Source organism: Pantoea sp. QMID4 (assembly GCF_030270445.1).
GTDB lineage: Bacteria > Pseudomonadota > Gammaproteobacteria > Enterobacterales > Enterobacteriaceae > Pantoea > Pantoea vagans.
Genome location: NZ_BSXL01000001.1, coordinates 344,839 through 806,211, shown reverse-complemented (window position 1 = coordinate 806,211; position 461,373 = coordinate 344,839). Strand labels below are relative to the sequence as shown.

386 protein-coding genes, 5 tRNA genes, 2 other RNA genes, 3 pseudogenes, 2 riboswitches and 1 other annotated feature (2 of these 399 cut by a window edge) are annotated in these 461,373 nt (G+C 55.1%); of the genes and pseudogenes, 167 read left to right on the top strand and 229 right to left on the bottom strand.

The window, feature by feature from the left end; all coding sequences use genetic code 11:
* Positions 1–147, bottom strand: partial view of a copper homeostasis membrane protein CopD gene (gene copD / locus QSK07_RS03620; RefSeq protein WP_285720463.1) — the start only. Its footprint begins 729 nt before the window's first position; the window shows 147 of its 876 coding nt (coding positions 1–147); its start codon is at positions 145–147; the stop codon falls past the left edge of the window.
* Between the two features lie 4 nt (positions 148–151).
* Entirely contained in the window at positions 152–529 is a 378-nt protein-coding gene (gene copC / locus QSK07_RS03615; RefSeq protein WP_285720462.1) for a copper homeostasis periplasmic binding protein CopC, read from the bottom strand.
* A gap of 150 nt (positions 530–679) precedes the next feature.
* Here copC and QSK07_RS03610 point away from each other — a divergent pair, with 150 nt between their 5' ends.
* On the top strand, positions 680–913 hold the full coding sequence (locus QSK07_RS03610) for a DNA polymerase III subunit theta (protein ID WP_033733020.1): 234 nt from the start codon (positions 680–682) through the stop codon (positions 911–913).
* Positions 913–1,581 (top strand): exodeoxyribonuclease X, encoded by a 669-nt coding sequence (gene exoX / locus QSK07_RS03605; RefSeq protein ID WP_033783311.1) that lies wholly within the window; start codon positions 913–915, stop codon positions 1,579–1,581. The genes QSK07_RS03610 and exoX overlap by 1 nt, the downstream gene beginning before the upstream one ends.
* Here the strand turns inward: exoX and QSK07_RS03600 are convergent.
* Positions 1,575–3,638, bottom strand: a complete 2,064-nt coding sequence (locus QSK07_RS03600) for a prolyl oligopeptidase family serine peptidase (RefSeq protein ID WP_013358157.1) — start codon at positions 3,636–3,638, stop codon at positions 1,575–1,577. The two genes, exoX and QSK07_RS03600, sit on opposite strands and share 7 nt — an antisense overlap.
* Positions 3,639–3,764: 126 nt before the next feature.
* On the bottom strand, positions 3,765–4,421 hold the full coding sequence (locus QSK07_RS03595) for a tellurite resistance TerB family protein (protein WP_013358158.1): 657 nt from the start codon (positions 4,419–4,421) through the stop codon (positions 3,765–3,767).
* A gap of 166 nt (positions 4,422–4,587) precedes the next feature.
* Here QSK07_RS03595 and purT point away from each other — a divergent pair, with 166 nt between their 5' ends.
* Positions 4,588–5,766, top strand: coding sequence for a formate-dependent phosphoribosylglycinamide formyltransferase (purT, locus tag QSK07_RS03590; protein WP_013358159.1), 1,179 nt, complete (start codon positions 4,588–4,590; stop codon positions 5,764–5,766).
* Positions 5,767–5,800: 34 nt separating this feature from the next.
* Here the strand turns inward: purT and QSK07_RS03585 are convergent, their stop codons facing one another.
* Together QSK07_RS03585 and zwf are read right to left on the bottom strand one after the other, a co-directional pair.
* Positions 5,801–6,439: a bifunctional 4-hydroxy-2-oxoglutarate aldolase/2-dehydro-3-deoxy-phosphogluconate aldolase gene (locus tag QSK07_RS03585; RefSeq protein WP_010258674.1), complete on the bottom strand. Its 639-nt coding sequence runs from the start codon at positions 6,437–6,439 to the stop codon at positions 5,801–5,803.
* A 214-nt stretch (positions 6,440–6,653) separates the two neighbouring features.
* Positions 6,654–8,129, bottom strand: a complete 1,476-nt coding sequence (zwf, locus tag QSK07_RS03580; RefSeq protein WP_098050290.1) for a glucose-6-phosphate dehydrogenase — start codon at positions 8,127–8,129, stop codon at positions 6,654–6,656.
* A gap of 363 nt (positions 8,130–8,492) precedes the next feature.
* Here zwf and QSK07_RS03575 point away from each other — a divergent pair, with 363 nt between their 5' ends.
* From QSK07_RS03575 to QSK07_RS03565, 3 genes are all read left to right on the top strand, one after another.
* Entirely contained in the window at positions 8,493–9,362 is an 870-nt protein-coding gene (locus QSK07_RS03575) for a MurR/RpiR family transcriptional regulator (RefSeq protein ID WP_275222546.1), read from the top strand.
* A 116-nt stretch (positions 9,363–9,478) separates the two neighbouring features.
* Positions 9,479–10,921, top strand: coding sequence for a pyruvate kinase (gene pyk / locus QSK07_RS03570; RefSeq protein ID WP_098050289.1), 1,443 nt, complete (start codon positions 9,479–9,481; stop codon positions 10,919–10,921).
* Between the two features lie 85 nt (positions 10,922–11,006).
* Complete coding sequence (locus QSK07_RS03565; RefSeq protein WP_098050288.1) at positions 11,007–12,239, top strand: MFS transporter; 1,233 nt, start codon at positions 11,007–11,009, stop codon at positions 12,237–12,239.
* Positions 12,240–12,588: 349 nt separating this feature from the next.
* Here the strand turns inward: QSK07_RS03565 and lpxM are convergent, their stop codons facing one another.
* The 3 genes from lpxM to znuA form a co-directional block, all read right to left on the bottom strand.
* A complete protein-coding gene (gene lpxM / locus QSK07_RS03560) occupies positions 12,589–13,563 on the bottom strand; it encodes a lauroyl-Kdo(2)-lipid IV(A) myristoyltransferase (protein ID WP_285720461.1) in 975 nt (324 codons plus the stop codon).
* Between the two features lie 125 nt (positions 13,564–13,688).
* Positions 13,689–15,020 (bottom strand): murein DD-endopeptidase MepM, encoded by a 1,332-nt coding sequence (gene mepM, locus QSK07_RS03555; protein WP_013358166.1) that lies wholly within the window; start codon positions 15,018–15,020, stop codon positions 13,689–13,691.
* 13 nt (positions 15,021–15,033) lie between these two features.
* The gene (gene znuA / locus QSK07_RS03550; RefSeq protein ID WP_285720460.1) at positions 15,034–15,981 is read right to left on the bottom strand and encodes a zinc ABC transporter substrate-binding protein ZnuA; all 948 of its coding nucleotides are present in this window, start codon (positions 15,979–15,981) and stop codon (positions 15,034–15,036) included.
* Between the two features lie 77 nt (positions 15,982–16,058).
* On the opposite strand from znuA, the gene znuC reads away from it, so the two are divergent.
* A complete protein-coding gene (gene znuC, locus QSK07_RS03545) occupies positions 16,059–16,814 on the top strand; it encodes a zinc ABC transporter ATP-binding protein ZnuC (RefSeq protein ID WP_285720459.1) in 756 nt (251 codons plus the stop codon).
* Entirely contained in the window at positions 16,811–17,596 is a 786-nt protein-coding gene (gene znuB, locus QSK07_RS03540) for a zinc ABC transporter permease subunit ZnuB (protein ID WP_098050283.1), read from the top strand. Before znuC ends, znuB begins: the two co-directional genes overlap by 4 nt.
* Here the strand turns inward: znuB and ruvB are convergent, their stop codons facing one another.
* From ruvB to aspS, 6 genes are all read right to left on the bottom strand, one after another.
* On the bottom strand, positions 17,597–18,601 hold the full coding sequence (gene ruvB / locus QSK07_RS03535; RefSeq protein WP_275222538.1) for a Holliday junction branch migration DNA helicase RuvB: 1,005 nt from the start codon (positions 18,599–18,601) through the stop codon (positions 17,597–17,599). It abuts the gene before it with no gap.
* An 8-nt stretch (positions 18,602–18,609) separates the two neighbouring features.
* Complete coding sequence (ruvA, locus tag QSK07_RS03530; RefSeq protein ID WP_098050281.1) at positions 18,610–19,224, bottom strand: Holliday junction branch migration protein RuvA; 615 nt, start codon at positions 19,222–19,224, stop codon at positions 18,610–18,612.
* Between the two features lie 94 nt (positions 19,225–19,318).
* The gene (gene ruvC, locus QSK07_RS03525) at positions 19,319–19,846 is read right to left on the bottom strand and encodes a crossover junction endodeoxyribonuclease RuvC (protein WP_003849205.1); all 528 of its coding nucleotides are present in this window, start codon (positions 19,844–19,846) and stop codon (positions 19,319–19,321) included.
* 37 nt (positions 19,847–19,883) lie between these two features.
* Positions 19,884–20,627, bottom strand: coding sequence for a YebC/PmpR family DNA-binding transcriptional regulator (locus QSK07_RS03520; RefSeq protein ID WP_033732924.1), 744 nt, complete (start codon positions 20,625–20,627; stop codon positions 19,884–19,886).
* A 285-nt stretch (positions 20,628–20,912) separates the two neighbouring features.
* Positions 20,913–21,344 carry a dihydroneopterin triphosphate diphosphatase gene (gene nudB, locus QSK07_RS03515; protein WP_285720458.1) on the bottom strand — a complete coding sequence of 144 codons (432 nt, stop codon included), beginning with the start codon at positions 21,342–21,344 and terminating at the stop codon, positions 20,913–20,915.
* Complete coding sequence (gene aspS / locus QSK07_RS03510) at positions 21,344–23,122, bottom strand: aspartate--tRNA ligase (RefSeq protein ID WP_275222534.1); 1,779 nt, start codon at positions 23,120–23,122, stop codon at positions 21,344–21,346. Before aspS ends, nudB begins: the two co-directional genes overlap by 1 nt.
* A gap of 211 nt (positions 23,123–23,333) precedes the next feature.
* Here aspS and QSK07_RS03505 point away from each other — a divergent pair, with 211 nt between their 5' ends.
* The 4 genes from QSK07_RS03505 (at position 23,334) to cmoB (ending at position 26,395) form a co-directional block, all read left to right on the top strand.
* On the top strand, positions 23,334–24,155 hold the full coding sequence (locus tag QSK07_RS03505) for a DUF72 domain-containing protein (RefSeq protein WP_285720457.1): 822 nt from the start codon (positions 23,334–23,336) through the stop codon (positions 24,153–24,155).
* 69 nt (positions 24,156–24,224) lie between these two features.
* The gene (locus QSK07_RS03500) at positions 24,225–24,620 is read left to right on the top strand and encodes an MAPEG family protein (RefSeq protein WP_013358179.1); all 396 of its coding nucleotides are present in this window, start codon (positions 24,225–24,227) and stop codon (positions 24,618–24,620) included.
* A gap of 81 nt (positions 24,621–24,701) precedes the next feature.
* Positions 24,702–25,430 carry a carboxy-S-adenosyl-L-methionine synthase CmoA gene (gene cmoA / locus QSK07_RS03495; RefSeq protein WP_033732927.1) on the top strand — a complete coding sequence of 243 codons (729 nt, stop codon included), beginning with the start codon at positions 24,702–24,704 and terminating at the stop codon, positions 25,428–25,430.
* Complete coding sequence (gene cmoB, locus QSK07_RS03490) at positions 25,427–26,395, top strand: tRNA 5-methoxyuridine(34)/uridine 5-oxyacetic acid(34) synthase CmoB (RefSeq protein WP_285720456.1); 969 nt, start codon at positions 25,427–25,429, stop codon at positions 26,393–26,395. The genes cmoA and cmoB overlap by 4 nt, the downstream gene beginning before the upstream one ends.
* A gap of 4 nt (positions 26,396–26,399) precedes the next feature.
* On the opposite strand, the gene QSK07_RS03485 is transcribed toward cmoB, so the two are convergent.
* Positions 26,400–27,023 (bottom strand): LysE family translocator, encoded by a 624-nt coding sequence (locus QSK07_RS03485; protein WP_285720455.1) that lies wholly within the window; start codon positions 27,021–27,023, stop codon positions 26,400–26,402.
* A 144-nt stretch (positions 27,024–27,167) separates the two neighbouring features.
* Between QSK07_RS03485 and QSK07_RS03480 the strand changes: the two genes are divergently transcribed.
* Complete coding sequence (locus QSK07_RS03480; RefSeq protein WP_285720454.1) at positions 27,168–28,265, top strand: glycerol dehydrogenase; 1,098 nt, start codon at positions 27,168–27,170, stop codon at positions 28,263–28,265.
* Between the two features lie 30 nt (positions 28,266–28,295).
* Here QSK07_RS03480 and QSK07_RS03475 read toward each other — a convergent pair whose 3' ends face one another.
* The 9 genes from QSK07_RS03475 to cutC form a co-directional block, all read right to left on the bottom strand.
* Positions 28,296–29,144, bottom strand: a complete 849-nt coding sequence (locus QSK07_RS03475; RefSeq protein ID WP_098050273.1) for a hypothetical protein — start codon at positions 29,142–29,144, stop codon at positions 28,296–28,298.
* Between the two features lie 311 nt (positions 29,145–29,455).
* Positions 29,456–30,478 carry a C45 family autoproteolytic acyltransferase/hydrolase gene (locus tag QSK07_RS03470; protein ID WP_285720453.1) on the bottom strand — a complete coding sequence of 341 codons (1,023 nt, stop codon included), beginning with the start codon at positions 30,476–30,478 and terminating at the stop codon, positions 29,456–29,458.
* A 20-nt stretch (positions 30,479–30,498) separates the two neighbouring features.
* Positions 30,499–31,221: a glutamine ABC transporter ATP-binding protein GlnQ gene (glnQ, locus tag QSK07_RS03465; RefSeq protein ID WP_285720605.1), complete on the bottom strand. Its 723-nt coding sequence runs from the start codon at positions 31,219–31,221 to the stop codon at positions 30,499–30,501.
* Positions 31,222–31,223: 2 nt separating this feature from the next.
* The gene (gene glnP, locus QSK07_RS03460; protein WP_285720452.1) at positions 31,224–31,880 is read right to left on the bottom strand and encodes a glutamine ABC transporter permease GlnP; all 657 of its coding nucleotides are present in this window, start codon (positions 31,878–31,880) and stop codon (positions 31,224–31,226) included.
* A 51-nt stretch (positions 31,881–31,931) separates the two neighbouring features.
* Positions 31,932–32,684 carry a glutamine ABC transporter substrate-binding protein GlnH gene (gene glnH, locus QSK07_RS03455; protein ID WP_285720451.1) on the bottom strand — a complete coding sequence of 251 codons (753 nt, stop codon included), beginning with the start codon at positions 32,682–32,684 and terminating at the stop codon, positions 31,932–31,934.
* Positions 32,685–32,812: 128 nt separating this feature from the next.
* Complete coding sequence (locus tag QSK07_RS03450; protein ID WP_285720450.1) at positions 32,813–33,367, bottom strand: carboxymuconolactone decarboxylase family protein; 555 nt, start codon at positions 33,365–33,367, stop codon at positions 32,813–32,815.
* Complete coding sequence (locus QSK07_RS03445; protein ID WP_285720449.1) at positions 33,364–34,692, bottom strand: aspartate aminotransferase family protein; 1,329 nt, start codon at positions 34,690–34,692, stop codon at positions 33,364–33,366. The genes QSK07_RS03450 and QSK07_RS03445 overlap by 4 nt, the downstream gene beginning before the upstream one ends.
* Positions 34,693–34,820: 128 nt before the next feature.
* On the bottom strand, positions 34,821–35,678 hold the full coding sequence (locus QSK07_RS03440) for a MurR/RpiR family transcriptional regulator (RefSeq protein WP_098050268.1): 858 nt from the start codon (positions 35,676–35,678) through the stop codon (positions 34,821–34,823).
* A gap of 276 nt (positions 35,679–35,954) precedes the next feature.
* On the bottom strand, positions 35,955–36,707 hold the full coding sequence (cutC, locus tag QSK07_RS03435; RefSeq protein WP_285720448.1) for a copper homeostasis protein CutC: 753 nt from the start codon (positions 36,705–36,707) through the stop codon (positions 35,955–35,957).
* Between the two features lie 85 nt (positions 36,708–36,792).
* On the opposite strand from cutC, the gene QSK07_RS03430 reads away from it, so the two are divergent.
* On the top strand, positions 36,793–37,938 hold the full coding sequence (locus QSK07_RS03430) for a MalY/PatB family protein (RefSeq protein ID WP_285720447.1): 1,146 nt from the start codon (positions 36,793–36,795) through the stop codon (positions 37,936–37,938).
* On the opposite strand, the gene QSK07_RS03425 is transcribed toward QSK07_RS03430, so the two are convergent.
* Entirely contained in the window at positions 37,935–38,498 is a 564-nt protein-coding gene (locus QSK07_RS03425) for a VOC family protein (protein WP_098050265.1), read from the bottom strand. The genes QSK07_RS03430 and QSK07_RS03425 overlap by 4 nt on opposite strands.
* Positions 38,499–38,809: 311 nt before the next feature.
* Between QSK07_RS03425 and QSK07_RS03420 the strand changes: the two genes are divergently transcribed.
* From QSK07_RS03420 to QSK07_RS03405, 4 genes are all read left to right on the top strand, one after another.
* Positions 38,810–38,932 carry a hypothetical protein gene (locus tag QSK07_RS03420; protein WP_009089698.1) on the top strand — a complete coding sequence of 41 codons (123 nt, stop codon included), beginning with the start codon at positions 38,810–38,812 and terminating at the stop codon, positions 38,930–38,932.
* Between the two features lie 209 nt (positions 38,933–39,141).
* Positions 39,142–40,872 carry an arginine--tRNA ligase gene (gene argS, locus QSK07_RS03415; RefSeq protein ID WP_285720446.1) on the top strand — a complete coding sequence of 577 codons (1,731 nt, stop codon included), beginning with the start codon at positions 39,142–39,144 and terminating at the stop codon, positions 40,870–40,872.
* 90 nt (positions 40,873–40,962) lie between these two features.
* On the top strand, positions 40,963–41,910 hold the full coding sequence (locus tag QSK07_RS03410; RefSeq protein WP_285720445.1) for a LysR family transcriptional regulator: 948 nt from the start codon (positions 40,963–40,965) through the stop codon (positions 41,908–41,910).
* A 124-nt stretch (positions 41,911–42,034) separates the two neighbouring features.
* Positions 42,035–43,033: an aldo/keto reductase gene (locus QSK07_RS03405; RefSeq protein WP_285720444.1), complete on the top strand. Its 999-nt coding sequence runs from the start codon at positions 42,035–42,037 to the stop codon at positions 43,031–43,033.
* A gap of 89 nt (positions 43,034–43,122) precedes the next feature.
* On the opposite strand, the gene flhE is transcribed toward QSK07_RS03405, so the two are convergent.
* From flhE to otsB, 18 genes are all read right to left on the bottom strand, one after another.
* A complete protein-coding gene (flhE, locus tag QSK07_RS03400) occupies positions 43,123–43,515 on the bottom strand; it encodes a flagellar protein FlhE (protein WP_285720443.1) in 393 nt (130 codons plus the stop codon).
* Positions 43,515–45,614, bottom strand: coding sequence for a flagellar biosynthesis protein FlhA (gene flhA, locus QSK07_RS03395; protein ID WP_285720442.1), 2,100 nt, complete (start codon positions 45,612–45,614; stop codon positions 43,515–43,517). Before flhA ends, flhE begins: the two co-directional genes overlap by 1 nt.
* Complete coding sequence (gene flhB, locus QSK07_RS03390) at positions 45,607–46,758, bottom strand: flagellar biosynthesis protein FlhB (RefSeq protein WP_098050259.1); 1,152 nt, start codon at positions 46,756–46,758, stop codon at positions 45,607–45,609. Before flhB ends, flhA begins: the two co-directional genes overlap by 8 nt.
* A gap of 188 nt (positions 46,759–46,946) precedes the next feature.
* Positions 46,947–47,588, bottom strand: coding sequence for a protein phosphatase CheZ (cheZ, locus tag QSK07_RS03385; RefSeq protein ID WP_013358224.1), 642 nt, complete (start codon positions 47,586–47,588; stop codon positions 46,947–46,949).
* A gap of 9 nt (positions 47,589–47,597) precedes the next feature.
* Positions 47,598–47,987, bottom strand: coding sequence for a chemotaxis response regulator CheY (gene cheY, locus QSK07_RS03380; RefSeq protein WP_010258559.1), 390 nt, complete (start codon positions 47,985–47,987; stop codon positions 47,598–47,600).
* A 39-nt stretch (positions 47,988–48,026) separates the two neighbouring features.
* A complete protein-coding gene (locus tag QSK07_RS03375; RefSeq protein ID WP_013358225.1) occupies positions 48,027–49,076 on the bottom strand; it encodes a protein-glutamate methylesterase/protein-glutamine glutaminase in 1,050 nt (349 codons plus the stop codon).
* The gene (cheR, locus tag QSK07_RS03370) at positions 49,076–49,948 is read right to left on the bottom strand and encodes a protein-glutamate O-methyltransferase CheR (RefSeq protein WP_013358226.1); all 873 of its coding nucleotides are present in this window, start codon (positions 49,946–49,948) and stop codon (positions 49,076–49,078) included. The genes QSK07_RS03375 and cheR overlap by 1 nt, the downstream gene beginning before the upstream one ends.
* Positions 49,949–50,028: 80 nt before the next feature.
* Positions 50,029–51,705: a methyl-accepting chemotaxis protein gene (locus QSK07_RS03365; protein ID WP_275222506.1), complete on the bottom strand. Its 1,677-nt coding sequence runs from the start codon at positions 51,703–51,705 to the stop codon at positions 50,029–50,031.
* Positions 51,706–51,810: 105 nt separating this feature from the next.
* Positions 51,811–53,373, bottom strand: coding sequence for a methyl-accepting chemotaxis protein (locus QSK07_RS03360; protein WP_285720441.1), 1,563 nt, complete (start codon positions 53,371–53,373; stop codon positions 51,811–51,813).
* A gap of 193 nt (positions 53,374–53,566) precedes the next feature.
* Complete coding sequence (locus QSK07_RS03355; RefSeq protein ID WP_285720440.1) at positions 53,567–55,237, bottom strand: methyl-accepting chemotaxis protein; 1,671 nt, start codon at positions 55,235–55,237, stop codon at positions 53,567–53,569.
* Positions 55,238–55,403: 166 nt separating this feature from the next.
* Complete coding sequence (gene cheW / locus QSK07_RS03350; RefSeq protein WP_098050255.1) at positions 55,404–55,901, bottom strand: chemotaxis protein CheW; 498 nt, start codon at positions 55,899–55,901, stop codon at positions 55,404–55,406.
* A gap of 23 nt (positions 55,902–55,924) precedes the next feature.
* Positions 55,925–57,910, bottom strand: coding sequence for a chemotaxis protein CheA (gene cheA / locus QSK07_RS03345; RefSeq protein ID WP_285720604.1), 1,986 nt, complete (start codon positions 57,908–57,910; stop codon positions 55,925–55,927).
* 11 nt (positions 57,911–57,921) lie between these two features.
* On the bottom strand, positions 57,922–58,866 hold the full coding sequence (motB, locus tag QSK07_RS03340; protein WP_098050253.1) for a flagellar motor protein MotB: 945 nt from the start codon (positions 58,864–58,866) through the stop codon (positions 57,922–57,924).
* Entirely contained in the window at positions 58,863–59,750 is an 888-nt protein-coding gene (gene motA, locus QSK07_RS03335) for a flagellar motor stator protein MotA (RefSeq protein WP_003849139.1), read from the bottom strand. The genes motB and motA overlap by 4 nt, the downstream gene beginning before the upstream one ends.
* Positions 59,751–59,881: 131 nt before the next feature.
* Positions 59,882–60,460 carry a flagellar transcriptional regulator FlhC gene (flhC, locus tag QSK07_RS03330; RefSeq protein WP_013358233.1) on the bottom strand — a complete coding sequence of 193 codons (579 nt, stop codon included), beginning with the start codon at positions 60,458–60,460 and terminating at the stop codon, positions 59,882–59,884.
* A complete protein-coding gene (gene flhD / locus QSK07_RS03325) occupies positions 60,457–60,810 on the bottom strand; it encodes a flagellar transcriptional regulator FlhD (RefSeq protein ID WP_033732952.1) in 354 nt (117 codons plus the stop codon). Before flhD ends, flhC begins: the two co-directional genes overlap by 4 nt.
* 1,014 nt (positions 60,811–61,824) lie before the next feature.
* On the bottom strand, positions 61,825–63,261 hold the full coding sequence (gene otsA, locus QSK07_RS03320) for an alpha,alpha-trehalose-phosphate synthase (RefSeq protein WP_061062701.1): 1,437 nt from the start codon (positions 63,259–63,261) through the stop codon (positions 61,825–61,827).
* Positions 63,258–64,046, bottom strand: a complete 789-nt coding sequence (gene otsB, locus QSK07_RS03315) for a trehalose-phosphatase (protein WP_285720439.1) — start codon at positions 64,044–64,046, stop codon at positions 63,258–63,260. Before otsB ends, otsA begins: the two co-directional genes overlap by 4 nt.
* Positions 64,047–64,497: 451 nt before the next feature.
* On the opposite strand from otsB, the gene eptA reads away from it, so the two are divergent.
* The 8 genes from eptA (at position 64,498) to QSK07_RS03275 (ending at position 70,033) form a co-directional block, all read left to right on the top strand.
* Complete coding sequence (gene eptA, locus QSK07_RS03310) at positions 64,498–66,126, top strand: phosphoethanolamine transferase EptA (protein WP_285720438.1); 1,629 nt, start codon at positions 64,498–64,500, stop codon at positions 66,124–66,126.
* The gene (gene pmrA, locus QSK07_RS03305) at positions 66,126–66,806 is read left to right on the top strand and encodes a two-component system response regulator PmrA (RefSeq protein WP_285720437.1); all 681 of its coding nucleotides are present in this window, start codon (positions 66,126–66,128) and stop codon (positions 66,804–66,806) included. Before eptA ends, pmrA begins: the two co-directional genes overlap by 1 nt.
* The gene (gene pmrB, locus QSK07_RS03300) at positions 66,803–67,861 is read left to right on the top strand and encodes a two-component system sensor histidine kinase PmrB (RefSeq protein ID WP_285720436.1); all 1,059 of its coding nucleotides are present in this window, start codon (positions 66,803–66,805) and stop codon (positions 67,859–67,861) included. Before pmrA ends, pmrB begins: the two co-directional genes overlap by 4 nt.
* Before the next feature lie 309 nt (positions 67,862–68,170).
* Positions 68,171–68,737: a flavin reductase family protein gene (locus tag QSK07_RS03295; protein ID WP_285720435.1), complete on the top strand. Its 567-nt coding sequence runs from the start codon at positions 68,171–68,173 to the stop codon at positions 68,735–68,737.
* A 59-nt stretch (positions 68,738–68,796) separates the two neighbouring features.
* Entirely contained in the window at positions 68,797–69,330 is a 534-nt protein-coding gene (gene msrA, locus QSK07_RS03290) for a peptide-methionine (S)-S-oxide reductase MsrA (protein WP_098053018.1), read from the top strand.
* A 271-nt stretch (positions 69,331–69,601) separates the two neighbouring features.
* A tRNA-Ser gene (locus QSK07_RS03285) sits at positions 69,602–69,689 on the top strand.
* A 44-nt stretch (positions 69,690–69,733) separates the two neighbouring features.
* Positions 69,734–69,862, top strand: a non-coding RNA gene (locus tag QSK07_RS03280) — RtT sRNA.
* A gap of 42 nt (positions 69,863–69,904) precedes the next feature.
* Positions 69,905–70,033: non-coding RNA, RtT sRNA (locus QSK07_RS03275), on the top strand.
* A 167-nt stretch (positions 70,034–70,200) separates the two neighbouring features.
* Here the strand turns inward: QSK07_RS03275 and phoH are convergent.
* The 5 genes from phoH to putP form a co-directional block, all read right to left on the bottom strand.
* Positions 70,201–70,989 (bottom strand): phosphate starvation-inducible protein PhoH, encoded by a 789-nt coding sequence (phoH, locus tag QSK07_RS03270; RefSeq protein ID WP_033732961.1) that lies wholly within the window; start codon positions 70,987–70,989, stop codon positions 70,201–70,203.
* A 570-nt stretch (positions 70,990–71,559) separates the two neighbouring features.
* The gene (gene efeB / locus QSK07_RS03265) at positions 71,560–72,837 is read right to left on the bottom strand and encodes an iron uptake transporter deferrochelatase/peroxidase subunit (protein ID WP_285720434.1); all 1,278 of its coding nucleotides are present in this window, start codon (positions 72,835–72,837) and stop codon (positions 71,560–71,562) included.
* Between the two features lie 2 nt (positions 72,838–72,839).
* Positions 72,840–73,952 carry an iron uptake system protein EfeO gene (gene efeO, locus QSK07_RS03260; protein WP_285720433.1) on the bottom strand — a complete coding sequence of 371 codons (1,113 nt, stop codon included), beginning with the start codon at positions 73,950–73,952 and terminating at the stop codon, positions 72,840–72,842.
* Between the two features lie 54 nt (positions 73,953–74,006).
* The gene (gene efeU, locus QSK07_RS03255; RefSeq protein ID WP_098053014.1) at positions 74,007–74,831 is read right to left on the bottom strand and encodes an iron uptake transporter permease EfeU; all 825 of its coding nucleotides are present in this window, start codon (positions 74,829–74,831) and stop codon (positions 74,007–74,009) included.
* A 191-nt stretch (positions 74,832–75,022) separates the two neighbouring features.
* A complete protein-coding gene (putP, locus tag QSK07_RS03250) occupies positions 75,023–76,507 on the bottom strand; it encodes a sodium/proline symporter PutP (protein ID WP_285720432.1) in 1,485 nt (494 codons plus the stop codon).
* 451 nt (positions 76,508–76,958) lie between these two features.
* Between putP and putA the strand changes: the two genes are divergently transcribed.
* Positions 76,959–80,906, top strand: coding sequence for a trifunctional transcriptional regulator/proline dehydrogenase/L-glutamate gamma-semialdehyde dehydrogenase (gene putA, locus QSK07_RS03245; RefSeq protein ID WP_285720431.1), 3,948 nt, complete (start codon positions 76,959–76,961; stop codon positions 80,904–80,906).
* Between the two features lie 774 nt (positions 80,907–81,680).
* On the opposite strand, the gene QSK07_RS03240 is transcribed toward putA, so the two are convergent.
* The 11 genes from QSK07_RS03240 to QSK07_RS03190 all read right to left on the bottom strand — a co-directional run bounded on the left by QSK07_RS03240 (position 81,681) and on the right by QSK07_RS03190 (position 91,740).
* Complete coding sequence (locus tag QSK07_RS03240) at positions 81,681–82,754, bottom strand: acyltransferase family protein (protein WP_285720430.1); 1,074 nt, start codon at positions 82,752–82,754, stop codon at positions 81,681–81,683.
* 464 nt (positions 82,755–83,218) lie between these two features.
* Positions 83,219–83,971 (bottom strand): L-cystine ABC transporter ATP-binding protein TcyN, encoded by a 753-nt coding sequence (gene tcyN, locus QSK07_RS03235; protein ID WP_285720429.1) that lies wholly within the window; start codon positions 83,969–83,971, stop codon positions 83,219–83,221.
* A complete protein-coding gene (gene tcyL, locus QSK07_RS03230) occupies positions 83,968–84,636 on the bottom strand; it encodes a cystine ABC transporter permease (protein WP_275222486.1) in 669 nt (222 codons plus the stop codon). The genes tcyN and tcyL overlap by 4 nt, the downstream gene beginning before the upstream one ends.
* Positions 84,636–85,436: a cystine ABC transporter substrate-binding protein gene (gene tcyJ / locus QSK07_RS03225; RefSeq protein WP_098053008.1), complete on the bottom strand. Its 801-nt coding sequence runs from the start codon at positions 85,434–85,436 to the stop codon at positions 84,636–84,638. The genes tcyL and tcyJ overlap by 1 nt, the downstream gene beginning before the upstream one ends.
* Positions 85,437–85,548: 112 nt before the next feature.
* Complete coding sequence (locus QSK07_RS03220) at positions 85,549–86,535, bottom strand: D-cysteine desulfhydrase (RefSeq protein ID WP_098053007.1); 987 nt, start codon at positions 86,533–86,535, stop codon at positions 85,549–85,551.
* Between the two features lie 203 nt (positions 86,536–86,738).
* Positions 86,739–87,242 (bottom strand): flagella biosynthesis regulatory protein FliZ, encoded by a 504-nt coding sequence (fliZ, locus tag QSK07_RS03215; protein WP_008926851.1) that lies wholly within the window; start codon positions 87,240–87,242, stop codon positions 86,739–86,741.
* Between the two features lie 50 nt (positions 87,243–87,292).
* Positions 87,293–88,015, bottom strand: a complete 723-nt coding sequence (locus tag QSK07_RS03210) for an RNA polymerase sigma factor FliA (RefSeq protein WP_003854529.1) — start codon at positions 88,013–88,015, stop codon at positions 87,293–87,295.
* Positions 88,016–88,157: 142 nt separating this feature from the next.
* Positions 88,158–89,126: an HNH endonuclease signature motif containing protein gene (locus tag QSK07_RS03205; protein WP_275222483.1), complete on the bottom strand. Its 969-nt coding sequence runs from the start codon at positions 89,124–89,126 to the stop codon at positions 88,158–88,160.
* Between the two features lie 245 nt (positions 89,127–89,371).
* Positions 89,372–89,827 carry a glycosyltransferase family protein gene (locus tag QSK07_RS03200; RefSeq protein ID WP_285720428.1) on the bottom strand — a complete coding sequence of 152 codons (456 nt, stop codon included), beginning with the start codon at positions 89,825–89,827 and terminating at the stop codon, positions 89,372–89,374.
* 48 nt (positions 89,828–89,875) lie between these two features.
* The gene (locus QSK07_RS03195) at positions 89,876–90,046 is read right to left on the bottom strand and encodes a glycosyltransferase family protein (protein WP_285720427.1); all 171 of its coding nucleotides are present in this window, start codon (positions 90,044–90,046) and stop codon (positions 89,876–89,878) included.
* Positions 90,047–90,453: 407 nt separating this feature from the next.
* Positions 90,454–91,740: a FliC/FljB family flagellin gene (locus QSK07_RS03190; protein ID WP_285720426.1), complete on the bottom strand. Its 1,287-nt coding sequence runs from the start codon at positions 91,738–91,740 to the stop codon at positions 90,454–90,456.
* Positions 91,741–92,076: 336 nt separating this feature from the next.
* On the opposite strand from QSK07_RS03190, the gene fliD reads away from it, so the two are divergent.
* The 4 genes from fliD to amyA all read left to right on the top strand — a co-directional run bounded on the left by fliD (position 92,077) and on the right by amyA (position 95,860).
* Positions 92,077–93,495 (top strand): flagellar filament capping protein FliD, encoded by a 1,419-nt coding sequence (fliD, locus tag QSK07_RS03185; RefSeq protein WP_098053004.1) that lies wholly within the window; start codon positions 92,077–92,079, stop codon positions 93,493–93,495.
* Between the two features lie 8 nt (positions 93,496–93,503).
* The gene (gene fliS, locus QSK07_RS03180; RefSeq protein WP_285720425.1) at positions 93,504–93,911 is read left to right on the top strand and encodes a flagellar export chaperone FliS; all 408 of its coding nucleotides are present in this window, start codon (positions 93,504–93,506) and stop codon (positions 93,909–93,911) included.
* The gene (fliT, locus tag QSK07_RS03175) at positions 93,911–94,276 is read left to right on the top strand and encodes a flagella biosynthesis regulatory protein FliT (RefSeq protein WP_098053002.1); all 366 of its coding nucleotides are present in this window, start codon (positions 93,911–93,913) and stop codon (positions 94,274–94,276) included. The genes fliS and fliT overlap by 1 nt, the downstream gene beginning before the upstream one ends.
* A gap of 102 nt (positions 94,277–94,378) precedes the next feature.
* Entirely contained in the window at positions 94,379–95,860 is a 1,482-nt protein-coding gene (gene amyA, locus QSK07_RS03170; protein WP_285720424.1) for an alpha-amylase, read from the top strand.
* Positions 95,861–95,932: 72 nt separating this feature from the next.
* On the opposite strand, the gene yedD is transcribed toward amyA, so the two are convergent.
* Complete coding sequence (yedD, locus tag QSK07_RS03165; protein ID WP_285720423.1) at positions 95,933–96,406, bottom strand: lipoprotein YedD; 474 nt, start codon at positions 96,404–96,406, stop codon at positions 95,933–95,935.
* 241 nt (positions 96,407–96,647) lie between these two features.
* Here yedD and QSK07_RS03160 point away from each other — a divergent pair, with 241 nt between their 5' ends.
* On the top strand, positions 96,648–96,971 hold the full coding sequence (locus QSK07_RS03160; protein WP_008926858.1) for a DUF6388 family protein: 324 nt from the start codon (positions 96,648–96,650) through the stop codon (positions 96,969–96,971).
* A 191-nt stretch (positions 96,972–97,162) separates the two neighbouring features.
* Here QSK07_RS03160 and iraP read toward each other — a convergent pair whose 3' ends face one another.
* Entirely contained in the window at positions 97,163–97,462 is a 300-nt protein-coding gene (gene iraP, locus QSK07_RS03155) for an anti-adapter protein IraP (RefSeq protein WP_013358264.1), read from the bottom strand.
* Between the two features lie 175 nt (positions 97,463–97,637).
* On the opposite strand from iraP, the gene QSK07_RS03150 reads away from it, so the two are divergent.
* Positions 97,638–97,877 carry a DinI-like family protein gene (locus tag QSK07_RS03150; RefSeq protein WP_003854508.1) on the top strand — a complete coding sequence of 80 codons (240 nt, stop codon included), beginning with the start codon at positions 97,638–97,640 and terminating at the stop codon, positions 97,875–97,877.
* Positions 97,878–97,915: 38 nt separating this feature from the next.
* Here QSK07_RS03150 and QSK07_RS03145 read toward each other — a convergent pair whose 3' ends face one another.
* The 3 genes from QSK07_RS03145 to QSK07_RS03135 form a co-directional block, all read right to left on the bottom strand.
* Positions 97,916–98,182 (bottom strand): hypothetical protein, encoded by a 267-nt coding sequence (locus QSK07_RS03145; RefSeq protein ID WP_285720422.1) that lies wholly within the window; start codon positions 98,180–98,182, stop codon positions 97,916–97,918.
* 151 nt (positions 98,183–98,333) lie between these two features.
* Positions 98,334–98,675 carry a hypothetical protein gene (locus tag QSK07_RS03140; RefSeq protein WP_098052999.1) on the bottom strand — a complete coding sequence of 114 codons (342 nt, stop codon included), beginning with the start codon at positions 98,673–98,675 and terminating at the stop codon, positions 98,334–98,336.
* Positions 98,662–99,045 (bottom strand): hypothetical protein, encoded by a 384-nt coding sequence (locus QSK07_RS03135; protein WP_098052998.1) that lies wholly within the window; start codon positions 99,043–99,045, stop codon positions 98,662–98,664. Before QSK07_RS03135 ends, QSK07_RS03140 begins: the two co-directional genes overlap by 14 nt.
* A gap of 138 nt (positions 99,046–99,183) precedes the next feature.
* Between QSK07_RS03135 and QSK07_RS03130 the strand changes: the two genes are divergently transcribed.
* Positions 99,184–99,816, top strand: coding sequence for a helix-turn-helix domain-containing protein (locus QSK07_RS03130; RefSeq protein ID WP_285720421.1), 633 nt, complete (start codon positions 99,184–99,186; stop codon positions 99,814–99,816).
* Positions 99,817–99,880: 64 nt separating this feature from the next.
* On the opposite strand, the gene QSK07_RS03125 is transcribed toward QSK07_RS03130, so the two are convergent.
* Entirely contained in the window at positions 99,881–100,129 is a 249-nt protein-coding gene (locus QSK07_RS03125; RefSeq protein ID WP_285720420.1) for a hypothetical protein, read from the bottom strand.
* Between the two features lie 317 nt (positions 100,130–100,446).
* Between QSK07_RS03125 and QSK07_RS03120 the strand changes: the two genes are divergently transcribed.
* Positions 100,447–100,647: a hypothetical protein gene (locus QSK07_RS03120; protein ID WP_285720419.1), complete on the top strand. Its 201-nt coding sequence runs from the start codon at positions 100,447–100,449 to the stop codon at positions 100,645–100,647.
* Positions 100,648–101,048: 401 nt separating this feature from the next.
* Positions 101,049–101,351, top strand: a complete 303-nt coding sequence (locus QSK07_RS03115; RefSeq protein ID WP_275222477.1) for a hypothetical protein — start codon at positions 101,049–101,051, stop codon at positions 101,349–101,351.
* A 29-nt stretch (positions 101,352–101,380) separates the two neighbouring features.
* Here the strand turns inward: QSK07_RS03115 and QSK07_RS03110 are convergent, their stop codons facing one another.
* Together QSK07_RS03110 and fliE are read right to left on the bottom strand one after the other, a co-directional pair.
* Entirely contained in the window at positions 101,381–101,782 is a 402-nt protein-coding gene (locus QSK07_RS03110; protein ID WP_285720418.1) for an STY1065/STY2022 family phage-derived protein, read from the bottom strand.
* 153 nt (positions 101,783–101,935) lie between these two features.
* On the bottom strand, positions 101,936–102,247 hold the full coding sequence (fliE, locus tag QSK07_RS03105) for a flagellar hook-basal body complex protein FliE (protein WP_013358280.1): 312 nt from the start codon (positions 102,245–102,247) through the stop codon (positions 101,936–101,938).
* Between the two features lie 232 nt (positions 102,248–102,479).
* Here fliE and fliF point away from each other — a divergent pair, with 232 nt between their 5' ends.
* The 15 genes from fliF (at position 102,480) to QSK07_RS03030 (ending at position 116,336) form a co-directional block, all read left to right on the top strand.
* Complete coding sequence (gene fliF, locus QSK07_RS03100; RefSeq protein WP_098052993.1) at positions 102,480–104,207, top strand: flagellar basal-body MS-ring/collar protein FliF; 1,728 nt, start codon at positions 102,480–102,482, stop codon at positions 104,205–104,207.
* Entirely contained in the window at positions 104,204–105,196 is a 993-nt protein-coding gene (fliG, locus tag QSK07_RS03095; RefSeq protein ID WP_013358282.1) for a flagellar motor switch protein FliG, read from the top strand. Before fliF ends, fliG begins: the two co-directional genes overlap by 4 nt.
* Positions 105,189–105,881, top strand: coding sequence for a flagellar assembly protein FliH (gene fliH, locus QSK07_RS03090; protein WP_285720417.1), 693 nt, complete (start codon positions 105,189–105,191; stop codon positions 105,879–105,881). The genes fliG and fliH overlap by 8 nt, the downstream gene beginning before the upstream one ends.
* Positions 105,881–107,251 carry a flagellar protein export ATPase FliI gene (gene fliI / locus QSK07_RS03085; RefSeq protein WP_013358284.1) on the top strand — a complete coding sequence of 457 codons (1,371 nt, stop codon included), beginning with the start codon at positions 105,881–105,883 and terminating at the stop codon, positions 107,249–107,251. The genes fliH and fliI overlap by 1 nt, the downstream gene beginning before the upstream one ends.
* Before the next feature lie 19 nt (positions 107,252–107,270).
* Positions 107,271–107,714, top strand: coding sequence for a flagellar export protein FliJ (gene fliJ, locus QSK07_RS03080; protein ID WP_003854478.1), 444 nt, complete (start codon positions 107,271–107,273; stop codon positions 107,712–107,714).
* On the top strand, positions 107,711–108,979 hold the full coding sequence (locus QSK07_RS03075; protein ID WP_285720416.1) for a flagellar hook-length control protein FliK: 1,269 nt from the start codon (positions 107,711–107,713) through the stop codon (positions 108,977–108,979). Before fliJ ends, QSK07_RS03075 begins: the two co-directional genes overlap by 4 nt.
* A 127-nt stretch (positions 108,980–109,106) precedes the next feature.
* The gene (fliL, locus tag QSK07_RS03070) at positions 109,107–109,592 is read left to right on the top strand and encodes a flagellar basal body-associated protein FliL (protein WP_285720415.1); all 486 of its coding nucleotides are present in this window, start codon (positions 109,107–109,109) and stop codon (positions 109,590–109,592) included.
* A gap of 4 nt (positions 109,593–109,596) precedes the next feature.
* A complete protein-coding gene (gene fliM, locus QSK07_RS03065; protein WP_098052988.1) occupies positions 109,597–110,604 on the top strand; it encodes a flagellar motor switch protein FliM in 1,008 nt (335 codons plus the stop codon).
* Positions 110,597–111,004 carry a flagellar motor switch protein FliN gene (gene fliN / locus QSK07_RS03060; RefSeq protein ID WP_285720414.1) on the top strand — a complete coding sequence of 136 codons (408 nt, stop codon included), beginning with the start codon at positions 110,597–110,599 and terminating at the stop codon, positions 111,002–111,004. Before fliM ends, fliN begins: the two co-directional genes overlap by 8 nt.
* A 10-nt stretch (positions 111,005–111,014) precedes the next feature.
* Positions 111,015–111,413 (top strand): flagellar biosynthetic protein FliO, encoded by a 399-nt coding sequence (gene fliO, locus QSK07_RS03055; RefSeq protein ID WP_033733056.1) that lies wholly within the window; start codon positions 111,015–111,017, stop codon positions 111,411–111,413.
* Positions 111,413–112,144 (top strand): flagellar type III secretion system pore protein FliP, encoded by a 732-nt coding sequence (fliP, locus tag QSK07_RS03050; protein ID WP_031593200.1) that lies wholly within the window; start codon positions 111,413–111,415, stop codon positions 112,142–112,144. The genes fliO and fliP overlap by 1 nt, the downstream gene beginning before the upstream one ends.
* 26 nt (positions 112,145–112,170) lie before the next feature.
* The gene (gene fliQ, locus QSK07_RS03045; RefSeq protein WP_003854466.1) at positions 112,171–112,440 is read left to right on the top strand and encodes a flagellar biosynthesis protein FliQ; all 270 of its coding nucleotides are present in this window, start codon (positions 112,171–112,173) and stop codon (positions 112,438–112,440) included.
* Complete coding sequence (fliR, locus tag QSK07_RS03040) at positions 112,440–113,225, top strand: flagellar biosynthetic protein FliR (protein WP_098052987.1); 786 nt, start codon at positions 112,440–112,442, stop codon at positions 113,223–113,225. Before fliQ ends, fliR begins: the two co-directional genes overlap by 1 nt.
* A gap of 628 nt (positions 113,226–113,853) precedes the next feature.
* Positions 113,854–114,489 (top strand): transcriptional regulator RcsA, encoded by a 636-nt coding sequence (rcsA, locus tag QSK07_RS03035; RefSeq protein WP_098052986.1) that lies wholly within the window; start codon positions 113,854–113,856, stop codon positions 114,487–114,489.
* A gap of 140 nt (positions 114,490–114,629) precedes the next feature.
* Positions 114,630–116,336: a methyl-accepting chemotaxis protein gene (locus QSK07_RS03030; protein WP_285720413.1), complete on the top strand. Its 1,707-nt coding sequence runs from the start codon at positions 114,630–114,632 to the stop codon at positions 116,334–116,336.
* A gap of 104 nt (positions 116,337–116,440) precedes the next feature.
* Here QSK07_RS03030 and dsrB read toward each other — a convergent pair whose 3' ends face one another.
* Both dsrB and QSK07_RS03020 read right to left on the bottom strand, forming a co-directional pair.
* Complete coding sequence (gene dsrB, locus QSK07_RS03025; protein WP_098052984.1) at positions 116,441–116,635, bottom strand: protein DsrB; 195 nt, start codon at positions 116,633–116,635, stop codon at positions 116,441–116,443.
* A 52-nt stretch (positions 116,636–116,687) separates the two neighbouring features.
* The gene (locus tag QSK07_RS03020) at positions 116,688–116,846 is read right to left on the bottom strand and encodes a YqaE/Pmp3 family membrane protein (protein ID WP_013358294.1); all 159 of its coding nucleotides are present in this window, start codon (positions 116,844–116,846) and stop codon (positions 116,688–116,690) included.
* 316 nt (positions 116,847–117,162) lie between these two features.
* Between QSK07_RS03020 and QSK07_RS03015 the strand changes: the two genes are divergently transcribed.
* From QSK07_RS03015 to QSK07_RS03005, 3 genes are all read left to right on the top strand, one after another.
* Positions 117,163–117,396, top strand: coding sequence for a DUF2525 domain-containing protein (locus QSK07_RS03015; protein WP_098052983.1), 234 nt, complete (start codon positions 117,163–117,165; stop codon positions 117,394–117,396).
* Between the two features lie 353 nt (positions 117,397–117,749).
* The gene (locus QSK07_RS03010; RefSeq protein ID WP_285720412.1) at positions 117,750–118,541 is read left to right on the top strand and encodes a mannosyl-3-phosphoglycerate phosphatase-related protein; all 792 of its coding nucleotides are present in this window, start codon (positions 117,750–117,752) and stop codon (positions 118,539–118,541) included.
* Between the two features lie 30 nt (positions 118,542–118,571).
* Positions 118,572–119,792 carry a glycosyltransferase family protein gene (locus QSK07_RS03005; protein WP_013358297.1) on the top strand — a complete coding sequence of 407 codons (1,221 nt, stop codon included), beginning with the start codon at positions 118,572–118,574 and terminating at the stop codon, positions 119,790–119,792.
* A gap of 84 nt (positions 119,793–119,876) precedes the next feature.
* Here the strand turns inward: QSK07_RS03005 and QSK07_RS03000 are convergent, their stop codons facing one another.
* The 5 genes from QSK07_RS03000 to QSK07_RS02980 all read right to left on the bottom strand — a co-directional run bounded on the left by QSK07_RS03000 (position 119,877) and on the right by QSK07_RS02980 (position 122,130).
* Positions 119,877–120,056 carry a YodC family protein gene (locus QSK07_RS03000; RefSeq protein ID WP_013358298.1) on the bottom strand — a complete coding sequence of 60 codons (180 nt, stop codon included), beginning with the start codon at positions 120,054–120,056 and terminating at the stop codon, positions 119,877–119,879.
* A gap of 182 nt (positions 120,057–120,238) precedes the next feature.
* On the bottom strand, positions 120,239–120,370 hold the full coding sequence (locus QSK07_RS02995; RefSeq protein WP_255434091.1) for a hypothetical protein: 132 nt from the start codon (positions 120,368–120,370) through the stop codon (positions 120,239–120,241).
* Between the two features lie 33 nt (positions 120,371–120,403).
* A complete protein-coding gene (locus tag QSK07_RS02990) occupies positions 120,404–121,315 on the bottom strand; it encodes a DUF808 domain-containing protein (RefSeq protein WP_285720411.1) in 912 nt (303 codons plus the stop codon).
* A gap of 10 nt (positions 121,316–121,325) precedes the next feature.
* Positions 121,326–121,598: a hypothetical protein gene (locus QSK07_RS02985; RefSeq protein WP_285720410.1), complete on the bottom strand. Its 273-nt coding sequence runs from the start codon at positions 121,596–121,598 to the stop codon at positions 121,326–121,328.
* Positions 121,599–121,650: 52 nt separating this feature from the next.
* Positions 121,651–122,130, bottom strand: coding sequence for a very short patch repair endonuclease (locus QSK07_RS02980; RefSeq protein WP_285720409.1), 480 nt, complete (start codon positions 122,128–122,130; stop codon positions 121,651–121,653).
* 190 nt (positions 122,131–122,320) lie between these two features.
* Here QSK07_RS02980 and dcm point away from each other — a divergent pair, with 190 nt between their 5' ends.
* Complete coding sequence (gene dcm, locus QSK07_RS02975) at positions 122,321–123,712, top strand: DNA (cytosine-5-)-methyltransferase (RefSeq protein ID WP_285720408.1); 1,392 nt, start codon at positions 122,321–122,323, stop codon at positions 123,710–123,712.
* 442 nt (positions 123,713–124,154) lie between these two features.
* On the opposite strand, the gene QSK07_RS02970 is transcribed toward dcm, so the two are convergent.
* Both QSK07_RS02970 and QSK07_RS02965 read right to left on the bottom strand, forming a co-directional pair.
* Positions 124,155–124,436 (bottom strand): Arc family DNA-binding protein, encoded by a 282-nt coding sequence (locus tag QSK07_RS02970; RefSeq protein WP_285720407.1) that lies wholly within the window; start codon positions 124,434–124,436, stop codon positions 124,155–124,157.
* A 72-nt stretch (positions 124,437–124,508) separates the two neighbouring features.
* On the bottom strand, positions 124,509–125,213 hold the full coding sequence (locus QSK07_RS02965; RefSeq protein WP_285720406.1) for a phosphohydrolase: 705 nt from the start codon (positions 125,211–125,213) through the stop codon (positions 124,509–124,511).
* Between the two features lie 611 nt (positions 125,214–125,824).
* Between QSK07_RS02965 and QSK07_RS02960 the strand changes: the two genes are divergently transcribed.
* From QSK07_RS02960 to QSK07_RS02950, 3 genes are all read left to right on the top strand, one after another.
* A complete protein-coding gene (locus QSK07_RS02960) occupies positions 125,825–126,502 on the top strand; it encodes an ASCH domain-containing protein (protein ID WP_285720405.1) in 678 nt (225 codons plus the stop codon).
* A gap of 171 nt (positions 126,503–126,673) precedes the next feature.
* The gene (gene mtfA / locus QSK07_RS02955; RefSeq protein WP_285720404.1) at positions 126,674–127,450 is read left to right on the top strand and encodes a DgsA anti-repressor MtfA; all 777 of its coding nucleotides are present in this window, start codon (positions 126,674–126,676) and stop codon (positions 127,448–127,450) included.
* 103 nt (positions 127,451–127,553) lie between these two features.
* Positions 127,554–127,629 (top strand) — tRNA-Asn (locus tag QSK07_RS02950).
* Between the two features lie 195 nt (positions 127,630–127,824).
* Here QSK07_RS02950 and QSK07_RS02945 read toward each other — a convergent pair.
* Positions 127,825–128,082: a LysM peptidoglycan-binding domain-containing protein gene (locus QSK07_RS02945; protein ID WP_502921699.1), complete on the bottom strand. Its 258-nt coding sequence runs from the start codon at positions 128,080–128,082 to the stop codon at positions 127,825–127,827.
* Positions 128,083–128,237: 155 nt separating this feature from the next.
* Here QSK07_RS02945 and QSK07_RS02940 point away from each other — a divergent pair, with 155 nt between their 5' ends.
* A complete protein-coding gene (locus QSK07_RS02940) occupies positions 128,238–128,498 on the top strand; it encodes a GlsB/YeaQ/YmgE family stress response membrane protein (RefSeq protein WP_041456944.1) in 261 nt (86 codons plus the stop codon).
* A gap of 25 nt (positions 128,499–128,523) precedes the next feature.
* Complete coding sequence (locus QSK07_RS02935; RefSeq protein WP_285720403.1) at positions 128,524–128,904, top strand: YidB family protein; 381 nt, start codon at positions 128,524–128,526, stop codon at positions 128,902–128,904.
* A 170-nt stretch (positions 128,905–129,074) separates the two neighbouring features.
* Here the strand turns inward: QSK07_RS02935 and QSK07_RS02930 are convergent, their stop codons facing one another.
* Positions 129,075–129,299 (bottom strand): barstar family protein, encoded by a 225-nt coding sequence (locus QSK07_RS02930; RefSeq protein ID WP_502921698.1) that lies wholly within the window; start codon positions 129,297–129,299, stop codon positions 129,075–129,077.
* Between the two features lie 218 nt (positions 129,300–129,517).
* On the bottom strand, positions 129,518–129,721 hold the full coding sequence (locus QSK07_RS02925; RefSeq protein ID WP_285720402.1) for a hypothetical protein: 204 nt from the start codon (positions 129,719–129,721) through the stop codon (positions 129,518–129,520).
* Between the two features lie 503 nt (positions 129,722–130,224).
* On the opposite strand from QSK07_RS02925, the gene QSK07_RS02920 reads away from it, so the two are divergent.
* The gene (locus tag QSK07_RS02920) at positions 130,225–130,458 is read left to right on the top strand and encodes a SymE family type I addiction module toxin (RefSeq protein ID WP_285720401.1); all 234 of its coding nucleotides are present in this window, start codon (positions 130,225–130,227) and stop codon (positions 130,456–130,458) included.
* A 57-nt stretch (positions 130,459–130,515) separates the two neighbouring features.
* On the opposite strand, the gene QSK07_RS02915 is transcribed toward QSK07_RS02920, so the two are convergent.
* Positions 130,516–130,785, bottom strand: coding sequence for a hypothetical protein (locus tag QSK07_RS02915; protein WP_135908295.1), 270 nt, complete (start codon positions 130,783–130,785; stop codon positions 130,516–130,518).
* The gene (locus tag QSK07_RS02910) at positions 130,775–132,400 is read right to left on the bottom strand and encodes a VENN motif pre-toxin domain-containing protein (RefSeq protein ID WP_285720400.1); all 1,626 of its coding nucleotides are present in this window, start codon (positions 132,398–132,400) and stop codon (positions 130,775–130,777) included. Before QSK07_RS02910 ends, QSK07_RS02915 begins: the two co-directional genes overlap by 11 nt.
* 371 nt (positions 132,401–132,771) lie before the next feature.
* Here QSK07_RS02910 and QSK07_RS02905 point away from each other — a divergent pair, with 371 nt between their 5' ends.
* Entirely contained in the window at positions 132,772–133,008 is a 237-nt protein-coding gene (locus tag QSK07_RS02905) for a SymE family type I addiction module toxin (protein WP_285720399.1), read from the top strand.
* Between the two features lie 60 nt (positions 133,009–133,068).
* On the opposite strand, the gene QSK07_RS02900 is transcribed toward QSK07_RS02905, so the two are convergent.
* The 6 genes from QSK07_RS02900 to QSK07_RS02875 form a co-directional block, all read right to left on the bottom strand.
* Positions 133,069–133,320, bottom strand: a complete 252-nt coding sequence (locus QSK07_RS02900) for a MafI family immunity protein (RefSeq protein WP_285720398.1) — start codon at positions 133,318–133,320, stop codon at positions 133,069–133,071.
* A 10-nt stretch (positions 133,321–133,330) separates the two neighbouring features.
* The gene (locus QSK07_RS02895; RefSeq protein WP_285720397.1) at positions 133,331–145,006 is read right to left on the bottom strand and encodes a hemagglutinin repeat-containing protein; all 11,676 of its coding nucleotides are present in this window, start codon (positions 145,004–145,006) and stop codon (positions 133,331–133,333) included.
* A gap of 15 nt (positions 145,007–145,021) precedes the next feature.
* Positions 145,022–146,689, bottom strand: coding sequence for a ShlB/FhaC/HecB family hemolysin secretion/activation protein (locus QSK07_RS02890; protein WP_285720396.1), 1,668 nt, complete (start codon positions 146,687–146,689; stop codon positions 145,022–145,024).
* Between the two features lie 409 nt (positions 146,690–147,098).
* On the bottom strand, positions 147,099–147,254 hold the full coding sequence (locus QSK07_RS02885; RefSeq protein WP_010670871.1) for a hypothetical protein: 156 nt from the start codon (positions 147,252–147,254) through the stop codon (positions 147,099–147,101).
* A 162-nt stretch (positions 147,255–147,416) separates the two neighbouring features.
* A complete protein-coding gene (locus QSK07_RS02880; protein WP_285720395.1) occupies positions 147,417–148,529 on the bottom strand; it encodes a lactonase family protein in 1,113 nt (370 codons plus the stop codon).
* A 196-nt stretch (positions 148,530–148,725) separates the two neighbouring features.
* Positions 148,726–150,135 (bottom strand): EmmdR/YeeO family multidrug/toxin efflux MATE transporter, encoded by a 1,410-nt coding sequence (locus tag QSK07_RS02875; protein WP_275223156.1) that lies wholly within the window; start codon positions 150,133–150,135, stop codon positions 148,726–148,728.
* A 462-nt stretch (positions 150,136–150,597) separates the two neighbouring features.
* On the opposite strand from QSK07_RS02875, the gene QSK07_RS02870 reads away from it, so the two are divergent.
* Both QSK07_RS02870 and QSK07_RS02865 read left to right on the top strand, forming a co-directional pair.
* Entirely contained in the window at positions 150,598–152,052 is a 1,455-nt protein-coding gene (locus QSK07_RS02870; protein WP_033783426.1) for an AMP nucleosidase, read from the top strand.
* 151 nt (positions 152,053–152,203) lie between these two features.
* The gene (locus QSK07_RS02865) at positions 152,204–152,638 is read left to right on the top strand and encodes a hypothetical protein (protein WP_285720394.1); all 435 of its coding nucleotides are present in this window, start codon (positions 152,204–152,206) and stop codon (positions 152,636–152,638) included.
* Positions 152,639–153,246: 608 nt separating this feature from the next.
* On the opposite strand, the gene QSK07_RS02860 is transcribed toward QSK07_RS02865, so the two are convergent.
* A complete protein-coding gene (locus tag QSK07_RS02860) occupies positions 153,247–154,545 on the bottom strand; it encodes an NCS2 family permease (protein ID WP_197042348.1) in 1,299 nt (432 codons plus the stop codon).
* A 422-nt stretch (positions 154,546–154,967) separates the two neighbouring features.
* On the opposite strand from QSK07_RS02860, the gene QSK07_RS02855 reads away from it, so the two are divergent.
* The gene (locus QSK07_RS02855) at positions 154,968–155,711 is read left to right on the top strand and encodes a response regulator (RefSeq protein WP_285720393.1); all 744 of its coding nucleotides are present in this window, start codon (positions 154,968–154,970) and stop codon (positions 155,709–155,711) included.
* Positions 155,712–155,746: 35 nt separating this feature from the next.
* On the opposite strand, the gene QSK07_RS02850 is transcribed toward QSK07_RS02855, so the two are convergent.
* From QSK07_RS02850 to QSK07_RS02835, 4 genes are all read right to left on the bottom strand, one after another.
* Positions 155,747–156,631 (bottom strand): GGDEF domain-containing protein, encoded by an 885-nt coding sequence (locus QSK07_RS02850; RefSeq protein ID WP_285720392.1) that lies wholly within the window; start codon positions 156,629–156,631, stop codon positions 155,747–155,749.
* A gap of 263 nt (positions 156,632–156,894) precedes the next feature.
* Positions 156,895–157,833: an ABC transporter substrate-binding protein gene (locus QSK07_RS02845; protein ID WP_098052965.1), complete on the bottom strand. Its 939-nt coding sequence runs from the start codon at positions 157,831–157,833 to the stop codon at positions 156,895–156,897.
* A gap of 91 nt (positions 157,834–157,924) precedes the next feature.
* On the bottom strand, positions 157,925–158,905 hold the full coding sequence (locus QSK07_RS02840; protein WP_285720391.1) for an ABC transporter permease subunit: 981 nt from the start codon (positions 158,903–158,905) through the stop codon (positions 157,925–157,927).
* Positions 158,906–158,915: 10 nt separating this feature from the next.
* On the bottom strand, positions 158,916–160,430 hold the full coding sequence (locus tag QSK07_RS02835; protein ID WP_285720390.1) for a sugar ABC transporter ATP-binding protein: 1,515 nt from the start codon (positions 160,428–160,430) through the stop codon (positions 158,916–158,918).
* A 147-nt stretch (positions 160,431–160,577) separates the two neighbouring features.
* On the opposite strand from QSK07_RS02835, the gene QSK07_RS02830 reads away from it, so the two are divergent.
* Positions 160,578–163,187, top strand: a complete 2,610-nt coding sequence (locus QSK07_RS02830; RefSeq protein WP_285720389.1) for an ATP-binding protein — start codon at positions 160,578–160,580, stop codon at positions 163,185–163,187.
* Here the strand turns inward: QSK07_RS02830 and phnE (QSK07_RS02825) are convergent.
* The 14 genes from phnE (QSK07_RS02825) to phnF all read right to left on the bottom strand — a co-directional run bounded on the left by phnE (QSK07_RS02825) (position 163,141) and on the right by phnF (position 174,452).
* Entirely contained in the window at positions 163,141–164,025 is an 885-nt protein-coding gene (gene phnE, locus QSK07_RS02825; protein ID WP_285720388.1) for a phosphonate ABC transporter, permease protein PhnE, read from the bottom strand. The genes QSK07_RS02830 and phnE (QSK07_RS02825) overlap by 47 nt on opposite strands.
* Entirely contained in the window at positions 164,022–164,882 is an 861-nt protein-coding gene (gene phnE, locus QSK07_RS02820) for a phosphonate ABC transporter, permease protein PhnE (protein WP_161736005.1), read from the bottom strand. Before phnE (QSK07_RS02820) ends, phnE (QSK07_RS02825) begins: the two co-directional genes overlap by 4 nt.
* A gap of 95 nt (positions 164,883–164,977) precedes the next feature.
* On the bottom strand, positions 164,978–165,904 hold the full coding sequence (gene phnD, locus QSK07_RS02815; RefSeq protein WP_098052960.1) for a phosphonate ABC transporter substrate-binding protein: 927 nt from the start codon (positions 165,902–165,904) through the stop codon (positions 164,978–164,980).
* Between the two features lie 26 nt (positions 165,905–165,930).
* Positions 165,931–166,761: a phosphonate ABC transporter ATP-binding protein gene (gene phnC, locus QSK07_RS02810; RefSeq protein ID WP_285720387.1), complete on the bottom strand. Its 831-nt coding sequence runs from the start codon at positions 166,759–166,761 to the stop codon at positions 165,931–165,933.
* A gap of 78 nt (positions 166,762–166,839) precedes the next feature.
* A complete protein-coding gene (phnP, locus tag QSK07_RS02805) occupies positions 166,840–167,610 on the bottom strand; it encodes a phosphonate metabolism protein PhnP (RefSeq protein ID WP_285720386.1) in 771 nt (256 codons plus the stop codon).
* Positions 167,611–167,666: 56 nt separating this feature from the next.
* Positions 167,667–168,203 carry a ribose 1,5-bisphosphokinase gene (gene phnN, locus QSK07_RS02800; RefSeq protein ID WP_285720385.1) on the bottom strand — a complete coding sequence of 179 codons (537 nt, stop codon included), beginning with the start codon at positions 168,201–168,203 and terminating at the stop codon, positions 167,667–167,669.
* A complete protein-coding gene (gene phnM, locus QSK07_RS02795) occupies positions 168,203–169,339 on the bottom strand; it encodes an alpha-D-ribose 1-methylphosphonate 5-triphosphate diphosphatase (RefSeq protein WP_098052956.1) in 1,137 nt (378 codons plus the stop codon). The genes phnN and phnM overlap by 1 nt, the downstream gene beginning before the upstream one ends.
* Positions 169,336–170,049: a phosphonate C-P lyase system protein PhnL gene (gene phnL, locus QSK07_RS02790; protein WP_285720384.1), complete on the bottom strand. Its 714-nt coding sequence runs from the start codon at positions 170,047–170,049 to the stop codon at positions 169,336–169,338. The genes phnM and phnL overlap by 4 nt, the downstream gene beginning before the upstream one ends.
* A complete protein-coding gene (gene phnK, locus QSK07_RS02785) occupies positions 170,050–170,811 on the bottom strand; it encodes a phosphonate C-P lyase system protein PhnK (RefSeq protein ID WP_013358336.1) in 762 nt (253 codons plus the stop codon).
* Positions 170,801–171,649 carry an alpha-D-ribose 1-methylphosphonate 5-phosphate C-P-lyase PhnJ gene (locus QSK07_RS02780; protein WP_285720383.1) on the bottom strand — a complete coding sequence of 283 codons (849 nt, stop codon included), beginning with the start codon at positions 171,647–171,649 and terminating at the stop codon, positions 170,801–170,803. Before QSK07_RS02780 ends, phnK begins: the two co-directional genes overlap by 11 nt.
* Positions 171,642–172,718: a carbon-phosphorus lyase complex subunit gene (locus QSK07_RS02775; protein ID WP_285720382.1), complete on the bottom strand. Its 1,077-nt coding sequence runs from the start codon at positions 172,716–172,718 to the stop codon at positions 171,642–171,644. The genes QSK07_RS02780 and QSK07_RS02775 overlap by 8 nt, the downstream gene beginning before the upstream one ends.
* Complete coding sequence (phnH, locus tag QSK07_RS02770; RefSeq protein ID WP_098052951.1) at positions 172,718–173,293, bottom strand: phosphonate C-P lyase system protein PhnH; 576 nt, start codon at positions 173,291–173,293, stop codon at positions 172,718–172,720. Before phnH ends, QSK07_RS02775 begins: the two co-directional genes overlap by 1 nt.
* Positions 173,293–173,739: a phosphonate C-P lyase system protein PhnG gene (phnG, locus tag QSK07_RS02765; RefSeq protein WP_098052950.1), complete on the bottom strand. Its 447-nt coding sequence runs from the start codon at positions 173,737–173,739 to the stop codon at positions 173,293–173,295. The genes phnH and phnG overlap by 1 nt, the downstream gene beginning before the upstream one ends.
* Positions 173,739–174,452 (bottom strand): phosphonate metabolism transcriptional regulator PhnF, encoded by a 714-nt coding sequence (phnF, locus tag QSK07_RS02760; protein WP_098052949.1) that lies wholly within the window; start codon positions 174,450–174,452, stop codon positions 173,739–173,741. Before phnF ends, phnG begins: the two co-directional genes overlap by 1 nt.
* Before the next feature lie 230 nt (positions 174,453–174,682).
* Between phnF and QSK07_RS02755 the strand changes: the two genes are divergently transcribed.
* Together QSK07_RS02755 and QSK07_RS02750 are read left to right on the top strand one after the other, a co-directional pair.
* Positions 174,683–175,312 (top strand): Vat family streptogramin A O-acetyltransferase, encoded by a 630-nt coding sequence (locus QSK07_RS02755; RefSeq protein ID WP_285720381.1) that lies wholly within the window; start codon positions 174,683–174,685, stop codon positions 175,310–175,312.
* Positions 175,313–175,446: 134 nt separating this feature from the next.
* Positions 175,447–175,944, top strand: coding sequence for a P-loop nucleotide/nucleoside kinase family protein (locus QSK07_RS02750; protein ID WP_285720602.1), 498 nt, complete (start codon positions 175,447–175,449; stop codon positions 175,942–175,944).
* A 302-nt stretch (positions 175,945–176,246) separates the two neighbouring features.
* Here QSK07_RS02750 and QSK07_RS02745 read toward each other — a convergent pair whose 3' ends face one another.
* From QSK07_RS02745 to QSK07_RS02735, 3 genes are all read right to left on the bottom strand, one after another.
* Positions 176,247–176,609, bottom strand: coding sequence for a cupin domain-containing protein (locus QSK07_RS02745; protein ID WP_285720380.1), 363 nt, complete (start codon positions 176,607–176,609; stop codon positions 176,247–176,249).
* 75 nt (positions 176,610–176,684) lie between these two features.
* Entirely contained in the window at positions 176,685–177,503 is an 819-nt protein-coding gene (locus QSK07_RS02740; protein ID WP_285720379.1) for an AraC family transcriptional regulator, read from the bottom strand.
* Positions 177,504–177,813: 310 nt separating this feature from the next.
* Positions 177,814–178,905 carry a mechanosensitive ion channel family protein gene (locus QSK07_RS02735; RefSeq protein ID WP_098052944.1) on the bottom strand — a complete coding sequence of 364 codons (1,092 nt, stop codon included), beginning with the start codon at positions 178,903–178,905 and terminating at the stop codon, positions 177,814–177,816.
* A gap of 416 nt (positions 178,906–179,321) precedes the next feature.
* Between QSK07_RS02735 and QSK07_RS02730 the strand changes: the two genes are divergently transcribed.
* Entirely contained in the window at positions 179,322–181,511 is a 2,190-nt protein-coding gene (locus tag QSK07_RS02730) for a putative bifunctional diguanylate cyclase/phosphodiesterase (protein WP_285720378.1), read from the top strand.
* Between the two features lie 259 nt (positions 181,512–181,770).
* Here QSK07_RS02730 and QSK07_RS02725 read toward each other — a convergent pair whose 3' ends face one another.
* The 21 genes from QSK07_RS02725 to nac form a co-directional block, all read right to left on the bottom strand.
* Positions 181,771–182,619 (bottom strand): oxidoreductase, encoded by an 849-nt coding sequence (locus QSK07_RS02725; RefSeq protein ID WP_285720377.1) that lies wholly within the window; start codon positions 182,617–182,619, stop codon positions 181,771–181,773.
* 98 nt (positions 182,620–182,717) lie between these two features.
* A complete protein-coding gene (locus tag QSK07_RS02720; RefSeq protein ID WP_098052941.1) occupies positions 182,718–184,499 on the bottom strand; it encodes a thiamine pyrophosphate-requiring protein in 1,782 nt (593 codons plus the stop codon).
* Positions 184,500–184,561: 62 nt separating this feature from the next.
* Positions 184,562–186,520 (bottom strand): hydantoinase B/oxoprolinase family protein, encoded by a 1,959-nt coding sequence (locus QSK07_RS02715; protein WP_285720376.1) that lies wholly within the window; start codon positions 186,518–186,520, stop codon positions 184,562–184,564.
* 1 nt (position 186,521) lies between these two features.
* On the bottom strand, positions 186,522–188,567 hold the full coding sequence (locus QSK07_RS02710) for a hydantoinase/oxoprolinase family protein (RefSeq protein ID WP_285720375.1): 2,046 nt from the start codon (positions 188,565–188,567) through the stop codon (positions 186,522–186,524).
* Positions 188,568–188,585: 18 nt separating this feature from the next.
* Entirely contained in the window at positions 188,586–189,032 is a 447-nt protein-coding gene (locus tag QSK07_RS02705) for a GNAT family N-acetyltransferase (protein ID WP_098052938.1), read from the bottom strand.
* Between the two features lie 251 nt (positions 189,033–189,283).
* Positions 189,284–189,796, bottom strand: a complete 513-nt coding sequence (locus QSK07_RS02700) for an Lrp/AsnC family transcriptional regulator (RefSeq protein ID WP_010247853.1) — start codon at positions 189,794–189,796, stop codon at positions 189,284–189,286.
* 165 nt (positions 189,797–189,961) lie between these two features.
* A complete protein-coding gene (gabT, locus tag QSK07_RS02695; RefSeq protein ID WP_285720374.1) occupies positions 189,962–191,278 on the bottom strand; it encodes a 4-aminobutyrate--2-oxoglutarate transaminase in 1,317 nt (438 codons plus the stop codon).
* Between the two features lie 113 nt (positions 191,279–191,391).
* The gene (locus tag QSK07_RS02690; protein ID WP_285720373.1) at positions 191,392–192,525 is read right to left on the bottom strand and encodes a M20 aminoacylase family protein; all 1,134 of its coding nucleotides are present in this window, start codon (positions 192,523–192,525) and stop codon (positions 191,392–191,394) included.
* Between the two features lies 1 nt (position 192,526).
* On the bottom strand, positions 192,527–193,453 hold the full coding sequence (locus tag QSK07_RS02685; protein WP_285720372.1) for a 2-hydroxyacid dehydrogenase: 927 nt from the start codon (positions 193,451–193,453) through the stop codon (positions 192,527–192,529).
* Positions 193,453–194,295: a GNAT family N-acetyltransferase gene (locus QSK07_RS02680; RefSeq protein ID WP_285720371.1), complete on the bottom strand. Its 843-nt coding sequence runs from the start codon at positions 194,293–194,295 to the stop codon at positions 193,453–193,455. Before QSK07_RS02680 ends, QSK07_RS02685 begins: the two co-directional genes overlap by 1 nt.
* A gap of 11 nt (positions 194,296–194,306) precedes the next feature.
* Positions 194,307–195,638 (bottom strand): NAD(P)/FAD-dependent oxidoreductase, encoded by a 1,332-nt coding sequence (locus QSK07_RS02675; protein ID WP_285720601.1) that lies wholly within the window; start codon positions 195,636–195,638, stop codon positions 194,307–194,309.
* A 138-nt stretch (positions 195,639–195,776) separates the two neighbouring features.
* The gene (locus QSK07_RS02670; RefSeq protein ID WP_275220723.1) at positions 195,777–197,441 is read right to left on the bottom strand and encodes an ABC transporter ATP-binding protein; all 1,665 of its coding nucleotides are present in this window, start codon (positions 197,439–197,441) and stop codon (positions 195,777–195,779) included.
* Positions 197,438–198,289 (bottom strand): ABC transporter permease, encoded by an 852-nt coding sequence (locus QSK07_RS02665; protein WP_098052931.1) that lies wholly within the window; start codon positions 198,287–198,289, stop codon positions 197,438–197,440. The genes QSK07_RS02670 and QSK07_RS02665 overlap by 4 nt, the downstream gene beginning before the upstream one ends.
* Positions 198,286–199,242, bottom strand: a complete 957-nt coding sequence (locus QSK07_RS02660; protein ID WP_098052930.1) for an ABC transporter permease — start codon at positions 199,240–199,242, stop codon at positions 198,286–198,288. Before QSK07_RS02660 ends, QSK07_RS02665 begins: the two co-directional genes overlap by 4 nt.
* A 41-nt stretch (positions 199,243–199,283) precedes the next feature.
* Entirely contained in the window at positions 199,284–200,891 is a 1,608-nt protein-coding gene (locus QSK07_RS02655; RefSeq protein ID WP_285720370.1) for an ABC transporter substrate-binding protein, read from the bottom strand.
* An 81-nt stretch (positions 200,892–200,972) separates the two neighbouring features.
* On the bottom strand, positions 200,973–202,250 hold the full coding sequence (locus QSK07_RS02650) for an NAD(P)/FAD-dependent oxidoreductase (RefSeq protein WP_285720369.1): 1,278 nt from the start codon (positions 202,248–202,250) through the stop codon (positions 200,973–200,975).
* Positions 202,251–202,260: 10 nt separating this feature from the next.
* Positions 202,261–202,929 (bottom strand): haloacid dehalogenase type II, encoded by a 669-nt coding sequence (locus QSK07_RS02645; RefSeq protein WP_098052927.1) that lies wholly within the window; start codon positions 202,927–202,929, stop codon positions 202,261–202,263.
* Between the two features lie 27 nt (positions 202,930–202,956).
* Positions 202,957–204,426: an aldehyde dehydrogenase family protein gene (locus QSK07_RS02640; protein ID WP_285720368.1), complete on the bottom strand. Its 1,470-nt coding sequence runs from the start codon at positions 204,424–204,426 to the stop codon at positions 202,957–202,959.
* A gap of 447 nt (positions 204,427–204,873) precedes the next feature.
* Entirely contained in the window at positions 204,874–206,331 is a 1,458-nt protein-coding gene (locus QSK07_RS02635) for an NAD-dependent succinate-semialdehyde dehydrogenase (RefSeq protein WP_098052925.1), read from the bottom strand.
* Between the two features lie 160 nt (positions 206,332–206,491).
* On the bottom strand, positions 206,492–207,451 hold the full coding sequence (cbl, locus tag QSK07_RS02630; protein WP_013358380.1) for an HTH-type transcriptional regulator Cbl: 960 nt from the start codon (positions 207,449–207,451) through the stop codon (positions 206,492–206,494).
* 888 nt (positions 207,452–208,339) lie between these two features.
* Positions 208,340–209,257 (bottom strand): nitrogen assimilation transcriptional regulator NAC, encoded by a 918-nt coding sequence (gene nac / locus QSK07_RS02625; protein ID WP_098052923.1) that lies wholly within the window; start codon positions 209,255–209,257, stop codon positions 208,340–208,342.
* A 180-nt stretch (positions 209,258–209,437) separates the two neighbouring features.
* Between nac and QSK07_RS02620 the strand changes: the two genes are divergently transcribed.
* Positions 209,438–209,614: a hypothetical protein gene (locus QSK07_RS02620; protein WP_285720367.1), complete on the top strand. Its 177-nt coding sequence runs from the start codon at positions 209,438–209,440 to the stop codon at positions 209,612–209,614.
* 95 nt (positions 209,615–209,709) lie between these two features.
* Here the strand turns inward: QSK07_RS02620 and QSK07_RS02615 are convergent, their stop codons facing one another.
* Genes QSK07_RS02615 through QSK07_RS02605 form a run of 3 tightly spaced genes read right to left on the bottom strand, consistent with a single transcriptional unit; the run spans position 209,710 to position 213,199 of the window.
* The gene (locus QSK07_RS02615) at positions 209,710–210,735 is read right to left on the bottom strand and encodes an ABC transporter permease (protein ID WP_179291192.1); all 1,026 of its coding nucleotides are present in this window, start codon (positions 210,733–210,735) and stop codon (positions 209,710–209,712) included.
* Positions 210,736–210,758: 23 nt separating this feature from the next.
* The gene (locus QSK07_RS02610) at positions 210,759–212,243 is read right to left on the bottom strand and encodes a sugar ABC transporter ATP-binding protein (protein ID WP_098052921.1); all 1,485 of its coding nucleotides are present in this window, start codon (positions 212,241–212,243) and stop codon (positions 210,759–210,761) included.
* A gap of 32 nt (positions 212,244–212,275) precedes the next feature.
* Complete coding sequence (locus tag QSK07_RS02605; RefSeq protein WP_098052920.1) at positions 212,276–213,199, bottom strand: sugar ABC transporter substrate-binding protein; 924 nt, start codon at positions 213,197–213,199, stop codon at positions 212,276–212,278.
* Positions 213,200–213,704: 505 nt separating this feature from the next.
* On the opposite strand from QSK07_RS02605, the gene QSK07_RS02600 reads away from it, so the two are divergent.
* Positions 213,705–213,780, top strand: a tRNA-Asn gene (locus QSK07_RS02600).
* An 89-nt stretch (positions 213,781–213,869) separates the two neighbouring features.
* Here QSK07_RS02600 and QSK07_RS02595 read toward each other — a convergent pair.
* From QSK07_RS02595 to QSK07_RS02585, 3 genes and pseudogenes are all read right to left on the bottom strand, one after another.
* Positions 213,870–213,959 (bottom strand): annotated as a pseudogene (locus QSK07_RS02595) (transcriptional regulator); the annotation flags it as partial.
* A gap of 287 nt (positions 213,960–214,246) precedes the next feature.
* Positions 214,247–215,548, bottom strand: coding sequence for an LLM class flavin-dependent oxidoreductase (locus tag QSK07_RS02590; RefSeq protein ID WP_285720366.1), 1,302 nt, complete (start codon positions 215,546–215,548; stop codon positions 214,247–214,249).
* 45 nt (positions 215,549–215,593) lie between these two features.
* Positions 215,594–216,664: an iron-containing alcohol dehydrogenase family protein gene (locus QSK07_RS02585; RefSeq protein WP_285720365.1), complete on the bottom strand. Its 1,071-nt coding sequence runs from the start codon at positions 216,662–216,664 to the stop codon at positions 215,594–215,596.
* A gap of 256 nt (positions 216,665–216,920) precedes the next feature.
* On the opposite strand from QSK07_RS02585, the gene QSK07_RS02580 reads away from it, so the two are divergent.
* The 3 genes from QSK07_RS02580 to QSK07_RS02570 are packed head-to-tail and all read left to right on the top strand — an operon-like array spanning position 216,921 to position 219,918.
* A complete protein-coding gene (locus QSK07_RS02580; protein ID WP_275220742.1) occupies positions 216,921–217,463 on the top strand; it encodes a GNAT family N-acetyltransferase in 543 nt (180 codons plus the stop codon).
* The gene (locus QSK07_RS02575; RefSeq protein ID WP_285720364.1) at positions 217,463–218,617 is read left to right on the top strand and encodes an amidohydrolase; all 1,155 of its coding nucleotides are present in this window, start codon (positions 217,463–217,465) and stop codon (positions 218,615–218,617) included. The genes QSK07_RS02580 and QSK07_RS02575 overlap by 1 nt, the downstream gene beginning before the upstream one ends.
* Positions 218,614–219,918 carry an MmgE/PrpD family protein gene (locus QSK07_RS02570; RefSeq protein WP_285720363.1) on the top strand — a complete coding sequence of 435 codons (1,305 nt, stop codon included), beginning with the start codon at positions 218,614–218,616 and terminating at the stop codon, positions 219,916–219,918. The genes QSK07_RS02575 and QSK07_RS02570 overlap by 4 nt, the downstream gene beginning before the upstream one ends.
* Positions 219,919–219,922: 4 nt before the next feature.
* Here the strand turns inward: QSK07_RS02570 and QSK07_RS02565 are convergent, their stop codons facing one another.
* The 4 genes from QSK07_RS02565 to QSK07_RS02550 are packed head-to-tail and all read right to left on the bottom strand — an operon-like array spanning position 219,923 to position 224,808.
* Positions 219,923–222,208, bottom strand: coding sequence for a molybdopterin-dependent oxidoreductase (locus tag QSK07_RS02565; protein ID WP_285720362.1), 2,286 nt, complete (start codon positions 222,206–222,208; stop codon positions 219,923–219,925).
* Between the two features lie 29 nt (positions 222,209–222,237).
* A complete protein-coding gene (locus tag QSK07_RS02560; RefSeq protein WP_285720361.1) occupies positions 222,238–222,999 on the bottom strand; it encodes an amino acid ABC transporter ATP-binding protein in 762 nt (253 codons plus the stop codon).
* Positions 222,992–223,915, bottom strand: coding sequence for an amino acid ABC transporter permease (locus QSK07_RS02555; RefSeq protein WP_098052907.1), 924 nt, complete (start codon positions 223,913–223,915; stop codon positions 222,992–222,994). Before QSK07_RS02555 ends, QSK07_RS02560 begins: the two co-directional genes overlap by 8 nt.
* A complete protein-coding gene (locus tag QSK07_RS02550) occupies positions 223,912–224,808 on the bottom strand; it encodes an ABC transporter substrate-binding protein (protein ID WP_285720360.1) in 897 nt (298 codons plus the stop codon). Before QSK07_RS02550 ends, QSK07_RS02555 begins: the two co-directional genes overlap by 4 nt.
* A gap of 676 nt (positions 224,809–225,484) precedes the next feature.
* Here QSK07_RS02550 and QSK07_RS02545 point away from each other — a divergent pair.
* Complete coding sequence (locus QSK07_RS02545; protein ID WP_285720359.1) at positions 225,485–227,407, top strand: methyl-accepting chemotaxis protein; 1,923 nt, start codon at positions 225,485–225,487, stop codon at positions 227,405–227,407.
* 343 nt (positions 227,408–227,750) lie between these two features.
* On the opposite strand, the gene QSK07_RS02540 is transcribed toward QSK07_RS02545, so the two are convergent.
* On the bottom strand, positions 227,751–228,011 hold the full coding sequence (locus QSK07_RS02540) for a hypothetical protein (protein WP_285720358.1): 261 nt from the start codon (positions 228,009–228,011) through the stop codon (positions 227,751–227,753).
* Positions 228,012–228,210: 199 nt separating this feature from the next.
* Here QSK07_RS02540 and QSK07_RS02535 point away from each other — a divergent pair, with 199 nt between their 5' ends.
* Together QSK07_RS02535 and QSK07_RS02530 are read left to right on the top strand one after the other, a co-directional pair.
* Complete coding sequence (locus QSK07_RS02535) at positions 228,211–228,345, top strand: hypothetical protein (protein ID WP_275220753.1); 135 nt, start codon at positions 228,211–228,213, stop codon at positions 228,343–228,345.
* 72 nt (positions 228,346–228,417) lie between these two features.
* Positions 228,418–229,116, top strand: coding sequence for an RluA family pseudouridine synthase (locus QSK07_RS02530; protein ID WP_285720357.1), 699 nt, complete (start codon positions 228,418–228,420; stop codon positions 229,114–229,116).
* A gap of 16 nt (positions 229,117–229,132) precedes the next feature.
* Here the strand turns inward: QSK07_RS02530 and QSK07_RS02525 are convergent, their stop codons facing one another.
* Complete coding sequence (locus tag QSK07_RS02525) at positions 229,133–229,672, bottom strand: DUF2058 domain-containing protein (protein ID WP_285720356.1); 540 nt, start codon at positions 229,670–229,672, stop codon at positions 229,133–229,135.
* 139 nt (positions 229,673–229,811) lie between these two features.
* Here QSK07_RS02525 and QSK07_RS02520 point away from each other — a divergent pair, with 139 nt between their 5' ends.
* The 3 genes from QSK07_RS02520 to QSK07_RS02510 all read left to right on the top strand — a co-directional run bounded on the left by QSK07_RS02520 (position 229,812) and on the right by QSK07_RS02510 (position 232,753).
* Positions 229,812–230,444 carry a TetR/AcrR family transcriptional regulator gene (locus QSK07_RS02520; protein WP_285720355.1) on the top strand — a complete coding sequence of 211 codons (633 nt, stop codon included), beginning with the start codon at positions 229,812–229,814 and terminating at the stop codon, positions 230,442–230,444.
* 83 nt (positions 230,445–230,527) lie between these two features.
* Complete coding sequence (locus QSK07_RS02515; protein ID WP_285720354.1) at positions 230,528–231,910, top strand: D-arabinono-1,4-lactone oxidase; 1,383 nt, start codon at positions 230,528–230,530, stop codon at positions 231,908–231,910.
* Positions 231,911–231,922: 12 nt separating this feature from the next.
* Positions 231,923–232,753 carry a glycosyltransferase family 8 protein gene (locus tag QSK07_RS02510; RefSeq protein ID WP_285720353.1) on the top strand — a complete coding sequence of 277 codons (831 nt, stop codon included), beginning with the start codon at positions 231,923–231,925 and terminating at the stop codon, positions 232,751–232,753.
* 94 nt (positions 232,754–232,847) lie between these two features.
* On the opposite strand, the gene QSK07_RS02505 is transcribed toward QSK07_RS02510, so the two are convergent.
* Entirely contained in the window at positions 232,848–233,969 is a 1,122-nt protein-coding gene (locus tag QSK07_RS02505; protein WP_285720352.1) for a Gfo/Idh/MocA family protein, read from the bottom strand.
* A gap of 333 nt (positions 233,970–234,302) precedes the next feature.
* Between QSK07_RS02505 and QSK07_RS02500 the strand changes: the two genes are divergently transcribed.
* From QSK07_RS02500 to QSK07_RS02485, 4 genes are all read left to right on the top strand, one after another.
* Positions 234,303–234,378: transfer RNA gene (locus QSK07_RS02500), tRNA-Asn, on the top strand.
* Positions 234,379–234,726: 348 nt separating this feature from the next.
* Positions 234,727–235,089: an XRE family transcriptional regulator gene (locus QSK07_RS02495; protein ID WP_285720351.1), complete on the top strand. Its 363-nt coding sequence runs from the start codon at positions 234,727–234,729 to the stop codon at positions 235,087–235,089.
* On the top strand, positions 235,074–235,382 hold the full coding sequence (locus tag QSK07_RS02490; protein ID WP_098052891.1) for a HipA N-terminal domain-containing protein: 309 nt from the start codon (positions 235,074–235,076) through the stop codon (positions 235,380–235,382). The genes QSK07_RS02495 and QSK07_RS02490 overlap by 16 nt, the downstream gene beginning before the upstream one ends.
* Positions 235,382–236,404: a type II toxin-antitoxin system HipA family toxin gene (locus QSK07_RS02485; RefSeq protein ID WP_285720600.1), complete on the top strand. Its 1,023-nt coding sequence runs from the start codon at positions 235,382–235,384 to the stop codon at positions 236,402–236,404. Before QSK07_RS02490 ends, QSK07_RS02485 begins: the two co-directional genes overlap by 1 nt.
* 99 nt (positions 236,405–236,503) lie before the next feature.
* On the opposite strand, the gene katG is transcribed toward QSK07_RS02485, so the two are convergent.
* Positions 236,504–238,723 carry a catalase/peroxidase HPI gene (gene katG / locus QSK07_RS02480; RefSeq protein ID WP_285720350.1) on the bottom strand — a complete coding sequence of 740 codons (2,220 nt, stop codon included), beginning with the start codon at positions 238,721–238,723 and terminating at the stop codon, positions 236,504–236,506.
* Between the two features lie 444 nt (positions 238,724–239,167).
* On the bottom strand, positions 239,168–240,190 hold the full coding sequence (locus QSK07_RS02475; protein ID WP_098052890.1) for an LLM class flavin-dependent oxidoreductase: 1,023 nt from the start codon (positions 240,188–240,190) through the stop codon (positions 239,168–239,170).
* 244 nt (positions 240,191–240,434) lie between these two features.
* On the opposite strand from QSK07_RS02475, the pseudogene QSK07_RS02470 reads away from it, so the two are divergent.
* The 4 genes and pseudogenes from QSK07_RS02470 to QSK07_RS02455 form a co-directional block, all read left to right on the top strand.
* Positions 240,435–240,851 (top strand): annotated as a pseudogene (locus QSK07_RS02470) (fatty acid desaturase); the annotation flags it as partial.
* Positions 240,844–241,617, top strand: a complete 774-nt coding sequence (locus QSK07_RS02465; protein WP_285720599.1) for a phosphate/phosphite/phosphonate ABC transporter substrate-binding protein — start codon at positions 240,844–240,846, stop codon at positions 241,615–241,617. The pseudogene QSK07_RS02470 and the gene QSK07_RS02465, both read left to right, overlap by 8 nt.
* Before the next feature lie 179 nt (positions 241,618–241,796).
* Positions 241,797–242,711 carry a ketopantoate reductase family protein gene (locus QSK07_RS02460; RefSeq protein WP_285720348.1) on the top strand — a complete coding sequence of 305 codons (915 nt, stop codon included), beginning with the start codon at positions 241,797–241,799 and terminating at the stop codon, positions 242,709–242,711.
* Between the two features lie 128 nt (positions 242,712–242,839).
* Entirely contained in the window at positions 242,840–243,901 is a 1,062-nt protein-coding gene (locus QSK07_RS02455; protein WP_285720347.1) for a LacI family DNA-binding transcriptional regulator, read from the top strand.
* An 88-nt stretch (positions 243,902–243,989) separates the two neighbouring features.
* Here QSK07_RS02455 and tmaR read toward each other — a convergent pair whose 3' ends face one another.
* From tmaR to dacD, 3 genes are all read right to left on the bottom strand, one after another.
* On the bottom strand, positions 243,990–244,316 hold the full coding sequence (tmaR, locus tag QSK07_RS02450) for a PTS system regulator TmaR (protein WP_004571340.1): 327 nt from the start codon (positions 244,314–244,316) through the stop codon (positions 243,990–243,992).
* Between the two features lie 160 nt (positions 244,317–244,476).
* Positions 244,477–245,535: an FUSC family protein gene (locus QSK07_RS02445; RefSeq protein WP_285720346.1), complete on the bottom strand. Its 1,059-nt coding sequence runs from the start codon at positions 245,533–245,535 to the stop codon at positions 244,477–244,479.
* A 259-nt stretch (positions 245,536–245,794) separates the two neighbouring features.
* Positions 245,795–246,958 (bottom strand): serine-type D-Ala-D-Ala carboxypeptidase DacD, encoded by a 1,164-nt coding sequence (gene dacD / locus QSK07_RS02440; RefSeq protein ID WP_179291158.1) that lies wholly within the window; start codon positions 246,956–246,958, stop codon positions 245,795–245,797.
* 565 nt (positions 246,959–247,523) lie between these two features.
* On the opposite strand from dacD, the gene sbcB reads away from it, so the two are divergent.
* Positions 247,524–248,951 (top strand): exodeoxyribonuclease I, encoded by a 1,428-nt coding sequence (gene sbcB, locus QSK07_RS02435; RefSeq protein ID WP_098052885.1) that lies wholly within the window; start codon positions 247,524–247,526, stop codon positions 248,949–248,951.
* A gap of 50 nt (positions 248,952–249,001) precedes the next feature.
* Here sbcB and QSK07_RS02430 read toward each other — a convergent pair whose 3' ends face one another.
* The 5 genes from QSK07_RS02430 to ltnD form a co-directional block, all read right to left on the bottom strand.
* The gene (locus QSK07_RS02430; RefSeq protein WP_285720345.1) at positions 249,002–250,357 is read right to left on the bottom strand and encodes a GntP family transporter; all 1,356 of its coding nucleotides are present in this window, start codon (positions 250,355–250,357) and stop codon (positions 249,002–249,004) included.
* Positions 250,358–250,480: 123 nt separating this feature from the next.
* A complete protein-coding gene (locus QSK07_RS02425) occupies positions 250,481–251,266 on the bottom strand; it encodes an HPr family phosphocarrier protein (RefSeq protein ID WP_285720344.1) in 786 nt (261 codons plus the stop codon).
* A gap of 2 nt (positions 251,267–251,268) precedes the next feature.
* On the bottom strand, positions 251,269–251,892 hold the full coding sequence (gene otnC, locus QSK07_RS02420) for a 3-oxo-tetronate 4-phosphate decarboxylase (RefSeq protein ID WP_285720598.1): 624 nt from the start codon (positions 251,890–251,892) through the stop codon (positions 251,269–251,271).
* A 10-nt stretch (positions 251,893–251,902) separates the two neighbouring features.
* The gene (otnK, locus tag QSK07_RS02415) at positions 251,903–253,165 is read right to left on the bottom strand and encodes a 3-oxo-tetronate kinase (RefSeq protein ID WP_285720343.1); all 1,263 of its coding nucleotides are present in this window, start codon (positions 253,163–253,165) and stop codon (positions 251,903–251,905) included.
* The gene (gene ltnD / locus QSK07_RS02410) at positions 253,165–254,070 is read right to left on the bottom strand and encodes an L-threonate dehydrogenase (RefSeq protein ID WP_285720342.1); all 906 of its coding nucleotides are present in this window, start codon (positions 254,068–254,070) and stop codon (positions 253,165–253,167) included. The genes otnK and ltnD overlap by 1 nt, the downstream gene beginning before the upstream one ends.
* 267 nt (positions 254,071–254,337) lie before the next feature.
* Here ltnD and ygbI point away from each other — a divergent pair, with 267 nt between their 5' ends.
* Entirely contained in the window at positions 254,338–255,099 is a 762-nt protein-coding gene (gene ygbI, locus QSK07_RS02405; protein WP_098052881.1) for a DNA-binding transcriptional repressor YgbI, read from the top strand.
* A gap of 49 nt (positions 255,100–255,148) precedes the next feature.
* On the opposite strand, the gene QSK07_RS02400 is transcribed toward ygbI, so the two are convergent.
* Entirely contained in the window at positions 255,149–256,507 is a 1,359-nt protein-coding gene (locus tag QSK07_RS02400) for an APC family permease (protein ID WP_013358429.1), read from the bottom strand.
* A 403-nt stretch (positions 256,508–256,910) separates the two neighbouring features.
* On the bottom strand, positions 256,911–258,329 hold the full coding sequence (locus QSK07_RS02395) for a glutamine synthetase family protein (RefSeq protein WP_285720597.1): 1,419 nt from the start codon (positions 258,327–258,329) through the stop codon (positions 256,911–256,913).
* Positions 258,330–258,530: 201 nt separating this feature from the next.
* Here QSK07_RS02395 and puuD point away from each other — a divergent pair, with 201 nt between their 5' ends.
* From puuD to QSK07_RS02380, 3 genes are read left to right on the top strand one after another with little or no spacing between them, the layout of a single operon-like run.
* On the top strand, positions 258,531–259,298 hold the full coding sequence (gene puuD / locus QSK07_RS02390) for a gamma-glutamyl-gamma-aminobutyrate hydrolase (RefSeq protein ID WP_285720341.1): 768 nt from the start codon (positions 258,531–258,533) through the stop codon (positions 259,296–259,298).
* Positions 259,291–259,848: an HTH-type transcriptional regulator PuuR gene (gene puuR / locus QSK07_RS02385; RefSeq protein WP_013358432.1), complete on the top strand. Its 558-nt coding sequence runs from the start codon at positions 259,291–259,293 to the stop codon at positions 259,846–259,848. The genes puuD and puuR overlap by 8 nt, the downstream gene beginning before the upstream one ends.
* Before the next feature lie 19 nt (positions 259,849–259,867).
* On the top strand, positions 259,868–261,145 hold the full coding sequence (locus QSK07_RS02380) for an NAD(P)/FAD-dependent oxidoreductase (protein WP_098052878.1): 1,278 nt from the start codon (positions 259,868–259,870) through the stop codon (positions 261,143–261,145).
* Positions 261,146–261,310: 165 nt separating this feature from the next.
* On the opposite strand, the gene QSK07_RS02375 is transcribed toward QSK07_RS02380, so the two are convergent.
* A complete protein-coding gene (locus QSK07_RS02375) occupies positions 261,311–262,138 on the bottom strand; it encodes an SDR family oxidoreductase (protein WP_285720340.1) in 828 nt (275 codons plus the stop codon).
* 179 nt (positions 262,139–262,317) lie between these two features.
* Here QSK07_RS02375 and hisL point away from each other — a divergent pair, with 179 nt between their 5' ends.
* The 12 genes from hisL to QSK07_RS02315 all read left to right on the top strand — a co-directional run bounded on the left by hisL (position 262,318) and on the right by QSK07_RS02315 (position 272,398).
* Positions 262,318–262,365 (top strand): his operon leader peptide, encoded by a 48-nt coding sequence (gene hisL / locus QSK07_RS02370; protein WP_100396937.1) that lies wholly within the window; start codon positions 262,318–262,320, stop codon positions 262,363–262,365.
* Positions 262,341–262,461: a sequence feature (His leader region), on the top strand. Its footprint overlaps the gene before it by 25 nt.
* Before the next feature lie 48 nt (positions 262,462–262,509).
* Entirely contained in the window at positions 262,510–263,409 is a 900-nt protein-coding gene (gene hisG / locus QSK07_RS02365; RefSeq protein ID WP_098052877.1) for an ATP phosphoribosyltransferase, read from the top strand.
* Positions 263,410–263,412: 3 nt separating this feature from the next.
* The gene (gene hisD, locus QSK07_RS02360; RefSeq protein ID WP_285720339.1) at positions 263,413–264,717 is read left to right on the top strand and encodes a histidinol dehydrogenase; all 1,305 of its coding nucleotides are present in this window, start codon (positions 263,413–263,415) and stop codon (positions 264,715–264,717) included.
* Entirely contained in the window at positions 264,714–265,790 is a 1,077-nt protein-coding gene (gene hisC, locus QSK07_RS02355) for a histidinol-phosphate transaminase (protein WP_285720338.1), read from the top strand. The genes hisD and hisC overlap by 4 nt, the downstream gene beginning before the upstream one ends.
* The gene (hisB, locus tag QSK07_RS02350; RefSeq protein WP_285720337.1) at positions 265,787–266,854 is read left to right on the top strand and encodes a bifunctional histidinol-phosphatase/imidazoleglycerol-phosphate dehydratase HisB; all 1,068 of its coding nucleotides are present in this window, start codon (positions 265,787–265,789) and stop codon (positions 266,852–266,854) included. The genes hisC and hisB overlap by 4 nt, the downstream gene beginning before the upstream one ends.
* Positions 266,854–267,444 carry an imidazole glycerol phosphate synthase subunit HisH gene (hisH, locus tag QSK07_RS02345; RefSeq protein WP_098052873.1) on the top strand — a complete coding sequence of 197 codons (591 nt, stop codon included), beginning with the start codon at positions 266,854–266,856 and terminating at the stop codon, positions 267,442–267,444. The genes hisB and hisH overlap by 1 nt, the downstream gene beginning before the upstream one ends.
* A complete protein-coding gene (gene hisA / locus QSK07_RS02340) occupies positions 267,444–268,181 on the top strand; it encodes a 1-(5-phosphoribosyl)-5-[(5-phosphoribosylamino)methylideneamino]imidazole-4-carboxamide isomerase (RefSeq protein ID WP_285720336.1) in 738 nt (245 codons plus the stop codon). The genes hisH and hisA overlap by 1 nt, the downstream gene beginning before the upstream one ends.
* Entirely contained in the window at positions 268,163–268,939 is a 777-nt protein-coding gene (gene hisF, locus QSK07_RS02335; RefSeq protein WP_285720335.1) for an imidazole glycerol phosphate synthase subunit HisF, read from the top strand. Before hisA ends, hisF begins: the two co-directional genes overlap by 19 nt.
* Positions 268,933–269,544, top strand: a complete 612-nt coding sequence (gene hisIE, locus QSK07_RS02330; RefSeq protein WP_275220803.1) for a bifunctional phosphoribosyl-AMP cyclohydrolase/phosphoribosyl-ATP diphosphatase HisIE — start codon at positions 268,933–268,935, stop codon at positions 269,542–269,544. The genes hisF and hisIE overlap by 7 nt, the downstream gene beginning before the upstream one ends.
* Positions 269,545–269,658: 114 nt before the next feature.
* On the top strand, positions 269,659–270,135 hold the full coding sequence (locus QSK07_RS02325; RefSeq protein ID WP_285720334.1) for a YbaK/prolyl-tRNA synthetase associated domain-containing protein: 477 nt from the start codon (positions 269,659–269,661) through the stop codon (positions 270,133–270,135).
* 66 nt (positions 270,136–270,201) lie between these two features.
* A complete protein-coding gene (locus QSK07_RS02320) occupies positions 270,202–270,993 on the top strand; it encodes an ABC transporter substrate-binding protein (RefSeq protein WP_285720333.1) in 792 nt (263 codons plus the stop codon).
* A 106-nt stretch (positions 270,994–271,099) separates the two neighbouring features.
* Complete coding sequence (locus tag QSK07_RS02315; protein WP_275220809.1) at positions 271,100–272,398, top strand: succinylglutamate desuccinylase/aspartoacylase family protein; 1,299 nt, start codon at positions 271,100–271,102, stop codon at positions 272,396–272,398.
* Between the two features lie 35 nt (positions 272,399–272,433).
* On the opposite strand, the gene gnd is transcribed toward QSK07_RS02315, so the two are convergent.
* The 25 genes from gnd to wbaP all read right to left on the bottom strand — a co-directional run bounded on the left by gnd (position 272,434) and on the right by wbaP (position 306,245).
* Complete coding sequence (gene gnd / locus QSK07_RS02310) at positions 272,434–273,843, bottom strand: NADP-dependent phosphogluconate dehydrogenase (protein ID WP_013358445.1); 1,410 nt, start codon at positions 273,841–273,843, stop codon at positions 272,434–272,436.
* Positions 273,844–273,978: 135 nt separating this feature from the next.
* Positions 273,979–275,094: a glycosyltransferase family 4 protein gene (locus tag QSK07_RS02305; RefSeq protein ID WP_285720332.1), complete on the bottom strand. Its 1,116-nt coding sequence runs from the start codon at positions 275,092–275,094 to the stop codon at positions 273,979–273,981.
* On the bottom strand, positions 275,091–276,254 hold the full coding sequence (locus QSK07_RS02300; protein WP_285720331.1) for a glycosyltransferase family 4 protein: 1,164 nt from the start codon (positions 276,252–276,254) through the stop codon (positions 275,091–275,093). The genes QSK07_RS02305 and QSK07_RS02300 overlap by 4 nt, the downstream gene beginning before the upstream one ends.
* Positions 276,230–277,132, bottom strand: a complete 903-nt coding sequence (locus QSK07_RS02295; protein ID WP_285720330.1) for a GDP-mannose 4,6-dehydratase — start codon at positions 277,130–277,132, stop codon at positions 276,230–276,232. Before QSK07_RS02295 ends, QSK07_RS02300 begins: the two co-directional genes overlap by 25 nt.
* 1 nt (position 277,133) lies before the next feature.
* A complete protein-coding gene (gene gmd / locus QSK07_RS02290) occupies positions 277,134–278,174 on the bottom strand; it encodes a GDP-mannose 4,6-dehydratase (RefSeq protein WP_285720329.1) in 1,041 nt (346 codons plus the stop codon).
* 10 nt (positions 278,175–278,184) lie between these two features.
* Positions 278,185–281,307, bottom strand: coding sequence for a glycosyltransferase (locus QSK07_RS02285; RefSeq protein WP_285720328.1), 3,123 nt, complete (start codon positions 281,305–281,307; stop codon positions 278,185–278,187).
* Positions 281,308–281,309: 2 nt separating this feature from the next.
* Entirely contained in the window at positions 281,310–282,494 is a 1,185-nt protein-coding gene (locus QSK07_RS02280; protein ID WP_275220820.1) for an FkbM family methyltransferase, read from the bottom strand.
* Positions 282,481–283,713, bottom strand: a complete 1,233-nt coding sequence (locus tag QSK07_RS02275) for an ABC transporter ATP-binding protein (RefSeq protein WP_275220822.1) — start codon at positions 283,711–283,713, stop codon at positions 282,481–282,483. The genes QSK07_RS02280 and QSK07_RS02275 overlap by 14 nt, the downstream gene beginning before the upstream one ends.
* Positions 283,713–284,507 carry an ABC transporter permease gene (locus QSK07_RS02270; RefSeq protein WP_275220824.1) on the bottom strand — a complete coding sequence of 265 codons (795 nt, stop codon included), beginning with the start codon at positions 284,505–284,507 and terminating at the stop codon, positions 283,713–283,715. The genes QSK07_RS02275 and QSK07_RS02270 overlap by 1 nt, the downstream gene beginning before the upstream one ends.
* Positions 284,504–285,889, bottom strand: a complete 1,386-nt coding sequence (gene cpsG, locus QSK07_RS02265) for a phosphomannomutase CpsG (RefSeq protein ID WP_275220826.1) — start codon at positions 285,887–285,889, stop codon at positions 284,504–284,506. Before cpsG ends, QSK07_RS02270 begins: the two co-directional genes overlap by 4 nt.
* Positions 285,890–285,903: 14 nt before the next feature.
* A complete protein-coding gene (locus QSK07_RS02260) occupies positions 285,904–287,319 on the bottom strand; it encodes a mannose-1-phosphate guanylyltransferase/mannose-6-phosphate isomerase (RefSeq protein ID WP_098052858.1) in 1,416 nt (471 codons plus the stop codon).
* Positions 287,320–287,864: 545 nt separating this feature from the next.
* Positions 287,865–288,878, bottom strand: a complete 1,014-nt coding sequence (galE, locus tag QSK07_RS02255; RefSeq protein ID WP_275220828.1) for a UDP-glucose 4-epimerase GalE — start codon at positions 288,876–288,878, stop codon at positions 287,865–287,867.
* A gap of 42 nt (positions 288,879–288,920) precedes the next feature.
* Positions 288,921–289,823, bottom strand: a complete 903-nt coding sequence (galF, locus tag QSK07_RS02250) for a UTP--glucose-1-phosphate uridylyltransferase GalF (RefSeq protein ID WP_013358455.1) — start codon at positions 289,821–289,823, stop codon at positions 288,921–288,923.
* A 276-nt stretch (positions 289,824–290,099) separates the two neighbouring features.
* A complete protein-coding gene (locus QSK07_RS02245; RefSeq protein ID WP_098052856.1) occupies positions 290,100–291,440 on the bottom strand; it encodes a lipopolysaccharide biosynthesis protein in 1,341 nt (446 codons plus the stop codon).
* Positions 291,437–292,660 (bottom strand): glycosyltransferase, encoded by a 1,224-nt coding sequence (locus QSK07_RS02240; RefSeq protein ID WP_013358457.1) that lies wholly within the window; start codon positions 292,658–292,660, stop codon positions 291,437–291,439. The genes QSK07_RS02245 and QSK07_RS02240 overlap by 4 nt, the downstream gene beginning before the upstream one ends.
* A 4-nt stretch (positions 292,661–292,664) precedes the next feature.
* Positions 292,665–293,927: a colanic acid biosynthesis pyruvyl transferase WcaK gene (wcaK, locus tag QSK07_RS02235; protein WP_098052855.1), complete on the bottom strand. Its 1,263-nt coding sequence runs from the start codon at positions 293,925–293,927 to the stop codon at positions 292,665–292,667.
* A gap of 158 nt (positions 293,928–294,085) precedes the next feature.
* On the bottom strand, positions 294,086–296,302 hold the full coding sequence (locus QSK07_RS02230) for a phage tailspike protein (protein WP_275220832.1): 2,217 nt from the start codon (positions 296,300–296,302) through the stop codon (positions 294,086–294,088).
* An 86-nt stretch (positions 296,303–296,388) separates the two neighbouring features.
* Positions 296,389–297,423: a glycosyltransferase gene (locus QSK07_RS02225; protein WP_098052853.1), complete on the bottom strand. Its 1,035-nt coding sequence runs from the start codon at positions 297,421–297,423 to the stop codon at positions 296,389–296,391.
* A 46-nt stretch (positions 297,424–297,469) separates the two neighbouring features.
* Positions 297,470–298,222 (bottom strand): glycosyltransferase family 2 protein, encoded by a 753-nt coding sequence (locus QSK07_RS02220; RefSeq protein ID WP_285720327.1) that lies wholly within the window; start codon positions 298,220–298,222, stop codon positions 297,470–297,472.
* Positions 298,223–298,291: 69 nt separating this feature from the next.
* Positions 298,292–299,209, bottom strand: coding sequence for a glycosyltransferase family 2 protein (locus QSK07_RS02215; RefSeq protein WP_285720596.1), 918 nt, complete (start codon positions 299,207–299,209; stop codon positions 298,292–298,294).
* A gap of 128 nt (positions 299,210–299,337) precedes the next feature.
* A complete protein-coding gene (locus QSK07_RS02210; protein ID WP_098052852.1) occupies positions 299,338–300,474 on the bottom strand; it encodes an EpsG family protein in 1,137 nt (378 codons plus the stop codon).
* A gap of 269 nt (positions 300,475–300,743) precedes the next feature.
* Complete coding sequence (gene wzc / locus QSK07_RS02205) at positions 300,744–302,921, bottom strand: tyrosine-protein kinase Wzc (protein WP_098052851.1); 2,178 nt, start codon at positions 302,919–302,921, stop codon at positions 300,744–300,746.
* A gap of 12 nt (positions 302,922–302,933) precedes the next feature.
* Positions 302,934–303,368 (bottom strand): arsenate reductase/protein-tyrosine-phosphatase family protein, encoded by a 435-nt coding sequence (locus tag QSK07_RS02200; protein ID WP_013358465.1) that lies wholly within the window; start codon positions 303,366–303,368, stop codon positions 302,934–302,936.
* 9 nt (positions 303,369–303,377) lie between these two features.
* Positions 303,378–304,517, bottom strand: a complete 1,140-nt coding sequence (locus QSK07_RS02195) for a polysaccharide export protein (RefSeq protein ID WP_098052850.1) — start codon at positions 304,515–304,517, stop codon at positions 303,378–303,380.
* A gap of 294 nt (positions 304,518–304,811) precedes the next feature.
* On the bottom strand, positions 304,812–306,245 hold the full coding sequence (gene wbaP / locus QSK07_RS02190) for an undecaprenyl-phosphate galactose phosphotransferase WbaP (RefSeq protein WP_013358467.1): 1,434 nt from the start codon (positions 306,243–306,245) through the stop codon (positions 304,812–304,814).
* A 791-nt stretch (positions 306,246–307,036) separates the two neighbouring features.
* Here wbaP and QSK07_RS02185 point away from each other — a divergent pair.
* The gene (locus QSK07_RS02185) at positions 307,037–308,608 is read left to right on the top strand and encodes a TerC family protein (protein WP_285720326.1); all 1,572 of its coding nucleotides are present in this window, start codon (positions 307,037–307,039) and stop codon (positions 308,606–308,608) included.
* A gap of 30 nt (positions 308,609–308,638) precedes the next feature.
* Here QSK07_RS02185 and asmA read toward each other — a convergent pair whose 3' ends face one another.
* The 3 genes from asmA to udk all read right to left on the bottom strand — a co-directional run bounded on the left by asmA (position 308,639) and on the right by udk (position 311,779).
* Entirely contained in the window at positions 308,639–310,462 is a 1,824-nt protein-coding gene (gene asmA / locus QSK07_RS02180) for an outer membrane assembly protein AsmA (RefSeq protein ID WP_285720325.1), read from the bottom strand.
* Between the two features lie 12 nt (positions 310,463–310,474).
* A complete protein-coding gene (gene dcd / locus QSK07_RS02175; protein WP_098052847.1) occupies positions 310,475–311,056 on the bottom strand; it encodes a dCTP deaminase in 582 nt (193 codons plus the stop codon).
* 81 nt (positions 311,057–311,137) lie between these two features.
* Positions 311,138–311,779 carry a uridine kinase gene (gene udk, locus QSK07_RS02170; protein WP_275220846.1) on the bottom strand — a complete coding sequence of 214 codons (642 nt, stop codon included), beginning with the start codon at positions 311,777–311,779 and terminating at the stop codon, positions 311,138–311,140.
* 284 nt (positions 311,780–312,063) lie between these two features.
* Here udk and QSK07_RS02165 point away from each other — a divergent pair, with 284 nt between their 5' ends.
* The 3 genes from QSK07_RS02165 to yegD all read left to right on the top strand — a co-directional run bounded on the left by QSK07_RS02165 (position 312,064) and on the right by yegD (position 317,605).
* Complete coding sequence (locus QSK07_RS02165) at positions 312,064–312,678, top strand: phosphatase PAP2 family protein (RefSeq protein WP_098052845.1); 615 nt, start codon at positions 312,064–312,066, stop codon at positions 312,676–312,678.
* A 163-nt stretch (positions 312,679–312,841) separates the two neighbouring features.
* On the top strand, positions 312,842–316,177 hold the full coding sequence (locus QSK07_RS02160; protein WP_275220847.1) for a diguanylate cyclase: 3,336 nt from the start codon (positions 312,842–312,844) through the stop codon (positions 316,175–316,177).
* 75 nt (positions 316,178–316,252) lie between these two features.
* Entirely contained in the window at positions 316,253–317,605 is a 1,353-nt protein-coding gene (gene yegD, locus QSK07_RS02155; RefSeq protein WP_285720324.1) for a molecular chaperone, read from the top strand.
* A gap of 316 nt (positions 317,606–317,921) precedes the next feature.
* Here yegD and QSK07_RS02150 read toward each other — a convergent pair whose 3' ends face one another.
* The gene (locus QSK07_RS02150; RefSeq protein WP_285720323.1) at positions 317,922–319,265 is read right to left on the bottom strand and encodes a carbohydrate porin; all 1,344 of its coding nucleotides are present in this window, start codon (positions 319,263–319,265) and stop codon (positions 317,922–317,924) included.
* A gap of 208 nt (positions 319,266–319,473) precedes the next feature.
* Positions 319,474–320,433 (bottom strand): annotated as a pseudogene (locus QSK07_RS02145) (aldo/keto reductase).
* A 239-nt stretch (positions 320,434–320,672) separates the two neighbouring features.
* Between QSK07_RS02145 and QSK07_RS02140 the strand changes: the two are divergent.
* From QSK07_RS02140 to QSK07_RS02080, 13 genes are all read left to right on the top strand, one after another.
* The gene (locus QSK07_RS02140) at positions 320,673–321,911 is read left to right on the top strand and encodes an MdtA/MuxA family multidrug efflux RND transporter periplasmic adaptor subunit (RefSeq protein WP_285720322.1); all 1,239 of its coding nucleotides are present in this window, start codon (positions 320,673–320,675) and stop codon (positions 321,909–321,911) included.
* Complete coding sequence (locus tag QSK07_RS02135; RefSeq protein ID WP_285720321.1) at positions 321,911–325,033, top strand: MdtB/MuxB family multidrug efflux RND transporter permease subunit; 3,123 nt, start codon at positions 321,911–321,913, stop codon at positions 325,031–325,033. Before QSK07_RS02140 ends, QSK07_RS02135 begins: the two co-directional genes overlap by 1 nt.
* Positions 325,030–328,104 (top strand): multidrug efflux RND transporter permease subunit MdtC, encoded by a 3,075-nt coding sequence (mdtC, locus tag QSK07_RS02130; RefSeq protein WP_275220858.1) that lies wholly within the window; start codon positions 325,030–325,032, stop codon positions 328,102–328,104. Before QSK07_RS02135 ends, mdtC begins: the two co-directional genes overlap by 4 nt.
* Positions 328,105–328,155: 51 nt before the next feature.
* Entirely contained in the window at positions 328,156–329,562 is a 1,407-nt protein-coding gene (gene mdtD, locus QSK07_RS02125) for a multidrug transporter subunit MdtD (protein ID WP_285720320.1), read from the top strand.
* The gene (gene baeS / locus QSK07_RS02120) at positions 329,559–330,947 is read left to right on the top strand and encodes an envelope stress sensor histidine kinase BaeS (protein ID WP_275220859.1); all 1,389 of its coding nucleotides are present in this window, start codon (positions 329,559–329,561) and stop codon (positions 330,945–330,947) included. Before mdtD ends, baeS begins: the two co-directional genes overlap by 4 nt.
* A gap of 6 nt (positions 330,948–330,953) precedes the next feature.
* Complete coding sequence (gene baeR / locus QSK07_RS02115) at positions 330,954–331,661, top strand: envelope stress response regulator BaeR (protein WP_285720319.1); 708 nt, start codon at positions 330,954–330,956, stop codon at positions 331,659–331,661.
* A gap of 120 nt (positions 331,662–331,781) precedes the next feature.
* Positions 331,782–333,164 carry a prephenate-dependent tRNA uridine(34) hydroxylase TrhP gene (gene trhP / locus QSK07_RS02110; RefSeq protein WP_285720595.1) on the top strand — a complete coding sequence of 461 codons (1,383 nt, stop codon included), beginning with the start codon at positions 331,782–331,784 and terminating at the stop codon, positions 333,162–333,164.
* Positions 333,165–333,384: 220 nt separating this feature from the next.
* Positions 333,385–334,284 (top strand): lipid kinase YegS, encoded by a 900-nt coding sequence (yegS, locus tag QSK07_RS02105; protein ID WP_285720318.1) that lies wholly within the window; start codon positions 333,385–333,387, stop codon positions 334,282–334,284.
* 452 nt (positions 334,285–334,736) lie between these two features.
* Positions 334,737–335,951, top strand: a complete 1,215-nt coding sequence (gene manD, locus QSK07_RS02100; protein ID WP_285720317.1) for a D-mannonate dehydratase ManD — start codon at positions 334,737–334,739, stop codon at positions 335,949–335,951.
* Positions 335,952–335,961: 10 nt separating this feature from the next.
* Positions 335,962–336,972, top strand: coding sequence for a Zn-dependent oxidoreductase (locus QSK07_RS02095; RefSeq protein ID WP_285720316.1), 1,011 nt, complete (start codon positions 335,962–335,964; stop codon positions 336,970–336,972).
* Positions 336,973–337,053: 81 nt separating this feature from the next.
* Positions 337,054–338,337 carry an MFS transporter gene (locus QSK07_RS02090; protein ID WP_285720315.1) on the top strand — a complete coding sequence of 428 codons (1,284 nt, stop codon included), beginning with the start codon at positions 337,054–337,056 and terminating at the stop codon, positions 338,335–338,337.
* Positions 338,338–338,404: 67 nt separating this feature from the next.
* Positions 338,405–339,865 carry a mannitol dehydrogenase family protein gene (locus tag QSK07_RS02085; RefSeq protein WP_285720314.1) on the top strand — a complete coding sequence of 487 codons (1,461 nt, stop codon included), beginning with the start codon at positions 338,405–338,407 and terminating at the stop codon, positions 339,863–339,865.
* Between the two features lie 100 nt (positions 339,866–339,965).
* A complete protein-coding gene (locus QSK07_RS02080) occupies positions 339,966–340,652 on the top strand; it encodes a GntR family transcriptional regulator (protein ID WP_285720313.1) in 687 nt (228 codons plus the stop codon).
* A 46-nt stretch (positions 340,653–340,698) separates the two neighbouring features.
* On the opposite strand, the gene thiD is transcribed toward QSK07_RS02080, so the two are convergent.
* Positions 340,699–341,499: a bifunctional hydroxymethylpyrimidine kinase/phosphomethylpyrimidine kinase gene (thiD, locus tag QSK07_RS02075; protein WP_285720312.1), complete on the bottom strand. Its 801-nt coding sequence runs from the start codon at positions 341,497–341,499 to the stop codon at positions 340,699–340,701.
* On the bottom strand, positions 341,486–342,283 hold the full coding sequence (gene thiM, locus QSK07_RS02070) for a hydroxyethylthiazole kinase (RefSeq protein ID WP_098053153.1): 798 nt from the start codon (positions 342,281–342,283) through the stop codon (positions 341,486–341,488). Before thiM ends, thiD begins: the two co-directional genes overlap by 14 nt.
* Before the next feature lie 34 nt (positions 342,284–342,317).
* A riboswitch (TPP riboswitch) is annotated at positions 342,318–342,413 on the bottom strand.
* 397 nt (positions 342,414–342,810) lie between these two features.
* Here thiM and QSK07_RS02065 point away from each other — a divergent pair.
* The 6 genes from QSK07_RS02065 to QSK07_RS02040 all read left to right on the top strand — a co-directional run bounded on the left by QSK07_RS02065 (position 342,811) and on the right by QSK07_RS02040 (position 347,723).
* Positions 342,811–342,978, top strand: coding sequence for a hypothetical protein (locus tag QSK07_RS02065; RefSeq protein WP_285720311.1), 168 nt, complete (start codon positions 342,811–342,813; stop codon positions 342,976–342,978).
* A 343-nt stretch (positions 342,979–343,321) separates the two neighbouring features.
* The gene (locus QSK07_RS02060) at positions 343,322–344,257 is read left to right on the top strand and encodes a hypothetical protein (protein ID WP_285720310.1); all 936 of its coding nucleotides are present in this window, start codon (positions 343,322–343,324) and stop codon (positions 344,255–344,257) included.
* A 62-nt stretch (positions 344,258–344,319) separates the two neighbouring features.
* Positions 344,320–344,835: a hypothetical protein gene (locus tag QSK07_RS02055; RefSeq protein WP_285720309.1), complete on the top strand. Its 516-nt coding sequence runs from the start codon at positions 344,320–344,322 to the stop codon at positions 344,833–344,835.
* A gap of 788 nt (positions 344,836–345,623) precedes the next feature.
* A complete protein-coding gene (locus QSK07_RS02050; protein WP_285720308.1) occupies positions 345,624–346,400 on the top strand; it encodes a hypothetical protein in 777 nt (258 codons plus the stop codon).
* Between the two features lie 11 nt (positions 346,401–346,411).
* Positions 346,412–346,768, top strand: a complete 357-nt coding sequence (locus QSK07_RS02045; RefSeq protein WP_285720307.1) for a hypothetical protein — start codon at positions 346,412–346,414, stop codon at positions 346,766–346,768.
* Positions 346,769–346,904: 136 nt separating this feature from the next.
* On the top strand, positions 346,905–347,723 hold the full coding sequence (locus QSK07_RS02040) for a hypothetical protein (RefSeq protein WP_285720306.1): 819 nt from the start codon (positions 346,905–346,907) through the stop codon (positions 347,721–347,723).
* Positions 347,724–347,830: 107 nt separating this feature from the next.
* Here QSK07_RS02040 and QSK07_RS02035 read toward each other — a convergent pair whose 3' ends face one another.
* On the bottom strand, positions 347,831–348,643 hold the full coding sequence (locus QSK07_RS02035; RefSeq protein ID WP_285720305.1) for a chaperonin: 813 nt from the start codon (positions 348,641–348,643) through the stop codon (positions 347,831–347,833).
* A 472-nt stretch (positions 348,644–349,115) separates the two neighbouring features.
* Here QSK07_RS02035 and QSK07_RS02030 point away from each other — a divergent pair, with 472 nt between their 5' ends.
* Positions 349,116–349,691 (top strand): recombinase family protein, encoded by a 576-nt coding sequence (locus tag QSK07_RS02030; protein WP_285720304.1) that lies wholly within the window; start codon positions 349,116–349,118, stop codon positions 349,689–349,691.
* Positions 349,692–350,106: 415 nt separating this feature from the next.
* On the opposite strand, the gene QSK07_RS02025 is transcribed toward QSK07_RS02030, so the two are convergent.
* The 4 genes from QSK07_RS02025 to QSK07_RS02010 form a co-directional block, all read right to left on the bottom strand.
* Entirely contained in the window at positions 350,107–351,741 is a 1,635-nt protein-coding gene (locus tag QSK07_RS02025) for an ADP-ribosylglycohydrolase family protein (protein ID WP_285720303.1), read from the bottom strand.
* 1 nt (position 351,742) lies between these two features.
* On the bottom strand, positions 351,743–352,417 hold the full coding sequence (locus tag QSK07_RS02020) for a DarT ssDNA thymidine ADP-ribosyltransferase family protein (RefSeq protein WP_285720302.1): 675 nt from the start codon (positions 352,415–352,417) through the stop codon (positions 351,743–351,745).
* Entirely contained in the window at positions 352,418–353,815 is a 1,398-nt protein-coding gene (locus QSK07_RS02015; RefSeq protein ID WP_285720301.1) for a 3'-5' exonuclease, read from the bottom strand.
* Between the two features lie 230 nt (positions 353,816–354,045).
* A complete protein-coding gene (locus QSK07_RS02010; protein ID WP_285720300.1) occupies positions 354,046–355,347 on the bottom strand; it encodes a tyrosine-type recombinase/integrase in 1,302 nt (433 codons plus the stop codon).
* A gap of 67 nt (positions 355,348–355,414) precedes the next feature.
* A riboswitch (TPP riboswitch) is annotated at positions 355,415–355,511 on the bottom strand.
* Between the two features lie 593 nt (positions 355,512–356,104).
* On the opposite strand from QSK07_RS02010, the gene QSK07_RS02005 reads away from it, so the two are divergent.
* On the top strand, positions 356,105–357,067 hold the full coding sequence (locus QSK07_RS02005) for an AEC family transporter (protein WP_285720299.1): 963 nt from the start codon (positions 356,105–356,107) through the stop codon (positions 357,065–357,067).
* A 51-nt stretch (positions 357,068–357,118) separates the two neighbouring features.
* On the opposite strand, the gene ahpF is transcribed toward QSK07_RS02005, so the two are convergent.
* The gene (gene ahpF / locus QSK07_RS02000; RefSeq protein WP_098052825.1) at positions 357,119–358,687 is read right to left on the bottom strand and encodes an alkyl hydroperoxide reductase subunit F; all 1,569 of its coding nucleotides are present in this window, start codon (positions 358,685–358,687) and stop codon (positions 357,119–357,121) included.
* Positions 358,688–358,758: 71 nt separating this feature from the next.
* Positions 358,759–359,322: an alkyl hydroperoxide reductase subunit C gene (gene ahpC, locus QSK07_RS01995; RefSeq protein WP_098052824.1), complete on the bottom strand. Its 564-nt coding sequence runs from the start codon at positions 359,320–359,322 to the stop codon at positions 358,759–358,761.
* Positions 359,323–359,556: 234 nt separating this feature from the next.
* Here ahpC and QSK07_RS01990 point away from each other — a divergent pair, with 234 nt between their 5' ends.
* Positions 359,557–360,012 carry a GNAT family N-acetyltransferase gene (locus QSK07_RS01990; protein WP_285720298.1) on the top strand — a complete coding sequence of 152 codons (456 nt, stop codon included), beginning with the start codon at positions 359,557–359,559 and terminating at the stop codon, positions 360,010–360,012.
* On the opposite strand, the gene apbC is transcribed toward QSK07_RS01990, so the two are convergent.
* Positions 360,009–361,121, bottom strand: coding sequence for an iron-sulfur cluster carrier protein ApbC (gene apbC / locus QSK07_RS01985; RefSeq protein WP_285720297.1), 1,113 nt, complete (start codon positions 361,119–361,121; stop codon positions 360,009–360,011). The two genes, QSK07_RS01990 and apbC, sit on opposite strands and share 4 nt — an antisense overlap.
* Before the next feature lie 177 nt (positions 361,122–361,298).
* Here apbC and metG point away from each other — a divergent pair, with 177 nt between their 5' ends.
* The 6 genes from metG to sanA all read left to right on the top strand — a co-directional run bounded on the left by metG (position 361,299) and on the right by sanA (position 368,468).
* Positions 361,299–363,332, top strand: coding sequence for a methionine--tRNA ligase (metG, locus tag QSK07_RS01980; RefSeq protein WP_285720296.1), 2,034 nt, complete (start codon positions 361,299–361,301; stop codon positions 363,330–363,332).
* 225 nt (positions 363,333–363,557) lie between these two features.
* Positions 363,558–363,950, top strand: a complete 393-nt coding sequence (locus QSK07_RS01975; RefSeq protein WP_098052820.1) for a CidA/LrgA family protein — start codon at positions 363,558–363,560, stop codon at positions 363,948–363,950.
* Positions 363,943–364,635, top strand: coding sequence for a CidB/LrgB family autolysis modulator (locus tag QSK07_RS01970; protein WP_275220871.1), 693 nt, complete (start codon positions 363,943–363,945; stop codon positions 364,633–364,635). Before QSK07_RS01975 ends, QSK07_RS01970 begins: the two co-directional genes overlap by 8 nt.
* 120 nt (positions 364,636–364,755) lie before the next feature.
* Positions 364,756–365,646, top strand: coding sequence for a cytidine deaminase (gene cdd / locus QSK07_RS01965; protein ID WP_285720295.1), 891 nt, complete (start codon positions 364,756–364,758; stop codon positions 365,644–365,646).
* 269 nt (positions 365,647–365,915) lie between these two features.
* Positions 365,916–367,613, top strand: a complete 1,698-nt coding sequence (locus QSK07_RS01960) for an NAD-dependent malic enzyme (protein WP_285720294.1) — start codon at positions 365,916–365,918, stop codon at positions 367,611–367,613.
* A gap of 135 nt (positions 367,614–367,748) precedes the next feature.
* The gene (gene sanA / locus QSK07_RS01955) at positions 367,749–368,468 is read left to right on the top strand and encodes an outer membrane permeability protein SanA (protein ID WP_285720293.1); all 720 of its coding nucleotides are present in this window, start codon (positions 367,749–367,751) and stop codon (positions 368,466–368,468) included.
* A 501-nt stretch (positions 368,469–368,969) separates the two neighbouring features.
* On the opposite strand, the gene mglC is transcribed toward sanA, so the two are convergent.
* From mglC to QSK07_RS01920, 7 genes are all read right to left on the bottom strand, one after another.
* Positions 368,970–369,980 carry a galactose/methyl galactoside ABC transporter permease MglC gene (gene mglC, locus QSK07_RS01950; protein WP_013358506.1) on the bottom strand — a complete coding sequence of 337 codons (1,011 nt, stop codon included), beginning with the start codon at positions 369,978–369,980 and terminating at the stop codon, positions 368,970–368,972.
* A gap of 19 nt (positions 369,981–369,999) precedes the next feature.
* Positions 370,000–371,520: a galactose/methyl galactoside ABC transporter ATP-binding protein MglA gene (gene mglA / locus QSK07_RS01945; protein WP_285720292.1), complete on the bottom strand. Its 1,521-nt coding sequence runs from the start codon at positions 371,518–371,520 to the stop codon at positions 370,000–370,002.
* A 68-nt stretch (positions 371,521–371,588) separates the two neighbouring features.
* Positions 371,589–372,584, bottom strand: a complete 996-nt coding sequence (gene mglB / locus QSK07_RS01940) for a galactose/glucose ABC transporter substrate-binding protein MglB (protein WP_285720291.1) — start codon at positions 372,582–372,584, stop codon at positions 371,589–371,591.
* A gap of 308 nt (positions 372,585–372,892) precedes the next feature.
* Positions 372,893–373,933 carry an HTH-type transcriptional regulator GalS gene (gene galS / locus QSK07_RS01935; protein ID WP_285720290.1) on the bottom strand — a complete coding sequence of 347 codons (1,041 nt, stop codon included), beginning with the start codon at positions 373,931–373,933 and terminating at the stop codon, positions 372,893–372,895.
* Between the two features lie 147 nt (positions 373,934–374,080).
* Entirely contained in the window at positions 374,081–375,244 is a 1,164-nt protein-coding gene (gene yeiB, locus QSK07_RS01930) for a DUF418 domain-containing protein YeiB (RefSeq protein ID WP_285720289.1), read from the bottom strand.
* Between the two features lie 50 nt (positions 375,245–375,294).
* Positions 375,295–375,960 carry a GTP cyclohydrolase I FolE gene (gene folE / locus QSK07_RS01925; RefSeq protein ID WP_098052812.1) on the bottom strand — a complete coding sequence of 222 codons (666 nt, stop codon included), beginning with the start codon at positions 375,958–375,960 and terminating at the stop codon, positions 375,295–375,297.
* 124 nt (positions 375,961–376,084) lie between these two features.
* Complete coding sequence (locus QSK07_RS01920; RefSeq protein ID WP_285720288.1) at positions 376,085–377,212, bottom strand: YbfB/YjiJ family MFS transporter; 1,128 nt, start codon at positions 377,210–377,212, stop codon at positions 376,085–376,087.
* 117 nt (positions 377,213–377,329) lie between these two features.
* Between QSK07_RS01920 and ptrR the strand changes: the two genes are divergently transcribed.
* The 3 genes from ptrR (at position 377,330) to fghA (ending at position 380,296) form a co-directional block, all read left to right on the top strand.
* Positions 377,330–378,241, top strand: a complete 912-nt coding sequence (gene ptrR, locus QSK07_RS01915) for a putrescine utilization regulator PtrR (protein WP_285720287.1) — start codon at positions 377,330–377,332, stop codon at positions 378,239–378,241.
* A 75-nt stretch (positions 378,242–378,316) separates the two neighbouring features.
* Positions 378,317–379,441: an S-(hydroxymethyl)glutathione dehydrogenase/class III alcohol dehydrogenase gene (locus QSK07_RS01910; protein ID WP_098052809.1), complete on the top strand. Its 1,125-nt coding sequence runs from the start codon at positions 378,317–378,319 to the stop codon at positions 379,439–379,441.
* Between the two features lie 12 nt (positions 379,442–379,453).
* Positions 379,454–380,296 carry an S-formylglutathione hydrolase gene (gene fghA, locus QSK07_RS01905; RefSeq protein WP_098052808.1) on the top strand — a complete coding sequence of 281 codons (843 nt, stop codon included), beginning with the start codon at positions 379,454–379,456 and terminating at the stop codon, positions 380,294–380,296.
* 86 nt (positions 380,297–380,382) lie between these two features.
* Here fghA and QSK07_RS01900 read toward each other — a convergent pair whose 3' ends face one another.
* The 5 genes from QSK07_RS01900 to QSK07_RS01880 form a co-directional block, all read right to left on the bottom strand.
* Positions 380,383–381,171: an ABC transporter ATP-binding protein gene (locus tag QSK07_RS01900; protein WP_275220885.1), complete on the bottom strand. Its 789-nt coding sequence runs from the start codon at positions 381,169–381,171 to the stop codon at positions 380,383–380,385.
* Positions 381,171–382,247, bottom strand: a complete 1,077-nt coding sequence (locus QSK07_RS01895) for a FecCD family ABC transporter permease (RefSeq protein WP_285720286.1) — start codon at positions 382,245–382,247, stop codon at positions 381,171–381,173. The genes QSK07_RS01900 and QSK07_RS01895 overlap by 1 nt, the downstream gene beginning before the upstream one ends.
* Before the next feature lie 425 nt (positions 382,248–382,672).
* Positions 382,673–384,139, bottom strand: coding sequence for an amino acid permease (locus QSK07_RS01890; RefSeq protein ID WP_098052805.1), 1,467 nt, complete (start codon positions 384,137–384,139; stop codon positions 382,673–382,675).
* A gap of 117 nt (positions 384,140–384,256) precedes the next feature.
* Positions 384,257–385,123, bottom strand: a complete 867-nt coding sequence (gene yieE, locus QSK07_RS01885) for a DNA-binding transcriptional regulator YeiE (RefSeq protein ID WP_098052804.1) — start codon at positions 385,121–385,123, stop codon at positions 384,257–384,259.
* A gap of 9 nt (positions 385,124–385,132) precedes the next feature.
* Positions 385,133–385,507 (bottom strand): YkvA family protein, encoded by a 375-nt coding sequence (locus QSK07_RS01880; protein ID WP_098052803.1) that lies wholly within the window; start codon positions 385,505–385,507, stop codon positions 385,133–385,135.
* 106 nt (positions 385,508–385,613) lie between these two features.
* On the opposite strand from QSK07_RS01880, the gene QSK07_RS01875 reads away from it, so the two are divergent.
* A complete protein-coding gene (locus tag QSK07_RS01875; protein ID WP_285720285.1) occupies positions 385,614–386,669 on the top strand; it encodes a YeiH family protein in 1,056 nt (351 codons plus the stop codon).
* A gap of 51 nt (positions 386,670–386,720) precedes the next feature.
* Positions 386,721–387,566: a deoxyribonuclease IV gene (gene nfo, locus QSK07_RS01870; protein WP_285720284.1), complete on the top strand. Its 846-nt coding sequence runs from the start codon at positions 386,721–386,723 to the stop codon at positions 387,564–387,566.
* Between the two features lie 306 nt (positions 387,567–387,872).
* Here nfo and fruA read toward each other — a convergent pair whose 3' ends face one another.
* The 4 genes from fruA to QSK07_RS01850 all read right to left on the bottom strand — a co-directional run bounded on the left by fruA (position 387,873) and on the right by QSK07_RS01850 (position 392,194).
* The gene (gene fruA / locus QSK07_RS01865; RefSeq protein WP_285720283.1) at positions 387,873–389,585 is read right to left on the bottom strand and encodes a PTS fructose transporter subunit IIBC; all 1,713 of its coding nucleotides are present in this window, start codon (positions 389,583–389,585) and stop codon (positions 387,873–387,875) included.
* A gap of 16 nt (positions 389,586–389,601) precedes the next feature.
* Positions 389,602–390,540: a 1-phosphofructokinase gene (gene fruK / locus QSK07_RS01860; RefSeq protein WP_098052800.1), complete on the bottom strand. Its 939-nt coding sequence runs from the start codon at positions 390,538–390,540 to the stop codon at positions 389,602–389,604.
* Positions 390,537–391,667, bottom strand: a complete 1,131-nt coding sequence (gene fruB / locus QSK07_RS01855) for a fused PTS fructose transporter subunit IIA/HPr protein (RefSeq protein ID WP_098052799.1) — start codon at positions 391,665–391,667, stop codon at positions 390,537–390,539. The genes fruK and fruB overlap by 4 nt, the downstream gene beginning before the upstream one ends.
* Positions 391,668–391,939: 272 nt before the next feature.
* Positions 391,940–392,194, bottom strand: coding sequence for a YkgJ family cysteine cluster protein (locus tag QSK07_RS01850; RefSeq protein ID WP_285720282.1), 255 nt, complete (start codon positions 392,192–392,194; stop codon positions 391,940–391,942).
* Between the two features lie 163 nt (positions 392,195–392,357).
* On the opposite strand from QSK07_RS01850, the gene yeiP reads away from it, so the two are divergent.
* The 9 genes from yeiP (at position 392,358) to yejF (ending at position 403,182) form a co-directional block, all read left to right on the top strand.
* A complete protein-coding gene (yeiP, locus tag QSK07_RS01845) occupies positions 392,358–392,930 on the top strand; it encodes an elongation factor P-like protein YeiP (protein ID WP_098052796.1) in 573 nt (190 codons plus the stop codon).
* Positions 392,931–393,005: 75 nt separating this feature from the next.
* Positions 393,006–393,974 (top strand): CobW family GTP-binding protein, encoded by a 969-nt coding sequence (locus tag QSK07_RS01840; RefSeq protein WP_285720281.1) that lies wholly within the window; start codon positions 393,006–393,008, stop codon positions 393,972–393,974.
* 43 nt (positions 393,975–394,017) lie between these two features.
* On the top strand, positions 394,018–394,725 hold the full coding sequence (locus QSK07_RS01835) for a phosphatase PAP2 family protein (RefSeq protein ID WP_285720280.1): 708 nt from the start codon (positions 394,018–394,020) through the stop codon (positions 394,723–394,725).
* Positions 394,726–395,238: 513 nt separating this feature from the next.
* Positions 395,239–395,814: a bifunctional murein DD-endopeptidase/murein LD-carboxypeptidase gene (gene mepS / locus QSK07_RS01830; RefSeq protein WP_013358530.1), complete on the top strand. Its 576-nt coding sequence runs from the start codon at positions 395,239–395,241 to the stop codon at positions 395,812–395,814.
* A 222-nt stretch (positions 395,815–396,036) separates the two neighbouring features.
* A complete protein-coding gene (gene pdeN / locus QSK07_RS01825; protein WP_275220896.1) occupies positions 396,037–397,599 on the top strand; it encodes a cyclic di-3',5'-guanosine monophosphate phosphodiesterase PdeN in 1,563 nt (520 codons plus the stop codon).
* Positions 397,600–397,643: 44 nt separating this feature from the next.
* Entirely contained in the window at positions 397,644–399,452 is a 1,809-nt protein-coding gene (locus tag QSK07_RS01820) for an extracellular solute-binding protein (RefSeq protein ID WP_285720279.1), read from the top strand.
* A gap of 11 nt (positions 399,453–399,463) precedes the next feature.
* The gene (locus tag QSK07_RS01815; protein WP_098052791.1) at positions 399,464–400,558 is read left to right on the top strand and encodes a microcin C ABC transporter permease YejB; all 1,095 of its coding nucleotides are present in this window, start codon (positions 399,464–399,466) and stop codon (positions 400,556–400,558) included.
* Complete coding sequence (locus QSK07_RS01810; RefSeq protein ID WP_275220898.1) at positions 400,555–401,577, top strand: ABC transporter permease; 1,023 nt, start codon at positions 400,555–400,557, stop codon at positions 401,575–401,577. The genes QSK07_RS01815 and QSK07_RS01810 overlap by 4 nt, the downstream gene beginning before the upstream one ends.
* A complete protein-coding gene (gene yejF, locus QSK07_RS01805; RefSeq protein ID WP_285720278.1) occupies positions 401,578–403,182 on the top strand; it encodes a microcin C ABC transporter ATP-binding protein YejF in 1,605 nt (534 codons plus the stop codon). It begins immediately after the preceding gene.
* On the opposite strand, the gene QSK07_RS01800 is transcribed toward yejF, so the two are convergent.
* The 3 genes from QSK07_RS01800 to rsuA form a co-directional block, all read right to left on the bottom strand.
* Positions 403,169–403,489: a YejG family protein gene (locus tag QSK07_RS01800; RefSeq protein WP_098052788.1), complete on the bottom strand. Its 321-nt coding sequence runs from the start codon at positions 403,487–403,489 to the stop codon at positions 403,169–403,171. The two genes, yejF and QSK07_RS01800, sit on opposite strands and share 14 nt — an antisense overlap.
* Before the next feature lie 292 nt (positions 403,490–403,781).
* Complete coding sequence (locus QSK07_RS01795; RefSeq protein ID WP_098052787.1) at positions 403,782–404,978, bottom strand: Bcr/CflA family multidrug efflux MFS transporter; 1,197 nt, start codon at positions 404,976–404,978, stop codon at positions 403,782–403,784.
* 49 nt (positions 404,979–405,027) lie between these two features.
* Positions 405,028–405,747: a 16S rRNA pseudouridine(516) synthase RsuA gene (gene rsuA / locus QSK07_RS01790; protein WP_275220901.1), complete on the bottom strand. Its 720-nt coding sequence runs from the start codon at positions 405,745–405,747 to the stop codon at positions 405,028–405,030.
* A 155-nt stretch (positions 405,748–405,902) separates the two neighbouring features.
* Here rsuA and radD point away from each other — a divergent pair, with 155 nt between their 5' ends.
* Together radD and rplY are read left to right on the top strand one after the other, a co-directional pair.
* Positions 405,903–407,657 carry a DNA repair helicase RadD gene (gene radD, locus QSK07_RS01785; RefSeq protein WP_285720277.1) on the top strand — a complete coding sequence of 585 codons (1,755 nt, stop codon included), beginning with the start codon at positions 405,903–405,905 and terminating at the stop codon, positions 407,655–407,657.
* Positions 407,658–407,820: 163 nt separating this feature from the next.
* A complete protein-coding gene (rplY, locus tag QSK07_RS01780) occupies positions 407,821–408,105 on the top strand; it encodes a 50S ribosomal protein L25 (RefSeq protein ID WP_098052785.1) in 285 nt (94 codons plus the stop codon).
* A gap of 120 nt (positions 408,106–408,225) precedes the next feature.
* On the opposite strand, the gene yejK is transcribed toward rplY, so the two are convergent.
* Positions 408,226–409,230: a nucleoid-associated protein YejK gene (yejK, locus tag QSK07_RS01775; RefSeq protein WP_013358541.1), complete on the bottom strand. Its 1,005-nt coding sequence runs from the start codon at positions 409,228–409,230 to the stop codon at positions 408,226–408,228.
* A 158-nt stretch (positions 409,231–409,388) separates the two neighbouring features.
* On the opposite strand from yejK, the gene QSK07_RS01770 reads away from it, so the two are divergent.
* The 3 genes from QSK07_RS01770 to QSK07_RS01760 all read left to right on the top strand — a co-directional run bounded on the left by QSK07_RS01770 (position 409,389) and on the right by QSK07_RS01760 (position 411,543).
* Positions 409,389–409,616, top strand: a complete 228-nt coding sequence (locus QSK07_RS01770; protein WP_010248348.1) for a YejL family protein — start codon at positions 409,389–409,391, stop codon at positions 409,614–409,616.
* A gap of 22 nt (positions 409,617–409,638) precedes the next feature.
* Positions 409,639–411,393: an LPS biosynthesis-modulating metalloenzyme YejM gene (gene yejM, locus QSK07_RS01765; protein WP_285720276.1), complete on the top strand. Its 1,755-nt coding sequence runs from the start codon at positions 409,639–409,641 to the stop codon at positions 411,391–411,393.
* Positions 411,394–411,466: 73 nt separating this feature from the next.
* Positions 411,467–411,543, top strand: a tRNA-Pro gene (locus tag QSK07_RS01760).
* A 233-nt stretch (positions 411,544–411,776) separates the two neighbouring features.
* Here the strand turns inward: QSK07_RS01760 and QSK07_RS01755 are convergent.
* Entirely contained in the window at positions 411,777–412,796 is a 1,020-nt protein-coding gene (locus QSK07_RS01755) for a LacI family DNA-binding transcriptional regulator (RefSeq protein WP_285720275.1), read from the bottom strand.
* Between the two features lie 379 nt (positions 412,797–413,175).
* Between QSK07_RS01755 and QSK07_RS01750 the strand changes: the two genes are divergently transcribed.
* The 5 genes from QSK07_RS01750 to QSK07_RS01730 all read left to right on the top strand — a co-directional run bounded on the left by QSK07_RS01750 (position 413,176) and on the right by QSK07_RS01730 (position 417,690).
* On the top strand, positions 413,176–414,099 hold the full coding sequence (locus tag QSK07_RS01750; protein ID WP_285720274.1) for a substrate-binding domain-containing protein: 924 nt from the start codon (positions 413,176–413,178) through the stop codon (positions 414,097–414,099).
* A 54-nt stretch (positions 414,100–414,153) separates the two neighbouring features.
* Positions 414,154–415,332: a Gfo/Idh/MocA family protein gene (locus tag QSK07_RS01745; protein WP_285720273.1), complete on the top strand. Its 1,179-nt coding sequence runs from the start codon at positions 414,154–414,156 to the stop codon at positions 415,330–415,332.
* Between the two features lie 9 nt (positions 415,333–415,341).
* Positions 415,342–416,283, top strand: coding sequence for a sugar phosphate isomerase/epimerase family protein (locus QSK07_RS01740; protein WP_275220938.1), 942 nt, complete (start codon positions 415,342–415,344; stop codon positions 416,281–416,283).
* Positions 416,284–416,697: 414 nt separating this feature from the next.
* Positions 416,698–416,901, top strand: coding sequence for a hypothetical protein (locus QSK07_RS01735; protein WP_003854174.1), 204 nt, complete (start codon positions 416,698–416,700; stop codon positions 416,899–416,901).
* A gap of 72 nt (positions 416,902–416,973) precedes the next feature.
* A complete protein-coding gene (locus QSK07_RS01730) occupies positions 416,974–417,690 on the top strand; it encodes a 4'-phosphopantetheinyl transferase family protein (RefSeq protein ID WP_285720272.1) in 717 nt (238 codons plus the stop codon).
* A gap of 155 nt (positions 417,691–417,845) precedes the next feature.
* Here the strand turns inward: QSK07_RS01730 and QSK07_RS01725 are convergent, their stop codons facing one another.
* The 3 genes from QSK07_RS01725 to apbE form a co-directional block, all read right to left on the bottom strand.
* Entirely contained in the window at positions 417,846–419,498 is a 1,653-nt protein-coding gene (locus QSK07_RS01725) for a multidrug ABC transporter permease/ATP-binding protein (RefSeq protein ID WP_285720271.1), read from the bottom strand.
* Between the two features lie 95 nt (positions 419,499–419,593).
* On the bottom strand, positions 419,594–420,235 hold the full coding sequence (alkB, locus tag QSK07_RS01720; RefSeq protein WP_098052776.1) for a DNA oxidative demethylase AlkB: 642 nt from the start codon (positions 420,233–420,235) through the stop codon (positions 419,594–419,596).
* Positions 420,235–421,281, bottom strand: a complete 1,047-nt coding sequence (gene apbE / locus QSK07_RS01715) for an FAD:protein FMN transferase ApbE (RefSeq protein ID WP_285720270.1) — start codon at positions 421,279–421,281, stop codon at positions 420,235–420,237. Before apbE ends, alkB begins: the two co-directional genes overlap by 1 nt.
* A 172-nt stretch (positions 421,282–421,453) precedes the next feature.
* On the opposite strand from apbE, the gene QSK07_RS01710 reads away from it, so the two are divergent.
* On the top strand, positions 421,454–421,564 hold the full coding sequence (locus QSK07_RS01710; RefSeq protein ID WP_013358547.1) for a hypothetical protein: 111 nt from the start codon (positions 421,454–421,456) through the stop codon (positions 421,562–421,564).
* A 370-nt stretch (positions 421,565–421,934) separates the two neighbouring features.
* Here the strand turns inward: QSK07_RS01710 and ompC are convergent, their stop codons facing one another.
* From ompC to QSK07_RS01680, 6 genes are all read right to left on the bottom strand, one after another.
* The gene (gene ompC, locus QSK07_RS01705) at positions 421,935–423,053 is read right to left on the bottom strand and encodes a porin OmpC (protein WP_285720269.1); all 1,119 of its coding nucleotides are present in this window, start codon (positions 423,051–423,053) and stop codon (positions 421,935–421,937) included.
* 598 nt (positions 423,054–423,651) lie between these two features.
* A complete protein-coding gene (locus tag QSK07_RS01700) occupies positions 423,652–424,821 on the bottom strand; it encodes a beta-barrel domain-containing protein (protein WP_285720268.1) in 1,170 nt (389 codons plus the stop codon).
* Complete coding sequence (locus QSK07_RS01695; protein ID WP_285720267.1) at positions 424,818–426,962, bottom strand: type I secretion system permease/ATPase; 2,145 nt, start codon at positions 426,960–426,962, stop codon at positions 424,818–424,820. The genes QSK07_RS01700 and QSK07_RS01695 overlap by 4 nt, the downstream gene beginning before the upstream one ends.
* A 16-nt stretch (positions 426,963–426,978) precedes the next feature.
* A complete protein-coding gene (locus QSK07_RS01690; protein ID WP_285720266.1) occupies positions 426,979–428,334 on the bottom strand; it encodes a TolC family outer membrane protein in 1,356 nt (451 codons plus the stop codon).
* Between the two features lie 304 nt (positions 428,335–428,638).
* Positions 428,639–430,354 carry an Ig-like domain-containing protein gene (locus QSK07_RS01685; RefSeq protein WP_285720265.1) on the bottom strand — a complete coding sequence of 572 codons (1,716 nt, stop codon included), beginning with the start codon at positions 430,352–430,354 and terminating at the stop codon, positions 428,639–428,641.
* Between the two features lie 545 nt (positions 430,355–430,899).
* A complete protein-coding gene (locus tag QSK07_RS01680) occupies positions 430,900–448,269 on the bottom strand; it encodes an Ig-like domain-containing protein (protein WP_285720264.1) in 17,370 nt (5,789 codons plus the stop codon).
* 738 nt (positions 448,270–449,007) lie between these two features.
* Between QSK07_RS01680 and QSK07_RS01675 the strand changes: the two genes are divergently transcribed.
* The 3 genes from QSK07_RS01675 to rcsB are packed head-to-tail and all read left to right on the top strand — an operon-like array spanning position 449,008 to position 453,491.
* On the top strand, positions 449,008–450,162 hold the full coding sequence (locus QSK07_RS01675) for an MFS transporter (protein ID WP_285720263.1): 1,155 nt from the start codon (positions 449,008–449,010) through the stop codon (positions 450,160–450,162).
* A gap of 19 nt (positions 450,163–450,181) precedes the next feature.
* Positions 450,182–452,839, top strand: coding sequence for a phosphotransferase RcsD (gene rcsD / locus QSK07_RS01670; RefSeq protein ID WP_275220949.1), 2,658 nt, complete (start codon positions 450,182–450,184; stop codon positions 452,837–452,839).
* A 1-nt stretch (position 452,840) separates the two neighbouring features.
* Positions 452,841–453,491, top strand: coding sequence for a response regulator transcription factor RcsB (gene rcsB / locus QSK07_RS01665; protein ID WP_009089068.1), 651 nt, complete (start codon positions 452,841–452,843; stop codon positions 453,489–453,491).
* Positions 453,492–453,544: 53 nt separating this feature from the next.
* On the opposite strand, the gene rcsC is transcribed toward rcsB, so the two are convergent.
* Both rcsC and gyrA read right to left on the bottom strand, forming a co-directional pair.
* Positions 453,545–456,397 carry a two-component system sensor histidine kinase RcsC gene (gene rcsC, locus QSK07_RS01660; RefSeq protein WP_285720262.1) on the bottom strand — a complete coding sequence of 951 codons (2,853 nt, stop codon included), beginning with the start codon at positions 456,395–456,397 and terminating at the stop codon, positions 453,545–453,547.
* 607 nt (positions 456,398–457,004) lie between these two features.
* Complete coding sequence (gene gyrA, locus QSK07_RS01655) at positions 457,005–459,677, bottom strand: DNA topoisomerase (ATP-hydrolyzing) subunit A (RefSeq protein WP_285720261.1); 2,673 nt, start codon at positions 459,675–459,677, stop codon at positions 457,005–457,007.
* 177 nt (positions 459,678–459,854) lie between these two features.
* Here gyrA and ubiG point away from each other — a divergent pair, with 177 nt between their 5' ends.
* Together ubiG and nrdA are read left to right on the top strand one after the other, a co-directional pair.
* A complete protein-coding gene (gene ubiG, locus QSK07_RS01650) occupies positions 459,855–460,580 on the top strand; it encodes a bifunctional 2-polyprenyl-6-hydroxyphenol methylase/3-demethylubiquinol 3-O-methyltransferase UbiG (protein WP_098052763.1) in 726 nt (241 codons plus the stop codon).
* A gap of 527 nt (positions 460,581–461,107) precedes the next feature.
* Positions 461,108–461,373 carry the 5' portion of a class 1a ribonucleoside-diphosphate reductase subunit alpha gene (gene nrdA / locus QSK07_RS01645; protein ID WP_098052762.1) on the top strand. Its footprint extends 2,020 nt past the window's final position, so 266 of the gene's 2,286 nt are visible here — the first part of the coding sequence; its start codon is at positions 461,108–461,110; the stop codon falls past the right edge of the window.

The following is a 461,373-nucleotide window of genomic DNA, read 5'->3' as shown; positions in this document are numbered from 1 at the left end:
GCTCCCCTTCACCAGCGGATTTAATCGCCGCGCCAGCAGGGGTCGATAACGTTTGGGTGCCAGCAGTGCGCTGTAACAGGCGCTGCCGGTCAGCAGCATCACGGCAGCGAAATGCAGCGCACGCAACAGGATCCAGAGGGTGGTCACCGGCTTACTTCACGCTAAAGCGATAGCTTCCTGCGGTTTTATGTCCATCCACCGACAGCACATGCCAGTTGACCTGATAACTCCCCGCTTTCAGCGGCTGAGAAAGGCCGATAATCAGGCGATTTTTCTGGTCAGCTTCAACGCGGGCTTTGGTCGTCTCAACGGGTTTCTGTGCATTGTCCAGCAGCGTAACGCCGCTGAATGCCGCTTCAATATCTTCGCTAAAATTCAGCGTCAGCGCATCGGGGGATGTCGTAACCTGCGCTTTAGCTGCGGGTGCGGAAGACTGGAGATGCGCATGCGCTGCGGCCAGAGAGCTGAATGCCATCAGTCCGGCTGCCGCCAGCGCAATAACCATGCGGGAAATGGGTTTTTTCTGCATAAGATCATCCTTTTAACCGCCGCCAGGGCGATAAACGTGGCAAAAGGATACGCTGCTGGTTTTGCACTGTCGAGGCCAGCGATGCGATCCTTATCCTTGATTCATACCGCCGAAAACATTACTTTTGCCGGCTATCGTCAGGAGAATATTATGAGCCATAACCTTGCCGTGCTGTCCCAGGAAGAGAAAGACAAGATCAATGTCGATTTAGCGGCAGCGGGCGTGGCGTTCAAAGAGCGCTATAACATGCCGGTCGTTGCCGAGATGGTGGCGCAGGAGCAGCCCGAAGCGCTGCGTGACTGGTTTCGTCAGCGTCTGATGCAATATCGCCAGGCGTCACTCAGCCTGTCGCGCCTTCCTTATGAACCGAAGATGAAGCAATGATGTTCCGCGTTATCGATACCGAAACCTGCGGTCTGCAGGGCGGCGTGGTGGAAGTCGCGTCCGTGGATGTGGTCAATGGTCAGATTGTGAACCCAATGAGCGACCTCACCCTGCCCGACCGCCCTATCAGCCGTCAGGCGATGGCGGTGCATCGCATTACCGAAGCGATGGTCGCCGGTAAACCGACCATTGAAGAGGCGATCCCGCGCTATTACGGCAGTGCTTTCTACGTGGCGCATAACGCCAGCTTTGACCGCCGGATGCTGCCGGAAATGTACGGTGAATGGATCTGCACCATGCAGCTGGCGCGCCAGCTCTGGCCGGGCATTAAATATGGCAACCAGGCACTGCGTCATTCGCTGAAGCTGGATGTGACGCCGCCCGCTGACCTGCATGCGCACCGCGCGCTCTATGACTGCTATGTCACGGCGGCGCTGCTGATTCGGATTATGGAGGTCTCCGGCTGGGGTGCTTCCGAGATGATTGTGCGTTCACAACCGGCGGCCCAGCGCGACGACATTCTGCCGTTCGGTAAATATCGCGGCCAGGCCATTGCGGTGATTGCAAGGAAGGATCCGGGCTACCTGAAGTGGGTGCTGAATAATGTCAGCGATCTGCGCCCGCCATTGCGGCAGGCGCTGAATAAATACCTGTCGGAGTCTCAGTAATCCTGAGCGGGCGGCAGGGTGCCCTGCGCCAGTCCCAGCAGGAAGGTGTATTCCATCGCGATACCCTCGTAGGCTTTGTAACGCCCCGACTTGCCGCCGTGACCGGAATCCATATCGGTGCAGAGCAGCAGCAGGTTGTTATCCGTTTTCAGCGATCTCAGCTTCGCCACCCACTTGGCCGGTTCCCAGTACTGCACCTGTGAGTCGTGCAGGCCGGTGGTGACCAGCAGGTGTGGATACGCTTTCGCCTCAATGTTGTCATAGGGGCTGTACTGGCGGATGTAGTGGTAGTACTCAGGATCGTTGGGGTTGCCCCACTCGTCATACTCACCGGTCGTCAGCGGAATCGACTCATCCAGCATGGTGGTGACCACATCCACAAACGGCACCTGCGCCACCACGCCGTGGAACCGCTGAGGCGCCAGATTAATCACGCCGCCCATCAGCAGGCCGCCTGCACTGCCGCCCATCGCATAGAGCCGTTCCGGGTGGCCGATGCCGCGCGCCACCAGCGCATCCGTGACATCAATAAAGTCGGTGAAGCTGTTCATTTTGTTGAGCAGGCGACCGCCGTCATACCATTGCTGTCCCAGCTCACCGCCGCCGCGCACCTGTATCAGCGCATAGACAAAGCCGCGATCCAGCAGGCTCAGACGGCTGACGCTGAAATCGGCATCCATGCTGCTGCCGTAGGCGCCATACCCATAGACCAGCATCGGGTTCTGACCGGGCTGATAATGTTTGCGGTGATAGACCAGCGACACCGGTACTTCGGTGCCATCGCTGACTTTGATCCAGTGATGCTCGCTTTTGTAATCTTCCGCGTTAAAGCCTTTAACCTGGCTCTGCTTCAGAATGCGGCGTTCGCCGGTATCCATATCCAGTTCAAACAGCGTGGTCGGCGTGGTCATCGACGAATAGCCGTAGCGCAGTTTGCTGGTGCGCGGCGTCGGATTGTACGCCAGCCAGGTTACATAGGTCGGATCGTCAAAGGCGATGCCGCTGGTCTCGCCGCTGGCCCAGTTAATCTGTCGCAGGCTGGTTAAGCCGCGCTGGCGCTCCTCAACCACCAGCCAGTCGCGGAACAGCTGGAAATCCTCCATAACCACCTGTTCCCGTGCCGGGATCAGCGTTTCCCAGCGAGTCTCATCCAGATAGCGACTGCGATACAGCCCGAAGTTTTTGCCTTCGCGATTGGAGCGAATGAAGAACTGATGATCGTAATGGTCGATGCTGTATTCATGATCGCGACGGCGCGGCAGAAAGACATGTGGCTGTGCATCGGGGAAGTTCGCATCGATCAGCTGAATTTCGCTGGTGTTGGTGCTGTAGAGCGCAATCATGATGAACTGCTTGGAGGTGCTCTTGTGCACGCTGAGATGATAGGTGTCATCCTGCTCTTCGTAGACGAGCTTGTCTTCCGACTGCGGCATACCCAGTTCATGTCGCCACACCTGATACGAGAGCAGCGTCTGCGGATGTTTCTGCACATAGTAGATCGTACGGGAGTCGTTGCCCCAGGCGAAGCTCGATGAGGCGTTACTCAGCACTTCAGGATACCAGCTGCCACTCTCCAGGTTGCGGAACCGGATGCCGTACTGGCGTCGCGACAGGAAATCTTCGGCCAGCGCCATGACCCGGTTATCGGGGCTGATGTGCAGCGCGCCCATCGTGTAAAAATCGCTGTGCGAGGCGCGCTGGTTGGCATCCAGCAGCAGACTCCACTCGCCAGACTCCTCGCTTGCTGCCGGTTGCCGGTAATAGGCCGGATATTCGTTACCGCTCTGATAGCGGCTCTGATAGCGGTAACCGTTTTTCACATAGGGCACAGAGTGATCTTCCGGCGGCAGCCGATCGATAATCTCTTTTAATACCCGGTCCTGCAGCGGCTGCTGCGATGACATGATTTTTTTGCCGTAATTGTTTTCGGCACGCAGGTAATCAAGGACTTCGCTGTTTTCACGTTTGTCGTCGCGCAGCCAGTAATAATCGTCAACGCGCGTCTCGCCGTGCAGCGTCATCTCATGGGGAATTTTTTTTGCGATGGGTGCTTTCATCCATCCGTCTCCATCAACGTAATGATCTGTAAGCGTAACACTTCGGCAGCCGGAAGCCAGGTATGACGAGAGAAGCTGCCGCTGGCCAATCACTTCGTGTGACCAGCCAGCGGACTTCAGCCAGGATTAACCGGCAGGCAGACGGGATTTTTCAGCCTCAAGATCCTGCTGGATGCCGTCACGGACATCCTGAGGAATTTTCAGCGCGTCGCCCAGCGCGGAGAGATAGCTGCGTTCCATAAAGTGATCGACGTCGATAGCAGTACAGCTCAGGAAGTAAAGCTCCAGCGCCTCTTCCTCATTTTTCACATCGGCGGCCAGCCACTGCGGGTCCAGCGGACGGTTCATCGCTTTCTGAATCAGCTGTTCTGCTTCCTCGCCGTAACCGGACTGATAAATATTCTGCTCAATGGCTGCCCGCTCCTGATCGTCGATGTGCCCGTCACTTTTAGCGGCAAACACCAGCGCCGTGACCAGACGTTCAGCGCGCTGGTCTATGGGCGTCTGAGCCACGCCAAAGTCAGGTTCATTCTGGTGCGCTTCGCTGACCCGCTGCTTATATTTGTTCCACAGCACCGCACCAGCGGCCGCGCCACCACCAATAATCAGCGCTTTGCCGCCATATCTGGTCAGCAGTTTGCGTGAAGACTTACTGGAGACCAGCATGGCGGCCAGACCGCCCAGCGCACCCGGTGCCAGCATGTCACTTAAGCCGCCGCCCGATTTGCCTTCACCGCCCTTCTTTGCCAATACCGACTGAATCTGTTGCAACCAGTTATTCATCATTCACTCCTTTCAGGATGTCAGCCCGCTATCCTGACCAAAAGCTTGTCAGGAAACGTCAGAGCGGGAAAAGTACGGCAAAAAGCAGTGTCAGATGGACGAAAGATGAGAACGCAAACGTTTTCGTTTATACTTGCGCGCGAATTTTGACTGCTTAGGTGAATGTATGACGACTCTCGGAACAGCGCTGCGTCCGGCGGCGACGCGTGTAATGCTATTGGGTTCAGGTGAACTGGGTAAAGAGGTGGCGCTGGAGTGTCAGCGTCTGGGTGTGGAAGTGATTGCGGTGGATCGTTACGCCGATGCCCCGGCGATGCATGTCGCCCATCGCAGCCATGTGATCAATATGCTGGATGGAGCAGCGCTGGCTGCGCTGATTGCCGAAGAGAAGCCTGATTTTGTGGTGCCGGAAATTGAAGCCATCGCCACGGATACGCTGGTTGAGCTGGAGCAGCAGGGCCAGCGCGTGGTTCCGACCGCCCGTGCCGCAAAGCTGACCATGAACCGCGAAGGCATTCGCCGCCTGGCGGCTGAAGAGTTGTCACTGCCCACTTCACGCTATCGCTTTGCCGACAGCAAAGCGCGTTTCGATGAAGCCGCGACCGAAATCGGCTTCCCGTGCATTGTAAAGCCGGTGATGAGTTCATCCGGCAAAGGCCAGAGCTTTATCCGCGACGACAGCCAGCTGGAGAAAGCCTGGGACTATGCCCAACAGGGTGGCCGCGCCGGTGCCGGTCGCGTCATCGTCGAAGGCGTTGTTAACTTCGATTTTGAGATCACCCTGCTGACCATCAGCGCCGTCGATGGCATTCACTTCTGTGCGCCGATTGGTCACCGACAGGAGGATGGCGACTATCGTGAATCCTGGCAGCCGCAGCAGATGAGTGACCTGGCGCTGCAGCGGGCGCAGGATGTTGCCGCGCAGGTGGTGAAGGCGCTGGGCGGTTATGGCCTGTTTGGCGTTGAGCTGTTTGTCTGCGGTGATGAGGTGGTGTTCAGTGAAGTGTCGCCACGTCCCCACGACACCGGCATGGTGACGCTGATTTCACAGGATCTGTCAGAGTTTGCGCTGCACGTGCGGGCGTTCCTGGGTCTGCCGATTGGCGGGATTCGTCAGTATGGTCCATCGGCATCTGCCGTTATCCTGCCGCAACTGACCAGCCAGAATGTGCAGTTTGTGAATGTCGAAGCCGCACTGGGGGCCGGTCTGCAACTGCGGCTGTTCGGCAAGCCGGAGATCAGCGGGCAGCGTCGTCTGGGCGTCGCGCTGGCCAGCGGTGACAGCACCACGCAGGCGATTGCGCGTGCAGTTGCCAGCGCAGCGGCGGTTACGGTTCAGGGGTAAAGGTGTGCGGTGAGCAGACGCTCACCGCCATTACTTACTTCGCGCCTTCGACAGCTTCGCGAGCCAGGCGGGTGATGCGATCCCAGTCGCCCGCTTCCAGCGCATCGTTAGGCACCAGCCAGGAGCCGCCGATGCATAGCACGCTTTTTAGCGCCAGATAGTCACGGTAGTTGGCCGGAGAGATGCCGCCGGTCGGACAGAAACGCACCTGCGGGAAAGGTCCGCCAATCGCCTGCAGCGCTTTCACGCCGCCATTTGCTTCTGCCGGGAAAAATTTAAATTCGCGCAGACCATAGTCCATACCGGTCATCAACTCAGAAACCGTGCTGATTCCCGGAATCAATGGAACCGGGCCTTCAACCGCCGCTTTCAGCAGCGATTCCGTGACGCCAGGGCTGATAACAAACTGTGCACCGGCATCGGTCACTTCCTGTAACTGCTGCGGATTAATCACTGTGCCCGCACCAACAATCGCATCCGGCACTTCTTTGATCATCGCACGCAGTGCATCCATCGCTACGGGCGTGCGCAGCGTGACTTCCAGCACTCTGACACCGCCTGCCACCAGCGCTTTCGCCATCGGCACAGCATGTTCCAGTTTATTCACCACGATGACCGGCACCACAGGTCCGGTGGTCAGAATCTGTTCAGCACTCGTTTTCCAGTTTTTCATCAGTTCCCCTTGCTTGATAACACCGGGATTGTGGCCCGGTCATGGAGCATCGGCTCCTGCCCTGTAAATTGCGTCACTACCATACATGATTCGCTTCCTGAGCGTCTATCCTCCTGCGCCCATTTTGAAACGGCAGTTCAGTTTTATTCGTATCCGCTGGCCCGGTTTAAAGGCGAAAAAAAAGCCCGCGTGGCGGGCTTCATCATCACTTCAGTTATTCAAACTCGTTCCACGAGCGACCATCGCGGGTGATCATCGCCACCGAGGCCACCGGGCCCCAGGTGCCAGCCTGATACGGCTTGGAAGAGTCACCATCTGCCGCCCATGCGTTGATAATCGAATCAACATAGGTCCATGCGGCTTCAACTTCATCGCGACGCACAAACAGCGCCTGGATACCGCGCATGCTCTCCAGCAGCAGACGCTCATAAGCATCGGCAAGGTGCGACTGGTTGAACGTCTCGGAGTAGCTCAGATCCAGTTTGGTGGTCTGCAGCTTGTGCTTGTGATCGAGGCCTGGCACTTTATTCAGGATCTCGATATCCACGCCCTCGTCCGGCTGCAGACGAATGGTCAGCTTGTTCTGCGGCAGCTCTGAGTAGGAATCTTTGAACAGGTTCATCTCAGGGTTTTTAAAATAGACCACCACTTCGGAACATTTGGTCGGTAAACGCTTACCGGTACGCAGGTAGAACGGCACGCCTGCCCAGCGCCAGTTGTCGATATCGACACGAATCGCGACGAAAGTCTCCGTAGCGCTCGTTTTATTGGCCCCCTCTTCTTCCAGGTAGCCTGGCACTTTTTTACCCTGCACAAAGCCCGCAGTGTACTGACCGCGAACGGTTTTCTCACGCACGTTGGTCTGGTCGATGCGGCGCAGCGAGCGCAGCACTTTAACTTTTTCGTCACGGATGCTGTCGGCACTGAGATCGGACGGCGGCGACATGGCGATCATGGTCAGAATCTGCAACAGGTGGTTCTGAATCATGTCACGCATCTGACCCGCTTTATCGAAGTAACCCCAGCGGCCTTCAATACCTACCTCTTCGGCCACCGTGATCTGCACGTGGTCGATAGTGCGGTTATCCCAGTTATTCACGAAGATAGAGTTCGCAAAGCGCAGCGCCAACAGATTGAGCACGGTCTCTTTGCCGAGATAGTGGTCGATACGGAATACCTGGCTCTCATCGAAGTATTCACCAACGCTGTCGTTGATCTCCTGCGAGGTTTCCAGTGAGGTACCGAGCGGCTTCTCCATCACCACGCGCGCCGGTTTCGCATTCAGCTTCGCGGTGCCCAGTCCCTGACAGATCGCGCCAAAGGTGCTCGGCGGCATTGCAAAGTAGTTAATGGTGGTGCGGTTTTTCTGGTCCAGCATCTTGCCCAGTTTCGGGAAGTGCGTGGTGTCGTTAACATCGAGGTTACAGAAGTCGAGACGATTGCTGAGTTTGTCCCACAGCGCTTCGTCAATCTTCTCCTTCATGAAGGTTTCCAGCGCTTCACGTACCACTTTGGTGTATTCCGCTTTGTCCCACTCGGCACGGCCGACACCAATAATGCGGGTTTCCTCGTGGATCTGACCCGCTTTCTCTAACTGGTACAGTGAAGGCAACAGTTTACGGCGTGCAAGATCGCCTTTGGCACCGAAAATCACCAGATCGCATGCCTGGGCTATTTGTGTTACCGCCATTTTCCTCTCCTCGTTGCAGGATAGTCCGGTGGTGATGCATCCTCTGCCACCGGGTCCAGGTTATTATTTTCTTTCAGCACAATGTACTTTTTTCCCCGCGCCAGGTAAACCGACTCGCCGGGTCAACCGCATTAACTCTGTACCGGATGCGCTGCGCGCGTGTGATGACACGTGCGGATTGCCGGTTTTTTCTGTGTCTGCTGGTGTCAGGAAATCTGGCACCGGTCAAAGTATCCCAAAAAAAAGCGCCATCGGCTTGTCCGCCGTTGCGCCTGTCGGCCGCTGACGCGATATAGTCTCTGTTAATCGGCGCTGACGACAGTGATAATTGAAATTGATAAAAGCGATAATGGTCATCGGCTTATGAATATGCTGGAAAAAATTGAGGCGCAGTTCGCTGCGCTGAGCAAAGCGGAACAGAAAGTCGCCCGCCAGATTCTGGCTGCACCCCAGGCAGCGATACACTCCAGCATTGCGACGCTGGCAGGTGTTGCCGGCGTGAGTGAACCCACCGTAAACCGCTTCTGCCATCGACTGGGCGCACGCGGCTTTCCCGACTTTAAGCTGCTGCTGGCGCAGAGCCTGGTGAAAAGCAGCAGCTGGGTCAGCCGGGGTGTGGAGGATGACGACAGTGTGGAGGACTACAGCCACAAGATCTTCGACTCGGCGCTGGCTGGACTGCAGCGGGTGCGCGATCAGCTAAACAGCACGCAGCTGCAACAGGCCGTCACCCTGCTTGCGCAGGCCGACAAACTCGCCTTTTTCGGGCTGGGGGCATCCGCCGTCGTGGCGCATGACGCCTTTACCAAATTTCTGCGCTTTAATCTGCCGGTCATCTGGTCGGACGATATTGTGATCCAGCGCATGAGTTGCATAAATAGTCGAGCCGGTGACGTTTTTGTTCTCATTTCACATACTGGACGCACAAAAAATATGGTAGAACTGGCTCGTCTGGCCCGTGTAAACGGTTCCACCGTTATTGCCATCACCTCTCCCGATTCACCCCTTGCCCATGAAGCAGCGACAGCTTTAGTGCTTGATGTACCGGAAGATACGGATGTCTATTTGCCGATGGTGTCGCGCCTGGCGCAGTTAACCGTGATCGATGTGCTGGCGACCGGTTTTACCCTGGAACGGGGTGCCCCCTTCCGGGAAAACCTGAAACGCGTGAAAGAAGCGTTGAAAGCGTCGCGTTATGAAAAGAACACCCTTCGTAAAGAGAGTGATCAGTAAAAAAATTAACATCGCATTTACAATGTGAGTCGTATCACAACCCGTCGATCATATAGAATAGATAACCATGCTGTGTCCACAGACCCGGACACGCTTAAATGTTTACGGAGTCCCCGATGTCAAGACGTCTCAGAAGAACCAAAATCGTAACAACCCTCGGCCCGGCCACCGATCGTGATAATAACCTCGAAAAAATCATCGCTGCCGGTGCGAACGTTGTACGACTCAACTTCTCTCACGGCACGCCAGAAGACCATCAGCTACGTGCCGATAAAGTGCGTGAAATTGCCGCAAAACTGGGCCGCCACGTGGCTATCCTCGGTGACCTCCAGGGCCCAAAAATTCGTGTTTCGACCTTCAAAGAAGGCAAAGTTTTCCTGAATATCGGCGACCGTTTTCTGCTGGATGCCAGCCTGGGTAAAGGCGAAGGCGATAAAGAGCGCGTTGGTATCGACTACAAAGGTCTGCCTGAAGATGTGGTGCCGGGCGATATCCTGCTGCTGGATGATGGCCGTGTGCAGCTGAAGGTGCTGGAAGTTCAGAACACGAAAGTTTTCACCGAAGTCACTGTCGGTGGCCCGCTGTCGAACAATAAAGGCATTAACAAGCTGGGCGGCGGCCTGTCAGCTGAAGCGCTGACCGAAAAAGACAAGGCAGACATTATCACCGCCGCTAAGATCCGCGTCGATTATCTGGCCGTCTCCTTCCCACGTTGTGGCGAAGATATGAACCTGGCGCGTCGTCTGGCGCGTGAAGCGGGTTGTGACGCTAAGCTGGTCGCTAAAGTGGAACGTGCCGAAGCGGTTGCCAGCCAGGAAGCGATGGATGACATCATTCTGGCATCAGACGTGGTGATGGTAGCGCGTGGCGACCTGGGCGTTGAGATTGGCGATCCCGAACTGGTCGGCATTCAGAAAGCATTAATTCGTCGTGCCCGTCAGCTTAACCGCACCATCATTACGGCGACGCAGATGATGGAGTCGATGATTACTAACCCGATGCCAACCCGCGCAGAAGTCATGGACGTGGCTAACGCCGTGCTGGATGGCACCGATGCTGTGATGCTCTCTGCAGAAACCGCAGCGGGTCAGTATCCGGCAGAAACCGTCTCAGCGATGGCGAAGGTCTGCCTGGGCGCGGAGAAGATCCCAAGCGTCAACGTCTCCAAACACCGTCTGGATGTGCAGTTCGACAACGTCGAAGAAGCAATCGCCATGTCTTCCATGTACGCCGCAAACCATCTGCAGGGCGTTACTGCGATCATCACCATGACCGAGTCGGGACGTACTCCGCTGATGACCTCACGTATCACGTCGGGCCTGCCGATCTTTGCGATGTCTCGCCATGAACGTACGCTGAACCTCACTGCACTCTATCGCGGTGTGACGCCAGTGTTCTTCGACAGTAACAACGACGGTGTTGCGGCCGCACACGACGCGGTTAATCTGCTGCGCGATAAAGGTTTCCTGGTTTCAGGCGATCTGGTCATCGTGACCCAGGGTGATGTGATGGGCGCCACCGGCACCACCAACACGACCCGCGTGCTGCGCGTGGATTAATTGCGCCCGCGTTTACATTGTCGGTGTAGAATCAACGACGCGACTGCCTGGCAGTCGCGTTTTTCTTTTCTGACAAGGAGGCAAGATGCCCCGTTTCCAGCCCATCAGCCAGCTTACCGGCCGAATTTTACTTTTTCCTCTGGCGTTAGTCCTGTTCGAGTTTGCTACCTATATCGCTCATGACATGATCCAGCCCGGCATGCTGATCGTCACCAGCGAGTTCTCCGTTGGCCCGGAATGGGTTTCTACGTCGCTGACCGCTTACCTGATTGGTGGCGTGGTTCTGCAATGGCTGCTGGGTCCACTCTCTGATAAGTTTGGCCGGCGACCGGTGATGCTCTCCGGCATTCTGTTTTTTGCCGTCGCCTGCCTACTGACCAACTGGGTCAGCTCGATTGAAGAGTTTGTTGGCCTGCGTTTTATCCAGGGTATCAGCCTCTGCTTTATCGGCGCGGTCGGCTATGCCGCCATTCAGGAAACCTTTGATGAGGCGCTGGCGGTGCGCATGATGGCGCTGATGGCTAACGTCGCGCTGCTGGCCCCGCTGGCAGGTCCGCTTGCCGGCGCCGCCTGGCTCACCGTGGGCAGCTGGCGCAGTATGTTCTGGCTGTTTGCCGCCTGCAGTCTGGTCGCGTTTGTGGTGTTGTGGCGTGTGATGCCCGAAACCGCAGGCGACCGAAGTCACTCCATCTCCCTGCCGAATCTGGCGCGTAACTATGGCCGACTGATGAAAGACCGGCTGGTGATGTTTGGGTCTTTTGCTATCGGGCTGGTGTTTATTCCGATCCTCACCTGGGTTGCGCTGTCACCGGTGATCCTGATGCATGACGAAGGTCTGTCTCGCATGCAGTATGCCCTGCTGCAGCTGCCGGTTTTTCTGGCGATGATTGCCGGTAATCTGACGCTGAGTAAGCTGGCCGGACGGGTGCCGATTGAACAGCCGGTAAAGTTCGCCGCCTGGCCGATTCTGATTGGCCTGAGTCTGGCGCTGGTAGCAAGCCTGATGAACAGCCACGGTTATCTGCTCATCACGGCGGGCCTGAGCCTCTACGCCTTTGGCGCGGGGATGGTGAATGCCGGACTTTATCGTCTGACGCTCTACGCCAGCGATGAAGGCAAAGGCAGCGTGGCGGCCATGCTGGGGATGATCAGTATTCTGACGCTGGCGGTGGGAATTGAGCTGGCGAAAAGTGGCTACTTCAGCGGCGGCACGTTGTGGTTCTGTCTGATTAACTTTATCAGTGGCGTGCTGTGGTTTGGTCTCGTGACCCTGTTTATGCGCGAGCGCAAACGTCGCAGCAGGCTGGAAGCGTTATAACAAAGCTACGTAATCGTCTGCGCTGAGCATGCCACGGATGGCGGTTTGCGTCTTTGGCAGGGGGTATGCTTCCTGAGTCAGCGCTTTTATTCACTCATAAAAGGCTGCGAAAGCGGCCTTTTATTATCACTTAATCGCTGGATCTGAGTGAATCTGAAAGCGGCAAATAAACTTAAAGCGCAGGGAACACGGGCAGAGGAGGAAAGCGTCCCGCGCCACGGATGGCGCGGGCCGAGCGGCCAGGGATGGCTTAAGCGCCTTTCCGATCTGACCGTGTTCCCTAAGCATTTTCGAACTTACCGCTAACCAAACCCGACGTACCAAAAAGGCCGCTCTCGCGGCCTTTCTGCTACTTGCGCGGATAAAGCTCTTTGCGCGAATAGGGTTCGATGTCACCCTCTTTACGGGTCTTCAGCAGCTTGAGGATCCACGTGTACTGCTCGGGATGCGGGCGAACAAACATCTCCACCTCTTCATTCATCCGGCGAGCCAGTTGGTGATCGTCGGCCTGCAGCAGATCGTCCATCGGCGGACGCACATAAATCTCAAGCTTATGCGTTTCACTGTTATAGACCGGGAACAGTGGCACCACGCGGGCTCGGCACACCTTCATCAGCCGGCCTACCGCAGGCAATGTCGCTTTATAGGTAGCGAAAAAATCGACAAATTCGCTGTGCTCGGCACCGTGATCCTGATCGGGCAGATAGTAGCCCCAGTAACCCTGACGTACTGAACTGATAAACGGCTTAATCCCGTCGTTGCGGGCATGCATCCGGCCGCCATAGCGACGACGGGCCGTGTTCCAGGCGTAGTCCAGCAGCGGGTCGCTCTGATTGTGGAACATGGCCGCCATCTTCTGGCCTTCTGACGCCAGCAGCATGGCAGGAATATCCACCGCCCAGCCGTGTGGCACCAGGAAAATCACATTCTGCTGCTCAGCTTTCATCTGGTCGATGATTTCACGACCATGCCACTCAACGCGCTGCCGGATGCGAGCAGGATCGCGCAGCACCAGCTCGGTCATCATTGTCATCGCCTGCGGCGCTGTCGCAAACATCTCATCGACCAGCGTGGCACGCTGCTCTTCACTGAGTTCCGGCAGGCAATAATAGAGATTAATCAGCGCGCGGCGACGTGCGCCCTTTGCCAGCTTACCGGCAAACCGGCCTAACCGGCCCAGCAGCGGATCGCGCACTTTCGGCGGTAAATACGCCAGACCCGCCAGCGCACCTATTGCCAGCCAGCTGCCCCAGTACTTAGGTTTGAGAAAAGAACGTTCAAAAACGGGAATAAATTCAATGTTATTTTTTTTACGGGTTTCCATGCACTCGCCTCAAGCAATGACCGGCTTATGATAGTGACGACCTGAAAATTTGCAATCATCCTGCGCCAGATAGCAAAAAACCGACGGAGAAGCCGTCGGTTTTTGCGCGATTTGACGAAATTCTCTTACTTCAGACCCAGCTGAGGTAGCCAGGATTTAACCTGTGCCATGTAGTCGCTGCGATCTTTGCCGGTCAGACCTTCCATGCGCGGCAGCTTCGCCGTTAATGGGTTAACCGCCTGGTTATTGATCCAGATTTCGAAATGCAGATGCGGTCCGGTGGAGCGCCCGGTGTTGCCGGACAGTCCAATACGGTCGCCACGTTTCACTTTCTGACCTGGCTTCACCAGCACTTTCTTCATGTGCATATAGCGTGTCATATACTGACGGCCATGACGGATAGCGACGTAGTTACCGGCGGCACCGCCGTTTTTCGCTACCACGATCTCACCATCACCCACTGCGAGCACCGGCGTACCGATTGGCAGCGCAAAGTCGACGCCTTTGTGCGGCGCAATGCGGCCCGTTACCGGGTTAAGACGACGCGGATTAAAGTTGGAAGAGACACGATACTGCTTAACCGTCGGGAAGCGCATAAAGCCGCGTGCCAGACCGGAGCCGCTGCGATCGTAGAACTTGCCATCTTCCGCGCGGAATGCGTAATAATCTTTACCGCCGCTGCGCAGGCGCACGCCCAGCAACTGACTCTGGGCACTCTTGCCATCCAGCATTTCACGTGACATCAGCACGCTGAACTGGTCGCCAGCACGCAGCTTACGGAAGTCCATCTGCCACTGCATCGCTTTAATCACGGCGCTGGCTTCAGCCCCGCTCAACCCCGCCCGCATGGCGCTGGCGGCGAAACTGCCGCGCACTTCGCCCTGCATCACGCTGTTGCGCCATTCGCCCTTCTGCATCTCCGCATCCATCTTAAAGCCACCGGCTGGGGTGCGCTCATAGGTGCGGGTTTCACGACGGGAAATTTCCCAGCTCAGGGTTTTCAGGCCACCATCATCATCCAGCGTCCAGCTCAGCTGCTGACCGACCTGCAGATTACGCAGATCGCGATCGCTCACCACCAGCGCATTGATATCACTGATGTCGATGCCATACTGATTCAGGGCACTGCTCAGGGTATCGCCGGATGAAACAGTGTAGTCATGCACCCCTGCCGTTTCGGGCACGTCGGTGTCGACATCATCCGCAGGCAGCTCTTCGTCCGGTTCCGGTGTGCTCTGATCGATCGGCTCACTGGCTTCCGGCAACAGCGTGCGGAGCGTGTTCTTATCCAGTTCAATGTTTTTAACGATGGGCGTCACATCATCCGTCGGATGATAAACGTAAGGCCGCCAGACAGCGACGGCCAGAGTGACTACAGTTAACGATCCCAGCATTACGCGGTGGGGGCGCGGCAAATTATTAAATGCGAGGGCGACAGAGCGGGCTATCTGCTGCACTTTTACCTATTCCTCATGCTCCATTCAGGCAGCTTTCATACTGGCTCGACAGTTGTGAGAGGAATTTCACATAGCTGTCTTTGGCTAAGCTGATGTCCGTGCCCAGGGGATCAAGCGTGCCTTTACGCACCTGTGTTCCGCGGGAGACAGCATCGATGACTGCTGGTCTGAATTGTGGCTCAGCAAAGACGCAGACCGCCTTTTGCTCAACCAACTGTGTTCGTATCTGGTGTAAACGCTGAGCGCCCGGTTGAATTTCAGGATTGACGGTAAAATGCCCGGCGGGCGAGAGACCGTAGTGCTTTTCAAAGTACGTGTAAGCGTCGTGAAAAACGAAATATCCTTTATTTCTGACCGGAGCAAGTTGTGCCCTAACGCGTTTGTCCGTGTCTGCCAAAGCTACCTCAAACTGCTGGAGGTTGGCGTCAAGTTTGGCCTTATCTTGCGGCATAAGTTCCAATAATTTTCCATGGATTGCAACCGCGGTTTTGCGCGCAATCTCTGGCGACAACCACAGGTGCATATTAAACTCGCCGTGATGGTGATGATGCGCTTCAGCATCCTGATCTTCGGATTTTTCCACTGCGTGTTCATCTTCATCTTCACCACCGCTAATCAATAACGGTTTTACGCCGTCGATGTTCTTAATCGCAAGGTTTTTTTGAGCCGGAAGTTCAGCCGCCGACTTTGCCATAAAGGCTTCCATTTCTGGCCCAACCCAGACAACTAAGTCCGCGTTTTTTAAGCGTTTTGCATCAGATGGCCGCAAGGCATAGTCGTGTTCGGACGCGCCGTCCGGCAGCAACACCTCAACCGGTGTAACGCCATCAGCAATCGCTGCGGCGATAAAACCTACCGGTTTGAGTGAAGCCACGACATTCGCCTGGGCAGGAAGGGTTAACAAAGCTGAAACAGATAAAGCAGTCAGGGCGAAAATTGAGCCCTTATTATTATGTAACATATTGCGTCATTCCATCGTGACCATGAGGTGGAATGTGATATTATAACATTCGAAATTCTGTGCAACCTGTAAATACTATGACCTCACTTGTCACACTCGATAACGTTTCGATAAAATTTAACCAGCGCAATGTGTTATCAGGCGTCAGTCTGGCGTTGCAGCCTGGTCGAATCCTCACCCTGTTGGGTCCCAACGGTGCCGGAAAATCAACACTGGTGCGTGTGGTGCTCGGCCTGCTCGCCCCCACAACTGGTTCGGTTCAGCGTGATTCTGCTCTGCGTATCGGCTACGTGCCACAGAAGCTGTACATCGACCCCACCCTGCCGGTCACGGTTGAGCGTTTTATGCGTCTGACACGTGGCAGCAAACACGTGGAAATTATGCCGGCCCTGAAACGTGTGCAGGCGGGCCATCTGCTCAACTCCCCGTTGCAAAAGCTTTCCGGCGGTGAAACTCAGCGCGTGCTGCTTGCGCGCGCCCTGCTGAATCAGCCTCAGTTGCTGGTGCTGGATGAGCCGACACAGGGTGTGGATGTGAACGGTCAGGTTGCGCTTTATGACCTGATCAATCAGTTACGGGTTGAGATGAACTGCGGTGTGCTGATGGTTTCCCACGATCTGCATCTGGTGATGGCGAAAACCGATGAGGTGTTGTGCCTCAATCATCACATCTGCTGTTCCGGCACGCCGGAAGCCGTCTCGCAGCATCCCGAATTCATCGCGATGTTTGGCCCGCGCGGTGCGCAGGAGCTGGCGATCTACCGTCATCACCATAATCATCTTCACGACCTTCAGGGACGTATCGTTTTACGCAAAGGACAGGGTTCATCATGATTGAGTTGTTATTACCGGGCTGGATAGGCGGTGTGATGTTAGCGCTGGCTGCCGGTCCGCTGGGTTCTTTCGTCGTCTGGCGTAAGATGTCCTACTTTGGCGATACCCTGGCGCACGCGTCTCTGCTCGGCGTAGCCTTTGGCCTGCTGCTGAACGTGAACCCCTACTACGCAGTGATTCTGGTGACGGTCTGTCTGGCGCTGGGACTGGTCTGGCTGGAGCGGCGTCCGCATCTGGCTATCGATACCCTGCTGGGCATTATGGCGCACAGCGCGCTGTCGCTGGGCCTGGTTGTCGTCAGCCTGATGAAGAACGTGCGAGTCGATCTGATGGCGTATCTGTTTGGCGACCTGCTGGCGGTTACGCCAGACGATCTCTGGATGATGGGTGGCGGCGTGGTGATTGTGCTGCTGGTGATGGCGTGGCAGTGGCGTTCGCTGCTGTCAATGACCATCAGCCCGGAACTGGCGCAGGTGGATGGCGTGAATATCCAGCGTACAAGGCTGATTCTGATGCTGGTCACGGCGCTGACGATTGGCGTGGCGATGAAGTTTGTGGGTGCGCTGATCATCACTTCACTGCTGATTATTCCGGCTGCCACCGCACGTCGTTTTGTGCGCTCGCCGGAAGGCATGGCTGCCGTCGCGGTGGTCATCGGCGTGATCGCCGTCACCGGCGGTCTCACCTTCTCCGCGTTTTACGACACGCCTGCCGGGCCGTCAGTAGTGCTCTGCGCCGCCATTCTGTTTATCTTCAGCATGGTGCGCAAACCGGCTGTGTAGTTACTCTTCGCGCGTAATGCCGAAGTGACGATAAGCATGCTGCGTGGCCAGACGGCCACGCGGTGTGCGCTGAATAAAACCCTGCTGAATCAGGAAGGGTTCAATCACATCTTCGATGGTCTCACGCTCTTCACCAATCGCGGCAGCCAGGTTATCCAGCCCCACCGGCCCACCCATGAACTTGTCGATGATCGCCAGCAGCAATTTACGGTCCATATAATCGAACCCTTCACTGTCGACGTTAAGCATATCCAGGGCGCTGCAGGAGACCTCACCGCTCATTTCACCATTGGCCCGCACCTCTGCGAAGTCACGCACGCGGCGCAGCAGGCGGTTAGCGATACGCGGAGTGCCGCGTGCGCGACGGGCGATTTCTAATGCTCCTTCGTCACTCAGTGCCAGGCCCAGACAGGCGGCACTGCGTCCTACGATGTGCTGCAAATCTTTAACCTGATAGAACTCCAGACGCTGCACAATGCCAAAGCGATCGCGCAGCGGCGAGGTCAGCGAGCCTGCACGCGTGGTGGCGCCAATCAGGGTAAACGGCGGCAGATCGAGCTTAATCGAACGCGCCGCCGGGCCTTCACCGATCATGATATCCAGCTGATAGTCTTCCATCGCCGGATAGAGCACCTCTTCCACCACCGGTGACAGGCGATGGATCTCATCGATAAACAGCACGTCATGCGGTTCAAGGTTGGTGAGCATCGCCGCCAGATCGCCTGCCTTCTCCAGCACCGGACCCGAGGTAGTGCGCAGGTTTACGCCCATCTCGTTGGCCACGATGTTCGCCAGCGTGGTTTTACCCAGACCTGGCGGACCGAAGATCAGCAGATGATCCAGCGCATCGCCGCGCAGCTGTGCGGCCTTGATGAAAATCTCCATCTGCTCCCGCACCTGCGGCTGACCGACATACTCGGTGAGCATCTTCGGGCGAATGGCGCGGTCGATTATCTCTTCTTCGTTAATGCTGGCAGCGGAGACCAGGCGGTCGGCTTCTATCATGACTTACCTCAAATGGCGGCGCGGAGCGCTTCGCGGATCAGGGTTTCACAATCCACATCCGGTCGGCCAACTTTACTGATCATACGGCTCGCTTCCTGCGGTTTATAACCCAGTGATACCAGCGCTGCAACCGCTTCGGATTCCGCATCGTTGGTTTCCGGCTCGGCGCTCGGCGTGGTAAGCGTAAAGGCCGAATCGCCGCCAAACAGGTCGCCGTGCATCCCTTTAAAGCGGTCTTTCATCTCGACAACCAGACGCTCAGCGGTCTTTTTACCCACGCCAGGCAGTTTCACCAGTGACGCAATCTCTTCTTTTTCTACCGCCGTTACAAACTGCTGCGCCGACATGCCGGAGAGGATCGCCAGCGCCAGCTTGGGGCCGACGCCATTCACTTTAATCAGTTCTCGAAACAGTGCGCGCTCCTGCTTGCTGTTAAAACCAAACAGCAGCTGAGCATCTTCACGCACGACAAAGTGGGTAAAAATCACCGCTTCGTGCTGAAGTTCAGGCAATTCATAAAAACAGGTCATGGGCATGTGAATTTCATAGCCTACGCCGTGTGCCTCAAGCAGCACCAGTGGCGGCTGCTTTTCCAGAATGTTGCCCCGTAAACGACCTATCACCTGAATGCTTCCTTAACTAACGAATGTGGCGGATTTTATAACATAAAAAAGGCTGGATGAATATCCAGCCTGAGCGTGTGTTCTGTGCGATGCCTTAACCTGAGCGCAAACGTCCACGCGTCAGCACCAGCTTGCTGTCACTCATGCGCGCGGCGTTCTGAGCCACGTGACAGTGAGTAATGGCTATCGCCAGCGCATCGGCGGCGTCCGCCTGCGGATTTGCCGGCAGTTTCAGCAGGGTTCGCACCATATGCTGCACCTGACTTTTCTCAGCGCTGCCGATGCCCACTACCGTCTGTTTCACCTGACGGGCGGCATACTCAAACACCGGCAGATCGTGGTTTACCGCAGCAACGATCGCGGCACCCCGCGCCTGGCCGAGCTTTAGCGCGGAGTCGGCATTCTTCGCCATAAACACCTGCTCGATAGCGAAGAAATCGGGTGAAAACTGCGTGATGATTTCGCACACGCCCGCATAAATCAGCTTAAGGCGGGCGGGCAACTCGGTGGTATTGGTGCGGATACAGCCGCTGCCCAGATAGGTGAGCTGGCGACCGGTCTGACGAATAACACCATAACCGGTGATGCGTGAGCCGGGATCGATACCCAGAATAATCGACATTACGCCTCTCCGGTTAACGCTGTGACGGTAAACGTCATTACAGCGTTTCCGCCACCTCGTCGGAGATCTCACCGTTGTGATAAACCTCCTGCACGTCATCACAATCTTCCAGCATGTCGATCAGACGCAGCAGTTTTGGTGCGGTTTCCGCATCCATTTCCGCTTTGGTCGTCGGGATCATTGCCACTTCTGCGGTATCCGCTTTCAGGCCAGCGGCTTCCAGTGCGTCACGCACGGTGCCCATCTCTTCCCATGCGGTAAAGACATCAATCGCGCCGTCGTCATAGGTGACGATGTCTTCGCCGCCCGCTTCCAGTGCGGCTTCCATCACCGCGTCTTCATCCTGACCTGGTGCGAAGGAGATAACGCCTTTTTTGTTAAACAGGTAAGCCACGGAGCCGTCGGTACCAAGGTTGCCGCCGGTTTTGGTGAAGGCGTGACGCACTTCGCCCACGGTACGGTTACGGTTATCACTCAGGCATTCAATCATGATGGCTGAGCCGCCAGGACCGTAACCTTCATAAATGATGGTTTCCATGTTGGCGTTGTCATCGCCGCCCACACCGCGTGCGATAGCGCGATCCATGGTGTCACGGGTCATGTTGTTTGCCAGCGCTTTATCCATCGCTGCACGCAGACGCGGGTTGGAACCCGGATCGCCGCCGCCCAGCTTGGCCGCTGTCACCAGTTCACGAATGATTTTGGTAAAGATTTTACCGCGCTTAGCATCCTGCGCCGCCTTACGGTGTTTGGTGTTTGCCCACTTACTGTGTCCTGCCATGATAACTTTTCTCCGATCTTTTACAGGGTGCAGACTCTCCTGGCTGCGAGCTTATTTACCGTCGGTGCTCAGCCTGGCGAGTGACAACCTGACTGCCCTGAGAGCCGAGCGTTGCGCATCATCCTCACATAGCGGTGTACGCAGGTGACGTCGCGCTGACGGTGAACAATTTCGTGGCGAGGATGACGCCTGACTGTTCAATAGGTTGGTGTAGTCCTGCTAGAACTCACCAGATTCATAAAATTTAATCTATCCGCCGCCGGAATACCGGGCGATGGCGAGCATTCAGATAAATTCTTCAATTGCCTGGCGGTTACTCCATGATCGGGTTAATGCTGCAGCGTCAGCGGGTGCCAGCCAGCGAAACGCCAGATGCTCGGTCAGCGTGATATCACGCTCTTCCGGCAGTTGCAGACGAAACCAGTGCTCGTGATTATGGGTGACGCCCGGTGCATAGCGATGGCGAAAATGGGGAAAGATTTCAAAGTCAATCTGACGCTGACAATCTTCTATTTCCAGCCGCTCAGCCAGCACGTCAATGCCGACCTCTTCGTTCACCTCACGACATGCGGTTGCCAGCGGTGACTCTCCCGCTTCCAGGCTGCCGGTCACCGACTGCCAGAACGCGGGATCGTCACGCCGCTGCAGCATCAGCACCCGGCCACTATCGCGCGCCGAAATGACGACCAGCACTGAAACCGGGTGTTTATAGCCCATTATTTATTCTCAGGCTTTTCTTTTTTAACCACCTGAATACCGAGCTCCAGCAGAGAAGCCGGGTTCGCTTCGCCTGGCGCTTCGGTCATCATGCAGGCTGCCGCCGTGGTTTTCGGGAACGCGATAACGTCACGAATATTGTCGGTGCCGGTCAGCAGCATGGTCAGGCGATCGAGACCAAAAGCCAGGCCCGCATGCGGTGGTGTACCAAACTTCAGCGCATCCAGCAGGAAGCCAAACTTCTCACGCTGCTCATGCTCTTCAATACCCAGAATGCTGAACACCGTCTGCTGCATTTTGCCGTTGTGGATACGCACTGAACCGCCGCCCACTTCATAACCGTTGATCACCATGTCATAGGCATTCGCCACGGCACGGGTTGGATCGGCCGCCAGCTCTTCTGCGCTCATCTCTTTTGGCGCAGTAAACGGATGGTGCATTGCAGCCAGACCGCCTTCCTCGTCCTCTTCGAACATCGGGAAGTCGATCACCCACAGCGGTGCCCAGGCTTTCTCATCGGTGATGTTTAGCTCGCGGCCCGCTTTCAGGCGCAGCGCACCCAGTGCGTCAGCGACCACTTTGGCGCGGTCGGCACCAAAGAAGATGATATCGCCATCCTGTGCGCCGGTACGGCTCAGAATGCTTTCAACGATCTCAGCATTCAGGAACTTGGCAACCGGGCTCTGAACGCCTTCCAGACCATCGGCACGGACGTTAACCTTCATCCATGCAAGGCCTTTCGCGCCGTAAATCTCCACGAACTTGCCATATTCATCAATCTGCTTACGGCTCAGCTGGGCACCGGTCGGTACGCGCAGCGCGGCAACACGGCCTTTTTCATCGTTGGCCGGGCCAGAGAAGACCTGGAATTCCACGTTTTTCAGCAGGTCGCCAACGTCCACCAGCTCCATCGGGTTACGCAGATCGGGCTTATCGGAACCGTAACGATGCATCGCTTCCGCGAAGGTCATCTGCGGGAACTCACCGAGATCAACGCCCTTCACGTCCTGCCACAGATTGCGGATTAAACGCTCCATAATTTCACGCACCTGTGGCGCGGTCATAAAGGAGGTTTCTACGTCGATTTGGGTAAATTCTGGCTGGCGATCGGCACGTAAATCTTCATCGCGGAAGCATTTTACGATCTGATAGTAGCGGTCAAAGCCGGACATCATCAGCAGCTGTTTGAACAGCTGTGGTGACTGCGGCAACGCATAGAATTTGCCTTTGTGAACCCGGCTTGGCACCAGATAGTCACGTGCGCCTTCTGGCGTCGCCTTGGTCAGCATCGGGGTTTCGATATCCAGGAACCCTTCGTCATCCATAAAGCGACGGACAAAGCTGGTGATTTTTGCGCGGGTTTTCAGACGCGTCACCATCTCAGGGCGACGCAAATCCAGATAGCGGTATTTCAGGCGTGCTTCTTCGCTGTTGGTCTGATTTGAGTCCAGCGGCAGTGGCTCAGAGCGGTTGATGATGGTCAGCGCCTGGGCAAACACTTCGACTTCGCCAGTCGCCATGTCGCTGTTTTTGTTCTTCTCATCGCGTGCGCGCACGGTACCGGTGATCTGGATGCAGAATTCGTTACGCAGTTCAGAAGCCAGCTTAAATGCGTCCTGACGATCGGGATCAAAGAACACCTGCACGATGCCTTCACGGTCGCGCATGTCGATAAAAATCAAACTGCCCAGATCGCGACGGCGGTTTACCCAGCCGCAAAGCGTGACTTGCTGACCCACATGAGACAGATTGAGCTGTCCGCAATATTCTGTACGCATAACACTATCCTTTTAACTTCGCCGCTGCAGCTGACAGCATCCGGCCGCGTTACCTGATGCGATGCTGTCGCAAAAATGGCGGCCATTATAATGGAAAAAGCCAGACAGGATAAGCAGATCAGCGCCAAAGCGCCGATTTCCTGTGTGCATTTGCCCCTTAGCCCGACCATAGCGGATAATGCAATCTCTTAACCTGCAGCCAGGAGCGCGCGTGACACTTCGTATTGGCCTGCCCCAGTGGCAGCATTCACACTGGAAACGCTGGGGTATCGAAAGCCTGGCGGACTATGCCCGCTACTTCCACTGCGTTGAGGGAAATACCACCCTCTACGCGCTGCCGAATGCGGAAACGGTGATGCGCTGGCGCGACATGACCCACGATGCATTTCGCTTCTGCTTTAAATTTCCCAATACCATCAGCCATCAGGCGGCGCTGCAGCATAGCGATGACCTGCTGACCGATTTTCTGCGCCTGATGGAACCGCTGGCCGACCGCATCGGTCAGTACTGGCTGCAGCTGCCCGCCAGCTTCTCCCCGGCACAGCTCAACGACCTGTGGCGTTTTCTGGATAGTCTGCCGCGCCGCTTTCACTACGGCGTTGAAGTGCGTCATCCGGCTTTCTTCGCCAAGGGCGAGGCAGAAAGATCACTGAATCGGGGCCTGCTTGAGCGCGGCATCAATCGTGTGATGCTCGACAGCCGTCCGGTTCACGCCTCCACCTCGCAGAGCCCGGCGGCGCTGGTCGCGCGTTCGCAGAAGCCAAAAGTACCGCCTCATGCTCTGCGAACCGGCTCGCAGCCGATGGTGCGCTTTATCGGCAGCGACAGCGTGGACGAGAGCGTGCCGCTGTTTCAGATCTGGCGTCCCAAGCTGGCTGAGTGGCAGCAACAGGGCGACGCCATGCTGTTTCTGCACACCCCCGATATGGGCCAGGTTTTTCCGCTGGTGCAGGCACTGTGGCCGCAGTTGCAGGCGATCGATCCGGCTATTGGCAATGGACCGGACTGGCCGCAACAGACATCACTGTTTTGATTGCGTGACAGGACAGCGGGCTGCACGCCCGTTAGAATAGAACCATTATGGACAGTCGCTGGAGTGGCTATGGTTAGCGCGTTATATGTGGTGATAGGGGCATTGCTGGTAATGAAATTCACGCTGGACGTGGTACGTTACCGCCGGTTCTACCGGGTGGCGTATGGTGATGGCGGCTATCACGACCTGAAAATGGCGATCCGCATTCATGGCAATGCCATCGAAACCATTCCGCTGGCGCTGTTCCTGCTGGTGATGATGGAGATGAACGGCGCCGATATCTGGATGGTGCATCTCACCGGGCTGCTATTCTTTATCAGCCGCCTTCTGCACGCATGGGGATTACGCAGCAGCGCCATGGCAGGCCGCAAATATGGCATGCTCCTGACGCTGTTTTCCCTGTGCGGCATGGTGATTTTCAACCTGATCTATATGCCGTGGGAACTGGTCCTGACGCTTCATTAAGCCAGCCTGGGTTTAGGGGTGCAGCCCGCCCCACTTTCTGCGAGAATAGCGCCCTTTCCGTCGTCTCTTCGGATTTTCGATATGTCTGACCGCGATCAACTCTTCTCAGCGCCCATTGCAAAACTGGGCGACTGGACTTTTGACGAGCGTGTAGCTGAAGTCTTTCCTGACATGATTCAGCGCTCGGTGCCGGGCTACTCCAACATCATTTCGATGATTGGCATGCTGGCAGAACGTTTTGTTACCCCGGATAGCAGGGTCTATGACCTGGGCTGCTCGCTGGGCGCGGCCACCCTCTCGGTCCGCCGCAATATTCATGTGCCGGGTTGCCAGATCATCGCGGTGGATAACTCCCCGGCGATGGTGGAGCGCTGTCGCCGGCATCTTGATGCGTTTCGCGCTGACACGCCGGTCACGGTGCTGGAAGCGGATATCCGCGACATTGAGATTGAAGACGCCTCGCTGGTGGTGCTCAATTTCACGCTGCAGTTTCTGGAGCCGCCTGCACGCCTGGCGCTGCTGGAAAAGATCTGGCAGGGACTCAAACCGGGCGGCGCGCTGGTGCTGTCGGAGAAGTTCAGCTTTGAAGATGCCGAGGTCGGTGAACTGTTATTCAACATGCATCACGACTTCAAGCGCGCCAACGGCTACAGCGAACTGGAAATCAGCCAGAAACGCAGCATGCTGGAAAATGTGATGCTAACTGACAGCGTTGAAGCGCACAAAGCCCGTCTGAAACAGGCCGGGTTCTCGCACGCCGAACTCTGGTTCCAGTGCTTTAATTTTGGATCTCTGGTGGCGTTGAAATGATCGACTTTGGCCGTTTTTATCAGCAAATTGCAGTGGGCCCGCTGGCGAAGTGGCTGGAAGTATTACCGGCGCAAATCAGCGAATGGCAGCGCGAAAACCTGCACGGGCACTTTCGTGACTGGTACAAGTCGCTGGAGTATCTGCCGCTGCTGGAACCGCAAAAGCTGGATCTGCTGCACAGCGTCACCGCCGATCGCGATGACATCAGCGACCGCCATCGTCAGGGAATTGAGAAACTACTGCGTAACCTGATGCCGTGGCGCAAAGGTCCCTACTTCCTTTACGGCACCCACATCAACACTGAGTGGCGATCTGACTGGAAGTGGGAACGCGTGCTGCCGCACATCTCCCCGCTCGCAGGCCGGACGGTGCTGGATGTGGGCTGTGGCAGCGGTTACCACATGTGGCGGATGATTGGCGCGGGCGCACACATGGTCGTCGGCATCGACCCAATGCAGCTGTTCCTGGTGCAGTTCGAAGCAGTGCGTAAGCTGCTGAACGACGATCGTCGGGCGCATATGCTGCCGCTGGGCATTGAGCAGCTACCGGCGTTACAGGCGTTTGATACCGTATTTTCGATGGGTGTGCTCTATCACCGTCGCTCCCCGCTGGATCACCTGTTACAGCTGAAAAATCAGCTGGTGAGCGGAGGCGAGCTGGTGCTGGAAACGCTGGTGATTGAGGGCGATGTCAATCAGGTGCTGGTGCCCGGTGAACGCTATGCCCAGATGCGCAACGTGTTCTTCATTCCTTCAGCGGAAGCACTGAAAAGCTGGCTGGAGAAAAGCGGGTTTATCGATGTGCGGATTGTCGATTTTGCGCTGACCACCACTGAAGAGCAGCGCCGCACCGACTGGATGACCAGCGAATCCCTCGCTGAGTTCCTCGACCTCGAGGACCCCAGCAAAACGGTTGAAGGCTATCCGGCTCCCCTGCGCGCCGTGCTGGTCGCCACCAAACCTTAATGCCCTAGCGGCGAGACAACGCCAGTTTCGCCGCAAATCCAATAAAGACGCAGCCGGTCAGGCGATCCATCCCCTTCAGCACCTTCGGCTTTCGCAGATGTCCGGCGAAATAGTGGCTGCCGCCAATCAGTACCGCATTCCAGATCAGCCCCAGCAGCATATGTGCCAGTGCCATCAGCGTACACCAGAGCGCCACCGACGCCCCCGCCGGGATAAACTGTGGCAGAAAAGTGACGTAAAACACGCCAATTTTCGGATTCAGCAGATTGCCCATTAATCCCCGACTGAAGCAGGCCAGATAGCCCTGCTGTTGTCCAGGCTGTTCAGCTGTCTCCACGGATTGCTGACGCGGTTTAAGCAGCAGCTTTATGCCCAGATAGAGCAGCCAGCCGGCACCGATCCACTTCAGCAGGTTATAGGCGATCTCAGAGGCCATCAGCAGCGCGCCCAGCCCCAGCCCAACGGCGAAGCCCCAGAGCAGACACCCCAGCGTCACGCCAAAGGCTGTCGCCCAGGCGCGCTGCCAGCCCTGCGCAATGGCGGTTCGCAGCACCAGCGCGGTATCAAATCCAGGTGTGAGTGTCAGAATGGTTATCGCAAACAGAAATGAAAAGAGCGAGGCGCTCATGATGATTCTCCGTTATCTCTCAGCAAGGAGTGTTCAGGCAGCTTAACAGCCTATAGCGCGGTCATGTGCGGGATCGCCTGCCACGCTGAGCGGATTGTGCCAGGCTGGATCGGGTCGTAACATTCATATTAAGGAGATGTGATTATGAGTAAATTTATTTTTTCATCACCCCGTAAATATGTGCAGGGCGCCGGTGTGCTGGATGAACTGGGAACATACCTGACTGAGCTGGGCGATCAGGCTTTTCTCGTGGCAGATGAGGTTGTCTGGAAACTGATTGGCGAACGGACGCAACAGACGCTGCAGTCCGCCGGGGTGAAATTCAGCTGGCAGCAGTTTAACGGCGAAGCCTCAAGTAATGAGATCACCCGTCTCAGTGCGCTGGCGAAGAGTCAGGGCTGTAACGTGGTTGTCGGGCTGGGCGGCGGCAAAACGCTGGACACGGTTAAGGCGGTGGCGGACGAACTTAAACAGCCGGTGGCTATTGTGCCAACCATTGCCTCCACCGATGCTCCCTGTAGCGCGCTGTCAGTAATCTACTCTGACAGCGGTGTATTTGAGAGCTATCGCTTCTACAGCAAAAATCCCGATCTGGTGCTGGTGGATACCGCAGTCTGCGCCAGTGCGCCTGCACGGCTCTTTGCCTCCGGCATTGCCGATGGCCTGGCCACCTGGGTTGAAGCGCAGGCAGTGGCGCGGTCCCATGCTAAATCCATGGTCAGCGGCGATCCGACCCTTGCCGGAATGGCGATTGCCCGCGCCTGCGAAGAAACACTGCTTAAGTGGGGGTACAGCGCCTATATCGCCGTTACCGAAAAACGGGTCACGCCCGCAGTGGAAGCCGTGGTAGAGGCAAACACGCTGCTCTCAGGGCTGGGCTTTGAAAATGGCGGGCTGGCAGCCGCCCACGCCATTCATAATGGTTTTACCGCCATCGATGGCGATATCCACCATCTGACCCACGGCGAGAAAGTCGCCTATGGCACGCTGACGCAGATGGTGCTGGAGCAGCGGCCGGATGAAGAAATTGCGCGCTATATCCGTTTCTATCGCAGCATCAATATGCCGACCACGCTGCGTGAAATGCATCTGGAAAATGAAAGCTGGGAAAATCTGGTGAAAGTCGGCGCACTGGCAAACGGTGAGGGCGATACGCTAAAAAACCTTAACCCTCATCTGTCACCTGAGGATATCGCCAATGCCCTGCTGGCGCTGGATGCCTTTAGCCAGACGGTGAAATAAGCCGCCAACAGGCGATCATTCGATCGCCTGTTACTCTTCTGCCGCAGGCTGGTCCCAGTACTCATATTTATAGGCGGAACTGAGATGGCGCTCGATGGTGCCACGCGTGAAGATTTCGGTTTCATGCAGATAGCTCAGGGTACAGTTGCCGACCTCATCCCAGGACTGACACTCATCAACCGATCGGATGGTGCTCAGCGGTGTGTTCGCCGTGCCGTTGAGCCGCACTTCACGCCATTGGGGGTCGTAGGTGTATTCGTCAGTTCCCCGGGCGGAGGTGGTGAGCGTCACCAGACCTTTTGGATTCCAGTGGTAATGGAACTCGCCGTTAGTCAGCGGATCGCTGCCTCGTGCCACACTCTTCTCCAGCCGTAGCTGGCCATCGTAGCGATAGGTAGTGTCGGTAAAGCCGATTTTACCCATGCTGGTAAATCTGTCGGAGGCGCTGGTAATGTTGCCATGCTCGCCTTTCTGCCAGTTAATCGTTCCCTGCCGGTTATCAACAACGACTTCTTTGCCCTCTTTCAGCACTTTGACCAGATACGCATATTCCGCCACCCAGCCGCCCTGAACCCTGGCGATGTGTTGCTCCATGCTGAGGATCACGTTGCGTTCACTTTTGTCGTAGCTGACGTCAGCCACCGTCAGATCGCCACAGGCGTCAAACTGACCCAGCACCCGCTTTTGCGAATTCACATCTTTACCAAATTCACCTGCAATCACCTGCTTCACTGCGCCTTTCGCATTGCCGCCCAGCAAAATCAGGGTGTTGCTGTTGACCACGGCGGCGTTGTCAGCGCGGCATGCGCTGGCCGCAGCATTGCCGCTGCACAGCACAGTCAGTATCAGGCTTAAAGTAAGAATCTGATTGCGTTTCATAGGGTAAATTCCAGGCGACGTTGCTTTCAGTGTAAACGCTGTGGGAATGAGCAGCGGAAATCCGGGACGATTTTACTCAACCTCTCATCACAGACATCGGCTGTGGCAGCGTAACGGATAACGTGCAGATTGTGTTGTGGCTTTTGCTAAAAGTCCTGGATGACCATTAAAAACGCCTGTACGTGAAGGCTGACAGCCGGCAACAGGAAGCAGACGCGGCGGATAGCCGTTCATCCGCTGGCGATAAAAAACCCGCCTGAGCGGGTTTATAACGTTTTCCTCCGGCGATCCTCTCGCCAGGTCTGGGTTATTTATTCACTCACCACATCCTGCAAAACGGCCTGTCCGCGATCCTGAGTGAATACCTGCCATTCCACCTGACTGGCATTCAGGGTGAAAATGGCCGTTGCCAGCGTATTCTCTTCGTCGGGATCCTGCGGAGAGAGCCGGTAGATGGGCAACAGTTCATCGTGCTGGTCGGAGAGGATCGCTTTGGCAGTCGTCCCATCCAGCTCAGTATGCTCCTGTTGCCACACATCCAGACGCTGCTGGCGTGAAGCAGAGCTGTCGGTAATGACCTGCTCTATTGCAGAGAGCTGCGGATGAATCAGATGGTTAGCATGCGCAAAGAGGCCGGACAGCTGCGTGACGGAACAACCTGTACCGGTCGCTTCAATGCTGAACAGTCGGCTATCGCCCCGCTGCCCCAGCGTATGATGAAAAGCGCCTGCGCGCGGCGAGGTCGTCAGTAGCGCAATCGCCTCATCGAGCGTGGCTGCATTCAACGTTGCACGCGCCAGAATCTGGCGCGGCAGGCCAGCCGGACGATGCACGGCACGAATGTTATTCACCGTGTTCACCACCCCACGGTCATTGACGGCAAACGTATGGCCGCAAATCGAGCCCGGATAGGCAAAGCTGGTGAACCCAATGCCCTGCGCCGGCAGCACACGAACCACTGCACAGTCACCCCGCAGCTGCGGAAAACCATCTTCATTGTGCGCAATGACCAACGCCCCATCGCGGCGTTGCCCGGCCACCGTGGTGCAGCCGTCCGAGGTAGAACGCACAAGATCGCCCCGGCAGTTCCATGCAAACACGTCGTCAATGGGTGCCTGCAAACCGCTGGCCAGCCCTTCCAGCTCAAGCCAGATTTGCGGGAAGTCAGCCTGAACCAGCGCGCGCATGCGCTGACTCTGTTCGGTGTTTTTCATGGCGGTGACGGTTTGCCACAGCGCGATGTGCGTCAGTTTCTGATGCCACGCCTCCCGACCAAATTCGCCGAGCTGCTGACCGATTTCAAACGCCGAACCACTGATTGCAATTTTTTTCATTGTGCTGTCATTCACTTCTTTCAGGAGACGTGTTGCAGGAATTCTTTAAGGCGCGGATTCGTGCTGTCGTTAAGCAGCTTATCAGGTGAGCCATTTTCAGCAATGGTCCCCCCATCAATAAAGATGAGTCTTGAGGCGACATCACGGGCAAAACCAATCTCGTGAGTCACAATCACCATCGTCATGCCCTCTTCGGCGAGCGAGCGCATCACTTTCAGCACTTCATGACGCAGTTCAGGATCCAGCGCAGAGGTGGGTTCATCAAACAGCATCATTTTGGGTTTTACCGCCAGCGCGCGCGCAATCGCCACACGCTGCTGCTGTCCACCCGAGAGTTCTGCGGGGTAATGGCTGGCGCGTTCACGCAGGCCGACCCTGTCCAGCAAGGCCAGCGCCTGTTCGCGGGCCGAGGGTTTGCTCTGCCTGCGCACGCGGACAGGGCCAAACATCACATTTTCCAGCGCGGTCAGGTGAGGAAACAGGTGAAACTGCTGGAACACCATACCCGCCTCGCGGCGGATATCGCATTCATTCGCATGCGGATCCGTGATGTGCTTGCCCGCCACCAGCAGCGTTCCGGAGGATATTTCCTCCAGCTTGTTAATACAGCGCAGCAGCGTTGACTTACCCGATCCCGACGGCCCGATGATCACCACCACTTCGCCTGCCTCTATCTTCAGATTGATATCGTGCAGAACCTGTGTCGCGCCGAAGTTTTTCGACACCGCGCTAAATTCAACCATGCTCATAGAATGTGGATCCTTTTTTCCAGTTGCTTCAGCAGGAAACTCAGACAGAGCGTCACCAGCAGATAAATCATCGCGACGGCGGTCCAGACCTCCAGTGCGCGGAAATTACCGGCAATGATCTCCTGTCCCTGACGGGTTAACTCCGCGACACCGATAACAATAAACAGCGACGTATCTTTAATACTGATGATCCACTGGTTGCCCAGCGCGGGAATCATACGCCGCAGCGCCAGCGGCATAATCACGTGCCACAGGGTACTGCGCTGCGATAATCCCATAGCGAGACTCGCCTCTTTAAATCCTTTATTAATAGAGAGGATCGCACCGCGCGTAATCTCGGCGATATAGGCACCGGAATTAATCACAATGGTCACAATCGCCGCCGTGATGGGATCAATGCGAATCGGAATAACCATCGGCAGGGCAAAGTAGATAAACATCACCTGCACCATAATTGGCGTGCCGCGAATTAACTCAACGAAAATCAGCGACAGCGTTTTAGATATTCGCCCACCTAATGCGCGACAGGTTCCGGCCAGCAGACCGATCACGAAACCGCCCATCAAACCCGATAACGAAATAATCAGCGTCAGCTGCAAACCCTGCAATAATAGCGGCAGGGATTCCCAGATATATTTACTGTCAAAATTCATAGTTCGATCCATTAAGGCGAAATGAGGTCGGACAGTGCCGACCTGGCTGGATTATTTCGGCTGTTTCGCAAACCACTTCACATAGATTTTGTCGTAGGTGCCATCCACACGCAGCGCCTGCAATGCAGCGTTAACTTTCGGCGTCAGGCTGCTGTTCTTCTGCATCGCGAAACCGTACTGTTGCGGCAGAATGCTATCTGTCTCACCCGTGGATTTCACTTTGCCATTTCCCGCCGTTTTCACGTAATAGAGCACGTTCGGCGAATCATGCACTACCGCGTCAAGATTACCCGCCTGCAAATCAAGATAGGCATTATCGATGTTAGGAAACTCAACATAGTCGGCTTTATATTTGCTCTTCATAAAGCTGGCCGCCGCGGTGCCCTGTTTCAGGCCCACTTTCTTACCGGCTAAATCGCTGAATTTTTTGATCGCGGTATCACTGCTTTTTACCGCCATCAGTAAATCCGCATTATAATATCCGTCGCTAAAATCAACGACCTGTTTCCGCGCATCGGTAATCGTAATACCGGCCATCGCGACATCCAGATTACGGGACTGCAGCCCTGGAATTAAGCCACCAAAATCCATCGGGCGTAATTCATAGCTGACGTTCATCTTTTTAGCGATAGCATTCCATAAGTCAATATCGAAGCCTACATACTTATCGCCCTGTTTAAATTCAAAGGGCACAAATGCGGTATCCACACCTACCATTAGTTTATCCTGAGCAGCAGCAATAAAACTGGCTGAGCAGGCAACTAATACCAATGAGACTTTTAATTTAGAGAATAATCCAGACATATGTAACCCCCGGCGTCAGTGAAATAGCGTACAGTGAATATCATCCGGCGAGGTTATCGCCGGAATGGCTGAACAGAATTTATTTGAAATGCAGGGCGTATCAGGCTGCGCCCGGATTAAACGATGACTTACTCAGGAATAATATGATCCTGCGTGTCGGGTACCGGCGTCTGTGCGCCGTTCATGATCATTGAAAGAAAACTGTAATAGCCGTTAATGCCAATTAAATCCACCACGCCCTTCTCACCCCATAAATCGATGGCCTGCTGCCAGGTCGTATCGCTGACTTTCTGCTGCTGGTGCAGCTGCTGGCAGAAGTGATAAATCACCCACTCATCGGGTTCGAGGTCTTCCGGCGGGCGCTTTTCATTTATCGCCTGCACGGCTGCCGCAGAAATGCCCTTCTCGCGCGCGATCGGCGCATGGATTGCCCATTCTACCGGCTGGGACCAGTGACGGGCGGTCATCAGAATGGCCAGCTCTGATAAACGCTGTCCCAGCGCACTGCGATACCGGAGATATTCCCCCATGCGCTGCGCGTGCGCCATCAGCTCAGGGCTGCGTAACAACGGCTCAAAGGGTGGCAGCAGCGCGCCGCGTGGCCCGTTAATGATCTCTTCTGCGAGCGGACGCTGCTGATCGTCCCATTCGTGATGCGCCAGCGGCGGCAGACGGTTAATCATAAGCTGGCCGTCTCTTCACGAATCACCTGCTCGAGTGTCTCCACCACAAAATCAAGCTGCGCTGTCGTGATGATAAAGGGTGGCGCAATCAGAATGTGATCGCCATACTGCCCGTCAATCGTTCCGCCCATCGGATAAACCATCAGACCACGCGCCATACAATTAGCTTTAATTCTGGCGTGCAGTTTAAGCGCCGGATCGAACGGCGTTTTGCTGGCTTTATCACGGACCAGTTCAACCCCGGCGAACAGACCGCGCCCGCGGGTGTCACCGACCTGTGGCATCTCGCCCAGCCGATCGCGTAGCGCACGTTGCAGGTAATCCCCCTGCCGTTTCACAGCGTCTAATAACTTATCGCGTTCAATGACCTGCTGCACCGCCAGAGCGGCCGACGCCGCCGTGGCATGGCAGATATAGGTATGACCATGCTGGAACAGTCCGCTGCCCGTCTGCAGAGCGAAGACAATTTTTTCGCTCGACAGTACTGCACCGATCGGCTGATAGCCACCCCCCAGCCCTTTGGCGATGGTCACCAGATCTGGCACCACCTCATCCTGTTCAAACGCGTAAAGCGTTCCGGTACGTCCCATGCCGCACATCACTTCATCCGCGATATAGAGCAGGCCGTACTTATCACACAGGGCGCGCACGCCTTTGAAGTAACCCGGTGTAGGCGGCGTTGCGCCGGTGGTCGCGCCCACGACTGTCTCTGCGCAAAAACCGATGATCGTCTCCGGGCCGGCATCGATAATTGCCTGCTCCAGCTCATTCAGCAGGCGCTGCGTATATTGCTGCTGAGTTTCATCAGCACGGCGGTCGCGATATTCATTACAGGCAGAAACACGGATCACGTCGATTAACAGCGGGGCAAACTGACGACGACGCCATTCGTTGCCCCCCACCGCTAGCGCACCCAGCGTATTACCGTGGTAACTCTGCTGGCGGGCAATAAAACGAGTACGGGACGGCTGACCGATTTCAACGAAATATTGCCGGGCCAGCTTCAGCGCCGTTTCTACGGCCTCAGAACCACCCGAAACGAAATAGGCATAATTGAGATCGCCAGGCGCATGGCGGGTCAGATGTTCCGCGAGTTGTTCAACCGTGTCGCTGGTAAAAAAACCGGTATGTGCATAGGCGAGCTGGTCGATCTGACGATGCATCGCAGCCAGCACGTCAGGATGCGCGTGACCTAAACAGGAAACCGCAGCGCCTCCGCAGGCATCCAGATACTGTTTTCCCTGTGAATCAAAGATGTACGCGCCTTGTGCGCCGGTTGCCACGGCGGGCGTGCTGCGCAGACTGCGGTGAATGATATGGCTCATGCTGGGTCCTGCTCCTGAGTACGCTGCGATAACTCAGCGCATCTTGCCGGATCCATTTGGATCACGTCAATGCAGGAATGATACATATGCATTCTATTTTCTTATGACGGATACAAATGGATCTTCTTTCAGGGCTTAACAGGCACGACATAGGCACCTGAATCAATCAGGTAGCGTTCGGCATTCTGGATTTTGCTGACCGCCTCGCGGCCATGACGGGCGACCAGCATCGCCAGCAGACATTCGGCCAGCCCCATACCGGAAACCACAGAAGGAAAGAAAGAGGGACTCTCTACCGAGAAGAGCAAGGTACAGTCGGCGGCCTGCGCCAGAGGGGAAACCGGCGAATCTGTAATCGCGACGATTTTCGCGCCTGCCTGCCGGGCAGCCTGTAACACCATCAGCGATTCGCGTGAATAAGGGGCAAAACTGGTCAGCAGAATCGCGTCCTGCGCCGTCAGTTCGCGGGTAAAGACTTCGATATTGCTCGCCAGACCATCAATCAGTGAAACCTGGCGGTTAAATAACCGATAGATATAGAACAGTGACCAGGCGATGGGAAAACTGGCACGAAATCCACAGATATAGACGTTTTCCGCCGCATCCAGCAGGGTGACGGCCTGATCCATCTTCTGATGATTCTCATGTTGCGTTGCCGCAAGGTTAGCCTGATGCGCCTGAAAGACCTCTTCGTAGAGCTGAGGTTGTGTCGGTTTAGCGATCAGCTTTTCAGCTTTGGATACGTAGGTATCATCGCGCAGACCCATATCGTCAATAAACGCGTCTTTAAATTCACCCCAGCCCTCATAGCCCAGGCGCTTTGCCAGGCGCAGCAGCGTGGCAGGCTTCACCCCCGCTTCTGAGGCAAAAGCACGCATGGATTGCACCACAAGCTGATTCGTATTCTGGAGTGAGAACCTGGCAGCGCGTTGTAACTCAGGCGACAACGCACTGAACTGGCTGACAATATTTTCCCTGGGATTCATAGCGGCACTTCATCGGCTGGCAGATGCTGGCATCTAATCACATTTAGGATCCAGACTCCACTGTCGGAGGTTCACGCCCGGCTACAGGTCGCGCCGCCAGCAGGAGAAACGTTTATGTCATGTCAGGGATTGGTAGCGTCGTGAGAGGTGGATGAGAAAGGGAATCGGGAATCAGCTGGTTTTACACAAAAAGAACCCCAGCAAGCATACTGGGGTTTGGTACTTGCAAACACCACGTCAATGATCGGCGTGCTGCGCGGCAAAATCTGTTGTGGTTCAGGCAACCCGAACGGTGCTCATCTGCATCACGCTTTTCATCGCCTCAACCACATCGCCGTCTACACAGTAGCGGCTGAACTCGTCGGTTTCGGCTTCTGAACACATAGAGACACCCGCTTTGCGGTAACGCATCGGTGACGCCATCAGGCGGCTGGCCGAGCTGTGGACTTCATCAATCCCCATGTCGAGAAACTTTTGCAGGTTGCTGAGACGCACGCCCGCACCCGCCATAATAATAGGACCGATGCTGGTCTCATTTAGTTCCCGAAGTAATGCAATTCCGTTTTCAGCGTTCTGCTGCTGACCGGATGTCAGAATGCGCGCCACCCCCAAATCCGTTAACGCTTCCAGTGCGCGCTTAGGGCTGTGGCAGAGATCGAAGGCGCGATGGAAGGTTACCGCCAGACCGTCACACAACGCCATAATCTGTCGCATCTGGCCCTGATGAATATGGGCGTCCTCATCCAGCATCCCAATCACCAGACCGGGAAAACCGAGTTCACGGATTAACGCCACATCCGATTTCATCGCCTCGAATTCACGTGCGGTATAACAAAAATCGCCACCCCGTGGCCGGACAATAGGATGAACCGGAATCGAAACCTCGCGACGGGCGGCATTCAGCATCCCCGTCGACGGCGTCAGGCCACCTTCACGCGGTGCGGCACAAAGTTCAACCCGATCAGCGCCCGCCTGTTGTGCGGTCACGGCGCAATCCACGCCATAGCAGCAAATTTCCAGTGTGGTCATTCTCTTCTCCTTTACATGACTCTGGTTCAAGGCAGATTCATCAGTTAGTCTGGCTGCTGGAATGAGTTTACCGGGAAAGTTAACTATGGCATTCAATTTCGACCAACGGATAGACCGTCGTCACAGCGATAGCCTTAAATGGAACAAATATGCGGACCAGGACATTCTGCCGTTGTGGGTGGCCGATACGGATTTCCGATCGCCTGACTGCGTCATCGAGGCAATCAGGACCCGCGCCGCGCATGGGATATTTGGTTATGGCGATACGCCGGTTGAGTTTATTGACAGTGCGATAGCGTGGCTCGCCTCACGCTATCAGTGGCACGTTAATCCTGAATGGATTGTAGTGTTGCCTGGCGTGGTTTGCGGACTGAATCTCGCCGTGCGTGCATTTACCGCACCGGACGAGCTGACGATTGCTCCCATGCCCATCTATCCGCCGTTTCGCGGTTCAGCAAAATTGGCAGAACGGGGTCAGCTCAGTCTGCCGCTGACGCTGCAACAGGGGCGCTGGGTACTGGATATGGGTGCGGCTGAAGATCAGCTCATCGGCAAAGAGCGACTGTTTATGCTGTGCAATCCGCAGAATCCGGGCGGCACCGTTTATCGCCGCGACGAACTGCAGGCACAGCTGGAATTTGCGCAGAAGCACGATCTGATTGTCTGTTCCGACGAGATCCACAGTGATCTGCTGCTGGAGCCGGGTGCTGAACACATTCCGTTTGCGTCGCTGAGTGAAGATGCCGCCCAGCGCAGCGTCACGCTGATGTCACCCTCTAAGAGCTTTAATATTGCCGGTCTGGGTGCGTCCATCGCCATTATCCCCAATGCCGAACTGCGTTCGCGCTTTAACCGGATGCGACGCGGGATTGTGCCGGATGTGGATATTCTGGCGCTCACCGCTGCGGCAGCGGCGTGGCGCGAAGGTGAACCCTGGCTGCAGGCGCAGAATACCTACCTGCGCAGTAACCGTGACTGGCTGGTGTCACAGGTCAATAAAATGACCGGCCTGTCCGTCGCCGTGCCGGAAGCGACCTACCTGGCCTGGATCGACGCCAGTGCGCTGGGCGTGGCCAGCCCTGCACTCTATTTTGAGAAGCACGGACTGGGTTTATCGGCCGGTCGTGAGTTTGGCAATGACCAGTTTGTCCGGCTCAATTTCGGCTGCACGCGTGCGCTGCTGGATGAGGCCGTTGCGCGCCTGAAGCGCGCAGTAGCCGCCCGTATCTAGTTCTGCTCGCTGGCGACAATCTCTTCCAGTCGCCATGGATGAAACTTGATTGTCGTCTGCCCGTCCGTTACCGCCAGGGTCGGATTGGGCAGACGCTCATTCTCGCCCTGGGGTGAACTGGTTTTAAATGAAATACCCGGCTGAGTGAGCGCGTCATCGGAGAGCAATGCCATCGCGCGCATGCCCAGTGTCTGATGATCGCCGCGCAACACCACCTCAATATGTTCCCAGCCTTCATGGCGATAACGCTTTTCACCCGGCCATGGCAGCTCAATCACATCAACCTGCCTGCCCGCCACCAGCAGCGGATCATGTAGTTTAAACAGGCAAATCTGTCGTCCGTTGATCATCGCTGCCGAAAACTCAGTACCAATCTGCTGCAGGCCTTGCTGCCAGCGCATTGCCGTCGTGTCCTGATGACAACGCACCGCAATATGGTCCACATCCAGATCGTTAAGGCGCAAACCCAGTCTCTGCGCAAAAATTTGCAACGATTCTTCAAAACGTCCCAAATCTGTCTTTAAATCATCCAATTCTGCAGGAAAAGATCGCTCAGCCACCGGAATTCCTCTCTATTTGTTTAGCACTTATAATCAGTCTGGTTCATTGTGCGCCGCGTGTCCGGCGTCACAAAATGGTAAGATTCATCTTATTTGGACCGGAATTTAACGCAAAACCGTATAATAACATCTTTCATTTCGGATTTATCTTCTGTTTAGGACCATTAGTTCCTTGATGAAAGTAGTCTAAGACATTGATTTAAATCAACTTCTTTAATACAATAAGATAACTCTTATTTGAAGTGCAAACAATTGCAGCCTCCCACGCCTTCCTATAAATTTGACCTAACACAACCAAAAGGAATGGCTCTATGTCTATGCTCATCGTTGTCGCTGTCCTGATCGCACTGATGGGGTTTGCAATTTCCCGCCATTGGAAGGTGCGCGAAGATAAAAGCGTAAAGAACCCACGCCGTCATCTGCGACGTCGTTAACGCCTCCGGGAAACATCTTCTTCAGCTCTGTTTCCCCGCTTCATCCAACTGCTGACGCCCACCCACATTTCACGTATACTTTTCCCCTCATTTTTTTCCGTTTTGTCTGCCCCATCCGTTTCTGTCTTTCCGTTACGCGATGCGCTCAGGCAAGATGATGACAGCCCGGCTTTTCGTCCGGGCGTTGTTCAGCACATGAAGGTAACTCGGTGAATATTCAGGCACTTCTTTCCGCAAAAGTCAGTCAGGCAATGGTTTTAGCCGGCGCACCCGCCGATTGCGAACCGCAGGTTCGCCAGTCTGCCCGGGTTCAGTTTGGAGACTATCAGGCCAACGGCATTATGGCCGTGGCGAAAAAGCTGGGACAGGCACCGCGACAATTAGCGGAAGCGGTGATTCAGCACCTCGACCTGACCGGCATCGCCAGCAAAGTTGAAATTGCCGGACCGGGCTTCATCAATATCTTCCTCGACCACAACTGGCTGGCAAAGCATGCACGCGAAGCACTGAGTCTGCCGCGTCTTGGTGTGCAACTGGCCGAACCCCAGACCATTGTGGTCGACTACTCTGCGCCCAACGTTGCGAAAGAGATGCACGTGGGTCACATCCGCTCCACCATCATTGGTGATGCGGCAGTGCGCACGCTGGAGTTTCTGGGCCACAAGGTGATCCGGGCGAACCACGTTGGCGACTGGGGTACGCAGTTCGGCATGCTGATTGCGTTCCTGGAAAAACAGCAGAATGAGAATCACGCTGAGATGGCGCTGGCCGATCTCGAAAGCTTCTACCGTGAAGCCAAGCGCACCTACGATGAAGATCCTGAGTTTGCCGAGCGTGCGCGCGGTTACGTGGTGAAATTACAGGGCGGTGATGAGTACTGCCGCCAGATGTGGAAGAAGCTGGTCGACATCACCATGAGTCAGAACCAGAAAATCTATGACCGCATGAACGTTACGCTGACACGCAATGATGTGATGGGTGAAAGCCTTTATAACGATATGCTGCCTGGCATTGTTGCCGATCTGAAACAGAAAGGTCTGGCTGTTGAAAGTGAAGGCGCAACCGTGGTGTTCCTGGATGAATTCCAGAATAAAGAAGGTGAGCCGATGGGCGTCATCATCCAGAAAAAGGATGGCGGCTACCTCTATACCACGACTGACATCGCCTGTGCGAAATACCGTTACGAAACGCTGAAAGCCGATCGTGTGCTCTATTACATCGACTCCCGTCAGCATCAGCATCTGGTTCAGGCCTGGACCATCGTGCGTAAAGCGGGTTATGTGCCGGAGTCTGTGCCGCTTGAGCACCATGCGTTTGGCATGATGCTGGGCAAAGATGGCCGTCCGTTCAAAACCCGCAGCGGCGGCACTATCAAGCTCTCCGATCTGCTGGACGAAGCCTGGCAGCGTGCCTACACGCTGGTGCGTGAGAAGAACCCGGAGATGAGCGAAGCGGAAGTCAAAGCGCTGGCGGAAGTGATGGGGATCAGCGCGGTAAAATACGCGGACCTGTCAAAAAGCCGCACCACCGACTACATCTTCGACTGGGACAACATGCTGGCGTTTGAAGGCAACACGGCGCCTTACATGCAATACGCCTACACCCGCGTACTCTCCGTATTCCGCAAGGCAGGCATTGATGCCGATTCTCTGGATGCAGAGATTGTGATTAGCGAAGAGCGTGAAGCACAGCTGGCAACCCGCCTGCTGCAGTTCGAAGAGGTTATCACGCAGGTGGCTCGCGACGGTACGCCACACGTTATGTGTGCGTATCTCTACGATCTGGCTGGTTTGTTCTCCGGATTCTACGAGCATTGCCCGATTCTCAGCGCAGAATCAGACGCGACGCGTCTGAGCCGACTGCAGCTGGCCGCGCTGACCGCGAAGACGCTGAAGCAGGGTCTGGATACGCTCGGTATCGACACCGTCGAGCGCATGTAATCGCAGCAACGGAGAGGGAAATCTCTCTCCGTTGCTGACTTCATAAACGTCCCCTACACTCCCTCACTCTTTCAGCAGCAGGATGGCGCCATGTCTTTAGCCGCACATCTCATCAGCAGCCACCTTCCCACCATCAAACAGTTACAGTGCTTTCTGGCGGTCGCGCACGAGCTTAATTTTCGCCGGGCTGCAGAACGCCTTAGCATGACTCAGCCTCCGCTCACCCGTCAGATTCAGAGTCTGGAAGATCTGCTGGGCCAGCCGCTGTTCAGCCGCACGACGCATGGGGTTAACCTGACTGAGTCTGGCCGGGCGCTGGTCACGGAAGCGGAAGCGATCCTTATGGCACTGAATGCGCTAAAAGACGATGCGCAGCCTGTCGCAGCACAGCTGCGTATCGGGCTGACCCGCACGCTGAATTTCGAACTCATCGCGCCGCTTAATAAGCAGCTCGCCAGTTTTTATGCCAGCGATGAGATGGAGATGCCCAGCCTCACTTCGGCTCAGCTGCTGCAGAGCCTGGCGAAAAATAGCCTGGATTTAATCCTGACCGGGGAAAAAGGGCCGCATGCGGAAGATACTGTCAGGTATGCCTGGGTATACCGTGAGCCACTGTGGGTTGCAATGCCGTCAGCACATCCCGCCAGCCTGTCTGAAAACGTTGCGCTGGAGACGCTGGCTGACCTTCCACTTTTCTGGTTTCCACGCAGTGCTAATCCGCAGTTTTACGATAAATGCGAGCGCTACTTCGCCACGCTCAGCATCGCGCTGAAGCGGGTGCGAGAGCCTGAAGACTCCCTGCTGATGCTGGCGCACATCGCCAGAGGCAAAGGGTTTGCGCTGATGCCGCAGTCAAAATGCACCTTCAATCAGACAGGTCTCTGTTACCGGCCACTGACTGGCAATGCAGCTAAACAGCTGGCAATTGACGTTTATGCGGCGATTCGCGCCGATGAAACCAATGCGTCAGTAGTGAATGCGCTGATCGCACTTTCGCAGCCTGCTGAACCCGACCCCCCCGCCCATCCGCGCGGCTAAGTCGCTGTACTATCCGTACCCATATTGCCTGAAGCTCGCTGATACCTTTTCTGCATGACGGAAGGAGCAATTCCGTGCTCTGGCGTGCAATGAAACAATCGCCTCTCAGTTACGAGGAGAGACAATGAAAAAGCGAACGTTAACTCAGGGTCTTGAGGTCAGCGCTATCGGTTATGGCGCGATGGGGCTCAGCGAATTTTATGGTCAGACCGATGACCGTCATTCCCTTCAGCTGCTCAGCCAGCTGCGCGACCTGGATATCACCTTTATCGATACCGCCGACCTTTACGGGCGCGGCCACAACGAGCAGTTGATAGGCCAGTTTCTTGCCGGGCTGAGCAAGGCCGAACGGCTGAAATTTACCATCGCCACCAAGTGTGGCATTGAGCGTCCGGCGGACGAGGCCTATGCCCGCACCATCAATAATCAGCCCGACTACCTGACCCGCAGCTGCCATGCCTCTCTGAAACGGCTGGGCGTTGAGCGTATCGATCTCTTTTATCTGCATCGTATCAGTCCGGCGACACCGATTGAGGAGAGCATGCAGTGTCTCAGCCGTCTGGTGCAGGAGGGGAAGATCGCCCGGATTGGGCTGTGTGAAGCCTCTGCTGCAACGCTGAGTCGGGCGCATGCGATCCATCCGCTGACCGCGCTGCAGACAGAATATTCACTCTGGACGCGTGACAGTGAGGCGGAGATTCTGCCGATGGTGAAAAAGCTTGGCATCGGTCTGGTGCCCTACTCACCGCTGGGCAGAGGTTTTCTGACCGGTAAATATCGCAATAACAGCGATTTTGCCGAAGACGATTTCCGCAAAAGCAATGACCGTTTCCAGCAGGAGAATATCGACCACAATCTGCAACTTCTTAACGCGGTGACGCCGCTGGCGGATAAATATCACGCCACCACCGGACAGATTGCGCTGGCGTGGTTGCTGGCCCAGTATGAAAAAATTGTGCCGATACCGGGCACTAAACAGATCGCATATCTCACTGAGAATGCGCAGGCCACGGATATCAGGCTGGAAGAGGACGACGTGCGGTTGCTGAATGCGATTCATGAGCAGATTGAGGTCAAAGGCGGTCGCTATTCTGAGGAGGGAATGAAGGGAGTTAACGCCTGAAGACATATTACGCACTTGCGCACTGTGCTGCGGAAAGGAGCCAGAAACAGAACTCTGGCTCCCCTTCAGTCAATTCAGCAGCGAGACTCTTACTGGTAATTGACCATGACTTCGCTCCTCACCACCCGTAATCCTGGTGGCAGTGTCCCGCTGCCGGCAAAACCAAATACCATATGCAGGGTTTCACCGGCGTTGAGATGTGCCAGCCCGCGCGTGGTGCCGCTGGCACCCTCAAGCGTGGTGCAGCGCTGCTCGCCGCAAAGCCGGACTTCCAGGCCCGATGGCGCAGGCCTGCTTAGCTCATAACGCCAGTTGATGATGCTGACCTCCCCGCCGACATCGGCGGGTGGCGTCAGCGGCTGCGCCCGTTGCCAGCTACCGCGATTCGCCAGCAGCGGTCCGTTGGCCGTGGCGCTCCAGGCACCACCGGCCGCCTGAGCCAGCAGCGGCAGCATGAAAAGCACCATCAGCAGACCGCGCATTATTTGCCTCCGATGGTGGCAGTCATACGGATCTGGCGATTGTCGCTCAGCTCCAGATTTGAGAGCACCACCAGCTGTGGCAGATTGCGGCGCAGGAATCGCGCCAGCAGCGCACGCAGCGGATGGTTCACCAGCAGCACCGGAGGTGCACCCAGCATCTCCTGACGCTGCAATGCCGCCTGTGCCTGACTTAACAGCCGATCGGCCAGTCCCGGCTCCAGGCCGCCACCGCCCTGCAATGCCTGTAACAGCAGACGCTCCAGCGTAGAATCAAGGCCGATCACCTGCACCTCATCATTGCCCGGGAACCACTGCTGCGTAATCGCACGGCCCAGCGCCACACGCACGACGCTGGTCAGCTCCTGCGGATCGCTCTGTACCGGCGCATGTTCAGCCAGCGTTTCAATGATGGTGCGCATATCGCGAATCGAGACCCGTTCTACCAGCAGGTTCTGCAATACCTTATGCAGTGTGGTCAGTGAAATCACCCCCGGCACCAGATCTTCGGTCAGCTTAGGCATCTCCTGCGTCACGCGATCCAGCAACTGCTGCGCTTCCTGACGGCCAAACAGCTCGCTGGCGAACTGACCAATCAGATGATTGAGGTGTGTTGCCACTACGGTACTGGCTTCTACCACGGTAAAGCCCTGAATCTGCGCCTGCTCTTTCAGCGCGCTGTCGATCCAGACCGCCGCCAGGCCAAAGGCCGGATCGACAGTTGCTTCACCCGGCAGACTGCCGGCAGCCGTGCCCGGGTTAATCGCCATCCAGCGGCCAGGATAGGCATCACCACTGCCAATCTCCACCCCTTTCATCAGGATGCGATAGCGTGCAGGTGGCAACTCCATGTTGTCACGGATATGAACCACCGGCGGGAGGAAACCGACATCCTGCGCAACTTTCTTACGGATACTGCGGATACGGCCCAGCAGCTCGCCGTTTTGCTGATGATCGACCATCGGAATCAGGCGATAGCCCACTTCCATGCCCAGCGTATCTTCAAGCTGTACATCGGTCCAGGAAGCTTCGGTGGCGGCTGGCGTGTCCGCCGCCGCTTTGTTGCTGATGCTGCCAGCAACGTCCACCTTCTTCTTCGGCTGCGTTTCGCGTCCGCGCAGCCACCAGGCCAGACCCAGCAAGGCGGCGGTGAACAGCAGGAAGACGAAGTTAGGCATGCCTGGCACCAGACCCAGCAGGCCAATCACCCCAGCGCTGAGCATCAGCACGCGGGGATCCTTAAACAGCTGGGTAACCATCTGCTCGCCGACATCCTGATCGGTAGCAACGCGCGTCACGATAACACCGGCTGCGGTAGAGATAACCAGCGCCGGGATCTGGGCCACCAGACCATCACCGATGGTCAGCAGCGTATAGGTCTCTGCGGCGTGCCCGACATCCATACCGTGCTGCACCACACCCACCAGCAGGCCGCCGATGACGTTGATCACCATGATCATAATACCGGCGACGGCATCACCACGAACGAACTTACTGGCACCGTCCATCGAACCGTAGAAGTCGGCTTCCTGGGTCACTTCAGCACGGCGGCGTTTAGCTTCATCTTCACCGATCAGACCGGCGTTGAGATCGGCATCGATCGCCATCTGCTTACCGGGCATCCCGTCCAGTACAAAGCGCGCGCCCACTTCGGCGATACGACCTGCACCCTTGGTGATAACCATGAAGTTGATGATGACCAGGATGATAAACACCACGATACCGATAGCGAAGTTACCGCCCACCAGGAAGTGACCGAAGGCTTCAACGACCTGTCCTGCCGCAGCGGCACCGGTGTGCCCCTCCATCAGGATGATACGGGTTGAAGCCACGTTCAGTGCCAGACGCAGCAAAGTTGAGAACAGCAGAATGGTCGGGAACGCCGCAAACTCCAGGGTCCGCTGGGTGAACATCGACACCAGCAGGATCATGATCGACAGCGCAATGTTAAAGGTGAACAGCAGATCAAGGATGAACGGCGGTAATGGCAGAACCATCATCGACAGGATCATCAGGATCAGCACCGGACCAGCCAGCACCTGCCACTGCATATCTTTAAAGTTGCCCGGTAAATGTAGTTTTGCGGCCAGGTTATTAGCCATCGTTTTTGCTCTCTCCTGCAAAGTCCATCTCTGCCGGAACCGGCAGGTTTTTTGGTTTGGCTGGGATCAGGCCGCCTTCGCGCTTCCAGCGACGCGACTGCCAGACCCACGCCAGTACTTCGGCCACGGCAGCATAGAGCGCGCCGGGGATGTGCTGACCAATTTCGGTATGTCGGTATAGCGCACGCGCCAGCGGCGGTGCTTCCAGAACCGGGATGCGGTGTTCGGCAGCCAGTTCACGAATTCTCAGGGCGATCTCGCCCGCGCCTTTGGCCACAACCTTCGGCGCGCTCATCTTCTTCTCGTTGTACTGCAATGCCACCGAGTAGTGCGTCGGGTTGGTGACGATGACATCGGCTTTTGGCACATCGGCCATCATTCTGCGTCGCGCGGCGGCGCGCATCTGCTGCCGGATGCGGCCTTTAACGTGCGGGTCACCTTCCTGCTGCTTATGCTCGTCGCGGATCTCCTGCATCGACATCTTCAGCTTTTTAAAGTGGCTGTAGAGCTGCCAGAAAACGTCATATCCCACCATCGGGATCAGCCCGAGCATGACCAGTGAACAGCAGACCGCAATCATCTCCATGCCGTGAATCAGCGCGGTGACAGGCGCCTCACTGATCAGCCGCAGCATCTCCGGCCAGTGGCTCCAGATGTACCACCAGCCTACTGCGCCGACCAGAATGGTTTTGAGAATGCCTTTAAACAGTTCAGTCCAGGCCTGCGCGGCGAACATCCGCTTGAACCCCGCCATCGGGCTCATCTTCTTCAGGTCAAACTTGATCGATTTACCGCTGAAAACAAGTCCGCCCAGCAGCATGGGCGCGGCAATCGCCACCAGCACCAGACCGCCCATCAGCGGCAGCAACGCCATCAGTGCCTGGGTGATCAGGCTGCCGATGTGGCTGACGATAATTTTGTCATCCCTGACCATGCCGTGGTCAAAACGGAGTCCGGTGGCAACCATCGCTGCCAGCCGGTGGGCCATCATGTTGCCGCCCATCCACAGGATCATGATGCCGGCCAGCAGCATCAGCAGTGACGTCAGTTCGCGCGAACGCGGAATCTGGCCCTCTTCACGCGCTTTCTCAAGTCGGTGGGCCGTGGGCGATTCTGTTTTGTCTTCGTCGCTATCTTCAGCCACGACAAACCTCGGTTGGCAGGAATTCTGAGCATAGGATGCCAAATATGGCTTAAGTTAAAGCGGAGATAAGATGAGGAAAACAGGCGTTCTTTCGGGGATGGGTCTGACAATGCGGAACGGGGCCACCCGAAGGTGACCCTGTTTATTGACGCCGGGAGCCGTTTTGTCCGCCCGCAGGCGGACGACGCTTAGAATCCTAAGCTGTCCAGCAGATCATCAACCTGATCCTGGTTCGCCACCACGCCCGGTGCATCGGCGTGGATCTGCGGACCGTTCAGCAGGCTGGTGCCTTCCTGACGCTTCTCAGCGCTGACTTCTGGCATGTTCTCCAGCAGCACCATTAACAGCTGGCGCTCAATTTCCTGAATCACATCCATCATGCGTTTGATCACCTGACCGGTCAGGTCCTGGAAATCCTGCGCCATCATGATTTCAAGCAGCTGCTTGTTGGTAAAGGCGGTGTGCTCAGGTACAGCGGTGAGGAATTCGCGCGTATCCGTCACCAACTCCCGCGCATCACCCAGCTCAATCGGGTTCTCAAACCACGCATCCCAACGCCCTTTCAGCTGAGTTGCCCCGGCTTCCATCTTATCCTGATGGGGTTGTGCTGCTTCAACACAGTTCAGCGCACGGTCGGCGGCCTGCGCCGTCATCTGCACCACATAATCAAGACGATCGCGGGCATCAGGAATGGCTTCAGCTGCATCGGCAATGGCTTTATCCAGCCCCAGCTCCCGCAGACTGTCGCGCAGCATACGCGTCAGTGAGCCAATACGTGAAATGATGTCGTGTGCCGCGGCATCCTCAGTTGGTTTCGGAAAGTCGCTCATCACATCTCCTTACATGCCCAGTTTTTCGAAAATTTTGCCCAGCTTCTCTTCCAGGGTAGCCGCAGTGAATGGCTTCACGACATATCCGCTGGCTCCCGCCTGGGCGGCGGCGATGATGTTCTCTTTCTTGGCTTCCGCGGTCACCATCAGCACCGGCAGCGAACTCATCGCCGCGTCGGCACGAATAGTCTGCAACAGCTGCAAGCCATCCATGTTTGGCATATTCCAGTCGGAAATCACGAAGTCGAAGCCACCCGCTTTCAGTTTGCCGAGGGCATCTACACCATCTTCCGCTTCTTCTACGTTATTAAAGCCCAGCTCTTTCAGCAGGTTGCGCACAATACGACGCATCGTATTGAAGTCGTCTACTACCAAAAAGCGCATGTTTTTATCAGCCATATCTACTCCTGAGTTGTCTCGCCCGGCGGGACGGGCCTGTTAAATACGCAATGCCTGTCCGGCGCTAATTTTCGCCAGCATATGCTGGCTGATGTTGCTTAAATCCACGACTTCGCTCACGCCGCCTGTGGCAATAGCCTCACGCGGCATGCCAAATACCACACAGCTGGCTTCGTTCTGGGCAATAGTCCAGGCACCTGCCCGATGCATTTCCAGCATCCCGGCGGCACCGTCGTTGCCCATGCCGGTAAGGATGACCCCCACCGCATTTCGTCCGGCGTTAATCGCCACCGATTTAAACAGCACATCCACAGAGGGTTTGTGCCGGTTAACCGGGGGGCCTTCATTCAGTTTCACCACATAGTTGGCACCACTTCGGGCCAGCTCCATGTGCATCGCGCCTGGCGCGATATAAGCGTGCCCTGGCAAAATACGCTCACCGTCTTCGGCCTCTTTCACCGTGATCTGACACAGCTTGTTCAGACGTTCGGCAAAAGAGCGGGTAAAGCCTGGTGGCATATGCTGAGTAATCAGCAACGCCGGGCTGGTCGCCGGTAACGGCTGCAGCACATGGCGAATCGCCTCGGTGCCGCCGGTAGAGGAGCCAATCGCAATCAGCTTCTCGCTACTCAGCAGTGGCCCCGCTTTCAGCGTCGCCGGCACCGGCATCGCTGCACGGTTGTGCAGTCGGGCCCGGGCCGCCGCGCGGATTTTGTCGCCAATCATCTGGCTATAGGCCAGCATGCCTTCGCGGATGCCAAGCTGGGGTTTGGTGACGAAATCCACCGCCCCCAGCTCCAGCGCCCGCAGAGTAATTTCGGAGCCTTTCCCGGTCAGCGATGAAACCATCACCACCGGCATTGGCCGTAACCGCATCAGTTTTTCCAGGAAATCGAGGCCATCCATGCGCGGCATTTCCACATCCAGCGTCAGCACCTGCGGATTGAACTGCTTAATCAAATCGCGGGCGACCAGCGGATCGGGCGCCGTAGCGACCATCTCCATATCCGGATGGCTGTTGATGATCTCGGTCATCAACTGCCGCATCAGCGCAGAGTCATCTACGCACATCACGGTGATTTTGCTCATCATCTTTCCTTCGTCAGTCCATAGACGGTTTGTCCGCGCAGCCAGAACTCTTTACTGATCTGACTGAAGTTTTCTGAGTGCCCGGCGAACAAGATGCCGCCCGGCTTCAGCAACGGGACAAACCGACGCAGAATCTTCTCCTGCGTCTCTTTATCGAAATAGATCATCACATTGCGACAGAAAATAGCGTCGAACTGACCCGGCAGCGCCCAGTCGTTGGCCAGCAGGTTAAGCTGTGCATAGGTGACGAGGTTGGTCAGCTCGGGACGCGCCCGCACCATTCCGGCGTGTGGACCGGTGCCGCGCAGGAAGAAACGCTGCATTTGCGCCGGTGACAGCGTGCGCAGCTCCTCCTGGCGATAAACGCCTGACACCGCTTTTTCCAGCACCTGCGTGTCGATATCGCTGGCATGGACCTGGAATTTACCTGGCCCGGTACCCAGCGTTTCGGCCAGCGTCATGGCGATGGAATACGGCTCTTCACCGGTTGACGCCGCGGTACTCCAGACGCTGAAGTTGCCCTGTCGCTTACGTGCATGCTCCGCCAGAATCGGGAAGTGATGCGCTTCGCGGAAGAACGCGGTCAGGTTTGTGGTCAGAGCGTTGATAAACGCCTGCCACTCGGCACTGTTCGGATCGGACTCCAGCAGCGCCAGGTAACGACCGAAATCATCGATATTCAGCGTGCGCAGGCGACGAACCAGACGGTTATAAACCATCTCACGCTTGTGATCGGCCAGTACGATACCGGCACGCTGATAGATCAGCTGGCTGATACGGCGAAAATGCGTATCGGAGAGCGGTAAACGCTGCACCATCTGCGACAGCAGCGTTGTCGTCTCATTTTGATCTAAAATCGTTGATTTTTTCATCTCTGCACCTGGCCCGAACTGAATACATTAACTGTCTGCTGCGATGCCCGGCGGCTCAATGGCGGCCGGGCCACGGGCGATTAAAAGGTTTCCCAGTTGTCGTCGCTGCGTACCGCAGACGAACGACCAACGGCTAACGGTGCGTCTGACTGGCGCGTTTTTGTCGCCGTTGTCTTGTTAACGGCCTGCGCGACAAATTCTTTACCAATATTGAACACTGATACCGCTTGTTTTAAGTGACTTGCCTGATCTTCGAGCGCTGCAGCCGCTGCCGCTGACTCTTCAACCAGTGAGGCGTTCTGCTGCGTGACGCGATCCATCTCGGTCACGGCAAGGCCCACCTGGTCAATGCCACGGCTCTGTTCGTCTGACGCAGAGGCGATCTCGCCCATGATGTCGGTGACGCGTGTGACCGCGCTGACGATGTTGCTCATGGTGTCACCGGCGCTCTCTACCAGCACCGAGCCGGTATTAACGCGGCTAACGGAATCTTCAATCAGACCCTTGATCTCTTTGGCGGCCTGGGCGCTGCGCTGTGCCAGGCTGCGTACTTCACCCGCCACAACGGCAAAACCACGGCCCTGCTCACCGGCGCGTGCGGCTTCAACCGCCGCGTTCAGTGCCAGGATGTTGGTCTGGAAGGCAATGCCGTCAATCACACTGGTGATATCAGCAATCTTCTTGGAGCTGCCCGCAATCTCTTTCATGGTGGTGACCACGCCATCCACCACTTTGCCGCCCTGCTGCGCGGTTTCCGAGGCGGTCAGCGCCAGCTTCGACGCCTGACGGGCGTTTTCGGCATTTTGCTTCACGGTCGCGGTGAGCTGCTCCATGCTGGCAGCGGTCTGCTCCAGCGAGGCGGCCTGCTGTTCGGTGCGCGAAGAGAGATCGTTATTGCCGATGGAGATTTCGCTGGCACCGGTATAGATGGCCTCTGAGCCGTCACGCACGGTGCGGACGGTGCGTGCCAGCTCCTGCTGCATATGCTGTAGTGACGTCAGTAACTCACCAATTTCGTTGCGCACGGTAATCTCAACCGGCTGGGTCAGATCCCCCCGCGCGATGTGCTGGATATGCTCAATACTCTGACGCAGAGGACGGATCAGCACCGAGCGCATCACGTTCCACACCAGGATAATCATCAGCAACGTCACGGCCAGCGTGGCGATGACGATAGTGATGGAGCGGCTGTAGGCCTGCTGGTTTGCTTCCACGCCCTGCTGTGACAGTGCTTTGTTGTTCTCAAGCCAGGCGCTGTAATCTTTCTGGAACTTGTCCTGAAAACTCTGTGTTGGCTGATCCACAAACCCTTTGAAGTTGCCGGTAGTGAAGAACACCATCAGCTCTGCCAGCGCATCGTGATAGGCCTTATAGTTCGCCTGTAATGCCACGACGTTTTCAGCCGTTTTGCCCTGTTCTGACAGGTTATCGTTGAAAATCTGATAGTTGACTTCAGCCTGTTTCAGCTCCTCGCCCGCCAGTGCGACCAGCTCTTTTACGCTGGCGCCCGATCCCGCCATCTGCGCATCCTGCAGAAAACGGATACCGGCGCGGTTAAGGGTGTTGCGCGCCTGAACCAGCGAAACCCATGAGGTGCCCATCGCCTGTTGCAACGTATTCAGACGCTGGTTGTAGGCAAAATTCTCTTTATCTGAACTGACAGTTTTGAAAAACATTCCGCCTGAAAACAGCTGCAGCAGCGCAAACAGCGCCAGCACACACAGCAGGCCGGAAACAACGCGTACTCGACTAAACATAAACACCTCATTGGTTGGCGATTCGTGTTTATTTATCGGCGGCGTCGGGGGGAACTTTATGCGTGGCAATGGCTTTAAACCACCGCCACGCTGAAAGGCAGAACATCAGGCGCGGGAAATTTTGAAAACCGAGACGGCCTGGGTGAGGACGCTGGCCTGCTGCTCCAGTGCGGCAGCGGCAGCGGCAGACTCCTCCACCAGCGAGGCGTTCTGCTGGGTCACGCGATCCATTTCGGTGACGGCCAGACCGACCTGCTCAATACCGCGGCTCTGCTCGTCTGATGCAGAGGCAATCTCGCCCATAATGTCGGTCACGCGGGTCACGGCACCCACAATCTCATTCATGGTGCTGCCGGCGCTTTCAACCTGCAGTGAACCGCTGTTGACGCGCGACACCGAGTCCTCAATCAGGCCTTTGATCTCTTTGGCGGCCTGAGCACTGCGCTGTGCCAGGCTGCGCACTTCACCGGCCACTACCGCAAAACCGCGACCCTGTTCACCGGCACGCGCCGCTTCAACTGCGGCATTCAGCGCCAGGATGTTGGTCTGGAAGGCGATACCGTCGATCACGCTGATGATGTCTGCGATCTTCTTCGAGCTGCCCGCAATCTCTTTCATGGTCGTCACCACGCCATTCACCACTTTGCCGCCCTGCTGCGCGGTTTCAGAGGCGGTCAGCGCCAGCTGCGAGGCCTGACGGGCGTTGTCAGCATTCTGTTTTACCGTGGCGGTGAGCTGCTCCATGCTGGCTGCAGTCTGCTCCAGCGAAGCCGCCTGCTCTTCGGTGCGGGCTGACAGGTCGTTATTACCGGCGGCGATTTCGCTGGCACCGGTAAAGATGGCGTCTGAGCCGTCACGCACATTACCGACCGTCATCACCAGCGATTGCTGCATCTCATGGATACCGGCAGCCAGCTGGCTCATCTCATTGCGTCCTTCAACCACCATCGGCTGGGTCAAATCGCCGGAGGCGATAGCGCGAATCTGCGCCAGCAGCTGTTGCAGCGGCTGAATCAGAACCTGACGCAAACCAAACCAGCAGGCCAGGATCACCACGATTACCGCGACGCCAATGGTGCCCAGCAGCCACATCATCTGAGTAAAGGCTTTATGGTTCTGTGCCATGCCCTGATCGGAAAGCGCGGTCTGACGTGCACGCCACTCACCGTAGCTGCTCTGCATCGCGACCTGTTTCTGTTCAATATTCTGTTTAAACATCCCTTCCAGATCGCGGGCCTGCAGGCTGGCAACCATGCCTTTCAGCCCTTTTTCATATTGCGCGTAATCCGCTTCAAGTTTGTCACGCAGCGCAACTTCAAGACCCGGCGTGGCGGGCAGATCGTAATAAATTTTAAAGTGACGGTCGGCCTCTGCCAGCTGGGCGTTGGATTTGTTCATCAGATCGTCGAGCTGACCGCCATTCATTTGCGATGCCATGCTGGTCTGTAAGCGCAGCATGGCGCGGTTCAGCGTGGTACGGCTGTTGTTCAGGGCGATATAGGCATCTGTCATCGAAGTGACGTTGCGATTAGAAATCTGCGACAGCGCAAACGCTTCTTTATCATTATTCAGCGCCGACCAGAAAAGGCTGCCAGAAATCAACTGAAGCGCGCCAAAGATAACCAGTACGGCGATTAAACTGGTGACCACTTTTATTTTTTTTAACATCTCGTTCTCCTGCAGGTTGATTAAGGTGCAGCGGCTATATCGGCGGGTTCTGGCGATTAATTAACGCTTTTCGGCGCTTTCAGGTGAGAGCGGGCTTTTGTAATTATTTTTATCAAAAGAGAGTGCGGAGTTTGCCGCCAGGCGGGAGGATAGTGGAAAGGGCTGCGCATCCAGCAGGATGCGCAGCGTCAGATCAGAAGGTTTCCCAGTTTGTATCACTGATTGAGGCCGTCAGGGCTTTGCGTGGTGCCGGCGCCACCATAACGGGCGACGCAATTGGCAGATGCTTTGTCAGCGTCTGCCCGGCTTCACGTTTGATTTGAAAGACCGAGACTGACTGGCTTAACCGGCTGGCCTGATCTTCCAGCGAGGCGGCGGCTGCCGCGGACTCTTCCACCAGCGAGGCGTTCTGCTGAGTGACGCGATCCATCTCGGTGACGGCCTGCCCGACCTGGTCGATACCGCGACTCTGCTCATCCGACGCTGAGGCGATTTCGCCCATGATGTCAGTCACGCGTGTGACCGCACTGACGATATCGCTCATGGTTTCCCCGGCGGTGCTGACCAGCTGCGAACCTACGCTGACCCGGTTCACCGAGTCGTCAATCAGCCCTTTAATCTCTTTGGCGGCCTGAGCGCTGCGCTGTGCCAGATTACGCACCTCGCCCGCCACTACCGCAAAACCGCGACCCTGTTCACCGGCACGCGCCGCTTCAACGGCGGCGTTAAGCGCCAGAATATTGGTCTGGAACGCGATGCCATCAATCACGCTGGTGATATCGGCAATCTTCTTCGAACTGCCGGCGATTTCGCTCATGGTTTTCACCACGCCAGCCACCACATTACCGCCTTTCTCTGCGGTTTCAGACGCGCTGAGTGCCAGCTGTGACGCCTGGCGGGCGTTCTCGGCGTTCTGTTTCACGGTGGCGGTGAGCTGCTCCATACTGGCCGCCGTCTGCTCCAGTGACGCCGCCTGCTGTTCTGTGCGGGCGGAAAGGTCATTGTTTCCGGCAGAGATTTCACTGGCACCGGTGAAGATCGCATCCGATCCTTCACGGACACGGGTCACGGTGCGGACCAGCGACTGCTGCATTTCATGCAGGCTGGCGGCGAGCTGCGTCATCTCGTTACGCCCTTCCACCGCGATCGGCTGGGTTAAATCACCCCGGGCGATATGCTGAATGTGATTAATGCTGCCATTCAGCGGCATTATCACGGTTTTGCGCAGTCCAGACCAGCAAAGCACAATCACCGCGACCACGGCAGCCATGATAGCGGAGAGGATCCATATCATTCGGGTATAGGCACTACTGTTCTCTGTCACGCCCAGTGTGGTCAGGCGATTCTGGTCAGCACGCCACTCACGGTACAGTGTGAGAAACGCACTCTGACTCGGTGCAACGGGAGCTTTAGCGGCGGCAATTGCATCATTTGCCGCCAGGGCCTTCTGCAACTGATTAAGTGCATCGGCATAGGTGCTGAAGCGCTGATCAAGCTGATCGTTCAGTTCCGCATTCTGTCCTGGGGTGTCCGGGAGCGCCCTGAACGCCTTAAAATAGCCTTCCGCTGCCTGCTGGAAACCTTTGCTCTCTTCAAACAGACCGGCGATGTCCGCCGTTTTATTCTCCAGTTTGCTGGTCGCCACACGCAGCTGAATGCGGGTCAGCAGCACACGGCTCTGGTTGAGACTCATATAGGCGTCATTGAGCGCCTCCGTGTTTTGCATCGCCAGCTGCGACACGGCGAAGCTCTGCTTGTCGTGGCTTAATGCGAAGTAGAAAATTGAACCGGATAAGGCCTGTAACAGCCCGAACACCAGCAACACCAGCAACAGGCTGGTGACCACACGGATTTTCGTTAACATGATTAACCCTGGATAATGTAAGTGATTTAAAAAGTGACAGTGAGATTATCGGCAGGTGACAGAAGGAAATTAGGGGGAGATACGCTTTTAACTATATGAATCAGAAGGAAACTATTACATAGTGTAACAATCACGAGCCAGCCAGAGCCAGCCCGTGATAAAGCCATTACGCGGTACGCAGGTTATCCACCAGTGCCATCTCGTCGCTACTCAGCAGCTTTTCAATGTCGACCAGAATCAGCATGCGATCGCCCAGCGCACCCAGACCGGTCAGGTACTCGGTAGACATGGTTACTGCGAACTCTGGTGAAGGGCGAATCTGATCCTGGGTCAGTGACAGCACGTCAGAAACGCCATCGACCACAATACCGACCACGCGATTTTCCAGATTCAGCACGATGACCACGGTGTTGTCATTGTACTCAACGTCAGGCTGCGCAAACTTTACGCGCAGATCGATAATCGGCACGATTACGCCGCGCAGGTTCGTGACGCCGCGGATGAATTCAGGAGTATTCGCAATACGCGTTACCTGATCGTAACCGCGAATTTCCTGAACTTTGAGGATATCGATGCCATACTCTTCGTCGCCCAGCGTGAAGACCAGAAACTCCTGACCTTCAGTTTCGCCAGCGATTTTTGTCACGGTTGCCATTCCATTCATGTTATTTACCCTTTCGTTATCTGTCAGGCGGCAGCGCCGGCCACACGTTTTTCACGGTTAAGTGACTGCAGTGCTGATACATCAACAATCAGCGCTACGCTACCATCGCCAAGAATGGTCGCGGCAGAGATGCCCGGCACTTTGCGATAGTTACTTTCCAGGTTCTTCACCACCACCTGATGCTGACCAATCAGCTGATCAACCAGCAGCGCGTAACGTTTGCCCGCGCTCTGCAGGATAACCACGATGCCCTGCGTGGGCTCGGTTTTGGCACCCTGCACATCAAAGACGTTCCACAACTCGACCAGTGGCAGATATTCACCACGCACTTCCAGCACGCACTCGCCACCCGCCAGCGGTTTCAGCTCTTCGGCACGCGGTTGCAGTGATTCCATTACCGCATTCAGCGGCAGAATAAAGACCTCATCAGCCACGCGAACGGACATGCCATCAAGAATGGCCAGCGTCAGCGGCAGCAGGATACGGATGGTGGTGCCTTTGCCCTGCTTCGAGGCGATTTCAACGTGACCACCCATCTCCTGAATATTTCGTTTCACCACGTCCATTCCGACGCCGCGTCCTGAAACATCCGTCACCTGCTCCGCGGTAGAGAAGCCCGGTGCGAAGATCAGCATACCGACCTCTTCATCGCTCATGTTCTCGTGAACCGGCAGGCCCGATGACAGAGCTTTAGCCAGAATACGCTCACGGTTCAGACCGGCACCATCATCTGACACTTCGATACAGATGTTGCCGCCCTGGTGTTCCGCAGAAAGCGTCAGGTTACCGGTTGCCACTTTACCGGCCACCAGACGTTTCTCTGGCGTTTCGATACCGTGGTCAAGACTGTTACGCACCAGGTGCGTTAACGGGTCGATAATGCGTTCGATCAGGCTCTTATCAAGTTCGGTTGAACTGCCCAGCAGGGTCAGTTCGACCTCTTTGCCGAGTTTGCTTGCCAGGTCACGCACCAGACGCGGGAAGCGGCTAAAGACATATTCCATTGGCATCATACGAATCGACATCACCGATTCCTGCAGGTCGCGGGCGTTACGCTCCAGCTGACCCATGCTGTTCAGCAGGTCGCCGTGCGCCACCGGGTCGAGTTCACCGGAACGCTGGGCGAGCATCGACTGGGTAATCACCAGTTCACCGACAAGGTTGATCAGTTGATCGACCTTCTCTACCGCAACACGGATGCTGGTCGATTCGCTCGACTTGGCCGGTGCCGCGACGCGCTTACTTTCACGCTTCACCGCTGCCATGGGCAGTTCGGTAACGCTGGCGGTGTGAACCTCTTCTGCCACCGGTGCGGGGGCGGCGGCAACAGCAGCAACCGGTGCGGCAACGGCTTCGTCAGCGGCCGGGAAGCGGATCTGCGCTTCGTCAATTACGAAGCAGAGCACCGCCACGATGTCATCTTTACCGACGCCATCAATACAGACGTCCAGCGTGGTGCTGCCCTTCTGCACATTGGTCAGGGTACCCAGATTGCTCATCTCTTCCAGCATCAGGTCGACTTCTTTCTCTTTGAGGTCGATCAGCTGTACACGCAGACCGCTGGTGCTGGCCGGTTCCGCGCTGGGAGTGGTTACCGTAGCCGGAACATCAACCGGCAGACCTTTGGCCTCGAGCGCCAGCTGGCGCAGCGCTTCACAGATATATTTGAAGCTCTCCGCGTTAGGCTCCTGCGCGGTTTTATAAGCATCGAGCTGTTCCTGCATAATATCTTTGGTTTCCAAAAACAGGTTGATGATGTCGGTGCTGAGCTGCATCTCGCCGCGACGAGCACCATCCAGAATGTTTTCCAGGATATGAGTCGTTTCCTGTAATACCGTAAAACCAAAGGTTCCGGCCCCACCCTTAATGGAGTGAGCGGCACGGAAGATGGCGTTAAGCTGTTCCGAATCTGGCTCCTGCGGGTCAAGGCCCAACAGGTGTTGTTCCATATCCGCTAACAGCTCATCGGCTTCATCAAAAAACGTCTGGTAAAAATCGCTGATGTCCATACTCACGGGAATCACCTCGGCTGTGAGGGGGCTGCTGTATTCACCGCGCTGCCTGGTGTTGCTAGCGGTGCGCGAATCTGTTCAATGGCCGCCGGATCGCTGATCTGGACGGCATCACTTTCTGCGTTCTCTTTTTCTATTGCTGCTTCGGTGTCGTGGTTCAACACCAGCAGGCTGATGCGGCGGTTAACTGCGTCGTTACCGCCACGATTCTTCAGGCGCATGGTGTCGGCCATACCTAACACTCGTAAAACTTTGCCGCTATCCAGGCCGCCCATCACCAGTTCCCGGCGTGAAGCGTTAGCGCGGTCGGTAGAGAGTTCCCAGTTGCTATAGCCCTTGTCACCGCTGGCATATTGAAAATCATCGGTATGTCCGGCCAGGCTGATGCGGTTCGGAATGTCGTTAAGGATCGGCGCAATGGCACGCAGAATATCGCGCATATACGGCTCCACCTCGGCCCGACCGGTCTTAAACATCGGGCGATTCTGGCTGTCGATAATCTGAATACGCAGCCCCTCTTCCACCATGTTGATGATCAGATGCGGCCGCAGCGCTTTCAGACGCGGATCCGCTTCAATCATCTGGTCGAGCTTTTCACGCAGCCGGTTAAGGCGAATCTCATCCAGCTTGCGTTTCTGGGCGTCCATATCGACGACTTTGTTCACTTCACCTATCTTTTTGGTCGGATCGTCGCCGCCACCCGGGATCGGGCTGTCACTGTCACTGCTGCGCGCGCCGCCGGTAATCGCAACTTTTAGCGGCGTTTTGAAGTAGTCTGCAATCTGCACCAGCTCCTGCGGGTTGGCGATCGACAGCAGCCACATCACCATAAAAAAGGCCATCATCGCCGTCATAAAGTCGGCGTAGGCAATCTTCCACGATCCGTGGCTGCCTTCATGGCCTTTATGTTTGCGCTTTTTGATCAGCACAATGGGGCGATTGCCGTGTTTCATGAAGCCTCGTCAGAAGTCTGTTTAGCCGGATTCTTGGCGTTACGCACATGCTCTTCCAGTTCGCTGAACGACGGACGCTCAGCGGAATAGAGCGTCTTACGACCAAACTCCACCGCAATCTGCGGCGCGTAACCATTGAGGCTCGAGAGCAATGTCACTTTAATGCACTGCATCATCTTGGTGGTTTCCGCACATTTCTGACGCAGTACTGACGACAGTGGAGAAACAAATCCATACGCCAGCAGGATGCCCAGGAAAGTTCCCACCATTGCATGCGCGACCAGCGCACCCAGTTCAGCGGCCGGACGATCGGCCGAAGCCAGCGCATGGACCACACCCATTACCGCGGCCACGATACCAAAGGCCGGAAGACCATCACCCACCGCAGCAATACTTTGCGCTGGTACGTCACACTCATGTTCGTAGGTCTCAATCTCTTCATCCATCAACGCTTCTATTTCAAAGGCGTTCATGTTGCCGCTGACCATCAGGCGCAAATAGTCAGTAATAAAATCTACTAACTGTTTATCGGCAAGGATGCGGGGATAATTAGCAAAAATTTCACTCTGGCTGGGATCTTCAATATCGCGTTCCAGCGATAACATCCCCTGCTGACGCGACTTCGCCATCAGGCGATAAAGCAGCGCCATCAAATCCATGTAAACCGCTTTGTTGTATTTGGAGCCACGAAATAACTTAGGCAGCGCTTTCAGCGTTTTTTTAATCGACTTGCCATTGTTACCAACTAAAAAAGCACCGGCACCGGCACCGCCGATCATTAATAATTCGGCTGGCTGATAAAGTGCGCCCAGATGGCCACCTACAAGCGCATATCCGCCCAACACGGAGCCTAAAACAATCAGGTAACCTATAATTATCAGCACAAAAAATCCTTACGTCCGTAACGTGTTGGTGGAAGTTAAGCCAGAGAGCCGCAGGGGTTATTCCTGAACCGCAAGCAAAAAAAAGCAGCGGTATTAACCGCTGCTGGATGGCTTCCACAGTGTGAACAAACTTAAACGGCGTGTTTAACCTGTTCATCCAGCAGTTGTGGAAACATATCGGCAGGTTCTGCAGAAAGTTTACGTCTTTTTACGGCACGTGATGGTGGCTGGCACAGGCTGCAGGTAAAGCTGCCAACCGGCTGATGCGCATGATTAATAAAGCTGCCATTGCAGCATTTGCAATCCGCCAGTTCCAGCATGCCACTTTCAACGAATCGGACCAGGGTCCAGGCACGGGTCAGCGCCAACAGCGGGCCCTCGTCCGATTGCGGACACTGTTCGAGATATAAACGGTAGGCTTTAATTACGGCATCGACACCGCTGCACAAACCGGTTTTCAGTAAAAATTTCCATGCGTTGCAGAACATAGAGGCATGAATGTTCTGCTCCCACGTCATAAACCAGTCTGTGGAGAACGGCAGCATGCCTTTTGGTGGCGGACTGCCACGTAATTCTTTATAGAGCTTGATCAGACGACCACGGCTCAGCTGGGTTTCACTCTCTAACATCTGCAAGCGCGCACCTAATGTGATCAGCTCCATCGCGAGCTGAATATCACGTGCTTCCTGAACAATACTTTTCTCACTCATGACATTGCTCTCTTTTTAGCAGGCGCTTCATCTTTAGACGCATTACGCAGTAAACGGCTCGATAATAAAATGCCGGTGTGGATTTGTTGTAAATCATCCACGCGTGATTCCTGCGTCAGGCGATTAATTGTGCTGCTATCGGTAAAACGGAACTGGCAAACCAGCTGATTGGTTTCCGCCATTTTTACCATCTCAGGCAATGTTAATTCAGATAATGCGTTCGCCATTTTCTCGTCAATGCCGAGGCGAAACATTGCAGAAGCTTTATCCTGGTTAATTAAACGCTGCGCGAGCAGTAAATAAGACAAATTAAGATCATAAATATGTTTCAGTACTTCAGATGTGCCCATTATTTTTCCATCCTGAGAGATGCGACGTAACTGTATCGCAGATTAAATCTGCGGTTCGATCTGCTGTTTGTTAAATCAAAGATGGCAAAAAAACTTCACATAATTTCAATGTCACTGTTTTTCGCCTTCTATTTTCGTGGGTTTCAGACCCACTGAAGGTCGAAAATCCATGCCATTCTATTTTCGAGTTCCGAACATCTTCCGTGACGTCTTCTTACATTTTTTAGGACTATTCCGAAAACAAGGCAAATCTATATCGTCTGATTTCGACATACAACGACAGCCAGAGGAAATTTTAGATAAAGTGTGACGCAGATCACACTTTTAACGCAAATTTCTTCAGCAACCCTTTATGATTGCTTGCCGACTGATCAATTTTTGAACAAAAAAGCGCGTTTTTAAGTCCAATTCGTCCTGAGAAAGGTTTAATAGGGGGTAAAAGCATCGCTAATCGACGCTTTAAGCAGTCAGGAATGATTATTGGGTGTTAATCGTTTTAACACCCTATTTAGAACCACCTAAATAAGGGTTATCAGCATATTATGCTGGTAAGGCAGGGTGTTATTTGCTGTTAAATTAGTTACTTAAAGGGAGTATCGCAGGCTGTGAGTAATGAAGTCGTTAAGGTTTCTACGGCAGTAAAGGGGGATTCTGACAACCTGGCGTTAACAGTGACAGCGGAATGTTCAGGCTATGACACCCGATGTAACAAGGGGTTACATAAGAAAGACGAATGAATTAACGGCGGATTATGCGTTGGCACTATCTCTATCGGCAGTCTGAAGAAAAACTTTAGCAAAGTAGTTAAAGAAAGCGGCGGGCTGCGGTATGACAGGGTTTTCGGGATTCTCTGCATATATCGGGCCACTCTGCGCCGCGACTGAGGACACCGGCACAAAATCGCAGCACAGCGTCGTTAACAGATAGCGGGCGAGTTTTCTGTGAGCTGGGCCGAAAAAAAGCAGCGATACCACGGTGGTATCGCTGCTTCCATTATTACGATAAAGGATCAGGTCAGGCGAGTTTCGGGAAGGTCGCCACCTTGTTCACGGTGCTGTGGTCAACACTGCGTGGGTCAATGCGCTCCAGGTCCTTCAGGAAGCTTTCACGCCACGCAGTAATGTCGTTTTTGCGCAATACCGCCATCATGTCGTTGTAGCGTGAAATCCTTTCGGTACGTGGCATGGTAATCGCCTTATCCAGTGCGGCAGCGACTTCATCGCGGTCATACGGATTCACTATCAGCGCTGAGGTCAGTTCGTTGGCGGCACCAGCAAAGCGCGACAGCACCAGCACACCAGGATCGTCCGGGTCCTGCGCGGCGACATACTCTTTCGCTACCAGGTTCATGCCATCACGCAGCGGCGTCACCAGACCCACATCGGTCAGGCGGAAGATTTTCATCAGCAGGCGACGGTCGAAATGCTGGTTAAGGTAGTAAAGCGGGGTCCAGCCCAGCGTACCGTACTTACCATTAATCCGTCCTGCTTCAGTCTCCAGCTGATGCCGGATATCCTGATAGGCCTGCACATCACCACGTGAGGTCGGTGCAATCTGCGAGTAACGGATTTTTCCGCGATGCTGCGGGAAGTTTTCCAGCAGCGCTTCATAGGCAAGAAAGCGCTCCGGCAGCCCTTTTGAATAGTCGAGACGTTCGCAGGCAATAATGTTGCGGGCATCGCCCAGCTCTTTCTTCATAGCAGCCATTTTCGGCGGCAGTGGCCCTTCGGCCATCTCTTTAATACTGTCTGGCTCAATCCCGATCGGATAAACCTCAGTCATAAAAGTGTTGCCAAAGGCGCGATGCTTTTTGTCGCCTTTATTCTGCAGTTGCGTAAGCTGACTGACGCTGTCCAGGAACGCCACCCGATCCGATTCAGTCTGGAAGCCAAGCAGGTCATATTCACACAACATTTCCAGTAGCTCTTTGTGCGGAGGCAGTGCATTGAATATTTCTGGCGTAGGGAACGGAATATGCAGGAAAAAGCCGATGCGGTTATTAATACCGGCCCGGCGCAGCGCGGCAGCAAACGGTAAGAAATGATAATCGTGGATCCAGACAATATCATCCGGTTTGAGCAGCGGTTTTAAGCGCTGCGCTACTGCGTCATTAACCTCACAATACCCTTCCCACGCTTCACGCTGGAACTGCACCAGATCGAGGCGATAATGAAAAGCGGGCCAGATAACCGTGTTAGAGAACTGGCAATAATAGAGATCGTAATCGTTCTGGCTCAGCGGGAAGGAAGCATACTCAATACCTTCATGTTCCTGCACACTGACGTCTTCTACTTCTTCGCCGGTGAACTCGCTGATTTCACCGTTCCAGCCAAACCATAATCCACCGGTGCTTTTCAGTGCATCGAGAATGCCGACGGCCAGGCCGCCTGCGCTGGTTTTAGACCCATCTGGCATGGCGACACGGTTAGATACAACCACTAAACGACTCATAACCTAAACTCCTTACCGACGTTGTCCTGCTCTAATAGTAATAATGTTCTTTCCAGCCAGCCATAAACGGCATCGACATCAATAAGCCGATAACCGGCCTGGCTTAAACCTTCGCCGACTTTAACTGAGACGCCCTGCCGTTCGTTGACGGCCAGGAAGCCCTTTTCATCCGTCAAATCGTCGCCTATAAAGACTGGCGTGCGTCCGGCAAAAGGGGGCTGCTGCATAAAGTCGCTGATTGCGGCGCCTTTATCGATGCCTGCCGGTTTAATCTCAACCACGCATTTCCCTGGCTGGAGCGCCAGTCCCGGGAAACGCTTCACTGACTGTTCGGCAAGTCGCAACACATCCTGCTCATGCTGCATGGCCTGACGGTAGTGAAGTGCAAAGGCCATGCCTTTCACCTCAAGCTGAGTACCAGGCCAGCATGCCATCGCATCCTGCAATTCCTTCCTGAGATTTTGTTCAACCTCAACAGGCAGGCTGATGCGCTGCACATGACCCTCTGCATCCCGACGCTCAGCGCCATGCACGCCCGCCGCGGGGCCGTGCCACGGCGCAGCCAGCGCATCCAGTTGTTCGATGGGTCTGCCGGAGACCAGTGCCAGTGCGCCCTGAGAAAGCGCAGAGAGCTGCTGAAGTTGTGCAATGACCTGCTCAGGAATAAATACCGCTTCGGGACGGGACTGTATCGCTGCCAGCGTACCGTCGACATCAAAAAAGAAGGCGTACTGCCCGCTGCTTAATGCCGGGTACCTGGCATGGGTGTCTGCCGCTTGGGTCACGTTACTTCTCCTGAAAATCAGATTTAATAAAATATTGAGTCAAAACAAGAATGTCCTGACGCAGTCAGGTCAGCAAGCGGGAAATTCTGATAAAGCGGTGATTGAGGGGTAAAACGCGGTGATTGGATGGGTCACTCTCCTCAAACTTGCAAGCGCATTGCTGACAATACAGGCTAACTGAGAACATCTTCACATTAAGTGTAGTCATTAACAGGGGTTATGCCAGAAATATGCACTTTTCATGCCAGCCGCTGCGGTTAAGTCAGTATAAAAGCGCCACTAACACCTGTTCTTTTTTAATAATCGTAGCGGTATCGATCCGCATCACGCTGGAGTGATACCCGTTACGCACTCAATGCAAATGAAAATCTCTAAAGCTTAAGCCTCTTAAGGTATTCCTAATATAGAAAGCGCAATCTCGTGACACTTTTATTAATCTGGCCCTGCTCACATGAAGTTTACCCTGAAGAGGCCGCTGATTAGCCGCCTTAGCTTGCTAATCCTTGCTGCGGTTTATATCGCGGTTTTCCTTAATATTGCCTACTACCGTCAGGTGCTGGCGGCAATGCCGCTGAACAACCTGCATACCACGCTGATGTTTTTATCAATGCCTTTCGTCGCCTTTAGCGTCATTAACATCGTGATTACGCTGGCCTCGTTTGTCTGGCTGGATCGGCTGCTGGCCGCACTGTTTATTCTGCTCTCTGCGTCGGCACAGTTTTTTATTCAGACTTATAACATCGTGGTCGATCGCTCGATGATCACCAACATGATGGATACCACCGCTTCTGAATCCTTTGCGCTGATTACGCCGCAGCTGCTCTTCACCCTGCTCACCTCGGGCGTGCTGATGGCGTTACTGGTGTTCTGGCCGCGCATAAAACGGCAGCAGTGGCGTGGCGTGCTGGCGCGACTGCTCAGTGTGCTGCTTTCCGCCGCGCTGATTGTGCTGGTCGCGCTGCTCTTCTATAAAGATTACGCTTCGCTGTTCCGCAACAACCGCGAGCTGGTTAAAGCACTCAGCCCGTCGAACAGCATTGCGGCAACGCTCTCCTGGTATAAGCATGAGCAGCTGCAGAATGTGCCGCTGGTGCGCATCGGTGAAGATGCCCATCTGCAGCCCAGCCGCAGTAGCGGTAAGCCGAATCTGACGATTCTGGTGCTGGGAGAGACGTCTCGCGCGCAAAACTTCTCGCTGGGCGGTTACGGCCGTCTGACCAATCCTTTGCTGGCGAAAGACGATGTGATCTATTTCCCGCACACAACCTCGTGCGGTACGGCGACGGCGGTTTCGGTCCCCTGTATGTTCTCCAACATGCCGCGCGCGCGCTATGATGATGTGCTGGCCGCCCATCAGGAGGGAGTGCTGGATATTATTCAGCGCGCTGGCATCAGTGTGTTATGGAATGAAAATGATGGTGGCTGCAAAGGTGCCTGTGACCGGGTGCCGCATCAGGACATGACCAGCCTGAACCTGCCCGGCATGTGTATTAATGGTGAGTGTTATGACGACGTGCTGTTCAATGGTCTGGATGACTATATCAGCCAGCTTAAAGGCAACGGAGTCATTGTCCTGCACACCATTGGCAGTCATGGCCCGACCTACAGCCATCGGTATCCGCCACAGTTCCGTCAGTTTGAACCGACCTGTGACACTAATCAGATTCAGGACTGTTCGCAACAACAGCTGATTAACACCTATGACAACACGCTGGTCAATGTGGATCATATTGTCGATAAAGCAATCAATGTCCTGCGTGCGCATCAGGATCGCTTCACCACCAGCCTGGTCTATCTTTCTGATCACGGTGAATCGCTGGGTGAAAATGGGGCTTACCTGCATGGTCTGCCCTATGCTATTGCCCCGGATACGCAGAAACATGTGCCGATGCTGGTCTGGCTGTCCGATGATTATCAGAAACGTTATGCCGTTAATCGCGGCTGTCTGAATAAACTGGCGGCGACAGACGATTTTTCACAGGATAATCTGTTTTCAACCCTGCTGGGATTAACCGGCACCGCGACCCACGAATATGTGCCTGCGGATGATATTTTGACGTCGTGCCGGAGCCAACCTTAATGAAGATACTGATTGTTGAAGATGATGCGCTGCTGCTGCAAGGCCTGATGCTGGCACTGGAAGGCGAAGGCTATGTCTGCGACGGCGTGACGCGGGTTCGGGATGCTGAAGCGCATTTCGCCAGCGGTCTCTATAGTCTGGTGGTGCTTGATCTGGGTTTGCCGGATGAAGATGGACTGCACTTCCTGATACGTCTGCGGCGGCAGAAGAAGATGACGCCGGTGCTGATTCTGACCGCGCGCGACACCATCAGCGAGCGCATTGCCGGGCTCGATGCGGGTGCTGACGACTATCTGATTAAACCGTTTTCGCTGGATGAGCTGCTGGCGCGAATCCGTGCGCTGATCCGCCGTCACGTCAATCAGGGCGACAGTCAGGTGAGAGTCGGCGAGCTGGCGCTGGATATGACCCATCGTCAGATCACCCTCAGCGATGTGCTGCTGGATCTGACGCCCAAAGAGTTTGCGATTCTGTCACGACTGATGCTGAAGGCCGGCAATCCGGTTCACCGTGAAATTCTCTACCAGGACATCTATAACTGGGAGACCGAACCTTCTACTAATACGCTTGAAGTGCATATCCATAATCTGCGCGACAAAATTGGCAAAAGCGCCATTCGTACCGTGCGCGGGTTTGGTTATGCGCTGGTGACGCAGGATGGCATTCGCGAGGCAACATGATAAAACGTTTCGATCACCGCAGTATGCGCTTTCGCCTGATCCTGACCATTGGTCTGATCCTGCTGGTCTTCCAGGTGATCAGCGTGGTCTGGCTGTGGCATGAGAGTAAAGAGCAGATTCAGTTTCTGGTGGAAGCCCAACTTCAGAAGCGCAACATGGACAGTCACGTGAAGCGTGAAGTACATGAAGCGGTGGCCAGCCTGGCGGTGCCGAGCCTGGTGATGATTACGCTGACGCTGCTGCTTTGCTATCAGGCGGTGAAATGGATCACCCGGCCGCTTTATCAGCTGCAGCGGGAACTGGAAAGTCGCAGCGAAGAGAATCTCGATCCCGTCGCCTGTCACAGTCAGGTTCAAGAGATCGATGCGGTGACTCAGGCGATAAACCAGCTGGTCGCCCGCCTCAACAGTAGTCTGGAGCGCGAACGGCTATTTACCGCCGACGTGGCGCATGAGTTGCGCACGCCGCTGGCGGGATTACGGCTGCATCTGGAGTTAATCGAACGTAACAGCGATGTCAAAGTTCAGCCGCTGGTGCAGCGTCTGGATCAGATGACCCACAGCGTGTCGCAGCTGCTGAATCTGGCGCGCGCCGGGCAGTCATTCACTTCGGGCACCTATCAGAACGTCGGGCTGATTGAAGATGTGATCCTGCCGATGGAAGTCGAGCTGAGTATTATGCTGGACGCGCATCAGCAGACGCTAATGCTGGATCTGCCGCAGGAGCAGTTTGTACGTGGTGATGCGACTCTGCTGAAGATGCTGCTGCGGAATCTGGTGGAGAACGCCCATCGCTATAGCCCGGATAACAGCACCATCAGCGTGCAACTGTTGTCTGTGCCACAGCCGATGATGGTTGTGGAAGATGAGGGACCGGGCATTGATGAGAGTAAAAGTGGCGAGCTGAGTAAAGCGTTTATCCGGATGGACAGTCGCTATGGCGGTATCGGACTCGGGCTGAGCATTGTCAGCCGCATCGTCCAGTTACACCGTTTTCAGTTTTTCTTAGAGAACTGTCGCGACCGAAGTGGTTGCCGGGCCGTCATTAAGTTTTAAGCGGTAAACCAGGCAGACAGGAACAGAACAACCGTTGCTGCGGCGATCAGCAGTGCTGCATATTCGCTCATCGGACGTGAAGCCGTAACAGACAGGGTAGCAGGCGCAGTTTTCATAGCATTATCCTCCGTTAAAGCAGGCAGTATCGCGACTGCATATTAAGGAAACCTTAAGCTCGTGAGGCTGTCGGTAAAATGTCTGCTCTGCCCTGTTTCCCCAATGATCTTACCTTTATGGCCGCTGACCTTCCCGCCGCACCCGCAGTGTGCTCTACACTTAATGGCACCCTTCCGTTAAAGGAGCTACGCCATGAGCCAACGCATGCACAAATATGCTTTTCCGGTCAGCAAAGCCCGCAAATACCTTGAGCCGGGACCGGTACTGCTGCTCAGTTCACAGTATCAGGATCAGCATGACATTATGACGCTCGGCTGGCACACGGTGCTGGAGTTCTCGCCGTCACTGGTCGGCTGCATGATTGCCGGCATGAATCACAGCCACGAGCTGATCCGCAACAGCGGTCATTGCGTACTGAATATTCCTTCTGCCTCGCTGATTAATGAAGTGGTGGCTGTCGGCAACAGCCACGGTGACAACATTGATAAGTTTGAAGCGTTTGGCCTGACGCCAGAGCCGGCTCAGGTGGTGGGGGCACCGATGATTGCCGAATGCTTTGCCAGCTTCGAATGTCAGCTTTATGACGATGCCATGGTCGCGCGCTACAACCTGTTTATTTTTGAGATCGTCAAAGCGCATGTCGCTGAGCAGCCGGAATATCCCCCGACCCTGCACTACACCGGTGAAGGCCGGTTTAGCGTAATGAGCGACAAAATGCTGGACAAGAGCGGAGATTTTAAACCGGAGATGCTCATCTAGTTGAAAGCGCTCTGCTGCGCCCCCATTCACCTCTTTCGACCTGACAGGAGTAAATTATTATGGCAATCGAATACGCAGTTATCGCTGGCGGCTGTTTCTGGTGTACCGAAGCGGTATTTAAGGATGTGATCGGCGTTGAGTCGGTTGAAAGCGGCTATACCGGTGGTGCGCGACCTAATCCGACCTATGAGCAGGTCTGCAGCGGCGCAACCGGTCATGCAGAAGCGATCCGCATTGGCTTTGACCCGGAGCAGGTAACTTACGGCGATCTGCTGGATATCAGCTTTGTCACGCATGATCCGACCCAGCTGAACCGTCAGGGCAATGATATCGGCACTCAGTATCGCTCCGCCATTTTCCCGGCGAATGCAGATCAGGAAGCAGAAGCGCGCGCCGCCATTGAACGCGCCCAGGCCGATCATGATGTACCGGTCGTGACCACGATTGAGCCGCTGAAAGAGTGGTATCCCGCTGAAGCCTATCATCAGGATTACTGGGAAGGCGCCGGTCAGCGCAACGGTTACTGCATGGCGGTAATCCCACCGAAACTGCAGAAACTGCGCAAGAGCTTCGCTAATCGGGTGAAGAGCTGATTTAGCGTCTGACGGAGCAGCGTCCGGCCGGGATAAATGCCAGGACGCCGCTCCGGATTATTTAAGTGGTCACGCAGCCCTGAAAATGACCCGGCCTGCTACTTTAGTGCTTTGGAGTATTGCGCATAAATGCCCGGTTTTAAGCTACAGTAATTCGATTCGTTCAGAGCTTAAGCGAATAGATCGAAAGAAAAAAATAGTGCTTGACCCTTTTCAGCCGACTCCCTATAGTACCGCCCCGTTGACCCAGCGCGGTCAGCGAAGTAAATGTGGTGAGGTGTCCGAGTGGCTGAAGGAGCACGCCTGGAAAGTGTGTATACGGCAACGTATCGGGGGTTCGAATCCCCCTCTCACCGCCACATTCAAAGAAGAGCCTGAACTTATGTTCAGGCTTTTTTTTTGCATATTGCACTGCGAGAGGGGGGTGAGAACCCCCACCGGGGTTCGACAACATGCGCAGCATGCTGGACAGCGGAGCCTGCGACGCTGCCCGCAGGGTGAGCGAAGCGAATCAATCCCCCTCTCACCGCCACATTCTGAAGAAGAGCCTGAACTTATGTTCAGGCTTTTTGTTGCCTGTTGCATAGAGAGGGGGGTGAGAACCCCCGCCGGGGTTCGACAACATGCGCAGCATGCTGGACAGCGGAGCCTGCGACGCTGCCCGCAGGGTGAGCGAAGCGAATCAATCCCCCTCTCACCGCCACATTCAAAGAAGAGCCTGAACAAACGTTCAGGCTTTTTTTGCCTGTTGCACAGAGAGGGGTGTGAACCCCCGCCGGGGTTCGACAGCGGAGGCCTGCGACGCTGCCCCACAATAAGAAAACCCGGCCGGAGCCGGGTTTGGGCGCTACACTTCTACTCAATCGAACGCTAGCTGTATGCGTGCAGGGTGCGCTGACACAGCGCAGAACGCACACAATCCTCTTTGCCAAAGCGCACAATGCCCACCATCTCGTCCTCTTCAAAACGCGCCAGCGCGTCCGCGAGACCGGAAGGCACCCCAGCGGGCAAGTCGCACTGGGTAATATCGCCGTTAACAATGACCGTGACGTTTTCGCCCAGTCGGGTCAGGAACATTTTCATCTGCGCGGCGGTTACGTTCTGCGCCTCGTCCAGAATCACCACAGCATTTTCAAAGGTGCGGCCTCGCATATAGGCGAAGGGCGCAATCTCTACCTTGGCAATTTCCGGACGCAGACAATATTGCATAAATGATGCGCCAAGACGTTTAACCAGAATGTCATAAACCGGTCGGAAATAAGGGGCGAATTTCTCAGAAATATCACCGGGCAGGAATCCCAAATCCTCATCTGCCTGAAGTACCGGGCGCGTAACAATAATCCTGTCGATATCCTTATTAATCAGGGCCTCAGCTGCTTTCGCAGCACTGATCCAGGTTTTACCACATCCGGCCTCACCGGTTGCAAAGATCAGCTGTTTCGTTCCTATGGCATTAAGATAGTGCGCCTGAGCTTCATTACGGGCTTCAATCGGTAGCCGGTCACGCGTATCGCGCGCCATGCCAATTGCATCCAGTCCGCTCATATGCACCAGCGAAGTGACCGACTCTTCTTCACGCTGACGATGACTCCGTGAGTCATTACGAAGCACTCTTCTCGCTTCACGACGCGCTTTGATCACTGCTTTCTGTCTTCCCATAGTGGCACCTTTCAGTTGGTTTCATTTCCCGCGCGAGGCCTGTGGCCCGTTGCGATTACGTGAACGCTTTAGAGGTTTCAGTTGGCTTCCTTTAGAGCCATGACAGGACAGGATAGTGGGTATGCAGCAGCGCAATAGCGAGGCTGAACACCGGATAAAACAGGCTGTGCTAAGACAAAAGAAATGGTTGAAGGAAGGGAGAAATAACGAGGCAGAATTGCCCTCGCAGTCAGGCGCAATTTATTCAGTGACAGTAACGTTCCATAAAAAACTCGACCCATGCGCGAACTCCAGTGTGATACATCGACACATCCGATTACGCCTGTTGAATAAAGTGCATCATTTCGTTGGACCTTTGCAATAGTAATTTTACCTGCTGGCAAAGGAATTGCTAATCACACGTAACTATTTCTTTTAAGGCAAAATGTAAAATTTATACATTACATGCACTTATATTATTTTATATATACCAGACAACGGCTTAATCTCAGCGAAAACGCAGTAAGTAAAGTGCTGAAACCGAAAAGGCAGGTGGTCGGGGATAAACCACCCGATATGGTTAAAATTTAATCAGGACTCCAGTAACGGCTGCGCTAAATAATGGCTGGGGTCGGGGACACCGGGCAAAGCAAAAAAGTAACCGCCGCCGAAAGGCCGGATATATTCTTCCAGCGCTTCACCGTTCAGACGCTGCTGCACGGTGAGAAACCCACGCTCCAGATCGTGCTGGTAGCAGACGAACAGCAGTCCCATCTCCAGCTGGCCGGAGGCGGAGATACCCGCCGAGTAACTGTAGCCGCGTCGCAGCATCAGGCTGCTGTCTGTCTCAGGGGTGCGAGGGTTAGCAAGGCGGATATGCGCATCCAGTGCAATCACGTCACCGTCCGGGTCACGGGCGTAATCCGGAACGTCACGCTCATGCTGCATCCCCAGCGGCGCACCGCTCAGCTTCTCACGGCCAAATATGGTCTGCTGCTCACCCAGCGGCGTGCGGTCCCACATTTCGACATGAAACCGGATAAGCCGCACGGCCTGATAGCTGCCGTTGCGTGCCCAGGCCGGTTCTTCCTGGTCCGCGGTCACCCAAAGCAGTTGATTCATCAGTGCAGAATTACGGGTATCCGGATTAGCCGTGCCATCTTTGAAACCCAGCAGATTGATCGGCGTCTCCTGCCCCTGACTGCGTGCAGCGTGGTCGGAGATAAAACCTTCGCGGCGCCAGCGTACACCCAGCAGGTCGGGCGTATGCTTGATGATGTCACGCAGGGCATGAATCACCGTATCCTGCGTATTGGCACAGAGCTGTAACAGCACATCGCCGTGACACTGGCTGGCATCCAGCGAATCATTGGGAAAGCGCGTCATCGGCTGCAATTTTATCGGCTTATGCGGTGCCAGACCAAAGCGTTCATCAAACAGCGAATACCCGACCGATACGGTAATCGTCAGATTATCAGGCGCGATAGTCGCCCCCAGAATGCCGGAATCCATCGGAGGCAGTTGCGGATTGGTGACCGCAGGTGCCGGACCGCCGGTGGTGAGAAAGGCGATACGCTGGGTCAGCAACTGAAACAGACGCTTCAGTTCGGCTTTATCGTTGCTGAGCAGATCAAACGCCACCAGCATCATTGATGCCTGCTGGGGCGTCGTAATCCCCGCCTGATGCTGACCATAAAACGGCTGCATCTGCTGTCGCGCCTGCGGCGTCACCGTACCCGGCGAAAAGCTGTCAGCGGCGGCGGTATGGAACGGACAGCCGCCGCCGATGGCCGCCGCGCCGCCCAGCAGACCCAGTCCTTTCAGTAAACGACGACGCGCAGGCTGCGCGTCATCTTCCTTACGACTCATGATTAATCCAGACCCAGCGTGCCACGAAGCAATGAAAGATCTTCCGCCAGGGCAGTAATCGGCCCTTTCAGCGCGTTACGGTCGGCGCTGGTCAGCTTCTCATAAGATTCGAAACCGGTTTGGGTGCGGTACTTGCTCAGGATCGCATCCACTTTTTTGAAGTTGGCGTCAACTTTGGCCAGCAGCTGCGGATTCGCTTTGCTCACCAGCGGTCGCAGCAGCTCAACGATTTTCTGTGCACCATCGATATTGGCCTGGAAGTCCCACAGGTCGGTGCGGCTGTAGCGATCTTCTTCGCCGGAGATTTTGCTGGAGGCCACTTCTTCAATCAGACCGGCTGCGCCGCCGACGACTTTGGCTGGCGGGAAGGCCAGTTCGCTGATGCGCACCTGCAGATCTTTCACATCTTTATTCAGCTTATCCGCGTAGTCCGCCATGTCTTTGGTGCTGTTATCAGCAAACAGGGCTTTTTCCAGACGATGGAAACCGGTGAACTTCGGATCGGCTGATTTCTTCTCGTAGTCATCTTCACGGGCATCGATACTGCCATCGAGATCGGAGAACAGCTCAGCAATCGGCTCAATGCGCTCATAGTACTGACGGGTCGGGGCAAACAGCGCTTTGGCTTTTTCCACATCGCCCGCTTTAACCGCGTTCGTGAACGCCTGGGTGCTGCTCACCAACTGATTCACCTGCTCCGTCACATAAGCTTTATATTCGGTGATCGGCCCTTCCAGCTGCATACGTGCAGAAGTGCTGTTTGTCGCTGGGCCCTCACCCTTTACAATCAGCTTGCCTTTTGGATTGCTCAGCAGGCCACAGGTCATCTCATATTCGCCTGCTTCCAGATTAGCGGTCAGTTTCTGACTGAAGCCCGGCGCGATGTTTTCACGCTCTTCCACCACCAGCACGCCTTTGAGGATCTCCCACTCCAGCGCTTTCTGGCTGTTGTTTTTAATCAGGAACTGGGTTTTGCCAGCCTTGACCGTCAGGCTCATCGGCTCACACTGCCTGTCATTGACGCTTACGATAATCTGAGGAACCGCTGCGGTAGCCGATGCAGAGATTGCCAGCAGAGGAAGTAGCAGCGCCTTGCGGCGGAAACGCATTGTCATCTCGATATTCCCTGTTAAGTTGCAGGCGCGACGGGCGCCTCTAAAAATGTCTGATTACACCGTGGCTGACGCAGCAGGCCGCGCAGGCATAAAGAACAGAATCAGCGCCGGGATCAGGTAGACGAAGTAAATCGTCACTTCACTGATGCTTGGCGTCTCCTGATAACCCAGAATGCCTTCCAGCAGCGTGCCGAACAGCGAATGGGTTGATAAGGTATTGCTGAGATCGAAGGCCACGTCCTGAAAGCGATTCCATAATCCCGCTTCGTGAAAGGCGCGAATCGCACCGGCTGCAAGGCCCGCCGCGACAAACAGGATGAAGACGCTGGTCCAGCGGAAGAAATGCGCCATGTTCAGGCGGATACCTCCCCAGTAAAGCAGCATGCCCAGCACCACAGCGGTTGCCAGACCCAGCACCGCGCCGATTGGCGGCGCATAACCGACATCCTGAGTAAAAGCCGCCAGCAGGAAGAACACCGACTCCAGCCCTTCACGTGCCACGGCAAGAAACACCATCAGCACCAGCGCCAGACCGCCCCGCCCTGAACGTTGCAGCGCCTGATCGACCGCCTGCTCAAGCTCGACCCTGATGTTGCGGGCGACTTTACGCATCCAGAACACCATTGAGGTAAGGATTACCACCGCAATCACCGCCACGATGCCCTCAAACAGTTCCTGCTCTTTTTGCGGGAATTCACCGGTAGTGGCATTGATGAACAGGCCCAGGCCCAGACAGAGCGCAGCGGCGATAAACACACCCGCCCACATCGCCGGAAACCATTGGGTGCGCTGGGTGCGCTTGAGATAGCTGGCTATCAGGCTGACGATCAGCGCGGCTTCGAGCCCTTCGCGTAGCATGATGAGAAAAGGAACAAACATTGCCAACCTCATTAATGTTAAGCAGCGTCAATGAACAGTAAATTCAGGTAAAGTGTAAACGATACCGATTATCATTATCGCTGCGGAAAAAACAAGTTACTGGCGGAGATAATTTCATCTTTGGGTGATTTATCTTTGTAACAAAAAAAGCCCGCTCCTTTCGGGACGGGCTTTCATTATTAACGCTTCGCTTATTTGGTCTGGAACTCCGCTTCTGCGGCGGCAAAGCGCTGCTGCGCTTCGGCTGAGGGTTCACGTCCCATCAGGCTGAAGACCACAATCGCGATGCTGGCAAAAATGAAGCCTGGGATGATTTCATACAGTCCCAGCCAGCCATACTGTTTCCATACCAGTACGGTCAGCGCACCAATAATCATCCCCGCCAGCGCACCGTTACGGTTCATACGCTTCCAGCAGACGCCAAACAGCACCACCGGACCAAACGCTGCGCCAAAGCCCGCCCAGGCGTAGCTTACCAGGCCCAGCACGCGGTTTTCCGGATTAGCCGCCAGCGCAATCGCAATCAGCGCCACCAGCAGCACCATCAGACGCCCTACCCATACCAGCTCTTTCTGACTGGCATTTTTGCGCAGGAAGCCTTTATAGAGGTCTTCGGTCAGGGCGCTGGAGCAGACCAGCAGCTGACAGCTCAGCGTGGACATCACGGCTGCCAGAATGGCTGAAAGCAGAATGCCGGCAATCCACGGGTTGAACAGAATGCGCGCCAGCTCGATAAAGACGCGCTCAGCGTTGTCATTGACGCCAGTTGCCAGGGTCGGGTTGTTCTGGAAGTAGGCAATACCAAAGAAGCCAACTGCCACCGCGCCAGCCAGACAGAGCACCATCCACGCCATACCGATACGACGTGCGGTGCGAATAGAGCGATGCGAATCTGCCGCCATAAAGCGCGCCAGAATATGGGGTTGCCCGAAGTAGCCCAGACCCCAGCCGAGCAGGGATATGACCGCGACGAAGTTCAGTCCTTTTAGCATGTCAAGGTTTTCAAGGCTTTTCGCCTCAATCACCGTCAGCGAATCGGACCAGCCGCCTACTGCGATAATGACAAACACCGGTGTCAGGATCAGCGCAAAAATCATCAGGCCTGCCTGAACGGTATCGGTCCAGCTCACCGCCAGGAAACCGCCCACCAGCGTATAAAGAATGGTCGCTGCTGCACCCGCCCACAGAGCCGTCTGGTAGTCCATACCAAAGGTGCTTTCAAACAGTCGCGCACCGGCCACCACGCCCGAGGCGCAGTAGATGGTGAAGAACACCAGGATGACGATGGCGGAAATCACGCGCAGGATTTTACTGTGGTCTTCAAAGCGGCTGGTAAAGAAGTCCGGCAGCGTCAGGGCATTGTTGTGATGCTCGGTCTGAACACGGAGGCGACCGGCCACGATTTTCCAGTTCAGCCAGGCACCGATCGTCAGACCAATTGCAATCCAGCTCTCAGAGATACCGGAAATGAAGATAGCACCCGGTAAGCCCATCAGCAGCCAGCCGCTCATATCGGATGCACCGGCAGAGAGTGCCGTAACCACACTACCCAGACTGCGGCCACCCAGGATGTAGTCATCGAAGTTTTTGGTCGAGCGATAAGCCGCAAAACCGATTAATACCATCCCAAGAATATAAACCACAAAGGTCACCAGCAAAGGTGTACTTATACTCATCTGTCTCTCCACTTATTATTTGATATCCCAGAGAAATCGCCAGCTACCCGCCTGCCGGAACGGGGCAAAGCGGGTCGATTTTCTTCGTCAGGGCGTCACTCATTTCCCAGCGGCGCGGTATCCTGCCGGAAAGGCGTTCCGCGCACAATGGATTTAACACAGGCGTTACAGTGATTTCACTAACCGTTTGTGAAAACATGCTGAGAGGTTGCACTCGCTCACAGTTATCCGGTTGCACCTCTGCATAACCGGCCGTAAACCCGCTTTTTATCGGGCCTGCCGGCCTGGCGAGGATCTTGCAGCAATATCCGTGCCGCATTGCGGGATTTAACAATTGCCGATGTAATAAGGGTGTTAACTGGCTCACATTTAACACGGTTGCACAAAGTTGCAACTTAAGTGATAGTGCAGCCAACGCCATATCGAACCACAATCAAGGAGCTCTGGAGTCATGGCTACAACCACCATGGGTGTGAAACTGGATGACGCGACACGCGAGCGCATTAAACTGGCTGCGCAGCGTATTGATCGCACGCCACACTGGCTGATTAAACAGGCGGTCTTTAACTATCTGAACCAGCTGGAGAGCGGCGACGCCGTGCCGGAGATTCCGCTTTCTGCTCAGACGGCTGCGGAGTCCGACGACACTCAGCCAGAAGAGACGCACCAGCCGTTCCTTGACTTTGCAGAGCAGATTTTACCTCAGTCGGTGACGCGTTCAGCAGTGACCGCTGCCTGGCGTCGTCCGGAGACCGATGCGGTTCCAATGATGCTGGAGCAGGCACGCTTACCGGCAGCGCTGGCAGAGAAAACCCATCACCTGGCTTATCAGCTCGCCGACAAGCTGCGGCACCAGAAAGGTGCAACCGGACGCGCCGGTATGGTGCAAAGCCTGCTTCAGGAGTTCTCTCTTTCTTCACATGAAGGCGTGGCGCTGATGTGCCTTGCAGAGGCGCTGCTGCGTATTCCTGACAAGCCAACGCGCGATGCACTCATCCGCGACAAGATCAGCAACGGCAACTGGCAGTCGCATCTGGGCCGCAGCCCGTCGCTGTTTGTCAACGCCGCGACCTGGGGCCTGCTGTTTACCGGCCGTCTGGTCTCGACCCACAATGAGGCGAATCTTTCCAGCTCGCTCAACCGCATCATCGGTAAGGGCGGCGAGCCCCTGATCCGCAAAGGCGTGGATATGGCGATGCGTCTGATGGGTGAGCAGTTCGTCACCGGTGAAACCATTGCTGAAGCGCTGGCGAACGCCCGCAAGCTGGAAGAGAAAGGCTTCCGTTACTCTTACGATATGCTGGGCGAAGCGGCCCTGACCGCAGGCGATGCCAAAGCCTATCTGCTCTCTTATCAGCAGGCGATTCACGCCATCGGTAAAGCGTCGAATGGTCGTGGCATTTATGAAGGCCCGGGCATCTCCATCAAACTCTCAGCGCTGCACCCCCGCTACAGCCGCGCGCAGTATGAGCGGGTGATGGAAGAGCTCTACCCTATTCTGAAATCGCTGACGCTGCTGGCCCGCTCTTATGACATCGGCATCAACATCGACGCAGAAGAAGCCGACAGGCTGGAGCTGTCGCAGGATTTACTGGAGAAACTCTGCTTCGAGCCAGAACTGGAAGGCTGGAACGGCATCGGCTTCGTAATTCAGGCTTACATGAAACGCTGTCCGTTTGTGATCGATGAGCTGATCGACCTCGCTCAGCGCAGCCGCCGTCGTCTGATGATCCGTCTGGTGAAAGGCGCGTACTGGGACAGCGAAATTAAGCGCGCCCAGATGGAAGGTCTGGAAGGCTACCCGGTTTATACCCGCAAAGTTTACACCGATATCTCTTACCTTGCCTGCGCCCGCAAACTGCTCTCTGTTCCCAGCCAGATCTATCCGCAGTTTGCTACACACAACGCCCACACCCTGGCCGCGATTTATCAGCTGGCAGGCAATAACTACTATCCGGGTCAGTATGAGTTCCAGTGTCTGCACGGTATGGGTGAACCGCTGTATGAGCAGGTGGTTGGCAAAGTCGCTGACGGTAAGCTGAATCGCCCCTGCCGTATCTATGCGCCGGTTGGCACCCATGAAACCCTGCTGGCCTATCTGGTGCGCCGCCTGCTGGAAAACGGAGCCAACACCTCTTTTGTTAACCGCATTGCCGATACCTCGCTACCGATTGATGAGCTGGTAGCCGATCCGGTGACTGCCGTGGAAAAACTGGGTGCCAGTGAAGGCGCCATTGGCCTGCCTCATCCGAAGATCCCCCTGCCGCGTGAGCTATATGGCGAGAACCGCGTCAACTCAGCAGGTCTGGATATGGCTAACGAGCACCGTCTCGCCTCACTCTCCAGCGCCCTGCTGAGCAGTGCTGCACAGCCCTGCCAGGCCGAGCCGATGATCGACGGTGAAGCGGGTGCGGGTGAGTTGCGCGACGTTATGAACCCGGCGGCACCAAACGATCGGGTGGGTCAGGTTCGTGAAGCCACAGAGCAGGAAGTCTCACGAGCACTGGATGCCGCGGTGAACAGCGGGACGATCTGGTTTGCCACCCCGCCGCAGGAGCGTGCGGCGATTCTGGAACGCGCCGCACAGATTATGGAAGGCCAGATGCAGCAGCTGCTTGGCATTCTGGTGCGTGAAGCAGGCAAGACCTATAACAACGCCATCGCGGAAGTGCGAGAAGCGGTTGATTTCCTCTATTACTACGCCGGAATGGTGCGCGACGATTTCGACAACGAAACCCATCGTCCGCTGGGTCCGGTAGTCTGCATCAGCCCATGGAACTTCCCGCTGGCGATCTTTACCGGTCAGATTGCGGCCGCACTGGCAGCAGGTAACAGCGTGCTGGCTAAACCGGCTGAGCAGACACCGCTGATTGCCGCACAGGCGGTTCAGATCCTGCTGGATGCAGGTGTACCGCGGGGCGTGCTGCAACTGCTGCCGGGTCAGGGGGAAACCGTGGGTGCGCAGCTGACGGGTGACAATCGGGTCCGTGGCGTGATGTTTACCGGCTCAACCGCCGTCGCGACCTTGCTGCAGCGGAACCTGGCCGGTCGCCTTGATCAACACGGTCGTCCGGTGCCGCTGATTGCGGAGACCGGCGGGATGAACGCGATGATCGTTGACTCCTCCGCGCTGACTGAGCAGGTGGTGATTGATATCGTCGCGTCAGCCTTCGACAGTGCCGGACAGCGCTGCTCAGCCCTGCGCCTGCTCTGCATTCAGGAAGATGTCGCCGACCATACGCTGAAGATGCTGCGCGGCGCGATGGCGGAGTGCCGTATGGGCAATCCGGAGCGCTTATCTACCGACATCGGCCCGGTGATTGATGCCGAGGCAAAAGCCAATATCGATCGCCATATTCAGGCGATGCGCAACAAGGGCTTCACAGTTTATCAGGCGGTGCAGGATAACCCGCAGGACAGCAAAGAGTGGACCAGCGGCACCTTTGTTAAACCGACGCTGATTGAGCTGAATCAGGTCAGCGATTTGGATAAAGAGATTTTTGGACCGGTGCTGCATGTAGTGCGCTTCACCCGCAGCAGCCTGCCGAACCTGATTGAACAGATTAACGCCTCCGGCTATGGCCTGACGCTGGGTGTGCATACCCGCATCGACGAGACCATTGCACAGGTTACGGCCAACGCCCGTGTCGGTAACCTCTACGTTAACCGCAATATGGTAGGCGCGGTAGTCGGCGTCCAGCCGTTTGGTGGCGAAGGCTTATCCGGAACCGGTCCGAAAGCCGGCGGTCCGCTCTATCTCTACCGCCTGCTGGCGAATCGTCCGGATGGCGCGCTGCGTCTGACCTTTGATCGTCAGGATGCCGATCGACCGGCAGACAACACGCTGCGTCAGTCTCTGCTGGCACCGCATCAGGCGCTGAGCAACTGGGCGAAAGATAAGCCTGAACTGGCTGAACTCTGCCAGCACTATGGCGAGCTGGCCCAGGCGGGCGTGGTCCGTCTGTTGCCTGGCCCGACCGGCGAGCGTAACACCTTCTCATTGCTGCCGCGCGCTCTGGTGCTTTGTCTGGCTGACAATGAGCAGGATGCGTTAATCCAGCTGGCTGCTGTGACCAGCGTCGGCAGTAAAGCGCTGTGGCAGGATGATGAGCTGCATCGTGCCCTGCGGGCCTCGCTGCCTGACGCCGTGAAAACGCGCATCACGCTGGCACGTGACCCGTTAGCGGCAGAGTTTGATGCGGTAATCTATCACGGCGATGCCGATCAGCTGCGCACCCTGTGCGAACAGATCGCAGCGCGTGACGGCGCAATTGTCTCAGTGCAGGGCTTTGCGCGCGGCGAGACCAATCTGCTGCTTGAGCGTCTGCTGATTGAGCGCTCGCTGAGTGTTAATACCGCGGCGGCGGGTGGTAATGCGAGTCTGATGACCATTGGGTAAGAGGCGTTCGCCGGAGAATGTTCGCTGCGCGAACGGGCTCTGAGAGGGGGTTCGTTCGCCTGGCAGGCTGGCATGTCCGTGATGTTCGCTATGCGAACGGGCGCTGAGAGGGGTTTCGTTCGCCTGAGCAGTTGGGCAGTTTCAGACTCGCCTCTGCAGGCGACCGACAAGGGGCGCCAGTCGCCGCGCCCCTTGACCCCCGGCTCCGGCCTGCTTCACCGCCGCTTCGCGGTACCTTCGCTTCTTCCGGATTTCTCACGGACCGCCGGGACGCGCCATCCCTGGTGCGAACCCGCCTCTTCGCGACATCCCTGTCGCTCGTCCTGAAATCCCTCATCCGCTCAGCGGTTCTGACGGCCTCCCTGACCCCCCTGCTATTATCTCTTCTTTCTGTGTTGGGTACTTTATCGCTGTGGGTTTTTGGCTTTGGCTTTCAGTTCAGCAGACAACACAGCATCATAATTAACACAAAGAAATTACAGGGGGGGTTGTCAGAGGCATCCGAAGCGCTGAGGAACAACCGGAGGCCAGGATGAGCCGACAGGACGTCGGCGAAAGGACGGTTCGCGCCAGTGACGGCGCGTCCGGACGGTCCGTCGGCCGCAGGGCGTGACGAGGGTACCCCGCAAAGCGGGGCGCGCAGGCTGCCGGACGCCGGGATTGTTAAGGGACGGGCGTCTGCCCCTTAACACGTCCGCCTGCACGGGCACCCTGAAACTCCCCACCGCCTGGCGGGCGTAACCTTCTCAGAGCCCGCCCGCAGCAACGCGAAACTCACCCGCTATGCGCCCGCTTAACCAATGTCGGGAACACAAACAGCGACTGTCCCACCCCGCGATTGGTCAGCGACCAGATCGCCACTGAGCAGAGCGAACAAAGCCCCACGATAGCCACCGGATAGAAACAGGCCCACAGGAACGAAAACCACGCATGCTCAAACAGATGATGCCGCTGCGCGAACAGAATGGCCGACATCCCAAAGAACTCGATGAAAATACGGTGGATGACGTAAATCTGCAGTGTATTGCGCCCGACCCAGTTGAGATAGCGCATGCTGAAATGCTGATTCAGCCAGCGGCAGGAAGCGATGCTGAACAACACCGCCAGCACACACAGGAACAGGCTCTTATCCAGTCCGAATATCACATGAACGCCGGCGACCGCGGCAAGTAGCGCCCAGGGCACCAGGTTCTCCCGCCGCCATTCACTCAGGCGCAGCATAGCCTGGCTCCAGAATGCCCCTAACAGGAAGAACAGGAAATATTGTGCCAGGCTCTGCGGTCCCCAGAACGGAATCACTTTTTCGACCGCCAGATAATTCAGCAGAATCGCCACCGCCACCAGGGCCAGCTTATATTGACGGAAAATTTTGGCGCAGAGGAAATAGAGTCCCAGCCCATAGAGATACCACGAGGTACTCATGGCCATAAAGGTCAGCTTGAGAAATTCAAACAGCGAACCGGCATAGGCAGCATTCAGATTCTGCGAAATGCGCTGGCCGGTAATTTCAGTGGAGATGCCAATAATCGACCACCACTGAATAAACCCCCACAGAATATAGAGATAAAAGAGATTGGTGATGCGACTGGTAAAGACCTGTTTCCAGGGGCGGTTGAGAATACCATTGGTCGCCAGCAAGCCCGACACAAAGAAAAAGGCGGGCATACGCAGCGGCGACAGGACCGTATTAAACTGTATCCATACTTCAGCAGGGATCCATCCGGCAGAGAGATATTTCATCGTCCCTTCAAAACCCGGCAACACCGTGTGGTACAGGACCACCAGCAATATGCAGGCGCCCTTCAGGGTATCTACCCACAATATCTGGTCTGACTTAGTCTGGCTCATTCAATGACTCCTGCTATGTAGGTCAGAATGCTGGAAAGTAAAAGCGAGGAAATCAGCATTGCTTTTATAATTATCCAGCGATTATTCGCCATTAAACGGATGATGAATGTAGCGAAACTCCTAAAAGCCGCCGGGTGGCCCTGATGCCACAGTTATTTACTCAGCAGAACGTTTTCTTACACTTATTAATCAGCATGCAAACATGCTAATTATCAGCGCCACAGCCACGCTAAAGGGTAATACCGTTTCATATTGCAGGGAATATAAATAAGAGAATGCGGTATCGGTTAAAACCATTAAATATCCGATGAAAGGAAAAGATTTGTCAGATGTGGCAAAAGGTTTAACGGCTAAATAATAGGTTGTGATATTACAGCGCGTATTATGCTGACAGCCGCCCGTTATCTTTTGAAAAATGAGATTATTAAGGCGGTTAAAACTGCCTTCCCGGGAAGGCAGTGAGGTTACTGACTAAGGAACTTATCGAGGAACTGACGGGTTCGCGGCTGCTGAGGATTACTGAACAACGCTTTCGCGTCGCCCTGCTCCACAATGCGCCCCTGATCCATAAAAATAGCGCGGTCAGCGACGTCGCGGGCAAAGCTCATCTCATGCGTGACAATAACCATGGTGCGTTTCTCTTCAGCCAGTGCGCGAATAGTGCTGAGCACCTCACCCACCAGCTCCGGATCCAGCGCCGAGGTCGGTTCATCAAACAGGATCACTTCTGGCCGCATTGCCAGCGCACGCGCGATCGCCACGCGCTGCTGCTGTCCACCCGACAGACGACGCGGATAGCTCTCTTCCTTGCCGTGCAGCCCGACCTTCTCCAGTAGTGTACGGGCGCGGGCTATCGCATCCGCTTTCGCTTCGCCTTTAACGATAACCGGCCCTTCAATGATGTTCTCCATCACCGAACGATGGGGAAACAGATTGAAGTTCTGGAAAACAAACCCGACCTGCTGACGCAGACGACGCACCTGCTCTTTCTGCTTACTCTGTGCCAGCGCCGCATCCACGGTAATCTCCCCGACGCGGATGGTGCCGCTGTCCGGCACTTCCAGCAGGTTGATACTGCGCAGCAACGTGGTTTTACCCGAGCCGCTGGGACCGATAATCGCAACCACTTCACCGGCGGCCACATCAAGGTCGATATCGTGCAACACCCTCTGGCCGTTAAAAGATTTCACCAGCTTTCTGACTTCGATGGCGCTCATTTCGACTCCGAATCCTGACGATTAACATGCTGTTCCAGCCGGTTCTGCAACGCAGATAACACTGTTGCCATCACCCAGTAAATCAGCGAGGCCGCCAGATACATGGTAAAAACTTCCAGCGTGCGCGAGGTGATCAGCTGCGCCTGGCGGAACAGTTCCGGCACCTGAATCGTCGCCGCCAGCGAGGTATCTTTCACCAGGCTGATAAAGCTGTTACCCAGCGGAGGCAGCGCGGTGCGCGCAGCCTGCGGCAGGATCACCCGACGCAGGGTCTGCCAGCGGGTCATGCCGATACTCGCCGCCGCTTCCCACTGGCCGCGCTCGATCGATGCAATTGCGCCACGCAGTGACTCAGAGGCATACGCAGCAGTGTTCAGGGAAAGACCAATCATCGCAGAGGGGATCGGATCCAGCTCAATGCCAAACTGCGGCAGGCCGTAGTAGATCATAAACAGCTGGGCGATCAGCGGGGTACCACGGAAAATCGAGACATAAATCCGCGCCAGCCAGCGAATCGGCCAGAAGCGTGACAGACGCATCAGCGCCAGAATAAAGCCCAGCAGCAGACCGAAGAACATGCCGCCGATGCTGAGCTGCAGCGTAAATAGCGCGCCCTTTAATAAAAAAGGTGCTGAATCCAGCACCAGTTGAAGACTTTCCTGCATTATTTCGTCACGTCCGCGCCAAACCATTTCTGAGACAGCTTGCTCAGCGAGCCATCTTTCTGCATATCAGCAATGGCCTGGTCGATCGCCTTCAGCAGATCGTCGTTGCCTTTACGCACTGCGACGCCCGATTCCTGACGGGAGAAGGCATCACCCGCAACCGCCATGGTATCGCCGGTTTTCCTGACCAGATCCAGCGCGGCCAGACGGTCAACCAGAATGGCATTCAGACGACCAGAGCGCAGATCCTGATATTTCGTCGGGTCATCATCATAGGTACGGATGTCCACGCCTTTCACGTTCTCACGCAGCCACTGCTCGTAGTTAGTGCCGAGACCCACGCCCACTTTCTTGCCCGCCAGATCGGCCGGTTTAGTGATGGTGCCCGCGCTGGCTTTCATCGTCAGCGCCTGAATGCCGGAGACGGTATATGGCGTTGAGAAGTCATACTTCTTCTTACGCTCATCAGAGATGGTGACCTGGTTGATGACGACATCAATGCGCTTCGCGTCGAGTGAGGCCAGCATGCCGTCCCATTTGGTCGGTTTCAGGCTCGCCTTAACACCCATGTGCTGCGCCAGCTGTTCCGCGAATTCCACTTCAAAGCCGGTCAGCTTGCCCTTTTCATCCTGGAAACTGAATGGCGGATAGGTGCCTTCCAGGCCCACCAGCAGCGTGCCGCGCTCTTTGATTTTGTTCAGCAGGTTTTCGGCTGCAAAAGTTTTAACGTTGACGCCTGCGATCAGCGCCATAGCCATGACGCCCATCACCATCTGACGACCTGTACGAGAAAAGGACATATTCACCCCATTATTGACAGTATTGTGTGTGTGTTCTTATAAGGGCAGCACCGCGAGTTGCTGCCAGTCCAGAATGATAACGCACGGAGTATAACTGTTTTATTCGCTTGTCTCAGACCGAAGGATGATAAGCAAATAACGCCGGTGCGCCGCCCGTATGAATAAACAGCAGCGGGCCTTCACGGCGGAAACGATTCTGGCTGATGCCATCCAGCAATCCGGCCATCGCCTTACCGGTATACACCGGGTCGAGCAGAATGCCTTCCAGCTGCGCTAGCAGTTTCACTGCCGCCATGCCTTCTTCATTGGGCTCACCGTAACGTGGCGCAAAATAGTCATCCCACAGCGTGATCGGTGCCGTGGCCTGCACTTCCAGCGTCTCCGCCAGCGACTGACGTAAACGATCTACCAGCGGCAACTGCGCGTCGACCTGACGTGAAACGGTGATGCCGACCAGCTCAGTTTCTGGCAACAGATGCTCCAGGCCTACCGCCAGTCCGGCATGAGTGCCGGCACTGCCCGAGGCGACAACCACGGCGGCGAAATCGACCACGCCTTCGCTCTGATGGGCGATCTCCTGCGCGCACTCTACATAGCCTAGTGCACCCAGCGCATTGGAGCCGCCGACCGGCACAATGTAAGGGCGGAATCCCTGCGCTTCCAGACGCGTGGCCTCTTCTGCCAGCTGTTCAGTGGGGTTGTGCAATGCATCAACCGTAATCACTTCCGCGTCCATCAGGTCCAGCAACAGACGGTTGCCGTTGCTCAGGTAGTTTTCAGCACGGGTGCCAATCGGGTTTTCCAGCAGCGCCACACACTTCAGGCCAAGCCGGGCCGCGACGGCCGCCGTCTGACGTACATGGTTAGACTGGATTGCGCCGGCGGTCAGCAGCACGTCTGCGCCTTCGCGCAGCGCATCAGCTGCCAGGAACTCCAGCTTGCGCAGCTTGTTGCCGCCCATCGCTACCGGCGTGAAGTCATCACGTTTAATGAAAATATCGCGACCCAGATAGTCGGAAAGGCGTGGCAGATGTTCTAATGGTGTGGGTGCGCCAAGCAGTTCAAGACGCGGGAAGTGATGTAACAGATGTAAAGACAATGCTGCCTCCGGTCGGGCATGTAAATTATCCTTACAGTGTTGCAGAAGATGCGAAAAGGATCACTCTGATTCAGGTGACAGTAGATGCGGTAATAAAAAGACGAGAAGAAAGAAGCGCCGTGCTCCCCCTTCCCTTTACCCGGCTGACGGGTAAGAGATAACGTGCCAGGGGCACGCGGGGGAGCAATCGGTGCAGAACAGGCTTACGCCTGCTGCCAGCCCAGGAACTGATCGTACTTGCGCAGCGCGATACGGTAATTGTTATTACCGGCATCGGGCAGATCGCTTTCCAGACACTGATGCCAGCTATTTCCTTTTAGCTTTTCGGCCGGGAAATTTTTGGCTTTCAGCATCTCATCCAGTCGACGCAGACGCACCACATATTCACGAATCGTGCTGGGGCTCATCTCTGTCTGTTCAAACAAATATTGTTTAAACGCCATAATGTCGAAGTAATTAGGATGGGTATTACAAAAAATATCACTACAAAAACGACAAAGCGCGGTCAGTTCGGGCTGAAGTTTCAGCCACAGCTGCTCATCAATCATCTGGTCCATCCGTGCGATGGCCTCTTTATTAATGATCTGGCCACGAAAAACGAGCGCCATTCGATCTAATACCTTGCCACAGTGTGAACAGTTGCTCTGGCTGTGTTTATAGTCTTTAAGATAACGACTTAACGGTCTGGCCTTGGTCTTGGCTCCCATTACTGAGTCCCCGGTTTCTTATAATTTTGAATCGCCAGGAACTGATACTGCTAGCGCGCTCCCGCAAGTCGGGCCCGCAGGCGTTTAATCGCCTGACTGTGCAGCTGGCTGACACGGGATTCACCCACATCAAGTACTGCACCAATCTCTTTCAGGTTCAGTTCTTCCTGGTAGTACAGTGTCAGCACCATCTTTTCACGATCCGGTAACGCTTCGATCGCTTCAATGACGCGCTCACGCAGACTCCCTTCAAGCAACTGGTGAAGCGGATTAGCCTCTTCATGGCCTTCCGTCACCAGCTCCGCGCTGTCGCCGTGCTCTTCCCGATACTCGTCGTAGGAGAAGAGTTGACTATTGTTGGTGTCCAGCAGGATCTGCCGGTACTCCTCCATGGAAACATTCAGCTGCTGCGCCACTTCCTGCTCGGAAGCAGAGCGCCCCAGCGACTGTTCCACTCTGTGCATTGCGCCCGCCACTTCACGTGCGTTACGCCGCACGCTGCGTGGTGCCCAGTCCCGACTGCGAAGCTCGTCGAGCATAGCGCCACGAATACGCTGCACGGCGTAGGTGGTGAAAGCTGTGCCCTGAAGCGCGTCGTAACGCTCTACGGCATTTAACAGCCCTATTCCACCTGCCTGCAGCAAGTCGTCAAGCTCAACGCTGGCCGGCAGGCGAACCTGCAGACGCAACGCTTCATGGCGCACCAGCGGCACGTAGCGCTGCCAGAGCGAATGCTTGTCCATCACGCCTTCGGCGGTATAGAAATCGTTCACGTTGACTACCCTGCGTTAATGAAGTTATCGGCATGATTATGCAATTCTGTAGCGTTTTCGATTGGCTGAATAGGCGGGGTAAAACGAGGCTATTTGATTTTTGTTAAGTCAGCGTGCAGTTATTTCTGCACGCTTCCTGAAATTAACGACGGGTGCGCAGCCGTTGCCGCGTGGCGGGCGGCACCGCGGCCCACAAACTGCAGACACGACCCTCCAGCTCCTGATACCAGGGCGCAATGTGCTGCCGCGCCTCCTCGCCAGGGTGAACCTGAATCGTTCCTGATTCAGCATCAATGCTAATCAGTCGGTTAATAAATAGCCGCTGTAAATCACTGCGTAAAAAGAGGCCATTATCGATGCTGTTGTCTGCCAGTATGCCGTCATCGCCCTCCTGCGTGTCAATATGGCAGGCTTCAACCCACGGCCAGTTGTGCCGGTCGGTCAGCTCGGTGCCGGTCATCACACAGGCACCGTAGCGCGCTTTGACACCGGCGCTGAATTCCGCCTGGCTGGCACGCTGCAGCACCCGTGCTTTGACGCGACGCCCCACTTCAGTGCCTGGCATCACCGCTGCAGGGACTTTGTGCTGCGGCGTACTGAGCACCACGATGAACTGAATACGCTGCGACTGCGGAAAACAGGGGTCCGCCTGCGGATTAAAGAGCTGCCAGTAGATGTCTTCATCATCCTGATGCATCAGCACCAGTTTGTAGCCGCGACTGTTTAACAGATTCTGTGCCGTGGCCGATTGTGGATCGATCATCGCGAAGACCTGACTGCTGCCCATCACTTTCCACAGGTTGTCGCGCTTCTCGTTGTCGCTGCGACGGAAATAGAGGAAAGAAAGATTCTGCTTAAGGTAGTGCTCAAACCGGCGCAGATAATTCTTACGCTCGTTGTCATGAGAGATGAACAGGAGATCTTCCAGCGGACTGTTGCTCTCTTCACGCGCGAACACCGCACGGATTTTCAGTGTGCGCAGGCCGGTTGACGGACTCAGCAAGGCGCGCGCCGTCAGCTCTTTATCATCAGGATATTGCAGCGCATAACGCCGGGCGATCTCGTCAAAGGTCAGCTGCTCGCCCGGTAAAAGGTCATAATTGAAGCGCATAGACACTCCACAAAGTTAAAATCAAAAATGATGTTGTTCTGTAGAGAGTTATCGGCAGGCTGAGGGGGAACTGTAACGGGCTAATGGATTCTCGTGGGCTGCCTTCGCGCCCGTGCCATATTAGTCTGGTGGATGCTATATCTTATGACTGGCATCGGCTTTAACATCGACGATGCGATGAAGCAGAGGGAGCACAGCCTGTCGATAGCGATGACGCAGTCTGAGGCGGAGCGGTCGATTTGCCATTAGCATCGTCCAGATATCGCGTTTTTGCTGGTTATGCTGGTTATGCTGAGCAATATCGTTAAATGCTGGCTGGGGGTCTGCTGCGCCAGATCATGCAGCATCACCGGTGCGGGCTGCACCGCCAGTAGCTTTATGGCTACATACTCTTCAAACAGGCACCCTTTATTGGCACCCCTCCATACCGGATAGAGCAGTTTAAGCAGCCGTGTCGCGGCCACCAGATTGATGACATATGCGTGTGCAGTAGTGGCGCTGTAAACCGGATAGCGGTGCGCAGTTTCCATAACTTTAGTAATCTTTATATCAACGTATCTGTTAACGCGCGAGAGCAGCACCAGCGACGGACTTTTTTTGGATAGCTGCATTGCCGGAGTGGATATTACCGCAGGGAATTCTGGAGTTAATAAGGCATCATTTTCCAGAGTCCGCGCCTGTGATTTTTCTTCATCCTTCATTTTCCGACAAATAGCGAGAAAGCTTAATGCACACCCTATTTCACCCGGTTAGAACGCATAATTAACCGCACGGGTATGCTGTGCAATTTCCGCTTCAGTTAATGCATAGCCATTGACGGCGCTAATAAATTCGCAGTCAGGTCCGGCGGCGTCGCACTGCACAGCAATAGTGGCGCCACGGCCGGTTGATGAGGCGGGGTTAATGATAAAAATTTTCATGCAGGTATCAGACTTTCATCCATAAATGTCAGGCCGAAAAGCATAACCGTTGCAATATTTCATGCGGTTCAAAACAGGCGAAATGATACAAGACTGCCCTTTTTTCACTTCATAATGGCAATTGATCCTATAAGAATATTAATACAATGTAAGCAAAGTGTTTAATTTTGTCGGATTCAGGAAATACAGGCTGTACTTAATGAGAAAAGGGTTTGGAGAAAGGCGGATTTTAATTTCCCCCTGATGTGAAGCGCAATATTTCAATAGCAGTGAGATCAGAATGCGAAAGAAGATCATCATACGCAATAACAAGTCATGCTGGCTCAAAGACAGTTGAAGCTATACCGACTTACCATAGTCAAAAAAAACCCTGCCGAAGCAGGGTTTTGAATTTTGACAGAAGGCGATTAGCCCTGAAGCAGAGACAGAACCTGCTGTGGAACCTGGTTCGCTTTAGACAATACAGAGTTACCAGCCTGCTGTACGATCTGCGCTTTAGACATGTTTGACACTTCTGTTGCGTAGTCAGCATCCTGAATACGAGACTGTGCTGATGTCAGGTTAGTCGTGGTGTTGTTCAGGTTGGTTACCGCAGAGTTCAGACGGTTCTGTACCGCACCCAGGCTTGAACGGAAGGTATCGACAGAGGCGATAGCTTTGTCCAGCAGAGCCAGTGGGTCAGCTGTTGCTGAACCAGTGAAGGCGTTGGCGTTACTTGTGGATGCGATATCACCAATGGCACTCGCTACGTTCTGAGAACCTGTTGTGTCATTGGTGTTGGTCAGTGCACCAGCAGCAGTTTTATAGTCTTTACCCTGCACAGTGACGTAACCTACAGCTGCACCCGTTGAATCAGCACCCACTTTGACGTACTTACCGGTCATTGAACCCGCGGTCACACCGTTGTCGCTGTCAGAATAGCTGATGTCAGTTGTGTTCAGCGTGACTTTGCCGCTCGCATCGTCAACCGAAACCGCATAGTTGTCGCTACCAGAAGAAACCACATAGGTAGAGGTTGCTGCGCCAGCAGACGTCTGCACGTTTTTCAGTGACAGGGTGCTTGCATCAACTTTCAGTGCAGTAGCGACTGAAGAAAGGTCAACATCCTTCAGTGAGCCACTTGCACCAACCTGAGTGATTGCATCGCTGGTTTTCAGCGTGTTCTTATCCACGCCAAAACCACTCAGACCCAGAGTTGAAGAGTCAATCTTCTTCAGGTCGATACTGATGGTTTCGCCGTCGTTTGCGCCAACCTGGATTTTCATGGTGCCGTTCTGAGCCAGCACATTCACGCCGTTGAACTGAGTCTGACCGGATACGCGGTCGATTTCGTCCAGACGGGACTTGATTTCATCCTGAATTGAAGTCAGGTCAGTATCAGAGTTGGTGCCGTTCTGAGACTGTACAGTCAGTTCACGAACACGCTGTAAGTTGTTGTTGATTTCTGACAGCGCGCCTTCAGTGGTCTGCGCAGCAGAGATACCGTCGTTGGCGTTACGAGCAGCCTGAGTCAGGCCCCTGATGTTAGAGGTAAAACGGTTGGCAATTGCCTGACCAGCAGCGTCATCTTTCGCGCTGTTGATACGTAAACCAGAAGACAGACGCTCCATTGAAGTAGACAGAGCTGACTGGTTCTTGTTGATGTTGTTCTGAGTGATCAGCGAGAGGCTGTTGGTATTAATGACTTGGGCCATGATAAATTTTCCTGTTAATCAAGTCTTTCGGTTAAGGTGTGGGCTTCAACCCGCCGGCTTCAGCGCCGTCAAAGTTGTTATCGTCTGCCGTTAAACAACCTTTAGAATTTTTTTAGTACCAGGCGAATTTTTCTGCTTCAGCCTGTCACGTTTTAAGTTATCGCCACCGGTCCCGACTTCTTTAGCCTTAATTCATTAATTTTCTAGCCGCTGAATTACCCTTCTCTATAGTGCTTATTTACCTCATTACTCTAAGGCAAATAACCTTAAACTTTCCCTATTCAAGGCCGATAACACCGATATCAATTTCCCTGTCGACCTTATAAAGGAATTAACATGGCTACTATCTCAACGTTGGGTATTGGTTCAGGACTCGATTTGAGCAGCATTCTGGATAGTCTGCAAACGGCGGAAAAAACGGCACTCACACCGATATCCACCCAGCAAACGGCCTATACTGCCAAGCTCAGTGCCTATGCCACGCTGAAGAGTTCACTGACGACCTTTCAGACGGCTAACACCAAGCTGAACAGTGCCGATCTCTTTACTGCCACCACCGCGACCAGCAGTTCCAGTGCCTTTAGCGCCACGACGTCTGGTACTACCGTGGCGGGTAAATATGCGATTACCGTCTCTCAGCTGGCACAGGCGCAGGTGCTTACCTCGGCGGTGCAGAGCAGCAATACCGCCGCGTTGGGTGACAGCTCTGTATCCAGCCGTAGTCTTGCGATCACCTTAAAAGATGGAACCAGTAAAAGTGTGACGCTCACCAGCGATCAGACATCGCTGACCGGGATGCGTGACGCTATCAATAACGCTGATGCTGGCGTGACCGCCACTGTTATTAAGGTTTCAGATGGCAGTTACCGGCTTTCAGTGAGCGCAAATGAATCGGGTAGCGATAATGCCGTTTCGACAATTGCTGTCACTGGCGATAACACACTCCAGGGTATCGTGGGCTATGACGCCAGCGCCAGCAGTAATGCAATGACCCAAAGCGTCCCCGCGCAGAACGCCAAACTCACGGTCAATAACGTTGATATTGAGAACAGCAGTAATAAGATCAGTGATGCACTGGAAGGAATAACCTTAAATCTTACCGCACTGACGTCGGGTGATCAGTCGCTGACAATCACCAAAGATAGCTCTAAAGCGTCAAGTGCTCTTAGCACCTGGGTCGATGCTTATAATACGCTGCTGGATCAGTTCAATACCCTGACCAAATACACCAAGGTTGACACCAACACAACCTCACAGGATTCCAGCAATGGTGCGCTGTTGGGTGACAGTACGCTTCGAACTATTCAGACTCAGCTTAAGAGCATGCTAACCAATGCACAAAGCTCGTCCACCTACAAATCACTGAGTCAGATTGGCATCACCTCTGATCCCACAACCGGTTCATTAAAACTGGATTCGACCAAGCTGAGCGCCGCCCTGGATAAAGATGCTGCGGGCGTAAAAGAGATGATCGTGGGTGATGGTAAAACCGGTATCGCAGCAAAAATCGACAGCAAACTGACTGACTGGCTGGCAACGAAAGGTATTGTTCAGGCGGCTACTGATGGCGTCAGTAAAACACTGAATAACTTAACCACCCTCTACAACACGACCAGCGATCGTATTGATGCGGATATTGCACGTTATAAAACGCAGTTTACTCAGCTTGACCTGGCCATCAGTAAACTTAACGCCACCAGTACGTATCTGACGCAGCAGTTCGATACCTCCAGTTCTTCCACAACTTCATCATAGGAGTGACCATGTACAGTGCTACAGGCACCAAAGCCTATGCAAAAATTGGCGTAGAAAGCGCCGTGATGAGCGCCAGCCAGCAGCAGCTGGTCGTGATGCTGTTCGATGGCGCACTGAGCGCGTTAATTCGCGCCCGTCTGTTTATGCAGGATGGCAATATCGAAGGCAAAGGCAACTCCATCTCCAAAGCCATCAATATTATCGAAGCAGGTCTGAAAGAGGGCCTGGCTGAAAACCGTGGTGATGAGCTGGCAGACAATCTGCTGGATCTTTACAACTACATGACGCGTCGCCTGTTGCAGGCCAACCTGCACAATGATGTTGCAGCGGTCGAGGAGGTCGAAGGCCTGCTGCGTAGCATCGCGGACGCGTGGAAAGAAGTGGTTCAACCTAACCTGATTCAGGACGCCGTTTAATGACTACTGCACCGCATCTGATTGCCGTTTACCAACAGTTACTCGATCTCAGCCAGGGAATGCTGCGTCATGCCGCACAGGGCGAATGGGATGAATTGATCAGCCGGGAGATGGAGTATGTCAATGCGGTGCAGAACTTAGCCCAGTCAACAGAGGCGGTATCGCCCTCGTCACAGACGCAGGAGCAGTTACGTCCGGTACTGCGCCGTATCCTCGACAACGAAAGCGAAGTGAAACGCCTGCTGCAGGCGCGGATGGATGAGCTGGCTTCGCTGGTCGGTCAGAACAGCCGTCAGAAATCGGTGATGTCCGCTTATGCCAGTCAGGGCGGCATTGTGATGGTGCCGCGCGAAACCCTCTCCTGATCCCCTTCTCTGCTTCGCCGCCAGATTTATTTTTCTGCGCGGCGTCTCTTTTCTGCCGCTTACTCCATACTTGATTTTCATCATCCCCCAGGAGTGTGGTACATGCAAAACCCAACGTTATTACAGTTTTTCCATTGGTATTACCCGGATGGCAGCAAACTGTGGCCGGAAGTCGCCGATCGCGCGGCCTGGCTCAGCGAAATTGGTATCACCATGGCATGGCTACCACCGAGCTACAAAGGGGATTCGGGTGGCTATTCTGTCGGTTACGACAGCTACGATCTGTTCGATCTCGGGGAATTTGATCAGAAAGGCGGCGTTGCCACTAAATATGGCGATAAAACGCAATTACTGGCGGCGACAGAAGCTCTGCGCAGCCATAACGTAGGGGTGCTGCTGGATGTGGTGCTAAACCACAAAATGGGTGCTGACGAGAAAGAGGCGATCAGCGTGAACCGCGTCAATCCCGACAACCGTGATGAAATTTACGACGAGGTCGTGCCCTGCGAAGCCTGGACAAAATTCACCTTTCCGGCACGCGCCGGTGAGTATTCGAAATTTGTCTGGGACCACAAATGCTTTAGCGGCGTAGACCACATCGAAAACCCGGACGAAAACGGCGTCTTCAAAATCATCAACGATTACACCGCCGAAGGCTGGAACGATCAGGTCGATAACGAGCTGGGCAACTTCGACTATCTGATGGGTGCTAACATCGATTTCCGCAACAATGCGGTCAGGGAAGAGCTGAAATACTGGGCGCGCTGGGTGATGGAACAGGTGCCCTGCACCGGCTTCCGTCTGGATGCGGTAAAACATATTCCGGCCTGGTTCTATAAAGAGTGGATCGATCATATTCAGGACGTTGCTGAAGAGCCGATGTTTATCGTCGCGGAGTACTGGTCGTTTGAAACCGAGAAGCTGCAGGAGTATGTGCATCAGGTGGAAGGCAAAACCATGCTATTTGATGCGCCACTGCATATGAACTTCCATCAGGCCTCAACCGCAGGCAGCGCCTACGATATGAGCCAGATTTTTGCTAATTCGCTGGTGGTGGCAGATCCGTGGCATGCCGTGACGATCGTAGCCAACCATGACACCCAACCGCTGCAATCGCTGGAAGCGCCGGTAGAGGCCTGGTTTAAACCGCTGGCCTATGCGCTGATCCTGCTGCGTGAGCAGGGTGTGCCGACCATTTTCTATCCTGACCTGTTCGGGGCGACTTACGAAGATGAGGGCGGCGACGGCGAGACGCACAAAATTGAGATGCCGGTCATTCCTGAACTCGAAGGATTAATCCGGGCGCGTCAGCAGTATGGCTGGGGCGTGCAGACCGACTACTTTGATCATCCCAACTGCGTGGCGTTCAGCCGCAGCGGTACTGAAACGCAGCCAGGCTGTGTGGTGATCATGTCGAACGGCGATGCGGGCGAGAAAAGTGTGCCAATGGGCGAAGGCTTTGCTGGTAAGGTCTGGCGCGATCATCTGGGCAACCGTGAAGAAACCATTACCGCCGACGAGCAAGGCACAGCCGTCTTTGTCTGTAACGGTGGCAGCGTCAGCGTCTGGGTAGTAGCAGAATAAGTGACGGAGTAAACGTAAACCGCCCCGGCAGATGCGTGCGCGCTACCAGGGCGGTTTTTTTATGGGCTGCGGTTACGGCTGCGCGTTATGCTCAGTAATCGACGTGCGCAGCAGCTGGTGTTCAATATTCTGAATCACCGCGGCTTTCGGCTGTTTTGCCACTTCTTCCAGTGCCTGCTGACACTCTGTTGTCGGACGCGCCACTTTGCGCAGGGTCAGCCCGTCATAGTTAAGTTCGCTGTTTTCGACGACCAGCGGCATCACGCGTATCTCACGCGTCACGTTGACATAGTCACCGTTCAGACGTGTCAGTTTGCCTGGCTTCGCAATCACACGCATCCACTGACGGCAATCCAGCGTGCTGCCATCCGCATTGATAATCAGACTGGCCATGGCCTGTCCGCTGATCAGGCTGCTCTGAGGGCCGACGGTTTGCCAGTTCCCCTGCAAATCAGCCGGTGCCGGCGTCTGTACCGCATTTTCATAATCGTTGATTTGCGCACAGCCACTCAGTGCCAGCGCGGCAATCAGCATCCACTTTTTCATGTTTAATCCCTAAGATCGCGTCAATGGCGGCTACGTTATAATTTTTCCACCGCGTAGCGCAAGGTATCTGGCTGTTCAGACACCCGCGAGCGACTGTTTACAGCAGAATTTACCCTTGAGCCAGGACACCGGCCAGCCTTTTGATCGGCAACTGGCAGTCTGAGTGGGCTCTGGCACGCCTGACAAGCGTGGGGTAACCCGCTACACTGACGCGCTGCATCAGACTTTCAGGAATATAAATATGAAAACGCCAGAAGCCTACTATGCCCAGGCTCGTGAAATGTTTTTTACCGCGCATCCCGACTTTCAGTCTGCACTGGATGAATTGACGGAGAGCGATGCCCGTGCTGCTAATCTGTCGCTGCGCCAGCTGCGTGAATGGCATGCCGAACGCATCTATGCAGCCTTTTTACGGCAGAAAAATCTGGATGGGATGATTTTTTCTATTCAGCTCGCTGAGCCGGATAAAGCGGTAGCGGCTGAGGCTATCGAGACCTATCTCAAATCTCATGCTGAGTCGCTGGGGATGAGCTGGGAAGAGTTCTGCATTAAAAACGAGCTGTAATTTGCAATGCACCGGACAGGTGTAAATGACACCTTTCGGCCTGCCGTACAGCATCGGATAAAGCAGTAGAGCAAAACGCGATACTTTCACATCATGCTGCAGGTGATGATTGCCCTTACGGGCAAAGCACCTTCACTGCCTCCGGAGAGGTTGCCGGGCTTTCCTCTCCGGCGGTGTATTGATAAATGGCCCTACTCTCGCTCTTCTGTGGCTTTGCCTTTCACTTCTACATAACTTGCAACCGCCAGCAGACGATTGATGTGCGTCAGCAGCAGATCAACATCCGACTGCAAAAACTCGGTCGACGATTGCGAAGCGGTAATGATGGCATCCTGCACCGTTTCTGTAATGGTCAGCGAGTTGTCCTGTTTCGCCTGCACCAGCAGCGCTGCAACCAGCAGGGACTGCGCTTCAAGCTGCGCCGTCAGCTCTTTTGCATCGACGTCCATCTTTGCCAGCTTTAGCAGAATATCAATGACCAGTTGTCGCATCGCGGACCTCCTGAAAAGTAAGCCAGCATTATGTCGCGATGCGTGCGCATTTTGCTAGTCGAAGATTGAGGTTTGCGCGAGATAAAAATTTACGCGAAATCAGGCGCGCCGCCTTGCTACTGTTTTTATTTACAGTATTATATATCAGCGATTTTGCCCTGAATGGATTGCCATCATGTTTGTTGAGTTGATTTATGACAAGCGCAACGTTGCCGGTTTACCGGGTGCTCGCGAGATGATTCGTGAGGAGCTGGAAAAGCGGGTGCATCGGGTTTTTCCTGACATTGAAGTCAAGGTTAAGCCGATGGAACGTAACGCGATTGATACTGATTTAAGTAAGAACGATAAGGCGACAGTTGCGCGTATTGTTGAAGAGATGTTCGACGAAGCGGAAATGTGGCTGGTGGCCGACTAATCCTTTAGCGGCCACCGCAGCAGTTAGCGGGAGATGAATCAGCTCTCCTGCTCACTGTGATTAATTTCGATCTCAATGTCCTGAATGGCGGCATCCAGATCTTCCAGCAGTTTCCCCTGCTTATTCAGCAACGCATCAATACGCTCGGCGTTTGTCTTGTCTTTATACTCACCGGCATCAAACGCTAACCAATGGCTGGAGAGGGTTTCGGTGTTCGTCTGTGCATAATGACGCATTTCTTTCAGCTGAGAGGTCACGTCACGCAGATAGTCAGTTTTCGTCTTGGTTTCTGTTGAATCGCTCATGCTAAATTTCCTTCTGGTCAGTTATCAAAAGTGATTAGGCTTAGCGGTTCATCAGCCGGCCAATCAGCGAGCGTAAATTCAGATACAAAATGTCGCCCGGAGATTTAAAACTAGTCGATAATAGCGAAGCCGCACTAAGAATATTCGGAAGTTACGGTTTCTCCGGGGGTTTCGCAGATGGCACCTCCTTCTCAATCACGACTTCTTTTACTTTTGTGGTCGTTTTGTCAGCCTCGCGATCCGGAATCACATTGAGCTTGTGCTGTAACGCTGCGACCTGACTGGTCAGCAAATCCACCCGGTCATCACGCCGTGCCGCGATAACCCGATAATCCGCCCGAATCTCCTCGACCCGTTTATTTGCTGTGTTACTGACGTAGAGAAAAATAATCGTCATCAGGATGCAAATCATCGAACAGCTCAGCAGAATGCAGCCAAGAATAACTTTGCGCCGGTATGAGATAGGTGCCTTAAGGCTATTAATCGTTGCCATCGCTGCGATCCTCCAGAGTTGAGATCAGCCGATCAATCTCATTACGAAATTTATCGTTCTGACCGGTTTCGGTCATTGCCAGTAAAATGCCCACGGCATTCTTGATTAACCGCAGATCCGTTTCGAGTGTCGCGATACGCCGCAGATTTCTGTCATGACGTTCACGTAATTCATCGTTCTCCTCCCGTATCATCAGGTTGCTCTCTTTCAGCAACACTACCTGCTCTTTGTAGCTAGTAATAATTTCGCCGCCGGCTCGATTACTGGTTACGATTGACGCAATACCCGCCAATAACGGTTTCCAGAACAGTGCTGCTGCACCCCCACCCAGAACTAACGCACCCATACTGGTAATCAGACTACTTTCCATGCCACACCCCTTTTTCCGGTAAGGTCTCTGGAACACACTGCGTGCAAAACAGCCACGTCCTCCCCCCCCTGATTTTAAGATTGCTTAAATACCAGAGTTAAGTATACTTAAGTCACTCTTAATCAAAAAGTCAAGCTGATGAAAAACGAAACGCTGGGTGACCGCATCCGACTCCGACGTAAAGCACTTCAATTAACGCAGAAGCAACTGGCGCAACAGGTAAAAGTCTCCCATGTGGCCATTTCGCAATGGGAAAAAGTGGAGACGCTGCCGCGCGGTGAGAACCTGCTGCGGCTTGCCGAAGCGCTGGGGTGCGCACCGGCTTATCTGATAGATGGGGATGGTCCTGTTTTCAGCGAGAATACCTGGGCTGGCCTGCGTCAGATGCCGCTGCTTGCTCAGCGCGACGTCGCACAATGGCTGAAGGACGCCGGTGCTGTCCGGCATGAGCTACTGATGCACAACGATATGGCGCTGTCGCAGCAGAGTTTCGCCATCCGGGTAGAAGAACAGGCGATGACGCCCGCGATTCTGCGGGAGGATGTGGTGATCATTGATCCCAGCCTGGCACCTCAGCCCGGCGACTGCGTGCTGGCAATGCAGCAACAAAATGCCCTGCTGCGCATCTGGCGTCAGCGAGGCAGTGAAGAGGGTGTTGAGCAGTTTGAGCTGGCTCCGGTCAATATCAACTTTCCCGGGCTGCATTCAAGCCGCGACAGCCTGCAGCTGACAGGCACACTGGTTGAATTGCGCCGCTATCGGCAGACATAAAAAACCCGCCGGGCGCGGGTTCACTTTTCAGCGTATAACAGTTGCCAGAGTAATAGTCGTGCAACTACAGAGCGTCGACCAGTTGATCCACCACTACCTTGCCCTGCAAATCTGTCTGCAAAATGCGATAGTTCACTGGCCATGAGCGGCGGGTGCTGAGTTTGTCGAACAGGGTCACGCCGCCTTTTTTGACACCCTGGCGGCTGACAATAATCCATTCCGTCACCTCTTCCTGACCACGATTTCTCAGACTCAGTGTGCGCTGTTCAATTAGCTGGTCTTCTGCTTCAATCTTTAAATAGTCTCGTAACATAATTTCTATCTCCTGGTAACGCAGGTCACTATATGCCTTTTATTAATCTCTTCAATCGAATTTATTAATCGATATTTTTATCATCGGGAATGTGACCTGCCGCAGGTGATATGACAGATTTGTCCATTTCTGCAGCGTGCCTTTACCGTTAGCATGACTGTGCTGCACACATAACATCGAAAAATGACGTGTTCAGTATGAAAGAAACTCCGATTAGCCCGCCTCTGGCGGGCTTTTTTTTGCTCTCCTGATCACGATGTAAATGCGGGATGTCAGGGCTGGTCTAGACTTAAGGCACTGGAAAAAAGGAGTGAGTTATGTTTAAGCACAATACGAATGAAGAACGTAAGAAAGAAGGTGATGCCAGCAAAAGCCTGCCTGAAGCTGCGCCAAACGCAGGCAATGCCTATGAAGAAGATGATCATCCCGCCACCGACGCCCCAAAAGATCATGGTGAAGTGCCGCGCAAAAATGATGACAGCCAGGATGATAAGAAAGATCCTTACAAAGCAAGTTGACGGGCAGATGGCGCGCCCGGCGGGCGCGCTGGTGACCGTTGCTTAAGTAAACCTCAGGGAAGTGGTACGCCGGTATTCCCAGGTCAGGATAGCTTTATGTAATATCGTTTCTCACCGCTTCATTACCGTCCTGTTTTACTGTGGCAAAAAATCCCCCTGACAGACCGTTCACTAAATCCTGGGAGTTTGTTTTCGGGCAGCCAATTTGTGTTCATTTTCCGTAAGTTGACCATGCCATCCGGCCTCAGTTAACTAAAAATAAGGCGCATATATACTGTATTCATGAATTGGTGAAGCTGAATACTGTACTATGGGTTAAGGCTGACTTATTACAGGTCTGTGACCATGCCTTAAGGGCGCAGATTAGCCGGGAAAATAATAACGAGAGCGGATGCGTGGATATGAGACGGGTTAGATTACATCCGGAAACGAAGACTGCCTGGTTCAACGGCCATCCTTACCAGGTTGAATCCTGCCTTACCGAAATGGCACAGAATCAGCGGGCTTATCTGGAGCAGGATGATCCGCTGCCAGTTGGCGCGAAGCGATATAACCTCAGGCTGGATAATGAAACCGTCGCCTGGATTGAAATTGCGAAGCTAAGTCATCATCAGACCAGCGCGACGTTTTACTACGATCTAAAAGCGGCGGATATCAGCGCACTGGTTTCAGCGATGATTACAAACTGCAAAACAATGCGTTAGCGGCATCGCCGGGCTGGTTGCTGGTCAGGCTATTTAGCGGGTTCACAATCATAGAGTCCCCGTATGCGGATCTGACTCTGACTGGTGCGGACGATTTGCGCCCTTAACATGCCTTTTCCCTCACGATTCGTCAGCTCCATTTCTACCATCCCCGGCGCTTTGCTGTTTTTAACCAGCAATTTTATCGTGGCGTTGTCGTAATCACCCTTCTCTTTTGAAAACGTGACCTTCTGGGTCTTCGCGCGTTCCCCGTTGACTGAGAACCAGCCATTCTTATCGGTTTGAAGGTTAAATGGCCCGCACTGTGTGGCAGCAAAGACTGGGGCCGATAAACCGATTAGTGACGTTATCAGAAAAAGTTTTTTTAGCATCGGGCTGATCATCCTGTTGATGGGTGATGAGATATCGCCTGTGCCAAAAAGTGAGTTCACTGCTGCACGGCTCCTGATAAGAGGCAGTATAGCCAATGAGGCCTGCATGATTGCCAGTACAGGCCAATAGACGTACCAGAGAAATCATCTTTGATGCTGGCATCCCTCCTCTGCCACCAGGCAGGTGCTCATTGAGCCGCGAAATCAGTCCACCTAAACCTGCATATTCATAATTTCGCTATACGCCGACACCAGCTTGTTCCTGACCTGAATTCCCATCTGCATGGAGATGGATGATTTCTGCAGATCGACCATCACATCATTCAGCGCGATGCCGGGTTTCCCCATCTCGAAATCCTGCGCCTGGGTGCGTGCGGTGGTCTGCGTCTCGCTGATCTTATCCAGCGCCGCTTTCATGGTCGCACCAAAATCGATCTGATTAGTGGCTTCACTGCTGCGGTTACTGGCCTGCAGTGAGGTCGCCTGAAGCTGCTGTAGTACGCCGTCAATTGCCTGAATGGACATGAACGATACCTTATTAAAGAAGATGACATTTTTGATGTGAGGAAAAGTTAGCATGTTGTCAATGAGACAAAGCCGCTAAATGACAGCAAAAAACCTACCTTATCCAGCCATCGAATTTTACTTATCACCTAATAATGCCTGGCATTGAAGTGGAAATTTTATCTACGCAGGTCAGGGAGTCTGTTTTGCCATCTCAACTTACCCGGTCAATTACGTCAGGCAGGAATCGGTCATGAATGCGAGCACAGCCGCCACAACAGAACAAGAAAAGAAAGGCTTCGGTGACCTGCTCGCTCGCCTGCGCGCAAATCCGCGTATTCCTTTAATCGTCGCGGCCGCCGCCGTGGTGGCGATCGTGATCGCGATGGTGCTGTGGGCAAAGCAGCCCAGCTATAGCGTCCTTTATAACAATCTCACTGATGAAGATGGCGGCGCCATCGTCACCCAGCTGACGCAAATGAACATCCCCTACCGCTTTGCCGAAAACGGCGGCGCACTGATGGTGCCGGAAGCGAACGTGCATGAGTTGCGTCTGCGTCTGGCTCAGCAGGGTCTGCCAAAAGGCGGCTCGGTGGGCTTTGAGCTGCTGGATAAAGAGAAGTTCGGAATCAGCCAGTTCAGCGAGCAGGTTAACTACCAGCGCGCGCTGGAAGGCGAACTGGCCCGCACCATCGAATCACTTGGTCCGGTCAAAAGCGCCCGCGTTCATCTGGCAATGCCTAAACCAACCTTATTTGTGCGTGAGCAGAAAGCGCCATCCGCCTCTGTTACCTTAACCCTGCAGCCTGGCCGTGCGCTGGATGAAGGCCAGATTCAGGCCATCGCCCACATGGTTTCAAGCAGCGTCGCCGGTTTACCGCCGGGCAACGTCACTGTGGTCGATCAGACTGGTCGTCTGCTGACCCGTTCTGATAACGCCGGTCGCGATCTGAATGACGCGCAGCTGAAGTACTCTTCTGAAGTTGAAGCGCGCTACCAGCAACGTATCGAAGCGATCCTGAATCCGATTCTCGGCCAGGGCAATGTGCATGCGCAGGTTACCGCGCAGATTAACTTCGATACCAGCGAGCAGACCGACGAGAAATATCAGCCTAACGCTAACCCGTCGAACACGGCGATCCGTTCGCGTCAGACCAGCACCAGCGACCAGTCGGGCAGCCCTTATCCGGGTGGCGTGCCAGGCGCGCTCTCTAACCAGCCTGCACCAGCTAACACCGCGCCAGTCACGACGCCAAACAACAATGCGGCCAATGGTCAGAATGCTAATGGCCAGAACAATGCGGCGAATAATGCCAGCCAGACCAGTAGTACCGCAGCAGCGAGCTCAGCACCCACCAACTCGCGTCGTGATGATACGGTGAACTACGAACTGGATCGCTCCATTCGTCATACCAAAGTTAACGTCGGCGACGTACAGCGTCTGTCGGTTGCGGTCGTCGTGAACTTCCGTGCAGATGATAAAGGCAAAGCGGTTGCGCTGAACGAGCAGCAGCTGAAGCAGATTGAAGACCTGACCCGCGAAGCGATGGGTTACTCCCAGACGCGTGGCGACAGCGTCAACGTGGTGAACTCGCAGTTCAACACCACTGAAGCAGTGACCGCCGATCTGCCCTTCTGGCAACAGCAATCCTTCTTTGATCAGCTGATGAACGCCGGTAAGTGGCTGTTGATTGCTCTGGTAGCCTTTATCCTCTACCGCAAACTGGTTCGTCCGCACCTGGTTCGCAAGCAGGCCGCCGAGAAAGCTGCTGCAGAAGCCGTTGCTGCCCGCGCCGCTACACAACAGCCAGAAGAAGAGGCCTTTAATGTGCAGCTCAGCAAAGATGAGCTGGATCAGGAACGTAAGTCTAACAACCGCATGAGCGCAGAAGTGATGAGTCAACGCATCCGCGACATGTCAGAAAACGATCCGCGCGTTGTTGCGCTGGTGATTCGCGAATGGATGAGTAAAGAGCTATGAGTCTGACCGGAACCGAAAAAAGCGCCATCCTGATGATGACCATCGGCGAAGAGCGTGCTGCGGAAGTTTTCAAACACCTGAACCAGCGCGAAGTACAGCACCTGAGCGCGGCGATGGCCAACATGCGTCAGGTGTCACACAAGCAGCTGACTGAAATATTGCGTGAGTTCGAAACCGATGCTGAGCAGTTTGCTGCATTGAGCCTGAACTCCAACGAATACCTGCGTTCGGTGCTGACCCGGGCACTGGGCGAAGAGCGTGCCTCCAGCCTGCTGGAGGACATTCTCGAAACGCGCGAAACCACCAGCGGGATGGAAACGCTCAACTTTATGGAGCCGCAGGCGGCCGCCGACCTTATCCGCGACGAGCATCCACAGATCATCGCCACCATCCTGGTCCACCTCAAGCGTGGTCAGGCCGCCGATATTGTGGCGCTGTTCGACGAACGTCTGCGTCACGACGTGATGCTGCGTATTGCCACCTTTGGTGGTGTGCAGCCAGCCGCGCTGGCCGAACTGACCGAAGTGCTGAATGGCCTGCTGGATGGCACCAACCTCAAGCGCGCGAAGATGGGCGGCGTGAGAACCGCAGCCGAGATCATCAACCTGATGAAAACACAGCAGGAAGAGGCCGTTATCGAAGCGGTACGCGACTTCGATGGCGAACTGGCGCAGAAAATTATCGACGAGATGTTCCTGTTCGAAAATCTGGTGGAAGTAGACGACCGCAGCATCCAGCGTCTGTTGCAGGAAGTGGAGTCCGAACAGTTGCTGGTTGCACTGAAAGGTTCCGAACAGCCTCTGCGCGAGAAGTTCCTCAAGAACATGTCAGCCCGTGCGGCCGATATCCTGCGCGACGATCTGGCCAACCGCGGTCCGGTGCGTATGTCCGCCGTGGAAAACGAACAGAAAGCGATCCTGCTGGTGGTCCGTCGCCTGGCCGAATCGGGCGAGATGGTGATTGGTGGTGGCGAGGAAACCTATGTCTGATGCATTTTCTTCCCGCCCCTGGCAGCTGTGGCAGCCCACTGATTTAGGCCGTTTAGACGAGCCTGAACCGGAGCTGCAGCCAGTAATCTACGAAGCTGAAGACGGCGTGGATGAGCAGCAACAGCAGCTCGAACGCCTGCAGCAGCAGATGCGCAAAGAGGCGCAGGGCCAGGGTTACAACGAAGGCTATCAGCAGGGTATGACCGAAGGTCAGAAAGCGGGCTACGACGCCGGTTTTCAGCAGGGACTGGCCGATGCCCAGCAGCAGCAGGCGCCGCTTCAGGCGCGGATGCAGCAGCTGGTGACGGAGTTCCAGAATACACTGGAATCCCTGGACAGCGTGATTGCTGCCCGTCTGATGCAGCTGGCGCTGGAAGCGGCTCGCTCGGTGATTGGTCAGGCCACCACGGTGGATGGCACCGCCCTGCTGCGCCAGATTCAGGGCTTGCTGCAGCAGGAACCGATGTTCAGCGGCAAACCGCAGTTGCGTGTTCACCCGGACGACTTACAGCGTATTGAGCAGACTTTAGGTCCGACGCTGGATCTGCACGGCTGGCGGCTGATCGCAGACAGCGCCCTGCACCCTGGCGGCTGCAAACTCAGCGCTGAAGATGGCGATCTGGATGCCAGCGTCGCCACGCGCTGGCAGGAACTCTGCCGCCTTGCCGCGCCGGGAGAAATCTGATGACTACCCGTCTGAACCGCTGGCTGGGCTCGCTCGACGCCTTTGAAAAACGCATCACCCAGGTGCAGCCGGTGCGCCGTTATGGCCGCCTGACCCGCGCGACCGGCCTGGTGCTGGAAGCGACCGGTTTACAGCTGCCGCTGGGTGCGACCTGCATCATCGAACGCAACGATGGCAAAACCATCAGCGAAATCGAAAGTGAAGTGGTGGGATTTAACGGTCAGAAACTGCTGATGATGCCACTGGAAGAAGTGGACGGCATTTTACCGGGTGCGCGGGTCTATGCGCGTCAGAATGGCGACAACCCGCAGGCGGGCAAACAGCTGATGCTGGGGCCGGAACTGCTGGGCCGCGTGCTCGACGGTAGCGGCCGACCGCTGGACGGCCTGCCGTCGCCGGATACCGGCTATCGCGCACCGCTGATCACCCCGCCGTTTAACCCGCTGCAGCGTACGCCGATTACCGACGTGCTGGATACCGGCGTGCGTGCCATTAATGCCCTGCTGACGGTCGGTCGCGGGCAGCGTATGGGTCTGTTTGCCGGTTCAGGCGTGGGGAAAAGCGTGCTGCTCGGCATGATGGCACGCTATACCAAAGCGGACGTTATCGTGGTCGGTCTGATTGGCGAACGTGGCCGCGAAGTTAAAGATTTTATCGAGAACATTCTGGGTGCTGAAGGCCGCGCCCGTTCGGTGGTGATAGCTGCCCCGGCGGATGTGTCGCCGCTGCTGCGTATGCAGGGTGCCGCTTACGCCACCCGTATCGCTGAAGATTTTCGCGATCGCGGCAAGCATGTACTGCTGATTATGGATTCCCTGACCCGCTACGCCATGGCGCAGCGTGAGATCGCGCTGGCGATTGGTGAGCCACCGGCGACCAAAGGCTATCCGCCTTCCGTGTTCGCCAAACTGCCTGCGCTGGTTGAGCGTGCCGGTAACGGCATCGACGGCGGCGGTTCGATCACCGCCTTCTATACCGTCCTGACTGAAGGCGACGATCAGCAGGACCCGATCGCGGACTCCGCGCGCGCCATCCTTGACGGCCACATCGTGCTGTCGCGCCGCCTTGGCGAAGCGGGCCACTATCCGGCTATTGATATCGAAGCCTCGATCAGTCGTGCGATGACCTCGCTGATCGATGAGAACCATTATGCGCAGGTGCGCCAGTTTAAGCAGTTGCTCTCCAGCTTCCAGCGTAACCGCGATCTGGTCAGCGTCGGGGCCTACGCTGCCGGCAGCGATCCGATGCTCGATAAAGCCATCAGGCTCTATCCGCAGATGGAAGCCTTCCTGCAACAGGGCATCTTTGAGCGCAGCGATTATGACGACGCCAGCCTGCATCTGCATGCGCTGTTTGGCTCGTCACAGTAATTAACGCGAGGTAACGGCAATGAAAACTGCAAATGCCATTGATACGCTGCGCGACTTAGCGGAGCAGGATCTCGAACGTGCCGCCATCTATTTAGGCGATATGCGCCGCGGCCAGCACGCCGCTAATGAGCAGCTGACAATGCTGCTCGATTATCAGGACGAGTATCGCAACAAACTCAACGATGATATGTCGTCCGGCATCGCCAGCACCCGCTGGACGAACTATCACCAGTTTATTCAGACGCTGGAAAAAGCGATTGAGCAGCATCGCAACCAGCTTAATAACTGGAATCAGCGACTGGAGCAGGCGCTGATCAACTGGCGCGACAAACAGCAGCGGCTGAACGCCTATCAGACCCTGATAACGCGGGCAGCGGAAAATGCATTACGACAGGAAAACCGTCTCGATCAGAAACGGATGGATGAATTTGCCCAACGGGCCGCATCGAGGAGAGGCGAATGATTACGCTGCCACACATTGGCTTAAAAGCGGCGGCTAAAACCGACGCGGAACCATCAGGCGTGACGGACCTTGCAGCAGGGGCTGATGCCTTGCCAAAGGACTTTCTGACCACGCTGGGAAACCAGCTGGCAGGCCTGGCGAAACAGCAGGGAAAAGCGGCACAATCCGCTGATGTACAAGCAGAAACTGCCGACGACGCCCGACCGAAGGCGCCGCTGAATGCGCTGATGGCGGCGCTGGATAATCCTGCTGAACTGACCGCCCTGTTTAAACCGGAAAATACTAAAGCTGGTACAAAATCAGCCGATGATAAAGACAAGGCGGAGGCTACCCCCTTAAGCGCCAGTGACATGCAGAATGTGCAGGCCCTGTTCGCCATGTTACCGGGTGCGGTAACCCCGACAGCGGCGCCTTCGACGCCGGTCAGCAGTGAGGCAGGCGAGCTGATTGCCCAGACCGACACCGGCCGGAAAAGTCAGACCTCGCTGACGCAACTGCTGAATAGCGCACAGCAGAGCCCTGCATCAGGTAAAGATGAGAAGCATGACGCTAAAGGTGCTACGCAGAACGCACCTGCGGTGAACAGCACCGCCAGTCAGAGTCAGCCCGCCGCGCAAAGTGCGACCAGCAGCGGCCTGACGCTCGACAGTAGTTTCCAGCAGGCGCTGAGCAATATGGTGAAGCAGGATGATCAGAGTGCGATCAAAGCCAGCACCAGCGACAACGCGATCAGCGCCACACCGTTCACCAGCGCCAGCAGCCTGCCCGCGCCGGTGACCGCCTCCGCGACCAGCAGCACCCCGTCCACCCCGATGCTGAATTCACAGCTGGGCAGCGACGAGTGGCAGCAGGCGCTGAGTCAGCAGATTGTGATGTTCAGCCGCAACGGCCAGCAGAACGCAGAGTTGCGTTTGCATCCGGAAGACCTTGGCGCTATCCAGATCAGCCTGAAACTGGATAACGACCAGGCACAAATTAGTCTGGTTTCCAGCCATAGCCACGTCAGATCGGCACTGGAAGCCGCGATACCGCAGCTGCGCAGCGCGCTGGCAGAGAGCGGAATCAACCTGGGCGAGAGTCAGGTGAGCAGTGACAGTTCCGCGCAGGGCCAGCAATTCCAGCAGCAACAGGAGGCGCGCCGCGATGGACAGCATGGCCGCTTCTCCCTCACCCAGGACAGTGACACCGACATTACGCCGATTGCCGTTCCCGCTGCCCTTCAGGCTCGCGTCAGCGGCAACAGCGCCGTCGACACTTTCGCCTGACAGCGGCAAACGCTGAAGGTAAGCGTAAAACCCGCGTCTTTTCTACCCATTGGTTTGACTTAAGACGCGGATAATCTGTCCCGTGAGCCGAGAGGCTTGCCCATAATTCACAGGAAGTAACTGCACCATGTCTGATAACGCGAAAGCAAAAGGCAGCAAACGTAAAATCTTAATACCAGTGTTGATCATTCTGACGCTGGCCGCTTGCAGCGTGGCAGGCTATGCAGTCTGGCGAATGATGAACAAACACGAGGGCGATAAGCCTGAGGTGGCGAAAGTTGAACCGCCTCCCGCTCCGGTCTTTTTTGCACTTGATACATTTACGGTTAACCTGGTCAATCCCGACAACGATCCTGACCGCGTGCTTTACGTAGGCTTTACCCTGCGTCTGGCTGATGAGGAGTCCCGGGGTCGGATGAATGACTATCTGCCTGAGGTGCGCAGCCGTCTGCTGCTGCTGCTCTCGCGTCAGAGTGCTGCGGCGCTGGCGACAGAGCAAGGAAAACAGGCGCTTGTTGAACAAATCAAACAGGCGCTGACACCTCCGCTGGTAAAAGGTCAACCTCCGCAGGCCGTAAGCGACGTGCTGTTTACTGCCTTCATTTTGAGGTGAATCAATGGGCGATAGCATTCTCTCCCAGGCTGAAATTGACGCCCTTTTAAACGGCGACAGTGGCAGCGCGGAAGAAGAAAAGAAACAAAACGGGCCGGAGGGCGATATTCGTCCTTACGACCCGAATACCCAGCGCCGCGTGGTGCGCGAGCGTTTGCAGGCGCTGGAGATTATTAACGAGCGTTTTGCCCGTAGTTTCCGTATGACGCTGTTTAACCTGCTGCGCCGTAGCCCGGACATCAGCGTCGGGGCGATCAAGATTCAGCCGTACCATGAGTTTGCCCGCAATCTGCCGGTGCCAACCAACCTGAATCTGATCCACCTGAAACCGCTGCGCGGCACGGCGCTGATGGTGTTCTCACCCAGCCTGGTGTTTATCGCCGTCGACAACCTGTTTGGTGGTGACGGACGTTTTCCGACGAAAGTCGAAGGCCGTGAGTTTACCCATACCGAGCAGCGCGTTATCCGCCGCATGCTGAAGCTGGCGCTGGATGGTTACAGCGACGCATGGAAGGCTATTTATCCACTGGACGTCGAGTATGTACGTTCAGAGATGCAGGTGAAGTTCACTAATATCACCACTTCACCGAACGATATCGTGGTTAACACGCCGTTCCAGGTGGAGATTGGCAACCTGGTGGGTGAGTTTAATATCTGCATCCCGTTTTCAATGATTGAACCGCTGCGCGAGCTGCTGGTGAACCCGCCGCTCGAAAACTCCCGTCAGGAAGATAACCACTGGCGCGATAACCTGGTCAAACAGGTGCAGCACTCTGAGCTGGAACTGATTGCTCACTTTGCCGAAACCTCACTGCGTCTGTCACGGATTCTGCAGCTGAAACCCGGTGATGTGCTGCCGATTGAGAAGCCGGAACGCATTATCGCCCATGTCGATAGCGTCCCGGTCTTAACCAGCCAATATGGCACGATGAATGGGCAATATGCGCTCCGTGTCGAACACCTGATTAACCCGATTTTGAATTCGCTTAACGAGGAACAGCCCCATGACTGACAGTAATAAACCGTCTGACGATATCTCTGCGGACGATCTGTGGGCTGAAGCGATGAACGAGCAGGTCGGCAGCAGTAGTGCGCCGCAGACCGATGACGTCTTTAAGTCATTCGACGGCGGCAACGTTGCGGGATCGCTGCAGGATATCGATCTGATTATGGATATCCCGGTGAAACTCACCGTCGAACTGGGCCGCACCAAGATGACCATCAAAGAGCTGCTGCGCCTGGCACAGGGTTCGGTGGTAGCTCTGGACGGCCTGGCAGGTGAGCCGCTGGATATCCTGATCAATGGTTACCTGATTGCACAGGGTGAAGTGGTGGTTGTGAACGACAAATATGGCGTTCGTATCACTGACATCATCACCCCGTCTGAACGTATGCGTCGTCTGAGTCGCTAAGAGTCACATTATGAATAGCCAGAATCAAACGCTGCAACCGGCTGCACCTCACGCACAGGCGATTTCGACCGGTTCAATGCTGGCCCAGGTCAGCAGCGTGTTAGCAGTGATTATTTTATTGATTCTGGCCTGCGCCTGGCTGGCACGCCGTGCCGGCTTTGCGCCGAAAAAGGTCAGTGGTCAGGAGCTTAAACTCACGGCCAGCGTCTCAGTGGGCCAGCGTGAGCGGGTGGTGATTATCGATACTGCTGACGCGCGTCTGGTGCTGGGCGTCACTGCCCAGCAGATTACTCATCTGCATACGCTGCCGCCGGGTGAGCCTGTCGCTGTGACGCCGGCTGACCGTGCACCACAGGATTTTCGTCAGCTGTTACAGAATCTGGTTAAACGTCCCGGAAAACCACAATGATGCGTCGACTGCTTCCTTTACTGCCACTGCTGTTACTGGCACCGGTTGCCCATGCCCAGCTGCCAGGCCTGGTGAGTCACTCGCTGCCTAACGGCGGTCAGAGCTGGTCACTGCCGGTTCAGACACTGGTCTTTATCACTGCTCTGACCTTTATTCCGGCCGTGCTGCTGATGATGACCAGCTTCACCCGTATCATCATTGTGTTTGGCCTGCTGCGAAATGCCCTGGGCACGCCTTCGGCACCGCCTAACCAGGTGCTGCTCGGTCTGTCGCTGTTTCTGACTTTCTTTATTATGGCGCCGACCTTCGACAAAATTTATCAGGATGCCTATCTGCCGTTCAGCCAGGACAAGATCAGCATGGATGTGGCAATTGATAAAGGTGCCCAGCCGCTGCGCGAGTTTATGCTGCGTCAGACCCGAGAAGCGGATTTAGCCCTGTTTGCCCGTCTGGCGAATACCGCGCCGATTGCCGGTCCTGAAGCGGTGCCCATGCGTATTCTGCTGCCTGCCTATGTGACCAGCGAGTTGAAGACCGCGTTCCAGATTGGCTTTACCGTGTTTATTCCGTTCCTGATCATCGACCTGGTGGTCGCCAGCGTGCTGATGGCGCTGGGGATGATGATGGTTCCGCCAGCGTCCATTGCGCTGCCGTTTAAACTGATGCTGTTTGTTCTGGTCGATGGCTGGCAACTGCTGGTCGGTTCACTGGCGCAAAGCTTCTACTCCTGATCCCCCTTTTCTTACCGGAGCACGACATGACACCCGAATCAGTAATGGTAATGGGACAGGAAGCGATGCGCGTCGCCCTGATGCTGGCCGCCCCGCTGCTGCTGGCAGCCCTGGTCAGCGGTCTGCTGATTAGCCTGATCCAGGCGGCGACCCAGGTCAATGAACAGACCTTATCCTTTATTCCTAAAATCCTGGCAGTTGCCACCACCGGTATCATTGCCGGCCCGTGGATGCTGAATCTGCTGCTGGACTATATCCGCACCGTCTTTACCAACCTGCCTTATATCATCGGCTGATGGTTACTCTCGACAGCAGCCAGCTGGTTCAGTGGGTCAGCCAGTTCTTCTGGCCACTGGTACGCATCATGGCGTTGTTCGCCACCGCGCCGATCCTCAGTGAACGATCCGTCAGCAAACGTGTCAAAATCGGACTGGCGGTGATGATCACCTGGCTGCTGATGCCGCTGTTACCTGCTGTCAATGTGACCCTGTTTTCTCCTGCCGGATTCTGGCTGCTGATCCAGCAGATGCTGATTGGCATCGCACTGGGCTTTACCATGCAGTTTGCTTTTGCGGCTGTGCGCCTTGCCGGGGAAGTCATTGGTTTGCAGATGGGCATTTCGTTCGCCACCTTTTTTGACCCTGGCAGCCGTCTTAACATGCCGGTGCTGTCCCGTTTTCTCGACATGCTGGCCATGTTGTTGTTCCTGACCTTCAACGGACATCTTTGGCTGATCTCATTGCTGGCGGACAGTTTTCATACGCTGCCGATTGGCGGTCACCCGCTAAATGCCAACGCATTTATGGCGCTGGTGAAATCAGGCGGATTAATTTTCCTTAATGGCATGATGTTAGCGCTGCCCTTAATCGTTTTGTTACTCATGGTAAATCTGGTACTGGGTTTGTTAAACCGCGTTTCACCACAGTTATCAATCTTCGCAATTGGCTTCCCGATTACCTTATCAGTCGGAATTTTAACCATCAGCCTGCTGATGCCTCTGCTGGCCCCGTTCTGTGAGCATTTGTTCAGTGAAATATTTGATTTACTCGCCCTGTTTCTGACAGAACTATCCCGCCCCTGAACATTAAGTTTCTAACTACCTTCGCTCAGCGACACTTAAGTATCGCAAAACCATCCGTGCATTTTCCGAACCATGTTTTCCAGAATGCAACTAAGGAAATTCTGATAAACGTGCTGAGAGTCTGAAAATAATTCTTATTAAACCGGGCTTCGCGTATTTTAGTTGGGTGGTTCACAGAAGCTGTCAGACTGTGAATATGCAGGCAAAACTGGCAATACACTGAATTTACAAGAAAAAAAACTTTAAGTGATTTTTCTTGTTAAAAAATGTTTTTTCCGGCATTGTCATCGCACGCTGAGACATCACACTTTCGTAAAACAAATGTTTTTGAGAATTTTCCTATCAGAAAACTTCCTGTTTTCAGGGATAGTGACACAGGTCTCAAAAAATGAGCTTTACTGAATTTCCGGCACTTCACTGGCATTCCCCGCCATTGCCGGAGAATGTGTGACGTCATGGCAGCACAAATTTTTTTGCAGAACGGGTCAGGGATGAAGACTTTTACGGGCGTTTGCCTGTTGCCACACTGCACGAGCAGAATAAAAAAGTACCTAAGAAATCTCTCTCGTACCGCAACGCGTATTCATCGTTGATTTAAACGGATAACAAATTGGTGAGGGTCGCTATTATGCCAACTATTATTATGGATTCCTGCAACTACACACGCCTGGGATTATCAGACTACATGTCTTCAAAAGGAGTTAAGAAGAAAAATATCTCTTCTGTCTCCGATATTGAGCAACTACAGCAAAAATGTGAGCAATTAAATCCTGGTGTCGTCTTTATTAATGAAGATTGTTTCATTCATGAGACTGATTCCAGCGAACGTATCCGCAGTATTATTACGCAGCATCCTGACACACTTTTTTTTATATTTATGGCGATTAGTAATATCCATTTTGAGGAATATCTCTACGTTCGTAAGAACCTGATTATTACATCAAAATCGATGAAGACATCGACACTGGATTCCTTACTCAGCACCTATTTGCAGAAGAAGCTTAACCAGTCTGCGCGCATCTCTTCGGGCATGGATGTTCACCCGCTGACGCTGAGCCAGACTGAGTCAAACATGCTGAAGATGTGGATGTCAGGTCATGACACCATTCAGATCTCAGATAAAATGCAAATTAAGGCCAAAACGGTATCGTCACACAAAGGTAATATTAAACGTAAAATCAAAACCCATAATAAACAGGTTATTTATCATGTGGTGCGTTTAACCGATAATGTGACCTCGGGTATTTACGTTAATATTCGCTGATCGTCAGACCTGAAGAACCGGCCTTAATGGCCGGTTTTTTTTGCGCTGAATTGCGAGCCAGGTCTCACTCTTGCCGCTAAGCCTTTACGCTCTTTTGCCGATGTTAAGCCTTATAACAACAGCCTCAAGAGAGCAAGGATATGAACACTGCATTGGAAAATAATGGACCAACAAGCGCAGGCATCTGGCAGAATCTTCGTCTGGTGCCGCTGTTTAGCCTGATCTTCGGCGGCATTTTGCTGCTGTTCGCACTCTGTATTGGTGTCGCCAGTTACTTTCTGATTTTAAGCAATCACTCCCTCGATGATGCCACGAACGAGATTCAGGTTCGCATGGGCCTCTCTAACAGTTCGAACCATCTGCGTACTGCGCGTCTGACTATTATTCAGGCCGGTGCCGCCGCGCGTATTGGTGACATGGACGCGTTTCGCGCCAACGTCGCTGCCGCTGAAAAACGTATTCAGCAGGCAAAAGATGGCTTTGCTATTTATCAGGCACGTGAAGTGAAAACCCCTGCTGACACTGAACTGGACGCTACGCTGCAGGCTCGTTTCAACGATTACATTACGAAAGGCCTGATGCCGATGATCGAGGCCGGTAAGCAGGGCAGCTTTGAGGGCATCATCGCACATGAGACAGACGTTACCCGCAAGCTGGATGAGGACTATAACGCCGTCTTACTGAAGGCGATAAAGATCCGTACTGACCGTGCCAATGCCATCACCGCTGGCGCCGATCAGCAGTCGCGCATCGGCTTTATCTCTATGGCCGTGGCGTTCAGCGCCGCACTGGTGCTGGTGCTGCTGACCTTTGTCTTCCTGCGTCGCGTGGTGATTAACCCGTTGCGTCAGTCGGTGCTGCGCATTGAACGCATTGCGCAGGGTGATCTGACCTCTGCTCCCCTGCCCTTTGGTCGCAGTGAGATTGGTACGCTGATCCACAACCTGCAGCTGATGCAGCAGTCGCTGGTCACCACCGTCGGTACGGTGCGTGAAGGCGCGGTAGCGATATACCAGGGTTCCAGCGAAATCTCAGCCGGTAACACCGACCTCTCTTCACGCACCGAGCAGCAGGCGGCAGCACTGGAACAGACCGCTGCCAGCATGGAAGAGCTGACGGCTACCGTGAAGCAGAACGCCGAGAATGCCCATCATGCCAGCCAGCTGGCCGCAGATGCCTCCGGCAAAGCGCGCAGCGGCGGAGAACTGGTCAGCAGCGTGGTGAAAACCATGACCAACATTTCCGGCAGCTCGAAGAAAATCGCTGAGATCACCAACGTCATTAACAGCATTGCATTCCAGACCAACATTCTGGCGCTGAACGCAGCGGTTGAAGCAGCCCGTGCCGGAGAACAGGGTCGCGGCTTTGCGGTAGTGGCAAGCGAAGTGCGCAATCTGGCCCAGCGCAGTGCGCAGGCAGCCAAAGAGATTGAATCCCTGATTGCGGAGTCCGTCACGCTGATTAATGACGGGTCGCATCAGGTTGGCGCAGCGGGCAGCACAATGGGTGAGATTGTCGAAGCGGTGCGTCGCGTTACTGATATCATGTCGGAGATCGCAGCGGCATCGGACGAGCAGAGCCGGGGTATTCAGCAGGTGAGTCAGGCGGTCACTGAGATGGACAACGTCACACAACAGAATGCCTCGCTGGTGGAAGAAGCCTCAGCGGCAGCGGCCTCGCTGGAAGATCAGGCAGGCAAACTGACACAGGCGGTGGCGGCATTCCGTCTTCAGGATTCGCCTGCCACGAAAAGTGTGACCGCGCGCGTCACTTCACCAGCCAGAACACCCGCTCAGGCACCGCGTCCGGCGCTGGCCACCGGTAGTGATAACTGGGAAACCTTCTGACGCCATGCTGGTCAGCATCAGCGGCTGTCGTCAACGGCAGCGGCGCTGAACGCAAAAAGCCCCGTTACGCATAGCGTAACGGGGCTTTATTATGCACGTCAGGCTCAGGCGTCGTGATAAGGTTCGACGAAAATGCCATCCGGCTGCTGCGTTTCATTAAAAAACCAGATGCCGAGTGGATAATCATCCAGCGCGACCAGAAACATGGTGCCTTCATTAAACGGCTCCCTGGCCAGAATGGTGCCAACGCGACGCGGGCCACCATCGGTTTTGACGCTAACGCGGTCATTTACCTTCATTTCGGTTCTCCTGATTATCTATTGCGTACAGTCTAAACGAAGAACCGGCGCGTTAGCGACGGGCAATGACCCAGACGGCATGAACGATACCAGGGATATAACCACAGATCGTCAGCAGTATATTCAGCCAGAAAGCACCACCAAAACCGACCTGCATAAATACACCCAGCGGTGGCAGCAGAATTGCGATAATAATTCTTAAGATGTCCATAACCATTCCTTTAGGTATTGAAAAAAATCAGCTTTATCATCAACTATAGCTGAATCTGCTCTGTTCAGGGGCAAAGTCAGGTAAATCTGAGCAAGGATCATTTTTGCAATTTCTTAACATTTCACCGCAAGACTTCTTACGCGCCTGGCCTTTACACTCCCTCTACTGCACCACCCCCATAGGTGCAGCCACAACCTAAAGTAACAAGGATTTTGCCCGCGCAGCGCGGGCTTTTTTTTGCCTGCGATCTGCCCGCTCCCCCCTTTCTGCCACGCGTTCTATACTGATTATTCTGTTTGCTCTCAGGAGTCAGAAAATGACAGACGAAAAGCAGCACACCGATATGCCGGCGTCCGATCTGCAGGTGGATGTGGAGGGTTTACTGGCGGCGATTCAGGCAAAAACGTCAGGAGAGATACGGGAATATATGGAGCAGAGTCAGATGCCACGGCCTGAAGTTGAAGGCCAGATTTTCCACTCGTATACCGAACTGGCAGAAGCGTTTGAAATCGATATCTGTAACTATCGCGCTTATGAAGCTAACCGCTGAAATCGATTTCAAAAAAATACCCGGCGGGAAGGCCGGGTAAAAATTCAATTCGTTACACCAGGGAATTCTTAACACCTCTGCAGATTACGCGAACGCGTCACCAAAACAAGTATCAGATATGCACGTTTCTGCAACGAACCGGGTCATTATGGGGCAACAGTTACCGAAAACACCGCGCCAGCCAGTGACTTAGCATCTGCACACTTCCTGCATCCCTCGCTTTCCCCTTTTCTTTTTTAAGATTTATCCTGGATTTTCAGCCAGCGCGACAGGAAAAAAAGTGTGAGCCATATTCAACTATAATATTGAAAAATCGCTGCTTTGGCCGCGAACGTGATGAAAGGAGCCTGTTAATGCCCGATCTTCAACAGCCGTTAATGATTATTACCGATCTCGATGGTTCGCTACTCGACCACCATACCTACCGCTGGGATGCGGCCACTGAGTGGCTCACCACCCTGAAACAGTCCGCTGTTCCGCTGGTGATCTGTTCCAGTAAGACGGCAGCCGAAATCATTCCGCTGCAAAAAAAGCTCGGGATCAGTGGTTCACCCTTTATCGCCGAGAACGGTGCCGTGGTCCAGACGCAGGATCAGCAGCGGATCCGCCTGCCCGATAATACGCTGACTTATGACGCACTCTGCCAGCGGCTGGCCGCATTGAAAGCAGTCTACCGTTTTACCGGCTTCCATGACTTCTCCGATCCGGAAGTGGCCTCAATGACCGGACTGAGTGAGGCTGATGCCGCGCTGTCACGCCAGCGCGACGCGTCTGAAGTGATTGTCTGGCGCGACAGTGACGAAGCGTTCGATAGCTTTCAGGCGGCACTACGTGCTGAAGGGCTGGCACTGACGCAGGGCGGACGTTTCTGGCATGTGATGCCAGCAGGCTGCGGCAAAGGTGAAGCGCTGCACTGGCTTCTGGACCATTCTCCCGGTGAAGCGCCCATCACAATTGGTCTCGGTGACGGGCCGAATGATGCGCCTATGCTGGACGCAGTTGATTATGCCGTAGTGATTAAGGGCTACAGTAAAACACCGGTAACACTCAGCCGGACCGATCAGCAGCAGGTCTACCACACCGCTCACCATGGCCCCGAAGGCTGGCGTGAAGGACTGGACTATTTTTTGACTCAACCTCAATAAGCCGCCCACGGGCATTAAAAGGATGATGCGATGAGTGACTTTTATCAGAATGGCGTAATCACCAATTTCCACAACCTTACCCACCGCAGCGTGGAGTCGCTGGAAAAAGAGATGGTTCGCTTTGCCCGCAAACGCAAAATGGGGCTGATCCTGCCATCGCTGTTTTCCGAACTTGAAGGCCCGGCGCTGACGAAAATCGTCGATGAGCTGGCAAAAGTGCCCTATCTGGATGAGATCGTGATTGGTCTGGATCGGGCCGACCGCGACCAGTTCCTGTTTGCCCGCGAGTTCTTCTCCCGCCTGCCGCAACGGCATCGCATTCTGTGGAATGACGGCCCGCGTCTGAAAGCCATTGATGCGGAACTGGATAAAGAGGGTCTGTCGCCCACTAATCCCGGCAAAGGTCGCAACGTCTGGTTCTGTACCGGCTATACGCTGGCGTCGGACCGCACCAGCTGTGTGGCGCTGCATGACTGCGATATCGTTACTTATGAGCGTGGCATGCTGGCCCGCCTGCTCTACCCGCTGGCCAACCCGGCGTTTCAGTATGAGTTCTGTAAAGGCTTCTATGCGCGCGTCGCGGATGGCAAACTTAACGGCCGCGTCGGACGTCTGCTGGTCGGGCCGCTGCTGCGCTCATTGCAGAAAGTCTATGGCCATTCGGAATACCTGGATTACCTGACAAGCTTCCGCTATCCGCTCTCCGGCGAGTTCGCCATGCGAACACATGTGCTGAACGGCATCAAAATTCCCGGCGACTGGGGACTGGAGATTGGCGTGCTGTCGGAGATTTACCGTAACTACACCACCCGCCAGTCGTGCCAGGTTGAAATCGCCGATAATTACGATCACAAGCATCAGCCGCTGGCCGAAGATGATGGCACCGGCGGCCTGAAGCGCATGAGCAGCGACATCGTCCAGTCACTGCTGCGTAAGCTCGCGACCATGGGTGTGCCGCTGACCAGCGATTCATTCCGGGTGCTGAAGGCAACCTATTACCGTAATGCGCTGGATATGATGGAAACTTATAACCACGAGGCGGCAATGAACGGACTGAAGTTTGATCAGCACGTCGAAGAGGCTGCGGTAGAGATGTTTACTCAGTCGATTCTGGAGGCGGGACAGGCGTTTATTGAACGTCCTAACGATAAGCCGTTTATACCCAGCTGGAGCCGGGTTCAGTCAGCGTTCCCGGATGTATTGCAGCGCATCTATCAGGCGGTTGAAGAGGATAATGACGGTAACGTCTGAAACAGGGCGGCACAGGGAGTGTGCCGGGCCTCAGGCAGTCAGAAACCAGACCTGTCGGGTCTCTGCCCCTCAGGCCTGAAGCTCTCAGCTTGCCAGTTGTTGCGCAGGATTCAGGGCGCAGAGTTCATCACTGCGAAAAGCCTCGCTGCGCACGGCATAGCCGTCATACCAGCGGCATTCCACCATGCCACTGGCGTAGCCGGTCACCACCATCGTGTGACCTTCTTCCTTGTGCTGCACTTCTTCACTGATTGCGAAAACCATGGGGCGCTCCTTTCATGCGTGTTATTAACCTGAGTGACTATTTTCTTTATAGCAGGTCAACCCGACACTTGCCTATTAAGGCACGCAAAAAATGGGCGAATTCAGAATTAAGCAGCTGGATATGCGGAAAATAAAAAAAGCGGATAAAACTTATCCGCTTTGATGAAGTGTTGACGCTGACGTCAGATTTTACAGCCTTCGCAATCGGCTTCATCACCGGGATCATCCGGCACTTCGCTGGCTTTTTTCTCTGCTTTCGCTTCAGCCTGCTCAAGCTGTGCGTCGATATCAAATTCAAACATGTCGTCGTTCATCGTCATTCTCCTGACCGTAAATCACAGTGCGCTTTATACCGATTTCCCGCGCACTCTGGCAATAAGGTTGACCACTAACAGCACGATCGACCCAATGATAAAGCCCAGTACCAGGTTTGCGCCGTTGCTAAGCAGCATCGCAATCCAGCCGCTTAATCCGCCGCTGACCTCCTCAATCAGATGATGCAGCGGCGCAATGCCATGCACCACGATACCGCCACCAACCAGGAACATCGCCAGGGTGCCGACCACCGAGAGAATCTTCATCAGCCAGGGCGCGGCGGCCAGCAGCACACTGCCGATACCCTGCGCAACGCGCGATGGTTTCTCACGCAGCCAGAAGCCAAGATCATCAATTTTTACGATGCCCGCGACGATGCCATAGACGCCAATGGTGACCAGAATGGCAATGCCCGCCAGGATGATCACCTGGTTGAGCAGCGGCGCTTCCGAGACAATACCCAGGGTGATCGCGACAATTTCCGCCGAGAGGATGAAATCTGTGCGCACCGCACCTTTGATTTTCTTCTTCTCATACTCTGCCGCGTTCTGATTCGCCAGCGAATCGAGGCGCTGCTGGCGTGCTTCCGGTGATTTGCTCTGCTTGTCGTGCTGCAGACTGTGCATCACCTTTTCCACGCCTTCATAGCAGAGATAAGCACCGCCTAGCATCAGCAATGGCGTGATCAGCCAGGGCGCAAAGGCGGAGATGATCAGCGCCAGCGGTACCAGAATGAGTTTGTTAAGAAACGACCCTTTAGCCACGCCCCACACCACGGGCAACTCACGGTTGGCTTTGACGCCGGTAACCTGCTGAGCATTCAGCGACAAATCATCGCCCAGTACGCCAGCGGTCTTTTTTGCCGCCACTTTTCCCATGACGGAAATATCGTCCAGAAGTGTTGCAATATCATCAAGTAAAGTCAGTAAACTGGTGCCCGCCAAAATCTTATCCTTAGTCTGGTTCGTTATGTTGACAACATGGGCAGCGCTCAATTTCCGTTACGGTCATCTCTGCGATGCCCTCACAATCCCACTCTACCCGCACCGCATCACCTTCTGCGCCTTCAGCATGCAGGTATTTACTGACCGGGCTTTCGGTCATGCCGGTGATCTCCTCCGTAGCGATAAGCCTGTCGCCGCAATAGACCCGCGCAGTGGCTTTAGTGTTTACCATCCGCTCGTCACGAATCTGGTAAAGGCGTTTAACCGTCAGTTTTATGCTCATGTCAGGCTCCTGGCCACGGAGAAAGCGCAGATCTAACCAATTATGGTCCTGATTAGCAATCAGCGTTGTAATGATGAATGCCCTGATGGTCGATCTCGGCACTCCCCGACATCGCCAGCAACCATTCCTCCAGCCGTTCCAGCAGATCCTGATCCACCAGGCGCAGTTTACCACGTAGCGCACACTCCCAGATGATCAGCACTTTCCAGCCGCTTTCCTGCAGCTGGCGCACATAATGCCGGTCACGTTCAACATTGCTGTTGATTTTTCCGGTCCAGAATTCCGTACGCGTCGCCGGCAGCTTAAACAGATAGCAGTGATGACGATGCCAGAAGCAGCCATGAACAAAAATAATCGCCTGCTGTTCGGTCAGGACAAAATCAGGCCGGCCCGGCAGATTTTTATCCTGTACGCGAAAGCTGAATCCCCGATCTTTCAGCAACAGCGCAATACGTTGCTCAATGGCCGTATCCTGAGCGCGAATGGCACGCATATTTTTGCTGCGTGTTTCGCTGGAGTGAACATCAGCCATAACGTCTCCTTTTTTGCTGGTTCTGTAACTTTAGCCTGCGCCACGAAAAGCGACAGCCGCCGTCGGACGACTTCGGATAGTACGCCGCAAAAACAGAACTTTCCGGCGGTCTGACACTGGGCACATCCCGGCAATTTCCTCGCAGCCTCTGGAGTGTTAGCATAGGCTCCTTACTGTTAAGGAAAAACGCATGCATCCCGCCGCCCTCGCTGAACCACTCTCTGCTGCACTTTCATCTGCTGATGCGTCTGAACTCTTTGGGCAGGTGCTGGACATCTATTCGGTTCGTGATCTCACGGCCCGACTGCAGCAGGCGGGATTTTCCTGCTGGACGCCGGCCCTGCTGAACCGGATCCGTCAGGGTAAAAGCGCCCTGCCGCCGCTGTGTGAGGCTGAGCTGTCGCTGTTGCAGAGTCTTTTGCCGACCCGGCCCGCTCATTATGATAATCCTGAGTTTCGTTTTATTGATCTCTTTGCCGGCATTGGCGGCATTCGCAAAGGATTCGAGGCGATCGGCGGCAAATGTGTGTTCACCAGTGAATGGAATAAAGAGGCGGTTCGCACCTATAAAGCCAACCACTATAGCGATCCGCTGGAGCATCACTTCAATACCGATATCCGGCAGGTGACCCAGCCGGAAGGTCTGACTGACGACGAAGAGATATACCGCGCGATTGATGCGGCAATCCCCGATCATCAGGTGTTGCTGGCCGGTTTTCCCTGCCAACCCTTTTCGCTGGCGGGCGTCAGTAAGAAAAATGCGCTAGGCCGCGCCCACGGGTTTGAATGTCAGGTGCAGGGCACGCTGTTTTTCGATGTTGCGCGCATTCTGGCCGCCAAGAAGCCGCCGTTTTTTGTGCTGGAGAATGTGAAAAACCTCAAGAGCCACGATAAGGGCCGCACTTTCGCCATTATCATGGAGACGCTGGATGAGCTGGGCTATGACGTGGCCGATGCCGGAGCCGGCAGCCCGGATGCCAAAGTGATCGATGCGCGTCACTTCCTGCCCCAGCATCGCGAACGCATTGTGATGGTGGGGATTCGCCGTGACCTGAAAAAGCAGGACTTTACGCTACGCGATATCCGTCGTTTCTATCCCGCGCAGGTGCCCAGCCTGCAGAGCCTGCTGGAAAAGGCGCCAGACGACAAATATATTCTGTCGCCGGTGCTGTGGCGCTATCTCTACCAGTATGCGAAAAAGCACAAAGCGAAAGGTAACGGCTTTGGTTTTGGCCTTAACGATCCAAGCAATCCTGACTGCTGCGTGCGGACGCTGTCAGCACGCTACTACAAAGATGGCTCAGAGATTCTGATTGACCGCGGCTGGGACAGCGCCCTGAGTGAAGCGGAGTTTCAGGATACGGATAACATGGCACGGCGTCCGCGTCGTCTTTCTCCACGCGAATGTGCCCGCCTGATGGGCTTTGATGTGCCGGGCCACGAGCCGTTCCGCATTCCGGTTTCAGATACTCAGGCCTATAAGCAGTTTGGTAACTCGGTCGTCGTGCCGGTGTTTGCGGCTGTGGCGCAGTTGCTGCTGCCGCATATTCGTCAGCTGAAGTCGCCATCCCGGCCAGATTAGTTGTGAGATTGCACCAGCTCAGGGAACAGGGCCAGATCGGAAAGACGCAAAACTGTCATTCACGACTGCTCAGCCCGCGCAATTACGCACCTCTTCCCTGAGGTGCGCCCGTTGCCGGGCCAACACGTTGCGTTGTTCAAAAACGCTCCCGGCGTTTTAGTACGCACCTCTTCCCTGAGGTGCGCCCGTTGCCGGGCCAACGCGTTGCGTTGTTCAAAAACGCTCCCGGCGTTTTAGTACGCACCTCTTCCCTGAGGTGCGTCCGTTGCCGGGCCAACGCGTTGCGTTGTTCAAAAACGCTCCCGGCGTTTTTGTCCATGGCGCGGGACGCTTTCCTCTTCTGACCCTGTTCCCTGCGCGTTGAATTGTTGCGTTTCGAACAGATTTAACGGATTTCACCCACGAAAGAATTAAAAAACCCGTCTTTCGACGGGTTTCTGATTTATTTCTTCTTCTTGTTCTGCTTCTTCAGCAGCAGGCGAATCTGCTTCAACTCGCTGGCGCTCAGTCCATCGGTTTTCACGTCAGAGGCACCCGCTTCATCGGCGCCCTCTTCAGTAATGTCCTGACTATCAATTGCCGGATGTGGATGCGTTTTCAGACTGGTCTGCAAACGCTGCACAATTTCCTGGCTCATTGAAATCTGGTTTTCCAGCGCCAGCTGTTTAATTGTTTCTTTCAGCTCGGGATCAATTTTAATCGTTAAATTAACAGTTTCGGTCATCGGGCAGCTCCTTTTTATTATTGCTCACACGCTACCGGATGACCGTTTCGATTAACATACTGTCATAAAAATTTAATATTCTGTTTTCAGTGGAGTGAAATCCCGCAGCACGCCCTCATCCATTCCCACCAGATTGCCCTGAAGTTCGGCATAAAGCTTCGCCATGTAGCGCACCAGGAAATCGGCGTTATGCTCAGCCAGCATGCGGCCGGTTTCGGTATGCATGGTTTCAGGCAGACGCAGCAGCTTCTTCTGGAAATGGTCCAGCGTCCACTTAATATCATTCAGCTCGCGATCTTTACCCAGTGGATCCTGACTGTCGAATAACGGGCGATTCAATGCACCGGCCGTGTAAAAGACCCGCGCCAGCCCGATTGCGCCCAGCGACTCCAGCCGGTCTGCATCCTGCACGATTCTGGCTTCGAGCGTCTCTGGCGGGATACCGGCGCTGAAACTGTGAGCTTTAACCGCATGCATCACGGCATCAATTTTTTCTGCCGGAAAGTCGAGAAAATCCTGCTGCAGGATGCGCTGCGTTTCCGTCGCGGCATAAGTAGAAGCGAAATGTCGTTCCGGATGATTCTTGGGAAGATTCACTACATCATGAAAATAGCAGGCGGTGAGCACCACCAGCGGGTCCGCATTCGTGCCGGTCATGATTCGCTGCGCGCTCATCCAGACGCGTCGCAGATGGGCGATATCGTGCGCGCCGTCGTCGTGGATCCAGTTTGCCTGAAACCAGCTTTCATAGCGGGATTGCCAGAGTGTAAGTGACATAATCTATCTCCCTGTAGTGATCGACAGCGGATTCTCTGTCGCGATCAGTGCGCAAACGGCAAGCCATCATAGCGACTGGCTAATGACACTTTTTTTACAGTGCGGTTGAAAAGAGCGGCGCTGCCAGTGATTTTGGGCAGAAAAATGAGATCTGGATCATCTGTATAGCACCTTTGTTGCATAAATACCGCAATTTCGGCGGTTTTCAGCCTTTACTCAGTGAATTGCTGCTAAGAAAATTAGTTTAACAGCAGTAATGTTTGATCCATTCTGAACCCCTTAAAACGGCCGTGCTTACCCTTTTTTTGTCACGCAATTAATTGTAAAAGTGTGGGCAATAGCAGGTGAAAAAGTCTGAAAAGGTTCCTATTTTTACCGTTATAACGTACTGTATCCGGGCTATTCGTCGTGTTCTGCCGATTGCGTGATAAGCTTTGGTGCGCTTTTTGCATTTTGCTGATTTTTAACACCCAACGTGACAATTTTAAAGTAACTGTCAGGCGACAAATTATTAAACAAATTGATTTAAAGCTTTTATGATAACTCTCAGATGTGTAGCAAATGGATGTTTACAGCAGTAACCGGGTTCTACTAATAAAAAGAGGTAATCCATGAAAGAACGGCCGATTCTTTTTTCCGAACAGCGTGTTCGTGCCCTGTTGGTTGGCCAGCAAACACAAACCCGGCGCATTATGAAAACTCAGGCTTTCGGGCCGGGACAGGATCATCACGAAGGCGTTCATGCTTTCGACGTGAGTGCTAACCATCTGCATGGCTACAAGATGATGTCGATGACCGACATCAGCTATCAGTGTCCCTACGGCAAACCGGGCGACATCCTGTGGGTGCGTGAAACCTGGCGCGGCCCGATGGTGCCAGAAAGCGATCTCGCCGAATATGAACGTGACCCTACGCCGTTTCGCCTGCCGGAATATTGCCAGTATCGTGCCGACAGTAATGAGCTGGGTCAGCATGCGATGAGTACCCCGGAAGCCGAGGAGTTTGGCTGGCAGACCGCCATCCACATGCCGCGCTGGGCCAGTCGTATCAACCTTGAAATTACCGGCGTGCGCGCGGAGAAGATCCAGGATATCAGTGAAGATGACATTATGGCGGAGGGCGTACAGACCGACTCGCACTTCCTTAATAACTTCTTCACCATGAATGTTAATTCTGAGTCGCCTAAAGAGGCGTATCGCAAAGCCTGGGAAAAACAGTACGGCGCGACCAGCTGGGAAGTTAATCCCTGGGTCTGGGTCATTGAATTTCAGCGCGTTGATCGCAGGTAATGCCTCAGCCCCCGCTTTGCGGGTTGAATCACAGACAACGGCTGCACTAACGGGTTGAATAGACAGCCTTCAGTCCTGAAGTCAGACAGAAGATGCCAGCATTCGATGCTGGCATTTTTATATCTGCCGCGTCAGGATAATGACCTGGCCCGGTTCTGTGCAGGAGTTGCGATGTTTAAATGGCCCTGGAAAACGCATAACGACACCCTGCTGGCGGCACTGCCGTGGCAACAGGCGCTGTCACAGCCTGTCTTCAGCCCGCTGGATGAGTCTGAACAGCAGGCGCTGGTAGAGCTGGCAAAGCGCTTTCTGCAACAGAAAAAACTGGTGCCTCTCGGGGGCGTTCAGCTGGATGAACTGCGCAGCGTGCGGATTGCCCTGCTTTTCTCTTTGCCGGTGCTGAAGCTGGGTCTGGAGTGGCTGGACGGTTTTCATGAGGTGCTGATCTATCCCGAGCCGTTTGAGGTCGACGATGAGTGGCAGGATGAACATGGGCTGGTTCACATCGCGCCTGCCGTTCACGCCGGACAGAGCTGGACGCAGGGACCGGTCGTCCTCAACTGGCTCGATATTCAGGACTCCTTCGATCTCTCCGGCTTTAATCTGGTGATCCATGAGGTGGCACACAAACTGGATGCGCGCGGCAGCGGTTATACCAGCGGCGTTCCGGTCATGCCGCTGCGTGACGTAGCCCAGTGGGAAAGGGATTTGCGAGCCGCGATGGCAGAGATTGAAAGTGAAGTGGAACTGACAGGCGAACAGGCTGCGACTATCGATCCCTACGCCGCTAGCGATCCGGCTGAGTGCTTCGCCGTACTTTCTGAATATTTCTTTACGGCTCCGGTTCTGCTGGCCGAACGCTTTCCCGCCATGTATCAGAATCTGCGCCAGTTTTACCAGCAGGATCCCCTGAGCCGGATGGCTTCTGACGCGGCTCAAACTGCTTAAATCCCGATCGCATTGCGTTAAAGCTAGCCAGTTGAATGATAATGTATTTTTTGCTGTTGACACCTCAGTGCGACGCCGCTACTATTCGCCTCGTTCAAACGATTCCTCTGTAGTTCAGTCGGTAGAACGGCGGACTGTTAATCCGTATGTCACTGGTTCGAGTCCAGTCAGAGGAGCCAGAATTAGAAAAGCCCGCTCAGGGAAACCTGAGCGGGCTTTTTGCTTTTCAGTGAGCTCAATTTTCTCGCCCTTTCTGATTACCATTCGGACCCGACTGCTGTTACCAGCATATTGCTGGTGAATCCGGCGGCCATAACTGCAAAAAACCAGCCGGACAATTGCTGCCCTGGCTGGCTTGTCCCCTCGGCTAACGATTACTCGGGAATAGTCAGTACCTGACCCGGCGCAATATTATCCGGGTTGCTGAGGGTGTTTTTATTCGCCTCAAAGATTTTCATATATTTTGATGCGTCATTATAAAACTGCTTAGCGATTGCGCTGAGCGTATCACCCGATTTAACGGTATAAGTGCGATCACCTGCTGCTGAGGCATCGGTCTTATTCTCAACATTTTTATCAACGCTATGTAACAACTCATCGCCAATATTTTTAATATTATCCAGAATGCTCATAATTACGCCCCTATCGTTTCCGATACGTTTAGTTTAATTAAAAAAACAGGATTGCCAGACAAATACTGCGCGGCGTACGATACACCTGCTTTTATTTCGTGGATTAAACCACTGCTAAACGTGCAGTCATTTATATAAAAAGAAGGATGTTAATGATGGGTATACTGTCATGGGTTGTATTTGGTCTGCTCGCCGGTATTATCGCCAGATGTATTATGCCAGGTAAAGAACATATGGGCATTTTCATGACCATGATTCTGGGTATTATCGGCGCACTGATTGGCGGTGTCGCCAGTACGGCTCTGGGCTTTGGCAAGGTCAGTGGTTTCAATATTTACAGCATTGCCATTGCAACCCTGGGTTCAATTATTGTGCTGTTTGTTATTCATAAAATCAGAGCATGTAAACAATCTTAACCGCTTACGATTCAGGGGAAATAAAATGAGTTTACTGGAAACGGTGCTGGCGATGTGCGGCCTGAATACTCAGACCAGTCAGGAAGTGAAAGGTGTGCTGGAGTGGGTGGAGCAGCAAGGCGGTTTACACACTATCGTAAGTCATCTTCAGAGCGGTGAGTACAGTGAAGTGGTTAACTCCTGGCTGGGCGATCAGCAGAACGTTGCCCTGAGCAGCGATCTGGTGCAGAAGATGATTAACTCTGAGGCCATTGAACAGCTGGCTGCGCGGATGGGCATCAACACCCGCGATGCACTGAATCTGCTGGTCAAATATCTGCCACAGTTGGTGGATAAAGCGTCATCTGCAGGCGTGATTGATAAAAAAGCCGATCTTACCGGGCTGGTCAGTCAGTTAATGCATTAAGCGTGATGCAATTGGAAGATAAAAGCCTGCTGCGAGAGTATGAGGCTTTTATCTTTCAGATTCAGAGGAATTGAGCAAAGTTGTTCAGCACAAAGACTAAATACTAAGAAGAGGTTATTTGAGCCAGTAATCAAATTTATCTTCCCAGGGAAAAACTATATCCTGCTGCCTTACCCTTTCGAAAACCTCGATGATTTTATCAAATCGCTCTCCAGGTATTTTTTTGATAAATCTGAGTGACACCAGGGAATTCTTATTGGCCTTTCAATATCTGTACTCAGGCAATCCCAGAGAGCATCCAGATTCTTGCCGTAATAGGGGCCAAATTCCATTATCTCAGCCAGAATGCGATGAACATCAGATTCTGTATGTATATCACGACCATCTATAATCATATTTATCCTCATTCTATTTACCTACAGGCAAAGGCAAGCTTTCAGGAAGTGCGTGCAGAGTAGATACAGGCTAACGACGAAGTCATTATCGGCGGAAATTGGGGCCTGCTAAGCCGCCTTAATCCGGTAGTGCTACTTCACTCTGGCGGAGTTAACCTTAAGAATCAGATTCGGATTCGCCACGTCACTGCTGAGGTCTGAAACGTCCTGCACCTGTTTTAACTTATCGCAGATAATATGATGCCTTCGCTCACCGCTGACTTCATGGTGCTGTTCGCGCAACCGCTCACGTTCAGCACCGCCAGCACACCATCCGCCATGTAACTAGCGAAGCCTCCTTCGATGCAGCCGCCAGTGCTCATGCCCGCGCAGCTGATCACCCGACTCGCAATAGAAGCATAACTATCTGAGATATCTAACAAAGAAACCACCTTAAAGGACGAGATCTCACCATTTATATCTTTAATTTCGAAAAAATCATGTCATTAATATGCCAATATTGCTCTTTATCTGGTACTAAAAAGCCAAAATCACTACTTGCCTGAGTTTTCCAGTCAGAAGGTACAGATGCTTAGCGACTTCTATCCCAATCAGTGAGGCGATATATTTTCTTGTCGAAAGTAATATAAAACTTAGGTAGCCGCATTCTCCAGCTATCTATAGTAAGAGAGTTTATCCGTAACAGATATTTCATAAGGGTAAAGGAAAAAGGGATAAGCGAAATGCAGATCTGAAAAAAAGAATCCGTTTTCAGAGTCATCTCGCAGTTTATTAATCGGCTTTCAGCGAGTTTGAGCAGCAGAAGGTGTATATTTAAACAGGAAAAAAAGCACAGGAAGCGCATAACGAGAGATTATTAGCGCGGCTGAAGCGGGGTGCAACCCGCAGCAACCGCTGACCACAAGCAACTATCGAGGAGTTGATTATGGCTGACACGCATCATAAGCCAGAGACCCGCACGGCCACAACCGCCGCCAGTGAATCGCAGGCACATTATTACAAAGTAGGATACCGGCCTAACAAAGGCCAGCCGAACCCGCTGCCACAGCTGACCATAAAAGGCCGCTGGCTGGAAGCGCTGGGCTTTAAAACCGGGCAGAAGATCGAGGTGATCACGGGGCCGGGACAGTTGATCATCCGGCTGGTGAGTGAAGGATAACTGACTGGTCTATAAAGTAAAATCCCGGCACTAAGGCCGGGATTTGTAACATTAAATCTAACGATATTGCTCAGGGATATTTTTTAATTGCTCATCTAAAGACCAAACAGCTGGCTTTTCCTTTTCTCTAAACCAGACAGCTCCTTTTTTAAGCCACTTCTCGCGATATCGCTTTAACGCGTTAATATTCATATCTTCATAGCCGAACTCAACGCCACAACAGTCGCATATCTCATAACTAGGTGTCAGACCATCCTCTCCCCAAGGTGGTTCCAACTGTTTAGCACCACATACTCTGCATACATTTAACCCATTACTATTGCGCATTGAAGTAATCCAAGTTTGTTTTAAATCCATGATCAGAAGGATCTGGCCTAAACATTGTTTTAGGCACCCCATCAGCTGTTTTCACAGCAAAAGTATTTGTTTTAGGGTTGTAAAAAACCGTTTCGCCATTTGATCGTACTTTAGACAGAGTTCCTGGCGGCGGGTTATTAACAAAGCTGTGAGTAGCTTCTACATATTGCTTAGAATTCTGAAGCTCAGGAAACTCCTGCTTGTGTTTATCCCAATGCCCATATGCGTTAGATACGGGTTCTTTTTTCTTAGTTTCTGTCCAGATCTGTACATCTTTAGCTTTCGCTGAGATCTGTTGGCTACCTTCATTTATTAAACGGGACGCTTCAGCAACATCCCCTTTCTTCAGCGCCGTTTCTGCGGCCTTGATGACCTTTCCTGCCGCATCTCCCGCGCCGGGAATTATACCGATTGCAGCCGCAAGATAATCAAGAGCCGACTGCGCTTCCGCAAAGCTCTTGATGTCGCCATAAACAGGTATAAAGTCGCTGCCAAACTCTGCACCCGCTGACGCCATATCTTTCAGCGCTTCACGCCGCTCGGTGTACATCTTCACCGAGCAGGCTTCTACGCTCATGCCGCCGCAGTTGGCCTCTTTATAGCGCTCGTTTTCGGCTTCAACCTGCTCACCGGCTTTCTGCTCCAGCGTTTTACCTTCAGACTGCGCTTGGGCGATATCGCCGAGAGAGTTATTCTCTACCGCATTCTTCCCGGCAATCGCGCCGCTCGTCGCCGCAGCACTGCTATTGCCAGCCATGCCGCCCGCCAGTCCTGCCGCCAGCGTGCCCAGCAGGCTCAGCTGCTCACGGTCTTCCTGCCCCAGTGCCGCTATCTTCTCCGGCGTGTCCGCGCCCCAGTATTTCTCCGCGATGTAGCGGGTGGCAAGCTCGCCGCTGAACGCCCCTGCCGCACCCGCCGCCGCACTTCCCCCGGACATCTGCGATGATACCGCACCCCACACCGCATGCGCCATGGCATTGGCTGCCACGTCAACGTTGCCGGAAGCGTCGGTCGTTTCCTTCTTAATCAGCTGCGCTGCCCACGGATTAAGGCCGCCTGCGACCGCCTGACCTGCATTGCCGGTTACCAGCCCCGTCAGGATGCTGCCGACCGTCTGTGCGACCTTCTGCGACGTGCTGCCGATACCCCACTGCTTCATCTCCGCCTGATACTCTGGCGAATCACGCATTTTCTCCAGCCACTCTCCCCGCTGTTTTTCAGTTGCTCCGGCGGGCAGCGTCTCGGCGTTCTTCGCACTCTGCGCTTTCTCAAGGCCTTTGATATCGCCCATGGTCGTGACGATATTTGTCATCTGGCCGCTGATTTCACCGGCTAGCTGAGCCGTCTGAAGCCGCTTCTGCTCCTTCTCTTTATCAAAGATTGCGCTGATGCTGTCACTGGCATGTTCAATGTCACGGCTGAGCGCCGATACGTCCTGGGTCTGCCTGCTCTGATCGCGGACAATGATGGTGCCATCTGCCACGGCGGCCCGGGTGGTGCCTTCGGCGTGCCCTTTATTATTCAGACCCGATAACAGCGTGCTGGCACTGTTGGAGGCGGCGTTAGCAAGCATCTGTTTACCCATGCCAGCGCCATTCGACAGCGCAATGCTGCCGCCGCTATGACTGACTTTATAGTCAGCAGAGACGCAATCCGCAATGCAGAGTCAAGGCGGGTTAACATGCATATACAGTATGAAAGTTTATCTTTAACGGATATTCCGGGAGGCTAAAGGAAGAAGGGATAAGCGAAATGCAGACCTGAAAAAAGAATCCGTTTTCAGAGTCATCTCGCAGTTTATTAATCAGCTTTCAGCGAGTTTGAGCAGCAGAAGGTGTATATTCAAACAGGAAAAAAATAGCATAGGAAGCGCATAACCAGCGATATTTAGCGCGGCTGAAGCGGGCGGCAACCCGCAGCAACCGCTGACCACAAGCAACTATCGAGGAGTTGATTATGGCTGACACGCATCATAAGCCAGAGACCCGCACGGCCACAACCGCCGCCAGTGAAACGCAGGCGCATTATTACAAAGTGGGATACCGGCCTAATAAAGGCCAGCCGAACCCGCTGCCACAGCTGACCATTAAAGGCCGCTGGCTGGAAGCGCTGGGATTTACGACTGGGCAGAAGATCGAGGTGATGATCACCGGGCCGGGGCAGTTGATCATCCGGCTGGCAGCTGAAGGGTAACTGACTGATAAAAAAGTAATCCCGGCGCGATGGCCGGGATTGCTTGTGGGTTTTAGAATATTATTTCTCTGGGTTGATATATGTATATCTATTATCAATTTCCAGACCAAAATCATTGGCTATTTTAAGCATTTGAGAATATTCATCTTTAGTAATCACAATATCATGATCAGCAATGTGATCACATATTGTTTCGAAAGCTAATATATTCTCTGAGAACCCAATATACTCAAGCGCAAAATCAATCAGAGAAGGATCCAGCCGATCCTTTAATCCTTCGCCCAATGATTTAATTTTGTCATTAATATCCATTGTATACACTCTATTTCTTAATCGGTTTTAATGTTGGAGGCGTCGGATTGCTATCCGGGAACGCCGTTACTATTTTCCCGCTAGCTGGCTCGTATACCACACGAACTATAACACCATCTTGCTCCGACCATGCAACCCATCTTGCTGGTTTCCCGGCCTTTGTATACGCTTCTCCCGTTCCAGTCTGGGCAAACCACTGGGTATCAGGAGAAGTAGCGATATCACCTACCACATGAACAACCTTGTCTGCTGACCAGCTTTGAGGGAAGACGGTTTTTCCTGGATTGCCGGGATATAGATGCCCCCCCTGCGTGGGACTATCCCCATATAAAATATGTTGTTTCGCTTCCGGTGAAAGAATATCAACATATTTTTGGTTTTCAGCAGACAAACCAAGATCCGCACTCTTAGCAATGGTTAAATATGCCTTAGCTGCAACATATTGTACCAGTTTCGCTTCACTTGCCGGTATACCACTGGCCAGTATTTCCGCTGCTCTTTGCGGAGTCATTTCTCCGTCAGCCGTCAGAGCACTGACCGGCACTCCAAAGAATTCAGCCCACGCGATCAACAGTCCTTTAGCAGCATCCTGTCCTTCCGGCATATCTCCCTGAGCAGCTTTAGCCAGAGCCGCAGATATTTCGTCCGCAGATGCGCCGCTTTGTATCATTGACGTACCTAGCGAAGTCTGAGCTTGGGCATAGTCAGCCATTCCCTGTCCAAAATCCCCCGGACTCAGCGCGTTATTCTCAACCGCATTTTTACCCGCAACCGCGCCCTGAATCCCACCTTCAACAGAACCAGAAGCCACTCCCGCCGACAATTGCGCAGCCAGCTGGCCGAGCGCGCTGACAACCTGCTTTTGTTCCTGCGTCAGTTCGCTGGCTTGCTTGCCGGGATACATTGAGTTGAGGATAGATCTGGCCATCAGCTCGCCACCCGCAGCACCCGCTGCACCCGCTGTTGCGTTGTTCCCCGCAAGCTGCGCCAGTACGGCACCCGCGACCGCGTGAGCCATGGTGTTAGCCAGGACGTTAGTCTGCTCCTGTCCGTCAACAAATGTGCTGGTAGCGTGCTTAATTTCATTGGCGATATAAGGCGCCATTCCACCTGCTGCGGCTGCACCCAGGTTACTTGCGCCAAGGCCTCCAAGAACGCCTGTAACTGCTGCTGCTGCCATGGAATAGCTGCCGCCTGTGCCCCACTTTTCTGCAACGGCCTTATAGCCGGGATCATTTACGATTAAAGTGTTTAATGCATCGGTTGAATAACCAGCAAGTTGCGGGTTAGCTTTCAACAACCTTTCTCTGGTTTCATCTTCAGCAGCCTGCATTTTGTAGCTGCTGACATCGCCTGCTACACGCTGACCCAGCTCCTGAATTCCCTGTGCGAACTCAAGCTTGCGTGCGACCTTATCCTTGTCGAATATCTTGTCGATATGGCCGTTGGCGTTGTCGGTATCTCTGCTCAGGTCTGCGACGTTCTGTGTCTGTGCCTGACCGTTACGTACCGTGATGGTACCGTCCGCCACGGCTGCACGGGTGGTGCCGGATGCACTGCCCTGAGTATTGGCAGAAGTCGGGATCGCACTGCCCGACATTTTATTATCTTCGTTACCCCCACCCATGCTGATGGATGAGCTACTGGCTTTGTAAGAAGCGTGGTTGTCGATGTCAGACCAGCCCAGAGTACCGGTGGAGAGCGCATTGTTCGCTGACTGCGCCGTTGAGGCGATGACCGCGCCATTCAGCTGGGTGTGGTTGCCAACATAGATGTCATAGCCGCCATTCCCTGCAAACAGGCCGCTCTGATCGCCGACGCTGGCGTACTCACTGTTCACTTTGCTCTGGCTCAGGCTCAGGCCAGCGGAGCCGGTCATACTGCCGAACGTAAAGCTGAAGCCACCGCTGGCGCTCTGCTGTTTGCTTTGATAATCATCGGTATCCTGCAGGCTGGTCATCGTCAGATCATGACCAACATCAGCAACAATCCGATTACCCAGGGCCTGCGCCCCAGACAGCACGGTATCGTTGCCGCTGCTCAGGGTGAGGTCATTGCTTGCGTTCACACGGCTGTTGACGTAATCGGTAGTTTTGCCGTTCTCCTTTCCGCTGGCCATAAATCCGCTGGCCTGTACGCCAATGCCTGTTTCTTTACCTATCGCGACATGAACGCCGCCACTCCAGCCAGACGCTTTATTGCTGCTCTTCTGTTCGGTGTTATTGGTTGCCGCCGTGAGGTTAAGATCGTGCGCCGCAGCAAGCGTGACATTTTTGCCGGTAATGCCGCTGCCCGAGAGTGTAATATCACCGCTGCTGCCGTTAGCGCCGGTCGCCACCACGGCAATATTGCCGCCGCCATTGAGTGAACTACCTTTTACAGCATTGGCGTTATATTCCGATGAGGATTTACTCTTACTCGCGCCGACGCTGAGTTCAATTTTAATCCCTGCCTGGTTCATATTGCCGTTTGCCAGAGCCTGGCCGGACTGCATGGCTTTTCCGCCCGACATCGCCCAGCCACTTTCCAGAGCTTTTACCGCACCCAGGGCTTTAAGGCGACCGTCGCCCGCCTCGCTGGCAGATTTTGCCTGTTCTCCAAGGCTTAATAAGGCATCGGTAATTGGGCTGGTAAGCTGAAGGGTTAAGCCGCTTTTTTTCTGTTCATACACCTGACGACGACTGACAAGATCATTGCCCGTATCAATATCAACGGAGCCGCCAACCACGCTGATATCTTTTTTAGCGATGACATCTGAGCCGCTGATGTGGGCATTATTACCGGCGATCAGCGTGACGCTACCGCCAGTGCTGCCTACGGCGCTGGCGCTCTGGCTTTGGGTAGTGCCGTCGCGATTAAGCTGCTGACGAGTAGAAGCGCTACCGAAGGTCACGCCGATACTCCCGCCGCTCATCATGCCGCTCTTTTTGGTCTCTTTGAGGCTATAGCTATGCTCCTCTTCAGTGGCCGCGGTGATTGCAAGTTCACGCCCGGCCTTTAGTGCAACATTGTTATCGCCTACAACGCTTGAACCCGTCACGCCCAGATCGCGTCCGGCGACGATCGTGACATTATTTCCACTTAATGCCGAAGACTGTTCAGTTGTTGCTGAGTTTTCATGAACTGTGTGTATGGTTTTTTTAGAGAAAAGCTTTTTCTTAACTTTTGTATCTTCGTCGTAGTGATAATCGCTTTCGGTTGCCGTAGTGATAGCCACGTCGCGTCCTGCCTGGACAGCAAGATCGCCTCGCGCATCCACTCTCGCCGCTTCCGCGATCATATCCCTACCCGCTTTAACCGTCGTACTCCCACCGCTAGCAATTTCAGTGCCCTGCTGGCGTACTGACTCATTAATCTCGATCTTCTTCCCGGATTTGTAGCTATTACCAGAACCCGTTTCAGCCGCCAGCAGATTGACGTCATGTCCTGCCTGTAAGGTGACGTCTTTGTCTGCGGCAATGCCTGCCGCCTGACTATTAATATCGCGTCCGGCCTGAAGGGCTAAATCGCCGCCACTGGTCAGCGTCGTACGATCCAGACCGGTTGAATGGGTTTCACGTTTACCCTTCACATCATTCTGGCTGGTCGACGCGCTGTTGAGATTAAGATCGTTACCGGCTGCCAGCGCCGCGTTTTTACCGGCATTGATGCTGCTGGCGGTGACCGTCAGATCGTGACCCGCCTGCATCGCCATGTTGCCGCCTGCGGCGATCTGGCTGCCGACCGTGTTGACTGTGGTTGTGCTGGTCGCATCAACTTTTTGCCAGCGATTTCCGGAACCGGATTGCGCGCTGCCAGTGACGTTCTGATTGCCGGTAATAGCAATATCATTCCAGGCGTTCAGCAGCAGATCGCCACCCGCTTTGAGGTTTGCGCCAGTGACAGCAATATTATTGCCCGCCTTGAGGCTCAGTGAATCCAGTGAAGTGATGCTCGCCGTTGGCCCGAACAGAGTTTCGGTATAGGATTTCTTCGCACCCTTATCGTTGTCAGCATCCAGATGCCAGAGCTGCGACGTAGTCAGGTTGTTGATATCACCGTTAAGACTCTCAAGCTCAACCTTTTTACCGCTGATAGTCGCGCTGACGTTGTTAATATCGTTCAGTGCGCTAAGTTGCAGGTCACCACCCGCATGGAGCAGACCGGCGTTGAGGTTACTGAGCGTATTCTGGCTGTCGATGGTCAGATCGTTTTTGGCCATCACGCTACTGCCGGTGTTGGTGACGTTCCCGCCGTTCAGCGTCACGTTGTTCCCTGCAATGACGCTGCCATCGCGCACTTCTACATCTTTAGTCGACAGATAGAGCTTTGGCACCATTACCGTTTCGCCGTTGATCGTGGTGGCTTCCCACCAGACCATGCTTTTGTCTAACGAGGCGAGTTGCTCAGCAGAGAGTGAGACACCAAACTCCAGTCCCAGCGACTGCTGCGCCGCCGCCGCGTTGTCCATCAGGTAGCGCATCTGGGCAAGATCGGATCCCAGGCCATTGATGTAGCGATTACCGGTCTGATTCAGTACCGCATTACTGACGTAGCGGGTATCAAATGCCGCATCACCGAGAAAACGATAATCATAATCTGGCTTCAGGTTCAGGCGATCGAGCATGTACGAGGAGCCAAGAAAAGCCTTCTCGTCGGTATACTGAGGACGTGTTTCCTGTAATGGCGTGGTAGCGGGCTGATTGCCCAGTTTTGCGTTCAGCTCGCCGAACAGGCTCTGATCCAGCTGGCCCAGACCATTGAGTTTAGGATTGACGGTAATCAGATAGCGGCTTGAGGGGTTGGTTGAAATCACAAAATAGCCATTGTCGCTGGCAGGTACCGGGTAGGCACTACTGTCAACGTTTTTCGCCTGATATGACTTGAGTGACGAAGGTACAAGTGACCCACTTGCATCTTTGAGTACGCCCGACGAACCGAGGTTGGCATGGCCTTTCTGAGAAACCGCGTTTTGGGTCAATGAAACATTGTTATCGCTCGTTGTGTCCAGTTGACTTCCGCCGATAATTTGCTGAAGTGCATTCTGCAGCTGATCTTTCCATTCAGGCGAGTTAACAGCCATTTTATCGGCCGAGCTGAACGATTTGTTCTGTACCCCACCGCTGATTGACTGCTGGCTGAGGCGTGCTAATCCTGGTGTCGCTAACGTATTGATCGTTCCAATGACGTGCGAGTCACTGGAAGTATTACTAATGTTCTGGCTAAAAACAGCATCAATATTGTTACCTGCCTGAATAACGCTTCGGTAAACGTTGCCGCTTCCGGTGGTTTCGAAAACCGGACTGCCATCAAGTGTATAGTTAAAGGAACTCGATGTAGCGCCACCGTTATAACGGTAAATCTGATAAACCGTTGTCGTACCATCCGTCCAGCTTTGGTTATTCAATTCAGTCCCTGACAGCGCCATATTATTACGTGCAAGCAAAGAGGAGGCGGAATTATCCAGTTGTGCGGCCTGCACATTCAGGTTTTCCCCGGCCGCAATGCGACCTGCTCCTCCGCTTGCATTTGCGGTTACCGCGATGGACTGATACGCAACTTTTTGCACCTGGACATCAGCATTCGGTGCATAGCTGTATGTCTTGGTCTCCCAGTCATCACCATGTCCGTGATGTTGTTGAGTCCCACTAACGTATTTGTAGTAATCACTGGGTTTAAACCATGAGAACGGAATCCTGACATTTGTTCCCTTAGCCCATGACGGGGTAGCAAGCTGAGTTATCCCTTCATGGGTACTCAACCCATCCCGCGTATTCAGCAAATGTCCCGTATTAATTGTAATATCGCCATCCTGCGACTCAATGGTGCCGGAAGTATTGATTACTTCGCCGTTAGCATTCCCCGCGGCATCCCCCTGAAGCCACATGCTGTTACCGGCCAGCACGTCGCCGCGCTGGTTTTTAATACTGTTAGCAAACAGCGAGAGATTATTACCCGCATAGAGCAGCGCGGTGTTAACGATGCTGCCCGGTGCACTGAGGGTCAGATTGCCCAACGTACCCGTAAAACCATCAACAGTGATGTCACTGCGGCTGTTCAGGGTGATATTACCGCCACCCTGCAGACTGCCATTTCCGTTCATGGCGATGCGGTTGCCGCTTAAGGCACTGTCACCCGAACCGGTAGTGAGCTGACCATTATTGGTGAGATCGCCGCCTGCACTCAGCGTCAGGGCCCCGCCCTGCATCGTGCCCTGGTTATCTATCGCGCCATTGCTGCTGACGGTGAGTCGTCCGCCCGCCGCCAGTACATCGCGACCGGTGAAACCATTCGCGATCTCCAGCGTGGCGTTGCCCAGCGCCACCACCTGACCGCTCTGATCAAAGCCGTTGCTGTGAACCAGCAGGTCACCACCACTGAAAAGGCGACCACTACCTTGCTGACCGACCTGAGCGGCCATCACACTCAGCCGGTTGTTACCCAGTAGCGTACCGCTGTTATTTAGCTGCTGATAATTAACCTCAAGGTTGCCGCCCTGGGCTGTGCCCTGGTTGCTGAAGCCATTGCCGGTCAGCGTGCCCTGACCGTCGGCCAGCAGTGTGCCGTTGTTGCTGGCATTGGTCGCATTAAGAATGAGCTGCGACGCCTGTAACCAGCCGTTGTTATTCAACTGCGGCGTATTGAGTGTCTGCGCGCCACCCGAGAGCCACCGGCCATCATTTTGCGTTAAACCGGTTATCGTCGCGACACCGTTGCCACTGCCCTGAATCAGGCCATAGTTAAACAATTCGGGTCCGGTCAGCGTCAGGGCGTTTTGGGTGATCAGGGTACCGCTGCCACCGTTGGTAATACGTCCACCCGCATTGACCAGCAGGCTGTTGTCACCCTGTAAACGCCCGTTGTTATCCACTGCACCCGAAGTGATCTGCAGGTCGCCGCCCTGCACGCGTCCGGCATTATTGAGCGAGGATGCCTGAAGCGTCAGCCTGCCCGCGCTGAGCAGCGTTTTATCCTGCTGCTGGGTCAGAGCACCGTTAAGGCCCACCGTCAGCGCCTCGACACCGGTCACGGCGCCGTTATTGTTTAAGGTGTCACCACGCAGCGTCAGGTTTCTGGCAATCCATTCGCCCTGATTAGTCAGCGTCAGCGCCTGTAGCGCCGCCGTGCCATTCGCTGAAATTTTGCTGCCCGCGCCCGCAGCAAGGCGGTCCGCCAGAATCAGTTGCAGCGCATCCGCACTCTGGATCGCGCCATTATTGGTCAGTTGCCGTGCATTCAGCAGGATCTGCTGACCCTGCCAGCTGCCGTTATTCACAACGTCATCGCCGCTGATGTTCAGCGTGCCCTGCGTCAGCAGCGATCCGCCCTGATTATTGATCAGCTGACGTGCTGGCGCGGCCAGCGCCCTGAGCAGCATTCGCCCGCTCACCTGAGGCATTGCCGCAAACGTTAATGCCTGCAACCCAATCAGGCTGCCCTGATTAATGACACTGCCGGGAGTGATAGTCAGAGTTTTACCCTGCACCGATCCGCTGTTATTCAGCGCGGCACCGTTTAGCATCATCGCCCCTTCACTGAGCAGTGAGCCGCTGTTGTTCAGCGTGCCAGCCGCAACCTGGGCTTTGTCCTGACTCAGCAGAGAGCCGGTGTTATGCAGTTCATTGCTGATGCTGACGTTCAGATCTTTGCTGCCCAGCAGCGATCCCTGATGCAGCCAGTTATCCGCAATGATCGTTGCCTGCTCGCCCTGCAGCAGCCCTTGGGTGTTGATCTGGCCTGCATTGAGAGTCAGTGTTCCGCCGCTCAGCGTTTTGCCACCGGCAGATTGCGTGATGTTATCAGCCTGAGCAGTCAGCACCGTATTGCCCTGTAACAGACCGTCGTTGTTCAGGCTGGTGGTTTGAAGCCCCAGTCTGTTCGCCATCACTTTGCCGCTGTTGCGCAGCGTGCTGGCGTTCAGGTCGCTTTCTCCCAGACTGACCAGCGAGCCACTGTTGATCAGATCGCTGGTGATGTCAGCGCGCAAGGCGCTGATGCCATTGATGCTGCCGCGATTGGTAAGTGAATCCAGCGTGACGTCGAGTTGCTGACCCTGCCAGCTGCCATCATTGGTCGCACTGCCACCGCTGACGATCAGCCGATCGCCGCTCAGCAGTTGCCCATTGTTGTGGTTGAGGTTCTGAGCAAATCCGAGATCCAGCAGCGCGTCGCCCTGTAGCAGCCCACCGTTTTCCAGCGTATTGCCGCTGGCGCTAAGTTGCTGTGCCGCAATCTGACCGCTGTTACTGAGAGTTTGTGCCTGCAGATCGGCCTGCTGACCGGTCACGATCTGCCCCGTCCCGCTGTTCATCAGCGTATCGCCAATCTGAAGAGTGAGGTTGTCACTCAACAGGCGTCCACTGTTGTTGAGACGGTTGCCGTTGACCGCAAGCTTACCGTTAACCTGCAGCAGCCCGGCGTTATCCAGCTGATCTAAGGTCAGCGTCAGCGGTCCTCCGGCGATCAACTGCGCGCCATTGAGGTTATGCAGTTGCTGATGATCCAACAGCAACGTGCTGTTGCCCTGCAGCAGTCCGGCGTTGCTGAGCACTGGCGCATGCAGGCTGAGGTTATCCGCCGCCAGCTTGCCCTGATTATCAATCTCTGCTGCCTGCAGATTCATCTGCTGCTGGCTAAGCAGACTGCCGCTGTTGGTCAGCGCACCGTTAATCACAGCGGTGAATGCTTTTCCGGTAAGAACGGTGCCGTCGTTCTGCAACGTCCCCGCGTTTAATGTCATCTCCCCGGCCTGCATTGCGCCGTGGTTATTCAAAGCAACAACGTCACCGTCCAGCGTGCCGTCACTGAGCAACTGGCCGCCCTGCTGATTGTCCAGCTGGCTGCCCTGCAGCGTAATCTTTTGATTTCCCTGAATCAGGCCGCTGTTGATCATATCGCCGCGCAGCGTTAGCGCCTGCGCAATCAGCCAGCCGCTGTTATCGGTGTGGTCAGATTTCAGTGTGATGCCCTGCTGCCCCAGAATTTTGCCGCTATTGACCAGTGTATCGCTCTGCAGATCGGCGTCAGTCTCACTCAGGGCATTGCCGCTGTTCTGCCAGCGGTCAGCATTCACTGTCAGCTGCTTGCCCTGCATCAGTCCGCTGTTCTCCAGCGTCTGCTGTTTCACCCCGAGCTGGCCTGCGCTCAGCAGCGTGCCGTTGTTGGTTAACGTGTTGCCCTGCAACGATAAAGCCTTGTCGCCCTGAACCGTTCCGCTGTTAGTGATCTGACTGACATCACTGTTCAGCGTGCCGGCAGCCATCATTCCCTGATTGATCAGCGCATCGCCCTGCAACCGGAGCTGATCATCTGCCAGCAATGTACCGCCCTGCTGATTATGTAAGTTTTTGAGTGTGGTGCTCAGGCTGGCAGCGTTGATCTCTCCGCTGTTGTTCAGCCGGTCGCCTGTGACAGTCAGTGTTTTGCCGCTGGTGATCAATCCGCTGTTATTGAGCTGCGGCAGCGCGAGGGCAAAGTCGTTGTCAGAGCTGATCGTACCCGCAGCCAGGTTATCCAGCTGACCGGTATGGAAGGAGAGCAGCTTAGTGCCCTGCAGCAGGCCGCTATTCGTGATTTGCCCGGCGGTGAGAGTCAGATTAAGTGCAGTTAATGAACCTGTATTGCGCAGCTGCGCGCTGTTCAGGATCAGGGCGTTCTGACTGCTGATGGCGCCCTGATTTTCCAGCCAGCCACGGGCGGTCAGCTGCGCGTCACCCCGGGCCGTGAGCGAGCCGTTTTGCTGCAGCGTATCGGCGTTCATCACAACATCGCCATGACTCATCATCTCGCCGCTGTTAATCAGTGTCGGGGCATCAATTTGCAGGCGCTGACTGACCATATTGCCGCTGTTGCTGAAGGTGTCAGCGATATTAAGCGCTGCATTCCCCTGCGCGGAGAGCGTGCCGTCCTGATTCAGACGATTAGCGGTGAGCAGGGCATCGCCGCTGCTGATCATTTTTCCGCTGTTGTCCAGCGTGCCGCTGGTTATATCCAGGCTGTTTCCGCTCAGTTCACCGCTGTTACTTAACCGATCGACAACTTTCAGCTGCAGTCTGCCCTGGGATGAGAGCGTTCCATCCTGCTGCAGGATGCCAGAGGTAATATCTGTCTGCTGACTGCCCAGCATATTCCCGCTGTTAAGCAGCGCTCCACTGTGGATCTTCAGACTGCTCCCGCTTACTTCACCGCTGTTGTTCAGCGTGCCGGTAACGTTAAGCTGGTTAGTGTTGCTGGCTGAAAGAGTGCCGCGCTGCTGCATGCTGTCTGCAGTAATCAGCGCATCGCCAGTGCTTAACAGCTTGCCCCCGTTATTGATTGCACCACTTTGGACGTTCAGGCTGCTGCCACTGATCTCACCGCCATTGCTGAGCTGTCCGGCAACGACACTGTTGTTACCCTGAGCCAGTAACATACCCTGCTGCTGCAGCGTGCTGGTGCGAACCTGCAGGTCACCCTGACTAATCAGGCTGCCACTGTTGACGATCTGCGCGGCCTGAAGATCAAGTTTTTTAGCGGCGGTGAGCTGACCGCTATTCTGTAACTGCGCGGTGGCAGAGAGTTGCATCGCGTCTGCCGCACTGCCGCTGCTGCTGTTATCAATATCCAGAGTGTGGCCACTGAGACGGGCAGTCTGGCCTGACGTCAGGCTGCTGCCTTTAAGCGTTATCTGGCCCTGACTGTTCAGGTCGAGGGCCGTGTCGCTACCCAGTTTTGCGCCCGTTAAAGCAATATCCTGCTGCGCTGTCAGCGCGACGTTGCCCCCGGCTTTATGTTCTCCCTGCAGGGCGATACTGCTGCCTTTTGCCGTCAGCGTGCCGCTGGTCAGGCTATTGTTGATGCTTAAGCGACCCTGCGCATCCAGCACCATATCGCCCTGCCGGGCATTCAGATTGCCGAGATTGACGCCGACGCCGTTTTCGCTGGAGACCAGATGAATGCGGTTGGCGTACATGCCACCCAGCGCACCGGTATCGACGGCGACGGAGGGCGCAGCACCCTCGTCCGCAATGGGTGTCACGCTGCCATCTGCGCCAACCCGGTTTGTGCCCAGCGTTACATTGAGATCCCTGGCATGAATGCCCGCGTTGATTTCTGTTGCGCGCGCGATGATCGAAACCGCATCGGCCTGGCTGCCATCCAGCCCTTTACCCTCAATGCTGATGGCACCTTTGGTCACGTCCAGCGACTGCAAATTGCCCTGCGCATCCAGCTGCGGCTTACCGGTGGTCAGCGTCACGTTTGGCGTATTGATAAAGCCGCAGCCGTTGCAGGTGATGCCGTAGGGGTTGGCAACCATAACGTTGGCCGCTTTACCCGCCACTTCGGTGTAGCCCTGAAGCTGCGAACGATTGGCCCCGACCACCTCGTTAATGATTGCCCGCGCTTCCTGTCCCGCTTTCAGATTCGGGTTGTTCTGGATGAGTCCACCGAGTTGCGTCTGCGTTAACCGGTCGGTCGCGTTATTCAGGATCAGCCCTTCCTGGCCGACGTTGTAATTCTGATACTGGTTGTGCGACAGACCTGACGCATTTGGCGTCGCGATATTGATAACCGGCACGCCATTACCGGCGGCATCGACCTGGGTACCCTGTGTTGCAGGCGTAATCACAGCCGAGAAGGCAGGCAGCAGTGGCTGAAAAGCGATCAGTGAGCAGATGAGATAGCTCAGCAGACGACGCGGCAGTGAAAGCGTTAATTGATCATCCATAATCGGGGCCTTTATTTAAAAAACGAGTCCAATACGCGCGTACACACTGAGGCGATCAGGCGCAAGGTAATCGGGATAGCTGACAGGAATGCCCAGCGACAGCTGAGTGGAGACATGCGCATTTCGGGTACCCAGTCCGAGGGAGCTGCCCCACAATGTGCCAGCGGCGTAGCGATCCTGTTTTTCGCTCTGAAGCCATCCACCATCCAGCGCCAGCGTGGTACTGACCTCGCCAATGGCTGGCAGGGTAAACAGCGTGTAGTTGAGTTCGTTGCGCAGGTAGCCGCCAACATCGCCGGAAAGGTATTGTTCTTTGTAACCCCGAACCGAGTTCTCTCCACCCATCGTCAGACGTTCGCTGCCATAAAGCCGATCGGGCGACCACTGGGCGTACAGACTACTCAGCCACCACATTTTCTGCGTCACCGGCCGCTGATAGCTGCTGCTGATACTCCATTTGCGGAATTGAGCTTTGGGGATAGCGTCATTTTTACCGCTGTCGCTTTCGGCATCAAACCAGGGCATCCCGCGACTCAGCATCGGGTTAAGCGTGGCCACCCCGCCTGCGACTTTTTGTGTGTGGTTAAAGCCGATCTGCAGACTGGTCAGTTTGCGGCTGCTGCTTTGCAACAGCGTCTGGTTCAGCCAGTTGTGGCTGACATAGTGGCTCAGCCCGAGCTGAACGCCGGTTTTGATTTGCCCGTTGCGGAACAGCACCCACGAGCCGCTGAGACGATTAGAGATGTTATCGCCGTTGCTATACCAGTCGAAATTATTGGCGTTAAAGCGGCTGTGATAATTGCTCCAGCTATAGCTGTAATCCAGCAGCCCATAGCCATAAGGCACGCTGACGCCCGCCTGGAAATTTTGCGCATCGCGCCAGTCGCTGAACGCACTGCTGCGACCACCGCTGACAAACCAGCGATCGGCAATACCCAGCAGGTCATTACCCACCAGCGAGGCGGAAAGCTGACCAGTGCCTGTCGTTCGCTGGCCGCTGTTGTCCATATTCAGCCCCAGCGTCAGCGGGAATTCAGGGGTGCTGGTCAGATTGACAATGGAATAACCGGGCTTAGCTGACGGGATGATTTCAATCTGAACCGGTGTGGTACGCAGCCGGTTTATCTGTTCCATACCCTGTTCAATGTCGCGTAAATTTAAAATGCGACCGGCACCGGTCGGGAATGCCATTTTCAACTGACGTGAACGGTCACCCTGCAACCGAATTTCTTCCAGCCTTCCCTCAAGCACGGTAATCGTTAAAATCCCGTGAGACAGGTTCTGTTCTGTCAGGAAGGCCCGGCTGGTGATATAGCCGCGCTGGACATACCATTCTGATATCACGCGCACCAGCTGATTAATGCGCGCCAGACTCAGACACTGATTGATATAAGGCGCGACAAGTTTCGCCTGCTTATCTGGCGTAATTAACGTGGCCTGTTGCAGGGTAATCTGGCGGATATCGAAGCAGGGACCATGAGCAGGAACTGGCACTGATTGTTGTAGCTCAACCTGATGCGCCTGCGTTAACGCGTCGCGCTGCTGCTGATCCTGTTGCAGACGCTGCTGCTGCTGATTCTGAATAAGATCAAGGTCACCGGGCGTAACCGGCGCAGCCATGAGATTGCTGATAAACAAACTGGCTCCGAAAACCAGCCACTTCCCTGTCTGAGGCATTTTCATCGAAGTATTAACGGCACTTATTGTAAGTTTTGTGTAAGGACAGGCGTGCAGACTACCACCTTAACAATCAGAAGTTCCTTATTGACTTAAAAAAAATATGTAATTGCGAAAAAAGTGAAATTATCGGTAAATAATTAATCCTTAAATCAAATTCACAACTGCCCTGCAACTTTTGCAGGATGCAGCTCTTTTTGATTGTTAAAGGAATGAAAGTATTGTCCTGCATGCATAACTGTTTATTCGCGCAGGATTGTTGTTTCTTATAGCAGAACGGAGGTATTAACAGGTTTAAACGCAGTGATGGCGATATCTTCATGTTCAGACATGAGAGTTCAGATGACACTCTGCCTTAAAACGCAAAAAGGCCCGCAAAGTAGCGGGCCTTTAACCGGATAACACACAACAACCGTTATTTTTCATGGTAACGATGCACTGCCGGGTAATATTCCAGTCCATACAGCTGGCTCAGTGGCAGCAGTAGTTCGACGTTAATATCATGCACACGCTCACTCGCCACAGGGCCGCTCAGCAGCTGTTCAAACCAGGCTATCAGTTTCTGTTTCATCTCGGGATCTCCGCATCAGTTGATGCCCTGAGTAAACCCGCTTATGCGCCCAATCAGAACCAAAAATTTCTGCGCTGCTTATGCCGAAAATGGTATAACGCGCCATGCCTGGCCAATCATCATCATCATTAGCCGCCGCCTGACACCGGCTGCTCAAAACATTTACTGCGTTATCAGTGTCACCCAGTTCGCACCTTTACCAGCTGGCGCTTCAGCAACGCGTTTCAGTTCGCCGCTGGCGGGATCGATGGCGTAGCTGCCAATCACCGCACTCTTCTCTCCGCTGACGATCAGCCATTTCCCCTGCGCATCAATTGCGATACTGCGCGGCTGTTTTTCAACCGGCCAGCTGCCGATGAGTGTTAACTCACCCGACTGCTTATGGACCCGATAGCCGCTGACGGTGCTGGAGGTGCGCTCGGTCACATAGATAAATTCCCCATCCGGCGTGATTTTAATGTCTGCCGCCCAGATGCGCGGCGTCGGATCGCTGTAACCCGCAGGACGTTGCTCGCCATGCTGCAGGTTATATTTCTTCGCCACCGCGTTGGGCCAGCTTTTCAATGGCGTCAGCGTACCATCGTCCGCACGCCGGAACTGCGTAATGGTGCCGCTCATCTCAGCAAGGTTATAGAGGAAGCGATTATCTGGCGAAATCACGGAATGCCGTGCGCCGCTGTTCTTCTCTCCCTGAACAAATCCCGTTCCCAGCGAAGTAATGCCCCCGTCACTGGAGAAGGTATATTGAAGCACCCGATCCGCGCCAAGGTTGCCAACATAGAGCGAATGATTACTGACGTCAGTGATCACCGAATGGGCATGCGGCCCGGTTTTCACTTCGCCCGTAACCTGAGTCGTCACAATGCCTTTGTCATCAATCCGGTTGCTGGTGACGATATCGCTATCATAGGACGCGGCCAGCAGGTAGCGCCCGCGCTTATCGGTAGTGATCCAGGGAAAGCTGGCCGTAACCGGCGTCACCGCCAGTTTCTGCAGATCACCGTGTGGACGGGTGACACGCCAGCTGATGATTGCGTAAGGCGGCGAGCGCAGCGCACCATAGAGATGTTTACCATCCGGGCTGGCCGCCAGCGGCATAATCTTTTTCCCGGCGGGCGTATCGCCCCGCCATTGCAGGCTGCCATTCGCCTCGCTGAGCTGATAGCGGGATACCGTGCCGGATTCGGCATTCGACACATAAACAAAGGTTGTCGCCCACAGCGGGGTGCTACACAGCAGCGGCAGAAGTGCCAGCGCCGTTTTTAGACGGATCATAGGGTCACCTTGATAAGTAGTGTCTGCGTCAATGCGCAGCAGGAATCACGCTAACTCTGTCTGATAATACTGGCTTTGTGCAACTGACTGAAATTATAACGGAAAGCCTGGAGATGTGACGGAGATGTTATTTTTAAAGGCGAGGTCTGAGAGGTGACGCCTTCCCCCGGTGAAAGGAGAAGGCATATACATGCTGCTACCCGGTTTTCGCGATCATTTTATAGTAGCGGTTAAGCCACTTGCCGCTGTTAAGTCGCCACCAGAAGAAGATGCCACGCACCGTCCAGTCAAGGAACATCCCCAGCCAGACGCCCGTGACGCCCATGCCAAGCTGAATGCCCAGCAGATAACCGACCACCACGCGCGCGCACCACATGCTGAACATCGACACATACATGGTATAGCGCGCATCGCGTGCGCCTTTAAGTCCCGCCGGCAGCACCCATGACGCGGCCCATAGCGGCATAAACAGCGCGTTCAGCCAGAGCAGATGCTTCGTTACATTGATCACTTCCGGGTCGCTGGTATAGAACCGCGCCAGCAACCCGGCCAGCGGCACCGTCAGCAGCGCTATCGCGCTCAGGCACGCCGTCGCCAGCCAGAAAACATGCCGCACCTGACGCTCCGCCTGGAAAACCTGATTTTTGCCCAGACGGGTACCGGTGATGATGGTTGAGGCTGAACCCAGCGCGTTGCCCGGCAGGTTGATCAGTGACGCGACCGAGAACGCGATAAAGTTACCCGCAATCTCACTGGTGCCCATGCCTGCCACAAACACCTGGGTCAGCAATTTACCGCCGTTGAACAGCACCGACTCAATACTGGCAGGGACGCCTATACCTAAAACTTCCATCAGAATGCTGCTGTTCCAGCGCCGGAAATAGCTCGACAGTGTGATTTTCAGCGAGGCGTTAAAGCCGATCATCAGCACATAAATCACCGCGATCGCCCCGATATAACGGGTGATGGTCAGACCCAGTCCGGCACCGATAAACCCTAAACCGTCCCACGAGAAGCAGCCATAGATCAGCACACTACTGATGATGATATTGAGGATGTTCATGCCGCCGTTAATCAGCATCGGGATTTTAGTGTTACCCGCGCCACGCAGCGCCCCGCTGCCGATCAGCGTGATGGCTGCCGCCGGGTAGCTCCAGGCAGAGGTCTGCAGATAGCTCAGCGCCAGCGCTTTAACTTTGGGTTCAGCCGCTCCCGCAATCGCATCGATAATCAGATGGCCCCAGAACTCAATGGCGATCACCAGCACAAAGGCGAGTATCGTCATCATGGCCAGCGATTGACGCGTGGCGGCGCGGGCGCGCTTGCCGTTGCGTTTTGCCAGGCTGAACGCCACCACCACAGTGGTGCCAAGATCGATAGCCGCAAAGAACGAGATGATCACCATGTTGAAGCTGTCGGCCAGGCCAACGCCCGCCATCGCCTCTTTGCCCAGCCAGCTGACCAGGAAGGTGCTCAGTACGCCCATCAACAGCACACAGGCGTTCTCGAAGAAGATAGGCACTGCTAATGGCGATATTTCACGCCAGTAGAGCGTGCGATAAGAGCGGCGTTTCGGGTACCACGCCGTGCGCTTGATCGCCTGCATCACTGCTACGCCGGGATTTTGCAAAGGATTACCAAATCAGAAGAGACTGACGAGATCTAATGATGATAGTGGGCAGAGAAATATGCAAAGTCTTTCCGGGACAAATTATTCATGGTTACAAACTTTTTAGTTCAGATTCGGCAGATTCTGCCCCGCCAGGCTGACCGCTGTAGCAAACCTGATTATTTCCGCGACGTTACGACCAGCCGTCATCACGGTGCCACTGGCTGCGCTGCCTCTCCTTTATCATTTTGAGCGCAACAGACACGGCAGTATCGCCTTTTTCAATCATACAGATTTCCTTAACAGATTTTTGTGATGCGCGTTCCGGCTCAGCGCCGTACCGGTCAGATTACGCGCGTCGTTAGCGCAAAAAAAAGGCGATCGCAGATTCTTCACCAATCTCTGCAACAAACCCGCTAAGCTTGGGGCAAATCGCGGAAAAAAATGGAAGGAGAAACCATGCCGACACTACGGAAAAACCTGACCAGCCAGCAGGCACTGGATGAACTTGAACGCCTGTACGATGGCGCTGTTGATGCGCTGCGTGCGGCGATTAAAGTGTTCACTGAAAACGGAACGCTGCCCGATGCCGCGGAACGGGAAAAGGGACTCTTTGTTTACCCGGAGCTGCGCATCACCTGGCACGGTGAAGGTCCGCAGCAGAACCGCACGCGTGCCTGGGGCCGCTTTACCCATACCGGCAGTTACAGCACTACCGTTACCCGTCCGGCATTACTGCGCCACTATATTTCAGAACAGCTGGCGATGCTGGAAAAGGAGTATCAGCTGGAGATCGACGTGGTGCCGTCCAGCCAGGAGATCCCCTATCCTTACGTGATCGACGGTTCCGATCTGTCGCTGGATCGCACCATGAGCGCCGGTATTGCGCGCCACTTCCCGACCACCGAGCTGTCACAGATTGGCGATGAGACCACCGATGGTCTGTTCCACGCCGACGCCAAATTCCCGCTGTCGCACTTCGACGCGCTGCGCACCGACTTTTCGCTGGCCCGCCTGCGTCACTACACCGGCACCAGCGTAGAGCATTTCCAGCCGTTTGTGCTGTTCACCAATTACACCCGTTATGTGGATGAGTTCGTGCGCTGGGCAATTGAGCAGGTGCGCGATCCCAATACCCCTTACGACAGTTTGGCCTGTGCGGGTGACGTGGTGCTGACGGCCGACACTGCCAACAGCGAGTCGATGCTTTCTGATCTGGCGTGGAAGAAGCATCAGATGCCTGCCTGGCATCTCACCTCACCTAATCGTCGCGGCATCACGCTGATTAATATCGGTGTCGGCCCGTCGAATGCCAAAACCATCTGCGATCACCTGGCGGTGATGCGTCCGCACGCCTGGCTGATGATTGGCCACTGCGGCGGTCTGCGCGAGAGCCAGCGGATTGGTGATTATGTGCTGGCCCACGCCTATCTGCGTGACGATCACGTACTCGACAGCGTGCTTCCGCCAGACATCCCGGTGCCAAGTATTGCCGAAGTGCAGCGCGCACTGTATGACGCCACCAAATCGGTAAGCGGCATGCCAGGCGAAGAGGTGAAGCAGCGCCTGCGTACCGGCACCGTGGTGACCACGGACGATCGCAACTGGGAGTTGCGCTACTCCGCGTCGGCCCTGCGCTTTAACCTGAGCCGTGCGGTAGCGGTCGATATGGAGAGCGCCACCATTGCCGCGCAGGGGTATCGTTTCCGGGTGCCGTACGGCACGCTGCTGTGCGTCTCCGACAAGCCGCTTCACGGCGAGATCAAACTGCCAGGTCAGGCGAACCGCTTCTATGAGGGGGCAATTTCAGAACATCTGCAGATTGGTATCCATGCGGTTGAGCTGCTGCGCGCCGAGGGCGATAAGCTGCATTCGCGTAAGCTGCGGACGTTTAATGAGCCGCCTTTCCGGTAGGTGTATCGCCGCTGGCTCGGGGAGGTTTGTTCGCTGCGCGAACGGGCTGGCAGCAGAGCTGATGCTGGGGATTGTTCGCTGCGCGAATGGGCTGGCAGCAGAGCTGATGCTGTGAATTGTTCGCTGCGCGAACGGGCTGGCAGCAGAGCTGATGCTGGGGATTGTTCACTGCGCGAACGGGCTGGCAGCAGAGCTGATGCTGGGAATTGTTCACTGCGCGAACGGGCTGGCAGCAGAGCTGATGCTGGGAATTGTTCGCTGCGCGAATGGGCTGGCAGCAGAGCTGATGCTGGGAATTGTTCACTGCGCGAACGGGCTGGCAGCAGAGCTGATGCTGGGATTGTTCGCTGCGCGAATGGGCTCTGAGAAGGGTTTCGTTCGCCTGATCAGTTGGGCAGTTTCAGACACGCCTCTGCAGGCGACCGACAAGGGGCGCCAGTCGCCGCGCCCCTTGACCCCCGGATCCGGCCTGCTTCACCGCCGCTTCGCGGTCCCTTCGCTTCTTCCGGATTTCTCACGGACCGGCAGGACGCGCCATCCCTGGCGCGAACCCGCCTTTCCGCGACATCCCTGTCGCTCGTCCTGAAACCCCTCATCCGCTCAGCGGTTCTGATGGCCTCCCTGACCCCCTGCTGTTATCTCTTCTTATTGTGTTGGGTACTTTATCGCTGTGGTTTTTCAGGATTGCCTCTGGCTTCATGCTCAGCAGCCAGAATGGCCTTACACCCTATCCGCGGTAATCACGTCTTCTTCGGGCACTGAGATTGTAGCGGTGAGTTTACGTAATTGGCTTTGGCTTTCAGTCCAGCAGACAACACACCATCTGAAAACAAAGAAGGTATTACAGACGGGGGTTTGGGAGAGGCATCCGAAGCGCTGAGGAACAATCGGAGGCCAGGATGAGCCGACAGGACGTCGGTGAAAGGACGGTTCGCGCCAGGGATGGCGCGTCCGGACGGTCCGTCGGCCGCAGGGCGTGACGAAGGCACCCCGCACAGCGGGGCGCGCAGGCTGCCGGACGCCGGGATTGTTAAGGGGCGGGCGTCTGCCCCTTAACGCGTCCGCCTGCACGGGCAACCTGAAACTCCCTACCGCCTGGCGGGCGTAACCTTCTCATAGCAAGCCCGCTGCAAAGCGAAACCTGTTCAAAGCCAGCCCGCTGCAAAGCGAAACTTGCCCGCCGCGAGGCATTAATCAGGCACTTAACCACCCAAGCTTAATCACAAACAGAATCGACAGAATCACCAGCGCTGCATTCACCTCTTTCGCGCGACCGCTCAACAGCTTCACCAGCGTCCAGGTAATGAAACCAAACGCGATGCCGTTAGCGATGGAATAGGTCAGCGGCATGGTCAGCGCAGTCACGGTGACCGGCGCGGCCGTGGTGATATCTTTCCAGTCGATATCTGCCAGTCCCGATGCCATCAATACCGCCACAAACAGCAGCGCAGGCGCAGTAGCGTAAACCGGCACGCTGGAGGCCAGCGGCGAGAAGAACAGCGCCAGCAGGAACAGCACACCCACCACGATCGCGGTCAGTCCGGTACGGCCACCGGCACTCACGCCCGCCGCCGATTCCACATAACTGGTGGTGGTGGAGGTGCCAAGTAGTGAACCAAACAGTGCAGCCGCACTGTCGGCAATCAGCGCACGACCCATCTTCGGGACATTGCCCTGCTCATCCGCCAGACCGGCACGTTTAGTCACGCCCAGCAGCGTGCCGGTGTTATCAAACACATCGACAAACAGGAAGGCAAAAATCACGCTGATCAGGCCGACGTTAAATGCCCCGGCAATATCCAGCTGCAGGAAGGTCGGTGCGATGGATGGCGGCGCAGAGAAGACACCGGCAAACGGCGACAGACCGATGCCCATCGAGATAAAGGTCACCAGCAGAATACCGATCAGCACTGCACCCGTGACGCGACGCGCTTCCAGCACCACGATCACTACAAAACCAAGCATCGCCAGCAGCGGACCCGGTTTGGTCAGATCGCCAATGCCCACCAGCGTCGCCGGGTTATCGACCACAATGCCCGCCCCTTCCAGCGCAATAATCGCCAGGAACAGCCCGATACCTGCTCCAATCCCGGCGCGCAGCGGCAGCGGAATACTGGCAATAATCCACTCGCGGATTTTAAACAGCGACATCGCGAAGAAAATAACCGCGGAGAGAAACACTGCGCCCAGCGCAACCTGCCACGTGTAGCCCATGTGCAGCACCACGGTATAGGTGAAGAAGGCGTTCAGTCCCATGCCGGGTGCCAGCGCGATCGGGTAGTTGGCGATCAGCCCCATCAGCACGCAGCCAATCGCCGCCGCCAGACAGGTCGCGACAAACACCGCGCCTTTATCCATGCCGGTTGCGCCCAGAATGCTCGGGTTCACAAACAGAATATAGGCCATCGCCAGGAAGGTGGTTATCCCGGCGATAATCTCGGTACGAACCGTGGTGTTATGCGCTTTGAGTTTGAATAGTTTTTCTAACATCATCATCTCTCGATACAGGAGACAGCCGTCTCTCTTGCCAAAGGGGTTTGCATGCTGATTATTCTGTTTCCGGGACATGGATGCCGGCCGCTGCATACCTGCGTGCCAGAACCGCCTGAAATCCCTGCGTTACCCACTGCCCGAAGCAATTGCCATGCCATCTGCCGACGCAATCGATTACCTGGCAGAGCCGGACACGCCTAAGAAGATTCCGAATCAAAACAGGGCGCGATTATGGTGCAATGCACCGATCCCGCGCAATCGTTTTCCTGCGGCAAATCAGTAACCGCCAAAAACTCTGCGCCAGCGCACGCTTCCGCACTCTCACAGGCGAAGCTGGTCACGTTTCAGCACGCTGCCTCAGCAACCGTTTCTGGCCTGTGTAAACTCCAGAATTAACTCTTTCGTAACATTGAGGCCGCGCCATGAAGCCAGCGATTCTGGTGGTGGATGATGATCCTGCTGTCTGCGACGTCCTGCAGGATGCGTTAAGTGAGCATCTGTTAACGGTCTACCGCTGTCATCAGGGACGCGAAGCGTTATCGATGTTCAGCGAGCACCCGGAGATTTCGCTGGTAATGCTGGATATGATGCTGCCCGATACCAATGGGCTGCTGGTGTTGCAGCAGCTCCAGCGTCAGCGACCCGAAGTGCTGGTGATTATGCTGACCGGTATGGGCTCCGAAGCGGAGATGGTGGTGGGTCTGGAGATGGGCGCAGACGACTACATCGCCAAGCCTTTTAATCCCCGCGTGGTGGTGGCCCGCGCCCGGGCAGCCCTGCGTCGCAGCGGGCGTATCGTACAGGCCGATTCAGAACAGGCGGGCTGGCGTTTTGGCGGCTGGCAACTCGATGACGGCCGCTGCCAGCTTATTAATCCGCAGCGCGAACTGGTACCGCTGACTCAGGGAGAATACAGCCTGCTGCGCGCGCTGGTGCGTCACGCTCGTAAGGTGCTGACCCGCGATCAGCTGCTGGAACTGACCCACAGTGAAAGTCTCGATGTGTTTGACCGCACCATCGACGTGCTGATCATGCGACTGCGCCGTAAAATTGAAACCAACCCGCATCAGCCTGACCTGATCCGCACCATTCGCGGGCTGGGTTACGTGTTTTCGGCTGATGTGATGAAACCGGAAACCGCACCTCGCGCCAGCCAGATCGCCTGAATGTCCTTTCAGGCAGCGAAAAGGCTGCACGCACATTACAGCCTGTCAATAAGCGGGTCCAAAGCCGGGTCAGGGGAGTAGATCCTGAAGCCGTTTTTTCCCGCTTTCTTTTGCAGATACATAGCCTGATCCGCTGAACTTAAAAGTTCTTCAGGGCTGACACCATGGTGCGGAAAAATTGCCGCTCCAACTGTAATACCAAACCTGACACAGGCTTTTTTAAACACAACCTTTCGGTTGATCTCCGTCAGAATGTTGTTGGCAAAACCTGTAAGTTCACCAGAGTGTGAGTAGTGCATGACAACTGCAAACTCATCGCCGCCCAGACGCGAAAGGAAATAACGATCAGGACTCACTCTTTTCAGCTCTGAACTGAAGTGCTGAATCGCTTTGTCCCCCGCGGCATGCCCAAGGGAATCATTAATGTTTTTAAAATTGTCCAGGTCAATATAAAGCACCGCAAACTTACTTTTCTCTTTTTTTGCAGTAACAACCTTTTTTTTCAGAAACTTATGAAATGTTCTTCGATTGGCGAGTCCACTCAGCACATCATATTCACTGAGAAACTTCAGTCTTTCCTCAGCTTTAACCTGCTCAGTGATGTTGCGGGAGATACAGAGTATGCAGGCCGTTTTGCCCTCAGGGTCAGGCACCGGCGTTAACATATTGTCCCAGTGAACGATCTCACCGTCGTCAGTGTGGCTCATTCCGCGAAATCCTGCCCACTGACCGCTCTGCGCCTTACGCAGAGCGACCTTTCCCCGGTGGTGGACCGACACCGGCAGCAAAGAGAGCCAGTCCATACCAAATTCTGTCTCGTCGCAGTCAACACCAAGCGCTTCACAGCCCGCTCTATTCATGAATAAAATGCGACCATCACTGTGAATAAGTTTAATGCAATCCACACTAATGTTGAGCATATCATTGAGTATTAGGACTTTTTTTCACTATTTAAATCCTGATAAGAGAAAGGATCGGCGAGTTTGGTTATCATAGCGACGCCTCGTAACAGCATTTTTCTGAGACATTACGCTGAAAATACCAGGGCGATCTACAGATAAAAGCGCATTTTTGACCCATTTAATCTATTTGGAGATAAACAACCTTCGCACCCAACCCGTTTAAACTTCATGACAAAACTCTGTTTATTCAGGCGGCACTAAAAAAAGTGCCACCTTCGCGGCTATTTCACCGTCCAGCCCTGATAGCTGCCGATATTATTACGATCGATCAGTTTCACCGGGATCAGCACCGGCTTATCCGGCGCGGGTTTGCCCTGCAGGATGTCATAACCAATCTCAACCGCTTTAGCCGCCATCACCTGCGGGTCCTGGGCGGGCGTGGCGACAAACAGCGAGTTTCTACGTTTCAGCGCCTCTTCCCCATCCGGCGATCCATCGACGCCCACGATAAAGAATTCGCTGCGCTGCGCCTGTTTCGCGGCTAAGTCCGCGCCAATCGCGGTCGGGTCGTTGATGGCAAACACGGCGTCAATTTTCGGGTTAGCCGAGAGCAGACCGGTCATCACTTCCAGTCCGCCTTCACGACTGCCTTTGGCGTTCTGGTTGTACGAGAGCAGCTTGATGTCCGGATGGGTTTTCAGCTCGTTCATACAGCCTTCAACACGGTTCTGTACGGCTGAAACCGGCGGTCCGTTGATGATGACCACGTTGCCTTTGTTCTTCAGGCGGTCAGAGATATATTTACAGGCCATCGCGCCCGCCTCGGTGTTATCGGAGGTGATGGTCGCATTGGCGCCATCGGCGGCCACGTCGACCGCCACCACCACGATACCGGCGTCACGCGCCCGCTTCACTGCCGGAGCGATCCCTTTGGAGTCGGCGGCGTTGAGGATAATCATGTCGACTTTGGCCGCAATAAAGTTATCAATCTGGCCGACCTGCTGACCGAGATCGTAGCCGCTGGAGACCAGCGTCACGTTGACTTTGTCGCCCGCCAGCTGACGCGCCTTCATTTCTGCGCCTTTAGTGATCTGCACAAAGAAGGGATTAGCCAGATCGCCGACCGTCACGCCGATAGATTTAAGTTCTTTTGCCTGAGCCAGACCGGTGCTGAACAGCGTCGCCGCCAGCAGCCCGGTTACAATCGGATTAAAACGCATAGACCTTCTCCTGCTGTTTTCAAGGTGCCAACCGCTTAATGGCGTTTTTTTGGGTGGCGGAGGCGACACGGCGCATCCGCCCTGTAGAGTCTCAGCTCACATGATGACGGGTGCGGTATTTGTCGATCAGCACCGCGATGATGATCACCGCGCCCTTAATCACCAGCTGCCAGAAATAGGAGACGCCCATCAGCGTCATGCCGTTATTCAGCGTGGCGATAATCAGTGCGCCAATCAGGGTGCCGGTGATGGTGCCGATGCCGCCGACAAAACTGGTGCCGCCGAGGATTACCGCCGCAATCGCATCCAGCTCATAGCCGACGCCGAGGTTGCCGTTGGCGCTGTAGAGCCGCGAGGCGCTCATTAAGCCGCCCAGCCCCGACAGCAAGCCGCTCATGCCGTAGACAAACAGCAGCACCATGCCAACCTTGATGCCGGTAAGACGTGCCGCCTGGATGTTGCCGCCGACCGCGTAAATATGTACGCCCAGCGTGGTGCGACGCAGGATGAACCAGCAGATGGCGATCACCGCAAAAGCAATCACAATCAGCCACGGCACCGGGCCGAGATAGCCGTTGCCGATCCACTCAAAGTTAATATCGGAGTTAATCACCGTGGTGCCGTTCGCCAGCAGATAAGCCGCTCCGCGCAGCGCGGTGTAGGTGCCGAGCGTGACAATAAAGGGCGGTAATCCGGCCCAGGCGACCAGGATGCCGTTGAACAGCCCCATCACCAGCCCCGCGCCCAACGCCATCGGAATGGTCAGGGAGGCGAGCATCGGATCCAGCGACGCTACCAGTGCAACCACTGCCGTGGTGCCCAGCATCGACCCTACCGACAGGTCGATGCCGCCGGTCAGAATGACAAAGGTCATGCCCGCCGCCAGCACGATATTGATCGACGCCTGGCGGGTAATATTGAGCAGGTTCGCTTCGGTAAAGAAGTTCGGCGTAACGAAACCAAATACCGCCACGATCAGGATCAGAATCGGCAGAATACCCACCGTTTGCAGCAAATCACCCATCAGGGCGCGTTTCAGCGTCGGCGCGTTAGTGCGGGCCAGTTGTGACATGGTGGTCTCCTCAGATTTCGCCTGCTGACGTGCTGTGCGCACCGGTTGCCAGCGTCATAATGTTTTCCTGACTGATGTGGCTGCCCTCCAGTTCACCGACGAGGGTGCCTTCGTGCATCACGTAAACGCGGTCGCTCATGCCGACCACTTCCGGCAGTTCGCTGGAGATCATTAAAATCGCCACACCCTGCCGCGCCATCTCCTGCATCATGCGGTAAATCTCGCTTTTCGCGCCGACGTCGACGCCGCGCGTCGGCTCATCAAGGATCAGGATGCGCGGGCCAATCGCTACCCAGCGCGAGATCAGCAGCTTCTGCTGGTTGCCGCCTGACAGGCCGCCCGCCCGGACCTGAGCGTGCGGTACACGAATATTGAGGGAGGCGATCGCCTCCGTAGCGATGGTCTGTCCTTTGCGGCGGTTGAGCATCCCGTAACTGGCATCGCGCTCCAGCGTCGCCATCACGATGTTCTCCTGCGCTGCCATCTCCAGAAACAGCCCCTGCTCTTTGCGGTTCTCGGTGAGGAAACCGATGCCGCGCGCAATCGCATCGCGCGGGGAATGAATGGTGACCTTCTCGCCGTCGATCCAGATCTCACCCTCTTTCGGCTTATTCACGCCAAAGATCAACTGTGCCAGTTCGCTGCGCCCCGCACCCACCAGCCCGGCCAGGCCTACAATTTCGCCGGCCCGCACCGCCAGACTGCTGGGATGCACTTTGCCACCGTCGGTCAGATGATTCACCGCCAGCCGGATGTCGCCCATAGGGATCCCGCGGTCTTTGTTAAACAGGTCGCTGAGCGGCCGCCCGACCATCATCCGCACCAGTTCGCTGGCGTTAAGCTGGTCACGCGTCAGGCTGCCCACATACTCCCCGTCCCGCAGCACGCTGACGCGATCGGACAGCTCATAGACTTCCGCCATGCGGTGACTGATGTAGATGATCGCCATGCCTTCGCTGCGCAGCCGTTTGATCAGCGCGAACAGCTGTTCGGTTTCGCGGTTAGAGAGCGCGGCGGTCGGCTCATCCATCACCAGAATGCGGCTGTTGCGCTGCAGCGCGCGGGCGATTTCGACCTGCTGCTGCTCGGCGATGCTCAGCCGGCTGACAAGATCCCAGGCGCTAAACTGCGCGCCGAGCCGGTCAATCACCCGCTGCGCCTCTTCGGCCATCTGCCGCCGCTTCACCAGCCCGCCGGGGGCGATTTCGCTGCCGAGAAAAATGTTCTCCGCCACCGTCAGGTTGGGAGCCAGGTTGATCTCCTGATAAATCAGAGTGATCCCGGCAGCCAGCGCCTCTTTCGGCCCTTTGAGGGCGTACGGCTTACCTTCAATGAAAATCTCCCCGCTGCTGGCGGTATAAGCACCGGCCAGAATCTTCATCAGTGTGCTTTTACCCGCGCCGTTCTCTCCCATCAGCGCATGAACCTCGCCCGGATACACCGTGAGATCGACGCCCTTCAGGGCATAAAAATGGCCGAAGCGCCGGGTAATGCCCCGCATTTCCAGTATCGGTGTGGCTGTCATCGCCCTGCTCCTGCGGACTGTGGATAGCCGCCAGTTAAGCAACGCCAGATAAACGGAAAATGTCAGCGGCCATTCATATTTGTCATAAATGCCCGACGTCACGCTCCTATACTCGGCCCACGGTTGCCGTGAAGAAGAGGTCGTGAGATGCAGCACAGTTATCCGTGGCAGGCCGGGGCGCGTGGCCGCCTGTTGATGTTCAATCTGCTGGTGGTGTTGGTCACACTGATGGTGAGCGTGGTGGCGATCGTCGGCTTTCGTCACGCCGGGGCGATTCAGGAGCAGGCGCAGGCGCAGACGCTGGCGGATATGAATGGCAGCCTGGCGCTGGCACGTGACACCGCCAACGTGGCGACGGCGGCCGTGCGGCTGTCGCAGGTGGTCGGGGCGCTGGAGTATCAGAGCGAATCACAGCGGCTGCAGCAGAATCAGCAGGCATTACAGCAGTCGCTGAGCCTGCTGGCGAGTGCGCCGCTGGCGGCCCGTCAGCCGGAGCGCATCGCCCGCATCCGCGCCCGCAGCCTGATGCTGGAACAGACCATTAACAGCCTGCTGCTGAACAGCCATCAGCGGCATCTGCAGCGCAACAACATGCTGAGCGACCTGTGGCAGGCGCAGATTCTGCTCAGTCATATCGACCAGCGGGTGCAGCGGGAACAGCGGATAGTGCCGGATGCCGCACTGCGTGAGCAGACCGAACGACTGATCACCATCGCCATCCGTACGCCCTCGCCCATCGCCGTGATTGAGCAGCTTCAGCAGATCATGACGCAGTGGCACACGGTGCCGCTGACGGGTGTCACCGGCGAGCAGGTACAGCGGCTGCTGGTGACTCAGCAGCGCCTGCTGCCACTGGCGGAGGCGCTGGAGCAGAGCGACCTGGCGATCGCCTACGCCACCTACCGGATTAAAGCGCTGGTGGCGATGCTGAACGACGATATCAATGCGTCGGTGCAGCAGGTCGCGTGGCAGAGCGAAGCGCGCACCCAGGCCACCCATCACGAACTCGATTCGATCATCAGCTTTATCGCGCTGTTTGTGCTGCTGGCGCTGGCGATCACCGGCTATGCCGGGGTCTATATATACCGCAATCTCGGCTCCAGCCTGACGGCGATTGCCGGGGCGATGACGCGGCTGGCGCAGGGTGAGCAGAACGTCAGCGTGCCGGGGCTGCAACGGCGCGACGAGCTGGGCGAGCTGGCGCGGGCGTTTAACGTCTTCGCCCGCAATACCGCCTCGCTAGCCCACACCTCGCGGCTGCTGAAAGAGAAGAGCAATCAGCTGGAGTCTACGTTTCTGGCGATGCGCGACGGCTTTGCGCTGTTTGATCACCACGGGCAGCTGGTGGTGTGGAATGCCCGGTATGCGGAACTGCTCGACATTGCGCCGCGTAAGCTGCATCGCGGCGTCCATTATCAGCAGCTGCTGGCCCCGCTGGCGGTCGATCTGCACGATCCCGGTGAACCCCAGGAGATCCGGCTGGCCGATGGCCAGACGCTGGAGCTGCGCTTCAGTCCGATTCCGCGGCGCGGCATGGTCAATACCGTGCTGGACCGGACCTCGCGCAAAACGCTGGAGGAGGCGCTGCAGCACAGCCAGAAGATGAAGGCGGTCGGCCAGCTGACCGGCGGTCTGGCACACGACTTCAACAATCTGCTGGCGGTGATTATCGGCAGTCTGGCCCTGACCGAAGGCCAGCTGATGCCCGGCCCGCTGGCCACCCGGATTGAGCGGGCGCGGCAGGCCGCCGATCGCGCCGCCCAGCTGACGCAGCGTCTGCTCGCGTTTTCACGCAAGCAGGCGCTCTATCCGCGCGCGGTGTCGGTGGTCACGCTGGTGGATAACCTGCAGGGACTGCTGCAGCACTCGCTGCTGCCGGGACAGCAGCTGATCATTGATGCGCAGCGCCCCGGCTGGCTGGCCTGGATTGATGCCAGCCAGCTGGAGAATGCGCTGATGAATCTGGTGGTGAACGCGCGTGATGCGATGCATCAGCAAAGCGGCGAAATCCGGCTGCGCATCCGGAATCAGCGCCAGCCGGAAGGGAACAAAAAACGTGACCGGGTCACAATTGAGGTGATTGATCACGGCTGCGGCATGTCGGCCGACGTTTGCGAGCAGGTTTTCGAGCCCTTCTTCACTACCAAAGCCACCGGCAGCGGCAGCGGACTGGGGCTGTCGATGGTTTACGGCTTTGTGCGACAGTCGGGCGGCCAGATCGAACTGGAAACTGCGCCGGGCCAGGGCACCACGGTGCGGCTGCTGTTACCACGCGCCACGGAAGCCGCTGCCACTGCCGTCATCGCCCCGCCACCGCCAAAACCCGCGGAGGCAGAGGCAGCGAACAACCGGCTGATACTGGTGCTTGATGATGAACCGGCGGTGCGCCAGACGCTGTGCGAGCATCTGCACCAGCTGGGGTATCTGACGCTGGAGTGCGGAGACGGTGAAGCGGCGCTGGCGCTGCTGCGCCAGACGCCCGATATTGACCTGCTGATCAGCGACCTGATGCTGCCCGGCGAGATCAATGGCGCGGAAGTGATCCGTCAGGCGCAGCAGAACTGGCCACATCTGGCGACGCTGCTGATCAGCGGTCAGGATCTGCGTCACCAGCCGGTGACGTTGCCGCTTTGCGAACGGCTGGCAAAACCCTGGCAGCCGGCGCAACTGGTGCAGGCGCTCCAGCGCGCCTGGCAGCGCAGCGAACGGCTTAATCGCGCGCAGCAGGCTGCCACAACGGCACCGGCTTGCCACTGATGTAGCGCTTGCGCAGGCGGCTGGATATCACATCCATCACCATGACCACCACCACCAGGATCAACGTCAGGAACATCACCACGTCCCAGTTCCACAGCCGCATGTTCTCGGCGTAGACCAGGCCAACGCCGCCCGCGCCGACAAAGCCCAGCACCGCCGCCGAGCGGGTGTTGGACTCAATCTGGTAAAGACTCAGCGCCAGGAACTGCGGGAATGACTGGGTGAAGATGCCGAACCGGTGTTTCTGCAGGCTGTTGGCGCCGACCGCGCCCAGCCCGCGACTGGGTGAGCGCTCCACCGCTTCGTGCCCTTCGGCATAAAGCTTACCGAGCAGTCCCACATCCTGCAGGATAATCGCCAGCACGCCGGCCAGCGGCCCCATACCCACCGCTCGTACAAATATCAGTCCCCAGATCGCCATATCGATACCGCGCAGCACATCGAACAGACGCCGCACAAGGAACGCCAGCGGCTTCGCGGCGCGATCGTGCATCACATTGCGCGCCGCCAGAAACGACAGCGGCAGCGCCAGCAGCGAGGCCGTCAGCGTCCCGGCAAACACAATCCCTAAAGTGATGCCAATCTGCGACAGGTAGTAGCTAAACGGCCAGTTCAGGAAGTCGTGCCAGACAAACATCCGCAGGAAATAGCGCCCCAGCTGCTGACACCCCATCAGCAGGCGGGACCACTCCAGGCCAAATACCGAGAAGAAAAAGAGGTAATAGAGCAGCACCGCCAGCGCCATCAGTCCGATGCGGCGCAGATAGCGCGGCTGTGCGGCGAACAGTTCATGATGCTGCTGCTTCAGCAGTGCGACATCCGGTGCGCGGCTTATCATGTCCGATCTCCTGTGACACGGCGACGAAGCTGGCCGGATAGCGTATCCAGCAGCGACACCACAATCAGGATAAGCAGCAGAGTAATGCTCACCTGATCGTAGCGGTCCAGTTTGATGTTGGTCATCAGCTCCTGACCGATGCCGCCCGCGCCAACCAGCCCGAGGATGGTGGAGGAGCGAAAGTTAATCTCCAGGCGCATAAAGCTGTAGGAGAGAAAGATCGGTTTCACCTGCGGCCAGAAGGCGAAACGCATCCGCTGCAGCTTACTGGCACCGCAGGCGGCCAGGCCACGCACCGGCTTATCCGATGCTGACTCAATCGCCTCGTAAAACAGCTTGGTCAGGCTGCCCACGGTGTGCAGCGCCAGTGCCAGAAAGCCGGGGATCGCGCCGATGCCAAACGCCATGACAAACATCACCGCCCAGGCCAGTTCCGGCATGGTGCGCAGAAAGGCAACAAAGGCGCGAATCGTCATCCGCACGCTGACCGGCGTCTGGGTATTGTCGGCGGCGAAAAAGGCCAGCACTGCTGCCAGGGCGACGGCCACTAGCGTCGAGGCCAGCGCCAGCTGCAGCGTTTCCCAGATCAGCGGCAGCTGAATCGGCAGACGGTAGCCCCAGTAAGCCAGCGAGCCACTGGTTTTGCCGTCGGCAAACAGCAGCGGCAGATGCAGCACCGGCAGGATTTCATGCAGATAGTCGAAGAAGTGCGGCAGTGACTGCCAGACGGTAAGCAGATTAAATTCTGCCACCCTGCCCGCCGCCAGATAAAGCGCCACCAGCAGCAGTGACCAGAGCAGCGTGTCACGTTTCTGCTGGCGGCGGATGCGTTGGTAATAGTGTTCGAAGTCGGTCAAAGGGGAGTTCTCCGGCGTTAAAGCAGTGGGACGCCGGCGGGGCAGCCGCGTCCCGCCTTCCCCGCCTGAGCGGGGAAAGTCAGGGCGTCGTCGGCTTAGCCGCGGCTGCCTTTCATCAGGTCTCGTTTCATATCGATAATGCTTTTATAGTCAGCGACCGTCGCCTCACCGATATGCTGCTGGCCGCCCACCGCTTTCACGAAGCAGGCGTGATCTTCCTTATCCAGCTTTTTAATTGCCGACACCACTTTCGCTTTGAAGTCAGCGGGCAGCTTGTTGCTGACCAGCACCGGGCCGTTGGGGATCAGCGGCGACTGCCAGATAATGCGGATCTGCTTCATCAGGTCCGGATGGTCCATGCGGATCAGACGGCCAAATGCGCCAGAGGTGTAGCCGCTGTTGTAATCACCGACCAGTGAAGTCCAGGTGACCGCGCCATCAAACTGGTTGTTCAGCACGCCGAGAATGTCCTGCTCATGGCCGCCGGAGAAGGTCACGCTGGAAAAGGTGTTGTTATATTTGTCATCCACCGAGCCGCCGAACATTTTCTTAAATGCCTGGTTGGGCATCAGGAATCCGGAGGTCGAGTCGGGATCGGCCATCCCGAACGATTTGCCTTTCAGGTCTTCCAGTTTTTTGTACGGGCTGTCGGCTTTAACGATGACGACAGAGTGGTAGCCGCGTGACTGATCTTTGTCATCGACTACGATGCCGACGACATCCACCGCTTTCGGGTCCTGAATGTAGACCGAGGCAAACGAGGCCGGTGACATGCTCAGCACCATATCGATCTTGCCGCCCAGCAGGCCCTGAATCACGCCTGAATAGTCCGAGGCGTTACGCATCTGGGTATCCACACCCAGCTCTTTATCAAAGAAGGTCTTCACACACTGATTGTCGCCAATCTGCTGGGTGGCGTTCTGCCCGCCCAGAATCCCCAGATTAAGCTGTTTCGGCGCATCCGCTGCGCTGACGCCAAACGCCATGACAGGGGTCAGAAGTGCTAAAGAAGTCAGTTTCATTCGGAATTATTCTCTTGCTGTGGACGTTAATGGATTTGGTTAAGTTCATCGCCGTACAGCTGGTGCAGCAGGCTGTCGGTGAGTCGGGAAGGATGGCCATCAAACAGCACCACGCCGCGCTGAATACCAATTACCCGGGTGCAGTAGCTTTTTACCAGCTCAATCGAGTGCAGGTTGACCATGACGCTGATGCCCTGCTCGCTGACCTGACGCAGTACATCCATGATGCGTTTGGTATTTTTGGGGTCAAGCGATGCCACCGGCTCATCGGCCAGCAGGATTTTCGGGTTCTGCATCAGGGCGCGGCAGATCGCCACGCGCTGCATCTGTCCGCCTGAGAGGTTTTCCGCCCGCTGCAGCGCCTGCGGCAGCATGTTCATCCACTGCAGCAGTTCGATGGCGTGCGCCCGGTCCTCGTCAGAGAAGATTTTAAAGAAGGACTTCAGCGTCCCGGTCTGGCTCAGACGGCCCAGCAGCACGTTGGTCAGCACGTCGAGGCGCGGCACCAGACAGAAATCCTGAAAGATCATGCCGCACTGGCTGCGCCATTCGCGCATCTGGCGGCTGCTGAGCGAGACCACGTTACGATCGGCTTCGCCTTCATGCAGGCTGATAATCGCGCCCGACGTGGCGTTAATCGTGCCGTTGAGCATGTGCAGCAGGGTTGATTTACCCGCGCCCGAGCGGCCAATTACCGCCACCAGCTCGCCGGCGTGCAGGTCGAAACTGACCTGATCCAGCACCTGGGTGTCGCCATAGGCTTTACTCAGTTTCTTCACCGACAACACTTTTTGTCCGCTGAGGCTGGCCGGTGGTGCATCGTTATCGACCACCGTTTTCAGAAGTGCCTGTGCCATGCTGTTCTCCGTCATCGCTGATTGCGTCTGCCGGTTATTAAGGCGTGACGCGATGAACGCGGGATGACAGCGAGATGATCAAACCGTGACAGGCCAGGGCGCACCGCACAGCAGCGTCTGGCCATCACGGGCAGGCTGCACACCCTCCGGCAACGGATTTTCCGCTAACCAGTTATCCATTTCATGACTGAAGTGGGTCAGCCAGGTCTGACGCGGCTGAAGCAGCGCCGCAATCGCCAGCGCCCGGGTCACATCATTGTGATTACCTGCCTCTGCACGCGGCGGGTCGTTGCAGTCAATCACCAGCTGATCCAGCGGCTGGCCGCGCAGAAAGTCGGCGGTGTCGGGCGGCAGCCCGCAGGTGTCGCACAGCCAGGCGAGCCGGGTGTCGTGCCAGTCGAACAGATAGCCGTGCGTCAGCTTCGAGTGCTGCAGCGGCAGCGGCGTGACCTGCAGTTCACCAAAGGCGTGCGCCACAAACGGCGTTAAGCCGGGACGGAAATCGAGAAGGCCGGGATGTTTGTAAAGGTCGTCACAGCCGCGCGGATCGGGCGGCCCCCAGACCGGAATCGGTGCGCCCTTTCCCCAGCGCAGCGCAAACAGGCCCTGCACATGATCCATGTGATAATGGGTCAGCAGAATGCGCGTCAGGGTGCCAGGCGGAAAGCGCGACGCCAGCAGCGGCAGACCGGCATCCAGCAGGATGCGCTCGTGGCCGAACGCAATCAGCGCGCTGCAGGGCGCACGCGCATGGGCGCTGTTACGCTGCGCCCGCTGGCAGGCACGACAGTCGCAGCCCGGCAGTGGCGCGGCCGTCACCCCGCCGGTGCCGAGAAAAGTGAGTTTCATGGATGCATCTCCGGTTGCGGATGTCGCTGCCGGACGGTTTCCGCGGGTGCCAGGTGTCATTGATGCGCCTCCAGTATCTGGCGCAGCTGGCAGACAGTTTCCGCCAGCGCGCCGTCGTTGTTGAGGATAAGGCAGCCATCGGGCTGTGGCTGGTCGGCGCGCGCCAGCCGCCGGGCGATCTCCGCCTCATCTTCCCGTCCGCGCTGGCGCAGCCGCGCCGCCAGCACCGCGGGTGTCACCTGCAGACAGACCGGCAACAGCTGCGATCCAAACCGCGCCTGTGCCTGGGCCAGATGCAGCCGCGACCCGTTCACCACCACATTCTGCCCGCGCAGCAGCCATTGCTCGGTCTCACAGCCGATGCCGTAGCGGAAGCCGTGCGCCTGCCAGCTCACTGCAAACAGACCGAGTGCGGCACGACGCTTAAACTCCGTCTCAGTCAGCGCCACATGATTTTCACCGCCCGCATCGGCAGCGCGGGTGATGTAGCGATGCGCGATCAGCAGCCGGGGCGGCGGTGCCGCCCGCAGCGCATCCAGCAGGCTGTCCTTGCCGGAGCCGGAAGGCCCGGTGAGCCAGATCAGCCGCGCCATCAGTACACCTGCCGGCCTTTGCTCCAGACGTGCCGCACGTGCGGGTAGCCGTGGGCGGTGTGCGACAGCACCAGGTCGGCGCGGCAGCCTTCGGCGATGACGCCGCGATCGAATAGCCCTAACGCGCGGGCCGGGTTACAGGTCACCAGCGCGATCGCCTGCGCCATGCCAAGGCTGTTGCGCTCATCAGCCGCCAGCCGGAACGCCGCATCCAACAGGCTGGCCGGGTAATAGTCGGAGGAGAGAATATTCAGCAGCCCATGTGACGCCAGCTCCCAGGCGGCGACGTTGCCGGAGTGTGAGCCGCCGCGCACGATGTTGGGCGCACCCATCAGCACCTGCATGTTGCGATAGCGCGAGGCACGCGCCGCCTCCAGCGTGGTCGGAAACTCCGCGATGCGGCTGCCTGCCGCGTGAGATTCCTCCACGTGCGCCGCGGTAGCGTCATCGTGGCTGGCTATGGCGATGCCATGCTCCCGGCACAGTCCGGCAATCGCCTGACGATTAGGCTGCGACCACGCCGCCGCCAGGGTGAGCTGGTCATGTTCGAACTGGTCCATCTCGGCGTCGTTGAGCTGATATTTGCCCTGATAATATTCGCGATATTTGATCAGCGAGGCGTACTGACGCTGGCCCGGTGAATGGTCCATCAGCGACACCAGCGCCAGCTCCGGCGTGCCCATCAGCGCTTCAAATAGCGGCGCGGTAGTGGGATGCGGCAGTTCACAACGCAGATGCAGCAGGTGCTCGGCGCGGTTCAGCCCTTTGCGGTTGCTGTCGCGGATGGCGTCGATCATCTTGCTGAGGTTATCCAGCCGGTGCCCGCCGTCGCGCACATCACCGACGCCAATCGCGTCCAGCACGGTGGTAATCCCACTTGAGACCATCAGTGCATCGTGACTGCTCATCGCCGAATGGGCGGGCCAGTCCACTTTCGGCCGTGGCGTGAAAAATTTGTCGAGGTTATCGGTGTGCAGCTCCACCAGCCCCGGCAGCAGCCAGGCACCTTCGCCGTCCAGCGCACCGGGCTGCTGGCTGGTGGTTTCGCTGAAGCTGCTGATGCGCTCGTCGCGGAACTCCAGCGATCCGGTCACCACCTCGTTTTCCAGCACCAGTCTGACGTTATTGATAATCATGCCTGCACTCCTGTGTCGATCGGGTGCATCAGGTGCAGCCGATCGGCTACCCGCTCGCGCACCGCCCGATCGTGAAAAATACCGACGATGGCGGTACCCCGGGCGCGCGCCTGTTCAATCAGGCTCACTACCGCCGCGCTGTTGACGCTGTCGAGCGAGGCGGTGGGTTCATCCAGCAGCAGCACCGGATAGTCGGCGATAAAGCCGCGTGCGATATTCACCCGCTGCTGCTCACCGCCGGAAAAGGTGGACGGGGCCAGCGACCAGAGACGCGGCGGCACATTCAGTCGGGTCAGCAGTTCGGCGGCCCGCGCTTCGCAGATTTCGCGATCCACGCCGCGCTCCAGCAGCGGCTGCATCACAATCTCCAGCGTCGGCACGCGCGGGATCACCCGCAGAAACTGGCTCACCCAGCCCAGCGTGTCGCGACGCAGGGCGATGATCTGCCGGGCGGCGGCCTGCGCCATATCGATCCACTCGCCCTGATGGGCAATCCGGATGTGGCCGCTGTCGGGCTGATAGTTACCATAAAGCGCGCGCAGCAGCGTGGATTTGCCGCTGCCGGACTGACCGTGCAGCACCACACATTCGCCCTCGCCCACCGTCAGGCTGGCGTTGTGCAGCACCGGCAGCGCCGCGCCATTCTGGTTGTGCAGCACAAAGGTTTTACACAGATTCTCTACCCGCAGGCGCGGAGTGATAGTCGTCATTTAATTGAGCACCGAAGAGACCAGCAGTTGAGTGTAAGGATGATGAGGATCGTCCAGCACGCGGTCGGTCAGACCGCTCTCCACCACCCGCCCCTGTTTCATCACCAGCAGGCGATGCGCCAGCAGGCGCGCCACGCCGAGATCGTGGGTGACAATCACCACCGCCAGATTCAGCTCGCGCACCAGCGTTCGCAGCAGATCCAGCAGACGCGCCTGCACCGACACATCCAGCCCGCCGGTCGGCTCATCCATAAACATCAGCTGCGGCTGCGTCACCAGGTTGCGGGCAATCTGCAGACGCTGCTGCATCCCGCCGGAAAAGGTGGTCGGCAGATCGTCGATGCGCCCGGCGTCTATCTCTACCGCCTGTAACCAGCGGCTCGCCTCAGCGCGGATGTCGCCATAGTGGCGCTGTCCGGTTGCCATCAGCCGTTCGCCGATGTTGCCGCCCGCGCTGACCTGCGAACGCAGCCCATCCATCGGATGCTGATGCACCACGCCCCACTCGGTGCGCAGCAGGCGGCGGCGATCGCTTTCACTCATCTGATAGAGGTCACGATTCTGATAAAGAATGCTGCCCTGCTGCGGCGTCAGACGCGCCGACAGGCTCTGCAGCAGCGTGGTTTTACCGGAGCCGGACTCGCCGACAATCCCCAGCACTTCGCCGGGCCAGAGATCAAAACTGACCTGCTCAAACCCTTTGCCCGGCGCATAAAGATGGGTGAGCTGGTTCACCGCAAGCAGCGGCTGTTCACTGTGCATGTTGCTGTTCCTGCTGCTGATGGCAAAAGTCGGTGTCGGAGCAGACAAACATCCGCGTTCCCTGATCGTCCATCACCACCTCATCGAGATAGCTGTGGCGCGAGCCGCACAGCGCACAGGGTTCATCCCACTGCTGCACCGTGAACGGGTGATCGTCGAAGTCGAGGCTCTCCACGCGAGTGTAAGGCGGCAAGGCGTAGATACGCTTTTCACGCCCGGCACCAAACAGCTGCAGCGCGGGCATCATGTGCATCTTCGGGTTGTCGAATTTGGGAATGGGCGACGGATCCATCACGTAGCGCTCGTTGACCCGAACCGGATAGGCGTAAGTGGTGGCGATATGACCGTAGCGGGCGATATCCTCATACAGCTTCACCTGCATGATGCCGTACTCCTCCAGCGCATGCAGAGTGCGGGTCTCGGTTTCACGCGGCTCGATAAAACGCAGCGGCTCGGGAATCGGCACCTGAAATATCAGGATCTGATCCTCTTCCAGCGGCGTTTCCGGAATGCGGTGCCGGGTCTGGATCAGGGTGGCATCGGCGGTGCGCACGGTGGTGGCTGCGCCGCTGACCCGCTTAAAGAACTGGCGGATCGACACGGCATTGGTGGTGTCATCAGCACCCTGATCGATCACCTTGAGCACATCCTGATCGCCAATCACGCTGGCAGTGATCTGAATGCCGCCGGTGCCCCAGCCGTAAGGCATCGGCATCTCGCGTCCCGCAAATGGCACCTGATAGCCGGGGATCGCCACCGCTTTGAGGATGGCGCGACGGATGGTGCGTTTGGTCTGCTCGTCGAGATAGCCGTTGTTATAGCCGGTGAGTTCAGCCATGGTTGCGCTCCTGATAATCGTGCTGCAGTTGTTTCAGCAATTCCAGCTCGGCCTGGAAATCGACGTAGTGCGGCAGCTTGAGGTGCGAGACAAAGCCTGCGGCTTCGACATTGTCGGCGTGCGACAGCACAAACTCTTCATCCTGCGCCGGACTGGTCACGCGCTCATTCTGCTCGCGGCTTTGCAGCGCCCGGTCCACCAGCGCCATCGCCATCGCTTTGCGTTCGGCGCGGCCAAACACCAGCCCGTAGCCACGGGTAAACTGCGGCGCAGCGTCATCGCTGTGGGCGACGCCGTTGACCATTTCACACTCCGTCAGCAGCAGTTCCCCGATCTCCAGCTCAAAACCCAGCTCTTCGGGACAGATGCTGACGCTGAGATAGCCGGTGCGGATCTCGCCAGCAAACGGATGGGTACGGCCATAGCCGCGCTGGGTCGAATAGCCCAGCGCCAGCAGAAACCCTTCGTCGCCGCGTACCAGCTGTTGCAGCCGTGCGGCGCGTGAGGCGGGAAAACTCACTGGTTCGCGGGTGATATCAACCGGTTCGCTGCCGTCATCCACCTCGCCAGCAGCCAGCCCTTCCTCAGTCATCATGCTGAACATGTGCGGGCAGTGGTCAGGCATCGGGTAATCGTCACGGGGCGCAGCGGGTATTTCGCCGTTAGCCAGCAGAGTGAAGTCGAGCAGACGATGACTGTAGTCATAGGTTGGCCCCAGTACCTGGCCGCCCGGCAGATCTTTGTAGACCGCCGAGATACGGCGTTCGATACGCATCGCACCGGTCGCCAGCGGCGTGCTCTCCGCCAGTCGTGGCAATGTGGTGCGATAGGCGCGCAGCAGAAAGATCGCCTCGACCAGATCGCCGCTGGCCTGCTTGATCGCCAGCGCCGCCAGTTCCGGATCGTATATTCCGCCTTCGGTCATGACCCGATCCACCGCCAGCCCCAGCTGCTGCACCACCTGATCGCAGCCAAGTTCCGCTACTGCCCTTTCGCCGCGTCGCAGATCGGCCTGCAACTGGTGGGCATTTGAAATGGCTTTCTCGCCCCCTTTCACCGCGACATACATCAGCACACCTCCACAACAGTGGTGCGCGGCACGGCCATCATCGCTTCGCCACAGGTGAAGATCAGATCCACGCCCTGCGGGAAGGGATGCGGACGGGTGCGCAGATATTCCAGTACGCTTTCCGGCAGCTGTGGCGCAATGGCGCGGGTTTCCCGCAGGCCAGGGCCGGAGAGACGCAGCGTTAATCCGCCATTCAGCGACGGTACTTCGATGATCAGCGTGGTGCTTTTTTCCGGCGACATATTGTCACCTGCCGCGAACTGCGTGGGATCCGGCTGCGCCGCCGCATGACTCAGGGCGAACGGGGCATCCTGCTGGGTGGTGATGGGCGCGCCAGTATGGAAGCGCAGATTATTGCGCAGCTGTTCGTTATCGATGTGCGCATCCAGCCAGACCGGGCTTTCCTGATCGACCAGCGTCAGCAGCAGCGCCGTCGCCGCCGGTGACAGCGCGCCCCAGCCCTGCTGCAGCGGCAGCGAGACCATCACGCCCGGCTCGCTCATCGCTTTCAGAATGCGGCGAAATGCACGCTGCGCATCCGCGACCGGATGGTTAAAACTTGCCAGTAATGTCATCAGTTATCTCCGCGAACCAGCGTAAAGAAATCCACTTTGCTGCTGGCGATTTCACGAGCGCGCAACTGTCGCTGCTCATCGCGCCACGCCGCCAGCGGGGTAATAATCCTCTCTTCCAGCAGGGGCCGGATTTCCGGCTGCTGCAGCAATGCATCCAGCAGAGCGCAGCGTTCGGCATGGCCTTTGTCGCGCCCCAGCAGATAGCTGTAACCCAGGGTGCCGTCACCCAGTTGCACCACCGCACGCGTCACCGTGGCATCGCCCATCACAAAGCGTTTGCCGGTGGCCCCCATCCGCGCCTGTAACCGCGTCAGTCCGATCTCTGCCGGACGAACAAGGGTGAATTCCGGCTGGAGGTTAAGCGCCTGCCAGTGCTGTTCAAGCAGGGTGGCGCTGCTGTGCGCCAGTACCGACAACCAGCGCTGACGATCTGTTTGCTGTTCCATTAGTGCTCCAGAGTCAGTTCAATCATGTCACCGCGCGTCAGGCTGACGGAATATTCCGCCAGTGCGCCATCACTGGTTTTGTTCAGGGTCCGCACGCAGAGCAGCGGCGCATGCAGCGCGATATCCAGCTGACGGCACTCTTTGGCCTGCGCCCGGCGGGTGCTGATACGCGTCTGGGTGCGCACCAGCTGTTTGCCGGTGTGCTCAACTAAGAAGTCGTGCAGCGACCCGCTGTTAAATTGCTGCAGCTGTGGCCACCAGCTGAGGTCGGCGAGGAAATGGTTGATCAGGCAGAGCGGCACGCCGTTGGCGCGGCGCAGGGTGCGCAGATGAATAACGTTGTCGCCCTCTTTTACGCCCAGCGCACTGGCAACGTCGCTGCTGGCCGGACGCAATACCGCCAGCAGCCGTTCGCTGGTCGGGTGACTGCCCTGCTCCATCAGGTTCTGGCTAAAGCGTGCCTGCGCATGCAGCGGATAGTCATACGGGCGCATCAGCACCAGAATGCCAACGCCATGACGGCGCTGCAGCAGCCCTTTGTGCACCAGCTCATCGACGGCCCGGCGCAGCGTGTGGCGGTTCACCTCATAGTGATCGGCCAGCTGTTGTTCGGAAGGAAGATAGTCGCCACAGCGGTAGCGCTCTTTCAGCGCCTGCTCCAGTTGCGCGGCAACGGCCTGATAAACAGTGGTCGGATGTCTGGATAACTCCATCACGATGAAATCCTCACGGGTTACAGAGTGGGAACGCAGTGATTAGACGCTGCGGGATGGGATTAGCCTGAGGGACGTAGATGACAGAACGGTGACGCGGGGGTGAAGGAGAGGTGAATGTGGTAGTCAGGGATTTACAGTAAGCAGGCAGGCGTTGAACCTGCGCGCATAGGACGGCTGGCTGCCTGGTGTACACTGGAACGAACTCATTCAGCGTTTAAGGAGAGAATATGTACGGACCGGATCAGGCCAATCCCCATCCAATGGAAGGCTTCCCACAGATTTGTTTTATCAACAATACGGTCAGGAACCCCAACATCATCATCGGTGATTTTACTTATTATGATGACCCTGAAGATTCAGAAAGCTTCGAGCGCAATGTCCTTTATCACTTTCCGTTTATTGGCGACAAACTGATCATCGGCAAATTCTGCGCTATAGCGAAAGGTGTTCAGTTCATCATGAATGGGGCTAACCACAGCATGGCCGGGTTCTCCACTTATCCGTTTTTCATCTTCGGAAACGGATGGGAAGAAAGCCAGCCTCAACCCGGCGATTTGCCTTACAAAGGCGATACGGTGATTGGTCATGACGTCTGGATGGGTTATCAGGCGCTGATTATGCCAGGCGTTAAAATCGGCAATGGCGCGATCATCTCGTCACGCTCTGTCGTGACGTCAGATGTTCCGGCTTATTCCGTTGTGGGTGGCAATCCGGCCAGAGTCATTAAACAGCGTTTCGATGATGAAACCATATCGACACTGGAGAAGCTGGCCTGGTGGGACTGGCCCGTAGAAAAGATTAACCAACACCTTCCGGCAATCATCGCAGCAGACCTTAAAGCCTTGCCAGATGAATAGTTGTGCAGAATCATCAACGTTCGCTGCGGGCAAACGGTGGCGCTCATCCAGAATGCGTTGGGATGATTTCGCGCAGCCTGATGTCCAAAATTGCCTGCTTTACCAATGGAGCGCAGGTCAAAACAGGAGTTGTTATGCTCTACATTTTTAGTGGCCTTCCGGGTTGCGGAAAAAGCACTATCGCTAAACTGTTATCTGAAAAATTAAAAGCGGTGTATTTACGCGTCGATATGATCGAACAGGCTCTGCGTGATGGTTCAGCGGCTTCAAGAGATATTGGCCCGGAAGGTTATTTCATTCTGTATGAGCTTGCGCGGGACAATCTAAAACTGGGGTTACCGGTTGTCACTGACTCGGTGAATGACCTTAATCTGGTGCGTGATAGTTTTCGGGATATCGCAATATCATCAGGTGTTCCCTTTCTGGAAATTGAAATCCTCTGTTCGAATCCAGAACAGCATCGTGTGCGTGTAGAAAACAGAATCTCTGACATTCCCGGCATGAAAGTGCCCGACTGGCAGGCCGTCATGGATCGTGTTTATGAGCCGTGGGAAAGAGAACATCTGAAGCTGGATACGGCGGGGTTAACGCCTGCTGAGTGTGTGGATGAGATTGTTAGGGTGAGGGTTTAGTGCTGGGCGCTTTTAGACCGTGCCATTGGCTTTAATGAAGGGTTTTAAACCTTATGCTGAGTATTGGCTCCGCCATCAGGAATCTAAAGCGACCAAAGAGGTATCATCATTCTAATCGGTCAGGTCAGAGTGACGATATCAGCGGGGTTTCGAAGAGTGTTGAAGACCAAATATAGGCAGGGAAATGGTTTGATCCGCTATGAGCGATCAGATAACCTCAGGCTCGTATTGAGCCTGAGGTTATCTATGCAGTCGTGATATATTAGTCAGTTCGGCCAGCCAGGCAGTTTGTTACATCCAAGCTAAATCCAGACATCGTTTTCAGCGGTTCGTTCCCCCCCTTCGTGTCCAGTATTAAGGACACCACAAGGCTCTATCATCATCATTTTTACCGTCGTTTGGGCTGACGTTTTATGTTCCACACCTTTTGGTACAACATAGATTTCTCCCGGATTAACGAGGACGTGGCTATCGTGAAAATCAATACGCAATACCCCCTCTACTACAATAAAGGCCTCGTCAGTTTCAGGATGTGAGTGCCATATAAAGTCGCCCGCTATTTTCACGATTTTGAACTGGTAATCGTTCATCTGCGCAATGACTTTTGGCTGCCAGTGGGTTTCGAAAAGAGAGAATTTTTGTTCCAGATTTACCGGTAAAGACATGATGACATTCCTTGATGTTTAAGAAACGTCGAAAATAAATAAAGTAGCTGTGACCGTCTTGAACGATCGTGCAACTCAGGCACGGTTGGGGTGAGTGAAACTTTGCCAACGGCCGGGAGAAATACCGTATGCCTTTATAAATTGCCGTGTCATATGACTTTGATCTGAGAACCCTGCCACTAAAGCAGATTCTGCAAGTGACAGACCTGTCTGAATCAGATGTCTGCAATATGCCAGACGGCGCATTGTTACATAGCGATAAGGACTCGTGCCGAAAAGTGCCCGAAAATCCCGGCTCAGGCTCCAGCGATCTTTACCACAGATGGTGGATAAGGTTTCCAGCGTAATGCTCTGGCTGAATTCAGATTGTATATATTCTCGCGCGCGCTCCGCAGACTGATAATCAACAAGGCAGCGACGTAAGCGTTGCCCTCCCACGACGGCTAAAGTCTGGGCAAGGTCATAAAGAGCGTCCTCCTCTTCAAGGATATCAATAGAATCTTCTGACGCTTTTAACAGCGGTCCGGTGGCGGCAAAAAGCCGGGGATCTGCTGATATTCCACCCGGAATAAAAGGTAATGGTTTTCCGCCCAAAATTTTCTGAATTAACGCAGGTTCGATATATACCATCCGGTATTGAAACCCTTCTGTCGTTCCTGCCTCTCCGTCGTGAATTTCATCCGGATGCAGGACTATTGTCCCGCCTGGTAAACTGTGTTGTTTACTGTCCCGATAACTAAAGCTTTGCACTCCAGACAGTGTCCTGCCGATAGCATAGGTATCATGACGATGGGGTTCATAACCATATCCGCTGAAGAAGGCCTCCAGACGTTCAATTTTTCCCGGTGTGTGTGCAACTCTGACCCAGTCGTTATTTGATTGTAAAGCCGACATGTGCAACACCTGCTTCCAGTAGAGTTGAATTCTCACCATAACCTTATCGGGCCAGATTTCAAAAGAGATAGATGAAAGTGCGTCAGTCTAACATTCGGGTTCGTTATGCCCGATGCCGCAAAAACTGCCTGCACCTTTTTCAATTCAGTGCTACCGGTAGTAAAAATGTCACTCCTGCTCCAATGTCCGTTTTTGGCAAAAAGCGAACACATCTACCCGCACCCGACATCCTCTGGATAAAGTAAGGAGCAACAGCCATCAGGATGCTCACACCTCTCATCAAACCGCCGCTCCCAACCCCTAATAATACTTACTCCATCACCCTTCTCCCCACCTTCTCGCCCCCACTATCCGTCAGCGACGCCCTCACCTGTGGCAGGCTTTCCGGGTAATTCTGTTGAATAAACTCAATCATCTTCTCACGCACATAACAGCGTAAATCAAAGGCGATCGGCGAGTTCTGCGCGGTCATCAGCATCCTGATGGTCATGGTTTTTTCGGTGGTGTCGGTCACCTGAAGCACCGAGGTTTCCTGATCCCAGAGCTTGGTCTCACTCAGTACCTTCTCGAAATGCTTACGCAGCGGCTCAAGCGGCATTGAGTAATCCACGTAGAGGAACACCGAGCCTAGAATCTGGGCGTTATTGCGCGTCCAGTTCTGAAACGGATTCTCAGTGAAATAGGTTATCGGCAACACCAGACGACGCAGATCCCAGATACGCACCACCACATAGGTCAGGTTGATCTCCTCAATCCAGCCCCACTCTTTTTCCACCACGACTGCATCATCAATCTTGATGGGCTGGGTAAAGGCGATCTGAATGCCGGCGAACAGGTTAACCAGCGACTTCTGTAAAGCAAAACCGATAATGATACCGGCCACACCGGCACCGGCCAGAATCGTGGTGCCGAATTTACGCACGCCGGGGAAACTCAGCAGAATGAGCGAAACACAGAACAGCACCAGGATAACAATAACGACTTTCTTAACATAGATAATCTGGGTGCGGATTTTACGCGCACGCAGGTTATTAGAAATATTAATGTCATAGCGGATATAAAGCATATCCTGCGCCACGTTGGTCAGCCGGATTAAGACAGAGCAGAATGACATGATAATAAAGACGTTGATGATATTGGTGATGAGATCGAGTGATTCAGGACGGAAATCGATGTAGTTAATCCCGACATTGATCATCAATAACGGCACGAAAAAGAACATCGAACCGCTAAGGTGCTTTTCCAGGGATTTGAACAGCTTTCTGTCACGGCCCTGCCAGTAGCGGATAAAGGCAAGCAGGATAAGGCGAGCCAGAAAACCCAGAACAAAAGAAAGCGAGACGAGTAATACAACAGGCACCCATGACGGGAAGCCAGATAACTCACCGAATAACAATGGCATTATTTTCCCTTTTCGTTAGCTGACAGGCTAAAGCTGTCAGATAAGTGACCCACTCAGTAACCGTTGTCTGCACGGTTATCCGTTTGTAACACAATCAGCGCTGATGAGTATGAACCATAGCAGCGAAGTTGGCAGGAAATGCGCGATGATGGAGTTGCTGACGCCTTCAACTCGTCAGCCTTAACGCGTCGGGTCAGACTGTACAAGCCGGGCCTTAATGCCATCGGCATAATGGCCCACCTCATTAAAATAACTGATAAAAAACGCTCACTTTCTTTTAATGACTATCAGCCTGCCACGGCCACCCGTTAACAGATAAACGCTCACCTGCTCACTATCCATCGCGGTTTTCATGGACGATCCGTTGCTATCTGCTAATTTTTAAGCTGTCCCCTGCTGCAGAGAAAAACAACAATATGATTAACACCCTTAAACTTTCCTCTGATTTTCGGCGCAGTTTCCTGCGCGAAGTGCTGGTGCCGCTGGTGGCTATCCTGGTGCTGACGTTTGCCGGTGCGGGTGTAGCACTGTTTATTGGCACGTCACTGACCAATACTGAGGCCCGGCATCAGCAGCAGCGGATGATTGAGGCCTCTTTTTCGCAAAGTCTGAACGAGCATCTGCGCCAGTTGCACAGCCTGTCACGCTGGCGTCCCTTTGAGGAGCATCTGGCAGAGGGCAACAGCGACAGGTGGCTGGATGAGAACATCGGGCAGTGGCTCTATGAGATGTTCGGCCATCAGCTGATTATGGTGCTGGATGCGCAGAACCAGATTGTCCGGGTCTGGAGTGAAGGCCAGACGGTCTCTGCAGCAGAGAGTGACCCGCTGATGGGTGAGGTGCTGCAAAACACGCTGATCCAGGATCCCAGGCGCCAGGATAACGCCGATTATGCCCGTATCACCCAGCGTGCTGCGGCCCTCGCCGTGGGTAACATTCAGCGGGATAGTGACGACCTGCCGCGTTTTCGACTGGTGAGCCTGAAATTTCTCGATGACGGTTATCTGGCGAGCCTGGCGGCGCGCAATCAGCTGGAGGGACTGCACTTTTCTGATGACGCATCTCAGTCTGCCACCAGCGCGTGCTATCTGCTGATCGCGCAGGCGGGCGAGCCGATCGGCTATCTCAACTGGATCCCCTCCCGTCCGGGTGCGCAGATGCTGCGTACTATCGGGCCGTCTACCGGGCTGGCAGTGCTGGCGATATCGCTGCTCTGCCTGTATATGGTGCGGCGACTCTGGAATTCCTCGGTTAACCTCTCGCAATCGATGCTTAGGCTCGGCGCGTCAGAAGCGCAGGCGCAGCATCTGGCGTTTCATGATGTGCTGACCGGACTGCCGAACCGCGCCCTGGTTGAAGACCGGCTGACCCAGGCGCTGGCACTGGCGACGCGCAACGATCAGCGGGTAGCGCTGCTGCTGATCGACCTCGACCGCTTTAAAGTCGTCAACGATACCCACGGTCATCACGCCGGGGATGAGCTGATTATTGCCGTAGCACAGCGCCTGAACCGTATCGTGCGTGCCAGCGATACCGTGGGACGCATCGGCGGCGATGAATTTATCGTGGTGATGCCGGAGGTCGATAACATCGGTCAGGTGAATAGCCTGGCGCAGCGCATGATTGACGAGCTTGCTCAGCCGTTTACCCTGTTCGGCAGCGATGTCTGGAGCGGAGCCAGTATCGGACTGGCGCTGGCACCTAAAGACGGCATCGATCGGCTGGAGCTGATGCGCAAAGCCGATATCGCGCTGTATGAAGCCAAAAGCGGCGGACGTGGCCGGTTTCGTCAGTTTGAACGGGCAATGGATGAGTCAGTTCAGACGCGGCAGACCATTGCTGCCGACCTGCGTACGGCACTGCAAACCCATCAGGGACTGGAGGTGTGGTATCAGCCACTGATGGACGCAGGCGGTCAGCAGATGGTCGGCATCGAGGCGCTGCTGCGCTGGCATCACCCGACGCGCGGCCTGATCGCACCCGGTGAATTTATCGCAATTGCCGAAGAGACCGGCCTGATTATCCCGCTGGGTGAATGGGTGCTGGCTGAAGCCTGTGCCACTCAGCAGCGCTTTCCCGATTTGCGGGTAGCGGTGAATGTCTCGCCCGTGCAGTTCCGCTCTACCGGCTTTGTTGACCGTATGATGGCGATTGTCAGCCAGCACGGCGGTGACACAAAGCGGCTGGAGCTGGAGATCACCGAAGGCGTGTTAATCGAGGATGAACGCGAAGCACGCGAGATTATTGTGTCGCTGCGTGAGGCGGGCTTTCGCATCGCGCTGGATGATTTCGGCACCGGCTACTCCAGCCTCAACTACCTCAGCACCTTCCCGGTGGACAAAATCAAAATCGACCGCTCATTCACCCAGTCGCTGGGCGTGGCGGAAAATTCCGTGGCGATAGTCGAGTCAGTGGTGAAACTGGGTCACGCCATGGGTCTGATGGTGACGGCAGAAGGCGTGGAGACCGCCGGGCAGATGTCTGCCCTGGCCGATGCAGGCTGTAATCAGTTACAGGGCTATCTGTTCAGCCAGGCAGTGCCCGCCGATCAGCTTGCGGCACTAATGAGATCACCTGCGTCAGAGGCGACGCAACGGGAGCAGTGATGTTGATAGCCTGAGCGCCATTTTGCACTCAGGCTATCCCGCAGTACAGCAGGCGTGGCAACCGTGCCAGAAATGCTGCCCTGCGTAGAGAGTTTGCGCGATAAAGTGGCGAGATAGCCGAAAGGTTTGGGTGCTGACTGACAGAACGATGTCGTTAAGCCGCAACAGCGCCTGAAGGCTGGAATGCAAACCCCTGTTTCTCACAGGGGCCGTTGATGGCTTCACATAAGCGGGCGGTTTCCCGTTTCCTGCAGAGCACTCACCTCTGCTCCGGAAAATCCGTCTCCTCTGACGTCTGTTTCCACGCGTCGATCTCAGCCAGACGCGCTTTGAGCTTGCTGGTCACGGCTTCATGGCCCCAGGCCCCCATTACCAGATGGCGTGGCGGGTTGTCATGTTCGGTGATGGCGATCATCGCCCTGGCGGCCCGCGCCGGATCGCCTTTCTGAGTGCCGCTGTATTCAGACGTCGCTTTCATCCGCGCAGCCGCGGTATCCGCATATTCCGGCAGAGTGCTCGGCGTCTGATGCAGTGAACGACCGGCCCAGTCGGTGCGGAACGGACCGGGTTCGACGCAGGTGACGTGAATGCCCAGCGGCCCCGCTTCCAGCGCCAGCGAGTCGGACCAGCCTTCTACCGCATGTTTGCTGGCAGAGTAGTAGCCTGAGCTGGCAAAACCAATCAGACCTGCCACGGAGGTAATGTTGATGACATGACCGCTGCGCGCCTTGCGCATCGCAGGCAGCACGGCGCGCGTCAGGGCGAACAGGCCAAAAACGTTGGCATCAAACTGGGCGCGGATTTCACTTTCAACCCCCTCTTCCACCGAACTCTGATAGCCGTAACCGGCGTTGTTTACCAGCACATCAATAGTGCCGAACGCGTCCAGTGCCGCGCTGACAGCCTGATCGATGCTCGCCTGCCGGGTCACATCCAGCGCCAGCGCCAGTACGTTATCATGTCCCGCAACCAGATCGGCAATCGACGACGTATCACGCGCCGTCACGACGACCTTAAAACCACGCGCGATGGTCTGCTGCGCCAGTTCACGACCAAAACCGGTCGAACATCCCGAGATTAACCAGACAGGGCTGGAATGAGCAGTCATAACAAGACTCCCGTTGAGTGTGATGATGTGATTTAAGACCCGGACGCGAGTGCATCCGGGGATCAAGGTTAGCGAGGCGCGACCGCCTCACTTAGCCCTTAATGCTTTTTATGAAACAGCTGACTGGCGGTGTCGCTAATGATCCGGGCCGCCCCGCGATCGCCCTTCACCATCGACGCCATAAAGGCTTTTGCCTGCTTAAAGGTGATGTGCGGCGGTAACGGCGCGACCTCCGGATCGGTTTTCACCTCCAGCAATACCGGACGATCGGCGCTGAGCGCACGCTGCCAGGCACCCGCGAGATCGTCAGGGCTATCGACAAAAATTCCGATCATTCCCAGCGACTGCGCAAACTCGGCATACTTCACGTCCGGCAACTGCTGCGAGGCGTCAAAGCGCGGATTACCCTCCATCACGCGCTGCTCCCAGGTGACCTGATTAAGATCCTGATTGTTGAACACGCAAACGATCAGGCGCGGATCGGCCCACTGCTGCCAGTATTTCTGGATGGTAATCAGCTCGGCCATGTTGTTCATCTGCATCGCGCCGTCACCCACCAGTGCCACCACCGGTTTCTCCGGATGAGCAAATTTCGCCGCAATCGCGTAAGGCACCGCCGCGCCCATACAGGCCAGGCCGCCGGAGAGCGAGGCACGCTGCCCCTGCTTCACGCGATAGTCGCGGGCGAACCAGTTGGCGCAGGAGCCGGAATCCGACGTGACAATAGCGTTGTCGGGCAATTGCGGTGACATCTCCCACACCACCCGCTGCGGATTGACCGGATTAGCGGGTGCCATGGCGCGCTCTTCCATCAGCGTCCACCAGTCACGCACCTGAACCGCGATATCCTCCTGCCAGCTGCGATCCTCTTTGTGGGTCAGCAGCGGCAGCAGCGCGCGCAGGGTTTCAGCCGCATCGCCATGCAGATTAACTTCGCTGGGATAGCGCAGGCCAAGCATGGCCGGATCGATGTCAATCTGCACCGCCCGTGCCTTGCCCTCTTCCGGCAGGAACTCCGTCCACGGGAAGCCGCTGCCGATCATCAGCAGGGTGTCGCAGTTCTGCATTAAATCAGATGAAGGTTTGGTGCCGAGCAGACCAATCGAGCCAGTGACAAAAGGCGCATCGTCCGGCAGCACATCTTTGCCAAGAAGCGCTTTCGCCACGCCTGCACCCAGCACATTGGCGACCTGAACCACCTCCACGGCGGCGTCGCGTGCGCCTGCCCCAATCAGAATCGCCACTTTTTTTCCGGCATTAAGCACCTCGGCGGCGCGTTGCAGGTCCGCTTCGTAAGGAATGACTTTAGGACGCTGATAGCCGCTGCCGGAATGGGTGAAGCCGTGCAGATGCTGCGGTGGCTGCCACTCCTCATCCTGAATATCTTTAGGGATGATGATCACCGCCACGCCATTCTGCGCTTTGGCGATGCGCACGCCGCGATCCAGCAGATGGCGCACCTGCGTCGTGGTCGAGGCTTCCTGAACGAAGCTGGCGACGTCCGAGAAGATGCGATCCAGGTTCATCTCCTGCTGGTAGCTGGCACCTCGCGCGGTCGCTTCCGCCTGTCCGGCAATCGCCAGCACCGGGGCATGATCCATTTTGGCGTCATAAAGTCCGGTCAGCAGATGAGTTGCGCCCGGTCCGCCAGTCGACAGGCAGACGCCCAGCTCCCCGGTAAATTTCGCGTGTCCGGCTGCCATAAAGGCCGCCATCTCTTCATGGCGCACCTGAATAAATTCGATGCCGTCGCCTTTGGCATTCGCGCGCTGAATCGCCCCCAGCACGCCGTTAATCCCATCTCCCGGATAGCCGTAAATGCGTGTGACGCCCCACTCTTTCAGGCGCTGGACAAAAAAATCACTGGTTTTCATGCTCATCGTCGCGTTTCCCCTCGTTGTCCTTACAGACTTAAAGCGTAGTAGACGATGAGCCATCGCCGTTAACTGTTCGCCATTGCCGGGTATCGCTGACGCAATTCACTGAATATTTTCACCATATCCGCCGTTTCACCTGTCTCATCCACCGCCCGGAATACCTGGGTTTTCAGGAAATGACGCCAGCTCACTGGTGCGCTGGCCAGAAAGGTGGTCAGCAACTGATAACGCTGCGGCGTCCAGAGCGTTTCGAAGCGATGGCGTGCTTCGCCGTGCTCAAAATGGTGCGCGGGCTGCTGTGGCATGTCAGCGCGCAGACGTTCTGTGGTTTCCCGATCCACGCGATTATCAACAACCACCACGCCATACTGCGCCCTGGCCGCCGCCACGCTGAGATAGCCACAGCGCACATCCTGCATGACTGCCTCACTATCGCGCTGCGATGGCAGGCCGTAGCCGCCCGCACCGGGGCCGCGCACCTCGACCACGTCACCCGGCTGGCAGTGGATCACATCGGTGTTACCGTGATTGATAACTTCACCGTTGCGCCAGGTACGGAAGGTCGACAGCGCGCCGCTCTGTCCGCCCACTACGCCTGCGGAGGCAAACACTGACCGGTTACGGTTGCGCGCGGTAATGGTGGTGTTGGGCGAGAAAATCTCGAACGCCATTTCGGTCGCCAGACCGCCGCGATATCGACCAGCGCCAGCGCTGTCCTGCGCCAGCCCGTAACGATGGAAGCGAATCGGCACTTCCGCTTCGTTGATCTCAATCGGGGTATTTTTCAGGAAGGCAGACAGACCGCCGGAACCGTCGGGTCCGTCGTGACGCGGCGTGCCGCCCGCGCCGCCGCCCACCGGCCCCAGCGAGGCAACCACGCTGCGGTTGTGCGTCTGGGTGCGGATGTTCATGATCGAGTTACCACCTGGAGAGTTCGCGGGCAGACGGTCCGGCATCGCCAGCGAGAAAACGCCAATCGTCGCAATCTGCGACAGCGCACAGGTCAGCGAGCGCATCCCCACCGCTGCGGGCGCTTCACAGTTCATCACTGTGCCAGGCGGCAGGATTGCCCTAACAGGTCGCAGCGTACCGGCGTTGAGCAGCAGTGAACGATCGAGGGTGGAGAGCACATAGGTAACGCCCACCAGCGCCAGCGGATGCCGCTCGCGCCCGCCGGTCGGCATGTTCAGCGACGACGCCAGCTGCGGGTCGCTGCCGGTGTAGTCCAGCTCCAGCCGATCGCCCTGCACCCGCAGCGTAATGGCGATGCGACAGGGATAGCCGCCCTCGCCATCTTCATCGGCGTAGTCGGCATAAAAGTATTCCCCGTCGGGAATGGTACTGATAATCGTGCGCGCCTGCGCTTCGGCGTAATCGAGAATGCCCTCAATGCCCTGCAAAAAATCATCAATGCCAAAGCGGGCAATGATGTCGTGGATTTTGCGCTCGCCCACGTTCACCGACGCCAGCTGCGCCTTGAAGTCGCCCCAGTTCTGGTCCGGCACCCGCACGTTGAGCCGCATAATGCTGGCGACCTCTTCATTGAGTTGCCCCTGTTGCATGATCTTCAGCGGCGGGATGCGAATCCCCTCCTGCACGATATCGGTCAGCGCGCGCGACAGCGAGGCGGGCACTGCGCCGCCGACATCGGTGTTATGAATGTGACCCACTACGAAGCAGACAATTTCACCCTGATGGAACACCGGCTTCCAGATGTGGATATCGGGCGAGTGAGTCGCCACGTTGCCAGCATAGGCGTCGTTGGTGATGCAGATATCGCCCTCGGCATACTCCTCTATCAGCGCCAGCACCGGCGCATAGTCGATGCCGCTGTACCAGGGCGCGCCAAAGCTGCGCGGCGAGGCAAACGCCAGGCCACTGCGGCTGACAATCTGACAGGAGAAATCTTCCGTCTCCTTCACGAAGGTGGAGTGCGCGGTGCGCATCAGCGTAAAGGCCATCGCATCGGCCGCAGCAGCGCAGTAGTTCGCCAGGATCTGTAAGTTACGTCCGTCAATCGCCATGTTATGCCTCGTTCGCCGTGATTAGCAGGTTACCGAATGAATCGACCGTGACGTCCATGCCGGGCGGCACGCAGGTGGTGCAGTCGTCCTGGGCGATGATGACCGGGCCACTGAGCTGATGTCCGGCACGCAGCACCGAGCGCAGCACTAAATCGAGCTGATGCCAGCCGCCGTCAATCCAGGCTCGGGTCTGTTTCAGCACCGGCACCGGTGCTGAAGCGGGGGGAAGTGTGTTGATCTCCGGCTTCGGCGTCGGCGAGGCGATGACCAGCCGCAGATTAATCAGCTGCACGGGTGCCTGCGGATCACAGTGACCAAACAGCTGCTGATGCTGACGATCAAAGGCGTCATGCAGCGCAGTGAAGTCCGCCTGCGTCAGCCAGCTCGCCTCCAGCGGCACGTCGATCTCAAACGACTGACCCCGATAGCGCATATCCGCGCTGAACTGCAGGCTGTATGGCATGTCGCTGCCGTGCTCCTGCGCCAGCCAGCCGCAGGCGCGCTGCTGCAAGGCTTCGGCTTCACTGGCTAAGGAGTCGGCCAGCGCAGGCGTCAGATCGCCGTAGAGCGTACGGATAAAGTCGTTGCGGATGTCCGCCACCAGTCCGCCCAGCGCGGAGAGCACGCCCGGCGTCGGCGGTACGATCACCCCTTTCATGTTCAGTTCGCGGGCGAGAAAACAGCCCATCATCGGCCCGGCACCGCCAAAGGCGAGGAACCAGAATTCACGCGGATCGAGGCCAAAGCGCGACAGCAGGCCACTGGTATCGCTGTACATGCTTGATATAGCCAGCTGGATAGCGGTTTCTGCGGTTTCTTCAACCGAAATAGCGAGCGCATCCGCCAGCGGCTGCCAGGCGGCACAGGCGGCGGCGACATCCACCGTCACCGCGTCATAACCCAATGCGCCGTGGCCCATCATGCCGCAGGCGGCAAAGGCATCGGTGGCGGTCGGCTGCGTGCCGCCGCGCTGGAAGCAGACCGGACCCGGCAGCGAACCGGCGCTATCCGGCCCCATCTGCAGTACGCCCCGCCCATCAATCCACGCCAGCGAGCCGCCGCCCTGCCCCACCGAGGTCACCGCGACAGAAGGAATAAAGATCGGGAAATCCCCGATGATTTCGCCGTTGCCCTGCGCCACCTTGCCGTCGATGATCACCGCCACGTCGGCGCTGGTGCCGCCGATATCCAGACTGAGAATTTTGTCAAAACCGCAGGCGCTGGCGAGATAGCTGGCGCCAATCACGCCCGAGGCGGTGCCGGAGAGCACCATCTGCACACATTCACGCTTCGCCTGGTCAACGCCCATTACCCCGCCGTTGGATTTGGTAATGCGCGGCGGCGGCTTCACACCGAGCCGTTGCAGTGCCTGCTCAAAAGATTCCAGGTAGTGGATCACCATCGGCTGCACGTAGGCGTTGATGGTGGCGGTAATGGTGCGTTCATATTCGCGGATAATCGGCCAGATGTCGGCGGAACAGGAGGTCAGCAGTTCGGGTGCCACCTCATCGATAATCGCTTTTACCGCCGCTTCATTGTGCCGGTTGCGATAACTGTGCAGGAGCGAGACCACGATGCCCTGACAGCCGGCGGCGCGTGCCAGTTCGATAGCGTCGAGCACACTCTGGCGATCCACGGGTTGCAGTATGTTGCCCTGCGCGTCGCTGCGTTCGCGGATGGCAAACACCCTGTCACGGGTAATCAGCGGTGCGGCACGCCGTGAGAAAAGGTCATGGATATGCGGGATTTTCAGCCGGGCCAGCTCCAGCACATCGCAGAAGCCCTCGGTGGCAAACAGCGCCAGCCGCACGCCGCGCCGCTGGATCACCGCGTTGATGCCTACCGTGGTGCCGTGAGTGAAGTAGCCAATTTCAGCGGGATCAATGCCCTGCTGCTGCTGAAACTGCGCCAGCCCGGTTAAGATTTCGCTGCCAGGCTTGTCCGGTCGCGACAGGACCTTAAGGGTGTGGATCTGGTTCGTTTGCTGATCGAGCACGGCGAAATCGGTAAAGGAACCACCAATATCCACGCCAACGCGGTATCGCATATCGGGTTAACTCCAGTGTCAGGAAGGGGGAAATTCCATCAGCGTCTCGGGATGTTGCACCACACGCCAGCCGAGTCGCTGGTAGACCTGGTGCGCATCCTGGGTCGAGAGCATCCAGCGATGCACCGTTTGCAGCTCCGGGTGTTCCCGGACGCAGGTCGCCAGCCAGCTGCCCAGCCCGTGACCACGCCAGTTTTCATCAATCATCACGTCGCACAGCCAGCCAAAGCGGGTGTAGTCGGTGATCAGTCGGGCAAAACCAATCTGTTCCTGCTGGTGATAGAGGCCAAACGGCAACGAACCGGCAATCGCCCGCCGGGTTTTCGCTTCCGTCTGGCCTTTAGCCCAGTACGACTTTTCCGCCAGCTGGATGTGAATCCAGGCCAGATCGAGCCGCTGGCGATCGGTAGAGACAGTGAACGCATCGCGCTGCCACTGCTGGTCAGCAATCTGTAATGAGTCCATGACAACTCCTTGTATCAGTTGAATTCAGTGTAAAAGGGTTCGCTCAACGATTGAGGCCGTAGCACGCGACAAAACCGGACAGAGCGACTGAATTTTGGGCAGGGAAAAAATTTTATGCTGAGGGAATAATCGTAAAGATTAAAGGGAAAGGAAGCCGGTCTGTGAGCAAAGGCGGGTGAGGTGAACAGCAGACAGAGACAATGCGTGTGGCCGCCCTCTCCACCGGGGAGGTGGCGAGGGGCGGCCGCGCTTTATACGCCGAATTCGACTGAGTTATGTTTGCCGATGAGCGATCGTAACGGCACGCTGCTTTTCATGATGGGGGATTTGATGACGATGTAGCTGAAGTACTTATCGATGCCGATCTGCGCGTCCAGCATCTTCTCAATTACTTCCTGGTAATGTTCAATGCTGCGGGTAATAAAGCGCAGCAGATAATCATAGCCGCCGGTGATCAGATGGCACTCCATCAGTTCATCGACGTCGCGCATCGCACTTTCAAATTTCATAAAATCTTCGCGGCGATGGCCGGACAGGGTGACTTCGGTAAAGACGGTCACTGAATCGGTGATGCGGGTGAGATTAATGTGCGCTTCATAACCGGTGATAAAACCGGCCTGTTCCAGACGTTTGACCCGTTGCAGACAGGGGCTGGGCGAGAGGCCTACGGCGTCGGCGAGGTTAACGTTGCTGATACGGCCATCTTTCTGGAGTTGCACCAGGATGTTGATGTCGATGCGGTCGAGTTTCATTAAGCCGTTCATAGCACCCCCCTCATTGTCAGAGCCTGTCGGGCCAGGCGCTCAATCAAATGTTCAGAACCTCCCGAAGATATAACATGCTTTACCGTAAACGCGCCAGCGCTTCGCAGTGGTTATACCAGCGGGAGATTTTCAAATTACTCCAACAAAATCAATGAGGAATGCGGTTTAACCCAGCCGGCCGGTGGCACGGGCCAGCGCAATATCGAAAATATGCAGCGCCTCTTCCAGCTGTGAGTCGGTGGTGACCAGCGGTGCCAGGAAACGGATGGTGTTGCGATGCAGGCCGCACTTGATCAGCAGCAGCCCTTCCTGACAGGCGCTGTCGAGAATCTTCTGAGTCAGCGCCGCATCGGGACGACCGGTTTCGAAATCGAGAATTTCCACCGCCTGCATAAAGCCCACGCCGCGCACGTCACCGATGCAGGCATACTTATCCGCCAGCTGTCGCAGACGGACATTGAGCTGTTCGCCGAGCTGGCAGGAGCGCTGCAACAGGTTTTCCTGCTCAAACAGATCCAGCACCGCCAGCGCCGCCGCACAGCCCAGCGCGTTGCCGCCGTAGGTGCCGCCTAACCCGCCAGGCGTGGGCGCATCCATAATCTCTGCACGTCCCACCACGCCGGAAATCGGCAGACCGCCGCCCAGGCTTTTTGCCAGGGTAATTAAATCCGGTTTGATACCCAGTTGCTGGAAGGCGAACATCGTACCGGTACGTCCGAAGCCGGACTGCACTTCATCACAAATCAGCAGAATGCCGTGCTGGCTGGTGATGCGACGCAGCGCCTGCATAAAGGCTGGTCCGGCTGGCAGGAAGCCGCCATCGCCCTGAACCGGCTCGATGATAATCGCCGCCACACGCTCCGGCAGGATCTGCACCGCGAACAGCTGATCCAGCGCCTTCAGGCAGTCTGCTTCCGTCACCCCGTGCAGTGGATTCGGGAAGGGAAGACGATAGATGTCGCCGGGGAACGGGCCAAAGTTCTGTTTGTATGGCGCGGACATGCCTGTCAGGGTAACGCCCAGCAGGGTGCGGCCATGAAACGCGCCATCAAACGCGATAATGCCGGGGCGCTGGGTGTGTGAGCGGGCAATCTTCACCGCATTTTCCACCGCTTCGGCACCGCTGGTGAAGAAGACACTTTTGTACGCCTCATCACCGCCCACCAGTTTGTTCAGCCGCTGCGCCAGCTCGATGTAGCCCGGATAGGCCACCACCTGGAAACAGGCATGTGATACCAGACCAAGCTGGCGGGTTACCGCATTGACTACCGCCGGGTGATTGTGGCCGACATTCAGCACGCCGATGCCGCCAACAAAGTCGAGATAGCGATTGCCCTCAACGTCCCATACTTCACTGCCTCTGGCGCGTTCAATCACCAGCGGATGGGCGGTCACTACACCGCGCGGCACGTTCTGCTCGCGTGCATCCAGTAACAGGCTGTTATCGGAGTATGCTTGCTGCTCTGCCATGACATTCTGCATTTTAAACCCTCATCCACGTAACGTTCGGTTGGCTCAAGTATCGCAACCCGCTGGTTTCTCACGCTGCCGTAATTCCCCAGGCAGCGGCATTTCCTGTCAAAATCCCGCTGCATTCAGCAGGGAAATTTCTCTGCCAGCGCCTGACGCACCAGCGCGACAAAAACGTTAACGCCATACGGGATCAGCGTATCGTTGAAGTCATATGCGGCATGGTGCAATGGCTTACAGGGTGCCGATCCCAGCCACAGATAGGCTCCAGGACGCGCCTGTAGCATAAAAGCGAAATCTTCCGAGGTGAGCGCGGGTCTGGCCGCGGTGTCAGCCGGGATGCCTGCCTGCGTCAACGCCTCAAGGCAAAACTGCGCTTCCGTCGCGCTGTTAATCGTTGCCGGGTAGTAACGCTGATAGCTCACTTCTGCGTGCAACCCATGAGCTGCCGTGACATGCTCTGCCATCTGGCGCAGCCGTGCTTCAATTGTATCCTGCGCCGCCAGGCTGAAGGTACGCACCGTGCCGGTGATATTCGCCTCGGCCGGAATCATGTTGTGTGAAAAGCCACCCTGCATCCGTGTAACGGTGAGCAGCGCGGTTTCGCACGGATCCAGGGCGCGTGAAACCAGCGTATTGAGCTGCACCACCAGCTCGCTGGTCGCCAGCAGAGTGTCACGCGTCAGGTGAGGCTGCGCGGCGTGACCGCCGCCGCCCAGCACCCGGATATCAAAGCGGTCGGCTGCTGCCATAATCGGGCCAGGGCGGGTCTGTACCTGGCCGAGCGGCAGTTCCGGCCAGTTGTGAATGGCGTAGACCGCCTCACAGGGAAAGCGGCTGAACAGACCGTCGTCGATCATTGCTTTTGCACCCGCCAGTCCCTCTTCGGCTGGCTGAAAGATAAAGCAGACGCTGCCGTTAAAGCTGACGTCCCGCGCCAGTTTTTCAGCGGCACCCAGCAGCATCACGGTGTGACCATCGTGGCCGCAGGCATGACTCGCCTGCTCTGCCTGACTTTGCCATTCCGTGCCGCTCTGATCCTGCATCGGCAGTGCATCCATGTCGGCACGCAGGCCAATCATGCGTTCACTGCTGCCCTTCTTCAGTATCCCGACCACGCCGGTTTTACCCATGCCGCGATGCACCTCAATGCCCAACTGGTGCAGGAAGTTCGCCACGATGTCGCTGGTGCGCTGCTCCTGAAAACCCAGCTCCGGGTGCGCATGCAGGTCGCGGCGCAGTGCCACTAAATGTTCCATCTTAATATCCTCGCGATCGGTCAATCTCACCGTGCAGCGGCTCGCCACGCTGATAGCGCCGCAGGTTCTCCAGCAGGGCCGCAATGGCGCTCTCATTCTGCGTCTGGCTGGCAATGTGCGGCGTCAGCCAGATGGCGGGATGGTGCCAGAACGGATGGCCCGGCGGTAACGGTTCTGGATCGGTGACGTCAATGACGGCGGCACGCAGCCGACCGCTCTCCAGTGCCCTCAGCAGATCATCTTCATTCAGCTGCGGGCCGCGCCCGACCTGCACCAGCGCCGCGCCGTGCGGTAGCTGGCTGAACAGCGACTGATTCAGCAAACCCTGGGTGGTGTTGGTCAGCGGCAGCAGGCAGACCAGAATCTCGCTGTGCGCCAGGAAGTCAGCGAGTTGATCTGCGCCGTGCCAGCAGCGCACGCCGGGACACTCGCGCGGTGTGCGGCTCCAGCCTGCGCAGTCAAAGCCCAGCGCTACCAGCTGCGCTAAGGCGGACTGCCCCAGTTCGCCCAGCCCCATCACGCCGACCCGACGCTGTCCGGCAGGTATGGCTGCATGAGGCTGCCACTGCTGCTGCCGTTGCTGCTGGAAATAACGCGGCATGTCGCGATGCAGACCGAGCACCGCGAAGGTGACATATTCCACCATGCCCTGCGTCAGGCCCGGCTCGATCATTCTTATCACCGGCAGGTCAGGCGGCAGCGCACTGAAGTCAAACTGGTCGGCACCAGCCCCCACTGAGAACAGCAGTTTAAGCCGGGGAAACAGCGCCGGAATGTCTTCGGGAGGCTGCCAGGCGACCAACGCCTCAACCTGCTCCGGATCACCGGTCTCCGGCCAGAGATGCAGCTGCATATCAGGCGCATGTTCCGCCAGCCAGCGCTGCCAGATCCGGCCTCGTTCCGGCTCCGATTTATAGACGATATGCATCAGGCCATCGCCTGCGTCATCAGTCCAAATGCCTGCATACCCTGCGGCGTCCAGGGCGTGCCGCGCACCATGGTGGTGGGCGCATCGACCTGAGGGATACCAAGACTTTCAAGCCAGGCCGCCATCGGCAGCGCGGCGTCGGTGTCGATGCGCAGAAATTCCCCCTGCAGAGACTGCATCAGCGAGGCGACCAGTGCCTGAGCCATCGGAAAATCCGCGGCTATCACCGGGCCAATTGCCCAGCCATGACCAAAGCGGCGCAGACAGGCAAAGCCCTGAATCTGCTGGTGCGCATCCTGCAACAGCATTGTCTGGCAGTCGCGCAGCAGATGCTCAATCAGCGCCGGGCGATGCATGCCGTGTGCCTGCTGATCCAGCGCCATCAGCGTGCCATGATCGGCAGTCGTCGCCGGGCGCAGTTTCAGCCCAGCGGGAATCACCACCTCTGGCAGCGTGGTCACGGCACGCGTCTGGTGCTGGCGGATCTCACCACAGCTGACAAAGCCGAGCTTTTCATACAGCCCTTTGCCCATTTCGGTGGCGTGCAGACGCACATTGTAATCAGGTAGTTTTTCCAGCTGCGCCAGCATCAGTTGCTTGCCCAGGCCACGTCCCTGCTGCTGGTTATCGATAATCACCAGTCCCACCGTGGCGGCATGGTCACCCCAGCGCCAGAGCACAGCGCTGCCAATCAGTTTGCCCTGCTCTTCTATCACCGTGCCCTCGCCCAGCTGCTGCGCCAGTTGCCAGTCTTCACGGCGATGGGGCCATTTCAGCAGCTGCGTTAAGGTGAAACACGTTTCAATATCATCTGGCGTCATTGCGCGTATTGTCAGGCTCATTCGCGTTCTCCTTACATCATGCCTGGCGTGTCAAGTCCGCTGCCGTCAACCAGACGGCTGTAGCGGTACGGCTCAGGATTAACCACGGGTGTGGCGTCGGTCGCCAGATCGGCGGCCAGTCGTCCGGCACCCGGTCCGATACCGAAGCCATGGGCGCTGTAACCTGCCGAGAGCACCAGTCCTGGCAGTTTCGCCACGGTTGAGATCACCGGAATCGCATCCGGGGTGCTGTCAATCATGCCGCCCCACGACTGCGCCAGCCGGAGGTTCGCCAGCGCCGGATATTCACGCCGCATTGCCGCCAGCCCCTCTTCCACGATTTTTGCATCCGCTGCCGGATCGAGAATGCGCATCCGCTCAAACGGCGACTCGCGGTCGAATGACCAGCCCCCCATCGCTTCAGGGCCATTGAAGAACGGTGACAGGCCGAGATTCAGAGTCAGATTCTTGCGGCGGCTTTTAAAGGTTGGATAGAACTGACGGGCATAGCGCAGCCCCTGTGCGCCAGGCTCCAGACGACCGCGACCCGATACTGACACGGTATAGCTACCATCCATCTGTGGGCGACAGGCAAAGCCCGGCGTGTAGAGCGGCATGGCGATCGCCTGCTCAATAGGCTGCGTGCGAAAAGCAGTGCCAATCACGTTGCCCAGCGGCAGGTCGATGCCGTGACGACGGCAGAACATGGAGGTCCAGGCCCCGGCGGCACAGATAACCCGGCTGGTTTTGATCAGACCGCGCTCGGTCCAGACGCCGCTGACCCGTCCGGCGGCGATATCCAGCCCGCGGACTGCGCACTGCTGAAACAGCAGTGCGCCCTTTTTCTGCGCGCCCGCCACCAGCCCTGGCGCGGCCAGGCGCGGCTCAGCGTGACCATCGGTCGGCGACGAGAGACCACCCAGCCAGTTTGTGGTGCTGCCGGGCGTCATCGCTCTGGCCTGCTCTGCGGTGAGAATCGAACTGCGCATGCCATAGCCTTTCGCCATCTGGTTCCACTTATCCCAGGCCGCGATATCCGACTCTTCCTGGGTGGCGTAAACCAGCCCGCTGCGGCGAAAACCCAGCTCTTCGCCGGTTTCTTCACTTAGCTCACCCCAGCGTTGCAGCGCATAGATAATCAGCGGCAACTCACGCTCATCGCGGTTTTGCTGGCGGCACCAGCCCCAGTTGCGGCTTGACTGCTCAGCGCCGACCAGCCCTTTTTCAATCAGCACCACCTTCACTCCCTGCTTCGCCAGCTCCCAGGTGGCGGCGGCACCGGCGATACCGGCGCCAATCACCACCACATCGGCGGAATCGGGAAAGTCAGCACTGTCCTGTACATAACGAATCGGTGCGGGCATAACAAGATGACCTCTGTTGTCAGTATCGGGTCTGGCGCACGGCGACATCGCCGCTGTACGCTGACCCACGCCGCCTGCCTTGCACATCAGTGCTATGCAGACGGATAAATTCAGTTGCCCGTCAGGCTCAGCGGCCACTCACTCCGCTTTTAAAATCTCTTCATGCTCATCCAGCCAGCCCTGCCGCAGCTCCGGCACCGCGCGTTTCAGCCGCTCGAAATACAACTCGCTGGTCGGCTTGTCGTAGTCATTGCGTGCCAGCTGGGTGACGATGCGACCGCTTTTCATCACCACTATTTCGTCGCAGACCGCGCGCACCGCATGCATATCGTGGCTGATGAAAATCACGGAAAGCCCCAGTTCGCGGCGCAGTTCGCAGATTAAATCGAGGACGGCGGCGGCGACCACGGTATCCAGCGCCGAGGTCACTTCATCACACAAAATCAGATCCGGCTCTGCTGCCAGCGCACGCGCCAGATTGACGCGCTGCTTCTGACCACCGGAGAGCGCCCACGGACGCCGCCACAGTACGCTGCGCGGCAGCTGCACCAGATCCAGCAGCTGATAAAGTCGCTGCTTCCGGGCCGCCCCGCTCAGGCCATGAAACAGCGTCAGCGGCCGCGACAGGATGCGCTCAACGCTATGGGCCGGATTCAGCGCAGTATCTGCCATCTGGAATACATACTGAATGCGCCGTAGCTCATTGTCAGGACGTTTCTGCATATCGCCGGCGATATAGTGGCCATTAAACAGGATATGCCCGTGGCCTGGCGCGTTGAGACCGGCAATCGCATGAGCCAGCGTCGTTTTACCCGAGCCTGACTCGCCGATGATGCCAATCGCCTGCCCTTTCCACAGCTTAAGGTTAATCTCCTCAAGAATGCGTATTTTCGGCTGGCCGTCGCTGTCGCGCGGGCCGTAACCGGCGTTAAGATCGCGCACTTCCAGCAGCGGCTGAATATCGGCGGCAGCCGGACACCAGTTGCTGGGCCGCTCTTTCTGCCGTGCCGCTTCCATCAGCAGCCGGGTGTACTCCGCCTGCGGTGCGCCAATCAGGTGCGCGGTACTGCCATACTCCGCCATTTTACCGCGCAGCAGCACCAGAATCCGGTCAGCCATCTGTGCCACCACGGCCAGATCGTGACTAACGTAGATCGCGGTGACGCCGCGCTGCACTACCACGCGGCGAAACGCCTTAAGCACCTCCACCTGCGTGGTGACATCCAGTGCGGTCGTGGGCTCATCGAGGATCACGACGTCGGGATCGCCAATCAGCGCCATCGCCGTCATCAGGCGCTGTAACTGACCGCCCGATACCTGGTGCGGGAACCGGTCGCCAATGGTTTCGGGATTAGGCAGCGCCAGCTCACGGAACAGGCCAATCGCTTTCGCTTTTGCGTCTTTGCGGGTCATCGTGCCGTGAATAACTACCGGCTCAATCACCTGGTCGAGGATCTTCATGCCCGGATTAAATGACGCCGCGGCGCTCTGGGCGATATAGGCGACCTTGTTACCGCGAAACGCGCGCAGCTGGCCCGGTGTGAGACTGTTAACGTCGGTGCCGGCAACGTGAATATTGCCCTCAGCGATGCGGCAGCCGTTGCGGGCATAGCCCATCAGTGCCATGGCGATGGTGGTTTTTCCGGAGCCGGATTCGCCAATCAGCGCCAGCACCTCGCCCTTCTGCACCGTGAAGTGAATGTCCGACACAAGGTCGATCTCTTCGCCGCGATCGGTCTGCGCGGTAACGCGCAGTTTATCCACCGAAATCACCGGCATAGCGGTATGTGGTGTCACGTTCATGCTCCCTCCTTCGCCAGCGTCATCGGACGCATCGCCTGCAGGCTGTCAATAAACAGGTTGGCGCCAATGGTCAGGCTGGCAATTGCCAGTGCGGGCATCAGTACCGCGGGCGAGCCATCAAACAGCCCCTGCATATTTTCACGTACCAGCGTGCCCCAGTCGGCGTACGGCGGCTGCACCCCCAGGCCGAGGAAGCTCAGGCCGCTCAGCAGCAGCACGATGTAGACAAAGCGCAGGCCAAAGTCTGTCAGCATCGGGTGCACCATGTTAGGCAGGATATCGTGAATGGCGATATACCAGCGGCTTTCGCCCCGCAGCCGTGACGCCCGGACATAGTCCATGCTGCGAAGCGAGCTGGCCATGGCAAACGCGATGCGGAATGCACCCGGCCAGTAGGTGAACACCGCCGTCAGGATCAGCATGGGCAGCGAGGAGCCAAACACCGCGACAATCATCAGCGACAGTACTTTGCCCGGCAGCACCAGCAGGGCATCGTTGACGCGGCCCAGCAGCTCCTCCAGCCAGCGCCCGGTTACCGCCGCCAGCAGGGCCAGCAGCGTGCCAATCAGGCTGGCCAGCAGTGCCGCACTCAGTGCCAGGCCGATGGAGAACTTCGCGCCGTAGAGGATACGGCTCAGCATGTCGCGCCCCAGGTAGTCAGTCCCCAGCAGGTTATCGGCCGTCATGCCGCCCATCAGCGGGCCGCCGCCGATGTCATCAATGCTGTGCGGGGCCAGTGGCGTGCCAAACATCGCCATCAGCAGCCAGAACAGCGACAGCATCAGACCCAGCCGGCCCGACCAGGAGAGCGACTGTAAGAAACGCCAGGGCAACAAGAGTGTATTCATGCGCTTCTCCATTTCGGGTTAAAGGCGATAGTCAGAATGTCGGCCGCCAGTAGCAGAACCAGGTAGCAGGCGGCGAACAGCATCACGCAGAGCTGCACCACCGGCAGGTCGCGGTTACTGACCGCATCCACCAGCTGGCTGGCCAGACCGGGATAGCTGAAGATGGTTTCGATGATGATCACCCCGCCAAACAGGTAGGAGAGGCTGAGAGAGATCGCATTGGCGATAGGTCCGACCGCGTTGGGCAGCGCGTGACGCAGTACGGCGCGGAGCGGCGACACGCCTTTCAGCCGCGCCATCTCCAGGTAGGGGCTGTCGAGCTGGTTGATAATGGCGGCCCGCGTCATGCGGGCCATCTGCGCCACCAGCACGCAGCAGAGCGTCAGCACCGGCAGCGCATAGGCTTTGAGGTAGCTCAGCAGGTCGCTGTCCGGACTGCCGAACGACATCGCCGACACCCAGTGCAGTTTGACGGCGAAAATCAGCACCGCCACGGTCGCGACCAGGAACTCCGGCACGGCCACCGTCGCCATGGTGCCGATAACCAGCGCCCGATCGAGCCTTGAACCGCGGTTCATCGCCGCGATAATGCCGATAATCAGCGCCAGCGGCACGCAGATCAGCGTGGTGATGCCCGCCAGTTCGAAGGTGGCGGGTATACGCTGCGCCACCAGCTGCGAGACCGGCAGATGGCTGGCAAAGGAGATGCCAAAGTCACCCTGCACCATACCCGTCAGCCAGTGGAGATAGCGCACCAGTAAAGGCTGATCGAGACCCAGTTGTTGCCGTAACGCCGCCACCGTTTCCGGCGTGGCGTTCTGGCCGAGGATCATCTGCGCCGCGTCACCCGGCAGCAGGCTGGTGATGAAAAACACCACCGCCGAGACGATAAGCAACGTCAGGATGCCGGCGCCAACGCGCCGGGCAATCAGGAACAGCATGTATCGGTTCATCGGCGAACTCCTTATAAATAGCCTGATGGAACAGGCTGAGATCAGGCGGTCAGCCAGGCAAACTCATGGAAGCGATAGCCCATCATCATGCCTGACGGCCAGGCTTCGATCCCTTTGACCTTTTTGTTGTAGCCATCGGTGGAGCTGATAAAGGTCGGGATGATCGTGCCGCAATGGTCATAAATCAGCGTCTGCATGTCGCCATACATCTGCTTGCGCTTTGCCTGATCGCGTTCTCCGCGTGCGGCAACCACCAGCTGATCAAACTGCGGATTTTTCCAGCCCGACTCGTTATTCGGTGCGGTAGAGAGATAAAACTGTGAGAAGAGCATGTCGAGCGTCGGACGCGGATTTATCGAGCCATATCCCACCGGATCTTTCATCCAGTGCGAAGACCAGTAACCGTCATACGGCACGCGTCGCACTTTTACATTCAGCCCTGCCCCGCGCGCCATCTGCTGGATCATCTGCCCGCCTTCGTTCGCCCCTTCAATGTTGGGCGTCGTGATGATCTCTACCGTAGCGCCCGCCATGCCCGCTTTTTTAATGTGGAACTTCGCTTTTTCAATGTCGAGCGGACGCGGTTTGAGGTCGGCGTTGTAGAGCGGATGCCATGGCGGAACCGGGGTGTCATTGCTGACGTCGCCGTAACCCTGCAGTACCGTTTTCACCAGCATTTCGCGCGGCTGCAGATATTTCATCGCCAGCACAAAATCTTCATTGTTACCCGGTTTCACGTCGGTGCGGATAATCAGGTTGGTGTACATGCCTGATTTGCTCTCCAGAATGCCAAACTCGCCGCTGGCTTTAATGCGTTTGCAGTCCGCGGCTGTCAGGGTGGAGACCATCTGCAGATCGCCCGACATCAGGGCATTGACGCGTGCTGCACCGTCGGTAACGCCAATCAGTTCCACCTCATCCAGGTGCGGCAGGCCGGGCTTGTAGTAATTGGGATTTCTGGTGCCGATAGTGCGCGTGCCCGGCATAAAGGTTTTGCAGACAAACGGACCGGTACCAATGCCTTTGCTGAAGTCGGTGGTGCCATCTTTGACAATCAAAAACGGCGGCGTCGCCAGCATGTAGGGGACGTCAAAGTTGGCGCTGTTCAGCTCCAGCTGCACTTCGTTATCATTGACCGCGCTGAAGGTTTTGAACTGATCAGCCAGCTTGAAGGCGATTGAGGCGATAGCCGGATCTTTGTGGCGGCTGAGTGAGAAGATCACATCTTTAGCGGTCAGGGGTTTGCCATCATGGAAGGTGACGCCCTTCCGCAGTTTAATATGCCAGGTGATGCCGTCGCTGGATTCCAGAGATTCGGCCAGCGCCGGTTGCGCCATCAGGTTTTTGTCCAGTTCGGTCAGGCCGCTGTAGAACATAAACTGACGGGTATAGTCCGCGCTGTTGTTACTTTTCGCCGGATCGAGTGTGTCGGTAGCGGAGGCATTCGACATTGCCGCCCGCAGTTTACCGCCTTTGACTGGCTTGTCGTCCGCCAGTGCCGCCCCGGAAAAGCCCACCAGCCCGCTGCTCATCACCGCACCGGCGGAAAGCATCTTCATCAGGCTGCGACGTGACAGCGAGCCTTCGGTGATCATGCGCGTCAGTGCCGGATTTACCGCATCAGCGTCGTTATTATCAAATTTACTCATCTCTCTACCCTCAATAGTCAGGCGAACCGGGATCATGTTCTGGTGGTGCTGGCAACCTGGCGGCCAGCACCCGACGGGACGTTAAGAAAGGCGATCCTTTGCTTTGTAATAGAGTCCTGCGAGCGGTAAAAACCATGGCTTGCCGTGATAACCGGGCAGCGCGGGCCATGCGTCGCGCTGCCAGGGATTTTCAGTGCGCTTTTCGGCCAGCAGATCGGCCATCACCCGTCCCATCCACACCGACATCTGCGTGCCGTGGCCGCTATAGCCCAGCGAATAGAAGAGGCCATCCTGTTCTCCTGCATGCGGCAGACGGTCGGCGGTCATATCGACCATGCCGCCCCAGCAATAATCCAGCGCTGACTGGCCGAGCTGCGGCAGCATCTGCGTCATCGCGTGGCGCAGGATCTCGCCGCTGCGCGAATCAGAGGTCGGGTTGCTGACCGCAAACCGCGCCCGCCCGCCAAACACCAGCCGGCTGTCGGCAGTGGTGCGGAAGTAGTTGCCGATATTCAGCGACGTCACGTAGGTCCGATTATTGGGCAGCACCTGGCGCAGCAGCGCCGGATCGAGTGCTTTGGTCACCACAATAAAGCTGCCGACCGGCACGATGCGGCGCTGAAACCAGGGAAAAGGGCCGACGTTGGAGCAGCCGGTTGCCATCAGCACCTTATCCGCCAGAAGGGTGCCCTGCGAGGTGTGGATCCGGTGCTGATAGCCCTTCAGTCGCTCTAACTTCGTCACGGCATGATGCGGATAAATTTTCGCCCCGCTGCGCGCGGCGGCTTCAGCCAGCCCGATGCCAAATTTGCCCATGTGCATCTGACCGCCACGCTTCTGCAGCAGGCCGCCGTGGAATTTGTCACTGGCGATCTCGTCGCGCACTGCCGTTTTGTCGAGCAGTTCGATCTCGGGGTCCACAGTGCGACGCATCAGTTCATATGCCTCCCGCAGCCCGGCGACGTGCGACGCTTTGCTGGCGAGCTTGAGCTTGCCGCACAGCCGGAAATCGCAGTCGATCGCTTCATCCTGAATCAGTTGCTGGACGTAGCTCACCGCGTCGTCAAATGCCCGGTAGAAGCGGCTGGCCTGTTCCAGACCCTGACTCGCCACCAGCGAGGCGAAGTTCTGCGCCACACCGGTATTGCAGTGACCGCCGTTGCGGGCCGATGCCTGGCTCATGATGTCGCCACTCTCCAGCAGCACCACGCTGATGCCGCTGCGCGCCAGGTTAAGCGCTGCCGAAACGCCGGTGAAGCCGCCGCCAATCACCACCACGTCCGCCTGGGCGGGCAGCGGTTCGCGGGCAGCGCCGGTAAAGGCGGGTGCCGTAGCCTGCCAGAACGATTCCAGTTTCATGGGGGGTTCCTCAGAGTCCGACGACGCCAGGCAGGCCGCCGATATCTTTGATTTCGGTGTACTGGTAGTACGGGTTCGCCGGTTCATGACCGCGATTGACCCAGACTTTGTTTTTGATGCCGAGATCGTAGGCGGTCATCAGGTCATAGCGGAAGCTGGAGGAGACGTGCAGAATCTCTTCCGGCCCGCAGCCAAGCTTATCCAGCATGTATTCGAAGCCCTTCATCTGCGGTTTGTAGGCACCCGCCTCTTCCGCCGTGATGGTCATGTGAATGGGCGCACCCAGACGCGGTATATGGTGCGGGATAAGGTCTTTCATCGAGTTGGTCAGCAGCACCAGCGGAAACGCTTTTGCGACTTTCGCCAGCCCGGCCGGCACGTCGGGGTGCGGACCCCAGCTGGCGCAATCGGTGTAAATGAAGTCGCTGTCGGCTTTATCCCACTTAACGCCCCACTTTTTGCAGGTACGCTGGATCGCATTGCTGACCACGTCGTAATAAGGTTTCCATGCGCCGAGCACCTCATCCAGCCGGTAGCTGGCAAAGTCAGCGGTGAAGGCGTGCATGGCCTGAGGGTCGACGCGGTCGCTGAAACAGCGTTCCGCCGCACCGGCCATATCGAAGCGAATCAGCGTGCCGTAACAGTCAAACGTGATGAATTTCGGTTTAAACAGTGCCATGTAACACCCTCGTCTTGTCAGTTGCGCTTAGAAATCGATGAGTACGCTCTTCTGGCGCTGGCAGGCCTGAAACGCCTGACGCCCTAAATCTTTACCAATGCCGGAGCCGAGAAAGCCGCCGGTAGGAATGATGAAGTCGCCGGAGCGGCCATAGCGGTTAATCCAGACGGTGCCTGCGTCAATCGCCCGCATCGCCCGCAGCGCGCGTGGCAGGCTTAGAGTGTGGACACCGGCGCAGAGGCCATAGGTGTCATGTGCAGCCATCGCCAGCCCCTGCTCTTCATCATCAAACGTCTGCACCGTCAGCACCGGGCCAAAAATCTCCTGCTGAACCGCCGGGTTATCCTGCGATACATGGCTCAATAGCGTCGGCTGCCAGAACCAGCCGTTGTCGGTGTCGGCAAAGCGCTCTCCGCCCACCAGCACCTCTGCGCCCTGCGCTTTTGCGGCTTCAATGACCGAGCAGACTTTATTGCCCTGACGTTCATCGATCAGCGGCGCGTAGCGGCTGCCCTCCTGCCAGGTGACGCCCGGTTTCACTTCCCGGCAAAGCTGGGCCAGCCGCTCGACCAGCGGATCGGCAATGTTGCGCTGCACAATAAGACGGGTGCCCGCCACGCACGCCTGACCGCCGTTGGCGGTGAAGCCGCGCAGAATGCGCTGAGCCAGCACCTCAAGGTCACCCGCATCATCAAACACCAGCTGCGGGCTTTTGCCGCCCAGCTCCAGCGTCACCGGTTTCATGCCGTACTGCGCGGCATCGCTCATGATGCGCGCGCCGGTCAGGGTCGAGCCAGTAAACGAGACTTTGCGCACCAGTGGATGTTTCACCAGCGCGCTGCCGGTCACCGCGCCACTGCCCTGCACAATGTTCAGCAAGCCCGCCGGCAGGCCAGCCTGAATCGCCAGTTCGGCCATGCGCACCGTTGAAAACGGGGTCAGTTCAGAGGGTTTCAGCACGACCGCATTGCCTGCTGCCAGCGCGGGTCCGCATTTCCACGACGCCATCGACAGCGGAAAATTCCACGGGGTAATCGCGGCGATGACGCCATAGGGTTCCGCAATCAGCATGCCGAGGCTGCTGTCGCGGGTAGGAAAGAGATCGCCGCTGTATTTGTCGGCGCATTCGGCGTAAAAGCGAATCGCCTCGGCGGTAAACGGAATTTCGTGCAGCACCACGTCGCTGATGGGTCGCGTTGAGCCCAGCGCTTCCAGCTGAGCCAGCAGCGCGTCCTGCTCTATCAAATCAGCCCAGCGGCGTAACACGCGACCGCGTTCACGCGGCGGACAGCCAGACCAGCCACTGGTTTTCAGCGCCTGATGCGCCACGGTGACGGCACGATCAACATCCTGCGGCGTGGCGTCCTGCAGCGTGGCATAGACCCTGCCATCAGAGGGACGTTTAACCTCAAAGGCTGCGCCCTGGCTCTGGCAGTGCTGGCCGCCAATATAATGGCCAGCCGGAAGAGAAACTTTTTCAGGGTCGAAACTTAACATGGAAGAATTCCTTATTTGTAACACCCATCAGTTGCTGGCTTATTAGCATTTTCAACTGGCGATTTCTGCGCTGTTAATAAGCTAATGCAGAAAGTATGCCAGCCGGGCAAAAAATAAAAATGCGTTTAAAACAGCGCAAAAAAATTTTCTGCCGTATTGCCGGGGTAATTTTTGCGGATTTGCCGAACAATTAAACAGATGATTTACTTCACAAAATTTATGCGCCCTGCTGGTGCAACCTGCACGGAAATTGCACCAAAGCGGATATTCCGGCTCAGGCTGCTCACTTCTGCACGCGTGACACACCGATTTACCGACAGGCCTCACATCCCTGATAAATTCTTTACTTTTTAAAGAGAATTATTTGACGCCGCAGAAATAATTCTGTGCATCAGGCAAAAAAAAACGCCAGCCGGATCGTCCGGCTGGCGTTCAGGTCATATTTAATTACAGACTGCCAATGTGAAAAGTTTTCTGTTCCAGATATTCATCCATTCCGTAGCGGGATCCTTCCCGGCCAATACCGGAAAGTTTCACACCACCAAAGGGGGCCACTTCAAGAGAAATCGCGCCGGTATTAAAGCCAACCATGCCAAATTCCAGCGCTTCTGCCACCCGCCAGGCCCGCCGGATATTTTCGGTAAAGAAGTAGGCACCCAGGCCGTAGGGCGTGTCATTCGCCATCATGATGGCCTCATCCTCATCATCAAAGATAAACAGCGGCGCGACCGGACCGAATGTCTCCTCATGAGCAATGCGCATGCTGGACGTGACCTCGCCGAGCACCGTAGGCTGAACAAAGGTGCCGTTGTCCTGGCTGATGCCGCCGGTCAGCAGCGTGGCACCCTGGCTGAGCGCATCATCAATGTGACCATTCACCTTCTCTACCGCGCGGGAGTTGATCAGCGGACCAATGGTGCTGTCGGGCGCAAAGCCATCACCCACTTTCAGGGTGGCGACCGCCTCCAGCAGTCGCGCGGTGAAGCGCGGATAGATATTGCGCTGCACCAGAATGCGGTTGGCGCAGACGCAGGTCTGCCCTGCATTGCGGAATTTGCTGAGCATAACGCCCGCGACCGCAATCTCAATGTCAGCATCATCGAACACGATTAGCGGCGCATTGCCGCCCAGCTCCAGGCTCAGACGTTTGATACTGTTGGCGCTCTGCTGCATCAGCAACTGACCGATACGGGTCGAGCCGGTGAAGGAAATTTTACGCACCGTGCGGCTTTCAGTCAGTGCCGCGCCAATCTCCGTGGGCAGGCCGGTCAGCACCTGTAACACACCCGACGGGAAACCGGCACGCTCTGCCAGCACCGCGAGTGCCAGCGCCGAGAGCGGCGTTAATTCAGAGGGTTTGACAATAATCGGGCATCCGGCGGCCAGCGCGGGGGCCACCTTGCGGGTGATCATCGCAATCGGGAAGTTCCAGGGTGTGATGGCAGCGGCAACGCCTACCGGCTGTTTCAGCACCAGAATGCGACGGTCGTCACTGGGCGCGGGAATGGTGTCGCCATAGATACGGCGCGCCTCTTCCGCGAACCATTTCACAAAACTGGCCCCGTAGAGCACTTCGCCTCTCGCTTCCACCAGCGGTTTGCCCTGCTCAGCGGTCATGATGACCGCCAGGTCGTCAGCATATTCAATAATCAGCTGATGCCATTTTTCCAGCAGTGCGGCACGGCTGGCGTTAGTGGTTTTTCCCCAGCTGATGCGAACCGTTTCCGCATAGGCTATTGCCTGCTCTGTTTCCGCACGGCCCAGCGCCGGTATGGTCGCCAGCGTTTCGCCCGTGGCGGGATTAGTAACCGGCAGCGTGGCACCCTGATGTGCATCCTGCCAGCGTCCGGCAAACAGCGCCTGTTGGCGCAGCAGATCGCTGTCTTTAAGTTGTAATCGCGACATAACATCCCCTTGTGGTCAGCTGATTCCACTTTATCGCGCCGGGTCAGCGCAGGATGTTGTTGTGCGGGGTCAGAAAGGTCGCTAAGCGAGTTTTTCGCGGGGATTTGAAATTTTATGCTGTGCGGAAATGGGCGCGCATCCGGCGGGATGCGCATGCGCTTTAAATCTGGAAGTCGATGACCGGTTCATCGTCATTACTGTAGGAGAGTGCCTGACGTTTGATCTCCTCCAGCGACAGGTTGGCATTGCAGAGTTCCAGGAACTGCCAGACGTAATTGCGCTGCAGCTGTCCCCGCTTGAGGCCGAGCCAGACGGTGCTGGCATCAAACAGATGCGTGGCGTCGATGCGTACCAGCTCTTCACTCTCTTCCGTTTCGCACGCCTGATCGGCCAGTATCCCGACACCCAGTCCGAGTTTAACGTAAGTTTTCACCACGTCAGAGTCCTGGGCGCTAAGCACGATATCCGGTTTTAAACCCGCCGACTGGAAGGCACGGTCTACCCGCGATCGACCGGTGATACCCTGGCGGTAAGTAATGAGGGGATAACGGCTGAGGGTGCTCAGTGAAACCGGTTGATTCTGCACCAGTTCATGGTCTTTCGGCACCAGCAACGCATGATGCCAGCTGAACCAGGGGAACGCCGCCAGACTGCTGTTATTGACCAGCATTTCACTGGCGATGCCGATGTCCGCTTCACCCGCCAGCAGCATGGTGACAATTTCCTGCGGCGATCCCTGATTGAGTTCCAGACGAACATTGGGATAGAGCTGACGAAACGCTTTAATAATTTTCGGCAGGCTATAGCGCGCCTGAGTATGGGTAGTGGCAATAGTCAGGATGCCGCTGGTTTCATTGGTAAAGACATCAGCCAGACGTCGTACCTTCCCCGCTTCATCAAGGATGCGTTCGGCTATCGTCAGCAGTGCTTTACCTGGTTCGGTCATTCCCAGCAGGCGCTTACCGCGACGAATAAAAATCTCAACACCCAGCTCATCTTCCAGGTCACGAATGTGCCGACTGACACCTGACTGAGAAGTAAACAGCGTATTAGCGACTTCCGTTAAGTTAAACTCACAGCGGGCCGCCTCGCGGATGATTTTAAGCTGCTGGAAATTCACGACATTTACCTCTCTTTACATAATCTGGTTCCCTGATGTTAAGAACTATTATTGATAACAGGAAATACTAAAAAATTTAGCTTTATGACTTTAGGGAATAAAGGGGTGCACTGATGCGCTGAGGTGTTCGCTGCGCGAACGGGCCTTGAGAAGGTTTCGTTCGCCTGGCAGGCTGCATGTGCAAAAGCGGGGGTGTTCGCTGCGCAAACGGGCGCTGAGAGGGGTTTCGTTCGCCTGATCAGCTGGGCAGTTTGAGACTCGTCTCTGCAGGCGACCGACAAGGGGCGCCAGTCGCCGCGCCCCTTGACCCCGGGCTCAGGCCTGCTTCACCGCCGCTTCGCGGTCCCCTCGCTTCTTCCGGATTTCTCACGGACCGGCGGGACGCGCCTCTTCGCGACATCCCTGCCGCTCGTCCTGAAATCCCTCATCCGCTCAGCGGTTCAGATGGCCTCCCTGACCCCCTGCTGTTATCTCTTCTTATTGTGTTGGGTACTTTATCGCTGTGGTTTTTTTTGACTGGCTTTGGCTTTGGCTTTGGCTTTCAGTTCAGCAGACAACACAGCATCATAATTAACACAAAGAAATCACAGACGGGGGTTTACCCGAGGCGTCCGGAGCGCTGAGGAACAACCGGAGGCCAGGATGAGCCGACAGGACGTCGGTGAAAGGACGGTTAGCGCCAGGGATGGCGCGTCCGGACGGTCCGTCGGCCGCAGGGCGTGACGAGGGTACCCCGCAAAGCGGGGCGCGCAGGCAGCCGGACGCCGGGATTGTTAAGGGGCGGGCGTACGCCCCTTGACGCGTCCGCCTGCACGGAGAATCTGAAACTGCCCACCGCCTGGCGGGCGTAACCTTCTCTGACTCAGCACGCTGCAAAGCGCGCCCACTTTATCCTACTAACATCAGTTCCCGCTCTTCATTAAGCGGCTTATTCAGCAGCGACAGCAGGATATTTTTCACGGCCTGTGCTGAAGGTGACAGCGGCAACCGGGCTGAGATGTTCAGCGACAAAGGCAGACTCAATGACGGGCTGTTGATGCGTGACATCCAGGCATCAGTTGAACCCACCAGGGCGCGGGCAGCGGATTCAGGCAATACGGTCACGCCCATGCCGCTGGAAATGGCTGCGGTCAGGGTTGAAATTGATTCGATCTCACCAATAATGCGCGCACTCAGGCGACGCAGTGAAAATGCCTCATCAACCCGCTTGCGCACGGCGCTGTAATCGCGTGGTAAAAACAGGCTCATCTGCGCCACATCGGCCAGATCGACGCTGGCACCTGGGTAGTCGGTAGCGCCGACCAGGAAAAGATCTTCTTTCATCAGCGGCATGCTGTTGATTCCGGCAGTCGGAGCGCGGTCGTACAGTACCGCCATGTCCAGCTGACCGTTCATCACTTTCTCATTCAGCATGCTGCCGCTGTTTTCGTGCAGGTAGACCAGTACTTCAGGGAACTGATCGCGAACGGTTTGCAGCAGCGGCATGGTCAGCGAGGAGGCTGCTGTGCCGGGTGCCAGACCAATTGATACCTGGCCGCTCAGCACCTGACCGGCATTGATCACCGCAGTCTGAGCCTGCTCGCACTGGCGCAGAATAGTACGCGCATGACCATAAAGAATCTTTCCGGCTTCCGTTGGCGTGACGCCGCGCTTAGTGCGGATCAGGAGTTGCTGATCAAGCTCATTCTCCAGCGTTGCCACCTGCTGACTGAGTGCAGGCTGCGCGATGTGCAGCACTTCCGCTGCCTGCGTCAGACTGCCGATATCGACGATTTTCACAAAGTATTTCAGTCGTCTTAAATTCATCTTGCCTCCGTCACTTACCCTGAATAGCGAAAGGGGTCTGGCCCATCGCTCTGATGACAGAGATTTTGCAAGATGCAGGCCAGGTTTAAATCCTGCGCCTCGCCCGTCCGCCAGATTTTTCCTAACGGCCCGGAAAATAAGCGTTTCTGATTACCTCTTAAGGGTTAATAAGGATCAGGAATGCGTAATAGCAAAGGAGGACACGAGCGAGCGCACTGTGGCAGTGCAGATGCTGCGAGTCAGATGTGCAGAAAAATGATGACGGGCTGTACAGTTTTAGTGCAATGGAAACGCATTGCAGCGGATGAAAGCTTGCCGGGCTTACAGGAAAGCATTAATGAACAGACAAAAATGTAACCGCTATCAGCGGGATTTCTTATCGCTGAAGCTTACTGAAGACAAAAAAGCAATCGTTGCCCTCTCCCGTTACGGAAGAAGGCAACGCCTGCTGATTAACGTTTTTTACGGTTACGGTGCATGTCGATAGAGACCGCAGCGACGATGATCACCCCTTTGATGATGTCCTGAATATAGGCATCGACACCCACGAAGGTGAATCCGCTTTTGATCAGGCCAAGGATAACGGCACCGATTAATGTGCCGGTGATACGACCGACACCGCCCATCAGGCTGCTGCCGCCGATAACGGCTGCGGCAATCGCATCCAGCTCGTAGGACATCCCCATGCTCGACTGGCCGCTGCTGACGCGCGCCGCCAGTACCACACCCGCCAGGCCAGAGAGCGCGCCGGCAATGGTGTAGACGATGATCAGATACTTATTGACGTTGATACCGGAGACTTTCGCCGAGGTCATGTTGCCGCCGATGGCGTAAACATATTTACCGTAGCGGGTATGTTTCAGGGCAATGTGGAACAGCAGTGCTACCACCAGGAAAATCACGACCGGCATGGCACCCTGACCGATTGAGGTAAAGCCATCGGAAAGGAAGCTGATCGGATTACCCTGGGTGTAATACTGCGCCAGACCGCGTGCCGACACCATCATGCCCAGCGTGGCAATGAAGGGCGGAATCCCGGTGCGGGTAATCAGTACACCATTGACCGCACCCGCCAGCAGACCAACACCGATACCGGCGGCGATAGGGATCACTGCAGGCATATTGACCAGCGACGGATACATCGGCGACAGGCTGTCAGAAGTCTGCGCCAGACTGGCGGCGACCACCGCCGCCAGGGCGATGACGGAACCGGACGAGAGATCGATACCGGTGGTGATAATGACCTGAGTCACGCCAACGGCGATAATCCCGATAATCGCCACCTGCAGGACAATCAGGATCAGACGGTTGGTGTTGAGCAGGAAAGACTGGTCACGCACGTACCAGCCGAACATTTCAAAAATCAATGCAATCCCCACCATCACCACAAAAATGCCGGTATCTTTCGGCAGTTTATGGCGCAGGCTGGCAAAAAAAGAGGGTTGCTGCGGGGCTGCCGGGGTAGCAGTAGCTTTCATATTGCTCATAGTGGTCTCGCGCCTCACTCGGATGCCAACGACAGAATGGTTTCCTGATCGGCTTCTTCTTTATCGAGGATGCCGGTTATACGCCCGCCGTGCATCACCATCACCCGGTCGCTCATGCCAAGGATTTCCGGCAGTTCAGAGGAGACCATGATGATAGCCACGCCACGGTTGGCGAGTTCACTGATTAAACGGTAAATCTCCGCTTTTGCACCAACGTCTATACCGCGCGTCGGTTCGTCCAGAATCAGAATCTTCGGTTGTGCCAGCAGCCAGCGGGCAATCAGAACCTTCTGCTGATTACCACCGCTGAGGTTATTGATGATCTGATCCATGGTCGGCGTTTTGATATTGAGCCGACGGATTTGGTCCATGCAGTCCTGCGCCATCTTCACATGACTGACAAAACCGCTTTTGCCGCTGTACTCCGGCATGTTGACGATGCTCATGTTTTCCATCACCGACAGCACCAGAAACAGGCCGGACTTTTTACGGTCCTCGGTCAGGAACGCCATGCCCTTTTCAATCGCGGTTGAGGGCGAGTCGATCGTCACCGGTACGCCATCAATTAAGATCTCACCGCTGTCGAAACTCTCCATGCCGAACAGGCTCTCCATCACCTCGCTGCGACCGGCCCCCACCAGCCCGGCGACGCCGAGAATTTCACCCCGGCGCACGCTGAAACTGACATCGGTGAAACGATCTTTGCAGGTGAGGTTACGCACTGTCAGCACCTCTTCCCCGATAGCGCTGTTGAATTTCGGGAACAACTGCGTCAGCTCGCGCCCTACCATCTGTGTGATCAGCGACTGACGGGTGTATTTTGCCGTCTGATCGCTGGCGATCCAGCTGCCGTCGCGGAAGATACTGACTTCATCGGTGATGTTGAAAATCTCATCCATCTTGTGGCTGATATAGATGATTGCTTTGCCCTGCTCGCGCAGATCGCGAATGATGGTAAACAGATGCGCCACTTCGGTTTCCGTCAGTGCGGAGGTCGGCTCATCCATAATGACGATGTCTGAATCCCAGGAGACCGCTTTGGCAATCTCGACCATCTGCTGCGACGCAATGCTCAACTCGCCCACCATCCGATCGGCTTTCAGGCGGATATTCAGGCGGTTGAGCAGTTCCTGCGTCTTCTGATTAAGTCGGGCATGATCGACAAAGCCAAACTTCATCGGCTCACGGCCGAGCCAGATATTCTCGGCGACGGTCATGTAAGGCACCAGATTGAGTTCCTGGTGGATCATTGAAATGCCGGAACGCAACGCGTCCATGGTGTCCTGAAACTGCACCGGCTCCCCTTTAATTTTGATGGTGCCCTTATCGGGACGATACATCCCGATAAGGCACTTCATTAAAGTGGATTTGCCCGCGCCATTTTCGCCCATCAAGGCATGTACCGTTCCCGGACGCACCCGCAACGACACGTTGTCGAGGGCTTTGACGCCGGGGAAGAACTTACTAATGCCTTCGGCTTCAAGCGCAAACGCGTTCATACATCACCTCCGTACAGCTGGGTCGGGAACGATTATTTCATGTTACGCTGGGTAAACTGTTCCATATTTTCTTTGGTAATCAGCTGGTAAGGGATGTTGATAATTTTCTGGACTTGCTCGCCTTTCACCAGTTTGATTGCCGTCTGTACCGAACCTTCACCCTGGCCCTGCGCATCCTGGAATACGGTGGCGACCATCTTGCCCTGCTTCAGCATCTGCAGTGCATCAGGTGTACCATCGACGCCAGCAATCAGGATTTTGTTCGGATTTTTACCCAGTGCCTGCAGCGCACCGATTGCCATTTCATCGTTGTTCGACGCGATAGCATTGATTTCATCACCGGCCGTCATCCAGTTACTGACCACATCCACCGCGTCGTTACGGGTAAATTTGGCGGTCTGCTTCTGAACAATTTTGATGCCAGGATATTTAGCGGCCACTTCTTCCACACCTTTGGTACGGTCACGGGTCGATTCATTCGCCAGGTCACCCATCAGAATGGCGACGTTGCCTTTGCCGTTCATTGCTTTAGCCAGCGCTTCCATCTGTAACCGCCCGGCCAGTTCTGAATCGGAACCCACATAGGCCATTTTGCCGGTGAGTTCAGCTCCTGGACGGCGGTTAACAAAAATCAGCGGAATGCCCGCTTTGCTCGCCTGATCCATAATCGGTTTTACCGCGTTGGTGTCGACCGGGTTAACGATCAGGGCATCAACTCCCTGACCAATGAAGTTCTGAACCTGCTGAAGCTGCTGTGAAACGTCACCTTTTGCATCCTCAACCTGGCCTTTAACGCCATCCTTCTGCATCTCCTTCTGCATGGAAGTGCGCAGAATCGTCAGGAAGTTGTCATCAAACAGCGCCATTGAGACGCCCACTGAGATATCTTTTGCCATAACCGCGGCAGGTAACATGCAGGCTAACAGTGAGGCGACAATCGTTTTTTTAATGTTCATAGGGACCCTTCTTATTTGTTAACTTGCTCAGCGGCTGTATCCGCGAATGAAAAATATCTTTTACATTCACCCAGCCTGTCTGGCGTCTGTTTCGGGAAAATTTAGGTAAGACTTCAGGTTATGACTATTTTTGTGATCGACCACTCCTTTTCACAATCACTTGATCTGCAGACAGTTAGTTTAAAAATGCTATTTCATTTCCGGATGGTAATCACGACCGTGATGATAAGCAGTTCATTTGTTCCATATAATGTCTTTTTGAAATTTTTATCATAAAAGCACTGAAACGATTGTTTTAACATCGGCAAACAACAAAACTTTGACATGCCTCTAACATCTGCGGAGAAATGCCCGTAAAGTGAGATCCTGTTGGCAGTTTGAAAAGTCAGCAGATTTGCGCCAAAACCGCCAATCCGCTGCTTTTACGAGCATCTGAACGCAATTCAGTAAACAGGGCTTTGACAAGCGGGATCAGCGCCGTTAATATTCGCCCCGTTCAAGCGATTCCTCTGTAGTTCAGTCGGTAGAACGGCGGACTGTTAATCCGTATGTCACTGGTTCGAGTCCAGTCAGAGGAGCCAGAATTAGAAAAGCCCGCTCAGGGAAACCTGAGCGGGCTTTTTGCATTGATGATTTTTAATCACCGTGGCATGGTTTTCCCGCCAGAGGCTTACACCACGAACCCGTAGTGGGAATCATTCGGCAACGCTACTACCAGCCGCAGTTTACCCCCTGCCGCATCGACGTAGCGTTTGAGTGTGTATACCCCTGCTCTGTCAGATCTGAAGCGCGGTTTACGTCTGATCTTTTCAATGCAACGGTTTGTTTGCCTCTGGAATAGAACCTGTAGTCTGACATTCAGTGTGCTCGCGGTCAGTTGAGTGAATGTCTGTTATATCGGGCAGGCATTGATGTGCAAAACGGTTTAAGTAAAGCGTGAGGCACGATACAAATTTCGTGCTGATTGAGTAAACCGCACGTCATCCTCTGGCAGACTCCGTGCGATACAGGCGACAACATTCTACGCGATGAGAGTGAGCCCGGCTCTTAAATCACGTCCAGCCCCAGATTCTCCCGCAGCGTGGCAAACTCATACTCCTCACGAAACAGCCCGCGACGGCGCAGTTCCGGGATCACCCGCTCCACAAACAGATCGAGCTGTTCCGGCATGATGGCGGGCATGATGTTAAAGCCATCCGCGCCACCCTGCTCCAGCCACAGCTGGAAATCATCGGCGATATCTTCAGCCGTACCGACAATCACGCGGTGCCCGCGTGAACCGGCGGCAACGGCGGCCAGTTCGCGCAGCGTCAGGTTTTCACGTTTTGCCATATCGGTCATCAGCTTAACGCGGCTCTGGTTCCCTTCGCCCAGTGGCACCTCCGGCACCGGACCATCCAGCGGATACTGACTGAGATCCATGCTGAACCGCAGTGAGAGCTGCCGCAGCCCATTCTCAATATCCACCAGCGAATTCAGCTCTTTCCACAGGGCCTTAGCTTCTTCGCGCGTGCGGCCAATAATCGGCATAACGCCAGGCATGATCACCACCTGATCCGGGTTGCGTCCGGCAGCCACCACCTGCGCCTTCTGCGCATGATAAAAGGATTGCGCTTCCTCCAGACTGGCAGAGGCGGTAAAGATCACTTCCGCCGTCTCTGCCGCCAGCTTCTGACCATCCGTCGAAGAACCCGCTTCGATAATCACCGGGCGGCCCTGCGGCGAACGGGTAATATTCAGTGGACCCTGCACCTGAAAATGTTCACCCTGATGATTAATCGGCTGGATCTTTTCATCAACAAAATAGTTTCCTGTCGCTTTATCCGGCTGCACGGCACCCTCTTCCCAGCCCGCCCACAGTTTACAGGCTACCTCGAGGAACTCACGCGCACGGGCGTAGCGCGAAGCATGATCGGGCATGTCGCTGCGGCTGAAGTTACGCGCAACGTCTGTGGAAAACGAGGTAACCACGTTCCACGCGGCACGGCCCCGGCTGATGTGATCCAGCGATGAGAAGCTGCGCGCCAGCGTAAAGGGATCGCTGAAGGTGGTGGAGGCGGTCGCGGCCAGACCAATGCGCCGGGTATTGACTGCCAGCGCCGCCAGCATCGTCAGGGGTTCAAGACGGGCCATGGTGGACGGCAGACGATACATGCTGGTTGCCAGGGCATCACCCACAAAGAAGAGGTCGAACTTACCCGCTTCGGCTTTTTTCGCCAGGGCGATAAGCCAGTCAATATCGGTGGGTTCGCCCAGTTGGTCGGTCAGACGCCAGCCACTGACGTGCTGACCCACAGGTTGAACAAACAGGCCGAGCCGCAGGCGACGTGGTGAAGTTGCAGAGTTCATAAACTATTCCTGGTCTGAAAGATGAAAAAGCGCGCCGCAGCGCGCTTATAAAAGGGTGTCGGTCGCCAGCAGGGCCTGTTGCAGCGTGCTGGCAGAGACGGTAAACGGCAGGCGTTCTTCGCAGGCTTTGGGAAATTTAATCTGCTGCGCAATGTTACGCAGCGCGGTATCACGATCGCCCGGCAACGCAGGAAGCTTTAGTGGCATGTCGTAATAGCGCAGCAGCGCCAGCAGTTCTGCATCCGGCTCCCCGCCATGCTCAATCAGCGACTGCACCAGCAGGCTGAAGCCCACTTTTTCACCATGCAGCCAGTAATGAAGTTCCGGCTGGTGGGTCAGACGATTATGGATGGCATGCGCCAGCCCCGGCGTCGGCAGCACGTCGCGCACGCTGTTCGCCAGCCCGGCCAGCACGATACTGGCATCGATGACTTTGACCAGTTCGGGTGTGACCCGCTGCTGCTGGCAGGCGGCTACCGCGGCCTCGCCATATTGCTGAAATACATCCACCGCCTGCCGCGCAGTCATCACCTTTAAATCCAGTGCCAGATCGTCGGGATTATGCCGCTGGTAAGGGCGGAATTCGTAATATTTTGCCAGCGCATCCACAATGCCCGCTTTCAGAAAGCGCACGTCGCTCCGGGCAATGACCTCACTGTCCACCAGCAACAATTCCGGCATTTTTCCCAGAGGCTGGCTGCGCAGATGCCCGCCCGCTTCGTTATAGATGATTGCAAGCGGTGACCAGGCGGCACAGGTCGCTGCCTGAGTAGCAAAGTTAACCAGCGTCAGTGCCGGTAACTGGCTGGCGGCGGCTTTGGCGGCATCCAGCACCCGTCCACCGCCAATCGCCAGCAGCAACTCTGCGCCCTGCTGTTCGGTTTGCTGTTTTACGCGGGCAATCGCCTCTTCAGTACATTCACCCGCTAAATAGTCCCGTTGCCAGTGAATGCCCGATGCCTCAAGACTCTGGCTTAATTCCGGATTAACCGCCTGCCAGGCGTGCGGCGAGGTCAATATCCGGATATGGCTGGCGTAAGGTTTAATAAACTCACCGACGCGTGCACGCAGGCCCGCCTCATGTGCATAGGCTCGCGGAGAAGTAATCGCTAACACAGCAACATCCTGATTATAAGAATTAGGCCAAAAAGGCTTTAATTACATTCATTTATTAACGAGAGGGTAGTGTTATTTCTTTTTTTAAATACTACGACAACCAGCAATTTAAGCAATTGAAAACCGGCCATTGTTTATTCACAAATCTGCATGAGGTTAGTTATTTTTCACATATAGCTCCCCGGCTTTTTACTGTTAACCTGCCCCTCTGTCTGAATTAACTAACTGCTGATCAGGCAGTGTTCCGGGAAATAATATGCAACTCGATTTTCGTCAGGTCAGAGAAGACGAAACAGATGTTTATCTGGCGCTGATGCATGCGGCCTATGCGCCGGTGAAAGCGCTGGGCATTAAATTTGATGCCGCCACCGCAGACCGCGCTGTGGCCCTGCGCCACCTGCAGAGCCACGGGGTGTATGCGCTTTATGCTGATGAGAAGATGGTCTCGTCAGTGACCGTCCGCTATCCCTGGGGGCCGCTGCCCGGCCCGTTTGGTCTGCCGCATATTGGCTGGTTCGGTGCGCACCCTGACTATCCCGGCCAGCAGTTTGGTCGTCAGGTGCTGGAACGGGTCGAACAGGCGATTCTGATCGATCAGCTGCGTGCTCCTGCGGTGTCGCTGGGAACGGCCACCAGTCACCCCTGGCTGCAGGCGATGTACCTGAAGCGCGGCTTCAAGCCAATGCATACCCGCGACCTCGGTAAGGGTCATATCACCCTCTATATGAAGAAAGTACTGGACCCGGTGGCACACGATGCCTGGCTGAGCCGCCAGACAGCAGCGCAAGGAAACCCATAATGAGCATCACTATCCCCACGACATTAGGCGAACCGCTGATTGCCTTCCGTCACGAATTGCACCAGTTCCCGGAGCTGTCGAATCAGGAGTTTGAGACCACGCGCCGACTGCGCGAGCAACTGGAACACCATCAGATACGTATTCTCGATCTGCCGCTGAAAACCGGCCTGGTGGCGGAGACTGGGGCGTCAGCCGGGCCGCTGATTGTGCTGCGGGCCGATATCGACGCGCTGCCGATTGAAGAGCAGTCTGGCGTCAGCTATCGCTCGCAGCGTCCGGGCGTGATGCACGCCTGCGGTCATGATTTTCACAGCGCAGCGGCACTCGGCGCGGCGATCCTGTTAAAGCAGCAGGAAGCGAGCCTGCCAGGCCGGGTACGGATTCTGTTTCAGGCCGCAGAAGAGACCGGCCAGGGCGCGCCAGAAGTGATTGCCAGCGGCGCATTAACTGACGCGCTGGCGATTTTCGGTATCCACAACGATCCTTCGCTGCCTGCTGGCGTCATCGGTTCCAAAGCCGGGCCGCTGACTGCCGCCGTCGACCGTTTTAACATTGCGATTACCGGTATCGGCAGCCATGCCGCCAAACCCGATCAGGGCAACGATCCGATTGTCATCGCGGCACAGATTGTCTCGGCGGCGCAGACGCTAATTAGCCGCAATGCCCCCTCCGCCGATAACGCCGTGGTCTCTATCACTCAGATCCACAGCGGCAGCACCTGGAACGTCATCCCGGACAGCGCCTGGCTGGAGGGCACAGTGCGCTCGTTTTCATCATCCACCCGCCAGCGTCTTGAGCAGCGCTTCCGGGCGATTGTAGCGGGCATCGCTGCAGCCTTTGATGCGCAGGTGAGCTTTACATGGCACGCCGGGCCGCCATCGGTAGTAAATGATGCGCACTGGGCGGACTTTGCTTTGCAGCAGGCAGAAAGCAGCGGATTCGAAGCACGCGTGGTCGAGGCAAGTCCGATTGGTGAAGATTTTTCCTTCTATCAGCAACAGTTGCCTGGTGCCTTTATGATGGTGGGCACCGGTGAACCCTATGCACTGCATCACCCTGCTTTTCGCATTAATGATGAGGTGCTGCTGCCAACGGCGCGCTATCTGGCCGACCTGGCACAGGCGGCACTCCTTTCTCCGGAGCGGCCACAATGAGCCTGACTGCTGCGCTGGCTGAAGCGATCCTGTACGGCCAGCCGGATGCCCCGGCACGTGACCACGCGCGCGAAGGCATCCGGGATTTTCTGGCGGTGAGCTGGCCGGTGCTGCAGGGCACCGTACCGGATAGCGGCTTACCAGCTCTGCGCACCCTTTACAGTGACGGCAGCGTGCGTTCACAGACGCTGCTGCTGGCCTATGCAGGACATGCGCTGGACTACGACGACTTTCATGCCGATTTTCGCGGGCATCCCAGCGTGGTGATCCTGCCCGCGCTTTTCGCCTGGCAACGGTATCAGCCCAAAAGCCTGGAGCAGTTTCTGGATGCTTACGTCATTGGGGTAGAGATGGCCGGTCGTCTGGGGCTGGCGGTCAGCCAGCAACATTATGCACTGGGCTATCACAACACGGCGACGCTGGGGACCCTTGCGGCGGCGGCAGCGCTGGCGCGTCTGCTGGGGATAAAGAGTGATGACACCGCCACCCTGCTGGGCATTGCGGCGACCCAGGCCAGCGGTTTACGTGCACAGTTTGGTTCGGCGGTAAAACCACTGCATGCGGGCTTTGCCGCCGAACGGGCCGTGACAGCGGCTCAGCTGACCCTGGCCGGAATCGATGGCCGCCAGCAGGGGGTCATTGAAGCCTTTGTTGCCGCCAGTAGCGCGGACCAGGCACAGCCGGAGAAATTGCTGGAAAACTGGGGCAGCCCGTGGCGGATCAGCACGCCGGGACTGGAATTCAAACCCTTCCCGACCTGCGCCGGTACTCATAGTGCGGCAGAAGCGGCCCGCATCCTGCGCCAGCAGTGGCTGGCGGCAGGTAAACCGCTGGATGCGCTGCTGAGCCAGATTGTTGATATCACCGTCGCCTTTCCGCCAGGCGGTGACATCGCCGCCTCAATACGCGTGCCGGTTAACGGTATTGAAGCGCGCTTCAGCCTGGAATATGTGATTGCCGCCATGCTGATTTATGGCGATCTGCGCCTGCAGGATTTTGCGGAAGGCGATCTCAATCATCAGGTTATGCCGCTGGCCGCCCGTGTGCGACGGACGCCGGATCAGCGTGCGCCGCCCGATGCGCTCAATCCCGCTCTGCGCTTTCACGTCGTTACGCTGACGCTCGCGGATGGCACAGCGCTGCATCAGCGCCGTACACGCCAGCAATCGCTGGCGGAGGGCGTGAATGTGAGCAGTAAGCTTCATCAGGCGCTGGGTGACGCGTCGCCAGAACTGCTTGCAGCCACTGCGCTGCATTCTGCGGCAGAGTTGCAGAGGCTGACCGGGGCGCTGATCCGATAGTGGCTTAACACGGCGGAACGAAAGCCTGAACCGGCGTAACCTCACCGGCAAATTTCCGCACCTGCACCACCGTAATCTGGCCGCTGCAGCCCTGCGCCAGCGAGGAGGTGCCGATATCCATGGTCAGCACATTGGGATTACCGTGGCGGCACAACGGACTGGCGGCAGCAGGCTCGACCGGGTCGTACCAGGCACCGGTTGGCAGCTGAACCACGCCAGGCATGATGGTATCAGTGAGACGCGCGCTGGCGAGGACATGGCCGCGCGCATTAAAAAGTTCGATGATGTCGCCATCCGTGATCGCCTGCGCTGCCGCATCGTCCCTGTTCAGGCTACAGACTTCGCGCCCGCCTCGCTTGCTGCGCTGGCTGTAATCACCAAAATCGAGCTGGCTGTGCAGACGCGTTGCGGGCTGATTGGCAATCAGCCAGAACGGATAGTCGGCGCTGGGTTTTTGCTGAGGTTCACGCCATACCGGATGGCCGGGACAATTTTCATAGCCAAAGCTGGCGATAGTGGCGGAGAAAATCTCAATTTTTCCGTTTGGCGTCGGCAGTGGCGCGGCGTCGGGGTCGGTGCGGAACGCATTGATCATCCGGCCACCCTCCTTCAACTGCGGCAACTCCAGCACGCTCTGCTGCCAGAACTGACTGAAATCGGGTGTCTGCACCTGATGAGCGGCCAGTTTTTCCTGCAGCTGGCCGTAAAGATGCTGCAACCAGCCACGCGCATCACGCCCTTCGCTGAATGCCACTTCCCTGCCCAGCCGCCGGGCCAGGTCACGAAAAATCGTATAATCATCCCGGGCTTCGGCGTAAGGCGCAGCCACCGGCTGCATGGCGATTAAATGGCGATCGGTCGGCGCACCGCCGATATCCTCACGTTCCAGGGTCATGGTGGCGGGCAGGACAATATCCGCATGACGCGCCGTGGCGGTCCAGGCGCTTTCATGCACGATCAGCGTATCCAGCTGGCAGAAAGCCTGACGCAGCCGCGCCAGATCCTGATGATGGTGAAACGGATTGCCTCCCGCCCAATAAGCCAGACGGATATGGGGATAGGTCAGCTGGCGGCCATTGTAGTCAAACTTTGTGCCGGGATTGAGCAGCATGTCGGCGATACGCGCCACCGGAATAAAGCGGTCAATGCCATTTTTGCCCTGCGGCAGGGCCGGAAAGCTGACCAGATTATGATGCTTGCCATAATGGCCCAGCGCACCCAGTGCATAAGTATATCCACCGCCGGGCAGCCCTGGCTGTCCGAGCGCCGCCGCCAGCACCAGGCCGAGCCACACCGGCTGTTCGCCATGCTCGGCACGCTGCAAAGCATGAGCCACGGTCACCAGCACCCGCTTACCGTGCAACTGCCGTGCAAACTGACCGATCAGATCGCTGCTGACGCCGCAGATCCCAGCGGCCCAGTGCGCGTCACGGACTACGCCATCCTCTTCACCGCGAATATAAGCCACCATCTGCGGCCAGCCGATACAGTAACGCGCCAGAAACGCCTCATCGGTTAACGCTTCCGCAATCAGCACCGCCAGCAGACCCAGCATAAACGCCGCATCCGTGCCGGGCCGCAGCGCCAGCCACTCGCCCTGCGCCTCTTCAGGCAGATCGCTTTTCAGCGGGCTCACTGAGATAAACCGTGTACCGCGCTGTGCCGCTCGCTGCATAAAACCGCGCTCGGTGTGTTCGCTCAGGCCGCCGCTGGCCACCTGCGCATTTTTCAGCGCCAGGCCGCCAAACGCCAGCACCACCTCGCTGTGCGCGGCGATTTCCTCCCAGCTCACGCCGCGTCGGGCGATCTCGTTCATGTCACCGACAATGTGTGGCAGCAGGACAGATGCCGCGCCGGAACTGTAGCTGTTGACCGAACGGACATAGCCGCCCAGCGTGGTGTTCAGAAATCGGTGCACCTGGCTTTGCGCATGATGAAAACGGCCTGCGCTTGACCAGCCGTACGATCCGCCAAAGATGCCTTCCGGGCCGTATGCTTCACCAACCCGCTTGAGTTCCTGCGCCACCCGCTGACTGGCCTCTTCCCAGCTGACCGCGACATACTCATCAGCACCACGACGCTGATCCGGGCCTGGCCCGTTTTCCAGCCAGCCACGCCGTATCATCGGCTGCGCGACACGCGCCGGATGATTGAGTGAATGAAGGAAGTTTTGCAACAGCGGGCTGGGATCAGGATCGCGGTGGAACGGCTCAATCAGCAGTTGATCGTCCCTGTGCTGGACGTAAAAAGCGCCCCAGTGGGCGCTGTGCATTACCGGTTTCTGGGTCATGCTGATTCCTGGTTACAGAAAAATAGTGCCTAAAGCACCGTTGCAATAAAGTTTCTGACACGTCCGTTGTCCGGATCGTCGAGGACCTGCTGCGTCGGACCCGCTGCCACAATTCTGCCGCTCTCCATGAAAACGATGTTGTCGGCAACCTCGCGGGCAAAGCCAATCTCATGCGTGACCACCACCATGGTGATACCGGAGTGCGCCAGCTGCTTAATCACCTGCAGCACTTCCCCCACCAGCTCCGGGTCAAGTGCCGATGTCGGTTCATCAAACAGCATGACGCCGGGATCCATCGCCAGCGCGCGGGCAATGGCCACCCGCTGCTGCTGACCACCAGAGAGGTTCTGCGGCCACTCATCTTCGCGGCCAGACAGCCCAACCTGCTTCAGCAGCGCCAGCGCTTTGGTCGTGGCCTGATGACGGCTCTGCTTTTTTACCCGCATCGGTGCATCCGTAATGTTCTGCAGCACGGTGCGGTGCGGAAACAGGTTGAACTGCTGAAACACCATGCCAATTTCCGCCCGCTGGCGGGCAATAGCACTGCTGCTGAGTTCGTGCAGCGCCTGGCCTTTTTGCCGGTATCCCACCATCTGGCCGCCGATGAGGATTGTGCCGCCATCCAGCTTTTCAAGATGATTAATACAGCGCAGCAGCGTGGATTTACCGGAACCCGATGGACCCAGAATCACCGTGACAGATCCGGCAGGAATATCGAGATTAACCTCATCAAGAATGGTGACGCCGGAGAAGCGCTTGGTGACTTTGCGTAGTGCGATTGCTTCAGCCATTGCTCACGCTCCTTTGCGTTTTCGGCAGCGGAAAGCCTGGCAATGATGACAGGAGGCTGCGCTTTTCTCGCCGCGTCACACCGCGACCAAAGTAGCGCTCGACATAGTACTGGCCGACAGAGAGCACGGAGGTCATCAGCAGATACCATAAGGTTGCGACCAGCAGTAACGGGATCACTTCATAGGTACGCTGATAGATAATCTGCGCCGAAAACAGCACATCCTGCAGAGAGATCACCGACACCACTGCGGTGGTTTTTAGCTGGCCAATAATCTCATTGCCCGCTGGCGGCATAATGGCGCGCATCGCCTGTGGTAAGACGGTGTGACGGAAAATCTGCGCCGGGCGATATCCCAGGGCGCGAGCCGCTTCAATCTGTCCATTGCCCACACTCTGGATACCAGCACGCACAATTTCTGCGGCATAGGCAGACTGATGCATCACCAGCGCGATCACCGCCGCGCTAAACGGACTCACCAGCGCATTGGACTGCGCGCTCCAGAGTTCGCCTAATCCCGGAATCGACAGCGCGATTCGGGGATAGAGCGCAGCGATGTTGTACCAGAGAAACAGCTGCACCAGCATCGGCACACCGCGGAAAAACCAGGTGTAAGCCCAGCTCACCGCCACCAGCACCGGGTTAGAAGAGAGGCGCATCAGCGCCAGCACCGTGCCAAAAGCGAATCCCAGCACCACCGAGATGGCCGTGAGCTGCAGCGTCATCAACACACCCTGCAGAATGGAGGGCGCAGTGAAGTTCTCTGCAATCACCTGCCATTCAAAGCGAGGATTGTTAATCATCGAATGCGCCATCGCCACCACGCATAACAGCACCACCAGCGCACTCAGCCAGCGTCCGTAGTAGCGTTTACCAACGATTTTCAGGTCGTCAGTGTGGTCCGGAGTTTCTCTCATTTAAAGATCTCTTGGTTGCGTCGGGCTTCGTTCACGGCACCAAAACCGATTCCCCAGTTATCGAGGATTTTCCGGTAGCTGCCATCGTTGATTAACGAATTCAGTGCCGCCTGTACGGCTGGCTCCAGCGGCGAGTCTTTCGGGAACGCGACAGAGACCGGTGCATCATTCACGGTGATTTCACCGCTCATGGTCAGCGGTTTGATCACTTTGGTCTGCCACAGCAGTCCTTCATAAGGACCGAGGAACAAAGGAACGCGACCGCTGACCACGGCCTGCACGCCCGCCGGACGATCCGGGAATATCGCTACCCTGATCGGTTGCTTACCGGCGGCTTCACAGGCTTTGCTGGCCTCTTCCAGCCGCGTCACCTGAGTCGTACCGGAGCCGGCGCCCACCTCTTTGCCACACACATCGCTGAGTGATTTGAAGGGGGTGATATCAGCGTCTTTGCGGGAAATAATGCCCAGCAGGCTGGCGTTATAGTAACCGACAAAGTCGATCTGTTTCAGGCGGGTCGGCGTGGCATTGATGTTTGACAGCGCCACGTCGTAACGTCCGGTCTTCAGGCCAGGAATAATATTGTCGAAGCCGCCGGTATCGCGCCATTGAACGGCGATGCCCAGACGCTCGCCGACCGCATTCATAATGTCGATTTCACGACCCGCCAGCGTTTTGTTGTCTTCTTTATAAAAGGTGGTGGGCGGCGTGTTCGGGTTAGTACCCGCCACAATATAGCCACGCTTAAGGATATCCGCAGGTATCAGGCTTTTCAGCGCCGGGTCGGCTTTGACATGTAAGCTGCTTTCAGCAGGCACAGAGGGTTCGGCTGCAAAAGTGGCGTGTGCACTCAGCGCGAGTGCAAAAAGGGTCATTCCTTTTAGATATTTCACTGGAACCTTTCTCCTGATAATTAAATGTTCCCCCCAGAGGGAAAAGTTATCGTGCTCTGTTATCAGCATCGGAAGCCAGAGAAGAAGCGGGCTTCAGTGCTTTATCATCCTCGTAACGTTTTATTGTCATTCTCAATGAAGACCGACGGCGATCACAAATGCTAAAACCGGGATTATTTAGCCGGAATATGGCAATGAAGAGGTCCAGACGCTTTTTCATCGTTAACCGGGATGTTGCAGCGTAAGAGAGTCGGGCAGGCAGGGTGGCACTGGCAGGAAAGGATAATCATTTCCGCAGCCGTTCGTTAACGGTCTCAGCAACACTCAAAGTATCACTGCATTGATAAGCATCTCATTGAGATGGTCATATTCCACTCAGGCTGTACGCTGATAAATTATTAACTTGATCAAGATCAATTTATTCCATCATCGAGTAAATAAATTTCTTTCGTAAGGTATAATTTTTTATTTATTTTAGTAATCATTAATTTAGATGAAATTGCAAAAGTTAACCTTCCGATAATTACCTTATAAAACAATAGAGAGATGATTAATAACCTCAACCTGGAAATGATAAACAATGGTAAAGAATTATCGTGCGCTGACGATAAAAAGAGCAGGACTGAATTGTGTAATTTCTTTTGCCTGCTTCTGAACCCCATTAAAGGTGAATCTTATGAGCCTTGCTCAGCGCATCTCCAGTATTAAAATCGGGAAAAAACTAGGCGTCGGTTTTGTCGTCGTCATTGCTGTCTCACTCGCCATAACCTTTATCGCTTTTGACTGTTTTAGCCGTATAAAAGACAACTCCGCCCGGCGCACCATTACAGTGGAGATAGTGAATACGTTAAGCAAGGCCCGCCTGAATCGCACGCTTTACCAGCACACCAAAGATCCTGTTTTTGCCACGCAGAACGTTCAGGCCCTGAAGGAGTTAGATGCCCTTTATAAACGGCTCGATGGTTTTGAATGGGATGAAACAGGGCAGCAGAAAATCATGCTGATGGGGCAGTTAATCCGCGAATATCAGAGTCAGCGTCAGAAATTTGAAACGTCTGCGCAGGCGACAACCGTTGCCTTTGAGACCCTAAAACCGGATATCCTGATTGCGCTTGCACATCAGCTCAAATCCCTTGATCTGGCACTGACACCCGATGCAGCGCTACCGGTCATGCGCCTCGCTGCAGCGCTATTCGATACGGCTAATACTGAAAAATCGTTTCTCGATAAACCGTCTGAGGCCAGCAGAGATACGGTCGCTGAAGAATATACGGCGATCACTACCCTGAGTGAGCAACTGGACAGTTTTGCCCAGCCGGCTATTAATGAGGTATCACGTCAGGTGATCAATACGCTTGCACAGCAGCGCCAGGCATTAACGATCTATGCAGATGCTGCCGCAAAAGAAAAAAGTGAATCTGCGGACCTGACTACAACCGCAGAAAAGCTCAATGCCGTCGTATCGGATACCTTTGCCTTTCAGTCCCGCCAGTCTGCTGAATTTATCAAACAGGCAGAGTGGCGCATCGCCTTTGCGGCGCTGATTTGTGTCGTCCTGAGTCTGCTGATTGCCTGGCGGATTACCCGCAACATTACGCTGCCACTGAAAGAGACGCTGAATGCAGCGCAGCGTATTGCCAGCGGTGATTTAACGACCTCCCTGAACACCACCCGGGGTGATGAGCTGGGCCAGCTGATGCAGGCCGTCGATGCGATGAACCTCAGCCTTCAGAATATCATTACCAATGTGCGCGATGGCGTCAGCAGCGTGGCGCGTGCCTCGGCGGAGATTGCAGCAGGTAATACCGATCTTTCCTCACGCACCGAACAGCAGTCTGCTGCCGTGGTTCAGACGGCGGCCAGCATGGAAGAGCTCTCATCCACGGTGAAACAGAATGCGGAAAATGCTCACCATGCGAGCCAGCTGGCGACCGATGCGTCGGTGAATGCCGGACGCGGTGGCGAGATTATCCGTGACGTTATCGTCACCATGAACAACATCAGCCAGAGTTCAGGCAAAATCGGCGAAATCATTCACGTCATCAACAGCATCGCCTTCCAGACCAATATTCTGGCATTAAATGCTGCGGTTGAAGCAGCACGCGCCGGTGAACAGGGTCGCGGCTTTGCGGTGGTGGCCGGTGAAGTCAGAAATCTGGCCCAGCGCAGTTCGCTGGCTGCCAAAGAGATTGAAACGCTGATTCGCGAGTCGCTTGATCGGGTTCATGATGGTTCTGAGTTTGTGGAACGCGCCGGAAGCACCATGGACGATATTGTCCGCTCGGTCAGTCAGGTCAAAGACATTATGGGTGAGATTGCTGCCGCATCCGACGAGCAGAATCGCGGTATTTCCCAGATTGCGACAGCAATGGCCGAAATGGATACCACCACGCAGCAGAACGCCGCGCTGGTTGAAGAGTCTTCTGCCGCAGCCAGTTCCCTGGAAGCACAGGCAGACGAGCTGGAAAAAACGGTAGCGGTATTCCGCTTATCAACCGGGCAAAGCAGCACCAGCCGGGCTGCACCTGCCCTGGCACCGCGTTTAGTGGCTGCGATGCCGGTTAAAGCCTCAGCAGAGTCCAGCTGGGAAAGCTTCTGATACACCGTGCTGCTTTGTTATAAGCGTCATGCTGATACAGCCAGCCTGATTTAATGAGGCTGGCTGAAGTATGAATTAGCCCCAAACAAGGCATCAGAGTAATCACAGAAAAAAGCCGGCGCCGGCGTGTATTAGCCCGGGTCTGATGATTGTTTCGGATCCGGCAGGGTTGTGGCTTCAGGAAAGGCTTTTAAAGATGGGTATTAAATCGTGGTGGCAGGGAAGTGTCGTCCATGACAGTTTCTCCGGCCGGTATACGCTTTCGCATAACCGATGAGGTCATCCGCTTCGTCGTTTTCCGGCCGGAGCCGGACTACGTCCACTGGCGTCAGTTCAGTTACTGCTAGTTCAGTTCTTCGTTCAGGCCTGCAAGGGTCTGCAGGTACGGCACCTGCTGCTGGGCAACCGACGGTGACTTAAAACTACTCAGCCAGCGCCTGGCTTCGGAGATTTGCGTCAGCCGGTCGGTGTTGCTTTCAGATTTCGCCATACAGCCCAGCTGAGTAAAGAGTGATGCGATACTGATTTCTTTCTCACCCAGGGCAAGGCTGAGTGCCGCTTCGCCAATAATGACGTGGCCTTTCTCGTCGTTTTGAATTAACACAGAAAATCCTCCATTAGTACGAATTGATGACAACCTCACCAGAGACTGTAGTCGTAAAAGCAAGACCTGCCCGAATAAATCACTAAAAATCTCGCAACCTGCTGATCGAATACACTTAATGTTTTTTTCCGGATTGTTCTGTTTGTCTCTGCCGTCCATCCTGCCAGACTGTCTGGCCTTATCAGCAACGGATGCACCTATGAAACTCTCTGTTCTTCTCACGTTGTTAGCCGCAACGGTGTACCTGGTGTTTGCTGCCCATGGTGGATTCGGCACGTATCAGGCCAGCCAGTCGCTTTCTACACAAAGTGGTGAAACGGTTACGGAAGAATAAGGGTTAAGTCCGGCGTCGTCAGTGCACCGGCAATCGGTTATGATCCCCTGCCATTCTGCTGCCGGTTGCCCGATGTCTGCCATTATCGATACGTTTATCGCCCCACCCTGTTTTGATGAGATCACTCTCCTGTTTCAGGACGATCATCTGCTGGTGATCAACAAACCCAGCGGACTGCTGAGCCTGTCAGGCAAGAATCCGCAAAACCTCGATTCAGTACATCATCGGCTGGTAAAACGTTTTCCAGGCTGCACGCTGGTTCATCGGCTCGATTTTGGCACTTCCGGGCTGATGGTGGTGGCACGAACCAAAGCGATTAATGCCGCACTTTGTCAGCAGTTCAGCCAGCGCACGGTGAGCAAAATCTATCTGGCACTGCTGTGCGGACACCTTGCCGATGATGAAGGTGTGATTGACGCCGCGATAGCCAAAGATCCGGCGCTGTTTCCCCGGATGGTGATATGCGCCGCTCAGGGCAAGCCCGCACGCTCACGCTATCGGGTTACTGAACGCAGTTATTATCAGGGAAAAGAGGAAAAGGAACTGCCGGTTACGCGGGTTGAGCTGACACCAGAAACCGGACGCACCCATCAGCTGCGCATTCACTGTCAGCAACTGGGTCACCCGATTCTGGGCTGTGATCTTTACGGCGGGTTATTGCTGCCGGGCGCTGAGCAGGCAGAGAGGCTGATGCTGCACGCCAGCGGATTAACGTTTGTTCATCCTGTCAGCGGCGAGACACTGCACCTCTCTGCCGCCAGCCCCTTCTGACTGCCTCAGCGCCTGGTTACCACATCAGGTCATCCGGCACTTTGAAGTCTGCGTAAGGATCATCTTCGTCCTGTGCTTCTTCGCTCAGGGCACTGTTTAAAACGATGGCACTGGCATCACGCTGGGCAATTTTATCCGCCACGCTGGCCGGGATGATGGCGTACTGGCTCTCGCCACTTTTGTCAGCAGTCAGGCGGGCAATAGCGAGACGGCCATTGATCAGCTGAGTCTGTGTCAGCTTATCCACCATGATTTTTTTAATCAGGTTGTTGTCGGTGAAGTTGAAGCTGATGTCGCCTCGCGCCACCTCGATTTTGTTCATTTCGATCAGCTGCTTAACCTGCGCTTTATACTCTTTCGACAGCACAGCCAGCTTCTGCTGCTCATTCAGCTGCTTATCCCGCTCAAGCTGCGCTTTTTTATTATCTTCTACCGCTGCTCTGGCTTCGCGCGCCTGAACCCGGGATTTTTTCGCGGTACGCTGAACCTTATCCATTTTTTTGCTGGATACTAAGCCCGCTTTCAGCATCTGCTCTTGCAAGGTGAGTTTTGTCATTGTCGTCTCTGAACCTGTGAAAATTTGTCCGGGATTATACCTGTAATCTTTCGCGCTGTGCCAGGCTGACGCCGCGATTACGGGTTACGCCTCAACACTGTGCTAACATTCCCCGGTCAACATCACCTTATTGAGCACCATGTCAGCGCTAACAAAACGTAAAAATGACCCTGAAGGGCTGAAAAAACGCATCATCGCAGGCGCACTGAAAACCTTCGCTGAATTTGGTATGCAGGGTGCCAGGCTGGAGCAGATTGCTGAGCATGCACAAACCACGAAACGCATGGTGGTCTATCACTTTGGCAGTAAAGAGCAGCTTTATATTGCCGTGCTTGAGCAGGTTTATCAGCAGATACGTCAGCATGAAACCGGCCTGAACCTGGCGTCGATGGAGCCGGAACTGGCCATGACACGACTGGTAGAAGCCAGTTTTGACTATCACGTCGAGCATCCCGATTTTATCCGGCTGGTCTGCAGTGAAAACCTGCTGCGCGGTCGCTACATCACCCAGTCGCCGCAGATTAAAGCGCTGAACCGCAGCGCACTGGATCTGCTGGATGACATTCTGGCGCGCGGTCAGCAACAGGGGATATTTACTGGCGATGTGCAAACCATCGATGTTCATCGCCTGATCAGCAGTATCTGCGTTCATCACGTCTCAAACCGCTACACCTTCAATGCCCTGTTCAGTCCTGACAACAATGAAACCGAGAGTATCCGCCGCAATCGTCAGCTCGCTGTTACCGCAACGTTACGCTACATCCGCAAATAAATGCCCGCAATCCGGGCTCCGCTTACTCATGGTCTACGCTTAGTAAACATTCGTCATGAAAACGCCATAAAAGGAATGCTGTTGTGAGCAGAGACGCACGCCTCTATCCGCTTCGCCAGACCCATATTGAACCCGATGATGATGCGCTGTGGAACTGGGCGCAGAACGCGCAAATCGGCAGCCGTCAGCAGGTTCAGCGTCCCGCCAGTGAAGCGGAACTGCAGAAACTAATCCGCGAGTCACGCGGCAGGATCCGGGTAATCGGCAGCAAGCTGTCACCTGGCCGGATGCTACATGTCGCTGAAGACGATCTGTTGCTGGATCTCAGCGCCCTGCACGGTCTGATAGCCAGTGATGAGCAGAGCGTAACCTTTGGTGGCGCGACCCCGCTTGAGCAGGTTTATCGCAGTCTGACCGACATTAATCGCATGCTGGCCTCATCGCCAGGCGTGATTGCGATTCAGACGCTGGCGGGTGCGATGGCGACCGGCACGCACGGTCAGGGTTTGCAGCAGAGTTCGATTGCCGATGAAGCGCTGGCGATACGCATGGTGCTGGCTGACGGCAACGTGCGTGAGTTTGTCCGCGGCGACGCTGACTTTCCGGCGGCGCAGGTCTCTTTAGGTGCGCTGGGCATTGTCACCGCCGTCACCCTGCGCACCCAGCCGTTTAAGATCTTCACCTGCCATAAAAATGCTGTCTCAGCCGATACGCTGGAAGAGGATCTGCTGCGCTGGAACAATGACTATCCGCTGAGCAAAGCCTGGTGGTTTGTTGATGACAACCTGATGCACGTCTGGAATGCCCATGAGGCGAGTGACGAGGAGCGTCAGTGTTACGAAGCGCAGGGGCGTCAGGTGGTGGAACATGAGGGTGAAGCCGACGACAGTCTCAATGACACCATCGACCAGACGCTGGCGCACATGCACCGCGACACGCAGATTCAGGGCAAAGGCGGCAAGCAGTTTCGTACCGTCACCCGCTTTCGCGACTTCACCGATGTTACCGGTGACATTTACCAGCTCTTCTGCCGCGGCATTGCGGTGCCACAAATTAATGTGGAAATCGGCGTGCCGCTGGCAAAAACCCCGGCCATCATCCGCCGGATTAAGCAGTGGTATGCAGAGAACCGTCCACATATGCACTACCCGATTATCCTGCGCTGCACCGGCGCGTCCTCAGCCTGGCTGAGTCCGGCCGCTGGCCAGCCAACCTGCTTCTTCGGCTTTGTGGTCTATTACGCCGACGATGGCTCGCTGTCACAGGAAGGGCTGCACTTCCTGACAGAAGTGGAAAAACTGCTGGCCGAAGAGGGCGGACGCCCGCACTGGGGTAAGTATTACGACGAAGAACGCTACAACTGGCGTGAGATCTATCCGCAGTGGGATGCCTTCCGCGCCCTGCGCCACCAGCTCGACCCGCAGGGCCGGTTGGGAAACGACTACATCACGCCACTTTTTGACTGATTGAGGAAAGCTATGTTTGCCTGGGTAACACTGTTAACACAACCCGACTATATGGTGGGCGTCAAAGCGCTGCACCGTTCGCTGCAGGAGAGCCATACTCAGTGGCCGCTGGTGGTGATGACTACGCCAGCTATTTCTGATGCTGACTGTCAGATTTTGCAGGATGAAGGCTGTGTAATTAAACCGGTCGACCCACTCTATCCGCGCGCCGATCTGGCTCAGCATTACGCCTCGGCGCAGTTTGGCGAGGTCTGGACCAAGCTGCGTGCCTGGCAGCTTACCGATTATGAGCGCGTGGTGTTTCTGGATGCCGATATGCTGGTCCTTCAGAACATGGATGAGCTGTTTACCCTGGATCTGGGCGATAATCCGCTGGCGGCCTGTCACGCCTGCCGCTGTAATCCTAACCAGATCGCTTCTTATCCGCCGGAGTGGCAGCCAGAGCAGTGTCACTATACCTGGCAGGCACGCGGTGAGCAGGCTCCGGAGAGCGTCGACCTCTACCTGAACGGCGGTTTTCTGGTACTGAAGCCTGACAATGTGGTGTTCGATATGCTGGAGAAGCGCATTGCGGCGATTGATGATCTCAGCGCCTATCCCTTCTCCGAGCAGGATCTGCTGAATGAAGTGTTTGCCGAACGCTGGAAGCCGCTTTCTTATATCTACAATGCGTTAAAAACCCTGCCGTTCCAGCATAGCGGTCTGTGGCAGGGTGATGAGGTGAAGAATCTGCATTATATTCTGGCGAAACCGTGGAATCGCGATCTCAGCCAGTCCGAAAGTGAGCGCGATCGCTTCTATGCGCTGGATAAGCTGTGGTGGGAAAAAAGCGGTCTGATCTGACTGGATACGGGCGGGACACTCCCGCCCTTCCCGCCTGTTCACTCAACCCTGTAGCCCGCCACTTCGCCAGATCCTCTCTTCCTCAGATTCTGTCTTACACCTCGAACCAGCGGCGCTGCTCAGCGGAGTGTGCAATCGCTTCCAGCACCTTCTGCACCTGCAGTCCCTCGGCAAAATCGGGCCACATGCGATCGCCGGCTGCGATGCCGTTAATCAGGTCGCGGATCTCCACCGTTTTTTGATCGTTGAAGCCGATGCCATGTCCGGCTGAAACGCAGAAATTCGCGTAGTCAGGATGGGCCGGTCCGGTCAGGATGGTTTTAAATCCCTGTCGCCCGGCAGGTTCGTCATGCAGATAAAGCTCCAGTTCCGCCATGCGCTCCTGGGTGTAACGCAGCGTGCCTTTGGTGCCGGTGACAACATAGGTCAGGCCCATTTTTGCGCCACAGGCAATGCGTGAGGTTTCAATCACACCGTGTGCGCCATTACGGAAGCGCAGCAGCGCGCTGGCCTGATCTTCGTTTTCAACCGGTAACTGCCGCACAGGTTCTTTTGGATCAGGCCGTGAGGTGATCACCGTCATCATATCGCCACTCACCTCAGCAATATCGCCGACCAGATAGTGGGCCATATTGACGATGTGCGCTGCCAGATCGCCCAGCGCGCCAAGGCCTGCCAGCGCTTTCTGGCAGTGCCAGTCGAGCGGCGTTTCCGGTCTGGCGAGGTAATCCTCGTTATGAGTGCCGTAAAAATGCACCACGTCGCCAATCTCGCCTCTGGCAATAATCTCTTTTGCCAGCTGGCTGGTCGGGTTTTTCATATAGTTGAAGCCAACCAGGGTTTTCACCCCTGCCGCTTCGGCCGCCGCCACCATCTCCTGCGCATCCGCCACGCTTAACGACAGCGGCTTTTCTGAATAGACGTGCTTGCCGTGGCGTATCGCCTCCAGCGCCATTTCTTTGTGCAGGAAGTTGGGTGCGCAGATGTCTACCACATCAATCGCCGGATCGCTGACCAGCGCGCGCCAGTCGCTGGTGGAGCGCGCAAAACCAAAGGTCGCCGCCTGACGTGCCGCCAGCTCAGGATTTACTTCGGCCAGCATCTCCCGCACGATTTCGCCTTTCAGCGCGAATACAGTGGGGGCCTGGGCATAGGCTATCGCGTGGCAGCGCCCGATATAGCCGCTGCCAATCATGCCGATTCTGACTTTGTTCATTTCAACTCCGGATATTCAGTTCAGGGTCAAAATGGAATCTACGTTTCGTTTTGTCTGCTGACAAAGTCAGAATCGAGACTTTGTGACGCCTGTAAAAAACTATCCGGTTAAATCATGCGTACTGCGGTCTGACAAGGGCTTTGCCGCGTCAGAACACCTCATAAACACCTCAGTCTGACATGCCTCTTTTTAACGCAGGAAGCCGCTGAGATGACCCTTCATTCATGGTCCGAATTGCTATTGTGGTGACTATTTCAGCAGTCGCGCAGATTTGTGAAAAAGAGCTTTGACATGATCCGGCGTGGCCGTTACTATGCGCCCCGTTCAAACGATTCCTCTGTAGTTCAGTCGGTAGAACGGCGGACTGTTAATCCGTATGTCACTGGTTCGAGTCCAGTCAGAGGAGCCAAATTCGGGAAGCCTGCTCAGGAAACTGAGCGGGCTTTTTGCTATTCATTTATTTGATAAAATTTCTGCGGCCTGCACATTCGTTTTCCTCCTGCTTCATCGATCTTTTTGTCGTTACCTGACACTTGTAACAAGCAAAACAGCCAGGCCTCAAAGGTTCATTTCTGACACTTAGTTTCTCATTGCTTTCTTCAAAACCTGCAACCTTCGCTTAAAGGGTCATAAATGACCTTTTAACGGCGTAATTTGTCTGCAGCTAAAGAAACTTCAGAGTTATAGCAACAAACAGTTCAAAATTGACCTTTTCCAGATTATATTCGCATTATGTTGTATCAGAAGCGTGCTGAAAATGCAGAAAAGTTCAAAAATGAACCTTAATGAGATTAAATCTTCGCTGATAAGCCTTTCTGAGTCAGATCGGCAAGAGATACTGGCGGAGATTGCTTTCAGTACAGAATCCAAAGAAGTGACAATAAAAGCATACCCACCGGGCACCCGATCGGAGTTGAGTGATTTGACGTTCCAGACGCTGCCACATCTGCTGGTCAGTGAACTTAAACGACAAAATATCACCTATGAAGAGATGGCGATTCAGATTGGTGTATCACTCTCAACATTTAAACGACTGATCGCTAAGCCATCCTCTGCTAAGGCAATCAACCTCTATACCTTGCTTAAAGAACTGGGTGTAAAAGTATGGCTCGAAAAATAGAAGTGTGGCTTTATAACAAACTCGCAGGAACGTTGAGTGAAGAGCAAAGTGGTTATGCGTTCTGCTACCTGCCTGCCTATACCGGCGGTGCAATATCTTTCAGCATGCCGGTAAGACCAGAGCCCTATTTAAGTGAAGAGCTGCATCCTTTCTTTAAAGGTTTAGCGCCGGAGGGCTGGCTGCGAAAACGCTATTCTGAAATTCAAAAAATTGATGATAACGATCTGTTCGGTTTACTGATGAAAAATGGTAACGATATGCTTGGGGCCGTCGTCTTCAGAGAGATAACATGATGAATCCAGAACGCTGTCTGATCACGCTGAACCGGCTTAAAGAATCGGAATCAAAAACCGGCTACTCATCAAAAGGCATAAAGCATCTGCTGGGTAGCCGTGACGTGGCCCTTAGCCTTCCTTTCACGCGCAGTCAGTTTATTCAGGAACTCCCCGAACGTCAGAAAGGGATGAGCATTTCAGGCTATCAGCCTAAACTGTCGCTTCGTCTGGAAAAAGGAGAGCTGGTGGTCGTCAGCAATAACGGCACCTATATTCTAAAACCCTCTCCGGAAGAGTATCCGCATCTTGCAGAGAATGAGCATGCCACGATGTGCGTTATGCAGCGTCTGAAATTTAACGTTCCCCCGTTCGGGCTTATCCCATTCAGACATGATGAAAACCGGCGAGATGAACTGGCGTTTGTCATCAAAAGATATGACCGCCTGGGTTCAGATCACGCGCGATTACATCAGGAACAGTTAGATGGCGCGATGAATCTCAGCGATAAATATGGCAGGATTAATAATAATAAAGCCATCAGTTACGAGAAAGCCGCTAAATTTCTGAACGCCAGAGTGAGCAAAAGTTTAAGGAGTAAGCGCGATCTCTTTTTGCGCATCGTTTATGCGTATGTGCTGGGCAACAATGATTTTCATCTGCGCAATATCGGGATCATTCATCCTGAAACGAGTACACCCTTTCTCGCCCCGGTTTATGACTTTATCAGCGTAGTGCCCTACCCCGCAGCGTTTGGAGAGTATTTAGCTTTGCCCCTGCTGGAACAGGAAGAAAATGACGCAGGAAACGCGCCGGGTATGAATTCAGATTACGGAGAATATCTGGGCGCAGACTTTATTCTGCTTGCAGAAGGTATGGATATTAAGCCCGCTCTGGCACGAAAATGGCTTTCCGAAGTGGTGAGTCATCATCAGCTTGTTATAGACACCTATATTGAAAGTCATATGCCTGAGTCACAGCGGAAAGCCGTACTTGATTATGTTGCCCGAAGAATGACATTACTGGCCGTGACCGAAATTTAGAAGAGATGCAGAACCGCCAATCAGCAGCATATCCCTGCTTATTAGCCATAAAAAAGCCCGCTAAAACAGCGGGCTTTCCGTTTACACCATCAACAGCTATCAGATATCGAACCGATCCAGATTCATCACTTTGGTCCATGCAGCGACAAAGTCTTTGACGAATTTTTCACGGGCGTCGCTGCTGGCGTAGACTTCCGCCGAGGCGCGTAACACCGCGTTGGAACCAAACACCAGATCGGCACGTGTGGCAGTGAAACGGGTTTCACCACTCACGCGATCGCGTCCGATGAATTTCTCATTGCTGCCATCAGTCGCTTTCCATTCGGTACGCATATCCAGCAGATTCACGAAGAAGTCTGTATTCAGCGATCCTGCATTGTGCGTGAAGATACCGTGCTGGCTACCATCGAAATTTGCGCCCAGGGCACGCATCCCGCCCACCAGGACCGTTAACTCCGGCACGGTCAGCGTCAGCTGCTGCGCTTTATCGATCAGCAGGCTTTCGGTGGTGGTTTTGCCGAAGCCGGTGCCGTAGTTACGGAAACCATCCGCACGCGGTTTAAGCAGATCGAACGACTCAATGTCAGTCTGATCCTGACGCGCATCGACACGGCCCGGGGTGAATGGCACGTCGATCGAGATGCCGGCCGCTTTCGCCGCCTGCTCAACACCGACGACACCCGCCAGCACGATGACATCCGCCAGTGAAGCCTTGTGGGCTTCGCGCTGAATGGCTTCCAGCGCAGGCAGAACGCGTGCTGCGGCGGTATTGACATCCCACTCGCGCTGCGGCAGCAGTGCCAGTCGGGCACCGTTGGCGCCACCACGTTTGTCGCCACCACGGAACGTCGATGCTGATGCCCAGGCAACAGAGACCAGCTCGCTGACGCTGAGGCCGGATGCGGCAATCTTCTCTTTCAGCTGGGCGATATCTGCCACGGTTGGGTGATAAACCGGTGCAGGCAGCGGATCCTGCCAGATCAGATCTTCCTGTGGTACTTCAGGTCCGATGTAACGCGCTTTCGGTCCCATATCGCGGTGCGTCAGCTTAAACCACGCACGCGCAAAGGCTTCGTTGAACGCCTGCGGATCGTTGTGGAAACGACGCGAAATTTTTTCAAACTCCGGGTCAAAACGCAGCGTCAGGTCGGTTACCAGCATGGTCGGCTTGTGTTTCTTAGTGGAATCAAACGCATCCGGGATGATATCCGGCGCATCAGCTGCCACGAACTGAATCGCACCCGCCGGGCTGCGCGTCTGGACCCACTCATATTTGAACAGGTTTTCGAAGAAATAGTTACTCCACTGGGTCGGTGTCTGCGACCAGATTACTTCCAGGCCAGAGGTAATCGCGTCTGCGCCGACGCCCGTGCCGTGGCTGTTGACCCAGCCCAGACCCTGCGCTTCAATCGGTGCGGTTTCCGGATCGACACCCACGTGGCTGGCCGGTGCAGCACCGTGGGTTTTACCCAGCGTATGTCCGCCCGCAATCAGTGCCACGATCTCTTCATCGTTCATGCCCATGTTGCCAAAGGTGGCGCGAATTGCCGGGGCAGCAGAGGCAGGATCGCCGCTGTGTTCCGGTCCTTCCGGGTTCACGTAGATCAGACCCATCTCGGTGGCACCCAGTGGCGACTGTGCCAGGGATTCCGGGTGACGGTGTTCCAGCCAGGCGGCTTCTTCGCCCCAGTTCACATCCATATCCGGCTCCCAGACATCGTCACGTCCGGCACCAAAGCCGAAGGTACGGAAGCCGGAGTTTTCCAGCGCAACGTTGCCCGCCAGAATATAGAGGTCAGCCCAGGAGATTTTCTGGCCATATTTCTGTTTAATCGGCCACAGTAAGCGGCGCGCTTTATCCAGACTGACGTTGTCCGGCCAGGAGTTTAACGGCGCGAAGCGTTGCTGACCACGGCCTGAACCACCGCGTCCGTCTACGGAGCGATAGGTTCCGGCACTGTGCCAGGCCATGCGGATGAACAGGCCGATATAGCTGCCCCAGTCAGCGGGCCACCATGCCTGTGACTCGGTGAGCAATCCTTTAATGTCAGCTTTCAGCGCAGAGTAATCTAATTTGGCAAATTCTTTACGGTAGTCGAAGGATTCATCAAGCGGGTTCGAACGGGATGAATGCTGGTTCAGCAGGTCAACGCGAAGCTGGTTAGGCCACCAGTCGCGGTTGGTTGTTCCGCCACCCGGAGCCTGATCAGGCTGCGCTCGCTTGCCCGCGTGAAAGGGACATTTGCTTTCAGGCGCTTCGCGATCGGCTTCAACAATAGGCTTTGCATCTTTTGCATCTTCATCAATGGAATTGCTCATGGTCACACCTCTTTTTGTATTTTCATCGCTACTCTATAGAGGATTTTCAGGAACTCACACCTGTCTCATCCTATAAGATTGATAGCTTATCCCTTTGAATAAGGTTTTTTTCAACAGCTTCCAGCGATGGCGCAACGGCTGTTACGACCCGGAATCATCAACGAAGCGGCATCGATGCTTATCAGACTATTCCGGCACAACCGGTTATACAACCGTCTTATTCATGGCTGGCTGAGCAGCGGTGAGACCTGATATGGCCGCGATCCGTTTCCAGACCGGTGTAATTGCAGGGATGGACGGAGCAGGTGCGAAGCAGAAACGGCAGAAATACGAGAAGAGATAATGATTAAAAAGCGTTACGGATCGCAGAAGTAAATGGCAGGTAACACAGGTTTATGAAGAAACAACAGAGCGCCCGGCTTGCGCGGGCGCCCGACTATAGACTTAACGCCAGCCGAGTTCCGGGGCGACGTACTTCAGAATCGCCTCAATCACATGGGCGTTGTAGGCGACACCAAGCTGATTAGGCACGGTCAGCAGCAGCGTGTCCGCTTCGGCAATCGCCTCATCCTGCGCCAGCTGCTTAATCAGTACTTCCGGCTCTGCGGCATAGCTGCGGCCAAAGATGGCGCGGGTTTTCTCATCAAGGAAGCCAACGGAATCCTGATCGTTACCGCTGCGGCCAAAGTAGGCGCGGTCCATATCATTTACCAGCGCAAAGATGCTGCGACTGACGGAAACGCGTGGCGCATGCGGATGCCCCGCCGCTTTCCATGCCTCGCGGTAGGCGCGGATCTGTTTCGCCTGCTGAATGTGGAACGGCTCGCCGGTCTCATCATCTTTCAGGGTTGAACTTTGCAGGTTCATGCCCATTTTTGCCGCCCATTCTGCGGTGGCGTTGGAGCCGGATCCCCACCAGATACGGTCACGCAGCCCTTCTGAAAGCGGCTCAGGGCGCAGCAGACCTGGCGGATTAGGAAACATCGGCTGTGGATTCGGCTTAGCAAAGCCTTCGCCGCGCAGCACGTCCAGAAACGCCTCAGTGTGACGACGGCCCATATCCGCATCGCTTTCACCCGCTTTCGGTTCAAAGCCAAAGTAGCGCCAGCCATCGATTACCTGCTCAGGTGAACCGCGGCTCAGACCCAGTTGCAGACGACCGTTGGAGATAAGGTCTGCCGCGCTGGCGTCTTCCACCATGTAAAGCGGGTTTTCGTAACGCATGTCGATGACACCGGTGCCAATCTCAATCGTTTTGGTGCGCGCTGCCACGGCAGCCAGCAGCGGAAACGGCGAGCTGAGCTGGCGGGCAAAATGGTGGACACGGAAGTAAGCGCCATCTGCGCCCAGCTCTTCGGCGGCGACCGCTAAATCGATCGATTGCAGTAACACATCCTGCGCGGTGCGGGTGGCGGACTGCGACGAAGGCGTCCAGTGTCCAAAGGATAAGAAGCCGATATTTTTCATCTGTATTTCTCCTGACAGACGATAAACGCCTGTGGGCATGAATCGATTTTTGACAGGAAAAGGTTACGCCCTACGCGCCGCCACTGATAGTCAATATCTTTAAGCGCCATATTCAGGAATTTCGACATAGCTAAGCAGGTTATCCACTTTGTCTTTGTCCGCGCGCTCTTTCACTCTCCAGACTCCCGCTTCTGCTGTCAGGTGAACGATGCACAACGGTTATCTCTCTTTACAGCAGCGAGCCTGGCTGAAACAGCACGCGTGGCTGGCTCTGCTGTTTTACGGGATGGCGGGGCTTGGGTTTTCGCCGCTGTGGTATCTGCTGGCGGTAAGTTATCCGGCGCTGGCGCTGACCAGGTTACGATCCTTTTACGAGCATCGTGCAGCGGACGACCCGCTGGCACGTTCGGTGAATAATGAAGCGGCCTGGCCCTGGCGCATACTGTTCCTGAATCTGAACTACCATTCAGTGCATCACGACCTGCCTGGCGTGTCCTGGTATGGCTTGCGCCCGCTTTATTTGCGCGACCGCGAGCACTACTTTCAGCGCAACCACGGTTTTCGGGTGGCGGGCTATCGGGTCTGGCTCGGTCAGTCATGGGCCAGACCGGTCGGGGTCAATGCCCATCCGGGCCGCTCAGGGGAGAAAACTTATCAATAATCTGCTCGCTTTACCCATGTATGCCCTCCATCCGCCTGCCACGCGGGCATTGATGCAGGCTGTGGTTACGCTGCTGGCGCAGCATGACACACAGGCGCAGCCGGTCTGGCCTGACGATCTGCTGGCCCACTGGCGGGATGACCGGTTGCTGCTGAGCCAGACCTGCGGCTATCCGCTGGTCAGTCAGTTACCGGCGGTTCAGCTGGTCGGCACCTTTCACTATCAGGCTCTGGGCTGCAGCGGGCGCGATTATCGCAGCTGGCTGGTGGCGTGGAATAAACAGGCGACGCTGGCTGATTTCAACGGTCAGCGGGCTGTGGTTAATAGCCTGGATTCGCACTCCGGCTATAACGCGCTACGTTTTGTGGCGGCGCTTCAGGGCGTGACTTTTTCACAGCTGCTGCTGAGTGGCGGACACCGTCAGTCGCTGGCAGCGCTGCGTGATTCACAGGCAGATATCGCTGCTATCGACTGTGTGAGCTGGGCGCTGCTGGCGCGCTATGCGCCAGATGAACTGCACGGCCTGCATATCATCGGTGAGACGCCCGCCGCACCCGGATTGCCGTTGATCACGGCCGCCTCAACGTCAGCAGCCCGGCTGGCGACGTTGCGTACGACGCTGCATCAGCTGGTGAGCGAGCCCGCCTTTCGCGCCGTCTGCGACGACAATCTCATCAGTGGATTCAGCCCAGTGCAGCAAGGCGATTATCAGGAGGTGCTGGCGTGGGAACAGCAGGCTGCCGCGCTGGGCGTCACCCGGCTTTAACGCCGCACGCTAATTCGTCCTTCTGACCGGGAAAATCTGAATTTTCCGCATCTTCGCCCCACTGCTCACGTTTTCCCTGCCTGGTTTTTCACGCACCCCGATACGCTATGCCGAAGGCTAACGCTGGTAAGCGCGCTCGCGGCGTTCTAAGGTAAAGGTTTTAACAAAGGAAATGTGGAATGCGGATTCTGATGGCAGGCGCCGGCGCGACCGGTGGATACTTTGGTGCAAGACTGGCTCAGGCGGGTCAGGACGTGACTTTTCTGGTGCGTGAACGCCGTTATCAGCAGCTGCAACACAATGGGCTGGTGTTGCAGACGCCGCAGGGCAGCGAAAAGATACAGCCGCAGCTGACACAGGCCAGCACCCTGACGGGTCAGTTTGATCTGATTATTGTGACGGTAAAGAGCTTCGCCCTTGATCAGGTGATGGAGGACATTGCGCCAGCCGTCGGCCCGGACACGCTGATCATGCCGATTCTCAACGGAATGCGGCATATCGCCACGCTGCAACAGCGCTTCGGCGAAGATAAGGTGATTGGCGGCCTGTGCAAAATCAACGCCACGCTGGGTGAACAGGGCGAAGTGATCCAGATGACGCCGCTGCACCAGCTCTTATACGGCGCGCTGGACGGCAACAATGATGAACGGCTGCTGCGGGTTGATGCTGCGCTGCGCGACTGTCAGGTTGATACCCTGTTCAGTGATAACATCATGGATGAGCTGTGGGAAAAGTGGCTCCTTCTCAGCACGCTTGGCGCAGTCTGCTGCCTGGCACGCGGCGATACCCGGCAGATCCTCACCGCGCGCGGCGGCGAAGCGCTGCTACAGGGGATCTTTACGGAGATTCTGTCCGTCATTACTGCCGAAGGCTATCAGCCGCGCCCGGCGGTGACGGCCCGCATTTTTGAACTGTTAAACAATCCCGCGACCCCGATGACCTCCTCAATGTACCGCGATCTCACCCAGGGTTATGATATTGAAGCCGATCAGATCATCGGCGACCTGCTGCTGCGGGCGAAACGAAACGGGCTTGCCACGCCGCTGCTGAATGCGGTGGATGTGAACCTGCAGGTCTATCTGCAGCAGCGTTAACAACCGGCAGCGTTAGCGGGTCGGCTGCCGCTACGTTCCCCGCTGGCGTGGCGGTGAACGTGTGGCTGGCAGCAGCAGCACAGCATGAAAATTTGTTACACTCGTCGCTTCATCTATTGGAGAGTTCAATGACTTCCCGCTCCGTGACCCTTGATGATGTCGCTCAACTGGCCGGCGTCTCATATCAAACCGTTTCACGTGTTTTAAATCGTTCTGAACAGGTGTCAGCCCGCACGCGGGAAAGGGTTGAGGCGGCGATGCAGCAGCTCAATTATGTGCCCAATCGGGTGGCGCAGCAGCTGGCGGGTAAGGCGACGCGCACGCTGGGTCTCGCGACCAGCGACCTGGCTCTGATGGCACCGGCGCAGATCGCCTCGGCGATTCAGCAGCGTGCTGCACGGGCGGGTTATCATCTGGTGATTGCGATGGACAGCGGCCACGATGCGGCCGCCACCGTGAATGAACTGCTGGCTCAGCGGGTCGATGGGCTGCTGATTAACCTGCCGCTGGATGCCGATGAAGCGCAGCAGATCCAGCTGCTGTGCGGCGGCAAGCCGGTGCTGTTTCTGGATGTCGAACCGCAGGCGGCGGTGGCACAGTGTCAGTATCCCAATGAGTCCGGCGCACGCGCAGCGGTTGAACATCTGGTGGCGCTGGGGCATCGCCAGATTGGCCTGTTAAGCGGGCCGCTGCGCTCGGTGTCAGCCCGTCAGCGCGAAAACGCATGGCGTCAGGCGCTGGCCGATCATCAGCTAACGCCGCATTGCGCGCTGCGCGGTGACTGGAGCGCACAGTCGGGTTATCAGGCGCTGCTGACGCAGCTTCCCGATGACCTGCCGAAGGCGATGCTGGTGGCCAACGATCAGATGGCGCTGGGTGCGATGCGGGCGCTGCATCAGTATGGCGTCGCCATTCCTGGCGAGATCTCCGTGATTGGTTATGACGATACCGCTGAGAGCGCGTGGTATCAGCCGCCACTCACCACGGTGCGGCAGGATTTACACTATCTGGGTGCGCAGAGCGTTGAACGGATGCTGGCGCGGCTTCAGGGTCAGGAGGCACCAGACAACGCGCTGGAGACCACGCTGGTGATCCGCGAGACCACCGCTCCCCCTGCTGATGAGCGGGTTGATGTGGTGGCGCTCTCCCGTCAGCTACAGGAGATTGCCCGCAGGCTGGCGGGTAAATAATGCTGCGCTGAGACAGGCAATAAAAAACCCGCACCACCGACGTGAATGCGGGTTCGCATGGAGCGCAAAACGCATAAGCGCTCTGTTCTTATGCTTTCGGGTGTTCGCCCACGCCCATTGCTTTGATTTTTTTCGACAGCTCGCGACGCTCTTTCGACAGGTCGGCGTTTTTGATGATGTACTCATCCACGCGGTCTTCATAATCCACACGCATGCTGGCGATGATTTCCTGAATAGCCTCAACGCTCATGCCGGGTTTGATATATTCGCTCAGGTTGTCGAGCAGCAGTACGCGCTTCTGGTTATCGCGGATTTTCTTCTCGTTATCGACAATTTCACGCTGCAGTTTGTTTTTGCGGCGGAACATACGCACGAACTCCAGTACGTCCTGAAATGACTGCTTGGCATTTTCCATGATGGCACCTTTCTTTAAGCCTGCTGACGCAGGGAGAGAGTCAAAACGATCAGCTTAGCGGCTAGCCCGCCAGGTAAGCAATTTTCACAGCTAAATTCAGACTGGCTCTTATCTTAGCGCAAAGAAACCCGGTTTCACATTAAGTCATTGTCTGAGGTGATTATTTGCGCAGCGCCATCCTCATCAGATCGGTCATGCGCTCCAGCTGTTTCGCCAGTTCCAGCGTCAGCCAGACGTAGCCATAGATTGGCGTCTCTTCCAGCCCGTCGCTACCCGCTTCGGCGATCAGTCTGCGTAGTTCGCCGCTGATTTCGGTCAGCTCATGGCTGTTGGCAATCACCTCTTCTGTTTCGCCCTCAATCGCCATCACCGAGAGCGCCCGTAGCGTGTTCTCTGTCATCTGCTGCGTGCGGCGGAGTGCAGGCGCGTTAAGCATTATCAGGTGACTCTCACGCGAGGCCCACCAGGCATTAATCTGCATCTCAATGGTGTAAACCATATTACGATTTATGGTCTGAATCGCTTCAAGCACCGACTTCGGGATGCGGGTCTCTTTGCTGGACGGCTCCAGCAGCGCCCGCATTTTGATCACGCTGGTCAGCAATTTGCCCAGCGGCTTATTAAGGCGCGGCTTTTCGACCAGGTTGGGCGAGAAGCCGGCATGATAGATTTTTGCCATGCCCGCCAGCGTGTCGGAGAGCTGAATGCGCCAGTGTGTGTAGGCGCGCTGCGCCCAGATCGCGGTAAACAGCAGCGCCATCAGCGATCCCAGAATCACATCACCACCGCGCCACAGCGCCACGGTGAAATCGCCGGTTGGCGCCCCCACCACCACGCTCAGCGTAATCCCGATCAGTAGCGCCATGTAGGGATGTTTGCCCAGCGTCAGGTAGCCGCTGATCAGCATGATGATGCCGCACCAGGCCAGCATCACCGGCATGGAGATCAGTTCCAGCTTCAGGGCAATCAGACCGGAAATCGACCCCGCCACCGTGCCACACATGCGCTGCAGGGCGCGCGGAAAGACATTTCCCCAGGTGGAAATCGGCCCCATCACCACCACCAGCGTGATCAGCGGCCAGGTGCCTTCCGGAATACCGGTTGCCCGGACAAAAATAAAGCAGAGTAAAAAGGCGATGGCAATACGAACGCCGTGGACGGATCGGTAATGGCGATAAAACCAGAACTCCAGTTTCGAGATGGGCTTGTCAGGACGCAAAGTGACTTTCCGGTTACGGGAATATGATGGGGCTATCTTAACCCTGAACACGGCGCGGGCTTAGCGCGGGCCGGATATTTCAAAACAGTTTTGACGTTCGCTTACAATTATCAACATCCGCCTCACATACCTGACCGAAAGTCATGAACAACTGAATACGGCTTTTTAACCTTTCGCAGGTATCAGTAACAGGTTCAGGGTATAAATGTGAAAACGGACAGCCCGCAGACTGCCCATCTCTGTACTGCCGGGCGGTTAATCAGAATTTCTGTTTAAGATAGTCCGTCAGGCGGGTAATCACACCTGCTGGTTCTACCGCACTCAGCGCCACCAGCGGATAATGAGCAATCTGCTGATCTTTATCCATCACCTGAATTTCACCAATTACTTCATTGGCTTTCAGCGGCGCTTCCAGATCTTTACGATCGATGACGTACTTCGCCTTCACGTTCTGCACTTCACTGCGTGGCAGTGACAGATAGACATCTTCTGCCGTTCCCACTTCTACCTGATGCGGATTGCCATACCAGACGTTTTCGCTGCCAATCTTCTTACCGGCATGGAACAGCTGAACGGTATCAAAAGTATTCTGGCCCCAGACCAGCAGTTTACGCGCCTGCTCTTCGCGGCCTTTCGGGCTTTTACCGCCCATCACGACGGCGATCAGGCGATGTTTACCCACCACATTTGAGGCAATGATGTTAAAGCCCGCGGTTTCAGTGTGACCGGTTTTCAGCCCATCAACGTGGAGGTTGTTATCCCACAGCAGACCATTACGGTTGTTCTGGGTAATGCCGTTCCAGCTCAGGGTCTTCTCACTGTACATGGCATAGAAGTCAGGCTCACCATCGATAATGGCACGTGACAGCTTCGCCATATCCAGCGCGCTGGAGTACTGACCCGGCGCATCCAGACCATGAACGGTTTCAAAGTGGGTATTCTGCAGGCCGAGCTTCTCAACATAATGATTCATCATGCCAACGAAGTTCGCTTCGCTGCCTGCCACGTAATCAGCCAGTGCAACACAGGCGTCATTGCCGGAATCGATGATCACGCCGCGGCTTAGATCCCGGACACTCAGCTTATCGCCCGGCTTCAGGAACATCAGTGAAGAGCCTTTGAACACAGGATTTCCCGCCGCCCAGGCATCTTTGCCGACCGTGACCATATCGTCACGGCTGATTTTCTTCTGGTCGATAGCGCGGTCGACTACGTAGCCGGTCATCAGTTTGGTCAGGCTGGCGGGATTGCGGCGTTCATCGGGATTGCCCGCGGTCAGCACCTGCCCGGTAGTGGCATCCATCAATACCCAGGAAGCCGCATCAATCGCCGGAGGCGTCACAGGGAAGGGAATCGCATCAGCCTGCGCCAGCGAGGCCCAAAAAACAGTAGCGGTAACGGTGAACAACAAACGCCTTTTCAACACTTCATCCTTAATTGCACGGGAGAGAAAATTTCTAAAACGAAACGGAAACAGCCGCACGTTTTACGGCAAAAGCATTATGAAGGTTTGAATAAATTGAAAAAAAGTATGAACTGGCAGTGACCGGATGAACCGGGTGAGTGAATCCATCCGTCGGCTGACCGCAACAGAAAAGATGCGGTGCAGGTTTCAGGCCACGAAAAGGCCTGAAAGTGGCATACAGACGTAGTGAGAAAATGTGCAACGGCTCCCGGTTCTGGACATCCGCCAACATGGCCGGCTGGGTCTGTTGCGGCTGTCGCCAATGGCTGGCTGTCAAAAAGAAGCATCAGGCAGGCTTTACCCTTAACTTCAGACGCGCAGGAATATGGTTTACCATACAGGACGAGCGCCAGCCGCAGCCATGAGCCGCTATAATGGCACTGTACGGCTGAACCCTGCGCCTGTGCATCAGACATAACGATCACCTCTTACCCTGCTGCGCGCAGAAAGTTACAGAGCGAGCAGAGCCGATTTAGCACGCTCTGTTCATAAAGTCAGTGAACGCAATGAACGGATATGAAATTTGAATAACGACCGCGTACAGCCCACTTTTCTGTTTCACGATTATGAGACCTTCGGTACCAGCCCCTCTCGTGACCGGCCCGCCCAGTTCGCCGGCCTGCGCACCGACAGTGAGTTCAATCCTGTTGGCGAGCCAGAAGTGTTCTACTGCCGTCCGCCTGATGACTATCTGCCACAGCCCGAAGCGGTGATGATTACCGGCATCACCCCACAGATAGCGATGAGCCGCGGCGTAATCGAAGCAGAGTTTGCCGAACGCATTCATCAGCTGTTCACCAACGAACAAACCTGCGTGGTCGGCTACAACAACGTGCGTTTCGATGATGAAGTGACGCGCAATATCTTCTATCGCAACTTTTATGATCCTTACGGCTGGGCCTGGCAAAACGGCAACTCACGCTGGGACCTGCTCGATGTGATGCGTGCCTGCTATGCGTTGCGGCCTGACGGGATCAACTGGCCGGAAAATGAAGAAGGCTTTCCGAGCTTCCGGCTGGAGCATCTGACCAAAGCCAACGGCGTGGCCCATGAAAATGCGCACGATGCGATGTCAGATGTTTACGCCACGCTGGCGATGGCGAAGCTGGTAAAAGAGAAGCAGCCGAAACTGTTTGAGTTTTTGTTTACCCATCGCAACAAAAACAAGCTAATGAAACTGATCGACATCCCGCAGATGAAACCGCTGGTCCATGTCTCCGGCATGTTCGGCGCCGCGCGCGGCAACACCAGCTGGATCGTGCCGCTGGCCTGGCATCCTGATAACCGCAATGCGCTGATCGTGGTGGATCTGGCGGGCGATATGTCACCGCTGCTGCAACTGGATGCCGATACCCTGCGCGAGCGTCTTTACACGCCGAAAAACGATTTGGGCGATCTGCCTGCGGTGCCGGTTAAACTGGTGCATATCAACAAGTGTCCGGTGCTGGCACCTGCCAGTACGCTGCGTCCGGAAGATGCGGCCCGGCTGGGCATTGATCGTCAGCACTGCCTGGCGAATCTGACACTACTGCGTCAGCAGCCTGACGTGCGCGAAAAACTGGTCACGCTGTTTGCCGAAGCTGAGCCGTTCACACCCTCAGAGGATGTGGACACGCAACTCTACGATGGATTCTTCAGTGATGCCGATCGCGCCGGGATGAATATCATTCGTCAGACCGCACCGGCGAATCTGCCTGCGCTTGACCTGAGCTTTGAGAGTGCGCGGATAGCGAAACTGCTGTTCCGCTACCGGGCACGTAACTTCCCCGGCACGCTGGATGATGCCGAGCAGCAGCGCTGGTTGCAGCATCGCCGTGAAGTATTGAATGGTGATCGGGTGCAGGCGTTTATGCAGGAGCTGGAGGGACTGGCTAATCTGCATGAAGCGGATGCAGAAAAGGTTGGGCAGCTCAAAGCGCTCTATCTTTATGCGCAGGAACTGGTCTCCTGAGCAATGAGAAAGCCTGACCCTGCAGGGTCAGGCTTTCCTGTCTTGCTGAATCAGAGCACCGTCCACGCCAGCCAGGTCAGCACAAAACCGCTTAACCCCATTATCGTCGTCAGCACCGTCCACGTACGTAAACCGTCGGCCACCGAAAGCCCCAGATAACGGGTGACCACCCAGAATCCCGCATCATTGACGTGTGACAGACCCAGCCCGCCGAAGCAGGCCGCCAGCGTCACCAGTACCCGTTGCATATCCGTCACGCCGGTCACCGCCTGCGTCAGCAGACCGCTGGTGGTCAGGATGGCTACCGTGGCGGACCCCTGTGACGCGCGCAGCGCCAGCGACAGGATAAAGGCAGCCGGCACCAGCGGCAGATGCAGCGTTTCCAGCGTCACCGCCAGCGCTTTACCCACGCCCGATTCCACCAGCACTTTGCCAAATGCCCCACCCGCCCCGGCCACCAGAATCACGCTGGCGGAGGTGGGAATCGCCCGCCCGGTGAGATCTTCCAGCTTGTCTTTGCTCCAGCCACGCCGCACGCCCAGCAGCCAGGCTGCCAGTCCTAAGGCAATCAGCAGGGCAATCGGCGGCGTGCCGATCACGGTCATGACGTTACGCAGCAGACTGCCTTCCGCCAGCAGGGTGTGGGACAGCGTTCCCAGCACGATCAATATAATCGGGACCACAATCAGACCGCTGATGGTCAGCGCGCCAGGCGGTGCCGGTTCATGCTTCTTTTCCTGCCCCTCTGGCTTCGCCATCTGCAACTGCTCCAGCACCTCGACAGACAAATGGTAATGGCGACGGTTCATCACTTTCGCCACGTAGTAGCCAATGATCCCGACCGGCACGGAAATCGCGATACCCAGCATCATGAGCCAGCCCATATCGGTGTGCAGGATCCCGGCCGCCGCCGCCGCACCCGGATGGGTTGGCAGCGCCACGTGCACCGTCAGCATCACGCCCGCCATCGGCAGGCCAAACTTCAGCGGTGAAACCCGCGCCACCTTGGTGAAGCCATAAATCAGCGGGATGACGATGATAAAGCCCACTTCGAAAAATACCGGAATGCCCAGGATAAAGGCTGCCATGGTCAATGCCGCAACGGTTCGCTTCAGCCCCAGCGTTTTACTGAAGCGTTGTGCCAGGGATTCAGCCCCACCTGAGGCTTCAATAATCGCCCCAAGCATGGCACCCAGCACGATGATGATGGTGATGTGGCCAAGCAGCCCACCCATCCCGGTGATAATCGTCTCCATAATTTTCTCAGCCGGAATGCCGGTCGCAATCGCCACCAGCAGGCTGACAATCAACAGGGCGACAAACGGATGAACTTTGGCTTTGATGACCAGCAGCAGCAGGATCACGATGCTGGCGGTCGCTATGGCTAACAGCAGTGCGGTGGACATAGTAAACCTCAGAAATTGTTATATTTTTTGGGTTTCAGGCGTACATAAATAGCAGGTGCACAGTCAGAAAAGGGCAAGCCGCTCCCGACCGGTGCTGAAACACCGGTTTTTCAGCCCGTTCAATCAGGTTTTTTGCGCCCAGGGTGCAAACCAGCCCAGGCCTTCGGTCGTGCTGCCTCGCGGAATATATTCGCAGCCGACCCAGCCGGAATAACCAACCTCATCGAGCAGCGTGAAGAGATACGGATAATTAACTTCTCCCTCATCCGGCTCATGGCGATCCGGTGCCGACGCAATCTGGACGTGACGATAACGTCCCGCATAGTGTCGAATCAGATGGCTGAGGTTGCCGTCCACCCGCTGTGCATGAAACAGGTCGAGCTGAGTGAACACGTTCGGCCGGTCTATCTGTTCAGCCATCTCCAGCGTCTGATACTGACTGGCGTAGAGATAGCTGGGCTTGGTTACCGGGTTAAGCGCTTCTATCAGCAGGTTGATGCCATGCGGCGCAAAGCGCTCAGCCGCATAGCGCATGTTGCTGATGAAGGTCTCAACGTAGCGCTGACGATTGGCACCGGGCGGCACCGTCGCCGCCATGATGTGAACCTGCGGGCATTTCAGCGCCAGCGCATAGCTCAGGGCATGGTCAATATCTGCCTTTGCTTCCGCTTCCCGTCCGGGGATGGCGGAGACGCCCCACTCACCCGCGGCAACGTTACCCGGCGCGGTATTGAACAGCACCAGCTGCAGCTGGTTATCATCGAGCCACTGTTTTATCTGCGTGGCGGGATAGTCATAAGGAAACAGAAATTCGACCGCCGTGAAACCGGCCTTCGCCGCTGCAGCGAAGCGTTCGGCAAAGGGATATTCATTAAACTGGGTCGAAAGGTTAGCAGCAAACTTCGGCATTATCAGCTCCTGAGTTCTGCCACTTCGGCATCGCTGAGATAACGGATCGGGCGGTCACCCAGTGTAAAGATCAGACGGGCAGTCTCTTCCAGCTCTTCCGTGTTGTCCGCCGCTTCCTGTAAGGATTTCCCTACCACCACCGGGCCGTGATTCGCCAGCAGAAAGGCGCGGTAACGCGGCGCCAGCGCCGCCAGATCGTCGGCCAGACGCCCATCGCCGGGCTTGTAGTAAGGCACGACCGGCACATCACCGACGCGCATTACCACATAGGGTGTAAACGGACGGATGCAGTTGTCCGTATCCAGCCCCTGTAAACAGGAGAGCGCCGTCAGGTAGTGGCTATGCAGATGCACCACTGCGCGGCAGTCAGGATTATTCAGGTAGAGCGCGCGGTGAAACGCAATCTCTTTTGAAGGTTTATCGCCGGAGAGCCATTCCCCCTCAGGCGTCACTTTTGACAGCCTGTCACCCTGTAATTCCCCGAGGCAGGAACCGGTAGGGGTCGCCAGCAGATTGCCATCCGCCAGCAGCATTGAGAGGTTGCCCGCTGAGCCGGTGGCATAGCCGCGCTGAAAGAATGAGGCGCCGAGACGGACCATTTCGTCACGCGCCTGCTGTTCCGCCAGAAGGAAAGATTCAGACATAGGTAAACTCCGTTTGCGCGCGGCGGAAGAAGTCTTCGTCGCCAAAATTGCCCGATTTCAGCGCCAGAGAGAGCGGCTGATGAATGTCGCGCACCCAGGGGACGCCAGGCGAGATGGTCGGGCCGATGTGAAAGGCGGTTACACCCAGGCTCTGCGCCACTACGCCGGAGGTTTCCCCTCCCGCCACAATAAAGCGCTGCCAGCCACGCTGTTTCAGCTCACGGGTGACGGCGGCGAACAGCTGCTCAACGGCTGCGCTGCTGCGCTGCGCACCATAGCGTTGCTGAATCACCTGCAAGTGCTGCGCGTCCGCGGTGGCAAACAGCAGCGGGGCCAGCGTCTGATGACTGTTTGCTTCAACCCAGTCGCACAACTGCCGGGCATACCCTTCTGCATCGTCCAGACAATGTTCAATCTCTGCTTCGCAGGCTGGTGCCAGCTGGCGGTACGCGGCAACCTGACGATTGGTCATCTGCGAACAGGATCCGGACAGCACCACGGCGCGATCGCCACGCGGACGGCCTGCCTGCTCTGCCTCTGCATCCGTCTCAGCCGTCGCCCACTGCCGCGCCAGACCGATGGCCAGCCCGGAACCGCCGGTCACCAGCCGCCTGTCACTGAGTGCTTCACCCAGCGTCAACAGATGCGCCTGATGCAGGGTGTCAGTGACGACGTAATTAATCCCCTGATCTGCCAGCTGGCCCAGCGCCTGACGCACTGTCTCTGCGCCCTGATCGACCTGTTCCGCCGCGATCAGCCCGGCTTTGCCAGTTGCCTGCGACATCATCAGACGCAACAGGTTGCTGTCCTGCATCGGCGTAACCGGATGGTGCCGCATACCGGAATCGGACAGCAGCTGATCGCCGACAAACAGATAGCCCTGATAGACGGTGCGCCCGTTCACCGGCAGTGCCGGGCAGATGACCGTCTGCGTCTCACCCAGCGCATTCAGCAGCGCATCGGTCACCGGACCGATATTGCCCTGCGCGGTGCTGTCGAAGGTAGAGCAATATTTGAAGTAGAAGCGTTCACAGCCCTGTTTCTGCAGCCACGCCAGCGCGGCCAGCGACTGCGCAACCGCCTGATCTGCCGGGCAGGAACGGCTCTTGAGGCTGACCACAATCGCCCGCGCCTCTGTCCTCTCTTCGCTGGCGGGGATGCCGTTAAACTGAATGGTAGTCAGGCCGTTCTGCACCAGAAAACTGGCGATATCCGTTGCGCCGGTAAAATCGTCCGCTATCACACCAAGACGCATCAGCTGTTCTCCCCTGCCTGCGGCAGCGTGATGCCGCTAAAGATTTTGATTACCGCACTGTCATCTTCCCGGCCATAACCGGCGTTGCTGGCTTCGGTAAACATGCTGAGGGCGGTTGAAGCCAGCGGCAGCGGGAAGTGCAGTGACTTCGCGGTGTCGGCCACCAGGTTGAGATCTTTTACAAAGATATCGACGGCCGATTTCGGGCTGTAGTCGCCGTCTACCACATGCTTCATACGGTTCTCGAACATCCAGGAGTTGCCCGCGGCATTGGTGACCACTTCATACATGGTTTCCAGCGGAATACCGGCTCGCGCCGCCAGCGCCATGGCTTCTGCGCCCACCGCGATGTGAACGCCTGCCAGCAGCTGATGAATAATTTTGACGGTTGACCCAAGGCCAATTTCATTTCCCACGCGATAGACTTTGGCAGCCACCGCATCCAGCACCGGCTGCAGTTGTGCAAAGACCGCATCACTGCCGGATGCCATCACCGTCATTTCACCGCTCGCCGCTTTAGCCGCGCCGCCCGATACCGGGGCATCCAGCATCAGTAAATGATATTCAGCCAGCCGCTGTTCAATCTGCTGCGCATCCTGCGCTGAAAGTGTGGATGAGACCATCACCACCGTGCCCGGACGCAGTTTTGCGGCCAGGCCATCTTCACCGAACAGAATGGCGTTAACCTGCTTTGCATTGACCACCAGCAGCAAAACGGCATCGAGCTGATCTGCAAAGGCAGAGGCGGATGACTGCGCATCACGTGCGCCGGCCTGACGTAAGCTCTCCAGGGCTGCCGGGTTCAAATCGACGCCCCAGGTGTTGAGGCCGGCGCGCAGACAGGACTTCGCCGCACCCATACCCATGGAACCTAATCCGATAACGCAGATGTTTTCAGCTGGCACGTTACGCCTCCACTGTTAAATTAAGTGATTATTTGTTTGTTACTGTTAATCCTGCCAGCTTCCCGTCGGTAAAAATGTGTCACTCCTCACAAAAAAACATCACCAGTGTGAACCGGAACAATTTTTAACACAGCCTGTTTGACTATCTGCACCTCGCGTTAACCCGGTGAGTGCAGCTGCCAGCCTTGTATTAGCTGTTATTTTTTGTTCTGGTTGACCGGCAGATACTTTATAATGTGAAAAAATGGTAATTATCAGGGAGCAGATATGATTCCGGTTGAACGTCATCAACAGATCCTGGCACTGGTGGCCGATCGGGGCGTGGTGAGCATTGCAGAGTTAACTGAGCGGCTGGGCGTATCGCACATGACCATACGCCGGGATGTGCAAAAACTGGAAGAACAAGGCGCCGTGCTGTCGGTTTCCGGCGGCGTGCGCTCCGCCGATCGACTGGCGGCTGAACCGTCCCATCTGACGAAAAGCACCCTCTATAACGATGAAAAGCGCGCCATTGGCCGTACCGCTGCCCGTCACATTCCCCGTAATAGCTGCATCTATCTGGATGCCGGGACCACGACGTTAGCGCTGGCACAGGAAGTAGTTGATCGTGATGATTTACTGGTGGTGACCAATGATTTCATGGTGGCGAATCTGCTGATGGAGGCGAGTCAGTGCCGGGTGATCCACACGGGCGGCACCGTATGCCGGGAGAACCGCTCCTGCGTCGGCGAGTCGGCAGCACGCAGCCTGCGCAATCTGGCCATTGATATCGCCTTTATCTCCGCCTCCTGCTGGGGGCCACGCGGCTTGTTCACACCGGATGAAGATAAAGTGATGGTGAAGCAGGCAGTGTGCGACGTGAGCAGCAAACGGGTTTTACTGAGTGACAGTTCGAAGTACAACAGAATAGCGACGTTCCTGGCGTTACCGCTGGAGAGATTTGATCAGGTGGTGACAGACAACAAACTGAGTGATGCAGGGCGGGAACTATTAAGTGCGGGAAGCTGGGAACTGGTGCTGGCGGGGTGAACTGTCGCCGCCTTCCCGATAAAGCCGGAAGGCGGCAACGTTAGCGCAATTAAACTTCTTCGCTGAACTGCGGCACCGGATTACGGAAGCTGCGGGTCACGAATGCCAGGTAGATAATCCCGATGGCGGCCCAGATCAGGCCCAGAACCATAGAACTCTCTTCCAGATTCACCCACAGCGCACCGACCGTCATCGCGCCGAGCAGCGGCAGCAGCAGATACTGAACGTGATCTTTCAGCGTGCGGTTACGCTTCTCACGGATCCAGAATTGTGCAATCACCGACAGGTTCACAAAGGTAAACGCTACCAGCGCACCGAAGTTAATCAGCGCGGTCGCTGTGACCAGGTCAAAGTTAATCGCCATCAGCGCAATCGCACCGACCAGCAGCACGTTGAGCGACGGGGTACGCCATTTTGGATGGATGTAACCGAAGAAACGCTCCGGGAATACACCATCACGGCCCATCACATACATCAGACGCGATACGCCCGCGTGTGCCGCCATACCGGATGCCAGTACCGTGACCACCGAGAAGATCAGGATACCGACCTGCAGCGCTTTACCGGCTACGAACAGCATGATCTCAGGCTGTGAGGAGTCGGGGTCCTGGAAACGGGTGATGTCCGGGAAGTAGAGCTGCAGGAAGTAAGATGCCGCGATAAAGATCACACCGCCAATCAGCGCCGTCAGGAAAATAGCGCGCGGGATGGTGCGTTCTGCATCTTTGGTTTCTTCTGACAGCGAACTGATGCCATCAAAGCCAAGGAACGAGAAGCAGAGTATGGTTGCACCGGTAATCATCGGCACCACGTGCGCATTCTCAGACCAGAACGGACGGCTGCTCACCAGCGTACCAGAACCGACGCCGCTTGCCACACCGTAGATCACCATGCCGGTGATCCCGACCATAACAATGACCTGCAGCACCACAATCACACTGTTGAAGTTGGCGACGGTTTTGATGCCCTTGAGGTTAGAGAGCGTCATAAAGCCGACCAGCAGCACCACGAAGATCCACGACGGGATACCCGGCACCAGCGATTCGAAATAGTTTTTAGCCAGCAGGATGTTGATCATCGGCATGAACAGGTAGTCCAGCAGTGATGACCAGCCGACCATAAAGCCGACGTGCGGACTGATCGCCTTCTGAGCGTAGGTATAAGCGGAGCCCGCAGAGGGGAAGCGGCGTACCAGCTTACCGTAACTCACGGCAGTGAACAGAATCGCAATCAGCGCGAAAGCATAAGCGGTGGCGACGTGACCATCGGTCAGACCGGAAACGATGCCAAAGGTATCGAACAGGGTCATAGGCTGCATGTAGGCTAAGCCCATCATGACGACCGGAAGTAACGTAAGCGTCTTTTTGAGTTGCGCACGCTGCGGTGCGGCGGAGGTATTAAGCGACATGCTTCAGTCCCCTCTGTGCGACAACCTGGCTGGGCTGGGTCACAGGGCAACTGCGCATTAAGCGACAGGGAGTAAGGTTAGCGGTTGACACGGCGCCGTAGTCATCACGAAAACGCGTACCAGCGTTGGCTGGCAGAGTGAAAAACATCCCCATCTTTGTAATCCTCAATCTCACGCTTACGCGTGTTTTCAGTGTTTATCTATCCGGGTGCGTGCCCGGCCTCGGTTAAGTCAGCAAAAACGCTCTGTTAAAACTGGATGCAAAAAAATAACCGGCGCGTTAAGCGTCGGTTATTATCTGATTTTGCAGGCCGCGTATTCTGCCCTAACCCGTGGCAGTAATACAAGCCGTTGGGGCACCTTATGCAAAAAAAAGCGCGACAAAGCAAAGCTGAGAAGCCCATCAGGCGTTTTTCAGCATCCAGTCTATTTCCGTAGACGTAATCAGTCGTTCAAACTGCATCAGTTCATAGTTTTTGCAGCTATGCCAGACGCTGGCAAAGCGTTCGCCCAGTAACTTCTGCAGCGGATAACTGCTGTCAAACTCATACAGCGCATCGCTCTGCCGTATTGGCAGTGCCAGCCCCTCGGCATGGTGTCCGTTGCCGGTGACCGGATTTGGCAATGGCAGCTGCGTATCCAGCCCATGCAGCATCCCGGCCAGGATAGCCGAGACGACCAGATAGGGATTGGCATCAGCGCCCGCCACCCGATACTCAATACGATGGTTGTCGATATCTCCGCACGGCACGCGCAGCGCGACGGTCCGGTTGTTGTGCCCCCACGAAGCCTGTAACGGCACATAGGCTTCAGGGACAAAGCGGCGATAGGCATTCACGTTAGGTGCCAGCAGCGCCATTGACGCGGGCATCAGGTCGATCATGCCCGCCAGCGCACGTTTCATCAGCGGTGAATCACTGCCGTCATCGCAGGCAAAGGCGTTGTGATCGGCGGCATCCAGCATGCTGATATGCACGTGCATCCCACTGCCTGCGTACTCTTCGTAAGGCTTCGCCATAAAGGTGGCGGTCATGCCGTGATTTTCCGCGACCTGACGAATCAGTCGCTTCAGCTGCACCGCATGATCGCAGGCACGCAGCACGTCGCGGGTATGATGCAGGTTGATCTCAAACTGTCCGGGCGAGGCTTCCGCCAGCGCGCCATCAGCCGGTATGCCCTGCTGACGGGCCAGATCGTCAATATCCCGCAGAACATCAGCGAAGTGATCGAGGTTATCGACCGAGTAGACCTGGCTCTGCATATTGCGTTCATCGCTGCCAGGCGAACAGGGCGGCTGGATAAAGCCTTCAGCATCGCGCTTTTTGTCCACCAGATAGAACTCCAGCTCTACCGCTACCACCGGAAACAGCCCCCGGTTACGCAACTGTTGCCACAGCCGGTTGAGGACATTTCGGGGTTCAACGTCAAAGGGAGTGCCATCTTGGTTGCACATGGTTAACAACAACTGAGCAATGTGTCGAGGGTCAGAGGCGGAGGGAACTAACGTACCGCTAACGGGCAGGCAGAGATTATCGGGTTCACCAAGAGACTGGCCGAGTCCCGCTTCTTCCACCGTGTTGCCGAGGATATCCATGGCAAACACTGAGGCGGGGAAATAACATCCTTTTTCCAGCTTAGGCAGCGCAGAGACCGGAATGCGCTTGCCGCGGAACACACCATTTAAATCATTTAACAGAATGTCGACATACTGCGTTTCAGGATGGCGCTCCAGCCAGGCTTTCACCTCAAGCTGGAACGCGCTGGTTCGTTTCTCTTCACTTTGAAGCGTGAAGTCTTCCACTTCTACCAGGTTAGTCATGATTTCACCCGCCCCTATCAGGTTTGCGTAATGCTCAAAATAACAGCCACTCCACTAACATAGCGCCAACATAAAAAGTGTGCAAATGTAACAAATCTGTTTGAAGAACAAACAGCAGATTGCTAGATTGAAAAAATATTGCACACTTAACCGCCAGATGTGCCCTTTCGGTAGATATTTCGACCAGTGATGCGAGGACGTAAGATGGGCATTATTTTTGACAAACCGTTGATTGGCGTAGTGATGTGCCAGAAAGATTTGGCCGGCCATGCGACTCAGACGGTGCATAACAAATATATTGATGCGATTGTCCTGGCGGGTGGCGTGCCTCTCGCCCTGCCCCATAGTCTTATTAATGCGCCTCATCTATCAGAAAACGCTATGGCTGTGCTGGATGGCCTGCTGCTTACCGGCAGTCCCAGCAATATCGAACCCTGGCATTATGGTGAAGCCGGTGAAGAGCCGCACGCCGATCCGGGCCGCGACCGTCTCGCCTTTCAGCTGATCACCTGGGCCACCAGCCATAAAATGCCGATGTTCGGCATCTGCCGTGGACTGCAGGAGCTGGTGGTAGCCAATGGTGGCGCGCTGTGGCGGGATCTCAGTGAACAGTCAGAATTTCAGCGTCATCATGAAGATGAGACGCTGCCACTGGATCAGCAGTATGCGACAGCGCATCCTGTCACGATCGAACCGGATGGCCTGCTGGCAACGCTGCTGGACAGCAGCAAACCGCTTGCGGTCAATTCTCTGCATCATCAGGGCACACGCGAACCGGGGCCGCAGCTGCGCATTGAGGCGCGCGCGCCGGATGGCCTGATTGAGGCGGTGAGTCTGCGTCATCATCCCTTCGCCCTCGCGGTGCAGTGGCATCCCGAGTGGCAGCCGGAAAGCACGGCGGGATCGCAGGCGCTGTTCAGCGGCTTTATTCAGGCCGCCATTCGCTATCACAGGGGAAAAGCAGATGAGTGATGTCACGCTGGCACCGGGACGACGGCTGGCGCAGATTCGGCAGACGATGGGATTGTCGCAACGTCGCGTTGCTGAACTGGCCGGACTGACCCACAGCGCCATCAGCACCATCGAGCAGGATAAGGTCAGCCCGGCGGTCAGCACCCTGCAGAAGCTGCTGAAAGTCTATGGGCTGTCACTGTCGGAATTCTTTTCGGAACCCAAACCCCACGCAGAGCCAAAGGTGATTGTCCGCGCCAGCGATCTGCTGGAAATTGGCAGCCAGGGTGTGTCGCTGAAACTTATCGACAATGGCCGTGCGCAGCGCACGCTGGGCATGCTGCTGGAAACCTATCAACCCGGCGCCAGCACCGGCGAGAAGCTGCGTCATCCGGGCGAAGAGACCGGCACGCTGCTGGAAGGTGAAATTACGCTGGTCATTAACGGTCAGCAGTTTCATCTCTCTGCCGGAGAGAGCTATGTGATTGATACCGGGTTACCGCACAGCTTCACCAACAGGGCTGAAATCCCCTGCCGCATTGTCAGTGCCCACACGCCAGCCAATTTTTAGGCGCATTCCGGAGAATGTTATGAATTATGTGGAGAGTTATTACGCAGCGACCGCCAATCCGCATGCGCCCTGGCCGACCTTACAGGAGAGCATTCAGTGCGACGTCTGCATTATTGGCGGCGGTTTCACCGGTCTTTCGGCGGCGCTGCATCTGACCGAGGTGGGCTACGATGTGGTCGTGCTGGAAGCGGCGCGCGTCGGCTTTGGTGCCAGCGGGCGAAACGGCGGTCAGGTGGTGAACTCCTACAGCCGCGACGTGGATGTGATTGAACAACGCTACGGCAAAGAGAGCGCCCGCATGCTGGGCAGCATGATGTTTGAAGGCGCTGAGATTATCCGCGATCGCATTAAGCGGTATGCGATTGACTGCGACTACCGGCCCGGCGGCATTTTTGCAGCGCTGAATGCGAGACAGATGGCGCATCTGCAAAAGCAGAAAACGCGATGGCAGCAGTACGGTAATCATGACCTTGAGTTGCTGGATGAACGCGCTATTCGCCGCGAAGTCGCTACTGAACGTTATGTCGGCGGGCTGCTGGATCGACGTGGCGGCCATCTGCATCCGCTGAACCTGGCGCTGGGAGAAGCAGAAGCAATTCGTCGACATGGTGGACGCATTTATGAGCAGTCCGCAGCGACAGATGTGATTTATGGCACACCTAACCGGGTAAAAACCGCTCAGGGCGAGGTCAGTGCGACGTTTGTGATCTTCGCCGGTAATGCCTATCTCTCACCCCAGCTGGAGCCGCGCCTGAGCAGGAAAAGCATGCCGTGCGGATCGCAGATTGTGGCGACCGAGCCGCTGACACCCGACCAGGCACTGTCGCTGATGCCGAACAATTACTGTGTGGAAGACTGTAACTATCTGCTGGATTACTTCCGTCTGACCGCAGACAACCGGCTGCTCTATGGCGGCGGTGTGGTCTACGGCGCGCGGGAACCGGCTGACATTGAAGCACTGATCCGGCCCAAGCTGCGCCGCACTTTCCCGCAGTTGCAGAACGTGAAGCTGGACTTCAGCTGGAGCGGCAATTTCCTGCTGACACTGTCGCGTATGCCGCAGTTTGGCCGGATGGAGAAGAATGTCTATTTCATGCAGGGCGACAGCGGTCATGGCGTCACCAGTACCCATCTTTCCGGCAAGCTGATCAGCGAAGTATTACGCGGCGATGCCGAGCGGTTTGACGCCTTTGCCCGCCTGCCTCACCTGCCGTTCCCAGGTGGCCGACGCTTTAAGGTGCCGCTGACGGCGATGGGCGCGGTGTGGTATGCATTGAGGGATCGGCTGGGGGTGTAAAACTAAGGGCCAGGCATTACGTCTGGCCAGCCGGATAACGGTCTTTCTGCAGGGCACATTCTGCCCTGCAGAATAAGATAAATAAGTATGTTGTAACTATGAAGATAGCATAACAAAAGCGCTTCAGCGGGGGCGCCCTGCCCCCACATCAACGACAGCCGCCTGTTACTCCAGTGGCATCTTCACCGGATCGTCATAGCGATACTCAAAACCAAGCTCGCTACAGATGCGCGACCCATCAATCAGCTTGCCGCTGTCTTTTACGGCCTCTGGCGCAAATTGCGGCGGCTGCAGACCAAGCTGGCGCGTAACTGCGGGATAGAAGGTGTCACGCGTCGGATGTTTCGGCGCACTGAGGTTGTACACCCGGCCCCCTTTTGGCGACTGCAGCAGCAACGTAATCGCCTCGACCACGTCATCCAGATGCACCAGATTCACGCCCTGCGAACCATTCGCCACATCCTGCTTACCGGCCAGGAATCGTCCCGGATGGCGCTTTGGCCCGACCAGACCGGACAGACGCACAATATCCACGCTGGTTCCCGGCAGATCGTGCAGCCAGCTCTCCAGCTTAACCAGCGTTTTACCGGCTACCGTTTCTGCGGTCAGCGGGCTGTTTTCCCGTTTAATGCCAGAGCTGCCACCATAAACTGACGTTGAACTGGTAAAGATGATGCGTGGCACTTTATACACCAGCGCGGTATCGACCACATTCTGCACCGCCTGCAGATAAGCTTCGCCACCTTCCGCAGTACGGCTGGCAGGTAACGTGACAATCAATGCATCAACGTTAAAGAGTGGCTCGATATCGGCAGCATCACACAGCAGTTCCGGCGTCAGTTCCAGCTGGAACGCCTCAATGCCGCAGCGGCGTGCGGCTTCAACACCGTCTGGGGTGGTTTTGCTGCCGGTGACCTGCCAGCCTCGCACCGTTAACGCCGTGGCCAGCGGCATGCCCAGCCAGCCCAGTCCCACAATAGCGACCTTCTTCATTTTGACTCCTGACGTGAAACATCAACCCTGACTTCAACGTAGTTTGCCCCCGGATTGCAAACCAGAACAACCTGTTTCAGCGTTTTCCGAACCGCCTGTTTAAAAAAGTGTTGCCAAGTGCTGCCATCTTCGCTAGGTTAATCCCCACAAATGAATATGCATTCATCGACGAGATTATTATGACACGCGTTCAGTTTAACCATCACCACCACCATCATCCTGACTAGTCTTTCAGGCGATTGGTGCTGGAAGACTTTCAAGATCTTCCAGTGGTGTGAACGCAAGAGAACCCCCGGAAGATCGTCTTCCGGGGGTTTTTTTATGGGCTGGCGCAACCACACATTCAGGACAGCATTAAGAGGACAGGAACCATGTTAGACAACACCCGTTTACGCATAGCTATGCAGAAATCTGGCCGTTTAAGTGATGATTCACGCGAATTGCTGGCGCGCTGCGGCGTTAAAATCAATCTTCAGCAACAGCGCCTGATTGCGTTTGCGGAGAACATGCCGATCGACATCCTGCGCGTGCGCGATGACGATATCCCTGGCCTGGTGATGGACGGTGTGGTCGATCTCGGCATCATCGGTGAAAACGTGCTGGAAGAAGAGCTGCTCTCGCGTCGTGCTCAGGGCGAAGACCCGCGCTACTTTACGCTGCGTCGCCTGGATTTCGGCGGCTGCCGTCTCTCACTGGCGATGGCGACCGACGCCGAGTACACCGGCCCCGAATGCCTCGATAAATCCCGCATCGCTACCTCCTATCCTCACCTGCTCAAACAGTATCTCGACAAAAAAGGCGTCAGCTTTAAAACCTGTATGCTGAATGGTTCCGTTGAAGTGGCGACCCGCGCCGGTCTGGCGGATGCTATCTGCGATCTGGTCTCCACCGGTGCCACGCTTGAAGCGAATGGCCTGCGTGAAGTTGAAGTCATCTATCGTTCAAAAGCCGTCCTGATCCAGCGCGACGGCGAGATGCCAGCCGCCAAGCAGGAGCTGATCGACAAGATGATGACCCGTATTCAGGGCGTGATTAAAGCGCGTGAATCGAAGTACATCATGCTGCACGCGCCGAGTGAGCGGCTGGAAGAGGTGATCAGCCTGCTGCCTGGCGCTGAGCGTCCAACCGTTCTGCCGCTGGCAGGCGATGTCAGCCGCGTGGCGATGCACATGGTCAGCAGCGAAACCCTGTTCTGGGAAACCATGGAAAAACTGAAAGAGTTGGGTGCCAGTTCAATTCTGGTGCTGCCTATTGAGAAGATGATGGAGTAAGCCATGGCTTTTTCTACCCCGATTGAGTGGCAGCAGTGCACCCCCGAACAGCAGCAGGCGCTGCTGTTGCGTCCTGCCATCGCCGCTTCTGAAAACGTCACACTGACGGTGCGTAACGTGCTGGAGCAGGTAAAGCTGAACGGCGATGATGCGCTGCGCGAGTTCAGCGCCCGCTTCGACAAGGCGCAGGTTGAAAATCTGCGTGTGACGCCGCAGCAAATCGCAGACGCCAGCGCCCGGCTAAGTGACGAGCTGAAGCAGGCGATGGCCGTCGCGGTGGGCAATATCGAAACCTTCCACAACGCGCAGATTCTGCCGCCAGTGGATGTGGAAACCCAGCCCGGCGTGCGCTGCCAGCAGATCACCCGTCCGGTGAAATCGGTCGGGCTCTACATTCCTGGTGGTTCCGCCCCGCTGTTCTCAACCGTGCTGATGCTGGCGACGCCTGCAGGCATCGCTGGTTGTGGCCGCGTGGTGCTCTGTTCACCCCCGCCGATTGCCGATGAGATCCTCTATGCCGCGCAGCTGTGTGGTGTAGAAGAGGTGTTCCAGGTGGGCGGTGCGCAGGCTATTGCCGCGCTGGCCTTTGGCACCGAAACCGTGCCACGCGTGGACAAGATTTTTGGTCCGGGCAACGCCTGGGTGACCGAAGCGAAACGTCAGGTGAGTCAGCGACTCGATGGCGCGGCGATTGATATGCCTGCCGGGCCGTCAGAAGTGCTGGTGATTGCCGATGAAGGTGCCACGCCTGCGTTTGTCGCGTCCGATCTGCTTTCACAGGCCGAGCACGGTCCCGACTCGCAGGTGATTCTGCTGACGCCTTCACTGACGCTGGCAGAGGCGGTTGCGGACGAGGTTGAACAGCAGCTGGCGCAGCTGCCGCGTGCTGCCACGGCGCGTCAGGCGCTGGAGAGCAGCCGCCTGATCGTGGCGCGCGACCTTGAGCAATGCGTTGAAATTTCCAATCTTTACGGCCCGGAGCACCTGATTCTGCAGACCCGTCAGCCGCGCGATCTGGTGGAGTTGATCACCAGCGCCGGTTCAGTCTTCTTAGGTGACTGGTCGCCGGAGTCCGCGGGCGATTACGCCTCGGGCACCAATCACGTATTACCGACCTACGGTTATACCGCTACCTGTTCCAGCCTGGGCCTGGCCGATTTCCAGAAACGCATGACGGTGCAGGAGCTGACGCCGCAGGGCTTCCTGAATCTGGCCGCCACGATTGAAACCCTGGCCGCCGCAGAGCAGCTGGATGCCCACAAAAATGCCGTTACCCTGCGCGTTGCCGCACTGAAGGAGCAAGCATGAGTCAGGATATTGAGCAGCTGGCGCGTGCTAATGTGCGCGCCCTGACGCCCTATATGTCGGCGCGTCGTCTGGGTGGCAACGGTGATGTCTGGCTCAATGCCAACGAATTCCCGCTGCCGGTGCCGTTTGAGCTGTCTCAGCAGACGCTGAACCGTTATCCGGAATGTCAGCCTAAAGTGGTGATTGAGCGCTACGCCGCGTACGCGGGCTTAACGCCGGATCAGGTGCTGGTCAGCCGTGGCGCGGATGAAGCCATCGAACTGGTCATGCGCGCCTTTTGTGAGCCGGGGCAGGATGCCATTCTGTTCTGCCCGCCGACCTATGGCATGTACAGCGTCAGCGCCGAAACCATCGGCATTGACTACCGCATCGCGCCTGCGCTGACCGACTGGCAGCTGAATCTGCCTGCTATCGCGGAACAGCTGGATGGCGTCAAAGTCGTTTATCTTTGCAGCCCGAACAACCCGACCGGCAACCTGATCGATCAGGATGACATCCGTCAGCTGCTGGCGATGACCGCCGGTAAAGCGCTGGTCGTAGCCGATGAAGCCTATATTGAGTTCTGCCCGCAGGCGACGCTGACCGGCTGGCTGAAAGATTATCCGCATCTGGTGATCCTGCGTACCCTTTCTAAAGCCTTTGCGCTGGCGGGCCTGCGTTGTGGCTTTGCGCTGGCGAATAAGCCGGTGATCGACCTGCTGATGAAGGTGATTGCGCCCTACCCGCTGGCGACACCGGTTGCCGACGTCGCCGGACAGGCGCTGAGTGAGCAAGGCATTGCGCTGATGCGCGAACATGTGGTCCAGCTGAACGACAATCGCAGCTGGCTGCTGGCTGAACTGGCGCAGCTGGCCTGCGTTGAGCAGGTGTTCCCCAGCGAAACCAACTATGTGCTGGCGCGCTTTACCGATTCTCCAAAAGTCTTCAAAACCTTATGGGATCAGGGCATTATCCTGCGTGATCAGAACAAAAATCCGGGCCTGTCGGGATGCCTGCGCATCTCCATCGGCACGCGTGAAGAGTGCGAACGAGCCATCGCCGCGCTGCAAGCCTTTTCTCTGGAGCAAGCATGAGTCAGAAGACCCTTTTTATTGATCGCGACGGTACGTTAATCTCTGAGCCGCCTGAGGATTATCAGGTGGATCGTATGGATAAGCTGGCGTTTGAGCCAGACGTTATCCCGGCGCTGCTGGCGCTGCAGGCCGCCGGTTATCGCCTGGTGATGATCACCAACCAGGATGGTCTTGGCACCGCCAGTTTCCCGCAGGCGGATTTCGATGGTCCACACAATCTGATGATGCAGGTCCTGACCTCACAGGGCATTGCGTTTGACGATGTGCTGATTTGCCCGCACATGCCGGACGATCACTGCGACTGCCGCAAGCCGAAAACCAAAATGGTGCAGGCCTGGCTGGCCGAAGGCGCGCTGGACGCTGCCAACAGTTATGTGATTGGCGATCGTCTGACCGACGTGCAGCTGGCGGAGAACATGGGCATTCAGCCTATCCGCTACGGCGCTGACGGCGAGAACTGGCAGACCATTCAGCAGCGTCTGACCCAGCGTGATCGTCATGCGCTGGTGCAGCGTAACACTAAAGAGACGCAGGTTCGGGTCGAACTGTGGCTGGACCGCGAAGGCGGCAGCAAGATAAATACCGGCGTGGGTTTCTTCGATCATATGCTGGACCAGATTGCGGTGCACGGCGGCTTCCGCATGAACATCGAAGTGAAAGGCGATCTCTACATTGACGATCACCACACGGTGGAAGATACCGGTCTGGCACTGGGAGAAGCCTTGCTGAAAGCGCTGGGCGACAAACGCGGCATTGGTCGTTTTGGCTTTGTGCTGCCGATGGATGAATGCCTGGCGCGTTGCGCGCTGGATATCTCCGGTCGTCCGCACATCGAGTTCAAAGCAGAGTTCAACTATCAGCGCGTCGGCGACCTCAGCACTGAAATGGTCGAGCACTTCTTCAGCTCGCTCTCTTACGCCATGATGAGCACGCTGCATCTGAAAACCAAAGGCAAGAACGACCATCACCGCGTCGAGAGCCTGTTTAAAGCCTTTGGCCGTACGCTGCGTCAGGCGATCCGCGTTGAAGGTAATACCCTGCCGAGCTCGAAGGGAGTGCTGTGATGAACGTGGTGATCATGGATACCGGTTGCGCCAACCTCTCGTCGGTGAAATGGGCGATTGAACGTCTGGGCTATACCCCGGAAGTGAGCCGCGATTCCGATGTGGTGCTGCACGCCGACAAACTGTTTCTGCCTGGCGTGGGCACCGCGCAGGCTGCAATGAATCAGCTGGAAGAGCGTGACCTGATCGATCTGGTGAAAGCCTGTACTCAGCCGGTGCTGGGCATCTGTCTGGGTATGCAGCTGCTGGGACGCGGCAGCGATGAAAACGGCGGCGTGCCGACGCTGGGCATTATCGATGAGCCGGTGTCACGCATGGACACCCACGGCCTGCCGCTGCCGCATATGGGCTGGAACCAGATTACCGCGCAGGCGGGCAATCATCTGTTCCGCGGCATTGATGAAGGATCGTATTTCTACTTCGTCCACAGCTATGCCATGCCGGTCAACGCCAGCACCATCGCTCAGTGTCACTACGGTGAAGCCTTCACCGCCGCGGTGCAGAAAGATAACTTCTTCGGCGTCCAGTTCCATCCGGAACGCTCGGGCAAAGCGGGCGCGCAGTTGCTGAAAAACTTCCTGGAGATGTAATGATTATCCCCGCGTTAGATTTAATCGACGGCAAAGTGGTTCGTCTGCATCAGGGCGATTATGGCCAGCAGCGTGATTACGGCAGCGATCCGCTGCCGCGTCTGCAGGATTACGTAAGCCAGGGCGCGACCGTGTTGCATCTGGTGGATTTAACCGGCGCGAAAGACCCGGCAAAACGCCAGATTGCGCTGCTGAAAACCCTGCTGGATGGCGTTGATGTGACGGTGCAGGTCGGTGGCGGCATTCGAAGCCGTGACGACGTTTGCGCACTGCTTGAAGCGGGTGCGAGTCGTGTGGTGGTCGGTTCGACTGCTGTGAAAGAGCCTGAAGAGGTCAAACGGTGGTTCGCGGAGTTTGGCGCAGAGGCGATTGTGCTGGCGTTAGATGTGCGCATTGATGCCAGTAACCGCAAAGAAGTGGCGATCAGTGGCTGGCAGGAAGCGGCGGGCGTCACCCTGGAAGAGGTGATTACCGATTTTCAGCAGGTGGGCCTGAAACACGTGCTGTGCACCGATATTTCCCGCGACGGTACCCTGAGCGGTTCCAACGTCGCGCTCTATCAGGAAGTGACGGCACGCTTCCCGACGATTGCTTTCCAGTCCTCGGGTGGCATCGGCGACCTCAATGATATCGCCGCACTGCGCGGCAGCGGTGTTCAGGGCGTGATTGTCGGACGTGCGCTGCTGGAAGATAAATTCACAGTTTCGGAGGCGATCTCATGCTGGCAAAACGGATAATTCCCTGCCTGGACGTACGTGACGGCCAGGTCGTCAAAGGCGTACAGTTTCGTAATCACGAGATCATCGGCGATATCGTGCCGCTGGCGCAGCGCTACGCCGCTGAAGGTGCCGACGAACTGGTCTTCTATGACATCACCGCCTCATCTGATGGCCGGGTCGTCGACAAAAGCTGGGTGTCGCGCGTCGCGGAAGTGATCGATATCCCGTTCTGCGTCGCGGGCGGCATTAAAACCCCGGAAGATGCGGCGCGTATTCTTGAGTTTGGTGCGGATAAGATCTCCATTAACTCCCCGGCGCTGGCTGATCCCACGCTCATCACCCGCCTCGCGGACCGGTTTGGCGTGCAGTGTATTGTGGTCGGCATCGATACCTGGTTTGACGAAGCCAGCGGCAAGTATCAGGTGAATCAGTACACCGGTGACGAAGCACGTACCCGCGTAACACAGTGGGAAACGCTGGAGTGGGTGCAGGAAGTGCAGAAGCTGGGCGCAGGCGAGATCGTCCTGAATATGATGAATCAGGATGGCGTGCGTAACGGCTATGACCTGGTGCAGCTGAAGAAAATGCGTGAAGTCTGCAACGTGCCCCTGATCGCCTCTGGCGGCGCAGGCACCATGCAGCACTTCCTGGAGGCGTTTACCGAGGCTAACGTCGATGGCGCCTTAGCCGCCTCGGTATTCCATAAGCAGATGATTAATATTGGTGAGCTGAAGAGCTTTCTGATCGACAACGGAGTGGAGATTCGCGCGTGCTAACTCAACAACAACAGGCTCTTCTCGACTGGGACAAAACAGAGGGCATGATGCCGGTCATCGTTCAGCACAACGTCTCAGGCGAAGTCCTGATGCATGGCTACATGAACCCGGAGGCGCTGGAAAAAACCCTTGCAGAAGGCAATGTCACCTTTTTCTCGCGCACCAAAAACCGCTTGTGGACCAAAGGCGAAACGTCCGGCAACTTTCTGCAGGTAGTGAGCATTACGCCTGACTGCGACAATGACACGCTGCTGGTGCTGGCGAATCCGATTGGCCCGACCTGCCATCTGGGCACCACCAGCTGCTTCTCGCCGGCCGTGCCTGAGTGGACCTTCCTCTATCAGCTGGAACAGCTGCTGGCGTCGCGTAAAACGGCCGACCCTGACAGCTCTTACACGGCACGACTCTACGCCAGCGGCACCAAGCGCATCGCACAGAAAGTGGGCGAAGAAGGGGTTGAGACCGCGCTGGCGGCGACCGTCAACGATCGGGATGAACTGACCAATGAAGCGTCAGATCTGGTCTATCACCTTATGGTACTGTTGCAGGATCAGGATCTCGACTTCAGTGCCGTGATCAATAACCTGCGCGCCCGTCATAAGTAATTGTGCAACATGCTGCTCAGAATTTCGTTTTTATGCGGATTCTGAGCAGAATCCTTCTCAAACTTCATCCCAATCCCGCACAGTAACGGCGACTCAAACCTCAGGGAGAGAAGCGTGACCACCCATGAAAGATTAATCGCCCTGCTCGACCAGCACCAGGCACGCTATCGCCTGATGGAACATGAGGCCACCGGTAAATGTGAAGCGGTCGCGGCAATTCGCGGCACCGAAATCGGCCAGGGCGCGAAAGCGCTGGTCTGTCACGTCAAAGGCAACGGCGTTAAGCAGCATGTGCTGGCGGTGCTACCGGCCGATCGGCAGGCCGATTTGGGCAAAGTCGCCGCAGCAGTCGGTGGACGACGCGCCTCACTCGCCAGCCCGGCGGAGACCGACCTGCTGACCGGCTGCGTATTCGGTGCGATCCCGCCGTTCAGCTTTCATCCCGACCTCAGACTGGTGGTGGATCCCGCGTTGTTTAAACGTTATCCGGAAATCGCATTTAACGCCGGGTTGCTGGAGCGCTCAGTGATCCTGAACACCGAAGATTATCGGGCGCTGTGTAAGGCTGACGTGATAGAGATAACGCAGTAATTGCCATCCCGGCTGCCCGGCGATACTCTGCATAATCACTCATCACGACAGAATAAGAGCAAAATCATGAACATTTTCACTCAACGCCTGCGTCAGACGCTGGCTGTGGCGGTTATGGCAGGCTGCGCGTTTGCAGCTCAGGCGAAAATTGAACAGGTGCGTTTCGCAGTCGATCCGACTTATCCGCCGTTTGAATCGAAAACGCCACAGGGCAAGCTGGTCGGCTTTGATATCGACCTGGGCAATGCGCTCTGCACGCAGATGCAGGCGAAATGCGTCTGGGTTGAAAGCCAGTTTGACGGCATGATCCCGGCGCTGAAAGCGCGTAAGTTTGATGCCATTCTGTCTGACATGGGCATTACCGAAGAGCGCCTGAAGCAGATCGACTTTACCGTGCCGCTATATGACACCCACACCCAGCTGGTTGCCCGTAAAGGCGCGGGCGTGCTGCCCACCGTTGAGTCTCTGAAAGGGAAAACGGTTGGCGTGGAACAGGGAACGGTTCAGGAACGTTATGCGCTGGCGAAATGGCAGCCCTACGGTGTGACCGTGGTGCCTTATGGCGATCAGGCCCAGGTTGAAAGCGATCTGGTTTCAGGCCGGCTGGATGCCGTCTTTACCGACGCGGCACAGGCAGCGATTGGCTTCCTGAAGCATCCGCAGGGCAAAGATTTTGAACTGGCAGGCCCGATTATTCAGGATCCGATTATTGGCCCCGGCACGGCTATTGGCCTGCGCAAAGGCGATACCGAACTGAAAACGGCGCTGGATAATGCCTTTGCCGAAATCAAAAAGAACGGCACCTTTGACCAGATTCAGAAGCGCTACTTCGCCACGGATATCTCTATCCAGCAGTAACCTCGCGGTCGCCCTTTTTCGTCCTCACCGCGATCCGGCACTATACTCTAACTTTTTCAGGACGGCGCGCTGTCGTCCTTTGCCGATTAAAGGACATTAACACGGTATGCATCAACAACATCATCCACTGTTAAGCGCCTCTTTAGGCACCCAGCGTGAAATCATCAGTTTCCATTTTGCTGAGGACAATGAACGTCAGGTTTACATTCAGGCTGCGCTGCATGGCGACGAGCTACCCGGCATGGCGGTTGCGTGGTATCTAAAGCAGCGGTTGCAGGCGCTGGAGTCCGCGGGACAGCTTAAAGCTGCATTTACCCTGGTGCCGGTGGCTAATCCGCTGGCACTGGGACAGCATTGGCACGGCACCCATCTGGGCCGTTTTCATACGCTTTCCGGTCAGGACTTCAACCGCCGTTTTCCGTCACTGGGCAATACTCTGGCAGCCGGACTGGCTGAGAGTCTGACCCAAAGTGAGTCACAGAACAGGAACCTGATCCGCGATGCGATTGATCGTCATTATCGCGATACCGTGCCAAAGACCGAGCTGGATGCGCAGCGCTATACGCTGATGCGGATGGCCAGTCAGGCCGATCTGATGATTGACCTGCACTGTGACTGGGAAGCTGTACCGCATCTCTACACCACGCCTCATGCCTGGCCGGACATTGAGCCGCTGGCGCGCTGGTTAGGCAGTGAAGTGCAGCTGCTGGCGCAGATCTCCGGTGGTGAACCCTTTGACGAAGCCTGTTGCGAACCCTGGCTGACGCTGGCAGAACGATTTGGCAAGGATTACCCGATGCCGCGCGGATTGCTGCCGGTGACGCTGGAGCTACGTGGCGTCCGTGATGTGTCGCCTGAACAGGCGCAGAAAGATGCAGATGCGATTATTTCGGCGCTGCAGGAAGGCGGTTACATCGGCTACAGCGAGCCGTCGATTTCAGTAGAGGTGGCCGCGCCCGTTATCGGTGGTGATGAACTGGTTCCTGCCAACGCGGGCGGGGATGATGTTGTGGCAATCAATGACGGGCCGATTGGCTTGACCGTGCCTGAGGTGGCTGAAGCACCGGGAGAAGCAGGTGTGATTAAAGAACGTCACAGCGAGGGAATGGCGACGGCCTCCCCTGCCCTGAAAAACCCCGCTACGCCGTTATCCGGCTGTGAATACATTCATTCGCCGGTATCAGGGCTGATCCTGCACCGTAAACCGCTCGGTGCCCAGATTCGCCCGGGAGAAGTGGTGGCTGAGATTATTGATCCGATTACGGACCACATCACCCCACTGGTGGCGGAGTATGGCGGAATTCTCTATGCAAGGCACTGGGTAAGGTTTGCGACGGCAGGCATGCTGGTTGTGCGGCTGGCGGGAGATCGGGAGATTCGGAGCGGGGATTTACTGGTGGTGTAAAAAAAGGGCTTCCCGAAAGAAGCCCTGTTCAGTGATTAATCTAACCACTCGGTGTGGAACACACCGTCTTTATCAATACGCTTGTAAGTATGCGCACCGAAGTAGTCACGCTGCGCCTGAATCAGGTTAGCAGGCAGCACTTCTGAACGGTAGCTGTCGTAGTAAGCGATCGCCGCAGAGAAAGTTGGCGTCGGGATACCGTTCTGAATCGCGTAAGAAACCACATCACGCAGCGCCTGCTGATACTGATCTGCGATATCTTTGAAGTACGGAGCCAGCAACAGGTTAGCGATGCCTGCATCGGCTTCATAAGCATCAGTAATCTTCTGCAGGAACTGGGCACGGATGATGCAGCCAGCACGGAAGATCTTCGCAATTTCCCCGTAGTGTAGATCCCAGTTGTTCTCTTCTGACGCAGCACGCAACTGTGAGAAGCCCTGCGCATAAGAGACAATTTTACCCAGATAAAGCGCGCGACGAACTTTCTCGATGAACTCCGCTTTGTCACCCGTAAAAGCTTTAGCCTGTGGACCGCTCAGTACTTTAGAGGCCGCAACACGCTGGGTTTTCAGCGAGGAAAGGTAACGGGCGAAGACAGACTCAGTGATCAGTGACAGAGGTTCACCCAGATCCAGAGAGCTCTGGCTGGTCCATTTACCGGTGCCTTTGTTAGCCGCTTCATCCAGAATGACATCAACCAGGTATTTACCTTCTTCATCTTTCTTAGTGAAGATATCTTTGGTGATGTCGATCAGATAGCTGCTCAGCTCGCCGTTGTTCCAGTCGGTAAAGGTTTCAGCCAGCTCTTCGTTGTTCAGACCCAGCGCGCCTTTCAGCAGCGCATAGGCTTCTGCGATCAGCTGCATGTCGCCATACTCGATACCGTTGTGAACCATCTTCACATAGTGGCCAGCGCCATTCGGACCGATGTAAGCCACACAGGCTTCGCCATCTTCCGCACGTGCTGCAATCTTATCCAGAATCGGTGCAACCAGCTCGTAGGCTTCTTTCTGACCGCCGGGCATGATAGATGGGCCTTTCAGTGCGCCCTCTTCACCGCCGGAAACGCCGGTACCGATGAAGTTGAAGCCCTGGTCAGACAGCTCTTTGTTACGACGAATGGTGTCTTTGTAGAAGGTATTACCGCCATCAATCAGAATGTCGCCTTTATCCAGATGTGGAGTCAGTGAGGCGATAGTCTTGTCGGTCGCTTCACCCGCCTGAACCATCAGCAGGATACGACGAGGTTTTTCCAGCGATTCGACAAACTCTTCAACGGTGTAAAAAGGAGCAAGCTTCTTGCCCTGGTTCTCGGCGATGACTTCGTCAGTCTTTTCGCGTGAACGGTTGAAGATTGAAACAGTGTAACCGCGGCTCTCGATGTTAAGAGCCAGGTTGCGGCCCATCACTGCCATACCTACAACGCCGATCTGTTGCTTGGACATTACATACTCCTGTCTGTGGTCTCGCATGGTGTTACCCGTAACACCAGTTAGTAAGTGATCAGTATGTTAACTCAGGATAGCGGATTAAAGGTAATGAATGGTGCGGTCGCGCATATGAAATTATCTGAAAATAAATCACACGCTTAACAAGGATTTATAAAGCTTTGTATAGCTTTGAATCATTTTATCTGCCGTAAAAAGCGATTCAAAGCGCGCCAGCGCAGCGGCACCGTAGGTCATGGCCAGGTCGGGATTCTGCCATATTTCATCCATCGCCTTTCTTAATGCTACAGGATCGGATGGCGGGACGACTAAGCCGGTGACGCGATCGATATTGATAAAGGTTGTTCCGGTTCCAATCTCACTGGAGATCAGCGGTTTCGAATAGAGTGCACCCTCAAGCAAAGAGATGCCGAAAGCCTCGGAACGTAAATGAGATGGAAAAACCAGACAGGTACATAACTGCAGCAAGGCAGATTTTTCACTATCCTCCAGCGCACCCAGGAAATGGATATTGTCCACACCAAGTTGCTGTGCCTGCGCTTTCAGCTCAGCCTCAATCGGTCCTGCACCCACTACGACGATGGGATAACGGCTGTTTCTTGCCGCCTCAATTAAGATATGCAGACCTTTGTAGTAACGAAACGTCCCAATAAACAGGAAGAAGCCATCCGGAAATCTTGTCTGCCATTTTTGTAAAACGACAGGATCATTATTTTGATAAAACTGTTTATCAAGACCGTAAGGAATAACCTCAACTTTCTCTTTGAATTGCTGCAATACCGGGCTGCTTTCAACATAGTTTGGTGATGCGGCAACAATCCGATTAACACTTGAAAGAAAGCGATTCATTAATGGCGTATAGAGCTTTAAAAGCACCTTCTGCTTCACGATATCAGAATGATAACTCACTACGGATGGCTTGTTGATGCCAGCGGCAAAATGCATAAAGTCCATGAAGGGATACGGGAAGTGATAATGGATAATATCCGCATTCTGGGCTAGTTCCCTGAATTCTTGTATGGCTGAATAAGAGAATGGCGTTGAGGCAAACTCACACTGCGTTTTTACCCGATGAATCTGATGGTTATCCAGCCTGTTTTTTTTATTTTCGAATTGGGGACTATGAGTAAAAACTACAGACTCAATGCCTGATTTAAAACCACCCTCTGCAAGCTGATAAATAACCTGTTCGATGCCACCAAAAGTATCAGGATAGTAGGTTTTGTAACAGTGTAGAACTTTAATCATAAATTTTTTGCGACCTGCTCATAAGCTTCAATGGTTTTATCCGCACACAGTGACCATGAAAATTCGCGGGCACGCGCCAGTCCCGTATTAATCATACGGTGCTTTTCATCAGCGTTTTCAATCATCATATGGATATAAGTCGTCAAAGCAACAATGTCATCAGGTTCATGCATTAATGCTGCATCTCCAGCCACTTCGGGAAGCGAGGTTGCATTTGAGCAAATCACAGGCGTTCCTGATGCCATTGCTTCAAGTACCGGCAAGCCGAAACCCTCATAGATTGAAGGGAATAAAAAACTTGTCGCAGCACTGAATAAAAATGGCAGATCCTTACCGGGAACAAAACCTAAATATTTTAGCCACCCCTCTCTCTCGCCCTTGTCAAAGAGCCTGAAGAGCTGTTCATTCTCCCAACCTTTATAACCACTAATGACTAATGGGAAGGCAGATTTTTCATGGGCGGGCAGACGATCATACGCCTGAAGCAGTGTCAGTATATTCTTTCTTGGTTCAATCGTGCCGGTATACAGAAAGAAACGTCGCCATTTAAGATTGTATTTTTCAAGAAACTGTTGTGTTTCTGCTTCATCACGGGGATGAAAATCTTCATTACAGGCCAGAGGTGCTACGGCAATCTTATTATCTTCAATATCAAAGAAATTCATTAACTCATTCTTTGTGTAATAAGAGTCAGTAATCAACATCGACGCACGCGAAACGGTATTCCTTAACTCTTTTTGCATCAGATGAACACGGCCAGCCGGATGGAACTGTGGCCAGTGGAATACTGACAGGTCATGAAAGGTGGCAATACAATGTTTCACGTGAGGAGGTAGATAATAGTTTGGGCTATGAAATATATGATTCTTAAAATTCCTCAACGCCATCATTTTCATTACCGGAAAAGTCAGGCGATATATTTCACTTACTGTTTTGCTTCTTTGTAACTTACGTTTTAAAGATTGAACCGATTGAGCAGACTCACTCGCAACTGCCAGTGAGTCGCGAGTCTTCGTGCCATGAAGAAACGTCAGCGCGACGTTTTCTCTTTCCTGAAGCTGTTTAGCAAGCTCAAACGCATAACGGCCAATACCAGTTAAAGGATATTTAATACAGTCCGTAGAGTAAACGACGTTTATTGCTTTGCTTCCAGCATCCATTTCAGGGTATCTCTAAGAGGAATTTTAGACGAATTCTCACCGATTAAGCTACTGAGCAAAGTAATATCGCCACAAAGTTCTTTAATTTCATTAGGGCGCACAAAATCAGGATTAACTTCAATCCTGACATCATGGCCTGTCAGGGATTGGCAAAGATCAACGACTTCCCTCAATGAATGTATTTTACCTGAAGCGACATTGACAGTCTGACCAGATGAACGGGAATGAAGTAACGCTGAGTAGCTTTTAACGACGTCACGCACGTCGGAAAAATCACGCCATACATCTATGTTGCCCAGCTCGATGACATCTTTTTTCTCACGAAAATGTTTGACGATTTTCGGGATCAGGAAATTATCTGCCTGACCGGCGCCAGTGTAATTGAATGGCCGGGTAATAATAATCGGCAATTTTCCATAAAACAGACTGGTCATGTACTCCATGGCCAGCTTGCTTACCGCATAGTCATTTGCAGGTCTGGCAGGAACCGACTCTGCTAATTTTCCCGGTGTGTTATTACCGTAAACATTAGCACTGCTGGCGATCAAAATTGCTTCCGGCATTTTTGCTGATTCGCAAAGCGCCTGTAACAGATTACGCGTACCACAAAGGTTTACATTGTAGAACGCATTCGGGTCAGCATGACCAACAAAAGCAATGGCTGCAAGATGAACAACAACGTCAGGCTGAATGCTGTCTACAGCGTTTTTTACCTGTGCTGCATTGGTAAGATCAACCTGAACATAGTGTGAGGAATTCTGGGCGGGAGTTGAACCGAAACCATAAACTTCATATCCGGCAGCGGATAAATCCGCTGCCATATATTGGCCGGTAAAGCCCTTGATCCCAGTGATCAATGCTTTTTTGCCATTAGTCATATCAGAAGGAGAACCCTTGTTTATTGCGGCGCAGATCTTCTTCTACCATCATCGCGCACAATTCTTCGAGCGTGGTTTTTGGTTCCCAGCCCAGAATGTCTTTCGCGCGCTGTGGATTACCAATCAGTAATTCTACTTCAGCAGGACGATAGAACTTAGGATTGACCTTAACCACCACTTTGTTCGTGGCGACATCGATGGCAACTTCCTGATCCTCTTTGCCTTCGAAGCGCAATTCAATGCCTGCAGCTTTGAACGCCATTGAAACGAAGTCACGGACTGTTTCAGTACGGTTGGTTGCCAGGACAAATGTATCTGGCTCATCAGCCTGCAGCATACGCCACATGCCTTCAACATATTCCTTAGCAAAGCCCCAGTCACGCTTGGCGTCCATGTTACCTAACTCAAGCACATCCAGCTTACCGAGTTTAATTTTGGCTACTGAATCGGTGATCTTACGGGTCACAAACTCCTGTCCACGCAGTGGTGATTCGTGGTTAAACAGAATGCCGCTTGATGCGAAGATGTTGTAGCTCTCACGGTAGTTAATGGTCATCCAGTGGGCATACAATTTTGCAACACCATACGGGCTACGCGGATAGAAAGGTGTGTCTTCTTTCTGCGGAATAGCCTGCACTTTACCAAACATCTCTGAAGTAGACGCCTGATAGAAACGAATTTTAGGGTTAACGATGCGAATAGCTTCTAACAGGTTTACCGGACCAATACCGGTAATTTCAGCGGTGGTCAGCGGCTGGTCGAAAGAAACACCTACAAAGCTCTGAGCCGCAAGGTTGTAAACTTCGGTTGCTTTGCTTTCCTGAAGTAAACGAATGCTTGATGACAGGTCAGTCAGATCATATTCGACCAGGTGAAGATTAGGATTATTTTTAATTCCTAACTCTTCAATGCGCCAGAAGTTTACCGAGCTGGTGCGGCGATAGGTACCATAAACTTCATAGCCTTTGTTAATTAAAAGCTCAGCGAGATAGGCACCATCTTGGCCAGTGATACCGGTGATTATAGCAACTTTGTTAGACATGCAAAAATCCTTAAAATAAACTCTGTTTTGTAGAATCGAATGAAACAAGCGTATTGATAAAATCTTTCGTAGTCAAAAATGAGAAGTATTTTTTCTCAGTAAATTTAGCATAGTTGAACAATTCAACTCTTTCGGACTCCGTTGAATCAAGAATAATGATATCCAGTGGATTGAGGAGTTCAGCAAACAACTTCTCGCTATTTAAATCATTTTCGTCGACTTGCTTAATGAGGAGCGAAAAATCACCTGTATGGAAAACATGCTTTACATTATTGGCCGTCGATGCACGACAATAATGCTCTTTAGCCTCACGCAGTTGTTCCAGGCCGGCATTGAAAATAATGTATGTTGCTTTTTTAGAGACATCAAGAACGTCGTCAGATAAAGACATTCCTTTTAGTGGCAAGATCCCGCTGGTAAAAGATTGTGAAAGCACAAGTCTTCTATCAGCCTTACTATAATGTACAGGCTCAACATGTAGGTCATCTGGCACATCAATAATTAGCTGATGAATGAGTGTCGAAACCATTGGGTCAAGTGGTTGCTCTAAATAAGCGCTAACATCAATAAATAGCTTATGTCCAGAGTTCAAAGTAGCCGTATCAGCTATAGCCTGAGAAAACCTATCAACTGATTCATTGCTTAACGCATCAAAAACTTCGGAATCAGACAATATATTCCTGGTGAAATCAGTAGTGCTGTAAGCTTTTTCTATAACATTAAAATACATTTGGGCACATTGTTCAGGAGAGTGCTGATTATCAATAATGTATCGAGCACGATCAATCAGCTTTTCACAATGAACAGAATTAGTCAGGAGTAACTTTAAAGCGCTTACTAGCTCATCATTAGTAAATTCATCAGGTAGAAGAACAACCGCTTCGTTATCTAACTCAGCCATACTTCCATTAGCATTAGCTATCGTGGCAAGTCCATAATTCATGCAATCGAGTACAGTTCCAGAAGTTTCACCTCTTGAAATGGCGCGTAACTGTATTCCTATATCCGCTGCGGATAACCATTTAACATACTCCTGGTCATTAACCCATCCAGTAATACTGATCGCATTTTTGGCAGGTGACCTTTCAATCATGGAACGTATTTTGATCCCATAATCACTTTCTTCAGAGTTATCCCCTACAAAAATGAGTTTTGCGCTATTATTCTCCGCGTAAATCTCATCAAATGCTTCAATTATCCTATGACTCTGTTTAGATGGTGAAGTAAATCCTAAAGATATAATAACATGATCATCTGAATTAATATTCAATGCTTTTCTTGCTAAATCTTTATCACTACTTACCGGTGGGGTACGCAGAAGTGGGATAAACTCAAACTTGCTACGATCCAGATGACGATACCATTTATTACTGAGATTAGCTGAGTATTTTGAATGAAAAATAACAGCATGTGAATTTTCCAGGACAGGAAGATTACATGGATATTTGTTCATTCCTTTTTCATTGTTGATCTGCTTATTATTATACATAACAGCTCGATATCCATGCGACTCATATAATTTGTCATTAAATGAATCCCCATCTGAATCATGCACCGTGGCCCAATGCACACCTCCCGACAGGAAGAAGTCATGTAGCACGGTTACGCCTGGATGCGTTTTCACCAAAGGATACATATGGGCATGGAAACTTGAATTACCTACCTGATATAACACTCTGTCATATTGACTATAAGTATTTTTAAAATCTTCAATATCAACACAGTTGCAGTCAAATAATTTTTTATGCTGCAAAACAGCATCACTATTTGTCACTAAATCAATATCATAAAGTTTACTTAGCTCAGGGATTAACTCTGCACTATAGTATCCTATCCCACTTTTCTCTGGTGGCAGTGGGGAGATGAAAGCTAATTTAGGCTTAACGTCATTTATTTTCGATTTCTTTAAGGGATAGCTATAATCTTTTGAAAGAGCCATCTCCATTGAATCTAAAAGCTTTTTAGCAGAAATGTCCCAGCTAAATTTTTTCACCTGCTTTTCTGAATGGGCAATGATTTTCGCACGATAATCATCGTCAGATAGTACCATTTTTAACTTCTCTGCTATCTCAAGTAGATTGTGAGGATCAAATTGTGCATCTTCATAATCCAATACCTCTGGAAGACTTGAGACATTACTGACAATGACCGGCTTGCCACACTGCATTGCTTCAAGAACTGGAAGGCCAAAGCCTTCATGCCATGATGGGAATACAAAAGCATGGCATAAATTGTAAAACATCAATAGTTCTTCATCAGAAACATAACCAGTGAGTACGAATTCATCGTCAGCTATGCCTTTTGAAATTGCATGCGATCTTAAGGCCGTTTTATCAGCAGCAGGGATGGAACACACAATAACAAGTTGATGCTTGACCCGGAGTGATTTTGGTAGCAAAGCATAACTGTCAATTAACGCGTGAAGATTTTTTCTAAAATCCCACCCTCCGGTATACATTAAAAAGTCATTTCTAATGACATACTTACTTAAAACGGCTTTAGCATCCTCACTACTATAATGAGTTACCTTAAATTTTTCGTCCGCTGCTGTAGAGATATTTTTTACAAATTCAGGATCCCAGTCAAGATATTTTATCGCTTCAGAACCGGCAGATTCAGATATACTAAAGAGATATTTAGCTCTTTTTAAGTAATCAAGCTTATTTTCATACCATCCCTTCAAGATATTGTTACTTAAATACTTTTTAGGATAAATAAGCGGGATAAGATCATATAAAATAACACCCGTCTTAAATGATTCACTTCCATCTAAATAGCTAATGGTATTATCGCCTAACCCTTCAAATATACTCGTAATCAATAAAAAGTCAGGGTTTAATGAGCTTACAAAATCCTTGTATATTTTCTCTGATATTATTCTATTATCATCATTTTCTGATAACAGATAAGATGTCGGTATTAAGGGATACCAGAACTTTACTGCGATACCATCAAGATTAAATATCCGTTGGAACTCTTGAAATGAATCATCAAAAGAGCCGTTAAAAAGTAAAATATACTCATGCCGGACCTTCGATTCAACCATAGCTCTAACTAAAGATAGCGTATAGCGTCCAATACCACGATTTCGACTCGCTGATTGCCATCCTTGCATATCTACAACAATACGCATAATTATTCCTTATCAGTATCTTTGTGAGTAATCTTTTGAGAACGAATTCTGGTACTGATAACTCTTGCTTTTTTTGAATATGAATTCGGTGTATGAATCACTGGCGCAGGTGCACTTTCATAAAAGAATCTGGCAACATGATTAGATAAACCCGTTTTAATTACCAATTCTCGCAGATAAGCTTTAATTTTTGGAAAACGGTTAAGTTCAAGCATAAAAAATCTAATCAATGCTTTTGGTGATTCTTTTTTATTAAAATATTTAATAAATTTATACAGCTTAATAGAATATACTTTTGCCCCCCTCAATGGCTTTGTCACTTTCCATGAGGTGCTTTGATGTATGAGTGATATATGATGACGTAATGCCCAGTTTTCATGATTATTTTCATCAATCTTCTTTTGCAGCCTCTTTTCGCTCTTTTTGAGTGATTTTATTTCCTTTGATAGCCTATTTATTTGGCTATTACGATCCTGAAGCTTGAGATCCTTTTTATATTCAGAAAAAAGAACGAATGAGTCAAAAACATTTGGTGGATTTGAAAAATGAATGGCCAAATCTTGATGTTCTTTTGCAAGATAAAACCTGTTTAGACCATCATCATATACAAAATCATAATTGCACGAAGTGATTAAAGGCTCCCAGTGCTGATGGTTTTTTTGTTGCGACATTGGGATCGTTGCTTCAATGACAATAATCCAAGGACGATTCTTATTCCAGTCACAGCCTTTAATAACGCTACTTTCAAATCCTTCAACATCAATCTTTAAGAAATGAACATCTTGATTATCAGGAATATACTCATCAAATATACAATTTAAAGTAGTGATATTGACTGTATCTTGTGCCGAAATATAACCTTTTCCCTCATGATCATGGCTTACATCATTGCTTAATGTCGACAGCCCAGTGTCACTGATGAAGTTCATTATCCCTTCACCTTGTTGATCAGAAATCGCAAGCTGCAAGTTTAGATCTTCAGCACGTTCGTTTACATAACGTGAATAGAATTCAGGATTAGGTTCAATGTTGATTCCTCTCCATCCGGAATCATAAAAGAACTTCGTAACAGAATCTTCTTCAGGCCAGGCAGCACCCACATCGACATAAAAACCTTTATCAATATGCCTCAAGGCTCTCCATAAAATTAAATCTTCGAAATTTTGAGCATAACTAATAAATTTCATTTTTCTTAATCTCTATGTCAGGGTCGATCCAGGCAACACCTGCAAATTGTTCTTTATGTGCATTAATTACATTAAAAACCAGCGCTAAATCACGCCACTCGTAATTATTAACCAGGTGTGTTTCTGAACTCACTAGCGCGGTCTGAACAGAGTAGCTGCCAACACCGATGTTCATACTGAATTTAAATTCGAAATCATAAATTTCGTCTTTTTTTACATCAAGTATTACCCGGTCTTTTAATAAAGTGTTAGTACCATAAATAACCTGGCCTAATCGGTCTTTAAAAGAGTAACCAACAACGAGTCGAGGGAGGTCTTGATTAACTTTAACACGAATTAACAGGGTTGCGTCTTCACCGACATTTAGATGTTCAGATAGCTCACCCTTTTTGTCATAGATTTCTGTTGCTATAACATTCGCTTCGCCAGTTCCCGATACAGTCTGTATTTTTCCGTCATCAGTTACCTTTTGCTGTATAGATCTTTTTTCTTTATCGGCAAGCAGCGCATTATAGTAATCCATTACTGCTTCTGGATTACCTTCAAACTCTTTACGCCCCTCATTTAGCAGGATAGCCCGATCACAGATACTTTGAATAGCCGCCTTATCATGTGAGACAATCAGTAAAGTGGTTCCCTGACGAGCATAATCTCTAATTCGGTCAAAGCTTTTATGTTGAAAATAGCTATCACCAACAGACAAAGCCTCATCTACAATCAATATATCTGGTCTTACTGCAGTAGCTACGCTAAAAGCTAATCGCATTTGCATACCACTTGAATAGACACGAACAGGTTGATCGATGTAATCACCTATCTCAGCAAAGCTTTCAATGTCAGGCATAAGCTGATGCAACTCTTGTACGGAATAGCCTAGCAATTGTCCTGACATGAAGACGTTTTGTCTACCTGTAAAATCAGGATGAAAACCCATTCCCAATTCCAGTAGTGCTGCAACTCTCCCCTTCAAATTGATTATTCCCTTTGAGGGAATTGTGGTACCTGTAATCATTTTTAGGAGCGTACTTTTACCAGCTCCATTGATGCCGATGATACCAACAGCTTCGCCCGGGTTAACGGTAAAACTAATATCATGAATAACCCACTTTAAGTCGTGTTTTTTTCCGACACCAGGTATAAACCATTCAGCAAGTCGCCCCCAACGGCTGGAGTACTTTTTGTAAGACTTACCTACATTACTGACAACAATTGAGCCCATTATAATTCATCCACCATTTCGCCGACGTTTTTACGAAATAATCGCATACCTAACCCCATGAGCAATATTCCAATAATTAAACTGGGGAGAAGTGAAGGCCAGTCTGGGCTTTTGCCTTGAACGAGGATGTTATGGCTGCCTTCAATAATTGCTGCCATCGGGTTTAACTTTACTAAATCCTGAAACTTTTCCGGTATAATATTGACTGGATAAACTATTGGAGTGAACCAAAACCAGAACTGCATGAAAATCGTTACTGTTTGACCGACATCACGAAAGAAAACATTCAGAACACCAACAACCATTCCTAAACCGATGGCAAAAATAATTGCCACGGCCAAAACAGGAAATATTTCAAAGTAAACGACACCCGGGAAAGATCCCGATAAAACCAGAAAAACAGTAAACAAAAAGAAAATTATCCCGAAATTCACCAAAGCATTACATATTAATGTTACTGGAAGACATATTCTGGGAAAGTTTATTTTCTTAATGATATTCGCGTTATCTATGAAGACGTTTTGACTTCTCGAAACTATCTCGTTGAAAATACTCCATGTAAATGTACCTGCACATAAGTAAATGCTATATGCAAATGCATTGTCTACACCAGGAAGTTTAGCTCTCATAATTTGAGAAAAAATCAACGTATAGACAACAATCATTGATAGTGGATTTATAATGTTCCAGGCAGCACCTAGTAGAGAGTTTTGATACTTCGTTTGAAACTCACGCTTGATATTGCCGTAAATAAAACCTCTATACTGTACTATGGATCTAAATAGTCCGGTCATACTGATCCCTCAGCTTTTATGATTTCTTCAAGCTGTGTGACGATCGTTAAGATGAGAGCAGTATTGCTCTTTGATTCTACATTCAGCCTGAGTAGTGGCTCTGTATTAGATGTTCTGACATTCATCCTCCAATCAGAAAAAGATAAACTCAACCCATCCGTGTTATCTGTCATTAATGCCTGACCTGCATAGCGAGAATGGATGTCTTGTAAAATGCGCTTTGCATCAGCAACTTTGTAATTAATCTCACCACTACATGGAAACGCCTTCATTCTTTCCGAAACCAGCCCGGATAACGTTTCACCTTTCACTGCCAATAGTTCCGCTACCAGCAACCACGGTATCATGCCGCTGTCGCAGTAAGCGAAGTCACGAAAGTAGTGGTGCGCACTCATCTCGCCACCATAGACCGCATCTTCTTCACGCATGCGCTCTTTGATGAAGGCATGCCCGGTTTTGGACATTACCGGAATACCACCCGCTTTGGTCACGACATCAATTGTGTTCCAGGTCAGACGCGGATCGTGAATGATTTTTGCACCTGACTCTTTCTTAAGAAACGCTTCGGCTAACAGCCCAACAATGTAATAGCCTTCAATGAACTCTGCATTCTCATCAAACAGGAAACAGCGGTCAAAATCCCCGTCAAAGGCAATACCCATATCCGCCTGATGCTCATGTACCGCGTCGGAGGTGTCTTTACGACACTCAGGCAGCAGCGGATTCGGGATACCGTTCGGGAAATTGCCGTCTGCTTCATGATGTACTTTGATAAACGACACTGGCGCATTCGCCTGCTTAAAGCGTTTTTCAATTTCATCGATGATATGACCTGCAGCACCATTCCCTGAGTTAATGACAAGCTTCATCGGTTTAGTGAAGTTACTCAGGTCGATGTAGCCCATCAGATGATCGACATAGGCATCCAGCACAGAAATCTGCTTATAACTTCCCCGTTTGCCCTCTTCAACCGGAGCAAAGTCATTCGCTTCCGCCAGTCGCTGGACGTCGCGCAGACCGGTGTCACCGCTGACAGGACGTGCACCTTCGCGAACCAGTTTCATCCCGTTATAGTTCATCGGATTGTGGCTGGCAGTCACTTCAATGCCGCCATCAATGCCTAAATGAAAGGTAGCGAAGTAGATCTCTTCTGTTCCGCTCATACCTATATCGAGCACATCAGTGCCCGCATCGCGCAATCCATCGGCCAATGCCAGCTTTAATGACTCGCTGGTCAGTCGGACATCGCCACCCACCACAATCGTTTTTGGCCGGACAAATTCGCCATAGGCGCGGCCTATGCGGTAGGCAATATCTTCGTTCAGTTCCGTGCCTAGCTCACCGCGGATGTCATAAGCTTTAAAACAGGTCAGTGCTGCCATGATCTTGTCAGTCCTTACTTACTTGCAAACTGTTGTTTAATCAAAATGAGGTCGTCATCACCAAGATAAGAGCCGGACTGAATCTCCAGCAATTCCAGTGGAATCTTGCCTGGGTTTTCTAAGGTATGCGGGTGACCGATGGGAATAAAGGTTGACTGGTTTTCTGTCAGCAACAGGGTTTTATCCTGAATGGTGACCTGGGCTGTGCCTGACAGGATCACCCAGTGTTCGGTGCGGTGATAGTGCATCTGCAACTCAAAGGCTTCACCCGGCTTAACCGTAATGCGGTTCACGTTGAAGCGCCCCGTATTGACGACCAGATCGCAACGTCCCCACGGCCAGTAGGTTTCACGATGACGGCGATATTCGCTGCGGCACTCGCTTTTCAGGAATTCAACAACGCGCTTAACATCCTGAACCTGATCTTTGCGCGCGACCAGTACCGCATCCTTGGTGTTCACAATCACCAGATTTTCAACGCCAATAGCAGCAACCAGCTGATCTTCACTGTTGATGTAACAGTTTTTGGTATTGTGCAGGAAAGTATCGCCCTTCAGGGAGTTGCCGTGTGCATCTTTATCATTCACTTCCCACAGCGCAGACCAGGAGCCCACATCGCTCCATCCGGCCGCCAGCGGGACTACCACTGCAGCGTCTGTCTGTTCCATGACGGCGTAATCGACTGACTCATCCGGACAGGCGATAAAATCATCTTTATTGATGCTGATGAAATCATTACCTTCTTTGACGTTAGCCATCGCACGACGGCAGGCTTCCAGAATATCCGGACGGAATTTCTCCAGTTCCTGCAGATAGCGTTTAGCCCGGAACATAAACATGCCGCTGTTCCAGTAATACTCACCGGATTCCAGATACTGCTCAGCAGTGCTCTGGTTCGGTTTTTCGACAAAGCGCTGAACCTGATAAGGGCCGTTTTCTGCGCCTGGCAGCGCTTCGCCACGTTGAATATAACCGTATCCGGTTTCCGGGCCGGTTGGCACGATGCCGAAAGTCACCAGCTTGCCCTCTTTGGCATAGGCGGTGGCCACTTTGATAGCCTGATGAAACGCTGCACGATCTTCGATCACGTGGTCGGCGGCCAGCACCAGCAGAACGGGATCATCACCCTGCTCTACAGCATTTAATGCTGCCAGCGCGATAGCCGGAGCCGTGTTGCGCCCGACTGGCTCGAGAATAATGTTATGGGACAGCTTGTCAATTTGTCGTAACTGCTCAGCCACAAGGAAACGATGCTCCTCGTTGCAGATGACCATCGGTGCGCGTGCTTCGACGCCGCTCAGACGATTAACGGTCTCCTGCAGCATAGAGTGTTCACCATGCAGACAGATGAACTGTTTTGGGTAAAGTTCGCGGGAAAGGGGCCATAAGCGGCTGCCGGTTCCTCCGGCCATGATTACGGGAAGTAACATTCCACATCCTCTAACAAATTTAAACATGCTATGCATACACGCGGGTCAATTTTGACTCATTACGAGTAAATGGCCACGCTACCGCCCCTGGTTTGCAGCAACCAATGCGCTGTGTGTCGGGAATCTTCCCTTCACAGGTTAGCTTGTCGATGCGCTGATTATATTTTATTCAAACGCATACGGGCTCCGGGATAACTGCAAATACTACATTTTGTGCGGCAAAAATAATATGCCTAATCTTTCATTACCGCCTACAAAACTTAAGGGGAGCTAAACGTTATTCTGGTACTGCATTAAGAAAGGTCATCACAGGCAAAACAACATAATAGCGTATCGGCAATCATGCTTTGCGCCTCTGCTCAGAGTCGGTCTGCACGATAGTGTGATTAAATGCGACCAAAGTCAGACCAGGATAATTCCGTATTCAGTCATTAAACAGTCACAATCTGGCATTAAAGTCAGGATCGGAAGCCGGAATATACAATTCTGCTTAACGCAGGCAAAAAAAAACCCGGCCTAAGCCGGGTGTTTGCATATTTTTTCAACTACCGAAACCCATCCGGGTTCTTACTCTGCCAGTTCCACGTATCGCGCATCATCTCATCGATGCCGCGCGTCACGCGCCAGTCGAGCGTACGGTTCGCCAGTGATGCATCGGCCCAGAACGCAGGCAGGTCGCCGTCACGGCGTGGCTTGATTTCAAACGGAATCGCCTTGCCGGAAGCCTTCTCGAACGCTTTGATCATCTCCAGTACAGAGAAGCCTTTGCCGCCGCCCAGGTTGAAGGCTGTGTAACCTTCAACTTTGTTCAGATGGTCCAGCGCTTTCAGGTGGCCTTCCGCCAGGTCAACCACATGGATGTAGTCGCGCAGGCAGGTGCCATCTGGCGTATCGTAATCGCCGCCAAACACGCCCAGCTTTTCCAGACGGCCAATCGCGACCTGCGCGATATACGGCAACAGATTGTTTGGAATGCCCGTCGGGTCTTCACCGATTTCACCAGACTCGTGCGCGCCAACCGGGTTGAAGTAACGCAGGGCAATCGCCTTAAACTTCGGCTCTGCTTTGGCAAAGTCGCGCATCACGAATTCGGTCATCAGCTTTGAGGTGCCGTACGGACTGGTGGTGCCGCCAATTGGCGTAGTCTCAACGTAAGGAACCGGCGCATCTGCGCCATAAACGGTCGCTGATGAGCTGAAGATAAAGTTCCAGACGCCGGCATTACGCATCTCTTCCAGCAGCACCACGGTGCCCGCGACGTTGTTCTCGTAATACTCCAGCGGCATACGCGTTGACTCACCCACCGCTTTAAGCGCTGCAAAGTGAATGACGGCTGAAATGCTGTTGGCTGTGAACAGGTCACGCAGACAGGCGCGGTCACGGATATCGCCCTCAACGAAGGTCGCTTTCTTACCCGCCAGTTTTTCAACGCGGTTGATCGCTTCGCGTGAGGCGTTACAGAGGTTATCCAGAACCACAACATCATCACCGCGCTGCAACAGCGCCAGTACCGTATGGGAGCCGATATAGCCTGCTCCACCCGTTACTAAAATTGCCATGTGAGCTCCTTTCAATCAGCCGCGCAGAACGCGGTGATTTAATTACTTTTGTTTTGCGAGAATCGTCTGGATAGCTTCGCGGAAATCGCGACCCTGCGCGTTGTTGCGCAGTCCGTAAGAGACGAACGCCTGCATGTAACCGAGTTTACGACCGCAGTCGAAACTGTGACCAGTCAGCAGAGAAACATCAACCGTTTTGTGCTTGCTCAGGCTGGCAATCGCATCGGTCAGCTGGATACGGCCCCACGCGCCTGGCTCAGTGCGCTCCAGTTCTGCCCAGATATCAGCAGAAAGCACATAGCGGCCTACCGCCGCCAGGTCAGAGCTCAGTCCGGCTGTATCTTCAGGCTTCTCAACGAAATCGGTAATGGTGCTGATGTCGCCTGGGTGATCGATCGGCTCTTCTGTGGTGATCACAGAGTACTCAGAGAGATCAGACGCTGGCATATGCTGCGCCAGGACCTGGCTGTGGCCGGTCTCTTCAAAACGGGCAACCATCGCTGCGAGGTTATAACGCATGTGGTCAGCGGTAGAGTCATCCAGCAGGACGTCCGGCAGCACGACAACGAACGGATTATCACCGATCATCGGACGGGCACAGAGAATGGAGTGACCCAGGCCCAGTGGCTGCGCCTGGCGCACGTTCATGATGGTTACGCCTGGCGGGCAGATAGACTGCACTTCGCTCAGCAGCTGACGCTTCACGCGCGCTTCAAGCAGCGCTTCAAGCTCATAGGTGGTGTCGAAGTGGTTTTCTACGGCATTTTTCGATGCATGCGTGACCAGCACAATCTCTTTAATACCTGCAGCAACACACTCGTCAATGATGTACTGGATCATCGGTTTGTCGACGACAGGCAGCATCTCTTTCGGAATGGCTTTAGTCGCAGGGAGCATATGCATACCGAGGCCCGCTACCGGGATTACTGCTTTAAGCTTGGTCATATTTATTCCGTTTAATAAAATGAAGATGTGGGTCGATTATGCAGGATCGGCCGGAAGAGCAAGTATAATCTTTATCTGAAAAGCGGACAGTAACTCTCTGTCATAACTTGGAAATTCGCATTTTGCCCATTGCCAGCCGCGGCATAAACTGAACAAAGACAATCAGTAATCGAATATTGCCACTGTGATCCGGAGCACTATTCGTTACACGGCTGAGACCAGCCATAAATGAAAACGGGCGACCCTGAGGCCGCCCGTTGATATAACGCTTTGGAATCAGAGCCAGCCTTCAAACCACTCTGGCATCACAAACAGATTAAAGTGATTTACCAGCATCATCACGCCAACAAATACCACCGATACTGCCACCCACTGCCGGGCATACGGGATAAACCGAATGCCAATCACCGGCTTGATGAAGAACGGATGCGCCAGTGCAGAGATCAGGATCTGCGAGATGGAGAGCGTCAGTGCGACGTAAAGCACGTTTGGCCAGATAAAGGTGGTTGCCAGCACCGCCAGAACCACAATGCTCGCCACGATGTTCCAGTAGAACTCCACGTTGGTGCGTCCGTTGGCCTGTGAAATCGCCCCGGTAAGACCGCCCATCGGCCGCAGCATACCAAACAGCAACATCAGCGGGATCAGGTGATAAACCTGCTCATGCGATGCACCATAAAGCACACGCACAATAACCGGCGAGAAGATACCAATAGCCAGATACATGGCACTGCTGAACAGCATGATCCCCAGCGTGCCCTTCAGGAACAGCTTTTTCAGCTGCTCGGCATCGTGCTGCTTCTCAGCAAAGCGCGGCAGTGCCAGACGGTTAATCACCGGCGTGACCAGCTTCAGCGGTTGCAGCACCAGCTCTTTCGCCAGTGAGTAGACGCCCAGCATTTCTGCGCCCATGACTTTACCGACCACCAGCGCATCGGCCTGGGTACGCAGCTGGTTAATGGTCTGCGAACCGAGTTGATAGCTGCCGTAACGAATCGCGCCGAAGAAAGTCGCTTTGTCGAACTCCCAGGTTGGCCGCCACGACTTCTCACCCAGCGCAATCATGCAAAGGATGCGGGTAAAGGCGTTGATGAACAGACCCAGAATCGCCGCGGCCACCGTCAGTGAGGTGAACTCCAGCATCGCCACTACACAGAGGAAGGCAAACAGCTTGGTGCCCATCTCAATCTTCGCCAGCGAGACCATCCGCTTGGTTTTGATGTAGTGCGCCTGATACTGCGACAGATGACCCAGCACCAGGAAGTTCAGGCTGGTCAGCATGATCAGCCCGGTCAGCTCTGGCAGGTGATAGAACCAAGAGACCGGAAAGGCGATCAGCAACATGATCAAGCCGGTACACAGGCTGAGCGAGACGTTTACCCAGTAGATGGTGCTCTGCTCACGACGGGTAATGTTCTGGCGATGCACCAGATAACTGCTCATCCCCATATCCTGCAGCACACCCGCCACCGCCAGGATGGCGTTGATGATGGCTAACAGCCCCAGCTCGTGGGTTTCCAGTTTGCGGGCGAGAAAGCTCAGCTGTGCAACCTGCAGCACTGCAGAGAAGCAGGTGCTGCCGAACAGCCAAATCGCCTGTGACTTAAATCCACTCACACCAGTCGCTCCAGAATCTGTGCCAGTTCGCCATAGGCGATATGCTGATTAAATTCAGTCTCAACTTTGTGACGTGCGGCTGCGACGACCGGCGCCACATCCACTTCACCCTGAGACAACTTCAGCAGCGTTTCCGCCAGCGCCTCGGGGTCGTCCTCTTCCACCAGCCAGCCAGAAACATTGTTCTCAATCAGCTCCGGAATACCGCTGTGGAAGGTAGAGACTACCGGCAGGCCGACCGCCATCGCCTCCATCAGGGCAACCGGGATCCCTTCCATATCGCCATCTGCGGCGGTTTTGGACGGCAGCAGGAAGATGTCAGCCTCGCTCAGCGCACGACGGATCTCCTCCTGCGGCTTAAAGCCCGGCATGCTGACACAATCTTCCATTCCCTCGCGGGCGATGAAATCACGCATCATCTCATCCTGATCGCCGTTGCCAATGATGGTGTACTGAAACTGACCGCCACGCTGTTTCAGGATGGCGCTGGCTTTCACCGCCACATCCAGGCCTTTTTTCTCAGTCAGACGCGCCACCGAAACGATACGCAGCGGCGTATGGAACGCCTGGCGCGGCTGGAAGTTAAACTTCTCCGGCTCAATGCCCATACGCGTCACGTGAATTTTCTCCGGCGGGCAGCCCATCTCAATCAGCTTGTTCTCCCACAGATGGCTGATAGGGAGCATCAGCTCACTCTGGCGGAACAGATTCACGTAGTCGAGTTTATGCTCTTCCAGAATGTGACGGCGGGAAATATCAGCGCCATGAAACACGGTCGCCTGTTTACCCTTAAGCACGCCCAGTTCACGCAGCTTGTTTGCCAGTGCACCGGCATAGCCGAAATGCACCAGAAACACATCTGCAGTAAAGGTCTGCTTAGCATTCGCCACAATCGACGGCAGCAGCAGTTTGCTGGACTGCGCGCCATAACGGCGAACATTCAGCGAACGCAGCAGCGACGGCTTCGTCACTTTTGGCAGCACCAGTTTGATACGCTGGTTGAGCTTATCGACAATTGAGATCTTCTCTTCCGGCAGCAGATAGTGGGTCTTCGCCGCCAGACCATACTCATCAAACGCCGCATGCCGGTTCACTAAATCGCCGGGAAAGACTGAAATAATCTCCACCTCGTAACCGGCATCAATAAAATGGGTCACCTGATTTAGTACGAATGTCTCAGAGGCAACCGGGAAACGCATGGTGAAAAAAGTCAGTTTCATCACATTACCCTAATACTTTGAGAATCTCTTCAGTGATCCGGTTGCCAATTTCCCTTTCATTCGCAACGGCCGTGTCGACCTTAAGCTTAATGTTGTCGTAATCGGCAAGAACGGTTTTCACCTTGTCGATCAGCGAGCCGTCCATCAGGCTTTTCACATCGGTTGCCATCTGCGGCAGACCAAGCTGGTTCATCACACCCATCGACTTGTGCTCATAGTTGATCGCCACAGCCGGGGTGCCAAAGTTCATGGAGATAATCGCTGAGTGCAGGCGGGTACCGATGGTCAGATGGCAGTGACTCAGCAGGATGCCCAGTTCCAGGTCGTTAAACTCGTCCATGATGACATGGTAATGTTCTGGCTGCGCCACGTGGTCACGCAGCGTCAGCGCCACCATGCGGTCATCTTTGGCATAGCTGTCGATGCCGGTACAGGTGGAGAACGCGACGACCTGATAGCCTTCAGCAATCATCGCATTGATTACCCGGCCAAAGGCTGCTTCATACTCTTTCTGCGTCACGCCCAGACGTTTATCAAATGGCGCCAGTTCGCGCACGGTGATCGCGATCGTTTTACGGCCATCGATAATGCCCTGCCAGTAGCGCAGGTTGTGGCTCGGGTTCTCCACTTCACGCGCACGCACCAGGAATGCAGTATCCACGCCAGAGGCAACTTTAGAGCTGGTGACGCCATCGCGCTTCATCAGGTCAAGGCTGACCGACTCACGCAGTACCAGGCTGTCGACCCGATCAAAGACAAAGTTCGCCAGCGCATTGACGCGCGGGTTCTGGAAAGGTCCCACTGAGTGGCCAATCAGGTAGATCGGCTTTTTCGCCATCAGCGCACAGAGCGCATGGTCAAACTGGGTCACGCCATAGAGATCGACGAAGAAGGATCCGCCAACCTGAATAATCGCATCATATTTTGCCAGGCTTTCGGTAAAGGCCTTAAGGTGCGGCGGCACAGCGAACGACTTAAAGATCCCGCCTTTGCCCAGGTGCGCCATCATGATATCGGGCATCAGACGGTTCGCCACTTTACGCTTAAACGAACCGACCAGACCTTTACCTGATTTGCTGTTGTGCAGATACAGCGCATCCTGCTGAATATCCTGCTGGAGCAGATAACCGGAGCTGGTTGGATAACGGCTGATAACATCAATGTCTAAATCACTGCGTGCAGACTTCATCGAATCGATCAGTCCACGAAGAATCGCGCCATCCCCGCGATTCCCACACGTATGGTTACCCACCAATAAAATTTTCATAACAACTCCGAATGAATTTTTTTAATTCTGTAAGCCGCCCAGATCCGAAATGGGCAAAATGAACTCTGTTTAAAGTAATGCTTTACGGGATAACGCACCCAAAGGTACTGCTCCTGTTAAACCGGCCGCCTCCATTGTGGCGGCCCTGAAACAAGGGGTTAAGACTTAATCGCGAAGTATGGCAGCGCAACCTGTTTACCGTTGATCACCACGGAAACAAAGCCTTCCGGCTTACTGGTATCGACCTGATCGGCGGAGAGCGGACGGGAAGCCATCAGCAGATCGCCCTGCTCGTTGGCACCCACACCCGCTTTGCCGTTATGCAGGCTGAAACGCTGTGGCGCGCGTTTGGCCGCGTCGCCTGATGGCGGATTGCCCTTCTCCATCTTCGCGTTGACCCGCGCACAGCGGCCGGTCACAAAACGATCTTTACCCGTGGTTTTCACCAGCACGGCCGCCGACGGCGTCCAGCCCGCCAGTTTGACGAAGATACGGACATCGGTGTCATGCTCTGCCACATAGCGCACATCCACAATCGGGCTGCTGCCTTCGGCCGACCAGCTCGCTTCCGACAGATCTTTCTTACGCTGCACGTGGATCACTGCGCGACCGCCGGTGGTCTTGTCACCCATCAGGTTCATCAGCGGCTTATCGCCACTGCCATTACTGAACTGCGACTGACCAAAAATTTCGATCTCCCACGAATCACCCACCGTCGGTGAATAGAGGCTGCCGAGGTCAAACCAGGTCTCCTGGTTCGTATTGTTCTCTAAGCGCCAGCGCGAGGTGATGTAGTTGTATTTCAGGCTGCCATCCAGCGCGACGCCATAAGACTCGACGCGGGTCGATCCCATCTCCCAGATGCTGAGCAAACGATCGCCCTGCATGGAGTTGTCGATCCAGCTGCCCGACTGCAGGCTGGTCTGACGCATATTCAGACGGGTGTTATGCGCGATCAGCGGATTCTTACAATCCTCCAGGCTCAGCGCATCAACGATCCACTGACCGTTAGAGAGATCGCCCGGATTATCACAGTGTTCAATCCAGCCATTATGGATAATCGACTGGCCGCAGCGCGGCAGGTTAAGCACTTTGCCGCCACGGCAGTACTGCGCATTGAAGTTGGATAACTCAATCGCGGTACTGTGGTCCCATTTGCCCTGCTTCTGCCCGGACCAGCCCGATTTGATCACATCGCCACTGCAGCGCGAGGCGTACCACTGGTCGATTTTACAATCCAGAGTGTCCTGCAGGCTGATGGCCGTGCCGCCGACAGCGTTAAAGCGCAGGCAGGCACCCCGAAAATATTGTCCGCCAGGACAGGTATTATGGAAAAATCCCTGCTGGTTTGGACGCTTATCACTGTTGCCGTTGAAATTCAGGTTGGATAGCTCCACACGACGGGCATTCATCTGGAAGACGAAGTCAGACTTACCATCGGAGACGATCGTAGTCGCCGGGAAGTAACCGAAGTTCACCATCGCACCGGACATACGGAAGAAGTTGAGATACTTGTCACCCAGGTTACAGGCGGAAACCATGAAGGTTCCGGCCGGAAACTGAACGCAAATCTGCTGGTTAGCCTGCTGCGACCAGTTGAACATCGCCATAATGGCGGGCGCTGTATCGGTCTGACCATCGGCAATCGCACCGAAATCAAACAGCGTCAGGCGGTTAAAATCATCGACTACGCGACGCCAGGAGAAGCCCTCACCGGCAAAATTTACGCCGCCATCATTCGCAGCGGTCTGGAAGCTGCCGACAAACTCGCCGCCGCCCACTTCCCGTCCTTCATGCCAGCTTTTGAGCTTAACCTTGGCCCCTTCAAACAGCGGGCGGGTTTTGCGTAACTCCGCCACGGACGGGATCTCACCAATCAGCTGATAACCCGCCGGCTGTGCCAGACGCTGACTGAAATCGGCGGCGCCCGGACGGCTGACATCGGCGATGTTAAACAGCGCCTGACCGTCATTGTCCTCGACCGTCATCGAATGCGAAGGATCGGCAATCAGTGCAGCGTTGTCCTGAATAAACTGGGCAAAGTTGCCTTTGTTCAGCGTGATAGGCTGAGCAATCTCAGACACTTTACCGCTGGCATCACGCAGGAAGACCGGGATCTGGTTACCCGGTTTGCTGGCATCGACACCCGCTTTACCAATCCAGAGTTTGCCCTCAAAGCCCTGCCAGAACTGCGGTGGCATGGCGTAGACATTCTCAGGCGTCAGGATAGGCACGTCGCCCTTAGGGATAGCCGACGCATCAACCGGCTTCAGGGCAATACCATTACTTTTTGCAGCGTAGCTGGAAAAGGTGCTCACGGAGAGGGCCCCCACCAGAGCGGAGGCGGCGGTCTGTAAAACTTCTCTTCTTTTCATGCATCAATTCCCGTAGTCAATAAGGCCATTGGTTGGCCATGGCGGTGTCCCTGAGGCACGTCGCAAGTGAGCTTTTCCAGCTCCGGTTAAACCAATGACAGCCAGCTTTGCTTAATCTGGTTACCGTCGAATTTCAGCGCGGTTTGTCGGGTTTTTTCGCTCATGGCATAGAACAGCGCGTCATCAGTGGCAAGCTGCTCCATTCGGGCCAGAAACGTGGCTTTGTCATTCATTGGGACCAGGAACCCATCTTCACCGTGGTTGATGATCTCCTGTGGCCCGGTCGGGCAGTCATACGCCACCACCGGCAGTGACCAGGATTTCGCTTCCAGCAGCACCAGTGGCAAACCCTCATAGCGCGACGTCATCAGCGCCATGTCGCTGTCGCGATAGTAGTCATTGATATTGCTGACCTTACCGACAAACTTCACGCTGTCGGTAATGCCCAGTACGGCCGCCTGGTCATGCAACTGCTGACGCAGTTCGCCATCACCGGCAATCACCAGCGTCCAGTCAGCATGCGTACGGGTGAAGTCGCGCCAGATATCTAGCAGCAGATCAAAGCCCTTCTGGTTATCCAGACGGCCCACCGCCAGCGCCTGACGATGACGGGTCTGACGCTGATAACCTTTGTATACCACCGGGTTGGGGATTGGCTTGCTGGGAATGCGCCAGCGGCTGAACACCTGATGATCTTTTTCGGTCAGAACAATCACGCGATCGTAGTAGCGCAGCAGCAGAAACTTGAGGAACTTGATCGGTTTACTGAAGGAGTTAATGGCGATATGTTCGCAGGCGTAGGCTTTACCCCGCTTCTTCTTCATGGCCAGCAGATTCCAGAAGGCGAACATCACGCTCAGGCGACCCATGCTGATCAGGAAAACGGTATCGAAACCCTCTTCGTTGATGCGGGCTACCGCGCTTTTAATCGGATTGCTCTGCCCTTCGAAGCTGACGATCTCTCTGACATGCTCAAACGGATAAAAGGTTTTACCGCTGCCTTCCAGCGAGTAGATGGTGACGTCATGCGTTTCGCCAAGACACTCTGACATAAAGTTACAGATGTTCTCGGTGCCCGCATACGAATAAGCATCTTTGATCACCAGGACAATTTTTTTCATGAAACGCTATCCACCTCAAATTTTAAAGACAATCCTGCTGACCGGCTTAACGATGCTTAAGGGTAAACAGCACACCATTCACCATATACCAGGCGTAATAGTAATAGATTTTTAAAGGATTGTTTTTATAGATAATTCTTAATAATTCAAGGTGCCACTGAGCGGCTTTGTTCTTATTGCGCGAAAGGGAATCGCCTAATTCGTAATAGTTGACCAGAATCGTCTGAATTACGCGTGCCTGCTTGTAGCGGGTGAATAATTCATACAAAAACAGGAAATCTTCATGGCCTTTGCGCTGGAAGAAAAGTCCCTGCGGGGGACGGCGGAAACAGACGGAAGAAAAACAGACGCGATACTGCTTCTTCACAAAGTTTTCCTGCTGCAGGTACGGTTTGCTGTAGGTAATGTCGTGCTCGGCCTTGCGGGTTTTATAGTGATATTCGGTAATCACAAAATCATCACCGGCCGCGATGGCCGTAACCTGCTGGCTCAGCTTATCGGCATGCCACTCATCGTCGCTGTCGAGAAAAGCGATAATCTCTTCAGTCGCCGCGCGCAGTCCGACGTTGCGGGTCTCTGCTGCGCCCATGTTGACCGCGTTATCCAGAATGGTAATGCGCGGATCCTGACAATGCTCGCGCACAAATTCCAGCGAGTCATCAGTGGACTTATCGTTGACCATATAGAGGTGCCAGTCGGTATAGTGCTGATTGATAACCGATTGCACAGCGCGTAATACCGTCTGACGTGCATTATACATAGGCATGACAATGCCAACGGTTCCAACAGAAGTATTCATCTTCAACCCTGAATTAAACGAAAAGAGAGGTGCTCCTGGTGTCAGGAGCAGAACGAGGCGCGGCGCGCGTCAGGAGAGTGCTTTCTCACCGCCGAAACGTGCTTTGACCTTGTCTTTAACCCGGTTCATAAAATAAGCACGGTTGTCTTTGTTAGTGAGGAAGAAGTAGCGCGCAAAGCTCAGGCTCGCCATCAGCGACTTGCCATCCATTTTGTAGCGCAGCGGCAGCTTAAAGGCTTTGTAGGTGTGGATATCACGCGGGGTAAGATGCGGCTTCATGCTATCGAGCCAGAACATCGAGTAGTTCACCGATTCGCCTTTATGTTTTGAGCCAAACTTAGTGACCAGATGGTAGTTCGCCAGCGGTGCGGCGATCATCACAAAGTCATAGCCCATGCGGTCGGCACGAATGCAGAAATCATAATCCTGATGACGAATGTAGCGGGTATCGAACTGAATTTTCGCCGCGTCTTCGCGCTTCAGCACGATGGTGCTGGTCTGGATAAAGCCGTAACAGCCGAACAGATACTCCGCGACGGTTTCATTTTTTCCCGGCGGCTGCATCGGCATCACTTTCAGGAAGGTGCCATCCTGATAGATATTCACCTGGCTGAAAATGACGAAATTCTTTTTGCCCTGCGCGTCCAGCTGCGCAATTTTTTCGCTCGCCTGCTGCAGCTTGTCCGCAGCCCACTCATCATCGGCGTCAAGGAAGCTGACATAGTCGCCGGTCGCCAGCTCAATGCCTTTATTACGCGCACCGGCCCCGTTGAGCTTAACCTCAGAGAGCACCAGATTGATGTCGAGATCCTGGTAGCGGTCGCTGCGAACCACCTCCGCCAGCGCGGCAGCATCCGCAGATTTATCATCCACGATGATGACTTCGAAATTGCGATACGTTTGTGCTTTAACGCAATCCAGCGTCGTGACAATCGATTCTGACGCGTTATAAGCCGGAATTACGATGGAGAAACGAATGTCCTTCATGGCCAGCACCTCATTAAAATAGTTCAAAAATAATCCGTTCAATCGACACGAGTCGACAAAAAACCGGTGTGCCTACCGTCGTTCGCCCCTGTGTGAATCTCTTCACGCAGGGGCGGACGAGGGGTTAATTAGTGGACCAGCCAAAACTCACGCGCCACTTCATAGCCGGTAACCGCCTGCTTGGTCGAAATGGTGTTGTAGTAAAGGTAATAGAGCAGGAAGAAGACCAGCATGGCGTAAAGCGCGGGCTTCCACGATCGTCTGGCCTGGTAAATCAGCGAAGTCAGGATGATCGGCTCGACCTGTTGCAGATAGTTGGACAGACGCGAACCTGACGGGAAGTTGTACAGGAAGATCCTGATCGCACCGCCGATAGCAAAGCTCAGAATCAGCAGGTAGTTAAGGCGATACTGGGCGTAGTTTTCGCGCTTCAGCTCGTCGGTCAGCATGAAGTAGAAGAAGACGAACACCAGCATGATGTTTTTCAGGTTCGATACGGCCAGGATGCTGCCACCCATCGCATAGGACGGGTCATTGTTATAGCCCGATGCCCTTTCCCCCAGCGATCCCAGATGACCGGCAATCAGGGCAATGAAGCTCGATCCGCCCACCACAGAAAGCGGCAGACTGGCAACAATGATAATGACCGGCCACCAGCGCCAGTCACGAATAAACAGGAACGGCACCAGGGTCACTACCATGACGCCGGTGTTGTGGCTCGTGAATGACAGAATAAAAAAGGTAAACGCCCACCAGTAGCGCTTGAGATAGATCGACCACAGGACGCCCAGAAACAGGGCCGAACTGAGACCAAAGCGAATCTGGTTAATGTCTTTGTTGATAAAGATGTGAGCCGAATAGAGCACCAGCGCCAGCACCGGATAGGGTGACATCTTCCTGAAAAACCAGGTATTGATGGAAACGGCCGTGGCACAGAAAACAAACAGGAAAATGCTGGCATTGTGCGAAACCAGACTGGTGAGCCAGGCCATCGCAAAAATCAGCGGTTCGTAACGGAAAAACGCAACGGTTTTAAGGAAGCCGTTAATTTCAATGCGTCTTACAAAGTCCTCAAAGAAGCTCCGGTACTGAAAATCATCCATGCCGGTGCCGAGACCGCGTATTCCCCCGAAGATAATCAGCAAAACGGCAGCAAAACAGAGCAGCCAGGTCAAAATATAATTTGTGCGTTCGTCTTTTTTCAGCGCTATTTCAAACAGCGAAAGCAGCAGCAAAAAGCCTGATACATACCAATAGGGAGCCATGGTGTGATTCCTTAATTCCACAAGTTCTCATGCCAGCAATATTACGCTTCGCCTTACCGGCTGGCTTTTCAGCGAGCCTGACAGCGGCTATGCGCGCGGGCGTTACCATGCTGGTCATGAATTCTGTTGAGTGACGCTCGCCATGCGATTTATAGAGGTATCGCTTTTGTGGGTTTGGACAGAATAACCTGTGTAAATTGATGCGTGTCGTCATTCAAAGGGACGATAAAAAGGGGCGGTCAGACCGCCCCCTCGTTGTTGCTCAATGATCAGCTTTTGTTGGTCTTACCGTAGTCATAGGCGTAGTAGTCATAGCCATAACCGTAGGCATTGGCGGCTTTGCGCACCACGGCGTTGAGGATCACACCTTTAATCTCAATCCCGTTCTGGGCAAAGCGTTTGAAGCTGACGTCCACTTCTTTGGTGGTGTTGGCTTCGAAACGCGCCACCATCAGTGAGGTGCCGGCCAGCTTGCCGATAATTGACGCATCGGTGACGGCCAGGATTGGCGGCGTATCGATTAACACCAGGTCGTAATTCTTACTCGCCCAATCCAGCAACTCACCCATGCGGCGATGCATCAGCAGCTCAGACGGGTTCGGCGGAACCTGCCCACGTGGCAGGAAATCGAAACCGTACACGCCCTGCTGAATCAGCGCCGGGCTGAATTCGGTTTTACCGGACAGCACGTTTGACAGGCCAGATTTGTTATCCGCGCCCAGCAGTTCGTGGGTATAACCACGACGCATGTCACCATCAATGAACAGGACACGCTGGCCTGCTTTGGCAATCAGTGTGGCCAGGTTGGCACAGATAAAGGTTTTACCAATACCCGGGCTGGCACCGGTAATCATCAGGATGTTGTTTTTGGCTTCCATCATGGCGAAGTGCAGGCTGGTACGCAGGCTACGAATCGCTTCGATGGAGAGGTCAGTCGGATTACCCAGCGCCAGCAGCGTTTCGTGCGGATCGGTTTTCACCTTGCTGCCACGACGCGCCAGTGCTTCGGTATCTTTCTTACGCTGCCAGTCAGACAGTGGAACGCTGGCATAGACATTCATGCCCAGCTCTTCCAGCTGATCCGGGTTCTCGATGCCGTGATGCAGCAGTGCTTTCAGCATAATCAGACCCACTGACACGAACAGACCCAGAATCAGGCTGGCGGCAATGATCAGCAGCTTCTTCGGTGCAACCGGCGCGTTAGCCGTCTGTGCATTGTCGATGATGCGGACATCACCTACGGTGCTGGCTTTACTGATGCCCAGCTCCTGCTGACGATTCAGCAGCTGCATGTAGATCTCCTGACCAGACTGAACGTCACGGGTCAGACGCAGGATTTCCTGCTGAGTCTGTGGCATACCAGAAATTTTCTTGTTTAGCTGAGCCTGCTCACCTTCCAGCGTTTTGCGTTTTTCCAGCAGTGCGCGGTAAGTCGGGTGATCTTTGGTAAACAGCTGAGAAACTTCTGCTTCACGGAAGGTCAGTTCGTTCAGCTGACTCTGCACGCTGACAGAAGAGTCCAGGGCAGATTTCGCTTCTAGTGACAGGTCAACAGATTCGTTCTGACGACGGAAGGTGTTCAGCTTGTTCTCGGCTTCATCAAGCTTGCTGCGCACGGCAGGCAGCTGTGTGCGTAAGAACTCCAGGCTTTTCTCGGCCTGCTCTGACTTGCGTTCAACGTTCTGTAACAGATAGTTGTTCACAATCTGGTTCAGCACTTTGCTAATCTGCTCCGGATCTTCACCCAGATACTCCAGACCCAGCACGCCGGTATCTTTACCTTTGTCTGCCACGGTCAGGTTAGAGAGCACGGAACGGATCGCCTGCAGGTCATTCAGCTTGGTCACGGTGAAGCTGGTGCCTTCATCGGCGTGAATCTCGCTCACCAGCATGCTGATATCACCGTGCGACTCCAGCTGGCCGACTTTACCTTTGAACAGCTCATCGCCATCTTTAGAGACGGTGTAGCTATCCGGACCGTTCACTTCCAGTTCAACGTTACGTTTGTCGATAGTGCGTGGGATTTCCAGACGCGAAATCGCGATGCTGGCTGGTTTGTTGCCCATCAGGCGCGACAGGCCCTTGCCGATGACCGGGAAGTAGTTCTGCTCAACCACGGTATCCAGGCCCAGATCGTCAACGGTTTTGCCAATGACCATACGGGATTCCAGAATCTCGATTTCCGTATCAGAGGCAGGCGTCGGCGGCAGAATGCTGTCAATTTCGTTCAGAACGGTGCTGGCATTCTTCTGCTCAACCTGAACTAATGCATCAGCGCTATAAATCGGTGTCGCAAACAGTGTGTAGAGTGTTCCCGCCAGCATGAAAAAAGCAGTAACGGCAACAATGATCCAGCGATGGTCAATCAGCTGTCCCACAAGATGCGCCAGATCCCATCCATTCGACTCCTCTCCCGGCGCGGTTCTGACCTTATTTTTTATATTCATGGATAATCCCAACTATCGGCTTAATACGTTGACCCATTTCTGGGTAGCGTTTTCCAGTAATCCGTAAATCTCTTCAAAGGCCTCACGGCTTTTTCGGTACGGATCCGCAATTTCTTTTTGATTGAGCCAGTGCCCAAGCAACATGGTTTTGCCACGTGCGGCGGGGTCGATGCGATTCACCTGTTCAATATGTCGCTTCTCCATGACCAGAATCAGGTCAGTGTTGCGGCACATTTCGGCCGTCAACTGCTGTGCCTGATGGCCTTCCAGTGACAAACCCTGCGCTTCAGCAACGGAGGATGCCATTTTGTCGGCCGGGTGGCCGACAAGGGCCCCCAGGCCGGCAGAGCGAACATCTAAATCGGGCAGCGCACGCTTAAACAGGCGCTCTCCGGTCGGAGAGCGGCAGATGTTGCCAACGCAAACGACTAACACGGACGTAATCATGGTCAGACCTTAGTTCGACCAGTTGCGGATACGCAGTGCGCTCTCGCTCACATCGTTGATACCCGCAATGGTTGGCAGTAATTGCGAGATCACACGGTTCCAGCGCGTCAGCGGCGTTGAGGTGACATACACGATGTCATAGGGCTGAAGCTGGAATTCGGTTCCCATCACCATGGATGCCGCATCTTTGGTGTTCAACTGATAGATGTTGGCAATCTTATTGCGATCGGTGCCGCGCAGTGGACGGATAACGAAGACGCCGGTGGCGTCAGAGGTGGTTTGGTCCATCCCGGCCGCGTTGCCCAGTGCTTCCGCCAGCGTCATACCGCTACGGTCCATTTTCAGGGTCGCCTGCTGCTTCACTTCACCCATCACGAAGATTTTCAGATCATCGTTACGCGGAACGTAAAGGATATCGCCCGGATAGAGGAGGTGGTTCTGGCTCAGGTCGCCATTCTGCATCAGTGCCTGCAGAGAGACGCGCTGTTCACGACCGTTGTGCGTCAGCACGACGTTACGCCAGTCAGCATCAGCGGCCAGGCCGCCAGCGGCGTTAATCGCGTCCAGAATCGTCAATGGCACGTTAGTGATTGCCTGCTGACCTGATGTCGTCACCGAACCGGTGACATAAGTTTTCTGCGATTTGAACGAGGCGATGCTCACATCAACCTGTGGGCTTTCAATGTACTGTGCCAGTCGGCGTGCCACTTCGTTACGCACTTCGCCAACAGTACGGCCCGCTACACGCACACGGCCAATATAGGGATAGAAAATAGTGCCGTCAGAATGCACCCAGTTGCCGGTGTCGCTGGCGCTACGGTACTGACCCGCAGGCGTCGTCAGTTCAGGGTGATCCCAGACCGTCACGGTGAGGACATCGCCCACACCGATACGGTATTCGTAGTTCTGAATTTCGTTCTGCAGTGAAGGGTTCGCCTGAGCCACCAGAGGCTTAGGACGCATTTTCTCAACCAGTGAAGGCGTTAACGGGAAGACGTTGACATATTTATCGATGTCAAAGTTGCTATCCTGTTGCTCAATAACATCTTTTCCTGATGTAGAAAGACGAGAACCGGGTTCGACTGTACACCCGACAAGGAATGTGGCGGATACCAGCAAAGGTATCAATTTCATTTTGATTGTAATCATTTAGATCTTCGCTATCAGTTATTTATTGATAGAGGCGAAACCGCCGCTGTGTAAGCGTCCAACAAAAAGTAAATCCTGGCTGACTTAAGCCTTAAGCTCTGAACCTGTCGTTCATTATCCTTGCTCCACTTGTTATAAGTAGTGGCCATCAACCAGGGTGTACCCGAAACGCCTTGCATCATAGCGGACTATAGATGCACTGCGATATCCCTGATGATGGCCGCTATTAACGACACGCCTGACAACGGCACAACACCCCGGAGCGCGCGTGAGCACGCTCATTCCGACTCACGATTAATAGGCACCGTCGCGTTTCAACACCACGCCCACTGTTTTAAACAGAATCGCGATGTCATTCCACAGTGACCAGTTTTTCACGTACCACGAGTCGAAATAGACGCGGGTTTCATAGTCAACATCATTACGACCGCTGACCTGCCACAATCCCGTCATGCCCGGTTTAGCCATCAGGTAATAATCAACATCACCAGCATAACGACAGAGTTCATCTTCAATGACCGGACGAGGCCCGACCAGACTCATATCACCGCGCACCACGTTCCAGAGTTGAGGTAACTCATCGAGGCTTGTTTTACGGATGAAGTGGCCCACTTTAGTAATACGTGGATCATTTTTGAGTTTGAAATCTTTATCCCATTCCGCACGCGCAATCGGATCGGTACGAAGCACTTCTTCCAGCACTTCTTTTGAATTAATCACCATCGAACGGAATTTCAGACATTTGAATTTACGGCCATTCATGCCGACACGTTCATGACCATAAATCGGTGGCCCGCCATCACGGCCAACCAGGAAGCCCAGCACCAGCAGCGCCGGCATCAGCATCAGAATAATCGACAGTGCACCGACAATATCAAAAGCTCGCTTCAGGAAGCGCGAGGTGCGCTTCGCCAGGTTATTCTGAACCCGCAGGATCATCACTTCGTGGCTGAAGATATAGGCCATATCGGTACCGTAAAGCGGTACACCGCGCAGCGTCGGGATGACAGAGACTGAACGGCAGTTGTGCATCGCCAGCGATTTCAGCCACACATCACGATACTGGCTCTGCTCATATTCTACTGCCACGATAAACTGGGTTTCGCTGTTAGTCAGGCTCCAGAGCGCCTGCTCGTCGCGCAGAACCGGAACACCATTCATGATCTCCTGCGGACAGGTTCCGTCAACGTCATAGAAGGCGATGACGTCAAAACCCATAACCTCTTCGCTTTGCAGCGCCTGCCAGGCTTCGTGCGCATTTTTGCTGCTGCCGATAATAATGGTCTGTTTTTTCCACAAGCCATTTTTATTCAGCAGACGTTTAGCCAGCGCGCGACAGGTCGGAATTAAAATCAGCGCCAGTACCCAGGTCAGTAACCAGACGAAACGCGACATCTGCCACTGCGACAGTGCGGTAATCGACAGGTCGATAACAGAAAATATAAGAATGGTACGAAAAACTTCTTTTAATTCGAACCAGAAAGGTTTGCGGTATGTGTAGTGACGCAGCCTTACCCAGAACCAGCCAATACAAATTACCGACAGACAAATGTGTGTGGCAATTTTTAAATTCATTTCTTTTTCAGAAATATCTGCCAGCGGCGAACCTGACTGAACATTAATTAGCATCATCGCCACAAATAACGCTGCGTTGAAACAAATTAAATCTGAACATGCCAGCATTAATTTGGTAATAAGACTTTTAAACGTAAATTCTGTATCGCGCATATTTAACTCTTTATTTTATTTCCTTAAACCCGCAACGGCTATCGCCCGTTTAATCGTTAAGCGATGAAACCTTTCCAGACTGAGCCGTTTCTAAGGGGAGCTCCTGCGGCGTTTACGCCAGTGATCTTAACCATGACACCAATAATATTGTGATGAATACCAACAGATTACTCTGACTTTAATCACCGCCAGCATTGCTCATTTTATCAACGAAAAACGCGATTCAGGCACGCTACCGCCCTTGGCTGTCGCTGCCAATATCGCCGTCATCATTCATATTGCTCCCCGTAACAGGTAACCGTAACGCATCACACAGGTGTTCACAGATGAATTACTGATTCCTTACATTGCGATTAATGCAGAATCGGTACGCAAATTACGACTCTGGGGCAGAGTTTGCTAACTTGTTGCTATACTAGTTATTACTGGCTTGTTTACAAGCAGGTCCCGCCATCCCTGGACTATTTTAGGAAAAAGACTACCAGCAATTAGTATTGATGCCTGACAGGCAGTGCAATCCTTTCTGTACAATTCGGATTAATGCCATACTCGCGGTGAGATAAATCGCATAAGCGCGGCAGGTGAATATCGCTTTCCCGCGACAAAATGACTCAGAATAGTCTCCCCTGAATCCTGTGAATTTAATCAAAGCGTCACACTGTTATGTTCATATTTTGCACAATATATCGGGCTGTGCCGGTTATCACTCCCCTGCCCTGCCATTTGTACGCGGCTTCGCACTCCACTATCATCAGAGAAAACCCAATTTAAGATATTCAGGTGAACAAGGCATGCTGGAGGTAATTGCAGATCCCTCGCTATGGGCGGGATTAGTAACGCTAATCGTTCTGGAACTGGTTTTAGGCATCGACAATCTGATCTTCATTGCCATCCTGGTTGAGAAGCTTCCCGGCCCCCTTCGCGACCGCGCACGCGTCATCGGATTGCTGCTGGCGTTGGTGTGCCGCTTATTGCTGCTGGCTTCGCTTTCCTGGCTGGTTACGCTGAAAGAACCCTGGGTTACGCTGGCGGGCCACCCCTTCAGTGCGCGCGACTTACTGCTGCTGTCAGGCGGGATTTTCCTGCTTTTTAAAGCCACAACAGAGTTGAATGCGCGCCTTGAAGGTCATGATGAAGATGCCAGTCAACAAAAAGGCGGCGCTAAATTCTGGCCGGTGGTGGCACAAATCGTGGTGCTGGATGCCATCTTCTCGCTGGATGCGGTGATTACCGCCGTCGGCATGGTGAATGAATTGCCGGTCATGATGATTGCGGTCACCATCGCCATTCTGCTGATGCTGCTTGCCAGCAAGCCGCTGACCCGCTTTGTGAATAACCACCCTACGATTGTCATCCTCTGTTTAAGTTTCCTGCTGATGATTGGCTTCAGCCTGGTGGCGGAAGGCTTTGGCTTTGTCATTCCTAAAGGCTATCTCTACGCGGCTATCGGCTTCTCGGTAATCATCGAGGCACTGAACCAGCTGGCCCATTTCAACCGTCGGCGTGTGCTGTCAGCGGGTCGCCCGCTGCGCCAGCGCACGGCGGAAGCGGTGTTACGCATGCTGCGGGGTGCAGCGGAACCGGCGGAACTGGATGCGAAAACCTCGTCAATGATTGCTGACAGCGACACCAGCATGCTGTTCAACCGTCAGGAACGGGTGATGATTGCCCGGGTGCTGGGCATGGGTCAGCGCCACGTTAACAGCATCATGACCTCGCGCCATGACGTCGACCATATCGACCTCAGTGACGATCCGGCAGAGATCATGTCACGCCTCGACCGCAATCAGCACACGCGTATCCTGATCACCGATAACTCCAGCGAACCGCTGGGCGTGGTGCATGTCATCGATCTGCTTCACCAGTCGCTGCACCACAATTCACTCGATCTGCGCGCCCTCATTCGGCAGCCGCTGGTCTTTCCTGAACGTCTGACGCTACTGCAGGCGCTGGAACAGTTCCGGCAGGCCCATACTCACTTTGCTTTTGTGGTGGATGAGTTTGGTTCAGTGGAGGGCGTGGTGACCCTGAGCGATGTAATGGAGACCATAGCGGGCAATCTGCCGAATGAGGCGGGAGAGATTGATGCCCGCTACGATATTCAGATTCAGGGTGAAGGCCACTGGATTGCCAACGGCCATATGCCACTGGAAGATCTGGCGATCTATGTGAAACTGCCGCTGGACGAGCAGCGTGACTATCATACGCTGGCAGGATTACTGATGGATAAGCTGCAGCATATCCCTCAGGAAGGGGAAGTGTTGCAGCTGGGCGATTATCTGCTGCAAACTCTGCAGGTGGAAAATCATCGGGTTCAGAAAGTCGACATTCTGCTGCAGCCTGATAGCGATGACAAGGTTTAATCCGTCACGCGGTTTGACAGCATGCGCCCGCTACGGGCGCATGATTTTCTTCAGGTTCTCTTTGTTCTCGCCTTCTTTCTGACGATCAATCCACTGATTTAGCCGGGACTTCGCTTCACTCTGAAGACGGTCACGCAGCACGGCATCCACCGGCAGGGAATATTGCAGACTGTTCCAGTCACCATACATACGCAGCGGAACCGGCTGACTGGAGAGCGTCTTCACCAGCGCATCGTCGCCACGCCAGCCGCTGATTTTCAGTCCCAGCGTGACATCCAGCTGTTGCTGAACCATGTCGACTTTACCCGCGCCCTGCAGGCCCAGATTCTGACCATTGCCATTAATATCGCTGAAGCTGAGTACACCTTTATTCAGTGCGACCTGACCACTGATCGACTCAATGCCGTCATCGACGGCTTCCTGGCTGCTGACTTTATCACTGACCCGAGCCACGGCACGCTGCACCATCTGCTGCAGATTAAGCTGTGCCAGCTTCAGGTTACTGGCGCTGATGGTCGCCCTGCCCTGCCAGCTTCGTTTAGCCGCCTCAACCGTCAGCGTATTGCCCGACAGCTCGCCGTCGAGACTCAGATTTCCCTGCAGGCTTTCCGGCAGTTCAAACGCTTTAAGCAGTGGCTGAATGGCAATCAACCGGAGTTGGGGTTTCAGCCTGACCTGCGTTTCCGGCTGACGAATATCAATGCTGCCGGGAACCGAGAAGCTGCCATTGCCTAGTTTGCCGCTGAGCGTATTCAGCGTCATCAGCCCCAGCTGATTGCTGGAATTTACCGTCAGTCCGGTCAGGTTGAGGCCGCGCCATACCACACTGTCCGCCTGTAATTTCAGCGCCAGGTTCAGGTCATTCAGCGGAGAGTCGGCGTTGCTGCGCTCCCGTGGGGCCGCAATCACCGGCGAACGGGCCACAGTAGCATGCTGCACGCCAGGATTTTCAGAGACCGGTGTACTGGTGAGTAAATTATCAAGATTCAGCGTGCTGGCTTTCAGATCCAGCGCCAGCTGCTCTGGCGGAATAGCCTGTCCGCTGCCCTGCCCGGTCAGGGTACTGTCGTTGGCGGTGAGCTGCAGATTGCTGAAGGAGAACTGCTGGCGGTCGCCATCCCATTCGCCCTGCAGGCTCAGAGCGCCTTTAATTCCCTGAACCGGGATATCGGCACCGGAAAGCGTGTAATCAAGCTGCTGCAGCTGGCCGCTGAGACGATGGGGATATTGCGCGGCATCGAGCTGGCCTTTAAGATTCAGGGTCGCGTTACGCTGATTTCGCATCAGGCTGGTGCTCAGCGACAGGGTCGCCAGCTTGTTCGCGTCCTGTTCCATATTGATGTTGAGATCGCGGAAATTATATTCGTCTCCGCCCGGCTGCTGCCAGATAAGCAGACTATCGGCTACCCGCAGCTTAGCAATATCAAATGACCAACCGCTGGACGCAGAGGCTGGCTCCGCATCGCGCGGCCCCTGGGGCGCATTTTTAGCACGCTGCGCGCTGCTCTCTGGCGTGACCCGCACGATCGCATTTTTCAGCATCACCTGACTGACGCTGAGCTGGTGGGATAAAAGTGGCCATAGCTCGACATCAAGCCGCATATTTTCTGCCGAGACCAGCGGCTGGCTGGCACCTGGCGCGGTGAGACTCATCCGGCCTGCCAGGATACTGAGCTGAGGCCAGACGTGCCAGCGCAGATCGCTGCTGACGTCAAGGCGATAACCACTGCGTTGTTCGACCTGCTGCACCATATAGGCACGAAAGTCGTTGGGATTGACCAGCAGCACCAGCGCGCTCATTCCCGTTACGACCACCACTAACAGGATGGCCAGCGTGGTTATCACTCTTTTCATTACATCCTCAAATCAGTCTTTATCGATACGGCTGGCATCAGCGCCCTGCTGACCGCGATATTTCGCATCTTCACGCCGGTTGTAAGGACGTGCAGCCGGGCCTGAAAGCGGTTCAAAACTCAGCGCGCCGATTAACATGCCGGGACGCAGCGCCAGCGGCAGTTTACCTGAATTGTAGAACTCCAGCACGATACGGCCCTGCCAGCCTGGATCAATGCGGTGAGCCGTCACGTGAACCATCAGCCCAAGGCGCGCCAGCGAGGAGCGACCATCCAGCCAGCCCACCAGATCGTCAGGCAGGGTCACTGACTCCAGCGTGACCGCCAGCGCCAGTTCACCCGGATGGAGGAAAAAGGCTTCGCCATCCGGCAGCACGATTTCATCGCTCATCACCCGGTCCAGTGCCGCGCTCACTTCCTGTTTCGGGCCGCTCAGGTCGATAAAAGCCGCGGTATGACCGCTGAAGGTACGGAACTGATTACCCAGACGCACATCGACCGTGGCACCATTAATGCGTTCGACCGGCGGGCGTGGCTCAATAGCCAGTTTGCCATTGTCCAGACAGGCTTCGATATCGCGATCGCATAATCTCATTGCGGTAACTCCATGACATAAGTGTAGCAAACCGGCATGCGTGCCTGCCGCCGGTCTGCACCACGTCCGGACGGACGTGCGTTATTCAAAAAACTGGTTGATTTTCGCCTTGAGAATATCGATAGCGATACGGTTTTTTCCGCCACGCGGCACAATAATATCGGCGTACTGTTTTGATGGCTCGATAAACTGCAGGAACATCGGACGCACGGTCTTCTGATACTGACTCATTACCGAATCCATTGAGCGGCCACGCTCATTGACGTCACGTTTCATGCGGCGCATCAGACAGATGTCGAGCGGCGTGTCCACGAAGATAGAGAAGTTGAGTTCCTGACGCAGGCGGGCGTCAGTCAACAGCAGAATGCCTTCAAGAATAATGACCTTTTTGGCCTTCAGGTGATGCGTTTGCTGGGTGCGGGTGTGTTCAACATAGCTGTAAACCGGCAGCTCAATATCCTGGCCGGCTTTCACCGACTGCAGATGCTGCAACAGCAAATCATGATCCATCGCACTCGGATGATCATAATTGGTTTTAACCCTCTCTTCCATGGTGAGGTGACTTTGATCTTTGTAATAAGCATCTTCCGGGATCACCCCGATGTGCTCGTCACCTACCTGATCACGGATTTCACGATAGAGCGTGCTGGCAATTAAACTTTTACCGGATGCGGAAGCGCCGGCAATGCCTACAATCACGCACTGATGAGACTTGTCAGTCATACTTTTTTAAGACCTGATAACTGGAGCCTGCCACTGGTCACACATTACGCGGGCAGCGGACGGGCCGAAATGGAGAGGGTGTGTGCGCGCTAAGTATAGGGATTTCGGCCTTTTGATGCCACAAAAATGGCGTCGGCGACTTTTCAGACTTTCTCCTTTGGACGCCACTCATTTCACCGATAAACTAACGTCACACCATACTATAAATAAAATGGCCTGCGCGGCGCGCTATTCTGACGACGCGCGCCGCAAACGTTTCGACCGAATGATGCATCAGGAGTGGTATGCACTGGAAGACTTTGACCTATTTTGGCGACAGCATGCTGTTGATTCCGACAGCGGTGATAATTGCGCTGATTTTGCCGTGGAAGAGTGACAATCGTCTTACGGTCTTTTACTGGATTGTGGCCTTTGGCCTGGCTGGCCTGACCGTCAGCCTCTCGAAAATTCTGTTTCTGGGATTTGGCATTGGCAGCGCCCGCTTTAATTTCACCGGTTTGAGCGGTCACAGCGCCATGTCCGCGACGCTATGGCCGGTCATGTTATGGCTGATTTCCGGGCGCTGGAAAGCCGTATGGCGTATCGCGGCGATTGGCGTTGGTTACCTGATCCCGCTGATGGTCGGTTTCTCCCGTCTGGTGATCCACGCCCACTCTAAAAGTGAGGTCGCTACCGGTCTGCTGCTGGGCTTTACGCTGAGCACCGCGTTTCTGATTTCGCAGCGCCGCACCTCATTAAAAGGCTTCAGCTGGCCGCAGGTGGGTGCCGCGCTGTTAGTGCCGTTTGTATTGATGAGTCACGGTCGCGTCGCAACGACGCAGCAGTTTCTGGAGCGCTTCTCTGCCAGCCTCGCGGGCCTGGAGAAACCTTATACCCGCGCCGATCTTTTCCGCCAGTAATCAACACGCTGGCAATCAATTTTACCGTGCCCGTCAATTCGCCGAATAACGGGCAATATTGGTTTCACCCCTTTTTTCTTTGCCGAATGTGCTAGCATGCAGTCAGAGAATGACTGGTGCCTGATTCGCCGTTGCGGAGCCCTGCACCCTGCCGGAAATCCGCATGACAATAGAGATTCTGTCCCCGCAAAATAACCCGCCATACCGCTGGCTCTCGGCCCTGGTGCTTGGCTGCGTGGTGTTTGTCCTGACACTGTTCTGTCTTGAACTGATCGTTGTCAGTGGGAAGATTTCCCCGCTCTGGTTCCCGACCACCTTAATGACCGTCGTGGTTTTCCGCTGCCCGTTACGACAGCTGCCGCTGCTGCTGACCGCCTGTGTGCTGGGCACTGCGGGGGCTAATGCCATCATCATCGGACCTGCCCTCGCTAATATTAAATTCGCGCTGCTTAATCTTATTCAGGCCGGCGTGGGTGGCATGCTGCTGCGCGCCCTGCTGGATCGGCGCGCGCCGCTGAATTCGCTGCATGACTGGGCAAGGATGGTGTTGTCAACAGGCATCGTGGCCCCGCTGCTCGGCGGCCTGCTGGCGATCTGGACGCTGCAGGTCAGCGGCCATGCCTCGTTTTCCTTCTTCTATACCTGGGTCATCTCCGAGATCATCGGGATGCTGGTATTAGGCCCGATGCTGCTGCTGCTGCCCTGGCCGCTTCGGCGCGCGCAGTTCAGCGAGCTACGGCTGGCCGAATCGCTGCTGACGCTGCTGCTTACCCTCGGTGCCAGTTATCTGGCACTGCGTTTCCTGCCGTGGCCCTTTACCTTTATTGTGGTAATCCTGTTCTGGTGCGCGGTTCGTCTGCCCAAGCTGCAGGCGTTTGTCCTGTTCTTCCTCAACGCCAGTTTTATCTCGATGCTGCTGGCTTTTAATTTGGTCAACGTGGTCAATAATAACAGCGCCCTCGGGCCGGTCTCCAGCTGGCTGCCGTTTCTGCTGGTGTTAATCCCCAGTCACATTATGTCGCTGGTGATGGACGCGTTCCGGCGCGAAAAACTTCACATTACTGACAGCGAAACCCGCTTTCGTCACGCCATGGAGTACTCCGCCATCGGTATGGCACTCGTCGCACCTGAGGGCAACTGGCTGCAGGTGAATCGATCTCTCTGTCAGACTTTGGGCTATCCGGCAGAAGAGCTGAAGCGTCTGACTTTTCAACAGATTACCCATCCCGACGATCTCAGCCTCGACCTGGAACATGCGACCCGGTTGCTGAAGGGTGAGATCGATACCTACACTTTTGAGAAGCGCTATTTCCGTAAAGATGGCGAAATTGTCTGGGCGCGGCTGACGGTCTCGCTGGTGCGCGACAGTAGCTATGCCCCGCTCTACTTTATTGCGCAGATTATTGATATCTCAGAGCTGAAGAAAAGTGAGCAGGTGAACCGCCGGCTGATGGAGCGTATTACGCTGGCCAACGAGGCGGGCGGTATCGGCGTGTGGGAGTGGAACCTGCTGACCGGCGAGATGTTGTGGGACAAGCGCATGTACGCCCTGTTTGGCCTTGCGCCGCATGAGTCGCCCAGCTATGACCTCTGGGTCCATCTGCTCCATCCTGCCGATCGCGAGTACGCCGCGCTGACAGTGCAGCAGGCGATTGAGCTGCGCAGCGCTTTTCATATGGAGTACCGCGTGGTCGATGCCCAGAGACAGCGCTGGGTGCGCACGCAGGCTAACCGGCAACTGAGCAAAGAGGGGCGCATGGAGCGCATGCTGGGCATCTGCCAGGACATCACGCCGCTGCGCAATCTTAATGAGGCGCTGTTTCAGGAGAAAGAGCGCATGGCGATCACCCTGGATTCCATCGGCGAAGCGGTGATCAGCACCGATAAAGAGATGCGCGTCGCCTTTATGAATCCGGTAGCTGAGAAGATGAGTGGCCTGTCGCAGGAACAGGCAGCTGGTCAGCCGCTGAGTGAACTGCTGCATATCACTCAGGGGCGTAACGGCCCCGAAGTCGAGAATCTGCTGTTATGCCAGCTGCCGGCGGAAAAAATCACCCCCGGTCTGGCGGAAGACCTGGTGCTGCATACGCCCGATGGCGGCCATATCGATATTCACTACAGCATCACCCCGCTGCGCTCCGAAGCGGGCCTGGAACAGGGTGCCGTAATGGTTATTCAGGATGTGAGTGAGTCGCGCAAACTGATGAAGCGGCTGAGCTATAGCGCGCTGCATGACACCCTGACCCGCCTGCCGAACCGTGCCAGTTTCGAACTTCAGCTTAAACGTCTGCTGCTTGATGCCGCTGAGCATCAGCATCAGCATGTGCTGGTGTTTATCGACCTGGATAAGTTCAAAGCGGTGAATGACAGCGCCGGACATGCCGCAGGCGATGCGTTACTGCGTGAGCTCTCCGATTTAATGCAGCACCACCTGCGCAGCAGTGATTTCCTGGCCCGGCTGGGCGGTGACGAGTTTGCGCTACTGATGCCCGATTGCGAAGTCGCTCAGGCGAATGACGTGGTACAGCGCATCGTCGCCGCGGTCAATGATTACCGGTTCCAGTGGCTGGGCCGCCTGTATCATGTGGGTGCCAGCGCGGGCGTAACACAGATTTCAGCGGATAACTGCCAGAGCGGCGACGTACTTTCGCAGGCGGATATAGCCTGTTATAACGCCAAACGCAGCGGGCGCGGACGGCTGGTCATCTACGAACAGCATCGTTTACCGCTGCCGGGTAATCATCAGGGCATGGATGCAGCAATGATTGATACGCTGCAGATCGAACTGCCGGCCTGGGCCGTTGCGCCGCCTGAAACACCGCAGGCGGCCTTTATCTGGCTGCTTGAGGTGCAGCTGTTAACGGCTGACGGGCTGCTGGTGGATGAAACCCTGCTGCGCAATAACCTGCCTGACGATTCACTGCGTCGCCGACTGGATAACACTATTCTGGATGTTTTTTTCCGTCACGATGTGCAGAGCCTGAATAACAAAGGCATTCCGGTGATCCTGCCACTCAATGCACAGGTACTGAACGATGCCGTCTTCGTGCAGCAACTCTGTCAGCGCTTTGTTGCCGAGGGTCTCTCTGACAGCTGCTGTGGTTTCGCTTTCCCTGCCGCCAGCGTGCTGAGCCAAGGCGATCAGCTTCATGCCGCGCTGATGCAACTGCGGCAGTGTGGCTGTCGTATCGTGTTGCAGCATTTTGGCCGTAATCTGGATGCCTTCAATCTGCTGAGTGACGAAGTGGTTGATTATCTGGTGCTGGCACCTGAACTGGTTGCTAACGTTCATACTAATCTGATGGATGAGATGCTGCTGACCATCATTCAGGGCCTGGCAACTCAGCGCAGTATCTCGGTGCTGGCCGGTCCGATTTCAGTACCCTCTGTGCTCAGCACGCTGGCTACCCTTGATGTGGATGGCGTCTGGGGCAGTGCCGTGGCCGAGCGTCAGCCGTTGCGTTCTCTGGCTGAAGATCGCATCTTCGCTATCCGTTAATTCCCGCGCTGCCTGCTTGCCACCCTGCTGAAGCTGCGCTAAAGTCGCCCCCTTTTTTCCGGCATGGGGGCGAAAATGTTCATAGGATTCGATTACGGCACGGCTAACTGCTCTATAGCAGTCAGCGAAAATGGCACGCCACGTCTGTTAACGCTGGAAAATAATCAGCGCCTGCTGCCGTCGATGATCTGTGCGCCGACCCGCGAGTCGATCAGCGAATGGCTTTATCGTCATCATCAGGTGGCGACACCGGACAGCGAAACCACGGCGCTGCTGCAGCGTGCCATGCGTTATAACCGCGAAGACGATATCGAGGTCCAGCCCAACAGCGTGCAGTTCGGCCTCACCGCACTGCAGCATTACATGGTCGACCCCGAGGATGTCTGGTTCGTTAAATCCCCCAAATCGTTCCTCGGTGCCAGTGGCCTGAAGCCGCAGCAGATCGCCCTGTTTGAAGATCTGGTCTGCGCCATGATGCTGCACATCCGCCAGCAGGGTGAAAGCCAGCTTGATCAGGCCATCGATCAGGCGGTGATTGGGCGGCCGGTCAACTTTCAGGGCTTAGGCAGCGAGGAGTCTAACCAGCAGGCAGAAGGCATTCTGCTGCGCGCCGCTCACCGCGCCGGTTTCCGTGACGTGGAATTTCAGTTTGAGCCTGTCGCCGCCGGACTCGATTTCGAGGCGACTCTGAAGCAGGAAACGACAGTTCTGGTAGTGGATATTGGCGGCGGTACGACCGACTGCTCGATGCTGCTGATGGGGCCAAAATGGCGTGATAAGGCGGACCGCCGTGAAAGCCTGCTGGGTCACAGCGGTTGCCGCGTTGGCGGGAACGACCTGGATATTATGCTGACGTTTAAGACTCTGATGCCGTTGCTGGGACTGGGCGGTAACACCCTGAAAGGCACCGCGTTGCCTGCCCTGCCGTGGTGGAACGCCATCGCCATCAATGATGTTCCGGCGCAGAGTGACTTTTACAGTCCGGCCTGCGGTAAGTGGCTGCGGGATTTAGTGCGGGATGCTGAACAGGGTGACGTCGTGGCTCGCCTGCTGAAAGTGTGGCAGCAGAAGCTCAGTTACCGGCTGGTGCGCGCGGCAGAAGAGAGCAAAATTGCGCTGTCAGCCAGCCCGGCGCATACCGCTTCACTCGACTTTATTGCCGCGGCACTTGAGACAGAGATTGGGGTGGGTCAACTGCAGGACGCCATCAGTCAGCCGCTGGAAAAAATCCTGGAACAGGTGCAGCTGGCGCTCGCCACCAGCCAGATCCAGCCTGATGTCATCTATCTGACCGGCGGCAGTGCGCGTTCGCCACTACTGCGCGCAGCGCTGCAGCAGACGCTGCCGGACACGCCGATTGCGGGTGGCGATGATTTCGCCTCCGTCACCTCAGGGCTGGCCCGCTGGGCGGAAGTGATGTTCCGCTAATCGTACTATGCCCTGCTCTGTAATAAAAAACGGCACCTTTGAGTGCCGTTTTTTGCAGACAACGATGAGCTGGCTCAGGGAGCATACGCCTTTCGCAAAGACGCAAAACCCGCCCTCCATGGCATGCTCAGCGCGGGCGATTACGCACCTCATCCCTGAGGGGCGCCCGTTGCCACGCCAGCGCTTTGCGTTGTTCAAAAACGCTCCCGGCGTTTTTGTCCATGGGCCGCGATGCTTTGCTACAGGCGCATGCTCCCATCGCTTTAAGTTTGGGAGCTGTCTGCCTGGCATACCTGAGTTCCTTTTTGACTGTAAATCAGAAGGCGATATTGGCGCTGATACCGCCGATAAACGCATCTTTCACTTCGCTCACCGCGCCCGGTGCCACCACATACTGCAGGTTAGGTCGCAGTGACATCCAGTTGGTCACTTTGGCGTTGTAGTAAACCTCATAGTTGTACTCTGACCCTTCCTGAATCGGCAGATAAGTCGGGCTGTCGAAGCGGCTCTCACCATTGGCCTGATTTTGCTGACGCAGTGAGCGGGTATAGTCGCTGTTCACGTGTATACGCGACGCGCCCACACCAATCTCATCCTGCGGACGGGCATCGAACGGCCCTGTCCAGGTAAAGGCGATAGACTGATAGTTATCGGTCTTCGAGGTCTTATGATCGTTCATCACCGCCTGAACACGCACGCCCAGACCACGGTTCACATCGCCATCCTGCGCAGTCAGCTGTTGCTGCAATAACAGATAGCCACCGTAGGAATGCGCCTGATCCTGATAGCCGCCGTTGCGCCAGCTGCCATAGACATCGCCATCCACTGACGAATAGTAATAACCGATGCGATAATTACCCGGTAATTTCTCCGGCCCGAACGTCGGTTTCCAGCCCAGTTCAACCGGCACGAGATTGCCCTCGGAGTTGCTGGTATCCAGACGGAAGCCATCGCCGCGGTCGTAGTTAGCGCGGTTCTGATTATAAAAACCGACCTGGAAGAAGACATCCGGCGTGATATTGAACTTAACCCGGCCGCCCCACTGCGACACCGGCCAGTTGAACCAGCGATCGCCACGCCAGTTACCCGCCTGCCCGCTGCCCAGCGCCAGGTTCTGGAACAGATTGCCATCGAAATTATCGAAATCTTCACCCACCGTTACCCGTCCGGCTTTGATATCGACCACATCGTTGAACAGCCCTTTGCGCAACCAGAACTGCGTCAGACGCCAGGTCTGACCGCGACCATAAACTTCCTGCACCGAGGAGAGCATACCGGTGCGCTGATCGGCGATCTGGTCGGAAAGATTCTGCCCGTTACGGCTGGTGACGGTCATCTGAAACTCAGCATCCTGCCAGTCCAGCAGCTTTTGCAGATCGAAATTGGTGCCGAACGTCCACTGATCGCTGTAGCGCATGGTGGTGTTGGTATCGGCTCCGCCGCCTAAGTTAGCAGCGCTTTCCATGGTGTAGTTGACGTCAAACTTGATACCGTCGTCCTGCAACTGCGTTCGGTAACCACCCCAGTCACCAAACATCCATTCAGAGTCCGGACTGAAAGCATCAGCGGCTATGGCCTGTGCGGAAAACATGGCCATGATGAGAGTGCCGGTTACCACACGGCGCAGCGGAAAACGCTGTTCTGCGAGTCTGTTTTTCATCTTGCTTATTCTTATGTAAGTTACGGAAAGTGACGGGCAAAGGATAATGCTGGCTAACATTCGTTTATTGTAAATACGTGCGCATAATTTCCTGAAACATCAGTTTATTAACGCATTTGTGATCGGGATCGCTGAATGGTTACTCTTCGGGCAGGATGCGCACTTTTTAACAGGCACAAAGTAAAAAGGGGCGCTAGCGCCCCCGTGATTAGCGGCTGGCCTGGTCCAGTTGATCAATCTGCGCCGGGGTCAGCGTGAGTTGCGTCGCGCCAGTCAGATCGTCTAGCTGCTTCAGTGAGGTAGCACTGACAATCGGTGCAGTGATACCGGGCCGGGCAATCTGCCAGGCCAGCGCCACCTGCGTCGGTGTCACCTGATGCGCATCGCTGATCGCATCCAGCGCGTCAAGGATCCGCAAACCGCGTGGGTTGAGGTATTTGTCTACCACACCCTGACCCCGCGCGCTTTTACTGGCATCCGCTGCATCACGATATTTGCCACTGAGAAAACCGCTGGCGAGTGAGTAGTAGTTGATCACGCCTAAACCGTGCGCCCTGACCACCGGCTCCAGCTCCGACTCATAGGGCTGTCGATCATAAAGGTTGTATTCCGGTTGCAAAGTTTCGTAACGCGCCAGCCCCTCCGTTTCACTGATCTGCAATGCTTCCTCAAGCCGCGCCGCGCTATAATTCGAGGCGCCAATAGCCCGCACTTTCCCTTCGCGGATCAGGCTGTCAAAGGTGCTCAGGGTCTCCGCCAGCGGCGTGTCCTGATCGTCACGGTGCGCCTGATAGAGGTCGATGTAGTCGGTCTGCAACCGGCGCAGTGAATCTTCGACCGCCTGACGGATATATTGCGGCTTCAGCCCGGTTTTTTCCGGCGACAGTTCCATGCCGACTTTAGTTGCCAGCACGATCCGATCGCGTTTACCGCTTATTTTCAGCCACTCACCAATAATGGCTTCCGACTCACCGCCCCTGTTACCGGGTGCCCAGCGGGAATAGACATCGGCGGTGTCGATAAACCACAGCCCTCGATCCACCAGCGCATCCAGCAGAGAAAAGGAGGTGGTTTAATCCACTGTCCAGCCAAACACGTTGCCGCCAAACGTCAGTAACGGCACCGTAATACCACTGTCACCCAACTGCCGGGTTTGATTCTGACTCATTATCTGCTCCTGATTTGCCTGACAAACGGTCTGTTTTTTAGCATAGCAAAGTCATTTCACGCCTTGAGGAGGATTGTGCTGCGATTAATGCAGGAACAGGCATAATTACCCCGCCCTGACAGATATCCTTATTTCCTTCAACTTCTGCCCGTCAGAGGCGACTACACTCTTTCGTTTGCAGGCTACCCATTTCATGCCTGCGCCTGGGACTATGTCACTGCTGGAGAGCATCAACAATCATGAGCACCCGACATCCTGTTATGAAGAAAACCCTGATCGTGCTGGCCCTGATCGCCGTGAGCGCTGGCGGTTACTACGCCTGGCAGCGCAATGCCCAGCCGCAGAGCAGCAGCCAGTCGGATTCGCCAGCGCCACGTGGCGGCAAAGGTGGGGGTGATGGCACGCGTCGTCCCCTCGCACCGGTTCAGGCGACAACCGCCACCCGCCAGAGCGTGCCGCAATTCCTCAACGGACTGGGAACGGTGACCGCCGCTAACACGACCACGGTGCGCAGTCGGGTCAATGGCGACCTGCTGGCTATCCACTTCACCGAAGGCCAGCAGGTTAGCGCAGGCGATCTGCTGGCAGAAGTCGACCCGCGGCCTTATCAGGTGGCGCTAACCCAGGCTCAGGGCCAGCTGGCGAAAGATCAGGCGACGCTGGCTAATGCCCGTCGCGATCTGGCACGCTTCGAGAAGCTGGCAAAAACCTCGCTGGTGTCGCAACAGGAGCTGGACACTCAACGCTCACTGGTGAGTGAAACGCTTGGCACCCTGAAAGCGGATGAGGGCGGCGTCGCCAGTGCACAGCTTAATCTGACCTACAGCCGGATCACCGCGCCGATTGCTGGCCGGGTCGGGCTGAAACAGGTGGATGTGGGCAACTATGTCACCAGCGGCGACACCACCGGTATCGTGGTGATCACTCAGACGCACCCGATTGATGTGGTTTTTAACCTGGCAGAAAACAGCATCGGTTCGATTCTGCAGGCGCAGAAAAGCGGCCAGCCGTTGCTGGTGGAGGCCTGGGATCGCAGTAATCAGAATCTGATCGCCAGCGGCAAACTGCTGAGCCTCGATAACCAGATTGATGTCACTACGGGCACCATCAAAATCAAAGCGCGTTTTGATAATCAGGACGACACGCTGTTCCCTAACCAGTTCGTCAATGTGCGACTGAAGGTCAACACTCTGCAGGATGCGGTGGTCATTCCGCCTGCCGCATTGCAGATGGGTAATGAAGGCCATTTTGTCTGGGTGGTCAACAGTGACAACAAGGTCAGCAAAAAAAGCGTGATGGCCGGCCTGCAGGATAGTGTAAAAGTGGTGATCAGCGCTGGCCTGGAGGCGGGTGAACGCGTGGTGACTGACGGGCTGGATCGCCTGACCGAAGGTGCGAAAGTTGAGGTGGTCGCGCCGCAGAGCAACGCACCGCGCGCCACCCGCGCGACCCTGCCGTCAAAAGGAGAGCGTGAGTAATGCAGGTCATGCCTCCCGATCACAGTGGCGGGCCGTCACGCCAGTTTATTCTGCGCCCGGTCGCCACCACGCTGTTGATGATTGCGATTCTGCTGGCCGGGATACTGGGCTACCGCTTCCTGCCGGTCTCGGCGCTGCCCGAAGTTGACTATCCGACCATCCAGGTGGTCACGCTCTATCCGGGTGCCAGCCCGGATGTGGTCACCTCCTCAGTCACTGCCCCGCTTGAGCGTCAGTTTGGTCAGATGTCCGGCCTGAAACAGATGGCGTCGCAAAGTTCCGGCGGTGCCTCGGTAGTGACGCTGCAATTTCAGCTGACGCTGCCGCTGGATGTGGCCGAGCAGGAGGTGCAGGCAGCCATTAACTCCGCCACAAACCTGCTGCCCAACGACCTGCCTAATCCGCCGGTCTACAGCAAAGTGAATCCTGCCGATCCGCCGATCATGACGCTGGCCGTCACCACGCGCAGCATGCCGCTGACGCAGGTGCAGGACATGGTGGAGACGCGTGTTGCACAGAAAATCTCTCAGGTCAGCGGCGTCGGGCTGGTGACGCTTTCGGGCGGCCAGCGTCCGGCTGTGCGGGTGAAGATGAATGCGCAGGCGCTGGCGACACTGGGTCTGACCAGCGAAACGGTGCGGACGGCCATCAGCAATGCCAACGTCAATTCTGCCAAAGGCAGCCTGGATGGCCCGACCCGCTCCGTCACCCTGTCAGCCAATGACCAGATGAAATCGGCAGAAGACTATCGCCAGCTGATCATCAGCTATAAAAATGGTGCGCCGGTACGTCTGGGTGATGTGGCGACGATTGAACAGGGAGCAGAAAACAGCTGGCTCGGTGCCTGGGCCAACCGCGATGCGGCGATTGTGCTCAACGTTCAGCGTCAGCCTGGCGCCAATATCATCGCCACGGCGGATAATATCCGTGCCATGTTGCCCGCCCTGACCGCCGCCCTGCCAAAGTCGGTAGACGTTAAACTGCTCACCGACCGCACCACCAATATTCGCGCTTCAGTGAACGACACGCAGTTTGAGCTGATGCTGGCGATGGCGCTGGTCGTGATGATCATCTACCTGTTTTTGCGCAACGTGCCCGCCACGCTGATCCCGGCGGTGGCGGTCCCGCTTTCGCTAATCGGCACCTTTGCGGCGATGTACTTCCTCGGCTTTTCAATTAATAACCTGACGCTGATGGCGCTGACCATCGCCACCGGCTTTGTGGTCGATGATGCCATCGTGGTGATTGAAAACATCTCACGCTATATCGAGAAAGGGGAAAAACCGCTGACCGCCGCGCTGAAAGGGGCCGGAGAAATTGGCTTCACCATCATCTCCCTTACCTTCTCGCTGATTGCGGTGCTGATTCCGCTGCTGTTTATGGGCGACGTGATTGGCCGCCTGTTCCGTGAATTTGCCGTCACGCTGGCGGTGGCGATTCTGATTTCAGCGGTGGTGTCACTGACCCTGACGCCAATGATGTGCGCCAGAATGCTGAGCGCGGAGTCGCTACGTAAACAGAACCGCTTTTCGCGGGCCAGTGAAGCGATGTTTGATCGTATCATCGCCCTCTACGGTCGTGGCCTGAGCCGGGTGCTGAATCATCCCTGGCTGACGCTGTCGGTAGCGCTGGGCACCCTGGTCCTGACACTGCTGCTGTGGATGGTGATCCCGAAAGGCTTTTTCCCGCAGCAGGACAACAGCATTATTCAGGGTACGCTGCAGGCCCCGCAATCGGTCTCCTACGCCAGTATGGCGCAGCGCACCCGCGATGTTGCCTCCATCATCATGAAAGATCCGGCGGTTGAGAGCATGACCTCGTTTGTCGGCGTGGATGGCACCAATGCTTCGCTGAACAGCGCGCGGCTGCAGATCAACCTCAAGTCGCTGGATCAGCGCGACGACCGCATTCCTGCTATACAGCAGCGCCTGCAACAACAGGTCAGTGAGGTGCCGGGCGTGCAGCTGTGGCTGCAGGCGGTGCAGGATCTCACCATTGATACCCAGGCGAGCCGCACACCGTACCAGTTCACGCTGCAATCGGGTTCACTGTCGTCGCTCAGCACCTGGGTTCCGGCCCTGCTGACCCGGCTCGGCACCCTGCCACAGCTGCGCGATGTCAGCAGTGACTGGCAGGATCAGGGGCTGGAAGCCTATGTCAACGTGGACCGCGACAGTGCCAGCCGCCTCGGCATCAGCATGGCAGACGTCGATAACGCGCTGTATAACGCCTTTGGGCAGCGACTGATCTCCACCATCTATACCCAGGCGAATCAGTATCGTGTGGTGCTGGAGCAGGATAATAACGCCACGCCAGGGCTGGCGAGTCTGGATGCGATTCGCCTGAACAGCAGCAGCGGCGGCGGCGTGCCGCTGAGCGCCATTGCCCGCATCGAGCAGCGCCACACGCCGCTGAGTATTAACCATCTCGACCAGTTCCCGTCGGCGACCTTCTCGTTTAACGTGGCTGAAGGCTATTCGCTGGAAGATGCGGTAAAAGCCGTGTCACAGGCGGAAGCGCAGCTTGGCATGCCCGCCGAACTGATGACTCAGTTCCAGGGCAGCACGCTGGCCTTTGAGGCGGCGCTCAGCAGCACGGTCTGGCTGATTGTGGCGGCCATTGTGGCGATGTACATCGTGCTGGGCGTGCTTTATGAGAGCTTTATTCACCCGATCACTATTCTCTCGACGCTGCCCACCGCGGGTGTCGGCGCGCTGCTGGCGCTGATGCTCAGCGGCAATGAGCTGGATATCGTGGCGATTATCGGCATCATCCTGCTCATCGGCATCGTGAAAAAGAACGCCATCATGATGATCGACTTTGCGCTGGCGGCGGAGCGTGAACAGGGTATGAAGCCGGCAGATGCCATCTATCAGGCCTGCCTGCTGCGTTTCCGCCCGATTCTGATGACCACGCTGGCGGCCCTGCTTGGCGCGCTGCCGCTGATGCTCAGCACCGGTGTAGGTGCCGAGCTGCGTCATCCGCTGGGTATTGCCATGGTCGGCGGGTTGATTCTGAGTCAGGTACTGACGCTGTTCACCACGCCGGTGATCTACCTGCTGTTTGATCGGCTGGCGCATGCCACCCGTCGCCGCTTTGGCCGCACGGAGGCCGCAGAGTGAAGTTCTTTGCCCTGTTCATCCACCGGCCCGTTGCGACGACCCTGCTGACACTGGCCATCGCTCTGGCGGGTATGCTGGGTTTCCGGCTGCTGCCGGTTGCCCCCCTGCCGCAGGTCGATTTTCCGGTGATCGTCATCTCGGCGTCACTGCCGGGTGCCTCACCGGAGATTATGGCGTCGTCGGTGGCCACGCCGCTGGAGCGCTCGCTGGGACGCATCGCGGGCGTCAGTGAAATGACCTCCACCAGTTCGCTGGGCAGCACCCGCATCATTCTGGTGTTCGATTTTGATCGCGATATTAACGGCGCGGCGCGCGATGTGCAGGCCGCGATCAATGCAGCGCAGAGCCTGCTGCCCACCGGCATGCCGTCGCGTCCCACTTATCGCAAAGTGAACCCTTCGGATGCGCCAATTATGATCATGACGCTGACCTCGGATACCTTCAATCCCGGTCAGCTCTATGATTATGCCTCGACCCAGCTTGCACAAAAGCTGTCACAGATCGAGGGTGTGGGCGACGTCACCGTGGGCGGCAGTTCGTTGCCTGCGGTGCGTGTGGCGCTGAATCCGCAGGCTCTGTTTAATCAGGGCGTGTCGCTGGATGCGGTGCGCACCGCGATCTCGAACGCCAACCAGCGCCGACCGCAGGGCGCACTGGACGACGCGCAGCAGCGCTGGCAGTTGCGTACCAATGACGCGCTGCAGACCGCCCGTGAGTATCAGCCGCTGGTGGTGCACTACAACAACGGTGCAGCGGTGAAGCTGTCAGACGTGGCGACCGTCGAGGATTCAGTGCAGGACGTGCGTAACGCCGGGATGTCGCGCGGTAAACCGGCGGTGCTGCTGTTGATCCGCAAAACCCCTGAAGCCAACGTTATTGATACGGTTGACCGGATCCGTGCCGAAATGCCGCTGCTGCATGAGGTGATCCCCGCCGCCATCGATCTGCAGATTGCTCAGGATCGCTCGCCCACCATTCGCGCCTCGCTGCATGAAGTGGAACAGTCTCTGTTAATCGCCGTAGCGCTGGTGATTCTGGTGGTGTTTGTTTTCCTGCGCTCCGGTCGTGCCACGCTGATCCCCGCCGTCGCCGTGCCGGTTTCGCTGATCGGCACTTTTGCCGCGATGTACCTGTGCGGCTTCAGCCTGAATAACCTGTCGCTGATGGCGCTGACCATCGCCACCGGCTTTGTGGTGGATGATGCGATCGTGGTGCTGGAGAACATTGCCCGCCACGTCGAAGCGGGCATGAAACCGCTGGCCGCCGCGCTGAAAGGGGTACGGGAAGTCGGCTTTACCGTGCTGTCGATGAGCCTGTCGCTGGTTGCCGTGTTCCTGCCGCTGCTGATGATCGGCGGGCTGATTGGCCGTTTCTTCTCTGAGTTTGCCATTACGCTGTCGGTGTCGATCGTTATCTCACTGTTTATTTCCATTACCCTGACACCGATGATGTGCGCGTATCTGCTGAAGCCGCACGGGCCGCGCAGCCAGCCACGCCGGCGCGGTGCGGGCCGGCTTCTGATGGCGATTCAGCAGGGGTATGGTCGTTCGCTGAATGGGGTACTGAACCATGCTCGCTGGGTCATGCTGCTGTTTTTCGCCACCATCTTCCTGACCGGCTGGCTGTTTGTTCATATCCCAAAAACCTTTATGCCGGAACAGGATACCGGGCGGCTCTCCGGCTTTATCTCTGCCGACCAAAGCATTTCGTTTCAGGCAATGCGCAGTAAGCTGCAGGATTTTATGGAGATTGTTGGTGCCGATCCCGCTGTTGACAGCGTAGTGGGCTTTACCGGTGGTATGCGTACCAACAGCGGCTCAATGTTTATCTCCCTGAAACCGCTGTCAGAACGCAAAGAGAGTGCCGTGGAGATCATCGCGCGGCTGCGCACAAAGCTGGCAAAAGAGCCAGGTGCCAGCCTCTACCTGAATGCGGTGCAGGATCTGCGGGTCGGTGGCCGGGAGTCGAATGCCGGTTATCAATATTCACTACTGTCGGACGATCTCGCCGCCCTGCGGACGTGGGAGCCGAAAATCCGCGAGGCGTTCTCTGCCCTGCCGCAGCTGGCGGACGTGAACTCCGATCAGCAGGATAAAGGCAGCGAGATGGCGCTGACCTATGACCGCGAAAGCATGGCGCGGCTCGGTATCGACGTCTCTCAGGCCAATGCCCTGCTGAATAACGCCTTTGGTCAGCGTCAGATCTCTACCATCTATCAGCCGCTTAACCAGTACAAAGTGGTGATGGAGGTCGATCCACGCTACACCCAGGATATCAGCGCCCTGTCGCAGATGTTTGTCATTAACAGCGAAGGCAAAGCGATACCGCTGTCGTGGTTCGCCCACTGGCAGCCAGCGAATGCGCCACTGTCGGTCAATCATGAAGGGCTGTCGGCGGCGTCGACCATCTCGTTCAACCTGCCAGAGGGTGTGTCGCTGTCACAGGCGTCGGAAGCGATTGAACGCACCATGACGGCGATCGGCGTGCCATCCAGCGTGCGTGGCAGCTTTGCCGGAACCGCGCAGGTCTTTCAGCAGTCGCAGAGCAGCCAGCTCTGGCTGATGCTGGCGGCGATAGCGGCGGTCTATATCGTGCTGGGGATCCTCTATGAGAGCTATGTGCATCCGCTGACCATTCTCTCAACCCTGCCCTCGGCAGGTGTGGGGGCGCTGCTGGCGCTGGAACTGTTCGATACCCCCTTCAGCCTCATCGCGCTAATCGGGATTCTGCTGCTGATCGGCATCGTGAAAAAGAACGCCATCATGATGGTCGACTTTGCGCTGGAGGCCGAACGCAACGGCCAGCTCAGCGCGCGTGAGGCGATATTCCAGGCCTGCCTGTTACGCTTCCGGCCCATTATGATGACCACGCTGGCGGCGCTGTTTGGTGCGCTGCCACTGGTGCTGAGCAGCGGCGACGGTGCGGAACTGCGCCAGCCGCTGGGAATGACCATCGCGGGCGGCCTGGTGATGAGTCAGCTGCTGACGCTCTACACCACGCCGGTGGTCTACTTGATGATGGATAAGCTGCGGCGCAGAAAACGCCCGCTGGCAGCCGCGCAGCAACCGTAATGGGTCTGGCGGCGACCGACGGCGGATGTGACGCCTTAACCGGGGGGATTGATGACTACGCAAAACACTAACGTCCGCTGGCAACTGTGGATTGTTGCCATTGGTTTTTTTATGCAGACGCTTGATACCACCATCGTCAATACCGCGATCCCGTCTATGGCACATGACCTGGGCGTCAGCCCGCTGCACATGCACTCGGTGATCGTCTATTACGTGCTGACGGTGGCCGTGATGCTGCCGGTCAGCGGCTGGCTGGCGGATCGCTTTGGCGTGCGCAATATCTTCTTCTGCGCGATTGTGCTGTTCAGCCTGGGTTCGCTGCTGTGTGCCCTGTCCGGCACGCTGGGTCAGCTGGTGCTGTCGCGCGTGGTTCAGGGGATTGGCGGGGCCATGATGGTGCCGGTAGGTCGCCTGACGGTGATGAAAATCGTGCCGCGCGAGCAGTATATGTCCGCCATGACCTTTGTGACCCTGCCCGGCCAGATCGGCCCACTGCTGGGTCCGGCGCTGGGCGGTGTGCTGGTGGAGTACGCCAGCTGGCACTGGATCTTTCTGATTAATATCCCGGTCGGCATTGCAGGGGCTATCGCCACCCTGATGCTGATGCCCAATTACAGCATGCAGACGCGCCGCTTTGATTTCGGTGGTTTTATCCTGCTGGCCACCGGGATGGCAGCCCTGACACTGGCGCTGGATGGTCAGCGCAGCAGCGGCGGTTCGCCGTTGCTGCTGGGTGCCATGATCCTCACTGGCATGTTTTCTCTGCTGTTTTACCTGATGCATGCGCGCGGCAATGATAACGCCCTGTTCAGTCTGAAGCTGTTTGATAATCGCATTTACTCTCTTGGCCTGCTCGGCAGTTTTACCGGCCGCATCGGCAGTGGCATGCTGCCCTTTATGACGCCAATCTTTCTGCAGCTCGGCATGGGCTACAGCCCGTTTCACGCCGGTCTGATGATGATTCCGATGGTGCTGGGCAATATGGGAATGAAGCGCATTGTGGTGCACATCGTCAATCTCTATGGCTACCGTAATGTGCTGGTGATGTCGACCATAGCGCTGGCGCTGGTGGTCCTGCTGTTCCCGCTGGTGGCGTTCATGGGCTGGGTCTGCCTGCTGCCGCTGGTGCTGTTTCTGCAGGGCATGGTCAACGCCATTCGCTTCTCTTCAATGAATACCCTGACGCAGAAGGAGTTGCCCGATGAGCTGGCCTCCAGCGGCAACAGTCTGCTGTCGATGATTATGCAGCTGTCGATGAGTATTGGCGTCACCGTGGCCGGGCTGCTGCTGGGCGCGTTTGCCCAGGAGAGCGCGGCAAACAGCGCAGCGGAGCACCAGATGTTTATTTATACCTACCTTTGCATGTCGCTGATTATCATCCTGCCCGCGCTGGTGTTCTGGCGCGTCCCGCCACAGGTGAGTACCAACGTTGATCTGCGACGCCGGAGAAAAAAATGAGAGTTAACCTGCGCCTGGGCATCGGGGCCAAACTGTTTATGGCGATTTTCGCCACCTGCATGCTGGTGCTGATCACCATGCACTGGGGCGTTCGCCTCAGTTTCGAACACGGCTTTGTCGACTACATTAAGCGCGGCAACGAGCAACGGTTAAATCTGCTCAGCGATGCACTGGCCGATCAGTATGAGCAGCATGGGAACTGGGATTTTCTGCGCCACAACGATCGTCTGGTCTTTACCATGCTGCGTTCGCTGGAGCAGAATCCCGACAGCAACAGCCAGCTGCCGCCACACGGCTGGCGCACCCAGTTCTGGATCCTCGATCAGCAATATAAAGTGATGGTCGGACCGCGTGCGCCGGTACCCCCGGAGGGGACGCGCCGCAACATTACCACCAGCACCGGCAAAGTGGTCGGCTGGGTCATCGGTTCGCCACCGGAGCGGTTGACGCGCAGTACCGATATTAACTTTGATCAACAGCAGCGGCGCACCAGCTGGATTATCGTGGGGCTGTCAACGCTGCTGGCGGCGCTGGCGACCTGGCTGATGGCGCGAGGTCTGCTGGCACCGGTTAAGCGGCTGGTCGATGGCACACATCATCTGGCGGCTGGTAATTTTGCTACCCGCGTTGAGGTCAGCAGCCGGGATGAGCTGGGCCAGCTGGCCGGTGATTTTAACCTGCTGGCCAGCTCGCTGGAGAAAAACGAAAGCATGCGCCGCGCCTTTATGGCTGATATCTCCCATGAGCTGCGCACGCCGCTGGCGATCCTGCGCGGTGAACTGGAAGCGATGCAGGATGGCGTACGCAAACTGACGCCGATTGCTATCGCCTCGCTGCAAAGTGAAGTCGTGGTGCTGACCAAGCTGGTCGAAGACCTGCATCAGCTGTCGCTGTCGGACGTGGGTGCCCTCGCCTACCGCAAGCAGGCGACCGATCTGGTGCAGCTGCTGGAAGTGACCGCCGGCAGCTTTGCCGAACGTTATCGCGCGCACGGCCTGACGCTGAAGCTGAATCTGCCCGACAACGCTCCTTTCTTCGGCGATCCCGACCGCCTGATTCAGCTGTTTACCAACCTGCTTGAGAACAGCCTGCGCTACACCGACAGCGGTGGACGGGTTGAAGTGACGCTGAAGTATGAAGCCCCCCACTGGCACATTGAGTTTGATGACAGCGCACCCGGCGTTGACAGAGAAAATCAGGTGCAGATTTTTGAGCGCTTTTTCCGCACCGAAGGCTCTCGCAATCGCGCCAGCGGCGGCTCGGGCCTGGGCCTGGCCATCTGTAAAAATATCGCTCACGCGCACGGCGGCGATATTCATGCGGCGCACTCTGATTTAGGTGGACTGAAAATCGCGCTACACTTGCGCTATGTTCCCCCTGTTTAGACGCTTATGAGCCATGAAAACCACGACCCGCTGATTCTGGTGGTCGAAGATGAGCCGAAACTGGCGCAGCTGATGATCGATTATCTGCACGCCTCGAACTACCGTACCCATCACATCGCCGACGGCAATGCGGTGCTGGAGTATGTGCGCCAGACGCCACCCGACCTGATGCTGCTGGATTTAATGCTGCCGGGCACCGACGGCTTAACGCTGTGCCGCGAAATCCGTCGTCATTCCGAACTGCCGATTATTATGGTCACCGCCCGCACCGAGGAGATTGATCGGCTGCTGGGGCTGGAGCTGGGCGCGGATGACTACATCTGCAAACCCTTCAGCCCGCGTGAAGTGGTGGCGCGGGTGAAAACGATTCTGCGTCGGGTCAGACGTTCAGCGGAAGAGCCGCAAAGCGCTTCGTTACTGCGGGTTGATGAGAGCCGCTTCTTTGCCAGCTGGCGCGAAAAGCCGCTGGATCTTACCCCGGCGGAGTTCCGGCTGCTGAAAACCCTGTCGCTGGAGCCGGGCAAAGTCTTTTCACGCGAACAGCTGCTCAACCATCTCTATGATGACTATCGCGTGGTCACGGATCGCACCATCGACAGCCATATCAAGAATCTGCGGCGCAAACTGGAGATTCTTGACAGCGAGCAACCTTTTATACGTGCCGTCTACGGCATGGGCTATCGCTGGGAAGCCGACGCCTGTCATTTGATCTAGTTTGATCCCGATCAATTTACTTCCCTTTTCCCTCTGCCTACAATTCCGCACCTTTTGCAGGGCTTAACAGCCCTGCCGCAGTCGCTTAAGGCGGCATACTGACCTGACATCAGTGAGAACATCATGAAACCCGAACTGCTTTCCCCCGCCGGCACGCTGAAAAACATGCGTTATGCCTTTGCTTATGGCGCCGATGCTGTCTATGCCGGCCAGCCACGCTACAGCCTGCGGGTGCGTAACAACGAATTTACCCACGAGAACCTCGCGCTGGGCATCAACGAAGCGCACGCGCTGGGCAAAAAATTCTACGTGGTGGTGAACATTGCGCCACACAACGCCAAGCTTAAAACCTTTATTCGTGACTTAACGCCGGTGGTAGCGATGCAGCCTGACGCGCTGATCATGTCCGATCCCGGCCTGATCATGCTGGTGCGTGAGGCTTTCCCGACGATGCCGATTCACCTGTCGGTGCAGGCCAATGCGGTCAACTGGGCCACGGTAAAATTCTGGCAGCAGATGGGGCTGAGCCGGGTGATTCTGTCACGCGAGCTGTCACTGGAGGAGATCGCTGAGATCCGCCAGCATGTGCCGGAGATGGAGCTGGAAGTGTTTGTTCATGGCGCGCTCTGTATGGCCTATTCCGGTCGCTGTCTGCTGTCGGGCTATATGAACAAACGCGATCCGAATCAGGGCACCTGCACCAATGCCTGTCGCTGGGAGTATAAAGTGGCAGAAGGCCAGCAGGATGACGTGGGGAATATTGTCGGCATTCATGAGCCCATCCCGGTACAGGATGTGACGCCCACGCTGGGCATCGGTCAGCCCACTGACAAGGTATTTCTGCTGGAAGAGAAGATGAAACCCGGCGAGGTGATGAGCGCGTTCGAAGATGAACACGGCACTTACATCATGAACTCGCGGGATCTGCGCGCAGTGGCACACGTGGAGCGGCTCAGCGGGATGGGCGTGCATTCGCTGAAAATTGAAGGACGCACCAAGTCCTATTACTACTGCGCCCGCACCGCTCAGGTCTATCGCCGGGCGATTGACGATGCTGCGGCCGGTAAGCCGTTTGATCCCTCACTGCTGCTAACGCTGGAAGGCCTGGCCCATCGCGGCTATACCGAAGGTTTCCTGCGCCGCCATACCCATGACAGCTATCAGAATTATCAGCAGGGCTTTTCGGTCTCGGATCGCCAGCAGTTTGTCGGTGAATTTACTGGCGAGCGTCGGGGCGAATGGGCGGAAGTGGCCGTGAAGAACAAGTTTATGCTGCACGACAGCGTGGAGATCATGACGCCTGAAGGCAACCTGAATGGCCAGCTGGATGCGCTGCAGAATGCGCGTGGCGAACCCACTGAGGTTGCACCCGGCGATGGCCATCGCGTCTGGCTGCGGGTGCCGGAAGAGGTCGATCTGCGTTTTGCGCTGCTGCTGCGCAATTTTGATCACGGCGAAGATACCCGTGATCCTCATAATCGTTTACCAACGGAAACAATTTGAGGAAATCAGAACAGGATCACAGACCCCTGCGCAGCGCTGCTTTATAGTCCCGCCTGCTGCTAACGAGTAACAACAAACGGCAGATTTACCAGGAACCACCTCATTTACCCGCCCGGCTCCCCCGTGCGGGTTTTCTTTTTTCTCTCTTTCGCCAATAATTTACTGCTGGCAGCTGTGCTATACATTCCCTTCTTATTCTGTAGATCTTCAAGGAACGCAAATGGACAATAAACCGCTTACGCTGCTCATCCTGAATGGGAAAGGCGCGGGTAATGATGATCTGCGCGAAGCCATTACCACCCTGCGTGAAGAAGGCTTCAACATTGCGGTGCGTGTGACGTTCGAAAAAGGCGATGGCGACAGGTACGTCAGAGAGGCGATCGCGCTGCAGGCGGAGACCGTCGTAGCCGGTGGCGGCGATGGCACGATCAATGAGGTTGCCACTGCGCTGGTGGCATCAGATGCCGATCATCGCCCGGTGCTGGGTATCCTGCCACTGGGAACCGCCAACGACTTTGCCACCAGCGTCGGTATTCCGGAAGAGATGGAACCGGCACTGCGACTGGCGATTCAGGGCAAAGCGCATGCCATCGATCTGGCCAGAGTGAACCAGAGCCACTACTTCATCAATATGGCGACGGGCGGATTTGGCACCCGCATCACCACAGAAACACCGGAAAAGCTGAAGTCGGCGCTGGGCGGTGTCTCCTACTTTATTCACGGCCTGATGCGCATGGATACGCTGAAACCCGATACCTGCGAGATCAGCGGTCCCGATTTCGCCTGGCAGGGTGATGCGCTGGTTATCGGTATTGGTAACGGGCGTCAGGCGGGCGGCGGTCAGCGCTTATGCCCGGGTGCACTGATCAACGATGGCCGGCTTGACGTCAGTATTGTTACCGCGCAGGAGCTGCTGCCGACACTGCTGCACTCCCTGACCGGCGACGATGACAATCCCGGCATCGTCACCACACAGCTGGAGTCGCTGACGATTCGCTCTCCGCACGAGATGACCTTTAACCTTGATGGTGAACCGCTCTCCGGACGCGAATTCGTGATTGAGGTGATGGCGGGCGCGCTCAGCTGTCGCCTGCCGCCGCAGTGTGAACTCCTTTCCTGAGCATGATTCAGGGGGCGAAAGCCCCTTCAGATTACTGACAAACTCACAGCTGAACGAATTTAGCAGCAACGCATTAGCTTAAAGCGTAGGAAACACGGGCAGAGGAGGAAAGCGTCCCGCGTCAGGGACGACGCGGGCCGAGCATGCCAGGGATGGCGGCTTTTGCGACTTTCCGATCTGACTGTGTTCCCTTCGTCGGCTGGGTCTTACAGCCAGCAGGGGCAGACGCTGTCAATAATCTTAAGAGGGCAAAAGCCCCTTTTTCACACTGGCCGCCCGTCGTTTTACTACCACGCCGCCCTTTTGTCGCCAAATAATTCGCCAGTTCATTACCCTATTTTGCCCCAGAAAACAGTCTGTGACTGGCTTCACAACTCTGTCAGACTAGCTTGTATGGTAGTATTAAATCGCGTACTTTTTCGTCATTGAACGCTGACTGATAGGCAACCAGGATGAAAATTGTTAAGGCGGAAGTATTCGTAACCTGCGCAGGCAGAAACTTTGTCACCGTGAAGATCACCACCGATCAGGGGCTGACCGGCGTGGGTGATGCCACGCTGAATGGCCGCGAACTGCCGGTCGCCTCCTACCTGAAAGATCACATCTGTCCGCAGCTGATTGGCCGCGATGCGCATCAGATCGAAGACATCTGGCAATACTTCTATAAAGGCGCTTACTGGCGTCGTGGCCCGGTTACCATGTCTGCGATCTCGGCCGTCGATATGGCGCTGTGGGATATCAAAGGTAAAGCCGCCAACATGCCGCTCTACCAGCTGCTGGGCGGCGCTTCACGCACCGGCGTGATGGTTTATTGCCACACCACCGGCCACTCCATCGAGGAAGTGATGGATGACTATGCGAAGCACAAAGAGCTGGGGTTCAAAGCGATCCGTGCGCAGTGCGGCGTACCAGGCATGAAAACCACCTACGGCATGGCAAAAGGTAAAGGCCTGGCCTACGAACCTGCGACCAAAGGTAACTGGCCGGAAGAGCAGCTCTGGTCAACCGAGAAATACCTCGATTTCACGCCAAAGTTGTTTGAGGCGATCCGCGACACGTTTGGTTTCGATGAGCATCTGCTGCATGACATGCACCATCGCCTGACGCCGATTGAAGCGGCACGTTTCGGCAAGAGCGTGGAAGATTATCGTCTGTTCTGGATGGAAGATCCGACGCCTGCTGAGAATCAGGAATGCTTCCGTCTGATTCGCCAGCACACCGTCACGCCGATTGCGGTAGGCGAAGTGTTCAATAGCATCTGGGATTGTAAGCAGCTGATTGAAGAGCAGCTGATCGACTATATCCGCACCACTATCACCCACGCGGGCGGCATTACCGGGATGCGTCGTATCGCTGATTTTGCGTCACTCTATCAGGTGCGTACCGGCTCGCACGGTCCTTCGGATCTCTCCCCGGTCTGCATGGCGGCTGCGCTGCACTTTGACCTCTGGGTACCGAACTTCGGCGTGCAGGAGTACATGGGCTTCTCGGAACAGATGATGGAGCTGTTTGATGCTAACTGGACCTTTGACCAGGGCTACATGCATCCGGGCGACAAGCCGGGCCTCGGCATTGAATTCAACGAGAAACTGGCGGCGAAATATCCCTATGAACCTGCCTATCTGCCGGTCGCCCGTCTTGAAGATGGCACCCTGTGGAACTGGTAAGGAGAACCCCATGAAAAGTGTCGTGATTGAACAGCCAGGTGAACTGGTATTAGCTGAACGTCCACTGCCACAACCCGCGGCGGGCGAAGTCCGGGTTAAAGTGGCCTATGCCAGCATCTGTGGCTCTGACGTGCATATCTGGCACGGTCATAACCCGTTCGCGAAATATCCGCGAGTGATTGGCCATGAATTTTTTGGCGTGATCGATGCGGTGGGTGACGGTGTCGACGCGGCACGACTGGGCCAGCGCGTCGCAGTCGATCCGGTGGTAAGCTGTGGGCACTGCTATCCCTGCTCGGTAGGCCGTCCAAATGTCTGTACCACCCTGCAGGTGATTGGCGTGCACCGCGACGGCGGCTTCAGCGAGTATGCGCTGGCCCCGGCTAAAAATGCCTGGCACCTGCCGGACGCGATTCCCGATAAGCTCGCCAGCCTGATCGAGCCTTTCACTATCGCAGCCAACATTACGGCATTTCTCAAACCGCAGCCGGGTGATGTGGCGCTCATTTATGGTGCCGGTCCGATGGGGCTCACCGCCATTCAGGTGCTGAAGGGCGTCTATCAGGTGAAAACGGTGATGGTGGTGGATCGCCTGCCGGAACGTCTGGCGCTGGCTGAGCAGAGCGGTGCCGATCAATTATTCGATAACAGCGAAATCCCGTTAGCGGCTCAGCTTGAGGGCGTGCAGCCCACGCTGATTATCGACGCGGCCTGCCATCCTGCCATTCTGGCAGAAGCCGCCGCCCTCGCCTCCCCGGCCGCGCGCATCGGTCTGCTGGGCTTCTCCGGCGAATCGTGCAGCATTACCCAGCAAAGCCTGACCAGCAAAGAGCTGTCGCTGTTTACCTCACGTCTTAACAGCAACCGCTTCCCGCAGGTAATTGAATGGATGGAAAAAGGGTTAATCCAGCCAGAGAAGCTGGTTACCCACTACTTCCCGCTGCAGGAGATTGAACGCGCGATGACCCTGTTCGAAAAAGATCCGCGCACCTGCTGCAAAGTGGTCCTTCAGATGGGTTAATGCCCGCTGAACACCAGGTGTCCTCTGCCGGTGTGTACCCGCCGGCATAATTAAAACGATAAAACAGATCACGGAGTTTGTATGTTCAAGAATCTGCGCTGGACCCTCGTTTTGCTGCTGTTCCTGGTTTACATGATCAATTACCTCGATCGTGTTGCCCTGTCGCTGACCGTGCCGCTGGTTGAGAAAGATCTGGCGATTAATGCTGAGCAGTTCGGCATGATCTTCGGCAGCTTCTTCTTCGGCTACGCCCTGTTTAACTTTGTCGGTGGCCTCGCCACTGACCGATATGGCCCCAAAATCGTGCTGGCCGTGGCCGTAGGTGCCTGGTCCATTTTCTGCGGTATGACCGCGCTGGCTACCGGCTTCTGGTCGCTACTGATCCTGCGGGTGCTGTTCGGCATGGCTGAAGGCCCGATCTGCTCTTCGGCTAACAAAGCGATTAATGGCTGGTTCCCGAAGAAACAGGCCGCCACGGCGATGGGCCTGCTCAGTGCCGGATCACCGCTGGGCGGCGCGGTAGCCGGACCGATCATTGGCTATCTGGCGCTGGCCTACGGCTGGCGTCCGGCCTTTGTGATCGTCTGCTGTATCGGCCTGGTATGGATGGCGTTCTGGCTCTTCTTTGCCGCCGATAATCCGGTGAAGAGCAAACTTGTCACCGAAAAAGAGCGTCTGCTGATTGATCGCCTGAAAGCTACCAGCCCGAATGATGAGGTCGACCTGTCTGAGACACCGCATTCGTTTGGCTACTATCTGCGCCAGCCGATTATCCTGGTCACGGCGTTTGCCTTCTTCTGCTACAACTACATCCTGTTCTTCTTCCTGAGCTGGTTCCCGGCCTATCTGGTGCAGGCGCACGGCCTGGATATCAAATCAATGAGCATCACCACCATGATCCCGTGGATCGTCGGTTTCGTTGGCCTGGCGCTGGGTGGCTGGATCTCTGACAGAATCTTCAATATCACCGGCAAACTGTTGTTGTCCCGCAAAATTGTGCTGGTGGTCTCACTGCTGGCAGCCGCGATTTGTGTGGCACTGGCGGGTACGATAAAAGAGGTGGTTCCCGCCGTGATGATGATGTCGGTGTCCATTTTCTTTCTCTACATCACTGGCGCGATCTACTGGGCGATTATTCAGGACGTGGTGCACAAGAGCCGTATTGGCAGCATCAGCGGCTTTATCCATCTGGTTGGGAGCCTCTCCGGCATCATCGGGCCGATCGTCACCGGCTTTATTGTTCAGCACACCGGTAAGTTCGATAGCGCCTTTATCCTGGCGGGTTGTGTCGCCGCGCTGGGGGCTTTCCTGGTGCTGTTTGTGATTCGCAGTCCAAAACCTGAGGATAAACCGGTTTCGGTCTGAGTGTTGTTCTGCTAACAGAATGATGATTTTGGGGCGCTTTGCGCCCCGTTTGCCATAAGGACGGACTATGTTACAGATTGATCGCCTGCCCGCTGAGGTCCGGCGCCCCGCTTACGACCGCAGCCAGTTGAAAACCCGCATGGTGCATATCGGTTTTGGTGCGTTTCATCGTGCCCATCAGGCACTCTGCAGCGATAAGCTGGCTGAACAGGGCAGCGACTGGGGATACTGCGAAGTAAACCTCAACAACGGCGCGCTGATTCAGGCCCTGCGTGAGCAGCATCTGCTCTATACCCTGACAGAGATGGCTGACGATTCCCTGCATACCCGGGTGATTGGTGTCATCACCCAGGCGCTGCACGGCAAAAGTGACGGTATTGAGGTGGTGATTAACGCCATGAGTCAGCCTGAAGTGGCGATTGTCTCCATGACCGTCACTGAAAAAGGCTACTGCCATCAGCCCGCCAGTGGCAATTTAAATCCCGCTCATCCCGATATCGTCCATGATCTGCAGCATCCGGATGCGCCGCGCTCGCTACCGGGTCTGATTCTGGCCGCGATTCGCCGCCGCCGTGACCAGGGGTTACCTGCCTTCAGCGTGATGTCCTGTGACAACATGCCGGAAAATGGTCACGTCACCCGCAACGTGATTGTGCAACTGGCCCGGCAACAGGATCCGGAACTGGCAGAGTACATTCAGCAGCACATGACTTTCCCCTCAACCATGGTGGATCGCATCGTCCCGGCGATGACCGATGCGGCGTTTGCGGCCCTGAGCGCGCGGCTGGGTTCAAGCGACCCGGTTGCGGTTGAAGCGGAACCCTTCTTCCAGTGGGTGATTGAAGATAACTTCGTCAATGGCCGTCCGGCGTGGGAAAACGCGGGCGCAGAACTGGTCAGTGATGTCCTGCCCTACGAAGAGATGAAACTGCGCATGCTGAATGGCAGCCACTCTTTCCTGGCATACCTCGGCTTCCTGGCGGGTTATGAGTACATCAGCGATTGCATGGCCGATCCCCATTTCCGTGCCGCCGCCCGTTCCCTGATGATCGATGAGCAGGCACCCACATTGCGCACCCATGGCGTGGATCTCAATGCCTATGCCGACTCGCTAATCGCCCGTTATGAAAATCGTGCGATTAAACATCGCACCGGACAGATTGCCACTGACGGCACACAGAAACTGCCACAGCGTCTGCTCGATAGCCTGCGCTGGCACCTGCAGCGCGACAGTGACTGCGATTTGCTGCTGCTGGGCGTAGCGGGCTGGATGCGTTATGTCGGCGGTGTTGATGAACAGGGCCAGCTGATTGAAATCCGTGATCCGATGAAAGCGCAGCTCGCAGAGTGCGTTGCCGCCAGCGAAGAGGGTGAGGCTCGCGTACGGGCATTACTCGGCATCCGCGAAGTATTCGGCGAGGATCTGGCACAGAAGGGTGACGTGGTCGCCCGGCTGACTGCCTGGTATCAGCAACTCACCACCCAGGGCGCACGAGCGACAGTGCATCAGTACCTGAACCGCAGCTAATGCTGCGGTCACAAAGCACTGGCGCCGACGCAGTACCCTGATTAGACTGACACTTTCCCATCGCGCTGGCCTATGCCAGCCGTAATATGGATATTGCTGCATGTCGATCGCCTATACCATTACTACCAGCGAACCGGTAAATCAGCAGATTTACCGTTATCTGCGCAAAGATATTGTCACCTGCGCCATTCAGCCAGGTTCGCTGCTCTCTGAAAAAGAGGTCTCCGCACGCTTCAACGTTTCGCGCCAGCCGGTGCGTGAAGCGTTCATTAAGCTGGCTGAAGCCGGACTGGTACAGGTATTGCCGCAGCGCGGCACCTTCGTGCGCAAAATCTCCGCTAAGCGTGTCGCGGATGGCCGTTTTATCCGTGAGGCGGTGGAAGTGTCGGTAGTGCGGCGGGCAGCGGTGGAGATTGACGATCCCGCCCTGATGGCGCTGGAACATAATCTGCAGTTGCAGCGCATGGCCGCCGGGCGGCATGACAGCCAGGCTTTCCTCACTCTGGACGATGAGTTTCATCGCCTGATCGCTGAAAGCATTGACTGCAAGCTCGCCTGGGAGACGGTGGAAAACATCAAAGCGGCCATGGACCGGGTGCGGTTTCTGACGCTGAGTGAAGTCTCACCACCGGAGAGGCTGATTGAGCAACATGAAGAGATTTATGCTGCGCTTCGGCGCCATGATGCCGATGCCGCCGAAGCGGCGATGCGTCGTCACCTGCAGGAGATGATCTTCTCAATTACCCCGATTGCCGAGCGCAACAGCGCCTGGTTCGAAGCGCCCTGAAACTGCCCGCACCGCCTGAAAACCAGGTCGATGCGGGCCTTCGCCTTCACCACCATTGATGAAAATGGTGCACCGGTCCAATCCCCTTCCCGACCTCCAGCAAATCCGCCTGTAACAGCGCCTGCTGCAACCAGCTTTTGGCTTCCCCAATTGTCTCTGCCCAGTCAGCATGGCGCGGACGTAACGCGGCTATGGCGGCCGACAGCGTGCAGCCGGTGCCATGGGTATGACGGGTATGCACGCGTGGCGTGCTGAATCGCTGTTCCACTGAGTGTGTAATCAGCCAGTCCGGACTCTCCGTCGCAGCCAGATGACCGCCCTTCATCAGCACCGCCTGACAGCCGAGTGCCAGCAAGGCCCGCCCCTGCTCGCGCATCTCCGCCTCATCGGTGGCGATAGCGCAATCCAGCAACGCCGCCGCTTCCGGCAGATTTGGCGTGATGAGCGATACCTGCGGTAGTAACCGCTCCCGTATGCTGGCCACAGCGTCTGGTGAGAGCAGCGCATCGCCACTTTTCGCAACCATCACCGTATCCAGCACTACGAACGGGATCTCAGCACGCCTCAGCCGGTCAGCAACTTGTTCCACAATGGCCGTTTCAGACAGCATGCCGATTTTTGCGCTGTCGACGCGTACGTCATTCAGCACCGAATCGAGCTGGGCGGCCACAAAGTTTGGTTCAATGCGATAAACCGACTGCACGCCCTGGGTGTTCTGCGCCACCAGCGCGGTAATCACACTGGTGCCATAAGCGCCCAGCGCGGAGAAGGTTTTCAGATCGGCCTGAATGCCTGCGCCGCCGCTGGGATCGGTACCGGCAATCGTCAGAGCGTTAATGCGCTTCATACTCCACCTCCAGCGTCCAGAGTGCATCAATAAATGCTGTGGCAAAGCTGGCCGGCCCGGCTGCCTGCGCCGCCGCCTTTCCCCCCGCCCGTGCCATGACCTGACAGGCTGCCGCAACGTTCATCAGCCGATCGCCTGGCAGAGCACTGAATCCCGCCACTACAGCAGAAAGTGCGCAGCCGGTCCCGACCACGCGTGTCATTAACGGGCTTCCACCGGTTATGGCGAGGATTCGCTGACCGTCGGTGGCATAGTCAACTTCGCCGGTGACAATGACCAGCGAGTGCCAGGTCTCAGCGAGTTGCTGTGCCGCATCAAGTGCTGCATCCGCCTGATGCAGCGTATCGACACCGCGTCCGCCGCTGGCCTGCTGTGCCAGCGCCAGAATTTCTGACGCATTACCGCGAATCACTGCCGGTTGCTGGCTGAGCAGTTGATGACAGAAGTCACTGCGCAGCGTCAGCGCGCCGACGGCGACCGGATCGAGTGTCCAGGGGGTACCCGCCTCGCAGGCGGCGGTGACGGCAGCCTGCATCGCCTGCTGACGCTCGCGGGTTAAGGTGCCGACGTTAATCAGCAACGCATCGGCAAAGCGGCTGAACTGTGCCGCTTCGTCAGCATCAATCACCATTGCCGGTGAGGCGTTGAGTGCCAGCAGGACGTTGGCAGTGAAGTTCTGGACCACGTCATTGGTCATGCAGTGCACCAGCGGTGACTGACGGCGGAAAGTGTGCAGAACGGGCACGAAGTGCGCGGCGGAAAGGTGTTGAGATTGATGTGTCATCGTAGCTCCCAACCGGCGAACAAGAAGGCGAATGCGGTCAGGCATCAGACTTCCCTACGCTGGCATTATCCAGATCAGGTCGGCGGGTGTATCTCAGCCCTGTATTAAAGGGGCACCCCGAGTCGTGTAGATTACATTTCTTTATTAATTAGTGAGTTATGTAAGTTTACCTGTTTGTATAAGGTTGTTTTTACGAACCTCACTATTGAGCATTGTACCCCAGCCTGTACCCCATTTTGTACCCCACAGGAAAACAAAAACCTTGATTATTCTTTACCCATGTAAAACGGTTATAGTTAGAAACTATGGACAGAATTAATCATTATTATCGCCAAATGAAGTTTTGAATCATGTTTAGAAAAATAAAGTAGATGCCCTACTTTATTCATTACTTACCGCTATGTAATTACCTTCAACAGAAATAATCTGTGGAGACAGTAATTAACTGTTATTTTTTCATGAAACAAGGATTTTTTGTGACCTATACTAAAATCTGAAAACCAAATCTTATACACATAGGTATTAAAATGAAAGTAAAAGATAATTTAGAAAATGAAATATTATCTAATCTAAAAAGACTGGAAGAAGAATATGATGAAGCGATGTATTTCAACAATTCCCCACCAGATATGAGTATTGTTGCAACAAAATGGCTGCAACAATATCTTAGCAAAAGAAAAAATTATGGAGAATAACAATTGAAGAAAAGGGAAATACGTACCAATAGAAAGACGCTGAATAAATCAGTTCGTAAAAAAACAATTGCATCAGAAATATCACTTACTTTTGATCAATATGAAAACATTCTATGTAGCGATATGACCTCAGCACGAATATGTAACATATTAAAAGTGCGATTACCAAAAGGATACATAGAGAAGCTAAGAAGTAACAAACTCACGAAATACAAAAACTGGTATCAAAAAGTAAAACTTAAGCATTTACACAGCCCCCAGTTAAAAAACTAACCCCCCAAAAAAGGTCGACTCACTCGCATGAATCGGCCTTTCTAAATTTATCAATATGGAACGTATACAAATGATTAATCCTAAATCTATTTTTACCAAGTTAAAGTATGTATCTACTGAGTGTGGTTCAGGGAAAACTACTTCATTATGTAATATGATCAATCGGGCACTTAATATAAAAGGTAGCACTGAAAATTTTATTATCGTACAAAACACACAGAAACTCGCTACAGATACAGCTAAGAATTTTAATAACTGCAAATTACTGATTAGCGATTTAATGCCCAGAAATAAAAACGTCATAAATGAAGTTCTTGATTTCCTCAAAACACCTGTCGAGCGGGTTCTCATTATTAGTGATAAAACATTCTTTAGAATCCCCATAGATATGTTAAATGGGTGGCAAATCTGGCTTGATGATGTGACTAATTTCCATTCATTCAAAAACGTTAATGATGATAATCATAGAATCAAAGAAATTATATATCATGATTTTATGCAAGAACATGAGTTTGTCGATGAAGAAGAAAAACAGTACTTAACGGCAAAAAAGAAAGCAGTCAAAGGAGGTTTAATAAACAAAATTGCACAAGAACTTTCGGTTATCAATGAGAACGATATTTTCATTATGAATAGTGACTACTTTAATGACCCTGAGAAAGTTCAGTTAAGTATCCTTGGATGGAAAGAGCTTCGAAAGTATATTGGGTTGCCAATAACTTTTATGGGAGCAAACTTCGAAAATTCATTGATTTATAAGGTAAGATCAGAAATATTTGAGCAAATCAATCTGGATGATCTACAACAACGAAAAGTACCTTTAACTGAACGCCTCAAAGTATACTACTTCTCAGAAAATATAAAATTATCAAAAAAATGGAAGGATAGAAACCCCGACAAACTCCAGCGTGTTATGATTACCTCTCTGAAGTACTCGACGGTCAGAAGTACTACTGGACGAACAACAATACCGATAAACAGAAGCTGCATGAGGCTTACAGAATAAGCCCTGATGCAAGAGGGCATAACGACTACAAAGATCGACATGTATGTGTCTGGCTTGCCTGTATGCGTCCTGATGATACAGAAGCGAAATTGTGCGAGTTACTGTTGAAGATTACAGGTGACGATATCCATCAAGCGAGAGAGTACGAGAGCCTACACCAGTTCGCTTTAAGAGGGATATCCCGTCAGTTCGACAGTACTGAAACGCAGATTGTCTACGTTTTCGATAAATGGCAGGCGGAGTCACTGAGTACACATATTGAGCATGTTCCTGGGGTGCTCGATAGTGCTGCTCCTGGTGTACCCGGCAGGCCGAAGGGAGCCAAAAACGATAACAGACTGCCTGCACTGGACGGTAAAAAATCAAAACGTTTCAGCCGCTGGATAAAGGATAATCCGGGGCTTGAAATGGATTCGTTCCATGAGTTTCTAAACAGTAACACTAACCACGATCTCAGTACTGAAGATAAAGACGCCATGTTGAGCCGATTCGAAAAGGCAGAGCACAAAAGAGACGCAAACTCAGTCCGCAACACCGACATGAAAAGCAATACTATGTCCAAAAATAACCCCTTATAATATATATTTAAGAGAAAAAACCGGACATCAATGAAAGAGCGAAAGCGAATGAACTGCCTGGAAGCAGGAGCTGCGAAGCAAGCGAACTGTTTCGGGTAGTTAGTGAGAGTACTCACGCAGTGAGTACTTGATATCTATCCCGTTGTTTATATATATAAAATAATTAAACAACACCCGCTTTGCGTGTACTGTTCGCTGGATTCGGTTCTACTGCTACGTTCCCTTCGGTCTCTGGCAGAGCGAACCTAATCGCGTTTTTTGTTCTGTCAGTAAGTACATAACTAACTGTTATTTCGTTACTTATTATAGAAAATAATTTCTTTGTGTACTTAGCGGGGCATCTGTTGTTTCAGTCACTGGAAAGCTTGTCAGTACTGACCAGAGTGAAGCGACCCCGATCTGCTCTACCCCCTTCATGATGGTGTTTCGGACAAAACGCACAGGAAGCCCCTGGACGCGATATTCGTTACTGACATACCTGAATGTTCAAAATCCATAAAACACCGTAGCGAAGCATCGAGAGCGTCTGCGTGATGGAATCGTCAGTACTCCCACCTTGAAATCAAATACATAGACAGTTTCATGTCCTACGAATCCCCTTGATCGATTTTACCTATTGATTTGTATCGAATTAATAGAAATTGATAGTTTACAACGATCAATTTACAGATGATTGATCGTTAATATCAATCATTATTGAGTGTGCGTGTTAATCTCGAATACCTGAATACGGAAGGATTTATGTCCGTACTTTTGGCCTGAAAAAAGCTAACGGGAGTGACAAAACTGTGAGAGTTGTACAACTGATAATTTATGGATTTTTGGGAGTCTTTCTTTGTCTTACTGGGATTGAAAAGTTTGGTGATTTCTTCTCTGCTGGAACTGGCTTTTGGTCGGTCGTTATGCTTTCCGTCGCTGGATTGTGCCAGCTACTGGCAAGTACTGCCGCGATAGGCTGGGCTGTTTTAGGTTCTGGTTCACTACGAGCTAAGTATTTACCCTATAAACTCGTTAATAATTATACGGTTCCAGTACTGGTCATTGTGCTTGCCTTCGTGGCAAGTACTGCCAGCTCATCAAGTTATGAGGCCAGAGCACAAAAACTTGGCTTTAAAGATGGCAAAGAGTTTGCTATAGCTCATGAAAATAATATTGTAAATCCTACTGATTACGCAAAATACTTAACAGAACAGAAAGCTAAGGCGGCAGAAAAGGCCGCTCATGAGGCATTACTTGCAGCAGAAAAGGAACAAAAAGCAAAAGAGGAAGAGGCTGAATGCCTACGCCGTGATAATCCCGAATGCTATATATCGAAACATGAGCGTGGGGATTATATGTGTGCAAAAGCTGTCGAAGGTTCAGCTAAGTACGAATTTAAATGGACTGATGGTATTACAGAACCAAAATTCTCTTCTCTAAGTTGGTACGATAAAAACAGGAGATTAGTTACTCTTAACGGGCATCGGGCACAGGCTCAAAACGGTTTCGGTGCGTTCAAAAATATACAGTACTCCTGCACATACAATGCTGATACTGGTGAAGTATTAAGTACTAACCTTCAATAAGGAATATTAAAATGAAAAAGACTTCTATTGCAGCAATGTTATTTTTTGTTTCTGTTTCGTCAATGGCGGCAGTACCTGAAGGAAAAACTGAAAAGCCCTTTATTATTGGCAATGAAGTAATTTGTTTGAAAGAAATCCAGAAGCAAATTACCCCTTATCTCAGGTCTTTTGAAGAAGAAAGTGGTGTTAAATACCAGTACAATGTTAAATCTGGTCTGTCGTATAAGGACGCTGTAGGGCTACGGTTACAGATCAACCGTGTGGATTCGGGGCTGCATGTGCGTGTAGCCGATCTTGATTACTACTGGCTACAGGAACGGGACAATATGTGCGAACCTGAGTACATGATACTTGACCGTTCTCTATGATAACGGTGTTGAACAAGGTCGCGTAAGCGGCCTTTTCCGTAAAAGTTGATGAAAGTCTCGTTTAGATATGCTAAAACTCAATATGATCGTTATAGATATTAAGTACTATGAATATGGAATCAATTAAGGGAATATAATGGATAATGAGTTTCGCTACCAATCGAATGATTACGAAAGGCAATCGCAACGCTTTGTACTTCCACTGTTTATTAAAGATGAGCTTGGTAATTATAACCAGTCTTCAACAGCAACTCTGGTAAGAGTGAATCATGTCCATCATTATGCAATTTTTGCAGCACATGCACTTGCAGGAGGAATTGATATAAATGACGTATTTTATTTTTCTTCGGATGGTTCGTTTTATCAATTGATTGAGCATTCTTTTGGTTTCAAGGTTTTTGAAAACGATGACATCGTATTGGTTGATTTTTTCAATCAAAGTTTTGATTTAAAGAATTACTTTAATTTAGATAGTAATGATATCCCTAATGGAATTTCATTAGACTTTTTTTGTTGGACGGGATTCCCATTGAGCCAATCCAAGAAAAAGGAAGTTCACAATACAAAATCACCTAATAGTTTAATAGCTGAAATGGTACATAGCGATGAATCTGGTAATTATATAAAGAAAATTAAATATCTGACTATTGCATCTAAAACTATATCTTTTGATCATTATTTCATCAAAGGTTTTCATAGTCGTAAAGAAATAGAATTAAAATATAAAGGTAAATTATCAAAATCACCATCACTTGCAGGTATGAGTGGGGGAGCAATGTATTTTACAAACTTAGAACAAAAAATCGCTAATACATTAGATGATACATTTGTATTTGCTGGCATTGGCATAGAGCATAGAGCTGATGATTCCATCGTAGGAGTCAGCAGATACAGGGTACTTGAGTTGATAAAATCATTTGATGAATCACATCCGGTTCATTTCTCCCTTGTTTAAATTAATAAAAATGAATAGAGGATTATAACAACAGTCCTCTATTCATTTTCATAACAAAGAACAAAAAAATCATCGATATAATGCATCGGCTATACTCTTTAATAGAATCATGTATTTCTTTGAGGGTAACTTGCTGAAGTGAAAGTGTCTGTCATCAGCATCATTTGATTTCCTTTAAGGGGTGCGAATGGAAATGCCACATAGTCCAAATTTCCTTGAGTCATATTAAAATATAATTTTTCGTCCCCAATTTTTAATTTGGATGCATGTGCCGGATATGTTCCTTCATCTTTAAATGTAATCAAAAAAGCCATGGGAAAGAAGTGCATACAACTACAGTGGCATAGACGACCATCGTTGAAAAATGAAGTTAGCTGAGCAGTTATCTGTGTTCTGTTAGGATAAAACCAATAATAGAAATCATGAGTATCTTCTATTTTCTTATTCTTCCCTAAAACAAATTTTCTTAACGGTGTGTAATATTCACTATCAATAAGAGCATTTTTGCATACTTCCACGGATGTTGCTGCGAGCAGATGACCCACTATTGCACGCAAAAAAGGTACTGCATTGAAAGGCGTAGAAATTACATTTCCGTAAAAATAAATACCAGCTAAATATTGCCTAATCAGATTTATGAAGTTCTCGATGGGAACCTTGATCTCATGATCCAAACTCCCAAGTATGTTGCCATTACAATTCTTGCATATGGTTTTAAATGTCGCTCCAGCGTGAGCATTTATTGGTTTTATTTCATCAGACGAATAATGTTCAGACACTGTTTTTTGAAACATTGGTTGAATATTCGTTGCACAACGAGGTGGCACATGATCTTTACTCAATAGACCATATGAACCGCAAATGACGCAATGCCCCTCACTAATTCTTGTATGTCTCAAACGTTCGGAAATTTTACCCATAAGATACCTCGGAATAGCAATCTTGACTGATTTTATCGCAAATGGATAACCTATGCTTTTTTATCTTAATTACCTTTACAACCTTCCCGTTTAAGAATGTGGCTAAGGCACTCGCCTTTAGTGCAAAAAACAATCAAAGCCCAAACCACTCATTTTCTGACAAAAAATTTAAAGGGATCGTTTACTCAGATAAAAGTACAATCAGTTTTAATCTGGCTGAATTAAAATTTCGTTCGCCTTATCAGGCTCAACCCCTCTGACAAAATGCCATGAACTCAGATATCGCTATCGGGCTTTCCACTAACCCGGCATCGACAAAAAAATGCACGATAAAAAATCTCTTTTAGGTACTCCCTATCGATACTCGGCCTTCTCGTCTCACATGGTATCATTTAGATGTTGCAGTCACTCAAATGAGACTGTATCATTCAGTTAATTCAAATGATACCTAACGAAGAGCGAGGATAGGTGTATGATTTTTGGATACGCGAGGGTGTCAGCAAAGGATCAAAATCTCGAGCGTCAATTGGCAATACTTGAGCTGGTGTGCGACAAAATCGTTGCAGAGAAGGAATCAGGGAAGTCCACCAGCGAAAGACGAGAATTGTTGAATTTGCTTTCTCACCTTCGCGAAGGTGACACACTTATCGCCCACTCCATTGATAGACTTGCACGAAATACTCGCGATCTGTTGGAAATGATTGATAACCTTATTGAGCGTGGAATTGTCGTTCGCTTTCTTGCAAACTCAATGAGTTTTGACAACTCCCCACAATCACGCCTGATCCTGACTATGATGGGTGCCGTCGCAGAATTTGAACGGGGTATGATTGCATCACGCCGTAATGAAGGAATTGCTATTGCTAAAAAGGCTAAAAAGTACAAGGGCAAGCAAAAGAACAAAGAACTGCACAGTAAAATTATTGCGATGCTACAGGCCAAGAAGAATACACCTGACGAAATCGCAAAACTTTGTGATTGCGGGAGGGCTACAGTGTTTCGTGTGAAGAAAGAAATGCTCGCCAGTCTTAGCGGCAATGAACGCTGATATAGCGGAAGGAGGAAAAGGAAAAAGGCTTGCAGTTTAGTACAGTTCAAATCCATTCGATATCTAAAACAAGCCTGTAAATAAATCGGTGCAACTTACCACAGTATATTAATTTTTGCATTGCGATTAATTATAAAGTATAGCAATAAACAATCAAGGCAGCTCGCAACACTAAATCAAGCTTAAAAAGCATATTAGGCATGTCGCAATTTAGTATTTTTTAAACAACTATATTAAGATAAATTAAATAAGATGGTTTATAACTTAACAACTTAAATCTTATAGCCTATTAAATTTTTTTAGCAAAAAATTATTAGTGATTACCTTTAATTTTTTGTGAAAATAATATTTAATCATTTAAAACAGGTTGAAATAATTAAGCCCAGAGAGTTTTCCTTTGGGCTTATAGTATATTTTACTGTTTTTTCTTTCTGGTGATGAAGGCCTTGCCGATGATTGCTGCATAAGCAACACATGCCTCAAGACCTTTTTTATCAGCAAGCTCTATGAGAAAGTGCCCTATTCTTTTTTCATCGAAGCCTTCTCTAATTAGTAGAGTTGTAACTTCATCGAGATCTAACTCATTGCTTTTTTTAATTTCATAATCGAAGCTACCTTGTACCTCACGCTCAATTGGTTTAGCTAACTTGGTAGCAGTGATATTTTCATTTTTAGGCATTGGTTCACTATTGCGAAGCTCTGGTATCTTAATAGTTTTCAAGTCGCCAATCTTGCATTTTATTAAAATCGTTTGACCAAAACTTAGTTTTAGCCACTGCCAACAGTGTGTTTTCGTTTGCCAGCTTTCCTTTTTTAAAGGATTAGCATGCCCAAGTCCTAATACATAATAGTTACCAGAATCACTTTTTACCAAACTATCACTCTGAGTTTGGGGTGCAAGCCATTTATTAATTTTTGGGTAGCTAAAATTATTAACAGCAATGCCTTCAGAAATATGATTGAGGCGAATCGATTCATTTATAATATATTCACTATCCTGAATATCCCATTTGGGTATTTCATTATAGCAACCAATAATTGCTCCAGCCATACTTGCAATAGAATCTGTATCAGTGCCTAATTCATTGACACAAGTTACCATTGCATCATATGGCGATGACTCTCTGAAAAGATGACATAAAACGGCACTTGCGATAGCTGTGTTAGTTGCAGTACCCCTTCTTGCTTCTTTGTTGCAATCCAAAACATCTATTGCAACCTTATACTTTTCTGAAGGATCGTTAATTTTACTGGTAGCATTAATTACTTTAGACAGATAATCTTTTGTTTCAATCCTAATACTTTCAATTTCATCAGATAATTTTTTTTGGCTAATACTTTCCCAATTTGGCAGCCAGAAATTTTTCAATTCATAGATACTGTTTATTCTTTCAGGGATTGATGAAAAGTCTTCAATTATTTTTTGTAGGTCAGAAATATCCGCTGGCCGTTCATTTAATAATGCAAATTTTAGAGTGTCAGCATGCAGAATCGCTCCACAAACGGCTAATAAATTACCATGCGTTACAAGGGAATCTTTGATAACTGAAGCAATGTAACTTCTTTTAGAAAGATCTTTACAGCTCCAAACATGAGGTTGTATTCTCATGGCTGTACCATTACCACCAGCATTAATATATTCGATTCCATTGGTTTTATAAAAATTTGAAAACCAAGTAGTATCTTTTCGCATTAGATTGCTGGCTGCCCATTTTGTCGCCCGCCCAGCTCCAAGTGCATATGATAACCATACAGGAAGCTCAATTTTTGCGAATGACTCAATATCAAATTCGCCATTATCCCGAATAGCTCTTGATACAGCTAATCTTAGCTGGGTGTCATCAGAATATGTACCAGCAGGAAGGCTAACTGTTACACCAGTGTACCCCCCAATCTTTCTATTCCAACCGACGGGTTTAAGCAAGTAAGTGTCTCCAACTCTGTGCCTTAAACCATTCTCATCAGTAAGCTCTGAAATCCATCCGATAGCATCACCAGCGGCCGCCCATAGTGCAGAGTTTATGGTTTTTTGTTCTCTGAGTAAGTTCATTTTACCCTCTTGGAATTATGTTAGGCACACCAGAAAATTTCTCTGGTGAAAGAATAACATTTACGTGCTGAAAACCCAAGCTTACTAATGTTCCATGGATCGAAGCTGCTTGCTCTCTATCTTGTACATAAACATACCTCAAGTATTCCATGCTAAGTGGATTTGGGTATAAAATTTCGGCTTGCTCACAAGTAGGGAGATGTTTAGGTCTTCCATTGCGATTTATTGTGTTGCCAAACCAGCGTACAATTGTCTCATTAAACATTGCTTGTAGCCCTACAAGCCCAGCTGTCCTAACCACTCCAGTATATATGTTATTTGTCGTTGTGAAGTAGACACCAGGGTGGGTTAATATTACCGAATCAAAAGACATTATGCACCACCATCGATCTAAACATGTGAATCTATTTCTGGCAGATCTAAAATAGTGCGTATTAATTTCACTTATAGATAAATTAATATAATCTAACCAATCTTCATCTTTATTAAATGTTTCTTGTGCTTCCTTACGCTCAGTTGATACAGGCGTAGCGATATGACTTAAATATTGCTCCTCATCTAATGCCTTTCGCGAAAGCACTAATCTTTGGCTTGCACAACCTGTTAATCCTCTTTCGGTTGTAAAATGTAGAACTTCAGTAATGGCATTTTCTTCAATATACTTTTGAATACTCATTTAAAGATTTACCTCATCAAAAGTTCCGTGCGTAAAATAATCTACTAAATCTGACTTTTCAGATTCTTTATAGCCAATGACTATAGATTCTTTAGCTCTGCAAATTGCCATAGCAAGCAGCCTTCTTAATTGCTGCAACTTATCATCATGTTCATTATCTTGATGCTGCATATTCGCTGTACTAAGGCCCAATATTATGACATGGTCGAACTCAAGCCCTTTTGCTGAATTCATCGTAGAAAGTGCTATATTTTCTGGGCCTGTAGGCCAAACTCTATTTTTAGTAATTGTTATATAAGGCAGATTATGAGCTTTTAATTTCTTTTCAACTTCAGAAAACCAATTCCCACCCTTAGGCTTGAGGAAAGCGACAGATTCAGCTTCTAAATTAACGTTTTGTTTAATGTAATTAATCGCATATTCAAGCTGCTGAGAATATAATCCTTTACAGACTATCGGCTTTGGCCCATGTCTTGTCGTCTGCCTAAAGTCGCTGATACTTCCATCATCGTCAACCGTTAATCCATGAGTTATTGAAGCTGCGAAAGCTGCTATTTCAACAGTATTCCTATGGTTTTCATTTAATCTGAAGTAAGCTGCATTTCTCATATCCAATCCAGTTTCCGTCCATGTGAACCCTCTTGGATATAGCCGTTGTACAGTATCTATTACGAATGTAAGATAGAAATCCTCTTTGAGATGGTTTAATATCGCTCTTATTTGATTTGCTGAAAAGTCTTGAGTTTCATCTACAACAATTATATCATACTCTAAGCATTCGCTATTAATCATTTTTTCACATTGAGTATGCCAATCATCTCCTTCTTGAGCCGCAAGGTACGACTCATACTCTCGTACAATATCAATTAACTTTTGCCGTGTTGGCCTTGTTACTTGTGGTGATAAACCTCGGCCAGTTCGTTCGGCAGTTAAATAACGATCTAAATCAGAAGAACGAAATCTTCCTCGTAAATAATCAATTTCACCAAGGATAAAATCTGTTTCATAACCCAATTCTGTACATTTTATTGTTAAGTATGCATCTCGATCATTATCATTAATGAGCGGCGTGTTAATATGGCGTCTCGTCCAATTAGCAAAAGTATCGTTTTCAACTTGCACTGGCATGGCTCCAGCTTGGATACTGTTATTGAGTAACCCATCAATATATCCTGACAAAGTTCTATTAAAAGAAAGAACTAAAGCTTTAATTGGACTTTGATCGTTATCAATTTTTCGTCTAAAAGATAATGCATTTACAATTGCAGTTAACCGAAGCAAGGCACTTGTGGTTTTACCACTACCTGCTGCTCCGCGTATGACTACAACCCCAGAAATATTTCTACTAACTATTGGTAATTGCTCACGTGTTGCCTGAGGATTCGATAGTATTTTCACTGTTATATCCTTGTAAATGATTTCTGTTATACATTATTCAAGCAGTAACGAATTGATACAAATCCGCTCAATACTCAATATATCAGAATCATCTTATTTTCAAGGATTAAACATAAGAAATTCTACTTTAAAAAAGTATTGACTTTTAAAAAATTAGTTCTCAAATCTATTTTATTACGTAATCACGATACATTGAACTATGTTTTCCATCTGATTCGGCTTAGTGCGAATTAAATCCATTTAATCTCATCAATTACATAGCTAATATTTACCAGAGGAAATGTATGGATGTATCGCTGCGTCACTCCACCACTTTTCTCATGACCTACCGTTTGTTGCAGATGCAAGATGTTCTTTACCCACCCAGCCATTGCTGTAGAGCAAACAGAGTGACGAATGCTGTGTAGTAACCTTCGCTGTCCGAAGTCATCTAAGTAAGGAATGCGAAGCTGATTACGCACCTCCGCAAATTCTTTACCAATTTTTGTCATGTTCGTACCCGCCACTTCTGAAAAAATCCGCTCTTTCCATTGCCGATCAACATAATCCATAAACCCCCATTCGATAAGGTTAGGGTGTATTACCACTTGCCGGGTAGCATTTTCGGTTTTCCCCTGCCCTCCTTCTGCAATCAAGAAGTAATACCGCTGGCTATCCTCATCGTATTTGATTTGTGATTTTTCCAGTTTGGCAATCTCTCCTCTCCTGGCACCTGTGTATGCCAACAACAACGTAATCCATTTCAGCCACCCATCCGGTTGCTTGAGTGCCCAATCTACAATCTTCTTCATCTCCGCCGAACTGTACGCACCGAACCTTGCTTTTGATGGTGCCGCCACTACGCCATCAGTTGGCGACTTAGGTAAAATACCTTTGCTATCGGTGAGAAAAGTTTTGAACAAGGATTTGTAGAGCTTCAGATGCTTATGGATAGCTTCGACGCCCACCAGCTCATTAGGTGGCACTTCATCACAATCTATCAACTGCCGAACCTTCATCGAGCGATACGGTTGAACAATACGTTTAGGTAAATTCTCAACAACTTCCATCACCTGTCTAATGTCCTGTTTGGTGATCGCAGTTACATCCGTATTTTCCCCCAACACTACAAGCAAAACTTCAATGTAACGTTCATTCGCCATTGAGATCGATTTAGTCCAATTCCCCCCCTTTTCGGCTTTGTACATAGCCCAAGCATCAGAGAGATTTAATGCGTTTTCCGGCTCAACTTGTGCCGATGGCTCCCCAATTTTAGGGGATACAACAAGCGGCAGACTGGATAACAGCGGAAGTGTCACAGTCCTACGTTCTGACACGATCAGGTTTGAGATAAACGCATCAAACATCGGAGTCGGAGTTGCTAATGATTTAACAAATGGGATGTGCGGAGTGATGTTAATCATCAAAGCAGAGGCTTGGTGATAGCTATCAGTAAGGAGTGATTTTTTATACATCCTGCCATTTGAAAGCCGGATCTGTAGATAGTAATTACCGTTTCGTTGAAACGTGTATGGTAGGGTTTTGTACCTCATGGTTACGCTCTTTTTGTACCTTGGGTGCATTACACACGGACAAAAAGAAATGTAACCACATGAATACTAATCAGAATCTTGACTTCCCTACGCTGGCATTATCCAGATCAGGTAATACGGGTATTTCTCAGCCTTCACAAAGAAGGGCACCCCGAGTCGTGTTACGGCTTGCAGCATAGGCAAGGCGTACCGTTAAAGCAAGCCTGGAAAATAATCGGAACTGAAACAATTCACATGATCCCGATCAACTCTCAGCAGTACAAAAAAAGGCTTAATGCTGCGGGTTAACAGGATACCTCTTTATAGGTAGCCCTGTTTGTTACCCTGACGGGTAATATTTCCTGCCGGGATTCTGGTGACCTTATAATAATTAACCTGCCCGCAGCATCATCGTAAAAAACACTTTATTTCAGTGAGTTAATAAACTTCTGGAGCGGAACTTCATACTATTCAGGATGTATGATGCGATTATCAGCGCTTATTCCTCACCGCCATCGATGGCAGGATATTATTATTGAACGTCGGGGTGCTATCGCGCCAAATGGCAGATCTTATCTTTCAACGTATATCTCCGCACACTGTGCCGGCTGCGGCGAAATCGTTCATCGCGTCTATTATCGCGATATCAGTGACAGACAGGCACGCCGCTGGTTAGGCTAGCGTCCCTGCTGCACTCAATCCGGACACCGTTATAGTTAACAGTCAGTTAGCAATTTGTTAGTCTGGTAACTCATCATCGTCTCACCAGACTCTCTTTATGCCACTGCTGTTTGAAAGCCTAAGCCATCAAATTTATCTGTCAGCTCCGCTGTTTATCCTGATTTTGCTGGGATACTGCCTGACGCGCCTCGGAAAATGGCCCGCCAGCATCAGTGAAGGGATGAACCGCTTTGTGTTTAACGTCGCGCTGCCCTGCATGCTGTTTCGGGTGATGAGCACCTTCTCGCAAAGTCCGCCGGTGGATGCGCGTCTGCTCCTGGCCTTCTTCGGCAGTTGCCTGCTGGTGTTTATCGTGGGCCGGTTGCTGGCAACAAGGCTATTTAATCTGGATAGCGTAGCGGCTTCGGTGTTTGCCCTGGGCGGTATCTTTTCTAATAATGTGATGCTGGGGATCCCGGTAGCTACGGTGCTGCTCGGACCAGAAGCCCTGCCTCCGGTGGCACTGGTGCTGGTGTTTAACAGCCTGATCCTCTGGACCTTACTCACTGTTTCGGTCGAGTGGGCAAAACAGGGCAGCTTCTCGCTGGAGGGCGTGTGGCGCACCCTGATTGGGGTAGTAAAGAATCCACTCATCATCGGCATTCTCAGCGGAACGGCCTGGAGCTTTCTGCAACGTCCTTTGCCGATGCTCGCCGCGGAACCGTTAAAGATGCTGGCTTCACTGGCCGCGCCCCTGTCGCTGGTCACGCTGGGCATGAGCCTGGCGCACTATCGGGTGCGGGACGGACTTAAAGAGAGCTATACCATCTGCCTGCTGAAGCTGGTCCTGCAGCCGATGACGGTATGGGCGATTGCCTGGCTGACCGGCTTGCCGCCGCTGGAGAGTAAAGTGGTGGTATTGCTGGGGTCGATGGCGGTCGGCGTTAACGTCTATCTGATGTCGCAGAAGTTCAATGTCATTCCTGGCCCGGCGGCGGCGAGTATGCTGTTTTCAACGGTGTTTGCGGCGGTGACGACGCCAGTATGGATGATGCTGATGACGCTGGCGGGATACTCATAAAAAAGCCCCTCAGCACGGGTGCTGAAGGGCTGCTGTCTGGCTGACGAAACGTTACTCAGCCGACTTAGTACGAATCAGATAGTCAAACGCACTCAGTGAGGCTTTGGCACCTTCGCCGCTTGCGATGATGATCTGTTTGTACGGCACGGTAGTGCAGTCGCCCGCTGCAAACACGCCTTTCAGGCTGGTTTCGCATTTACCATCGATAATGATCTCACCCATTTTGTTGCGCTCAACCGCGCCTTCCAGCCATGGGGTGTTCGGCAGCAGACCAATCTGAACGAAGATACCGGAGAGCGGCAGCTCGTGCGTAGTCTGCGTCGTACGGTCAATATAGTGCAGGCCGGTCACTTTGGTGCCGTCGCCTTTCACTTCGGTGGTCTGCGCGTTCAGGATTACATCAACGTTCTTCAGACTGCGCAGTTTATCCTGCAGCACCTGGTCGGCACGCATCTCACCAGCAAACTCCAGCAGGGTAACGTGTTCAACGATACCCGCAAGGTCAATGGCCGCTTCAACACCGGAGTTACCGCCGCCGATCACCGCCGTGCGCTTGCCTTTAAACAGCGGACCATCGCAATGCGGGCAGTAGGTGACGCCTTTGGTGCGGTACTCTTCTTCACCCGGCACGCCCATGTTGCGCCAGCGTGCGCCAGTCGCCAGGATGATGCTGCGTGATTTCAGTACTGCGCCGGAGGCGGTTTCGATGGCGTGCAGTCCGCCCTCTTTCGCAGCCGGAATCAGTTTGATGGCGCTCTGGCTTTCGATGACGTCCACGTTGTAATCATCAACGTGTGCGCGTAGTGAACCTGCCAGCTTTGCCCCTTCGGTTTTCGGCACGGAGATATAGTTTTCGATATCCACCGTGTCCAGCACCTGGCCGCCAAAACGCTCGCCCAGCAGACCGGTACGGATACCTTTACGTGCTGAGTAAACCGCTGCCGCTGCGCCCGCCGGGCCGCTGCCGATAATCAGTACTTCGTAAGCGTCACGCTTGTTCAGCTCTTCCGCTGCGCGTTTATCGGCGTTGGTGTCTACTTTGCTGACAATTTCCGCCAGGCTCATGCGGCCCTGACCAAACTCTTTACCATTCAGGTAAACCGCTGGCACGCCCATCACGTTACGTTCCTGAATCTCGTTCTGGAACAGGCCACCATCGATAGCAGTGTGGCTGATGCGCGGGTTAATCACCGCCATCAGGTTCAGCGCCTGAACCACGTCCGGGCAGTTATGGCATGAGAGTGAATAGTAAGTTTCGAAATGGAAGTCACTGTCCAGCGCCGCGATCTGATCCAGCAGGCTCTGTGCTTCCTTCGACGGATGCCCACCGGTCTGCAACAGTGCCAGCACCAGTGAGGTAAATTCGTGACCCAATGGAGAACCGGCAAAGCGCGGGCCGCTGTTCGAACCTGGGTTGGTAATCAGAAATGAGGGCTTACGCACCTGACGATCGTTCTCTTCGCGGAAGCTGACTTTGTCAGACAGGCCGGCGATATCAACCAACAGTTCACGGATCTCGGTTGATTTTGCACCCTCATCCAGGGTGGCGATCAACTCAACAGGTTTGGTTAATTTCTCAAGGTAAGCCTTGAGCTGCGTCTTCAAATTTGTGTCGAGCATAGTGATATCCTGGTCAAAAAATCGGGTGCCGCAGCACCCGATTGGAGAAAGATCGAAAGGGCGAAGCGGAATTAGATTTTGCCAACCAGGTCCAGAGACGGAGCCAGTGTTGCTTCACCTTCTTTCCATTTAGCCGGGCACACTTCACCTGGGTGAGAAGCCACATACTGAGCCGCTTTCACTTTGCGCAGCAGATCAGAAGCGTCACGGCCAATACCTTCAGCAGTGATTTCGATGGCCTGGATAACGCCTTCCGGGTCAACGATGAACGTACCACGGTCAGCCAGACCTTCGTCTTCACGCATGATTTCGAAGTTACGGGTCAGCGCGCCAGTCGGGTCACCGATCATCGCGTACTGAATCTTCGCGATGGTGTCTGAAGAACCGTGCCAGGCTTTGTGGGTAAAGTGGGTGTCGGTAGAAACGGAGTAGATATCTACGCCCAGTTTCTGGAATTCTTCGTAGTGGTCAGCCACGTCGCCCAGTTCGGTCGGGCAGACGAAGGTGAAGTCAGCTGGATAGAAGAAGAACACACTCCATTTACCTTCAACGTCTTTCTCGGTTACGTCGATGAATTCGCCGTTTTTGAATGCTGCGTTTTTGAACGGCTTGATTTTGGTATTGATAATAGACATCTGTGGCCTCCGTTAAAATATGTGATGCAGGTTACATAATTTTCGGGCCAACATCTAATACGCGGTCGTTATCAATCTGATAAACGAAAGCTATCAAACGCTGAGAGCCTGATGCTCTCAGGCCCGGCAGGCAGTGTACAGCGATTTTCGTGACATTTAACCCGCTTTATCTTTTCGCCCGTCTTCGCGAATCACTGCTAGTTTTGTAAGACCAGATTAAAAGGGAGCTGACCTGTGGAGATTCGTCCGTTTGCGGAAGCCGATCGTCCTTTCCTGCGTACGCTGTTTCTGGCGGCGCGGCGACACAACTGGCGCTGGCTCGACGGCAGCGAGTGGCAGCTGGAAGATTTTGATGGCGTGATTCTGGGAGAAACCGTGCTGGTTGCGGAAGCTGAGGGACAGCGCGTCGGATTTGCGGGGCTGCTGGAAAACGACAACTTCCTGCACAGTCTTTATGTCGATCCTGACTGGCAGGGACGGGGCGTGGGCAGCGCTTTACTGGAAGCCGTTGAAGCGCGTTTTACCTCAGCGGGCGCGCTGAAGTGCCTGCAGAAGAACAAAGCGGCGCAGGCCTTTTACCTGAAACATGGCTGGAAGATGATTTCACAAGGTGAAGGCGAGCACGGCGGCTACGTGTTGATGCACTACCCACTGGCCTCACACTATGCCAGCGGGTCGGGTCAGGCTTAAAGCGCGCGGAAGGCGATATCGCCAGGGATCACATCGCCCTGCCAGTAAAGCTGAGCCGCAACGCGTCCGGCCAGCTGGCGATAGAGTGCGGTAAATTCGCTGTCGGGACGGCGAATTACCGTCGGTTCACCTTCATCAAGATCTTCGCGCAGATCGATGTGCAGCGGCAGCTGGGCCAGCAATTGCGTCTGGTAATCCTCCACCAGTTTCTGCGCGCCGCCGGTGCCAAAGATGGGCTCGTGGAAGCCACACTGACTGCAGATATGCAGGCTCATGTTTTCCACCACGCCCAGCACCGGCACATTGACCTTTTCAAACATCACCAGCCCCTTGCGGGCATCAATCAGGGCGATGTCCTGCGGGGTAGTCACCACCAGCGCGCCGGTGACCGGCACGTTCTGTGCCAGCGTCAGCTGAATGTCGCCGGTGCCGGGCGGCATATCCAGCACCAGATAATCCAGCTCCGGCCACATCGTTTCATTGAGCAGTTGCATCAGTGCTTTGCTGGCCATCGGCCCGCGCCACACCATCGCATTGTCGTCCGTCACAAGATAACCGATAGAGTTGGTGGCCAGACCGTGCGCCATAATGGGCGCCATATGGGTACCATCCGGCGAGGTCGGGCGTTGATCCTGGGTGCCGAGCATGTTCGGTACTGACGGGCCATAGATATCGGCGTCCAGAATGCCGACACGCGCACCTTCGGCTGCCAGCGCCAGCGCCATATTCACGGCGGTGCTGGATTTACCGACGCCACCTTTGCCGGAGCTGACCGCAATAATGTTTTTAACCCCGTTAACGCCCGGCTGGTTTTTCACCCGCTTCAGGGTGGCGATCTCGTGGCTGAGCCGCCAGTCGATGGCTCCCGCGCCGGTCTGACGCAGCAGATCGGCGCTGACCTGCTCTTTGAGGTCGTCAAACCCGCTGGCCCAGGCAAACGGCATCAGCAGTTCCACATGCAGCGTTCCATCCAGCTGCGCCACATGATGCAACGCCTTCAGGGCGGTGAGATTCTGCTTAAGAGTCGGATGCTCAAAGCTTCTCAATACGCCAGCCACGATGGCGCGCAGGCCCTCTGGCGTATGCGGTTCCCGGGATTGTACAGTCATCCCCTGCTCCTTATTTCTGCTGTGCTTACGCTGTGTTTCAGCGATGTATTGTCAATGATATCAGATGCGCGTGGATCTGCGGCGACTGACAGGGGTGAATCCCTTGTGTTTACGCAGGAGAAGCCTTCAGTTACCATCTAAGCCCGTTTTTTCAATCAACAGAAAGCTACGCAAACTATGACTCAAGTCGCTAAAAAAATTCTGGTAACGTGCGCACTGCCTTACGCGAACGGATCAATCCATCTCGGCCACATGCTCGAGCATATCCAGGCGGACATTTGGGTGCGTTATCAGCGAATGCGTGGCAATCAGGTTTACTTCATCTGCGCCGATGATGCGCACGGCACGCCGATTATGCTGAAAGCTCAGCAGTTGGGCATTTCTCCGGAGCAGATGATTGCAGAAATGAAAAGCGAACATGAAGCCGACTTTGCCGGTTTCAATGTCAGCTATGACAACTATCATTCGACGCACGGCGACGAAAACCGTGAGCTGTCCGCGCTGATTTACGGCCGTCTGAAAGAGAACGGTTTTATTAAGAACCGCACCATCTCCCAGCTTTACGATCCGGAAAAAGGAATGTTCCTGCCGGACCGTTTTGTGAAAGGCACCTGCCCGAAATGTAAGTCGCCTGACCAGTATGGCGACAACTGTGAAGTCTGCAGCGCGACCTATAGCCCGACTGAGCTGATCGATCCGAAGTCGGTGGTCTCTGGCGCGACACCAGTCCTGCGCGACTCCGAGCACTTCTTCTTTGATCTGCCGTCGTTCAGCGCCATGCTGCAGGCCTGGACCCGCTCTGGTGCGCTGCAGGATCAGGTGGCGAACAAAATGCAGGAGTGGTTTGAATCGGGCCTGCAGCAGTGGGATATCTCCCGCGATGCGCCTTATTTCGGCTTTGAAATCCCGGACGCGCCAGGCAAATATTTTTATGTCTGGCTGGATGCGCCTATCGGTTACATGGGCTCGTTCAAAAACCTGTGCGACAAGCGCGGCGACATCGACTTCGACGAATTCTGGCGTAAAGACTCGACGACCGAGCTGTATCACTTCATCGGTAAAGATATCGTCTACTTCCACAGCCTGTTCTGGCCAGCGATGCTGGAAGGCAGCAACTTCCGCAAGCCAAATAACCTGTTTGTACACGGCTATGTCACCGTCAACGGTGCCAAGATGTCGAAGTCGCGCGGCACCTTTATTAAGGCCAGCACCTGGCTGCAGCATCTTGATGCCGATAGCCTGCGTTACTACTACGCGGCAAAACTCTCTTCACGTATCGACGATATCGACCTGAATCTGGAAGATTTCGTCCAGCGCGTGAATGCTGACATTGTTAACAAAGTGGTTAACCTGGCGTCACGCAACGCGGGCTTTATCACCAAGCGCTTTGACGGCCAACTGGCGTCTGAACTGGCCGATTCGGCGCTTTATCAGACCTTCGTTGATGCGTCAGAGAAGATTGGTGATGCCTGGGCAGCACGCGAATACAGCCGTGCTATCCGTGAAATCATGGCGCTGGCTGACCTGGCGAACCGTTTTGTCGATGAGCAGGCTCCGTGGGTGGTGGCGAAGCAGGAAGGCCGTGATGCCGATCTGCAGGCGATCTGCTCAATGGGCATTAACCTGTTCCGCATTCTGATGACCTGGCTGAAGCCGGTACTGCCGTCACTGAGCGCCCGTGCAGAAGGCTTCCTCAACTGTGAACTGAGCTGGGATGCCATTGCGCAGCCGCTGCTGGATCATCAGGTTGCGCCGTTCAAAGCGCTCTACAGCCGCATTGAAATGGCGAAAGTCGAAGGACTGATTGCAGCCTCGAAAGAGGATGCCGCTGCCGCCAGTACACCGGCTGCCACGGGGCCGCTGGCCGATGCGCCGATCGGTGAAACCATCACCATTGATGATTTCGCCAAAGTCGATATGCGCGTCGCGCTGATTGAGCAGGCTGAACGGGTGGAAGGTTCGGACAAGCTGCTGCGTCTGCAACTCGACCTTGGCGGCGAGAAGCGTCAGATCTTCTCAGGTATTCGTGCCGCCTATCCTGATCCCGCTGTGCTGGTCGGTAAAATGACCATTGTCGTGGCCAACCTGGCACCGCGTAAAATGCGCTTTGGTATCTCTGAAGGCATGGTGCTGTCAGCGGGTCCGGGCGGCAAAGATCTGTTCGTGCTCTCCGTCGACAGCGGTGCTGTACCGGGTATGCCGGTTAAGTAATCGCCTGCCGACGCTTAACAGGTTAAGCGCAGTGACGTTCTGAACCCTTCGTGCCCTATTACTGGCGCGAAGGGTTTTTTTCCCTTCGCATTCTCACCGCGACTGCCCCGCTTCCTTCTGCTGAAACGCTCTGCCCGTTGCTGCTACTCCGCGGCATAAATGTGATCGCTAGCACGCTAAGCGGTTAGTGCGTATGATGAAGCTCAGTGAAAACAGGAGCCTGCCATGCTCACCGTGCTGTCTGTCTGCGGACAATATCTTCGCGCCTTTATCATCATTTATCTCTGCTTATACGCCGGCATCGGCATCGCTTCGCTGCTGCCCATTAAGCTGCCTGGCAGCATCCTGGGAATGTTAATTCTGTTCGCCCTGCTGGCGTCGCAGATCCTGCCGGTGAGCTGGGTAAAACCGGGCTGCCATCTGCTGATTCGCTATATGGCGCTGCTGTTTGTGCCAATCAGCGTCGGGGTAATGGGCTACACCGATATCCTCACCGCACAGTTTGGCCCGATTGTTGTCTCCTGTGTCGTCAGTACTTTCCTGGTGCTCTCTATTGTCGGCGTCAGTGCCCACCAGCTTCACAGCCGCCGTCCAGCCGGAGAATCAGTCGATGAGTGACATGTGGTGGTCACTGCCACTGACGCTGGCGGCCTTTTTTCTGGCGCGCAAGCTGGCGGTACGGCTGAAAATCTCGCTACTTAATCCGCTGCTGGTCGCGATGGGGATGATTATCCCGATACTGCTGCTGTTGCAGCTTCCTTACTCGCGCTATTTCGCCGGCAGCCAGATTCTTAATCAGCTGCTGCAACCGGCGGTGGTCGCGCTGGCACTGCCACTGTATGAGCAGATGCATCAGATTCGTGCCCGCTGGAAATCGATTATTGGCGTCTGCTTTATCGGCAGCCTGACCGCTATGATCTCAGGCACCGCCATTGCCCTGTGGATGGGCGCGACACCCGAAATTGCCGCCACCATCGTGCCTAAATCCGTGACCACGCCCATCGCGATGGCCGTTTCAGGCTCGCTGCACGGCATTCCCGCCATCAGCGCAATCTGCGTGCTGATTGCGGGTGTACTGGGTGCGGTATTCGGACACACGGTGCTGAATCTGCTGGGCGTGAAATCGAAAGCGGCGCGCGGACTGGCAATTGGCAATGCGTCGCATGCGCTGGGCACAGCGCGTGCCGCGGAACTTGACTATCAGGAAGGGGCATTCAGCTCACTGGCACTGGTGATCTGCGGCATTATCACCTCTCTGCTGGCACCCTTTATTTTTCCGCTGCTGATGCAGTGGTTTGGCTGAAAGTTTGCGAGAGATCTCGCAAAGTTGAAACATGCAATACGGGTTACATTGTCAGAGCGATGTGGATCACATATAAACCGATGACTGGCACATCGCCCTGCTGAATTTAATGAGGCTCACATGCATTCCCGTTTCCTCTCTGCTTTCGAGGCATTGCCGTCAACGCTGCAAATTGCACTCGCTCCCCTGCTGGACGATCCCGACTTCCACGCGGTACTCAGCGCCGACCAGGTCGCCGCACTGCAGCAACAGACGCAGATGGATGCCGATACGCTGGCACTGACGCTGCTGCCGCTGGCGGCCTCCTGCGCGGTAGCGACGGTGTCGCATTTTAATGTCGGGGCGATTGCCCGTGGCGTCAGCGGCAACTGGTACTTCGGGGCCAATATGGAATTTGTCGGCACGCCGATGCAGCAGACGGTTCACGCTGAGCAGAGCGCTATTACCCATGCATGGCTGCGCGGCGAGCGCCAGCTTGAGACCATCACCGTTAACTACACGCCGTGCGGTCACTGCCGTCAGTTTATGAACGAGCTGAACAGCAGCACACACATTCGCATCAGCCTGCCGCAACGTGCAATCAGCACCCTGGCCGATTATCTGCCGGATGCCTTTGGCCCGCGCGATCTCGACATCACGACCTTCCTGATGGACGAGGTGGATCACGGCTATGTGGCCGATGGAGATGACCTGGTGCAGGCTGCGGTTGCCGCCGCCAATGCCAGCCATGCGCCCTACAGTCAGTCCCACGCTGGTGTTGCGCTGCTGACCGCTGATGGGTTGATAGTCGCTGGTCGTTATGCGGAAAATGCCGCGTTTAACCCAAGCTTCCCGCCCCTTCAGGCGGCACTGGTCCTGCTGAACATGCAGGGCGGCGATGTTCGTCAGATAAAAAAAGCGGTTTTAGCCGAAGTGGAAAATGCCACGTTAAGCCAGTTCGCCGCCACGCAGGCGACGCTTGAGACATTTGGTTGCGGTGAGCTGCTGCAGGTAACGCTGAACAAAGCATAACCCGCTGTCAGAGAGGCCACAGTTTTGTGAGCTTTTATTAACAAACGCTGTACTTCTGTGGGAAATTTCATAGGATCTGGCGCCAGAATTCACGTCATTACAAATTACTCTGAATAATTCAGGTTACAGGATAGCAGCACGGTCGTGACTGTTTCTGCAGCGGTTACCCTGCCGCTGCCGGACCTGCAGTCTGAGCTATAACGGGTGAGAAAACTGGCGCTACCTTTCCGGCGTGACGCCAGACAACACTGCAACCGGAGCATTACCGCATGGAACTCGACTACGAAAGTAAACGCCCGCTGTATATCCCATATGCTGGCCCGATTTTGCTGGAATTTCCCCTGCTGAATAAAGGCAGCGCCTTTAGCATCGAAGAACGTAACGAATTCAACCTTAACGGTCTGCTGCCAGAAGCGGTGGAATCGATTGAAGAGCAGGCGCAGCGTGCCTGGCGTCAGTTCCAGGACTTCAAAAACAATAACGATAAACATGTCTACCTGCGTAACATCCAGGACACCAACGAAACGCTGTTTTATCGCCTGCTGGATAACCATCTCGAAGAGATGATGCCGATTATTTACACCCCGACCGTGGGCGCAGCCTGCGAACACTTCTCTGAAATCTACCGTCGTGCGCGTGGCGTGTTCATCTCCTACCCTAACCGCGACCGCATCGAAGATATGCTGCAAAACGCCACTAAGCAGAATGTGAAGGTGATTGTGGTGACCGATGGCGAGCGCATCCTGGGCCTGGGCGATCAGGGCATCGGTGGGATGGGTATTCCGATTGGTAAGCTGTCACTCTATACCGCCTGTGGCGGCATCAGCCCGGCTTACACCCTGCCGGTGGTGCTGGATGTCGGCACCAATAACCAGCAACTGCTGAACGATCCGCTCTATATGGGCTGGCGTCATCCGCGCATTACCGGCGAAGAGTATGACGAGTTCGTGAACGAATTTATTCAGGCCGTTAAGCGCCGCTGGCCGAAAGTACTGTTGCAGTTTGAAGATTTCGCCCAGAAGAATGCCATGCCGCTGCTGAACCGCTATCGCGATGAAGTCTGCTGCTTTAACGATGACATTCAGGGCACCGCCGCCGTAACTGTAGGAACGCTGATTGCCGCCAGCCGCGCAGCCGGTAGCCGCCTGTGCGAGCAGAAAGTGGTGTTTCTGGGTGCCGGTTCCGCGGGTTGTGGTATCGCTGAACAGATCATCGCGCAGATGAAATCAGAAGGCCTGAGCGACGAGGAAGCCCGTGGCCGGGTGATGATGGTGGATCGCTTTGGCCTTCTGACGGACAAGCTGCCTAACCTGCTCGATTTCCAGAGCAAGCTGGTGCAGAAGAGCGAGAGTCTGCAGCACTGGGATGTGACCAATGATGCAATCTCGCTGCTGGATGTGGTGCGTAATGCTCAGCCCGATATTCTGATTGGTGTTTCCGGCCAGCCGGGCCTGTTCACCGAAGAGATCATCCGCGAGATGCACAAGCACTGTAAGCGCCCTATCGTGATGCCACTGTCGAACCCGACATCACGCGTGGAAGCGACACCGGCCGATATTATCGCCTGGACTGACGGTGCCGCGCTGGTCGCAACCGGCAGCCCGTTCTCGCCGGTGAGCTGGAACGGTAAAACTTACCCGATCGCGCAGTGCAATAACTCCTACATCTTCCCGGGCATTGGTCTGGGTGTGATTGCCGCAGGTGCAAGTCGTGTTACCGATACGATGCTGATGACTGCCAGCCGCGCGCTCGCCGACTGCTCTCCGCTGGTGAACGAAGGCGAAGGCCCGGTGCTGCCTGAGATTAAAGATATTCAGGGCGTGTCGAAAATCATTGCGATGGAAGTGGGTAAAGCCGCTCAGCTGGCGGGTGTCGCCGTGGTGACCTCAGAAGATGTGTTGTCACAGGCTATCGCCAACAACTTCTGGCTGCCGCAGTATCGTCACTATCGTCGTACCTCGATTTAATCTTCCCGCTGCCGGATCGCCCTTGATCCGGCAGTGTTCAAAAAGAGTACAGCCAGCCAGCAGTAACTTGCTTCGCTGCGGCTGCTCAAGTAGCCTTGTCCCATCTCAACATTCTGACATCGAGTCTCCAGCCGCATGCTGAAACGCGTTCTCATTGGTCTGCTTTTCATCATCTTACTGATGGTGGCAACGGCGCTCGGCCTTGATCGCTGGATCAGCTGGAAAACTGCGCCTTTTATCTACGAAAATGTCGCTTCCTTGCCGCATCGTCAGGTAGGTGTGGTTCTGGGCACGGCTAAATATTATCGTACCGGCGTCATCAACCAGTATTACCTTTATCGTATGCAGGGTGCGCTTAATGCCTACAACAGCGGCAAGGTCAATTATCTGCTGCTGAGTGGTGATAACGCGCTGCAAAGCTATAACGAGCCGATGACGATGCGCCGCGATCTCATCAAAGCCGGTGTCGACCCGGCCGATATCGTGCTCGATTATGCCGGGTTCCGGACGCTGGATTCGATTGTGCGCACTCGCAAAGTGTTTGATACCAACGACTTCATTATTATCACGCAACGCTTCCACTGTGAGCGCGCGCTGTTTATCGCCCTGCAGTCGGGTATTCAGGCGCAGTGTTATGCGGTGCCTTCACCGAAAAACATGCTGAGCGTGCGTTTCCGCGAGGTCGGTGCCCGGCTGGGCGCGCTGGCGGATCTTTTCCTGCTTAAGCGCGAACCCCGTTTCTTAGGCCCGCTGGTGCCGATTCCTGCTGTACGCGACGTCCCTGAAGATGCGCAGAGTTACCCGGCGGTGACGCCGGAGCAGTTGCTGGAGCTGGAACAGAAGCTGCGGAAATAAATCTTCGACTAAGAGGGGTGCTGGTGCAGTGCCTGCCAGGCATGCGCTAGCTCAGGGAGCATACGCCTTACGCAAAGACGCAAAAGACGCCATCCCTGGCAAGCTCAGCGCGGGCGATTATGAACCTCATCCCTGAGGTGCGCCCGTAAACGTGCCAACGCTTCGCGTTGTTCAAAAACGCTCCCGGCGTTTTTGTCCATGGCCCGCTATGCTTTCCTGCAGGCGTATGCTCCCATCGCTTCAAGTAGCTTAGCCGTCCGTTTGATCTCTATGAGTCAAAGGTGATTCTGACAGCAACGACTAAGCTCAGCGCGCAGGGAGCAGGGTCAGAAGAGGAAAGCGTCCCGCGCCAGGACGGCGCGGGCCGAGCGTGTCATGGACTGGCCTTAGCGTCTTTCCGATCTGACCCTGTTCCCTTCGCAGACGCTATCTCACAGTTACCCGGCACTACCCCCATAAAAAAAGCGACCCGAAGGTCGCTTTTTTAGCGTTAAATAAAACTTACTTCTTACGTGAATATTTCAGTGAATCCAGCGCAACGGCGAAGATGATAATGCCGCCTTTAATGATGTACTGCCAGTAGGGGTTGACGCCGATGTAGGTCAGACCGTAATTGATAACGGTGAAGATCAGTACACCGGTCACGACGCCTGCCACACTGCCCACACCACCAGCGAAGGAGACGCCGCCCACCACACAGGCCGCAATCGCATCCAGCTCATACATAAAGCCAAGGTTATTGGTGGCAGAACCGATACGACCGGCTTCCAGCATCCCGCCAAAGGCGTAGAACACACCTGACAGGGCATAAATCATGATCAGGTTTAAAGGCACGTTCACGCCTGATACTTTCGCCGCTTCCGGGTTACCGCCGATAGCAAAAATGTTTTTACCGAAGCGGGTTTTGTTCCACAGAATCCAGACGAAAATAATGGCAATGACGGCATAGAACGTGATGAATGAGAGTTTAAAATCACCAAAGCGTAAAAAGCCCTGAGTAAATTTCGAGAACCCTGCATCAAAACCGGCAATCGGCGAGGCACCCACAAAGTCGTAATAGAGTGAGTTGATACCGTAAACGATAATCATAGTGCCCAGCGTGGTGATAAATGGCGTTACCTTCAGGTAAGCAATAATCACACCGTTGACCAGACCAATCACACCACCGATGATGCACACGGTCAGGATAACCAGTGGAATCGGCACCGTATCCAGCGTCGGGAAGACTTTGTTCGCGTTATCCATCGCCTGCAGCAGCGTCGCGGCGACGACCGCCGCTAAGCCGACCTGACGTCCGGCTGACAGGTCAGTACCCTGGGTCACAATCAGCCCCGCCACACCCAGTGCAATAATAATGCGCACGGAAGATTGGGTCAGAATATTACTCAGGTTCATCAAACTTAAAAATGTCGGGTCCTGGAAAATAATAATAGCCAGCAATACCAGCAGAACGACATAAATGCCGCCCTCTTTTAACCAGGTTAGCGCATTCTTTTTTGTAGTCGCTTTCATGTTAACAGCCCTTGCTTCATTAAAGGTGTAATGACGCTAAACGCAATATTTCGTTCTGCGTGGTCGTTTTGGTATCAACTATGCCTGCTACCAGACCATTACTCATTACCAGAATACGATCGGTAATGCCTAACAGCTCCGGCATTTCGGAGGAGATAATAATGATGCCCTTTTCTCTTTTCGCCAGTTCAGCAATCAGCTGGTAAATTTCGAATTTCGCACCAACATCAATACCGCGTGTTGGTTCATCAAGCATCAGGATTTCAGGCTGGGTCAATAACCAGCGGCCAATAATCACTTTTTGCTGGTTACCGCCCGAAAGCGAACCAATTTGTGTATGATGACCTGGGGTTTTTACGCGCATTGAATCGATAACCCATTGGGTATCACTCTTCATGCGTTTATTATCCAGCAGTCCCATACTACTTTTATATTTTTTGATATTGGAAATCAGTGAGTTAAAACCAATATCCAGATAAGCATAAATACCAGTCGAACGACGCTCTTCAGTCACCAGCGCAAAACCGTGATTAATCGCTTCGTTGGCGCTGTGATTATTAATCGGTTTGCCATGCAGTTTAATGGTGCCGCCCGATTTCTCGCGAATGCCAAACAGCGTTTCGACGATATCGGTACGTTTAGCGCCCACCAGTCCGGCAATGCCGAGTATCTCCCCTTTACGCAGATCAAATGAGATGTCGCGAATCGATGGCTGACGCAGTGACGTCAGATTACGCACCTCAAGAATCGTCTCGCCTGGCACATTGGTACGATCAGGGAAACGCTGGTTCAGTGAACGGCCGACCATCATGGCGATGATCTTATCCATATCCAGCCCTTCCAGCGGCTGAGAGGTGATCCACTGACCATCACGCAGAATCGTGATCTCATCGCAGAGCTGGAAAATCTCTTCCATCTTGTGCGAGATATAAACAATGCCGCAGCCGCGATCTTTCAGCTTACGGATGATCGTGAACAGGTGATTCACCTCTTTCTCGGTTAATGAGGAAGTCGGCTCATCCATAATCACAATTTTCGCGTCATAGGAAAACGCTTTGGCAATTTCAATCATCTGCATCTGTGATACAGAAAGATTGGCAACTTTATCGCGCGGATCGATATCGATATCCAGCTCGTCAAAAATCGCTTTAGTGTCCTGGTACATTTTATCCTGATCGACAAAGAAGCCTTTGCGCGGATAACGCCCCAGCCACATGTTGTCCATCACGGTACGCTGCAGAACCAGGTTTAATTCCTGATGCACCATCGACACGCCATTTTCCAGCGCCTCTTTGGAGCTTTTATAGTCGATCTCTTTACCCTGAAACAGGATACTGCCGGTGTCTTTTTTATAAATACCAAACAGGCATTTTAATAAGGTGGATTTCCCGGCACCGTTCTCGCCCATTAATGCATGAACAGAGTGAGGCCGCACTTTTAAATTGACATTATCTAACGCTTTAACGCCGGGAAATGATTTTGAAACATTCGTCATTTCCAGCAAATATTCTCGCTGCGCGGTCGTGTTATCACTGGCCATATTTTACCTGGCTAAAAAACGGTGGTGACATAAAAAAGGCGCGACAGCAGTCGCGCCCGTAATCGATCTTATTTCGAGAACTGAGACAGATTTTCTTTATCAACCGGCACGTAAGGAACGCGGACGATCTTATCGACCATTTTGAAGTTCGTTCCGTCAGTTGCCGCTTTGCCGTTCGCCAGGTTGTTGGCAATATCCAGCGTCGCTTTCGCCTGGTTTTCCGCATCGTTCAGCACGGTCCCGGCCAGCGCACCGGATTTCACCAGCGCCAGCGCTTCTGGCAGGGCATCGACGCCGAAGACCGGAATGGAGGTCATGTTGTGTGCTTTCAGCGCTTCAACAGCACCCATCGCCATCGCATCGTTGTTGGCAATCACGACTTCAATTTTCTTCGCGTTCGGGCCTGACAGCCACGCATCCATCTTATCTTTGGCCTGTGCGGTGTCCCACATCGCCGTATCCATCGCTAACTGCTGCGTCTTCAGACCATCTTTGTTCAGAGTGTCGATGACATATTTAGTACGGGCTTCAGCATCTGGGTGGCCCGGCTCGCCTTTCAGCAGGACGAACTGAAGGGTGCCATCTTTGTTCAGATCCCAGGCTGGGGTCGCTTTCCAGTGCTTCTCGATCAGCTGACCCTGAATGATGCCAGACTCTTTGGAGTCGGTGCCGACATAGTAAGCTTTGTCATAACCGGCCAGAACTTTAGCATTCGGTTCTTTGTTAAAGAAGACAACCGGCACATCATTAGCACGTGCTTTGTCTACGATGACGGCAGCGGCAGCCGGGTCAACCAGGTTAATCGCCAGCGCTTTCACGCCTTTTGCCATCAGCACGTCCACCTGATCGTTCTGTTTGGACTGGTCGTTCTGCGAGTCATTCATCAGCAGCTGTACGCCACCGATTGTTTTCGCTTCTTTCTCGATATCTTTGCGCACCATTGACATGAAGTTGTCATCATATTTGTAAATGGTCACGCCGATACGGGTGTCAGCTGCGTGAGCGGTTGCACCAAACATCATGCTGGCAACCAGTGCTGTAAGCGTGAAAACCTTCTTATTCATGGTATCTCCGGTTTTATTATGCAGGGTCTTTTTAGCGCTGCCGCGAAACGTGCGGGAGTGCAATCGGTAAAACAGATCGGCGCGGCGGTTAACGTAACGAGGATGTTAAGCGACTAACGCCATCTAAAACCTGACTTCCCTGTGCCAGAACGCTTCCATGAAGAGGGTATAAACCCTTTAACCGGCTACTGAGACCACAACTGATGCCGTTAAACTGGCGTTACATAATGTTTCAGTCCGGTAAGACGCTGCCATCATAGTGAGGGCAATGTTAATTAACTGTGAATACAATCACAGATTGAAAACGGTTACATGCCTGAATCGCCTGAATTAGTGACGGACTCCACATTTTGCCGCTGCGCCACCGAATGACGCCGCACCAGGGTTGGCATAAAGATGTGCGTTGCGGTGTCATCAAGCAATCCGGCTGCGCCCTGCAGTGCCAGCTCAGTGGCTATTTTTGCCATAGATACAATGGGATAGCGCACTGTGGTCAATTGCGGGTCGGTGTAACGGGAAATCGGGATATCATCAAAGCCAATGACAGAAAAATGCTGTGGCACCTGGATGCCGTTGTCTTTCAGCGCAGTGAGTGCGCCAGCCGCCATGCCATCGTTATAAGCAAACACCGCAGTCAGGCTGAGGTTGCGCCCCAGTAGCTCCACCATCGCCGCTTCGCCCCCCTGCATATCTGGCTCTGCGCTGGCAATCCAGCTCTCCTGCGGCCGGATGCCCTGCTCTGCCATCGCCTGCATCCACCCTTCACGGCGCTGCGCGACATCTTCGATGGGATGGCTGGAGCAGAGATAGCCAATGCGGCTATGTCCCTGTTGCAGCAGGGTTCTTGAGGCCATCAGCGACCCGGTGACGTTATCCAGACTAACGCTGCGGTGTTCAAAGCCGGGGACGACCCGGTTAATCACCACCATGCCGGGCACGTGCTGCATAAAGTCCGCCAGCTCCGCGTCCGGCAGCGTTTTCGCGTGAACCACCAGGGCGCTGCAGCGCTGCCGGATCAGCACCTCGATAGCATGACGTTCTTTCTCTTCCTGATGCCAGGAGTTGCTGATTAAAACATGCTTGTGCACGCGCTGCGCCACGGTATCCACTGCTTTAACCAGCGCCCCGAAGAAGGGATCTGAGACATCCATCACCACGACCCCGATCGTATCGCTGACCTGCGTCGCCAGCGCCTGGGCGTTAGCATTAGGGCGATAGCCCAGCGCCTCAACCGCCTGCAACACGGCGTCGCGGGTGTCAGAGGTCACGGCATTGCTCTGATTAAGGACGCGCGACACGGTCGCCACTGACACGCCAGCCTGACGGGCAACATCACGAATTGTTATCATGCAGCAGTTCCAGAAAGGAAAAATAGGGCATCACGCCGGGTTGAACATCGGCGCTATTCTGTCAGGGGCAGGAGGCATACAGCGTGAATTACGTCACATCAATGAAAACGGTTACATACAATTCTGCAACCTTTGTGATGGCGGTCATTATCTGGCGTTGTCGGTAATGCGTGATTTGCCGGCTGAGAGCAGCGTAAGTCGCCGCCACAGCCATTCCAGCGGACCCTGGGCGAAGAAATGTAACCAGATGAATGAAAACAGGATATTGATGAGCCACACCGCAGGCACCATTATCACCAGTTCCAGCCGGGTGAAGTGCATATAGAAGCCAGCGCGATAGAACAGCGTGGTGCAGATTAGCGTCTGAAGCAGGTAGTTGGTCAGCGCCATACGGCCCACGCACTGGATGGCGTAGCTGATGCGCCAGCGCGCTATCTGTGGCCAGTATGCCAGGCAGAGCGCGGCATAGCCGAGGCTAATCAGCGGGCTGGCAAGATCGCGCGGAGCCTGCAGGTAAAAAGCCGTCCAGCGGAATTCCCAATGTAGCAGCCATTGGGCTGCCACACCGGCCACCGCAATGGAGAAGCCCATTGTCAGCAGCAGGGCCGCCGCCTGACGATAGTGGCGGAGGGGAAATTCCCCTGTCAGCCAGCCGCTGCGCAGCAGTGCGCCACCGATCATCATTAATCCCGCCAGCTGCCAGCCATACTGCGCCGCCAGCGCCATCAGCCCTGACGAGAGGTGGTCCAGCCGGTTCTGTATCGCTTCCCAGCCGCCGCTCAGTTTCCAGTACTGCTCGTATTGCAGATCGGCTGCGCCCGGCAGCCAGGATCGCGTCGGTTCGGGATCGGAGATCGAGCCAAACACCAGCAGCACGCCGCAGCCCACCAGATAGAGCAGAATGCCGGTATTAATCAGGCTGCGGGTTGAAGGCACGTCACGCAGCACACGCCAGACCACCAGCCCGATGATGCCGTAGTCAAGCAGGATGTCGCCCTCCCAGAGAAAGACACCATGCAGAAAACCGATGAGTACCAGAATGGATAGCCGGGCTGTCAGCCAGCGACTGCCGCGCGACAGCTGCATTTGCAGACCTGCGCCAAACAGCAGTGCAAACAGGGTGAGGAATTTGAGCTGAGCAAAGGCGTCAGAGAGTGCCCAGGTCCAGACATCGGAGAGGCTGACGCTGCCCTGCCAGGCCGGATTCAGGTAGGCAGCAGAAGGCAGGCCGAAGCCCACAATATTGAGCAGCAGGATGCCGAGAATGGCACATCCACGAATGAAATCCAGCGCGTGATAGCGTTGTTGCATGCGGCACCCTGCATTGACGACGCGGGCAACATCATGTGCCCGCCGTTAACTCAACTATGGCGTACCGCGCGCAAAAATTCCTGGCGGGTATTCTGACTGGACTTGAACAGGCCACCCAGCGACGTCGTGGTGGTGGCGCTGGTGGCATCTTTTACGCCACGCGCTTTCACACAGTAATGCACCGCATCAATCGAGACCGCCACATTATTGGTGCCCAGCAGCGTCTGCAGGGCAACCAGCACTTGCTGAGTCAGACGCTCCTGAACCTGCGGGCGCTGGGCGAAGAACTGCACGATGCGGTTGATTTTCGACAGGCCAATCACCTTTTCCTTAGGAATATAGGCGACCGTGGCTTTGCCATCGATGATGACAAAGTGGTGTTCACAGGTGCTGGTCAGGGTGATATCACGCACGGTCACCATCTCATCAACCTTCATTTTATTCTCAATGACGGTGATTTTCGGGAAGTTGGCGTAATCGAGACCGGAAAAGACCTCATCCACATACATTTTGGCGATGCGATGCGGCGTTTCCATCAGGCTGTCATCTTCAAGATCCAGATTCAGCAACTGCATGATTTCCGTCATGTGCCCGGCAATGAGGCTCTTACGCGTTTCGTTATCTATGTCGCGCGTCGGTGCACGTAACGGCGTTTCCAGTCCACGTGCCAGCAGCGCTTCGTGAACCAGGGCAGCTTCCTGACTTAGGGTACTCATCTACTCTTCTCCGGCTGGTATTGCGCCCGCAAGCTTTTGCCTGCGGGCCCTGTAATCAGGCGCGTATTGTGAAACTTTCTTTGCGGCGAATCCAGCAATCAATCAAATTGGTGATGAAAGCTTTTCACTCAATTCTTCGCCAGACCAGCAGGCCCGCCCAGACAAGGCTGGCCCCGGCCACCCACAGCGCAGGCTCCAGCCGGTGTAACAGGGCAGTAGAGAGAAAAGAGAGCAGCGGACCGACCAGCTGTCCCACCGCGTAGCCGGTCGTCAGCAGGCCAGCCATGTAACGCAGATGGTTGGGTGCCAGTTCACGGGCGCAGAGCAGCGAGAGCTGCACCACGCTGAGGAAGCCGCCGCCGACCAGCAGCGATCCGGCCAGCAGACCACTAAAGCCGGGCAGCAGTGCCGCAGCAAAAACGCCCAGTGCCTGTGCCCAGAGCACTATCGCCAGGCGGACGTGACTGTGCCCCCAGCGCCGCGTCAGAATCCCGAGCACGATGCCGATCATCGCCGCGCCGCCAAATATCGGCCAGACAAACTGCGCGAAGATACCGTCAGGAAAACGCGTAGCGGCCATCTGCGACAAAAAGGTGGCGGGCAGGATATAACCAAAGCCCGCCAGACTGTAACTCAGCACCAGACGTTTCAGGTTGCGATCCAGCACCAGCGGCTCAGGTGCCTGATCCGGGCGATGCAGTTCCCCCCGACGCGGCAGGTTACGCGTAATCAGCGCAATCAGCAGCAGTGCCAGCGCACCGTAAGCGGCCCAGGCCAGACCGGCGGAGACCTGCCATGTGTGCAGCGCCACCCCCAGCAGACCGCTGACAAAAATGCCGCAGCCCGGCCCGGCAAAGACGGCCGCCGACAGCCCTGCCCGACCATGCCGATGCAGCTGTTCGTTACTCCAGGCCGCCACCAGCACCATCGCCCAGCCACTGGCCCAGCCAATCACAAAGCGTATCGCACCGTGCAGCCACGGTCCGGTTGCCAGTGCCGAGAGCAGCGTCAGAATCACTGCGCCCCACACGCCCGTCTGCAAACGCAGCTCGACACGCCGGTGCGCGCGCATGGCATCAAACGAACCACACAGATAGCCAAGATAGTTGAGCGCAGCGACCAGGCTGGCACTGGTAAGCGTCAGCTGGTGCGCCTGAATCATCAGCGGCACCTGCGGCGTAAAGGCGAATCGCCCAATGCCCATCGCCACAAATAAACTTAAAAACGCGCTGAGCGCGACGCGTAACGCCATTGCTGAACTCCTGTTATTCTGCCCTGAGATCTCTTCTGACTTGCTAACAGCATGCAGGATGATTAAACTCACGGAAAGTGAATAATATTAACCAACTTGTTTACGGGAAGAGAAGATATGGATTTGGTTCAGCTGCGTATGTTCTGTTCCGTCGCCGAAACGGGTTCCCTGGCGCGCGCAGCCGAACAGCTGCATCGCGTTCCCTCTAATCTCACCACGCGGCTGCGCCAGCTGGAAGAAGAATTAGGTGTGGATCTCTTTATTCGTGAGAAGCAGCGCATTCGCCTGTCACCCATGGGCCATAATTTCCTGAATTATGCGCAGCGTATTCTGGCATTAAGCGAAGAAGCGATGAGTATGACCCGCAACGGCGAACCGGCAGGCAACTTTGCGCTGGGCTCCATGGAGAGCACCGCAGCGACCCGCCTGCCCGGTCTGCTCGCCGCCTATCATCAGCGCTTCCCAAAAGTGGCGCTGTCGCTGATTACCGGCACCTCGGGCGAAATTATTGACCGGGTTCGCGAAGGTACGCTAGCCGCCGCGCTGGTGGATGGGCCGGTTTCCCATGACGATCTGAATGGCTGCATTGCGTTTCGCGAGGAGATGGTGCTGATCACCGGGCTGGATCACGCGCCGATTACCACGGCGCGCGATGTGCAGGACGACACCCTGTTTGCCTTCCGCAACAGCTGCTCTTACCGGGTGAAGCTGGAGAGCTGGTATCGCGACAGTCAGACCGCGCCCGACAACGTGATGGAGATTCAGTCCTATCACGCCATGCTGGCCTGTGTGGCGGGTGGTGCGGGTGTTGCGATGATCCCGGCCTCGGTGCTGAAGCAGATGGCGGATCGATCGCGGGTACAGGCGCATACCTTACCTGCGGCTTATCGCGACACCGCCACCTGGCTGATGTGGCGACGCGACGCCTTTACCCCCAATGTTGAAGCGCTGAAATACCTGATTATTGAACAGTTTGACGATCGCCCGCTCAACGATGAGCTGATCCACCCATTACAGGCGGCGGAATAAGCGTTTCACGCTATGTTTAAAACCATAACCACACGACGCCATCGCGCGTCACAATCTGACTGGAAGAGGGATTGCATGAACATGATCAAAACCCGTGCCGCTGTTGCCTGGGCTGCTGGCGAACCGCTGAAAATCGAAGAAGTGGATTTGATGCCACCGCAGAAAGGCGAAGTGCTGGTTCGCATTGTCGCGACCGGCGTCTGTCATACCGACGCCTACACTCTCTCCGGCACCGATCCGGAAGGCGTTTTCCCGGCGATTCTCGGCCATGAAGGCGGCGGCATCGTGGAAGCCGTGGGCGAAGGCGTGACCAGCGTAGAAGTGGGTGACCATGTCATTCCGCTTTACACCCCGGAGTGTGGCAAATGTAAATACTGCCTCTCAGGCAAAACTAACCTCTGCCAGGCGATCCGCGCCACCCAGGGTAAAGGTCTGATGCCGGACGGCACCACCCGCTTCTTTAAAGATGGCAAACCGATTTTCCACTATATGGGCACCTCGACCTTCTCTGAATACACCGTGATCCCGGAAATCTCACTGGCGAAAATCAGTAAAGAGGCGCCGCTGGAAGAAGTTTGCCTGCTGGGCTGTGGCGTCACTACCGGCATGGGTGCAGTAATGAACACGGCTAAAGTGAAAGAAGGCGACACCGTCGCAATCTTCGGTCTCGGTGGCATTGGTCTGTCGGCGGTCATCGGCGCGAAAATGGCGAAGGCCGGCCGCATTATCGCAATCGACCTCAACACCAGCAAATTCGATCTGGCGCGCAAACTGGGTGCCACCGATCTGATTAACCCGAAAGATTATGATAAGCCGATTCAGGATGTAATTGTCGAGCTGACCGACGGCGGCGTGGATTTCTCGTTTGAATGTATCGGTAATGTCAACGTGATGCGCTCTGCGCTGGAGTGCTGCCACAAAGGCTGGGGCGAGTCTGTGATTATCGGCGTCGCGGGTGCCGGTGAAGAGATCTCTACCCGTCCGTTCCAGCTGGTAACCGGTCGCGTCTGGCGCGGTTCCGCCTTTGGTGGTGTGAAAGGCCGTTCACAGCTGCCGGGCATTGTGCAGGATTACCTTGATGGTAAATTTGCCCTGAATGACTTCATCACCCACACCATGCCGCTGGAAGAGATCAACGACGCCTTTGATTTGATGCACGAAGGAAAATCGATTCGCTCGGTCGTGCACTTTAACAGGTAATCAGGAGGCGTTATGGCATCCACTCTGGAGCTACTGGAAGAACACCGTATTTTTGGCGGCTGGCAGCAGCGCTGGCGTCATCCGTCGGCCGTGCTGAACTGCCCGATGACCTTCAGCATCTATCTGCCTGATCCACACGGTGATGCGCCGCCGCCGGTGGTCTGGTATCTGGCCGGGCTGACCTGCAACGATGAGAACTTTACCACCAAAGCGGGCGCGCAGCGCGTGGCGGCGGAACTGGGTCTGGTACTGATTATGCCGGATACCAGCCCGCGCGGCGAAGGCGTTGCCAACGATGAGGGCTACGATCTGGGTCAGGGCGCGGGATTTTATCTCAATGCCACTCAGCAACCCTGGGCCACGCATTTCCGCATGTTCGACTATCTGAGCAACGAGCTGCCCGCCCTGATTGCGGACAACTTTAAGGTCAGTGAGCGTCAGTCGATTATGGGTCACTCCATGGGCGGACACGGCGCGCTGATGCTGGCGCTGCGTCTGGGTAACCGTTTTGCCTCGGCGTCTGCGTTTGCGCCGATTGTGAACCCGATGCAGGTGCCGTGGGGTCAGAAAGCATTTCAGGCCTATCTGGGCGATGACCAGGCGGCGTGGCGGGAATATGACAGCTGCCAGCTGATGGCGGAGGTGTCGCATCGTCTGCCAGTCTTGATCGATCAGGGTGACAGCGATCAGTTCCTGGCCGATCAGCTGCAACCGGAGCGGTTAGAGGAGATCGCCAGAGAAGTCGGTTTCCCGCTGACGCTGCGTATTCAGCCGGGTTATGACCATAGCTACTTCTTTATCGCCAGCTTTGTGGAAGATCATCTGCGCTTCCATGCACAGCATCTGCTGGCGTAAATCATCAGGGCCGCAATTGCGGCCCTGAACTTTTCTGCATCCTGTACTGCCGCAAACACTGGCGCAAGACCCGGCCAGCCTGATTCTCAGACCAGTGCCGGTCCGGTCAGCCCGTCGATCATCACCTGCGGAATGCCGCGCGAGCAGTGTTCGATACGGCCATTGACGCCATATACTTTCGCCAGCGTAGCCGGCGTAATCACCTTATCTGGCTGCCCTTCCGCTACCAGTGCGCCCTGCTTCAGCATCAACGCGTGTTGCGCATGACGCAGCGCGATGTTGATGTCATGCACCACCACCACCGTCACGATGTTGCGCTGGGCTGTTTCGCGGCGGACCAGATCCATTACGTGGAACTGGTAATTGAGATCCAGCGCGCTCAGCGGTTCATCCAGCAGCAGTAGCTTAGGGCGCCGGATCAGCGACTGCGCCAGCCCGACCAGCTGCTTCTGACCGCCGGAGAGCTGATCGAGGTAACGCATTGCCAGATGGCCAATCCCCAGTTGTTCCAGCAGATGCATGATTTCGGCTTCGCTGCTGGCGCTGTGCAGTCCACCCGAGGCGCGCTGTGCCACAATGATTGACTCCAGCACATGCAGATGCACGCCCGCAGGCAATGACTGCGGCAGATAGACCACGTTCTTCGCGCGGCGGGCAAACGGCTGGGTCATCAGATCTTCACCGTTAAGCCACATCTCACCCTGACCTTTATTCAGCCCGGCCAGCGCACGCAGCAGCGTCGATTTACCACAGCCATTCGGCCCGAGCAGCACGGTGATCTCACCGCGTGGCAGCGACGCCACGTTGAGATTTTCAATGACTTTATGTCTGGGATAACCGGCACTGAAGCCTCGTAACGTCAGACCCTGTTCCATCACACTGTCCCCCGATGACGCAGAATAATACTCAGGAAGAACGGCACGCCAATCAGTGAGGTGACAATGCCGACCGGGATGATCACACCGGGGAGCAGGTTTTTCGAGGCGACCGACGCCAGCGACAGCACCAGCGCACCAACCAGCGCACTGGCGGGCAGATAGAAGCGGTGATCTTCACCAAACATCATGCGAGCAATATGCGGTGCCACCAGGCCGATGAAGCCGATCGGGCCAACAAACGCCACCGCCAGCGCCGAGAGAATGCTGATACGCAGCAGGGTGGTGAGACGCAGACGGCGTACATCAATACCAAAGCTCACCGCACGATCTTCACCCAGACGCAGCGCCGTCAGCTTCCAGCTGCTCATCATCGAGAATGGCACCAGAATGGCCAGCGCGACGGTTAATACGCCGAGCCTCTCCCAGGAAGCACGCGCCAGGCTGCCCATGGTCCAAAACACCAGACCCTGCAGGGTATCTTCGCTGGCGATGAACTGCATCATTGAGACCAGCGCATTAAAGGTAAAGACCAGTGCGATACCGAACAGGACTACGCCCGCCGAGGAAACCTGTGTCCAGCGGGTCACGGCATCCAGCATCAGCGCGGCAAACAGCGCAAAGACAAAGGCATTGGCTGAGATTAACCACTGATCAGGAATGCCGGGAATACCGATGCCGAGAATGATCGCCAGTGCAGCACCAAACGCCGCCGCCGAGGAGACACCCAGCGTAAACGGGCTGGCCAGCGGGTTGTTCAGGATGGTCTGCATCTCTGCACCAGCCAGGCCCAGCGACAGCCCTACTACCAGCGCCATCAGCGCATAGGGCAAACGAATGTCCCAGACAATAACGCGTGTGCCGGCATCCACGCTGTCGGGGCTGAGCAGCGTATTCCACAGCGTATCTAGTGAGAGTCCGGCCGGACCCAGCGTAAAGTCGAGGATCAGCGAGGCGACAATGGCCACCATTAATACACCAATCCAGATCAGGCGGCGGCGCAGCACCTGATGGTAGTTTTGCATGGTGTGGTGAAGCGTCTCTTCCCCCGCCAGCAGCGAAGTTTCGGTAGTCATGTTTGAACCCTGTGTGGCTATCACGTCAGAAAACGCAGCCACAATAGTGCAGGTGATAATAATTATCAATTCGTGAAGATAAGCGAGACGTGAAAAAAGGGTAAAAACGGTGTTGTTATGGGCAGGATACCGGCAGACACAGCGCGTTGAGGTTGCAGATGGGGCACTTGCTCAGGGAGCATACGTCTTTCGCAAAGACGCAAAAACGCCATCCCTGGCATGCTCAGCGCGGACGATTACGCACCTCATCCCTGAGGTGCGCCTGTAACCAGGCCAACGCTTTGCGTTGTTCAAAAACGCTCCCGGCGTTTTTGTCCATGGCCCGCTATGCTTTGCTTCAGACGTATGCTCCCATCGCTTTAAGGCCGGCAGCAGCCTCAACGCGCTGTGTCAGGCATCTGACTCAACAGCGCAAGCGCACAGAGCTAATCTTTATGAACCGGGAACTCCATCTCGCTGTACTTCACGAAACGGCTGCCGCGCGTCAGCTTGTAACCAAACCAGATAATCAGGAACAGCGGAATACCGATATAGGTTGCCGCTACGCCGTACCAGTCGATACTGTCGTTAAGGAAGGCCTGATAGTTCTGACCCAGCGTGATGATCAGGCAGAGCACGAAGGCAAAGATCGGCCCCAGCGGAAAGAAACCGGAACGGTATGGCAGATTGTTCAGGTCACGTCCCTGGGCGACATAGCCGCGACGGAAGCGATAGTGGCTGATGGCAATACCCAGCCAGGCGATAAAACCGGTCATGCCAGAGGTGTTCAGCAGCCACAGATAAACTTCCTGGTTGCCAAATTTTGAGGTCAGGAAGCACAGCCCGGCCACGACGGTCGTCGCCCATAAGGCATTGCGCGGTACACCGCCCTTAGAGAGCTTCGCGAAAATGCGCGGCGCTTTACCTTCAGAGGCCAGGTTGTACAGCATACGCGTTGAGGCATACATACCGGAGTTACCGGCAGACAGCACCGCCGTCAGGATCACCGCATTCATCACCGCTGCCGCAGAGAGCAGACCCGCGTTGCGGAACACCAGAGTGAACGGGCTGACGCTGATATCGTCAATGTCGTTGTGCAGTAATTGCGGATCGGTGTACGGCAGAATCAGGCTGATAATCAGGATGGCGAACACGTAGAACAGCAGGATACGCCAGAAAATCTGCCGCACGGCGCGCGGGATATTTTTTGCCGGGTCTTCAGATTCGCCCGCCGCGATACCGATCAACTCGGTGCCCTGGAAGGAGAATCCCACAATCATCGCCACACCAATCATCGCCGCAAAGCCGCCCGCAAATGGCGCATCGCCCACCTGCCAGTTCTGCCAGCCCGCATGCTCCGCACCGCGCATGATGCCGGTGATCATCAGCACGCCCACGATGATAAAGATAATGACGGTGGCCACTTTAATCAGCGAGAACCAGTACTCCGCCTCGCCAAAGCCTTTTACTGAGATGTAGTTGAGCAGGAATATCAGTCCCAGGAACAGCGCGCTCCAGATCCAGCCCGGCGTGTCAGGGAACCAGTAGGTCATCACCAGTTGGGACGCCACCAGGTCAACCGCGATGGTCACCGCCCAGTTGTACCAGTAGTTCCAGCCGAGTGCGAAACCAAAGCCCTCTTCGACATATTTTGCGCCGTAGGTGGCGAAAGAACCGGATACGGGCATGAAGGCGGCCAGCTCACCGAGACTGGTCATCAGGAAGTAGACCATCAGGCCGATCAGCATGTAGGAGAGCAGTGCCCCGCCAGGGCCAGCCTGAGCAATGGTCGCGCCAGAAGCGACAAACAGGCCGGTACCAATGGAGCCGCCAATGGCGATCATCGTCAGATGACGGGCTTTTAACGCACGTCGTAATGCAGGTTGTTGTGTTGTTTTTGAGTCATTATGCATGTGTTAACGCTACGCTGGGTAAAAATGAGGCGCGATTGTAGCAGCCAGACCGCCTCTGTATAGCTGATGCCATGCTGTTATAAGTTAAGTTCATGATCGCGCCCGAATTATTAGCAATCACTCACGGCAATAGGACAAAAAGCGCGTCAGTGCCTTTGAAATATGCTTCTGTCGGTGATGGATGCGATAGAGCGTCCGGGTCAGACGCGGCAACGGAATCGTCAGTTCTGTCAGCGTCCCCGCCTCCAGCAGATCGGCAATTACCCGACGCGAAAGACAGCTTATGCCCATGCCATGCCGTACGGCATGCTTGATCGCTTCGGAGTTGCCCAGCTCCATTCCCAGCTGAAAACTTGGCAGGTGAGACAGCAGCAGATAGTCGACGATTTCCCGGGTACCCGAGCCGCGTTCACGCAGGATCCACGGCGCTTCTGCCAGGGTTTTCAGCGTTACCGGCTGTTGCAGAATGGCGACGTCTGGCGCGGCAAACACCACCAGCTCATCTTCAAGCCAGGGTTCACTGACCAGTTCGGTCATATGGCACGGCCCTTCAATCAGGCCGACATCCACGCGGAAATCGGAAACCGCCTGAATCACATCCTGACTGTTGCCGACGCTCAGCTCCAGCGGCAGACCGGGAAAATCGCGACGCCAGGCCGCCATCATGCCCGGCAGCAGATAGTTACCAATGGTGCTGCTGGCGAAGATGCGGATCGCGCCGTTATCCTCTTTAAACAGCTGCTCAATTTCGCCCGCCTGCTCCAGCAGCCCGACCGCACGCGGATAGAGCAGTCGCCCATGCTCATTCAGCACCAGCCGTTTGCCGACCCGATCAAACAGCTGCACCCCGAGCTGACTCTCCAGATCGGCCAGCGCCGCGCTGACCGCCGACTGCGACAGCGCCAGCAGTTGCGACGCCTGAGTGGTGGAGCCGCTCTTCAGCACTTCGGTGAACACTTCGATTTGCCGCAGCGTAATGTGCATTGTCGCCTCTTAACTCAGTGAGTGCCTGACAAGATAAATGATTAACGCCAGCCAGATTAGCCCGATGACCACCAGCCAGCCTGCCATCTTTTTGCCGCGCGAACGCTGGGACTGCGCGCGTTCGCTGCTGGTGATGCGCACCTCTCGCGGCAGCAGACGCAACAGGATCATGACACCCGTAGGAATAATCACCGCGTCATCCAGCAGACCGACAAACGGGATCACATCCGGGATGAGATCGATTGGGCTGACACCGTAGGCGACCAGCCCCAGCATGCCCAGCTTGTTCCACCAGGGCGTGCGCGGATCCCGAAACGCGAACCACAGCACGAATACATCTTTTTTGATCAGCGTCGCCCAGCGGCGCAGACGCGAAACTATCATGATTGCTGCCTTATCGTTTATTCTGGTCAATTATAAATATATTATCTATTTCACTTTTAAGCCAGTCACCCTCATGATCATGATTCAACCACGAGGAGTGACCACCATGACCGAACTGAGCATCCCTAAAACGCATCATCCCGTTGCGCTCTGGTTCCCTGGTCTGCTGCTGACTGCCGCGATTGCCGGGGCTGCCAGCTGGCTGGCGCAGCAACCGGCGATTGCAGCAGCAGGACTGGGTTCACTGACTCTGGCAATTATGCTGGGCATTCTGGTCGGTAATAGCGTCTATACGCCGCTGGCGTCGCGCTGCGACAGCGGCGTGGCACTGGCTAAACAGAAGCTGCTGCGGCTGGGGATCATCCTGTTTGGCTTTCGCATTACCTTACAACAGATTGCTGACGTCGGTATCAGCGGCATCCTGATTGATGCGCTGACGCTGAGCAGCACCTTTTTTGTGACCTGTCTGCTGGGCATCCGGCTGCTGAAGCTGGATCGCGATACCGTCTGGCTGATTGGCGCAGGCAGCAGTATCTGTGGGGCTGCGGCCGTGCTGGCGACCGAGCCGGTAGTGAAAGTTGCGCCATCAAAAGTCGCGGTGGCTATCGCGACCGTGGTGCTGTTTGGCACGCTGGCGATCTTTATTTATCCACTGCTCTGGCCGCTGGCGCATCACCTGTTTCCGGGGCTGAGTGCCGCGCAGTTTGGGGTATTCACCGGCTCAACCATCCATGAAGTGGCGCAGGTCGTGGCCGCCGGGCACAGCATCAGCCCGGAGGCTGAGAACAGCGCCGTGATTGCCAAAATGCTGCGGGTGATGATGCTGGCGCCGTTCCTGCTCTGCCTGAGTGCGGTAATCCGCGGCAAACGCAACGCGAGCCAGGCGCGTCAGCCAGTGACCTTTCCCTGGTTCGCCCTGCTGTTTATCGCGGTCGCACTGTTTAACTCGCTGCAACTGCTGCCTGCTGCGGTAGTGGCCACGCTGAATGAGGTGGCGGGTCTGCTGCTGGCTATGGCGATGGCCGCCCTGGGCTTAACCACCCGTTTTGGCGCGCTGCGTGAGGCCGGCGTTAAACCGCTGCTGCTGGGCGCGCTGGTATTTGGCTGGTTAATCGCAGGCGGCGGCACCATCAATCTGCTGGTGCAACATTTCATGAGCTAGTGGCATCGGGTATCATGCCGCTTCACCCGTGCATAGCCCCAGGAGAAAGGCATGAAATATATTGGCGCACACGTGAGTGCGGCAGGTGGCGTGGATCAGGCTGTGATCCGCGCCCATGAAATAGAAGCCACCGCCTTCGCCCTCTTTACTAAAAATCAGCGTCAGTGGAAGGCTGCCCCGCTCTCCACCGAGGTGATTGATGCTTTTCGCGCTGCCTGCGAGACGTACACATTCAGTCCGCAGCAAATCCTGCCGCACGACAGTTTTCTGATTAACCTCGGTCATCCGGTTGAAGAGGCGCTGGAGAAATCCCGCGCGGCTTTTATTGATGAACTGAAACGTTGTGACCAGCTCGGCCTGACGCTTTTGAACTTTCATCCCGGCAGCCATCTGCATCAGATCGAAGAAGAAGCGTGCCTGAAGCGGATTGCAGAGTCGATCAACATCGCCCTCGATCAGAGTCAGAACGTCACCGCGGTGATTGAGAATACCGCCGGTCAGGGCAGTAACCTGGGTTTCCGCTTCGAGCATCTCGCCACCATTATTGAGCACGTCGAAGATAAGTCGCGCGTCGGCGTCTGCATTGATACCTGCCATGCATTTGCCGGCGGTTATGACCTGCGCACCGAAGCGGATTGTGAAGCGACGTTTGCAGAGTTTGAGCGCATTGTCGGCTTTAACTATCTGCGCGGCATGCACCTGAACGATGCTAAGAGCGCCTTTGACAGTCGCGTTGACCGCCATCACAGTCTGGGTGAAGGGAATATCGGCAAAACGGCCTTTAGCTGGCTGATGAAAGATCCCCGGTTTGATGGTATCCCATTGATTCTGGAAACCATTAATCCTGATATCTGGAAAGATGAGATTGCCTGGCTGAAAGCCGAACAGCAGGGATAGAAAAAGGGAGCCAGTTGGCTCCCTCAGACCGCTGACAAACCAAAAACCGGTTGAACCTGGCAGCATCGTATTAACTCAATGCGCAGGGAAGCAGGGAACAGGGTCAGAGGAGGAAAGCGTCCCGCGCCAGGGACGGCGCGGGCCGAGCGTGCCATGGATGGCGGCTTTTGCGTCTTTCCGATCTGACCGTGTTCCCAGTGCCAGCTCGGTCTAACCGCCACCAGGCCCGACTTTGTCAACTGGAATAACAGGGAGCTATCCGGCTCCCTGTTATTTTCACTTCAGCAGATTATGCACTTCTGCACATCAGGCTTTCGCCAGCTGCTCTTCCGGACGTTTCAGAACCGCATAGCTCAGACCTGCAATCGCGGTGCCGATGATAATCGCCATCAGATAGCCGACAACCGGGGTGATTGCGCCAGGGATTAGCAGGACAAACAGACCACCGTGCGGTGCCATCAGTTTCGCGCCAATCGCCATGGAGATCGCGCCGGTAACCGCACCGCCGACGATACAGCAAGGCAGAACGCGCATCGGGTCACGGGCTGCGAACGGAATCGCGCCTTCAGAGATAAAGCAGAGCCCCAGAACCAGTGCCGCTTTACCACCTTCCTGCTGACCTTTGTTGAATTTACGACGGGCAACCAGCGTAGCCAGACCCATCGCCAGCGGTGGCACCATACCGGCGGCCATGATGGCGGCCATCGGTGCATACGTCTGCGAACTCAGTAAGCCAACGCCAAATGCGTAAGCCACCTTGTTCACCGGACCACCCATATCAGTACACATCATGCCGCCCAGAATCGCACCCAGCAGGACCGCATTCGCCGTACCCATGTTGGCCAGCCAGTGCGTCAGGCCATTCATGATGCCTGCAACGGGTTTACCCACCACGTAGATCATCAGCAGGCCGGTGATCAGGCTGGCAAACAGCGGAATAATCAGTATCGGTTTCAACGCTTCCATACTCTGCGGCAGTTTAACTTTGCCGCTGATCAGCTTCGCCGCATAACCGGCAATAAAGCCTGCGATGATACCGCCTAAGAAGCCTGCGTTGATGCTGGTGGCGATCATACCGCCAATCAGACCTGGCGTCAGGCCCGGACGGTCGGCGATGGAGAAGGCGATAAAGCCCGCCAGTACCGGTACCATCAGGGCAAAGGCGCTGCCCCCACCGATTTGCATCAGTGCCGCAGCCAGTGTGCCCTGCTCTTTAAAGGCTGTGATACCAAAAGCGAACGACAGGGCAATGCTCAGACCACCTGCGACCACCATCGGCAGCATGTAAGAAACACCGGTCAGCAGGTGACGATAAGCCCCCGCGCCGCCTTTCTTCTCTTCTTCACGGGTATTGCTCTGTCCGGCAGCCGCCGCTTTATACGGCTTCGCTTCTGCTTCCGCTTTATCCAGTTCCTGCGCGGTTTTCTTCAGCGCCAGACCGGTTGAGGTACGGTACATCGGCTTACCGGCAAATTTCGCCAGATCGACTTCGATATCAGCAGCGACGATTACCAGATCGGCAGCAGCCACTTCTTCCGGGGTAATCGCATTACCGGCCCCCACGGAACCGCGGGTTTCAACTTTCACCCACCAGCCGCGGCGGGTCGCTTCGGCCTGAATCGCCTCGGCAGCCATAAAGGTGTGCGCCACGCCGGTCGGACAGGCGGTAACGGCAACCACGCGTTTCGGCGCGCCAGCCTGAGCCGGTGCCGCAGCAACTGCGCCAGCCGGTGTGGTCACTGCAGCGGTTGCCTGCCAGGTTCTGGCTTCGGCTTTCGCCCGGTTCAGGAAAGTTTCCGGCTCGCGGACTGCCAGCTGGATATCGCCCAGCCAGACCGCTTTACCGTTCAGCACCGCATCGTCCGGCACGTTTTTACCCAGCACGATCGCCAGTTCAGCGTCGGCAGGGTTATCAGTCAGAGTCAGGCCCGCAGCAGGTGCGGCCGCAGCCAGACGTTGTTGCGCCATATAAGCGGAAGCCAGTCCCAGTACAGGGTCTTTAATCAGCAGCGTTTTCATTATCGCTCTCCTGCTGTCAGTTAACGGGTTGTAAGTCGACGCGCGCCATCATTGCGGCCAACTGAGTACGATCGGAAACGCCGACATTGCTCTGGCTGACGGCCATCGCCGCCACGGCAGTCGCAAGACGCAGCGTGTGTTCGCTGGATTCGCGCATCAGCAGGCCATAAATCAGGCCGCCAACCATGGAATCACCTGCACCCACGGTGCTGACGACTTCACACATCGGTGGTTTAGCAATCCATTCACCCGAGGCGTTGACCCACAGCGCGCCTTCTGCGCCCAGCGAAATCACCACATGGGCGATGCCCTGCTCGCGCAGTTCGTGCGCAGCACCAATCACATCCTGCAGCGCTGGCAGTTTGCGACCGGCCCAGATTTCCAGCTCACGGCGGTTAGGTTTAACCAGCCACGGTGCGGCTTTCAGGCCTGCCACCAGCGCTTCGCGGCTGCTGTCAAAGATGATGCATGGGCAGTGGGTGCGCAGTTCGGTCATCCAGCGGGTAAAGGCATCGTGATCGACACCTTCCGGCAGGCTGCCGCTGACGCAGACCATATCGAACTGGCCCAGCCAGGTCAGCGAGTCGGTGGTAAAACGATCCCAGTCCTGACCCGTTACCTGAAAACCGGAGAAATTCAGATCGGTGACGTCCCCGGTCTGTTCAGTGAGTTTAACGTTGATACGGGTACGGCCAGGTACCACCTGGAAACGGTTAGCAATGCCCAGCTCGCTGAACAGCTGCTGGAAGCCGTCCTGATTCTCTTTACCCAGGAAGCCACCCACGGTGACATCAATACCCAGGTCTTTAAGAACTTTGGCGACGTTGATGCCCTTGCCCGCAGCATGCAGCCCGGTGGTTTTCACCAGGTTCACTTCACCGCGTTCAATTTCAGGGGTATAGCCCACCAGGTCATACGCCGGATTCAGCGTAATGGTGGCGACGCGTCTGCTCATGATGCCCCCTCGCCCAGACCGCTGGTGATCGCTTCTTCAATCGCGTTCAGCGCCTGCTGTGCATCGTCACCGCTGGCGGTGAAGCGCAGGCGATGGCCTTTCTTCACGCCCAGCGCAACCACTTTCATCAGGCTGCGGCCATTAGCCGGTTTACCGCTGCCGTCGAGGTTGGTCACGGTGATGTCGCTGTTGAACTGCTTTATCACGCTGACCAGCGCGGTGCCCGGACGGGCATGCAGGCCATGTTCGTTACGGATGGTGTATTCGGCGGTCAGTACCTCAGCCTGCTCATCGACTTCGCTGGTCAGCAGCGCGTAGACGCCTGCCGCATCGGCTTTCAGCAGACGATCGGCTTTGCCCTGCTGCAGTAATGCGCTGAGGTAACCCAGCACTTCCAGCGGACGCTCATCGGTCGCCGACACGCTGATCAACAGTGCAGCTTGTTCGCCCTGATGATCGAAAGCATGTTCAGCACGGCTGATAGCCACACCGCTGCGCAGGTTGCCAAGGCTGCTGTCGCTAAGCCAGATGCCCTGCCCCAGATTCAGCGGCGTCGTTGAAACCACCTCCGCCACGTAGCTGGCATCCACCACGCCCGCGGACTGCAGCCGACCGGCGTTCATCGCCTGCAGGGTGATCAGATCGCTGGCGGCTACGTTCAGCGTAATTAATGAAGTGTCGAAGCTGAATTCAGCGGCTTGTTTCTCGCCCATCAGCAACGCACGAAGATCGTCAGCAGAGGCGGTTTTTAGCTGTTCGGCAATGGAGTCATCGCTCAGAACATGCGTCAGCTGACGCAGCAGCGCCAGATGTTCATCTGACTTAGCAGCAATCCCGATAGCGACATAGGCGGTCTGATCCTCGCCCCAGGCAATGCCCTGCGGGAACTGGAACACCTGAACACCGGTTTTCAGCACCAGATCGCGGGTATCGGTGGTGCCATGAGGGATGGCGATGCCGTTGCCAAGAAAGGTGGAGGTCTGCTGTTCGCGCGCCAGCATGCCGTTGACGTAGCCTTCCGTCACATTGCCTGCAGCGGTTAACGCGGCAGCAACCTGACGAATGGCTTCTTCTTTGTTCTGGGCGCTGGCTCCGGTATGGATGGCCTGCAATTCGAGCTGGAACATAATTCTCCTCGCTTGCTGAGATTGAATCGTTTCAGCCAGTGGGGATTTTTTTACGCCATGCTGTTGAAAACAGGTGGCGCAGTCACCGCTGAAACGTTTCAGGGATTGTGGTACAGCAACTTTTCGGAAGCAAGAAAATGCGCAAATAGCGTTACAGATTTTTGAGGTTACGCACATTTCGGAGTGGTTAAGAGGAATAAAAAGTGAACAGGCTGACGCAGTTGCTGTAAACCAGAGATGACCGGACCAGAAATTTCAGCAGCGTCAGCGCTTCAGGGCGCGGTATCCGCTTCGAGTTGCAGCAGCCAGGTCATCGCCTGATGGCGGGAATCGCCGCACATGCTGTGTGTGGGTTGCAGACTTGCGCAGACAGCCGGACGCAGTGGTGAGCCAAACAGTTTGCAGCGAAGTGTGTCATCAAGCTGAATACAGGGCGTGTTGGCGGGCTTGCCGTCCGGCATACCCGGAATCGGCGAGGAGATCGAAGGTGCTGTGCAACAGGCACCGCATTGGCTACGGCATTGCATGCTGTACTCCGGCAGAGAAAGTCGCGGTGACAATAGCAGTCCACCGCGCTGATTACCACGATAGCCGCGGCCTGACACAAAATTTCGCATCCACGATATTGCCAGTTTTCACCGGCGCGAGTAACGTTGCGCGCACTTCACTCTTAAGATAGCGAGAACAGCAATGCCAAAAGCCAATGAAATCAAAAAAGGGATGGCCGTCACGCACAACGGTAAACTGCTGCTGGTTAAGGACATTGATGTTCAGAGCCCCAGCGCACGCGGTGCCGCCACCCTGTATAAAATGCGCTTTACCGATGTCCGCACCGGTTTAAAAGTCGAAGAGCGCTTCAAGGGCGACGAGATTATTGATGCGATTTCACTCAGCCGCCGCAGCGTGACCTTCTCTTATATAGATGGTGACGAATACATCTTTATGGATGATGAGGATTACACCCCCTATTCCTTTAAACAGGAGCAGATTGAAGAAGAGCTGCTGTTTATCCCTGAAGGCGGCATCCCTGGCATTCATGTACTGACGATGGAAGGTCAGGTGCTGGCACTGGAACTGCCACAAACCGTAGACATGGAAATCGTGGATACCTCACCCGGTATTAAAGGCGCCTCTGCCAGCGCCCGAACCAAACCGGCCGGCATGAGCACGGGTCTCTCTGTCCAGGTGCCGGAATACCTCAGCAACGGTGATCGCATCCGTATCCATATCGCTGAACGCCGCTACATGGGTCGTGCAGACTAACCGGCAACCTGCTGCCCATCGTGATAATGTTATAGTATTACATTATCACGCTATTCTCTGGCAGGAGTTGGTCTTATGACACGCGTTAACCTGATCACCGGTTTTCTGGGCAGCGGCAAAACCACGCTGCTCTGCCATCTGCTGGCCGCCAGGCCTGTCGGGGAAAAGTGGGCAGTGCTGGTCAACGAATTTGGTGAGATTGGGATCGACGGCGCCCTGCTGGCCGATCGCGGTGCCACGCTGAAAGAGATCCCCGGCGGCTGCCTGTGCTGCGTTAATGGCCTGCCGATGCAGGTCGGGCTGAATATGCTGCTCAGGAGCAAGCCCGATCGGCTGCTGATCGAGCCAACCGGCCTGGGTCATCCGCGTCAGGTGTTGCAGATGTTAAGCGCGCCGGTTTATCAGGCGTGGCTGCAACTGAATGCCACCCTGACGCTGCTGGATGCACGCCAGCTGGCCGATCCCCGTATCGTTGCCAATGAAAACTTCCGTGATCAACTGGCTGCCGCCGATATTATCATCGCCAACAAGCGCGATTGCTGGGATGAGGCGGACCGTCAGCGCCTGGCTGACTGGCAGCAGCAGATGCAGTTTCCGCGTCCATTAATACAGACAGAATTTGGTCAGGTCCCCCTTTCCCTGCTGGATATGCCGTATCAGCCCCGCGATATTCCGCTGCCGCATCATCATCATCCTGCAAATCCTACCAGCGGTCTGGCGGCGTTACGTCTGGACGGCGAAGCGCGCTGGCGTCGGGCGCTGAATCACGGCCAGGGTTACAGCGCCTGCGGCTGGCTGTTTGATGCTGATACGCGGTTCGACAGCAGCGCGCTGCTGGAATGGGTGCGGCAGGCAGCGGTCGATCGTATTAAAGGTGTGATGCGCACGCCAGAAGGCACAATGCGTATTAACTGCCAGGCAAAAGCGTTGCAGAGTGAAACCCACGCCACACTGCCACCTGATAGCCGCATTGAGATCATTCATTCTCAGCAGGCTGACTGGAATCGGCTACAATCGGCGTTGTTGAAGTGCCGTTTACGCTAAGACAGGTATTGTCGGCGGTTATTTTTTTAAATGAGTTTTAATTATGCGCGCAACCCGCCTTATTACTATCCTGCTGCTTAATGCACTGGGTTTAGTGCTCTTTCTTTCGTGGTATCTACCGCCAGAACATGGTTTCTGGTTCGGCATTGATAAAACTATATTCTATGGCTTCAACAATCAGATGGTGAGCCATCCGCTGTTCGCACTGATCGTCGCTATCACCAATTTTCGGGGTTTTGATGCGGTGTCATTGCTGGCCATGGGCCTGCTTTATCTGTCGATCTGGCGACGCGAAACGCCACAGGCGCGGCGGCGGATGCTGGCTATCGGCATCACTATGCTGCTCACCGCCGTGGTGCTTAACCAGCTGGGCCACCTGTTGCCAGTGAAACACTCCAGTCCGACGCTGTTCTTTGAGAACGTACATCGCGTCAGCGAACTGACCGGCATCCCCGCTAAAGATGCCTCGAAAGACAGCTTCCCTGGCGACCACGGTATGATGCTGATCATTTTCGCCTGCTTTATCTGGCGTTATTTTGGTTTCAGCCGTTTTTTAATTGCCACCGCTATTGTGGTGATATTTTCACTGCCGCGCATCATGGCGGGTGCACACTGGTTTACCGATATTGCCGTCGGTTCAATGTCAGTGATATTAGTGGGGCTGAGCTGGTGGCTATTAACGCCGGCCAGTGACGTGCTGGTTAACTGGTTTTATCGCAAATTACCGGGTAAATATAAGCCCGTGACGTAAATGTTAAGCGCGGACGATTTAATCGCCCTGATCTTAACCGTCCGCGCTTATAAAAAACAGCCCACCACTATTAGCCTGCTAATTAAATTTACGAAAAGAAAAGGTTATGACACTGCCGACAGGTTAAATAGCCACCACTATCCTCTGTCAATTAAGAAAACGCTAAAAACAGAGGCTATGCCCTGAATTGACGCCCCTTTTACTGCCTGTTCTCATCATCATTTCACCACAATTGTAGCTAAAGTAGTCAGTATGTTACGGTTTGATTTCACATCAAAAAAACCTATATAAAATTGATCAAAAGCACTCGCCACGGCGTCTGTAATCAGTTAATCTCAGTCGCAGTGAGGCTGCAGCGGCAGAAAATTCGGATTTTTTACCGTTAAAATGTGTCCATTAACACATTTTAGTAATTAAGGATTTGTCTCAGGCTGTTTCGCTTATTAATCTCCCTGTTTTGTCATCTGGCTGGCGACAATTTTGTCGTAAGGAAATCGAAGGAAAACCCGAATAATGGTCAAGTCTCAACCAATACTGAGATATATCTTGCGGATCGTGCCCGCACTGGCGCTGGCCACACTCCTCTCAGCTTGTAGCAGTACCCATAGCAGTCAAAACGCGAATAACGAGAATCATGAAGTTAACAACCACAATGGTTTTTTACTTCAGGCGTCTCAGGATGAGTTTGAAGAAATGGTGCGTAACGTCGACGTTAAGTCGCGCATCATGGAACAATACGCCGTCTGGAAAGGTGTGCGCTATCGCCTCGGTGGCGATACCAAACGCGGGATCGATTGTTCCGCCTTTGTACAACGCACTTTCCGCGATCAGTTTGGCTTAGAATTACCGCGCTCGACCTCTGAGCAGCAGGACACCGGCAAAGAGATTACCCGCAGTAAACTGCGTCCAGGCGATCTTGTGATGTTCCGTGCCGGTTCGACTGGCCGTCATGTGGGTATTTATCTGGGTAACGATAATTTCGTTCATGCCTCCACAAGCAGTGGCGTCATGATCTCCAGTCTCAATGATGACTACTGGAAAAAGCGTTACCGTGAAGGACGCCGTGTATTGAGTCGTAACCCGACCTGATTATCACCTTCGATCTTCTCTCAGCCAGAGAACATGAAACGCTGCTTACGCAGCGTTTTTTTTCGTGCCTTATTCTTAGCGACAGTCGTTTTATCAGATAAAAGCATTGTATTTCAGATTAATAACGAGACATTTCGGACACTCTCGTTATATTCTCGGTCGCTTAAACCGAAGCAGTCGAGTGCAATAACATAATAATAATTTGATCAGGGGACGTTCCTCATGCCACTGTCGGGGGCGCTAAGGCGCCATGCCACCTATCCTCGCCGAATCGCATGGAGTAGTGCGATGGCCGGTGGCGTATTCTTTCTTCTGTTTGCCGCTCTGTCACTTCACCAGACCTGGCAGAAGCGCGAACGACAGCATCAGCAACTGCTGGAGAACAGCCGCACAGCATTACAGCAAACGCTTTCCAGCCTGCTCAACAGCACCCTCAGTCCCCTGCTTCCGTTCACCCACACTGCCTGTCATACCATTAATCATGAACTGACCTCGCGCGCCGCGTTTGCCGGTAATCTCCGCGCCATCCTGCTGGTTAACGACGGCAATGCCTTTTGCTCCTCAGCCACCGGCAGTTTTAGCCTGCCGCTGAATGTGATCGCACCTGATAGTGATGTCTCACGTGACATCGATCTGCAGCTGATGTCAGGCACGCCGCTTCAGCCAAATAAACCGGCGCTGGGGTTGTGGATTAAAAATCCTGGCAGTAAGCAGTCAGGTGTCTTCGCGACGCTGAATATCAGTCTGGCTCCCTACCAGCTGCAGGTCTCCGGGCATCCGGAAATTACCGGTATGGCGCTGAAGGCGCAAAAGAGTGCCTTAACCAGCTGGCAGCCTGGCGTGATGGAAAATAAAAGTCTGCCGCCGCCGCTGTATCAGCAGGCGCTGACGGGCTATCCGCTGCAGTTTGTGTTGTTCGGTTCGGTTCTGACGTTCAGTGATTATCAGAATATCCTGCTGTGCAGCCTGCTGCTGTCACTGCTGGTTTCCGGCGGCTGCTGGCTGCTGTTATCTGTTTATCAGCGTCCGGGGAAAGAGCTGATTCGGGGCATGAAGCGCGGCGAGTTTCACGTTGAATATCAGCCGCTGGTCACCTCCCATGATGGTCAGCCTTATGGTATGGAAGCGTTACTGCGCTGGACCCATCCGACCGAAGGCCCGATCCCGCCCGATGTGTTTATTCAGTATGCCGAGTCACAGAACCTGATTATTCCTCTGACCCGGCATCTGTTTCAGCTGATTTCACGTGATGCGCACCAGCTGTGTCATACCATTCCCCGTCATGCCTGCCTCAGCCTCAACATCTCTCCGCTGCATCTGGCTGACAGCTGTTTCCGGCAGGATGTGCTGCGCTGGCTTGATACCATGCCTGCGGCTCATTTTAATTACGTGTTTGAGATTACCGAGCGCGCCATGATGCGCGATGAAAACGTCGGGGAACTGTTTGACTGGCTGCATCAGCAGCATATCAATATTGCCATTGATGATTTTGGCACCGGCCACAGTGCGCTGATCTATCTGGAACGTTATGCGTTTGATTACCTGAAAATCGATCGCGGCTTTGTCCAGAGTATCGGCACAGAAACCCTGACCTCGCCAGTGCTGGACACTGTGCTGCAGCTGGCGAAGAAGCTGAATCTGAAAAGTGTGGCGGAAGGGGTAGAAACCGGCGAACAGGCCGCCTGGCTGATTCATCGTGGCGTGACTCATCTGCAGGGTTACATCTTCAGCCGTCCGCTGCGACCGGAAACGCTGATAGACTATTTCCGGCGTCATAACGCCTGAGACTCTCTGGCCCGAATCGCGCCGGACATTTAACGGGAGAGAACATGCTATTTCGCCTGGGATTTCTGCTGCTGTGCGGCCTCTTCAGCACTCCGCTGCTGGCTGCCACGGTCCTGCAAACGTTCGCCTTCACACAGGCCGGCGAAGCGAAATATCCGCCCGGTTTCAGCCATTACGATTACGCTGACCCCCACGCCCCAAAAGGCGGCAGCATTACCCTGGCGGTGGTGGGCACTTACGACAACTTCAACCGCTACGCCTCACGCGGCAATCCGGGCATCAACACCGGCACGCTTTATGACGGCCTGTATACCAGCTCAGACGATGAACCGGGCAGTTATTATCCGCTGATTGCTGAATCAGCACGCTACGCCAGCGATTTTACCTGGATTGAGATCCGCATGAACCCCCGCGCCCGGTTCCATGACGGCACATCAGTCACCGCCCGCGACGTAGCGTTCACCTTTCAGAAGTTCATGGCCGAGGGCGTGCCCCAGTTCCGCGTCGCCTACCGTGGCGTGACCGTCAGGGCGCTGAACGATCTCACGGTCCGCATCGAGGCACAGAAACCGGATAAAGATCTGCTGCTTGGTTTACTGACGCTACCGGTTATTCCCGAGTCGTTCTGGCGCGATAAGAAGTTCAACGAGCCATTAAGCGCACCACCGTTGTCGAGCGGACCTTATCGCATCACGCGCTGGAAGCTGGGCCAGTTTATTGAGTTCAGCCGGGTAAAAGATTACTGGGCCGCCGATCTGCCGGTGAATCACGGACGCTTTAATTTTGATCGTATGCGCTATGACTACTATCTGGATGACAATGTGGCGTTTGAAGCTTTCAAAGCGGGTGCGTACGACTGGCGTGAAGAGACGTCGGCGAAGAAATGGGCGACCCAGTATCGCGGCCGCAATTTCGATGATGGCAGCATTGTAAAAGAAACCGCGCCCAATGAAGCCGCTATCGATACCCGCTGGCTGGCATTCAATAATGAAAAACCGCTATTCCACGATCGCCGCGTGCGCCAGGCGTTGTCACTGATGTTCGATTTCGAGTGGATGAACAAAGCGCTCTATTACGGTGCCTGGCACCGTGCCAGCAGCTATTTCCAGAATACAGAGTATGCTGCTCACGGCGTGCCGGATGCACATCAGCTGGCGCTGCTTGAACCCTGGCGCGCGCAGCTGCCACCTGCGCTGTTCAGCCAGCCTTACCTGCCGCACAAAACCGATGGCAGCGGCTATAATCGCGCCAGTCTGTTAAGCGCGTTTGAGCTGCTGAAACAGGCGGGCTGGCAGATTAAAAATCGCCAACTGGTCAATGATAAAACCGGTCAGCCGTTCACCGTCGAGCTGCTGTTGCGCAGTGGTTCTAACAACGACTGGGCGTTACCGCTGCAGCACAACCTTGCGCGGCTCGGCATTACGCTGAACCTGCGGCAGATCGACAGCTCGCAGTATCTGCGGCGCCTGCGTGAAGGCGACTACGATATGATCGCCACCGTTTATGGGGCAATGCCGATCCCGACCTCCAGTCTGCAGATCCTCTGGCAATCCGACTACATCACCTCGTCGTGGAATACCGCGCGGGTCAAAGACCCAATCGTCGACCACTTTGTGAAACAGATTGTGGCGCATCAGGGCGACCCTGCCGCGCTGCGGCCGCTGGCACAGGCGCTGGATCGGGTATTGCTGTGGAATGCGTATATGATCCCGATGTGGTACAACGCTGAACAGCGGCTGGCATACTGGGATAAGTTTTCACACCCTGCCCGAAAACCTGCCTACAGCACCGGGCTGGAAAACGGGTGGTACGACACAAACAAAGCCGGACGCCTGCCGGCCAGCAAACGCTAAGGAGATGACCGTTGGCCGCATACTTTCTGCGCAGATTGCTGCTGATTATCCCGACCTTATGGGCGATCATCACGCTTAACTTCTTTATCGTGCAAATTGCGCCTGGCGGACCGGTTGATCAGGCGCTGGCAAATATTGAGTTTGGTCAGACCACCGGCCTGCCCGGCAGCGGCGCGGAGAACGCCAGTTCACGCGCCAGCGTCAGTCATCTTAATCCCGCCGATAATCAGTACCGTGGCGCGCGCGGGCTGGATCCCGAAGTAATTGCGGAGATCAAAAAGCGTTACGGCTTCGATAAACCGCTATGGCAGCGCTACGGCGAAATGCTGTGGAACTACCTGCGTTTTGACTTTGGCGACAGCCTGTTTCGCAGCGCCTCGGTGATCGGGCTGATTAAGGAGAGCCTGCCGGTCTCCATCAGTCTGGGATTATGGAGCACGCTGATCATCTATCTGGTGTCGATCCCTCTGGGGATCCGCAAAGCGGTGCGCAACGGCAGCGCCTTTGATATCTGGAGCAGCGCGTTTATTATCATTGGCTACTCCATTCCGGCTTTTCTGTTCGGCATCATGCTGATCGTACTTTTTGCCGGTGGCAGCTATCTCGACTGGTTCCCGCTGCGCGGGCTTACGTCTGCGCAGCACGACACCCTGCCCTGGTATGGCAAAGTGCTGGATTACTTCTGGCATATCGCCCTGCCGGTACTGGCAACGGTGATTGGCGGCTTTGCCACACTGACGATGCTGACGAAAAACGCCTTTCTGGATGAGATCCGCAAGCTCTATGTGGTGACCGCGCGCGCCAAAGGCGTGCCGGAACGCCATATTCTCTATCACCATGTATTTCGCAATGCGATGCTGCTGGTCATCGCCAGCTTTCCCGCCACGTTTATCAGCATGTTCTTTACCAGTTCAGTGCTGATCGAAGTGATGTTCTCGCTCAACGGACTCGGCCTGCTCGGCTATGACGCAACGCTGCAACGTGATTATCCGGTGATGTTTGGCACGCTCTATATTTTCACGCTGATCGGTTTGCTGATGAATATCCTTAGCGATCTGACCTATACGCTGGTCGATCCGCGCATCGATTTCGGGAGCCGCTCATGACGCTCTCTCCGCTGAATCAACAGCGCTGGCAGCACTTTCGCCATAACCGGCGCGGCTACTGGTCACTGTGGATCTTTCTGGTCATTTTCCTGCTGTCGCTGTGTGCCGAACTGATCGCCAATGACAAGCCGCTGCTGGTGCATTACCAGCAGCGCTGGACGGTGCCGCTGCTGTTTGACTACAGCGAAACCGACTATGGCGGCGTACTGGCGACAGCGGCGGATTATCAGGATCCCTGGCTGCGGCAGCGCATTGCGCAGAACGGCTGGGCATTATGGGCTCCGATTCGCTTCAGCGACAGCACCATCAATTTTGCCACCAATGTGCCGTTTCCCTCTCCGCCTTCTGCGCAGAACTGGCTCGGCACGGACGCCAACGGTGGCGACGTACTGGCTCGTCTGCTCTATGGCACGCGCATTTCCCTGCTGTTCGGTGTGCTGCTGACACTTATCTCCAGTGTCATCGGGATTGTGACTGGCGCAGTGCAGGGTTATTTCGGCGGCAGAATTGATCTGATTGGGCAGCGAATGATTGAAGTCTGGTCCGGCATGCCTGCGCTGTTTCTGTTGATCCTCCTCTCCAGCGTCATTCAGCCCGGTTTCTGGTGGCTGCTGCTGGTCACCGTCGCGTTCGGCTGGATGAGCCTGGTGAGCGTGGTCCGGGCCGAGTTTTTGCGAACCCGAAACTTTGATTACATCCGCGCAGCACAGGCGCTGGGCGTCAGCGATGGCCGGATTATGCTGCGTCACATGCTGCCTAACGCGATGGTGGCTACCCTGACCTTTCTGCCGTTTATTTTGTGCGGATCGATCACTACGCTCACCTCCCTCGACTTTCTCGGTTTCGGTCTGCCGCTGGGTTCGCCCTCGCTGGGCGAGCTACTGCTGCAGGGCAAAAATAACCTGCAGGCGCCCTGGCTGGGCCTGGCGGGCTTTTTCACCCTGGCGATCCTGCTCTCGCTGCTGATTTTTATCGGTGAAGCGGTGCGCGACGCCTTTGATCCGGGCAAAGGAGCCTGAATGACGACGCCACTGCTTGCCATCAATCATCTCTCGATCGCCTTTCGTCAGGGCGAGCAACTTCGCCAGGTCGTGAATGACGTTTCACTGCGCATTGACGCGGGCGAAACGCTGGCGCTGGTGGGCGAGTCGGGTTCCGGCAAAAGCGTCACGGCGCTGTCGGTAATGCGACTTCTGCATGAGGCTGCGGTGATTTATCCCCGTGGAGAGATTCTGTTTAACGGTGAAGATCTGCTGCGCGCCCGCGAGCAACGACTGCGCGCGATTCGCGGCAACCAGATCGCAATGATTTTTCAGGAGCCGATGGTATCGCTGAATCCGCTGCACACCGTGGAGAAGCAGCTGTATGAAGTGCTGTCGCTGCATCGCGGGCTGCGTCGTCCGGCGGCACGCGGTGAGATTCTCAGCGTACTTGAACGGGTCGGTATCCATCAGCCTGACACCCGGCTCAATGATTTCCCCCACCAGCTTTCCGGCGGGGAACGCCAGCGGGTGATGATCGCCATGGCGCTGCTGACCGAGCCACAGTTGCTGATTGCCGATGAGCCGACCACTGCACTGGATGTGACGGTACAGGCGCAGATTCTGACGCTGCTGCGTGAACTGCAGCGGGAGCTGAATATGGGCATGCTGTTTATCACCCATAACCTGAGTATCGTGCGTCAGCTGGCGGATAACGTCAGCGTGATGCGTCAGGGTCACATCGTGGAACAGAATCGCTGCCAGATTCTGCTGAACCAGCCACAACATCTTTACAGCCAGCAGTTGCTGGCCGCCGAACCGGAGGGAAAACCACTGCCGCTACCCGCAGACGCGCCGGTCATTCTTCAGGTCGACCGGCTTCAGGTCAGTTTTGCGCAGCGACGCGGACTGTTCCGGCGGCAGACCGGCGAAAAGCAGGTGCTTTCCGGGCTGAGTTTCAGCCTGCGGCGGGGTGAAAGTCTGGGTCTGGTGGGCGAGTCCGGGTCAGGTAAAAGCACCACCGGCCTGGCGCTGTTGCGGCTGATTGCCTCACGTGGCGAAGTCTGGTTTGACGGCCAGCCGCTGCATCAGCTGTCGCGCCGGCAGCTTCTGCCACTGCGTCAGCGCATTCAGGTAGTGTTTCAGGATCCCAATTCCTCGCTCAATCCGCGTATGACTGTGCAGCAGATCATTGCTGAAGGTCTGGCGGTGCATCAGCCCGAACTGAACAGTGTACAGCAGGCGCAGCGGGTGATTGCGGTGATGGAGGAAGTGGGACTGGAAGCGGAAAGCCGGCATCGTTATCCGGCCGAATTCTCTGGCGGTCAGCGACAGCGTATTGCTATCGCACGGGCACTGATTCTGGAGCCGGAGCTGCTGATACTGGATGAACCCACCTCCTCGCTGGATCGCACGGTGCAGAAGCAGATTCTGACACTGTTACGCCGCTTACAGCAGCAGCGTCAGCTCAGCTATCTGTTCATCAGTCACGACCTGGATGTGGTTCGCGCCTTGTGTCACCAGCTTATTGTGCTGCGTCAGGGGGAGGTAGTGGAACAGGGAGAGTGTGAAACGTTGTTTGCATCACCGACGGCTGTTTATACCCGCGAGCTGCTGCAGTCGGCGCAATTCACCCTGCGATAAACGTTTCCGCAATCGCCACGCCCTGATTTTTCAGGCAGCAGTTAGTGGCGCTTTCGTCGCGACGCTGAATAAACAGGCAGGGCTGCCCTTCGCACTCGGCCACTTTGCAATCGACCTGAATATCCGCCAGTACCTCTTTCAGCTGCTGCAGGATCTCCCACGCCGGAATGCCGTCATGGCTGATCAGACGCAACGCCACGAACTCTTGCTCATCCAGCGTTGTGTCATCGGATTCAATGGCACTATGGTGATCGCTGGCCCAGCGAAAACGCTGTGGCAGACGATGCACAATTGAAAGTTGCAGCATAGGTTACTCTCCCCGATGAGTTTATGTCGCAACACCGACCTGCCCGGCTGAAAACGGGTTGATCCCCGCAGAGTCAGGACAGGGATGACTGGCCCATCCATGCGGATTGCAGAAGCGCATTTTTTGCGACTTACATCGCACTTCAGCCTATATGTACCGCGTTCACACGCCGTTAACAATCATTTTAGACGCATTGTGGTTACTTTTTTAACTAAAGGTTTTCACAAGTAAGAAACAAAACCGGCGAGATGAGCATCACTGCGGACAGCGGCGGGGAAACCACTGCGCCCGGTTAACGGGGCGCAGTGCGGGAACGTGAAGCGTAGAAAAAGAGCAGCAGAGAGATTGTTGCGCAGAGCGCGATAGTGCCGACCATCGGCCAGGCGCTGTTAAAACTTAGCAGCGACAGCAACGCCCCCACAAAAGCGCCGACGCCAAAACGCAGCGTGCCCGCCAGGGACGAGGCCGTGCCCGCCATGTGCGGGAACTCATCCAGAATCACCGCCATCGCATTCGATGAGACCATCGACACGCAGCCGATAAACAGTGCGATCCCCATCACCAGCGGCAGGAAACCGAGGCTGAAGGCGCTGACCAGCAGCAGCCAGATCCCCATGCAGAACTGAATCAGCAGGCCCAGCCGGAACATCGCCACCGGACCAAAGCGGCGCACGGCGCGGCTGTTAATCAGCGTCAGCAGAAACAGAAATACTACGTTGAGGCCAAAGTAGTAGCCAAAGTTTTGCGGTGAAACGTGATTCAGCTCGATGTAAACAAAAGGGCCGGCATTGAGAAAGGTAAAGAGTCCGGCAAAGGAGAAGCCGCTCGCCAGCATATAGCTGAACGCGCGTTTGTGGCGAAACAGGGTCACGAAATTGCCCAGCGTGGTGCGCAGGTGAAACCGCTGTCGCTGCTCCGGCTTAAGGGTTTCGCGGATCTGGGTGGTGACCAGCACGGTCGTTACCAGCGCCGCGCCCGCAAGTGCCCAGAAGATGGCATGCCAGCTCCAGAGCACCAGCAGCCAGCCGCCGATAATTGGGGCCAGCAGCGGCGCAATGGTGGTAATCAGCATCACAAAGGACATCATGCGCGAGAAGTCCTCTTTCGAGTAACTGTCACGCATCAGGGCATTAATCACTACACTGGCTGCGGCAGCCGACAGCCCGTGCAGGAAACGCATCAGAATCAGCTGGTCGATGCTCTGCGACAGCGCACAGGCTGCGGCGGCACAGGCGAAGATCAGGGTGCCGAGTGCAATCACCGGCTTACGCCCATAGCTGTCTGCCAGTGGCCCATAGATAAGCTGGCCAATCGCGAAGCCGAGAATATAGAGGTTGAGCGACATCTGCACGCTACCGGCTGACACACCGAACTCACGCGCAATCTGCGGCATCGCAGGCAGATACATGTCGATCGACAATGGCATCAGCATGGCTAACAGACCAAGGATGACAACCAGTCCTGTTGGCGAATTCTTTTCCTTACGCACACCCTCTCCTGCACAAATGAATCAGGTATGGGCCGCCTGGCCCGCCCGGTTATTTTGCCTGCAGCTCTTTTGGCAGACCGATGCTGGCGATCTCGTCTTCCGTCAGCGCCCGGTATTCGCCCGGTTCCAGATCGTCGTCCAGCGAAATGTTACCGATACGCTCACGATGCAGCTCAATGACCCGGTTGCCGACGGCGGCAAACATCCGTTTCACCTGGTGATAGCGGCCTTCACTCAGAGTCAGCCGCACGTCTGTGGGGGTAATCACCTCCAGCTGTGCCGGTTTCGTCAGGTCCTTCTCATTGTGAAGCTGCACGCCTGCGGTAAACTGCGCGGCCGTATCGTCACCGATCGGCGATTCCAGGGTGACGCGATAGGTTTTCTCGCAGTGATGACGTGGCGAGGTAATGCGGTGTGACCACTGGCCATCATCTGTCAGCAGCACCAGCCCGGTGGTGTCAATATCAAGACGCCCTGCCGCGTGCAGTTTGAATGACACTGGCTCTTCGATGAAATAGAGGATAGTCGGATGATCGGGATCGTCGGTTGAGCAGACGTAGCCCTGCGGTTTGTTCAGCATAAAGTAGCGTGGGCCGGTGAGCATCTGCAGCACGTTGCCATCATAGGCGACTTCGTGGTCGGGCAGCAGTTTAAACGCGGTGTCGCGTACCACTTCACCGTTGACGGTGACACGCTGACCACGGATCTCGCGATGAGCGATAGCGCGGCTGATTTCCAGTTGCTGAGAGATGAATTTGTCGAGTCGCATGAATTCGTTTTGCCTGTTACTGCGGAGGGAATCTGAAACGGCCTGGTTAACCGTTGAAAATGTGCGGGAAGTATAACGTGATCCGCGCCAGCCTGACAGCGCGTTTACCGCCCTTTCATGGCATAATTACCACCAGTTTTATAAAAGTGAGCAACATGTCTTTTACCTTACGCCCCTATCAACAGGATGCGGTGAATGCCACCGTGGCGCATTTCCGTCGCCATCAGGAGCCTGCCGTTATTGTGCTGCCAACCGGTGCCGGAAAAAGTCTGGTGATTGCCGAGCTGGCACGGCTGGCGCGTGGCCGGGTGCTGGTGCTGGCACACGTCAAAGAGCTGGTAGCGCAGAACCACAGCAAATATCAGGCTTACGGACTGGAGGCCGATATTTTTGCCGCCGGCCTGCAGCGCAAAGAGAGCCAGCGCAAAGTGGTGTTTGGCAGCGTACAGTCGGTTGCGCGCAATCTCCACCAGTTCGACAGCGCCTTCTCGCTGGTGATCGTCGACGAGTGTCACCGCATCGGCGATGACAAAGAGAGTCAGTATCAGCAGATCTTCAATCATCTGCGCCAGCACAATCCTCAGCTCCGTTTACTCGGCCTGACCGCCACGCCGTTCCGGCTGGGTAAAGGCTGGATTTATCAGTTCCACTATCACGGTATGGTACGCGGCGACGAAAAGTCGCTGTTCCGCGACTGCATCTATGAACTGCCGCTGCGCTATATGATCAAGCATCAGTTCCTGGTGCCGCCGGAGCGGCTGGATATGCCAGTGGTGCAGTATGATTTCAGTCGCCTGACGGCACAGTCTGACGGTCTGTTCAGCGAAGCCGATCTGAATCGCGAACTGAAACAACAGCAGCGCGTAACGCCCCATATCATCCGGCAGATTGTAGCGTTCGCTGAAGATCGGCTGGGGGTGATGATTTTCGCCTCAACGGTAGAGCATGCGCGGGAAATTCTGCAGCTTCTGCCTGAAAACAGCGCGCTGATCTCCGCCGAAACACCTGCTCGCGAGCGTGATGCCCTGATCCTGGCCTTTAAAGCGCAGCAGTTGAAATTCCTGGTGAACGTGGCGGTGCTGACCACCGGGTTTGATGCCCCGCACGTGGATCTGATTGCGATCCTGCGCCCGACCGAGTCGGTGAGCCTCTACCAGCAGATCGTCGGACGCGGACTCCGGCTCTCGCCCGGTAAGACCGACTGTCTGATTCTGGATTATGCCGGTAACCCGCATGACCTTTTTACGCCCGAGGTCGGCGCACCTAAAGGGGCCAGCGACAATCAGCCAGTCCAGGTTTTCTGTCCCGCCTGCGGTTTCGCCAATACCTTCTGGGGCAAGGCGACCGCCGATGGCATGGTGATTGAGCATTTTGGCCGACGCTGCCAGGGCGTGCTGGAAGATGATGAGGGTGATCGCGAACAGTGTGATTTCCGCTTCCGCTTTAAAAGTTGCCCCGACTGCGGCGCAGAGAATGATATTGCCGCCCGGCGCTGTCATCAGTGCGACAAAATTCTGGTCGACCCGGACGATATGCTTAAAGCCGCGCTGAAACTGAAGGATGCGCTGGTGCTGCGCTGTGGCGGCATGACGCTGGAACAGGGCCGCGACGCCAAAGGTGAATGGCTGAAGGCAACATATCATGATGAGGAAGGCACCAGCGTCAGCGAACGGTTTCGCCTGCAGACTCCCGCCCAGCGTAAGGCGTTTGAACAGCTCTTTATGCGCCCGCATCAGCGCGCGCCCGGTGTACCGCTAGGCTGGCAGACCGCCGCTGACGTGCTGGCGTTGCAGCCATTGCTGCGACATCCCGACTTTGTCGTGGCGCGCGCCAAAGGCCAGTTCTGGCAAATCCGCGAGAAAATGTTCGATTATCAGGGTCGTTATCGCCGCGCCAATGAGCTGCGTTAATGGACTACGCAGGCGCTCCGGAACCCGGCTGGCGGGTATTTCGTTTGCTACCACCCGGCATAACGGCTATACTGCCGCCCGCTTTTGCATGTGCATCAGCGGGATTGAATAACCTGCCTGTTACTGGGTCGCCTGTAGCAGGATTAAATAAAGAGATACAGTAATGTTCACTATCAATGCAGTAGAACGTAAAGAGCAGGGTAAGGGTGCGAGCCGCCGCCTGCGTACAGCAAACCGTTTCCCGGCCATCATCTACGGTGGTTCTGAAGCGGCTGTTGCCATCGACCTGGATCACGACTCCGTAATGAACCTGCAAGCTAAGCCAGGTTTCTACGACGAAGTGCTGACCCTGTCAGTTGACGGCAAAGAAACTAAAGTGAAGGTTCAGGCTGTTCAGCGTCACCCGTTCAAGCCAAAACTGTTCCACATCGACTTCGTTCGCGCTTAATCGCGAATGACGTTGAAAAGTAAGAGGGCCGGTTGAAAAACCGGCCCTCTTACTTTGTCACTGCCAGGCGAAGATTATTGCCCTGGACAGGAAATGAAAGTCGGGCTAAGCCCGGCTTTTTTATTTGCTGCTGGTCCGACGCTGGAGCTGATCGCGCAGATTAGGTGGTGTGCCCTTAATCGTCAGGGTGTCTGTGGCCGGATCCCAGAAAATGCGTTCACCCAGCAACATCGCATCAAAGTTCAGGGTCAGTCCCCCGCCGCTTCCCGCAAACTTCGTCAGCTGGCGCAGCGTGCTGCGATCCGCCGGGAAGCTCTCTTCCAGTTCGTAGCCCTGCTCCTGGGTAAAGGCCTGGAAGGTTTTTTCGCCCAGCGGAGGCAGTTCACTCGACAGATCTTCCAGCGCAATCTCTTCGCCCGCCTGCAACTGCTCGTTGCAGTAGCTGTACACCTGCTGGCGATAGTTCTGCCGCTCCTGCTTATCCAGTTCCGATTCGTTGCAGTAGTCATCGACCGCCTGCAACAGACCGCGGTTCTGCGCCTTAGTGTCTAATCCCACTTCGGCTCCGAGGAAGTCCATAAAGAAGTCAGCGACCTTACGACCAACGCGGCCGCGCAGGAAGGTCAGGTAACGGGTCGATTCCGGGTTGGTTTCCCATTCGGTTAAGTCGATACGCGCTACGATGTCCGCATGATTGATATCGAGATAATGCGTGCTGCTGATATCCAGCTGCTCATTGACGCGCATGCTGGACTGGCTGTTCAGCACCGCAATCAGCAGATACTCCACCGCCAGATAGCGATAGTGAATAAACAGCACCACGCCGCCTTCCGCAAACGGGTATTTTGCCAGCTCATCGCGCAGACGACCGGTCGCGGCACGGCTAAAAGCGAGAAAATCATCGTTGCCCTTACGACAATTACGCAGCGCTTCTGCCAGTTCACTCTCAGCGTTGAACAGGCCATAGGCTTTGCTTTTGGCGCTGTAAACCCGGTGTAACTCCTCCACCATCGCGTTGACCGTGTTGGTAGCAGGCAGTAGCGAATCGCGCAGCGCCAGTTCAAGCTGGTTTTCATCGCGTTTAATTAACTGATGCAGGGCAATCTGGTCGATATCCAGACTCATGGTAGACTCTCCTTTTAGCACAGGCGCGTATTCAAACACCGCCAGCATCGGCTTTCAACTCCATGCTGAAAGCGAACGCGTTACTTTCGATAAAATTGCGGTAAAAAGTGCGCTATTCCGGTAATATATCGCCTTTTGAAATGAGCTTAGACGACGATATGGCACAATCATCACGCTACAGTGACGAACGCGTGGAACAACTCCTCGCGGAAATGGCCCAAATCCTGCACAAGGACAAAGCCCCCACCGATCTCTCCCTGATGGTTCTGGGAAATATGGTGACCAACTTAATTAACAGCGATGTCGCTCCGGCGCAACGTCGTTCACTGGCACGCTCTTTCGCCGATGCCCTTCAGGCATCTGTGCGCGACGACAACGCTCATTAATTGGCTTATTTGACTTCATAATATGGTAACCAACCGGCAGCGCTACCGCGAAAAAGTCTCCCAGATGATCAGTTGGGGGCACTGGTTTGCTCTGTTTAATATCTTATTCGCGCTGATTTTAGGCAGTCGCTACCTGTTGGTCGCCGACTGGCCTTCTTCGCTGGCGGGGCGTATCTACGCCTATACCAGCTGGGTTGGCCACTTCAGTTTTGTCGTGTTTGCCGCCTATCTGCTGATTATTTTCCCGCTGACCTTTGTGGTGATGTCGCAACGGCTGATGCGGGTGTTATCCGCGGTGATTGCGACGTCCGGGCTGACGCTGGTGATGGTCGATAGTGCGGTCTTTAGCCGTTTCCACCTGCACCTGAATCCGGTGGTGTGGGAACTGGTGATTAACCCCGATCAGAGTGAGATGGCGCGTGACTGGCAGCTGATGTTTATCAGTGTGCCGCTGATTTTCCTGGTCGAGATGCTGTTTGCGACCTGGAGCTGGCAGAAGCTGCGCAGCCTCAATCGCCGTTCATTCGGTAAACCTGTTGCTGCTCTGTTTATCAGCGCCTTCTTTGCCAGCCACCTGATGTATATCTGGGCCGATGCCAACTTCTATCGCCCGATTACCATGCAGCGAGCCAACCTGCCGCTCTCCTATCCAATGACCGCCCGCCGCTTCCTGGAGCGTCACGGCTTGCTGGATGCGCAGGAGTATCAGCGTCGGCTGGTTCAGCAAGGCGACCCGGAAGCGCTGGCCGTAGAGTATCCGCTGAGCGACATTACTTTCCGTGACGCCGGGACACGCAATAATCTATTGGTGCTGACCGTCGATGGTCTGAACAACGCCACGCTGGCCAAAGCGCTGCCGCAACTCAATCAGTTTGCCAGCGAGAACGTGCGTTTCACCCAGCACTACAGCGCGGGTGATACCCCGGAGAAAGGCTTATTCGGCCTGTTCTACGGTATCTCTTCCAGCTATATGAACGGCATTCTGGCCTCCCGAACGCCGTCTGCCCTGCTGGGTGCATTGAGTACCCAGGGTTATCAGTTCGGCCTGTTCTCTTCGGAAGGCTTTAATCCGCCGCTCTACCGCCAGGCGTTGCTGACCGATTATTCACTGCCAGCCACCAATAGTCAGCCCAACGCCAGCACCGTGGCGCAATGGCAGAACTGGCTGGAGAAACAGAAAGATTCACAGGCGCCCTGGTTCTCATGGGTCGCCCTGAACGGCCCTGATGTGACTGGCGACAGTGCCAAAGCACGTCAGCGTAGCTATCTGCGTCAGGCTCCGGCTGTTGATGAACAGATTCACGCGGTGCTTAGCAGCCTGCAGGCACGTGATTTGCTGAAGAACACCGTCGTGGTGATCACCGCGCAGCGTGGTCTGGCGCTGGACGGCAATCCTGACAGTGCCGGAAACCGCCAGACGTTGCAGGTGCCGTTAGTAATTCACTGGCCTGACACCCCCGCGCAGACTGTCGATCGCCTTTCTGATCATCAGGATGTGATGGCGACGCTGATGCAGCGCCTGCTACATGTGCGGACGAATCCGGTGAATTACTCGCAGGGTGAAGATCTGTTTGCAGCGCGTCGTCACCATGACTGGGTCGCCAGCAGCGAAGAGAATAAACTGGTCATTACCACACCTCAGGTGACGCTGGTACTCAACAACAATGGCAGCTATCGCGCTTATGATGCGCAGGGCAACGCGCTGAAAGATCACAAGCCAGAGCTGGCATTGCTGTTGCAGGTACTCACCGAGGAGAAGCGGTTTATCGCTAACTGATTAATTATCAGGCAAATAGTTTGCGGGTATCTTGCATTCATGACGATAACCAGTAGACTTATCTTCCAGTGTTCGGCACGTAGCGCAGCCTGGTAGCGCACGGTCATGGGGTGTCCGGGGTCGGAGGTTCAAATCCTCTCGTGCCGACCAAATTACTCTGACAGGTCAAAGGGTTAATCGAAAGGTTAGCCCTTTTACTTTATGGCTGCTCTGAATCTCTACAGCGCTTCTGGTTCTATGCTCTTGCCCTGACCCTTTTTGTCCGTTATTGAGCGCAATAGCGCTACGCTCTCTTATATCGCACCTTTACAACAGGCGCTGCTTTCGCTTCGCATTAATCGTCTGACCTGCCCGCTATAAAAAGCCCCGGGCGAACCCCTGGGTTAGCGGTTTGCTTCGGATAGCGGCTTAAGATGTGAGTGACGAACACGCAGCTCCCCCTTTCTCCAGTGGCCGTCCGGCACTGCTTTACCAGAGATTAGCCGATTAAGCGCCTCTTCAATCAGAAGATCCAGACGCTGGCTATACGTTGTAAGCTGCCAGCCTGGCGCTGCGGCTTCATCAATATCGTCAAAGCCGACGACGGCGATGCCCGGCTTCTCTGCCCTGTCCCGCAGGGCCGCCATCACGCCGAGTGCCAGTTCATCGTTTTCGCAAAACAGCGCATTGATGCGTTCAGACTCAGAGGCCTGCTGCAGCCAGGCGTTTATGCAGCGATAGCTCAACTGTCGGTCATAGCATTCCGTACTGAGTTCAAGCGTCAGCTCAATGCCCGCAGCGCGGAGTTCATCACAAAAACCCTGTTTGCGCTGCAGGTGTGCACCCGGTCCGGCCATATAGCCAAATTGCTTGTGTCCCTGCGCGATTAACAGACGCGCAATTGTCCGTCCGGCCTGATACCCGTCAACATCTACAACATCAATCTCCTGCCCTTCCGTATTACGGCAGACCTGCACCAAGGGGATATCGTGCATTTCTGCAGCAATCGCCACGAATTCAGGTGTCAGTACGGTTCCAAGAAACAGAATGCCGTCCACCTGCAACTGATCGGCCAGTGACATCACGGAATAATAATTATTGCCGGTAATATTCAGTAGCAATGCCATGTAACCGCGCTGCTGAAGCTGGCGGGTCACTTCATCCAGCATCATCATGGAATGCGGATTTTTCAATTCATCAATGGCCACACCAACAATATGGGTGTGCTTTTGTGATAGTCCACGGGCCAGCAGATTGGGCCGATAGCCAAGCTCACTGGCAATAGCCAGTACCTTGTTACGGGCTTTCTCAGAAATCGAGGCATCAGGGATAAATGCCCGTGACACTGTCCATTTAGAGACACCAGCGCGAGCTGCTACATCGCTGGCCGTTACTTTTTGTCGTTTTAAGGGTTTATCGCTCATTCAGCGCCTGGTTAAGTATTCATTGAAGTCATCAGACTTAATCATCTGATTATAATGGCTTTTAACACTGACAGAATCTTCTGTATGGATAAGAAAAATAATATGTCAGGAAAATTTTAAAAATGCACCCGGTTGCAAATATTTTGTGATCCCGCATTAGTAATTGTCTAAAACATGATTGACTAAATTTAACACCTCTTACACATTCTTAGCATCTTCAGCGCAACTGTATTTCCTGAATGCACTCTTAACGTCATTTTTGCACCCGGGTGCAAAAATAGTAAACGGTGCGACTCAGGTGCAGAGAAGTCACACCGGGCAGGAAGCTATAGCTCTTCGCAACAGGGACTGACTGACATCCATTCCACAGGATCCGATGATGAAAAAGATACTGAATGTGCTGCTACTGATAACAGCCATGCTCTCTTCAGGCATACAGGCAAAAACGGCCCGGATCGGTGTAGCGCTGGCCAATTTTGACCTTAACTTTGTCTCTATACTGCGCACGCAGATGGTTCATGAACTGGATGCACAGGGCATGAAAGGACAGTTCTCAGACGCCAGGGGTGACGTCGAGCTTCAGATACAGCAGGTTGATGATTTTATTAACCAGGGTGTGGACGCCATCATTCTTAATCCGGTCGATACCCAGGGCGTATTACCTGTGATAAACGCCGCAAAGCGTGCCGGTATCCCCCTGGTTTTTGTTAATCGCAAACCTGAAGTGCCGCTGACCGGGCAAATGGCCTATGTGGGTTCTGACTCAGCCCTCAGCGGGAAAATGCAGATCGAAGCACTGGCTAAAATCATGAACTATCGGGGCAACATCGCAATTGTGATGGGGGCACTGTCGAATGAGGAGGCCCGCGAGCGCACGCGTGCGGTAGAAGAATTTGTGGCACACCATCCCGACATGAAGGTCATTGAGAAGCAGACCGCCCGATGGCAGCGCAATGAAGCCGTGGATGTCGTCTCAGCCTGGCTTCTCAACGGCACGCCGGTGAATGCCATTGTTGCCAATAATGATGAAATGGCCATTGGTGCCATCATGGCTCTGAATCAGGCGAAGAGAAAAGATGTCCTGGTGGCAGGCATCGATGGAACGCCAGATGGCCTGCAATTTATCAAAAATGGTGAAATGGTGGTGACGGTTTTCCAGGATGCCAGAGCGCAGGCGACAGGTGCCGTGAGCGTGGCCGCTGCACTGATCCATGAGCAGAAAACCGCAAACTATCACTGGATCCCCTATCAGACCGTCACCCAAACGAATTACCCGCAGTTCAGTCAGCAGCAACAAAAATAGCCTCTGAATTTACCCTCAATTGCACCCGGGTGCATAAAATCGAAAGGAGTTATTATGTTAAACGGTGAGAAAGTGATTCCCCGCCCGCTACGCTGGGCAATGATCGGGGGCGGTCGCCTCAGCCAGGTTGGCTATAAACATCGTTCAGGCGCCCTGCGCGATAACACGGCCTACCAGCTGGTTGCCAGTGCATTTGACATTGACGCTGCGCGGGGGCGTGAGTTCGGTATCAATCTTGGTCTGTCAGCGGAACGCTGCTATGACAACTATCAGCAGCTCCTGACAGAAGAGGCAAAGCGCGACGATGGCATTGAGGTAGTCACAATAGCGACACCTAACGGTACGCATTTTGAGATTACCCTGGCAGCCCTGAATGCCGGCATCCACGTTATCTGCGAGAAACCGCTATTTTTCACCTCCGCAGAGGCCCGGGAAATAAAAGCTCTGGCGGCGGAAAAAGGCCTTATCGTTGGCGTGACATACGGCTTCTCCGGCCATCCATTGCTGATGCAGATGCGCGCGATGATCGCCAAAGGTGAGATTGGCGATGTTCGAATGGTTGAATTGCAATATACCCACGGCTTCAGTGCGAATGACAATGCCGATAAGTTCAGCGATGCACAGAAGTGGCGCGTTGATCCAAAAATTGCAGGGCCTTCTTTTGTACTGGGCGATATCTCAACACACACGTTTTACATTTCCCAGCTTGTTCTGCCGGATTTAAAAATCAAAAGCCTGCTGTGCGATCGCCAGAGTTTTATTCCTTCACGAGCGCCGCTGGAAGACAACGCGATGGTGCTGATGCACTACGAAAACGGCGCTGTTGGCCGCATGTGGGCTTCCGCCATCAACGCCGGTTCGATGGACAGTCAGAGTATCCGCGTCATCGGCTCAGGCGCCAGCCTGGAGTGGAGCGATTATAACCCGGGTGAACTGAAGTTTGAGGTGCAGGGTCAGCCGAACCAGATACTTCACCACGGCATGCCCTACCTTGATGAAAGTGCGCTGGCGGATGAACGTCTGGGCGCACTGCATACGGAAGGTCTGGCAGAGTCCTGGGCCAACATTTACCTGAAGTTTGCCCGAGCCATCATCGCAACACAGAACGGCGACCGCCGCACACTGGAAACGCTGGTCTACCCCGATATTAATGCGGGCGCCGAAGGCGTGCGCTGGATCGAAAACTGCGTGCGCTCGGCAGACAACGGCGCCAGCTGGGTTGATTACCAATAAGGACAGACTATGAAACTCTCTTTCTGTACAGACAGCCTGGGCCACCTCCCCTTTGAGCAGATGCTGGATAGATTGCTGGAGCTGGGCGTGACTGGCGTTGAAATGACGACGGGCGGCTGGTCCTCTGCGCCGCATGTGCCAACGACCGCCCTGCTTGAAAGCGCCTCAAAACGTCAGCAGTTTCTTCAGGCTATCGAAAGCCGCGGTATGTCGATTGCGGCACTGAACGTATCGGGCAATCCGCTCGACCCGGGTGAACTGGGTCAGCGCCACAAGCACGATAGTGAAAATGCCCTGCAGCTGGCGGGTGAACTGGGCGTGAAGAAGATCGTGATGATGAGTGGCCTGCCACCGGCAAGCCCGGAAGACACCATTCCAAACTGGATCACCTACACCGTCAGCTGGCCACCCACGCTGAAAAACTGCCTGGACTATCAGTGGAACGAGGTCGCCATCCCTTACTGGCAGGGACTGGTGGAACGGGCAAAAACCTGTGGCGTTGAAAAATTCGCGCTGGAGAATTTCAGTTCCATGCTGGTCTGGAACCCGGAAACGCTGTTCCGGCTACGGGAGGCGGTTGGTCCGATGGTCGGTCTAAACCTCGATCCCAGCCACCTTATCTGGATGGGGGCCGATCCGATTGCCGCCGCCCGCGCACTTGGCCCTGCGATTCACCACTGTCATGGTAAAGACGTCCGTCTTGAGCGCGGGCTGGTTGAGATCAATGGCCTGCTGGAAACCAAACCGGTTGAAGATGTCGCTAATCGGGCATGGAACTATGTCGCCGTAGGCTGTGGTCAGGATCTTAAATGGTGGAAGGCGTTTTTCTCGGTTGTCCGCATGATGGGCTACAACGACTGGGTCTCACTGGAAATGGAAGACTTAACCATGTCAGTCGACGCGGGGATAACCTCATCCATTGCAGCCCTGCAGCAGACCATCAGTCAGTAAGAACGCCACCGGCTTACTTCCGTCGAAGGTTAACTTTACGCGCGCCCTCGTAATACGCTCTATACTCAATAGCGAGTGGGTAACAAGAGGAGAGTTCATGACAGTCATCGAAAAAGACGATCCAACCGAAGCACCTGAGTCCGGCGATAAGCAACCTTCTCCGCCAGACGAAAAGTAACCCACAGGGCCGCGGTTAACGCGGCCTTTCTCTGCCACTACTTCCCATGGCTTAACATTCAGATTAATCCCGAACGGGGTTACCATTCTTCATGAAATCATCAGGTTAGTACTTGTATAAAAGCCTGACCCGCTTCACAAAAGTAGCCACCCGCTGCGCTTTTTCATCAAACCGAAACAAAAATGTCACAGAAAATAATTATCCTGAACTCCCCCAGAAATTGACGGATAATTTTTATGGCGATCAAAGCGAAAAGCCTGAAAGATGCAGAAGCATTACTGCATTCAGGCATTAGCAAAGTGGAACTGGCGTATGACATTGGCAGCGACGATTTCTTTCGTCTGGCGAGCCACTGGTGCGACCGCGGTGCACGCATCAGCAGGGGTCACCACCATTTCGTTGTTTCTCTCAAAAGTTTTGCCATTCCTCCCAATGACTGATTGCGGTGGGCTGCTTGCCCTGAACCATCGCGCCTGATTAAATGCCTTTTTGAGTTCTGATGATGGTTTCGCATGCGCTATCCCGACCTGCCGCTGCCGCCTGTTGCAGGCGGCTTTATCCTTTCCTGTCATCTTAACCACAGCGATCCTTTGCTGGCGGTGAGTCACTTTGACCCACAAAAATATCATGACGCGCTGGCTGTCGAATGGGGGATTCCGCTGCCCGCCCGACTGCAGCTGGCGGTTAATAAGAGACGTGCAGAATATCTCGCCAGCCGGTTACTTACCCGGTCAGTAATGGCAGAACTGGGCATTGATGATTTCATTTTGAGTAACGCTCCGGACCGATCTCCCCTCTGGCCCTCAGGCATTCAGGCGTCACTGTCACACAGTAGTGGTGTCGTCGTAGTGGCGGCTACCCGTCAGCCCTGCGCCGTTGGCGTCGATGTCGAGCAGTTGATGTCGGAGACCACGGCACAGGAAACGGCAACGCTGCTGATGAACGAGCAGGAACAGATTCTGTTGCGGACGCTGCCCGTCTCCTTCAGTGCGGCCGCTACCCTGCTCTTCTCTCTCAAAGAGAGCGTATATAAAGCGCTATGGCCACAAGTGCATCAGCCGATGGACTTTCTGGATGCGGCACTGGTGTCCGTAGATTTCGCGCAGCAACGTGCCACGCTGAGCCTGACTCAGCACTTCAGCAAGCGTTTTCCGGCAGGCGCATTATTACAGGCGACTTTTTTATTGCAGGAGAATCAGGTCGTCACCCTGGTCACGCATCGGCTTTAAAAAACCGGCTAAACAAGGGTATTTAGCCGGGGTAAACACAGACGAAAAAAGACGTTTCAGGATGGCAGAAACCGACGTTTCTGCTGATTGCTAAAGTAGCCTGTCTGACGCGCAGCACGCCAGTGCGCTTTTCTGCTAAGTTTTGCCAGCTGCCGTCAAAGCCCGGTGTCGGTGCGCGTTACCGAGTCGAGCGTGGCGAGATCGCGCTCATTACCGGTCAGCTCCGTTAACTGGCCTTCGCGCATCTCCAGCAGCCGATCGGCATGAATGAAGTAATGATCGTCATGGCTGATGGCAAACACCGTTTTACCCGCCTGCTGCAACCACGGCAGCAGCTCGCGATAAAAGATGCGGCGAAAATGAGGATCCTGATCGGCCGCCCACTCATCCAGTAACAGCACATCGCGCTCTTCCGCCACCGCCAGCAGCAGCGCCAGTCGCTTACTCTGCCCTTTAGATAGCCGCAGGTTCAGCACTTTGCTGCCTTCAATCTTCAGCTTGTCCTGCATCTTCAGGCGCTCCAGCCACTGCTGAACCAGCGCCGGATTGGCCGCAATCCCGTCCCGTCCGATTAACCGGTCAAACAGATGCAGGTCGGTAAAGACCGCCGAAAACTGGCTGCGCCACACATCCAGCTCGTCAGCCGCGATCGCTTTACCATCCAGCAGCAGCGTGCCGGACTGCGGCTGATAAAGTCCGGTCAGCAGCATCGCCAGCGTTGATTTCCCGCTGCCGTTGCCGCCAATCAGGAACACCAGCTCCCCCCGGCGCAGCGTCAGGTTAATTGGCCCCACCTGGAAGCCATTATCACCATAGTGAAAAGAGACGTCGCGCAACTCCAGTGTCTGCCAGTCAGAGACGGCAGATGGCGCGTGAAACCCGGACTGATAAGGTGCAAGGTCAAAAGCGTTGAGCTTACGGAAAGCGACCTGGGCACTGAGCAACGTCGGTAATGCACCCACCGCCGAGAGCAGCGGCGTGCGTAAGAACAGCAGCGTCAGGGAAAAGGTGGCGGCGACGGCGGTATTAGCCCAGCCCAGGCTGTTCGCCATAAAAAAGACCATGCCGATGGCGCCTAACGTCATGATATTTGACCAGTTAACCGCACTGAGATGGAAGGTATCCGCGCGTACAATATGGTGACGCCAGGCGCGGGCATCTTCCTGATACACGGTGTCATAGACCTGCTGTGCACGGGAGCGGTTAAGCTGCAGCTCTTTGCGTCCTTCAATCACCGTCTGGTAATCGCGATAGAGGTTATCTTCGATTTCCCGCAGCTTTGCCATGTGCTGATAGACGCGTGAAACCAGCATCCAGCCACCCACCAGCGTGACACCCAGCCAGAGACTGGTCACCAGTAGCATTTTTGGCGACAGCCAGGCGAGATAAATTGCCGAGCCAAGCGTAATGATGACACCCTGAAACAGCTCTGGCAGGCGTACAAAGGCCAGCGTAATCGCCCGTACATCGCTGGTCAGTCCCGCCAGCAGCTGCGCACTGCCGAGTTGCTCGATACGTTCAACCCGGGAATCAAGGATACGTTTAATAAACTCGCCGCGCAGTCGCCAGACAAACTGATGGCCGAGCATCGTCAGCGCCAGCTGCGAGGCCAGCGTCACCGCCATCAGCACCACCAGCTGCAACAGAAACTGCGGCAATACCGCAAAGGAGGTGTTAATGGCGACAATCATTTCGCGATTGATGAAGGCGATCATGCCAATACCCAGCACGGCGCTTAACAACGTCAGCGCAATCACCCCGATAAAAGGCCAGCGGAACTGGCGAAAAACAACGTTTAACAACGTCATGCAGGCAATCCATCAGCTAAAAACAGCCTGCAGTGTAATGGGATGCCAAATGATAGCAATAGTTATTCTCACCACGCCATGACCGGCGTGGCGGGTCAAAAGGCGCGGCGAAACGTCAGGTTATAACGCCAGGGACCGGCAAGCGGATGAACGCCTGGCTTCAGCGGCAGGATGCCGTGATAACGCAGGCGCGACGGCCCGCCCCACACCACAATATCGCCATGTTCCAGCAGCACACGCTGAGTTGTGTCGCCGCGCTCGAAGCCGCCAAACTGGAAAACCGCAGGCAAGCCCAGCGACACCGAAACGATAGGCTGGCGCAGATCTTTCTCATCTTTATCCTGATGCAGCGTCAGCTTCGCGCCCGGTTCATAGCGATTAAGCAGGCAGGCATCCGGATTAAAGTCAGGGAATCCTGCCTCTGATGCCGCCTGCTGTGCCAGAGTACGAAACAGCGGCGGCATTGGTGGCCATTGACGTCCGTTCAGGTTGTCCTGCTGCTGATAATTGTAGCCACGTGAATCCACCGACCAGCCAAAATCGCCGCAGTTGGTCATCGCCACCGACATGCGATGACCGCCGGGCGTAATGCGATGGGCAAATGGGTTTTGTTCCGCAATCGTCATGATCTGCTGATAAAGCGCTTCGGCATCTTCACGCGCGCGACGCCGCAGGATCACAGCACCTTCAGCCAGCGGCTCCTGCCAGGGTTGCTCTTCACTAAAAAGATCTAACATCAGGGTTCTCCGGATTTGTCGGGAATCAGGAAGGCAGTAAACTGCGGCGACATCCAGCTGACAAATTTATCGCCCTGCTTACTGATCAGATAGACCGCCAGATGCTCTTTTATCGCCAGCGCTTTGGCTTTTTCAGTGCCGAGTACCATCAATCCGGTATCCCAGCCGTCGGCTTCCAGTGCCGTGGTGGCGATCACCGTGGCGGAAACCAGTTTATGCGCAATGGGCCGTCCGGTAACGGGATCGATCACATGTGAAATGCGCTTGCCGTCCAGTTCATAATAGTTGCGATAGCTGCCAGAGGTGCTGATACCGTGTCCCTGCAGATCAACGCGCGCCTGAACCGCATTTTCGCGATCGGTCGGTTTCTGAATCGCTACCCGCCATGGCTGCTGCTGCGCATTCAGACCACGACTCAGCACCGCGCCCCCGACTGACACCAGATAGTTGTTGATGCCAAGCTGTTCCATCAGCCGCGCCAGATGATCGGTAGCGAAGCCCTCGCCCACCGTTGAGAGATCCACATAAAGGTCAGGCAGATCTTTCTGCAGCCACTGCCCGTCTGCGCCCTGCACCACCCGCAGATGCTGCAACCCGGTCTGCGCCCGGGCGGCAGCGATCTGTGCCGCATCCGGCGTATGACCTGGCTGCTTTGTTGGGCCAAAGCCCCACAGGTTAACCAGTGGCCCGACGGTAATATCCATCTCCCCACCGGTTTTACGGCCAATTCGCAAAGAGGTGGTGACAATATCCGCCATGTTTTCACTCACCGGCTGCGGTGACAGATCCCGGCTCTGGTTGAAGCGCGATAACACAGAATCGGCTTTCCAGGTTGAGAGTTCAGCATCGTCCGCGTCCAGCCGCTGCTGAATGCGCTGCTGCAGCTCCGCTTTACGTTCGCTCTCCACTCCCGCCAGGCTCACACGCCAGACGGTTCCCATCGTTTTTCCTTCCAATACCAGTGCGGTTGTTGCCGCTGGCTTATCACACGCTGCTAACATCAGCACTAACATCGCCAAAGACAGCAGATTAATCTGAGAATTCATCTTCCCTCACTTGTAACACTTTATTCATCTCTGCTACAAAGCATAAACCTCGGGTAAATTAGCTTAAATAGCGTTGAATATTTTTCTGAACCACGAGAACATTTACCGGTCATCTATCCTGACCCCGCCTCACGACAGGCGATAAACATTAATTCAAAGTAAGGAGCTACAGATGATTTATGCGATTCTCGTTATTGCCCTGGGTCTGTTTGTTTACGGAAGTTACAAAGTGGTCGAACAGCGCCGTCATCGTCATATGACGCCTTCCCGGCCGCGCCATTAACAGGACTGGCTGCACCTTATTGGGGCAATGCCTCTCTGACGCGCGCGGCAAGTGTACCAAAACGGGCGCGCCGTCTGTGGCTGTGAGAGCGGTAAAGCTGGCATGAATTCTGCACTGTTGAAACAGTGTTTATCTCTGAGAGGTGCAGAATGAAAAATTCACAGAAGTGGCCATCAGCATGGCATCACTGGCTAAGCTTTTCAGCCTTTACGCTGGCAGGTGTCGCATTTGAAGGTGCGCGATTCGGCAGTGTTGTATCGTCGGTAACGGCAGCTCCGGAATCGACAACGTGGCGAAAGGCTGAAGCGCTCAGCCCGGAAGGTCATGCAGGAGCGTAGCGGTAACTGCGCTCCCTGACAACTCAGAACGTTTAGAACTGGTAAACCAGACCCAGTGCCACCACGTCGTCGGTATTGATACCGGCTGCGTTGGTGAACGCGTTGTCGTCCAGCAGGTTGATCTGGTAATCAACATAGGTAGACATATTTTTGTTGAAATAGTACGTCGCGCCAACATCGATATATTTTTTCAGATTCTGTTTGCCCCAGTTCTGAACATCGGTGCCGCGTGAGGTGACATAGGCCAGGGATGGACGCAGGCCGAAGTCAAACTGATACTGAGCCACCAGTTCCCAGTTATCCGCTTTATCCGCATAACCATAAGCTGAAGAGGCGTCACTGCTGTCACCAAAGCGGGTCGCATTGTAAGCACGCGAGTACATCGCTGCCAGATAGACGTTGTTCGCGTCATATTTCAGACCGCCTGTATACACTTCCGCTTTATCGCCGCGGCCAAGAATACCAGACGTTGCGCTGTTCTGATCGTTAGTACGGTCGGACTGGAAAGCAGCTGCACCAATGCCGAAGCCCTGACCCAGATCATAGGTGGTGCTCAGACCCCAGCCGTCGCCGTTCTGGCCCAGTACGTCGCGACCATTAGGTGATTCGCTGCTGTTGCCATTCTTGCCCTGATACTGGACTGCAAAGTTCCAGCCATCCACCAGACCAAAGAAGTTATTGTTGCGGTAGGTCGCCATGCCGTTACCGCGCTGATACATGAAGTTATCCGCGCCATAGGTATCGCCACCAAACTCGGGCAACACGTCGGTCCATGCGCCGATGTCGTAGGCTACGCCGTAGTTACGACCGTAGTCGAACGAGCCCGCATCCCCAAATTTCACGCCGGCAAAGCCGACACGGGTGAAGCTGTCAGCAGTGCCCTGAGACTCGGCATTGTTCAGTGCGGCCTGATATTCCCACTGGCCGTAACCGGTCAACTGATCGCTGATTTCGGTTTCGCCTTTGAAGCCGAAGCGAACGTAGGATTGGTCGCCGTCAGAGCTGTCGTTATCAGAGAAGTAGTGCAGACCGTCAACTTTACCGAAGAGGTCTAATTTGTTGCCGTCTTTGTTATAGATTTCAGCTGCGTTAGCTGATCCTGCTGCAATCAGCAATGCAGGGATCACCAGGGAGAGAACGCGACGTTTCATTTTATTACCCTCTGTTATGTGCCTTTATTATTTGCCACTGCGAACTGAATGATTAAAAATTCAGCCGGCAGGCCATTGTTATTTTATAACGGGCAATAATCCACCAGGAAAATGCTACTAAATTTCCAAAACTGTTTCACAGATCGAAACAGTTATTTCTTAATGTAAATATCGGGGAACTAATAACCAGCACGGATCGATAAAAATCGGCGCACGAATCGTTAATCTTAATTCGTATTCTTTTTTATCAAGAGGTTGCACCAGAGCCTTATGAAGCACTGAATGATAAAACTTTTGCGGCATCTGGTAATAGAATAGACCCCGCTATCATCATTTATTCCATTATTACCTTCATTCTCCCCGAATGAGATGTACAACTTATTATTTCCCGCCGGACAAATCGTCCGGCATTTTTTTGTCTGAAATTTGCCGTTCCGTTATATCTGCGTAAACTTTCTTAAGCGGATTAAATTAACTTCACCTCACTTCCGCACAGAGTGTTAAATTGCGCACGCTTTGCACCCAGAATGATGAAATATCCGCCATGTTAATTAATTACCGTAATTAAGCAGACGGATAGTGGGGATGGTGCTGATTTTTAGCGCTCGCGCAGCGATTCTTTGACTTTATTCAGCGGTTTAATCAGATAGTCCATGACCGATTTCTGACCCGTTTTAATCTCCACGTTGGCCACCATACCCGGTACAATCGGGAATTTTCGTCCGGCACGGTTGGTCAGCTCCGCTTTCTGGGTACGGACGTAAACACGATAGTAATATTGATCGCGTTTTACCTCATCCTGCAGGGTATCGGGCGACACCGTTTCAACTTCGCCGGGCAGGTCGCCATAGATAGAAGAGTCATAGGCGGTCACTTTTACGGTGGCGGCCAGACCAGGGCGGATATACGCGATATCGCGTGGGTTGATGCGCGTCTCAATCAGCAACTGATCCTCCAGTGGCACGATTTCCATCAGCTTACCGCCTGGCTCCAGTACGCCACCAACCGTGGTGACCTGAATATCTTTGACGATGCCGCGTACCGGCGAATAGAGCGTAGCACGCGTCAGCTGATCCTCTTTACCCGCAGCAACCTGCAGTTGTGCATCCAGTTCGGCATTGTTTTTCACCTGCTCTTCATGGGCGCGCACCAGATAGTCGTTACGTGCCTCATCAATTTTACCGCGCAGATCGCTGACCTGACGGCGCAGACGAATCACCTCGACCTGCCCTGCCGCGCCCTTAGCCACCAGCGGTTCCGTCAGCCGCAATTCATCCTGTACCAGTTTCAGCGACTGCTGCAGGTTACTGATGGTTTCGGTGAGATTACGACGACGCGACGCGTAGAGCTGCCGTTCGCGCGTGACCAGATTCGGCTCCTTCAGGGTTTCGGCGCTGAACGTCAGCGGCGTGCCCGACAACTCCGCCTCAAGCCTTTCGGATGAGGCACGCAGCGTGCGCACTTTGGCCTGCGCTTCGCCGAAGTTGGACTGGAAGCGCGTCGGATCGAGCGTCGCCAGCACCTGCCCTTTCTCAACAATATCGCCCTCATGCACATTCAGCTGTTTAACGATGCCGCCATCCAGGCTGTCAATCACCTGCGCGCGGCTGGAGGGTGTTACTTTACCGGTGCCGACGGTCACCTCATCCAGAATGGCGAAGTGCGCCCAGATGAGAAAAATCGCCAGCGCGGCGGTGCAGAGCCAGATAATTGCCGATGTCCGGCGCTCATGACGGGCAAGATCTTTATCAACAATAACCAGACTCATGCAGCATCTCCTTTCCCTGGCGTCGCTGGCGTCGTCGCACGGCGCAGGATCTCTTCACGCGGACCATCGGCCACAATCCGACCGTTATCCATCACCACAATACGATCAACCATCTTCAGCAGCGCCGGACGGTGCGTCACCAGCACCAGCGTACGGCCACTGATCCAGCCCTGTAGCTGACGGATCACATGCTCCTCCAGCTGTTCATCCATGGCCGCAGTCGGCTCATCCAGCAGGACGACCTGCGGCTGCCGCAGGATCATCCGGCTCAGCATCACCATCTGACGCTGCCCGCCTGACAGCCCGCGTCCGCCTTCATTGATAATGCGATCCAGACTGGCGGCATCCTGCTGGACCAGCGACAGCGCGCCGCTGATACGCAGCGCCTGCAGCATCTCCTGCTCGCTGGCATGTGGATTACCCAGCATCAGGTTCTGCCGCAGCGTGCCAAAAAAGAGACGGGAGTCATGCGACAGCCAGCCGAGCTGGCGGCGTAAATCGACAGGATCGATACGCTCAATATCGACGCCATCGACAATCACCTTACCCTGAGTGGCCTGCGCCTGACCGGCCAGGATCTTCAGCAGCGTCGACTTCCCTGCCCCGACTTTGCCCAGAATGGCAATCTTCTCGCCGGGCTTGATCTGCAACTGATGCACGTTGAGCACATTCTTTTCATTCTCTTCGTCATAGCTGTAATGCACATTGCGCAGATCGTACTGGCCGGTAAGCGTCGGACAGTGCGCCAGTGTCGCGGCTTCAGGCTGATCGAGCGGCTTTTTGAGCAGCTCATCCAGCCCTTTCATCGCCATTTTGGCGTGCTGCCAGCGCGAGAAGACCATGGTCAGTTGCATCAGCGGGGCAATAGTGCGTGAGGAAAGCAGGCTGCAGGCGACCAGCGTACCGGTGGTGATTTGCGAATCAAGCACCAGATAGACACCAAACACCAGCATCCCTGCATAGGTAAGCTGCTGCACGGTCGATGCCCAGCCGGTAAGGCGTGCGCCCCATAACCGCTGCTGATTGCTGATTGAAGCGCTGACTTCGTGGGTCTGTTCCCACTGACGCTGGAAATAGGGCTCTGCCTGCAGCGCTTTGATATCCTCAATCCCTTCGATGGTTTCCACCAGCACCGCATTGCGCAGCGCGCCCTCGCGCAGCCCCTCTTTGGCCAGCCGTGCCATCGGGATCTGCACCAGCAGGCCGGGAATAACGATCAGCGGGATGGCCGCCAGCGGGATCAGTACCAGCCAGCCGCCCACAAACGACATGATGAACAGGAACAGGATGACAAACGGCAGATCGGCCGCTGCACCCACCGTGGTTGAAGTCAGCAACTCACGCACCTGGTCGATCTCACGCAGCTGCGAGATAAAGGAGCCCGTCGATTTTGGCCGCGCCTCATTACGGATGCTCATTGCCCGGGCAAACAGCATCGCGGAGACTTTGAGGTCGATGCGTTTACCCATTAAGTCTGACACCTGAGTTCGCATCAGCCGGATCACATACTCAATGGCTGCGGCGATCAGCACCCCGACAAACAGCACCCACAGCGTGGATTGCGACTGCGCCGGAATCACCCGATCGTATACCTGCATCGAAAAGAGAATACCGGCCAGCGCCAGTACATTGCTGATCACCGAGGCCAGCGAGATCTCGGTAATACGGCGACCCATGCCGCGAAAGTTTTTCCAGAACCAGTGTGGCTCATAGGGCTGAACGAATTCGTCGATGCGCGCATCCCTGCCACGCGCCGCCACGCCAATCACCCCGACATCGCCCTGGGCGCGCGCCAGCAGTTCCGATAAGGCGCTTTCACGCACCACATCACCACCTTCACTGAGCCAGTAGCGTGCGCTGCCGTCGGCATCGATGTTCTCCAGCACCGCCACGCTGGCATTTTCCAGCACCAGCACTACCGGGGTGATCTCCTGACGCCAGCGCAGTTTGTTCTGCGGCACCATGGTCAGATGCAGTCCCAGCAGCCCGGAAAGCCGCTCCAGCTGCTGCGACACTGGGAGATGTTCAAACCAGCGCATCTGCTGACGCAGGGTTTTGCCATCGGCAGGTTTACCAAATCGCGCGGCCACCCGCAGCATGGCGGCAATCCAGTTATCGGTATTCAGGGTTGATGTACTCATTATTAATGCCTTATCGCTATTGCAGCGAAGGAAGGAGATCACCGCTGCTTTGCTGGCGATTGATACCCATGATATCGAGCAGATTGTCTACCGCGGCGGCATAGCGCACGGTGGCGTCCCAGCCATCGTAAAGCGCGGTAATGCGCGAGCTGTCGGCCTGAAACACATCCTGTTCCACGCTCAGCAGATCGTTCAGGCTGCGCTTACTCAGACGATATTCATCGGCGTAGACATTACGGGTATGGTCGGCGCTGGCCAGCTGCACTTCTCCGGCGGCCTGCCGGTGCTGTGCCCCGATCATGTCGGCATAGGCAGTCGAGGCGTTCTGATTGATGGCAAGTTTGGCCTGCTGCACCGCAGCCTGTGCCGCTTCGCGATCGCCCTCCGCTGACTCAGTTTTGGCATTCACCATGCCGCCCTGATAAAGCGGCGCTTCCACCTGCAGCTGTACTTCATCATCCCAGTAAGACGAACGATCGTTTTCATAGCGGGTCCGGCCTGCCTGCACTTTGATGGTCGGCCAGTGACCGGACTGTGCCTGGCGTACCCGCTCACGGGCGGCTTCCTGTTTAGACTGCGCGCTGCGTACTGCGGCGCTGCTTTCATAGGCAATTTTGTCGAGGGTGATCTGCTGTTTCAGCAACGCCTGGGGCAGTTCGGGCAGCGTGGCGGGCACGACACCGGTCAGCACGGTCAGCTGCGCGGTGGCGGAACGAAGCTGGGCGCGATATTGCTCCAGCGTGGCCTGCATCGCGGCGATGCGGGTTTCCGCCTGCAAAACATCTGACTGGGAATTGAGCCCGGCATCGGCGCGCAGTTTCGCAATATCCCGCACCCGCTGCAGCGAGGCGATATTGGTGTGCGCCGTTTCAGACAGCGCCTGGTAGCGTTTGACTTCGAGGTAGGCCTGCAGCGTATCTTCCGCCACGGTCGTCATCGAATCGAACAGGCCGAAACGATAAGCCTCTGACAGGGCATGCTGTTCATCGATGGCGCTGCCGGTGCGGCCAAAGTCGTAAAGCAGCTGGCTGAGCGTAATGCCGCCGGAGCCATTATTGTTCAGACTGCCAGCGGAGTCGGTCTGGTGAGAGCGTCCCGCGGCGCCCTGCAGTGAGATCTGCGGATACCAGGCGCTGCGGGCGGCATCCAGATCCCCCTCACCGACGTGGATCTGTGCCGCCGCTTCCGAGATTTTCGGATTGCGGGCAAAGGCCCGGAGAATGGCGTCGCGCAGCGTTAAGCTGGCAATCTGTTCTTCGGTTGGCGCGGCGCGCCAGTTAAATTCGGCTTTCGGTAACAGTGCGGCAAAGGCCGCGGGCACTGCCACGCCACTCAGGGCGCACAACAAAAAAGTTAATCGCGCTTTGTTCATTATCCATACCAGCAGGGGTTCTTATCATCATGGTGTTTTTCCTGGTGAACAAAGCGAGCAAAAAGGGTTACGACTCAGAGCCAGACAGCATTACTGCGTTATTTTATTTATGTTTCGCAAGCTGGACCCTAAACGAACTTTAACATTATTAGATCATATCCCGCGCTTATTCCTGCTAAAAACAGATGAATTCCTTAATACTTCTCCTGAGTGGACGAAAAATAACCAAAAAAGTAATCCATGCCAATCCAGACAGGCTTAACAAACCTGCCCGGAAGGTAGTGATTTTACTAATGTGTTGGCGTCAGACTATCGGCTGTGCCGCAGGATGCAGCAGCAGATGATCGGCAAGGGTGTAATAAACATCGGAGAAGAGATGGCTCTCATGCGGAACGGCAGAAGCCGTGGAGGTGTGTGCCACGTGCGCGGTCTCCCCCTGCCGGGTCAGAGTGACGGTTTCCAGCAGGTGATCCACCGTCTGATCCGCCATCAGGCTGGCCGTTTCGGTATGCGATACCACCTGCACTGTCTGGCTGGCCGTGGCCAGATTACCGGCGCTGTCTTTACCGCTGACCGTCATCTGGTATTCACCATCATCCAGCGGTGCCAGCTGTCCGGCCAGAATGGTCAGCGCCCAGCCACCATCCGCTTTTACGCTAGCGCTGTAATGCTGATCGCCCAGCGTTAATTCTACCAGGCTGCCCGGTTGCAGATGACTGGAGCTGCCCTGGATCAGATGCCAGCTGTTCACATCGGCAGCATCAATTTTGTTGTCATCAAAGGCGGTGTCCAGCGTCAGAGTTGGCCGCTGATGCACGGCCACGGTAAAAAGGGAGTTCCAGTTCTGCGTGTCGCTGTTGCCGTACTGATCCTGGCGATGAAAAGTAGCGGCGACCGGACCATCCGGCAGCGCCATCAGCTCGCCGGAGGTAAGCGTCACCATACCCTGCGCATCAGGCTGGTGGGTTTTGCCGTTGATCTCCAGCGTGTTGCACCCCTCAATGTAGAAGCTCAGATCGTGCTGCGCCTCCTGATAGTTAAGCGTCATGTCATCGCCCAGATCCATTTCGGTGTAGATCGGAATAAAGCCGGTGTGGATATTCAGTTCATGCGTGGCATCCGTGTAGTTATTGGCCCCGTCGATCGACCAGGCGCGGATCTCGCCGAGGTTGATAAACGCGTTTACCTCTGCCGCCGGGATCACCACCTGCCAGTGGCCATCCTCGTCTATTGTGGCAGCATAATCTTTCTGGTTAGCACCGGTGATCACCAGCCGGTGACCCGGCATCACGGTAGAGAGCGCGCCGCTCAGCAACAGATCCTGCTGGGTTTCCGCCAGATTAATGACGTCGTCCGACGTGACCTTATCAAAGGTAATTTTTGGCAGGCTGCTCAGGTGGGTAATCAGTGTCAGGTCGTGATAGTCGGTTGCGATTTTTCCATTCGGATCGGTCGCCGTCACTGTAAGGCTATAGACACCATCCCGCAGCGCCTGCATATCGCTTTCCTGGAAAGTGCCATACCACTTGCCGTCGCTTTCCATGTGGGCAGTGGTGGTCTGCGTGCCCAGGGTTAATTTCAGTAATGACCCCGCCGGCAGGTGTGTTGCGCTGCCGCTGATTTCAACGCCGTAAATGCTCTCAGCAATATTCACAGCGTTGTCGCCACTGACCGTGTCGACTGTCAGGGTCGGTTTGATGGTGCGATCAACATAGAGACCAAAATCGACGTCGGTAGTGGTGCTGTGGCCCGCTTTATCGGTTATGGTCAGCGCCAGGCTGTGATTGCCATCCGGCACGCCTTTCAGGGCATCAGCCGGCATAGAGGCGTTCCAGTAGCCCCACTTGTTAACGGTGCTGTGCCAGCTCTGGTCGTTAAACGTCAGCGTGACCGTTGAGCCCGCTTCGCCTTCAGCCCGGCCACGCAGATGCACCGGCTTTTGCGCCTCCCAGGCGGCAATGACGCCATCTCTGGCAAGCGGTTCATAGGGGCGCAGAGCAGCGGGTGGCGAACTTTCCACGCGCTGACCGCCAGGGCACTGTAATTGAGCGGACTGCTATGCGGTGACTCCGCAGAGAGAGGGGTAACGGGCAGATTAAGACTCTGTGTTGCGACTGGCGTAATAGCGGGCAGCGCGCTGTCGGTGACGGCAAAGTCGCTCACCGCCGTCTGGAAAATGGATTTGAACCGGACGGAACGAAGCGTATCGCGTGTTGACATAGGTAACCTCAGTTCAGAACAGAAACGCAGACCAAAACGCCCGGATAAACCGGACGTTAAGACTGACGATGGGTAGTGGGTCAGCTGACGCTGCCCGTTTCCGCTGGTCGGAACTGATTACCCGCAGGTAACAGGGATGGTGAAAGAAGACGCTGATAAAAGCGACAAATGGAGCCAGAATGCTGATTTACGGCGTCACGCCGTTTGCTGCGCTTACCCTAATCTTTCATTCTGCTAATGAATAGTGGCGATAATCTGGAAAGTGAAATTATTACGTGACTAAAACAAAAAAAGCGGATGCTTACGCACCCGCTTCTCAGAACGACCTGACAGATGTTGCTGTGACTACGCCACGTGGACCTGCAGGTTCTGCTGCACCAGCACATCACCCAGGGTATTTTCACTGCTCAGCGTCGAGTTGTGGTAGATCTCAAAAACCCGGCCTTCCACCGTGCGCTCACCGGTCACTTCCCAGATACCACCGTTGCTGTTCGCCAGTGTGACCTGACTGCCATCTGCGCCTTTGATCAGCAAATCATCACTTTGTTTGTCCGTAATAGTGAGGGCCTCATTGAGATCGAGTTTCACAGAGTTGGTGCCGGTTTTACCCAAATCAAGCACTTCAATGTGTTCAACTTTCAGGCCCAGCGCAGTGAGATCCAGATTGAGATACTCACCATTAAGCACCAGTGTATCGGTGCCTGCGCCGCCATCAATATGGGTAAAGTTAAGGTCGCTGACCGTGACGGTATCCGCACCGCTGCTGCCGGTCACCGAAGCGCCCTCTGCCGTACTGCCATCGGCCAGCGTAATCACGACGCCGCCAATGGTGTAACCCACCTCCTCTGCCGGTGCCGCCGTCACAGCGGTGTCACTGGCTACCACGGTTTCACTGCTGCTGACCGGCGTTACCGTATCCGCTTCAGTAATCAGCGTCGAGGCCACGGCTACATGGGCGCTGTTATCGTCGCTGCTGGTGCTGGTGCTGGTCTGCTGCGTTTCCACGCTGGTACTGGCGACGGTAGCGCTGTCATCCACCACCGAAAAGAGTGCTACCGACTCGGTGGCCGCCAGTGTTACCGGCAGCAATGAACCCAGCAACAGGGTATTGGTGGTGGTGTAGCTGTTACCGGCCACGTCAGTGATGGAGACTTTTGCCAGCGTGTTCAGTGACAATAGCAGGCCGCCCACCGACAGCAGTGACGATGAGAAGTTAACCACGTAACGCCCCAGCGCATCGGTCGTGGTATTCAGCGTCGGTCCGTTGCTGCCGTTGGCCAGCAGCAGCGTCACACTGACTTTCGATCCCTGAGCCGCATTCAGCGATCCCCCCTGAACCACCAGGCCGGTAAGCAGAGAACCGACGATGCTGAGTACCGGATCAACCCCGACCAGCGGCTGATTATGTGAGAGCGCAGTAAAGCTGCTGGTGCTGGTCGCGGGATTGCCCCCAATATCCGCTACCGTGACGGTCAGCGGATGGCTGCCATCTGCGATCCCTTTCAGCGTCGCTGACGGCACGCTGATGCTCCATGCCCCATTCGTGCCAATGGTCGTGGTGAGGACATTGCCTGCAACGTTAACCGTTACCGTGCCGCCCGCTGCATTGGTGCTGGTTCCGCTGATGGTTTCAGCCGTATTGGCTTCCGCGATGTTGAGATAACCATCGCCACCAAAGAAACTGTTTACACTGACGGTCGGCGTGGTGTGACTTACCACACCCAGCGACGCCGAGGTGGAACCATTGGTGCCTGCGCCGTTGATGACGCTGGCCGTCACGGTCTGCAGACCATCCGCAATCGCGGCGAGGTTAGCCGCCGGCACAGAGAGACTCCAGTTGCCGTTGCTGCTCACCGTGGTGCTATAAGTCTGGCCACCCAGCGTAACGCGTACCACCGATCCTTCGGCGTTGCTGGCAGTGCCTGAAATAGTCTGCGCGGTTTTGACATCCGCAGCACTCAGCGCATTGTCACCAAACAGTGAGGTAATGGCGACCACAGGCGTCGACTGACTGATAACGCTCAGTGTTCCACTGCTGTTCACCACGTTACCGTAGGCGTCCGTGCCGGTCACCGTCACGGTTTTACTGCCGTCAGTGATTGCGGCAAGATCCGCTTTCGGAACGCTGATGCTCCAGTTGCCGCCACTCACCACTTTGGTGGTATAGGTCAGGCCGTTCAGCGTGGCGCTGACAGCAGAGCCTGCTGACAGACTGGAGGTCCCGCTCAGGGTCTGGTTCGAGGCCAGATCGGCTGCGCTCAGAACCCCGTCGCCGAATACCGTATTCACCGTCAGGGTTGGTTGCACCAGTCCCAGTGACACGCCCGCGCTGGTACTGCTGACATTGCCGACCGGATCGGTGACCGCCGCGCTGACGGTAAAGTTGCCGTTCAGCAGCGTCGAGAGCACAGCTGGTGAAACGGTGGTGGAGAACGTGCCATCAGCGTTGACCAGCGCAGTGGCCGTTGTGTTGCCAATCGCCAGCCTGACGCTGCTGCCCGCAGCCACGCCGGAGACCGTGCCGCTGATGGTCTGGGTCACCAGCGACTCCGCCAGGTTCAGCACGCCATCACCAAACAACGGATTGAGCGTTACTTTCGGCAGATTGTGAATACCCACCAGCGCGCCGGCGGTGGTGCTGCTGGTGTTACCGGCGCTGTCGGTGACGCTGACGCCAACGGTCAGATTACCATCCGCAATGCCCTGCAACAGCGCAGGCGTCAGTGAGACGTTAAAGTTGCCGCTGGCATCCGTTGCCGTCACAAACTGCTGAGAACCCACCGATACGACGACACGCGATCCCGCTTCTGCACCGCCAACGACGCCGCCAATCACCTGTGTGACCAGCGCATCCGCCACGTTCAGCAGACCGTCACCAAACAGCGGATTTACCGTGATGGTTGGCAGTAGCGTATCGACGCGAATACCGGCGCTGGTGCTGGCGGTATTTCCCGCTGCATCCGTTACTGACGCGCCGACCGTCAGATTACCCTGCGCCAGGGTGCCCAGGATATCCGGCGTCACCGTGGCGCTGAAGGCACCGCCCGCACCCACGGTCGCGGTCAGCTGGCTGTTGCCCACCGAAAGCGTCACCACACTGCCCTGCGCAACGTTGTTCACCACTCCGCTGATTACCTGGCCGGTGGCGATATCGGCCAGATTCAGCACGCCATCGCCAAACAGAGAGGTCAGGGAAATGGATGGTGCCTGAGTAAAGATGCCAATCGACGCGCTATTCGAGGCGACGTTACCCGCCGCATCCCGGACGCTGACGCCCAGCGTCAGATTGCCATCCAGCAGTGAGGTGAGATCGCTGCCCGGCAGGCTAACGCTCCATGCTCCGCCTGCCTGCACGGTGGTGTTGTATGTTTTACTGCCAAAGGTCACCGTCACCTGTGAACCTGCAGCCGCATTACTGATTACGCCACCCACCAGCTGTCCGGCTGCCGCTTCCGCAATGTTCAGCAGGTTATCACCGCCAAACAGCCCGGTGAGCGCGCCCACCACCGGCACCGCGTCGACAATCGCCGTCACGGTTTCCCCCACGGAGCGGGTGTTACCCGCCGCATCGGTCAGTGTAACGTTAACCGCAAGATTGCCATCGGTGACCAGATCCAGCACCGCAGGCGGCACCACAATGGCCCATTTACCATCCTGACCCACAGAAGCAGAGAGCGTGCTGCCGCCCAGTACCACCGATACCGTGGCCCCGACACCTGCCGACGTCGCAGTTCCCGAGATGGTCTGCGCCACCGTGGTATCCAGCGCACTGAGCGTGCCGTCGCCGAATACCGAATCAACCACTAGCGTCAGCGCACTGTTAACCACTTTGTTGACTGTCAGCGTGGCGTTGGTCTGATTTCCTGCACTGTCATTGACCCGCACGCCAAACACCAGCGCGCCGTCAGTGAGGCCCGACAGGACATTCGGTGCAAGATCGATGCTCCAGCGGCCATCTGCGCCTACCGTTGCGGTAGCGATCGGCGTGGCATCGCCCAGGTAGAGGCCGATGGTCTGGCCTTCTGCGCCCTGTGCGCTGCCGGTCAGTACCTGACTGACGGCCAGATCAGCGGCGTTAAGCACATTATCGCCTGCCAGCGCGTCAACCTGGACCAGCGGCGCGGCGGTATCCACCGTCACCTGCTGTGTTGCAGTCGTCACGTTACCGGCGACATCTGCCAGCTGCGCGGTGATCACCGGCGTGCTGCCATCGGTCAGTGCCTGCATCGCGCTGGCAGGAACGGTGGTGGACCAGGTACCGTTACTCTGCACCACCGTGCTGTACGTCTGGTTATTAAAGGTCACAACCACCGTACGGCCTGCTTCAGCGACATCGGCGGTGCCGCTGATGGTCTGGCTGGTGGCACTTTCATTACCATTGACCTGGTTGTCACCCGCAAAGGCATTGATCGACAGGGCCGGTGGCGTCAGATCAATCAGCACGTTACCGCTGACGGTGACAGGGGTCGTACCGTCAGTGGCATTCACCGTGATGGCGACGCTGCCGTCCGCATTGCCAAAGGCGCTGACCGGCAACGCAGCCGTTGACCAGTTACCTGCCTCATCCAGCGTGGTGGCATAAGTCACACCATTCATCACCACCGTTACCACCCCGGCTTCACCAAGGTTAGCCGAGGTGCCGCTCAGGACGACGCCACCCGCGACATCCTGGGTGCTGATGATGTTGTCGCCCGAAACCGTGCCCAGCGTCACCAGCGGGCCTGGCGGTGGCGTCAGATCCACCGTCACCGCGACGGTGCCGCTGGCGGTGTTACCTGCCAGGTCAGTCACTGCCAGCGCCAGGGTTGTGGATGCGCCAAAGGTGGCCATCTGCTCTGGTGCCAGCGTCACGCTCCAGTTGCCGTTACCGTCAACCACGGCGGTGCCGAGGGTCGTGGCATTCAGCGAGACCGTGACCACTGCGCCCGTCTCTGCGCCCGTTGCCGTGCCGCTGAGGATCTGCGGCTGAATGCTCTCGGCGTAGTTCAGTGCGTTGTCGCCGGCAAAGGCGTTAGTGCTCAGTACCGGTGGCGTGGTGTCGATCACCAGTGAGCTGTTAATCGTCGTGCTGTTGCCTGCCGCATCGGTGGCCGTCACGGTAACCGGATAGGTAGCATCCGGCAGCGCTGAAAGCTGCGCCTGGGCCAGCGGCACCGTCCAGTTACCATTCGCATCCACTGTGGCGCTGTAGGTGTTGCCGCCCAGCGTCAGCTGCACCGTCTGATTTGCGCCCGCCTCACCGGTGGTGCCGCTCAGCGTAATCCCTGCGGCAACATCGCCGCTATTCACATAGCCGCCGAGGAATTGCAGATTGACCGCAGGCTGCGGCGCGCTGAGATCGGTGGTGAACGGCAGCTGCGCCGACGCGCTATTACCTGCCGCATCCACGACGTTAACCGTCAGGGTCTGCGTCCCGTTACCCAGAGAACTCAGCGCGTTACCAGGAAGGTCAACGGTCCAGTTACCGTTGCCATCCACCGTGCCGGAATAAAGGCTGCCATTGAGATCAACGGTGATGCTGACCGCCTGATTATCCCCTACGCTGCCGGTGGTGCCGGTCAGGGTAACACCTGCCGCGGCTTCAGTGATGTTCAGGACGTTATCGCCGCCAAACGCGCCGGGATTGAAGGTCGGGACAGGCACAGCCACTTCGGTTACCACACTCAGCGCCGTCACGTCACTGTTACCCGCAATGTCGGTGGCGGTCACGGTAATGGTATGCGTGCCGCTGGTGAAGGTGGCTAACTGAGCCGGCGACAGGGTCAGCGACCAGCTGCCATCGTTCTGCACCGTGGCGGCCAGCGGCTGGTCGCCGTTAAAGCCGGCGATCAGCACCGATACCGTCTGTCCTGCACCGGTAATGCCGGTGGTACCACTGAGGATTTGCTCTAATCCCGCTTCGGTGGCGTTCAGCGCACCGTCACCAAACGGCAGGATCAGCGTGACATCCGGCAGCGTATTGACGGCGACCTGCAGCGAACCACTGGTGGTGCCGATGTTGCCGTTCACGTCGGTGACGGTCACGCTGACCGGCAGGTTGCCATCCGGCAATGACTGCAATACGGCAGGCGGCAGAGTCAGTGACCAGGCTGCACCGCCATCAGTGAGCGTCGCAGCATAGACGGTGCCATTGATAGTCACCGCCACCGAGGCCGGATCATCACTGTTGACCGTACCGGTCAGGATACCGTCCATTGCCGCTTCCGCCGCATTAAGACGGCCATCCGTAAATGGCGTATCCAGCGTTGGCGCAGCAATCGGGGTAATCGCTGAAACAAAGGTCCGCATCTCTGTAATGCTGTTACCGGCCCGATCCGTGGTGGTGAGGGTCAGCGTGTGTTCACCGGCACCCAGGCTGGCGATCACTTCCGGTGTCAGGCTGGCCGTCCAGTTTCCACTGGCATCAACCGTAACGGACAGCGGGATGTTGTCATCGCCGACGGTGACGCTGAGGGTCTGGCCCGCAACAGGATTAGACGTGCCTGTGACCAGCTGAACGGAACCCGATTCACTTATATTAATCACGTTATCGCCGAACTGTGTTGCAGCAAAGTCGGCGGAAACCGGCGGCGTCTGCAGGATCTCAACGCCAGCGGTAACCTGTGCCGGATTTCCTGCCGCATCCGTGGCGGTGACCACCACCTGTGTCAGTCCATCATCCAGTCCCGTCAGCGCGCCCGCTGCCAGGTTCAGCGTCCAGTTGCCGCTGGCATCGGTTGTAGTGCTGAAAGTCTGTGCGCCGACGGTAATATTCACTACGCTACCTTCCGGCAGATTAGTGCTGTCACCACTCAGCGTTAACGCGCCCTCGGCATCTGCTGCACTGACCAGCGCATCGCCAAACGGCGTGTTCAGGGTCAGCGCTGGCAGAGTATTAAACGCCACATCCAGTGTGGTGGTGGCGTCGGTGGTGATATTGCCCGCCGCGTCAGTGACCGACACGGTGATGGCGTTAGGGCCGTCTGCCAGCTGCTGCACGTCGGCTGCGGGAATGGTGAGGGTCCAGTTCCCGTCAGCATCCGCCGTGGTGGTATAGCTGACGTTATTCAGCGTCACCGTCACCGGCAGGGCACCCGTAGTGGTGCCGTTGATAGTGAGATCCTGTAGCGACTCCGCCAGGTTTAGCGTGTCACCCGCATTGACCGTAATATCCGTCAGCACAGGCGGTGTGGTGCTGAAACTGACCTCCTGCGTGGCGACCGCCGGGTTACCGGCAACATCACTGGCAGTGACGGTAAAGGTTTGGGTGCTGCCCGGCGTAACGTTGATGAAGGCTGCAGACGGTACCGTCACCGTCCAGTTGCCGTCAGCATCAATCGTTGTGCTGTAATCAGTACCATTAAACGACAAGGTTACCGGCGTTCCTGCCGCCAGCAGGGTGCTGCCACCGCTGACCGCGACATCAGCAGTGGCCTCGGTGGCATTGATCACATCATCGCCTGCCACCACGTTCAGGGTCAGCGTTGGCTGAACCAGCGCGCTGGCCAGCACGACCAGGCTGGCGCTGGCGCTGGCCAGATTGCCAGACGTATCCGCTGAGACGACGATTAGCAGCTGATCGCCATCCGGCAGATTGCCCAGATCAGCGGCCGGAACGGTCACCGTCCAGCTGCCATCCGCAGCCACCGTGCCGCTGTACTGAATGGTGTTCAGCGTTACTGTTACCAGCTGACCTTCCACCAGATTAGTGCTGGTGCCGCCGATGCTCAGATCCTGCAGCGACTCCGCCTGGTTAAGGAAATTATCATCACTGATTGCCCCGATGGTCAGGGTCGGCAGATTCAGGCTGTCCGCATCACGCGTCAGCGTCTGGGTCGCCGTGGTCAGATTACCCGCCACATCTCTGATCGTCACATCGACCGGATAGCTGCCATCCGTCAACCCCTGCACGACACCGGCAGGCAGGGTCACCTGCCAGGTGCCATCAGAGAGTACCTGGGTAGTGTAATCGGTATTCTGGAAACTGACGGTGACCGTCTGTCCGGCATCCGCGACTGAAGCTGTTCCGCTGATAGCGACCGCTTCCAGTACCTCAACTGAGTTGATGACGTTGTCGCCGCCGATAGGGTTAATGCTTAACGCAGGCGGGGTGAGATCGACCGTGACGGCGCTGGTCAGCGAACCGCTGTTACCGGCGGCATCGCTGGCATTGACCACCAGGGTCGTCAAGCCCTCAGCCAGTGCCTGCACCTGCGCTGGCGTTAAGGTCAGCGTCCAGTTGCCCTGCGCATCGACTGCGGCAGTGTAGTCATTATCGCCCAGCGTCACGCTGACGGTCTGGCCCTCGCCCGCCACACCGGTACTGCCGCTCAGCGTCTGACTGACCGCCGTTTCAGCCTGACTAAGATAGCCATCGCCAAACGGCATATTAATGCTGACCGACAGGGCACCGGTTGCGACGGTGATTTCACGCGTCTCAGTAACCAGATTGCCCGCCGCATCACTGACCGTCACGGTCAGGGTATACGCACCGGCCGGAATCCCTGCCAGGGCACCCGCAGGCAGCGTCAGGCTCCAGTCGCCATCCTGGGTCACGGTGGTGGTCCAGATCTGGTTGTTAAGGGTAAGGGTGACCTGCTGACCGGCTTCGGCATTACTGCTGCCGCTGAGCACAATCGGCGCGGTGCTTTCGGCAATATTGACACTGTTATCGCCCGCAACCGGATCAAGCGACAGGGTTGGTGGCGTCAGATCGACCGTGACGCTGCCCTGGCTGCTGCCGGTGTTACCCGCCGCATCCTGCACGTTAACGGTGTAGTTAAGCGTCTCCTCCGGCAGATCGGCCAGCGCGGAGGCAGGCACGCTGACCTGCCAGTTGCCATTGCTGTCGACCGTGCCGTTGTAGGTCACGCCGTTGAGAACCACGTTCACCGTCTGGCCGTCACCTGTCACACCTGTAGTGCCGTTCAGAGTTTGTGGCGTGGTGATTTCGCTGCTGTTAAGCAGACCATCGCCAAAAGCAGAGACGATCTGCGGTGCTGGCAGCGTCGCCAGCACCCTGAGCGCGGCTTCGCTGCTCAGGGTCGCCCCGCCGCTGTCCGTCGCAGTGACCGTGACGGTGTAAGGCCCGTCGGCGAGTGCCGTCAGTGACTCAGCCGGAACGATCACACTCCAGCGACCGCTGGCCGAAACCTGCGCGGTGTAGCTGATGTTGTTAAACAGCAGCGTGACCAGACTGCCTTCAGGCACATTCGCCGAGGTGCCGGTGACAATCAGCGGCTGACCCAGCTCCTGCGCATTCAGATAGTTGTCCTGACTGATGGCATCCATCGCCAGGCCAGACGCATTGCTGTTAACGTCAAAGGTGAGATTAGTGGTGGTGGTGTTGCCCGCCACGTCGCTGACCGCCACAGTGAAACTGACGCTGCCATCCGCAATTGCCGCCAGCGCACCGGCTGGCACGATCAGGCTCCATGCTCCGCTCGCCTGCACAGCGGCGCTGTAGACTGTGCCATCAAGGGTGACGGTGACCAGCTGGCCCGCTTCGACGTTGGTGGTGGTGCCGGTCAGACGTTGATCGGTGAGGCGTTCCGCACCATCGACCACATTGTTACCGGCAAAGGCATCCAGCGTCAGGGTCGGCAGCGTGCCCGCCTCCACTTTCAGCGCCAGATCGCGGCTGGCGGTGGTGGCATTACCTGCTGCGTCGCTGGCGGTCACGGTCAGAGGATAGGTGCCGTTGCCCAGCCCGGTATAAACCGTGGCGGGCAGATCCAGCGACCAGTTACCATTGACGTCTGCGGTGGTGCTCAGGCTGGTGCCGTTGAAGCTGGCCACAATCAGCGCACTGGCTTCACTGCTGCCGGTCAGCGTCAGCGGCTGCTGACTCTCAGCGGCATTGATAATGCCATCGGAGGGGGTGATGAAGTCCAGCACCGGTGGCAGGGTATCCACCACCAGGCTGCCGTCAGCCTGGCTGCTGTTGCCTGCCACATCACTGACCACCACGGTGTAAGGCGTGGTGCCCTGTGGCAGCGCAGAGAGTGCCGCTGGCGGAACCGCGACCTGCCAGTTCCCCGCTGCGTCGACCGTGCCGCTGTAGTTAGTTCCGCCCAGCGTGACGATAACCGTCTGGCCGTCACCAGACACGCCGGTGTTTCCGGTGATCACGCCGCCGCTGACGGCTTCGTCGCCGTTGAGAATACCGTCATCAAAGGCCACGCCAGGGGTGGCCACCGGCAGTGCACTGGCCACCACCGTCAGGGTAGCGTCGCTGGTGGCAAGCTGTTGTCCGCTGCCGTCGCTGGCCGTGGCGGTAATCGTCTGCGGGCCATCGGCTGCGCCGTTAAAGGTGCCAGCCGGTAAGGTCAGGCTCCAGCTTCCATCGGCCGCCACGCTGGTGCTGGCTGTGGTGCCGTTGGCAAGCACGGTAATAATGCTGCCCTCAGGCAGGCCGCTGGTGCTGCCGCTGACCACAACGGCACCGCCCAGCTCCTGGGCATTGAGGTAGTTGTCGTCGCCGATCGGTGCCAGCGCGATCGATGGCAGCGTATTGTCCACAGTGAAGTTAAGCGGGCTGGTGGCGGTATTGCCGACGGCATTGATCACGCTGACGTTCAGCGTCTGACTGCCCTCGCCCAGCTCCGCCAGTGCGCCCGCAGGCAGCGTAATGCTCCAGTTGCCGCTGGCCTCAACCACACCGCTGTAGTCGATGCCATTCAGGGAGATGATCACCTGCTGGCCCGCCTCGACGTTACTGCTGCTGCCGCGCACCGTAATCGGCTGTAACTGTTCTGCGGCCGTGACGATACCGTCACCGGCAAAGGTGCTGCTATCGACGGTCAGCACAGGCTGCACGTCCGGCGAGGTTGCCACATTCAGATCAACCACCTGGCTGCTCTGGTTGCCGTTAGCATTGATTTCGGTAACGGTCAGCGGATTCGTGCCCGGAGGCAGCGCCGCCAGATCATTAGCATCGATTTGCAGCGTCCACTGCCCATTCACGCCGACGGTGGTACTGTAGAGCTGGTCATTGAGCTGGACCGTAACAATGTCGCCGTTCTGACCGCTGCCGCTGAAGACCAGCGGCTCCGCCAGTTCAGCGGTGTTCAGCGCGTTGTCCCCGCTGACCGGGGCGACTACCAGCGGCGGCGGCGTGGTGGCAACCGTCAGCGCACTGTTCTGGCTGCTGCTGTTGCCAGCCGCGTCGGTGACGGTGACCACCACCGGATAGCTGGTGCCGTTAGTCAGACCGGCAAGCGCAGCAGGCGGTACGGCCAGCCCCCAGTTTCCGTCCGCATCAACCGTGCCGGTGTAGGTGACGCCATTCAGCGTCACGCTGACGCGGTCGCCTTCACTGCCTGCGCCGCTGAAGCTGAAACCAGCAGCCTGCTCCGCAATGTTCAGCACACCATCGCCAGCGGGCGCATTAATGCTGAAGTCGGGTGCGGTGGTATCCACGGTGACCGGCAATGGCGTGGTGGCAACATTGCCACTGACGCTGGTAACGGTCACGTTGAGATCGTAACGGCCATCAGTCAGCTGTTGCAGATCGGCAGCGGGTACGGTGGCGGTCCAGCTGCCATCCGCGGCGACTATGGCGCTGTAGGTCTCACCATTCAGCACAAGACTGACGCTGCTGCCCGGGGCGACGGTGCCGCTGACGGTCAGATCGGTGGCTGTTTCAGCCGCATTGATAATGCCATCGGTGGCAATCGGATTAACGGTCAGCGCCGGTACCCCGGTATCCACCGTTATCGGTTCACTGATGCTGCTGCTGTTACCCGCGACATCGCTCACCGTCACGGTAACGGGATTACTGCCCTGCGCCAGGGCCTGTAGCGCATCTGGCGTCAGCGTGACACTCCAGTCACCATTTGCCGCTACCGTTGCCGGATAACTGATGCCGCCCAGTGTCACGCTGACGGCCTGGCCTGGCTGGACGGAGCCGGTCAGCGTCTGCGCTGTGCTGGCTTCTTCAGTATTAAGGATGCCATCAGTGAAAGGCGTGTTGATTTGGGGTTCTGCCAGCGGCGTCGTTGCCACCAGCAGCGTCTGGCTGGTCTGTACATCCCCTGAGGTAACGGTAACGGTGGTGTTACCCTGCGCCAGGTTCGCCAGGTCGGCGGCTGGCACGGTCAGGGTCCAGCTACCGTTTTCATCGGTTGTGGTGCTGTAAAGGGTGCCGCCGGGCACCAGCGTCACGCTGATCGGGTTGTTCGCCGGCAGGTTTGCGGAACCGCCGCTGAGGATCAGATCGCTCTGCGCATCCAGCACGTTGAGTGCGTTGTCGTCACTGATCGGGGCAATCGACAGCGACGGTACATTGGTCGTGATCACGGTGAACTGCCCCTGAGCAGGCAGCGCCGGGTTTCCGGCCACGTCGGTAATCGCCACGGTAAAGGTTTTATCGCCCGCGGCACCCAGCGATCCGGCGGGCAGGGTCACACCCCAGCTTCCGTTCGCCTGCACTACGCCGTCGTAAGACTGACCGTTAATGGTCAGTAATACCGGCTGGCCTGCCGGTACGCCGGTGACGTTACCGGTGACCAGAATGTCAGTAAGCTGTTCCGCACTGTCGATCAGATTGTCGCCGGTCACAGGATCAATGGTCAGTGCCGGTGATGTTGCCGCCAGCACCGTCACACTGGAGCCGACGGTCGTGCTGTTGCCATAAGCATCGCTGATTACCACGTCAACCGGGTAGAGTGCATCGCTCAGCTGACTGATAATGGCGGCGGGCACCGTCACATTCCATGTGCCATTAGGGTCAACCGTGGCGGAGTAGATTTCGCCATTGAAACTCACTGCCACCGTGTCGCCCTGCGTCCCCCCGCGCCCGTCGATGGTGAGATCCTGCGTGTGTTCAGCGATGTTGATATAACCATCACTGCCCGGCGTCGAGACGTCCAGCAGTGGCGGCGTGGTCGCGAAAATCACTGAACTGCTGGCTGGGGTGGTATTGCCATCCGCGTCTGTCGCTACGACCGAGACCAGTTGAGTACCGTTGGGCACGCCCGCCAGGTCGGCAGCCGGAAAGCTTACACTCCAGTTGCCACCCTGCGCCACTACGGCGCTGTAGGTCAGGTTATTGAGCGTGACACGAATGATGTCACCTTCGTCGCCGGTTCCGCTGACAATCAGCGGCTGCTGCGCGTCGCTGATGTTGATCACGCCGTCAGCGTCCAGAGGGTTAAGAGTCAGAGCAGGCGCTTCGGTAGCAACCCGCAGATCGGCATCCTGCGTACTGCTGTTACCGGCCGAATCGGTCACGGTCACGGTGACCGGATAAGTCTGGTTGCTCAGCGTGGCAAGATCGGCAACCGGAACAGATGCACGCCAGTTACCAGTTTCGTCCACGATAGCAGCGTAAGTTTTACCGTTTAATCCGACCGCTACACTGTCGCCCGCGGTGCCGGTTCCGCTGATCAACAGCGGCTCCGTGAGTTCATTGCTGGTCAGAACACCATCCCCGCCCGGTGCGGTGACGGTGGCAACCGGCGGCTGCGTGCTGACGGCCAGCGTCTGCGCCTGGGTCGCGATGTTGCCGCTGGCGTCGGTCAGGGTAACCACCAGTGTATAGCTGCTGCCATCTGACAACGCCTGCAGCGCCGCTGGCGGCAGATCCACCGTCCAGTTGCCCTGCCCATCCACGGTTGCGCTGTAAATGATGTTGTTCAGCGAGACCGTTACCAGCTCGCCCGGCAGCGCACCTGAACCGCTGACCGGCACGCCTGCAGCCACTTCCGTGCCGTTAAGGATGCCATCGCCGCCTGCCACCTCCGCCACAACCAGGTTCGGTGGCAGCGTGTTGACGCTGAAGTTCAGCGTCTCGTCCACGCGGTTGCCCGCCTCATCAATCGCGGTAATGGCCAGGCCGTTAGCGCCCTGCGGTAATAAGGCGAGATCGGCGGCAGGCAGCGTCAGGTTCCAGCTGCCATCCTCATTGACCGTGCTGCTGTAGGTTTTGCCGTTGAGTTGCACTTCGACCAGCTGGCCCGCCACCGCTTTACCGGTGCTGCCACCGATCAGCAGTTCGCTGCCCGCTTCTGTCTGATTAAGAATACCATCGGTAAGCGCGCTCTCATCCAGTGCGATCTGCGGCAGCGAGGTGGCGACCACATTCAGCTGGGCAGAGTCGGTCAGCAGCGCACCACTGGCGTCGGTTGCGGTAACCGAGATCAGTTTCACCCCGTCGGTGATACCACTGAGGTCGCCAGCCGGAACGGTGATGCTCCAGAAGCCGTTGCTGCCCACCACCGCACTGTAATTGTTGCCGTTGAAGTTAAGCTGCACCGCCTGGCCCGGATTGACGCCCACTGCCGAGCCGCCGATGATCAGATCGCTGCTCAGCTCCTGCAGGTTAAGGAAACCATCAACGCTGACAGGCTCACTGATAGTGATCACACCCGGTTCGCCGGTTCCCGGCGCGACGTTGATGTCACGGCTGTCGGTGGCTAAAGCACCGGCTACCGACGTGACGCTGACCGTGATGGCTGTGGTGCCTGCCGCCAGGGCACTAAGTGCCGCAGACGGGATCTGCGTGCTCCAGCTGCCGTCCGGATTGACCAGCGCACTGTAATTCTGACCGCCAAGGGTAATGGTGACCGTCTGACCCGCCTCCACGTTGCTGGTGCTGCCGGAAAGCGTCTGATCGACGGCCTTCTCGCTGTTATCCACCAGATCATCACCGGCAAACAGGGCGATTGTGACTGTCGGCGTGCCCGGCTCCGCAGGCGCTTCCACCGCGATCACCCGATCTTCACTTACCGTAACCCCCGCCTGACTGGTGACCGTGGCCGCGATAGTGGCACTACCCGCCGCCAGTGCCGCCAGCGCGCTGGCTGGGACGCTCAGGCTCCAGCTGCCATCCGCACCAACCGTGGCGCTGTAGGTCTGATCACCCAGCGTCACCGTGACAATCTGACCCGCCTCAACGTTGGTGGTAGTACCGCTCAATAGCTGGTCGCTGGTTTTTTCGTCGTTACTCAGGACGTCATCACCGGCAAACTGATCGAGCGTGATCACTGGCTGGCCCGGCTCAGTAACCGGTGGTTCCACGGTAATTTCCAGCGTATCGCTGACGGTAGTGCCTGCCGCATTGCTGACCGTCACGACCAGCGAGGCAGCGCCCGCAGACAGCGCAAGGAGATCGTTGGCCGGAATCGCAATATTCCAGCTGCCATCGGCGCCGACCGTGCCGCTGTAGTTCTGGCCGCCCAGTGTCACCGTGACAATCTGTCCGGATTCGACATTGGTGGTACTGCCGGAGACCGCCTGTGCGTCCAGCTTCTCATCGTTGCTCAGGACGTTGTCGTCAGCAAAGGCATTGATGGTCAATGTCGGGGTGCCTGGCGCAGTGCCTGATGATTCAACGAGGAAGTTGCGGGTTTCGCTGACTGGCGTGCCGAGCGTATCGGTGACTGTGGCGTTCAGGGTCGCACTTCCTGCTGTCAGCCCAGCCAGCGAGCTGGCCGGAATCGTGACGCTCCAGCGGCCATCTGCGCCAACCGGGGCGGTAAAGGTCTCTCCGTTCAGCGTGACAGTAACCTGCTGCCCCTCGGCGATATTGGTGGTGGTGCCGCTGAGCAACTGGTCGCTGGCTTTCTCGCTGTTGCTGAGGATGTCATCTCCGGCAAAGGCATCGATGGTTACAGTGGCCTGATCCGGCTGCGTTGACGGGGCTTCGACGGTGATCGGCTGCGCGGCAGTTGCGACATCGCCCGCCGCATTACTGACCGAAACAGTGAGTGTGGTCGTGCCGGCTGCCAGCGCGTTGAGCGCAGCTGACGGAACGGTGACGCTCCAGCTGCCATCACCCTGCACGCTGGCGCTGTAGGTCTGTCCGCCCAGAGTAACTGTCACCAGCTGTCCGGCTTCAACATTACTGGTGGTGCCGCTGACCAGCTGATCAACCGCTTTTTCGTTGTTGCTCAGATCGTTATCACCCGCGAAATCATTCAGGGTCAGGGCCGGTACGCCTGGCTCTGTTGTCGGCGCATCCACCGAAATATCGCGGGTTTCGCTGGTGGTTACGCCCGCGGCGTTACTGACGGTGACGCCAATGGCATTCGAACCCGCCGGCAGATTGCCCAGCGCAGCAGCCGGAATAATCACACTCCAGTTTCCACTGCCATCGACGGTGCCGAGGTAAGTCTGCCCCCCCAGGGTGACGGTTACCGTCTGGCCCGCTTCGATATTGGTGGTCGTGCCGGAGAGTGTCTGGGCCGTCCCTTTTTCATCGTTGCTGAGAATGTCATCCCCGACAAACTGACCAATGGTCACGGTCGGTTCCCCCGGCTGCGTCACTGGCGCTTCCACGCTGATCGGCAGGCTGCCGGTCACGGTGTTACCGGCAGCATTGCTGACCGAAACCGTCAGGGTTGTTTCACCTGCCGCCAGTGCGCTCAGGGCTGCTGATGGCAATGTGATGATCCAGTTGCCCTGCGCGTCCACGCTGCCGCTGTAGGTCTGACCGCCCAGCGTCACCGTCACCAGTTGCCCGGGTTCGATGTTACTGGTGCTGCCGGTCACCGTCTGGTCGGTGGCTTTCTCCGCGTTGCTCAGCTGATTGTCACCGGTAAAGTCATCCACAGTGACCGCTGGCGGGCCCGTAACTACCGGCGTATCGACGCTGATGGCGCGGTTTTCGCTGGCCTCAATGCCAGCCTGACTGGTGACGACCGCCGAAATGGCAACCGTCCCGGCGGCCAGTGCATTCAGCTGTGCAGGCGACAGCGTGATGCTCCAGTCGCCCTGCGCATCCACCAGCGCGCTATAGGTCTGGTCGCCCAGCGTGATAGTGACAATCTGGCCGGCTTCGACGTTGGTGGTGGAGCCGCTCAGCAGCTGGTCACTGTTTTTCTCGGCATTGCTGAGGATGTCATCCCCGGCAAACTGGTCGATGGTGATGACCGGCGTACCCGGCTGGGTCAGCGGTGCCTCTACGGTAAGCGTCAGACTGCCGCTGGCGGCGGTTCCCGCCTGGTTAGTGACCGTTGCCGTGACGGTAGTGGTGCCGGAGGCCAGCGCGTTCAGCGCATCGGCAGGCACGGTGATGCTCCAGCTGCCGTCGCCCGCTACGCTGCCGCTGTAGGTCTGGCCGCCCAACGTGATGGTAACAATCTGACCTGCCTCAACATTGCTGGTGGAACCGCTCAGCACCTGATCCGTGGTTTTTTCTGCGTTATCCAGTACATCATCGCCAGCGAACGCATTCAGGGTGATGGCAGGCGTCCCTGGCGTAACCGGTGTACCGGGATCGGTGCCACCATCGTTACCGCCGCCGTTACCGCCACCGCCACCGCCGATGCCAACGGCAAGCCCGGCTAAGCCGAGCACACCCAGACCGCCCGCAGTTATCACGCCCATTGAGGTGTTGGTGTTATCCGCCAGCAGTAGCGGCTCTACGCTGTCGAGTGATTCATAGGTGGGCGTAACCGAACTGGAGGCGAGTTCAGCGCCCTCAGCAGTCTGGGGAAAGAGCGCATGTTCTGGTGGATTGACCCCATCATCGAACACCAGTTCGCTGTGCTGGCCATCAGCGTCGTCGAGGAAGAATTTCTGATAGCGTACCGTGCTGCCGTCACGCATTTTCAGCACCAGATCGTTACCCTGGCGCTCGAACTGCGTCACCATGTCGCGCGTGCCGCTAATGCGCACAACGCTGGGTTCGGTGAGGTTAATGGATTGTGACGAACCGCCAGCAGTTTGTGAGAGGAGTGTACCGTTTTCGCGCGAGATGATGTCTACACGGCCTTGCGTGAGTTCTGCCATTTGTAACCTCTGTTCCACCAGATTAGCTAATATACTGAATCTATAAACATAAAATTATTTTATGTTTATAGCCTTCACACATAGTTTTACCTTCTGAACCACAGAAGGCGTCTCAACCTGGTGCATGTAGAAATGGCAAAGCAAAACTGTGCCATTCGCCGCTGAAAAAGCGAGGCGTGGCAGTATTATTGTTAGATTTAGTTGCACAGAATCCCGCCAGACATAACGGTTCTGAAAGAATCATTTTTAGCGTAATCGTGGTAAAAATCAATTTTAATGTACAGATTTCATTATGATTTAATCTATATTTCATTAGCTAAATATGAAATTCAGTTTTCGAAAAATGCGCTTTGCCCTTGTTTTTTCATGTCAATTTATTGCTGACTGTTTCCATAAATGATACAAAATGGTTAAAAAACCACCTCTAAAAAAACCTGCGACCGGAAAAATAATTTTGTTAAAAATGCGATTCAGCCATCGTTTGTAGCTGGTCCTGTTCCATCTTTTGGGCAGCAAGTTATTGAAAAGCACGCTTGAAATTTGAGTTAAGTCACACTGCGTGGATGGCTGCCATACCAGGAAAGTTCTGGAAAAAACTCGCGGCGCAGCAAAAGTCGGTAAACTCCCGGTTTTGCCATTTAAACGATGTTGTTGCACCACGTTGATAAGAGGCGCAACGGCCACAGAACTCACGGCTAATGCTACACTTTTCTGCCTTACCCTTGATGGATCTGATCTATGATTGCACTGGACGCTGCACAACAATATAAGCATCAGAGCCGCCTGAACTGGGGCACGCGCACCATCTTTCTGATTAATGGTTTAGGAATGTCAGCCTGGGCACCGCTGGTGCCGTTTGCCCGCGATCGTCTGCAGCTCAGCGGCGCCTCACTGGGCGCATTACTGCTTTGCCTGGGCATTGGTTCGCTGGCCGCGATGCCGGTGACCGGCACGCTGGTGGCACGTTTTGGCTGCCGCCGGGTCATGGGCTTCTCCACGCTGTTAGTGCTGCTTATGATGCCGCTGCTGGCCACCGCTGGCTCTCATCTGGTGATGGCAGCGGCGCTGATGCTGTTTGGTGCCGGACTGGGCATGCTGGATGTGGCGATGAATTATCAGGCGGTGCAGGTTGAGCAGGCTGCTGATAAACCGATGATGTCCGGCTTTCATGGCTTCTTCAGTCTGGGCGGCATTCTGGGGGCGGGTACGGTGAGCCTGTTGCTGAGCCGCGCTTTTACGCCGCTGCACGCGACCCTGGTGGTAATGGCCGTGATGCTGTTACTGTTGCTGTGGCGACTGCCGGTGTTAATGAATAAGCGCCTGCATCAGCCCGATCAGCCCTGGCTGGTGATCCCACGCGGCTGGGTCGCATTTCTTGGCCTGCTCTGCTTTATCCTGTTCCTGGCGGAAGGTGCGGTGCTGGACTGGGGCGCACTGCTGTTGCTGCAGAATCCGGCGATGTCATCCGCTTATGCGGGTCTGGGCTATGCGGTCTTTTCGGTGGCGATGACACTGGGCCGTTTTAGCGGCGATAAGATCATCCAGCGTTTTGGCCGCTATCCGGTGATGCTGACGGGCGCACTGACGGCCGCAGCGGGTATGACGCTGGCCGTCTGGCTGCCGTGGCCAGAGATCGCCCTGCTGGCATTTCTGCTGGTGGGCTTTGGTTTGTCCAATACGGTGCCGATGTTGTTCAATGCTGCCGGGAATCAACATGATATGCCTGCGAACCTGGCGATTTCTGCCATGACAACGCTGGGATATGCGGGTATTCTCTCAGGTCCGGCTTTAATCGGATTCATTTCGCAATGGATCAGCCTCAGCGGCGCATTTTTACTGATCGCGCTGTTGCTGTTAGCGGTAGCCGCCAGTGCGCGAAAAGTTGCGCGATAATTCAGGTACCTGACACGCTATGTTGTATAAGTTTCCACTGACCTCCGGCAATGTCACCCGCTTTTTTGTGGTTTTCAATCTGGTGCTACTGCTGGCGCTGGGCTTTATGGTGCATAACTCGGTCAATGCCTGGCTGACCGGCAAACGCTATGCCATGGACGATCTGGCGCGTGACGTGCAAAAGCGCATCGACGCCTACCGCTTTGCCACCTGGCAGATCTATGAAAATCTCTCTACCAGTGCAGCAGGCGCAACACCCGGCAGTAACCTGCAGGAGACGCGACTGCGTCCTGACGTCTATTACCTGGAAAAAACCCGCCGTAAAACCGAAGCGCTGATTTTCGGCTCACACGACAGCAGCACGCTGGATATGACCATGCGGATGTCGAACTATCTCGACACGCTGTGGGGCGCAGAAAATCCCACCTGGTCGATGTACTTTTTAAATGGTCAGGACAACAGCCTGATTATGATCTCGACCCTGCCGCTGAAAGATATGGCGACGCGCTATAAAGAGAGCGCTATCAGCGCAATGGTGGATAGCCGCCGCGCGGAGATGCTGCAACAGGCTAATGCGCTGGATGAACGCGAGAGCTTCTCGCCGCTACGCCACCTCGCCTTCCAGAACGACCACTATTTTACGCTACGCACCACCTTTAATCAGCCGGGCCATCTGGCCACGGTGGTCGCCTTTGATCTGCCAGTCAACGACATTGTTCCGCAGAACATGCCGCTGGAAAACTTCCAGCTGCGTCAGGACAGCTCAATGCCTGCCACGACAGCCGATCAGCAGGAGGTGGAAAACACCCGCATCACGCTGGTTAATCCCAACATTGAGATTACGGCCACCCTGCCCAGTACTTCGCTGCAGCTGGTCTATCAGGTCCCGATTACCCGCCTGATTATCGACAGCCTGCACAACCTGCTCTGGCCGCTGCTGATCAACCTGCTGCTGTTCCTGCTGTCGCTGGCGGGAATCGTGCTGCTGCGCCAGCAGTCGCTGCGTCCCAGCGAAAATCAGAGCGCTGAACTCGACTCGCTGCGGGTACTGAATGAGGAGATTGTGGCTAGCCTGCCGGTCGGCCTGCTGGTGTATGACTTTGCCAGCAACCGCACCCTGCTGAGCAATAAGATTGCTGAACATCTTTTGCCTCACCTCAATCTGCAGAAGATTATTAATATGTCCGACCAGCATCAGGGCGTGCTGCAGGCCACCATCAATAACGAAGTGTATGAAATTCGCCACGCCCGCAGCGTGCTGTCACCACATACTCAGCTGTTTATGATGCGTGACCAGGATCGTGAGCTGCTGGTGAACAAGAAACTGCAGAAAGCACAGCAGGTGCTGGATCGCAATCATCAGATGCGTCAGCAGCTGCTGCACAATCTGGGTCATGCGCTTAATCAGCCGCTGGAGAAAATGGTAACGCAGCTGGTGCAGCTCAGCCAGCGTGATGCCGATGAGACCGTACTGGACCTGCTCGATGAGAGCCAGGGACTGGCGCGACTGGTGGATGATATCGTGCTGCTGAACCGGCTTGAGGCGCATGACTGGTCACCGGATGCCACCGTTTTTAACCTGCAGGAGCTGCTGGACGAAATCGCACTGGAAAGTCTGCCGCTGATGCGTCGCAAAGGATTGTCGCTGGTGGTGAATAATCATCTGGCGAATGACGAGTCGCGCTTTGGCGACCGTCGCGCTCTGCGCAAAGTGCTGACCACGCTGATGCACTATGCTCTGACCACCACCCGCTGGGGAAAAATCACCCTGGAAGTTAAGGCTGCGGACAAACAGGCCGATAGAGTGATCATCGAACTGGTGGACACCGGTGCGGGCCTGACGGTGGATGAACTGGCGAATGTCGACTTCCCGTTTCTGGGCGATACCAGTCAGGATCGCTACGGACAGGCTTCCGGCATGGCATTTTTCCTGTGTAAGCAGCTCTGCAAGCAGATGGGTGGCAGCCTCGATATCGTGGCAAAAGCGGATATCGGCACGCGCTATAACATGCAACTGCCGCTGGTGCTGGAGCAGAAGCACGAAGAAGAAGAGGAAAAGATTCTGGATGGTGTGACCGCGCTGGTGGAGATCACCGTGGAGGACGTGCATAAAATCGTCTGCCGCCATCTGGAGAACTGGGGCGCACGGTGTCTGACACCCGATGAGCGCATTTCCGGTCAGGATCACGATGTGCTGGTGACCGACGACCCCTCAAAGCTTAGCGGCTGGGCACTGCTGCTGGCGGAAGATGAACTGGGGCATCATGCACTGAACGACCAGCAGTATCGGGTCAATTTCAATCTCAGTAATGCGATGCTGGATGCCTTACTGGCCCTGATTGAGAAGCAACTGTCGCATGATGTGATAGATAATGACATGGAAGACGACACGGCCACGCCATTGATGAGCGGCGGCTATTTCCAGCTGTTTACGGAGACAGTACCGGTTGATGTGAAGAGACTGTATACTGAGTCGGCGGAAAAGGACTACGCCTCGCTTGCTCAGACAGCGCATCGCCTAAAGGGCGTGTTTGCCATGCTCAATCTGACTCCCGGCAAACAGCTTTGTGAAGAGTTAGAACACCACATTAAAGCGTGTGACGATTCAAACATTACAAATACCACCAGTGATATTGACGCTTACGTCAATCAACTGCTGCAGCAAGGTAACCAATAAGATGAATAACTTAAATGTAATTATTGCCGATGACCATCCAATTGTCCTTTTCGGTATCCGAAAGTCTCTGGAACAAATTGAATGGGTCAACGTTGTAGGTGAGTTCGAAGACTCAACAGCACTGATCAATAATCTGTCCAAGCTTGACGCTAACGTCCTGATCACCGACCTCTCTATGCCAGGTGAGAAGTATGGCGATGGCATTACGCTGATTAAATACATTAAACGCCACTATCCGGATCTGTCGATTATTGTTCTGACCATGAACAATAACCCGGCGATTCTGAGTTCTGTGCTTGATCTCGATATCGAAGGGATTGTCCTGAAACAGGGCGCACCTACCGATCTGCCGAAAGCACTGGCTGCACTGCAGAAAGGCAAGAAATATACGCCGGAAAGCGTTGCAAAACTGCTGGAGAAGATCAGCGCAGGTGGTTATGGCGACAAGCGTCTGTCACCTAAAGAGAGCGAAGTACTGCGTCTGTTTGCTGAAGGTTTCCTGGTAACGGAAATTGCCAAAAAACTGAACCGCAGTATCAAAACGATCAGTAGCCAGAAGAAATCAGCGATGATGAAACTGGGCGTGGATAACGATATCGCGCTGCTGAACTACCTGTCGTCTGTCAGCCAGACTCAGGTCGAAAGAGACTAAGTTATATCTGAGGCGGTGCAGCCTGCACCGCCTTACCTCTGCCCTATCCTGCCCTACCCCATCCGCGTTTTACGGACCCGCTCAGCATAGATGGCCAGCGTGACTTTCAGCACATCTAACGTTACCGGTTTTGACAGGCAGTTATCCATTCCCGCATCCATACAACGCTGTTTCTCTTCCGCCAGCGCATTCGCCGTCACGCCCACTACCGGGAAGAGGTGGCCCAGCTGACGCAACCGCTGCGTCAGGCGATAACCATCCATGTTGGGCATGTTCACGTCAGTCAGCACGATGTCGATTTCATTACGACTCAGCACGTTAAGCGCATCAACGCCATCCTGCGCGGTTTTCACCTGATAGCCTAGCGTACCAAGCTGTTCCGACAGCAGCATGCGGTTAATCGGATGGTCATCGACAATCAGCACCATAATGTCATCGTTATGCACTTTCTCTTCGACCGGCGCGGCCAGCAGCAACGCATCCGCCGCATCGTGGCCCAGCGAAATACGGTAGATGCGCGCCAGCAGCGCCGGCACCTCGTGCAGCGTGGCTGTCGAGTGGATCCAGCGTCCCGGCTGACGTTCACGCGGCATATCCACATGCGATCCGTCAAAGGTGATCAGCGCACGCAGCGGTAAGTTGATTTCCAGGTCGTAATCAGTCATCACCACATCGTCGTGACCCGGCTTACCGTCATATTCCGCGACCTCAATGCCCTGACTCTGGAGCTGACGCGTGATAAATTCTTCAAGGTAGTTATTGCGCATCGCCAGCCAGATTTTCTTATTCTGTAAATCTTCCAGCAGCAACAGCGAGGGCTTCTGACCTTTATAGATCGGAATACGCACAATGAACTGGCTGCCCATGCCTGGCTCTGAGTCGACCTCGATGTCACCGTCCATCATATTGATCAGTTTTTCACAGATCGCCAGCCCCAGCCCGGTGCCCTGGAAATTACGCTGCACGCCATTTCCCACCTGAAAGAAGGGATCAAACAGGCGCGGCAGCTCTTTTGCCGGAATGCCGACGCCGGTATCACGGACGCGGAAGGCCAGGTATCCCTCCGCAACCCAGGCGTGCAGGATAATACAGCCGGTGTGCGTAAACTTAATCGCGTTGTTCAGCAGATTTGAGATCACCTGCTGCAGGCGCAGCGGATCGCCGTCCAGCACCTGCGGAACGTCATGTTCAATAAAGCAGTAGAGCGTCAGACGCTTCTTCACCACCAGCGACAGATAGTTGCCAACGATATGGGTGACGATTTCACGCGGGGCAAACGGGCGCGGTTCAATTTTCAGCTGTTCTGACTCGATTTTCGAGAAGTCGAGAATATCGCTGATGATCTTTAGCAGCAGGCTGGAGGAGTTGTTCATCGCCGTCACCAGCGAGTCGATGCCGCTGGGCAGCTCTTTGGTCTGTAACAGGTCGAGATTACCGATAATGCCATACAGCGGCGTGCGCAGTTCGTGACTGACGGTAGCCAGGAACATCGATTTAGACTGGCTGGCCTGCTCTGCCGCGTGGGCCATCTCCTGCAGAGACTGCTCCATTCGTACGCGCGCCGAAACATCGACCAGCACGCAAATCGCCACGTTCTCATTACGATAGCGCGAATGCACAAAACTGATCTGCAGGTTGGTATTACTGCCGGTCAGGACATCGACAAAGTTGACCTGCTGCCCGCCAATAATCTCATTCAGACGCAGGCGATCTTCCTGGGTCAGCAACGTCAGGTAGTTATGCGCCAGTTCGTTACTCAGAATATTGGTGCCGTCGCTGGTGCGTAAAATACAGATCCCGACCGGCGCAGAGGCAACAATCTTACGGTTAAACTGCTCATGCTCTTCCAGCCGGTGCGCATTCTCCTGCGCCGGCAGGAACATCCGTCGCTCAAACACCCATGCGAGAGTAAACAGGATTACGGCGCTGAAAATATTGAGTAGCAGCGCATTAATAATCATCAATTTAAGCTGATCCACCATCACGTCGGTAGGTATCGACCACACCACGTTGAGATCGGATGGCGGCAGTGGTTTCTTCAGCACCAGCTGACGATACCCATTCAGATAACCAAACCAGGTTTTATCATCCGGCAGATTATCAAGCGAGAAGCCCAGCCCGCCGCGCCGCGAGTTAAGCAGCGGACGGTAATTTTCGTCGGTAATGGACGCAATAATCGGCAGGCTGCCCGGCTGAATAAACTCATCCAGCCGGATGTTCTGCTCCACACCCAGCAGCGCCTGTAACTTATTGGCGACGTAAACCGGCACCACCATATAAAAGGTGCCGACGCCGGGCTGAGCACTACTGTTGATCCAGTACATCGGATTGCGGCGGTCCTCATCGCTGCTATTGCGATAGCGCAGCACATTCTCACGCAGCAATTTCAGGCTGCGTTCCCGATCGGCATTACTGCTGCCAATGGTAAAGTCCGCCAGACACTGACTCTCGCCACCGATAAAGAAAACCCGATTGAGCTCATATGACGAGGCAAAGTTGCTCTTCCAGTAATTGATGTAGTAGCTGAGGGAATCGAGCGAGTTGCGCCAGGTATTGCTCATTGAAGTACAGTCGCCATCCGAAAAGAGTGGCGTAAACTGGGGCTGCGTAGTTTTGCCCGGCATCATGCCGGTCAATACATCCAGACCATTGCTGGCATTGGTCAGGCGATTCTCGGTGATATATTTCAGCTCACGCATCATGTCCGCCGAATGGCGCACATACCACTGAATCGTGCCGTAGTTACTGGCGAACTCCTGCCGGACCTGCGTCTCTTTATTGTGCAGGACGCTGATGATGTAAAACGCCGTCAGAACGGCACCCAGCGTCCAGATTAGCAGCGCCAGCGCGCGAAAAAGATAGCGCGAGATGCGAAGCGTAGTGCGGAAAGAGACAGGATATTTCAAAGGTAACTCGCAGTTGGCAAGGTTAGTCGCATCATCGATTTTTAATGCCCATACACTAGCTTTATCAGGCGAAAAAAGCCAGCCAGCCGCAGGCTTAGCGGAAGGTTTGGGAATTTTTCAGGATAGTGAAAGCAGCTAGCTATCAGTGAACAAGAAGGCTTGCGTACAAGCCTGCCCATAAGAACTCAAAACGACACCGTAATCCCAACGAGAAAGGCTGGCTATGCCCGAAGAGCAAAGCGTCCACGCCACGGATGGCGTGACCGATCCGCAGGGATGCGGCAATCCTTTGCGACCGCGCATAGCGGGCCTTTCGACGGCTCCCGGCTTCCGACTTTCGACTCACGTTCTCTGCTACCCAGCATCCACTCAAAGCGACACCGTAATCCCAACGAGAAAGGCTGGCTATGCCCGAAGAGCAAAGCGTCCACGCCACGGATGGCGTGGACGATCCGCAGGGATGCGTGAATCCTTTGCGGTCGGGCATGGCGGGCCTTTCGACGGCTCCCGGCTCGCAGCCACCTACTCTCGATCGCCAAAAAAACGGCAGGCCGGATTTCTCCTGACCTGCCGTTTCTGCAACGAACCTCAGCTCACGTCAGACAAATTACTCTTCGTCTTCAGCCGCGTCGTCTTCGTCTTCTGCATCCGCTTCCGGTGCAATCTCTTCATCGTCGATCTCAGCTTCCGGCGCAATATCATCTTCGCCTTCCGCCACGCTACCGTCGATTGAATCCAGCTCTTCTTCTTCAACCGGCTCAGCAACACGCTGCAGTCCGACTACATTCTCATCCTCAGCGGTACGAATCAGAATCACACCCTGGGTATTACGACCCACGACGCTCACTTCTGAAACGCGGGTACGCACCAGCGTACCGGCATCGGTGATCATCATAATCTGATCGCCATCAACAACCTGAACCGCGCCAATCACCGGACCATTACGCTCGGTCACTTTGATTGAGATAACACCCTGCGTCGCACGCGACTTCGTCGGGTATTCGCTGTTGGCCGTACGCTTACCGTAACCATTCTGCGTCACGGTCATAATGGCACCCTCTTCACGCGGCACAATCAGCGACACCACACGATCGCCTTCAGCCAGCCTGATGCCGCGCACGCCAGAAGCGGTACGACCCATGGCACGAACGGCGGACTCTGCAAAGCGCACTACTTTACCGGCTGCGGAGAACAACATCGCTTCATCGTTACCATTGGTCAGCGCCACGCCGATTAGCTCATCATCATCACGCAGATTCAGGGCAATAATGCCGGCGCTGCGTGGACGGCTGAACTCTTTCAGCGCCGTCTTCTTCACCGTACCCAGCGCGGTCGCCATAAAGATATTGAAGCCTTCGGTATACTCACGTACCGGCAGAATCGCCGTAATACGTTCGTTAGCTTCCAGCGGCAGCAGGTTGACGATTGGACGTCCACGCGCGCCACGACTTGCTTCCGGCAGTTGATAAACCTTCATCCAGTAGAGACGGCCACGACTTGAGAAGCAAAGAATGGTGTCATGGGTATTGGCCACCAGCAGACGATCAATGAAGTCCTCTTCTTTGATACGCGCAGCTGACTTGCCTTTACCACCACGACGCTGTGCTTCATAGTCGCTCAGTGGCTGATACTTCACATAGCCCTGATGCGATAACGTCACGACAACATCTTCCTGATTAATCAGGTCTTCGATATTAATATCGGCGGTGTTCGCGGTGATCTCGGTACGACGATCGTCGCCAAACTGATCGCGCATCAGCTCCAGCTCTTCGCGGATCACTTCCATCAGACGCTCGGCGCTTGACAGAATGTGCAGCAACTCAGCGATCTGCTCCAGCAGCGCCTTATACTCATCCAGCAGCTTCTCATGCTCAAGGCCGGTCAGTTTCTGCAGACGCAGATCCAGAATCGCCTGAGCCTGCTGCTCGGTCAGATAGTACTGACCATCACGGATACCGTACTGCGGATCCAGCCACTCAGGACGCGCAGCGTCATCACCTGCACGCTCCAGCATCGCTGACACGTTACCGAGATCCCACGCCTGGGCAATCAGACCCGCTTTCGCTTCTGCCGGATTGGGTGCACGGCGAATCAGCTCGATAATCGGATCGATATTCGCCAGCGCAATCGCCAGACCTTCCAGGATATGCGCGCGGTCACGGGCCTTGCGCAGTTCAAAAATGGTACGACGTGTAACGACTTCACGACGATGGCGAACGAAGGCGTCCAGAATCTCCTTCAGTGCCATAATCTTCGGCTGGCCCTGATGCAGCGCCACCATATTGATACCAAACGAGGTCTGCAGCTGGGTCAGTGAATAGAGATTATTCAGGACCACTTCGCCGACTGCATCACGCCTGATCTCAATCACGATCCGCATGCCGTCTTTATCAGACTCATCGCGCAGCGCGCTGATGCCTTCGACACGCTTCTCTTTCACCAGCTCCGCAATCTTTTCAATCAGGCGTGCTTTGTTTACCTGATACGGTAGCTCATGAATGATGATGGTCTCGCGGCCCGTTTTTGCATCGGCTTCCACTTCGCCGCGTGCACGGATATAAATCTTGCCGCGTCCGGTGCGGTACGCTTCTTCGATGCCACGGCGACCATTGATGATGGCGGCGGTCGGGAAATCAGGCCCCGGAATGTGCTCCATCAGCGCTTCAATGCTGACGTTCTCATCTTCAATATACGCCAGGCAGCCGTTAATCACTTCACGCAGGTTGTGCGGTGGAATGTTGGTTGCCATACCTACGGCGATACCGGACGAACCGTTCACCAGCAGGTTAGGGATTTTGGTCGGCAGAACGTCAGGGATCTGCTCAGTACCGTCATAGTTCAGTACGAAATCGACGGTCTCTTTTTCCAGGTCAGCTAACAGGTCGTGGGCGATTTTCGACATGCGAATTTCGGTATAACGCATCGCTGCAGCAGAGTCGCCATCGATGGAACCGAAGTTGCCTTGTCCGTCCACCAGCATGTAACGCAGGGAGAAAGGCTGGGCCATACGTACAATGGTGTCGTAAACGGCAGAATCACCATGCGGGTGATATTTACCGATAACGTCACCGACGACGCGGGCAGATTTTTTATAGGGTTTGTTCCAGTCGTTACCCAGTACGCTCATCGCATAGAGTACGCGACGATGAACCGGCTTCAGGCCATCACGCACGTCGGGTAAAGCTCGGCCAACGATGACCGACATGGCGTAACCGAGGTAAGAATTTTTTAATTCTTCTTCGATATTGACCGGTGTAATTTCTCTCGCAAGGTCGCTCATTGAGCCGCTATCCCTCTACTTAATCCCGGATTTTAAAGGTGCGAAAGTATATCACACTGCAATGCCCGGGTGAACGTTAACCACCGATATCGCCCGCTTTTCCTCACGCCTGAAAGGTGTGCCATCCGCGGTTAAGCGTTTATACTGTGGGCACATTTTGTCAGGAGTTACGATTCAATGAATGCACAACCGCAGAATCATCAGCAGAACGTCGATGCGCAGGAAATTGCCAAGTTTGAGGCGGTGGCCTCGCGCTGGTGGGATCTGGAGGGTGAATTTAAACCTCTGCACCGCATCAATCCGCTGCGCCTGGGCTATATCGCGCAGCACAGTAACGGTTTGTTTGGTAAGACCGTGCTCGACGTGGGATGCGGCGGCGGCATTTTAGCGGAAAGCATGGCGCGTGAAGGCGCAGTGGTCACGGGCCTGGATATGGGCGCTGAACCGCTGGCCGTGGCACGCCTGCATGCTCTGGAGAGCGGCATCACGCTGGACTACGTACAGCAGACCGTAGAAGAGCATGCCGAACAGCACGCCGGAAAATATGATGTGGTGACGTGCATGGAGATGCTGGAGCATGTACCGGATCCGCGCTCGGTGGTGCACGCCTGTGCGAAACTGGTTAAACCCGGCGGCGAAGTCTTTTTCTCAACGCTGAACCGCAACCCTAAAGCCTGGCTGCTGGCGATATTTGGCGCAGAATATGTGCTCCGCATGCTGCCGCGCGGCACACACGACGTTAAGAAGTTCATCCGTCCTTCAGAGCTGCTGGGCTGGGTCGATGAAACGGCCCTGCGTGAACGCCACATCATCGGCCTGCACTACAATCCGGTGACTAATCGCTTCAAACTGGCCCCCGGTACTGATGTCAATTATATGGTACACACCCATCGCGCCGTCTAAGTGACTGGCCCGCCTGAATCAGGGCGGGCTTGTTCTTTCCTTTCCGCTTTTCATCACCTGTGGCCCCCGAAATCAACCGCAACAGAGGCATCGTGTTACCTGCCAGTGGGTTACGTCACACCCACTCTCTTTTGCCTCAGATTTCAGTCTGCGTCATCTGGCAGTGCACGGGGCAGGTAGTCTCTTTTCGCTATTTTTCCTCCCCTGCAGGGCCGAAAAGTGAGGATTGAATAAGAAATACGCGTCCGATCAAAGTTAGAAAAAAAAGTGTGATCTGGTTGACATGTTGCCAGGCCTTACAAGGCATGGCCTGAGAATTTTCGCCAAAAATACAACCCCTCTATCCATCATTTTTTGCTCTTGTTAAGCGGCCGTAAAATACTAAAATAAGCCCCCATGTAGTTATGGTATTTCCCATCACCCCCAAGATGTAGTGTTTATCCACACATTATTCACAATGAATATGCTGTGCATAAGCCGGGATTTCTTTTAATTTTTGGATACTCACGCAAAGGTAAAAACGCGACATGAACCAGAGTCTGCTCGTTACTAAACGCGATGGCCGCCAGGAGCGCATTGACCTCGACAAAATTCACCGTGTACTGGACTGGGCAGCTGAAGGGCTGAACAACGTCTCAGTTTCACAGGTGGAGTTGCGCTCCCACATTCAGTTCTATGATGGCATCAGAACCTCTGACATTCACGAGACCATCATCAAGGCCGCAGCAGACCTCATCTCTCGCGATGCCCCTGACTATCAGTACCTGGCTGCCCGCCTGGCGATTTTCCACCT

Bases quoted from the DNA above. Each gene is read 5' to 3' on its own strand.
- QSK07_RS01675 (WP_285720263.1), top strand. From the start codon at position 449,008: ATGATTGCACTGGACGCTGCACAACAATATAAGCATCAGAGCCGCCTG.
- tmaR (WP_004571340.1), bottom strand. From the start codon at position 244,316: ATGGAAAATGCCAAGCAGTCATTTCAGGACGTACTGGAGTTCGTGCGT.
- QSK07_RS02620 (WP_285720367.1), top strand. From the start codon at position 209,438: ATGCGTAATAGCAAAGGAGGACACGAGCGAGCGCACTGTGGCAGTGCA.
- hisG (WP_098052877.1), top strand. From the start codon at position 262,510: ATGTTAGACAACACCCGTTTACGCATAGCTATGCAGAAATCTGGCCGT.
- QSK07_RS02260 (WP_098052858.1), bottom strand. From the start codon at position 287,319: ATGTTACTTCCCGTAATCATGGCCGGAGGAACCGGCAGCCGCTTATGG.
- QSK07_RS02060 (WP_285720310.1), top strand. From the start codon at position 343,322: ATGATTAATCCTAAATCTATTTTTACCAAGTTAAAGTATGTATCTACT.
- QSK07_RS03140 (WP_098052999.1), bottom strand. From the start codon at position 98,675: ATGGCAACGATTAATAGCCTTAAGGCACCTATCTCATACCGGCGCAAA.
- lpxM (WP_285720461.1), bottom strand. From the start codon at position 13,563: ATGGAAACCCGTAAAAAAAATAACATTGAATTTATTCCCGTTTTTGAA.
- QSK07_RS01700 (WP_285720268.1), bottom strand. From the start codon at position 424,821: ATGAGTCTGGTTATTGTTGATAAAGATCTTGCCCGTCATGAGCGCCGG.
- QSK07_RS02635 (WP_098052925.1), bottom strand. From the start codon at position 206,331: ATGTCGCGATTACAACTTAAAGACAGCGATCTGCTGCGCCAACAGGCG.
- QSK07_RS02285 (WP_285720328.1), bottom strand. From the start codon at position 281,307: ATGCGTATTGTTGTAGATATGCAAGGATGGCAATCAGCGAGTCGAAAT.
- QSK07_RS01680 (WP_285720264.1), bottom strand. From the start codon at position 448,269: ATGGCAGAACTCACGCAAGGCCGTGTAGACATCATCTCGCGCGAAAAC.
- efeB (WP_285720434.1), bottom strand. From the start codon at position 72,837: ATGAGTCGTAAGGAAGATGACGCGCAGCCTGCGCGTCGTCGTTTACTG.
- ompC (WP_285720269.1), bottom strand. From the start codon at position 423,053: ATGAAACGTCGCGTTCTCTCCCTGGTGATCCCTGCATTGCTGATTGCA.
- QSK07_RS02840 (WP_285720391.1), bottom strand. From the start codon at position 158,905: ATGTCACAACTGGCCCGCACTAACGCGCCGACGCTGAAACGCGCCCTG.
- QSK07_RS03120 (WP_285720419.1), top strand. From the start codon at position 100,447: ATGTTTAAGCACAATACGAATGAAGAACGTAAGAAAGAAGGTGATGCC.
- ahpC (WP_098052824.1), bottom strand. From the start codon at position 359,322: ATGTCTATTATCAATACCAAAATCAAGCCGTTCAAAAACGCAGCATTC.
- QSK07_RS03480 (WP_285720454.1), top strand. From the start codon at position 27,168: ATGAGTAAATTTATTTTTTCATCACCCCGTAAATATGTGCAGGGCGCC.
- QSK07_RS02755 (WP_285720381.1), top strand. From the start codon at position 174,683: ATGTACGGACCGGATCAGGCCAATCCCCATCCAATGGAAGGCTTCCCA.
- yeiB (WP_285720289.1), bottom strand. From the start codon at position 375,244: ATGCAACAACGCTATCACGCGCTGGATTTCATTCGTGGATGTGCCATT.
- QSK07_RS02735 (WP_098052944.1), bottom strand. From the start codon at position 178,905: ATGCCATTGTTATTCGGTGAGTTATCTGGCTTCCCGTCATGGGTGCCT.
- QSK07_RS02910 (WP_285720400.1), bottom strand. From the start codon at position 132,400: ATGGGTAAACAGATGCTTGCTAACGCCGCCTCCAACAGTGCCAGCACG.
- udk (WP_275220846.1), bottom strand. From the start codon at position 311,779: ATGACTGACAAGTCTCATCAGTGCGTGATTGTAGGCATTGCCGGCGCT.
- glnP (WP_285720452.1), bottom strand. From the start codon at position 31,880: ATGAATTTTGACAGTAAATATATCTGGGAATCCCTGCCGCTATTATTG.
- znuC (WP_285720459.1), top strand. From the start codon at position 16,059: ATGACCTCACTTGTCACACTCGATAACGTTTCGATAAAATTTAACCAG.
- QSK07_RS03160 (WP_008926858.1), top strand. From the start codon at position 96,648: ATGAAAACGCCAGAAGCCTACTATGCCCAGGCTCGTGAAATGTTTTTT.
- QSK07_RS01730 (WP_285720272.1), top strand. From the start codon at position 416,974: ATGCGCTATCCCGACCTGCCGCTGCCGCCTGTTGCAGGCGGCTTTATC.
- cheA (WP_285720604.1), bottom strand. From the start codon at position 57,910: ATGGACATCAGCGATTTTTACCAGACGTTTTTTGATGAAGCCGATGAG.
- QSK07_RS02425 (WP_285720344.1), bottom strand. From the start codon at position 251,266: ATGCCGAAGTTTGCTGCTAACCTTTCGACCCAGTTTAATGAATATCCC.
- gyrA (WP_285720261.1), bottom strand. From the start codon at position 459,677: ATGAGCGACCTTGCGAGAGAAATTACACCGGTCAATATCGAAGAAGAA.
- ptrR (WP_285720287.1), top strand. From the start codon at position 377,330: ATGGATTTGGTTCAGCTGCGTATGTTCTGTTCCGTCGCCGAAACGGGT.
- QSK07_RS03115 (WP_275222477.1), top strand. From the start codon at position 101,049: ATGAGACGGGTTAGATTACATCCGGAAACGAAGACTGCCTGGTTCAAC.
- efeO (WP_285720433.1), bottom strand. From the start codon at position 73,952: ATGACAATGCGTTTCCGCCGCAAGGCGCTGCTACTTCCTCTGCTGGCA.
- nac (WP_098052923.1), bottom strand. From the start codon at position 209,257: ATGAATTTAAGACGACTGAAATACTTTGTGAAAATCGTCGATATCGGC.
- flhE (WP_285720443.1), bottom strand. From the start codon at position 43,515: ATGCGCGGTCTGCTGATGGTGCTTTTCATGCTGCCGCTGCTGGCTCAG.
- QSK07_RS02915 (WP_135908295.1), bottom strand. From the start codon at position 130,785: ATGCGCAATAGTAATGGGTTAAATGTATGCAGAGTATGTGGTGCTAAA.
- QSK07_RS02700 (WP_010247853.1), bottom strand. From the start codon at position 189,796: ATGAACGGCTTAATGAAACTCGACCGCATCGACATCAACATCCTGGTG.
- fliF (WP_098052993.1), top strand. From the start codon at position 102,480: ATGAATGCGAGCACAGCCGCCACAACAGAACAAGAAAAGAAAGGCTTC.
- QSK07_RS01750 (WP_285720274.1), top strand. From the start codon at position 413,176: ATGAAAAAGATACTGAATGTGCTGCTACTGATAACAGCCATGCTCTCT.
- glnH (WP_285720451.1), bottom strand. From the start codon at position 32,684: ATGTCTGGATTATTCTCTAAATTAAAAGTCTCATTGGTATTAGTTGCC.
- hisF (WP_285720335.1), top strand. From the start codon at position 268,163: ATGCTGGCAAAACGGATAATTCCCTGCCTGGACGTACGTGACGGCCAG.
- yejM (WP_285720276.1), top strand. From the start codon at position 409,639: ATGGTAACCAACCGGCAGCGCTACCGCGAAAAAGTCTCCCAGATGATC.
- fliQ (WP_003854466.1), top strand. From the start codon at position 112,171: ATGACACCCGAATCAGTAATGGTAATGGGACAGGAAGCGATGCGCGTC.
- fliM (WP_098052988.1), top strand. From the start codon at position 109,597: ATGGGCGATAGCATTCTCTCCCAGGCTGAAATTGACGCCCTTTTAAAC.
- mtfA (WP_285720404.1), top strand. From the start codon at position 126,674: ATGTTTAAATGGCCCTGGAAAACGCATAACGACACCCTGCTGGCGGCA.
- phnN (WP_285720385.1), bottom strand. From the start codon at position 168,203: ATGGCGCGGCTGATCTGGCTCACCGGGCCTTCCGGCTCCGGCAAGGAC.
- rcsB (WP_009089068.1), top strand. From the start codon at position 452,841: ATGAATAACTTAAATGTAATTATTGCCGATGACCATCCAATTGTCCTT.
- ygbI (WP_098052881.1), top strand. From the start codon at position 254,338: ATGATTCCGGTTGAACGTCATCAACAGATCCTGGCACTGGTGGCCGAT.
- QSK07_RS03470 (WP_285720453.1), bottom strand. From the start codon at position 30,478: ATGAAAAAAATTGCAATCAGTGGTTCGGCGTTTGAAATCGGTCAGCAG.
- phoH (WP_033732961.1), bottom strand. From the start codon at position 70,989: ATGGGAAGACAGAAAGCAGTGATCAAAGCGCGTCGTGAAGCGAGAAGA.
- QSK07_RS01740 (WP_275220938.1), top strand. From the start codon at position 415,342: ATGAAACTCTCTTTCTGTACAGACAGCCTGGGCCACCTCCCCTTTGAG.
- QSK07_RS02280 (WP_275220820.1), bottom strand. From the start codon at position 282,494: ATGAAATTTATTAGTTATGCTCAAAATTTCGAAGATTTAATTTTATGG.
- QSK07_RS03445 (WP_285720449.1), bottom strand. From the start codon at position 34,692: ATGAGCCATATCATTCACCGCAGTCTGCGCAGCACGCCCGCCGTGGCA.
- QSK07_RS02935 (WP_285720403.1), top strand. From the start codon at position 128,524: ATGAGTTTACTGGAAACGGTGCTGGCGATGTGCGGCCTGAATACTCAG.
- putP (WP_285720432.1), bottom strand. From the start codon at position 76,507: ATGAGTATAAGTACACCTTTGCTGGTGACCTTTGTGGTTTATATTCTT.
- ubiG (WP_098052763.1), top strand. From the start codon at position 459,855: ATGAATGCACAACCGCAGAATCATCAGCAGAACGTCGATGCGCAGGAA.
- cmoA (WP_033732927.1), top strand. From the start codon at position 24,702: ATGTCTGACCGCGATCAACTCTTCTCAGCGCCCATTGCAAAACTGGGC.
- QSK07_RS02055 (WP_285720309.1), top strand. From the start codon at position 344,320: ATGCGTCCTGATGATACAGAAGCGAAATTGTGCGAGTTACTGTTGAAG.
- fliD (WP_098053004.1), top strand. From the start codon at position 92,077: ATGGCTACTATCTCAACGTTGGGTATTGGTTCAGGACTCGATTTGAGC.
- copC (WP_285720462.1), bottom strand. From the start codon at position 529: ATGCAGAAAAAACCCATTTCCCGCATGGTTATTGCGCTGGCGGCAGCC.
- QSK07_RS02710 (WP_285720375.1), bottom strand. From the start codon at position 188,567: ATGCGATACCGCGTTGGCGTGGATATTGGTGGTTCCTTTACCGATTTC.
- phnH (WP_098052951.1), bottom strand. From the start codon at position 173,293: ATGACATTACTGGCAAGTTTTAACCATCCGGTCGCGGATGCGCAGCGT.
- QSK07_RS02315 (WP_275220809.1), top strand. From the start codon at position 271,100: ATGCATCAACAACATCATCCACTGTTAAGCGCCTCTTTAGGCACCCAG.
- phnK (WP_013358336.1), bottom strand. From the start codon at position 170,811: ATGCACAGTGAACAGCCGCTGCTTGCGGTGAACCAGCTCACCCATCTT.
- radD (WP_285720277.1), top strand. From the start codon at position 405,903: ATGTCTTTTACCTTACGCCCCTATCAACAGGATGCGGTGAATGCCACC.
- rplY (WP_098052785.1), top strand. From the start codon at position 407,821: ATGTTCACTATCAATGCAGTAGAACGTAAAGAGCAGGGTAAGGGTGCG.
- QSK07_RS03405 (WP_285720444.1), top strand. From the start codon at position 42,035: ATGAAAAAGCGAACGTTAACTCAGGGTCTTGAGGTCAGCGCTATCGGT.
- QSK07_RS02545 (WP_285720359.1), top strand. From the start codon at position 225,485: ATGAGCCTTGCTCAGCGCATCTCCAGTATTAAAATCGGGAAAAAACTA.
- QSK07_RS03030 (WP_285720413.1), top strand. From the start codon at position 114,630: ATGAACACTGCATTGGAAAATAATGGACCAACAAGCGCAGGCATCTGG.
- wcaK (WP_098052855.1), bottom strand. From the start codon at position 293,927: ATGAAAATTTTATTGGTGGGTAACCATACGTGTGGGAATCGCGGGGAT.
- QSK07_RS03000 (WP_013358298.1), bottom strand. From the start codon at position 120,056: ATGGTTTTCGCAATCAGTGAAGAAGTGCAGCACAAGGAAGAAGGTCAC.
- yejF (WP_285720278.1), top strand. From the start codon at position 401,578: ATGACGACGCCACTGCTTGCCATCAATCATCTCTCGATCGCCTTTCGT.
- QSK07_RS01975 (WP_098052820.1), top strand. From the start codon at position 363,558: ATGCTCACCGTGCTGTCTGTCTGCGGACAATATCTTCGCGCCTTTATC.
- QSK07_RS03190 (WP_285720426.1), bottom strand. From the start codon at position 91,740: ATGGCCCAAGTCATTAATACCAACAGCCTCTCGCTGATCACTCAGAAC.
- fliG (WP_013358282.1), top strand. From the start codon at position 104,204: ATGAGTCTGACCGGAACCGAAAAAAGCGCCATCCTGATGATGACCATC.
- QSK07_RS02605 (WP_098052920.1), bottom strand. From the start codon at position 213,199: ATGAACATTAAAAAAACGATTGTCGCCTCACTGTTAGCCTGCATGTTA.
- QSK07_RS02085 (WP_285720314.1), top strand. From the start codon at position 338,405: ATGTTACAGATTGATCGCCTGCCCGCTGAGGTCCGGCGCCCCGCTTAC.
- eptA (WP_285720438.1), top strand. From the start codon at position 64,498: ATGAAGTTTACCCTGAAGAGGCCGCTGATTAGCCGCCTTAGCTTGCTA.
- QSK07_RS03125 (WP_285720420.1), bottom strand. From the start codon at position 100,129: ATGTTACGAGACTATTTAAAGATTGAAGCAGAAGACCAGCTAATTGAA.
- QSK07_RS02660 (WP_098052930.1), bottom strand. From the start codon at position 199,242: ATGAACCGATACATGCTGTTCCTGATTGCCCGGCGCGTTGGCGCCGGC.
- QSK07_RS02830 (WP_285720389.1), top strand. From the start codon at position 160,578: ATGCAGCACAGTTATCCGTGGCAGGCCGGGGCGCGTGGCCGCCTGTTG.
- QSK07_RS02005 (WP_285720299.1), top strand. From the start codon at position 356,105: ATGCCACTGCTGTTTGAAAGCCTAAGCCATCAAATTTATCTGTCAGCT.
- cheR (WP_013358226.1), bottom strand. From the start codon at position 49,948: ATGAAAAAATCAACGATTTTAGATCAAAATGAGACGACAACGCTGCTG.
- manD (WP_285720317.1), top strand. From the start codon at position 334,737: ATGAAAATTGTTAAGGCGGAAGTATTCGTAACCTGCGCAGGCAGAAAC.
- rcsA (WP_098052986.1), top strand. From the start codon at position 113,854: ATGCCAACTATTATTATGGATTCCTGCAACTACACACGCCTGGGATTA.
- QSK07_RS02850 (WP_285720392.1), bottom strand. From the start codon at position 156,631: ATGCTCAACATTAGTGTGGATTGCATTAAACTTATTCACAGTGATGGT.
- QSK07_RS02510 (WP_285720353.1), top strand. From the start codon at position 231,923: ATGTTTGCCTGGGTAACACTGTTAACACAACCCGACTATATGGTGGGC.
- katG (WP_285720350.1), bottom strand. From the start codon at position 238,723: ATGAGCAATTCCATTGATGAAGATGCAAAAGATGCAAAGCCTATTGTT.
- QSK07_RS01690 (WP_285720266.1), bottom strand. From the start codon at position 428,334: ATGAACAAAGCGCGATTAACTTTTTTGTTGTGCGCCCTGAGTGGCGTG.
- QSK07_RS02835 (WP_285720390.1), bottom strand. From the start codon at position 160,430: ATGACAGCCACACCGATACTGGAAATGCGGGGCATTACCCGGCGCTTC.
- QSK07_RS03475 (WP_098050273.1), bottom strand. From the start codon at position 29,144: ATGAAACGCAATCAGATTCTTACTTTAAGCCTGATACTGACTGTGCTG.
- QSK07_RS03075 (WP_285720416.1), top strand. From the start codon at position 107,711: ATGATTACGCTGCCACACATTGGCTTAAAAGCGGCGGCTAAAACCGAC.
- QSK07_RS03205 (WP_275222483.1), bottom strand. From the start codon at position 89,126: ATGCGCTTCAATTATGACCTTTTACCGGGCGAGCAGCTGACCTTTGAC.
- nudB (WP_285720458.1), bottom strand. From the start codon at position 21,344: ATGGGCTATAAACACCCGGTTTCAGTGCTGGTCGTCATTTCGGCGCGC.
- otsA (WP_061062701.1), bottom strand. From the start codon at position 63,261: ATGAGTCGTTTAGTGGTTGTATCTAACCGTGTCGCCATGCCAGATGGG.
- QSK07_RS02610 (WP_098052921.1), bottom strand. From the start codon at position 212,243: ATGAACGCGTTTGCGCTTGAAGCCGAAGGCATTAGTAAGTTCTTCCCC.
- hisB (WP_285720337.1), top strand. From the start codon at position 265,787: ATGAGTCAGAAGACCCTTTTTATTGATCGCGACGGTACGTTAATCTCT.
- QSK07_RS02140 (WP_285720322.1), top strand. From the start codon at position 320,673: ATGAGCACCCGACATCCTGTTATGAAGAAAACCCTGATCGTGCTGGCC.
- motB (WP_098050253.1), bottom strand. From the start codon at position 58,866: ATGAAACACGGCAATCGCCCCATTGTGCTGATCAAAAAGCGCAAACAT.
- QSK07_RS02080 (WP_285720313.1), top strand. From the start codon at position 339,966: ATGTCGATCGCCTATACCATTACTACCAGCGAACCGGTAAATCAGCAG.
- QSK07_RS02870 (WP_033783426.1), top strand. From the start codon at position 150,598: ATGCCGACACTACGGAAAAACCTGACCAGCCAGCAGGCACTGGATGAA.
- yegD (WP_285720324.1), top strand. From the start codon at position 316,253: ATGTTCATAGGATTCGATTACGGCACGGCTAACTGCTCTATAGCAGTC.
- QSK07_RS02040 (WP_285720306.1), top strand. From the start codon at position 346,905: ATGGATAATGAGTTTCGCTACCAATCGAATGATTACGAAAGGCAATCG.
- QSK07_RS02475 (WP_098052890.1), bottom strand. From the start codon at position 240,190: ATGAAAAATATCGGCTTCTTATCCTTTGGACACTGGACGCCTTCGTCG.
- QSK07_RS02855 (WP_285720393.1), top strand. From the start codon at position 154,968: ATGAAGCCAGCGATTCTGGTGGTGGATGATGATCCTGCTGTCTGCGAC.
- QSK07_RS02845 (WP_098052965.1), bottom strand. From the start codon at position 157,833: ATGCGTTTTAATCCGATTGTAACCGGGCTGCTGGCGGCGACGCTGTTC.
- QSK07_RS01840 (WP_285720281.1), top strand. From the start codon at position 393,006: ATGACACGCGTTAACCTGATCACCGGTTTTCTGGGCAGCGGCAAAACC.
- znuA (WP_285720460.1), bottom strand. From the start codon at position 15,981: ATGTTACATAATAATAAGGGCTCAATTTTCGCCCTGACTGCTTTATCT.
- QSK07_RS03610 (WP_033733020.1), top strand. From the start codon at position 680: ATGAGCCATAACCTTGCCGTGCTGTCCCAGGAAGAGAAAGACAAGATC.
- QSK07_RS02165 (WP_098052845.1), top strand. From the start codon at position 312,064: ATGCACTGGAAGACTTTGACCTATTTTGGCGACAGCATGCTGTTGATT.
- QSK07_RS02135 (WP_285720321.1), top strand. From the start codon at position 321,911: ATGCAGGTCATGCCTCCCGATCACAGTGGCGGGCCGTCACGCCAGTTT.
- QSK07_RS02685 (WP_285720372.1), bottom strand. From the start codon at position 193,453: ATGCATATCGTCTATAAATCGGAGCCGGAACGAGGCCGGATCTGGCAG.
- QSK07_RS02670 (WP_275220723.1), bottom strand. From the start codon at position 197,441: ATGAACGTGACACCACATACCGCTATGCCGGTGATTTCGGTGGATAAA.
- QSK07_RS02860 (WP_197042348.1), bottom strand. From the start codon at position 154,545: ATGATGTTAGAAAAACTATTCAAACTCAAAGCGCATAACACCACGGTT.
- QSK07_RS03005 (WP_013358297.1), top strand. From the start codon at position 118,572: ATGAGTGACTTTTATCAGAATGGCGTAATCACCAATTTCCACAACCTT.
- ruvB (WP_275222538.1), bottom strand. From the start codon at position 18,601: ATGATAGAAGCCGACCGCCTGGTCTCCGCTGCCAGCATTAACGAAGAA.
- QSK07_RS03195 (WP_285720427.1), bottom strand. From the start codon at position 90,046: ATGAAAATTTTTATCATTAACCCCGCCTCATCAACCGGCCGTGGCGCC.
- cheZ (WP_013358224.1), bottom strand. From the start codon at position 47,588: ATGAGCGACTTTCCGAAACCAACTGAGGATGCCGCGGCACACGACATC.
- QSK07_RS02665 (WP_098052931.1), bottom strand. From the start codon at position 198,289: ATGAATACACTCTTGTTGCCCTGGCGTTTCTTACAGTCGCTCTCCTGG.
- QSK07_RS02095 (WP_285720316.1), top strand. From the start codon at position 335,962: ATGAAAAGTGTCGTGATTGAACAGCCAGGTGAACTGGTATTAGCTGAA.
- fliR (WP_098052987.1), top strand. From the start codon at position 112,440: ATGGTTACTCTCGACAGCAGCCAGCTGGTTCAGTGGGTCAGCCAGTTC.
- phnF (WP_098052949.1), bottom strand. From the start codon at position 174,452: ATGGAGTTATCCAGACATCCGACCACTGTTTATCAGGCCGTTGCCGCG.
- QSK07_RS02210 (WP_098052852.1), bottom strand. From the start codon at position 300,474: ATGGCTCCCTATTGGTATGTATCAGGCTTTTTGCTGCTGCTTTCGCTG.
- QSK07_RS02895 (WP_285720397.1), bottom strand. From the start codon at position 145,006: ATGGATGATCAATTAACGCTTTCACTGCCGCGTCGTCTGCTGAGCTAT.
- QSK07_RS02520 (WP_285720355.1), top strand. From the start codon at position 229,812: ATGTCAGCGCTAACAAAACGTAAAAATGACCCTGAAGGGCTGAAAAAA.
- apbC (WP_285720297.1), bottom strand. From the start codon at position 361,121: ATGACTGTACAATCCCGGGAACCGCATACGCCAGAGGGCCTGCGCGCC.
- yejK (WP_013358541.1), bottom strand. From the start codon at position 409,230: ATGAGTCTGGATATCGACCAGATTGCCCTGCATCAGTTAATTAAACGC.
- gmd (WP_285720329.1), bottom strand. From the start codon at position 278,174: ATGTCTAACAAAGTTGCTATAATCACCGGTATCACTGGCCAAGATGGT.
- zwf (WP_098050290.1), bottom strand. From the start codon at position 8,129: ATGGCGGTAACACAAATAGCCCAGGCATGCGATCTGGTGATTTTCGGT.
- phnE (WP_285720388.1), bottom strand. From the start codon at position 164,025: ATGATAAGCCGCGCACCGGATGTCGCACTGCTGAAGCAGCAGCATCAT.
- QSK07_RS02490 (WP_098052891.1), top strand. From the start codon at position 235,074: ATGGCTCGAAAAATAGAAGTGTGGCTTTATAACAAACTCGCAGGAACG.
- baeS (WP_275220859.1), top strand. From the start codon at position 329,559: ATGAGAGTTAACCTGCGCCTGGGCATCGGGGCCAAACTGTTTATGGCG.
- alkB (WP_098052776.1), bottom strand. From the start codon at position 420,235: ATGTTAGATCTTTTTAGTGAAGAGCAACCCTGGCAGGAGCCGCTGGCT.
- fliH (WP_285720417.1), top strand. From the start codon at position 105,189: ATGTCTGATGCATTTTCTTCCCGCCCCTGGCAGCTGTGGCAGCCCACT.
- sanA (WP_285720293.1), top strand. From the start codon at position 367,749: ATGCTGAAACGCGTTCTCATTGGTCTGCTTTTCATCATCTTACTGATG.
- ahpF (WP_098052825.1), bottom strand. From the start codon at position 358,687: ATGCTCGACACAAATTTGAAGACGCAGCTCAAGGCTTACCTTGAGAAA.
- QSK07_RS01850 (WP_285720282.1), bottom strand. From the start codon at position 392,194: ATGCAATGCCGTAGCCAATGCGGTGCCTGTTGCACAGCACCTTCGATC.
- QSK07_RS01970 (WP_275220871.1), top strand. From the start codon at position 363,943: ATGAGTGACATGTGGTGGTCACTGCCACTGACGCTGGCGGCCTTTTTT.
- QSK07_RS02025 (WP_285720303.1), bottom strand. From the start codon at position 351,741: ATGAACTTACTCAGAGAACAAAAAACCATAAACTCTGCACTATGGGCG.
- galS (WP_285720290.1), bottom strand. From the start codon at position 373,933: ATGATAACAATTCGTGATGTTGCCCGTCAGGCTGGCGTGTCAGTGGCG.
- QSK07_RS02920 (WP_285720401.1), top strand. From the start codon at position 130,225: ATGGCTGACACGCATCATAAGCCAGAGACCCGCACGGCCACAACCGCC.
- QSK07_RS01920 (WP_285720288.1), bottom strand. From the start codon at position 377,212: ATGGCGTTACGCGTCGCGCTCAGCGCGTTTTTAAGTTTATTTGTGGCG.
- QSK07_RS02200 (WP_013358465.1), bottom strand. From the start codon at position 303,368: ATGATTACGTCCGTGTTAGTCGTTTGCGTTGGCAACATCTGCCGCTCT.
- znuB (WP_098050283.1), top strand. From the start codon at position 16,811: ATGATTGAGTTGTTATTACCGGGCTGGATAGGCGGTGTGATGTTAGCG.
- cpsG (WP_275220826.1), bottom strand. From the start codon at position 285,889: ATGGCAGCACTGACCTGTTTTAAAGCTTATGACATCCGCGGTGAGCTA.
- QSK07_RS02615 (WP_179291192.1), bottom strand. From the start codon at position 210,735: ATGAAAGCTACTGCTACCCCGGCAGCCCCGCAGCAACCCTCTTTTTTT.
- QSK07_RS02320 (WP_285720333.1), top strand. From the start codon at position 270,202: ATGAACATTTTCACTCAACGCCTGCGTCAGACGCTGGCTGTGGCGGTT.
- phnD (WP_098052960.1), bottom strand. From the start codon at position 165,904: ATGAAACTGACTTCTTTAGCACTTCTGACCCCTGTCATGGCGTTTGGC.
- phnM (WP_098052956.1), bottom strand. From the start codon at position 169,339: ATGATTATCAATAACGTCAGACTGGTGCTGGAAAACGAGGTGGTGACC.
- QSK07_RS02150 (WP_285720323.1), bottom strand. From the start codon at position 319,265: ATGAAAAACAGACTCGCAGAACAGCGTTTTCCGCTGCGCCGTGTGGTA.
- QSK07_RS03595 (WP_013358158.1), bottom strand. From the start codon at position 4,421: ATGAATAACTGGTTGCAACAGATTCAGTCGGTATTGGCAAAGAAGGGC.
- fliS (WP_285720425.1), top strand. From the start codon at position 93,504: ATGTACAGTGCTACAGGCACCAAAGCCTATGCAAAAATTGGCGTAGAA.
- fliN (WP_285720414.1), top strand. From the start codon at position 110,597: ATGACTGACAGTAATAAACCGTCTGACGATATCTCTGCGGACGATCTG.
- galE (WP_275220828.1), bottom strand. From the start codon at position 288,878: ATGGCAATTTTAGTAACGGGTGGAGCAGGCTATATCGGCTCCCATACG.
- dcm (WP_285720408.1), top strand. From the start codon at position 122,321: ATGCATCCCGCCGCCCTCGCTGAACCACTCTCTGCTGCACTTTCATCT.
- QSK07_RS02580 (WP_275220742.1), top strand. From the start codon at position 216,921: ATGCAACTCGATTTTCGTCAGGTCAGAGAAGACGAAACAGATGTTTAT.
- QSK07_RS02885 (WP_010670871.1), bottom strand. From the start codon at position 147,254: ATGAAACAGAAACTGATAGCCTGGTTTGAACAGCTGCTGAGCGGCCCT.
- QSK07_RS01800 (WP_098052788.1), bottom strand. From the start codon at position 403,489: ATGCTGCAACTTTCAATTGTGCATCGTCTGCCACAGCGTTTTCGCTGG.
- folE (WP_098052812.1), bottom strand. From the start codon at position 375,960: ATGAGTACCCTAAGTCAGGAAGCTGCCCTGGTTCACGAAGCGCTGCTG.
- QSK07_RS03500 (WP_013358179.1), top strand. From the start codon at position 24,225: ATGGTTAGCGCGTTATATGTGGTGATAGGGGCATTGCTGGTAATGAAA.
- phnG (WP_098052950.1), bottom strand. From the start codon at position 173,739: ATGGAACAGCAAACAGATCGTCAGCGCTGGTTGTCGGTACTGGCGCAC.
- QSK07_RS02890 (WP_285720396.1), bottom strand. From the start codon at position 146,689: ATGAAAATGCCTCAGACAGGGAAGTGGCTGGTTTTCGGAGCCAGTTTG.
- QSK07_RS02215 (WP_285720596.1), bottom strand. From the start codon at position 299,209: ATGAAGGACATTCGTTTCTCCATCGTAATTCCGGCTTATAACGCGTCA.
- QSK07_RS03015 (WP_098052983.1), top strand. From the start codon at position 117,163: ATGACAGACGAAAAGCAGCACACCGATATGCCGGCGTCCGATCTGCAG.
- QSK07_RS02160 (WP_275220847.1), top strand. From the start codon at position 312,842: ATGACAATAGAGATTCTGTCCCCGCAAAATAACCCGCCATACCGCTGG.
- QSK07_RS02300 (WP_285720331.1), bottom strand. From the start codon at position 276,254: ATGGATGCTGGAAGCAAAGCAATAAACGTCGTTTACTCTACGGACTGT.
- QSK07_RS02715 (WP_285720376.1), bottom strand. From the start codon at position 186,520: ATGGCGATTGACGGACGTAACTTACAGATCCTGGCGAACTACTGCGCT.
- fliI (WP_013358284.1), top strand. From the start codon at position 105,881: ATGACTACCCGTCTGAACCGCTGGCTGGGCTCGCTCGACGCCTTTGAA.
- aspS (WP_275222534.1), bottom strand. From the start codon at position 23,122: ATGCGTACAGAATATTGCGGACAGCTCAATCTGTCTCATGTGGGTCAG.
- fliO (WP_033733056.1), top strand. From the start codon at position 111,015: ATGAATAGCCAGAATCAAACGCTGCAACCGGCTGCACCTCACGCACAG.
- QSK07_RS02380 (WP_098052878.1), top strand. From the start codon at position 259,868: ATGAATTATGTGGAGAGTTATTACGCAGCGACCGCCAATCCGCATGCG.
- hisH (WP_098052873.1), top strand. From the start codon at position 266,854: ATGAACGTGGTGATCATGGATACCGGTTGCGCCAACCTCTCGTCGGTG.
- wbaP (WP_013358467.1), bottom strand. From the start codon at position 306,245: ATGCGCGATACAGAATTTACGTTTAAAAGTCTTATTACCAAATTAATG.
- gnd (WP_013358445.1), bottom strand. From the start codon at position 273,843: ATGTCCAAGCAACAGATCGGCGTTGTAGGTATGGCAGTGATGGGCCGC.
- QSK07_RS02225 (WP_098052853.1), bottom strand. From the start codon at position 297,423: ATGAAAAAAATTGTCCTGGTGATCAAAGATGCTTATTCGTATGCGGGC.
- cdd (WP_285720295.1), top strand. From the start codon at position 364,756: ATGCATTCCCGTTTCCTCTCTGCTTTCGAGGCATTGCCGTCAACGCTG.
- otnK (WP_285720343.1), bottom strand. From the start codon at position 253,165: ATGCGTCTTGGTGTGATAGCGGACGATTTTACCGGCGCAACGGATATC.
- QSK07_RS01895 (WP_285720286.1), bottom strand. From the start codon at position 382,247: ATGACTACCGAAACTTCGCTGCTGGCGGGGGAAGAGACGCTTCACCAC.
- QSK07_RS02525 (WP_285720356.1), bottom strand. From the start codon at position 229,672: ATGACAAAACTCACCTTGCAAGAGCAGATGCTGAAAGCGGGCTTAGTA.
- yegS (WP_285720318.1), top strand. From the start codon at position 333,385: ATGGACAATAAACCGCTTACGCTGCTCATCCTGAATGGGAAAGGCGCG.
- QSK07_RS02455 (WP_285720347.1), top strand. From the start codon at position 242,840: ATGACTTCCCGCTCCGTGACCCTTGATGATGTCGCTCAACTGGCCGGC.
- QSK07_RS02035 (WP_285720305.1), bottom strand. From the start codon at position 348,643: ATGGGTAAAATTTCCGAACGTTTGAGACATACAAGAATTAGTGAGGGG.
- QSK07_RS02565 (WP_285720362.1), bottom strand. From the start codon at position 222,208: ATGACCCAGAAACCGGTAATGCACAGCGCCCACTGGGGCGCTTTTTAC.
- QSK07_RS03485 (WP_285720455.1), bottom strand. From the start codon at position 27,023: ATGAGCGCCTCGCTCTTTTCATTTCTGTTTGCGATAACCATTCTGACA.
- cheY (WP_010258559.1), bottom strand. From the start codon at position 47,987: ATGGCTGATAAAAACATGCGCTTTTTGGTAGTAGACGACTTCAATACG.
- QSK07_RS02945 (WP_502921699.1), bottom strand. From the start codon at position 128,082: ATGAGCATTCTGGATAATATTAAAAATATTGGCGATGAGTTGTTACAT.
- QSK07_RS02900 (WP_285720398.1), bottom strand. From the start codon at position 133,320: ATGGATATTAATGACAAAATTAAATCATTGGGCGAAGGATTAAAGGAT.
- fruB (WP_098052799.1), bottom strand. From the start codon at position 391,667: ATGTTCCAGCTCGAATTGCAGGCCATCCATACCGGAGCCAGCGCCCAG.
- QSK07_RS02505 (WP_285720352.1), bottom strand. From the start codon at position 233,969: ATGAACAAAGTCAGAATCGGCATGATTGGCAGCGGCTATATCGGGCGC.
- thiD (WP_285720312.1), bottom strand. From the start codon at position 341,499: ATGAAGCGCATTAACGCTCTGACGATTGCCGGTACCGATCCCAGCGGC.
- QSK07_RS02485 (WP_285720600.1), top strand. From the start codon at position 235,382: ATGAATCCAGAACGCTGTCTGATCACGCTGAACCGGCTTAAAGAATCG.
- QSK07_RS02930 (WP_502921698.1), bottom strand. From the start codon at position 129,299: ATGATTATAGATGGTCGTGATATACATACAGAATCTGATGTTCATCGC.
- QSK07_RS03200 (WP_285720428.1), bottom strand. From the start codon at position 89,827: ATGAAGGATGAAGAAAAATCACAGGCGCGGACTCTGGAAAATGATGCC.
- cheW (WP_098050255.1), bottom strand. From the start codon at position 55,901: ATGAATGGAATGGCAACCGTGACAAAAATCGCTGGCGAAACTGAAGGT.
- QSK07_RS03130 (WP_285720421.1), top strand. From the start codon at position 99,184: ATGAAAAACGAAACGCTGGGTGACCGCATCCGACTCCGACGTAAAGCA.
- QSK07_RS02640 (WP_285720368.1), bottom strand. From the start codon at position 204,426: ATGTTAAGTTTCGACCCTGAAAAAGTTTCTCTTCCGGCTGGCCATTAT.
- apbE (WP_285720270.1), bottom strand. From the start codon at position 421,281: ATGAATTCTCAGATTAATCTGCTGTCTTTGGCGATGTTAGTGCTGATG.
- fliL (WP_285720415.1), top strand. From the start codon at position 109,107: ATGTCTGATAACGCGAAAGCAAAAGGCAGCAAACGTAAAATCTTAATA.
- QSK07_RS02970 (WP_285720407.1), bottom strand. From the start codon at position 124,436: ATGACCGAAACTGTTAATTTAACGATTAAAATTGATCCCGAGCTGAAA.
- QSK07_RS02720 (WP_098052941.1), bottom strand. From the start codon at position 184,499: ATGAGCATGAAAACCAGTGATTTTTTTGTCCAGCGCCTGAAAGAGTGG.
- QSK07_RS02905 (WP_285720399.1), top strand. From the start codon at position 132,772: ATGGCTGACACGCATCATAAGCCAGAGACCCGCACGGCCACAACCGCC.
- QSK07_RS02675 (WP_285720601.1), bottom strand. From the start codon at position 195,638: ATGCCCGCACCGATTCGTTATGTACAGGACAGTGCTGACTTTCCCGAT.
- flhD (WP_033732952.1), bottom strand. From the start codon at position 60,810: ATGGGCACATCTGAAGTACTGAAACATATTTATGATCTTAATTTGTCT.
- glnQ (WP_285720605.1), bottom strand. From the start codon at position 31,221: ATGGTTGAATTTAGCGCGGTGTCGAAAAACTTCGGCGCGACACAGGTT.
- QSK07_RS03440 (WP_098050268.1), bottom strand. From the start codon at position 35,678: ATGAATCCCAGGGAAAATATTGTCAGCCAGTTCAGTGCGTTGTCGCCT.
- fliJ (WP_003854478.1), top strand. From the start codon at position 107,271: ATGAAAACTGCAAATGCCATTGATACGCTGCGCGACTTAGCGGAGCAG.
- yeiP (WP_098052796.1), top strand. From the start codon at position 392,358: ATGCCAAAAGCCAATGAAATCAAAAAAGGGATGGCCGTCACGCACAAC.
- QSK07_RS02065 (WP_285720311.1), top strand. From the start codon at position 342,811: ATGAAAGTAAAAGATAATTTAGAAAATGAAATATTATCTAATCTAAAA.
- QSK07_RS01910 (WP_098052809.1), top strand. From the start codon at position 378,317: ATGAACATGATCAAAACCCGTGCCGCTGTTGCCTGGGCTGCTGGCGAA.
- tcyL (WP_275222486.1), bottom strand. From the start codon at position 84,636: ATGCAGGAAAGTCTTCAACTGGTGCTGGATTCAGCACCTTTTTTATTA.
- QSK07_RS02570 (WP_285720363.1), top strand. From the start codon at position 218,614: ATGAGCCTGACTGCTGCGCTGGCTGAAGCGATCCTGTACGGCCAGCCG.
- fliT (WP_098053002.1), top strand. From the start codon at position 93,911: ATGACTACTGCACCGCATCTGATTGCCGTTTACCAACAGTTACTCGAT.
- msrA (WP_098053018.1), top strand. From the start codon at position 68,797: ATGGCAATCGAATACGCAGTTATCGCTGGCGGCTGTTTCTGGTGTACC.
- QSK07_RS01900 (WP_275220885.1), bottom strand. From the start codon at position 381,171: ATGGAACAGGGTCTGACGTTACGAGGCTTCAGTGCCGGTTATCCCAGA.
- QSK07_RS03240 (WP_285720430.1), bottom strand. From the start codon at position 82,754: ATGAGCCAGACTAAGTCAGACCAGATATTGTGGGTAGATACCCTGAAG.
- QSK07_RS02730 (WP_285720378.1), top strand. From the start codon at position 179,322: ATGATTAACACCCTTAAACTTTCCTCTGATTTTCGGCGCAGTTTCCTG.
- QSK07_RS01745 (WP_285720273.1), top strand. From the start codon at position 414,154: ATGTTAAACGGTGAGAAAGTGATTCCCCGCCCGCTACGCTGGGCAATG.
- pmrA (WP_285720437.1), top strand. From the start codon at position 66,126: ATGAAGATACTGATTGTTGAAGATGATGCGCTGCTGCTGCAAGGCCTG.
- yedD (WP_285720423.1), bottom strand. From the start codon at position 96,406: ATGAAAAAGTGGATGCTGATTGCCGCGCTGGCACTGAGTGGCTGTGCG.
- QSK07_RS02775 (WP_285720382.1), bottom strand. From the start codon at position 172,718: ATGTATGTCGCGGTGAAAGGGGGCGAGAAAGCCATTTCAAATGCCCAC.
- QSK07_RS02965 (WP_285720406.1), bottom strand. From the start codon at position 125,213: ATGTCACTTACACTCTGGCAATCCCGCTATGAAAGCTGGTTTCAGGCA.
- fliZ (WP_008926851.1), bottom strand. From the start codon at position 87,242: ATGGGAGCCAAGACCAAGGCCAGACCGTTAAGTCGTTATCTTAAAGAC.
- fliE (WP_013358280.1), bottom strand. From the start codon at position 102,247: ATGTCCATTCAGGCAATTGACGGCGTACTACAGCAGCTTCAGGCGACC.
- QSK07_RS02590 (WP_285720366.1), bottom strand. From the start codon at position 215,548: ATGAACTCTGCAACTTCACCACGTCGCCTGCGGCTCGGCCTGTTTGTT.
- putA (WP_285720431.1), top strand. From the start codon at position 76,959: ATGGCTACAACCACCATGGGTGTGAAACTGGATGACGCGACACGCGAG.
- QSK07_RS02980 (WP_285720409.1), bottom strand. From the start codon at position 122,130: ATGGCTGATGTTCACTCCAGCGAAACACGCAGCAAAAATATGCGTGCC.
- QSK07_RS03020 (WP_013358294.1), bottom strand. From the start codon at position 116,846: ATGGACATCTTAAGAATTATTATCGCAATTCTGCTGCCACCGCTGGGT.
- QSK07_RS02495 (WP_285720351.1), top strand. From the start codon at position 234,727: ATGCAGAAAAGTTCAAAAATGAACCTTAATGAGATTAAATCTTCGCTG.
- QSK07_RS02400 (WP_013358429.1), bottom strand. From the start codon at position 256,507: ATGTCGCTTAATACCTCCGCCGCACCGCAGCGTGCGCAACTCAAAAAG.
- QSK07_RS02875 (WP_275223156.1), bottom strand. From the start codon at position 150,135: ATGCAGGCGATCAAGCGCACGGCGTGGTACCCGAAACGCCGCTCTTAT.
- QSK07_RS02560 (WP_285720361.1), bottom strand. From the start codon at position 222,999: ATGGCTGAAGCAATCGCACTACGCAAAGTCACCAAGCGCTTCTCCGGC.
- QSK07_RS02555 (WP_098052907.1), bottom strand. From the start codon at position 223,915: ATGAGAGAAACTCCGGACCACACTGACGACCTGAAAATCGTTGGTAAA.
- QSK07_RS02375 (WP_285720340.1), bottom strand. From the start codon at position 262,138: ATGAAGAAGGTCGCTATTGTGGGACTGGGCTGGCTGGGCATGCCGCTG.
- QSK07_RS03585 (WP_010258674.1), bottom strand. From the start codon at position 6,439: ATGAAAAACTGGAAAACGAGTGCTGAACAGATTCTGACCACCGGACCT.
- dcd (WP_098052847.1), bottom strand. From the start codon at position 311,056: ATGAGATTATGCGATCGCGATATCGAAGCCTGTCTGGACAATGGCAAA.
- QSK07_RS02940 (WP_041456944.1), top strand. From the start codon at position 128,238: ATGGGTATACTGTCATGGGTTGTATTTGGTCTGCTCGCCGGTATTATC.
- QSK07_RS02240 (WP_013358457.1), bottom strand. From the start codon at position 292,660: ATGAAACTGACTTTTTTCACCATGCGTTTCCCGGTTGCCTCTGAGACA.
- QSK07_RS02295 (WP_285720330.1), bottom strand. From the start codon at position 277,132: ATGACTAATGGCAAAAAAGCATTGATCACTGGGATCAAGGGCTTTACC.
- QSK07_RS03295 (WP_285720435.1), top strand. From the start codon at position 68,171: ATGAGCCAACGCATGCACAAATATGCTTTTCCGGTCAGCAAAGCCCGC.
- mglB (WP_285720291.1), bottom strand. From the start codon at position 372,584: ATGAATAAGAAGGTTTTCACGCTTACAGCACTGGTTGCCAGCATGATG.
- QSK07_RS02530 (WP_285720357.1), top strand. From the start codon at position 228,418: ATGTCTGCCATTATCGATACGTTTATCGCCCCACCCTGTTTTGATGAG.
- fruA (WP_285720283.1), bottom strand. From the start codon at position 389,585: ATGAAAACGCTGCTGATTAAAGACCCTGTACTGGGACTGGCTTCCGCT.
- QSK07_RS01835 (WP_285720280.1), top strand. From the start codon at position 394,018: ATGCGCGCAACCCGCCTTATTACTATCCTGCTGCTTAATGCACTGGGT.
- QSK07_RS03135 (WP_098052998.1), bottom strand. From the start codon at position 99,045: ATGGAAAGTAGTCTGATTACCAGTATGGGTGCGTTAGTTCTGGGTGGG.
- QSK07_RS02305 (WP_285720332.1), bottom strand. From the start codon at position 275,094: ATGATTAAAGTTCTACACTGTTACAAAACCTACTATCCTGATACTTTT.
- QSK07_RS02460 (WP_285720348.1), top strand. From the start codon at position 241,797: ATGCGGATTCTGATGGCAGGCGCCGGCGCGACCGGTGGATACTTTGGT.
- nfo (WP_285720284.1), top strand. From the start codon at position 386,721: ATGAAATATATTGGCGCACACGTGAGTGCGGCAGGTGGCGTGGATCAG.
- QSK07_RS03430 (WP_285720447.1), top strand. From the start codon at position 36,793: ATGGCATTCAATTTCGACCAACGGATAGACCGTCGTCACAGCGATAGC.
- phnL (WP_285720384.1), bottom strand. From the start codon at position 170,049: ATGACGACTATCACTCCGCGCCTGCGGGTAGAGAATCTGTGTAAAACC.
- QSK07_RS02230 (WP_275220832.1), bottom strand. From the start codon at position 296,302: ATGAAAAGAAGAGAAGTTTTACAGACCGCCGCCTCCGCTCTGGTGGGG.
- pdeN (WP_275220896.1), top strand. From the start codon at position 396,037: ATGCCACTGTCGGGGGCGCTAAGGCGCCATGCCACCTATCCTCGCCGA.
- puuR (WP_013358432.1), top strand. From the start codon at position 259,291: ATGAGTGATGTCACGCTGGCACCGGGACGACGGCTGGCGCAGATTCGG.
- QSK07_RS03145 (WP_285720422.1), bottom strand. From the start codon at position 98,182: ATGAGCGATTCAACAGAAACCAAGACGAAAACTGACTATCTGCGTGAC.
- rsuA (WP_275220901.1), bottom strand. From the start codon at position 405,747: ATGCGACTCGACAAATTCATCTCTCAGCAACTGGAAATCAGCCGCGCT.
- mglA (WP_285720292.1), bottom strand. From the start codon at position 371,520: ATGGCCAGTGATAACACGACCGCGCAGCGAGAATATTTGCTGGAAATG.
- asmA (WP_285720325.1), bottom strand. From the start codon at position 310,462: ATGAAAAGAGTGATAACCACGCTGGCCATCCTGTTAGTGGTGGTCGTA.
- QSK07_RS01875 (WP_285720285.1), top strand. From the start codon at position 385,614: ATGACCGAACTGAGCATCCCTAAAACGCATCATCCCGTTGCGCTCTGG.
- fliP (WP_031593200.1), top strand. From the start codon at position 111,413: ATGCGTCGACTGCTTCCTTTACTGCCACTGCTGTTACTGGCACCGGTT.
- baeR (WP_285720319.1), top strand. From the start codon at position 330,954: ATGAGCCATGAAAACCACGACCCGCTGATTCTGGTGGTCGAAGATGAG.
- QSK07_RS02645 (WP_098052927.1), bottom strand. From the start codon at position 202,929: ATGGCACTGTTTAAACCGAAATTCATCACGTTTGACTGTTACGGCACG.
- QSK07_RS02750 (WP_285720602.1), top strand. From the start codon at position 175,447: ATGCTCTACATTTTTAGTGGCCTTCCGGGTTGCGGAAAAAGCACTATC.
- QSK07_RS02535 (WP_275220753.1), top strand. From the start codon at position 228,211: ATGAAACTCTCTGTTCTTCTCACGTTGTTAGCCGCAACGGTGTACCTG.
- QSK07_RS02780 (WP_285720383.1), bottom strand. From the start codon at position 171,649: ATGGCTGAACTCACCGGCTATAACAACGGCTATCTCGACGAGCAGACC.
- phnP (WP_285720386.1), bottom strand. From the start codon at position 167,610: ATGAAACTCACTTTTCTCGGCACCGGCGGGGTGACGGCCGCGCCACTG.
- QSK07_RS03520 (WP_033732924.1), bottom strand. From the start codon at position 20,627: ATGGCAGGACACAGTAAGTGGGCAAACACCAAACACCGTAAGGCGGCG.
- dsrB (WP_098052984.1), bottom strand. From the start codon at position 116,635: ATGAAGGTAAATGACCGCGTTAGCGTCAAAACCGATGGTGGCCCGCGT.
- QSK07_RS02745 (WP_285720380.1), bottom strand. From the start codon at position 176,609: ATGTCTTTACCGGTAAATCTGGAACAAAAATTCTCTCTTTTCGAAACC.
- QSK07_RS02030 (WP_285720304.1), top strand. From the start codon at position 349,116: ATGATTTTTGGATACGCGAGGGTGTCAGCAAAGGATCAAAATCTCGAG.
- thiM (WP_098053153.1), bottom strand. From the start codon at position 342,283: ATGACACATCAATCTCAACACCTTTCCGCCGCGCACTTCGTGCCCGTT.
- puuD (WP_285720341.1), top strand. From the start codon at position 258,531: ATGGGCATTATTTTTGACAAACCGTTGATTGGCGTAGTGATGTGCCAG.
- QSK07_RS02430 (WP_285720345.1), bottom strand. From the start codon at position 250,357: ATGTCCACCGCACTGCTGTTAGCCATAGCGACCGCCAGCATCGTGATC.
- QSK07_RS02740 (WP_285720379.1), bottom strand. From the start codon at position 177,503: ATGTCGGCTTTACAATCAAATAACGACTGGGTCAGAGTTGCACACACA.
- fghA (WP_098052808.1), top strand. From the start codon at position 379,454: ATGGCATCCACTCTGGAGCTACTGGAAGAACACCGTATTTTTGGCGGC.
- QSK07_RS03565 (WP_098050288.1), top strand. From the start codon at position 11,007: ATGCCCCGTTTCCAGCCCATCAGCCAGCTTACCGGCCGAATTTTACTT.
- iraP (WP_013358264.1), bottom strand. From the start codon at position 97,462: ATGCGACAACTGGTCATTGATATTCTGCTAAAGCTGGCAAAGATGGAC.
- QSK07_RS03010 (WP_285720412.1), top strand. From the start codon at position 117,750: ATGCCCGATCTTCAACAGCCGTTAATGATTATTACCGATCTCGATGGT.
- amyA (WP_285720424.1), top strand. From the start codon at position 94,379: ATGCAAAACCCAACGTTATTACAGTTTTTCCATTGGTATTACCCGGAT.
- QSK07_RS01770 (WP_010248348.1), top strand. From the start codon at position 409,389: ATGGCACAATCATCACGCTACAGTGACGAACGCGTGGAACAACTCCTC.
- QSK07_RS01755 (WP_285720275.1), bottom strand. From the start codon at position 412,796: ATGAGCGATAAACCCTTAAAACGACAAAAAGTAACGGCCAGCGATGTA.
- QSK07_RS02650 (WP_285720369.1), bottom strand. From the start codon at position 202,250: ATGAAACTGGAATCGTTCTGGCAGGCTACGGCACCCGCCTTTACCGGC.
- QSK07_RS02880 (WP_285720395.1), bottom strand. From the start codon at position 148,529: ATGATCCGTCTAAAAACGGCGCTGGCACTTCTGCCGCTGCTGTGTAGC.
- tcyN (WP_285720429.1), bottom strand. From the start codon at position 83,971: ATGAGCGCCATCGAAGTCAGAAAGCTGGTGAAATCTTTTAACGGCCAG.
- hisC (WP_285720338.1), top strand. From the start codon at position 264,714: ATGAGTCAGGATATTGAGCAGCTGGCGCGTGCTAATGTGCGCGCCCTG.
- cutC (WP_285720448.1), bottom strand. From the start codon at position 36,707: ATGACCACACTGGAAATTTGCTGCTATGGCGTGGATTGCGCCGTGACC.
- metG (WP_285720296.1), top strand. From the start codon at position 361,299: ATGACTCAAGTCGCTAAAAAAATTCTGGTAACGTGCGCACTGCCTTAC.
- QSK07_RS02090 (WP_285720315.1), top strand. From the start codon at position 337,054: ATGTTCAAGAATCTGCGCTGGACCCTCGTTTTGCTGCTGTTCCTGGTT.
- QSK07_RS01890 (WP_098052805.1), bottom strand. From the start codon at position 384,139: ATGCATAATGACTCAAAAACAACACAACAACCTGCATTACGACGTGCG.
- QSK07_RS03410 (WP_285720445.1), top strand. From the start codon at position 40,963: ATGTCTTTAGCCGCACATCTCATCAGCAGCCACCTTCCCACCATCAAA.
- purT (WP_013358159.1), top strand. From the start codon at position 4,588: ATGACGACTCTCGGAACAGCGCTGCGTCCGGCGGCGACGCGTGTAATG.
- QSK07_RS03375 (WP_013358225.1), bottom strand. From the start codon at position 49,076: ATGAGCAAAATCACCGTGATGTGCGTAGATGACTCTGCGCTGATGCGG.
- QSK07_RS02865 (WP_285720394.1), top strand. From the start codon at position 152,204: ATGCTGGGGATTGTTCACTGCGCGAACGGGCTGGCAGCAGAGCTGATG.
- QSK07_RS02275 (WP_275220822.1), bottom strand. From the start codon at position 283,713: ATGGGCTCAATTGTTGTCAGTAATGTAGGTAAGTCTTACAAAAAGTAC.
- mglC (WP_013358506.1), bottom strand. From the start codon at position 369,980: ATGAAAGCGACTACAAAAAAGAATGCGCTAACCTGGTTAAAAGAGGGC.
- QSK07_RS03600 (WP_013358157.1), bottom strand. From the start codon at position 3,638: ATGAAAGCACCCATCGCAAAAAAAATTCCCCATGAGATGACGCTGCAC.
- rcsD (WP_275220949.1), top strand. From the start codon at position 450,182: ATGTTGTATAAGTTTCCACTGACCTCCGGCAATGTCACCCGCTTTTTT.
- QSK07_RS01695 (WP_285720267.1), bottom strand. From the start codon at position 426,962: ATGAGTACATCAACCCTGAATACCGATAACTGGATTGCCGCCATGCTG.
- mdtD (WP_285720320.1), top strand. From the start codon at position 328,156: ATGACTACGCAAAACACTAACGTCCGCTGGCAACTGTGGATTGTTGCC.
- mepS (WP_013358530.1), top strand. From the start codon at position 395,239: ATGGTCAAGTCTCAACCAATACTGAGATATATCTTGCGGATCGTGCCC.
- wzc (WP_098052851.1), bottom strand. From the start codon at position 302,921: ATGAATATAAAAAATAAGGTCAGAACCGCGCCGGGAGAGGAGTCGAAT.
- efeU (WP_098053014.1), bottom strand. From the start codon at position 74,831: ATGTTTGTTCCTTTTCTCATCATGCTACGCGAAGGGCTCGAAGCCGCG.
- QSK07_RS02705 (WP_098052938.1), bottom strand. From the start codon at position 189,032: ATGGACTCATTACAGATTGCTGACCAGCAGTGGCAGCGCGATGCGTTC.
- QSK07_RS02985 (WP_285720410.1), bottom strand. From the start codon at position 121,598: ATGAGCATAAAACTGACGGTTAAACGCCTTTACCAGATTCGTGACGAG.
- QSK07_RS02995 (WP_255434091.1), bottom strand. From the start codon at position 120,370: ATGAACGACGACATGTTTGAATTTGATATCGACGCACAGCTTGAGCAG.
- QSK07_RS01960 (WP_285720294.1), top strand. From the start codon at position 365,916: ATGGAACTCGACTACGAAAGTAAACGCCCGCTGTATATCCCATATGCT.
- hisA (WP_285720336.1), top strand. From the start codon at position 267,444: ATGATTATCCCCGCGTTAGATTTAATCGACGGCAAAGTGGTTCGTCTG.
- gabT (WP_285720374.1), bottom strand. From the start codon at position 191,278: ATGCAGAATGTCATGGCAGAGCAGCAAGCATACTCCGATAACAGCCTG.
- QSK07_RS03355 (WP_285720440.1), bottom strand. From the start codon at position 55,237: ATGTTAACGAAAATCCGTGTGGTCACCAGCCTGTTGCTGGTGTTGCTG.
- QSK07_RS02010 (WP_285720300.1), bottom strand. From the start codon at position 355,347: ATGAGGTACAAAACCCTACCATACACGTTTCAACGAAACGGTAATTAC.
- QSK07_RS02575 (WP_285720364.1), top strand. From the start codon at position 217,463: ATGAGCATCACTATCCCCACGACATTAGGCGAACCGCTGATTGCCTTC.
- yieE (WP_098052804.1), bottom strand. From the start codon at position 385,123: ATGCACATTACGCTGCGGCAAATCGAAGTGTTCACCGAAGTGCTGAAG.
- QSK07_RS02960 (WP_285720405.1), top strand. From the start codon at position 125,825: ATGAAAGAACGGCCGATTCTTTTTTCCGAACAGCGTGTTCGTGCCCTG.
- QSK07_RS02655 (WP_285720370.1), bottom strand. From the start codon at position 200,891: ATGAGTAAATTTGATAATAACGACGCTGATGCGGTAAATCCGGCACTG.
- QSK07_RS01725 (WP_285720271.1), bottom strand. From the start codon at position 419,498: ATGACGTTGTTAAACGTTGTTTTTCGCCAGTTCCGCTGGCCTTTTATC.
- QSK07_RS02690 (WP_285720373.1), bottom strand. From the start codon at position 192,525: ATGGAACATTTAGTGGCACTGCGCCGCGACCTGCATGCGCACCCGGAG.
- QSK07_RS02045 (WP_285720307.1), top strand. From the start codon at position 346,412: ATGAAAAAGACTTCTATTGCAGCAATGTTATTTTTTGTTTCTGTTTCG.
- QSK07_RS03150 (WP_003854508.1), top strand. From the start codon at position 97,638: ATGTTTGTTGAGTTGATTTATGACAAGCGCAACGTTGCCGGTTTACCG.
- galF (WP_013358455.1), bottom strand. From the start codon at position 289,823: ATGACCAAGCTTAAAGCAGTAATCCCGGTAGCGGGCCTCGGTATGCAT.
- QSK07_RS02185 (WP_285720326.1), top strand. From the start codon at position 307,037: ATGCTGGAGGTAATTGCAGATCCCTCGCTATGGGCGGGATTAGTAACG.
- tcyJ (WP_098053008.1), bottom strand. From the start codon at position 85,436: ATGTCCTTTTCTCGTACAGGTCGTCAGATGGTGATGGGCGTCATGGCT.
- ruvC (WP_003849205.1), bottom strand. From the start codon at position 19,846: ATGTCGATTATTCTGGGTATCGATCCCGGCTCACGCATCACCGGTTAT.
- QSK07_RS02220 (WP_285720327.1), bottom strand. From the start codon at position 298,222: ATGAATACTTCTGTTGGAACCGTTGGCATTGTCATGCCTATGTATAAT.
- pyk (WP_098050289.1), top strand. From the start codon at position 9,479: ATGTCAAGACGTCTCAGAAGAACCAAAATCGTAACAACCCTCGGCCCG.
- QSK07_RS02725 (WP_285720377.1), bottom strand. From the start codon at position 182,619: ATGACTGCTCATTCCAGCCCTGTCTGGTTAATCTCGGGATGTTCGACC.
- pmrB (WP_285720436.1), top strand. From the start codon at position 66,803: ATGATAAAACGTTTCGATCACCGCAGTATGCGCTTTCGCCTGATCCTG.
- QSK07_RS01820 (WP_285720279.1), top strand. From the start codon at position 397,644: ATGCTATTTCGCCTGGGATTTCTGCTGCTGTGCGGCCTCTTCAGCACT.
- QSK07_RS02195 (WP_098052850.1), bottom strand. From the start codon at position 304,517: ATGATTACAATCAAAATGAAATTGATACCTTTGCTGGTATCCGCCACA.
- flhC (WP_013358233.1), bottom strand. From the start codon at position 60,460: ATGAGTGAGAAAAGTATTGTTCAGGAAGCACGTGATATTCAGCTCGCG.
- phnC (WP_285720387.1), bottom strand. From the start codon at position 166,761: ATGGCACAGGCACTTCTGAAAACGGTGGTCGATAACGATGCACCACCG.
- cmoB (WP_285720456.1), top strand. From the start codon at position 25,427: ATGATCGACTTTGGCCGTTTTTATCAGCAAATTGCAGTGGGCCCGCTG.
- QSK07_RS02020 (WP_285720302.1), bottom strand. From the start codon at position 352,417: ATGAGTATTCAAAAGTATATTGAAGAAAATGCCATTACTGAAGTTCTA.
- hisD (WP_285720339.1), top strand. From the start codon at position 263,413: ATGGCTTTTTCTACCCCGATTGAGTGGCAGCAGTGCACCCCCGAACAG.
- QSK07_RS02270 (WP_275220824.1), bottom strand. From the start codon at position 284,507: ATGACCGGACTATTTAGATCCATAGTACAGTATAGAGGTTTTATTTAC.
- QSK07_RS01810 (WP_275220898.1), top strand. From the start codon at position 400,555: ATGACGCTCTCTCCGCTGAATCAACAGCGCTGGCAGCACTTTCGCCAT.
- QSK07_RS01880 (WP_098052803.1), bottom strand. From the start codon at position 385,507: ATGATAGTTTCGCGTCTGCGCCGCTGGGCGACGCTGATCAAAAAAGAT.
- flhA (WP_285720442.1), bottom strand. From the start codon at position 45,614: ATGGCTAATAACCTGGCCGCAAAACTACATTTACCGGGCAACTTTAAA.
- QSK07_RS03575 (WP_275222546.1), top strand. From the start codon at position 8,493: ATGAATATGCTGGAAAAAATTGAGGCGCAGTTCGCTGCGCTGAGCAAA.
- QSK07_RS01710 (WP_013358547.1), top strand. From the start codon at position 421,454: ATGATTTATGCGATTCTCGTTATTGCCCTGGGTCTGTTTGTTTACGGA.
- QSK07_RS02680 (WP_285720371.1), bottom strand. From the start codon at position 194,295: ATGAGCCTGACAATACGCGCAATGACGCCAGATGATATTGAAACGTGT.
- exoX (WP_033783311.1), top strand. From the start codon at position 913: ATGTTCCGCGTTATCGATACCGAAACCTGCGGTCTGCAGGGCGGCGTG.
- fruK (WP_098052800.1), bottom strand. From the start codon at position 390,540: ATGAGCAGACGCGTCGCCACCATTACGCTGAATCCGGCGTATGACCTG.
- QSK07_RS03360 (WP_285720441.1), bottom strand. From the start codon at position 53,373: ATGTTAAAAAAAATAAAAGTGGTCACCAGTTTAATCGCCGTACTGGTT.
- QSK07_RS01735 (WP_003854174.1), top strand. From the start codon at position 416,698: ATGGCGATCAAAGCGAAAAGCCTGAAAGATGCAGAAGCATTACTGCAT.
- QSK07_RS03420 (WP_009089698.1), top strand. From the start codon at position 38,810: ATGTCTATGCTCATCGTTGTCGCTGTCCTGATCGCACTGATGGGGTTT.
- QSK07_RS03450 (WP_285720450.1), bottom strand. From the start codon at position 33,367: ATGATTAACCGTCTGCCGCCGCTGGCGCATCACGAATGGGACGATCAG.
- QSK07_RS03365 (WP_275222506.1), bottom strand. From the start codon at position 51,705: ATGTTTAGTCGAGTACGCGTTGTTTCCGGCCTGCTGTGTGTGCTGGCG.